The following is a 461373-nucleotide window of genomic DNA, read 5'->3' as shown; positions in this document are numbered from 1 at the left end:
GCCCCACAACAGCCAAGGCCCGCGGGGCACACCGAAGACTCGGTGTGCCCCGCGGGCCGTTGTACGACGCCGATGGTTCAGCCCGCCGTGATGCGCAGCCTGATCGTGCGGGATTCAGGGCGCAGAGCGAACTCGGGCCAGACATCGGGCCCACATGCCCGAGAACCGAGCCCGTGCTGGGCCGCATCGACGATCAGGTGGCTGGTCGTCGACTCGGGCAGCTCGAACGGGTGCCGGGCCTGTGCGATGTCCTGCGGGGTGTGGCGGCCGAGGGTGAAGCCGGGGCGGCGTCCGCGTGTGTCCGGCAGCGTCACGATGCGCAGCACCCTGGAACCGGCGCTGGTCAGGGCCAGCTCCCGCACCTGGGAGCGGTGACCGGTCTCCTGGGGCCGCGCGTACTCGACGGACAGATCGCGGACGGTCGACGAGAAGCGGCCCGTGCGTGCCGCGCGGAGACTGTCGGGGTACGACTCGTGCGGGCCGAGGCCGAACCATTCGGCGCCGTCGACGGGAGCCGCGTCGTCGGGCAGATCGAAACGGATCCCGATCCGGGGCCACACCGTCCGCCAGCCGGCCGAGGGCTGGATCTCCACGCGGAGCTCCAGCTCGCCGTCCTGGAGCGACCAGAGGGTCTCCACCGTCACCGACAGGGCGGAGTGCGCCGCGGAGACCTTGGAGACCGTTCGCAGGGCGTCGGGCGCGCGCTCCACGGACAGACGCCGAGTGGTGAGCCGGTCGAGTCCGTCGCGGCGCCACAGCTCGGCGTGGGACACCCCGGCGATGCTGGCGTCGCTGTCCTCGACCTCACCCGACGTGCCCTCGTCGTTGTCGGTCGGTGCACGGAACAGTTCCAGCCGGGGACCCGCCACGGCACGGCCGGCAAGGCGTACGAGGGACCCGTCGACGAACTCCGCGACTCCCAGCGTCAGTGTTCCCCCGCTCGGCGTCCAGTCGGTGACGGGACGGGCGACCGGCACGGCACGGGGGGCCGAACGGTCCAGCTGGGCCGTGGCGACCACATGCCCCTCGCCCGCCCAAGCGGTGTCGGCGGCAAGAACCGCGTCGATCGTGAGCCACGTCTCCGCGTCGGGCGCCACCGGCACCGACGGAAGGGGCACACGCTCACAGTCGCCCGCCGCGACGACGGAGACCTTCATGTCCCCGGAATCCACCAGTGTGCCGTCGTGCTCGACACGCCAGCGGAAACGCAGGTCGGACGTGTCCGCCGAGTGCCGGAGGTTGGTGACCACGACGTCGTCACCGTCGAAGGCGAAGCGGACCGGCTGCACAACTGCCTTGTACTCGTGCAGGCCGGGAGTGGGGACGTCATTGCTCAGCAGCAGGCCGTCCATCACGAAGTTGCCGTCGTGCACGACCTCGCCGAAGTCGCCGCCGTACGCGTAGTAGGGAGTACCGTCCGGTGCCGTCGTCAGGATGCCGTGATCGCGCCACTCCCAGACGAAGCCGCCGTGCAGCCGGGGATGCCTGTGGACCAGATCCTCGTAGCGGTCGAGTGCTCCGGGGCCGTTGCCCATCGCGTGCGCGTACTCGCACAGCAGGAACGGCTTGGTGCGCTGCCGGGCGCCCTGTGCGGGAGTGCAGTTCATGAGCGGCGCGCGTGATCCGTCGGTTCCGATCTGCTCGGTCTCGAGCACCGACGCGTACATACGGGAGTAGACGTCGGTGTACTCGCCGGCGTGGTCGCCCTCGTAGTGCACGGGCCGTTCGGCGTCCCGGGCGTGGACCCACGCCGACATGGCGGCCAGATTGCTGCCGGTTCCCGCCTCGTTGCCGAGCGACCAGATCACGACACTGGGGTGGTTCTTGTCCCGTTCGACGGTCCGCCGGATACGGTCGAGATACGCCTCGCGCCATACCGGGTCGTCGCTCGGATTGCCGACCCAGTCGAGCTTGTCGAAGCCGTGCGTCTCGAGGTCGCATTCGAGGACGACCCAGAAGCCGAGCTCGTCGGCCAGGTCCAGCAGTCGTGGATGCGGCGGATAGTGGCTGGTGCGGATCGCGTTCACGTTGAACCGCTTCATTCGGGCCAGGTCCGCGCGGGCGTGCTCCTCGTCGAAGACACGGCCGCGCTCGGGGTGGGCCTCGTGGCGATTCATCCCGTGGAACACCACGCGGCGTCCATTGACCAGGAACCGGTCGCCGCGGATCTCGACCGTGCGGAAACCCACTCGCAGGGAGACGGTCTCCGTCGCCGACGACACCGTGGCGTCGTAGAGACGCGGCTGCTCGGCCGACCAGGGCTCCACGCCGTCGATGTCGAACGCGGCCACGTCGGCGGCCGTCGACCAGACCCGCTCGACGCCGAGTTCGGGCAGCCGAAGGGTGACCGGGAACGCCGCCGCATCGGCGGTGACCTCCACCTCGACGCGTCCGCGCCCGTCGTCGAACCCGGCGCGCACCCAGACGTCCTCGATGCCCCCGGCCGGGCGTGCGATCAGGGTGACATCGCGGAAGATGCCGGGGAGCCACCACTGGTCCTGGTCCTCGAGGTAACTGGCCGCCGACCATTGGTGCACCCGCACGGCGACGACGTTGTCGCCCGGCCGCACGGACGACGTCACGTCGAATTCGTGGGCGAGCCGGCTGCCGGCGGCGCTGCCGATCTCGTCGCCGTTCACCCACAGCTTGAAGAGTGACTCGACGCCGTCGAACCGCAGCACGACACGCTCGGCCTCCGACCAGCCGGCGGGCAGGTCGAAGTGGCGGCGGTAGTCACCGGTGGGGTTCTCGTCCGGGACGTGCGGCGGGTCGATCGGGAAGGGGAACTGCACATTCGTGTAGATCGGCCGCCCGTGTTCTCCGTCGCCCTGGAGCACCCAGTGCGAGGGCACCGGAATGCTGTCCCAGCCGCCGTCGTCGAATGCGTCGGCCGTGAAGTCCTCCGGCGCGGACGCCGTCGGGGCCAGGCGGAAACGCCAGGACCCGTTCAGCGAGAGTGAGGGGGCGTCGGAGTGGAGCCACGAGCGCGCAGGGCGTAGTGCACCACGTCCTGGTGTGGGGTCCGAGACGTATGAGGAAGGTTCGGAAGGCACGAGGTCACAACTCTTTCTTGATATCGATGCGGATCCGAACGCCGACCGCACTCGCGGCGCGGTGATCGAGGCGTGGTCGTGGGCCTCGATCACCGGCGTCGTGCAAAGAAGACCGGCTCCAGAAATGGGGGGTGTGGTCAGGGCCGTTCGCCCGTGCCGTGGATCGTGGGTCCGCCGATCACCATGGGGCCGTCCCTTGGGTGGGGGTGCGGTTGTCTACCGGACCACGACCGTTCGGATCTCCCACGGGCCGAGTTCGAGTTCGAGTCCGTCCGCGGCCGGCGTCGTGGAGAGGCGCCGGCCGAGCAGGTCGACCGTGGTGGCTTCCTTGAATGCGCCGCTGACGCGGACGGTCGACCCCGTGTCGCTCATCGCGGTGAGCCGGACCTCGATGCCTGTACCGCTCTCCTCGTCGGTGACGCGGCGGATGCTCGAGACGAGCACGTCCGCACCTTCGACCTGCACGCCGGTCGTGTCGTCGGGCAGTCGGCCCCCGGCGGGCGCCGTTCCACGAGTCACCAGCACATCGTTGTGGAAGCCCTCTGCGAGGGCGACCGCGTTCGCCCCCTGCCATCCTGCTGCCGATGGCACCACGGCGAACCGGCTCTCGATGCGCATGCCGAGGTCCTGCGCGCCGGGGGCCGGGATCTCGCTCGCCGCGGGCTCGTCGCGCAGCGGGTGGATGTTCACGCTGATCGAGCCGATCGCGCGGAGCAGGGTGATGGCGAGTTCGGAACCCTCGCCGACGAGTTCGTACTCGGTGGCGTGGTCGAGCAGTACGTTGGCCGCGCCGGCCGACACGAACTCACTCGCGGGGAACGTCGGGATCGGGTACTCGCCCCAGCCGCCCTCGGCGGTGAGCCCGCGTTCGGTCACAGAGAACTGCCCTGCGGACGCGGACCCGGCAACCGGCTCGGGCAGCGGCACATGGAAGCGCAGCCGGTGGTCGGCGGACTGGTTCAGGAACGACGTGGAGACGCGCACGAACGGCTCACCCGCCCGCACTTCCACGAGTGTCTCCACCGGTGTGGACACGGTGTCCCCGCTGCGCACGTCGCGGTCGGAGGTGAGCTGGGCGGGCCAGTCGTAGACGCGGGTGACGCGCAGCCTGGAACGCAGCGGGCCGTTCTCGAGGACGTCCACGGCGACCTTCGTCGGCTCCGACACGAGCACATCGCGCGCCGGAGGGCCGTAGTTGTAGCTGTCGCCCCGGTCACCGCCGTCGACCAGTCGGCCGACCCCGCGCAGCACGGTTCCGTCGGCTCCCGTCACATCCAGCGTGCCGTCCGCGGCCACCGCCACCTCGACCAGTCCGTTCGCCAGAGTGCGGGCGGTCGCCGTCGCGGGGGCGCCCGTCGTGGACTGCTCGGCACCTCGGTCGCTCGGCTCGACGCGGAAGCTCGCGAGTCCGGCGGCGGGTACGGTCACGGGTACCAGGGCGGTGGCGCGTGCCTCCTCCAGTGTCAGCACCCGCCACTCACCCGGATGCGCGGCGGCCGCGTCGGCGACCTCACGGCGCAGGATCAGCAGATCGAACGGTCCGCTGGTCGGCACCTCGGCCAAGTGGAAGACGAGGGTGCCCGGGGTGAGTTCGTAGCGGTCGATCAGCCGGCCGAAGAGCTCACGGCGGTGGATGCGGCGCAGCACACGTTCGAGCTGCGAGGCGTCCATGCGCTCGTCGCTGAGCACGGTCGGGGCCTTGGAGATCAGCTGCACGGGATGCGCCGAGCCGTCGGCGTCGGAAGACACCAGAACGGCGCCCTCGGGCGGCGCCACGACATCCACCTCGACCAGGGCAGTACGGACGAACGGCACCGGATTGGCGACCAGATAGCCGTCGCTCGGCACCGTGGCTGCGGGCTCGGCCAGCGCCGCGTCGCGAACCGCGCGCGCTGCGTGCGTGGCCTCGGCGAGACGTGCTTCGACCTGATCGGCGGTCTCGTCGGTGCCGGAGCCGACGACCGAGTCGTGGGCGCTCGACTCGATGATCTTGTGCCATGCGAGCGAGAGGAAGGCCGAGTCGTCGCGCCGGGACCACAGTGCGTTGAATCGCTCGGCGTGGCCGACGGTCCGCTCGGCGTCGGCCATCCGCTGCTTCAGCCGGCGCCGCACGGAGAGCACGCCCGGGAGGATGTTCCCGCGGACATGGCTGCGCAGCTCACCGGTGACGACGGCGGAGACCTCGTCGCGCACGTGCTCGCGGATGTACTCGGCGAGCGTGGCGATGGTGATCGCGCGCTCGTCGCCGGACGCGCGCCGCAGCCAGGCGGCGAGGTTCGGGTCGGGCGCGTTGTGGTCCGTGCCGGCCATCGCCAGCACCGGGTCAGCACCCCAGCGCTCGGCCGTCATGTCCGCGTACTCGCCGAGCGCGCGCCCGATCTGGTCGGGCACCAGCAGGACGTCGAGTCCGTTGTCGTAGCCGTCGAAGAGGAATTCGGTGCGCACTTCGGAGCCGTCGGGAGCGCGCCAGCGGAAGGCGTGACCGTCGACCGAGCCGGGGACACCTCGCCACAGCGCGGCGTGCTCGATTCCGGCGCGTGCCAGGATCTGCGGCATCTGCGCGACGTGACCGAACATGTCCGGCAGGTAGCCGATGGGCATGGAGCCGCCGAGGTCCGCCGCGGCCGCCCACCCCATCTGCAGGTTGCGCACGATGGTCTCGCCGGAGCAGAGGAACTCGTCGAGCAGGATCAGCCACGGCCCGATGGCGAGCCGGCCGTCGGCGACCAGGGCCATGACCCGGTCGCGGTTCTCCGGGCGCATCTCCAGGTAGTCCTCGATGGCGGCCATCTGCCCGTCGACGGTGAACCGGAAGTCCGGATCGGCCTCGGCCGTCTCCAGCACGGTGTCGAGGGCGGCCACGAGCCGGTGCCGGAACACCTGGAAAGGCTCATACCATTCCCGGTCCCAATGGAAATGAGGCACGAAGACTGCGGAGTTCTGCATGAGGGCAGGGACCTTCTGTGTGGGTGGAGCGATGTGCGTGTGGGGAGCGCGCCGGCGCGGGGTCACTTGAGGGAGCCGGCTGCGAGTCCGGTGCGCCAGAACCGCTGCAGCAGGAGGAACAGGATGATCACGGGCACGATCGAGACCAGCGACCCCGTGATAACGGATTCCTGCAGGAGTGGGGCACGGGCGGTCTGGCCGTTCCACTCGAAGAGTCCGAGCGTGATGGGGAAGAGCGACTCCTTCTGCAGCATCACCATCGGCAGGAAGAAGTTGTTCCAGATGGCCACGAACTGGAACAGGAAGATGGTCACCAGCGAGGGCGACATCAGCCGCATCGCCACCGAGAAGAACGTGCGGAACTCGCCGGCCCCGTCCAGGCGCGCCGACTCCAGAAGCTCCTGGGGCACCGCGGCGGAGGCGAAGATACGGGCGAGGTAGACACCGAACGGGCTGACGATGCTGGGCAGGAACACCGCGAGGTAGGTGTTGACGATCCCGGTCGCCGAGAACAGGAGGAACAGCGGGAGCGCGAGCGCGGTGGTGGGCACGAGGACGCCACCGAGGATGACGGAGAAGAGGAACTCCCGTCCCCGGAAGGTGAACTTGGCGAGCGCGTACCCGCACAGCGCGGAGATCAGCGTTCCGACGGCCGCGCCGAGCACCGCGTAGATCACGCTGTTCAGCGCCCACCGGCCGAAGATGCCGTCGCTGCGGCTGAACAGGGTGCTCAGGTTGTCGAACAGGTTGAAGTGCGAGAACGCGAGCCCGTTGGTGGCGGCGAGGTCGCCCTGGGGTTTTGTCGCCGCGACGATGAGAAAGTAGATCGGCAGCAGGAAGTAGATCGCCAGCAGGAACATCAGAGCCATCATGGCCGTGCGGCTGACGCGGCTCTCACGGATCAGGGGCTGGTTGCTCACAGTCCGGCCCTCTTCGACGTCAGTCGCATGAACCCGAAGCTCAAGACGAAGGTGATGACGGCGATGACCACGGAGATCGCCGCCGCCTGCTGGTAGTTGTTTCCGGATGCCACCGCGTAGGCGAGCATGTTCGGCGTGAACGTGCTCGAGATGTTCGAGGAGATCTGGCGCAGCACGGCCGGCTCTGCGTAGAGCTGCAACGTGCCGATGATCGAGAACACCGTGGTCAGGATGATCGAGGGAGCGATGATCGGGACCTTGATCTGCCACGCGATCGCCCAGTTGCTCGCGCCGTCGATCTTTGCGGCTTCGTAGAGCTCCTGCGGGATCGACTGAAGGGCCGAGAACATGATCAGCATGTTGTAGCCGGTCCACAGCCAGGTGGAGACGTTCGCCGCCGACCACAGCACGGCGTCCGGGCCGAGGAAGTCCGGCTGGAGGCCTATCCCCTTGAGCAGGTCGACCACGGGGCTGAGCTGCGGCGAGTACAGATACGACCACATGATCGCGGCGATCACACCCGGCACGGCGTACGGCATGAACGCCGTGATGCGGAAGAACGCCTTGGCCTTGAGCAGGGGAGTGTCGAGCAGCAGTGCCATGATCAGCGCCACGAACAGCATGATCGGGACCTGGACGATGCCGAACAGTCCGATACGGCCGATGCTGGCCCAGAACTCATGGTTCTGGAACACCTGCACATACTGTTCGAAGCCGCCGAAGGTCGTGTACGAGGTGCCGTACTGGCCGCCGGTCCTGCGCACGACCAGGAAGCTCTGCCAGAGGGCGTAGCCGACCGGCACCAGGTAGAACAGCACGAACGGGAGGAAGAACGGGGTCAGGAACGCGACGATGACGCCGGCCCGGGGGCCGCCGCCGTTGAGACGACGGCGGCGGCCCCCGGTCTGTGCCACCACGCGGGTTGGGCGGGTTGCTATGTCGGTCATGCTGCGGTCACTTGCCTGCCGTGGCCGGGATCGCCTGGTCCTTCATCGACTTCAGTGCGGCAGCCTGGGCGGCGGACAGCGCGTCGGTGATCTTGCCCTTGCCGCCTGCGGCCTTGGCCATCGCGTCCTGCAGGGCCAGGTTCACGGTCTTCTGCGTGGGGCCCCAGGCGAAGTTGGTGTCGATCTTCGTGGACGAGTCCGCGAAGACGTCGAAGATCTTCTCGTTGTTGTAGTACGGAACGCCCTCGGACAGGGCGGGAAGCTTCAGACCGGCGTTGGCCGCGGGGTAGAGGCCGCCCAGTTTGTTCTCCATCGCGAGGGCTTCCGGGTCGCTGTTCAGCCAGGTGTTGAACTTGACCGACTCGTACAGGTGCTTGTTGCCCTTCATGAACGCGACGGTCGATCCGCCCCAGTCGCCCGACGCGCCGTTCGCGCCCCACGTCGGCATCGGGACGATGGTCCACTTGCCGGCCTGCTTGGGCAGGTTGTCGCGGAACATGCTGTAGCCCCAGGCCGCACCGACGTAGGTGGCGATCTGGTCCTTCTGGTAGGCCGCGTACATCTGGGTCGAACCGTGCGCGAGGTCGGTGCGGACGAGCTTGTCGTCGATCAGCTTCTGCCAGTAGTCGGCGACCTGCTTGCTCTGGTCCGACTCGACGTTGACGTGCCACTTGTCGCCGGAGTACTTGTACATCTCGGCGTTGTTCTGCCAGAGGAGCCCGTTGAACCACTCGGCGTTGTTCGGATCGAAGAACGTGATGCTGAGGTTGGGGTCCGCCTTGTGCAGCTTCTGCGCGTCCGCCGCGTACTCGTCCCAGGTCTTCGGGATGGTGAGTCCGTTCTTCTTGAAGATGTCACTGCGGACGTAGAGGGCCATCGGGCCGGTGTCCTGGGGCATGGCGAACACCCCGGTGCCGCCGAAGCTGGTCTGCGACCAGGTCCACGGGACGAACTTCGACTTGGCGGCGGTGGCGTCCGAGCAGGCCGAGGCGTCCACGAAGGCGTCCTGGGTGCGCAGGCTGGGAAGCTCGTCGTAGCCGACCTGTGCGAGCTCCGGCGCCTTGCCCGCCTTGAGGGCGTTGCCGATCGTGCCGTACTGGTCGTTGGAGATGTTCTTCATCTGGACCTGGATGTCCGGGTTCTTCTTGTTCCACAGGGCGACGACCTGGTCCATGCCCGGAACGGTATTCCAGTACTGAAGAGTGACCTTGCCCTTGGAGGGCTCGCAGGACGCCGCGGAGGCCTTGTCCGACGGAGCGGGCGACGAGCACCCGGCGAGTACGACGGTACTGGCGGCCGCGGCGACCACGGCGAAGCGGATGCGCGTGACTGTGTTGCTCATTTTTTCCGTTCCAGAGAACGCCTAGCGGCGGCGCTAGACGGGTCGACGTTGACACCTGAGGCGGGATGCCTTCTGGGGACAGGACGCCACGGTGTCGGCTGGACGCCGAACGCCGAGGCGGGACTTGGCAACCATGTGTGCTATCCCCGTGAGCGTTCACGTGAACGTTCACGTGAACGCTCACGGGGAACGTTGTGAAGTGTTCGGAAGTGTGCGCTCCGGTCCGGTCGAGTGTCAAGAGTTCGAGTCGCGCACGAGTCCGGCCGGTTAAGCGGAACCCGCCAGCCGGAGCTCGGCCCGGACGACGAGGTCGTCGGCCGCGAGCGGATTCACCCCGGTCAGCAGGCGTGCGACCTGCTCGATGGCGAGTGCGCCGAGCTTGCGTGTGTCGAGGGCGACGCTGGTGAGCGGCGGTTCGACGACCGCGCCCAGTTGCAGGCCGTCGAAGCCGATCACGGCCAGTTCCTCGGGGACGCTGCGGCCGATCCGGCGCGCCTCGCGCAGCGCGCCGATCGCGATGATGTCGTTGAAGGTCAGGACCGCGGTGACATCCGGATGTGCGGTGAGCAGCGTCCTGAGCGCGGCGCCGCCGCCGTCGGCCGACTGGTCCGCACCGACCACCATGCCGGCGTCGAGCCCATGGGACGTCGCGGCGGCGGTGAACCACTCGCGCCGGATGCTCGGCTCGGCGCGGCCGTCGTGGTCGAGCATGCCGATCCGTGCGTGGCCCCGGGCGACCAGGTGCGCGACCGCGGCGTGGACACCGTCCTCACCGTCGATCCGGATGGAGCTGAACCGCGCCGTGCGGTGCTCGCGCCCGATGAGCACCACCGGCATGCCGCGGGTGAACAGTTCGACTTCGTCCTCCGGGCAGCTGAAATAGCCGACCACCGCGTCCACTTGCGAGCTGATCACCTGGAGTGTGCCGCGTTCCTCTTCGGCCCTGTCCGCCGTGTCGTACACGACCACGTGCCAGCCCCGGGACCGTGCCGCCTCCAGGGCGGCCGCGGCGACCTCGGTGAAGAAGGGGTTGAGCAGGTCGGGGATGACCAGTCCGATGGTGGTGGTGTCCTGCCGGACCAGACCTCGGGCGAACCTGCTGGGCCGGTAGCCGAGCGCCCGGGCGGCGTCGAGGACGCGCTGCTTGGTGGTGCCGTCGATCTCGTCCTTGTCGTTCAACGCCCGCGACACGGTCTGCCGGGACACCCCGGCGGACCGGGCGACGTCATGGATCGTGACTTTCCGGGGCTCGGTCCCCGGCACCGACGACGACGAGACCATCGCCCACCTCCTGCTGCTCGCGAACGCGGACGCGCCCGCAGGGCCCCGAGTATGCCTGCGCCGGGCGCGGCCGCGCGAGGTCAGGTCCCTCGGTGGGGCATGCAGCGGAGCGAAAGACCTCGGCGCCGGTTCCGGAGTGACGATGCACACAGCCGCGAACGAGTCCGATCTTGTACCGTCGAATCGGACATCCACCATTTTGTCAGACCTTTGTATTCCGTTGAAGCAATTGGGTCATGAGGCGGATCAGGATCGAAAAGCCTGTACCGCCGATCTTGCAGGCCCGGCGCTTCGCCGTAGATCCCTCAGGGGGACCACAACGCTGCACAGGAAGTGAAAGCATGCCCATCGCCATATCCGAGGCCCTTGTCGAACAGGGGCAGGTGGCCGCCGACAAGGCCGAAAGTCTCCGCAAGCCGGGTCGCTACCTGGTCAGTTCGTCGCTGGGCGGCGCCTTCATCGGGGTGGGGGTGGTGCTGCTGCTGAGCGTCGGCGGACCTCTGCTCGCCGCGTCGTCGCCGTTCACCAAGCTCGTCGAAGGGCTGGTGTTCGCCGTTGCACTGACGTTGGTGGTCTTCGCGGGTGCCGAACTGACCACCAGCAACATGATGACCATGGTCCAGGGGGCGATCGCCCGGCGCTGCACGGTCGGTAACGCCCTGGCGGTGATCGTGGGTTCGTTCGTGGGCAACCTCGTCGGGTCGGTTCTGTTCGCCTGGCTGGTGCACGGCAGCGGTGTCATCACCTCCGGTGCCACCCCGGGACATGCCGCCCCGGCTCTCGTCCTGCTGACGAGCGTGATCAAGGCGAAGACGGCGGCGTCCGGAGCGGCCCTCTTCTTTCGGGCGGTGCTCTGCAACTTCCTGGTCTGCCTGGCTGTGTGGATGGCGGCACGGACCACGTCCGACGGGGCCAAGATCATGCTGATCTTCTGGGGCATTCTGGCTTTCGTGGCGTCCGGCTTCGAGCATGTGGTGGCCAACATGACCTACTTCGCGCTCGGCATGTTCGAGCATGTGCCGGATGCGACCGCAGGCGCTTTCGCCCACAATCTCGTTCTGGTCGGACTGGGGAATCTCGTCGGCGGATGTCTGCTCGTCGGCGCGGCCTACGGCTTCCTGGGTCGGCGCACGCCGAAGGGGCCCGCCCCCGAATCCGTCGTGCTCCCGGAACGGTCGGCCGTCTCCTCCTGACCGGCGGGTTTCCCGCAGACGGTCGGCGGGTGTCCGGGGCCCGGCCGGATGGCTCGCCCAGGTACTCGCACACCATGACGCGCTGTTCGCCCGGGCCCGGCTGCGGACGCCGTCACGGTCGCCCTCCCGCCCGACTGCGGCCGACGCTGTCCGCGTCGGCCATACGGTCGAGCCATTCGGCCAGTACGCCCTGCTCGGCCGGTGTGAGCGCCGCGGTACCGCTGCTCCGGAGCGCCTCGTGCAGTGCGACGGACCGGCTGGGCACGTCGGTCGGGGCGGCGGACTCGTCCTCGTGTCCGGTCGTGATCGTGCGCAGCACCTGTTCGCGGACGATGAGTGAGATCCCGGCGTCCCGGTCGGCGGGGGGAGTGGCGAGCAGTGACAGGACCACACCTACACCGCTGGCGTGCATGATCAGGGTCGCCCGGTCCACGCTCATGCGCAGACCTCCGGCGGCGCCCACCCGCCCGATCTGCCGACGCAGCATCCGATAGGCCTCCCGGCCCGCCGGCGAGGCCCGTTCGCGCCCCTCGCCGTACATCAGGGCGTAGAAGGCGGGCATCGACAGGCCGAACTCGATGTGCAGATCCCAGCCGCGGCGCAGGTCGTCCACCGGGTCGTCGGTGTCGCCGAGGGAGTGCTTGTCGGCGAGGTAGGTGCGGAATCCATGGGTCGCGACCGCGTCGAGCAGTCCGTTCATGTCGCCGAACAGCCGGTAGATCGTCGGTGCCTGCACCCCGGCCCCCGCGCTCACCGCGCGCGTGGAGACCGCCTCTCTGCCGCCGTGGCTCAGGAGAGATGCCGCGGCGTCCAGCAGACGTTCCCGGGTGTCCGCTGCAGGAGACCTTTTTGTCTGTTTCTCAACAGTTTCAACGATAACAAGAAAAAGCTACCGCTATTAGCTTGTATGTACTACCTTGGTCGTCGGTAACGAGATCCCGTTAGCAACGGAAACAACGGACGCACCGAAGAGGTGACACTCGTGATGCCAGCGCCATCGGACAGCTACGACTACGTCGTCGTCGGGGGTGGCACCGCAGGCAGCGTGATCGCCGCGCGCCTGTCCGAGGACGGCGCCGCCCGGGTGCTGCTCCTGGAGGCCGGGGTCGACCGGCCGCCGCCGGACGCCGCCCTGCCTCCGGCCTGGCCGACCCTGGTGCACACCGGGGCGACCTGGGGCGACAGCACCGTCCGGCAGGAGGCCACCGGCACCACCGCCCTCCTGGCACGTGCCCGCGTACTCGGTGGCGGATCCGCCATCAACGCCATGTCCTTTCTGCGTGGCCATCGCTCCTGCTACGACGCGTGGGAGTCCGACGGGGCCCGGGGCTGGGGGTTCGACGACCTGCTTCCGTACTTCAAGCGCAGCGAGACGACGGTGGGGCGCGATCCCGGGCTGCGCGGTATGGACGGCCCACTTACCGTCGCGCCCGCCCAGCCGCCCCACCCGGTGATCGCGGCCCTGCTCGGTGCGTCGACGCAGACCGGTTACCGCCGTGCGAGGGACATCAGCGGTGGGACGGAGGAAGGGTTCGGCTGTACCGACCTGAACATCGTCGACGGCAGGCGCCAGAGTGCCGCCGACGCCTACCTCACTCCGTCGCGCCACCGCGCCAATCTGACGGTGCTGACCGAGGCGCTCGTACACCGCCTGGACGTCCGCGACGGGCGTTGCACGGGTGTGGAGTACAGCACCCCGGGCGGCACCGACCGCGTCGCCTGCCGCGGCGAAGTGGTGCTCACTGCGGGCACCTTCGGCTCGGCACAGTTGCTGATGCTCTCCGGTATCGGACCGCCGAGGCACCTGCGCGAGATGGGCATCGCGGTGGCCGCGGACCTCCCAGGAGTCGGAGCGAACCTCCAGGACCATCCCATATGCAACGTCGTCTACAGCGCGGCACGGCCGGTCCCGGCAGGGTCCAACAACCATGGTGAGGCCGCCGGTCTGGTCCGAAGCCAACCCGGTCTGGACGGGCCCGACCTCCAGATGGTCTTCGTGGACTCCCTCGGCCACATTCCCGGGGTCGACGCCCCCGAACCGGGGGAGGGCTACACCATCGGAGTCGCCGTGATGCGCCCCTACAGCCGGGGAACCGTCCGTCTGTCGAGCGGGCAGCCGGGTGCTCTGCCCAGGCTCGACCCGAACTACCTGGGCGACGACCGCGACCTGGCCACGATGGTCCAAGGGCTCCGTCTGGCCCGGGAGATCGGGCAGGCCGGGGCTCTCGACGACTGGCGCGCGTACGAGATGAAGCCGGGCACCCGGACGGACGACGATGCCGCCCTGCAGGCGTACGTGCGCAGAAGCCTCGCCTCGTACTTCCACCCCGTAGGCACCTGCCGGATCGGCGAGGACGCCCTTGCGGTTGTGGACCGGCACCTGCGTGTTCACGGGATCGGCGGCCTACGGGTCGCCGACGGCTCCGTCATGCCGTCCATCCCCTCCGCCAACACCAACGCCACCGTTTGTGCGATCGCCGAACGCGCTGCGGACATGCTGCGCGGCCGGGGTTCTTGACGCGATGCGGTGGTGCCCGTTCCCTCGCGCGGTTCCGGACGAGCGACCGGTCCCGAACCGCCATGTCCCGCCACCCGTGCGCGCCCGGCCGCTCACCGCGCCCTGTGCTGCCGCCGGCATCGAACGACACGAGCTCCCTGAGCAGAGCCGGAGAACCACGCCACCCATGGAAACACCCCCGACCGGTACACCGAAGGACCTGGAAGAGGTCCTGCAGAGCGCGGCCGGCCACGGCGAACCGGCGTCGGCCCTGCTGACCCACTCGTCCATAGGCCTTGCACTCTTCGACGCCGCACTGCACTGCACCTGGGCCAACGACGCCCTGGAGCAGTACGACGCCGTCCCGCGGCACAAGCGGCTCGGACGGCGGCCTGAGACGGCACTGTCCGGCAGCGTCGCCTCGTACGCGCCGGTGATGCGCCAGGTGCTGGCCACCGGCACCCCCGTCATAGGCCGCCAGTACCGCATCCCGGCCGCTGACGGCGTGGAACACCACCGCACGCTGTCGCTCTCCTGCCTGCGCCTGGACGACGCGGACGGCCGCACGACGGGGGTGGCCCTGGTGGTCGTGGAGGTCACCGGCGGGCATCCTGCCGCGGACCGTCTGAGCCTGCTCAGTGAGGCCGGTGCCCGGATCGGCACCACACTCGACGTGACACGCACCGCGGGGGAACTGGCCGCTTTCACCGTGCCGTTGCTGGCCGACTTCGTGACCGTCGACCTCGCCGACACCGTGCGACTGGGCGAGGAGCCGTTGGCACGGCTCGGTGCGGACGGCGAGTACATGCCCGTGTTCCGGAGGGCGGGTCTCGCATCGATCCACCCCGGCGCGCCGGAGTCGCTCTTCGGCGTCGGTGACGTGGTGTACGTGCCGCCGTTGTCCCCTCTGACCCAGGTCCTCTCGAGCGAGCGTTCCTACCTCGAGCCCGTCCTGGACAGGCGCTCCACCTGGCTGACCAACGACCCGGCACGGGCCAGGACGATTCGGGAACGCGGGATCCACAGCCTGATGGTCGTGCCGATCCGGGCCCGCGGAGTCATCCTGGGCGTCACGGTGTTCGTGCGGACGGACAACCGGGCCCCGTTCGACCCGCAGGACCTGCTCCTCGCCGAGGAGCTCGTGGCCAGAGCCGCGCTCAGCCTGGACAACGCACGCCGCTACACCCATGAACGCGCCACGGCCTTGGCCCTCCAGCGCGGGCTGCTTCCCCGCGCCGTCAGTGGGGGCCCCGACCTGGAGGTGGTCTCCCGCTCACGGCCGGCGGACCTCGAGGACCGTGTGGGAGGGGACTGGCACGACGTGATCCCCCTGAACGGCGGCCGGGTGGCGCTGGTGGTCGGTGATGTGACCGGGCACGGCATCAACGCGGCGGCCACCATGGGCCGCCTGCGCACCGCCGTGCACACGCTCGCCGACCTTGACCTGCCCCCGCACCGGCTCATGGCCCATCTCGACCAGGCCGTCATCCGCATCGCCGAGGAGGAGGTCGGCACCCCGGACCCGTCCGCGGGCGCCACCTGCCTCTACGCCGTCTACGATCCCGCCACCCGCCGCTGCACCGTCGCACGGGCCGGGCATCCGCCGCCCGCGATCCTCCATCCCGGCGGTGGCGTCACCTTGCCTAGGCTGCCCAACGGCACACCACTCGGCCTCGGTGTGCTGCCGTACCGGTCCGCCGAGGTGGAACTGGCCGAAGGCAGCACCATCGCCCTCTACACCGACGGCCTCATCGAGGACCGCCACCACGACATCGACACGGGCATCGAGCGGCTGCGCACCGCTCTCGATCATCCCGGCCGCTCTCTCGAGGTGCTGTGCTCCGAGGTCCTGGACACCTTGACGGGCCCGGCACCGTCCGACGACGTCACCCTGCTTCTCGCCCGCACCCGCGGCCCGGAGCCCGGCGGTGCGGCAGGAACCGGGCTACCCGGGCAGCCGTGACCCTCCGATTCCGGCACCGTGCACCGGCGGCGGGGGCGGCGGACCGATGTCGGTGGGCACTGGCAGTATGCCGCGCATGGCTTCCGCGACCGCAGCCGACTACGGCTGGATACGTTCCTCGTCCGCAGGATTCGGATACGCGTTGGACCTCGGACACACCCTGGCCCTGGTGCGCGGAGTCCGGCCCGACGAACTGCTCGGGATGGCGGGCGCCGAGCCGAGGGGTGTGTCCGCAGGGCTCGGCGAACTGATCGAGCGGCACCAGGAGCGTCTCATGGCGGCCGAGTTCTGGGACGAGACGATTGTCGCGGGAGCGTGCACCGTCGAGGGCGAACGAGGGGACTGGACTCTCGCCCTCGTGCTCGGCGGCGATCTGGGGTCGCCTTCCCTCATGGAGACCCTCTCCATCGGGACCCGGGCCGTCTCCCATTCGAGCAACGGGGGAAAGCCCCTGCACTTCTTCCACTGGTACGAGAACGGAGAGCTGCGCACCACGTTCGAGTGGCCCAAGGTCAGAAGCGGCAGCACTCCCGACGAACTGAACGCCGTGATGCGTGAGGTCGGTCTCGACCCCACGGACGACGAAGCGCCCGGTGTCGATCGCAAGGCGGCGGTGTTCGCACTGACCGAGCGCCTCACAGGCGTGCGGGTGACCGACGAACTGCTGGCGGAGGCGGAGTTCCGGACGGGCGATGTGCCCGAGGAGCCCGCCGGCTCATGGGAGAGCGTCACCGTCGACATCGCGGATGCGCAGGGCGGGCGCACCTTCGTGCAGCTTCGGCGGGATCAACTCTGACACACGGCGGCCGAGGCCCTGCGCTCGGGCCCAGCACCCACACCCGCAACGCCAATCCGACGTCCATCCTCGGTTCTTCGTTCATCTCGCCGTACGTCGGGGCCAATACCTTCCGCGTTCATGAACGACCATCACACCAGCGCCGCGGGCGTCACACGACGCGGGCTCATCGTCGGCGCCGTCGCCGCCGGGCTCGCCGCGACCGGCGGTGTCGCAACCGCCGGTCCCCGCCAGGAGAACGGATCCGGACCGGTCGGGAGACCCTCGACCTCCCCCGCCCGGGCGTCGAAGGACCTCCTCGGCCACACGATTCCGAAGTACCGGACCACCGTCCCCGGAGAGTCCGTCGAGGCAGATCGCGTCGACCGTCCCGTCGCCCCCGGGATCGTCCTCACCTCCTTCGACACCTTCGGCCGTACCGGCTGGATGCGGGTCCATGTACTGAACGCAGACCTGGGCGACGAGTCGGTCGGCGTGGACCTGGTCGCAGGCAAGGTGAGCGACGCCCGGGCGCTGACGCAGCTGTCCGATGCCCAGCACGCGGTCGCCGCCGTCAACGGTGACTACTTCAACATCACCGAGACCAACGCGGCCGAGGGTCCCGAGATCCAGAACGGCACGCTGCGCAAGGGGGCCGTCCAGCCGTCGACCGTCGCGGCGATCGGCGCCGACCGCATCGCCCGGCTCGCCGATCTCATGATCACGGGCACCGTCACCGTGGCGGACACTCAGCGGCCGCTCGCCGCGCTCAACTCCGCCACCGTGCCTGCCGACTCCATCGCGGTGTTCACCCCGTTGTGGGGTCCCGGCGACCGCACCCTCATCCACGACGGCGGCCCCTACACCGAACTCGTCGTCGTGAACGGCAAGGTCGTCTCCGTCGAGAGCAAGCTGACCGACACGGCCGTACCGGACGACGGGCTGATCGTCCTGGGCCGTGGTACCGCCGCGGGTCAACTGGCCACCGCCAAGCCGGGCGACGCCGTGAGCGTGGCGTTCAAGCCCCAGAGCGATGCGGGCTCCGAGCTGCGTACGGCGCTCGGCAGTGGCGCGGTGCTGGTCCGAAACGGCGTCCCGATCGACTTTCCGCCCAGCACGGGCAACGATGTCCCCAAGCCCCGCACGGCCATCGGGTGGCTCGACGGCGGGCACAGGCTGCTGCTGGTCGCGGTCGATGGATCGGCCAACTTCTCCGCGGGCCTGAGCTTCGACGACATGGCCAAGCTCATGGTGCGGCTCGGTGCCACCGAGGCGTTCATGCTCGACGGCGGCGGCTCCACCGAACTGGTCGCACGACGGCCCGGCGACGCCCGGGCCGATGTCGTCAACACGCCGTCGGACGGGAACGAGCGGCCCGTACCCAACGGTGTCGGGCTGTTCTCCCCGCGAGGATCGGGCACCTTGCGCGGCCTCGATGTGCGTCTCCAGGCCGACCGGGTGGTTCCCGGACTCACCATGGACGTCACGGCCGCCGGCTACGACGAGACGTGGGCACCGGTGGACGCCGACAAGAAGCCGGTCAAATGGACCGCGAAGCCCAGCTCGCTCGGCAGGGCGCAGGACGGCGTCTTCCACGCCAAGCGGCCGGGGTCCGGGACGCTGCGCGCCCGTTCGGGCTCCGCGGACGGCCGGCACGAGCTGCGGGTCCTCGGGGACCTGCACCGGCTGGCGTTCACCCAGCGCGCCGTCACGATCGACCCCGGCACCTCGGCGCGCGTCCGGCTCACCGGGTACGACGCCGACGGGTTCGACGCACCGGTCGTACCGCGCGACGTGAGCCTCGAATACGACAAGACCGTGGTCACGGTGAAGGCCGAGACCGACGGCAGCCTCAGCGTCACCGGCGCGGCGGAGGCAGGTGGCAAGGCCACCACCCTCACGGCGAGCGTGCAGGGCGTCACGGCGAAGCTTCCGGTGACGGTGGGACTGCTCGACGTCCCGCTGGCCGAGTTCGAGCCCGACGAGACCTGGACGGCGCTGGCCGCCCGCGGCACCGCGACGATCGCCGTCGTCCCGGCCCCGGACCGCCCGGGTGCCTCCGCGGACAACCACGCTCTGCGGCTGACGTACGACTTCACCGGGCAGTCCAGCACCTCGGCAGCGTACGCGGTGACCGGCTCCGGCCCGATCACCCTGCCGGCAGGCGCGAAGAAGCTCGCACTCTGGGTCAACGGCGACGGCCAGAAGCACTGGCTGCGCGCCATGATGTCGTCGCAGGGCACCACCAATGTGCCTTTCACCTTCGCCCTGACCGTCGACTGGACGGGCTGGCGCAGGGTCGTGGGCGACATACCCGCGGGCTTCTCCGACCCCGTCACGCTGCAGCGCGTCTACATCGCGGAGACGTCGCAGGCCAACAAGAACGCCGGCCAACTGGAGTTCGACGCACTCGTCGCACAGGTCGGGCAGCAGCCCGACACCAACGAACCGCCGCAGCCCGACCCCTATGTGGTCGAGCAGGGCGGGGTTCCGCACGACCGGTGGACGTTCGCCGTCCTGTCCGATCTGCACATCAGCGCGGCCGCAGGCCTGAACTCCTTCTCCGGCCGGCAGGCGGCGATCGCCCTGGACCAGGTGGTTGCCGCCGAGCCCGACTTCATCCTCATCAACGGCGACTTCGTGGACAACAACAACCCCGCGGACTTCGAGCTCGCCAACGGTCTGCTGCGCGATCACGTACCGAGTGACCTGCCGGTGTACTGGACGCCGGGCAACCACGAGGCGGGGCTGTCCTCGAGCGGCGGGCTGGAGGCCTTCCTCGCCGCGACCGGCCGCCCCAACAAGGAGGTCTTCGACCACAAGGGCACCCGCTTCATCCTGCTGGACTCCCACACGGGCGACATGCGTACGTCGGACTGGGACCAGGTTCCGCTGCTGCAGTCGGAGTTGGCGAAGGCGGCGAAGGACCCCTCGGTCACCGGTGTCGTGGTCTCCTTCCACCACCCCCTGCACGATCCGTCCGGGGCGGCCGCCTCACAGCTGTCCGACCAGCTCGAGGCCGACCTCCTCAAGCGCTGGCTGGCGGACTTCCGGGAGAACGCCGGCAAGCCGGTGGCGCTGTTCACCGGTCATGCGCACACCGCGTCGGTCAGCCGAGCCGACGGAGTGCTCGAGGTCACCACCCCGGCCGTGGGCAAGACCCCCTACAGCTCGCCCGACCAGGGCGGCTTCTTCGGCTGGATGCACGTAGGTGTCGACCGGCGGCCCGCCCGGATCAGGGCCGGGCAGCCGAGTCCGGAGACCCGTGACTGGCTGCAGGCCGAGTGCCGTCCTCTGATCGACGCGATCGAACTGTCGGTACCGGAGAAGATCACGGTCGGCCACTCGGAGGCCGTCTCCGCGACGGGTGTCACCAGCGAATTCGGCCTCGAGTTCCCCCTGCGCTATCCCGCGACCGTCAGCTGGAGCGGCGGTCCCGGACTTGCGGTGGTGCGGACGGAGTCCGAGGCGAAGTCCGCCGGGCGGAGCCCGAAGACGCTCGCGGTGTTCGACCTGGCGTCGCGCAGCCTCACCGCGGTGCGTTCCGGCACGGTCACCCTCACGGTGTCCTCGGGCGACCGGACCGCCTCCGCCACGGTCGGACTCGTCTGACCCGACGTTCGTCGGCCGAGCGGGCCCGCGACGGGGGAGGGGGGTAGGCACGAGCGCGGGACACGGGCACGGAACGGTCCCCGCGGTGGTCTTCGCCGACCGGTCCTTGTGACCGGTCGGCGGCCCCGGCGGGGGCCCTTCCGGTCCGACCGCGACGACGGCACCCCTGAGGTGCCCCCGTCTCCCTCAACCCGCCCTCGGCCGACCGGAATCACCGGCTGACGCCGATCCGGGCGAGGAACGGTTCGTCACGGCCGACCACCACGAAGGTCCCTCCGCAGGACCCGAGGGCGCTCGCCAACAGCCCTACGTATGCCGTGTGTTGGGCGCCGCTTCGCTGAAGGATGTCCGTGCACCGCGGACATCGAAAGGGAAAGGGGGATACCCGCGCCTTTCCGGCCTCAACGTACAGCGCACCGGGGGCCTTGCGGCAAGGCCCGTATCGTGCCGCAGAATCGCCGGGCTGAATCCACCGGACATCGGAGTCGCGAAATGCGGGTGTTGTTGTCGACCTACGGGTCGCGCGGGGACGTCGAACCGCTCGTCGCCCTCGCGGTGCGCTTGCGGGAGCTGGACGCCGAGGTGCGGGTGTGCGCGCCGCCGGACCAGGAGTTCGCGCAGCGATTGGCCGGTGCGGGCGTCCCGCTGGTGCCGATCGGCCCGTCGGCACGCGCGCTCACGACCGGGGCGCCCCCTCCGTCGTCCCTTCCCCAGCGGGCGGCCGAGCTGATCGCGGGCCAGCTCGACACGGTCGTTCCGGCGGCCGAGGGATGCGACGTGGTGGTGGCGACCGGGGTGGTGCCGGCTGCCGCGGGCGCGCTGTCCGTTGCGGAGAAACTCGGTATCCCGTCCGTGTCCGTGACCTTCCAGCAGCTCACCCTGCCATCGCCGCACCATTCGCCGCTGGCGTACCCCGGTCGCCCGTTCCCGCCGGAGGTGACCGACAACAAGGTGCTGTGGGACCTGGACGCCCAGAGCATCAACGTTCTGTTCGGCGCGGCGCTCAACACGAACCGGGCGTCGATCGGTCTGGCACCGGTGGACGACGTACGCGACTATGTCGTCGGGCACAGCCCGTGGCTTGCGACGGACCCCGTACTCGACCCGTGGCTCGGCGCACCGTGCCTCGACGTCGTACAGACCGGTGCATGGATCCTGCCCGACGCGCGACCGCTTCCGGCGGACCTGACGGCGTTCCTGGACTCCGGGACACCACCTGTGTACGTGGGCTTCGGCAGCATGCCGATGCACACGTCGTCGGACGTCTCCCGGGTCGCCATCGAGACGATCCGTGCGCAGGGCCGCCGCGTTCTCGTCGGGCGTGGCTGGGCGGACCTGGCTGTGATCGACGACCAGGACGACTGCTTTGTCGTCGGCGAGGTCGACCATCGGGCGTTGTTCGGACGGGTGGCCGCCGTTGTGCACCACGGCGGTGCCGGCACAACGACGACGGCCGCACGGGCGGGCGCGCCGCAAGTGGTGGTACCCCAGGGGACGGACCAGCCGTACTGGGCCTCCCGCGTGGCGGACCTGGGCATCGGCGCGGCACACGACGGTCCGACTCCGGCCTTCGAGTCCCTGTCCGCCGCGCTCAGGACGGCCCTGGCCCCCGAGACCCGGGCGCGGGCGAGCGCGGTGGCGGACTCGATCCGCACGGACGGGGCAGCTGTGGCGGCGAAGCTGCTGCTCGACATGGTCGGCGCGGAAAGACCGCCGGTGACGGTGTGAACCACCGGGACGGACGAGCCGCGACGGCGAGTCGATGTCATCGCCCCGAGCGGCTGCAGACCGTGAACTCGTGATGCCGACCGCCGACCGCCGACCCATGAGCGGGCGGGTCGGCTTGCCTGCGTCGATCTACCCGCCTGTGCCCCGTCGCGCGGAAAACAGGTGTCGCAGGGGGCCGAGGCGTCCTTACTGTTGCGGCTCATGGATGACACCACCGCCCCGCCGCGACTGACCCGGCTCACCTTCCACGGCCCACTCTCCGACGACCGGGCCGCCGGGATGATCCGCTGGCTGACCGACCGGGTCGGCCGGACCGCCCCGATCACCGTGCTCGACATCGGCTGCGGATGGGGGGAGTTCATGCTTCGCCTTCTCGAAGCGGCGCCCGCCGCGACCGCTGTCGGCATCGACATCAATGAGGACGACCTGGCCCGCGGCCGCGCCGAGGCCGAGACCCGTGGGCTGGCCGGGCGTGTCCGATTCGTTCAGGAGTCCGCCGTCGACACCAGCAGAGACCCGGCCGACATCGTTCTGTGTCTCGGCGCCGGGCACGCTCTCAGCGACGATCAGCCCCCGGAGAGCACCATCGCCGCGCTGCACGCCCTTCGCCGCCTGGTGAAGCCGGGCGGCTGTGTCCTTCTGGGTGAGGGATTCTGGCAACGGCCGCCTACCGCGGCCGAGTTGTCGGCCATGTGGCCGGACGCATCGGCCTCCGAGTTCCATGACGTCGCCGGCCTCGTCGACCTCACGGTCACTGCCGGCTTCCGCCCCGCCTGGATCGAGACCGCGAACCACGACGAGTGGGAGCACTTCGAGTCCGCCTACCAGGCCGACGTCGAGGAGTGGCTCGCAGCCCACCCGGACCACCCCCTGGCGAAGGAGACCCGCGACCGGGTGGACCGCCACCGCGGTACGTGGCTCCGCGGATATCGAGGTGTCCTGGGGCTGGCCTACTTGACCCTTGTCCCCGTGGCCTGAAAGGACTCCCGGCGCGGTCTCGCAGCGCGGCGTACCCGAAGGGGAGCGGGAGTGGACGGCGACACGTCGCGCTCAGAGTTCCCCGATGGCCGCGCCCAACTCAAGTTCGGCGAGGGAGCGTTCCTGGAATCCGCGTTCGGTGATGGCGCCGAACCTGGCGGCGGCGGACTCGTCCCGGGCCAGTATCTGGAAGAAGCCGGCGTCGACGTGGACATCCTCCTTGGCCGCGAGCCCGGCCGCGTTGATCCGCCGCTTGGCGAGCCGCACGCCGGCCTCCGGGAAGCGTGCGATGCGCTCGGCGAGACGCTCCACGTAGGAGATCAACTCGCCGTCCGGAAGTGCCTTGTTGACCACGCCGACCCGTTCGGCCTCGGAAGCGCCGAGGTCCTCCGAGCTCAGGATGATCTGCATCGCCTGGCCGCGGCCGGCGAGCCGTACGAGGTGCTGGACCGCACCCGCGCCCGGGAAGGTGCCCAAGCCCACCTCGGGCTGCCCGATCACGGCGCGCTCCAGCGAGGCGAACCGCATGTCGCACGCGTAGAGGAACTCCGCGCCTGCGCCGCGCGCACGGCCTTCGAGAGCCGTGATCGTGACGGGACGCGCCTCGCTGAGCCGTCGGTAGAGCGCACCGAGGCTGGTGTCGTCCGGCCCGCCGGACGTCGCGGCCTTCGCCGTGTACTGGGGGATCCGCTGTATGTCCACGTGCGGGACGAAGAAGTCCGGATCGGCGCTGCGGAAGACGACGACACGGGCGCTGTTGTCCGCCTCGGTCTCGTCGAGCAACGCGATCAGGTCCGTGACGAACTTCTCGTCGATGAGATTGAGCGGGGGGTTGTCGAGCGTGGCCCGCAGGACCCCGTTGCGCAGTTCGGTTCGGATCGTCGGATAGTCCCAGGACATCGGTTCACTCCCTCACATGTCACTTGCGATTTGCAAGCTGCCCGAATTACCTTGACAGTGTTGCTTGCGATTTGCAAGCCCTGATCGAACGCCCGGTGGCCGCCACCGTGGCGCGGAAACGGTGTAAGGAGTTCACATGGTCGAGCGCACCGAAGAGCGCATTCACCTTCCCGACGGGACCGTGCTCAGTGGATGGCTGTTCCTGCCGGAGGACACGGGCCCACACGCGACGATCACGATGTCTCACGGGTTCGGGGGCACCAAGTACCACCGGATCGAGCCGATAGCGCGCAAGCTCGCGGAGGCGGGGTTCGCCGTGTCGCTCCACGACCACCGCGGATTCGGCGACAGCACCGGTGAGCCCCGCCATGACATCGACCCCTATCGGCAGCTGGAGGACTGGCGGCGGGTCATCTCCCACCTGCAGACCCTCGACGTGGTGGACGCGGACCGGATCGGCGTGTGGGGCACGAGCTATTCCGGCGGACACGCGCTCGTGCTCGGTGCGACGGACCGGCGGATCAAGGCCGTCTACTCGCAGGTCCCCACCATCAGTGGCTCCGAGAGCGGGCGGCGGCGTGTTCCGCCGCACCTGACACGGGGGCTGGAGGAGTCTTTCGCCGCCGACGAACTGGCGCAGGCTCACGGGAAGGCGCCCGCGACGCAGGCATTCGTGAACGCAGACCCCGCGACGCCGGCGTCCTACCGTGCCGCCGACGCGATCAAGTTCTATCTGGAGCACGACGCCCCCGAGGGCCTCTGGGAGAACAGCGTGACCGTGCAGTCGAACCGCCGTTCCCGTGCCTACGACCCCGGCGCCTGGATCGACCAGATCTCCCCGACGCCGCTCATGATGCTGGTCGCCACCCATGACACCGTCGCCCCGACCGACCTGGCCTTTCGGGCCTACGAACGTGCGCTCGAGCCGAAGGAGCTCATTGTCATACCGGGCGGTCACTTCGATCCGTACCTGGACGGCTTCGACGTGAGTACGGAGGCTGCCGTCCGGTTCTTCCGCATGCACCTGTAGGCGTGCGGGACGACGGGGGCCCGGCAGGGCCCGGCCGGGGCTGGGCCCCGGGCCGGGCACCCAGGGCGTCTGTCGGGGGAGTGCCACCTTGCTCTATAATTGCAAGGAACCTGTGATTGGGGGCACCGATGAAGCGTGGAGAACTGGTCAATTCGGCCTGCCCGATCGACCGCTCCCTGTCCGAGGTAGGTGACACCTGGACGCTCCAGATCCTCCGGGACGCCATGCACGGCGTCACGCGGTTCACGGACTTCAGCAAGCACATCGGCCTGGCCACCAACGTCCTGTCCGCACGGCTGCAGAAGCTGGTGGCCGTTGGGATCTTCGAGATCCGCGAGTCGGATCTCGGCAACTCACACGAGTACGTGCTGACCGAGAAGGGGCGGGACTTCCACACCGTCCTCGCGGCACTGCGCCAGTGGGGGCAGAAGCACCTCTTCGACGAGGACGAGCCGATGAACCGCGCCATCGACGCCCGCACGGGACAACCGCCCCGGCCGATGACGCTCACCGCCGAGGACGGCAGGGAACTGACCCCCGACGACATGCTCATCGTCCAGTCACGGGCGGCGGACCCCATCGAGAGCGCCGTCCCCATCGAGACGCCTCGTCGTCACCGGCGCTGACCCGGTCGTAAGCGGGTCCGGGCGGGGTTGATGCACGCGGGTGGGCACCCGCGGCCGTCCTAGGAGAGCGTCGCCTCTTCGGAGGGGACGCGGAGGGCACCCGGGCCGGGGCCCGGTTCCACCTCGGAGCCGGGGACTTCGTGTCCGCAGGAACACCGCAGCTCTACGTGGACCTGGCCGCCGCAGCCGGAGTGGTGGAGCAGCACCGGCGCGCCCGCCGGGTCGCCGAGATGGGTGTCGCCGTACTGGAGCAGCGCGGCGAGCACCCACTGCAAGTCGTGCGCGTGGGACGTCAGGTGGTATTCCGGTCGCGAGCGCTGCCCGGCTTCCTGGTAGCTCCGGCGCTCCAGCAGGCCGGCCTCGACCAGTTGCCGTAGACGCTCGCTCAGCACCCTTCGGGAGACCCCGAGGTGGTCGGCGATCTCGTCGAAGCGGTGAAGTCCGGCGAAGACCTCACGCATGATCAACAGAGTCCAGCGCTCGCCGACCAGGCTCAAGGTCGCGGCGACGCTGCAGTTGCCCAGATCAAGTTCTCGCCACTCCATGAACTCAGAGTATCGCAGAGTTGCCATCCGGAACTCAGCCTTGACTCCTCCTGGGTTCCAGTTGGACACTCAGGTGGAAATGACCCCGACTCGAGAACGCGCCCGGCGGAATGCAGGGGCCCGATCTGCTCAGGGATCGGTCCTGTACGGAGACGAGTCAGGACGGTGCAGACCGAACCGGATTTCTGCACAACGCCGCTTTCAGGTCTCACCATGGAGAAAGCATGTCGCGCAACGAGGACATCGTGAACGCATGTCGTAGCGCCTATTCCGGGTTCGAGAAGAACGATTCGTCAGACCTGGTGGCCCTGATGTCACCCGATGTGATTTTCCATTTCCCGACCTCGCTGCCGTACGGCGGGACATTCCACGGTCGGGAGGGTTTCCGGGCCTTCTATCGAGATCTGTTCGATCACTACTACGAGTACTTCGACTACGACGCGCACACGGTGCTCGATGCCGGATCGCATGTGGTGGTCCCCGTCACGGCCAGGGCGAAGGCGAAGAACGGCCGCATCATGGAGAACGAACACTGCCTGCTGTTCAGGGTGGTCGACGGACTCGTGGTGGAGGCGCGACTGTACGCCGACACCGCCAAGGGGCGCGATGTGATCGACGGCCTCGAAGTCTTCCCCTCGGCGGCCGCCGCGTCCTGACACAAGCCGAAGAGGGGCCGGGACGTCACGCCGTCCACCTCTGGAAGTCCTTTCGAGGGCGGCCCGCCGTATTCGGTGAACCTGCGCTCTTGAGCAACCGGAAAGAATTTTCGCATGACTCTGGGATACCGAACATCAGGCAGTGGGGCGACGAAGGTCATGTGGGCACACTCGTGGCTCGCCGGCCACGAAGCCTATGACTGCATGATTCCCTATCTCGATACCGAGCGATTCACGTGGGTGTTTCCGGACTTCCGCGGTTACGGTCGGTCCTCCGGGCTGACGGGTGATTGCTCGATCACGGAAATGGGGAGCGATATCGTCGACCTCGCCGACGCTCTGGAATGGCAGGAGTTCCATCTGGTCGGGCACTCCATGGGGGGTCAGGCCGCACAGTGGGTCTCGGGGCAACCCGGAGCCCGGGACCGGCTGAGCAGTCTCGTGTTGTTGTGCGCCGTTCCCAGCCGTGCCTTCCCGCTCGACGAGGAGGGCTCGAGGCTCTTCGAAGCGGCCATCGCCGACTCCGACGCACGGGCCTCGGTCATCGCCGCCGTGACCGGCGGACGACTGGGGACGGGCTTCGTCCGCCACGTGAACGAGCTGTCCCGCAGAACCGCCGATCCCGCCGCCATGGGCTCCTACCTGCGGACCTGGACCCAGGACGACGTGTCCGACCAGGTCCATGGATACGAGCGACCCGTTCTTGTGCTCACCGGACAGTACGACACCGTTCTCACCGCCGAGGTTGCCGCGGATCAGATCGTTCCGCAGTACACCGACGTGCGCAGCCTGGTCCTCGAGGGCGCGGCTCACCTGGCCCCCATGGAGACCCCGGCCCGCACCGTCGCGTTGATCGTGGACCACTTCCTGGGCGGGACCGAGAAGGCGAGCGACGGATGAGCGGCAGCCGCTGTCGGGGAGATCGGCGGGAATCGGCCGCACGCCGGGCCGGCCACGTGGTGACCCACCCGCTGTCACGAGCGGGGTTCACATCTCACATCACGTGCGGTGGGACACCACCGCACACGTTCGACAGGCGGTCGATGTGATCATCAATTCCGACGAACTGGACGCGCGGTCGGCGTACAAGCTCCTCATCGGGTCGATCACGCCGCGTGCGATCGGCTGGGTCAGCACCCTGTCGTCGTCCGGTGTCGCCAACCTGGCACCCATCTCGTTCTTCACCGTGGTGAGCCGAAAGCCGCCGATGGTGTCCCTGACCATACAGCCCAGGTCCGACGGGAGAACCCTCAAGGACACACTCGTCAACATGCGGGAGACCGGTGAGTTCGTCACCAACCTGGTGACCCTTCCCCACGCCCACCACATGCATCGCAGCGCCGGCGAATTCGACAGCGACCAGGACGAGTTCACCGAGGTGGGCCTGACCAAAGGCGCGTGCGAAGTGGTGAAGGCGCCGCGTGTGGAGGACGCCCCGATCGCCATGGAATGCCAAGTCGACCGGGTCATCCAGGTCGGTGAGGTGCAGGACCATGTCGTCTGGGGCAAGGTCGTACGGTTCCACATCAGAGACGACCTGTACACCGAAACCGGACGCATCGACACGGGAGCCATTCCGACCGTCGGCCGCCTCGCCGCGGAGTACACCCTGGCCGACAACGCCTTTGTCACCCCGCTGACGGACGACGTGCTGCGCCCACGCGCGGACAGTCGCATGCGCCGCCTCGACGAGCGTCCTGACGGATGGTCACCGGTGGACACGGCCGGCTGGTCGCCCTCCGGGGCCACCCAGGCGTGATGCCCCCACAACTCCGGCTCGGGCGAGGGTTTTCCCCGCGGAGCGCGGACGAACGGCCTCTCACGGTGAGCCGGAGCGATGACACAGCACTCAGGCCCCGGAGGAAATCCAAACCGAACGTACAACGACACCCCGAAGGAGCACTTCATGCCCGTCTTCAACGCCCATATCCCGGCCAACCGTTTCTCGTCGGAACAGAAGCGTGCGCTCGCCGACGCACTCAACCAGTCACTCGTGCAGGGTCTCGGCATTCCCGAGGGCGACCGCTTCATCATCATCAGTGAGCACGGTGACAGCGAACTGTCCCTGGATCCGACCTTCATGGGTATGGAGCGCAGTAGTGACGCCATGATCATCACAGTTCTGCTCGGAGCTCACCGCCCCCTGGAGGACAAGCGGGCGGTGTCGGCCGCCATCAACCGGCTCGTGGTCGAGGCGCTCGGCGTCTCGCCCGACGACATCTTCATCGCGCTGATCCCGGTCCCGAACGAGAACTTCTCCTTCGGCCGGGGCGAACTGCAACTCTCGGAGGGGTCGCCCCGCTGGTGAACGGACGGATCACCACCGTCAGTCCGTACAGATCGGCGGCACGTCCATGTCCCCGACGTACCGCCGATCACTCCGCCCTTCTTCGGAGCGTGCTCAGTCCGTCGGCCGGAGCGCCAGGGCGACGGCACGGTCGCGCACCGGCGCCAGACACCCGTCCCGCTCACTGCAAGCGCCGTAGCTGAGAAGCACCTTGGCCCGGTCGGTACCGCCGACCCGGCGCACGGGGAGTTGGAGGGTGACCCGCCCGTCCTCGTAGACCGGCAGCCGGACGTCGAGGCCATCGGGGCGCACCACACGCTCCCGGGCGTCGGTGGTCGCAGGGCCCGCGGACCGCAGGGCGCCCTCGGTACGGATGCGGGTCGGAATGCCGATCCCGTCGACGCCACCGTCGGGAAGGGTGAGGCTGTACACGTGAAAGCCGTCCCGCTCGGGTCGCAGGTCGGCGAGTACCCGCAAGCCCCCGTCGTGGGACTCCACCCTGACCGAGACAGCCACGCCGCCGTCCGAGAACGGTGCGCCCACGGCTGCGGGATCCGTGTTCTGCTCATGTCCGCAGCCGGTGAGCAGGAGGGCGGAGATCGCGAGGGTGAGCGACACGCACGGGTTCGCTCCGAGGGCGGGGAGCCGGGTGGCTATGCCCATCGCTTCAAGAACTCCTCGACCTGGCCGGGCGACATGGTCCGTGCATTGGCGAACTCGCCTCGGTTCGTCGCCACCTTGATCCGGCCGGACGCAGGGTCGAGGACGACCAGTGCCGGAATTCCGCTGGTCTGCAGGTTCACATAGCGCTCGGCGATGTCCAGATTGCGGTCGAACTCGCCGACATCGACGGTCACCACGTGGTACTTCGCCAGCATCGTGGCCGGCCCGGGCTCCTCGAACCGTGCGTCCAGGACACGGCAGTCCGGGCACCAGTCGGCGCCGAAGTCCACGAGCACGGGGCGGCCGTCCTTCTTCCCGGCCTTGAGTGCTGCCGTGATGTCCGCCGCGGCGTTCGCGGCCGGGTCGTAGCCCAGCGCGGGCTTCTCGGACGCGGAGGACGTCGGGGATGCGGCGGGCGCCGCGGACTCGGCGGCGGGAGCGGCGGAGACAGGGGCCGAGTGGGACGTGGCGGGCGTGCCCTCACAACCGGTCAGCGCCAGTAGGGCGATGCCGGCCAGGCCGATTGCGGCGGGGAACAGGGGACGCCTCACGTGACTCCTCGTCGTCGTTTTCGTGTGAAACGGCTCGGTTGCCGGCATCAGGCCGTTTCGGGATCGGCGTGCGGTCGCGCGGCCATTGGAGAGAGCCGGGTGACGAACGGCGGTGCTCCGCAGTTTCGCACACCGCGCGCTGTCCGCTGCCGCCCGTCATGGTCTTCACGCCTGAGGACCGCCCGCACGAACCGGCCTTGGTGTGCGGTGTTGTCCGGGGCCGGCTGACGCCTATGCCGTGGCCTCGGACCGCGTGTCCCGGGACTCCACCGTCGGCGGAGGGTTGCGGGTACCGGGAATGCGTATGACGGCTTCGGTCCCCTGGGTGGCGGCGGGGCGCAGCGTCACCGTGCCACCGGCCTGCTGAACGGTCTTTGCCACGATGGCGAGGCCGAGGCCGCTGCCCGGCAGGCTGCGGGCCGTGGGTGAGCGCCAGAAGCGGTCGAAGACATGCGGCAACTCGTCGGCGGGGATGCCCGGCCCCTGGTCACGCACCACCAGCCGGCCGTCGCCGAGCCGTAGGCTGACGGTGCCGCCGGGGGGCGAGAACTTGACCGCATTGTCCAGCAGGTTCACCACCGCTCTTTCGAGAGCGGAGGGTTCGGACAGTACGTACCACTCCTCCAGGTCACTGATGAACTCGAGATCACTCCCACGGAGCCTCACCCGCTCCATGGCCCGACCTGCCACCTCGTGCAACGCGACAACGTGAAGGGACGTCTCGTCCGGCTTGGTGTCCGGCCGGGACAGCTCCTGCAAGTCGGCTATGAGTGAGGCGAGTTCCCCCACCTGAGACTCCACGGAGTGAAGGAGGTCGTTCATCGCGTTCCCGGGAAGCTTTCGACCTGACGTGTGGCTCCTGATCAACAACTGGATGTTCGCGCGGAGCGATGTCAGTGGGGTGCGCAACTCGTGGCCGGCGTCGGCGATGAGTTGCTGCTGCCGCTCCCGTGAGGTGGCGAGGGCCTCGGTCATGTCGTTGAAACTCTTGGACAGTCGGGCGATCTCGTCATCGCCGTCGGCCGGTATCCGAACCGTGAGGTCCTGGGTGTGGGCGATGTGTTCGGCGGCGTCCGTGAGATGTTCCACCGGTCGCAGGCCGGCGCGGCTGATGCCGATTCCTGCCGTGGCCGCGCCGACGACGCCCACGCCCGCAAAGCCCAGGAGGAAGAGGGCGAGGCTGTTCAGCGGGTTGTCCACGGCAGTGAGCGGTTGCGCGATGGAAACGGCGAACTCACCGGAAAGCCGCGGGGGCATGTCGGGACGTGTCGTCGAGACACGCATTCTCCGTCCGTCTTCGGACGTGGCGTTGTGCAGTGCCGACTCGAGGACACCACGGGCGACGGCGAGGTCGGTCTCGTCGACGGCGACCTTCTTGTTGCCCGGGGCGACACATACCGTTCCGTCCGCGGTGATGACCTGCACCACGTAGGGCGTGGGCGTTTGGTTGCGCTGGGAGACATCCGGCAGCTGCATACCGCACAGGCTCAGCAGATCCTGGACATAGCCGGGCTGCGCCTGCACACTCTGCAGGTTCGAGTCCAGTTGGGCGGTCAACTGCTGCCGAGTGACGAGCCATGACGCTGTCGCGACGGCGCTGACGGCCAGGGCCACGGCGACAGCGGCCGACAGCCCCAAGCGCAGCCGCAGGGTCAGGCGCCGGAACGGGCTCTTCATGTCGGTCGATCCCCCGAGTACTCACTTCGTGGCACCCGCCACTCATTCATGCATACGACGACAGTGTGCGACGGGAAGATGAGAGCCCGCTGAACGGTCGAGCCGACCGTCCGGCCGAGGTGGTGAAGCTCCGCAACCTGCCTGAGCCCAGGACCTCGTGCGCGCCCGGGGCCGACGCGAGGAGGGGAGGAGCAGGAGTGCACGGGTCCGGACACCGCGCCTGTACCCATGATCCATCAGGCGCTGTCGGCGAATCTTGACTTCCCTCCGCCTCTGAGAGTGTGGCCGACGGGCCCGAGCGTGAGCGGTCGAATCGGGATGCGCTGGGCTGCGGAACAGTCGCATACTCACCGTATGGCCTTGTTCTCCGGTCGCGCTCTCCTGTGGCACACGTCAGTCAGCGACCGATCCCTACTCCGGGATGCCGCTGTGGCTCCAGCTCGAGTCCCGGCACGGGTGGTTGTGGGCGTACAACCTCGAACACCTCGACTTGATCCATCGTTTCGTTCAAGCATCGCTGCGGGAACGAGCGTACGACACCGGACAGTCAGCGGGCCTCGTGGTGCGGGTCAGTCCCCCTCGCCGGCGGGCTCGCCGGGGAGGTCCGCCGAACGGGGAGCCCTGTGCAGGGCGTTGGCGATGGCCGTCATTCGCTGATCGAGGTCCGCCAGCTCCTGGCGGAGGTCGTTGGCACGGGTTTCCAGTTCGGTCGCCTTCGCGGCCAATGACTCGATGGTTGCCATGAAGGCGACGCGGTCCTCTGCCGCTCTGGTCATCGTGAGCCCTCCTTCGGCGAATGCTGGCAGACTCTGGGTGCTTCTCGAAGTTGGGGCTGATCCGCCCTGGGATGCGGGCCACTCCGGGCCGGGGACGGGCGGGAGTGCGTGGCGCGGGTGTCAACTTCCTTGCGCGACACGGGTGATCACGCCATGGCGGAGTGCGGCGCTGGGAGTGCGACGAAAGGCGTGGTTGCCGCGGGGGAGGGTGGCCACCGCCGGAACGCAGGGGCCACCCATCCGCCTACTTCTGCTGAGCGGCCCAGTCGGCGAACCGGGTCTCGGCCAGGTGGGCGTCAGGACCCGGGAGAAGGGTGGTCTCCTTCAGTTCCGCTCCGAAGTACCGGGCGTGCGGGTCCGAGACCACGGTGCGGGGGTCGCCCTTGGCGGCGAGCCCGTCACGGATCAGCTCGTCGAGCTGGAAGGCATCGGGACCCGCGACCTCCACCACGCCGTTGACGGGGGTGCCGACCGCGGTGCGGCCGACCGCCGCGGCCACGTCGTCGGAGTAGACCGGCTGGATCTTCACCGGGGCGAGGTGCACGGTGTCGCCCTCGGTCGCCGAGTCCGCGATCCCCTTCATGAACTCGAAGAACTGGGTGGCGTGAACGATGGAGTACGGGATCCCAGACGCCTTGATCAGCTCTTCCTGAGCCTGCTTGGCACGGAAGTACCCGCTCTCCTGGAGCCGTTCGGTGCCCACGACGGACAGCGCCACGTGGTGCTGCACACCGGCCTCGGCCTCCGCGTTGAGAACGTTGGTGGTGGAGGTGCGGAAGAAGGTCATGACCGCCTCGTCCTCGAACGAGGGAGAGTTGGACACGTCGACCACGACCGAGGCATCCTTCATGACCTCGGCCAGCCCTTCGCCCGTGAGGGTGTTCACGCCGGTGCTGGGCGCGGCCACGACCGCCTCGTGCCCGTGCTCGTTGAGCTTGCCGACCAGCTTCGAACCGATGAGCCCGGTTCCGCCGATCACTACGACCTTCATAATGTAATCCTTTCGGTGCTCACGGGAGATGTGCACCCGCAATGAGCCGCTCACCGATACCGGTCAATGGTGTCTTCACCATGAAAGACAAGGCGGCTACTTCATTTGTGACAACGTGCCCGCAGCGACGTGATGAATTTTTCCCTGAGGGGTCCGGCGAAGCAGGGGGCTGACGGCGGATGACATTGCCCGCTCAGAGGAATATGCACCGCCGGGCGCTCGGGTGGCAGAAAATCGCTCTCATCGTCGACGAGCTCTTGTTCCCCTGGGCACCCGAAAGGAGATTCTCAGCCTCGAAGGCGCGATCCGGGGCGCCCGTCGCACCGGCCGACTGTCTCGCGCACTGCGGTGCCTTCAGCCGGATCAGACGAGTTCGAGTCCGCCGTCGATCGTGAGGATCTGCCCGGTGATGTGCGTGTCCCGAGGGTCGGCCAGACGCAGGATCCAGTCCGCGACGTCCTGAGGGTCACCCAGACGGCCCACCGGGATGCGTTCGCGCTCCGCGCTGCGTATCTCGTCGATCGTGTCCTCGGGGAGGCCGGCCGCGGCCAGGACGTCCGTCTCGGTCGGGCCCGGGGCGATCGCGTTCACGCGTACCCCCGTCGGCGCGAGTTCGAGAGCCCAGCTTCGCGTCAGTTGCTCCAGAGCGCTCTTGGTGGCGGCGTAGTGGGCTCCGCCGGGCAGGGGGCGGTGGCCGTAGGTGCTCGAGACATTGACGATGGAACCCCCGGAGTCGCGCAGGTGGGGCAGGGCCGCACGGGCGAGCACGCTGGGGGCCGTCACATTGAGATCGAACAGGTCGTTGATGACCGACCGGTCGGTCTCCGACAGGGGCATCATGGCGGCCGCACCGGCGTTGTTGACGAGTACGTCGAGCCGGCCCCACATCTCCACGGCCGTGCCGACGACCCTTTCCGCGGCCCCCTCCTCGCGGATGTCGAGCGGCAGGACGGCGATGCCGGAGTGCGCACCGGCCGTCTCCTCCAGAGCATTCCTTCGGCGGCCCACGCCGAGGACGTGGGCCCCCGACTCCGCGAAGGCGACAGCCGTGGCGCGGCCGATTCCCGATCCGGCTCCGGTGACGATCACCGCACGGTCCATGAAGTTCCGGGCTGTGGAATTGGACATGACTTGCCTCTGTTCGCAGTGCGTCTTTCTCGTCGAGTGAGTTTCGCTGTGAGGGCGGACGCGGGGCGAAATTCCCCGAGGATTTGTCAGGCCGCGGAAAGGACGGTCCGCGCATCGGGTGCGGCCTGTGGGTGCCGGCAGTCCGTCTCCACACCTTGAGGTCGGGGGGCGCGGAGACGGACGCTGTGTTTCACCGGACAGCAGTGCCTGTCAGCCGAACATGCCGGGCTTGTAGTCACCGGCGGGCTGCTGGTTGATCACGTTGACGCGGTTGTAGGCGTTGATGACCGCGATCAGCGACATCAGGGCGACGAGCTGGTCCTCGTCGTAGTGCTTGGCAGCGTTCGCCCAGGCCTCGTCCGTGACACCACCGGCAGCGTCGGCGAGACGGGTGCCCTGCTCGGCCACTTCGAGTGCGGCACGCTCGGCGTCGGTGAAGACAGTGGCCTCCCGCCAGGCCGCGACCAGGTGGAGGCGCTGCGCGGTCTCACCGGCGGCAGCGGCGTCCTTGGTGTGCATGTCGGTGCAGAAGCCGCAGCCGTTGATCTGGCTTGCGCGGATTTTCACCAGCTCCTGCGTCGCGTGCGGCAGCGTCGACTCGGACAGCACCTTGCTGGCCGAGTTGATGTGCTTCAGGACCTTGCCTGCGAGGGAGTTTCCGAAGTAGTTGAGACGCGGTTCCATGGTGATCCTCTCGCCGTGTTGCGGATACATCCCTAGTGACCGGACACCTCGGAAAAGTGTGACGGCGTGAAATGTGACGTACGTCTCTCGGCGTGTGTCGCCGATGCCTGCCGGGATCGTCCGACGGGTGTGCGGGTCTGCGGGTCTGGATCCCTGCCCGTTGGGGGCGGCAGCCGTCACCGGTCAGGGGCCGCCCGGTCATGGGCGCCGTCGTCACGACGCGGCGGCCCGGTCGGTGATGCGGTGTCCCGGTGCAGGGACTGCCCCGGGGCGGTGCCGGCGTTCTTGGAGCGCGGCAGTCGTGCGGGCTACCCGACGGCGGCGAGAAGCTGGAGACGGGCGTGGCTCTCCGTGCCCGGTGCGGCGGTGTAGACCAGCAGGCGCTGCGACTGGTCGGGGTCGACGAGCGTCTGGCAGTGGAGTTCCAGGGTCCCCAGCTGCGGGTGCTGGAAGCGCTTGGCCGCGCAGTAGGACCCGAGTACCGGATGCTCGCGCCAGAGTGCGGCGAACTCGGGGCTGGCCGCCCGCAGCGCGTCGACGAGCTCGGCGGTTCGCGAGTCACGGCCGTCCCGCGCATGGGCGGCATGGAGATCCGCAACAAGGAGCCGGCTGTGCACCGGGTGGTCGCCGATGGGATGGATCAGTCGTGAGGTGGGATCGGTGAACCACCGATAGTGCAGACTGCGGGCCGGTCCATTGAAAGCCGTCTCGTCACCCAGCAGCGCTGTCGCGGGTCTCGTCTGCTTCAACGTCTCACCCAGGTGATTGACCACCTGCGCGGGAGTGTCCTCGAGGCGGTCGAGGATGCGCATCATGCCCGGGTTGATGTGGTCTCCGCGCCGCACTCTTCGGGGGGCGGCGTGGCCGGCGAGTCGGAACAGGTGATCGCGCTCCTCGAGCGAGAGATGCAGACCGCGTGCGATCGCCGCGAGCATCTGCTCCGAGGGGTTCGGGCCCCGAGGCTGCTCGAGCCGGGTGTAGTAGTCGACCGACATGTCGCACAGCGCGGCCACTTCCTCTCGGCGCAGGCCTCTTGTGCGCCGCCGTCGCCCACGCGGCAGGCCCACGTCCTCCGGCTGCAGGGCCTCGCGTCGCGCCCTGAGGAAGGCCGCCAGTCCGGCTCTGTCCACTGCTTCCCGTCCTCTTCGTACACGACCGTTCGTCCTGAGAACACGTTGACTCAAACGCTCCGCCCATTGCCGTTCGGGGCTTGTGTCCGTCCTCGGTCATGGATCAAGGGCCTGACCGCGAGTGCTGTGCGCGATCCGCCATTCCGACAGTGTGATCCGTTCCGACCACCTCCACTCAACACCGTGTGACACAATGTGTATTCCCGGAGATACGGTCGCTGTGCGCGCCTCGATACGCGGTGACCGTGCGGCCCTCCCACCAGCATCGCTCGGACAAGGACCTCGACCATGCCCGCCAAGGGGGGCGCTCGACCCGGCCTGTCCGGTCCGGTTCGGGCGGGAGCTCGGCGTAGCGCTGCGGGCGTCCCGGGTCTTGGAGCTCGACTGCAACCACTGGACGGTGCTCGAGAGGCCGGCCGAGGTCGCTGCGGCCCTCGAGGCGCATTGGAGTGCCCACTCGGCGGTCTGACCCGCCGCGCGCCGTCGAGCCGACCAGGTGGCCTGCGCCGGCGTCGTCGAATGGTCCCGCCGGGCGGAAGCCTGAGCTACGGGTGTGCGACCGGCGTACTGCTGGAAGGGCGCGGAGAGGGTCCCTTCTCCGCGCCTGTCAGCTGCCTGAAGGGATCACGACTGGACGGCGGGCTCCAGCGCTTCCACCGCGGCGGCCGCCGCGGAGGAGTCCTGGCCGTAGAAGATGTCGATGTCGACCTCTTCGCCGCCCATGGTGAGAGTGTCCCAGGCGCCGCTGAGGACGAGCATGCGCAGTGTGGCGGCCTCCAGCGTCTGCAGGCGCTCCAGGATCGCCTCGTCGTCAGGCATCCCGGGCAGGCGGGGCGCCAGCCTCTCGCGGAGGGTGCGCATGCGTTCCAGAAGGGCCTTGGTGTCCGCGTCGCGATCCAGGTCGTCGGCCGCGTCGATCCCGTGGGCGATGATGTCCTTGATGGCCCACGTGGCGCCCTTGTCGTCGCTGGTGACCATCGCCTTCCATGCGCGGCTCTTGTGCCGGTACTGAAGCATGGACATCGCGGCCTCGTGCCTCAGGAAGTCCGCGTCGCGGAAAGCCTTTCCGCTCCAGGCCCCGTTGAGGGAGCGGGCCAGGGAAATGGCCGAGGCGAGACCGCTGTTGAGTCCGCGACCGGGCCAGAAGTGAATGGCGTTGGCGGCGTCTCCCAGAAGGAACCCGTAGGTGCCGGGAGAGCCGGCGGTGGCGGGCATCAACTCGGCCGAGAAGCGCGGGCGCTGGACCATGTCCAGGCGGAAACTCGTGACCGCGGTCAGATCCTCGGACTCGACACCGAAGAGTCGCAGTCCCTCATGCACACGCTTCCACAGGGACGAACCCTTGATCAGGGCGGGCAGGAACAGCGTGCCGTGGGTGGCGCACTGGAAGTCGCCGTGTTCGTCGCGGTCCATAAGGCACGGCCGGGACGCGATGCACTCCTCGAAGACGCGGCGGACCGGGTCGATGCCGATGACCTCCGACAGCTCGGCGTCGGTCAGGCGCATGTTGAGGAAGCCCTCGCCGCGAAGCGAGTTCAGCAGGAAGCGGTTCTGAGCGACGGTCAGCAGGACCGCCATGGGGTCGGAAAGGGTCGACTTCACGCGCAGGCCGAGGACGACGTCCTGGAGGTGGCGGCCGTCCAGGGAGTAGATGGACTCGTCGGCCTTGCCGAACCGGGCGGCGAAGTGTTCCCGGGTGTGCGATCGCCCGCCGTCGCAGATGGCGAGAACGTGCTGCGCGGCGAGGGCGTCCTGCTGCTCCGCCGGGTCGAACCGGGTGGGTATGAGGCGGATCCGTTCCCGCTTCTCGTTCGCCAGCTCCAGCAGTCGGTCCTCGATGTACGCGATCCGCATGTTGCGCGGGTGGTGGTCGCCGATCGAGTCCGGACCGGAGGGCCACATCTCGCTGTAGTGCTGCGGATCGAAGAGGCGTGCCCGAACCTCCTCCGGCCAGGCCAGGTACTGGCGGCTCTGCACGGTGACCACCTGCTGTCGCCGTACGTTGCCTTCGTCCTGGCCCTTCCAGACGATGGCGCGGCCCTGCTTGCGCCACCTGCCGTCGTAGACGGTGATCTGCGCCTGAGGGCCGAGGAAGTGCTCCAGCAGCAGGGCGAAGGAGAGACCGACGGGACCACCGCCGGCGACGGTGACGCGCAGAACCGGACCGCTTTCGCCCTCCTCGGCGCCGTGGGTCACGGATCGCGGCAGGGAGAGCGCCATGAGGGTCTCCATGGCGTCCGCGACCTCGAAGCGGAACTCCTGGTCACCCATGGTGATTTCGTCGCCGGACTGGAGGAGCCGGGACTCCACGTCCTCGCCGTTGACCTGCGTGCCGTTGCTGCTGCCGCAGTCGTGCAGCACGTATCCCTCGTTCTCGTCGAAGACGATCTCCGCGTGAAAGCGGGAGACGCTCAGACTCGAGATGACGACGGTGTTGTCGGAGTTGCGACCGAAGGTGACGCGGGTGTCCAGGATCGGGATGCGCTCTCCCGCCAGCAGACCTTGGTGTCCGACGAGCACCGGAGCCACGGCAGTTCCTTCCGGAGGATGATGACATCGATATCACTGCGGGCCACCGGACTCATCGACGCGTGTCCTTGCCGGACGGCAGTCACCCGACGGAGGCAGCGATGCGTCCGACATGTTGTTGAACCGTAAATGGATCGGCGGCATGTACAGCATATCCCGCTTGGAACGGGTGTGCGGTCCTCGGGAACAGGCCTGCGTTCCCGGTCGGCCAGCGCCCCGCAACCCCGCTGCCTGCCATGACCCGTTGAGCTCTTCCGCGTCTTCAGGCCGCCGGCCGACGGCGAGCAGGGCACCGCCGCGGCGAGGGCGGCCTCCGGTTGAGGAGGCAGCCAGGTGGTGCAATTCCGGTGATCTCGAGCCGACGCGGCGCCACGTCGTATCGGTGGTCTGACCGCCGCCGCTTCCGGACCTGTTGCGGCGGTTAGGAGTTCCGCGGTGGTGAGGACTCCTCGTTCGCGCGCGTTGTTGCGCCTTCCGGCGGCGCCGAAAGCCTGGAATTTGTCGCAATCCCGCCCCAGGGAATGGCGAGTTGAACGGGGGAGGGGCTCGCGGGGGATGCGGCACGGTTCGGAGCGGTTCGTCCCTCAGGTGGATGCGAAAGGGCAGTCGGGCCGCTTCGGGAGTCACCGGGCCTCGATCCCGCAGCCCTTGAGTCGCTGAACTCGATGGGGTCCCGCCGACCGTCTGTGCTCCCGCCTGCACGCGCACGCGGCGCCGGCGCTCGCAGGGAGGCGGGCGCAATCGTCATGCGTCTGCAGGGGGTACGGGGGAGCCCCCCTGCAGACACTGAGCAAGCTAGCAGCAAACGCGTCCGTGAGCGCCCGTCCCGCAGCGGCGCCAATTTTTCGGGACATGCCGCCGCCCCAATTGCCTGGCTGGTTCCTTTCGTCGAACCGCTGCGATCCATCCGAACCGCTGCGGTCCATCCGAACCGCTGCGGTCCATTCGGACCGAGCCGTCCCGAGACTGGACCGGGACCCGCCGCGCCGGTATTTCAGCGGCATCGCCCACGGGGATCCGGGCCGGTACGCGTCGCGGCATCGCGGGAGGTCGTTGCCCGTCCGCCGCAGCGCCTTCACGTTGAACTCATCCGCCGTCCACTGAGCAGGATCAAGGTCTGAAGGCTTCAGGTGCATTCAGCGTGCACATATCACCGACATTGGTAAGGACGGACATGTGTCTTGACGGACACTGCGAACACGATGTGGATGTCCTCGACCCCGAGGCGCTGACCGCCGACGAGGCGAGCAGCGGGCTGGGACGTCGGCGATTCTGACGGTGGGCGTGGCCGGCGCGGCAGCCCTGACCCTGACCCCGGTCTCCTTCGCGCAAGCGGCCGACGGCTCCACCGGTGGCAAGCCTGCGGCGGGCAGCGACGAGACCCGTGTCATCAGCGGGTTCCTCGAGACCGGCGTCGCGGACTTCGTCTACCTTCCGGTGCAGATCCCGCACGGGGTCCAGAAGATCGCTGTCTCGTACTCCTACGACAAGCCGGCCGTCCCCTCGGGCACCCCGGGCAACTCCTGCGACATCGGTGTGTTCGACGAGCGGGGCATCGCTCTCGGCGGTCGTGGCTTCCGTGGCTGGTCCGGTGGCTTCCGCACCTCGTTCGAGATCAGCAACAGCGAGGCCACTCCGGGCTATCTGCCCGGTCCGGTCAACGCCGGAACCTGGAACATCGTCCTCGGCCCCTACCAGGTGGCTCCGCAGGGCATGCACTACCAGGTCCAGATCACCCTCACCTACGGTGAGCCCGGGCCCGCCTTCGTGAAGAAGTACCCGCCGCAGCGGGCCAAGGGCCGTGGCCGCGACTGGTACCGCGGTGACTGCCACCTGCACACCGTCCACTCCGACGGCAAGCGCCTGCCGGCGGAGGTGGCGGCCGGGGCGCGTACCGCGGGCCTGGACTTCATGGTCTCCACCGACCACAACACCTCGGCGTCGCACGCGGTGTGGGGCGAGTACGCCGGGCAGGATCTGCTGATCATGACGGGTGAGGAGGTCACCACCCGTAACGGGCACTGGCTCGCGCTCGGTCTTCCGGCCGGTGAATGGATCGACTGGCGCTACCGGTCCCGGGACGACGCGTTCGCCCGCTTCTCGCGTCAGGTGCGCCGCAGCGGGGGTCTCGTGGTCCCCGCGCACATGTACTGCGCGTATGTGGCCTGCCAGTGGAAGTTCGGCTTCGAGGACGCCGACGCCACGGAGGTGTGGACCGGCCCGTGGACCTACGACGACGAGCACGCGGTCAGCACCTGGGACCAGAAGCTCGGTGAGGCGGTCCGCACCGGCAAGCGCTGGCTGCCCGCGATGGGCAACAGCGACGCCCACAGCGACCCCCAGGTGATCGGCCTGCCGCACAACGTCGTCTACGCGGACGACCTCGCCACCGACTCGATCACGGACGGCATCCGCGCCGGCCGTAGCTGGATCGCCGAGTCGTCCGCCGTCAAGCTGACGTTCTCCGTGACCGGAAACGGCAAGCACGCGGGCATCGGCGAAAAGCTGAGGGTGCCCGTGGACGCTCCCGTCGACGTCCGCCTCGACGTCGAGGGTGTGCCCCACGGCACGGTGCGGTTCATCACCGACGAGGGCCAGATGCACCAGGAGTCGGTGGACGCCTCCGGCTCCGGCACGGTGGTGTGGCGGACGACCGCCTCCCTCGCGGCGTACGTGCGTGCCGAGGTGCGCCACCCGATGGCCGACGGTTCCCCGGGGCAGGGCAACACCATGGGCGACGCGCTGCTGTTCGGTCCCATGGCCGCCCTGACCAACCCGGTCTTCCTGGAAGCGACGTCGACGCCGCGAAGCTGACGGCCGCCCGCATCCTGCGCCCGGCGGGACCTGCGCACTTCACGGGTTCCGCCGGGCCGATCGGATGAGCCGAGCACGGGCGACACGTCAACCTGCCACGCGACGGGGCGTGGATGCCGTAGCCGCCGCCAGTGACGGGGCGGCGGCTACGGCACAGGCACGTTCAACACCGGGACCGTGGTGGGGGCGAGGACAGCGGGAACCGGCGCCGCACCGTATGGAGCGGTACCGAGGTGTTGCAGCAATCCCTGACCGCGCGCCGAACCCCGTCGGCCGCCGCTGTCCGGAATCGGGTGGGCGGTCAATCGAGGACGACGACCATCTTCCCCTTGGCTTCGCCCGCTTCCATGACACGATGGGCTTCACGTACGTCGTCGAAGCGGAACACGCGAGAGGGCTTTGCCTTGAGACGCCCTGCCGCCACCTGCTCCGCGATTTCCTGGAGCGGTACATCCGAGAGCGGGAATCCGGGCTTTCCGAATACAAAGCTGCCGAAGAAGGTCAGATAGACGCCGCTTGCCATCTGCAGCAAGGGATTGAAGTCGCTGATCGGCTCGAGCCCGCCGAGCCAGCCCGCCAAGCAGGCACGTCCGCCCCGGCGCAGCATGGCAAGGGAGTCGAGGATGGTGCTGTTGCCCACCAGATCGAGTACCGCGTCGAGTTGTTTGGCCTCGGCGATCCGCTCGGAGAGCTCCGGGCCCTCCAACTCGGCTCGATCCACGCCGAGTTCCTCAAGCAGGTCGAATCGCCTACGATCGCGCGACGTACCGATGACCCGCACACCGGCGTTCACGGCCAGGTTCACGGCGGCCTGACCGAAGGCGGAGGTCGCTCCTCGGACCACCAGGGTCTCACCCGGGGTGATCTCCAGACTACGGAACAGACAGGTCCACGCGGTTGCGTACGTCTCCGGGATGACCGCCAGGTGGGCCCAGGGCAGGTCCGACTCGATGGTCGCGACATTCGATGCCGGCGCCCGGGTGTATTCGGCGTAGCTGCCGTTGATCGTGCGCCCGAGGCCACCCATCAGCGCGGCGACCTTCGCGCCCACGGGGAACTCACCGCCGGGGCAGGACGTGACCAGGCCGACGCATTCGATACCGCTGACCTCGGCGGCCTCGGCCCACTCACCCCTGCGCATATGCATCTCGGCGTGGTTGAGCCCGAACGCCTTGATGTTGATGACTACATCCCCTGTTCGGGGTTCAGGGTCCGGGAGTTCCGTGTAGACGAGGCTGTCCGGACCACCGAACTTCTTGATGACGATGGCACGCACGATATGGCTCCGGTGATGGCGAACCCCACGATTCACACTAACCCAGCCGGGCACCGCTCGCGATCGGGCCGGGCCCGACTTGCATGTGCTCGGTTCGACCCCTGTGACATCCGATCGGCTGTGCGCCGGGTGCCGGTCCTGCCCGCAGGGGTCACGACGCGGGCGAGACATCTGGCCCGGCTTCGAGGAAACCTCCCCGTCAAGGCCTACGCCCTCGCGAAATACGGGAGACTGGCCACGGAGCATCGTGGGTGCGGATGGCGGTCCACCGGTTGAAGGAGGGACCGATCGCGAGCGAGCCGACGATCGATCCGCCCTGGGACCCCTCTGCCGCCGTCCTCGAGTGCGCTGCGCCGGAACGGCCGGAAGGGACCGTCGGTCCGCGGCCCGCAGAGCACCCGTACCCCCCTTACGCCACCAGGGAATTGACATGCGACTTGGTCTGGCCCTTCCGACCTTCGGTCCGGACGCTCGGCCGGAAGGCATCATCAGAATCAGCCGTACGGCCGAGGAGTTGGGGTTCGACTCCCTGTGGACGGGCGACCGTCTGCTGGCACCGGTCGCACCGAGCGTCCCGTACCCGGGAGTCGACGGCGTGATGCCGCGGGTCTACGAGAACCACCTGGACCCCCTGCTCGGCCTGACCTTCGCCGCCGCTCACACGAGCCGGGTCCGCTTGGGCACCAGCACGCTGAACGCCCTGTGGCAGCCACCGTTGATGCTGGCACGATCGCTGACGACCCTCGACCTCGTGAGCCACGGGCGCCTCGACGTCGGCCTCGGTTTCGGCTGGATGCCCGAGGAGTACACAGCCGTCGACGTCCCCTGGGACGGCAGAGGCGCGCGACTCGACGAGACGCTCGACGTCCTGGAGCAGTATTGGGCCAAGGACGCCCTCGCCCACGACGGCCCCCTGTTCACCGTTCCGGACACGGTGGTCGGGCTCAAGCCTCACCAGCGTCCGCGTCCGCCTCTCCTGCTGGCGGCCTTCACCCCCAGGGGACTTCGCCGCATCGGCCGACGCCTCGACGGCTGGCTGCCCGGCGCCATGCCGATGTCCGCCTTGCTGGGAATGTGGGCGACCATTGTCAAAGAGGCCGAGGCGGCGGATCGGGATCCAGCCACACTCCGTATGGCCCTGCGGGTGAATCCCTTGCTGACCGCCACACCGACCGGCCCGGAGCGTTTCCCCCGAGCGGGCACCCTGGACCAGTACATCGACTATTCCAGGGCCGTCGAGGAGGCCGGTGTGCACGAACTGTTCGTGGACTTCGGCCAGATGTCGGCCACACTCGACGAACGGGTCGACCTGGCGGGTCGATTCATCGAGGGCCTACGAGCGGGTTGATCTGACGGCGTCTCGCCCGGCTCCCGTCCTGCCTGCGCCTCCCGCGCGGGTCACTACGAGGAGCCACCCCGTGCCATGGTTCCGGTCGGCCACTCAAGCACCCTCAGCTCGGGCCAGTGCCGCCGCCAGCGGGCCGTCTTGCTCTCGTAGACCTCCCGCGGGGCAAGCACCGGATTGGGCCGTACGACCAGGTTGAACACATCGGAGAGGCCGTGCGGCGCGTAGACGCGCCACCGGCCGCCGGGCTCCAGCCGTACCCCCAGACAACAGGTGGTGGCCGCGAAGCTGTCGATGGCCGCCTCCGCGGACGCATAGGGAGCGCACGCGACGCCGAACTTCTGCCGGTACCAGAGGTGGACCCGGGCCTCGTTGCGGATCTCGACCTCGCCCGGCAGCCCGGCAAAGGCCTTCGCACCCGCAGTGATCACCGCGTCCTCCGCCTCCCACGACAGATCGCCGCCGTCGAAGTAGAAGACGTCGTAGTCCTTGATCCCGCTCGTGGGTGGCCTGTCCGTGACGACGTTCCACACGGTCTGGAAGAGGCAGCCCGCCGTCACGTACCAGCCGGGAAGGGCCAGGGACGCGGACCGTTCCAGCACCTCGAGCAGTACCTCGTTGCGGGAGAGGACCGACTGGAGGGTGGCGAGTTGTTCATCCAGCGGGAGGCGACCGATCACGGCTCATCACTATCACGCGACGCGCCGACCAGTGCGGGGGCCACCGTCGTCCGTACAGAGCGGCAGGGGGTGCCCGGTCCGTCGTGCGGATACCGGACACCCCCCGATCAGTGCGTCAGCTGTGGTGGCCGAGGGCCGGAAGGTCGGTTGCGGTCACGTCCGACTCGTACACCAGCCCGACCCGGTGGTTGTACTGGATCGTGTACATCTTCTTGCCGCCGGTGACCACCGCTCCGCTCGAGGGGAAGAAGTCGTCCGTGGCGGCCGGCGGCTGGGTGGCGACGTAGGCCTGGCCGGCAGGGACGGAGTACATGCTCAGCGGGGCCTGCGTCGACGGGGACAGCCCGGCGGGGTACTCAGCGGCGTCCGGGTAGCTGGAGCCGTAGACCGCGACAGGATCGGCGCCGGCGGACTTGATCACCTTCACACCGTGAGCCGGTACGGTGTTGCGGCCGAGCGGGTTGTAGAACCACACCTTGGCGCCGCTGTACCAGATCGCGGTCCAGGCACCGGAACGATCGGCCACCACGAACTGCTGGCCTGCCTGAGCCGTGCTGCCCCAGTCGTTGATCCGGTCGGTGCCGGCGCCACCCGGGTGGACCGCCTGGTCCCCGAAGAGGGGGGCGGTCCGGCTGGGTTCGGTGTACAGGAAGACGAAGTTCGACGGCTGCTCCTTGTCGGTGCAGGCGGTGGTGTCACCGGTCGGGTCGTCCGCCGGGCAGATCTGCACGGTCTGCCGGTTGGAGGAGAAGCCGGGGGCGATGGTCACCACCGAGCCGACGCGGCCCACGCCGTGGGCGCCCTTGATCGGCGCGCCCAGGAGCTTCATGAAGTGTTCCCAGTCCCAGGACGTGCCCGGGTCCCAGTGCATGCCGGAGACCAGGGCCGACGACGGCCCGGCGACATTGTCGTGCCCGATGATGTGCTGCCGGTCCAGCGGTATGTCGAAGCGGGCGGCGAGGTACTTCACCAGATCCGCCGTGGCCTCGTACTGTGCCTCGGTGTACCAACTGCCGCCGTGCGCGGCGTAGCCCTCGTGCTCGATGCCGATGGAGTGCATGTTGGTCGAGTAGTTGCCCGCGTGGAAGCCCAGGTCCTTGGTGGGCACCATCTGCGTCACCGCGCCGTCCGACGACCGCATCACATAGTGTGACGCGCTGCCGCCGGGATTCTGGAAGGTCGCGATGGCGGACTCGTAGGACGACTCGGTGTCGTGGATGACGATGGAGTCGATACGGATGCCGTTGGCGGGGCGGTTGGAGACCTGGCCGTTCGACGGGGCGGCCGGGACGAAGGTGCATTCCACCGTGGACGGACACTCGGTCTCCGCGGTGGCCGCCGCCTTGAGGTGGAGGGTGCCCAACTGCCCGGTGGCCGGGGAGACGTCCGGGGCCGCGGTCATGTTCACTCGCTGCCCGTCCTGCGTGGTGCGCCGGGCGCCGTGCTTGACGGTGGAGAACACCCGGTCGGCGAACGCGGCGGCACCCTGCTGATGCGCGGAACCGCTGTAACGGGCCACCGCCGCGTACCACTTGCCCGGGTCCGACGACTCAGCACCGACCGTCGCCTTCTGGTACGACGCGAGCAGGGCGGCACCGCCGCGGATGTTGGCCGCCGGGTCCTTGCGCAGTTCCTCGGCGGACAGGCCGGTCAGTCGTGCCGCCGCCTCGACGGTGTGCAGGGCGGGGTCCGCGGCGAGCGTCTTGAGATCGGCACGGCCGACGGCCCCGGCGTCGCCACCGGCCAGCATCTCGGGTGTGACGTCCGTCAAGTGCATCGGACCGTACCCGCCGTTGGTGCTGTACCGGCCGGCGTGGTCCTCCCACGCCGACTCCTGGTACGCGACGCCGAGCAGCACCTGCAGCGGGACGTGGAACTCCTTCGAGGCCGCGGCGAAGTCGTCCTGCCGTGCGGTCTTCGACGGCGTCGCGTCGCCGCTGGCCATGGCGGTCAGCGGCAGGACCGCCGCGCCGGCGAGGGCGACCACGCCGGCCGCCGCCAACAAGGGCACACGGTGTCGCGACTTGCGCCGGCGGGAATCTGTGGATCTTGTCATGAAGCGTTCCTGAACTCTCTGGCCGAGTACGAACGGCGCAGTGGGCGCGTGAAGGGCGAAAGTCGCGTCGGTACGCGCTCTGACAACGTTGTCACCCTCACTTGAGACGTGGTCGGATCCATGCCGGGGCCCATGGGATGACCGCACGTGGGGGCGTCATCGACTCGCCGGGAAGATCCTTCGCGTGCGATTGTCATTCGTTGAACGCCTGACGAGCAACCACCGTCGTGTGTGGACGTTGTGAATTGCCTATGGGATGGCCGGCGGTGCAGCGCCTTTCCGGCCTGCTCGTTCCAGGGCGCTCTCGGTGAGCAGAGGCATGCGGCAACGCAAGGAACGGCGTCCTTCGTTGCGGGCGCGACTGCTGTACGGCGCCGTACAGGGCACGGAAGTGAGCCGGGAAGGGGCTGTTGCGGGTCGGCAGGTACGTCGGCTCCGGCACGAAGCCCGCCCTCGCCCGGGAGTGCCGGGTCAGTGCCGGAGAACGGCTGACGACCAGATGCGACCGTCGTCCGTGGTCAGTTCGACCCGCTCGACGGTGGCCGCGGTCGCGTAGGCGATCCAGGTCGCCTGCCCGGAGTCCGGCATCCACCAGGAGCCGGCGTCGCGGCTGGAGCCGTCCTCGAGCAGAAGCCGGCAGGTGTAGTGCGTGCCGGGGGCGCCCGAGGTGATCTGCATGACCACGACGCGGTCCTTGCCGGCCAGACTCGGTTCGACCGTTCCGACCGCGGTCCCCGAAGCGGTCACCAGGGGCGCTCCGCGGTCGCCGACGGCCACGTGCACCGGGGCGTCGTCGTGATGGAGCACGGTCACGGCTGCACCGCCGATGCAGACCCCGGCGGCCGCGGCCGCGGCGAGCAGCAGCGTCCGACGAGGGCGGCGCCGGTCGCGGATGCGGCCGGGCGACGCGGGTTTCGGACAGCCGGGGGAGAGGCGTACGTCGCCCGATGCCGAACGTGAGCGATGGAGGGCGGAGCCCTCGCGGGTGAGGATCCGATACCTGGATCGGTCGGGGTCGGAGGGGCGTTCGAGTCTCAGGCGGTCGAGGACCTGTGTCTCGAAACCGGGAGGAGCCGCGACGGACGGCGCTGCAGGGAGCACCGCATCGACGCCGGTGGCGACGTCGTCGTAGGCCGAGTGGCAGCCAGGGCAGTCGGTGAGGTGCCGCAGCAGTTCGTCCTCCGGGCCGGGGAGGGCGCCGAGCGCCAGCGCGACCAACTCGTTCTCATCGGGGTGGCGATCCATCACGGCGTTCCTCCTTCAGTGAGTCGCGCAGCCTTCGCAGACCGCTGCGGATGCGGGTCTTGGCAGTCCCGAGTGGAATGTTCTCCTGTCGGCCGATCTCGGCGGCGGTACAACCGCCGAAGACGGCGAGGGCGACGGCGCGGGCCTGTTCCGGCGGGAGGGCACGCAACCGGCGCAGGGCGCGCTCGCTCTCCAGCGTGGTGAGGGCCCGTTGCTCGGGATCGTCGGGTCCGGGGTCGCTGCGAAGCGCCACGTCGATGAGACGTTCCAGGGTGGCGTCCGTGGCGGGCGTCGCCCGGCGGGCGCGTACGGCATCGATGGCCGCGTTGCGTGTGATCGTCAGCAGCCAGGTGAGGACGGAGGCGCGCCGGGGGTCGTAGCTGCCTGCCGCGCGCCACGCACGCACGAACACCTCCTGGCTCACATCCTCGGCGAGGGCCGGCTCCCGGGTCACCGACAGCGCGAGGCCGTACACGGAGTCCTGGAAACGTCTGACGAACGCGACGGACGCCTGCTCGTCGCCCAGGGCGAAGGAGGCGACGAGTGTGACGTCGTCGACCTGGTTCGCACGCGAGAACAGCACCACGTCCATGTGTACGTACGAACCCGGCGAAGAGATTGGCGAAGCGGCCGGGATTTTTTTCGGGAATGTGGCGCAATCCCATGGCAGGGCTCGCCCGTACAACCCATGCGACTCGGTCGTACGGCCGAGCGGAATGGAACGGAGGCACCATGCATCGTGGAAGGATCACCGTGTCCGGGCTGGCCCTCGTGGCCGCCCTCGGGCTGGCGGGCTGCGGCGGCGGCAGTACCGGCGATGAAGGCGGGGCGAAGGGCCAGGCGCCGGCAGTAGCCATGAACCCCTCCGCTGTCCGGACGAGTGACTCGCCCCTGGGTACGGTCCTCGTGGACGGCAGTGGCCGGACCCTGTACCTGTTCACCGCGGACGGGAAGAACACGAACTCCATGGACTGCGACGCGGCGTGCCTCAAGCTGTGGCCGCCCATGGAGGGTAAGCCGAAGCCCGGTGACGGTGTCGATGCGGGCCTGATCGGCACGACGGACGGCGCGGGCCGGGCGCAGGTGACATACGCCGGGCACCCGCTGTACTACTACGCCGCCGACCGGGCGGCAGGCGACGTCAAGGGCCAGGGCATCGACGGCGTCTGGTTCGCGCTGGACGGGAAGGGCGCCGCGGTCAAGAAGGCCGCCCCGGCCGCCTCCGCCACCCAGGACGGCGGCGACGGCGGTTTCGGCTACTGAGCTCGGCGCAAGTGTCGAGCGGCAGCATGCGGGCGATCGACCCGTGCCTGCCACTCAATAGGTGGCTGCCGGAGGGACGAGTCGACACGACAGCCGGTCGGACACTGCCTCCAAGCCCGGTCCTTCAGGGCCGAGTCAAAGTTGGCCTGTCCAGGGGTCGGTTGCCCGCAGACGAGGTGTTGGGGGCAGGCGACGAGACGGGTCCAGGGAGGCTGGTCCGCAGTCCGACGGCATGGCGCCCGTCGCCTCCCGTTCGGATGCAGTGTGCCAGGACGATGCAGTGCGCGGGAACGATCTCACCCGTGACGTGGGGACGCGCCACGGGAGTCGGCCCGAGATGTCGGGCCGGCGGCTGGGCTCGGCTGGCGTCCTGTTGTAGGGGAGTGCATTCCGGGGGGCCGGAACGGTAGCGCTTTGTCCCACGTCTGCGTTGGCAGGCCCATCATGGTCATTGGGGGAGACGATGGAGACCGAGCGTGCACGACTATGGTGGAGAACGACCGGCCCTTGGCAGAGAGGCACCGTGGTCGTGGCCCTCTTGGCGGCTCTGATCGCCGTGGTGCTTGCTCTGCGGACGGTGTTTGCGCCGTGGGCATTTCCGCTGCCCGGGCAGCCCAGGCTGACCGGCTACTGGCAGGGTGAGATCTCGTATTCGAAGACCGACAGCAGGCGGGTCCTCCTGCGGCTGAACTACAACGAGAACTGCGACTCTGTCTGCGGTATGACAGGCGGGATGAAGGTCTGCGGAGCAGGCAAGGACGCGAGTGGCGACGTATCGGGAGAAGTGCGCAACTGGCGAGGCACCCGATTCTCAGTGAGTCCCTACCTTCCGCGCAGCAAGGGCGACGTGAACATCGAGCACATCGATGGCACTTGGAAGGGCGACAATCTCCGGATGCTGGCGAGAACAGCGATCATCGACAGCGACGGCGCATGGCATTCGGATCAACAGCGGCCCGACCCGCCCGAGTTCGTGATGCATCGCAGCAGCGAGGCTGCCTTCGAAGCCGGCTGTGCCAAGGGGTGAGCCGGCGGGTGGCCCGGCACCGTGCGTTCGCGGGTGCGGGCCCCCGCTCGGCTGCGGCCGTGTGTCGGGACCGTCGCACCGCCCGGGGCTCCTCGACTCAGCGGAACTCGTGAACCACCCGGATTCTGCCGACGATGTGGGCGTTGAACTCTTCGAGCTCCTCAGCCGGCACCCACAGTTCGAGGATGGTCTGTCCGCCGGCCTGCTGGACCGGGTATCTGCGCAGGAACTCCGACTCGACCTCGAACCGGGTGACAAACCCGGCACCGTCGTGCTTGACGTTCCAGTCCCGAGCGATCCTGACGGCGTAGTCCTCGTTGAGCACCGGGTAGAAGATCGGCTGCTCGGGAAGCCGGGGCGGCCACGCACGCCAGTCCGACTCCCGCACGAGGTCCAGTTCCTTGGGACCGGTAGGACGCCACAGGGTCGTCGTTCGCTGGCTGGTCACGGGGGATGGCTCTCTGTGTGCGGCAACCGTGGTTGCGGCCGAAGGTGAGCCCTGAGCGTAGCGACAGGGTCGGCACGGCGGCCACGAAGTTTCGGGCCTCCGGGCACCAACTGTGGCCCCGGTGCATGCCCATGTAAGGGCGCACTGGGCACCTTGCGGACCGGGCGTTCATGTTGACCGTAAACACGGAAGCGGACCGGCCGGTCATGTTGAACGTCACAATGTGACCGGCCGGTCATGTTGGCCCGGGATCTGCGCGACCTGCCCGTCATGCCGGTGGAAGGTGAATGTGACCGCGCGGTCCGCTTGCGTTGGAGTCGGTCTTTGAAGCGGCAGAATGTCATGACGAGCCCGGCAGCCGAGCCGATGCGCAGTGACGCCGTCCGCACCAGGAAGCTCCTGATCGACGCGGCGGCGGAGGCATTCGCCGAGCAGGGCACTGAGGTGCCGGTCTCGCAGATCGCGGAGCGCGCCGGGATCGGCAAGGGCACCGTCTTCCGGCACTTCCCCACCAAGGACGATCTTCTGGCGGTGATTGTCACCGAGAAGCTGTACGCCCTTGCCGCGACCGGTGAACGTCTGACGGAGGCGGAGGACCCGGCACATACACTGCACGAGTTCATGAGCGCCGCCATCGAGTTGCAGATGCAGGACCGTGCCTTCTGCGAGGTCGTCCATGGAGTCGCTCCGGATCACCCCGAGGTGCGCAACAGCCAGGAGACATTGAGCGCGGTCACCGACGCACTGACCGACCGCGCCCGTCGGCACGGTGCCGTTCGCCAGGACACCACCGGGCAGGACATCGCGCTGCTGATGAGCGGGATCTACCAGACGGCATCCCCGGTGCAGGCCACACAGCCGCACCTGTGGCGTCGCTGTCTCCACCTGGTCTTCGACGGCTGCGGGCCGCCGATGCGCCGTCACTGCCGGGGCCGCCGCCGCACTCCTGGAGCACGGCGTCGGTGGGCGCCCGGGCCGTCTGCCGGAACACGGCACATGACAACGAGGACGCGGCATTCTCCGCGTCCTCGTTGTCATGATCGGCCGCCGGCAGACGGTCGAGGTGGGACGGTCAGTACCGGCCGCCGACGGGGGCCGGGACGGCGTCGAGTTCGGCAAGGTCGCCCGGAGACAGTCGGACGTCGGCGGCGCCCGCGTTGTCAGTCAGGTACTTCGGGGTCTTGGTGCCGGGGATGGGAACAACGTGCGGGCCCTGAGCCACGAGCCAGGCGAGAGCGACCTGGGCAGGAGTGGCACCGACGCGGTCGGCGACTGCACGGACCCCGTTCGCGATGTCGAGGTTGGCCTGCAGGTTGTCCTGCTGGAACCGCGGCAGACGGCGCCGCTGGTCCTTCTCCGGCAGTTCGTCGAAGGAGGCGAAGCGGCCGGCGAGGAAGCCGCGGCCCAGCGGCGAGTACGACAGGAGGGCGATGCCGTGCTGGGTGCAGTAGGGCAGGACTTCGGCCTGGACGTCACGGGTCCACAGTGAGAACTCGGACTGCACGGTGGTCACCGGATGCACGGCCTGGGCCCGCTGGATCTGCTCGACGCCGACCTCGGACAGACCCAGGTGACGGGCCTTACCGGCGGTCACGGCCTCGGCCAGTGCGCCCCAGGTCTCCTCGATCGGGACCTCCGGGTCGACTCGGTGGAGCTGGTAGAGATCGACGTGGTCGGTGCCCAGACGGCGCAAACTCGCGTCGATGGCGGCACGCACATGCTCGGGTCGGCCGTTGGGTTTGACGAGTGGGGACCCGCCGGGGCCGCCTGTGGGGTCGATGGCCTCCATGCCGACCTTGGTGGCGATCACCGCGTGCTCGCGGCGGTCGGCCAGGGCTCGGCCGACGAGTTCCTCGTTGGTGTAGGGGCCGTAGACGTCAGCCGTGTCGATCAAGGTCATGCCCAGGTCGAGGGCCTGGCGGATGACGGAGACCGAGGTGGCTTCGTCACGCGGTGTGGCCATGTCGTAGGCGAAGCTCATCCCCATGGCGCCCAGGCCGATGACGCCGACCTGCGGTCCGTGGGTGCCCAGGGTGGTGGTGCGCATGCTGGTCTCCTGCTTTCGTGGCTGCCGGTTCTCATCCCCTTGAAAGGGGGCCGCTGGACGTACGGTCGTTCGCGGCCCTTCCACCGTCGCGCCCCCGGGCATCCCGTGGCAGGCCGCACGGTGCTGGGGAGCGGCGTTCCAGGGAGTGATACGGCCCCCCACAGCCCCTCAATCGGGCCAGCGGCTTGCGACACTGTCCATATGAGCTCTGACCAGCACGGCAACGAGTTGGCGCGCTTCCTTCGCGCCCGACGGATCCAGGTGACGCCCGAGCAGGTGGGTCTTCCCACGGGCCCGGGGCTCCGCCGCACTCCGGGACTGCGCCGCGAGGAACTCGCCACTCTTGCCGGGGTCAGCATCGACTATTACACCCGCCTCGAACGCGGCAAGGAGACCCGCCCCAGCCCCGCCGTGGTCGACTCCCTCGCCCGGGCGTTGCGCCTGGAGACGGACGAACACAAGCATCTGCGCCGACTGGCGGCCCGGGCCGCTCGAACCGCTCCCGAGCCACCCACCGCGCCCAGCCGCGCGGTGCGGCCTGGCGTCCAGCTTCTGCTGGAGAACCTGCGACCTGGCCCGGCCTACGTCCTGAGCCGCACCCTGGACATACTCGCGGCCAACCCCGGCGGCCTGCACCTTTACGCGGGCATGGAGAGCTGGCCGGTCAAACAGCGCAATCTGGCCCGCTACTACTTCCTCCATCCCGCGGCGCGCGACCTGTTCCCCGAGTGGGACACCCGCATCCGCGGCTGTGTCGCACGCCTACGCGCTCTGGCCGGCACCGATCCGGACGCCCCCGACCTCGCCCAGCTCGTCGGTGAACTCCTTTTGAAGAGTGAGGACTTCGCCCGCTTGTGGGAGCGCTACGATGTGCGTCCCCATCGCCCCGGCACCAAACACTTCCATCATCCCCAGGTCGGCGACCTCACCCTCGGCTACCAGTCCATGCTGCTCGAAGGCACCTCTGGTCACCGTCTCGTCGCCTACTACGCCGACGTGGCAAGCCCCGACCACGACGCCATGGTTCTTCTCGACATGCTGGGCACTCAGCACGCCTCCGGAGCCGCCGAGCACGCCGATCTGCCGGGACACGATCAGTGAGGTATGTCGCTCGCTCCACTTGCCTGCGTACGCCGTCGTTGCCGTCGTCGGGTGATGTCGGCTTGGATGGTGCGATGGAGCGCGTCGAGGCAGAACTCTTCACCGATGGCGGCAACAACGCCGTTGTCCGCCTGCCCGGTCGTAGGTTCCCCGGGGTGCTGATTCAGGGCGACTCCCTGCGCATCCTCAGGAGCGACTTGGCCCAGGTGGTGGACGCGTGCGAGCGCAGCGATCCGGCCGAGGCCCGGGACTCCGGTGACTTGGTCCTGGCCGCCCTCGACGCTCTGCTGACGCGGTATGAGGATGCGTTGCACAAGCACGGCATCCCGCGGCCCTATTGAGCGGTATGACCTGCAAGGCCCATTCTTCCGAGGGAATTCCGGTCGGCGGACGGGCACGTCGGCCCTCGACCGCGGGTCAGCCGGACGGCGTCTCGCATGGTTCCCAGGGCGCCTGCCGACTCGCCGTCGAACGGCTGGTTCGCGCATTGATGTTCCGTCTCGGCGATGAGCGGGGCGAACGTGCGGCCCCGGACCCGCCCGCCGCGACCCCGCTGCGCCGCGGGCACACATCCCGACCCTATGGGCCGGTGACCCGCATGGGGCGGCGAGCTTCGCCCTGGCCGTGAGGGCAAGGTGCGTCGGCGGCGAAGACAGGAGATCCGCGGGTACCGCCGGTGGTCACCGCGCGAAAGCCGCTCGGGGATGCTTACGCTGAAGGCGTGCCCGAGGACGACTCCCGACCAGGGGAGCATCGCCTGTCTCCGCGCGAGGAAGACCTCGCGATCCTCGACGCGCTGTTCAACCAGTCACCGGTCGGCGTCGCCGTCTACGACACGGGACTGCGGGTCGTACGGGCCAATTCCGCGCTTGAACGCATCCACGGGGTTCCCAATGCGCGACTGCTCGGTCACCGGCTCGGCGAGGTGCTGCCCGACCTCGACACCACCGCCATCGAAAGCCGCCTCGTCAGGGTCCTGGAGACAGGTCAGCCCGTCGCCGGCACCGAGGTGCACGGGCGCACCCCCGCCGACCCCGACAGGGATCGTGTGTGGGTGGCGTCCTCGTTCGCGCTGACCGGACAGGACGGGCGAACACTGGGTGTCACCGACATGGTGATGGACATCACCGAACGTCACCACATCCGGAAGCGTCTGGCCCTGCTCGACCATGCTGCGGCCCGTATCGGCACAACGCTCGACGTCACACGCACTGCCGCCGAGCTGGCCGATGTCCTGGTTCCGGCCCTTGCAGACCTGGCCGCGATCGACCTCCTGGACGGGGTGGAGGCAGGCGAGGAGCCCCTCACCCCCGGCACGGGCGGGGTCGAGCTGCGGCTGACGGCGCGCAAGGCCGCTCGGCCGTCCATCCTCGAAGGACTGCGAGAGATGGGTGACATTCAGGAGTTCGCCGCGGACACCCCGCACGCACGCAGCCTCGTCAGCGGGCAACCCGTATTGGTGCCGGTGATCGACCCGGACGCCGGTTGGGTCGGTGGCTCCCTCGATCCCAGGGCGCAAGCGCTCGTGGAGCGGGGGACGCACTCCCTCATGGTGGTGCCCCTGCGGGCCAGGGACACCGTTCTGGGTGTGGCACACATGTACCGCACGTCGGCTCGCTCGGACGCCTTCGAGCCTGACGACCTGGTGCTGGCACAGGATCTGGTGGCCAGGGCGGCTGTCTGCGTGGACAACGCCCGACGGTACACAGGCGAGCGTGTCGCGGCCGTCACCCTTCAGCGGAGCTTGCTCCCGCGCAATGTGCCCGAGCAGAGCGCGGTCCACCTTGCTTACTGCTACCGGCCCGCCCGTACGCACACAGGGGTGGGCGGCTGCTGGTTCGATGTGATTCCGCTGTCCGGTGCCCGCGTCGCCCTCGCCATCGGCGACATACCCGGGACGGGCATCGAGGCCGCTGCCTGCACCGGGCAGATCTGTTCCGCCGTTCGCACCCTCGCGCAACTGGACCTTGCCCCCGAAGAGGTCCTCGCCCGACTCGACAACATGGTGCCGCGCCTGGTCGAACGCGCCCGTACCTCGGGATCCGCCCCGATCATGGACGGGCTCGTCGGAGCGACCTGCCTCTACGCGATCTACGACCCGGTCTCGTGCCGCTGTGTCATGGCCAGCGCGGGCCATGCGCCGCCTGCCGTCGCCGAACCGGACCGTCCGGTACGGTTCCTCGAGTTGCCGCCCAACGAGCCCCTCGGCCTGGGCGATCCGGTCTTCGAGCCGCTGGAGGTCGAACTGCCCGCGGGCAGCGCCCTCCTGTTCCACACCCGAAGCATGGCGGATTCACGAGACGCCGGGCGCGCTCTGGACGAGCAACTCTGCGCGCTCATCGCCCAGGACGGCATGCCGCCGGAGGACATCTGCCAGGCTCTCGCCAACGTGGCGTGCTCCCGCATCGGACCGCAGGAGGACCTGGCTCTGCTCCTCGCCCGTACCCGTCGTCTTCCTGCTGCTCAGGTCGCCACATGGGACGTGCCTGCCGAACCCGGTGCCGTCGCGGACACCCGCTCGCTCGCCTTGCACCAGTTGGAGCGGTGGGGCCTGGAGGACCTGGAGTTCACCACTGAACTCATCGTCAGCGAACTGGTCACCAACGCCATCCGTTACGGCGTTCCGCCGATACGGCTCCGGCTCATCCACGACCAAATGCTGATCTGCGAGGTCAGCGATGCCAGCAGCACCTCGCCCCATATCCGGCGGGCGGCCACCACGGACGAAGGCGGACGCGGACTCTTCCTCGTCGCCCAGTGCTCCCAGCACTGGGGCACCCGTTACCACGACTGCGGCAAGACCATCTGGGCGGAACAGGACGCCAACCCCCACGGCACCTGAACGTGACCCGTTGCCCCGTCAGGTTCGCCGACAGGCGGGCGTAGTCGGCTACTTGGAGGCCCTACGGCTCCTTCTTCAAGTGCCGAGACGCCCAGTGGTGCTGGTCCTGCTGCCCGGACACCGCTTCTGGGTTCCCGGACAGTGGCCGGGTTGTTGCCCCCGGCGCGCCAGGTCCTTCCTTTGGACGAATGCCACAAGTAAGGTCACACGGCGAGAGGGTCGGTGGTCGCTGATGCAGATGACCCGAATGCGTGTGGCGGCGGCGCTACTGTTGCTCGCAACCATGGGAGTTCTGGCGGCCTGCGATGACCAGGGGTCGGCCACCGACGACGACCACCCGTCTGCGCAGGACTCGGCTCGTCCGGTGAGAGCTCCCACCACTGCGGGTGCCGCAACTCGATGTACCACCGTGGGGGATGAGGAGGACTCCGCCATATCCGGCGGGGTCATCGCCGGTCCCTTCGCTGGTATGCGGGGGGCCGGCCATGAGTCCGGACTCGCCAAGTTCTGGGTGGCAGCGTCGAATCGACAGAGCCGAACCGATGACGCCGTCATCCGTGTGGAGGTCGTCGACGCCGAGCGCCCATCCGATCCGGCGCTGTATGTGCGGGCGGCGAAGGACATCAAGACGGTGGTCCCGCCGCCGACCGCCGGTCCGGAGCGCATCTACAACGGCACGATCTTCGTGCCCACCTCGGCCGACACGAAGTTGCGGATCACTGTGACGATCGGCGAAGCGACGGGCTGCTTCGTGACCCGGCTGTAGGGCGGAGCCTGCGAGGCGCACGTTTCATCGTCGTGCCTCGAGACTCGGCCGTGCAGATGGGGTCCGGCACGGGTGCCGGACCCCATCGCATGTGGTGGGCCTCACCGATGCCATGTGACTCGTCGCGACTCGTCACCGTTTCGAGAAGTGACGTTGAGAGCGCCATCGTTACGCAACGTAAACTCTGATCATGGCATGTTGGGCCTGTGCAGTCGCCTTCGCGCCGCCACGGAGCCAGCGCGAAGGAATGCCCTACGCGCACATGGACGGGATCGTAGCCCCGCATGCGGCCGACGAGGGGGCGACTTACGCTGATAAGCGGCGAAGAACGCCTCAGTCGCGAGGGTGTAAATGAGGAGGCGCTTCCCGCATGGCGAAACTACTCTTCGTGATGACTGGAACCGCGTACTGGACGCTCAAGGACGGCACCAGATATGCGACCGGCTACTGGGCCGAGGAGTTCGCGGTGCCCTACAAGGCGCTGACGGCTGCCGGGCATGAGGTTGTGGTGGCCACGCCCAGGGGTGTGGTTCCCACTGTCGACATGATGAGTCTGCGCCCGGAGATGGCGGGTACCGCCGAGATCGCCCTCGACCTCGAGGCCATCATCCGTTCCGCGGAGGAGATGCGGCGCCCCATACAGTTGTCGGACGCCCGACTGGAGGATTACGACGCCGTCTACTTCCCGGGTGGCCACGGGCCCATGGAGGACTTGTGCGTCGACGCCGATGCGGGCCGACTGCTGACGGCGGCGCTGGCCTCGGGCAAGCCCCTCGCCGTTGTGTGCCATGCCCCCGCTGCCATGCTGGCCACCAGGATGCATGGTATGTCCCCCTTCGCTGGTTACAAGGTGACGGCCTTCACCAACGAAGAAGAGGAGGCCGTCGGCCTGGCGCCCAGAGCACGGTGGTTGCTGGAAGACGAGCTGAGGGGACTCGGCGTCGAATTCATGCGCGGCGAGAAGTGGAAGCCGTACACGGTGGTGGACCGGACCCTCTACACAGGCCAGAACCCGGCATCGGCCGCGGTCCTGGCGGAGCGACTGCTCAAGGCTCTGGTCTAGGAGTGGCGCGGAAACTTCCGGCTTCACCATCCCCGCAGCGAAGGGGGTTCGTTGAGAATGACCTCTCATCACGTCAAGAAGGTCGCCGTCGTGACCGGTGCCTCGCAGGGCATCGGTGCGGGCATCGTGGAAGCTTTTCGCAAGAGCGGTTACGGCGTCGTCGGGACCTCCCGCAACATTTCCCCCTCCGACGACGAGGGCACCCTGACGGTCCAGGGCGACATCGCCGAGGCCGCGACGGCCGAACGTGTCGTCGCTGCGGCGATGGAGAAGTTCGGCCGTGTCGACACGCTCATCAACAATGCCGGAATCTTCATATCCAAGCCCTTCACGGAGTACACCCAGGGCGACTACGAAGCGGTGACCCGTGTCAACCTCACAGGCTTCTTCCGCATCACCCAGCTCGTCGTCGAGAAGATGCTGTCCCAGGGGGGCGGCCACATCGTGAACATCACCACGAGCCTGGTCGACAACGCGGATTCGCGGGTTCCCTCGGTGCTGGCTTCGCTCACCAAGGGAGGGCTTCAGTCGGCCACGAAATCCCTGGCCATCGAGTACGCCACACGCGGGATTCGGGTCAATGCCGTATCGCCGGGAAACGTCAACACCCCGATGCATGCCGTGGAAGACCATGAAGCACTTGCCGCCATGCATCCGGTCGGCAGGTTGGGGGAGCAGAGCGACATCGTTGACGCCGTGCTCTACCTGGAGAACGCCCCGTTCGTCACCGGTGAGATCCTGCACGTGGACGGCGGCATGAGTGCCGGGCGGTAGGTCGGGCGCGGGGATGGCGGCGCCACCGGCGTCGCAGACTGAAGCGGTGGGGATCAAACCCCCTGAGTACGGCAGGGTGCCGGCGGTGGAGCGCGACTCGCCTCACCGCACTCGTCCGAGCCGTCCTCGTCCCGCACCTCAACACAGCAAGCCGAGGTTGGGCTCGGACACGCTGCGACTACTCGGGAGCGATGCGCTCCAACACCTCGGCGGCCGCGGCGATGTCGCAGCCCTCCAGCCGGGAGAAGACATGGCGTCGCACACTCGCCAGGTTGGTGGGCCACGCCTCCTTGAGCAGCGCCAACCCGGCAGCCGTGAGCACGGCGAACCAGGCCCTTCCGTCGTCGGAGCACTTCTCCCGAACGACGAATGACTGTGATTGCAGTCGGTTCACCACTCTTGTCATCCCGCTGAGGGACAGCCCGCACATGTTGGCCAACTCGCTCATGCGCATGTGGTTGTCCGGCGCTTCGGAGAGGTGCATCAAGACTCTGTACTCGGTACCGGAAATCGGATGTTCCTCGAGCATGTCCGCGTCGACGGTTCGGGGCAGGAGCGCCATGACCCTGCCCAGAGCCCGTAGGAAGGCCTCCTCGTCCCTGTTCAGAGGTTCGATCGTCGTCGCGTCTGTCATGCGCACAGTGTAGGTGCCTGATCACGGTGGACGCGGACGTGCGCGGGGCCTTTCCTGCGTCGGCTGCCACACACGAGAAACAGATGTTCTGCATGTTCCTCCGACCCGCAAACGCCGCGCGGGTAGGTGAATGCGGGCGCCTCGATGTCGTTGGGCCTGGTGCACACAAGGAAATCCGCGCCTGGTCGTCGACTGGGCGCGTAAAACCCATGTACGCAAGGAAGTTGTCGGCGCGACCTACCGCGACCCGAATTCGGGGACCGGGCACATCGACGCGGTACACCAGCCGTGGTGCCCGAACCCACGCTCCGCCGACTCTTGTTGGAGCACCGGGCGGTCCTGGATGCGGTCGGTACGTGACGATCTGGCCGTCGTGCGTGACGACCAGGCTTTGACCCTCCCCGGGCAGAGCTCCAGGCATTGCCGCAGTGCCTCCTGGCGGCCGGCGAACGGCACGGAGTCGGCGGGAAGATGAGGGGCACTGCCCATGGCTTCGGCTTGCCGTCCGTGAGGTTTTGGCGTCCCGGGAGGGTTTGGGGTTCAGCAGGTGCTGCCGGGCGCGCGCGGGTGAGGGCCGGGTTCGGCACCGAGTTCGTCGGCCGGATTGCGGCGGAGGGGGAGCAGCCGCGAGAACTTCGTCGGCTGCCTCTTCGACCGTCGCGACGAGTTCATGGCCGACCGAGGCGAACGCCGGATGCCCGGTGACCGACGTACCGTCGGCGACCATGGGACCGCGCCAGAGACGCAGGGCCTCGACGAAGCCCTGGGCGGCCAGTGGGGGGTTGCCGCTCTCGGCCCGCCCGTGGCCGTTGCCGGGGAATATACGCGATCGCGGGGTCGGAGATGCACCCTGAAGGTCCTGGGCGGGCGGCAACCCCAGGACCGTCGGGCACGCGTCGTCGGGAGCCTCCCGCGGTGTGCGGGGCCCAGTGGCTTCCCGAGGTTGGCACGATCCCCCGTCCGGTGTCTGCCTCTGGTGTGCCGGGGAGTGTTTGACGGTTGTCGACCGGTCGTCTAGTTTAGTTGACCGGTCGACTACATCGACCGGATCTTTCCGATCCCCTGATGAAGGAGCACCTTCGTGGCCACCCCCGTCAAGCTCGCCATCGTCTACTACTCGTCCACCGGCACGATCACGGAGATCGCCAGGGAGCTCCACGACGAAGGCGTCAAGGCCGGCGCCGAGGTCCGCCTTGTGAAGGCCGCCGAACTCGCTCCGCGAGCCGCCGTCGATTCCAATCCCGCCTGGGCGGCCAACCACGCGGCCACCGCCCTGGTTCCCGAGGCCACTCCCGAGGACGTCGAGTGGGCCGACGCCGTCATCTTCGGCACGCCGACCCGTTTCGGCAACGTCTCCTCGCAGCTGAAGCAGTTCATCGACACGCTTGGCGGCCTCTGGGCCGAGGGCAAGCTGGCCGACAAGGTGTACAGCGGCTTCGTCTCCAGCGCCACGGCCCACGCCGGGCAGGAGTCGACTCTCCTTGCCCTCTACAACTCGATTCACCACTTCGGTGGGCTCACCGTCACCCCCGGTTTCACCGAGCCGAACAAGTTCATCGACGGAAACCCCTACGGCACCTCGCACGTCGACGCGCAGGGCACCAACCCCGTGGACGACGTCACCCGCATCGCGGCCCGCATCCAGGTCCAGCGCGTCATCAAGATGGCAGGCGCCATCAAGGCTGCCGCCTGACGACACGCACGTCCTGTAGGTGCCGCACGAGCGGTTCCCGGCTTGTTCGGCACCTACAGGGTTCCTTCCGGACCCGAAACCCCGTCGTCCCCGCCCGGTTCCATCCGAGAAGAGGAAAGAATTCATGAAGGAGTTCCTGGTCGAACTGACCACCACCGTGCCCGAAGACACCGAGCCGGCCGAGGTCGACCGGCGCCGTGCGGCCGAAGCAGAGCGGGCCAAGGAGCTCACCGCCCAAGGGCACTTGTTCCGGCTTTGGCGTCCGGTCGGCGAGCTTCGCAGCATCGGTGTGTGGCGTGCTGAGGACGAGGCGGAACTGCGTGAGAAGGTCCTCGGGAGCCTGCCCCTGTGGCCCTGGATGACCGCGAAGATCACCGCCCTGCAGTCGCACCCCAACGATCCGGGCCGGACCAGCTGACCCCGCTCGGCAGAGACGGCGACCCCCACCCCGGGGCGCTGTCGGCGCAGCACCACAAGAGATGAGGAACTTCTGATGACAAGTACAGAGGCACAGCGGGCCGTGCTGAGTGGCGTCATGGACCGGTGGAAGGCCGCGGTCGGTGCCCACGAGCCGCACAAGGTGGCCTCGTATTTCACGGAGGACGCGATTTTCCAGGGGCTCCACCCTCACAGCGTCGGCCGAGAAGGGGTCGCGGAGTACTACGATTCGCAGCCCCTGGGGTTGGCGGCGGAATACGAGGTGCTCGAGACGCGGGCGCTCGCCGAGGACGTCCTGCTCGGCTACCTGAGTGTCGACTTCTCCTTCACCGACCGGCCGACCCTTCATGTGAGCCTCAGCATCGTGCTCCGGCGCATCGACGGTGAGTGGTACATCGGTCACTATCAGGTGTCCAAGCTCGACTGACGTGCTCAGCGGGTGTGTCACTCCCGCCACCGCCACCGCCACCGCCACCGCCACCGCCACCGCCACCGCCGGCGTCGACGGAACGGGAGGGGGAGGAGCACGCGCCCGTTCGACGCACGGCGTCGTGCCTCCATGCCGTGCGCGCGGTGCTCGTATCCACCGTCGAGACCGGGCGGACTTCCTGCCCGGGACCGCCCGGCCGCGCGGCCACGGCCGCCCTGCGGCGAACGTGATCGGAGTGAGCGGGGACGGACGTCGGCCGAGGCCGTTCGGCCATCGCGTGCGCACAACGGATCTCCAGGGAGAATCGGGCCGGCGTCGGTGCTGCCGCGCGTGCTTGAACACTTCGAGGCAGACGCCCATGAGGATCCCTCGGCGGCCTGGCAGGGCTTGACCAGCACCGAGACGTGTACCCGCCGGCCTCTCCACAGGGTCGGCGGGTGCGCCCCTTCGGACAAGCGATGGGATCTTTCTCCGCACCGCTGCCATGGCCATGGCCCTGGCCGCGGCCCGGCGCCTCACCGATGTCCTGAGCGGGCTCACCGCCGACGCGGTGCGTACGGCGGCTGCCGTGGCCATGCCACCCGCCGTATCGGCGGCCGGACCGGCCGCCGTACTGTACGACGAGGGGTCGGCCCTCGTGGCAGCTGTGCACGCCACGCGCCGCGCCCGACCGTCTCGGCCCCTGGCATCTCTCACAGCCTTGGGCGCCACCTGTGCTCCGGCCTGCCGCACGGTGGGTCACGCGGTCGCGGCCGCATACGAACAGGCGGCCCCATGGGTCGGGAGCGACGATCGTCACCCCTTGATGTGCCTGATCGAGGGCGCTTCACCGATACTGCAATGTATGCGGTTCGTTGTGGAGCTTCTGCCGCCGCACAGCAAGATCCCTATGTGGAAGGCTTAACACAGTGACGACCGTCGCATATCAAGGTGAACCCGGGTCCAACTCGTCGACGGTCGCCCGAGTGCTCTATCCCACGGGCAACGAACTGGCCTGCACGAGCTTCGAACAGGCCTTGGACGCGGTGACACTGGGTGCTGCCGACGTCGCCGTGATCCCGGTGGACAACTCCGCGGCCGGACGCGTCGCCGACGTGCACCACCTGCTGCCCGAGTCGGGGCTGTTCATCGTCGCCGAGTACTTCCTGGCCATCCGTTTCGACCTCATGGGTGTGCCCGGCACATCGCTCGATCAGGTGGAGTGCGTGCGCAGTCATGTGCATGCCCTGGGACAGTGCCGGAAGGTGCTGCGTGAGGGCGGCTGGCGCACGCTCGTGAGCGACGACACGGCCGGAGCGGCCCGCGAAGTGGCCGAGCTCGGCGATGCCCGGCACGCGGCTCTCGCCCCGCCTGCCGCGGCACGGCTTTTCGGCCTCGACGTCCTGCGGTCCGAAGTCGAGGACGACCCGGACAACACCACGCGGTTCGTCGTCCTCTCGCGGGAGGCCTCCTTTGCGCCGGCCACGGGCGAGCCGACGATGACGAGCCTGTTCTTCTGCGTACGGAACATCCCCAGCGCGCTGTACAAGGCGCTCGGCGGATTCGCCAGCAGTGCAGTGAACCTCACCAAGATCGAGAGCTACCAGATGGGTGCCGGGCTCAATCCCAGCCGCTTCTACGTCGAGATCGAGGGGCACCTCGATGAGCCCCGAGTGGACCTCGCGCTGCAGGAGCTGCGCTTCTTCTCCTCGGAGGTGCGCATCCTCGGTGTGTATCCCGCGCATGGGCACCGGCTGCGGGAACGAACGGGCTGAAGGGCGCTCGCCGTGCCGTCGGAGCAATCTCACCTCATCATTGCATCGTGAGGCCCCTCACGCTTTTCCTCTCAAAGAGTGCGGAATGCGCCGTGCCCGTCCGTGGTTTCCCTGACACCCCCTCGCCCCGAGCCGACTGCGGCGCGGATACCGCGCGTTGACACAGATGGGAATGGCCATGAAGCGATCGGAGATCAGTAACGCCCCTTCTCGTCTGCGCCGCGTCCGCATACCCGGGACGGTCCTGTCGCTTCCCCCCAAGGCTCCCCTGCCGCCGGAGGAGACGGATCAGGACGACTCCGAGGCGGACACGACCGCTGCCGACGCCGAGTGACGTGCGCGGCCTGCACATCTCCTCGACGGACGCAGCCCCCGTTCCGCCGCTGTGCAACGGTTGAAGCGTCGCCGACGGTGCGAGTGGGCGGTGGTGCGCCCGGCGGCCGTATGGAGGGCTACCGGCGAGCGCAGCACCGTCTGCGGAGACCTACCGGTTCATGTCCCGGTAGGTCTCGAGCAGCCTCAGCCAGACCTCGCTGATGGTGGGGAAGGCCGGCACGGCGTGCCAGAGCCGTTCGACCGGCACCTCGCCCGCGACGGCGATCGTGGCCGAGTGGAGGAGTTCCGCGACGCCGGGGCCCGCGAAGGTGACTCCCACGACGGTGCCGGGATCGGGGTCGATCAGCATACGCGCCCGGCCCTTGTAGCCCGGGGTGTACTGCTGTGCCCCCGCAAGGCGCGCCAGGTCGTAGTCGACCACGTCCACCCGACGCCCTGTGCGTGCGGCCTCGTGCGTGGTGAGACCGACGGAGACTGCCTCCGGGACGGTGAAGACGACCTAGGGTACGGCTGTGTGGTCGGCGCTCGCCGCATGCGCGCCCCAGCGGGTGTCGTCGACAGGCTTTCCTGAGGCGCGTGCGGCGATGGCGGCGCCCGCGATCCGGGCCTGATACTTGCCCTGGTGGGTCATCAGAGCACGGTGATTGACGTCTCCGACCGCGTAGAGCCAGCCTTCGGCGACCTCGATGACGCGGCAGGTGTCGTCCACGGTGAGGTTCCTCCGCCACCAGCTCACCGGCGAACGGTTCCATGTTCGCCAGCAGGCCGCCGCCACGGACGAGCAGCGTCACCTGGGAACCCAGCGCCTGCCAGGCGGTGGCCATTTCGACGGCCACCACGCGGTCCTTCCGGAACGTGTGCGCCTGATCCGTGTTCGGTGGGAGGCCCTCGTCACCGGCCGGGGAGCCGGGTCGTCACTTCCTGAAGCACCCACTCGTTGCCGTCCGGGTCGCTGAAGGAGGTGAACGAGCTGTAGCTGGCGCGCTGCGGATGTGGGCCGCTGACCCGTCCTTCTTCCGTACCGCGGTGGAAGACCCCGCCCGCGTCGTGGAAGATCTCGCCCATTTCGATGCCGCGCTCGACGAGCTCGGCGTGAGCCGTCTCGATGTCCGAGACGATGAGGTGCAGGCCCCGCACGGAACCGGGTGCGGCCGTGGTGACGCCGGTGCCGAAGAGTATCGAGCACTGCGAGCCGGGGGGCGTCAGGTGCACCACTCGGTAGCTGTCGTCGGCTTCATAGTCGACGTCCAGTCGGAAGCCGGCCTTCTCGTAGAAGGCCTTGGCCCGGTCGACGTCGGAAACGGGCAGCACCACAACTTCGAGTTTCAGATCCATCTTCGCCTTCGCTCTCACGGACGGAGGTTCCGCACCGCTGTGCGTCACCGGTTCAACCGGTGAGATCTTGGCAAGCGATCGCGTCACCTGTCAAACAGGTGACGCGATCGCTTCCGAAGGTGACGACCGCCGGGATCCCTGCTCGCGACTCCCGGCGGCCGGCCGTTCGGGGGCTCATTTGATTGACGCGTCAAGCATGTGGAGATATGATCGATGTGTCAATTAGAAGAGGTGGCTGTCATGGGGCAGCGGCGCAGAACGTATCCCACTGTCGAAGAGCTGCGAGCCTGGCGGGACTTCATCGAGACAGCCGAGGCGCTGAGGTCCGAACTCGCGTCACGATTGCAGAAGGAGTTCGCGCTGTCGCCGGGGGACTACGCGGTACTTCTGGCGCTGAGTGAAGCGGACGGTCTCCGATTGCGCTCCTCCGGGTTGGCCACGGCCATCCACTGGGAACGGAGCCGCCTGTCGCATCAGCTCGGGCGCATGGAGCGCCGCGGGCTGATTCGGCGCGACGAGTGCGCCACGGACAACCGCGGTGCCGAGGTGGTGCTCACCGATCAGGGTGCCCGGGCGTTTCGAGAAGCCGCCCTGCCTCATCTGCGTGCCATCCGGGAATTGTTCGTGGAGCCCCTCACTCAGGAGCAGATCGCGGCCGTCGGCGACACCATGGCGACGCTTCGCGCGCGCCTGGCGTCGCTGACCGACACGTGAGCCGGGAGGCGAGCCGTCCCGAGCTTCGCGCACGCATGACGCCGCTGACCGACCCATGGACCGGGAGCCGATGCCCGATCCGATCCGCCTGAAGGGTTCACCAGTGCGGCGAAGTCTGCCGCACTGACAGTATGTTCGGGCACGCGGTGCAGCGGCGCACCCAGCAGGGCGCCCTCACGCCAGGGGGAAGGGTGTGAGGGCGCCGTCCCATCGTCGGGGCCGGTTGATGAACACCGCGTCGGTGGGGTCCTGCTACTGGAGATACGGGCGAGAGGCCGGGGCTGGTTCACGATTCGACGAGAAACCCGAGCCGAACGTCGCCCTGCCCCCTCGCCGCTCATCGGAAGCCGCCCATGGCCCCATCGCGCGAACGGCGGGGGGCGCGGCCGGTCAGGCCAGCATCTTTTGAACGGCCTGACGTGACACACCGAGCTCCCGTGCGATGTCGGCCTGCGACACGCCCTGGTCGATGAGGCTCTGCATCAGGTCGCGCCGCTCGGCTGCGAACTGCTGGGCCAGGCGGGCGTGGTGGATCGCCTGCTCGCGGGCCTCCTTGATACGGCTCAAGGTGGGCTCATGCACGGAAAGGTCCCTGGTGTCTGCCATGGACCGCAGCATGACAACGGGGGGTTGACGCGTCAACCCCCCGTTGTCATCACTTGCTTCTTGGGTCCGGGGGCAGGTCGGTCGTGGAGGAGGAGCGCGCGCCAACTGCGGCCCTGCGGGGTGGCTCGGCAGCAGCACCCGGGAAGCTTCCGTCGGCATGTCGTTGCGCGACAAGGCCATGCGGCGCACATTTGACCGGTCAAGCGAATGTGTCTCCTGTGTCGTACGGGTGGGGCGACTGCCGGCATGTGTCGGCGCCGCTGTGTTCGATGGGCGCGAAGGCCCTGTTCGTCGTGCTGTGGGCAGGTTCCGGTCGCCGTTGTGGTGGGCGGCGGTGTTGCGTAGGGGCCGGCGGGCTCACATCACAGCGTCGGCCCGGTGGGCGACCCACCGGAAAGGTGACGCGGCCGCCGCCTTATATTGGCCGGGGGGAAACGTCGGTGCGTGCCGGGGGGATTGAGCGCTCTTGCGATCAGGTGGAACGTGTCGAGCTGCTGTGGTCGTCTTGCTCAGCGTCGTTGCCGCACTGTTCCTCGGCGCGTGCGGAACACAGGTGGTCGGTCAGGGCGACGGGAGGTCGCCCTTGTCGACGACGACCGGGCCGATCCCATGGACCACGATGGCGCCTTCCGCGGTCACCGGAGCCCATCTCGGCGACGACCGCCGCACGCTGTTCCTCGATACGCAGGTGCCCAGTGGCGCACACGCGTGCTTCCGCGAACTCAAGGCAGTGCTCACCGAGCCGATGACGGACCTCGTTCGGGTGCAGGTCACCTTCACCTCGCCGTCCGCGGACAGGGCTTCCGGGTGCACCAAGGAGAGCACGGCCACGGCGAAGGTCAGACTGCCCCGACCGCTGGGCGACCGGGAGGTGGTCGTCGACTACAACACGGTCTTCACCGCCCACGGTGCCGAACCGCCCGCGCTGCGGTTGTGCGGGGAACTCGGCTGCACACCGCCGACCATCGGCTGCACCGCCGCTTCCTACGAGCAGGCGTTGATGGCGGTCGACGCCCCCGCTCACACGTACCGGGACTCGGAGAAGTGTGACGGAGAATGGCTGGTGCTGGACTTCTCCTGGCGCACGGGGCCTGCCTGCGGCGACTCCACCGACCCTGCCTGCTCCTCCCGGCTGGGCGACCGCTGGTTCTTCCGGGCGAAGAAGTCGGGCTGGGAGCCGATGCTGCGGACCTCGGCAGGAGGCTGCCAAGACGTGCAACGCAAGGAGCCCGCCTTCCCCACCTCGTTGTGCGCGTCGCTGGCCCCGCTGCCCGCCTCACTGCACCCGAGTCACGCCCCGGCGTCCGCCACTCCGACGACCGGATAGACCGTGGCTTCGGCGCCCGGACAGACCGTGGCTTCGACGGTCGTGGCGGAGGTCCTCGGCGATGTGCGGGCAGAACTTTTGATCTACGTCCGCACGTTGTGCGAGTGAAGCTCCGCTCGGAGTCTCGGCCGGGATGCAGGTATTCGCCCTCGGATCCGCGAGCGGGCTCAGACATGTGTCCGGTGGGTATGCGCAGCCTGCTGTCCGACCAGGCGACGGGCAAAGATTATGATCCGCCCATGTCTGAGGACTTTTCTTCCGCTCTGCCGCACCACGTGCGCTCTCTGCCGCTGAAAACCCTGCGTGGTGACTTCGCCGCGCTGCAGTCCACGCCGACCGGCGGGGAGCATCGCGGCACCGTCCTGCTGCTTCCCGGTTACACGGGCAGCAAGGAGGAGTTCGTCCCCCTTCTCCCGGACATGGTCGACGCCGGCTATCGAGCGGTCGCGATCGACGCCCGTGGGCAGAACGAGACTGCCGGTCCGGACGACGAGGAAGCGTATCGGCAGGAAGCTCTGGCCCTGGACGTGCTGGCGCAGGTGGAGGCCCTCGGTGGACCGGTGCATCTGCTGGGCCACTCGATGGGCGGGCAGGTGGCCAGGGCTGCGGTGTTGACGGACCCCCGGCACTTTCTGTCCCTCACGCTGCTGTCGTCCGGGCCCGCCCGAGTGGGTGAGGAACGGCAGTTGCAGCTGAAGCTGCTCCTGGGTGCGCTCGAAACGATGACGATGACACAAGTGTGGGAGGCGATGCAGGCGTCCCGGCCCGCACCCGCGTCCCCGGCTGAGGCGGAACGGCTTCGCACGAGATGGCTGCGCACACACCCGTCGCACCTGCGCGTGGTGGGACGGCAACTCCTGTCCGAACCGGACCGGACACCGGAACTCGCGGCCGTGGCCTCGCTGCCGAGGCATGTCCTGTACGGCGATCAGGACGACACCTGGACGACGGTGGAGCTGGAGGACATGGCCACCCGGCTGAACGCGCACCGGACGGTCCTGCGGGGCGTGGGACATTCGCCGAACCTCCAGCGTCCCACGGAGACGGCGAGGGCGCTGATCGGATTCTGGTCGGGCCTCGTGGCGGGTTGACTCTTCCCACCAACGGCCGGGCAGTGCACGGTAGTTGCTTGTACGGGCGCGGGGGAGCGTGGCCGGGTTTCTCGTGGCGCCGCGCGGCGGGGTGTTGTGACTCCCGGCCACGACTTGCACGCTCGGAGGGTCGTCGATCGCGCGGTCAGTGCGGGGAGATGGGCAGGTTCAACGAGACCGTCTTGCCCTGGCCGTTGGGGGAGCTCTTCCACATCTCGGCCAAGGCCTCCACGATCAGCATGCCGCGGCCGTGCTCCGCTTCCGCGTTGTCCTCCTCGCTGAGGGACAGCGGCGAGGGGACGGGTGGGTTGCTGTCGGAGTCCCGCACCTCCAGCCGGACGTGATCGGGGAAGGCCCGCAGACGGACGTCCACGTCGCTGCCGGCGTGGATGAGTGCGTTGGTCACCATTTCCGATGCGGCCAGTTCAAGGGCTTCGGACAAGTCGTCCAGTCCCCAGCAGTCCAGCTGGTCGTGCACGAAGGAGCGTGCGGTCCTGACCCCGCGCAGGTCGCGGCGTTGAATGTGCAGGCTTCCCACATGGGGCCCGTCAGCGCCCTGCGTGCCTTCGTACAGTGCCAGCAGCAGAACGGCGTCGTCCCGGCGCTGTTGTGGTGCGGAGACCTCCGCGATCACCTCGTCGGCAAGCTGCTCGAGGTCGGGTGTGGATCCGGGGCCTCCGGAGCCGAGCAGCGCTTGCGCACGGGCCTCGGGATCGGCTGCGTCCCATCCGACGAGACCATCGCTATAGAGCATCAGGACGGAACCGGCCTCGAGGGTGTGCTCGCATCCTTGGTAGGGGCCCGGCGCGCAGACACCCAGAGGCACGTTGGCCGGGGCCTCCAAGGCGTAGACGCTTCCGTCGGGCCGCCGTACCAGAGGCGCCGGATGGCCGGCCAGGGCCACCTCTACGGTGTCGTCGGACGTATCGAGCGCGACGACACAACAGGTCACGGTCAGACCGGTGTCCAGCCCTATGAGGAGCCGGCCCGTCCGGTCTATCACCGCGGCGGGACGGTGCCCTTCGGTGGCATAGGAGGCGACGGCGGTGCGTACCTGTCCCATGACCGCGGAGCTCTCCATGGCGTGTCCCTCGACATCGCCCACGACCAGCACCGCACGGTCGTCAGCCAGTTTGATCACGTCGTACCAGTCGCCACCCACCTTGGAGGTGACGGTTGCGGGGCGGTAGCGCGCCGTGGTGGCCAGCTGCGGCAGGTGCGACAACCGGGACGGCAGCAGGAATCTCTGCAGGCATTCGGCGACCGCACGCTGTTGTTGGTTCAGCTCGACCCGTTCGACCGCCGCTCCGAGCATGCCCGCCATCATGCCGAGGAGGGCTCTTTCCTCGGGCGGACAAATGTGGGGCCCGGAGAACGTCAGGCAGCAGACGCCCACGACCCGGCCGCTTTCGACGACAGGCAGATCGAGGAGCTGTCCGTTGCCGATGAGCGGGAGGTACACCTCGGTTCGAGGTTCGTCGACCGACAGGGGATCGGCGCTCGGCGAGGAGTCCGCGGACAGGTACAACGGGCGTCCGCGAAAGGCCTCTGCCGCCGGTATCCGGTCCTCGACTCGGGCACCGTGGATGCTGCGGACCACGCCGGAGGAGGCACCGCTGTGTCCCAGCACCCAGAGGCGCCCTTCGCTGGCTGTGGCCAGGACCAGGGCTTGGGCCCGCAGCGGGTCCATCATGCAGTACTGGGCGGCCCCGACGACCTCGTCCACGGTCGTGGCGCGGTTGAGCAGCACGGACAGCCGCCGCAGCGGGTACATCATGCTGGTGCCCGCGGACCCGGGAACACCCTGCACTCCCCAGCCCGCTGTGCTCCCGCACATGTCGGTGGCGGACTCCGGCGGGATCAGCATGGGCATCGGATCGGCCGCTACGGTGACGCCGTCCTTGACGAGCATGGTGAGAGCCTTGGCCAGCCTGTCGCCGATCTCCTCGAGAGCCGGTCCGTCGCCGGGCCGGCAGGAGCCACGGTCCTCCAGACACAGGACGGTGAGGGCGCCGAAGCGCTGGTCCCCGGTGATGACGGGGGCCGAGAGGGCCACGTAGGGGTACGGGAGTACATGCTTCTGGCCGGGGTCGGCTGGGTCCGGATCGACCAGGACGGCCGCTTTCCCCGACCGCAGAGCCCGGGCTGATGCGCCGTACCCGTCCAGTCCCATGCGTCCGGGCATCGTGTAGAGCGACAGCTGGCTCCCGGCGGCCAGCGCGAGTCGGAGTTCGCCCCGGTCCTCGTCCAGCAGGTAGACCGCTGCCGCCACGGCGGACAACCGCTTCTTGGCCTCACGGACGGCATGGTGCAGGACCTCCGCAAGGTCTGCGCAGTGGATGTCCGTGGGTTCGCCGCTTGGATGCTGATCTTTTCCTGGGCTGCTGCTCGTCACGATGACGACTCCCTCCGGCGCGAAGAGCCGGTTGGCGCGAGAGAAGATCTGCCGTATTCGAGTGATAAGCAATTATTCGGCGTCTGTGCGGTCCGACGCGAACTCTGTACGGACCCGAGCCGGAAGTCACCCTGCGTGGTGTCGTGACGGTGGGTGTGCCGTGTGTGATACCGGCACATCCCGGTGCCGATGTGGGGCGTGGTGGCACTTGAAGTCGCGGGTCGAAGGCGCGATGCGGGTCGTCGTCGATGAAGCGCCCGTCAGCGATGCCCGCAGGTCCGCAGCGCGACGGTCTGTGCCCGCATGCTCACTGTCGGCTCACTTTCAGCCGCCGCTTGCAACCGGAACCAGTTCCGCTTAATGTCTAAGACGAACCGGAACCGGTTCCGGATATCGGCCTACGACGAGCCCTGTCCCGCGCCACCGGCCGCGCAACTCGGTATCTCGGTATCCCCTTCCCCTCTTCCCTAGTTCTGGAGAGTCACATGACGGACAGCCCTGTCACCACCCCGTTCGGCGCGCAGACGACCGCCGAGGAGGTGCTGGCCGGAATCGACCTCAGCGGTCGCCGAGCCCTCGTCACCGGAGCAGCCTCCGGCATCGGGCGTGAGACCGCCCGGGTGCTGGCCGCTGCGGGTGCCGAGGTGATCGTCGGCGTCCGTGACCTGGCCGCGGGCGCACGGGCGGCCGAGGAGATCGCCCCGGAGAGCGGTCCGGGCACGGTGCGCGCCGCGATGCTCGACCTCGCCGACCAGGCGTCGGTGCGCACCTTCGTTGCGGCATGGCAGGGACCACTGGACGTCCTGGTCCTCAACGCCGGTGTGATGGCGTGCCCGCCGGAACGGACCAAGGAGGGCTGGGAGCTGCAGTTCGCCACGAACCACCTCGGCCACTTCGCCCTCGCGACCGGCCTGCACGGCGCCCTGACGGAGGCCCGCGGTGCACGCGTGGTCGTCGTCAGCTCGGTCGGCCATGTCAACGGCGATGTGCTCTTCGACGACATCAACTTCGAGGAGCACCCCTACGACCCCTGGGCGGCCTACAGCCAGTCCAAGACCGCGAATGTCCTCTTCGCCGTCGAGGCCGGCCGTCGCTGGGCTCAGGACCTGATCAGCGTGAACGCCCTCAACCCCGGCCGCATCACCACCACCCGCCTCGGTCGCCACATCGGGGACATCGGCAACAGCCCGTCCTCCTTCGACCCCACCAGCACCGACGTGTCCTGGAAGAACATCGAGCAGGGCGCTGCGACATCGGTGCTGCTCGCGGCTTCGCCGCTGGTCGAGGGTGTCACCGGACGGTACTTCGAGGACTGCAACGAGGCCGGTCCGCACCGGCCGGGTGTGCGCCGGGGAGTGGCCGGCCACGCCGTTGACCCCCAGAGTGCGGCTCGCCTGTGGCAGCTCTCCATCGACATGGTCGAGGCCGCCGCCCCGGCCGCCTGACGCCCTGGCCACCACGCACATGGTTCGCGCCGGCACACCGATGACCGGGCCTCGCGGTTGCTCGTCGGTTGTGTCGGTCACCACCGACCGGATCGGTCCAGGCTGCGGGGCTCGCACTGGCTCGGCCCACACTGCGGGGCCACCACCGAACGGCCACCGGACGGATCCCGCGGCACCTCAACGGGGGTTCGGCTGCACACTTGAACCCTGCCGGGTGCCGCCCGGACGGGGTCCGCCGGCCGGTTCGGTGGGTCATTGCGTTTCCGGGGCGGCGGTCAGGTGGAGGCGGCAGACGTCGGCAGCTGTGAGGTGGGGTTTCTGCGGCGCGTCGCTGTAGCCGCATCTCCCGGGCCGCTCGGTCCAGGTGCTGCCAGAAGGCGAGCGGCAGGTCGAGGTCGTCACCGAGATCGACGAGACAATCGAAGGCGAGTCCCAGCTCGTTGTGCTCCAGGAATTCGAGCACGGCCGCGAGGTCGATGTCCGGGAGGCCTCCCAGGTGGAGCCGGGCTGCGTCAAGGTGGGCGCGAGTCAGGTTCCAGCCGGGTTGAAGTGCCTCGCGATCAACGGTCATGGCATCAGTTTCGGCAGCACGAAGGACCTTGTCGAGGCTCGTAAACTCATGGGGTGGCATTCACGAGCACCCCGCACTACTGCTTCCTGTGATCGGAAGGCATTGAGGGCGATGTCGGACGACGTCGCCCTCTTCGGCGTGCCTGTCGTGCGAACCACCTTTCTGACACTGCCCGATCCTTGCTGAGGCAGCAGTCGCCTTCGGTGCGCGCAGGCACGGTCCCTTCCCTTCAGCCATGCCAGGAGTGCTCGTGCCCGTGTTGCTTCCCCCTGCTCTCGAACGATTCCTCGACCTGCTGCGCTGCCCGACGTGCCGCACACGCGGTCTGTATGCCGACCACGGTGCACTGCGCTGTGGGGCGGGTCATACCTTCAACATCGCTCGCCACGGCTACGCCGGCCTCCTGACGGGCACCCGCGCCACCAGCGGCGACGACGCGGCCATGGTCCAGGCTCGGAACCGCTTCCTGGCCACCGGCCGGTACGCGTCCATCCGCCGAACGGTGGCCTGCCTGGTGGCCGACTCGTCCCCTGCACGGGGCACGGTCGTGGACGTCGGATGCGGTACGGGCTACTACTTGGCCGGCGTCCTCGACCAGTTGCCCGAAGCCCGCGGCCTGGGCCTGGACACATCGGTGCGAGCACTGCGGTCGGCAGCCCGAGCCCATGAACGAGCCGCTGCCGCCACCTGGGATGTCTTCCGCCCCTTCCCGCTGGCCGACGGGGTGGCCGACGTGGTGTTGGACGTGTTCGCACCGCGCAATCCGGTCGAGTTCCACCGAGTGCTCCGCCCGGCCGGCCGACTGATCGTGGTCCGACCTACCGGGCGGCATCTGGCCGAGTTGCACGGTCGGGTACCCGCAATGGTCACCGTCGATCCCGCCAAGGAACAACGCCTGCATCGCGCTCTGGACCCCTATTTCGAGGTCGTCGTCACCGAACAGGTGGAGTACTCTATCGCCCTGGGCGGGCTGGAGGCCCTGAACCTGGTGGGGATGACGCCGAGTGCACGTCACGTGAGCCGCGCAGAGTTGGACGATGGCAGCCCCCTTCCCGACCGGGTGACCGTCTCTGTGCTGGCCACCGCATACAAACCCCGGTGACCACGACGGGCGCCCGCGCCTGCTGAAGGACGAGCAGTGGAGACGGCCGGCGCTCTGACTTCCTCAACTCATCGGGAAGGCAGGGCCCGGTGCCCGTTCGCTGCCGACCGTCCCCTCGTCGACGGGATCACGAATATCCGCCGCGACAGGCGATCATCGTCACATGGAGCGAGTCATAGACCTCGACGAGGCTGTTGCCGTGGTCGTTTCGCGCCGATCCGCCTGGCAGGCAGCAGGACTGACCGTGGGGCCCGTCACGTGGCGCGATGGAGCGGCTCCTTGGCCGCAGCGCCTCGAAACGGTGAGGCGCAAGGTGAGTGATCCCGACTCGATCGGCATCCATGTGCGCCGTGCGCGGGAGGCCGAGCTTGAAGTCGTCCTTTACCGCGGCGGATGGGCCGACGTCGACCACATCGCAAGCATCAACGACGCAGGAGCGATCCCTGCTCCGCCGATACGTTCCGCCCAGGCGTTCGGAGCGTTGCTCGACTCCTGCGTCACTCGCGTCTTCGGCCTGCACAGTGCCATCGAGTAGGGAACGGGTTCTCGAACTCCCACCGCGCTCGTTGTCGAAGGCTGTCCGCTTGGCAGCTTGTGTCCGACCAGCCTGCGGCACTGCGTAAGGTTTGGTCATGACTAGGGCAAAGGGGCGGTGGCCCAAGCCGGATCCGGATCAGGGCGTAGAGGACGCGACGCTGCTCATTCTGGAATGGCTCGGTGAGCAGGGTGTCGGGGCGATGATTCGGGTCGACGCGGAGCGACTGCGGGAAGGACGACCGGCGTGGACGTTTGCGGCTGGTGGTGGACCGCTGTCGGAAGGGATGAGAGCCGATGGGCGCTCAGCTGCGGAGTGCATGAGTAGAGCGCTGCTCCGGCTGAGCGAGGGCGGCCTGGCTGTACCCTTCTGACCCCGATCCTGGAGCAGGTTCACTCCGCCGAGTCGGAGACCTGGCCCGAACCGGCTGTGGCCACACGCACCGTCTCGTCGTAGTGCGGCAAAGCCGCCGTTCAGCCATGGGACCCAATCCTGTCTCGGCTCAGCCGTCGAACCGCCTGACCGCGCCCATGGCGCGGACATTGACGTCAGCACCGAGACGGTTTGACGGTGCCGCGCATCTGCCCGAGCGGTCCTCGAATCAGTTGCGTTGTCACCTTCGCCGCGGGTGCTGAAATCAGTGGCGACGTGTGGTGGAACCAGGTGAACATGGCTCCCACCATGTTCGTTCGCCCGTGAGGTGATCCTTTGAGAAGGGTGGCACTGCGTCCCCACGCACTGTTGCCTCGGCAGTACGACCACCGGAGGGTCGTGGCGACCACGGTGGATGCCTGGGGCAGGGCCCTCTGGCTGATCTGCCCCGATGCGGAACTCGAACCGCAACCGTACGGAAGGCCGTATCCCAGACCCCGGACCGACTCTTATGACGCGATTCTCGTCACCGACGACCGCGGCACCATACAGGAACGGACCCTGCACGACGTCGGCGCGTGGGTCAGACACGTGGACTCGCTGCCCAACGGGCGGTTCATCCTGGTGGACGGACGCGGAACCCGAGGTGAGCGCACCGCCCGGATCCACGGCAGAGACGGTCGACGCCGACACGCCTTCCAGATGGGGGATGCCATCGAGTTCGCGATGGCGGACCGGCGGCATCATGTCTGGAGCGCCTGCTTCGACGAAGGTGTCTACGCCGACCCCATCAGCGCCGCGGGCCTGGTGCGTTGGGACAGCGGGGGCCGTCAGGAATGGCGCTACTCGGCTCCCGACGGCATCGAATACATCGATACGGTCTATGCCCTGAACGTCGACGACGGGGTGGCCTGGGCCTGCTACTACCCGACCTTTCCCCTGCTGGAGGTCCGTACGAACGGGCAGATCCGCGTCCGTACGTCGTCCGTGGTCGCTCCCCGGGGAATGGCCGTGCACGGGGAGGAGATCGTGATGCTCGGCGGGAACCGGCAGAGCGACCGGCTCCACCGCTGCCGAATGGATGGGCACAAAGTCATACCCGTCGAAGAAGCGCAGCTCACCCGTCTCGACGGCGCACCGATCAAGCAGTACGCGCGCCCTGTTGGGCGCGGGCGACACCTGTATCTACGCGGCTCGGCGAAGCAGTGGTTCGTGACCGGCATATAGGCCGGCGTTCGGCTCCCTTGGGTTCCGAGAACGCACGTCGACCGGGGTGAAGGCCGTCCGCGTCACCGACCTGTCCGAACAGCGCACCTGGGGCGTTTCTTTCGGATGGTGATGCAATGGGACCCCGGCGAGCCGATGCCTGGGTGTTTTGGGGCGAAGACAGCTGCTCGCAAAGCGTGTTCGAGGAAGCCGTACGATTCTGCCATGGATGCCGCGAAGGACGACTTGCGCTGTGGGCTCTGTGGGCAGGTCATGGATGCCGAGCATGAGCAGAACCACGAGGAATCGGGGATGAGCGCGGGCAGGCGCGTGGAGTACGTAGTTGTCGCACTGCGCGGCGCCACCGCTCACTGCCAAGCTGCCGATGACGCCTCTCGGACGTCCAAGACCGGTGCCGACCTCCTGGCGAAGCAACTGGGGATTGACCTGCCCGATCTTCTTGGCCGCCGTTACACGTGCTGGGAGACGACTACGGAATACGGTGTCATCCGGAACGGCTTCGAACCGGCCTGACATTCAACCGCGCCGGAACGATTCCGGCGGGTCATCTGCTCGTTGATCGATGTGTTCCGTTGACTGACGGGTGATGGGCGCGGCTCGAACCGTTGCTGCCGGACCGAACCTGTGGAGCTGAAGTCGAAGCTCACCCTCAAAGTTGAAGTCCAAGCTGAGCCGGCACCGATCAAGGAGCGGTCAGGGTGAATCCTCGACTGCGCATGGCAGTTGCGGAGGAGCTGCGGCAAGTGCTGCCGTGTTGCCCGAAGTTCACCGCGTGCAGTGTGCTCTCTTGTGCTCGCGGTGAATTCGAAGACGGGGCCGGTCGGCGATCCGGCTCGTACGGTTCAGGAATTCTCCCTGATCCAGCCGGTGAGCAGGGGGCCGACGCGTTCGGGTGATTCGACCTGGGGAAAGTGCCCGACGGCCGGTTCCTGGTCGAGGACGGCAAGTCTCGCCTCGGGGACGGCCTCGCGGATCCGTGGAATCACATGGGCCCCGCTGATGGGATCCTCGGGTCCCCAGATGAACTGTTGTGGACCCTCGTAATCATGTACTGCGCCCGTCCAGCGAGCGGCGCTCCGCCTGCGTTCCTCCATGTAGTGAAGGAGCGCGGGGAGAACCCTCAATCCGTCACGTGCCCGTGCTCCGAGCCACATGTCGTGCAGCATTGCACCTGGCAGGGGGCGTTCACCGATGAGGCGATCGATGAAGGAGATGAACTTCTCCTCGTCCATCTGCTCTGCCAGTTCCGCTCCGGCAGGTCCGGCGAGGAGATTCTGCTCAGGGATCGGGTGATGCAGGTCCGGCCAGATGCCTCCGTTGAGCCACGTCATGCAGGTCACCCTGTCAGGGGTGCGGGCCAGAAGTTCCTGAGCGACGGAGACTGCGTAGTCGTGGGCCACCACTGCGCTGGTGTCGTGTCCGTCGACTTCCCAGACCGCCTCGACGAGGTCCGCCTGCTCGAGAATCGAATAGGCGTGAGGGTAGGGCTTGTCGCTTTCGCCGAATCCGACGAAGTCCGCCGTTGTCACCCGAAAACCCGCGCCCACGAGTTGCGGGACGACGGCTGCCCAGTCGTGCGAGGAGGTGGGGAATCCGTGCAGCAGGGTCACGGGGACGCCGGTCGACGGCCCGTCGTGCCTCACGAACACGACATGTGGAAACCCCGGCAGGCGCCGGCGGCTGCCGCCGGCGATCCATTCCTCGCGGGATTGTGTGATGTCGGGCATCATTGCTCCGCTCGTGGGCCTGTGTGCAACGGAATTTGCTGAGCACGCAGAACGATTCACTTCTGCAATGTGTGTCATGGTTTCCACGACCATGATGGGCTTGCTCGATCCCGATTCAACGATCGACACCAAAGTTCCCCCTGTGTGCCAGGGCAGGGGTGTCCATGACGAGGTCTTCACACCGATTGCTTGGGTCCGGGCGCGGGCAGAGCTGTCTTCCCTTCGCGTCGACCAGGACGAAGCAGGAGGCCGACGTCCGGGGGGGGTGCCCCCAGTGTTCGTTCTTGGGCGGCTGATCGAGATGTCCGATGCCTCAACTCGACCGTCGGGGAGCCGACTACCGCCGGAACCGTGAGTCGGATCGGCGTCGTAAGTGCCGGTCTGCCGCAGATCCATGTGAGGTCGAACCCCTGCCGCACCGCCGGTTCGTGGTTCGGTTCCAAAACTCCGGCTGTCGGGGCCATTGACATCCACCACCCCTGGCGTCCAAGCTCCCCGCAACGCATGTTAACGATAACACCACCATGGAACATGCCTGAGGGAGCCGCCCCATGCCAGGCCGTCACCCGCCCATGAACACAACCCAGTTCGCCCCGAGCACTACCGGTCCCACCCGCCGCACCGTCCTTCGAACGGTCACGGCTGGTGCCTTCGCCACTGCCACCGACACTCTGGTCACCGCCTGCGGAAGCGCCGCCGCGGAGCCCCCCGGCAAGGTCGCCGTACACGGGGACAATCCGGCCTGGGCCGAACCCCTGAAGGCCGCGGGCATGGCGATGCACTCGGTCGACGGCATTGAGATCGTGCCCGAAGTCATCCCGTCGCTGGAGTCGTTCGAGCAGGTCGTCAAGTCCTCACTGCGCACCGACAAGACGCCCGACATGCTCAAGTACTGGTCCGGCTACCGTCTCCAGGACCTGGCCCGCACCGGCGGCATCGTGGACATGACCGGACACTGGGAGAGCGCCGCCGGCAAGGGCTGGGTCGACACCTCGCTGCGCTCCGCCTTCACATACAAGGGCCGGGTCTACGCCCTGCCCATGAACCTGGCTTACTGGGTCTTCTACTACAACCCCGAGGTCTTCCGGGCCAACGGCCTGAGAAAACCGGAGACCTGGGACGACTTCCTCACCGCCGCGGCCCGTCTGAAGAGCGCCGGCATCACCCCGCTGCACGGGACCGCGGCCGGGCGCTGGCCCTCGTTCATCTGGTTCCAGGAGATCCTCAGCCGCCAGGACCCGCAGTTCTACGAAGACCTCATGAACGGGCGGGCGCGCTACACCGACCCGCCCGCAGAACAGGCCATGCGCACCATCGCGTCCTTCTTCGACAAGGACTGGTTCACCTCGATGGACATGGACCACACGATGGCCGCCGCGGCCGTCGTGCACGGCAAGGTCGGCATGCTGCCCTGCGGCACCTGGCTCGGCTCCACCCTCGTCGGTGCGGGCGGCAAGCCGGGCAAGAGCCTGGACGCCTTCGTGCTGCCGATGCAGAACACCCGGGCGCGGCCCAGCATGATCTTCGAATCCAGCGCCCTCGTCTGCACCGTCAAGGGCCCCGATCGCCACGAGGCCCATCGCGCCGCCGGCGCCTGGATGCACCCGAAGGTCATGAAGGCCTTCTCGCACACCCTGCAGGACGGGTGCCCCAACCCCGGCGTCGCACCGGCCAACGTCATGATCGCGGGCATCACCGCGACCGTGCGGGGGAAGAAGGTGCGGATGCTCAACCGCTTCTGGGAGTTGGGACCGCCGGAACTGGTCGAGGCCACCGTCGACGATCTGGCGGCCTTTCTGCTCGATCCGTCGTCGTACCGCTCGGTGCTGCGGACGATGCAGGGCCGGGCCGACGACGCGTGGAGGGTGTGGAGGGAGGCGGAGAAGTCATGACGGACGCCATGAGCACGGCAACTCCCGCTGCGACAGACGGACCCGGCGCCGCGGGCAAGCCACTGCGGATACGCCGGCGGATCCCCACGCGCACCCCTCATCAGGCCGCGGACGGCATACGGGCCGGGCACCGGCTTGGCCACCCGCTGGTCGGCATCCCATGGGCGCTGCCCGCACTGCTCTTCGTCGGAATACTGCTCGTCTACCCGTTCTTCCGCAGCGTCTACGGCAGCTTCTTCGAGGACAACGGCTTCACCAGTCACTACACCGGCCTCGACAACTACGCGCGGCTCGCCGACGACCCGATCTTCGGCCGGTCGCTCCTCAACACCGTCATGTGGGTGGCGGGCACGCTGCTGCTGCCCGTTGCCATCGGTCTCGCCATCGCCGTGGCGACGCACCGGATGCGCTTCGGACGGCTCGCGCAACTGCTCATTGTGCTGCCGTACGCGATCTCGGGCGCCGCGACCGCCGTAGTGTGGAAGTTCATCCTCACCTCGGAGGGTTCGCTCAATGAGGTGCTGCACGGCATCGGGCTGGACTCACTCGCGCGCGCCTGGCTGCTGGAGTGGCCGCAGAACACGATCGCGATGATCGTCGCCAGCACCTGGCAGGCCACCGGTCTCAACGTGGTCCTGTTCGCCATCGGACTGCGCGCCATACCGCGCGAGACGGTCGAGGCGGCCGAACTCGACGGGGCGACCGGCTGGCGGATGTTCCGGCACATCACCCTGCCGCAACTGCGATCCGTGACGGTGGTGGTGGTCGGGATGGCCATCGTCAACAGCCTCAAGGCCTTCGACCTGATCTGGGTGCTCACCCAGGGCGGGCCCGCCCGCTCCTCCGAGACGCTGGCGCTGACCATGTACCGCGAGGCCTTCCGGCTCTTCCACGTCGGCTACGGATCCGCCATCGCACTCGTCCTGTCCGTCATCGTCGTCGCCTCCTCATGGATGTACCTGCGCCGGCAGATGCCCGACATGTCCGCTGCGAAGAACTGACCCCAGGCGTTCGAAAGGAGTGACGACCCATGGGACGGATCTTCCGAAACCTCTTCGTCGCGGGCTGCGTGGTGCTCTGGCTCATTCCGCTGTACCTGCTGGTGGTGAACGCGCTCACACCCGTCACCGCCTATACGGGCCGGCCCGACTGGGCCCCGCGGGGCTTCGCGGTGTGGGAGAACCTCTCGACCGCGTGGAGCGACGCGGGCATCGGTGACAGCTTCCTCAGCTCGTTGGTGTACGCCGTGGTGTGCGGCGCGGCCGCCGTGGTCGTGGCGGCCATGGCCGCCTTCGCCGTGGTGGTGCTGCCCATACCGAAGCCCGTGTTCTGGTTCTGGCTCATCTACTCGGGGACGCTCTTCCCGCTGCAGATGTTCCTCGCCCCGCTGTTCGGGATGTACGCGGACGGCAATCTGTACGACACCAGGCTCGGCCTCATGCTCGTGTACGTGGCGTGGGCGGTCCCGTTCGCGTTTTTCCTGATCCGCAATCAGATGACCACGATGCCGCCCGAGGTGACGGAGGCGGCCATGCTCGACGGGGCCTCCTTCCGCCGCATCTTCTGGCGCATTCATGTGCCGTTGATGGGTTCCAGCCTGGCGGCCGCGTTCATCTTCCAGTTCACCGCCGTCTGGAACGACCTGCTGTTCGGCATCACGCTCAGCCGCAGCCCCGACATCCAGCCGGTGATGGCCGCTCTGACGACCCTCAACAACGCCTACGCATCCTCGGGACCGCCCGTCATCCTGGCCGGCGCGCTCATCGTCTCCCTTCCCACCCTGGTCGTCTTCCTGGTGTTCCGCGGCCTGTTCCTGCGCGGCATCACCGCGACCGCACGTTAGCCCCGTCCCTCAGCACGATCTGGAGAGATCCGCATGACCACACGGGCACTCGTCCGTACGACCGACTGGGACAACGACCGGATACGCGACAGCCTTCGCGGCTCGGTCGTGAGCGCCGAAGGCAGTCTGGGCGGCAGCGCCCTGCGTCTCACCGTCGAACCACTGCTGCGCCACGCCGAGAACGGTGGCCTGCTGCAGTCGCTGCGGGTGGAAGCGGTGAACGGATCCCGACTCCCGGACGAGCTCACGGTGCGCACCGAGTCCGGCAGCGCACTCCCCGCCGAACGCATCGCCGGGCCCAACGGCTCAGTCCGCCTGCTGCTGCCCGCCGTCGACACCGCGCAGCGGGTCACGGTGGGCCTGCACGGAGGCGACCCGGACAGCGGAATCGACGTCACTCTCACCCCCCAACGCCACTGGACCGTCCACCTCGTCCACCACTCGCACCTGGACATCGGCTACACCGACCCTCAAGGCAGGGTGCTGGCCGAGCACCTGTCCTTCCTCGACTCCTGCCTCGAGCTGACCCGGGCCACCGACGACTGGGCACCCGAGTCGCAGTTCCGGTGGTGTGTCGAATCACTGTGGTCCTTCCGGCAGTGGGCCGACGCGCGGCCGGCCGAACAGGTCGAGGAGTTCGTACGGCGGGTGCGCGAGGGCAGGATCGAGCTCACCGCCATGCCCTTCAACCTGCACACCGAGACCTGCTCCACCGACGAACTGCACGAACTGCTGCGCATGGCCCATGAGGTGAGGGAGCGCTACGGCGTCGACTTCACCTCGGCCATGCAGACCGACGTGCCCGGATCGGTCGTCGGCCTGGTCGACGCGCTCAGTGACGCGGGCGTCAAGTACCTGTCGGTGGCGCACAACTGGGCAGGCCGCTCGGTACCGCACCTCGTCGGCGGGGAGAAGCTGCCGCGGCTGTTCCGCTGGCGCGCACCCAGTGGCAACAGCCTGCTGGTATGGGTCACCGACACCCCGCACGGCCTGGCCTACATGGAGGGCCCGCTGCTGGGCTTCGACACCGACTACGGCAGCGTCGACGATCTCCTGCCGTCCTATCTGACCTCCCTCGCCACCAACCCCTACCCCTATCGAGGCGGCATCTTCGGCTGGGCCATGGACCAGGAGGAGATCAAGCGTGAGCCCTACCCGTGGGACGTGCTGCACCTGCGTGTGCAGGGCAAGTTCGGCGACAACGCGCCGCCACGCCGGATCATCGCCGACACCGTGCGCCGCTGGAACGAGACCTGGGCCTATCCGCAGCTGAGGCTGTCGCGCAACGAGGACTTCTTCACCGATGCCGAGTCCCGGCTGGGCGACGAGATCCGCACCTTCGAGGGCGACTGGACCGACTGGTGGGTCGACGGCGTCGGCTCGGGCGCCCACCCGCTGTCCCTGGCCCGAACAGCCCAGTCCGTCGTCACCGACGCCCAGACCCTCGGCACCTTCGCGGGTGTCCTCGGCGCCGCCGGGGCCGAGGACGACAGCCGCGACGCGGCCGGCGTCTACGAGGCGGTGTCCCTGTTCGACGAGCACACCTGGGGTGCCGGCGACCCCTGGACACACGGCGACCACGGTGGGCACTCCGGCGAACAGCAGTGGCACTGGAAGTACGGGCAGGCCCTGCGCGCCCACGACGACGGTCAGTCACTGCTGAACCGCGCCTCCGCGCGTCTGGGCCAGCGACTCGGCTCCCCGGCCGGCGTTCCCGCCTCCTACCACGTCGTCAACACCTGCTCCTGGGCGCGTACCGACGTCGTGCGCATCTTCGTGCCCGAGTCCAGCGTCCCGCTGGAACAACCCGTCGTGGTCCACGACGCCCGTACCGGTGCGCACCTGCAGCACGAGGAACGTCCCCAGGTCAACGACGACCACCGGGACGCCGGCCGCTTCCTGCTGGTGCGTGTGGACGACGTGCCGTCGGCAGGCTCCGTCCGCCTCGACATCCGGATCGCCGAGGAGGCGATCGGCGACGCGGCCGAAGAGGCCGTCCTCAAGGCCGCCACCGGCTGGAACCCCACAGGCGGCACCGAGCGGGAGGACCCGGCCGAGACCGCCGCCGCGGCCTACGCGCTGGCCGAACCGCTGCTCCTGGAGAACGAGCACCTCGCCGTCCGCGTGGACCTCGCCCGCGCCTGCATCGGCTCCGTCACCGACAAGGCCACCGGCCGCGAACTGGTCCGTGACGACGCCGTCACCGGCTTCAACGCCTACATCCACGACAGCTACACCACCGCAGGCGGCTTCAACCACAACTCCAGCCGCACCACCGGCTCCGACCGCCTGGAGCACCTGGGCGACCGCTCCGTGGCACCGCCGGCCGCCCTGATCGCGCGCCGGTCGACCGCCACGGCCGAGACGATCACATACGAGACCCGTCCCGCGGGCGCCAACCGGGTGCGCACCACTCTCACACTGCCGCGCGGTGTCGCCCGTCTCGACATCGAGAATCGCGTCGACAAGGACGCCACCACCGGCAAGGAAAGCGCCTACTTCGCCTTCCCGTTCGCCTTGGGGACGCCCACGGTGCGCATGGAGGCGTCCGGCGGTGCCACCGGCACCGGCCTCCCGGTCGTCCCGGGCTCCGCCTTGCACATGCGCGCCGTGCGCCGCTGGATCACCCTGCGGGAGGACGAGTTCACCGTCGCGTGGGCCAGCCAGGACGCGCCGCTGGTTCAGTTCGGCAACATCGCGCTGCCGTACGCCCCGTTCCCGAAGACCATGGGCCACGACGAGCCCGCCACCGTCTTCTCCTGGATCCACAACAACCTCTGGGACACGAACTTCCCCAGCGAGCAGGGCTTCGAGTTCACCTTCCGCTACAGCATCGCCTGCGGCGGCACGGACGCCGGTCTCGGCCCGAGCACGGCCGCCGCCTGGAGCCGCCCCCTGCACGCCGTGCGCGCCAGAGGACCGGAGTCGGAGGCTGCATCCACCTCCCTGGCCTTTGCCGAACTGGGCGACCCCCGGGTGAGGTTGGTCGGCGCCACGACACCCGCACCCGGTCGGGTGCTGCTGCGGCTGCAGTCCTTCGCCGAGGAGCCGGTGGCCTGCCCCGTGCGGGCCCGCTTCCCGGTCCTTGCCGCGCACCGATCGAACTACCTGGGTACCGCCTCCACCCGGCTTCCCCTGCACGACGGCGAGGTGACGCTGGACATCCCCGCACTGGGCACGGCAGCGGTACTCCTCGAGCGCCACTGAATCAGCACGACAGTACGAAGGAGATTGCGTGTACCGGCTCGACCCCCGATACACCCCCGCACCGCGAACCGTCCTCGCCACGGGCTGGCAGGCGATCGCGGACCAACTGCCCCCCGCCGCGGCGGTCGTCGCCATTGACGGGCCGCCGTCCGTGGACTGGGACCTGCTGGCCGACCGGCTCGTGGCCGCCTGGCCGGGCGAGGCGGTGCGGCTGCTCGACGTGCGCGAGCACTACGCACCGCCCGCCGAGGTCAGGCGGCGCACCGTACGCCCGGAGGACGCCGCCGACCCGTACTACTGCAAGCTCGCCGAGAACACCTTGGACGACCTCTTCGGCGACGTGCCGCGGCCACCGGAAGGGGGATCGGCCGTGGTCTACGGGCCGGGCGCCGCCCTCGTCCGGCACGACGTCCTCTGGTACGCCGACCTCCCCAAGCGCCATGCGGAGGACGCCGTGGCCGGCGGACGAGGGGTCAACCTCGGGCTGCCCGGCGAACAGGGCGACTTCCGCCGCCTGTTCTACGTCGACTGGCCGATGCTCGACCGCCATCGCGACGCGCTCGCCCCCCGCCTCGACGGCTGGCTGGACGTCCAGGACCCGGAACGTCCGGTCTATCTGGACGGCGACGGTCTGCGGGCCACCCTCGCCACCCTGGCCCGCCGTCCCGTGCGCACCCGGCCGTTCTTCAACTCCACCCCCTGGGGCGGCCATTGGGCACAGCAGGAACTCGGCTTCGACCCGGAGGCACGGAACACCGCGCTCGGCTACGAACTCATCGCCCCCGAGGCGGGCATCCTCGTCGGTGACGGGCCGCAGGCCCAGGCGGAGGTGCCGTTCCAGCTGATGTGCGTCCTGCACCCCGAAGACGTCCTCGGCGACGATGTGCACGCCCGTTTCGGCACCTCCTTCCCGATCCGCTTCGACTACCTCGACACGGTCGGCGGCGGCAACCTCTCGGTGCACTGCCACCCCAGGGAGCCGTACATGCGGGAGCGCTTCGGCTGGCCCTACACCCAGCACGAGACGTACTACTTGACCCTCGGCGGCCCTGACAGCAAGGTGTTCCTCGGCCTGCGCGAGGACGCCGACGTGGACGTCTTCCGCAAGGAGGTGCTCAAGGCCGCCACCGAGGGGGTGCCCATGGATCCGGAGGACCATGTCCTGACCTTCCCCGCCGAGCAGGGCAGGCTGTTCATGATCCCGGCGGGCACGCCGCACGCAAGCGGCGCCGGCAACGTCGTACTCGAGATCAGCGCCACCCCGTACCTGTACAGCCTGCGGTTCTACGACTGGCTGCGGCCCGGCGTGGACGGCAGCCCCCGGCCGCTGCCGTACGAGCACGGCTTCGCCAACCTGGAGACGGGACGGCGCGGTGCGGCCGTCGCCCGTGACCTTGTGCAGGAGCCGCGCACCCTGCGCGAGGGTGCGGGCTGGCGCGAGGAGGTCATCGGCGCACTGGACGAAATGTTCTACGAGGTCAGGAGATATGTGCTCGACGCCGGAGCGGAGGCGGAGGATGCCACGCAAGGGCGCTTCCATGTGCTGAACGTGGTGGAGGGTGCGGGTGTGACGGTGCGGACGGCGGCCGGGGACACGCACGAACTGGCCTGTGCGGAGACGCTCACCGTCCCCGCCGCGGTCGGCCACTACACCCTGCGGGCGGCGGACGGCGGACCCGTCCGGGTGGTGAAGGCGCTCGTGCGTTGATACCCGTTCTGGAGATCGGCGGCACCCACGTCACCGCGGCCCTCGTCGAGCCGCGGGACGGCAGGGTCCTGGACCGCACCCGTATGCCGCTGGACGCACACGGCTCCGCCGAGGAGATCCTCGGCACCGTGCACGACTGTGCCGCCACCCTGGTGGTGCCCTCGGGGGCCCGCTGGGGTGTGGCGGTGCCGGGCCCGTTCGACTACGCGGGGGGCATCGCCCTCTTCGCGGGGGTCGGGAAGTTCGACGCCCTGTACGGAGTGGACGTGGGGGCCGCGCTGCGCGGCGGGCTGCGGCGTCATCCCGCCGACGTCGTGTTCCTCAACGACGCGCACGCCTTCCTGGCGGGCGAGTGGTCCGCGGGCGCCGCGCGCGGCCACCGCCGCGTCGTCGGCATCACCCTCGGGACGGGTGTCGGCTCCGCGTTCCTTGCCGACGGCCATATGTGCGAGTACGGGCCCGGCGTGCCGCCCGAGGGACGCATGGACCTGACCGAGGTGGGCGACGAGCCACTCGAAGACGTCGTGTCACGCCGCGCGATCCTGCTCCGGTACGGCGATCCGGCCCTCGACGTGCACGACATCGCCGAGCGCGCCAGGGCGGGCGAGGGGCGGGCCCTGAGGGTCCTGGGCAACGCCTTCTCGACGCTGGGTGCCGTGCTGGGGCCGCGGCTGGTGGCCTTCGGCGCCACGGCACTCGTCGTGGGCGGTTCCATGGCCCGTTCCTGGGATCTCGTCGCTCCGGCCCTGACGTCGGGACTCGAGGCCGGGGGCTGGGTGCCCGACGCCGGCGACGCCCCTCGTGGCCCGGTGTCCCCCGAAACCGCGGCCGCCACACGGCATACTCGTGCGGTGAAGCCCGCCCGTCTCGCCGGGGACGCCGCACTGATCGGCGCGGCGCGCGCGGCGGCCGACGGGGACTGACGAAGGGGACACGGCCGTGATGGCGGACACACGTGGACCGAGGGACGCGCAGCCGACCTTGCGGGACGTCGCCGAGCGTGCGGAGGTCAGCGCCATGACCGTCTCGCGCGTCCTGCGCGACGACCCCAAGGTGGCGCCGGCCACCGCGGCCCGGGTGCGCACGGTCATCGCGGAACTCGGCTACCGGCGCAACGAGATGGCCCGCAGCCTGCGACTGGGCAGCGGAACAGGACTCGTCGGGCTCGTCGTCACCAACCTCGCCAACCCCTTCTACTCCCGCCTGGCCCTGGGCGTCGATTCCGTGCTCGCCCAGCACGGTCTCAAGTCCGTCATCGGCAACACCGGACAGGACCTGGACAGCGAGCGGAGCCTCGTCCAGGACCTGGTGGCCCGCCGGGTCGACGGCATCATCGCCGTGCCCGCCGACGCCGACCAGCGCCATCTGGCCGCCGCCGCGGCCGAGGGTGTGCCCGTGGTGCTCGCGAGCCGCCCGCCGAGCGATTTCGCCGCCGACTGCGTGCTGGTCGACGACTACGGCGGGGCACGCTCCGCCACCGAGCGGCTGCTCGCCGCCGGGCACCGCAGGATCGGCTTCCTGGGCTCGCCGCCGACCGTCTACACGAGCATCGAGCGTCTGCGGGGCTACGCCGACGCACTGGCCGACGCGGGTATCGGCGCCGAGCCCGCCTACATCCGGCAGGGCCAGCAGCAGACCGGCGAAGCCGCCCGTGCCGCAAGCGAGTTGCTCGACCTCCCGGAGCCCCCCACGGCGCTGTTCTGCTCCAACAACCGCAACACCATCGGCGCCTTCCGCGCCATCCGCCGAGCGGGCACGACCACCGCGCTGGCCGGCTTCGACGACTTCGAACTCGCCGACGCGCTGGGGCTGCCGCTGACCATCGTCGCCTACGACAGCGACGAACTCGGCCGTGAGGCGGGCCGACTGCTCGCCACGCGTATCCGGGACGGCTCCGTGCGCTCCGCCACCCGGCGGACCGTCGTGCCGACCACACTCGTGCACTACGGCACCTCGGGGAGCACCGCACACTGATCGAGGGGCGCCTGCATCCCGCAGGACATGGGTTCCGTGCCGCTCGGGCGGTGATCGGCCCGGACCGGGCGCGACTTGAGGCCGATGCCACCGGTTCACGGAGAGCCTTCGGCAGGCTGCAGGATCGCGTACTACGGCTGCGGCACGAGGTCGAGTCGGTACCAGGTGCCCGTCTTCCCGCCGAGGTCGTCAGGGCCCGCCGGGCCGACCGGGACGAACCCGGCCTTGGCCAGCACTTTCCGGGAGGCGTCATTGTCGTGTGCGGCGGCCGCCCGCAGCGTGCGCAGTCCGTGCCGCGCCACCGCGAGTCGGCACAGCTCCCGGACGGTCGCGGTGGCCACGCCGCGGCCCGCGATGTGTTGGGCGACGCGGTAGCCGAGTTCGGCGGTGCCGTCCTCGACGTCGTACAGATTGAACCGGCCCAGAATCGAGCCGTCCTCGGCGATCAGTACGTAGAACGCGTTGATGCCGGCGTCCTGCTGGGCCAGCATGGCGCTGAGCCGCTCCCGGAATCGATCGAAGAACGCGTCGCCCCGATCAGAGACGGCGGCGGCGAAGTAGGCGCGGTTCGCCAGCTCGAAGGCGAGGACCGCCGGGCCGTGGTCGGCGTGCAGCAGCTTCAGCTCGGGCACTCTGCGAACCTACCCGGACAGTGCGTTCGGAGCACCTGGGTTTCCGTGGAGGCCGAGTCGGCCTGTCCGGGCGGCCGGCTGCGGGGCGTGCCCCGGGGGCCCGTGGTGAGTACGGGCCCCCGGGACGGAGGACGGGTCGCTCCGTCAGTAACTGAACTGCTGGATCTGCTGATCGTTCGGGCCGTACGTCCACCCGGTCCGGGTGCCGGGATCGAGCTGGAGCGCGTTCTCGGCCCCTCCGTGGGTGTTGATGGCGAAGCCGGTCAGCGTGCGGATCACCGTTCCCGTCGTGAGATCCATGACGACCAGCTGACTGGTGGCGTTGTTGTCCGGCACCCACATTCCGGCGCCGAAGTAGGCCTTGCCCTCCGGCGTCGCGTAGGACACCACGGCGATCCGGTGGGTGCCGTCCACCGCGAGGGCCGAGGCCTTGCCCAGGCGCACGCTCATGACATCGGCCGACTCACCGCTGGTCTCGTCGATCGGTCCGAGCACACTCGTGGGAACGATGTTGACGCTGGGCACGGTGGCCGAGAGGTTGAACAGCGATCCGGCTCCGTCGGAGGCGATGCCGTGACTGCATCCGGAGGTGCTGCCGAGACCGGTCACCGTCCGCGTGCCCAGGTCGACCTTGGCCGGCGTCACTCCGCCGAGGCAGTTGAAGGCCCCGGCGGCCTTGGCCAGGAAGACGGCACCGGTCGAGGAGTCGAGGGTGAGCAGACTGTAGGTTCCGGCCGGCACGTCGGTCGGGTCGGCCTGGATCGGATCGCCCGTGGTGCCCGCGCCGAGGTCCACGGGCAGGACCAGGTCGGCCTTGTCGGTCCCGTGCAGGAGCATGGCGCCCCTGTTGTGAACGCCGTCGATCCGGCCGGTGACGTAGCTGTACTTGTCGGCGGGCAGCACGGTGACGCCGGCGAGGGAGTCCGTCGTGGTGTTCCAGGTCTCGACCCGGACATCGCCGTCGGCTGCCGCCTTGTGGGCCAGCAGAACACGGTTCGCGGTGGCTCCCACGACCTCGTAGGACGAGCCGGAGCCCGGGTCGGAGGTGATGACGTCGCCGTAGCGTCCGGTCGCCGTCGAGTAGTGGCGGACCTCCGAGCCGCCCGAAGCCGTGGCCAGCGCCGCGACGGAGTGGGGACCGGCCGCGGCGAAGCTCTCCACCGACGCACCGCCGGGCGCCTGCCCGTCGTCGAAGGCCAGCGTCGACAACGGGGACGCCTGACCCACGACCTGGCCGTTGCGGCCGAGGGCGAGCACCCGGACGTTGTAGCTGTCCGAGCTGCCGAGGCCCAGTGCCGCGGCGTCCAGTCGCACCGAACCCGAGGCGGCCTGCAGCGTGCGGTGCAGTACCGACGGGCTGTTCACGCCGTCGTGGTCGAGTCGGGTGCCGTTGGCGTTGGTGAAGGTGTTGAGCGTGCCGTGCTGGGTGGGGGCCGGCGCGGAGAACTCCACCTCGGCGGCCCGCGCACCCGGGACGTCCCGCACGTCGTAGCGGAGCGTGAACAGGGAGGCGTCGCGGGATACTTCGGTGGTGTGGCCGGCGATGCCGTTGGCCCCGGTCAGGACCGGGGCGGCCGGGCGGTTCGCCGCCGTGCCGCCGTCCACCCGGATCGGGGCGAACTCCCCGTAGGCGACGGACAGCGGGTTGCCGCCGAAGCCCCGCTGGGCGATGCCGACGCCGTAGAGGCCGCCGCCGTTCGCGAACGCCTCAGCGGGAATCGTCACCGTTCCCTTGGGCGCGGTCAGCGCCTGATGCCAGCCGGCGGTGAACAGGGGAGCGAGGCTCGGGTTCCAGTGACCGACCGTGGACACCACGAGCTGCGGGTCGGAGGTCGACGCGACACCGGTGAGGTCGTACGAGACGGTGACCGGGTGCCCGGCTCCGACCGTCGGCGGAGCGTCGGGGGCGGTGGCCTCCGCGTAGGTGCCGTCGCTGGGGCCGACGGCGAGGGTACGGGTGGTGCTCACGCGGGTGCGTCCGTCGACCAGGACGCGGTAGGTCACGGTGATCTGCCGGTCCGTCGTGGAGGTCAGGGGCAGACCGGCGGCGGTCAGGAGCTGGGCCGGTGTCACGCGTATCGCGGGGCTGTCGGAGGAGCGGAAGACGGTCTTGCCGACAGTGAGGGTGTACTGGGCGCGGCCGGTCACCCCGGTGGTGTCGCCGGCGAAGGTCACCGGACCGACCAGGCCTTCACCGTTGCCGCCGGAGGATCGGTCCCCGAGGTCGATGCGGCCCGGGTCGCTGGTCTCCATGAAGGCGCCGCCGAGGTCGCCGATGGTGACGCGGTGCGCGACGGACAGGCGCACCAGTGACGGGGACCCGGAGCTGCGGCCCAGCGCCTTCTCGGTCGCCGCCGTCACGTCGATCTGCGGGCCCACGTGCAGCGCACGATCGATCTGCGGCGGGGTGGAGACCGCGCGACCGGTCTTCTCGAGGATGTCCCGTACCTGCGCGGGAGTCAGACGGTGGCCGCCGAGCCGTCCGGCCTGGAGTACGACCGCCGCTGCGGCGGCGATCTCGGGGGCCGAGGCGGACGTGCCGCCGTTGAGGGACACGGCGACGTCCTGCGCCCCGCCCTGGGCCTGGTGGGAGAAGGCCAGGATGTTGTCGCTGGGCGCCGAGAGGTCGACGCGGCTGCCGAAGCCCGAGGAGAAGGTGCCGAAGCCGCTGAGCCGAGTCTCGGCCGTGGTCGCGTCGCCCCGTGGTCCTGCGGCCAGGGTGTCGTCCAGAGTGGTGCCGCCCGCGGCTATCGCCCCGCTGTCGGGGACCCTCGAAGGAGTCGTGGACTCCGCGTCGTCGGCGATGGTGGTCGCGGAGCGGCTGTCGGGGGCGAGGTCGGTGGGCGTGCTGCCGCCGTCGGGGCCGACGGAGGCGGGCGTGTAGAGGCGCGTGCCGTCGTTGGAGGAGATGGACACCACGACACCGTCGTCATGGACGATGGACGTGACGACGGAACGGATGACCGGGTCGTCCTCGAGATAGCGGCCGGGGAAGCCCTCGGCGTCGGTGCCGAAGCCGAGGCTGGCCGTGATCACGTCGGGCTTGGGTGACTGGTGGGCGGCGGCCAGAAGGGCGCCCGCGATCCGGTCGGTGGTCGGCTGCTGCGGGACGACCAGTCGGTAGTTCGCGCCGGGGGCGATGCCCAGAAGGTCGGTGTAGCCACTGCCGGTCGCCTCGGGACGCTGCCGGTCATGGGCGAGCGGGGCCATGACGCCGAAGTCGAGCATGACTTCGTCGAGGGAGGGGTCCTGCTGTTCGGTCGACGCGGCCCCGTCCAGACCGCCGGAGTCCTTGGCCACATACGTCGGGATGAGCGGCATCGACGGCAGGTCGAGGTAGCGCTGTCCGTCCTTCAGGACGGTGGTCGGGCCGTTGGACCGCACGTACGAGTCGCCGTCGTCGGCCATCGACTGGTCGGTGAGGTCGCCGATCGACACGTTCGTGATGGTCTCGCCGGTTCCGGGCTGCTGGCCGTACCGACCCTGGAGCAGGGAGAAGGCGCCGATCGCGTTCACACCGCCGGAGTTGAGGAACGCCTGCGCGGAGGTGCTGAGGGTGTCGTTGGCCGGAACGGCGTCCGAGGGCGACGTCGATGGTGTCCCGCCGGTCCTGGCGGAACCGCGGGTGTGCGCCGCGGGGAAGGACCGGACCGCCGTGGCCGGCAGCGACCGGGCTCCGGTGTTCATGGTGTTGACGTAGCGGTTGGGCTCGGCGTCGACGACTCCTCGAGTGCCGCGCAGGGAACGGGCGACGGCATCGGAGTCGCGTCGGCCGGTGGAGAGGACGTAGGTCCGGGACTGCCCGGCGCCGTCCTTCCGCACGAGCGGGTGCAGTGATGTGGCGCCGACGGCCCGGAACTTGGCGTTGAGGGCCGCGCTGTTCGTCAGCGGGGTGCGGGCGGCGAGGCGAGTGCCGCGCAGGGGCGTTCCGGTGACCGAGGTCTGCTGGTCCAGCGTCACCAGGGTCTGGCCGGGAACGACACCGTGCCGCTGCTCGTCGGGTCTCGGCGACGCCTGCGTGGCGGGTGTGCGGACCGGGGGAGCGGGGGTGGTCGGAGGAGCGGCGGATGCGGGCAGTGCCACGGCGGTCCCGGCGACGGTGAGGGCGAGGACTGCGCAGGCGCGCAGCAGCCGTAGGGCCGGTGGTCGGGCTTGGGGCATAGGGGCACCTTCCGCTGTTGTTCGGTGTGCTGACACACGACAGGGACGTGGGCCCGCGCGACACCGCAGGACAACGCCCCTTTTCTCCAGGGAAGATGTCAATGGAAGCGGACCGGGCGCAAGGACGCTGCTGTGGCCAACTTCCGCCAGGTGGCGACTGGTTGCCAGGAACGACCGGAGTGGAAATGGAATTTGACGTCGTCGGACTCAGCGACGAAACACAACTCGTCTACACCGCCCTGGTCGGGCGGCCCCGGAGCACCGCCTCGCAGGTCGCCGGAGCGTGTGGGATGAGCGTGCGCGCGGTGGGCAGGTTGCTGTCCGTTCTGGTCAAGGACGGCCTTGCCACCAGATCCGCGGGCCGTCCGCCGCACTTCACCGCGGCGGCTCCCGATGTGGCGGTCAGCGAGCTGATCCAGGAACGTGAGCGCCGGCTCGACTCGGCCCGCTCCCTGGTGCAGCAGCTTGCCGAGAAGCACCGCGAGGCCCACCGGATCAGTGATCCGAACATCGCCGTGGAACTGCTCACCAGCCACGAGGACATCAGCGCGGCCGTCCAGCGGCTCACGCAGGGTGCCCGGCGCCAGGTGCGGGCCTTCGACCGGCCTCCTTATGTCGACCGGCCGGGGAGCAACCTGGACAACCAGCGCCGGCGGCAACGCACGGGTGTCGTCCACCGGGTGATCTACGATCGGGCCGCCGTGGACTGGCCGGGTCGGCTCCAGGAGGACATCCTGCCGAGCATACGCGCCGGTGAACAGGCCCGGGTGCTGCCGGAGTTGCCGCTGAAACTGGTGATCTCGGACGACAGGTCCGCGATCATCCCCTTCAGCCTCGCGCCCGGCGGCCATTCCGCCGCCTATCTCATCCAGCCTTCACCGATGCTCGTGGCTCTGGAGGCGCTGTTCGAGGTCGAGTGGGAACGGGCGACGCCGCTTCGGGACACCAGAGCCCCGGTCGAACGACCGGGCAGCCCCGATGCCGAAACCCTCGCCTTGCTGAGGCTGCTGTCCTCCGGTTGTGCGGACGCGGCGATCGCGCGAACCCTGGGCTGGAGTCAGCGCACCACCCAGCGCCGTATCCATCGCCTGATGGCCGAACTGGGCGCCGACACCCGCTTCCAGGCGGCGGCCCAGGCGGCCCGCCGCGGCTGGCTCGAGTGAATCGGCTCCGGGTCGCTCGCCCGTCCGCATCGGCCGCGGGTCTCGGCGGTGGTGCGGCCCTCGACCTGCCCGAGCAGCCCGCCGTGGCCGAGGGCGTCGACGAAGCTCGGTCTGCCACCGGTCCCGGGTCGGGCGCCACTTGCCGGTATCCGCATTCTGTTCCCAGCGGGGCCGTCCGCGGCCGGTCTCGTCGATGCCCAGGACTGCGACCTGCGGCAGAGGTGCCTCGGTGACGTCGCGGACCTGCGTGCGGAAGGCATCCAGCACGGTCGGCCAGGACAGATGCAGATCCCGCGCGGCCTGGATGACCGTGGAGCCGGCATCCCGCATGCGGCGCCCGGCCGCACCCCGTAGCCGGGCGGTCAGTCCGGCACCGGCCGGGATCTGCGGGTGCTGCTCGGTGAAGGACGGCCGCGGACAGTCGGTCTCGCGGCACCACCAGCGGCGCCTGTGCCGACGGAACTCCATTCCGCTCTCGCCGTAGACGAGATCGCGCGGCCTGGTCACCGCCGAGCCCTTCACCCTGCTGGCAAAAACCCCACAGGCCGGGCAGGCTCTGGCCCTCTCGTCGGCCGTGACCGGGTGAGCTCGGCGCTTCCGTCGGCCGGCCGCTCAACTCGCGCGACGGACCCCCTGTCGAGGTCGAGCAGCAATGGCGTGTCGTTGAGCAGGTCCGTGGCTCCTGCATGATCGTTACCCGTCGAGAACAGAGATGATCACGCACTCCACGGGCATCCTGCATCCGGGGCCGTGCCCGAATGCGTCATGGCAATCGGCCGGGTGTGGTTCGCTGCTGGGGTGACTCAGGACTTGGAGATCGTCGTATTCGAATCCGCCGAAGCGTTCGAGGCATGGCTCGGTGAGAACCACGCCGGCTCGTCGGGCGTCTGGCTCAAGCTTCGCAAGAAGGGCCCCGGAATCGTCGCGCTGGACTACGCCCGGGCGCTCGACGTGGCACTCTGCTACGGCTGGATCGACGGCCAGAAGGCCAAGTTCGACGACCAGTGGTGGCTCCAGCGGTTCACCCCGCGCAAGCCGCGCAGCAAGTGGTCCAAGGTCAACCGGGACAAGGTGGCCGCCCTGATCGAGCAGGGCCGGATGCATTCGCCGGGGCAGGCCGAGGTCGACCGCGCCAAGGCAGACGGCCGTTGGGAGGCGGCTTACGACAGCGCGAAGACCGCCACGGTCCCGGAGGACCTCACTGCGGCCCTGACCGCCGACCCGGCCGCGGCGGAGTTCTTCGAGACACTGGACCGGCAGAACCGCTACGCGATCCTGTACCGGGTCCAGGACGCCAAGAAGGCCGAGACCCGGGCGCGCCGGATCGAGAAGTACGTAGCGATGCTGGCGAAGGGCGAGAAGCCGTATCCGTAGACACCGAGAGGGTCCGTGGCCGTGTGATGGCCCGGGGCCCCGGCGCGCCTGCGGCCCCGGCAGCCGCCGGGCGCCCTCGCTGATCCTTCGCGGGCGCGAGGGGGGTGCCGGAGGCCCAGGCGTCCCGCTGAAGGGAGCCGGGCCGGGAGCGCCCCGCGCCATGGAGAGGTGCGGGGCGCCACGCCGGGTGTGCCTGTCAGCCGGCACTTCCCGCCCCGCCTGGCGCGTCGACCGCGACGGTGCAGGCACCGGCGTTCAGAGAGAGGGCCGCGAGGGCGCGCTCGGCCTTCAGGCAGTCGCCCGTTGGTGGTCCGCCAGCCGCTTGGCAGCCACTCGCCGGCTCTTGTCGAAGATGTCTTGCGGGGGGCCCGCGCCCTGTCCGGGCGTTGCGGACCAGCGGTCGATCTTCTGTGGATCTTCTGTCGTCAGCCCTGTGCGGCAGGGCGCACGATCAGCTCGTTGACGTCCACGTGCATCGGCTGGTCGACGGCGAAAGCGATGGCGTCGGCGATGGCCGAGGCCGGGATCGCCAGTTGCTCGGCCGCCGCGCGCGCCGCCGCCCGGGCCTCGGCCGACCCACCGTGGTGGGTCAGCTCGCTCTGTGTGAACCCTGGACTGACGACGGTGACCCGGATGTCCCGGCTCTCCTGCCGTAGCCCTTCGGACAGTGCCACCACGCCGAACTTGGTGGCGCAGTAGACCGCTGCGGTCGGGTCCACCCGGTGCCCCGACGTCGAGGCGACATTGACGATGTGCCCGCCGCCCTGGTGCTGCATGTGCGGCAGTACCGCGGCGATGCCGTAGAGCACGCCACGCAGATTGACGTCGATCATCTGCTCCCACTCGGCGATACGCAGGTCGGCGATCGGCGACAGCGGCATCACGCCGGCGTTGTTGATCAAGACGTCGATACGCCCGTACTCCTCGATCCCGGCGGCGGCGAAAGCGTGCACGGAGTCGAGGCTGGTCACGTCCAGCTCGCGATGGGCGACCGATGACCCGGCGGCACGCAGCTCCTCGGAGAGGGACGCCAGGCGTGCGGTTCGGCGTGCACCGAGCAGCAGACGGTGGCCGAGTCCGGCCAGCCGACGGGCGGTGGCCTCGCCGATTCCACTGCTCGCCCCGGTGACGAGGACGGTCTTCGATTCCGCTGACGTGGTCATGGTGCTCCTTCGGGATGTTCCGGCGGCGGCCGCCGCGCTCCCCACCTCAGTGCGCCCGACCGGATCCAGGAAGGCTGCGTGTACCTGGGTGTGCGGCACCCAGGTACACGCAGCCTTCCTGGTCTCCCGGTGGCGGTGCACGCTGGTGTCTCGTTGAGAACGGCAGGAGCCCGCGGGGACGGCGTCACTCATGGGGCCGCCGTCAGCCCGAGTGCGGCGGATCGTCGGCACGTGCGTCACCGGGATCCGTCCGCGCCGCAGCCGCCGGTCGGGGCGATGTCAGCGGTCGGTCGTACGATCCGTCGGTCCGGGGGCAACGGCGAGCTGAACGGGAGACGAGGCATGATCACGCGTTTGACGGTCCCGAATCATCGAAGGGGGGATCCGGCGAGCGGTGCTGCCCTTGGGGGCACGGCGGCGGATGACAACGAACTCGGCGCGTTTCTCCGTGCCAGTCGCGCACGCGTGGAGCCCGCGGACGCCGGACTCGCCGGTGGCGTCTCCAAACGGCGCGTCCACGGTCTGCGGCGCGAAGAGGTTGCGGTGCTGGCCGGGGTCAGCGCGGACTACTACGCGCGCCTGGAACAAGGTCGCGAGCGCCACCCCTCCGCCCAGGTGATCGATGCCCTCGGGCGGGCGTTCCGCCTCGCGCCCGATGCGCGCGAGCATCTGCACCGGCTGGCGGGGCTCAACCCCAGGCTCGGGCCTGACAGCACGCGGGAACTGGTGCATCCCGCGCTTCTGCGCCTGCTGGAAGCATTCCCCCGTGCCGCGTCCTATGTGCTCGGCCCGGCCTTCGACGTACTGGCGACCAATACGATCGCCGACGCGCTCCTGGCGCCGTTCGGAGACGAGCGGAACATGCCACGCATCCTGTTCACCCACCCTCGGGCGGAGACGGTGTTCGCTGATCGGGAGCCGCTGCGGCGCAGCACCGTGTACGCACTGCGCCTGAACGCCGGGCAGTTCCCGCACGACACGGGCATCAGCGGCCTGGTCGCCGAACTCAAGACGGCCTCAGAGGAGTTCCGGGTGCTGTGGGACGACCACGGCGTCGCAGGTCTGACCCGTGCATTCAAGGTGTTCGTGCACCCGGACGTGGGGCCCATCGAGCTGACCTATCAGACCTTCGACGTGGTGGACGCTCCGGGGCAGCAGCTGCTCGTAGGCACCCCCGAGCCCGGCAGTCGCAGTGAGGAGGCCATGGCCTTTCTGGCCTCGGCAGCGCCGTCCCCCTGACGTGCCACGGCTTCGTACGAATCCATATGCGCCCTCCCCCCCGGACGCCGCACACACCATCAAGCAGCTGCCTCACCGCCCGTCGCCACGCATTCCAGGCCGGGGGCACCGCCCTGGCCCGGGTCAGCCGGCGGCCGCACCTCGAACCAACCGAAGAGACAAACCATGCCTTTTGCCGACGAACTAATCAACGGTCACACCGCCCACACGCTGACCCAGGCCGTCCGCACCGTGCTCCCCGACGCGGACCCCGCTTCGTTGCGGGCGGCCGCACAACAACTCGATTCCCTCTCACTGCGCGAACGCTCCGATCTCCTGCGGGACGCCCTGCTCGCGGACGTACCGGGGGACTACGCCGAGCTGGCGCGGGTCGTGCGCGCAGCTCACGCCGGCGTGCCGGCGTTCACCGGATGGCTCATCTGGCCGGTCACGAGCGCTATAGCCACGAAGGCCGTCGCGGAGGGGACCGATGACGCCTTCGACGACGCGATGACGCTTCTGGCCGCTCTGACCGGGCGGCTGACCTCGGAGTTCGCGATCCGCGTCCTGCTGCGGCACGACGTCGACCGGGCCCTGCGGATCATCGCCGACTGGACGGCGTCGCCCGACAGCGACGTGCGCCGTCTCGCCTCGGAGGGCACCCGGCCCTACCTTCCCTGGGCGATCCGCGTGCCTGCGCTGATCGCCCGCTCCGGCGTGACCGTGCCCGTCCTCGACGCCCTCTACCGCGACGAGAGCGAGTACGTCAGGCGGTCGGTCGCCAACCACCTGAACGACCTCAGCCGTGACCAGGCCGACCTCGTCGTGGCGACGGCCCGGGGCTGGCTCGCCGATCCTGCCCCCACCACCGGACGGCTCGTACGCCATGGACTGCGCACGCTCGTCAAGCGCGGTCACCCCGGCGCCCTTGAACTGCTCGGCTTCGCTCCGGCGACCCTCGAGATCGGCGGACCGGTGCTCGATCGGATCACCGTTCCGTTCGGCGGGAGCGTGCGCTTCACCGCGACGATCCGCAACGCGGGGGACCAGGAGGCCCGGCTGTCGATCGACTACGTGGTGCACCACAACAAGGCGAACGGCTCCCAGAGCTCCAAGACGTTCAAACTCACGACCCGCACGCTGGCCCCGGGCGAGAAGGTCGAGGTGAGCCGTGAGTACTCCTTCCGGCCGATCACGACCCGCCGCTATCACCCGGGCCCGCACGCAGTGTCGCTACAGGTCAACGGCGTGGCATCGGACCGGGCCGAGTTCGAGCTCGGGGCGCCCTGACCCGGCGGGCCGGAGTGGTCATGCCACGTCGATGGCCTGCTCCGCCCAGACGATCTTGCCCGGTGCCGTGTAGCGCGTGCCATGGGCCCGGGCGAGATGGGCGACGATGATCAAACCGCGGCCGCCCTGGTCGCTCGGCGCCGGTAGGTGAGTGCGCGGGGCCGCGCTGCTGTTGTCAGACACCTCGCAGATCAGGGCGGCATCGCGAATGAGGCGCAGACCGATCGGACCGGTGGAGTAGCGGATCGCGTTGGTGACCAGTTCGCTCACGACCAGGGTGGTGTTGAAGGACAGGTCGGGGAGTCCCCAGGCGGTCAGTTGCGTCGCGGTCCGGTCGCGTGCGTCGGCCACGGCGGTCGGGTCGTTGGGCAGCTCCCAGGTGGCGATGTCCATGGGGGCGACAGCCCGTGTGCGGGCGGTGAGCAGTACGTGCGCGCCCCTTCCCGTCAACGGCAGACGGGCTTCCCCACCGGTGCAGGCGCCGTTCCGCGCCTCTTGGTCGTCCGGTGCATCGCCACGTTGCTCCGGGGCGCCTGCACAGCTCAGGACGAGGAGGCTGCCCGGCGGAACGTCGAACACGGCGACGTCGTAACCGTCCCCGTCGGCGGCGTCCGAAGCGGTGGGACCGACGGATGTGACGTCACCGTCGGGGGCGACGACGGTGAGGCCGGCCGCGCCCGCACGGGCCGCGGTGCAGCGACGGGTCACCGGATCGTAGACCGCGTACAGACAGTGCGTCTGCGCCGAGGACCGGTCGGCAGCCGACCCATCCACCGGGGGCGGGGTGGCGGTGACCGTGGAGGGGCGGAGGCTGTGGGTCAGGGCCTCGACGGGCTCGACGTCCAGTGCCGCCAGTGCTGCGACCCGCGCCTTCTGCTGACTCATGACCGCCGCCGCGGCGATTCCGCGGCCACCGGTCGACCCCACGGACAGTCCCACACGGGTGCCCGGGAGCGGAATGACATCGAACCAACCGCCGGGAGCGCCGTCCGCCGGCACATGGCCCCGGACATCCTCGACCGCCGTCAGGTGAGGTGGCCTCGCCAGCAGGGCATGCTGCAGGATGCGTCCCATCGCCTGTTCGCGTAGGTCGCGATGGACGTCGTCGAGCATCCGGGCGGCCTGGCCCGCGAGCCGTGCCGCCGTGCGCAGGTCGGCCTTGCCGAACGGAGACGAGCCGTTGCACCGGTAGAAGGCCACAAGCCCGAGAACCACGCGATGGGCCACGAGCGGAACCACCATGAGGGAATGCACCCGGTCCTGGTGCATCAGCGGGGCCCTTACCGGGTCGCGGGCGAGCCAGTGAGCCTGCGGCGGAAGGGACGCGATGACCCGCGGTCGCCGGTCCGAGAGAGTACGCCGGTAGGGCGTTCCGGAGGGAATGCGGCTGACCTCGCCGATCCGGTAGGCGCACCGTGAACCATGACCGCACACGGCGCGGAAGGCCGCTCGCCGGAAGCCTTGGCAGGCGCCCGCCTCCAACAGAGCACTGCGTTCGTCGAAGAGGGCGTCCGAGACCTCGACGGCGGCGATGTCGGCCAGGTCCGGCACCGCCGAGTCGACCAGCTGCCGGGCGATGTCGAAGGCATCCCGGGCGGGAGAGACGTGCCGTCGAGCGGACGCGTGAGGGGAGTACGTCATCATGATTGCCTCGAGCGTCGAACGGGGGCGTTACTGACTTCGAGGATCCATCGCCGAGCCGAGGAATGCATCGGTACCGGGCCACACACGCCATCCGTGATGTGGTGAACCGCTCGTGCGGTGCGTCCACAGGGGACTGCGCCGCTGCCGCACACCTGGCTGTGGGTTTGCCGCATCGATGACATCGACGGCTGCCACAGAACAGCGCCCGATCTACTGTGGCAGCTATGGACGTGCAGTCTCCCGACGTCGAGCGGTCGATCTCCCCCAAGACCACCGTTGTGCTCGCGGACGATCATCTGGTGGTCAGGGCGGGGATGCGGCTGCTGCTGTCCCAGGATCCGGCGCTGGAGGTCGTCGCAGAGAGCTCCTCGGTCCCGGAGACCTTCGACATGGTGCGTGAGTACCGTCCCGGGGTTCTCGTCCTGGACCTGACACTGGCCGGTCGGTCGAGCCTGCCGGTGATCCCCGAGTTGCTCACGGCGTCCCCCGGCACGCGGATCCTGGTGCTGACCATGCAGGAGGACCCCGCGTTCGCCCGGGCGGCGCTGCGCAGCGGCGCCTCGGGATATCTGCTCAAGGAGGCGGCCGCGGAGGAACTGCTCGCCGCCGCCCGTCATGTCGCAGGCGGGTCCACATATGTGCAGCCCGCTCTCGGTGCCCGGCTGGCCGTCGAAGGGGCCGGACCGCAGCGGGCCGCCGAGCCCGAACCGCTGACCGAACGCGAGGCGGAGGTCCTGTCCCTGCTGGCGCTGGGGCACACCAACCAGGAGATCGCTCAGCGCCTGTATGTGTCCGTACGGACCGTGGAGAACTTCCGCGCCCGTATCCGGGACAAGCTCGGTAAGGAAACCCGGGCCGAATTGATTGCTGCGGCCCGGGAGCGTGGACTGGTGGCATGACCGGAAAGCAGCCGACCCGCCCGGGCCTCGTCTTCGAGGCGGCGGGCACTTGTCTGCTCGTATCCGCGATCGCCCTGGAGATCACCGACGGGCCCCTGCTTCCGGAACTCGTCCTGTCGCTGGTGAGCGCGGCGTTTTACGTTGTGGCAGCGCCGCTGAACAGCTCGGGAGGACGCATCCTCCTGGCGGTGGCGGCGGCCCTGGCACTGCTCGTGGCCGTGGCGTGCCTGGTGCGCATCACCATGCAACCCCTGCTCAACGGGCTGCATGTGCTCCCCTTGCTGCTGGTGGTGTATGCCGCCTCCACGAGGCGCAATACGACACAGCGCAGGCGGCTGCTGCAACGCGAACGGCTCCGAGCACGTCATGACGGTGAAGAGCGGGAGCGCCGACGCTGGGCCCGCGAGCTTCACGACGAGACCCTTCAGGAACTGGGTGCAGTCCAGGTGGTGCTGTCCGCCGCTGCCACCGACGGCCGCTCGGAGGCCATGCGCAGTGCCATCGAGCAGGCCCGTGGTCTGGTGGGCAACCAGATCACCTCACTGCGGCACCTGATCGTGGATCTGCGACCGGCCGTGCTGGACGAGTTGGGACTCGGCCCGGCCCTGCAGGCACTGTGCCGGCGGACCGCGGAGACCTTCCGCGTCCGCGTCGACTTCCAGATGCCCTGGGAGGACGGGTGCGTCGGCGACCAGCTGTGCCCGACGGCGCAGGCACACGCCTACCGGATCGTGCAGGAGGCGTTGACCAACGCGGTGAAGCACGGCGACCCCTCCCGGATCACCGTCGGCATGAGGAGCGGCACCGGCTCGGTGACACTCACCGTGGCCGACAACGGGTGCGGCATGGCGCAGTCCCCGAACTCCGGGCGGCGCCCTGCTCTGCGCGCGGCGACCTCACCCGCCCCCGCACTGCAGGGTGTAGGCCTCTCCGCCATGCACGAGCGCGCCGACCTCATCGACGCTCAGCTCAAGTTCCGCAGCGTCTCGGGGGCGGGTACCACGGTCACCTTGCAGGTTCCGGTGGCCGGCAGGAGGAACTGTCGGACCGAGCCCTGAGGCGACGCCGGTTCACGGGATCCGCCGTCCTGCCGGACGCGCCCGAGTGGGATTTGCACTTGGCCGTCCCACTGTCGACTGTCGCCCTTGGATCCGTGCCTTTGCCGCAGCCGTCCGCCCCAGGTCCGGGGGAGTCGGCCGCCTCTCCGGCCGATCCGTTCGCGCGGCACGGAAGGAGCGGCGGTTGGGCGTCGCCGTCAGCCGTTCACTCTTCGTCGGTGGTGACCATTTCGACGTCGAGGACACCTTCATGATGGAACAGCGCCGACGCCAATCGACTGGTGTCGGTGGTCCCTTCGAGCTCCAGCATGACGCGGGCCGCGGAGTCGCTGCGCCCGGGGAGCCGCTCGGCCCTGACCTGCAGAATGCGCAAGCCTCGCCGGGTGCAGGTCTCCATCAGCTGTGGCAGCAGCGCTCGGCCGGTGAGGTAGGTGAGACGGGCTTCGATCGTGGTGGCTGTGGTGGCGGGGATGATGCGGGCGAAGAGGCGCGGATAGCCGCGCACGACGAGGAAGTGCACGGCGGTGACGGCGATGGCGAGGACGGGAAGCCCACCGCCGCAGGCCATGCCGACCGCGCAGGTGAGCCAGATCGTCGCAGCGGTCGTGAGCCCCCGGACGGCGTCCCTGCGTACGAAGATCAGGCCGCCCCCGATGAAGCCGATCCCGGAGACGATCTGCGCCGCCACCCGGGAAGGGTCGAAGGCGACATTGTCCAGCCCCAGGACATTGGTGAAGCCGTGCTGGGAGACCTCCATCATCAGTGCGCTCGCGATGCCGACCAGGGTGTGGGTGCGCAGGCCCGCGCTCTTCTGCTGCGCCGCCCGCTCCCAGCCGATCAGACTCGACAGCAGCAGCGCGAGCCCGAGCTCTGCCACCTGCCGCAGCCCCTGCCCGTTGTCCACGTCCCACAAAGGGGCCGACCACCCGGTCATACGCACCTCCCGCCCGGTCACTCCTACCCGCGTGGCGGCGACCATGCCGATGAGGCGGTCGTCCTGCGCTGTTTCCGACCGGACCCCGGTGCCGGTGCACCCTCCTCGGGAGGTGGAGCCCATGCGGAGCCGGCGGGCGGCGGCACCGCCATGGTCGGCGGTGCCGGCCAGTCCTCCCGTCGGGTTCCGCAGCATCAGGCGGTGCCCCATCGGCGCGGCCCGACCCGGCGGGTGAGCCGGAGACCGGACCACCGCGTTCATTCCTCTCGCAGGATCATCACCAGATCGCGTGGCAGACCATGGGTGTCGTGGAGATACTCGAAGTCCTCGTCCTTCAACGGGCCTTGGAACCGGGACCGGGCCAGTACTCTGCGCCCACGCTCCAGGAGCCGGGTGAACCGGCGTTCCTCCTCGAGCAGTTGACGACGCACATCGCCTGGTTCCACGTCCTGCCGGAAGTGGTCCAGGGTGTGCGTGACCAACTCGTCCGGCAGGTCTCCCAGACGGCGCGACGGATCGTCCCGCCACAGCACGGTGAGTACTCGTCGCATCAGGCGGCGCAGCACATAGCCCCGTCCGGTGTTGGCCGGACGTACCCCGTCACCGACCACCACGACGGCCGACCGCAGATGGTCCTGGACCAGACGGAGCGAGCGTTCGTCCAGGCGCCACAGGGCCGGCACGAGCCGGCGCCACGGGTCGAAGACGTCACACTCGAACACGGACGACTTTCCCTGCAGCAGCGAGGCGAGGCGCTCCAGTCCGAGCCCGGTGTCGATGTTGGGCCGGGGGAGGGGCACAAGTAGGCCGTCCTCCAGTCGCCTGTGGCGCATCATGACATGGTTCCACACCTCGACCCAGCGGTCGTCACGCGTCGGTGTCGAACAGGGCGGGGTGTCGCCGCTCCACAGGAAGACCTCCGAGTCGGGCCCGCATGGGCCTACGGGTCCGTTGGACCACCAGTTGTCGTCCACGGTGAGCTCCACGGGCACACCGAGGTCCTGCCAGAGCCGCAGGGAATCGGTGTCCGGTCCGATCCGGTCGTCGCCGCCGAAGACGGTGGCGTGCAGCAGGCTCGGGTCGACACCGAGCCCTTCCGTGAGCAGTCCGTACCCCCAGTCGAGGCTCTGCGGGCCGCCGTAGTCGCCCAGGGACCAGGTGCCGAGCATCTCGAAGACCGTCAGATGGGTGGGATCCCCCACCTCCTCCAGGTCCGTCGTCCGCAGACAGCGCTGCACATTGACCAGCCGACTGCCCAGTGGGTGGGGGCGGCCCTCGAGAAAGGGGGTGAGCGGATGCATCCCGGAGGTGGTGAACAGCACCGAGTCCTCGGGAGGTGGCAGCAGCGTCGAGCCGGTGATGCGGCGGTGGCCGCGCTCCTCGAAGTACTCGACGAAGGTGTGGATGATCTGCTCGGTGTTCATCAGGGGTGACTCCTTGGCGTCGGAGGCACCGGACAACGGAACCGCGTGGTCGTCACACCGGGGCAGGGTCATCAGAACGCCACGGAACCACCGACGGGCCGTTTCCGGTCGCCGATGGGAAAGGGAGAGGTCAGGCGGCGGCAACCGGCGAGCTGGCCGCTCGCGCGGTGGCGGTGATGCCGTGGCCTGTGACGTTCATGGCGCCAAGGGTAACGCGCAGTGCCGGTCGAGGCACACGAATATCCCGCCCCGCCCGTACATACGGTGCCGGCGGCAACGTACCGCGCTGCGGTCGTGCACGGCTGTCGCGAGACCAGGTTCCTCGGCGCTCCGCACCGGAACGGGCCGAACGAGGACCCGGTTCATGTGACGCCCGCCCACGACCGGCGCAGGGGACCGGGGATGAGCCGCCGGAAGGGCGGGCGCCTCGTCTGCGCAGATGAACGGGGGTGTTACCGGTCCAGCCGCATATCGGATCACCGTTCACGCTCCGCATTATTTCGTGTGATCACCGCGAATGATTTGTGGGCGGTTCATGTCGTGGAAGACGAGGCTTCCTAGCGTCTCGGCGACTTGACACCGTTTCGCACGGGAGCGGTGAACGAAAGGCGCAGAACGAGATGGAAACATCAAGGGAGCCCAACGACCCGAACCGCAGGGCGGAGGCCGCAGACCTGACCCGCCGGAAGTTCGTGGCCGTGGCGGGCGCCGCGGTCGCGGCGGTCGGCACCGGCGCAGGCACCGCGGGCGCGGCCACCGGATCGACCCCCGAGCCGGCCGGCAAGGCGAAGCCGCCCGCCTCGAGCGCCGGCAACCACCGGGCGAAAGCACCCAAGGGCAAGTGGCTCGCGGGCGACACCCACGTCCACGACGACCACTCCTCGGACGGCAGCGGCCCACGGCAGACGTCCCACCAGACCCTCCCGGGCAACCTTCCCGTCGGGGACCAGATCGCGCAGGGCGAGAAGGCTGGCCTCGACTTCATGCCGCTGACCGACCACCGGACCTACGACCAGGTCTGGGATCCCCAGTGGAAGTCCTCCAAACTGCTGCTGCTCCCGGGTGAGGAGGCGAACGGCTCACCCCACGCCATTGTGCTGGGCAACGTGGACGTCATCGTGGACGGCTCCAACCCGCCCGGCTCCGCGGCTTTCCGCCATGTACAGCAGTCGCTGTGGGACGCCCACGCGCAGGGGGCGGTGTGGTCACAGGCCCACCCCGACGACGGCGAGTACACGCCGGCCGCGGGTCCGAACGACAACGCCAGCGTTCAGGGCGCGGATCTGGCCGAGGTACTCAACGTCGCCAGCGACCCGGACGCGGAGGTCGACTACGCGGAGAACCGCTGGAACGCGGGTTTCCGCTTCGGTGTGGCGGCGGCGAGCGACTGCCACTTCCGCGAGCTCTGGGACATCGACTCCCCCGGGATGCCGACCACCCACGTCTTTGCGGCACATCGGTCGGTCCTGGGCATCCTCGACGGGTTCCGCAGCGGCCGCACCACGGTCGCGCAGAACACCGCAGGGCCGTTCCTCACGATCGAGGCGGACGTCGACGGTGACGGCGTGTTCGAGGCGATCGGCGGCGACGAAGTCGTGGTGACCGACCGCAAGTTGCCCAAGAAGGCCATGCTGCGGGTGAAGGTCGGGGGCGGCAAGGGCACCACTGTCCACGTCTACGGGGCGCCCGGCCGTTCGGCGGGCCCGATCGCGACGTTCCGTCCGCAGCGGGCCAACGAGGCCTACGAGTTGCCGCTCGTACTCAAGGGCACGGAACACGGCTGGTTCCGGGTCGAGGCCCGGTCACCCGGCAGTGCCGCCGGGTCCGAAGCCGACCCGAACCTGCCCGACCAGCTGCGCGGTGCCACCTCGCCGATCTTCGTCTCCGTGGGCGCCCCGGCCGCGCCCCGGCCCGAGATCGCGCTTCCGGCCGCCGACACCACCGGCGACCGGGCCGGACTCGTCATGGGAGACCAGGGCACGTTCACCGGATTCTCCGATGTCGCGGTCGCCGGCGACATCACGCACGTCGTGGCGGAGATGCACGAGGACCACGCGAGCAAGGTGGTCTACCGCCGGCTCGACAGCAAGGGCCGGATCACCAAGTCCATCACCCTGTCCGGACGTTCGGCCACCGCGCGATTCCCGCGCGTCGTCGCCACCTCCGCCGACGTGTGGGTGGTCTGGCAGGACGAGCAGGGCAAGGAGCAGCCGCACCGCCCCGTGATCCTGCTGGCGCACAGCACCGACGGCGGCGGCTCCTTCAGGTCCCCGCAGAAGATCAGCAGGAGCAAGGGGCGTGCGATCAACCCGGCGCTGGCGTTGATCGACGGCAAGCACCCGCTCGTCGCCTGGTCGGACAACGGCGAGGGCGCCTTCGACGTGTACGCGCAGATCCTCGGTGTCGACAAGGCCGCCGTGAACATCTCCGCGGCGGGCAAGGCGACCAGCCCGGGTGTGCCCACCGACGCGCGCTCCCCGCGCTACCCCGCCTCGCTGTTCCCGGTCATCGCCGTCCACGACGGCAGGCGAGCGGTGGTCAGCTGGCAGGACGACCGCTACGACCCGGACCCGCTGTGGACCGGCCACACCCCGCCCGCCGGACAGCCGGCAAGTGGCGGTACCGACCCCGACAACTGGCAGATTCTGGCGTCGGTCCGCAAGGCACCGGGCCACAGCTGGAGCAACCCGGTCCAGGTCAGCAAGGTCGGCGACCGCTCGGACCGGCATCCCGGCCTCACCGTGGACGAGCACGGCACGTTCGTCGCGATCTGGGAGAGCGGTGCGTTGCAGAGCTCCGGCACCAACCTCCAGCTCCGGTCGGCCCGCTCCACCGACGGCGGATCGACATGGACGGCGTTCGAGCAGGTCGCCCTGAACGCCGACGCGATGAGCCAGCGGCCCAGGCTCGGGGTGGACCCCGACGGCACGATACGGGCCGTCTGGTACGACTCCCGCTCGACGGACTGGCGGTGGAAGGTCTTCACCGCCACCCTCGACACCGACAAGGGCTGGTCCGGCGCCTCCCAGGTGAGCCACCAGGGCAACAACACCTGGCCCGCCCTGCACCGGGGCGTCGTGGTCTTCACCAGCGACCGTGGCGCGACGCGTACGCAGCGGGACCAGACCCAGCAGATCTTCAGGGTCGAGCTGGTCTGATCCGTCGGCGCGCGGACGGGACGGCCCGGCTCGCCGAGAGCCGGGCCGTCCGATGGATCAAGCATCGCGCCTGACCCGTGACGACCGGGGCATGTCGATCATCCGCGGGTGGCCGGGTGGCCGGGTGGCCGGGTGGCCGGGTGGCCGGGTGGCCGGGTGGCCGGGTGGCCGGGTGGCCGGGTGGCCGGGTGGCCGGGCCGCGGGTGGACCGGTCCGGCCGGTCGGTGCCGAGGGGCGTGGCGGCACAGTGACGCAGATCATGGGCATGGCCGAACATGGATGCGGCAGGGCGGCCGAGGTTTTCTTGGCACCATGAACGAAACCCATGACGTTCCCTTTCCCGCCCCGTCCCACTGGATCGACGGCCGTGCCGTCCAGGGCTCCGGGCCGCTGATCGATGTTGTGAACCCGGCCCACGACTCGGTGATCGCCTCGGTGCACGAGGGCACGGCCGAAGACGTGAACCGGGCCGTGGACGCCGCGCTCGCCGCCTTCCCCGGATGGTCGTCCACGTCGCCGAAGGACCGCATCGCCGTCATACGGCGCCTGGCCGAGGGGATGCAGAAGCACTCCGAGGAACTCGCCGAAACGATCACTGCGGAGATGGGCGCACCGATCACCTTCTCGCGACAGGCGCAGGCCGGGTTCCCGGTCGCGTCGACCTTGGCGGCGATCACAGCGGCGGAAGGGTTCGAATGGACGGAGGTGATCGAGAACTCGCTCGTCATCCATGAGCCGATCGGCGTCGTGGGGGCCATTACCCCGTGGAACTTCCCACTTCAGCAACTGGTGACCAAGGTCGTCCCCGCGATGCTGGCCGGCAACACCGTCGTCCTCAAGCCGTCGGAGCTCTCCCCCCTGAGCGCCCGCACGTTCGCGGAGATCGCCACCGAGGCCGGTCTGCCGAACGGTGTGTTCAACGTCGTGCAAGGCACAGGTCCTGTTGTCGGCGAGGCCATCGCCCGGCATCCGAAGATCGACATGATCTCCTTCACCGGTTCCACCCGCGCCGGCAAGGCCGTCTCGGTCGCCGCCTCCGACACCGTCAAGCGGGTCGCGCTCGAACTCGGCGGCAAGGCTGCCCATATCGTCCTGCCCGACGCCGACCTCGACTTCGCGGTCACGCGCGGGCTCGCCTACGCCTGGGCCAACAGCGGTCAGGCCTGCGGCGCCTACGTCCGTCTGCTCGTGCCCGAGGACCTGCAGCAGACGGTGGTCGAGAAGCTGCGCGCGGCCGCCGGTGAGTACACCGTGGGCGACCCCGCGGACGAGGCGACGTGCATCGGCCCGGTCGCATCGGAGACCCAGCGCCGACGCGTGGACGGTTACATCGAGCGCGGTATCGCCGACGGCGCCACGCTGGTGGTCGGCGGTCCCGGCCGCCCGGACGGCTTCGAGACCGGCGCCTACGTCAGGCCCACGATCTTCTCCGACGTCGACCCCGACTCCGTCATCGCCCAGGAGGAGATCTTCGGTCCCGTCCTGGTCGTGATCCCCTACACCGACGACGATCATGCGGTCGAGATCGCCAACGGCACCGTCTACGGCCTCAACGCGGCCATCACCGGCGACGAGGAACACGCCATGGCGATCGCGCGGCGCCTTCGCGTCGGCCAGGTCGACGTCAACGGTGGACAACACAACTTCCAAGCGCCGTTCGGTGGTTACAAGCAGTCCGGAAACGGCCGGGAGATGGGTCGCGCCGGAATCGAGGAGTTCCTCGAGACCAAGGCGATCACCCGCTGATGCTGCACCACCACGAGTTCGGAGCGGCGTAACCTACGCCTTCCGGGCGATGGGCGTAGAGGGTGTCGAGCCCCGGAGTGGGGGACCGCGCCGTCGACACGGTCCCAAGAGGCCCGGCCGAGGTCGGCGAGCATTCGCCCGCAAGGCCCGGCCCCGGACGCGAGTCGGCCGGGTCGCCCGCGCCACGAAGCGGGCGACCCGGCCGGAATCGAATGGTTGTCCTCAGCGGGTGCCCGCCTCGGCCCGTGCATAGAACGCGGCGAGTTCGTCAGGGTTCTTCGTGTAGACGTCGATCTTGTGCACGGCACCGCCCTCGACCTGGTGGACCTCGACCATGGTCAGCGGGTACTCCTCACCCGTGGAGCGGGCGGTGAGGGTACCGGTGAGCATTCCGACGACGCCCGCCGGGCCCTCGAAGACCTCGGCCTCGGTGATGGCGACGTCGGCGTAGCCCATCATCGCGCCCAGGACCGATTCCACAAACACGTCACGCCCCTGGTGCACGCCGCCGTAGGGGAGCCGGTTCGGCTCGTCGACGATCACCTCGGGCGCGAGCCTGGCCAGGACTCCCGGCACGTCACCCTTGCGCAGCGCCGCATACAACTCGCGCACGACATCTGCGGGACTCTGCGCCGTCGTCCGGATCCGGTCGTTCATCTTGTGCGCTCCTTCAGCCTTGTCGTTACCCGAGCCCACTCGCGGACCCGGTACGGGAAAGTTCGGCCGGCCGGGAAACACACTCCCCTTCCACCGGTCGGGCCCCGAGGGATCGGGGCACGCACCATGCAACGGCAGGCGGCCGGGACGGGGGAGTCCTTGCCGTGAGAGGTACTGACAGGGACCCCCACCCCTCGCCCGGCCTGCCTAATCTGGTCCTCATGGACAACCGGGACGCAGTCAGCGCATTCCTCCGCTCCCGACGCGACAGGATCACCCCTGAGCAGGCCGGCCTGCCGACCTACGGCCAGCGACGGGTGCCCGGCCTGCGCAGGGCCGAGGTCGCCACGCTCGCCGGGGTCAGCGTCGAGTACTACACACGCCTGGAGCGCGGCAACCTCAAGGGTGTCTCGGACGGCGTGCTGGACGCTCTCGCTCACGCCCTGCGACTCGACGACACCGAGCGCATGTACCTGTACGACCTCGCCCGCGCTGCCGGACCGGCGCCTCACGGCCGAACCAGCCGGCAGCAGGTGCGGCCGACGGTTCGGCCGAGCGTGATGCGCATCGTCGAGGGAATGCCGCAGCTGCCGGCATACGTGATGAACAACCGACTCGACACGCTGGCTGCCAACTCGCTGGGCCGGGCCCTGTACTCGGAGATGTACGCCGACTCAACGTGTGGGGGGAACGTCGCAAGGTTCGCGTTCTTCAGCCCTGCGGCCAGGCGGTTCTACGTCGACTGGGAGCGCATGGCCCGCTTCGCCGTGGGCGCGCTGCGTATCGAGGCGGGGAGAAGCCCCTACGACCGGGAACTGACGAACCTGATCGGTGAACTCTCCACTCGCAGTGACGCCTTCCGCCTGATGTGGGGATCCCAGGACGTGCACGTCTTCCGCGAGAGCACAAAACGCCTCAACCATCCACTCGTCGGCGACCTGGAACTCGATCAGGAGACCATGAGTCTGCCGGACGAGAGCGGCCTGAGCGTGGTCGTCTACAGCGCACCCTCCGGGACCGCCGCGGAGGAAAGCCTGAAGCTGCTGGCCAGCTGGAGCGCGTCGACCGAACCCGAACAGGACGCGGACTCCACACCACCGAGCACACCGTCGTCCCGAAAGCCCTGACGGCAGCGCCGGAGAGGCGGCAACGCAGCCCGTTGTTCAAGGGGTGGGCCGAGCGGCTGGTTCCGGACGAGTTGTGGGAGCCGTTCCAACGGGTAGTACCGGAGGCGCTGACGCGACCTCAGGGGGGCGGACGGCGTCCCTGACAATGTGGCTAGTGTGATCAGGTGACAGAGTTCAGCATCCTTGGTGAGAACACCGAATGGCAGAAGGACTTCGAGCGGCGGCTACGCGCCTCGTACTCGGCGGTCGGGCTCGGTGCGGCCGCGGTGGAGCACATGCTCGAAGATGTACGTGCCGGCATCGGCGACTGGACCGTGGCCGAGATTGCGGACGCCGGGACCCGGGTGGGATATGTCGCCGTGGTTGTGGCCGACGACAACGGCACGCTCGCGGGCCGTATCGGCGACCTCTGCGTTGATACGCTCCACACCGGCCGGGGGCACGAGCGAGCAGCCCGGGACTGGGCCGAGGGATGGTGCGCGGAGCGCGGTGCACGCCGGCTGGACATACGGCTCACAGGACCCGTCGGCGAGCTGTTCGACGCCTACTGCGTTCGCGGACAGCTCAGGGCGCGGCGCATCAGTTCGCCTCCGGAACCCCTCGATGGCGTCATCGCACGACCGATGACACAGGCCGAATACCCCGAGTGGTTCGCCTCCGAGAAGGTTGCCTACGTCGGCGACATCGTCCGGGCGGGAGCCCTGAGCCCCGAAGAGGCCGTGCGCAAGTCCGACAGCGACTTCGCGAAGCTGATTCCCGAGGGCTTGGCGACGCCCGACAATTCGTTCCTGGTGCTCGAGGTGGCGGGTGAGCGGATCGGCACCGGCTGGTTGAAGCACGGGTACCTCCCGGGAGTCACCTACGGTTACTCGCTGTACATCCAGGAGGAGCACCGGGGCAAGGGGTACGGGCGGGCCGCGATGGCGGCCGGTGAGCAGGCAACGCTCGCAGCCGGCGATTCGGCGCTGATGTTCACGGTGTGGGGTGGCAACGAGGTGGCAATGAGCTTGTACACGAGCGCTGGCTACGAGGTCATACAGGAAAGCCGTTTCATTGGGCTTCCCCGTTCCGCGGCCTGACGCAACTCATCACCGCACGGTGAAGGGTCTGCTGCACGGTCCGGTGACATCCTGAACTGGCCTGCCCCATAGGGCGGGTGGGAGGGATGTCGCTGTGGCCGGAGCCTTGTCCCGGAGAGTTCCGCGAGGACCTTGTGCGGGCGGCACCGTTGAACCATCGATCGCATCGTGGCCTGGCTCGCCGGTCCGACCGGGAGCCGGGCCCGCAATGCGGTTCGGACGCTCAGGTGGTCACGCGTGGCCGCTGCCGGGCCAGTTCGGCGTGCCGCACCGCGTCGGAGGAGAGGGCGATGACCACACCAAGGCCGGCGAAGATGCCGCAGCCGACGAACACCGGGGCGGCGCCCCAGGCCCCGATGGCAGCGCCGACCAGCGGGTAGCTGAGGGGGGCGAGACCGACGATGGTGAGCATGACGACGGAGGTGACACGGCCGAGGTAGGTCGGGTCCGCCGTGGTCTGGATGAGGGTGTTGTCCAGACTGCCGAAGACACCTGCGTTGAGCCCGATGACCGCGGCCAGTACCGCGGCGAGCCAAAGCACAGGCACCAGCGCTATGGTCGCCGCGCCCGCGCAGCCCACGAGCAACGTCCCGGCCAGCATCAGTCCGGCACGAGGGAGCCAACCGACGATGGCGAGCAGCGCGGCGCTGGCGGCCGCTCCTGCGCTGAAGCTGCTGATTATCCAGCCATAGCCGGAGGGGCCCCAGCCGCGTTCGGCGTTGAGGAGCACCATGCCGACGTTGAAGGTTCCGGTGAGGCCCAGTTCGCAGATGGCGCCGACGACGACGAGCGGGCCGATGAGGCGATGGCGGCGGATGTAGCGCAGGCCGTCGAGCAGGTCCTTGCCCGCCGTGCCGGGAGGCCCCGGCTGGTGCATCGCGTCTTGCCCCTCAAGGGATCGTATCCGTGTCGTCAGCAGGAGCGGCAGGGACAGGGCGAAGAGCAGCCCGGCGACAGTGAAGGCGGCCGAAGGCCCACCGAGTCCCATGGCCAGACCACCGATCGGCGGGCCCGCGATCTGGCCGAGGCGCATCGACAGCGAGCGCAGGCCAGTGACCCGGGCCAGCTGGTCGGGGCTGGTGATGCGCGGTGGAAGGGCCCCGACGGCGGGTACGAAGAGTGCGTCCACGGCACCGAATACGAGGGCCACCGAGACCAGGATCCACAGGGCCGGTGCTGTCACCGCGATGGCTGCGGCGACCGTCAGGATCAGGAGACAGCGCACCGCGTCACTGCCGAGAATCACTCTTCGGGGGTCGAACCGGTCGGCCACCACGCCTCCGCCGAGCATGAGTAATGCGCGGGGCAGCGCCCCTGCGGCCATGACGAAGCCGACCTCGGCAGGGCCGGCGGCCTTCTGGGCGGACCAGCCCAGGGCTACGAAGTACACGCTGTCGCCGACGAGGGAGGCGGTGTACGCGGCGAGCCAACGCAGCACGTTGCCGTCTCGGTGAGCCGGTTTGGCAATGCGTTCGGGCAGGGCTGTCTCCGCGGTGGGCATGGCAGGCTCCAGCGAGTCGGGGATACGGCCGGGTCAGGGCCGGAAGGGGAAGCCGTATAGGTGCACGGACACGTGCTCGCGGTCCTCGGCGTCGCCGGACGTCCTGGCGGCCTTGCCGCGCTCCCGCCAGCGCCGCGCCAGCGCCTCGAATTCGTCGCTCATCTCGCCCAGTTCGGCCGCAGTGAGGTCGAGGAGCCACTCTGAGCTGAAGGCCGCGTCATTCCATGCCTTCCCCCAGGCGGACTTCTGGTCGAGATACGTGCGGTACTGGGCGACGCGGGTGTCGAAGATCCCTCGGGTCACCGCGCCGACGGCGGAGGCGCCTTCCGGGGTGTCGGTGAAGTCCGAGTCGCGAAATCCCCAGCCTTCCTCGGATGCCACCTCCCACCACCGCTCGCGGCCGTCGGTGCTCCGGCCGTTCACCTGGGTCACGAAGCCGTGCTCGGACAGCTTGCGCAGGTGGTAACTGACCAGCGACGGCGTCTCGTCGACATGCTCGGCGAGCTGCGAGGCGGTCGCGCCGCCCGAGGCGTACAGGAGCCGGTAGAGCTGCATCCGTAGTGGGTTCATGAACGCCCTCAACCGTGACAGGTCGGTGATCTGCTCGGGCTCGTGCTTCGGTCGCATGCATCAACCGTAGGTATGAAGCGGAAACTTCGCAATAATCGCTTCAGAGTTGCATGGCCGAAAAGAGCTTGGCTCCATGCGCAGGGGGAGGCAGCCGGCCCGGCTCGGGTCGGCGGCTGCTGACGGGGCGTTGGCGTTTTTGCCGACGCCGATGCCTTACAAGCGGCGGGTGTTGGCGTGGTCGGCCGAGTCGACGAACGCGTCCTCCTCCGGCTGTGCGACGGTCAACGTCTCACCGGCGGGAAGCCGCTGAGCGGAGCTTTGGTCCCTCGCGGCCGTCGCAGACATCGGGATCACTTCGCCCACAACCCCGAGGAGTTGCCGCAGGCCGGAGATCGACTATGCCGCAGGTGATGGGCGATTTCCCGGTGCGCCCCCGGGTTGGTTGTGAAACCGACTGCGTGACCTAGCTCATGCGGGGTGTGCGTGTCGTCCCGACCCGGGCTCACGCTTCGTCGCTGTGCATGAGGTGGCCGTCGGTCAGCCGCCAGTGGCGTTGGTGGTCGGTCGACCGCCAGGTCTCGTTGGCAGTGGCCGCCCGCGCGATCCATTCGCGGAGTTGCGGGAGGGCATGCGCTCGTAGAACAGTGCGGGTTGCCGCACGATCAGTGGCATCGACCGGGTGGACGTCGATGCGGAAGCCGACCATGTCCGGGTGGATGCCGCGGCCGTGGTTGCGGGGGTCGGCAGCAACCCATGCCGCGCCCAGGACGATGGTCCCGCCGTCATGTCCCGTGAGGAACCGCAGGTCCGTGACGCGGCCGATGTAGGGCCCAAGGCACTCGTTGATGTCGGTGGTGGTCAGGGGCCAGGCACGGTGCCGGGGCAGTCTTCGATTTCGTGCGGACACGACAAGCAGATTGCCAGAAGCTCACTGTCGACTCCCGGGGTTTGTCCAGTGGCCTGCTTCAGCAACGCCTGTGCGGAGCCTGCGAAGCATCGCGGTCTTCTCATCGAATCCGAAGACCGCGCCGAGATGGAGCAAGTCAGGGCCTTCGACCGCAGCCTCTTCGAGCGGCCGCTCGGCGGGGTGTCTCTCCAGGGTTGCTCCCCGCCTCGCATCGGAGCGCCTGATTCAGTGATTGCCGGCCAGGTTGGTCGTGTGGGCGGTCCGACTGGTGAACACCAGAGGGAGGTTCGCGGCGGTCGGCCATCGGCGGCTTCGGCGCTCCAGCAGCAGCTCCGAGCTGAGGCCGCCAAGCGCGCGGAAGCGTTCAGCGGCCCGACACGGCTACGGAAGTGGGTCCTCCGTGAAGCCGCCGGTCACGGTGCGGTGCACGACGTACGCCGCAGCCACGTCCAGGGCGGCGTGGCCGGTGGACTTGAAGACGGTGAGCTCGTCGGGGGAGCGGCGCCCGGGGGCGTCCCCGCTCAGTACGGATCCCAGTAGGGTGACGGCGCGGTCCGCCGGCAGTCCTTGCAGCTCGTGGGCGCCGGAGGGCGGCGGTGTTGTGGCGGCCCCCGGCCACTCCGTGAAGAGCGCGGCGTCGCGTACCGTCTCGGGGTCCAGTTCGGGTCCGTGGGAGCCGCCGACCGAGCTCACATGGGTGCCCGGGGCGAGCCAGTGGCGACGGAGGACCGGGCGGGTCGCTCCGGTGCAGCAGTACACGGTGGTCGCCTCGCGTACTGCCGCCTCGATGCTGTCGACGGCACGGCCCGCGGGATGGTGGGCCGCCGTGGCGCGGGCTGCAGCATGGTCACGGCCTGCGACGGTCACGGGCTCGGCCGGCCGGAGCGAGGCGAGGAGGGAGACCTGGGCCCGGGCCTGAGCACCTGTGCCGACGACCACGGCGGGGCCCGGCCGGGCCAGGGCCAGGGCGCTGTGCGTGGCGGCGGCCGCGGTGCGCCAGGCCGTGATGGGTTCGGCGTCCATGACGGCCAGCGGGCGGCCGTCCTCGGAGTCGAAGAGGGCCACGATGCCTCGATGGGTGCTGCGGCCGGGGCGATCGGGGTCCGCGAACACCGACACGAGTTTCGCGGCGAGGCCCAGCCCCGGCACGTACCCGGGCATGGCGCCGAGCAGCCCGCCGGGCGCGAACGCCGCGATCCGCGGCGGTGCGGAAACGTGGTCCCGGGCGACGGCGACGAGCGCGTCGGCCACGGCGGACATGAGGCGGTGGGGCGCGAGCGCGGCCGCGGTGGCGGCCCCGTCCAGGACGAGGATGTCGTTCATCGTGCGTCGGCCTGTGCGCTCGGGCCGCTCAACTGCTTGCCGAGGGTGTCGACGGCGACGGCGAGTTCCTCCTGCAGCCGTCCCATCCGCTCCGCGTCGATCTCGGCGTCCGGCCCGACCACGGTGACGGCGCAGACGGGCGCGCCGGGAAGGGGGACGACGGCCCGGCTCACGGAGGCCACGAACTGTTCGTTGCGGCCGTGTTCGACGGCGAACCCGGTGGATTCGGCCTGCTCGATCTCGGCGAGCAGCCCCGCCGCTCCGTCCAGGGGGTGTCCCGCCTTCCGGGCCACGTCGAGGTAGGGGCCACGTGCTTGGGGAGCGAGGGCCGCCACCAGGGCGAGCGGTCCGGCGAAGCGGTGCACGGGCAGGGTCTCGTCGCGGAGGGTGCTGATCATCGCCAGGCGATCCGGCCGGACCACGTCCACCACCCGGGAACCGTCGCTGTCGAGGACCTGGAGATTGACCATCATGCCGGTACGCGCGGACAGGTCCTCCAGCACCGGACGGGCCAGAACGGTCAGCGAATTGTGTGCCGCCCGGGCCGACAGGCGCAGGACGGCCGTGCCCGGCAGATAGCGGTCGTCGGCTCGCAGGAGCCAGCCGCGACGGACCAGGTCCACCAGGATCCGGTAGGCGGTGGCCCTGTGCAGTCCGACCTCCTCGGCGAGGTCGGTCAGTCGGGGAGGCAGAGGAGCTGCGGCCACGGCCTCGATGAGGTCCAGCGCCTTGTCCACGGCCGTTCGCTGTGCTTGCGGCATCAAAACCCTTCCCGGACGTCTTCGGTGAACCGTGCCGACGGGGGCGTGTCCTCAGCCGCGGTTCGGAGGTAGAGTACCGCTCGTTTCGTCTGGCGAGATGTGTGTTACGTAGAGCGTAACAGTTCGAGAGCGTGGTGACCGTGACATACGAAAGTGCCGGGGCGGCAACGGCGTTCGCGCCGCCCGAGACCGGAGAACTGGTGGTCTACCGCGGCCTCACCCTGTTCGACGGGACGGGCAGTGCCCCCCGTCCCCATATGACGATCGTCGTGGACGGCTCGGTGATCCGGTCCGTCGCCGACGAATCCGACGTCGTGGCCGCCCTCGCCGACGGCGCCGAAGTGGTCGACCTCAGCGGTCACTTCGCAACGCCCGGCCTCATCGACGCGCATCAGCACCTCGCCACCCCGCCCGATCGCCCGGTCGCCGAGGCCGTCCTGCGCCGTCTTGTGTACGGCGGCGTCACGGGTGTGCGGGACATGGCCGACGACCTCCGGCACGTCGGTGACCTCGCGCGCGCCACACGCGTGGGTGAGATCGCCGGCCCCGACATCCACTACGCGGCGCTGATGGCCGGCCCGAGCTTCTTCGACGACGTGCGAACCCACCAGGTGACACAGGGTGCCACCGCCGGACAGGTGCCCTGGATGCAGGCCATCACCGACGCGACCGACCTGCCCCTGGCGGTGGCCCTGGCACGCGGCACGTACGCCTCGGCCATCAAGATCTATGCGGACCTCGACGCCGCGCTCGTCGCCGCCGTCACTGCGGAGGCACACCGACAGGGCATCGCGGTATGGGCGCACGCGACCGTCTTCCCCGCCACCCCCGGCCAGGTCGTCGAGGCAGGCGTGGACACCGTCTCGCATGTGACCCTGCTGGCGCACGAATCGTCCACCGGCCCGCTGACCAGTTACAAGAACAAACCCGCCGTCGAGCACGCAGCCCTCGTCACCGGCCGGGATCCACGACTCGACGCGCTCTTCGCCCGGATGCGGTCGCAGGGCACCGTCCTTGACGCGACCGCAGGAATGTGGGCCGCCGACGCACTTGCGGGCGACGACCCCGCGGCGATCGAACGAGCCCGCCGCAACACCGAGTTGGCGATCGCCCTCACCGCCCAGGCGCACCGGGCGGGCGTGGAACTCGCCACCGGCACCGACTACGAGACCGACCCCGACGACCCCTTCCCCGCCCTGTACGAGGAACTCGCCTTCCTGGTCCGCCGCTGCGGCATTCCGACCCTGGACGTACTGCGCTCCGCGACACTCGTCGGCACCCGCAGCGCGGGTGTGGACCACCTCACGGGCACCGTCGAGCCGGGCAAACTGGCCGACTTCGTGGTCTTCGCCCAGGACCCGCTGGCCGACATCGACCACCTTCGCACGATCACCCAGACCGTCAAGCGAGGCCGCCGCTTCCCGCGGAGCGCCTACACCGCCGAACGCCCCCGGGAGAACCGTTGACCGGCACCCCGATGATCATCAACGCGCTCGGCCAACTCGACAACCCCAACGCCCCGCAGTCGATGGAGGCGGCCGCAGATCTGAACCCCACCAGCGAACAGTTCAGCATCGACGCGCGCACACTGGCCGACGCCCGGGCCTCAGGACTGACCGCCGTCAACATCACCCTGGGCTATGTGATGGGCGATCTCCCCCCTTATGAACACACTCTGCACGAGATCGACGTCTGGGACGCCATCGTCACACGCCACACCAACGACCTGCTGAAGGTCACCACCGTCGCCGACATCCGCACGGCGCGGCGCGACGGCCGGATCGGCGTCGTCTACGGATTCCAGAACGCGGTGGCCGTCGGCGACGACGTGGGCCGCATCGCCACCTTCGCTCAACGAGGCGTCCGCGTGGTGCAGTTGACCTACAACCAGGCCAACCGCCTCGGCGGAGGCTCGGCAGCTCCGGCCACCACACGACTGAGCTCGTTCGGACGGGAGGTGATCGATGCCCTCAACGACCATCACCTCATGGTCGACCTTTCCCACAGCGGTGAGCAGACCTGCCTGGATGCTGTCGTGCACTCCCGTGTGCCCGTATCGATCAACCACACGGGCTGCCGTGCACTGACCGACCTGCCCCGCAACAAATCGGATGAGGAGCTGCGGCTCGTGGCCTCACGAGGTGGCTTCGTCGGCATCTATTTCATGCCCTTCCTCAACCCCACCGGCCACGCCCGCGCAGCCGATGTCGTCGAGCACATCGTGCACGCGGTGGACGTGTGCGGCGAGGACCATGTGGGCATCGGCACCGACGGACCCGTCACGGCCATCGACGACCTCGAGGCCTACCGGGCCCGACTGGCCGAACATGTCGCGCAGCGCCAGGAGGCCGGTGTCTCGGCGGCGGGCGAACGAGCGGACACCCTCCCCTTCGTGGTGGATCTCCGCGGTGTGGACCAGTTCCGCGAACTGATCCGACTGCTGGAACAACGCGGTTACTCCGCCGGCCGTATCGAGAAGATCATGGGCCGCAACTTCGTCGACTACGCGGAGCGGGTCTGGGCGGCTTGACGGCCGGATCGGCCCTCGCCGGGGCCGGGTTGGCCATCCGCGCCACGCGGATCTCCGCTCACGCCGTCGACGAACACGGTGCCCAGGAGTGGACGGCTCACGAGTTCAGGGGCGGCCGGAACGAGGGGCCATAGGTCTGGTCCGTGTCGGGGATCGGGATCTCCATCAGTTCCAGCGCGGGAGTCTCCATCCGGCGCATGGCGCGGACGGCCACATCCAGGCTGCCGGGGCCGTCGCTGTCCCAGGCCATGTCGAGGGTGTCCAGCACGGCGGTGTAGGCGGTGTTGAACTCGATCAGGCGCCGACGCACGGGAGCCGGTGGACGTTGCCAGCCACCTGCTGGGACTCGACCCATGGGGCGGGTGGCGGGGAAGGGCACGGGGGCGCCGGTGAACTGCCAGCTGCCGCGGTCCTTGCGCAGTCGCCTGCCGTGGTAGATCTCGGCGAAGGCGTAGTAGTGCGCGGGATGGTCGTCGCCGAAGGCCACGGCCGGGGAGCTCGTGGTGCCCTCGCCCTGCTCTCTGACGATCCCAATGGAGCGTTCGACATCATCGAGGGTCTTGACCGGCTTGAGCACATCGGTGGTGACGTGCGCGGACAGTTGCCCCTGCGTGGTGAGCTCCGGAGCCGTGCTGTGGAAGGCCTTCAGCAGGTCGTCGTAGAAGGCGCCGATCGTGGGGGAACCGTCCGCGCTGCGGGCGAGGGGTGCTTCGGGGGCCTCGATCGCCATCATCACGTCGTGGACGAAGGGCTTGGTGAGGCCGGACAAGTACACGTTCACCCCGGCACGCACACCGCCCGGCAGGGGCCCGGGGTACGTGGGTGCGGCCCTTTTGATCCGTGGCCGGCCGCCCACGGCGACGAGCAGGTTGCAGACCACGCCCAGGTGGTACATCTCGTCACCGATGATGCGGCGGATCAGCCGCGCGGCCTCGCTGCGGCGGTCCTTGACGGACCACCAGCCGCACAGGTACGGGGGGATGGTGGCAAGCTCGAGCGCCACAGCGACCTGAAGCGCCTTTCTGAGCCAGCCGACTCCGCGCCCGGCTTCCGGAACGGCGAGCAGGCGTGCCACGGCACCGTGGCCGGTTGCCGCGATGTGCTCGCCTGTCGACGATTGGGCGGCAAGGGCGGGTTCGGGCACCGAGACGGGTGCGGCGGCTGCCACGGCGGCCGAAGCCAGGAAGCTCCTGCGTCCCAACGGTGCAGAAGTCTCCCTGTCCGGATCATCCTTGCCTACCGTCATCACAGCCTCCGCGGATAAGGGACGGCTCTACCTGGGAGTCACGCTTCCGGGAGCCTCCGACAGCCGGTGAAGCTATCAGCCATCTCCGCAGTTTCGACGGCGCCCGATACGCGTGGCGCATCTACCATCCTGTCGGTCGACCTCCGGCAATCGAGGGGACCTTTTGTGTCGGGACGCATCGGCGACCCGTTGTCCCCGGTGCTGAGCAGGGACGCACACCGGTTGTACGGGTCGCTCTCGGGGCCGGCTGCCGGTCCTCGGACGATCGTCGTCGGGGCGGCGGCTGATCGGGTGACGTGTGCGGGTGACGGCACGGGCGGGTGCCCTGGCGCAGAGGCCGAGGCGTGCTCCGCACGGCCCGGGGACGGTGTGGCATGAGGGGTGTGCGCCCAGTCATGCGCGACGTACGCGGGTGGTGAATGTTCCGGACTCGGCCACGGTCGCTGTGGGGCGGCACAACGAGACCGGGTGCCCAGCGCAGGATGGTGGCGGCGACATGATCGCGTCCGTCCCGATGCACCCCATTGATATCGTCGGAGGGTGATTGGTCTTCTGGTGGGCGCGCCGCCGGACTCGGAGCTGGTGAGCGCGGCACAGGCGGGTGACGCCGGTGCTCTTGGCCTGGTGCTCGCCAGACATCGGGCAGGTATGTTCGCGGTCGCGTTGGCCTTGCTGGGGCACAGTTCGGACGCCGAGGACGCGGTACAGGAGGCGGCGCTCATCGCGCTGCGCCGCATCGGCGACGTCCGGGATCGGGACGCGGTGGGTCCCTGGCTGCGCATGGTGGTGCGCAACGCGTGCCGCGCCCAGCTGCGCAGGACGTCGGCCGTGCCCGTGGCCGAGCCCGCCGGAGCGGCCGTGATGGACCGGACGTACGGTCCACCAGATCCGGCTGAGGTGCTCGACCGGCATGCGCTGGGGGACTGGGTCTGGAGCGCGATGGAGGACCTGTCACCTGGGCTGCGGCTCGTTACGATGCTGCGCTACTTCACGGACGTGACGTCCTACGAGGACATGGCGGCGCTGTGCGGTACGCCGGTCGGTACCGTGCGCAGCAGGCTCAATCAGGCGCGCACAAAGTTGAGCGATGCGCTGCTGCGCTCGGCCGACCGGGTGCACGACGACGCCACCGCCCGGACGGCACTGCACCGCAGGCTTGCCGAGGAGGTCATGGCGGCCGCCCATCGAGGCGACATCACTGCGGCCATGTCCGACGGGTGGTCGCCCCACGCGGACGTGACCTGGCCGACCGGCAAGATCACGGACATCGACTACCTGGGTCCCGCTTTCGGACGTGACCTGTCCGACGGCGTACGCCACGATCTGCGGAACGTGGTGGCGGGCCGTGAGGTGGTCATCTGGGAGGCCGCCCTGCTCAACCCTCCGGAGGACCCGTTCCACTGCCCGCCCGGTGTCGTGTGGGTGCATTTCCTGGACCGGGGCCGAGTCAGCAGGGTCCGTCTGTACCATCCGCGCCGCCGCTGAACGGTCCCGCGGACGAATTCGCCGACCGATCGAACTTTTCCATGACTCGCCGCATCGTGCGGGTATGAACGAAACGAACCACAGTCCGCGCGCCGGGCGACTCACGGGAACCACGGAGGCTGAGGCGCGCACCGTCGTCGTCGACGGCGTCCGTCAGGTGTACCGGGTCGCGGGTGAGGGCCCGTTGTGTCTTGTGCACTCCGGCGGTCCCGGTGTTCACCCGGAGTACCTGCGGATCCCCTCCCTGGAAGAGCACCTGACCATGGTCTACGTGGACCCCGTCGGGTCCGGCGACAGCGACCTGCTGCCGGACGGGGACTACGCGATGTCCCGCTACGCGCGCTTCGCCGAGGCCGTGCTCGACGACCTCGGTGCCCGGACCGGGTATTTTCTCGGCCACTCGCACGGCGGCTTCGTCGCCCTCCAGTTCGCTGTCGACCGTCCGGACCGCCTCGAGGGGCTGATCCTGTACGACACGGCACCCGTGTACGGGCGGGAGCTGATGGAGGCGGCGACCAAGGAGATGGCGGCCTTCGTCCAGCGCTGGCCGGATCGCCCGGAGGCCGTCGAGGCGGGCCGGATGTGGGAGGCGGCCGTCGTGTCGCAGACGATGGAGATCGCCGACGACGAGGCGCACCGACGCTACCTTCATGGCATCCTCCCGGCCTACTTCGCCGACTACCGCAGGACGGTCGAACGGGTGGGTGAACGCACCCTTCGGGTCACCCATGACGCGAACCGGCACCCGGTCAGTTGGGATGTACGGGACCGGCTCGGCACGATCGACGTGCCGGCGCTGGTGATCGTCGGCACGTACGACTTCATCTGTCCACTCGGCTTTGCGTACGAGATGGACGCGGGGCTGGCGGACTCGAGGCTGTGCGAGCTCCGTGAAAGCGGGCATTTCGGGCATGTCGAGGAGGCCGACGAGTTCAACGCTGCCGTAATGGACTTCGTTCACACCACCGGAAAGGGGAATCGGGCATGAGCACCGTTGTGCCGATCGAGCTGGCTGAGCAGACCGAGATCAGGGCGTACGCCGACTTCGTGACCGGGGCCCCCGCGCCCGTGTGGGAGGCGCTGGGCATCGGCTCACTGCGCGTCGGCACGGCGCTGGCACTGGCGATCCGTGAGGACCCGAGCCGGTTCTTCAACAAGGCCGGCGGATTCGGCGCCGACGGGCCGATCACCGAGGACGTCGTGGCGCAGGTGTGTGAGTTCTACCGTGAGCAGGGCGTGCCCCAGGGCGCGTTCATGGTCGCGCCGCCGCTGCTGCCGCAGGATTGGGGCTCGATCGCCGCGAAGAGGAACCTGACCGAGGGCGGCCGTCTCGCGAAGTTGGGGTGCGAGGTCGATGCCCTGGTCGGCTCAGCCGGCGGCATGGCCGCATTGGACCCCGACCTGCGCGTAGGTCCCGTCGAGCGCCATCATGCGCTGGAGTGGGCCACGGTCATGATGAACACCTTCGGGTTCACCGCTCCGTTCATGATCGAGATGGCCGCGGCCTGTGTGGGCAGGCCGAACTGGCGTCAGTACGCCGTGTGGGAGGGCGAACGGATCATCGCGATCGGGAGCATTTTTGTGAACGGCGACTGCGCAGACATGTTCGGCGGGGCGACGCTGCCACGGGGCCGCGGCCGCGGCGCGCAGTCGGCGCTGCTCGCCGCCCGCGCCCGGGCGGCCCAGGACGCAGGGTGCCGATGGCTCGTGGCCGAGACCGGTGCCGAAGCTCCCGGCGAGCACAACACCTCGCTCCACAACATGCTGCGCGCCGGGTTCCAGCCGCTGTACGAGAGGGTCACCTGGCTCTGGCGCGCATAGCCGGGCCTGTCAGTGACGGTCGCCCCGTCGGGCCGATGTCCGCGGTGGCGGACCGGCCGGGGCGGGGATCGACACCTGTACAGGAAGGCGGCCGCACCCGGTTTCCGGGTGCGGCCTTGGCGCGTTCCGATGTCTCCATGCTTACCCCGTGATTTTCAGTGCGGGATAAGGCCGATGAGCCGCGCAGACCTCCCGTAGGAGCGAGAGACGGAGGCGGCCTCCTGGGCGACTTCGCTGTCGTTCGCGCCGTCGCGCCTTTGACGGTCCTGCCCCGTGGGCCGCGGACATCGACGCCGCGAGGCGCGGCCCCGATGCTGTACGTCACCGGGGCCGCTCGCGCTCTCGTCGAGGCACGAATCACGCAGTACCGATGAGTGCGGACACGATGGTCGTCAGGCAGGGGTTTCGGCCGTGGCGGTCAGAACCGCGCGGCCGAGGATGTGGCCCGCCATGGTGAAGCCGAGGACGGCAGGGGTGGCGTCGGCCGATACGCCGATGGACTCGACATCGAGAGCGTGTACCACGACGACATAGCGGTGAGGGCCGTGCCCCGCCGGGGGAGCGGCACCGATGAACCGAGCGGCGCGGGCGTCGTTGGGCAGTTGGAAGGCGCCCTCGGGCAGGCCCGAGCCGGTGTCGTCGCCGGCGCCTTCGGGCAGTTCGGTGACGGTGGCGGGGATGTCGGCGACCGCCCAGTGCCAGAACCCGGATCCGGTGGGGGCGTCGGGGTCGTAGACGGTGACGGCATAGCTCTTCGTGCCCAGCGGGGCGCCGCTCCAGGACAACTGCGGAGAGAGGTCCTTCCCGCCCGGGACGCCGAAGATGCCGGAGAACTGCTCCGGTGACCAGGCGGCGCCGTCGGCGACGGTGGTGCTGGTGACGGTGAAGGACGCCGCCTCGGGGAGGCGGGCGAACGGATCGTTGGCGCGCATCGCGTCATTCCTTTCAGGCCGTTCAGTGGGGTGGGCGGTGGCATGGCCGACGGCCGGCTGTGTCCCAGGCATCGCCGGCAGGTTTCAATGTCAACCTTGGATCGACCATAACACTGATAATCGATTATACAATGGGTCGTCTATGATGGCGGCATGACTCAGACGGTCCCCAACTCGGGCGTGCCGGGGAAGCAGATGCTCTCCGAGCAGGTCTACACACGCCTGCGAGAGGCGATCATGCGCGGGGACTACGGCCCCGGCGACGCACTCAAACCGCAGGACCTCGCCAAGGAACAGGGCGTGAGCCTGGCCGTCGTTCGGGAGGCGCTGGTGCGGGTGGTCGGCGACGGGCTTGCCGACCGGCTGCCCAACCGCGGGTTCGCCGTCCCCGCCTTCTCCGACCGCCGCTGGCAGGAGATCGCGGAGGCCCGCCGCGCCATCGAACCGGTCGTGCTGCGTATGTCCATCGAGCGCGGCGACATCGACTGGGAGGCCCGCGTACGAGCGGCACACCACCGGCTGGCGCGCACACCGGCGTTTGTGCCGGAGGAGGGCGAGTACTACAGCGCCGCATGGTCCGAGGCGCACAGGGTGTTCCACCGCACCCTGCTGGAAGGATGCGGCAACCCCGTGCTGTTGGAGACGTTCGACCGGATGTGGACCGCGAGCGAGCTGGCACGCCGCTGGTCGGCGCAGCGAACCCCCGAGCGGGACGGTGTCGGCGAGCATCGCCGGCTCGAGGAGGCGGCGCTGGCCCGCGACGCCGACGTTGCCGCCGAGGTGCTGGCCCGGCACCTCACCCTGACCGCGGCGGGACTGGCCGGCGACACCTATGGCGACCCCGGGACGGAGGCCTGAACTCGTCCTTCGACTGCCGTCGGTGGTGCTTCGACCGGCTTGAGGCTCACGGCTGTGGCCTTCGGCCGCCCTCGGGGCGAAGCGTCCCGCGTCCGGGGCCGGGTCTACGAGTGTCTGACCACCCGGCGCGACGAGTTGAACCACGACAGGCCGGTTCTGGTTGGATGCAGCCATGGGCACAGGCACTCACCCGGAATCCGGTCTGACGAAGAGCGCCTGGAGCGACGCCGACTTCGACGAGATGGGATGGCACGACGCCACCATCCACGGACTCTGCGTGCAGCCAGGTGCCCCCGACGGCTCGCTGCCGCCGCGCCCGCTCCTGGACATCGACTACATCGTCCGCTGGGTGCATCCGGTCGCACCGCAGACCCACTTCAGCTTCTGGACCGCGCCGTCCACGCTCGTGTTCGACGATGTCTGGGATTTCGAGGGCGACCTCGACTTCAAGGGGATGGGCTTGAGCCTCCAGATCGACCACCTTCGGCGCTCGGCACCGGAGGACGGTCGCGGTGGCCCGCAGTGGCACCTCGAAGGTCACTTCTTCGACCTCAAGTTCCAGGCCACGGGATTCCACCAGTACCTACGGCAGGCGCCCCAGCACGCGCAGCGGCTTGTCCTCTCGAACAGCGAGCGCGGAGGGATCTCGTTCGCGGAGATCGCCTTCACCTGAAACCAACTGCCTGGGCGACTCCCATAGGCATCGACGCTCCATCGCCACAGACCCTGCGGTCCACCACCAGCCTTCCCCGGGCCTCGACACCGCGCCCTTCGGTGAGCAGTCAGCCGGCGTGCAGCATCAGCCCGATGCCGACCACCAGCAGCCCGGCCGCCGCGATCCGCGGCGCTCCGAACCGCTCCTTGAAGAAGACCGCGCCGATCGCCGCGCCGACGATGATCGAGGACTCCCGCAGAGCGGCGATGGGAGCCAGTTCCGCCTTGGTCTGCGCCCACAGGACCAGTGCGTACGCCGCGACGGACAGGGCCGAGCCGAGCAGCCCGAGCATCGCGAACGGCCGTAGCGTGGGCAGGAGTTGGCCTCGCCATCGGTACGCCGCGTACAAGGGGATCACGACGCCCTGTATCGCCATGAGCCATGCGATGTACCCGAGTGAGGAGCCCGAGGCGCGTACGCCCAGGCCGTCCACCACGGTGTACGCCGCGATGGTCAGCCCAGTGGCGAGCGCGGCGCCGATGGCAGCCCAGTCGGGCCGGCGCCCGCGCAACCCCCACAGGGCCACCCCGGTCAGTCCTGCGCACGACACGGCGATACCCGCCGCCGCCCAGCCGTCGGGCACCTCGTGCGCGAACACCGCCGCCAGCACCGTGACCACCAAGGGGGCGGTCCCGCGCGCGATCGGGTAGGCCTGACCGAAGTCGCCCAGCCTGAAGGACCGCATCAGCAGCGCGTAGTACGCGATATGGATGATGGCGGAGGCGATGAGGTAGGGCCAGGCGGCCGGCGCGGGGAACGACGCGAACACGGCCATCGCCAGGCCGATGAGCGTCCCGCCGCCCGCGATCAGTGTGAAGCCGACCAGCTTGTCGGTGATGCGGTGGGCGATCGCGTTCCAGCTGGCATGGGTGACGGCGGCGAGCAGTACGGCCAGGGTGACGGCCGGCGTCACCTGGACTGCCCGCGCATGTCCACCAGCGTGCCGCTCGTATGGGCGATCAGCGGCCTCGGGCCCCTCAAGAACCCGATGTGCGGGGCATCGGCCGCACCGGGCGCCCTGCCATGGTCGAGCGGCGAAGGGTCGTCGAGCAATGGTGCTTCTGTGCCATGCCCGAAGGGTGGCAGGCCGCTGACGGCGCACCTGTGGGTTTGCTTCGGCATGGCTCCAGAGGATATTGCAGGCCAGCGCGGTCGCCTACCTGGCCGGCCCTGAAGCCCACTACATCACCGGCATCAACTGGGACGTCGACGGAGGATATGCCGTCTGCAACACCCTTTGGGGGCGCTCACTTCGAGCGCCCCCAACGCCGGGGGAGGGTGACGACCGTGGACCGGCAAGCAAACTCCCGACCACGCTCCGAGGCCCGACGGACCGACTTGTCAGGCATGGTTTTCGCCGCCGGTCCGGCCTATGCCTCTTCGCCATGCGGGAACACGCACCCGTCAGCACTCGCCCGGACTGCGGCTGATGACGTCATGGCTGGTCGGTCGGCCGGATGACGATCTCGTTGATCGCCACACGGCGGGGACTGGTGACGACATAGCCGATCGCGTCGGCGACGTCCTGTGCGTGCAGAGCTTCGACCTGCCCGAATGCTGCGGTGAAGTCCCTGCCGGAGTTGTCCTTCTGGTCGAACAGCTCACTCTCGGTGCGACCTGGCTCGATCACCGAGAACCGCAGATTGCGGGTGGTGTACTCCTGACGCCATGCCTCGGTCGCACCGGTGACGGCGAACTTGGTCGCGTTGTAGAGCGCCACCGTCGGTGCAGCGAACCGGCCGGCCACGGACGAGACGTTCACCACGTCGGCAACGGAACGAGTGCTCGTCCTCGCCGCCGCGAGTAGATGCGGTAGCGCCGCTTTGGTCACGTACATCAGGCCGCGGAGGTTGACGTCGACCATTCGGTTCCACTCCTCCAGCGGCGACTCGTCCGACGGACCGTTGAGCATCACCCCGGCCGCATTCACAAGAGTGTCGAGACGACCGAGCTCGGCCACCGCCCTGTCGACCGCCGAGGCCGCGGCGCCGGCGTCGACCAGATCCGCAGTGATGACCACCGCCGTCCCTCCGGCTCGGCGGACCTCGGTGGCGAGCTTCTCGAGTCGTTCGGCGCGACGAGCGACCAATACGACTGCCGCGCCCTCGCCCGCCAGCCGCCGGGCCGCCTCCCGGCCGATTCCGCGGCGACGGCATCTGGATGTTCGGCGGCCCGAAGTCGATGCAGGCGTACGTGAACGCCCTCGTCGACGCGCTGACGAAGTAACGCCATGGTCGTCACCGCAACAGCTCCCGCCACCGAGGCCGAGACAGAGACCGCCTCCTCGAGAACGGGCGCGGCCGCGGTGACGGCCCTGCTCGTGCTTTTGGTCGCGGTCCTCGCGGTCCTCGACATCACCCAGGGCACGGCGGCCGTCGGGCCCTCCGAGGTGTTGAAGGCCCTCACCGGCCGGGCCGACACCGGTGACGCGTCCGTCGTCATCGCCTCGCGCCTGCCCCGTATGACGGCGGGCCTGCTGGTCGGCGTGGCGCTCGGCACGGCCGGCGCATCACTTCAAGCCGTCAGCCGCAATGTGCTCGCGGCGCCGGACACCCTGGCTGTGAACGCCGGTTCCTACCTCGCCCTCGGCGTGATCACCGTCACCGGTACCTCGTTGCCGCTGCTCGCCTCCTCCGCAGTGGCCTTCCTCGGCGGACTGGGCGCCGCGGCCGTCGCTCTGTCCCTGTCCGGGGTGGGCACCGGCACCGTACGGCTGGTGCTGGCCGGCAGCGCCCTGATGCTCGGCCTGTCCTCGGTCACCGAGGGTCTGCTGCTGCTCTTCCCCGAGGAGACCAACGGCCTCTACCGGTGGAACCAGGGCAGCATCAGCCAGAACGGATTCGGCGGCGTCGTGCAGATGGCGCCCGTCGTCCTGATGGGCGTCATCGGGCTGCTCCTGGTGGGCCGCAGGGTGGACGCCCTCGCGCTCGGTGACGAGGCGGCCCGCGGGCTGGGCGTCCCGGTCCGCGGGACAAGGGTCACCGTGGTGGTGCTCGTCGCGCTGCTGTCCGCCGCGGCGGTGACCCTCGCCGGGCCCATCGGCTACGTCGGTCTGTGCGCGCCCGCCCTGGTGCGGCCCCTCGCCGGAGGCTGCGGTCGTTCGTCCGGATGCGGACGAGTCTGCCGGTCGCGGCGCTCGCGGGCGCATGCCTGGTGCTCGGTTCGGACGACGCGCTGCGTGCGCTGGTCTTCTCCGACTAGGCCGTCGCCGTGCCCACTGGCGTCGTCACCAGCCTCGTCGGTGCGCTGTTCCTGATAGGTCTGGCGCTACGGGTCCGCGACTCGGCCACCGCGCGTTCACCGGAGCGGATGCGCATCCCGAGCAGGACGATGTTCCTGGTCACGGTGGCGACGCTGACCGCCGTCCTGGTCGGGGTGACCGTCGCCGGAGTCCTGCTGGGTGATACGAAGCTGCTGCTCGGGGACGTGTTCCACTGGGCGCAGGGGACGGCCGGGCAGTCCGTCTCCTTTGTGCTCGACACCCGTGTGCCGCGGGTGCTTACGGCGCTCCTCGCCGGCGCCGCACTGGTGTTGTCCGGCACGTTGGTCCAGGCCGTCACCCGCAACCCTCTCGCAGAACCCGGCATCCTCGGAGTCTCGGGCGGTGCGGCGCTCGGCGCGGTACTTCTTGTGACGACGGTTCCGGCCGCCGCCACGTGGGGTATCGCCGGTGCCGCCTTCGCGGGCGCGGCCGTCGCGTCGGTCGTCGTGTTCGGACTCGCCGCGCGCGGCGGGTTCGGCAGCAATCGACTGGTCCTGGTGGGTGTCGGCGTGTCCGCCGCGACCACGGCGCTGATCAGCCTGTTCATCGTGCTCACCGATCCGTTCAACGCGACGAAGGCACTGACCTGGCTGTCCGGCTCCACCTACGGACGGGAACTGCCAGATGACCTGCCCGTGGGCGGCGCCCTCGTCCTCGGCCTCGTGGTCGTCGTGGCCAGGCGCACCGAACTCGACCTGGTGTCCCTCGACGAGGACACGCCAGGACTGCTCGGCCTTCGGCCGGCCCCGGCGCGTTTCGGATTCCTGTCGGTCGCCGTGCTGCTCGGTGCGACGGCCGTGGCCGCCGCGGGCACGATCGGCTTCGTCGGGCTGTCGCCCCGCACGCGGCACGCGCTTTGGTCGGCCGCCGGCACATACGCGTTGTGCTCGTGGCGGTGCTGCTGGGCGCCACCCTCGTGTGCGTGGCCGACGTCATGGGCCGGACCGTGATCGCACCGGCACAGCTGGGCGCGGGTCTCATGACGGCGGTCATCGGTACCCCGTACTTCCTCTACTTGCTGCTGCGCACCCGCCGTTAGGGCACAGCGCCGGAGATCGGTCCGGGGCCGGGCGGAGTGGTCTTCCGCCAGGCCCGACTCATCGCCCGATTCGGGCCGGTGGTCGGCGCGACCGTGCTGGTCGGGTCGGTCTTCGGTCCGGCAACCTGGATCTCGTCGGACCGGCATGCGACGGGCAGCATGCCGGCCGTCGATTGTGAGGATCCGCCGCTGTACGGGCCGAACGGGGTGGGTGCGGCCCTGGTGTCCGTCGCCCTGGTCCATGTGAAGTGCGAGATCCTCGCACTGCGGACGGGGCCGGGGGACAGCGCATGACCGGATCGGTGAGAGAGCCCGGCCCAACGCCGCCGCGTCGAGCTCTGTCCGGCGGACACCGTCCGTAGTCTTTGGCCATGGTCGAAACGAACGGTGTGCACCACCTGCTCGTGACGGTGGGCGCGCACCACAAGCTGAGCGGTATGGCTCCCAAGGGCATCAGGGTCGTGAGCGGTGGACACTTGGATCTGCACGGCGTGGCCGGACGCGTCACTGTCGAGGAGGGCGCCACGGCCCGGATCCACGGAATGGTGACCGGTGGCCTGTACAACATGGGCGGAGACGTGGAGGTGTACGGCATGGTCCACGACGGTGTGCACGACCTCGGTGAGACGACGAGTCGGATCGCCCCCGGCGCGGTCATCTCGTAACCGCGGCCGGTGTGGGCGGACCGAGCCCGTGACAGGAGGATGAGCGCATGGTGGAACACGAGACCGTCGTGCACGACATCACCCGGCCCGCAGCGCAGCCCGGTGGGTGGGTCGAGCGCGAGGCGACCGGGCGTGCCGTGGTGCGCTGCACCTGCGGCCTCGACAGCGGCATCGTGGCGGCCACCCAGGCGGTGCAGATTGCCGACGATCACCGCCGGACGAGCGCGGAAGCACGCACCTGACGGCTTGCCGATTCCTCCGTTCAGGCGCGGGTGGAGACGGGCCTCCGGGCCCGGTCTCCGCGGGCAAGGCCGAGCGCCCGCAGCCGCGATGACCGGAGCTCTCGCCGAGTCCTGGCCGATGGGCTCCGAGGGGATGTCGATGGAGGTCGGCGCCACCGTCGAAAGTGGGCGGTGGCGGCGACCTCGTCGGGACGGCCGCACACCTCAGGCGCGCCGGGCAGGGCACGGTCGGATCGACCGTGCCCTGCCCGGCGTCGTTCCGCATCGGGACCGCCCGCGGGAGTGCGGCAGGCCGGCCGACTGCCATGGAAGGGCCGTTGACTACTTCGCCTGGGCGAGCTGGACCGCGTCCGGGCCGGCCGGGAACCGCAGCTGGCCGGTGGTGTCGTGCACGGCTCGCCACACCGTCTCCGCGACGTCGCTCTCCTTGGTGAACAGTTCCTGGCCCGTGAAGTCGGCCATGGCCTTCTCCGCCCACGGTGCGTAGGGCGCGGGAACCAGCTCGTCCAGCGAGGCACCGTTCGTCGCCCTGGCGGCGAAGTTCGTCTTCAGGCAGGCGCCCGGCTCGACCGTCTTCGCACGCACGCCGAAGGGTGCGAGCTCCAGGGCCAGAGACGCGGTGAAACCCTCGACGGCCATCTTGCTCGCCTTGTAGACGGCCGAGAGCGGCATGTGGCCCAGCACCACGCTGGACGTCAAGTTGACCACCACGCCGGAGCCGCGCTCGCGGAACCGGGGCAGCACCGCCTGCGTCGTCGCCATCACGCCGAACGTGTTGGTCTCGAAGACCTCCCGCACCCGGTCCATGGGGGTGCCCTCGAAGACGCTGATCGAGGGGACGCCCGCATTGTTCACCAGGACGTCGATGGCACCCGCCGCATCGAACGCGGCGGTGATGGAATCGGGCTTGGTGACGTCGAGTTCGACGATGCGCAGCCGGTCCGACTCGGGCAGCACGCCCTCGCGGGGTGTCCGCATCGTCGCGATGACGTTCCACCCCTGCTCGTGGAAGTGGAGTGCGGTCTGTCGCCCGTATCCGGATGAGGCGCCAGTGATCAGAACGGTCTTCATGCTGTGATCCTTTGTGATGGGACGGGATCCCGGCAGGCATTTTCCTGCCTCAGAGGAGAATCGGTAATCCCATTGAATCGCTCTGACCTGGTCAGTTATAGAACTTTCCTCGCTGACTCTTGCATGATCCTGCTTGATGGCTCCGACTACGGTAGTGCACCCGCGGGGCTGCGCACGGTGTCCCGCAGACGGGCCGCGTCCCGGCTCGGGGGTGCGCCGAACTGGCGGCGGTACTCCCGGCTGAACTGGGAGGGGTTGTCATAGCCCACCCGCTGGCCGACCCCGGTGACATCGCTGGGGTGGGTGGCGAGCAGCAGTCGGGCCTCCTGGAGCCTGATCTGCTTCTGGAACTGGATCGGGCTCATCGCGGTCACCGCCTGGAAGTTGCGGTAGAAGGCGGAGACGCTCATGCCCGACAGGCGCGCCACGTCCTCGACGCGGAAGGCCTCGGCGTAGTGCTCGCGGATCCACCGCACGGCACGGGAGACATGGCTGAGGCCGCTGTCGGCGAGGCCGAGCTGACGCACCGTCGCGCCCTGCTCACCGGTGATCACGCGCCACAGGATCTCGCGTTTGATCAGTGGGGCCAGTACGGCGCGGTCGCGGGGTTCGTCGAGCAGACGCAGCAACCGGACCACCGCGTCGAGCAGTTCGGCCGGAGCGTCACTGACGGCGATCCCCGACGGCGCGCCTCCGCCGGTGTGGGGGATGTCTCCGGGGCCGGCCTGCAGCAGAAGTTCCGCGACGGCGGACGGTTCCAGCACCAGACCGACGCCCAGTGCCGGCTCTCCGGGGTCGGCCTGGACGAACTGCCCCGTCACCGGCAGGTCGACGGATGCGACCAGATACTGCCCGGCGCCGTACTCGTAGACCCTCTCGCCCAGCGCGAGCCGTTTGGCGCCCTGGGCGATGACGGCGAGCACCGTGCCCGACATGGAGGGCGCCGGCGGATCCGGCCGGTCGACCTTCGAGATCAGTACGCCGTCGATGGCCGTGGTCCAGTCGGGGCGCGCGTGCCGGGCCAGCAGGGTGCGGAACTCTTCGAGGTGCATGCGTCCATTGCAGCACCTCTCCCTCCTTGTGCTCCCGCCGTCGAGAGGATTGTGCAGGTACAAGCGAGCAACGATCTAACGTTTGTCCAGGTCAGGCCGATTGAATGGAATCACTTCAATCCTTCACCGACAGGACCGAATCGATGATCGCCAAATATGGATTCAACGCCACCCTGACCGCCAGGCCCGACATGGGGGACGCGCTGGTCGACCTGCTGCTGACCGGCCTGAACGAAGGCAGCCCCGGGGCGAGCCGGTTCTGCGTCGTCTATCTGGTCTCCCGCTCCGCGTCCGACCCCGACGTCGTCCACGTCACCGAGGGCTGGACCAGCGAGGAGGACCACCACCGGATCTTCGGCGGCGAGGCCGCCCAGGCCATCGTGGCGCAGATCGGCGCACTGCTGGCCAAGGAGCCCGAGTACACCGACTACGTGCCCCTTCGCGGTAAGGCCACCATCTAGGACCCCGTCGGTCCTGGCCGCCGCAGCCGCCATCCCCGCCGCGGCCGGCCCGCTGCTCGTCCACCCACCCGGTACCACTCGCGAAAGGCCTACGACCATGACCGTGGCACGACCCGCTCTGGACCCCGAACTGCGTGAACTCCTGGCCGACATGCCGCAGATGACCCGGCTCAGCGCCGAAGTGCTCGCGCAACTGCGCCAGTATCCCTCGACGCCCGTCGAGTCCCTGCTCACGCACCGGTCGGTCGACCGGCGTGAGATCACCGTGCCCGCCACGGACGGCGTTCCGATCCCCATGTCGGTCATCAGCCCCGCGACAGGCGACCGCACCACCGCGGCCCCCTGCATCTACTGGATGCACGGCGGCGGAATGGTCATGGGCGACCGCTTCTCACAGATCGACATCCCGCTGGAATGGCTCGACGAATTCGGCGCGGTCGTGGTCTCCGTGGACTACCGGCTGGCACCCGAGGTCACCGGTACCGCCCTCGTCGACGACTGTTACCAGGGGCTGCTCTGGATCGCCGAACACGCCGACGAACTGGGCGTCGACCCGGCTCGGATCATCGTCGCCGGCGCCAGCGCGGGCGGTGGCCTTGCGGCCGGTGTCACTCTGCTGGCCCGCGACCTCGGCACCCCCGCGGTCGCCGCGCAGATGCTCATCTGCCCCATGCTCGACCACCGCAACACCAGCACGTCCAGCCGACAGTACTCCGGCGGGCCCGGCGTATGGACCCGAGAGATGAACGAGTTCGGATGGCGTGCCGTCCTCGGTGACCGTGGCGACGAGGACGTGTCCCCGTACATCTCGCCCGCGTTGGCCGACGACCTCTCGGGTCTGCCGACCACCTACATCGACACCGGCTCCGCGGAAGTCTTCCGCGACGAGGACACCGACTACGCCACCCGCATCTGGGCGGCCGGCGGCCAGGCCGAACTCCACGTCTGGGCAGGGGGATTCCACGGATTCGACGCGCTGTACCCGCAGGCGCACATCTCGGCGACGGCCCGCCGAACCCGCACCGACTGGCTCGCACGTCTCCTGCACCGGAACCAGGACGAATAACGCCTCGGGCCGCGGCCGGCCACGCTCGCCCTGCGACGGCACCAAGGCGGGCAGGGTCGGAGCGCAGCCGTCCCGCCGACCTCCTCGCCATTGCCGCCGGCCAGGGTGCGCGCAGCGGAATGCCGGTGCCTGTGCCGGCGGACCGGCCTGCGCCGGGATGTCCGACCGGAGCCGAACACCGGCTCCGGCGGCAGTGGTCGCCGGCCGCTGTCCGTGTATCACAAATCGACAGAAGTCGATCCTGGGTCGACGGAGTGCGGAGAAGCGTCGCCGACCATCAGGCGATGACTCGGCCCCGCAGGATGATGCGGCTCGGGTTGGCCAGAGCCGAGATGTCGAGCGTCGGGTCCGTGTCATAGGCGACAAGGTCGGCCGGGCCTCCGTCGACCAGGCCCGGCAGGCCGAGCCAGGACCTGGCCGACCACGATGCCGCGCCCAGGGCCGTTTCGGCCGAAAGACCGGCACGGACCAGCCACTCGACCTCCGATGTGACGGTGCCGCAGGGAAAGCTGTCGGTGCCCGCGAGGACGGTGACGCCGGCTTCGTGCGCGGCCCGGACGTTGGGCAGCATGGCTTCCCATCCGGCCAGCCACCAGTCGCGACGGGCACTCGGCTCCTCAGTGCGCCGTCGGTCGGCTCCGGCGCCGAAGGCACTGAGCGTCGGGACGAAGGCGGTGCCTTGGGAAGCCATCTGATCGATCAGGCCGGGGTCCAGGTGCATGCCGTGTTCCAGGCTGTCGACGCCTGCTCGAACGGCGTTGAGACTGCCGTCGGCGGTCTGGCAGTGGGCGGCCACTCGGCCGCCGATCGCGTGCACGGCCTGCACGACGGCGCTGAGGATGTCCCGTGGCAGTGCCGGTTCGTCATGCCTCCAGTCGGCGATGACCTTGCACCAGCCCGAGGACGCCTTGGCTTCCTCGACCGCGGCGTGCACCAGATCCTCCTCACTCACGTCACGCCCGAGGCCCGGAAAGAAGCGGCCGGGAGTGGCCAGCCAGCGTCCGGCCGAGCGGACGCGCGGTAGTTGCGGATCCTCGTCGACCCAATCCGGGATGCGTGCGGCAGACCCGGGCGTTCGGACCAGCAGCACTCCGGCGTCGCGGTGGTCGGTCAGGTGCCGGCGGAGCATCTCGTCGCTGAACGGGGCGTCGTGGACCTCGGTGCCCGGATGTGTGTGCACGTCCACCAGGCCGGGCAGCAGCCATCCGCCGTCGACGACGATGTCCGCGTCCGGAACCGGCTCTGTCCGCAACCGGTCTCCATCGATCCAGAAGGACCGCTCTTCCCGTTCCGGCAACACGATGCCTCGCACCTGCAGCACCACCGGTGACAGCCTCCCCGAACCTGAACATGCGTCGTTGGTCGATCCCTTGATCCTAGGGGCGTTGGAAACGACTGAGCCTTGGTCGGGTTCCGTGTGGACCACCCACCCGGCGGCAGGAGCCGGCGCGGCATCATCGGAGGGTTGGAGTGCGGCCGAGGAGGATCCTCCCCGGCTGACGCCTTGAAGGCGACGGCGTGCACGCGCCGTGCTCGGTGTCGAACGCGCCCCACGCCGCCGCCCCGACCGGTCAGCTCACTGCTGTGCTGCCTGTTCGATGAGGGTTTGCAGGTACAGGCCGCGGTGAGCGTCGAGTTGGGTCGGTGTGTGGGTGCGTACGGCGGTGGCGAAGTCGCGGCGCAGGATGGGCCAGCACTCCTCGTGGTCGATTTCCGCGGTGTCGTAGGCCGTCGGTTGATTCGGGCCGAAGAGTTCGATGCGTGTGATGGCGCGCGGCAGGTTGACGGAGCCGGAGAGGGAGGCCTGGCTCACGGCTCCGTTGGCGTGTTCGCAGGTGAGCTCGATCCATCGCCTGGGGTCCCCGGTGCTGCGTATGGCGGTGATGGGAGCGATCGCCGCGTCCAGGAGGTCGAGCAGATGGGGTCCCAGATCGAGCAGCGCGCCGTGTTCGAGGCGCCAGCCGGTGGCGAAGTCGCCGCCGAGGAAGGCGCCGTGGAGATAGGCGGAACGTGCCCCGGTGACGTCGAGGCTGCGAGCGGTGTCGAGAAAGGCGCGGGTCGTCGGGTGATAGCGCTTGGTGAGGACGAGTTGGGAGATCACCCCGGCTTCGGCGACGGCGTCCGCCACGCGCCGGGCCGTGGCGAGGTCGGGGCCGAGGGGCTTCTCCAGCAGCAGGGCCTTTCCTCGTTCGGCCGCCAGTGGTGCCAGTTCGCCCTGGACGGCGGGTGGGACGGCGAAGGCCACGGCTTCGCAGTGGTCGAGGAGTTCGTCGAAGTCGGCGGCGACATGGGCCGCGTAGGGGGCGGCAGTCTGCTCGGCCGCTTCGGGACGGCGGGCCCAGACCGCGGCGAGTCGGGTTTCCGGTCCTGCGGCGAGTATGCGGGCGTGCATGGCACGGGCCCATGGGCCGGCGCCTACGAGGCCGACCTCGACCGGGCGGTGTTTCCAGGGGGTGGGTTCTGCGGTCACGGTATTCCTGTGGGTGTGCGGCGCCTCGACGTCAGAGTGCGAGGCGGTTGAGGCGGGCGTCGGCGCGGTCGGGTGAGTAGAGGAACTCCACGACCATGGAAGCGGCTCCGATGAGACCGGCGTGGTCACCGAGCCGTGAGGTGACGACCTGGAGGTTGGCGGTCGTGCGGGGCATGGCACGTTGATAGAGCAGCTCGCGGACTCCGGTCATGAACGGCACCCCCGAGAGGTCTCCGGCCAGCATCAGCACGCCCGGGTTGAGCAGCGTGACGACCGTCACCAGGACTTCGCCCGCCCGGCGCCCCGCCTCCCGGGCGAGGCGGATGGCGTCGGGGTGGCCTTCGGCGAGAGCGCGTTTGACGTCGGAACCGGAGGCGGTGTCGAAACCGAGTGCGGACAGCTCGCGGGCGAGGGCCCGGCCGCTGGCCACTGCGGCCAGGCAGCCGTAGGACCCGCACATGCACAGGGCGTCGAGGCGGTCGTGCAGGCGGATGTGGCCGATGTCGCCGGCCCCGCCGTCGATGCCGCGGTAGACGTCACCTCCGACGACGACACCCGCGCCGATACCGGTGGACACCTTGACGAGGACGAAGGCCGCGCTGTCACGGTGGTTCGCCTGGTGTTCGGCCAGCGCCATGAGGTTGGCGTCGTTGTCGACGAAGACGGGGATCGGCTCCTCGTCCGGACCGGTGCCCACGTGGTCGGCGTAGGCCTTCTGCAGGCGTTCGCGGACGGGGTAGCGGTCCCAGCCGGGCATGATGGGCGGCTCGATGATCCGCCCCGTCTCCCAGTCGACGGGGCCGGGCACCGACAGCCCGATGCCGCGGACATGGGTGGCGTCCACGCCGGCGGCGCCGATCAGATCCGGGAACCAAGCGGCGAGTCGGTCCAGTACGTCGTCCGGGCCGTCGGTGATGCGCAGGGGGCCCGTGTGCTCGGCGAGGATGGTGCCCGCCAGATCCAGCACGGCGGCCCGGGCATGACGGGTCTCGAGATCGACGGCGATCACCGACGCGTGCGTCGGATCGAAGACGATCCTGTGGGACGGGCGGCCGCCGGTGGAGGTGCCGACGGTGTGGCGAAGCCATCCGGCGCGGTTGAGGACGTCCAGTCGCGCTCCGATGGTGGAGCGGGACAGGCCGGTGGCGCGCTGCAGGTCGGCGCGGGTGTTGGCGCGGCCGCTGCGGATCAGCTGCAGCAGTTCTCCCGCGCTGACCTGACTCGGCGTCATCATGACTTCCCCCATGGCTCAGCTCTTGTCGGCGCCGCTGGTCAGGCCCTCGGTGAGCATGCGTTCGGCGGCGAAGAACAGAAGTACCACGGGAATCGTCAGTACCACCGAGCCGGCCATGAGGATGGTCTTGGGCACTTCTACGCCGTTCGAGAGTTGTGCCAGGCCGAGAGAGACGGTCCACTTCTCGGGGTCGGCGGCCAGGAAGAGGAGAGCGAAGAGGAACTCGTTCCAGGCGATCATGAACACATACAGACCGGTCGCCATGAGGGACGGCAGGGCGAGGGGCAGGATGACCTTTCGGACCGTCTGCAGTCGGCCGGCTCCGTCGATCGCTGCTGCTTCCTCGATGGAAGCGGGGATGGTGACGAGGTAGTTCTTCAGCATGTAGATCGCCACGGGCACGGTCTGGGCCACGTAGACGATGGCGAGGCCGACCAGGCTGGAGGACAGGCCCAGCTTGGCGAAGATGACGAACAGCGGAACGGCCAGCAGGGTCGCCGGGAACAGGTAGACGGCGAGGAAGAGCGCGCTGACCTGACGGTGGCCGAAGAACTTCAGGCGGCTGACCGCGTAGGCGCCGGGCACGGCGGCCAGCAGGGTGAGGATCACCGTACCGAGGGAGACCAGTGCGGAGTTGAGCAGGAACTTCACAAAACCCTGGCCGCCGTCGTCGGTGGACTTCAGCACGTCGCGGTAGGTGGAGAGGGTGAAGTCCTTCGCCGAGACCCACAGCGAACCCGGGTCGAGCAGGAGAGCGTCGATGGGTTTCACCGACAGCAGCACCATGTAGTAGAAGGGCGCCACGGTGATCACTGCGAGGAAGGCGATGACGAACCAGCGCAGGACGCCGAAGAGTCTGTCCTCGAACTGGGCCCTGGTCAAAGTGGCCTTGCGGGTCACGATTCCTCCTGGACCTTGTTGCCGAAGAACTTGAAGTAGAAGCCGAGCAGGATCATCAGGGAGGCGGCCAGAACCAGGGCCTGGGCGGCTGCGGCCCCGACGTCGTAGCGGGCGGTGAGGAAGTCGTAGACCCGGACGGCGGCGACGTTCGTTCCGGCTCCGCCCCCGGTCAACAGGTAGACGTCGTCGAACTTGTTGAAGGTCATGATGAATCGCAGGACGCACAGCAGGGCGATGACGGGCATGAGTTGGGGCAGCAGGATGTGGCGGAAGCGCTGGGTCAGGGTGGCGCCGTCCACCATGGCGGCCTCCTCCAGGCCCGCGGGGACCGCTTGCAGCCGGGCGAGGATGAACAGGAAGGCGAAGGGGAAGTAGCGCCAGCACTCGAAGGCGATGACGGTCAGCAGGGCCAGCGGTATGTCGAAGTGCGCGCCGAGCAGGTTGACCTGGTACTCGCGGGTGGACAGGAAGGCGATGGGGTTGTCCCAGCCGAACAGCCGGTGGCCCCAGTCGTTGACCACGCCGTACTGCGGGCTCAGGGCGACCTCCCAGACGAAGGCCACGGCGACGACGGGGGCGACGTAGGGCAGCAGCATGGCCGCGCGCAGCAGTCCGCGGCCGCGGAAGGGCTTGCGCAGGGCGAGGGCGGCGACGAGTCCCAGGAGGACCGATCCCAGGGTGGCGCCCGCGGTGTACAGCAGGGTGGTGGCCAGGCTGGACCAGAATCCGGCGGAGTCGAAGACCTGGGTGAAGTTGTCGAGGGACCAGTTGCCGACGAGGCCCATGCCCTGGATGTCGACCAGCCTGGCGTGCTGGAAGGCGAGGAGCACGGTCCACAGGATGGGCAGGATGACCACCACGAGGACAACGACGAAGGTGGGGGAGACGAAGGCGAGGCCTGCGCGGTTGGCGCGTCGGCTGGCGGTCATCGGGCGCCGCCGGCGATCGGCGGACCGGTCCGCCGACCCGGGGCTGGTGTGCCGGCGCTTCGGTGCGCCGACGGGGGCTGTTGTCATGGAAGGACCTTTGCGGGCGTGCATGCGGGCGGCTACTGCAGGGACTTCTTGAGGGCGGCGACTTCGTCGTCGGCCTCGTGTGCGGCCTCGGAGGGGGAGATCTGTCCGCTGGTCATCGCGCCGATGGCCTTCGGCACGGGGAGTTCGCCGTTGGTCGCGCCGACGAGGGCCCCTTCGCCCTGGGTGATGCCCCAGCGCCGCATGTTGCTGACGCCGTCGGCGAGTTGGTTGAGCAGCTCCTCGGGAAACACCTGGTCGAAGGGCTTTCGGGTGTCGACGCCGATGTCGCTGTGCCGCCAGGCGTCGAGGTAGAGATCGGGCTGGGCGGCCGTGCCGTGGCGGACGGGGATCTTGCCCTCGGGAGCCATGCCGATCCAGGTCTCGTAGCCCGGGCCCATCATGTACTCGATGAACTGGCGGGAGGCGGCCGTCTCGGCCGTCTTGGTGGTCACCCATGAGGTGATCTCGCCGAACTGGGCCGCCTGCGCGGCGTCGGGGCCCTTCAGCGCCGTGACGATGCCGCTGTTGCGGGACAGGTACTGCGGGTCCTGCTTGCACTGGGGGCAGCTGGGCAGGGCGTCCTTGCGCAGTCCCGCGAGTTCGTCCAGCAGGAACGACGACCAGATGATCATGGAGGACCGGCCGGCGAAGTAGGTCGCGCGGGTGGAGTCCACGGTCTGGGTTCCCGGGGCGCCGTAGGTACGGGCGAGCTGGTCGTAGGTGTGGAACGCGGTCTGGCACTGCGGGGATTCGAGGGCGACCTCGTGGTGGTCGTCGACGAGCTGGCAGTCGTTTGCGAGGGCGACGCTCTCGAAGCTCTGCGAGGTGAACGCGTCACCCGGGTCGGTGGCCGCCGACATGCCGTCGTTGCCCTTGGCGGTGAGTGCCTTGGCGGCGGTCAGGGCGCGTTCGTAGGTGTCGGGCGCCGCCAGCTGCTTCTGGTCGAACTGGTCCTTGCGATAGACCAGCAGCTGGAGCCACGCGTCGGAAGGCACACCGAGGCTGGTGTCCTTGTCGGAGGTCAGGTCGAGCGCGTTGGCGTTGAAGGTGCCGCGGCCCAGCTCACCGATGATCTTCTTGGGGATGTCCGTGTTGAGCAGCCCATTGGTGTACATCTGCCAGACCTGGCCCATCGGGGCCGCGCCTATGACGTCGGGCAGCTTGCCTGCGGCCGCGGCCGACATGATCAGTTGAGGCATCTGGCCCTCGTCGACCCCGACGAGATGGACCTTGATCCCCGTCTTTTTCTCGAACCCGTCGATCGCCTTCTGCGTTGCCGCGATGCGATCAGGGAGGTTCTCCTGTGACCAGACCGTTATCTCTCGGTCCGGTTTGCCGGGCCCGGTGCTGCTGGAACAGCCCGTGAGCAGCCCGAGTCCCAGGGCTGCTGTGACGCCGACCGCGGTCGTCCTCGACCGCAGGGTCATGGTGCGCATTGCGTGTCCTTGTTCCGGCTTACGTCTACTGGGCACGCATCTCAGCATCAGTTTTGCGTGTTGACAAGACATAAGTTGGAGATATTGTCGACGCAACTCACCACCGCACCACTTCCGGAGCCATCCGTGGAACGCGTCGTTCAATTCACCGGCCCTCGCCAGGTGGAGGTCGCCGAGCACGTCCGAGCCGAGCTGCCGCCGGGCCACCTCAGAGTCCGCACCCGCTACTCGGGCATCTCCGCCGGTACCGAGCTCACCGCCTACCGGGGGACCAACCCCTACCTGACGCGCACCTGGGATCCCGAAGCCCGGCTCTTCCGGGAGGGCGCGGCCGGCATCGAGTACCCGGTGGCCGGCTGGGGCTACTCCGAGGTCGGCGAGGTCGTCGAGATCGCCCCTGACCTGGCCGACACCCCGGGGCTGCCGCGCCCCGGCGACCTGGTGTGGGGCATCTGGGGACACCGCAGCGAGGGCATCGTCCCCGCCGAGCGCATGACCGGCCACACCCTGCCGGCCGGGCTCGAGCCCCTGGCGGGCGCCTTCGCCCGGGTCGGTGCCATCGCCTACAACGCCGTCCTGGCCGGCGACATCCACCTCGGCGAGGATGTGGCCGTGTTCGGGCAGGGCGTCATCGGCCTGCTCGCCACCCGGCTCGCGCAGCTCAACGGCGCCCGTGTGACGGCCGTCGACGCACTGGACGGCCGCCTGGAGACCGCAAAGCGGTATGGCGCACATCACACGCTCAACGCACGTACCGACGCGGTCGCCGAACGCATCCGCGAGGCCACCGCCGGACTCGGCGCCGACCTCGCCATCGAGATCAGCGGCGCCTACCCGGCCCTGCACGACGCCCTGCGCTCGGTCGCCGTCGGTGGCCGGGTCGTCGCCTCCGGCTTCTACCAGGGCGACGGCATCGGACTGCGGCTGGGGGACGAGTTCCACCACAACCGCGTTCAGCTCATCTGCTCCCAGATCGGCGGCGTCCCACCGCAGCTGTCCCACCGCTGGAGCGTCGAGCGCCTTCAGCAGACCTTCCTCCGGCTGGTCGCCGAGGGGCAGGTCGACGTCGCCTCCCTGGTCAGCCACGTCATCCCGGCCGCCGACGCGGCCGACGCCTATGTGCTGCTCGACGAGCGCCCTGCCGAGGCGCTGCAGGTCGTCCTGGAATTCTGAAAGGCCCCACCATGCTCAAGACCGCCGTTCAGGAGCAACTCCTGCCCGGAGAAACCCTGCAGGCCAAGTGGGACTTCGCCCAAGCGGCCGGCTACGACGCCATCGAACTGCGGGGCAAGGGCGATCTGCACTTCGCCTCCCGCCTCGACGAGTTGAAGCGGGCGGCGAAGGACGGCGTGGTCATGCCCACCGTCTGCGTCGACATGCTGCACTTCTTCGGCGCCTTCGACACCGCCCTGCGCGCCGACGCCATCACCCAGATGAAGTCCCAGCTCACCGTGATCGCCGAGATCGGCGGACTGGGCGCCCAGACGCCCGCCTCCTACGGCATGTTCTCGCGCCGTCTGCCGCCCTTCGAGCCGCCGCGCAGCGAGGAGGAGGACCGCGAGATCCTCCTTGCCGGCCTGACCGAACTGGGGGAGCACGCACGCAGGGAAGGCGTGACGCTCTTCCTCGAACCGCTCAACCGGTACGAGGACCACATGGTCAACCGCCTGGAACAGGCGGCCGACCTGATACGCAGCACCGGACTCGACTCCGTCAAGATCGGGATCGACAGCTACCACATGAACATCGAGGAGAGCGACCCCGCCGCCGCGATCCTCGCCCACGCCGACCTCATCGGCCATGCCCAGGTCTCCGACTCCAACCGCTTCCAGCCCGGCGCCGGACACCTCGACTGGCCCGCCTGGCTCGCCGCCCTGCACACCATCGGTTACGACGGGTACCTCGCCGCCGAATGCCGTCTCACCGGCGACCCCGTCGCGGCCGTCCGCTCCATCCCCGCCTTCCTGCAGAGGTCCGGCGCGTGAACTCCCTCCTGGACCGGCCCGTGTCCACCGCGTCCGCGGCCCTGACACTGCGGCGCGGTGCGGCACGGGTCCTTATCGAGAACTGGACCGGCACCTCCACCGTTCCCTCCCGCACCCTCTACCCCCATCAGTGGAGCTGGGACTCCGCCTTCATCGCCATCGGACTGCGCCACCTCTCCGCGCGCCGGGCCCAGCAGGAACTCGAGTCCCTGCTGGCCGGCCAGTGGGCCGACGGACGCATCCCGCACATCGTCTTCAACCCCGCCCTGCCGCACGACGCCTACTTCCCGAGCCCCGACTTCTGGCAGTCCTCGCGCTCGGGCCGAACCGCCGGCGCCCCGGCCACGCCGGAGACCTCGGGCATTGTCCAGCCTCCCGTGCACGCGCTGGCCGCCTGGCTCACGCACCAGGCGGACCCGCGGGAATCTCGCCGGCGCAGATTCCTCAGCCGCGCCTATCCACGGCTCGCCGCCTGGCACGACTACCTCCTCGCTCGCCGCGACCTCGGCGGCGCGGGGCTGGCAGCCGTCGTCCACCCGTGGGAGCCGGGCATGGACAACAGCCCCTGCTGGGACCGGGCCCTGCGCCGCGTGCAACCCGCCGCGCCCGAGGCCTTCCGCCGCGCCGACCTCAACCACGGCCACCCCGCCGACCGGCCCACCGACCTGGACTACGCCCGCTATGTCCGGCTGGCGACCGACTACCGCGAGGCCGGCTACGACGACCGCGCGCTGCGGCACGGCTTCGCCATGGAAGACCCCTGCTTCAACGCCCTGCTCATCGTCAGCGAGCACGCCCTAGCCGCCATGGCCCACGAACTCGGCGTCGACGGCGCCTCCCACACCGCGCGCGCCGAGGAACTGACCGGCCACTTGATGGCGCGCCTGTGGGACGACGAGGCCGGCATGTTCCGTGCCCGCGACCTGACCACCGACACCCTGGTCGACGAGCGCAGTGTCACCGGCCTGGTCCCCCTCGTCGTGCCCGGCCTGCCGCACGACATCGTCAGGCGGCTGCAGGACACCCTCGACGGACCGCACTTCAGCGCGCCTGCCACCCGGCTGATCCCCAGCTACGACCTGACCGGTCATGCTTTCGACGCCCAGCGCTACTGGCGCGGCCCGGCCTGGTTCAACACGGCCTGGCTGATCCACCGCGGGCTGCGCACCCACGGCCTCCACCCCGACGCCGAACGGCTCCAGCAGGGCTTTCTCGCCGAAGCCGGGCGTTCGGAGTTCGCCGAGTACGTCGACCCGACCACCGGCGCCGCCCGGGGCGCCCGGCACTTCTCCTGGACCGCCGCCCTCGCACTGGATCTGCTGTGCGCCGACCCGAAGGAGCCCCAGCCATGACCGCGGGCGACCACGCCGTGCAGCTGGTGCGCGACGCCACCTTCGCCCGCCTCGATGCCGGCGCGGGCATCAGCGGCATCCGCGGGACCACACCCGACGGACTGTTCCTGAAGGACGCACGCCATCTCAGCCGCTGGCAGCTCACCGTCGACGGCAGGAGTCCCGTCGCTTTGGTGCCGGCCGAGGCGACGACGGACGACACGGCCGAGTGCGTCCTCACCCCGCGGGGCACACGGGACAATCCCCCCGCCTACACCGTCTTCCGCAGGCAGACCCTCACCGCGGGCACGCTCACCGAACATCTCCGGCTGGTCAGCAACCTTCCCCACCCGGTCACGGCCCGCATCGATCTCACCGTCGACGCCGACTTCGCCGACCTGTTCGAACTGCGGGCCGACGACCGCCACTACTCCAAGCAAGACGCCCGGTACACAACCCGCACGACGTCCGACGGCCTGCACTTCGACTACCACCGGGCCGACTGGCACTCCCGCACCACGCTCACCTGCCGCCCCGCCCCGGACGCCGTCGACACCCGGCAGGGCGCCGCACCGTCCACCGCGCGGACCCTGACCTGGCATCTCCCGCTCGACGAACACGGCGAGAGCGAACTCCAACTGACCGTCCGCGCCCAGCCGCACGGACTGCCGTACGAGCCGCCTGGCGCTCCGCACCCCCCTCGGCAGGCACCGACGGCGACCGACGATCTGAGTCGTACCTGCGAGCGAGGCCTCGCCGACATCGATCTGCTGACCATCCCGGTGACGGGCGTGGACGGTGACCCGGTGCACGTACCCGCCGCCGGAATTCCTTGGTTCCTCACCCTGTTCGGCCGCGACTCCCTGCTCACCTCCTACTTCCTGCTGCCCTACCGACCGGACGCGGCCGCCGCGACACTTAGCGCCCTCGCCGCCACACAGGGGCAGCGCCACGACGCCTTCAGCGGCGAACAGCCCGGACGCATCGTCCACGAGACGCGCCACGGCGAACTCGCGCACTTCCGTCAGATCCCCTACGGCCGGTACTACGGCGCCGTCGACGCCACACCGCTGTTCCTCGTCCTGCTGCACGCCCACTACGAGACGACCGGCGACAGCAGCCTTGCCACGCGCCTTGAGGACCACGCACGGCGGGCCGTTGAGTGGATGCTCACCGACGGCGGCCTGGAGCAACACGGCTACCTCGTCTACACCCCCGATCCCGGCGGACTGGTCAATCAGAACTGGAAAGACTCCGCAGGCGCCATCTGCTTCACGGACGGCACCCAGGCAAAGGGCCCCATCGCCGTCTCGGAAGCCCAGGGCTACGCCTACGACGCACTCCGGCGCACAGCGGAACTCGCCCATGAGGTCTGGCAGGACGAGGCCTGCGCCACCCGTCTGCGCAACGTGGCCGCCCGACTGCGCAGCCGCTTCACCACCGACTTCTGGATGCCGGAAGCCGACTTCCCCGCTCTGGCCCTGGACGGCGACGGACACCAAGTCGACGCCCTGGCCTCGGATGCGGGCCACCTGCTGTGGTCCGGCATCCTCGACGCCGAGCACGCCCGCCGGGTCGGCCGCCGCCTGCTGGCACCGGACTTCTTCTCCGGCTGGGCGATCCGCACCCTGGCCTCGGGACAGCAGCCGTACCACCCCCTCTCCTACCACCGCGGCAGCGCCTGGCCCCACGACAACGCCGTCATCACTCTGGGCCTTGCCCGCTACGGGCTCACCGACGAGGTCGACACCGTCACCGAAGGCCTCATCGCGGCAGCGGCCCACCACGGCCACCGACTGCCGGAGGTCATCGCCGGCTACGGCCGATCCGCCACCAAGGGCCCTGTTCCCTACCCCCATTCCTGCTCGCCCCAGGCCTGGGCGGCGGCCACACCCCTGGCCCTGCACACAGCACGGCAACAGGTACGGAACGAACACCGGACCTGAACTCCGGCGCCCGGAGCCGTAAGGCTGCCGACACCACACACAAGGGCGGGACGGCAAGGCCGGATACAGGAGCAGGACCCCTGACCGCACCGGCAACTCCCGGCCCAGCGAAGCCACCGACCAAAGGACTGCCCCTATGGAATACCGTCATCTCGGCCGCAGTGGCCTGATCATCAGCGAGATCGCTTACGGGAACTGGCTCACTCATGGTTCGCAGGTGGAGGCCGATGCGGCTGTCGCGTGTGTGCGTGCCGCGCTGGAGACGGGCATCACTACGTTCGACACTGCGGATGTCTATGCCGGGACGCGGGCCGAGGCGGTTTTGGGTGATGCGCTGAAGGGTGAGCGCCGCGAGGGTCTGGAGATCTTCACGAAGGTGTACTGGCCGACGGGTCCGGGCCGTAACGACCGGGGGCTGTCGCGCAAGCACATCATGGAGTCGATCGAGGGGTCGTTGCGGCGGCTGCGGACCGACTACGTGGATCTGTATCAGGCGCACCGGTACGACGTGGCGACGCCGTTGGAGGAGACGATGGAGGCGTTCGCCGATGTCGTGCACTCCGGGAAGGCTCACTACATCGGTGTGTCGGAGTGGCCCGCGGAGCAGATCCGGCGGGCTCACGCGCTGGCGCGTGAGCTGCGGATTCCTCTGGTTTCCAACCAGCCGCAGTACAACGCGCTGTGGCGGGTGATCGAGGGCGAGGTGGTGCCTACCTGCGAGGAGCTGGGTATGGGCCAGATCGTGTTCTCGCCGATCGCGCAGGGTGTGCTGACGGGCAAGTACGAGCCGGGTCAGCAGCCGCCGGCGGGTTCGCGGGCCACGGACGACAAGGGTGGCGCCGGCATGATCGCGCGGTGGATGGGTGATGACGTGCTGGCGGCTGTGCAGCAGTTGAAGCCGTTGGCGGCGGAGGCGGATCTGTCGCTTGCGCAGTTGGCCGTGGCGTGGGTGCTGCAGAACTCCAATGTGTCCGCGGCCATCATCGGTGCGTCGCGGCCGGAGCAGGTCCAGGAGAACGCGAAGGCGTCGGGCGTGGTGCTCGAGGCCGATCTGATGGCGCGCATCGAGGAGATCCTCGAGCCGGTCGCGGTCACCGACCCCAAGCGCGTGCACGACAACGTACCGGAGCGCCGTCCCTGAGACAGCGAGGCCCTGGTCGGGCCCCGAGTCGCAAAGTAATGGCGGACGTGGCGACTCGTACATGCCGTGTTCAACGGCAGCGATTACTCAAGGCAGCATGCCTGGATGTGATTTCACCCGAAGAGATCTTCTGAGCTGGTCCGCGGTGGCCGCGGCGGCGCCCTTCGTTGCGACCGCGTTCGACGGCGTCGCCTCGGCCGCGACCGGCGGGGACGACATCTCACCCGCCAACCTCGAGCTGGTCACGCTCACCGAGGACCGAGCCGTCATCACCTGGTACACCGGCTACACCGGCAGCGACGACGGACTGGGCCGCATGGTGCCGGCGCCCGCCGACGGAGAGGTGCGCTGGGGTACCCACCCCGGCCGCCTCACCCGGGTCGCGACCGGCCTGTCAGCCCACACGCCGTACCACTACGTCGAGTTGACCGGCCTGGAGCCGGGCCGGACCTACTACTACCAGGCCACCTCGCACGGCAAGCCGGTCCCTCCGACGGCCTTCACCCTGATCAAGGGCAACGCCGTCGGAACCTCGGACTACGGCCTCGACGGCACGGGTCCCTACAGCTTCACCACGCCCCAACCTCCGCCCGGTCGTTATCTGTTCTCCATCGCGCTGTGCAACGACCTCCACATGGGTGAGACCCAGGCCGGACTCGTCGGCGGCCAGCCGCAGTACATCGGCATCCAGCAGGAACCGGGCCTGCCGCCGTACCCGGAGGTCATGCTGGAGTCCCTGGTGCAGGACGTGACAGCGCTCGGTGCCGACTACCTGCTCGCCGCGGGCGACATCTCCGCCGAAGCCGTGCCCCTCGACCTCAGCCGGGCCCACAAGCTACTGGGCAGGTTCGGCGCCTACCGGGACGACTACTTCGTCACGCGCGGCAACCACGACCGGGCGCACCTGGGCGATCCGTACGTGCACTGCCGCGCCGGGCAGTGGCAGGGCAACGACTGCTTCGCGGACCGGTTCTTCCCCGCCCAGCTGGACCGCACCTACTTCACCCGGACCCTGAACGGACTGCGGGTCATCGGAATCGACACCTACGACAAGCCGGGCAACGGAGGTGACTCCGGGGCCCTTTCACCCGACCAGATGGCCTGGTTCCGCGACCAGCTGCACCGCGACCAGGACCGGCCGACGATCGTCTTCGGCCACCACCCGCTCGTCGTGCAGGACTCGGCGTTCCCCATCACGGCCGGCAACTCGCTGGACTCCACGCAGGCGGCCACGATCCTCGGTGACTACGCCCGCATGCCGGGCCTGTTCCTGCACCACGCGGGCCACACGCATCGCAACAAGCGCACCATCAGCCCGCTGGCGCCGCGTGTCACCCAACAGGAGGTCGCCGCCGCCAAGGAGTACCCGGGCGGGTTCTCCCTGCTGCGCCTGTACACGGGCGGCTACGCGCTCAACTTCTACAAGAGCCGTAGCGAACTGGCCCGTCGGTGGAGCGAGCGCAGCCGCATGGAGATCCTCGGCTACTGGCCGCAGTTCGCCCTCGGCGCGAGCGTCGCCGACCGCAACTCGGTGGTACGCCACGATCTCTCCGGCCTGCGTCCCCACCACCGAGGCCACCACACATCGCACGGACACGGTGGCAAGCAGCACATGTCCGCCTGACGCATGGGCGAGGGCCCGCGGTCGCGGGCCCTCGCCGTGCTGCGCATGCGATCGGCACCCACCTGGAAGCACCGCTCCACCGTCTCGCCCACGACGTCGAAAGGGTGCGGATCGCCGCGCGGCGGTCCGTTGCGTCAGCCGGCCTCGGAGGAGAAGGGGCCGCCCTCGCCGAACGCGAGCCGCGCGAAGTTCTCGGCGATGCGTCGGTGTCCCGCCGGATCGGGGTGGACCTCGTCGGGCAACGGGAGTTCGGCGTAGTCCGTCTCGCCGTAGAGGCGGCGGCCGTCGAGGTGGTGCAGGTGGGGGTCGTCGACCGCGCGCTGTTCGACGATCCGGGCGAGTGCATCGCGAATCACGTTCAGCGTCAGGCGCCCGGCGGCGCGTTCGGCCGGATCGCCCGTGGCCTTGAACCGCAGGGTCCCGCCCTCGAATTCGGGCGCGAGGGGTCCGGGGGTGTCCTCCTGGACCGGGCACAGGATGGGGGAGACGACCAGTAGGGGCGTGGTGGGATGCCCCTCGCGGATGGTGTCGAGGAAGCCGTGGACTGCGGGGGTGAAGGCGCGCAGGCGCATGGCGTCGGTGTTGACGACATTGATGCCGATCTTGAGGCTGATCAGGTCCGCCGGGGTGTCACGCATCGCGCGGGCGGTGAAGGGGTCGAGCAGCGCACTGCCGCCGAACCCCATGTTGATCAGCTCCACACCGCCCCGGGCCGCGGCCAGCGCCGGCCAAACGGCGGTGGGGTGCGTGGCGTTCGAGCCATGGCTGATGGAACTGCCGTGGTGCAGCCAGACCCTGCGGCCGCCGGCCGGTGCAGGCTCGACCGGGGCATCGGTTCGCAGCGCGACGAGCTCGGTGATCTCCGTGTGCGGCAGCCAGATCTCGACGTCCTTGTCACGTGCCGGGAGGTCGGTGAAGCGGGCGGTGCCGACAGGCCCCTCCTGCAGTTCGAAGGACTGGGTAGCCATGTCGATCAGGTGGACGTTGCCGCCGGTCACCGTGGCCTGGGCGGCGAGGCGGCCGTCGACCAGTAGGTCGTACACGCCGTCCGCCGGGGCAGGGAGACCTCGGTACAGCCGCTTGGTGGGCACTGTGTCCAGTTCGACGGTGGTGGCCCGGGTGCGGAAGACCAGCCGCACACCCGAGGGCTGGGCCTCGGCCATGGCCAGTTGGTCGTCGGGGATCTGCCGGCGAGCACGAGCGGGCAGTCGATGGGGCAGCAGACCGTTTTGCGTCGCTTCGACGTCGAGGAAACCGCGCAGCATGTTCTCGGTGACCGGTGTCGTGATCCAGCCGTGTTGGGTGTTCATTGCCTCAGCCTGTTGATCAAGATGTGTGCAGGGTGCCGCTGCGCCGACGTGCAGCGGGGCGAACGTGTTCGGTGGTGCGGGGCCACCGGTCAGGACGTGGTCCAGTTCCGCAGCAGTGCGTCCAGGGAATCCACCATCCAGTCCCAGGACTCCTTCGGGTCGACGGCCGTGTGGTCGAACCCTCCGGCCATTTCCAGACTGACGTAGCCGTGGAAGACGCTGCCCAGCATCCGGACCGCGTGTGTCTGGTCCGGCTCCGTCAGGTCGTAGCCGCGCAGAATCGCCCGTGTCATCTGCGCGTGCCTGGGACCTGCACTGGCGGCCGCCGTCTCGGGGTCGAGCCTGAGACGGGCGGCGGCGTACCGGCCGGGATGCTCCCGGGCGTAGTCGCGGTAGGCGTCCGCGAAGGCGGCCAGGGCGTCCCTGCCGGCGCGTCCGGCCAGCGCGGAGGCCACCCGGTCGGCGAGTTCCTCCAGGGCGAACAGGGCGATCCTGGTCTTGAGGTCCTGGGAGTTCTTCACGTGCGAGTACAGACTCGCAACCTTGACGTCGAAGCGCCGGGCGAGCGCCGAGACGGTCACCTTGTCGAAGCCGACCTCGTCGGCCAGTTCCGCTCCCGCCCGGGTCAGTCGCTCCGGGGTCAGGCCTACTCGAACCATAACACCTCTCCCTTCTGGCGACAACTATTATGCATTTGCCTAAAAGCTTTAGGCAAATTAGCCTGCCGCTCATGAACCCGCTGACCGAGCAAGAGATCCGAGCCGCCTTCGTGAACTGCTCCAAGGGTGAGGCGAAGCGGCTCTCCGTACCCCGTGACCTGGCCGAGCGGCCCTGGGACGACCTGGACTTTCTCGGCTGGCGCGACCCTCGGGCTCCCGACCGGGCCTGTCTCGCCGTCGAACTCGACGGCCGGCCGGTGGCGCTCACGCTGCGCAGCCCGGCCGTCACGCCCGGGACGCGCCGCAGCATGTGCTCCATCTGCATGACCACGCACACGGGAGGCGTGTCCCTGATGGTCGCCGCGAAGGCGGGCAAGGCCGGGCAGCAGGGCAACTCCGTGGGGGCCTACATATGCAGCGACCTCGCCTGTTCGCTGTATGTACGGGGCAAGAAGGACGCGGGCATCGGCGCCCGGCTCCACGAGTCGCTCACACTGGAGGAGAAGATCGAGCGGACCGTCGCCAACCTCGCCGCGTTCATCGCCCAGGTCACCGCCTGAGGCACTCGGTTGATCGTCGGGTGCGGAGCCGGTGTGTGCGGGTCCTTCGCCAAGCCGAAGGGCCCGCACACGAGTTCAAGGCGGGGCACGGTCGGCGTCCCATGAGAGCCATGGTGGCTCATGTCCCGGCGCCCGGCACCGCAGCGGACTCCGGCCGCCGGCCTGAGACCTGTGTGGTACGACGGCACTTGAGTCGGGACCGTGTGACTCCGCTCATGAGGTGGGTGTCACAAATGGCCTGACCCCGCGGTCATCTTTCCGGACAGGGCCGAGAGACGGGAGTGGTTGTGGAGATCGCAGTTGCCGGCGGGACCGGGGTGGCCGGACGGCTCGTGGTGGAGGTGCTTCAGGCCCGCGGACATGCGCCCGTGGTGCTGTCGCGTGGTGCGGGTGTCGATCTGCTGAGCGGGTCCGGGCTGGATGCGGCGCTGGCCGGAGCGGAAGCGGTGATCGATGTCAGCAACGTGATGACCATGCGCAAGTCGGTGTCGGTGGGCTTCTTCGACACGGCGGGACGGCACCTCGTGGAGGCGGCGGAGCGTGCCGGGGTGCGGCACCTCGTGACCCTGTCGATCGTGGGGGTCGATCGGGTCAAGAGCGCCTACTACGCCGGCAAGTTGCGGCAGGAGGAGATCGTCCGGGGCGGGGCTGTGCCCTGGACCGTGCTGCGCACCACGCAGTTCCACGAGTTCGCGGGACAGATGCTGAACAGCGTGCCCGGGCCGATCGCGACGGTGCCGACGGGACGGGTCCAGCCCATCGCCGTACGGGAAGTCGCCGAAGCCCTCGCCGACATCGCCCCTCGGGCACCGCAGGCGATGGCCCCCGAGCTCGCCGGGCCGCAGACCGAGTCGCTGGTCGACATGGCCCGGCGCCTCATCGCCGCGGGCGGCGCGCGCCGACGCCCGGTCCTCCCGCTGTACTTCCCCGGCGGGATGAGCAGCGGCGGCCTGCTTCCGACCGGCACCGGCCCCCGTGGCACCCAGACGTTCGCCGATTGGCTCAGCGAGAAGATCCCCGCGACGTCGGCATGACGCAGGCCGTGCCGGCCAAACGACCTGCCGCCTGTCTGCCGGTCGGGACGACCGGGCACAGATCGTGGGACGGTTACCGGGATGCCGCAGGCGCTGGTGGCATGGGCCGTTGCTGTTTGCCGCCCGATCGGCGGCGAGATCGGCGGCCCTTGTGCGCGGACGGTCCGGTCCGATGCGCGGGATACGGAACGTTGCCAGTACCGCTTGGTACGACGTGCCGTCCGCCCGTGGTCCGCCCGTGACGAGGGGCGATCACGGGCGGACCAGGGATGTCGGCACTCAGGTGGAGCCTGCTCGTACACACCCATGCCGGGGCGACCGGGGAGCGGACAGCCGGACGGTCACAAGAGTGAGCGGGCCTCAGTCACCGGTCGCGCCGTCGAGCATCTCGCGCAGGATGTCCAAGTGGCCGTTGTGCCGGGCCGTCTCCTCGGTGAGGTGGAGGAGGATCCAGCGCAGGTCGAAGTGCACGCCGTCGCGGCCGGCACGTTTGGCCTTGGTGTCCAGGCTGTTCCCGTCGACCAGTTCGCGGTAGCGGGCGCTCTGTTCCGCGTACTCGTCGAGCAGCTGCGTGAGCGGGAAGTCGACGGCGATCCGCATCTCGCGGTCGGGGTCCTCTTCGGTCCAGGGCCCGTCGTCCTCCTCGCCGAGGAAGACGACTTGGAACCAGTAGTACTCGACCCAGCGGAGGTGGTTGATCAGTCCGCTCAAGGTCATCAGCGGTGAGCCCGGCAGGAGCGCCTTGCGGGCGTTCTCCTCGGAGACGCCCTCGCACTTGATGCGGGCGGTGTCACGTGCGTAGTCGAGGAACGTGGTGAGCTGGCTGCGTTCGTCCCAAGCGGGAGGCATGTCATCGATTCTGGTCATCGTGCGTAGCATCCACGATCCCCCTGACCGCTGTCGACGCATTTGCCGGCGACGACCCCGGTCTTGGGACCCGGTGGCCGCCACAGATGCTGTGAGGGATCTTGTTCGTGCTGTGCGCCGGGATCCGCCAGGAGTTCCGCGACGGCATTCACCACGCGTTCGTCACCCTCGGCTGCGCCGTCATCTGACGGTGACGACTGGGCACCGCACTTTGTTGAGGCAAGGGCGGGCGATCGCCCCAGGGGATTGGCCTGCTTGATGCGTCAGAACGCACTCACAGCAGTCGGGCCCGCGCAGCCTCACATCCGGGATCTCAGCACGTCGACCTCACAGCCCGGCGCAAACGGGTCGAAGCCGTGCTCGATCAGCCAGCGAACCACCAGCAGGCTTCGCAACGACCACCACGCGTGGATCACGTCGAGGTCGACATCGGTGCCATAGCCGGCGATGACGTCGTCGAGGTGCTCCTCGTGTCCGAGCGTGAAGGTGGCGAGGTCGTGCAGGGCATCACCCTGGCCCGCCTCGGACCAGTCGATGATGCCGCTGACCTCGCCGCCGTCGACAAAGACGTGCGCGATCTGCAGGTCGCCGTGAGTGAACACCGGAGCCCACGGCCGGAGCGCGGCCTCCGCGACCCGGCGGTTGCGGGTGACCAGGTCGGCGGGCAGGACGCCATTGGTGACGAGCGACTCGCACTCGGCGTCGAGTTCCGCCGCCAGCGCGACGATGCTCCGCCCGGCCCCGCCGGTCCGGGGCGGCAGCGGCGCGTCGTGCAGCTTCCGGATGGTGGCGCCCGCCGCGGCCCACGCCGCCGGTGACCCGGTCGACGGCCCGCCGAGGCGTCCGAGCGTCGTCCCCGGGACCGCGGCGAGCGCGAGCACGGGCGGTTTGCGCCAGAGGACCTTCGGGGTCGGGACCGGCGCGAGGGACATCGCCTCCACCTCGACGTCGATGTGCGCCTGATCGGCGTCCACCTTCAGGAACACGTCGCCGACGCGCAGGGTCGCGCGCTCGGAATGGGCGACGACGACTTCGACCTCATCCATGGGCGACCAGTATCCCGGCGACAATCGCCGACGTCGCCGGGTTTGTCACGTGGGATTACGCGGCTGACCACGTCCTGCCCCCCGCGGCCTCGTGCACGACACCGACCTCCGACCAGGTCGAGCCCACCACCTTCGGCAGGAGTTCAGTCCGCCCCGGCCCGGTTGAGGGTCGTCCGATCCGGGGGAGACGCGCCTGCCGCTCGCTCCCGCGTCTCTTCAGTGCGGTGCGTTGACCGCGCTTTCGTCGTCGTCCTGCTGGGACCGGGGCGTTCGGTACTGGAGCAGCAGTACCGAACGCACCGGGCCTTCCGGCGCGGCGTAACCGTGGGGGATCGAGGCGTCGAAGGCGATGTAGTCGCCGGGGCCGAGACGGGTGAGGTGTCCGTCGACCTCCACGTCGAGTCGGCCGGACTGGACGATGGTGTGCTCGGTTCCCGCGTGACCGAGAGAGGCCTGTCGGCCGTCGGTTCGTACCTGCTGGTCGTACACCTCGACGATCAGCCCGCCCGTCTGTATCCGGCGCAGCGGCCGCAGGTCGACGCCTTCGCCGCTCAGGACCTCGGTGTCGGCGGCCCGGACCACGGTGACGCTGCCCGAGGGATCGGTCTCGAGCAGGTCGGAGATCGGCAGGTCCAGAGCTCGGGAGAGGCTGAACACCGTTTCGATCGTCGGGTTTCCGGTGGCCGACTCCAGTTGCGACAGCGTCGCCTTGCCGATCCGGGAGAGCCGGGACAGTTCGCTGAGGGACAGCCCGCGGCGGTTCCGCTCACGCCTGAGGTTGGCGGCCAGGGTCTGTCTGACCGAGCTGCTCGGGGTCATCACACGATCTCCTGCGGGGCGGGTGCTTTCGCCTCAGCGTACGGGGTCCGCGCCTGCCTTTGACGGCCGTTGGCGGCCGAGGACTTGAGGGAGAGAGGCCGAGGGCCGGGCGCCGTCGCGACGCCGGTCCTCGGCCGATACGGTCGCCGGGAGTGCTCCCGGCGACCGGATTCTCAGCGGTGTACGGTGCAGTTCGCCTGTGCCGTCTTGTGCGGATCACTCTCGGAGCGTGCGGTCAGGGTCACCTTGGAGTGGTTCGCCGCGCCCTTGCTGGCAGCCACGGCGACGTTGACCGTGGTGCGTTCGCCGACCTTGGCGGTGGCCAGAGCATTGGGCACCTCGGCCCGCCACCCCGCTCCCTGGGCCGTCGCGGAGAGCCGGTAGACGTCCGCATCCCGGTACGCGGCCGACTTGTCCGTCGCGCCGCTGGAGCCGTATCCGGTGTTGGCCAGCTGGAAGGTGCAGACGGCACCCCGGCGTTGGGCGTCACCGGCCGAGCTGCCGTGGCTGAGTGCCACGCCGCGGGTCTGCGGGCCCGATCCGTCCAGCGACCGTACGGCCACGGTGTAGGAGAGCTCACCGGCGGGATCGGTCTTCATGTTGATGACGTAGAACTTGAGCCGGTTGGCCGTGTCCGTGTACTCGTAGGCGCTGCCGGAGCCGGTCCCCGCATGGAACAGGCCGTCGTTGAGCTGACGGTAGTCACCGATCGAGCGCATCACCTTGGTACCGTCCGGCCGGGTGAAGTCGACCATGTTGATGTCCTGGGGATTGGCGTCGATCATCCAGCTGAAGCACAGGTAACCGCAGCTGGCGCCCTCGTCGTCGAACGGCTTGTTCTTCGTGAGCATCACCCCGTGATCGGGGGTGAAGGAGTCCGCGCCGATCCGCTGCACCGTCTCGATGGTGTAGTCGGTGAAGCCGGGGCCGGAGCAGAACGGATCCGTATTGACGTCGCATGCCGGGGTCTTGTCCGTGCCCAAGTCGATCTCGACACCCTGCAGTTGGTTCTTCTTCACCTTCGCCGACCGGGCGCGGACGTCGAACACGGCCAGACCATGGTCGGCGAGTGCCTGCGGCGACAGCGTCAGCAGTTGGTCGTCGTCGAGGAAGCCGAGCTTGGTCTTGGTCCGCACGGTCTGGCCGGCGGGCATCGAGGCGCCCTGGGTTGCCGGGACCTGCCAGCGGTTGTGCGGTCCGCCCGGCCCGTTGAAGGAGCCGCGGTCGAGCACGTCGAAGGGGCCGGTGCCCACCCGGTGGTAGGGCTCGACGTATGGATTGTTGTTGTTGTCACCGATACCGAAGGTATGGGTGATCTCGTGTGTGATGGTTCCCGAGCTCTCCCCTTGCCGGATACCGGAGTTGCCCCACAGTTGCGATCCGGCCTTCCACGAGGTGAAGCCGGTGTACCGGCTGCGCACGGCGTTGGGAAGGTCCGGATCGGGCGGTCCCCATTCATCGGGCACGTCCTGCGGGGTCTGGAACTTCATCTCGCCGAACTCCTGCCAGACGGACGTCTCGTCGTAACCGGCGTAGATACGCATCACGCGGTCGAAGGTCTTCGCCTCGTCGGCCCCCACGTCCTGCTTCCACACGGGGTCGATGTCCTTCTCGATGCTGCCGTCGCAGGTGTGTCCGCTCGGGCAGCCCTCCCGCTCCTGGCCGATGTCGTTCAGCCCGTACTCGTACGACGGCCGGGGAGCCCGGTACGGTCCGAAGGGAACGAACTCGACGCCGATACGGCCGCCGGTCTGCTCCATCCAGTACTCGTTCACGGTGTGGCCGTGGTTCAGCGCGCTGGGCTTGTTGTAGAAATCCGCGTAGAACCCGGGGATGTCGTCGCGGGATACGGGGTCGATCTGCGGGTTGCCGAAAGGGTCGCTCTTTTTCGGCATAGTCATGACAAATGGCTGGTCCGGGAAATCGACCGCGACCAACGCTATGCGCAACTTCTTCTGGGTCGGCTGGAGTTGGGGATCCGCCCAGTTCGTACCCGGAACCTTTTTATAGTCGCTCCAGGTCATGTCCTGTTGGTCCTGGGGGTGTTGCGGATCGATGGGCGCGAACGGATCCGAGATGTGCGCCGCGGCGGGCGGAGGGCCTGCGGGGCCGGCGGGCGCCGCCCCCGCACTGCTGCCGATCAATGCCGTCACCATCGCGACGGCCCCTGCCGCGACTGCTCTGGTCCTTCCGCCGATCAGGCCTGACCACACGTGGCACCGCCTCCTGAACGTTGTTGTCGTTCTGCGGAACGAACGATCGGGAGCGTATGGCGCTGCTGGTCGGGTGTCAACGATGCACGCAATGACGCGAGTTGCCTGGAAACTGGCCCTCGGGTGTCCTGACCGACGTCGAGTCGGACGTTCTGTATACCGAACTCCTTCATCAATGTCCGAGAGCGGGCCGGTCGGTGAGGCGGTGTTGTGTCTCCCACGCCGACCGCGGCACATGCGGCCGCAGTCCTCCCCGCCGGCCGTGAACCGAACAGCGCCACGAGCGGATGCCGCGTTGTCACGTGAAGCGTGAACCGCCGCTGCGCACAGTGGGCGTCCTCATGGCGCATATGTGCCATGACCAATGGCGACACCATTCCGGTATGGCTGACCGGAAAGCGAACGCCGCATGATCGCCCGGTACTGCCCACGCAAACACGGCGGTGAATTCACATTGCCTCACATATCCTCTCGTAGAGGACGGCTGACGGCGCTCGGCATCACAGCGGCCATGCTGTCCCTTTCGGTCACGACATCCGCAGGCGCGCAGCCCGTACGGCAGACGGGAAGCACGGCGGCGGCCGGTGTGCCTGCCGCGCCCGCGGCCGCGCAGCCCCGTACCGTCACGCTGATCACCGGCGACAAGGTCACGGTCACGCCTGCCGGAGACGCGGGCACCATGACGGTGAGCGGTCCGCACGGTGAGCCCGTCGCCGCGCACACCGACAAGGTCGGCAAGGACCTGTACGTGTACCCCGAGTCGGCCGCGCCGTACGTCTCCGCCGGTCTCCTCGACAAGGAGCTGTTCAACGTCACGGGGCTGGTGGCCGACGGTTACGACGACGCCCGGGTGAACCACCTGCCGCTCATCGTGACCTACACCCACGACGCCACCGCCCGCGCACAGGCCGCACCGCGCGGCGCGAACCGGGTGCGCACCCTTTCCAGCATCAACGGAGCGGCTCTCACCGAGGACCACGACAAGGCGGCCGAATTCTGGTCGGCCGTCACCGCCAAGGTGAGCGCATCCGCGGTGTCCCGCAGCAGCGCACTCCTCGCCTCGCCCGCCCCCAGACCCACTCTGGCCGGCGATATCTCCAAGATCTGGCTGGACGGCAGGGCCAAGGCCACGCTCGCCGATTCGACCGCCCAGATCGGTGCGCCCGAGGTGTGGCGCGAGGGCAACACAGGCAAGGGCGTGGACGTCGCCGTACTCGACACCGGCGTCGACGACGGACACCCCGATCTGGTGGGCCAGGTCGCGGAGGCGACCAGCTTCGTACCGGACCAGCCCCCCGGTGGAGGCGACGGTCCTCAGGGCCAGGCGACCGCCGATACGGACGCCGTGGACCACCACGGGCACGGCACCCATGTGGCCTCCACCATCGCCGGGACCGGCGCGGCCTCCGGTGGCAAGGAGAAGGGCGTCGCCCCCGGCGTCCGGCTGCACGTCGGCAAGGTCCTCAACGACTCCGGCGAAGGACAGGATTCCTGGATCCTGGCCGGTATGGAGTGGGCCGCCCGGGACGCCCACGCCAAGGTCATCAGCATGAGCCTCGGCGGGAGCCCGTCCGACGGGTCCGACCCGCTCAGCCAGGCCGTCAACCAACTCAGTGCAGAGACAGGCGCGTTGTTCACCATCGCCGCCGGCAACTCGGGTCCGGACTCGAAGACGGTTGCCGCGCCCGGCGCCGCGGATGCGGCACTGACCGTCGGTGCCGTGGACGGCGACGACAGGCTGGCCGACTTCTCGAGCCGCGGCCCGCGTTGGTCGGACAGTGCGGTCAAGCCGGAGATCACTGCTCCCGGCGTCGACATTCTCGCCGCCCGCTCGCGGTACGCCGGCGGCACCGGCGACTACACTACGATGAGCGGCACCTCGATGGCCACTCCGCATGTCGCGGGAGCCGCCGCGCTGCTGGCCGCGGAGCACCCCGACTGGACCGGCCGGCAGATCAAGGACGCCCTGGTCAGCACATCGAAGCCGACCCCCACCTACACCGCCTTCCAGGCCGGTGCCGGCCGCGTGGACATCGCGGCAGCCACCAAGTCCACCCTGTACGCCACCGGTACGGTCTCCCTGGGTGAGCACCCCTGGCCCGCCGATCCCGGCGCGACGGTCGACAAGACGGTGACATACACCAACATCGGCGACTCCGCGGTGACGTTGGACCTCGCGGTCTCCGCCCCCAAGGCCCCTGCCGGGCTGTTCACCCTGTCGAAGGACAAGGTCACCGTCCCGGCACATGGCACCAGCACGGTCACCGTGACGGCCGACGTCGACAAGGCCGCCCGAGGGACGACCTACGACGCGCGCATCGATGCGACGGCGGCGGGCGTCCCTCTCGCTCACACCGCCGTGGGTTTCGTCACCGCCAACCAGACCTTCAAGGTGACGATCGTGTCCAAGGACCGGTCGGGCGGCATCTACACGGGCCCGGGCACGCTCATGGGGGCGTCCGACGAAACCTCCGACCCCTTCGTGAACAACTGGAACATCAACTTCGACATCGATTCGCCCGGCGTTCTGACGCTCGAACTTCCCGCCGGGACCTGGTCGCTGGGTCAGTGGATGCAGGTCGAGGGCAGTCATGGTCCGCAGTCCCGCGGACACGCGCTGGCCATGGTGCCGCAGTTCGACCTGAACCGTGACACCACCATCGTGCTCAGTGCGGCCAAGGCCCGGCAGATGAAGCTGCTGACCCCTCGGGAGTCCAGGAGCAGCGCTCTGCGAGTCGACTACACACGGGCCTTCCCCGGCGCGGGCAACCAGGTGATGTCCTTCCTCGTGCCGCGCACCGAGGACACCCTCTGGGCGGTGCCCACGGCGAAGGTGACCAAGGGGACCTTCGACGTGCGCACCCGGTGGCGCAATGAGCAGCCCGCGCTGAAGATCTCCATGGGCGGTACCTCGTTCGACGACCTGCTGGTGCGGCGTGGGACGAAGCCCCTCTCCAAGGGCTCGCACCGGCTGAGGCCCGTGTACGTGGGCCAGGGCGCCGCGGCGGACTACACGGGCCGGGACGTCCGCGGCAAGGCCGCTGTGGTCGACCGCAACGACACGGTGGGGCTGTCCGAGCAGGCGGCCACCGCGGCGTCGGCCGGCGCCGCACTGCTGCTCGTCGTGAACGACGGCCCCGGCCTTGTGGAACCGCTGGCCTTCGACAGCATCGCGCCGATGAACATCGCGACACTGGACCAGGAGGAAGGCCGCCGCCTGATCTCGCAGGCAGCCAAGTCCGGCACGGCACTGGAGGTGTACTCCAACCCGACCACCGAGTACCTGTACGACGTGGTACGCAACTACCGCAACCAGATCCCGACGGATCTCACCTACCGTCCGAACACCGGTGATCTCGCCCGGGTCGACATGTCCTTCCGCAACTACCGTCCGGCCCAGGCGACGGACTTCCGCTACGACGTGTATCCGGAGTCCGACTGGTGGGCCATCGGCTGGCCGGAGATCCCGGGACAGGGCCAGGGCGACCGCACCGACTATGTGTCCCCCGGCGTGCAGTACCGGGAGAGCGCGACGGTCACAGGTGAGACCCGGGTCATCGCCGCGGACAAGCACTACGGCACCGGGAGCCGCACGGCGGAGAACTGGTTCTCCCCGATCCAGCGGCCGCGCATCTCGTACGACGGCACGTCGCTGTCCCGCCAGGACGACGCCCTCTTCGCGTTCGTCGCCGGGTGGGGAGACGCGGGCGCCGACCGCGAGGGATACGGCACCGCCCCGGGTGTCCAGGCGAAGACATCGATCTACCAGGGCGACACCCTGCTCGCCCAGTCGTCCGACTACTACACCTATACGGCGGGGCTGAAGCCCGAGGCGCTTCCGTACCGCATCGTCTCGGAGTTCTCCCGCGGCACCTGGGCGAGCCCCTATTCCACCCGCACCCGTACGGTCTGGGACTTCACGTCCGCGGCCGGCGGGCGTTACCAGAACCTGCCGCTGCCCCTGGTCCAGCTCGACTACAACGTCACGACCGACTTCTCGGGCAAGGCCGGCCGCGACGCGGAGTTCACCATCAAGCCCGCCAAGCCGTCCGGTGAATGGCCGAAGGCTTACGCGGACCTGCCCCCCGCCGCCTTCCACAACGGGACCCTGGAGCTGTCCTACGACGACGGCGTCACCTGGCACAAGGCACATCTGACCCGGACGCCCGACGGCCGTGGCTGGCGTACGGAGCTGAACGCCCCCAAGGGTGCCCGCTTCGTCACCGTCCGGGCCGGCGCCGCCGACTCCGACGGCAACGCCGTGGAGCAGACCATCGTCCGTGCCTTCGGACTGAGGTGACCTCGGCGCGCCATCGCTGAGAGAGGAACGCAACCACCGGGGGCGGGACCAGCTAAGGGTCCCGCTCCCGGAGTTCGAGGCAGTGCTGCAGCGGGGGTGCGGATTGTGCGCCACCGGCGCGGTGTCGGCCCGCGGGCTCAGGTGAGGGCGGTGACCAGCAGGGTGAAGGCGGCGATGATGACGGCGACGCGGACGTAGTGGAAGCGGTCCCAGCGATTCATCTGCTCCTTCCAGTCCACGGGCAGATTCTCAGTGGTCCACGTCTTGGTCCGGTTGTTGATCGGGACGAGCAGCAGGAGCGACATGATCACGCTCAAGATCAGCAGCGCGGCGGCGATGACGACGAGACCGGCGCCGTGGTGATGCCGTCCGGCGATGGCCCAGACCGCGCTCAGGACGAGCGAGCCGATGTACCAGAACGGCATCAAGGCGCCGAGCATCCGGGCTCCGTGGGTGCGTCCGCGGAGGCCGTTGTCGCCGGGGAGTCCGTTGAGGATCGGGTTGATGACGAAGGCGACGGAGAACTCCACCCCCACCATCAGGCCGACGATCACGGTGGTGAAGATCTCGAGTGCGTTGAGCATGATGACCCCTCCTGGAATCTAGCACTGCTAGATGACAAGGCAACGCTAGTACTGCTGCCGCTCGATTGTCTAGCGGTGCTAGGATCGAATCATGTCGGTACAGGAACGCAAGGAGCGCGAACGGGCGGGCCGCGAGCGCCTCATCGTGGCGACGGCCCGTGAACTCGCCGAGCAGCAGGGCTGGGACGCGGTCACCACCCGCCGGCTGGCCGAGCGCATCGAGTACAGCCAACCCGTCCTCTACAGCCACTTTCGTGGCAAGCGGGAGATCATCGGCGCCGTCGCCCTGCAGGGCGCCGCCGAGATGGCCACGGCGGTGCGGGCCGCGACCTCCGCCGCGGACGGTCCGCGCGCCCGGGTCACCGCCCTCGCCCGTGCCTACCTCGACTACGCCGAGAGCAACCCGGCGGTCTACGACGCGATGTTCCAGCTCGACGGCGGCCTGGCGTTCGCGAACGAGGACACCCCGGAGCCTTTGAAGGACGCCTTCGCCGCCCTGCTGGAGAGCCTCGGCGAGGTCGCCGGGGACGGCGTCCACCCGGCGCTGTTCACCGAGGTGTTCTGGGCGGCCCTGCACGGGCTGGCGACCCTGACCCGGGCGGGACGGCTGCCACCGGAGGACGCCGAGCGGAGGGTGGAACTGCTGGTGGACCGGCTCGCCATGCTCTGACGCAACGCCCGGCGAGCACACAGCCGGGGTCCTCGGGCGCGGCTGCCCGGCTGTGGCATCGGGTTTCTCGGGCGTGGTGCCCGCCCATGGCACCGCTTGCGGTCACTCACGCCCACACGGCTCAGCCGTGCATCGCCGGGCCGCGCACCCTCGACGGGGCGGGCGTCCCGTCAGGGGCGCGCGGCTCAATGATCACGACCCGATACGCGCCCTGGTACGCGACCGCGCGCAGGCGTTGCTCGGCCCACTCCGTTGCGGGTCGCCACGCGTGTGAGCGCAGAGCGTCGGACCGGCACTTCACCGCTCGGCCGCTTCCGCGGGCGACATGCCCGCGAGGTCGACCGAGCGCGGCGGACCGAGCGCGGTGGACCTCTGCCCCGCAGTCCTCCGGCTCAGACCGAGGCGGGGGAGAGTTCGGGGTGGATGGTGCGTGCGTTGTGCTGGTCGGCCCAGTTCTGCAGCGCGCTCATACAGGCGTGGTCGAGGTGCAGCAGACCGGTGAGGTTGAGCTCGGTGGGCCGATGCGCGGGAAGCTGCTCCAGGGTCTCCAGGATGCGGGGCAGCCGCAGGAAGGTCGCATGGCCGAGGATCCGTACCCGTACCGGTCCGGTTCCGGCGTCATCGACCTCGATCTGAACGCGCGAAGTCTCCCAGGCGGTCTTCACCACCGACAGCAGCAATCCGATCAGCACGCCCTCGAACATGTTCGTGAGAAGGATCGCTCCCGCGGTGACCACCAGCACCACGGCCTCGCCCCGGTGATCGCGCCACAGGGGGCCGAGTTCCTTGTGGGGCAGCAGTTTGAGGCCCGCGTGAATGAGGACCCCGGCAAGAGCGGCAGTCGGAATCAGGTCCAGAAGGTGGGGCAGCAGTGCGGCGAACATCAGCAGCCAGACCCCGTGCAGGACGCGCGACAGCTTCGTCCTGGCTCCCGCCTGCACATTGGCGGCGCTGCGGACGATCACCGCGGTCATGGGCAGTGCACCGAGCAGACCGCACACGGTGTTGCCCGCGCCCTGTGCCATCAACTCCTTGTCGTAGTCGGTCTTGGGGCCGTCGTGCATCCTGTCGACGGCTGCCGCGCTGAAAAGGGATTCCGCGGAGGCGATGAGAGTGAAGGCGACGATGGTCGTCAGCATGGCCACCTCTGCCAACTTCTCGAATGCGTCGAGACCGGGCGGCTGGATGGAGGCCATCAGCCCGTTCACCTCGATGCGGGCGACGGGCAGATCGAAAGCGAAGGCGGCGAGCATCGCCGCACCCACCGCGACGAGCGGGCCGGGCAGCATCTGCGTTTTCGGCGGAAGCTTCTTCCACAGCATCATGATCGTGACCGTTCCGGCACCGACACCGACGGCGGTCAACGCGGGGCCGGAACCGACGACGTCGGCGACCAGGTCCGGCAGCCCCGCGATGTTCGACGTACCGCTGCCGGGGGCCTTGCGGTCGGCGAGCGCGTAGAGCTGTCCCGCGATCAGCACCAGCCCGATGCCGGCCAGCATGCCGTGGACGACGGACAGCGAGATGGCACGGAACAGGCGTCCCAGACGCAGGGCGCCGAGGGCCAATTGAAGGAGTCCGGCGGCGAGGACGATGACGCCGAGTGCGGACAGCCCGAAGTCCCGTACGGCGGTGAACACGAGCACGGTCAGTCCGGCGGCCGGGCCGCTGACCTGGAGGCTGCTGCCGGGGAGCAGCCCGGTGACCAGGCCACCGACGATGCCGGTGATCAGGCCGAGTTCGGCCGGTGCTCCCGAGGCGACGGCGACGCCCACGCACAGCGGCAGGGCGACGAGGAAGACGATGAGGGAGGAGGAGAGGTCGGTCCGCAGTGCGGTCGCGAAGCTGGAGATGCGTGGAGTCATGGCGTTCTTTCTGCGGGGGGAAGGAACGTCGCGGGCGGCGCCGGAACGGGCGGTGCCGCGTGGGCGGTGCCGCGCGGGCCGTGGCCGCTCGGGCCGCGGGGACACGAAGGTAGGAGCGCGCGGGGTGGCGGCAAGTACCTTGCGGGTGTAGGCCGTGCGGTACCGGGCCTGCGGCCTCGGAAGGGCCGGATCCGGACGCCGGGCGATGAACGGGAAGGCTGCTCGGGTGGTCGAGCCGGGTCAGGGCGTGCTGTAGGGAAGCGGTGTCCGGGCCGGGCGGTCCGGGTGGTTGCGATGCGATTGCGGATGCGGACCTCGGCACCACGTTCGAGGCGGTACGGGTGTCGCAAGGATCACGGGGTACGGCCGCATGCCGCCGGCCGGGGTTCCGGAGCGTTCACGCGTGAACGTCGGCAGGCTCACCCGTAACGGCGCGCGGGCGCAGTGATCGCTGCTCTCAGCAGCGCAGGACGACCGAGCCGGGAGCGGACGCGATGTTCCCGGAACCCGACGTCCCTCGCCATGTGGCCGTGGAAGCAGTGCCGGGTGCGGCGCGGACGGCGTCGACGGCGGGGGCAGCGTGCGGCGGAGCCCCGAGTTGCTGCCGTCCGTACGCGGAGGCGGAGCGGGACTGCACGCCTCCGCTGTGCTGGTGGTGCCGCTCGGCGTCGGGGCCGGCGACGGCTGTCGAAGGTGTCGCCTGACAGCGTGGATCGCTTGCGGAGACGGCCTGTTGACGGCAACCGTCCGGCTCGAGCACGGTCAGGTGCGACGCACAGGTGCTGAACGTCGTGTGGAGGAGAGCCAGGAGGGCGAGCAGCGCAAGGGCGTACAGGCCGCGACGTCTCGCGGGCCGCACTGCGCTGTGGGTGTGCCGCATCCGCATCTCCTGGTGTGTGTTCTCCGCCAGGAAACTCTGGACGGCGGCCACCGGCGACCGGAACGCAGCCAACTGCCATCAGATTCACTCGATGCGGCGATCAACAGCGTCCATGGGGTGACGCGCAGGCGTCTGCCGTTCAGGCTGCGGAATGCGGCCGCCCCGTGGCGGAGCCGAGTGACCTCCTTGAACGCACGTGGCCCTTCCGCTCCGGGGTGGAGTGGAAGGGCCACGTGGCGTCTCAGCCCGCCGTCACAGGCCGCACTTCCTGTTTCGGCGGCTGAGGCGCATCGCGCAGAAGGCCATCCGGAACCTCGGCGCGTGTGGTTCAACCCGAACGGCAACTGCTCTGGTCGAAACCGGATAAATCGAGCATCCACGCTTTCGAGGCAAATTGGAATTATCGGGTACCTCACGCTGGTGTGACCACTGTGGTCACACCAGCGTGAGGGACGTCTTTGGCAGGTCAGGCGGTCGAGGAGCGGTGGGATTGCTCCCGTCGACTTCGCTCATGTGCGATCACGTGGTGCGTCGCCTGATCGCCGCGCCGAGGTTGTCGAGTTCCGCGGTGCGATGGGCGCGGTGCTGCTGCGTCCAGGTTTCGTCGTGGAGAGGATCGACCGTCATGGTCAGCCTTGTGCGGTCGCCCGCCGGTTCGATGTCGATGGTTGTCAGGTGCTCATAGGGCTCATGCCCGGGCACGAAGTCGATCAGTGTCAGAAAGGCGAGGCGACTCGGGTGGACGACCTCGCTGAACGTCTTGCGCAACTCGCTCGAGAGAGGCATGCCGGCGTTGCGCAGAAACGCGATCTGTTCGGGCGCGGTCGCGGTCATGGTGTACCTGAGTCGACCGCCGGGTTTGAGCTCGAGCGCGCTCACCCGCGTTCGGAATCCGTCCGTGGTCCACCACTCCTCGAGACCGGCGGCGGTCGTGCAGAGCTCCCACAGCAGCTCTGACGGTGCGTCGTACGTGCGCTCGAGACGTGCGGCGTTCGGACAGAGGGTCGGTTCGGTGGTCATGGGTTCTCCTGGGTCGTTCGAGTCCGTCGGTCCGACAACGACGCCCTCTGAGGGGGCTGAACTCAGTTCCAGCGGCTGATCTCGCCGGCGGGGTACACGGCTAACGTGTCGCTCTCGGCACCTGTCTTGAGGCTGGTGAGGTAGGCGCCCCCGTTGGTGCTGCGTCCGCTCATGAACTCGTCTGGCTGTCGCCAGTTGGCGTGGGTGAGCAGAAGTGTCGTGCTGTTGTGGTCGCTGGGGCGGAGGGTGAAGGTGATCAGAGCGTCGGTCCAGGTGCCGGGGCCGTCGGTCACCCGCCACACCACCTGGTCGTGGTCGTGGTCGTGGGGGACGGGGAACGGGCGTTCGTCATGCGTTCCTCCTACGTCCTCGCCGCTTCTTCATCAGCGGCTCTGCAGCAGTGACGAACGGCCGAGTCCCGGACGGACACCACGCTGAAAATAGATTGCTCGGCGTCCGCTGTCCGTCCACGGCGATGCCGTTCGTCTGATACTTGACGAGGCACCGACCGGTGACAGGAGGACTCATGCAGTACGCGTTCTTGGCCTACACCCCGCCGGAGGAAACGGACCGGGCAACGCGCCCGATCCCAGGTGCCCTTGCCGACCTGTTCGATCAGCCGGACGTCACCGGCTGGGCACGGCTCCACGCCCACGAGTCGGCCACCACCCTGCGCAATGACGAGGGACGGATGCTGCTGACCGACGGTCCGTTCGTCGACAGCAAGGAGTACCTCGCCGGCCTGATCCTGATCGAGGCCGACAACCTGGACCGGGCACTCGCCATCGCCGAGGGAATGCTCCAGGAGACGAGGCCCGGTACCGCGATCGAGGTGCGGCCCGTCCTCGCCGGACACTTCCGTGGCGCTTGACGCCGTCTTCCGTGACCAGTGGGGCCGCGTGCTGGCCACCCTGGTCGGGGTCCTCGGTGACATCGAACTGGCCGAGGAAGCCGTCGCCGAAGCCTTCGCCGTCGCCGCCGAACGCTGGCCCCACGACGGGGAACCGGCCAACCCCACCGGCTGGCTGGTCACGACCGCTCGTCACCGTGCCGTCGATCAGCTGCGCCGTCGGCAGGTCCTGGCCGCCAAGACGAAGTTGCTCGCCCGCGACATCGAGACCGGGCCACAGCCACCGGAGCCGTTCATGGACGACACCGTCTCCATCCCGGACGAGCGACTGGAACTGGTCTTCACCTGCTGCCATCCGGCCCTCGCCCTCGAGGCGCAGGTGGCGCTCACCCTGCGCACTCTCGGCGGCCTGTCCACCGATGAGATCGCGCTCGCGTTCCTCGTTCCGTTCGAAACCATGAGCAAGCGACTGACCAGGGCGAAGCACAAGATCCGTGATGCGGGCATCCCCTTCACCGTGCCGCCCGATCACCAGCTGCCCGACCGACTGGCGGCGGTCCTCTCCGTGGTGTACTTGATCTTCAACCAGGGCTGGGGCGGCGGCCGTGTCGACCTCGCCGCGGAAGCGATCCACCTCGGTCGGCCGCTTGCCGACCTGATGCCGGACGAACCCGAAGTACTCGCGCTGCTGGCGCTGATGCTGCTGCACGACGCACGCAAGGCCGCCCGTCTGCGCGACGGGGAACTCGTTCCCCTCGACGACCAGGACCGCAGCCTGTGGGACACACGGCAGATCGACGAGGGGCGCGCGCTGCTGAGACGGGCCATGACCCAGAGGCGCACCGGGCCCTACCTGCTCCAGGCGGCCATTGCGGATCAGCATCTGTACCAGCCCCGCGACTGGCGCCAGATCGCCGCCCTGTACGAAAGGCTTGCCCGACGGACCCGCTCCGCGATCGTCGAGATGAACCGGGCCATCGCTGTGGCAGAGATCGACGGGCCGGAAGCCGGCTTGACCGTCCTCGACCGCCTCGACCTCGACCACTACCGGTATTTCCACTCGACCCGCGCCGAGTTGCTGCGCCGTGCCGGCCGCGATGGTGAGGCCCACCGTGCCTACCGCCGGGCACTGGATCTCGCGCAGACCGAGCCGGAACAGCGCTACCTCGCCGAACGGCTGGCCGAGACGGCACGCTACGACCGCACAGAGCACGACACCACAGGTCCATGACGGGCGCCGTCATCGACCGGTATGGAAACCCCGCTGCTCGACCGGACGCGCCTCGCTGCGGCTGAGCCGTTCAGTCGGCGATTGAGCGGCCCGGGACGCGGGATGAGCGGATGCTGACGACCACGACCCGTGCCGGCCGTAGCGTGCCCCTTGTTAGATGCTTAGCCAAGATGCTAAATACAAGGGATGGCAGAAGCTCAGGACGAGGCGGGAGCCTTCCGCGCCCTCGCCGATCCGACGAGGCGCCAGATTCTCGAGGACCTCAGAGGCGGCGAGCTCTCGGCCGGCGAGATCGCGGCCAGGTTCGCAATCAGTGCGCCTTCCATCTCACGACATCTCGGCGTGCTCAAGGGGGCGGGGCTCGTCACTGAGCGACGGGAAGGCAACCGGATCTTCTACGCGTTGGCCGAGGAACGCCTGGCCAACTCCATCGGTCGGTTTCTCAGCGCCGTCTGCCCCGAGCAGATCGTGCTCCGACACACCAAATGGCGCCCCACGGCGCAGAACGAGGGATCATGAGACAGCCGCGACTGTCCAGCGTCGTCGAACGCAGGCTTCTGGTGAACTACCGAGTCGCCCCGGACGTCGCGGCACGCCTGCTCCCCGGGCCACTGCGCCCGCACCTGGTGCACGGCTACGCGGTCGCGGGCATCTGCCTGCTGCGCCTGGGACATGTACGGCCCACGTGGGTCCCCAAGGCCCTCGGACTGCGGAGTGAGAACGCGGCACACCGGATCGCCGTCGAATGGGACGGACCGGCCGGTGTCGAGACCGGTGTCTACATCCCACGGCGTGACACGGCCTCATGGTTCAACACCTGGGCCGGAGGCCGCCTCTTCCCCGGTGAGCATGGCCGTGCCGACTTCGAAGTCCACGAGACGCCCGGTCGGATGCGCGTCGCCCTGGCGGCACGGGATGGCGACACCCGGGTGGATGTCACCGTCGAACTGTCCGACGAACTGCGAGGCAGCGAGCTGTTCGCCGATCTTGCCGAGGCTTCGTGTTTCTTCCGGGGCGGGGCAAAGGGATTCTCGGCCACCGGCTCCGGCCGCCACCTCGATGGAATGGAACTGCGGACCAGCGCCTGGCACGTGGAAGCCGGCCGGGTTCGCTCCGCTGCGTCGTCCTTCTTCGACGACCCGGACCGCTTCCCGACGGGGAGCGCGACCCTGGACTGCGCTCTGGTCATGCGTGGCGTCCCCGTCAGCTGGCGGCCACTCCCGGCCATGGTCTCAAGATTCGCCGACTGACGCGCCTTCGTCTGCACCGAGTCGATCGCGCGGCGACCACTCCGACTCCCCTCGGATGCCCAGTTGGTCCGGCATCGGGCGGTGGAGCTTGCCCCACGGCTGGGCCCGGCTCCAGGTGGTGAACCGCCGGCGGGTGTTCGACCCCGGGTGCGGCGGGCATGGCCGGGCATCGTGCCGTGGGACGGGGGCTGTGGATCGGTGGTGCCGTGCAGGCGGTCGTCACCGCTGTCGCGAAGCCCGACTCGCCCTGTGTTGCGGTTGCCGATTTCCGCCCTGCTGCGTCCCGCCTCGCTCGCCGCCGTCCCCACGGCCCCGCGAATCCGGTGAGGATGGAATCGGGGTGTCGAGATACGGTCGGTCCGTTCGTCATCCTCTTCGACCGGCTGTCTCCGGGTGAGTGGAGGACGAGTGCAGTACATGCTGTTGATCTACGATTGTGAGCGGCCCGGGCCCGACGATCCGGGTTTCGCCGAGGCACTGGCAAGGGTGAACGCGTTCGCCGACGAGTGCCGTCGGCGGGGCGCCTTCGTCTCGGGGCATCCCCTGCAGGGCGAGCACACCGCCACCACCGTCAGCGTGCGGGACGGACGGGCACTGATCACAGACGGTCCGTACGCCGAAACCCATGAGCACCTCGGCGGCATCTACGTCCTCGACTGCCGCAACCTGGACGAGGCCCTGGAGCTGGCCGCGATGTGCCCGATGGCCGAGCAGGGCGGGATCGAGGTGCGGCCGATCGTCGGTGTGCCGGGCCCGGACCACCTTCTTGCGGACCCGGCGGCCACCCGCGAATGAACGCCGCGGCGATCCTGCAGCCGGTCTACCGGGAGCACCGGGTGAGGATGCTCGCCGCTCTGATCCGTGTTCTCGGCGACTTCGAACTCGCCGAGGACGCGCTGCAGGACGCATGCGCGCTCGCGCTCGGCACATGGGGTGAATCGCCACCCGACGACCCAGTGGCGTGGTTGCTGACCGCGGCCCGCAACAGGGCGATCGACCGGCTTCGCCGAGCCAGGCTCGGTCGAGCGAAGCTCGCCGAACTCGGCGCAGCGCAGGAGGCGGTGACGACGATGACGAACTTCGAGGAAGAAAGTCTGCTCGGCCTGGGTGACGAGCGGCTCAGTCTGATCTTCACCTGCTGTCACCCCGCGCTGGCCGAGGACGTACGGGTCGCCCTGACCCTGCAGGCCGTCGCCGGACTGACCGCCGGGCAGATCGCCCGTACGTTCCTGGTCGGCGAATCGACTCTGGCGCAACGCCTGGTACGCGCGAAACGGAAGATCCGCGATGCCGGTATCAGCCTGGAAGTGCCCGGCGACCCGCTGTTGTCCGAGCGGCTGTCCGGAGTCCTCGCGGTGATCTATCTGATCTTCACCCAGGGCTACACCGCCGGTCCCGAACGGCCCGAACATCGCACGTTGTCCCAGGAGGCGATCAGGCTCGGCAAGCTCGTCGCCACCCTCATGCCCGATGAGCCCGAAGCGCTCGGCCTGGTCGCCTTGTTGCTGCTGCACGACTCGCGCAGCGCAGCCCGCTACAGCCCCTCCGGTGATGTGGTGCTGCTGGCCGACCAGGACCGGTCCCGCTGGGATCACACGGAGATCGTCGAAGCCGTCGGGCTGCTGGACCGTGCGCTGCGCCTGGGCAGACCCGGCCCGTACCAGTTGCAAGCCGGGATCGCCGCGCTGCACGCCCAGGCCGTCTCCGCCGATCGGACGGACTGGCCGGGCATCGCCGCCCTCTACACCCGGCTGCTCGCGCTGAACCCTTCACCTGTGGTGGCGCTCAACCACGCCGTCGCGGTGGCCATGGCCGGCAGTCCGGACAAGGGGCTGGCGTTGATCGACCGGATCGACGGGCTCGACCGCTACCACCTGCTGCACGCCGCCCGCGCGGATCTGCTGCGCCGCCTGGGCCGCACCCTTGACGCGGCAGCCGCGTACCGGCGTGCACATGAACTGGCCACCAAGCCGGCCGACCGGCGATTCCTTGCCGGCCGGCTGCACGACCTCGACATCGCGGAGTCCTGATGAGACTGTCCATCCTCGACCATGGCCACCGCCGCCGCGTGAAGCTGTTCCTGGCACTCACCTCCGCGACGTCGCGTGTGGACAGCCCGGACATCGTGAAGATGCTGCTGTACCGGCCCGGCCTCCTCACCCGTCCGCTGCTGGAGCTCACCGCCGATGCGATGCGCGGACCGTCGTACTGGACCGCGGGCGAACGCGAATACCTGGCCATGTGCACCGCCCGGCTCCACCAGTGCCCGTTCTGCATCGACACGCACGCCGAGCTCACCCGCATCGCCGGGCACGGCGAGATCGACCCGGACGATCCCGAGTCGGCCCGGCCACAACTGCGCGCCGTCCGGCGGTTCCTCGAACTGACCAGCCTGACCCCGGACCGCAGCAACGCCGCCGAAGCCACCGCGGGCCTCGCCGACGTGCCCGAGCACGCGTTGCAAGAAGCGTTGCGCGTCAACCTGGTGTGGAACATCGTCAACCGTCTGGCGAACGCCTTCGGCTTCACCCTCCGTGAGGGCCAGTTGCACAGCGGTACCCGTGCGCTGCACCGCTTCGGCTACCGCTTCCCGTCATTCCTGCTCTCCGACGGCCCTGCGGCCGGCCACGGCGACGCCGTGGCCGACCTGCGCCGGTCGGTGCTGGAGGCGCCTGCCACCACCGATCCGGCGCTGCGCGCCGCCGCAATGGCCGGTGAGCCCCTTCCCGAACCCTGGCAGTCATACGCCACGACCGTCCGTGCGGCCTCGTACCGGATCACCGAAGCGGACATGGACCGGCTCACCGCCGACGGGTGCTCGGAAGACCAGATCTTCGAGGTCACCGTCGCGGCCGCCGTCGGCGCGGCACTGCACAGCTTCGACACCGGCCGGAACGCACTGGCGCGCATGACCGCGGGTTGAAGCGGGGATCGTGCGCGGCCTGCGGAGCTACGACGTTGGCTGTCGAGGCGGGCAGCACCCTGACGACGCCGGTGGGGACGTCAGTGGCCGGTGAAGACGGCGTTGCGGCGCTCGACGAAGGACCTGACGCCTTCGGCTCCGTCAGCGGTGCTGCTGAGCCGGGCGAGGTCGGGGCGCAGCTGGGCGATGGCCGCGGCGTCCCCCGACTCGCGGGCGAGGTGCGCGGAGGCGAGCGTGGTGCGTACGGCCAGCGGCGCGGACCGTTCGCTGATGACCCGCGCGATCTCCTTGGCCCGCTCGACTGCGGAGGCGCCGTCGGTGAGCACTTCCTGGACGAGGCCGATGCGCCGGGCCTCGGCGGCGTCGAACTCCTCGCCGGTCAGGATCCAGCGCATCGCGTTGCCCCATCCCGTTTCCCGGGGGAAGCGGAAGGTGGCTCCACCGAAGGGGTAGATCCCACGGCGGACCTCGAGTTGGCTGAAGCGGGCATCCTGGGCGGCCACGCGGATGTCGGCGGCCAGCAGCAGTTCGATGCCCGCGGTCATCACCCAGCCCTGCGCCGCCGCGACGAGTGGCGTGGACCATGTTCCGTCCCGCCGCCACGGATCCCGGCCGCCTTCCGGGACGGTGAAGTCGCCCGAGGCGAGATCGGTACCGACATCGACCATGTCCAGCCCTGCCGTGAAGTGGTCGCCGTGCGCGAACAGCACCCCGCACCACAGGTTCTCGTCGGACTCCAGCAGCCCGTAGGCCAACGACAGCTCACTGATCATCTGCCCGGTGAAGGCGTTGCGCTTGGCCGGCCGATTCAGGCCCATCAGCAGCACATGTCCGTCCCGTTCGACGGTGATCGTGGCCGCGTTCGCAGACGTGGAGCTCATATCTCCTCCAGTTGAATATCGAGACTCTTCGGACGCCGCCGGGGGTCGCATCGCGGGCGGGCGGTGAGGCGCCGCGCCCGGCCGTGGCGAGCCGAACTGCCTCCCTCCCGTAGTCCACGCTGAACTCGCGGAGGCGCCGGGTCATCTCGGCGAAGTCCCGCGCATTGCGGAGTACGGACGTGAGGTTCTGGCCCGTGACCTGGCCACCGACGCCCGGTATCTGGTCATCGACATCCGCGACGCGGTCACCACGCCCGTGACGCGGTCACCGAGGCGCCCATCCCGGGCAGCACGGTGGACGCAAGTCCCGTGATCACTCCGGCCTGCTCAGTCGCGATCCATTCCTCGGGCCAAGGTGTGCTCGCGGCACCGTTGAGGTGGTCGCGGTTGCTGTGGGCCGTCACGTATCGCCCGCGCGCCGCCCGGCGACACGGCCGCTGCCGGAATTCCTGGCCCCAGACCTCGAAGTCGAAGGTCATCGAGGTGGTGCCGATGCGTACCAGTTCCACCGCGACAGGTTCTCGTCGGTGCGGTCAAGGGTGGGGATGTGCGCTCCAGGGGTCGTGCGGTCGTACGGGCCACATGTTCAGGTCGGACCCTGGAATCAAGCGTGTTCGCTTCCGGCGCGCAACGGAATCACCAAGTCGCCCCTGTCGGTGTGACCGCCCCGGTCACACCGACAAAGGGCGACTCCCTACCGCCGCGAACCGGCGGCCGAGCGGTCCTGGTGGCCGGCGGTCGAGCGCGGCGCTCAGTGGACACCGGCCCGAGGCCGACGAGGACACCCGCGCCACCGGCGCGCCGCCCCGCTCAACGGTCGCGCCACGCCGGAACCAGGGCGACGAGCATCACCCCAGCGGTGAGGGCGAAGGCGGCCGGGTAGCCGGTGTGTGCCGCCGCCGCGCCGAAGCCGACCGCGCCCAGGCCCATCCCACCGTCGTAGGCGACGTTCCACAGCGCGCTGACCGTCCCGTACCCGGACTCCGGCACCCTTGCGTACATCAGCGTCAGCGTCGCGTTCTGCGCCACGCCGAAACCGGCCCCGAACAACGCGACCCCGGCCAGCACCGCCATCGGACTGCTCGTCACCGACGTCACCAGTAGACCGGCGGACGACGCGAGCAGCCCGGGCAGGACGAGGCGGGCCGGGTCGTGGCGGTCGCCGTACCGTCCGGCGAACCAGCGGGCCACGGTGGCCATCGCGGGCTGGGCGAAGAGCGCGACCGCCACCAGCCCGGACAGTGAGGCGGGGACGGCCACCGGCAGGAACGTCACGATGATTCCGGCGCCGATCGCGGTCGTCGCGAACACCGCGGTGGGCCGGGCTAGAGCCCCGTTGCGCAAGCCCGCGACGACCCCGGCGTCCCGGCCCGTGGACCGCTCCCGCCCTGGCAGCCCCGGCACCACCACGACGGCGGCCAGGGCGGCCACCCCGCCCGCCACGCACACCGGCGTGAACCCCACGTGCGAGACCAGCCACACACCCAGCGGCAGGCCCACCAGAGAAGGCACACCCGACACGATCCCGGCCAGTGCCAGTCCCTCGCCGCGTCGCTCGGCCGGGATCAGGGAAGCCGTCAAAGCACCGCCGGCGACGACGGTGAGGGCGAAGCCCAACCCGCGCAGCAGGCACATCGCTACGATCCACGCCATGCCGTCTGCGGCGGTCAACACCAGTGCGGGCGCGCCGAGCAGACCCAGCCCCGCGGCCAGTGCCACCCGGTAGCCGTACCGTGCGACCAGGCGCGGGGTGGCCAACTCACCGCCTACTGTGGCCAGCATCAACGCTCCCGTGGCCAGACCGGGACTGCCGCCGCTGCGCTGTGCGTAGAGCGGCACCACCGACAACAGCAGGAAGAAGCTTGCGGAGGCGCCGATCACCGTCAGGAAGCGCAGCAGCAACTGCCGTGTCACCAGCGGAGGAAGGGCGGGCGCCGGGGAGCCGTCCGGGAGACGTGCGGTGTCGGCGGACGAGTAACTGGGTGGCTTGGTCATGCGGTTGACGCTAGGGGTCGCCCGGCCCCCCGATAAGGTCCATTTCCATGCCGCTGGAGTGGTCCGGTCTCTCGCCCGAACTGCTGCTCACCCTGGACCGGGAGAGCACAGAAGGCCTGCGTACGCAGATGGAACGCCAGATCAGAGACGCCATCAGGGCCGGCCGCCTCGAGGTCGGGGAGCGGCTGCCGTCCTCCCGCGAACTGGCCCGCCGCATCGGGGTCTCCCGCGGCCTCGTCCAGGACTGCTACGCCCAACTGCAGGCCGAGGGCTACCTTTCCACCCGGGTGGGTGCCGCCACCACCGTCGCCGCTCGTGCCTGCCCGCCGCCCGCGCCGGCTCCCGCACCGCCGCCCGCTCCACGCCTCATCGCCGACTTCAGGTCCGGTGTCCCCGACCTCGCGTCCTTCCCGCTGGCCGACTGGCTGTGGGCGATGCGTGAGGCGGGCCGGGCCCTGCCGACCGCCGCGCTCGACTACGGCGAGCCGCACGGGTCGCCCGTACTGCGGGAGGTGGTCGCCGGGTACCAGCGGCGGGTGCGGGCCGCCGCGGCCGACCCTGAACGGACCGTCGTCTGCTCCGGCTACGCCCAGGGCCTGGCCCTGGCTCTGCGCGCGTTGGCAGCCCAGGGCGTGCGCACCCTCGCCTACGAGGACCCGGGCGCACCGGTCGCGACGTCCGTGGCCGCCGCGCACGCCCGGATGACCGCCGTACCGGTGCCCGTCGACGAGGACGGCGTCGACGTCCGGGCACTGGAGCGAACCGGCGCGCGGGCGGTCCTGGTCACGCCCGCGCACCAGTGGCCGACCGGAGTCGTCATGGCCGCCGAGCGACGGCGAGCGCTGATCGCCTGGGCGCAGCGCAGGGACGCCTTCGTCATCGAGGACGACTACGACGCGGAGTTCCGCTACGACCGTGAGCCGGTGGGTTCGCTGCAGGGGCTCGCCGCCGACCGTGTCGTGGCCATCGGCACCGTGAGCAAGTCCCTCGCGCCCGCGCTTCGACTGGGCTGGTTGCTGTGCCCACCGGCGCTGGTCGAATCGGTCGTGGCGTTCAAGGTGGCGGACGACCGCGGATCGCCCACCCTGGACCAGGTCGCGCTGGCCCGACTGATCGCGTCCGGGCGCTACGACCGTCATCTGCGGCGGATGCGGACGGTGTACGCATCCCGGCGCGCCACGCTGGTCGAGGCGCTGGCGGCGCACGCCCCCGGCGTACGGCTCACCGGCCTCGCCGCCGGCTTCCATGCGGTGGCCCACCTCGGTTCGGGCTGCGATGAGGAGCAGGTCGTTGCGGCGGCCCGCGCCCGTCGGGTCGGTCTGTACGGGATGTCGGCCAACCGTTCGGTGCCGGCGGGTATCGGCGGCGCGAGGCTTGTGCTGGGCTTCGGCAATGTGACTGAGCGCGCGGTCGCGGACGGTGTCGCCGTGGTGGGCGACCTGCTGACCGGCTGAACACGCGCCGGATGCCCGGCGACCGGGCCCATGGCCTGGCGCCCCGTGAACCGGCACGCCCGAGCCGGACGGAGCGCGAGCGACCGTCCCCGCCCGGGGCCGTATGCGCACCCCGCCCGAGAGGCTCGCCGACCGTCCGCAGCCCGAATCAGCCCGAATCAGCCCGAATCAGCCCGGACGTCGGCGCATGTCCAGGCAGCAGCGCAGTCGCACTCCCGACCGCCCGGGGCCTCGGGTCGTTCGCTCGATCCCGGTGGTCACCCACATCGCCGCCAGGGCCGCATGAAACGCAAAGGCAGTCGCGTCGTCCGCGGCCACCACGTCGACCACGACCAGACCCGGCTCCGACACATGAACCTCGTTGATCACATCCACGAACACCATCACGATCCGCGGCAGACGACAGGTTCTTCCCGCGGCGAGCAACCACTCGACTGGCGGAGCGAAGAACTCTCCGATGCGGACACTTGCGGTTCTGCGGTCGCCCGACCGGCGCCGAAAAGGGGCCCTGTGGGCAGTCGGCTCGTAGGTGTCGATCACGCGGTACGCCTGACGCGCGCGACCATCTCACCGCCAGGGCTTGGTGCCACGCGTCCTGACGGTCACGCAACTCGCGGGACCCCGACCGCAGTGGTCGAATGCGCGGCGACAGCCCTGGACCGTGCTTCGGCGACTCGCCCGAAACCGCCGGAGGGCGATGGGGTGGGCTGTTCGTTCCGGAGGAGGAGCGGTGCGCAGCTTTGAGGCTGGAGAGACGGTCGTACGACGCGATGTGCACCGCAGCGGCCGCGTATGAGCGAGCAGGCGCTCCGGGTCGTCGCCGACGGCGCCGAGGCGCTGGTGACCGCCTGCGCGCCGGGCGGGGAGCTCCGCCGGCCGTGGCGGTATGTCGAGGCCTGTGCCGACGGTGACCGGTTCCCGCGCTGTGTGGCCTTCGAGGCGATGGCCATGGGGGAGTTGGAGCTTGTGGCCGGGGTGTGGCTGGACACCGAACTGCTGCTGTGGAAGCCGCCGATCATGGCGTTGTTGGGCCGGATTGGCCCGCGCCCCGCCTGCCGCGGCGCTGACCGCGTTGATTGCCGGCTTCGCGGACCTCGAGATCGGGCCCGCTCCCGGTCGGGCACGCCGAGGACGCCTGCCTCCGAGATACTTGCATGCGACAGTAAAATCCATAAGCGGTATCCCGCGTTTGCATGTAGCAAGCGCCTGCAACTAGTGTTGTCGCCTGTAAGTGCTCCCTTGATCATCTGCACCTCTACGTACGACCCGGCTGCGCGTCGTCCCTTGCGACGGCGTCCCACCCACCACTCACCAACGGAGTGTGACCATGAGAACGACCGCGATCGGCACCTCCTGACCGTCCTGGGTTCCGGAGGCGACCTGCGCCGTTCCCTCCGTCGCGCGGGCGGTCCTCGACTCGGGGGAGACCGGCACTCGTCACCGCCTGAGGTCCCTCGTCCCGGGCCGTCCCTCTTCGGTTCGGCGCACACCCGGACGGCGCCGACGGGATCGGCGTACGTACGCCCGAAGACGACGGCACCTTGCCGGCGAGGTCGTCAGGACGCTTCGCGACTCCGTCGCCCACCCAGCCTGACCAGTACTTCATACGAGAAAGCTCCACCCACATGACTTCTGTCCCCACTGTCACCCTCAACAACGGCGAGAAGATCCCGCAGCTTGGCTTCGGTGTCTTCCAGGTCCCCGACGAGGAGACCACCGCGGCCGTGGCCTCCGCTCTGGAGGCCGGCTACCGCTCCATCGACACTGCCGCGATCTACGGCAACGAGTCGGGCGTGGGCAAGGCACTCTCCGTGGCAGGCGTCCCCCGCGAGGACTTGTTCATCACCACCAAGCTGTGGAACGCGGACCAGGGCTACGACGCCACGCTCAAGGCGTTCGACGCAAGCCTCGCCAAGTTGGGCCTCGAGTACATCGACCTCTACCTCATCCACTGGCCGACTCCGGCCCGTGACCTGTACCGGGACTCCTGGCGGGCGGTCGAAAAGATGGTGGCCGACGGCAGGGTCCGCACCCCCGGCGTGTCCAACTTCCAGCCCGCCCACCTGCGGCGGCTGGTCGACGGCGCCTCGCTCCTGCCGGCCGTGAATCAGATCGAGCTGCATCCCGGCCTGCAGCAGACCGAGTTGCGAGCGGTGCATGCCGAACTGGGCATCGTCACCGAGGCCTGGAGCCCTCTGGCTCAGGGCGCCGTCCTCGGCGACGACGCGATCACCACCGTCGCGCGGCGGCACGACAAGTCCCCTGCCCAGGTGGTCCTGCGCTGGCACCTGCAGCTCGGCAATGTCGTGATCCCCAAGTCGGTGACTCCCGCTCGCATCCGGGAGAACCTCGACGTCTTCGACTTCACCCTGTCCGACGACGAGATGGCCGCGATCGCCACGCTCGACCGCGGCCTGCGCACCGGCCCGGACCCCGACACCTTCAACTGAGCCACTTTCTGGTCCGTCGGACTGTGGTCCCGAGGGCCGGGGTCGTTTGAACTGGTTTAGCCGGGTGAATGTCTGCTCGACGGCCGACGGGGTCGCGAACCGAAATCCGAGCGGCGCCTTTCCGGACGACATTCGGTGTGAAGGCGCGGCTCCCAGGAAATCGCGCACAGCATCCGTCTGACTGCCGAAAGGGGGCCCGCCCGGCCGAGTACACGCTGTCGGAGGGTGACTGTGCGCTGGGGCGTCAGATCACCCTCCGTACTACAGGCCGGCCGGTCGGGTCGGCCTTGTGGGCGAGGTCCCCGACACGCCGGCGCCCCGAATACGGTCGCGTGGGGATTGCGGCCTCTGTTGGCCTGAGGCGAGGGCCTTCTACGGCAGGGGCGTTCCGCCGGTGGCATTGAGGATCTCGGCGGTGATGAAGGACGCCTCATCGGAGGCAAGGAAGACATAGGCCGGGGCCATCTCCGCCGGTTGTGCCGGACGACCGATCGGGGCCTGCTTGCCGAACTCCACCGTGTCCGGAAGCGTCGCCGGGATCAGAGGCGTCCACACAGGTCCCGGCGCCACAGCGTTCACGCGGATGCCGCGATCGATCAGCATCTGGGCCAGCCCCTGAGTGAAGGTGACGATCGCGCCCTTTGTCATGGCGTAGTCCAGCAGATGTGGGCTGGGTTTATACGCCTGTACGGAGGTGGAGTTGATGATGCTGCCGCCTTCGGGTATGTGTGGCACGGCGAATTTCGACAGCCAGAACATGCCATAGAGATTGGTGCGCAGCACGCGGTCGAACTGTTCCGTGGAAATCGCCTCGATGCCCTCCGGTTGGGACATCTGATACGCCGCATTGTTCACCAGGATGTCGATGCGGCTGAACTCACGTGCGGCCTGGTCGATGAGAGCCCGGCAGTTCGCTTCCTCCCGGACGTCGCACTGGATCGGCAGTGCACGCTGACCGGCCCTCGAAACCAGGTCGGCGGTCTGCTGCGCCTCGCCCTTCTCTTCCTCCAAGTGGGTGAACATGACGTCGGCTCCTTCTCGGGCGAAGGCCAGGCACACCGCACGTCCGATGCCGGAATCACCTCCGGTGACCACGGCCTTGCGCCCGTCGAGTCGCCCGTTGCCCCGGTAGGACTCCTCGCCGTGGTCCGGAGGCGGGTCCATCGGTCCGGTCCAGCCTGGATGCGGCTGGTCCTGGGACGGGAAATCGGGGCGAGGGTGCTGCTGGGCTGGGTGCTGAGGCATGGTCACGGTTGCCTTTCTCATCGTTGCCGGCTCGTGCGGGGGCCGAAAGTGGCTTGAGATCCGGAGCGAAGCCGGAAGCGTTGGGCGGCCCAGGCTCCTGGCAGGTAGTCGGCTCTCTGCTCGGGCCACCCCGCTCGCACCCAGGTCCCGATCGAGTTCGCCGACGGTCGCAGTGGACTGCTCGGATGCTGATCACCGACTGCGCTGCCCGGGGGCTGGTGACGAGCACCGGTGACGTCAGCGGATGTCCGGGTTCCGGCTCCACGAAGTACCCGCTGCAGTGCCGGCTACACGCCTGGGGCTCTGAAAGGTGTCGAGTGAGCGGTTTTTGGACGGCGACGTGCAGCCAGGCCAGAGATCGCTCCCTGCCCGGGCTTTTCGAACGTCCGTCCGCGCCTATCCCGGTGACGCTCGGCCGGTGGGCGAGGGTGATGCGCCTTCGCCGTCCCGCCGGCATTGGTCCCGATGGGGGAGTCGGGTGCGGACCCGGCGTGGTGACGGGCGTCTGCGCAATTGCTCCAGTCCAGGGTGTTGGGACGGCCGACGAGCAGGCGTGGGCGGTGCTCGGAGCCGATCACGTCACCTCGGCCCGTGGGAAGGTGTTTCGGATGAGTGACATGGCCCGTGTGCGTGAGCGGGTACTGGGAGACTTGATTGCGGCCAGTCATCTGATGACCTTGGACCAGGTTCCCACAGCGGTGGCAAGGCGGGCGGCGCGGGCGGGATGGGCCGACGTACTGATCTACCTCGCCGATCTGCAGCAGGAGCGGCTGCATCTGCTTGCCGGTGAGCAGGTTGGCGACGCGCCTACAGACCTGGCTGTGGAGGGGACGGTGGCGGGTCGGGCCTTCCAGTTGGGGGAGGTCTTCCCGGCGTCTGCCTCTTCGACCGGGCAATGGTGGATTCCGTTGTTGGACGGGACGGAGCGCCTGGGTGTGCTTCGAGTCCACCTGCCCGCTGGACAGGAGCCGGACGAGGACCTGGGCCAGCTGGCAGGGCTCATTGCCTTGCTGCTGGTCAGCAAGCGCGGCACGAGCGACTCCTACGCTCGGCTGGTTCGTCGCAGGCGCATGAAGGCGGTTGCCGAAATGGAATGGCGCCTGATGCCTCCAAGGACCTTCGCCACCGACCGGATCTTGCTCAGCGCGGTGATGGAACCGGCTTACGAGGTGAGCGGAGACGCCTTCGATTACGCGCTTTCCGGCGACCTACTCCATGTGGCTCTCTTCGATGCGATGGGCCACGACACGGCCGCCGGCCTCACAGCGAACCTGGCGGTGGCGACCTGCCGCAGCCATCGGCGCCGCGACGCGGATCTTCTCAGGATCGCGGAGGCCATCGAGGAAGCGCTGACAGAGCAGTTCCACGGGAGCCGCTACGCCACCGGCATCCTGGCGTATCTGGACACAGCGACCGGTGTGTGCACCTGGATCAGCTGCGGTCACTACCCGCCGGTCGTCGTTCGCGGTCGCCGCACGATCGTTCACCTGTCGTGCCAGCCCTCACCTCCGTTGGGTACGGGGCTTGGCCTGTCCGCGACCGTCTGCCGGGAGCAACTGGAACCGGGCGACCGCCTGTTGTTCTACACCGACGGCGTCACCGAAGCTCGCAACGCGTGCCGCCGAGAATTCGGTCTTGAGGGCCTGACTGATTTCCTCATCCGCCACAACACCGACGATCTCCCCGTTCCCGAGACCCTGCGCCGGTTGATTCGCCACCATCTCGACCACCATCGGGGGAAGTTGAACGACGATGCCACAATTCTCTTGCTGGAGTGGCACGGCCCCGTGTCCTACCGGCCCGAAGACCTTGTGACTCTTGTCGGTCTTCCGCCTTCCACATCCTCCGGCGAGTCCCCGGTACTGCCCTGACCGATCAGCAAGAAGAACCTGCGCGGCGTGCAGCCGGGAGCCGAGCGGAGACCGAACTTCCTCCGGCTCCGGTCAGCCTGATGTCTTCAATGGCAGCGCGGACAAGGCTCGGGCGACGCCGAACAGATTGTCGGCCATGGTGCGGCCGGTGCTGTGCGCCCAGGCGTGTCCTCGCTGCTCCTCCAGGTAGTCGGGCCCTGGCCCCGGGCCGAGGTGCCAGTATGTCCAGGCTTGACCCGGGACGGTATAACCGATGTCCGCAAGAGCGCCGGAGATCTCGCTTATGACGTGGCGGGCTCCGTCCTCGTTTCCGGTGACAACCACGCCGGCCACGCGGTTGTAGGCAACCGGCCGTTCGGCATCGTCCGTCTCGGACATCATCGCGTCCATCCGCTCGAGCACTCGTTGCGCAACCGAAGACGGCCTTCCCAACCACGTGGGGGTGGCGATGATCAGAATCTCCGATTCCAGGAGCCGGTCGTGGATCGTGGGCCACGCGTCGCCACTCCCGGCGTCAGTGACCACACCGGGGGCTATGTTGAGGTCGACGGCGCGCACGAACCCGTGCTCCACGTCATGCTCCGACAGCCGCCTGGCCACCACCTCGGCCAATGCCTGAGTATTGGAGGGCTCAGGGGACCTCTTGAGTGTGCAGTTGATGACGAGTGCTTTCACCATGGCTCCGAACGTGAGTTGCGGGGATTGACCCCGGGAGTGCCGGGCAGCGCGAGGGATGGTCTTGACGGTTGACACGCCGGCTTTCAAGGTCTGGCGTGACGTGAAGCGTTCCTGCGGGGCCAGAAGCTGAACCGTCAGACTCCTCCGGCTGGGCAACCGGGACCCAGCGGGCGTCACACAGAGCCGGTGTCCTCGGGCCGGATACGGCCGCGCCAGGCACCGCTTGCGCCATCTTGGTGCTCGATGTACTCCTTGAATCGGCCCAGGTCTCCCTTGACCTGCCGGTTGATGATGCCCAGCATGTGCGCGCCCTTCTCGGCCAGGCCGGTGGGTTCGATGTCCATCGTGACTTCGACCCGAGTGTGTGCGTCGTCCAAGCGCTGGAACCGGACGGAACCTCGCTGCCGGGTGTCGCCGTCGACAACCCGCCAGGTGATCCTGTCGTTGGGCAGTTGGTCGACGATCTCGGTGTCGAACTCGCGTTGCACGCCACCGATCTTGGTGACCCAGTGGTTGTGCCGGTCGTCGAGCTGGCTGACTTCCTCGACGCCCTCCATGAAGTTCGGAAATTCCTCGATCTGGGTCCACTGGTTGTAGGCGGTGTGAAGGGGAACCTCGACGTCGACCGTTTCCCTGACCGTGCTCATACGTTCCTCCTTGTCAGCGGCAGCCCGCACCGGGACTGCCCTTCGCTTGAACGTGGGACGACACTGGAGTCCCGTCCGTCCCAAGACTTCCGGTCGTGGCCGGAACGGGATCGTGCCTCATTTCCTGTGCGCGGACGGACGGCCCTGCGCGGTCTTCTTGTTGGCCCGCGGGCTGGGTGTGATGGGATCCCCCGTGCCACCCCGCGAGGGTGTGCGCGTGTCGGTGTCGCCTTCCCGGCTTTGTTCCTCAAACTCCTTGAGCACCTCATCGGTGGCGCTCGGAGCGTGCTTGTTGGCCGGGTGCGGACCAGGCGTCTTTCGCATGGCGGGCGGGTACCACTCGTCGCCGGGATGACACCCGGGACTACGCAGAGGTCGGTAATCCGGAAGCAAGGCACCGGTCGAGGCCCCCAGTGCCTGCCCAGGGAGGCACGAAGGCGACAAGAGGAGGGGGCTGTTCATGGGCGCGGTCGGTGGAGCCGTCAGGCTGGGTGCAAAGGAGGAATACGTCCTTCTCGACACACCCACTGGATCGCCCGCGCCGACAGCGACGCGAGTGAAGGACGCGCGACCCGGGTCCAGGCCGGCGGGCGTCGACAGGGAGTTGCTGTAGGCGCAGGGTCCGGCGCGTCAGGCCTCCTTGACTACCCGAATGGTGTGCAGGCGTGAGTCGGCTGCGTCCGGCAAGAACATGCCGGCCGCGACCCCGGAGGTGAGGTAGTCCAGGACGGGTGCCTCTTCATGGTTCATGGTGTGAGCGGTTCCCGAAACCGTGGTCGGCATGTCATGCGGGAGCCGGACGAGTGGTGTCGCTGCTTCGGGGAACTCGCCGCCGTGCACGAACTCCGAAACAAGATGGGTGTCTCGGATGCCCGATCCACAGCAGCCTGTGCAGCGACGCAGCCGGAAGGCGGCGCCGCACCCCAGTCCAGCGCAGCACTCAGGGCGCGGCAGCCCAAAAAGGGTGGGGGAGAGGGCGGCGGGGTGCCCGCCGGACCAGCAGTCCGAGCACCCATGAGTGTCCCCCGCGGTAATCGCAGTCACCTCAGAGGCAGGAAGGAGAGACGCCATGCCGGCCGGATCGAGCTCCAAGCGCGAGCGGCAGTACGAGCACATCAAGGAGAGCGTCCAGGACGGTGGAGAGTCGTCGAAGCGGGCGAAGGAAATCGCTGCGCGAACGGTGAACAAGGAACGAGCGAGGGCGGGCGAGTCGAAGACCACCAGCAGGGTTTCTACACGTGACCCCAAGTCTGCTTCCCAGCGTGGCGGACAGCGGTCTCATAGCGGCGCGGAAGGCCCTACCAGGGACCAGTTGTACGAGGAGGCGAAGAAGCGCAACGTTCACGGCCGGTCCTCGATGACCAAGCAGCAGCTGGAGAAGGCGCTCGGCCGCTGAACCCTCTACGTCTGGGGGCGTATCAAGCCACAGTGCCCGCAGACGCCGACGCCATGGACGACCACATCGAGCAGGACGGCGTGACCTTCGCGCCGCCCTGCGTGTGTCGGGAGGCGAGAGCGGAACGCTGTCGCGGGTTGCCGCCGGCCCGGCACCAGCGCCCGCCCTCGCCGCGGTCGCCGCGACCGATCTTTCGTGGGAAGTCGAAGTCCTCTGCAGCGTCAATCCAGCCATCGGCTGCGGTGCGCGCGATTCCGGCGGCAGAGCTGTCGGGCCCTTCTGTGGACAGTCTCGTTCGGTGGGTACCCGGCGGCCGAAGGCGGTGAGGGGCACCGCCCGGACCAGGAGGAAACGATCATGACTCAGCATGTGCGCGACATCATGACCACCGCACCGGTGACGGTGGAGCCGCAGACTTCAGTGGCCAATGTGGCCCGGTTGATGCGAGATCAGAACATCGGCGCAGTCCTGGTCACGGAGAAGGATCACCTGCGCGGCCTGGTCAGCGATCGGGACCTGGTGGTGCGGGCCCTGGCCCAGGGCGCGGACCCGGAACAGACGACGGTGGCCAATGCATGCAGTGATGACCTGGTCACCATCGGTCCGGACGACGATCTCGACAGGGCCGTCGAGGTGATGCGTGAGTACTCGATCCGCCGCATCCCCGTCGTCGAGGGTGACCACCCGGTCGGGATCGTGTCGCTCGGGGATATGGCGATCGAACGCGATCCGCGATCGGTACTCGGCGACATCAGCGCGGCGCGCCCCAACGAGTAGTGGGATGGGCCGGTGCCGCCGGGTCAGGCGGGGGCATTGCCGCCGCGGTACGCCTCTGTGTGCAGCAGTTCCACGAGCTGAAGGCGGTGCAGGGCAGCGACGCCTTCGAGCAGGTCGGGATGGCGAAGCAAGGGGGCTGCCTCGGTGTCCCGGGAACTCGGGTTGATCAGGCGTTCCATGCCGCCGACCTCGGCGTGCTGCTCGATCGCGGTGAGGGCCAGGGCAGGGTCGGCCAGGAGACATGCCGCCCAGCTGACAACGGTTTCGTCGACCCAGCTCTGCCAGGCGAAGTCCTCCGGGCGCCTGTCGCCTCCCGTGAGCCAGTCCAGTCGATCAGCCCCGCTGGGACCGAGAAAGTGAAGCAGCTGCACGTCCATGTCGGTGGGATAGCGCAGGGCGGCGGCGAGCGAGACGGCCTGCCGGGCTTGAACCTCGGCCAGCGCCTGGCTGAGCGCGCCGTTGGCTGCCGGATAGGCGGACAGGAGCCAACGGACGGAGGCGGCTATCACGGATGTCAGATCGGTGGGCACGGCGATCGATCCCTCTGGAGCGTGCTCGCCCTACCCGGCCGAACGGTCCCGCGAGCTGATGCGCGGGGCCGCGCTGCCCCGCTCCTGCCGTCTCAGTGTAGGCGGATGTCCCCAACCGGCTCCATGACCCGCGTCACGGCTTGTCAGGCTGGATACCGGGGCCCTGCGGGTACGTGCTGTCCGGGCCCCGGTACCCATCCGATCTCCGTGGGACGGGCAGGTCAGGACTTCCCGCGTCCGGTGACGAAGTCACGAGCCCGGTCCACCAGGCCGGCGCCCGGTGCGAGAAGCTTGTTCGCAGGCGGAGTGTCCGGGGCGGCAGGATGCGGACGTGTCGGGGCCATGGCTTTGGCCCGCCGCACCTTTTCCCCGAGATCGCCGAGCATCTGCGAGGAGCAGGCCTGGCGCAGCATCGGGAAGAGATTGTTCTCCTCGTCCTCGACGTGTTCTGCTACCTCTTCCATGAGCTGCTGCAGCAGCGGGCTCATCTCAGGGCTGTCGGCCTTCGTCTTCTCCAACTGTTTGAGAAGCTTCTCGATACGGCTGTGGTCCCGGATCTCCTTGTCCGCAATCCCGTCGCCGCCCTCCACGTGTTCGCGTACCGCCGGATACAGATATTGCTCCTCGGCGACCGCGTGCCGCACCAACTCGATGGTGACCTCGTCCACGAGATCACGCAGCTTCTGACCTTGGTCGGTCGTGGACTGGATTCTGCCGAAGATCTCCTCGACCTCCCGATGGTCGGCCGTCAGTTCCTCGATGACGTTCCCGCCATGGCCCATCGTCCATCACCTCTCGTTCCGTTCAATGAGACCGGTGCGTGTGCCCGGCCTGTACCTGCCCCCCGGCAAGCCAAGGGTTCGGCTCGCTCGCCTCGCCCGAGGGGCTGCCGCTCGCGGTCACACAGACCGCCTCGGCAGCACGTCAGCCACCGACTGTGAAGCGCTCCCATACGCGGTGTGCGCCCAACAGACCTGCCAGTTGCTCCAGGACGGTCGCGCCGCTGTCACCGACGACCACGCCTGGTGCATCGGCGGGTACGCCGGCAGCGTCGAGCGCCCCCTCTCCGCCCGACCAGGCGCCGATGGCCTTGCCGTGCCGGAAGGCCTCGGACAGCAGCAGAGCCACCCGCGGGTCCGACGCCGGCTGTGAGGTGGCGGCGGGCTTGCCCTTTGCGTCGCGTGCACCGTAGGCGTCGCTGCCCGTGCCGGGGTTTCCGGCCACCAGGACAGCGTCGAACTCGACCGAGCGTGCGGTGGCATAGGTTCGCTGCGCAGTCAGCGCATCGTCGCCGTCACCGATCATGCCGCCGGTCGGCGCAACGACCAGGGGGACCATGCCTGCTTCGAGTACTGCTTCCCGCACGGCCCGGACGCCGTCCAGGTCGCCTTCCGGGCCGGTGACGATGCCGATGACGCGTCCGTCGGTGGGCCAGGTCCGGCCCACCTGGGAGAGTGCTGGGCTGGGTTCGACGTCGGCCGGCGGCGCGGTGGGGTCCGGAGCGGGAAGGCCGAGGCCTGCGGCGACCTGCTCGCACAGCTCGGCGTCGATCCGTGCCAGGACCAGCAGAGCTCGTTCCTTGATTGCCTGTTCGTAGCATTTGCCGAGCTCGAAGGTGTAGGCGCCGATGATGTGCTCGCGCTCCACCGGGCTCATACTGAGCCAGAACCGGCGGGGCTGGCTGAAGTGATCCGAGAACGATTCGGGCGCCTCGCGGACCTTCGTGGCTTCGGGGATGCGGAGGGGTACCTCGACGTAGGCACCTGTGTCGGTGCCTGCCTGGAAGGGGCAGCCCCCGTCGAGGGAGTTGGGCCGGTAGGGGGCCACACCCCTGTGGACCGCTGTCTGGTGCATACCGTCGCGCAGCATGTCGTTGACCGGGGCGTGCGGGCGGTTGATGGGGATCTGCGCGAAGTTGGGGCCGCCCAAGCGGGTGATCTGGGTGTCGAGATAGGAGAAGAGCCGTCCGGCCAGCAGGGGATCGTCGGTGATGTCGATGCCGGGCACGAGGTGTCCGACGTGGAAGGCGACCTGCTCGGTTTCGGCGAAGAAGTTCGACGGGTTGCGGTTGAGGGTCAGCAGCCCGACCGGCTGCACGGGGGCGAGCTCCTCCGGGACGATGTTCGTCGGGTCGAGCAGATCAATGCCCTCGAAGGTCTGTTCGGGGGTGTCGGGGAAGGTCTGGATGGCCAGCTCCCACTGCGGATAGGCCCCTGCCTCGATGGCGTCGGCCAGATCACGGCGGTGGAAGTCGGGGTCGATGCCGTTGATGAGCTGCGCCTCCTCCCACACGAGGGAGTGGACGCCCAGCTTGGGTTTCCAGTGGAACTTCACCAGTGTCGTGGCGCCGTCTGCGTTGACGAGGCGGAAGGTGTGGACGCCGAAGCCCTCCATCATGCGGAAGGAGCGGGGGATACCGCGGTCGGACATGTTCCACATAGTGTGGTGCGTGGCCTCGGTGTGCAGGGTGACGAAGTCCCAGAAGGTGTCGTGTGCGCTCTGGGCTTGAGGAATCTCCCGATCGGGGTGCGGCTTTCCGGCGTGAATGACGTCGGGGAACTTGATCGCGTCCTGGATGAAGAACACCGGGATGTTGTTGCCGACCAGATCGAAGGTGCCCTCACTGGTATAGAACTTCGTCGCGAAGCCTCGGGTGTCGCGGACGGTGTCGGCCGACCCCCGTGAGCCGAGCACCGTGGAAAAGCGAACGAATACCGGCGTTTCTGTGTCCGGCCCCAGAAATGCGGCCTTGGTGACGGAGGCGGCCGTGCCGTAACTCTGGAAGACACCGTGCGCAGCCGCACCACGGGCGTGTACCACGCGCTCAGGAATGCGCTCGTGATCGAAGTGCATCACCTTCTCGCGCAAATGGTGGTCCTGCAGCAGCACCGGACCGCGCGGGCCGGCCTTGAGCGAGTGATCGGTGTCGTACAGCCGTGCACCCTGCGCGGTGGTCAAGTAGGCGCCGGACTGTGCCATCCGGGCCTGATCGGCACCCGTGGGCTGCCCTGTCGGGGAGACAGTGTCAGGTCCGGTCTGGTCAGCCTTCGGCGGCATCGGCTCCTGGGGCTCCGTCGGCTCGGAAACGGTTGGTGACTTGGACCCAGGCTTGCCAGGAATCCCGTCTTGCGGACCTGCGCCGTTGCTCTGCAATGTGTTGGCGATCTTATCTGCCGCTCGCTTGAGGGGGCTGGTCTCGCCCATCGGGTTCGTCCTAACTTTCGCACGGGCAGCGGTTTTTTGAGCCCGAAGCTTCATCCGAAGGTCGTTTTTGTCGAACTCGGGCAGTGCAGGCGCCTGTGGAGATCGCGAGGACTGAAATGCGCATGCTCGCACGCCTCAGCGGAGGAACTCATATCCCTCGGACCTCACTGCCGCTGCCCGAAGTGATGACCTGCCCTTCACTCTCCACCACTGCCGTCGTTCACGCCACCGCCCTTCGCCCGAACGGTGTGAAGTCCTCGCCTCGCAGGCACGTGGCCACTCGAGGCAGCGAAGCGCTGTCGGTACCTTCTCTCACGCCCAGGTACCGGCCGGGCTCTCGATACGGCCGGTCAGTCCTGGCGCGTCGCGTACTGGAACACCATCCCCAGAACCCCTCGGGCCAGTACCCCGGCGCCGATGAGGAAGAGCCACAGTCCGTAGACGACGCCCAGGGCGGCGATGCTGAAGCCCAGCGCCGTGACCAGGGGCCAGGGGCTGTGGGGCGGGAAGAACTCCAGCGGTCCGGCCGCATCCGCCACTTCCGCGTCGGTGCGGTCCTGGGGGCGGCGTCCGCGGCGCCGGTACTGCACCGCACAGAAGAAGGAGACCACCGCGGCCATGCCGAAGGCGACGATCAGTACCGCTGTGCCGGCCGGTTCGCCCGACCACGCGCCGTACAGCGCGGCGGCCGCGGCGAAGAACAGGGCGACGCCGCCGAACAGCAGGGCCTCGACCTTCATCGCAATTCCTCCTGCTGTGCCTGCCGGACGATCTCCGGGTGATGCAGGTCGAAGGCGGGCGAGTTGGACCGCACCCGGGGCAGGGCTTTGAAGTTGTGGCGTGGCGGTGGGCAGGATGTGGCCCACTCGAGGCCGCGGCCGTAACCCCAGGGGTCGTCCTCGGTGACCTGTTCGCCCTGCCGTGCGGTGTGCCACACGTTGTACAGGAACGGCAGAGTGGAGACGCCGAGCAGGAACGCCCCTGCGGAGGAGAGCGTGTTGAGCAGGGTGAAGCCGTCCGCGGGCAGATAGTCGGCGTAGCGGCGGGGCATGCCCTCCGTGCCGAGCCAGTGCTGGACCAGGAAGGTCAGCTGGAAGCCGATGAACAGCAGCCAGAAGTGCACTTTGCCCAGCCGCTCGTTCAGCATTCTTCCGGTGAACTTCGGCCACCAGAAGTAGAAGCCCGCGAACATGGCGAAGACCACGGTGCCGAAGAGCACATAGTGCAGATGCGCCACGATGAAGTACGAGTCGGTGACGTGGAAGTCCATCGGCGGGGACGCGATGAGCACGCCACTCAGACCGCCCAGCAGGAACGACACCAGAAATCCGACCGACCACAGCATCGGTGTCTCGAACGACAGCGATCCCCCGCGCATCGTTCCGATCCATGCGAAAAACTTGATGCCTGTGGGTACCGCGATCAGGAACGACATCAGGGAGAAGAAGGGCAGCAGCACCGCGCCGGTGGCGAACATGTGATGAGCCCATACGACCGCCGACAGCATCGTGATCGCGACCGTCGCACCGATCAGGGGTAGATAGCCGAACAGCGGCTTGCGGGAGAACACCGGAATGATCTCCGAGACGATGCCGAAGAACGGCAGCGCGACGATGTAGACCTCCGGGTGGCCGAAGAACCAGAACAGGTGTTGCCACAGCAGGGCGCCGCCGTTAGCCGCGTCGAAGATGTGCGCACCGAACTTCCGGTCGGCCTCCAGACCGAGCAGCGCGGCGGTGAGCACGGGGAAGGCCGGCAGCACCAGGATCGAGGTGAACAGGATGTTCCAGGTGAGGATCGGCATCCGGAACATGGTCATACCGGGTGCCCGCAGACACATGATGGTGGTGATGAAGTTGACCGCACCCAGGGTCGTCGACACGCCGGTCACCACCAAGCCCATCACCCATAGGTCCCCGCCGGCACCGGGGGAGCGGTAGGCGCTGTTCAGGGGGGCATAGGCGAACCAGCCGAAGGACGCGGCACCTCCGGGCACCAGGAACCCCGAGATCACCATCAGACCGCCGAAGAGATACATCCAGTACGACAGTGCGTTCAGACGCGGGAAGGCGACGTCCGGGGCACCGATCTGCAGCGGCATGACCGCGTTGGCGAACCCCGCGAACATGGGGGTGGCGAAGAGCAGCATCATCACCGTGCCGTGCACCGTGAAGAACTGGTTGTAGGTGTCCTCCGACATGAGCTGCAGTCCTGGACGGGCGAGCTCGGCCCGCATGCCCAACGCCAGCAGACCGGCGAAGAGGAAGAAGCAGAAGGCGGTGACCATGTACAACCGGCCGATCACCTTGTGATCGGTCGTCGTCGTCCAGTGCAGCAGCGACCGGCCGAGCGGGGACGTGGCGGAAGCGCCGTGCCGGGCGGCGGCGGGTTCCGACAGACGCGACATCCCTCTCCTCCAAAAGCCCGACCTCGCGGGCGTCAGGTCCGCTGCGAGGCCGGGCGGCATACGGGCGCGACGCGGGTGCCCGGCGCGCGCCGAGGCAAACCGATCGGGCTGAGGAAGCGGACATGCCGCATCCGTCCGGGTCGGCCGGTGGGGAAGATCACCGGTCGAAGTGGCCGTACGCCGCGACCCTACCGACGGGCATCCCGGGCGCCGTGTTGCGCCACGCCCGTCGCGCGGTCCTTCACTGCCGCGGGCGCAGGATGGGCTCTTCGGTCGCGCGTCGACGTGTTTCTCTCCCTCTGGGGGGAACCCGGCGGGAATGATGCTGATCTCGATCGAAATGGCAGCTTCGGACGCTGCGTGGGGCGTGACCGGTGCCCTGGTGGCCGGTCTTGTCGTCGCCGGGTTCCTGGTCTGGGCCATCCGGCTCGGGATCAAGGTCCGACGCCGGGAGCAGGACCCGTCACGCACCTCCCCGCAGCCCCCGCGCCCCGATCGCGGCGGCGGTCCCGACATGTCGGCTCACGAGCGGAGGGAGCCGGACGAGGTACCCCGGGCCGCAGACGAGAGTGAGCGCCTGACGCCGCACCAACTGCATTCCAGCGGGAGCAGGCGCAGCGAGGACCAGAGTCGCCCCCGGTGGGAGTCCGGCTCCGGTGGTTCCTTCGGCAGCGGCGGTTCCGGCGCGAGCTGATCGCTCGGCGTTCCGCGCTTGTCCACTGCGGGCGGGGTGTGTTCGCCGCCGGACGATGTCGGCAGCACCTCGTTCCGCTTCCGCCGGTTCAGCGGTCGAACCTTCGAGATCGGGTCGTCGGCCTCGCGTGTTCGAATTTACGTTCGATATGGTGGCTGCGGAGGAGGTGGACCGCCGTGGCCGATGACGTAACGGGGCGTGGACTGTCCGTCGTGATGCATGTCCGCTGTCCGGACCGGGTGCCCGAGGAGGTCTTCCGGCGAGTCCTCGAGGAACTCGCTGAGCTGTCCCCGGTCGTGCAGGCCCTGCCGCCGTCAGCAGCCCTGGTCGAACTCAGGGGTGCGCTGCGTTATCACGGCGTCGACCCCGGTCGGCTGGCGGAGGTACTGCGGGTGCGGACCCTCTCCCGCCTGGGTGTCGACGTGCGCGTCGGCATCGGGCCGTCGATCACCGTGGCCGCTACGGCCTCCGGTCGGATCGATGGCCCGGGCGGTGTACTGGTCGTCACCCCCGAGCACGTCACCGAGTGGCTTGCTCCGCTTCCCGTGGAAGCCCTCCACGGCATCGGCCCCCAGCAAGCGCATGCTCTGCGCGACTACGGGATCCACAGTGTCGGCCTGCTCGCCGCTGTCCCGCCGGCCACGGTGCAGCGTCTGCTCGGCGGCCGAAGTGGGCGCCTGGCCGTCGACCGGGCCCATGGGATCGACCCCCGCCCCGTCGTTCCGCGCGCCCTGCCGGCCTCGGCCGCGGTCCGGCACGCCTTTGTTCGACACACCCTGGACGGTGCCGAGGTCCGCGCCGCCCTGCTCGACCTGGTCATCCAGCTCGGGCGGTTGTTGCGCCGACGCGGACAGGCGGCCCGAGGTCTGACACTGACGCTGCGGTTCGTCGGCGAGGGCAGGTGGGAGAAGTCCCGCCGCCTGCCGAGCGCCTCCGCGCACGACGACGACCTGCGCACCCTGGCGTACCAGTTGATGGATGCCGCCGGCCTGCAGCGGGGCAGGCTCGCCGGACTGACGCTCAGGGCGGAGGACCTGGTGGAGGCCGATCGGGTCGCCGAGCAGCTCAGCCTTGACGGTGCCCGTGAATCGCGGTTGGCCGCCGAGGCCGTGAGCGACCGTATCCGCGACAAGTTCGGGCCTGGAGTGATCGGTCCGGCGGCAAGGTTCCGCCGTGCCTCCTGACGGGTTCAACTCCCGGTTCTCTGCCGTGATCAGGGTTTCCTGCATGCACGCCTTGCCCTCGCCCTGCATCCGTTGCGGCCCAAGTCGACCCGAAAACCGCGTCGAACAGGGGTCGATCACGATGACGGGAGGGCGGGAGGCTTGCGAGCCGACAGGGACACCATGCCGGCAACACCCGCAGTCAGTCGCTGTCGACGACGGTTGCGACGCCCGCCGCCGTGGATCACCCCACAGAATGCGCTCGGTTTGCGAATGTTAGAGGCTGAGCTCATGGTCGAGCATTGCGTGATCGTGCGGGGGCCAAGCGGATCCGGCGGTCGGCGGGTCTGTATCGATGGCGAGACCCTGGGCACGGCGTATTCGCTGCACGACCTGACGGTGTTACTTCGCTACGTCGGTCTGGTGGGAGGGGACGAGCTGGACGTGGCCGAGTCGGATCTCATCGAGTGGCACGGCGGTGGCCCGGAGGTCTGGCCGCGCAAGGGCGGCGGACCGGACTGCTGGACGGAACCGGGCGAGCTCGCGCCGTCGTCCGGAGAGCTGGCGCCATCGGCTGAGGAAACGGGCGGTCGTGAAGCAGGGCGCACAGGGCTCTGACGTTGCCTGATGGAGCTCTCGCGTCTTGACCGGTGCGCCGGTCGGGTGAGCGGTGGGAACTCGGGCCGGAGTGTTGTCAGTCCGATGGATCAGGATGTCGCGCACCGTCCAGGCCCCGCATGCGGTGCCGTCGTCGGGCCCGGTCGTCTGCACGGCATACGCGAAGACCTCCGACTCCGGAAGAGCATCACTGACAGCCTCGGAATCATGCCGAATGCAGTATCCGGAGTTTGCCCACGAAACACGCGGGCGGATCACCCACCGGTGCGCGTGTCGGGCCGTACGACGGGGGTCGCGTTCCAGCTGGCCAGGAGCGGCAGGACGCGGGCGGTGGGGGAGTCGGGCTCGGCCGTGTAGACGACGAGCCGCTGGTCCGGCTCGTGGGGCGCGCAGACGATCTCAATATCGAACGACATCGGGCCGGCCGCGGGGTGCTGGATGCGCTTGGTCACGGACGCGTAGTCGCGGACGGCGTGGTCGTCCCACCACCGGGCGACATCGGGATCGGTGGCGCGCAACTCGTCGACGAGCGCAGTGAGCCGGTTGTCATGGGGGCGGCGGGCGATCTCCCGGCGCATCGTGGCGACGGTGGCCGAGGCGAAGTCCGCCCAGTTCAGGATCCGCTCACGGGCGACCGGGTCCTGGAACATGAAGCGGACGAACGACGACCCCGGTTCCAGCGGACGGCCCAGCACCTCGGTGAGTAGGGCGTTGCGGGCCAGAACCTCCCCGCGGTGGCCGAGGAGCAGCACCGGGACATGATCGAGGGTGTGCATCAGCCGCAGAAGGCCGGGATCCGGGCGCTGGAGGGCGTGCGAGGTCGCGGCGCGGCGCCGTGCGGTGGGCGCGGCGAGGTCCCGAAGATGTGCGCGCTCGACCTCGTCCAGACGCAGTGCCCGCGCCAGCGCGTCGAGCACTTCGGTGGAGATATTGGCCTGGCGTCCCTGTTCGAGCCGGCTGTAGTAGTCCGGGCTGAGACCGGCCAGCACGGCCAGCTCCTCGCGCCGTAGCCCAGGCACCCGTCGGGCCCCGGGGAATGCCTCGATGCCGGCTTGGGAGGGTGTGAGGCGGTCTCGCCGGGAGCGCAGAAACGCCCCGAGCGCGGCGCGGTCGCGTGACATGGCTCCAGGGTAGGCGGCCCATCGGCCCGCTGGGTGGTCCTGGCATGCCCAGGTTCGTCCTGACCTGGCACGATACCAGCGGGCCGCCCTAGAAAGGGACCCATGACTTCCCTTCACACGAACATCAGCACCCCCGCAGCCACCGGCGCCCGGCTCTCCGGCCGCACCGCTGTGATCACCGGCTCGACCAGCGGGATCGGTGCGTCGATAGCCCGCGCACTGGCCGGCGAAGGCGCACACGTCGTCGTCAGCGGCCGGCAGGCAACCCGCGGAAAGAGCGTCGTCGAGGAGATCCGGCAGACCGGAGGCAGCGCGGACTTCGTCCCGGCGGACCTGGCAGGAAGCTACGAGCAGCTGCGCGCCTTCGCGGCACAGGCCACCGACGTGCTCGGAGGACGGGTCGACATCCTGGTCAACAACGCGGGCATCTATCCCGCGACGCAGACGGAGGACCTGCCGGACGCGGACCTCGACGCCATGCTGGCGGTCAACATCCGAGCCCCGCACGTCCTGGTCGCGGCGATGGCGCCGTCCATGGCCGAGCGGGGCAGCGGCGTCATCGTCAACATAGGCTCCTGGATGGCCCGGGTCGGCAGCCCCTTCGCGGCGATGTACACCGCGACCAAGGCGGCGGACGAGCAGCTCACCCGCAGCTGGGCCGCGGAATACGGGTCGCGGGGCGTGCGCGTGAACACCGTCGCGCCCGGGGCGACCCTCACACCCGGCAACGAGGCGGGCCGGGCGCAGCTCGACGCGCTGACGGCCGCCACACCGGCGGGCGTTGTGGTGCGGCCGGACGACATCGCCAAGGGCGTCCTGTACGTCGCCAGTGACGATGCGGCCATGGTCCACGGCATCACGCTCTACGTGGACGGCGGGATTTCCGCCACCCGCCTGTCCTGACCGCAACTCGAGCCGGGCCGAGCCCGGTGATGACCGGTCGGCCGGCACGAGGGTGCCGGCCGACCGGGCCTGCACGTCCCGTCCGCGGTCCTTCCGTGCTGAAGCTGCGACGGGGCGATATGTGCGGGGTACCCGTGGGCGTCCTGGCCGACGCACACCCCGTACCGGCCTCGCTACGGTCGTCCGCCCCCTGTCAGCGGTCGGCGCCGGCTCTTGTGTGTCGACCTTCGTGACAGGGGCCGTGCCAGTCCAGGCAGATGACCGTCGCGTCGTCGGCGAGGTGCCCCTCGCACGCGTCGGTGACCGCGGACGTCAGGACCCGGACCACCTCGCGGGGATGCTCGGTTGCGGTGTCGTGGATGACGCGCCGCAGGTCGACGGCTTCCGCCTGGCGTTCCTGCATGCCGTCCGTGTACAGCACCAGACGGTCCCCGGGCCGCAGGTCGAGGTCCTGGACCCGGTACGGGGAAGGAGACCTGAAGCCGAAGGGCAGGCTGACGTCCAGGTGCAGCATCTCCACGCTGCCGTCACGCAGCCGAAGTGGCCAGGGATGACCGGCGTTGACGGCCTGCGCGCCACTGCCGTCCAGGGCGACCCGCAGCAGCTGTCCGGTGGCGAAAGAGCTGCGGCCGTGGTCCAGGAGGGCCTGATGGGTCCGGCGGGCCTGTTCGGCCAGATCGGCTCCTGCGCGCCGGGCGCCACGGGAGGCGTTCACCAGGACAGTCGCCATGAGCGCGGCATCAACGTCGTGGCCCATCGCGTCGGAGATGGACAGGTGGAGGGTGTCGTGGTCCAGGGTGTAGTCGTAGCTGTCGCCGGCGCAGTTGTCGGCGGGGATCAGAGTGGCGGCGAGGGCGAACTCGGCGGCTTCACAGGAGGGAGCCGTCGGCAGTAGCTGGCGCTGGATCTCGGCGGCCAGGGTCACCGGGACGGTGCGCTGTCCCCAGTGGTAGAGATCGGTGAAACGACGGTCGGTGACGAGGATGTAGGCCAGCGCGTGCGCCGTCCCCTCGACCTGGTCCAGCACCTGCTGTGTCACATGGGGCAGGAACAGTTCCAGTACACCGATGGCGTCACCGCGGTTGGTGACGGGGGCGACCACTCGGTGTCCTCGCCCGCCGTCCAGCGCCTGCACCGGCTTCTGGCTGCGCAGGACCTCGTCGTAGAGGCTGCCCGCCAGAAGAATCTGATCGGCACGGCGCCCTCGCTGGGAGTCGGTGTCCTCGCCGACCCTGACCATCTTCCGGCCGACGATGTCGGCGAACAGGAACGACACACACTGCGCACCGAACCGATCACGCAGACTGCGCGCCACCACATCGAGGGACGCCACCGGCGCGGCGTCCTCCGCCGCGGCCAGAACCTCGGCCAACCACATCCGATTCTGCGCCATCACACTCTCCCTCGGTCCTGCGGTCACTTCCCGCAGTCACCTCGGGCATCACACTTCCCACCCTCTCAGCGCATGCCTGACTTTGCCAGAAATGTTCAATATCTGGACAATGATCCGTTATCTACTGGATCCAGGCCCAAAATGCGGTCTAGCTGCGGCGTCGGGGTTGCACTCCCGACCCTCGCACATTTCGCCGATCGGATGTCACTCTCCGCACCCGCCCACTCGTCGGGCTTCCCGGGGCACAGGTGGGCTGTGCGGTTCCCGATCCGTGCCGTGGGCGAGTGCGGCCGATGACGGCCCTTCCGCGACGATCACCGCTTCACCAGGTTCAGGATCAGCGTGGCGATGTCCTCCGGAGCCTCCTCGGCCATGAAGTGGCCCGCACGGGTGGTGAAATGCTCGAGGTCGGTGCTCCACGGCCGCCAGGTCGCGGTGGCGTCGAACCCCAACTGCCGTCCCCAGTCCTGCTGGACGACCGTCACCGGCATGGTGAGCCGGTTGCCGGCGTCGAGGTCGGCCTGGTCATGTTCGATGTCGACGGTCGCGGTGGCACGATAGTCCGCGACGATCGACGGAACGGCTTCCCGGCATGCGCGAAGGTACTCGGCGCGCACGTCCATTGGGATCGCGTCGGAGCTCATGGACCAGACGTCGAGGAAGTGGCCGAAGAACGCGTCGGCGCTGCCCGCGATCATCTGCTCGGGCAGACCGGGCGGCTGAGCCATCAGATACAGATGGAAGGCCACCGCCGCGCCGACCCCGTGGAGGACGTTCCAGGTGTCCGGAGTGGGAATGATGTCCAGGATTCCCAGGTGACTGATCCGATTCGGGTGATCAAGACCGGCCCGGAAGGCGACATGCGCACCGCGGTCGTGCCCGACCAGCGCGAAACGGTCGAACCCGAGTGCGTCGGCCAGGCCGACGATGTCTGCGGCCATCGTCCGCTTCGAGTAGATGTCCTCGGTGACCGCTTGCGGCTTGCTGCTGGCGCCGTAACCGCGAAGATCGGGACAGACCACGGTGTGGTGCCCGGCCAGGGCGGGGGCGACATGCCGCCACATCAGATGGGTCTGGGGAAAACCGTGGAGCAGCACAACGGCCGGTCCCTCTCCGCCGACCGCCGCGTTCAGCTCCACACCGTCGGCCACAGCGATCGCCCTTGATTCGAACCCCGGAATGCCGATGCCCATCGTTGTCGTCTCCTTCTCCTGGGACGTGTGAGTCGCTGCGACTCACACACGGATGCGTGAACGACAGGAATGATCCGAGAGCCGGATCAGCAGTGGATCAGCAGCAGACCGAGACCGACGACAATGAGGACATGGAGATCCTCGTCAACGTGCTCGGGCCGGTCGAGGTCACGGATGCCGAGGGCAACCCCGTAGCGGTGGGCAGCCGGCGTCGCCGCGAACTCTTGGGACGGCTGGTCGCGGCCGGCGGCCGGGCCGTCCCGCTTCCGGTGCTGGTCGAAGATCTCTGGGAGGACCCGCCGCCCGCTGCGGCAGGGACGGTCCGCACGTTCGTCGCCGAACTCCGCCGCGCTCTCGAACCCGATCGTCCTCCGCGAACCCGCTCGCTCACCATCGAGACCGTCGGCACCGGATACGCCCTGCGGATTCCGCGGGCACACGTCGACGCCCACCGATTCGAGGACACCCTTCGGGCCGTGCACGACGGGCCCGACGGCCGCGCTGCCCGTGGGCTGAGCGAAGCGCTGTCGTGGTGGCGGGGCGAGCCGTACGCAGACCTCGACGCCTCGCCCTGGCTGACGCCGGAGCGTGCCCGACTCGCAGAACTGCACCGTGAAGCCGTCGAACTGCGTGCCCGAGCGATGCTCGACCTCGGACGCGGCGCGCCACTCGTCCCGGAACTGGAGGCGTTCGCCACCACACACCCGTGGCGGGAACACGCCTGGCTTCTGCTGGCCCATGCTCTCTACCAAGCCGGCCGCCAGGTCGATGCGCTGGCCTCGCTGCGTGACGCGCGAGCCAGGCTGTTGGATCGGTTCGGACTGGAGTCGGCGGACAGCCTCGACCATCTCGAGCGCGACATCCTGCGACACGCTCCGCACCTCACACCCGCACCTCGGGACGAGGACCGGCTGCGTCTGCTCACCCGCACGGAAGCGACGGGGACCTACACCCGGCTGCGTTCCATGAGCACCGTCGCCCGGGCCGCGGCGGTCACAGGCGGTACCAACCTGGTACTTGCCCAAGAGCAACGCGCCGCGGCGGTCGCGGAAGCGGAACGGACCGACGACCCCGGCCTCACTGCCCGAGTGATCGCGGCGTACGACGTCCCCACCATCTGGACGCGCTCCGATGATCCCCACCGGTCCGAAGCACTGGTCGCGGCCACTCGGCGCACTCTGCACCGACTGGGGCCAGGGGCTTCACCCGCGCTTCGCGCACGTCTCCTCGCCACCATCGGGCTGGAGCATCGCGGAAGCCGAGACGGCTGGGCTGCCGAGGCAGCGCGGGAAGCCGAACGACTCGCCCGAGACCTCCACGACCCCGGCGTGCTCGTACTCGCGCTCAACGCCCGATTCGTACAGTCCTTCCAACACCCCGGGCGCACCGGAGAACGCGATGTGATCGCCGGCGAACTCATAGATCTCTCCACCCGGCACGATCTGCCGATGTTCGAGACGCTCGGCCATCTGATCAAGATCCAGGTCTGCGCGGCCTGCGGCGACACCGAGACCGCGCAACGCCACGTCGAGACGGCCGAGCGCCTCGCCGGGATTCACGAGACCCCGCTGGTTCACGTCCTCACCGCCGCTTTCCGGGCGATGCGGTTGGCGACACGCTCGGACGACCCCGCCGAGGTCGCTCATGCCTATCGCACGGTGGCCACCGACCTCGCTGGCGCCGGCATGCCCGGAGTGGAAGCGGGCCTCTTGCCGCTTGCGCTTCTCTCCCTGCGCATGCGCCATCAGCGTCCCGCGCAGGCGGACCCCGCCCTCGACTGGGGACCCTACCGGCCTTGGGCGCAGCCCCTCCTCGACCTCGCCCGCGGCAACCTCACAGCGGCCCGCGAAGCTGCCGCCGTCCTGCCCGGACCCCCCGCCGACCACCTGTATGACTCGCTCTGGGCGGTCAACGCCCATACAGCGGTCCTGCTCCAGGACCGATCACTCGCCACACAGGCGCATGACGCCCTCTTCCCTCTGCGCGGCGAGATCGCGGGTGGAACGACCGCCATGATCAGCTTCGGTCCTGTCAACGACATCCTGGCCGCCCTCGATCAACTCCTCATGCGGAGATGACGCCCACCGCCCGTCGGCACCACCTGCGCGGGCACAGAGCCGGCTCAACTGCCGTTCAGCGTCTGACGTGGAGCGCGCCGATACATGTCCCGGTAGAGGGAGGCGAACCGACCCGGGTGGTAGAAGCCCCAGCGAGAGGCGATCCCGGTGACCGTGGAACCTTCGGCGGGGTCGGCGGCCACAAGATCCCGATGCGCCTCCGCGAGCCGCACGCCGCGCAGATGGGCGAGCGGGGTGGTGTCCAGATGGCGCCGGAAGGCGTACTGCAGTGCCCGCGGGGTGACATGGGCGGCCGCAGCGATCTGCGCGACCGTGATCGGCTGGTCGGCGTGGTCGTCGATGTAGGCGAGGGCACGGCGGAGCACCGCCGGGTGCGCGTCATCCCTCTCGGGACTCCCGTCGTCGGGGAGCGCGGTGTTCGGGAAGGCGGACAACACACTGGCTGCCAGGTGCTGCGCGGCGGTGGACGCCACCAGAGGCTGGTCGGCGACGGCCGGGTCGGCAAGGACGTGATCACGCAGATAGTTGATGGCGTGGTTCAGTTGCCGTGCGGCCGCCGGGGAGTGCGGCCGGTGCCCTGTCACCCTGACCGACTCGTCGCCGTGCGGTCCGGTCGAGCCGGCCACCTGGGCGAGCAGTGCGGGCTCGAGCATGGTGATGGTGTAGCGCGCATTGCAGATCCGTCCGGCATAGGGCAGGTCCGGGGGCGCGAACAGCACCACGTCGCCAGGGCCGAAGGCGTCCTCGACTCCCTGGAAGGTGTGATCCTGCACCGTGCCGTCATGGACGACGCACAGACAGAGCTTGCCGAGCGGCGTCACCGCGTAGCTCATCTCGAAGTCCAGGTCGATTTCGTCGACGCTGACCGCGTCGATGCCCGTGCGGTGGATACGGGCCCGGCTGGGGCCGGCGGTATTGCTGCCGATGCGCATCCTGGCATAGGCATGGCTGAGGAATTCCTCGGTCTCTTCCAGGTTGTCGCTGTCGAAGGTCAGCGTCTCCATGGATTGCCTGATGCCCGCGACCGGCTTCGGCATGTGATTCGTGAGCAGGAGTTTTTCGTTTCTTGTACTGCCGGTGGTGAAATCGTTCGCCTGACGGCTGTCCCTGACAACGCCTCCGCGGCAGCTTGGGGACATGATCGAGCGCGGCGAGCACACGGACCGGGTCGCGGTCCTGCAGCAAGAGGTCGAGCAGCTCCGCTCTGCCGTGGTTTCGCACGCTCTCATCGACCAGGCGATCGGTGTGGTCGTCACGGTCGGTGGTCTGCGGCCCGAGCAGGGCTGGGAGGTGCTGAAACACATCTCGCAGCACACCAACGTCAAGCTGCGCGAGGTGGCGCGCGTTCTGGTCCAATGGCCGGCCGGCGGACCGCTGCCCGAGGTCATCCGCAGGGCGTTGCCGCGCGCGGTGGATCATGTGCGCCGCACGGACAGCGACCATTCGTGCGGGGGCGAAGAAGACGAAGAAGCCGTGCTGCGCGACCGGGCTTCATGAGCGGTCGACGGTCGAGCGTTCAGGGACCGAAGGGGGCGACGATGCGGTGCGGACCGTAGATGGATGTGTGACGGTCCACGACTCGCCCCGTGCATGCGGGACGTGCCGTCGTCCGGCTGCCGGTGCCTGCCACGGGAAGGGCGGAATCGGCAGCCTGCCCGGGGCCGTCAACGCGTTGTGGCTGGTGGATGTACGGGAAGCGGGTCGTCGAACCCGGTGAGGGATGTGACGCTGCGGTACTCGCTGCCGTCCGGATAGGCGAGGCCCTCGTCGAAGCGCACGACCCGGCCCCGCATGTCGACCCAAGCAGTGCACCTGACGCCCTTCGCGCCGGGGACGTCGGGCCTCGGCGCCAGCATCACGTACGTCCTCGGGTCGGTGTCCTTGAGCGCGGCGGTGTCGATCCAGCCGGTGAGGCGGTATGCGGTCGTGCCGGACGGGGCTCGGACGGGACGTGCGTGGGCGTTGGCGGGCTGACGTGCCAACAGGCGGGCCAGCGTGTGCATTTCGACGATCTGGTTGCCGGGCGGCGCCTTCGTGAGGGGGTCGCGCCACCAGCCCTTCACGGTCTCACCGCGGTCAGTCACCCGCCGCAAGTAGGCGTGGTCGGGCAGCAGAACCTCCTGAGTCTCCTTGTACTGGTCCGGCGACACCGAGGAGATGGAGAACTCACCACTGGTACGGGCGCCGAGGTTCAGGAAGCCCGCCATGCGCTGGACACCCCCGCTCGTCACGAACCGCGCCGAGTACGGATGCCCGGCCCGGTCGGCCAGCGCCGCCCCCACCGCCGAGTCCGCGAGGGGAGCCACGGCTGCGGCACCGCGGGACGCCGAGGCCTCGCCGTCAGACGTCTCGGCACGACAGCCGGAGAGGGCGAGGAACGCGATCACGAGTGCAGAGGCAGACGCGCGCACGGCGGGCAGGCTCATGCGCGCAGTATGCCGGAACCACTTCCTGACCCTCGAGGCACCTTCAGCCCATGCCTGCCGGGCGCCCGGTGGGTGGCGTGCGGTCCTGCCCTGGCCAGGCGGCGCCGGGGTGTCCAACGGGGTCCGGTCCAGCGCCTCTTCGCGAGGCGGCCGTCAGGGCCCGTGCCGAGGTGGTCGCCGGCAATGGCTACCACGTGTACCGCCGCACCGTGCAGCCCGACCTGCGCGTCGAGATCACCATCCGGATCTGGGACGGCCCCGAGGATCCCCCTACGGACGCTGAGGGCTGGACCGGCATTTCACCGGAGTCCGAAACCGGCGAACTCGTCGTGAGCCGGCTGACGCTCGGTCCAGCCGGCATGACCGGGCTGCCGCGACCCGGTGTCTACGTCGGTCACGCGTGGTGGAACGGTCGCCGGGTCGCCGGTGACTGCTCGAGTGGCGCTTGGTCTTCATCTCGCAAGGTGCCCTGTCCGTCTCCGCACGAGCGTCTCAGCTCTCGAATTGATCAAGAATAGGAACCTGGAATGGACGGTCGGAGCGCCCGGGACCACGTCGGTGCGCTCGTGTTCGCCTCGCGCCGCACGTGCGTCCGTCGCGGGATCGTCAATCGGTCCGGGTGCGGAGGCTGCGAGCCAGGGTGGGGATCACCACCGCCGCAGCGACGAGGTGCAGCCCGAGGAGGGCGGTGATGGTGGCGGTGTTCGCCCCGGAGAGGAGGGGCGGGACCAACGAGATCGCGGTCAGAGCCACTGTCGTCCACACGAATCGCTTGGCTGGGCGATCGCTCCAACGAAGAAGAGCGACGGCGATGACGATGCCCACGACCGAGAAGAAGCCGGTCACCACGGTGAACCCGGACAACGGGATCGTTTCGCCACCATCGGGCACCTGGAAGTCGATGCCAACGGCCTGGGCAAGCGCCGCGGCGAGGGTGGTGGCCACCATCGCCCCGAGCGTGGCAACGAAGCCGGTACCGGCAAGTCGGCGGAGTCGGTGGGTGCGGTGGGTCCGGTCCGTTACTGTCCCTGCGACGACCTCGGTGTCGTTCATGCTGTTCATGTCGTTCCTCCATCACTCGGTAAGTGGCGTACGGGGTGTTGACTGGCATGTGACGGTCCTGGCGCTGGGGGTGGCCACGCGCACCCTCGCCGCGCGATGGCCGGCATTCCGCAGGGCGCGGACGCCGGTGGCGCGGAGCCGGAACCCGGCGTCGCGTCCGAGGTCCGGCCCGGGCTCGCCGTCATACGGCTCCACCTGCACCCGCGGGTGACAACGCCGAGAGCGTCGCACCACTCCGCCGCGACCACCGCGGCCCGCGCCACTGCGTAGCGCGAGCGTCCGTACCGGGACTACTCGGTGCCCTCCGCCGGCAGGCGCTCCGGCAGCCCGAGCCGTGGGAACTGGTCGTCATGGAACGTGACGATCTCGGTGATCGCCCCGTCGGTGACACGCAGGACGTCGATCGTCAGCGGGAGGTACGCGCTTTCCTGGTTCCGCCAGAGGTAGAAGGCGACGGCGGGCTGCCGGTTCACGGAGGTGAGGACGGCGCGCAGGCCCTGCAAACCCTCGAAGCCGCTCTCGACCCAGTCGTTCACCACCGCGTCGCGGCCGACGCACAGGCCCGGCGTGGGCGGCATCGAGCAGCGGACGTCGTCCCGCAGCAGTGCGGCGAGCCCGTCGACGTCCGTGGCCACGCTGGCGTCGGTGTAGCGGCGCACCAGCTCACGCGTCCCGGCGTCCTGTTCGCCGCCGGTCCAGTCCTGCCGCTCGGTGGGCAGGTGTCCCCGCATGCCGGCCCGAGCCCGCTGCAGCGCGCTGTTCACGGAGTTGACGGAGTCTCCGAGGAGCTGCGCGACGTCCTTCGCCGGCCAGCCGATCACGTCCCGCAGGATCAGCACGGCACGCGGGCGCGGCGCGAGGTGCTGGACCGCGACCAGGTACGCCAGCTCGATCGTCTCCCGCGCGACGGCTACGGTCTCCGGCTCGTCCGCGTGGCCCGCGGGCAGTTCGTCGAGCAGCCGGTCCGGGTAGGGCTGCAGCCACTGCACCTCGCCGCCGGTCGCAGGCTCCGGGCGGCATTTGGCGAGCAGGTCCAGGCAGGCGTTGGTGGCGATACGGTACAGCCAGGCCCGGAACGTCGACCGCCCCTCGAAGGTCTCGCGCCGCCGCCAGGCACGGAGGAACGTCTCCTGCACAGTGTCCTCGGCGTCCTCGAACGACCCGAGCATCCGGTAGCAGTGTACGTGCAGCTCCCGCCGGTGCCGCTCCGTCAGGCCCGCGAACGTCGGCTCGTCGACCTCGCCCAGACCGCTCACGTCCAGCTCCTCCAGCCGTGCGTCCGCACTCATCACGTCATCCTTCTGCCTCGTCGTGTTCCGTCGTAGGTGTGACGGGTGCGGGCGTGAAAACTCATCACCAAGGTCGGGCGCCACAGCCAAACGTTTCTCGTTCCCACGGCTTTCTGCCGGGGCGACGGCTTCGGCCGGTAGCGGTGCCGCTTGAACGAGGTACGCGTGCAATCGTCGGCAGCGTGATACGCCTCGTCCGCGAAGTTCATCACGTCGACATCGGTCAACGCCGCGATGATGCCGTGGGTCTGCGCAGCGACCATGGCGTGTGCCGAGCCGGGAAGCGCCATCGGCGCCCGCACGAGGCGTCCGGCCGTATCCGCGATCACCTGCACGTTCATCCCGTGCCGTCGGTGTTTTCCAGAGTAGTACGGCTTCTGCCGGAGCTGGGGTGCCAGGCTTCACCTGACCCTCACCACCGACACCCGCCCGTACCGTGATCACGGCGAACAATCGGCGGGCGTACACGGCCCAAGGCTGGACACTCGCACTGTGGAATACCCACCCCCCACCACGGAGGCAACGTGGACATCCACGCGGATGGGCTCTCTGACGCGGTTTCGGAGCCGAATGCCGACTCGCCCGGGCAGACCGATCAGCTTGAGGCTCAGGTCGCCCAGCTGGAACGGGACATGAAGGCCGACGCCGTGATCGACCAGGCCATCGGAGTCGTCGTCGCCATGACACGTATGACCCCGGCCGAGGTCTGGGACGTGCTTCGCGAGACATCGATGTGCACCAATATCAAGCTGCGCCATGTGGCCGAGCTGGTCGTCTCGTGGGGCAGGACCGGGGTCCTCGCGGCCGACATCCGTGAAGAGATCCATCGGCGGCTGCAAGGCCGAATCGCCTGGTGATCGCCCTTGACCCGCCAGTTTTTGCGGGTCGGAATGTGCCGTGTGAGCTTCACGAGTGGCCTCGCACCCACTCCCCGGCTGTGGGGCGACCGCAGGCGGGCGCGCTTCCGTAGGACAAGAGCAGTGGCCAGGTCTTCACTTTCGCAGATCCGGCTTGGCCGCCGGGTCAGAGGGATGCCAGCCAGGCCGCCGTCTCCCTGGGGTGGCGGAAGCGCAGGCTCTGGAGCGGGGCGAAGCGGGGATCGCGGACACGACGCTCGATCTCTTCGCGACGCGTTCCCTGCTGGGACCACGCCCACCAGGCCGGATGTTCCCGGCTCAGCCAACCCTTCCAGGTCTCCCTGTTGCCGCCGAAGAGGACTTCGCGTCTGACGGTGCGCCGGAAGGACCGGCGCAGGACGCGAGGCATGATGACGCGTCGTGGGTAGTCCAGCCATATCACCGTGTCGGCCCGGTCCCAGAGCAGGTCGCGGACTTCCGGGTAGCCGAGTGAGTCGATGATCCAGCAGGGTTCGGCGGTCAGACTTGCCACGTCCTCGGCCAACGCGCCGTTGACCGCCCAGTCGGGGCCGTTGAAGTACAGCGCGTCCATCTCGTGATACGGCAGAGCCGAGCGCCAGCTCAGGGCTTGCGCGAGCGTGGATTTGCCGGCACCGGTGACACCCACCACCAAGATCCGTTTCATCGGCGCAGCCTATCCCGGTGCCCCGATCGCCGACCCGCGGAAGACCTGGACAGCGGCGATGACACGGTGGGACCGGAGTTGAGTACGGGTGCTCATGCGCACCACCACCAGCCGCGGCATCCTGCATCCATGGCCGATACCCTTCCCGCCCCGAACCGGCGACGCCCCTGGTCGCACAGAACACGCCCGGCCGTGGACCTGGCCTTCGCGATCCCGTTGCTCCTGTTGGAGACCGCGTGGCTCGCGCTGGACTGGATATATGGCTTCGGCCTCGAGGTATGGGCAGCGCAAGGCGATCAAGCACGGATCGACGCGGCCGGCCTCGCACACATGGATCGGGTACGAATACTGCTGATTGCTGTGCTCGTCCTGGCAGCCCTCGCGGGAGTCTTCCGTGCCCGCTGGACGGTGGTCGCGCATCTATTGGTGGCTCTCCTGGCGGGCGGGATACTGGCGGCTGAGCGGCAGGAGTGGGACAACAGCCACTCCACGTCACCTACTTGTATTCGCTATAGCGCGAACTGCTGAGACGAGCCGGCCGCGGATCGTGTGATCGGTGTCGCCTGATGCGGAGCGGCAGGGGAGGGGGGACCGATGACGGAACCCGGTCTGTTCGGGCTGGAAGCCCTTGTGGTGGGTCAGCCGAAGCGTTCATGGTGGCGCAGATATGTGGGCCCAGCGCTGGCGGTGTCCACCGTGGAGGGGACACCGCTCGCCTGGGTCACCTACACCGACGACACGTTCTCCGTCCTGACGAAAACGTCCGGCGAGTTCATCGTCCGTATCGAGCAGTTCGGTCCGGCGGAGTTCCGCTTCACCGACGCCGAGGACCGGCAAATCGGTACCGCCGGTGCGGGTGGACTGATGAAGACCCGGCAACTGAGCCTCAGGACTGAGGAGGGACGCCAACTCCTTCTTACGCGTCCGGGTCTCCTGAACGTCGAATGGCATCTCACGGAGACCGATCCGGAAGAGGACCCAGCGCCGGAGATCCTCGGCCGGGTCACGGTGAGCACCATTGATTCGTGGACGGGGTTGCAGCAGTACGTTGTCGAAACGGACCCTCGCCTGAACGCTTCCGAACGGCGGACCGTCGTCGCCTCGGTCGTCTGTCTGCACCTGCTCCGCCGGCCTCCGGGTGGCAGCGCCGCGCCGGCGTAGGAGGAACCCCGGCGCGCTGTGCCCCGGGACGGTTCAACGGGGCGTGTCGGGGGCCAGCGCGGTCCCTGGGGGGAAGTGACTTACAGCGGCTGACGGAGTGGGTGCTGGTGACAGTCCCTACTGGTATCCCGGCTCGCCGTCGGCGACGAACAGGACGGTTTGATCGGCCACGGTGAGATCCGAGTTGGCGACACTGTCGTGCCGGCCTTCGATCGACACGCGGACTGGCCCGCCATGCGGAGCCTGTTGCGCGTGTTCGCCACCGACGCGGACAAGGCGTTTTCACAAGCTGTCGCTGCTGGCTTCCGGGTCGTCACTGCTATGGCGGACGACGCTTTCGGACAGCGCGGAGGGCGGGTAAAGGACCCCTTCGGCAATATCTGGCGGGTGGTCAGCCGTGTTGAGGATGTCTCCGATGACGAGATCTGGAAGCGGCTGCAGGACCCCGTGTACGCCGAGGCCATGCGCGCAGCTCAGGAGACACTTGACGCCGAGCTCGGCGGTCGACGCCGCAGCGGCAGCAGTGCACCGGTGAAACCCAGCTGACCACGTTGGTCGGATTCGGACGTGCCAGACGCCAATTGGCGGGCCTCGAAGGCCTGCGGCTGCTCAGGAGCCGGGGGTGGTCCGTCGTCAGGCCATCCCCCCATACGGAAGAGACCGTCACTCCTGAAACCCGGTGAGTGTGGTCTTGCCGATGCTGGTGCCCGATTCCTGGAGACGGTGCGCCTCGCGCAGGGAGGCGGCGTTGATCGGGCCGAGATCGCGCGTCGCGGTGGTGCTCAGAATGCCGGCGTCGGCCAGGCGCGCGACCTGGGTGAGGATGTGGTGCTGCATCGCCTGGTCCGCGGTCTGGAACATGGAACGGGTGTACATGAACTCCCAGTGGAAGGAGATGCTTTTCGGCTTGAGCGCGCCGATGGGCAGGGAGTCGAAATCGTCGGTGGCGACGATGTGGCCGAAGGGGTTGAGTACGTCGGCGTAGGCGGCCAGATTGCGGTCGGTGCCGGCGGTGGAGAAGACGTAGTCGACACCGCCGGGTGCCACCTTGGCGAGTTGCGGGGCAAGCGGCTTGTGATGGTCGACGATGTGCTGGGAGCCCATCCGCCGGGCGAACTCCGAGGTCTCGGGGCGGGATGCCGTTCCGATCACGGTCAGGCTGGTCAGGGCGCGCGCCAGCTGTGCGGTCATGGAGCCGACGCCGCCCGCGGCCGCGGTGAGCAGCAGAGCACCGGTCTGTTCAAGAGCTCCGATACGCAACCCGAGGCGTTCGAAGAGGCCCTCCCATGCGGTGAGCGTGGTCAGCGGGAGCGCTGCTGCCTCGGTGAAGGAGAGATTGCGCGGCTTGCGCGCGACGAGCCGCTCATCCACCGCGTGGTAGCGAGAGTTGGCGCCGGGCCGGTCGAGGGCCCCGGCGTAGTAGACCTCGTCGCCGACGGAGAACAACTCACCGTCGGTACCGACCGCGACGACGACCCCGGCCGCATCCCAGCCGAGCACGCGGGGCTCACCGCCCGGGTCGGCGGTCTGACGCATCTTGTAGTCCACCGGGTTGACGGCGATCGCCTCGACGCGGACCAGGATGTCCCGGGGGCCGGGCTGAGGTACAGGCAGCTCGATGTCGATGAGGCTCTCGGGGTCGTCGATCGGGAGGCTGCTGCGGTAGGCGACGGCCGGCATGGTCCTCGCGGTCTCATTCATCGCGATCTCCTTGATGCGGTTTGTCGAGAGATGGTGATCCCGGCCGGGACCGGCACCGCCGAACGCACTCGGCCTGTGGCTGAGAGCGCCTGTCACCACCGCTCGTTCCGGCTTTCCCGCGCATCATCGCCACTCATTTCCTGACAGGCCTCACTCGGCCGACCCCGAAGAGATGGAGCAGGGTGCGGGGATTCGTACGGTGAACGAAGTGCAGCGCTACGGGATTCAAGTTGTCACCCCTCCTTGCTCGGCGACCTTACCGATACGAGCGGCGCGCGAACTATCACATCCGTGGTGTTTCACTCTTTGTCACCTTCCGATTTGCCGGTCGGTTGCAGGTGAGATATCTGTTTGTGGACGGCGGATCTCTTCGTATGCAGCCCTTGACAGCTGACGTGTGGGACTTGCTCACGGATCTCGCCCGACGTCCGCACGTCAAGGCGTCCCCCTCTCATCTCGAAGGAAATCCCAGCACCATGTCTGATGCCATATCGCGGGCGAGCGGTTCGCACAGCACGCCCAGTAGACGCGCGGTCGTCTCCCTGCCCGCAGTGGTCGGCCTGTCCCTGGCGATCGGAGCGCCGCAGGCAGGGGCGGCCGAACAGCGGGAGCGGGTGGAGCCCGGTGTCGAGTTGGAACAGGTGGCGACCTTTGACGGCGCCATGCCCACAGGTGTCACCATCTCTCGATCCGGCCGTATCTTCGTGAACTTCCCACGCTGGGGCGACAACGTACCTTTCTCGGTCGCCGAGATTCGTGACGGCGTTCCGGTCGCCTACCCGAACGCCGTTGTGAACCAGGCGGACCTGAGCGACCCGGCGGGTCACTTTCTCGGGGTGCAGAGCGTTGTCGTCGACGCTGCCGAGCGCCTCTGGGTCGTCGACACCGGACGGGTCGAATGGGCGGATGCCCCATATGGCGGACCAAAACTCGTGGCCATCGACCTGAAGACGAATAGAGTGGTGAGGACCATTGTCTTCCCACGAGACATCGCGGGGCCTCGCAGTTTCGTCAACGACGTGCGTTTTGATCTCCGCAGCGGCTATGCGTATCTGACCGATGCCACGCCGGACCGTCCGAACGGATTGATAGTCGTTCACCTGGAGAGCGGGGAGTCGTGGCGTCGCCTGGACGATGTGCCGGCCACGCTCCCGGAGCCCGACTTCGTTCCCGTGATCGACGGAGTGCCGTTCCTCAACAAGCCGGGTAAGGCACCGGGAACCCCGGTGGGCATCGGGGTCGACGGCATCGCGCTCTCCCCGGACGGAACCTGGCTGTACTTCTGTCCTCTGTCCAGCCGGAAGCTGTACGCGATCCGCACCAACGACCTTGTGAAACGGCGCACTTCGTCGAAGCGGGATGAGCTGTCGGTACACGACCTCGGGACAAAAGGCATGTCGGACGGCCTGGAAATAGACCAGTCGGGCCGCGTGTACGGCGGTGACATAGAGCGTCGCGCCATCGTGCGGCGGGATCGTGATGGTGCATTTCGGACGGTGGTCCAGGACGATCGATTGCTGTGGCCGGACACCCTCTCCGTGGGCTACGACCGAAACCTCTATGTGATCGCCAACCAGCTCAATCGCCAAGCGGCCTACAACAGCGGCCGAGACCTGCGACGCAAGCCGTACGTCCTGTACCGCGTGCCGATAGGCAATGGCCCTGCCAGGCGCTGAATTCGCCACGAGTGGAGCCGGATACCCCCGCGCGTGCGCTTCCTCGAGCCCACCCCATGGACACGGTGTGGGCCGGTGTCCGGAGCGTACGGGCGTCAACGACAGCGGCTCGTGGGTGAGCGATGAGTTCGGACAGCGCATCGGGTCTGCCTTGACATGACTCGAATCATCGCCGACATCTCGGTCTCCCTCGACGGCTTCGTCACCGGGCCGGACCCCGGACCGCACAGCGGGCTGGGGTCGGGTGGCGAGGCCCTGCACACCTGGGCGTTCTCCGACGACCCCGACGACCGCAGGGTTCTGCGTGAGGCGACGGCCCGCTCGGGAGCCGTCGTCCTCGGCCGCCGGCTCTTCGACCTGGTCGACGGGCCGAACGGCTGGGACGACACGACCGGATACGGCGCCCGCGAGGTCGGCAAGCCGGCATTCATTGTCGTGACGACATCACCGCCGGAGTCGGTGCGGCTCATCGACCTCGACTGGACGTTCGTCACCACCGGCCTGCCCGACGCCATCGCCACCGCGCGCCGGCGAGCCGCGGCGGCCTCGTCGGACAGTGGCAAGGAGCTCGATGTCGTCCTCATGGGCGGCGGCGCCACAGTCGGCTCGGCAGTGGACGCGGGACTGGTCGACGGTCTGACGCTGCACCTCGCGCCCGTCGTGCTGGGTGGCGGGACGCCACTGTTCACGGGAGGAACCCGCCGCACGCTGGTTCAGCGGAGCGTGACCTCGACATCGACCGCGACGCATCTTACCTACGACGTCCTCTGACGAGTTGGCGGCTCAAGGCGCCCGGATCGGCCTACTGTGAGTCCGGGACAGGCGCAGTTCCGGGAAGGTGCGCCGAACTCCTCGCGACGGGCGTTGCGTTGGACGCGCAGTGTGCGAGCCGCACAGCGGCACACACCAATGCCGAGCATGCCGTCGATGCCACGTGGCAGGCGCCGACCGACACGATCACGATGGCCGGGTGCGGTCAGTCTGCCGGTCTCACGGCAGCTGTTGCTCATTGGCGTTGCAAGCGTCCCGGGTCCCGGCGCCGGGACCCGGGACGCCAAGCACAACCGTGTCATCAAGCGCCGGCGCGGCGGCAGTGCTCCGGGACGGCGAAGGACCGCAACGTTACTGGCGCGGCCGTTCGAAGGTGAGCAGCAGGCCCTCGACCGCGCCCGGGCCGATGCGGCCCTTGACGTCGGCGGACGTTATGGCCTTCAGTCCCCAGCCGTCCTCGGCGTGCTTGTTGAGCACCTTCTCCAGCTTGTCGCTGTCCAGGGCATCGCCGATCAGCGACTCCCGAAAGGTGACGACCTTGTACTCGTACGTGTAGGGCTGGCTCATGGCTACGGGGTTCTCCTGCAGGTCGGTGCTGCGATTGCCGGAGCCAGTCAATCATCGTTCGGCTTTGAACGGGCCGCGAGGTGCCAACAGGCTGCAAGCGCAACCCGCTTCGTTCTGTCCTGTTCAGCGACGGGCAGCGAACCGGGCCATTGCCTGGTCGCGTCTGCCGCCCGAAGTCACGGGCCGTGGCGGCACGGTGGGAGGACGGAAGCCGGCCGCACCTCCGGGACGGTCCGTATACATGGGGGCCGCACCCGGGTGCCGGGTGCGGCCCTGACGCGTTCCTGTCTCAAGCTGTACCCGGCCAACTTCAGGAAGAAATAAAGGCCGTCGTGATGCGGGGGTTGCCTGCATGGTCCGATGTGGCGTGGTGTGCCGTGGTGGACAAGGACGGATGCCGTCGGGCGACGAACTCGGTGGCCTTGTGCCAAACCGATTCGCAGGTGGTTGCGGATTGGACTCGGCTCAGAGGCCCAGGTCGGCGGCGAAGCAGGAGAATGACGTCCATGAACCTTCGGGGTTGTAGGCGTCCCTTGCCGGGTCGTGCAACGTGACCGGCTCCTCCTGAACCATGTCCTCGTAGCGGATGCGCTCGGGCAGCTTGCCGAACCGTGCGTGCCGGGCCGCCGCGGCGCTGTCGATCATGCTCTGACCTTCCATGGCCAGCCTCCTTCGAGTCCCATTGGCGGAGATCGAGTCCCTCTACTTCCGTGCGTCTCAGACTCGCACCGAATGAGTCACCAGTCAAGGCGGTGACGATGCTTAGTGATCGTAGGAAGTTAGTAGTGGTGCGAGTATCTTGTTGCCGCTCCAACAGGTGACGCAACAAGGTGATCTGTCGGGAAAGTCACGCCTCATCTGATGGGGAGCCGGTCATGGGGCGGTGGCGGCGACCATGACCGGTCCCAGGTCGACGTTCTGCCGACGGGTCGCGCTGCGGACGCGGCTCGCGCGAGGTGAGTGTCGGCAGGGGGGTGATGCGCTGTGGCGCGACGAGCGCCGACTCTTCTGACCCGTGGCCGGGCGAACGAGAGAAGTGCGCCACAAGCAGGGAGCGGCACCTCGGAGCGGCACTGTCCCGCTACTGTGAGTGTGCAAGGGGGCCGGACTGCTCAGCGGCCGGCAGCGACTCCGGTGGCCGTCGCGGTGACCCGGCCCTGGCTCCGCTCGTAAGGCTCAGCGCAGGAGGCTGATCACCGTGCTGGAGCCGGCCGCGCGACCCAAGTGACGGAACGCGAAAGATTGGCCTTCCTCCAGCGCGACAGCCTCTTCGAGCACGACCGCCACCTCGGCTCCGTGAAGCGGCCGGACCACGTCGACGCCCTTGGGCAGCGTGACGGTGCCCAACACGGCGGCGGTCCGGGTGTGGAAAACGAGGTGATCGCCGGAGACGACCTCCACGCCGCCCTGCTCCTCGGACAGCAGCGTGATGTCGGCGGTGAAGCCGACCTGGGCACTGATCGAACCTGGCTTCGTGAGTACCCGGCCCCGGCTCATGGCGCCCATGGCAGAGCCCGGCAGCAGCACGCCCACGTTCATTTCCGCAGTCGCCGCCTCGATGGGCACTCGGCTTTGCTCGATGCCCGCGACGATGTGGGTCACGTTGCCGTCCAAGCCGACGATCTCCACCGCGTCCCCTTGGCGCACCGAGCCGCGTTCGATCCGCCCCGTCACCATGACCAACCTGCCCTGATGCAGGCTGAACACGTCTTCGACAGGCATCAGGAACGGCTTGTCCACTGCGTTCGCCACTGACTGGTCCGTAACCCCACCCATGACCGTCCATGCTCCCCTGTCACGCTCGTGACATCCGTGATCGGAAGTCCCGAGGCCGACAACGACCGCCGGCCATACCACCCCGGGGATGACGCCGACTTCTCACGCAGCCCCCGCCGCACCCCCCGGGCAGAGCACCTATGCGTGGAGGACTTTGCGAAGGGACTCGGCGAACTCGGTCGGGTGCGTCGTCAGGCCGACGTGGCTGCCGGGGAAGTGCAGGAGGTCGGTACCCAGATGTTCGGCCAGGCCGGCGGTCGCACGATAGGGCAGTTCGCCCCGCGAGTCCTGCCCTCCGACAAGCGTGAGCCGGTCCGACAGTGCCTTGAGTCGGTGGAGGTCGGGGGCGTAGGACATGAAACCGGGCACGATGCGCGATACGAAGAAGGGCAGGTCGGCCATGGTCTGCGTGGCGCGCGCCGCCGCTCGCGGCGGAAGCTCGATCCCGGGCTTCGGCACGGACTCGTCGTCCCCTGTGAGGCCCGCGGCGAACTCGGTCATCGCCGGCATGAGCCCCTGTGCTCGGAAGGTTTCCTGCACGCGTGCGAGAAGCGCGCGGTGGTCGGCGACGTCCGGGAGGACCTCCACGACCGGGGGCTCGTGTGCAACGACGTGGGCGACGCGCTCGGGGTGCGTGGTGAGCAGGTGCAGTGCGACGATCGCACCCGAGCTGGCGCCGAACACCCGGGCGGGCTCATCGGGCGACAGCAACTCGATGATTCGGAAGGCGTCTTGAGCGTGTTCCGCCACTGTCTGCTCGGATTCGGGTTCGTCCAGCGTGCTGCGCGACATTCCCCGTGGGTCGTAGGCCGCGACGGTGTACTCGGCGGCCAGGCCGTCGACGATGTCCTCGAAGGAGGCCGCGCCGCCCGTCCCTCCGGGGATCAGCAGCAGGAGCGGGCCTTGGCCACGCACTTCGTAATGCAAGGTTGCACCGTTCACGCGCAGACTGCCGATGGTCGGATCGGTCATGATGCGTCTCCTTCTCGGGACGAAGGCCAGGCTCCAAGAGGCTGTGCAGGGTGCCGAGGGTGGTGACCCGGGGCTGTTGCGGGTGACCGCTCATGGGCCAACCCGCCGGCTCGGCGCCCGCGATCGTCAGCCGCCTTCCCGCCGACCCGTCTCTCTCTACGCGTCCTCGCCGTTTCCTAGGCGCCCTAGGATAAACCTAGAGCTCCTAGGGAGAAATCTCCAGCCAGTTTTGGATGCCGCGATAACTTTTCTAAGCCCGGAGAGTCTCGTCACTGTTGTCGACCATGGGAGAAGCGCGTGACACAGCTACTGAGGGTGCAGAACTTCAATGTCTCGAGTGATGGAATCGGCGCCGGTGAGCATCAAAGCCTCGAGAACCCCTTCGGCCACGTTGATCCCGGAAGGCTCTTCGCCTGGGCCGGTGCCACGGCGAGTTGGCCCATGCGGACCGATCCCGGTGGGAGCCGAGGCCTCGACGACTACTTCACACGGGACTACGCACGCAACATCGGTGCCGAGATCATGGGCCGCAACAAGTTCGGGCCCCAGCGTGGGCCCTGGAACGATCACGAGTGGCGAGGCTGGTGGGGGAACGAGCCTCCGTTCCGTACCCCGGTGTTCGTCATGACCCACCACAAGCGCCCTTCGTTCACGCTCTCCGAAACCACGTTCCACTTCGTCGACGGCGACCCGGCCATCGTTCTCGAGCAGGCGCGGGAGGCGGCGCAGGGCAAGGACGTCCGCCTCGGTGGCGGCGTCACCACCGTCCGCCAGTTCCTCGACGCGGATCTCGTCGACACCATGCATGTGGCGGTCTCGCCGGTGAAGCTGGGATCCGGACTGCGGCTCTGGGATTCCCCCGACGAGCTCCTCGACCGGTTCGATCTCGAGGTCGTGCCCAGCCCGAGCGGCGTGACACACCACTTGTTCTGGCGGAAGTGAGCTGACCGACCACTCGCCCCTCAGCGCCTCGTACGCCGGGGGGCATGGTCGGTCGCTCCGGCGGTGCCTGCTTCGTTGTCCAGGTACGGCGGACGTGGTCGGGCGAGTGACGGCGGACCGATCGTGAAAGCGGTTCAGGCCTGGGCGCTCGGCCACGGAGATTGGTTTTTCGGATACCCCCGGCCGCACCCGGCGGTAGTGGGCGCCCGGTTTTCGCGGCCGTGCCGGCAGACGGTTCACCGCACTCCGTCCGGTGGAGCCGGCCCAGGTATGGGCACGGCTCCACCGGACCGTCCTCGATGAGTTGGGGGACCGGCGGGTCGGTCCGCCCCCTTCGGGCCGTCGAGTGCACGCTCCGCTGTCTCGTGGTCCGCAGGCTGCCGACGCCGCACCGCCGGCCACGAGCGCGCACCCGAGCACTTCCTCGCTGCCGCCGACGGTCGGCGACCCTCGTCCGCCGGAGCTGGCGACCTCGTTCGCTACCGCAGGGGAGGGGTGACGCCGTCGAACCAGTTGTTGCCCAGATCCATCTCGCGTTCGCCGACCACAGGGAGGGCGTCGAGGCGGGTGATCTCCTCGAGCGTGAGCTTCACGTCCACCGCCGCGCTGTTCTCCTCCAGGCGGGAGACATGGAGGGTGCCGGGGATCGGGACGACATCGGGAGCCTTGGCCAGCAGCCAGGCGAGGGCGACCTGGCCCGGCGCCGCTTCATGGGCGAGGGCGATCTCCTGGACGGCCCGGACGGCGGCCAGGTTGGCGTCGAAGGCCTCTGGGGAGAAGCGGGGCATCTGCCGGCGGTAGTCGCCCTCCGGCAGGTCCGCGAGGGATGTGATCTTTCCGGTGAGCATGCCCCGGCCGAGCGGGCTGTACGGGACGACCGCGATACCCAGCTCACGGCAGAGCGGGAAGACCTCCTGCTCGATCTCGCGCGACCACAGCGACCACTCGGTCTGTACGGTGCTGATGGGGTGGACCGTGTGGGCGCGGCGAATGGTGTCGGGTGCGGCCTCGCTCAGTCCGAGGTGCAGTACCTTGCCCTCCTTGACGAGTTCGGCCATCGCGCCGACCGTCTCCTCGATGGGCACGTCGGGGTCGATGCGGTGCTGGTAGTAGAGATCGACGTGATCGGTGCCCAGCTTGGTCAGTGAGCGCTCGATGCGCTCGCGCACATACTCGGGTCGTCCGTTGATGATCGGCGGACCCTCGGGGTTCAGGCCCCGCACGATGCCGAACTTGGTGGCGAGGACGACCTTGTCGCGGCGACCGCGGAGGGCGCTGCCGATGGCATCCTCGCTGCCGGTGTAGACGTCGGCGGTGTCGATGAGGGTGACGCCGAGTTCGACCGCGCGCCCGATCAGGGCGTCCGCGGTGTCGTCGGTGGCTTGCTGCGCGCTCTGCCCGTAGGGGCGGGCGAAGCTCATCGACCCGTAGCCGATGGCTCCGACGGTCGGGCCGCCGGAGCCGAGGGAGCGCTGGGGGAGAGGCATGCTGGGTCCTTAGTCGTTCGGTTCAGTGGCGGGGCACATCCGCTATGTCCACACCCGTGGACACCGTATGTCGACGACTGTGGACATGCAAGCGGATGTGATGCCGTGCGCCGGTGAGCCCTCCCTGTCCGGCCGTGTCCGGACTCCACCTCCTGACTTCGACAAGGGCTCATGGCGCGCGGGACGCGTGCAACGGCGGTACGCCGATCGACCTGGACGGCGGTGAACGTCCGGAGCGTCGATGCGCCTGGCCGACGCAGGCGGTGCGTGCCCGGGAGCCGGGGCCCGCGCGGGGTTCGGTCGCCTCATCGGGCGTCTCGTAACCTGGGCTCCATGAGCCAGGACGCACATCCGCCCGCCCCTGCCCGCCGTCGTGACTCGGCCGCCACTCGAGCCGCGATCCTCAAAGCGGCCCGCGAGACCTTCACGCAGCGGGGATACGACGGAGCCGGACTCCGTGAGATCGCGAACGCCGCGGGCGCGGACACCCGGCTGATCGGCCGGTACTTCGGCTCGAAGGAAGGGCTGTTCGCCGAAGTCGTCGACCTGGCCTACGAGAAGTCGATGATGATGACGCCCGAACACAATGCGGAAGCAGCGCGCACGCTTCTGACCGGTGAAGGCGGCGCGCAGGCCGACGGCCTGCTGCTCACCCTCCGCTCCGCCTCCAACCCCCGCGCGGCCGCCATCATGCGTGACAGCATCGAACGCAACTATCAGCGCAGACTTGCCGACGCGCTGCCCGGTACCGACACCACCGGACGCTCCGCCGTCCTCATCGCCATCTGCGCCGGGGTCCTGCTCAACCGCCTGCTGCTCGGTCACACCGCCCTCAACGGCCCCGACACCGAGCGGCTCGTCCCGTACCTGCACGCCGCCCTCGACGCCGTGGCCAAGGTCCCGCAGTCCGCTGACGACGAGAAGTAGAAGTCCCGGCACCGGCTGTACAAGAGGCGCGCGCCCGCTTCGATGTTTCTCCCTGCCCAGCAGCCGTGCCCGGGGGAGCCCTGGGCCCGTCATCACCCCGCCCCATGGCCGGTCATTGCAGGCCACGGCAGCCGGATCGGGCTCCGGACCGAGTGCGGAGACGGCGGCCGGTCGGACGTCCCGACGACGGACAAGGCGCCGAGACCTCCCGCACCTGACCTCCATGATCCACGACGGCCGCCGGGCTGTGCTACGCTTCTCGTGTTGCAGTTGTGGTACCCATGAACCTATGTGCGCCTGACGGGAATGTTTCTCCTGCAGGCGCATTATTTGTTTTTCCGGCATCTCCGGATGGGGCCTCTGCCTACCAAAAGGAGAAAGTCATGGCACAGGGAACCGTGAAGTGGTTCAACGCCGAAAAGGGCTTCGGCTTCATTCAGCAGGACGGCGGCGGCCCCGACGTCTTCGCCCACTACTCGAACATCGCCACCCAGGGCTTCCGTGAGCTCCAGGAGGGCCAGCGGGTCTCCTTCGACGTCACGCAGGGCCAGAAGGGCCCGCAGGCGGAGAACATCGTCCCCGCCTGATCGCCCGGCGCGTATCCGCTTACCGGGGTCCGCACTGTAACGGTGCGGACCCCGGTTTGTGCTGTTTCCAGGAAGGTGAACAAACGCATGTCCCGTAGGCCCCAGAAGTCCAATCGGCGCGCCTCGTCACCGTCGCAGTCCGCGTCGTCGCCGAGGGAGTTCCGGCTGCCGGAAAGCACGACGCCCGCCCTTCCCGCCGTCGAGGACTTCGCCGATCTGGACCTGCCCGCGGGATTGCTCAAGACCCTCACCGAGCAAGGCGTCAAGACTCCCTTCCCCATCCAGGCCGCCACCCTGCCCAACTCGCTCGCCGGCCGCGACCTGCTGGGACGGGGCCGCACAGGCTCCGGGAAGACCCTCGCGTTCGGGCTCGCACTCCTCGCCCGCACGGCCGGCCTGCGCGCGGAGCCCAAGGCGCCCCTCGCCCTCGTACTGGTCCCCACCCGTGAACTCGCACAGCAGGTCACGGACGCCCTGACCCCGTACGCGACGGCGGTGAACCTCCGGCTCGCCACTGTGGTCGGCGGGCTGTCCATCGGCAAGCAGGCCGCTGCGCTCCGGCGCGGCGCCGAGGTGCTCGTGGCGACCCCCGGCAGGCTCAACGACCTGGTGGGACAAGGCGACTGTGTGCTCGGCAGCGTACGCATCACGGTGCTGGACGAAGCCGACCAGATGACCGACATGGGCTTCCTGCCCCAGATCACCAAGGTGATCGAGCAAGTGCGGCCCGACGGACAGCGGTTGCTCTTCTCGGCCACCCTGGACAGCAACATCGACCGCCTGGTGCAGCGGTTCCTGACCGACCCGGTGGTGCACTCCGTGGACCCGTCCGCGGGTGCGGTGACCACCATGGACCATCATGTGCTCCACGTCCTGGACGAGACGGACAAGAAGGCCGTCGTCACGCGCATCGCGGCCCGTGACGGCCGGGTCATCCTCTTCCTCGACACCAAGAGGTCCGCCGACCGGCTCGCCAAGCGACTGCTGGCCGTCGGTGTCCGCGCGGCGGCACTGCACGGAGGCCGCTCCCAGCCGCAGCGGAACCGCACCCTGGAGCAGTTCAAGAACGGCCAGGTGACCGCGCTGGTGGCGACGAACGTCGCGGCCCGCGGGATACACATCGACGACCTCGACCTCGTGGTGAACGTCGATCCCCCCACCGATCACAAGGACTACGTCCACCGGGGCGGCCGCACGGCCCGCGCCGGCGGCACCGGCAGCGTGGTCACGCTGGTCCTGCCCGACCAGAAGCGGGACGTCACCCGGCTCATGTCACATGCCGGCATCCGTCCCCGTACGGCCCGCATCACGTCGAGTGACGCGGAACTCGCCACCATCACCGGCGCTCGGGAACCCTCCGGCGTGCCCGTGACGATCGAGATCCCCCAGCCCGCGACACCACCGGTGTCCCGCTCCGACCGAAAGACCGACACCGAGCCCGGCAAGCGGTCCAACCGTCGTCGCCGAAACGGCGGCAAGGCCACGGCAACGGCGGGCAACGCCTCGGAGACGGGGAGCCGGGGTTCGGCCCGGCGGGCCGCGGACGGGTCGGCTGCGACGGGTGGCAACTCCTCATCCGGAGGCCGGGGTACCGCCCGCCGGGCCGGAACCGGCAGGACCACGGGCAGCACCGCCGGCACGGGCGGTCGCAGCGCCGACCGCCGAGCCACGGCGGGTGCGGCGGCCGGTGCGGCCTCCGGCAAGGTGGTGCGCAGACCGAGCCGCCGCGCGGCGGCCGGCGGAGCCACTGGCGGTGCTGCCGGCACCAGCGGCCGCGGCTCCGACCACCGGGGCGGCCGACGCAACTCTGCCTAAGAGTCATCCCGTGATGGGATGCCGTCCGATCAGTTCCTGTTCGGGTGCGCCGTCTGTGGGCGGTGCGTTCCCTACTGGGGTGGCTGTTCCGACGTGGGCCTTGTCCCGCGTGCTTGCGGGTCGGGGCTCACTCGGGGTGGGCCGGTACCGGTCGGTGGTGTTTTGCCGAGCAGCGGCCCGCGGTCCCGGGACGGGGCGTTGGGCTGCCGCGTGGGTGCGGCCCCTGCGGGGGCGTGCATCGCGCTGCGGTTGACTCGACAGGCCTTTTTGCAGCCCTTCTGCGAACAAGATGTGTGTCATGCGGGCCTGGACTTTGTCCAGGCCCGCGGTTTTGGGGTCGTCAGGATTGGTGAGCCGGACGTGCGCGGCGAGGGCTGCTCGCCAGGATCGAGGAGCCCGAGCTTCGGGTTGCCGTGGCGAGCCCGGCGCGGGGAGCCGGGTGGCCGGCGGGGAAGGTGCCGCCGTCGCCGACCTCGATCAGGATCCTGGCTCCGGTCCTGACGCCGACTCCCGGCATCGACGTCAGAACCTTCGAAAGAGGGAGGGCCGCCAGGAATAGGGGAATCGACTGGACGCACTGATCCACGGTCATCTCCACGGCATCCGCCGGGGTCGGCTTGATCCTGACCGCAGTAGTCACCTACTTCGGTGTCCTGACTACGCAAGATCAGATTGATCGATCGCGCCAGTCGAACGAGGACAGGGCCATGCAACAGGCAGAGGGAGGTTGACGAAGAGGAAATCGTCCGGTCTTCACGGACAACTCAAGTCATGCCTGGAGGCGTAGCAGTCTCGGAACCCTGGTTCGGGATACTGCCAAGACGCCTTTGTCACCCCGGGCCAGCCGGCCTCCGTGCGCTGGAAGACAACCAAGGTCGAGGACTGCGGACGCACCTCACACGCCGCGATAGACGAGCTTGGTGAAGAGGTCCGGGCCGATGATCCCCTGCCCCCACTTGGCGTCGAAGGGCTGGGTGGGCTTGGCCCCAATGGTCTGTTCAACCGTAAGGCCCCTGCCCTTGAGGTCGGCGACGCGGTTGCGAATGGCGACGAGCATATTGCGGTACTGCACCAGATCGGCGCGCCTTCCGACCGGCCCATGCCCGGGAACGACGATTGTGCCGTCGCCCACCCTCGCGATGTTCTGGTTTGCAGCCCGGATCATCCCGTCGATGCTGCCGCCGGTCTCGTGGTCGATGAACGGGTAGAGATCGTTCCAAAAGGTGTCGCCGGTGAACAGAACGTCCGCCCTGGTGAAATCGACGGAGAGGTCGCCGTCGGTGTGGGCGGGGCTGTAGGGACGCAGCCGCACCGGCTCTCCATCGACGGTGAACGTCTTCTCGGAGGCGACGGTCACGGTCGGTCGGGCGGCGGCAGGGACCGGGGTGAAGGTGTGCGCCCATTCCACCACCCGGATGGTCTCGCTCAGGTTGCGCAGGGTATTGGGGGCGGCGATGATCTCTGCGCCATGCTCGTGGACCCAGCTGTTTCCGCCCGTGTGGTCGAAATGCCAATGGGTGTTGACCAGGTACCTGATGTGGGAAGCCCCGAGTTTCTGCAGGGCGCTTTCCAGCTTCTGGCGAGAAACGGCGATGCCGGCGTCGACCATGAAGGCGCCGTCCCTGCTCGGCAGTACGCCGATGTTTCCGCCTGACCCCTGGAGCATGTACACGCCGCCCCGAAGCGGTGTCACGGTGATGGGGTCTCTGGCGGCGGCGGCGTTGAGCACGTCGTAAGGGTTTTTCTGCTTTTCCTGCGCGCTGGGTGGTGGAGTGCTACTCGATGCAAGCGAGGGTGGCGCGCCCAGGGAGCACGCCGCCAGAACCGCAGCGATCGCCGCCTTCCCCAGGGTGTTCATCTCCCGTTTCATGGTAGGAGCTCCTCTCACTGCCCCCATCGCAGGAGTCTCGTCCTGTGATGGGCTTCGGTGGGGCCTCCGGAGGCCGAGCATCATCCATCGTTCAGCAGCTCAACCCGCTCCGCATTCCAGCGGGACCCGCCAGGCGGCGCTCAAAGGTTGCCTGCGTCGTGCTGGAGACGTTCGTGGCGTCGGGGTGGCGATTGGCGCCACCGCGGACATCGCGTCGGCTCTGGCACCAGCCTTGGCCGGCATAGCCGAAGCCCTCATCTGCCACCGCCGCCTCACCAAATAAAGCGACGTCTAAAGCCGATCGAGTGAGCCAGTACTTTAGCGGTAGATCGTGTTCACGTTGGGCTGCGGCTTGCCGCCGATAGTGGCGTGCATGGGATCGTGCCTGGTGGCGGCGTCTCCAGTGGGACCGGCGGAGCCGGTGTGCCGTGCCCTGGAGGGGCGGACGACGAGGGTGATACCCAGGTGCTGGATCTCGTTGCAGGTGAGCGGGACCAGGTTGTCGGGGGCGGTTCGCGCGTGGGTTCCTCGGTACGGACGACGGCGAGGAAGGCGTGGTCGAGCATGGCGAGGGTGACCTGGCGCGCTCAGGACGTGTAGCGGAGGACCTGATGCTCGTCCAGTTCGGCCAGCCCCCTTCCGGACGAGAACGTCTCCTCGAGCCGCCATCTTGATCCCGCGACATCGATCAGGGTCGCCAGCGGCACCGGTCGGGGCGAATAGCAGCGGTAGTAGGCGAGTTCGCCGGTGGTGCGGTTGCGGCGGATCAGCAGATGGCGGTGGCTGGGCCGGGGCTCGGACAGGGCGATGTGGGCCCAGTCGTAGACGTGTTACCCCTTGGCTCCGGCTCCGGCCGACAGCTTCTGCCAGGCTCGCTCGGGGAACTTCTCGGTCAGGATGTCCGCCCGGAACTTCTCCGCCCTGGTGGTGATTTCGTGTGGGCGGGCCACCGCGCGCACATGGCCGGTGTTGTGTTCCTCCAGGGTGATCTGCAGTTCCGGGTTGCCGCCGTAGACCTCGTCGCCGGATACGCCAGGAGGCGTGGTGGCCAGCGTCCAGGAACCGGGCGATCATGCGGGCGGCCAGTTCCGGCTTGGTCGCGAACGTTGTGTCCCGATCGAGTCCGACTGCCCGGCAGCGGTCGGACTGGTCGGCCCGCGAGCGTGGGACGTAGATCTCTCGGTCCACCGCAGCGCGTCCGCGCCTCCCTGGCATCGACCAGATAGACCGCATCTTATGAGTTTTTCGATCCTGCCTGCGGTGCCGGCCCCAACAAGTGCACCAACGTTGATCATCGGCGTGTGAAGACAGACAATCACCCGGTGACCGCAGGTCACAACGTAGGCCCCGCCCGCTGACAGAACGCATTACAGGGCTTGATGCACCGCATCGCGGGCAGGTTCGCCCGGGTCGAACCCCTTCGCGGGATACGGCGGCTGGTGGTCGGACCTGTCTTCAACGAGCAGGATCACGTACCGCGAGTCGTGTCCTGCCTGCGCAGGATTCCCCGGGAGGCAACGGCGTCGCGAAGGCGTGCAGCCATAGCGGCTGCCTCCTTCTGTGCCACGGACAGTACGCCGTGCTCGGTCATCAGGGCGTGGAACTGCTGTTGCTGATAGGGGACACCGGACGGCAGGCCGGCGATGTGCCAATGCAGGTGCGCGTTGCCCTGCTGGCTGCCGAGGGAGTAGAGGTATGTCCGCTCAGATTCGCATACGGCCTCGACGGCGAGGGCGACCTCCCGCACGACCAGCATGAGCCTGGCGTAGGCTGCTTCGTCCATGTCGCGGACGACGTGCTCGATGTGCGTTTTGGGCGCGACGAGGACCTTCCCCGGCACCGTCGGCCACCTGTCGAGGAACGCGACATGATGATCGTCCTCGAAGACCGTCTCGTGCGCGTAGTCCGGATGTCCGGCCAAGAACGCGCAGACAAAACACGGGCCGCGTCGCGCGCGGTCCGCATATGCCTCAAGATCCATAGCCTGCCGGTTCATCGACACCTGTACTCCTCGAGGCGGGGTTCCTCAGTCTGCCGGAACAGATCGAACCCGCCTCGCAGGGGGACGAGCCGTCCAACGGCGGAGGCAACCTCCCCTGGATCAGCACACGATCCTCCAAGCCGGTGGCTTGGGCTCCTTTCGGTGGATGCCCAGGGTTCGGGACGTGCGCATGGCGCTCGGATCAGTGTTCGTATCACCCGGTCGTCCATGCTCTGTTTCTGACTTACGCCGTCCTGTTCCGGTGCAACGCCCGGGCGGCAGGAAGACTTCGAAGGACACGTCGTCTCATTTGGTCAGTCTGCGATAGCAGATGAGGCTGCAGGCGACAGCGGTGAAGGTCAGGAAATGCTCGGCCTTGCGTTCGTAGCGGCGGTCAAGGCTGCGGCAGCCGCTCAGCCGGGACATCGTGCGCTCGATCGTCCAGCGGTGCCGGCCGAGCCGGGTGGAGGATTCGAGCCTTGCGGACGATGCGGTGCGGCATGCCTCCCTTGCGCAGCCGGCTGCGCCTGGAGAGGGACTGCAGGTCGTGGTCGCGCAACAGTTGCCGGCACTCGCGCCCGGCCTCGCTTGATCTTTCGTACCGATGCCGCCGCAGCGAGCGCGGGTTGAGCTTTACGCGGCCATCCGACGTGACGTCCCGCACCCGGACATCGAACCGTCGCGGAGACCCTGTGCCGACGAGACGGCGCGCGCGCCCCGCGGCATCGACCTCATCACGATTGACGGGAGCGCGCCCGAACACCCCAACCGCTCCGAGGCATTAGTCAAGACAGGGCCAGGCCGCCGGGAATTGCCGTCCGTTGCGGTGACCGCCATCTGGTGTTCATAACTGTCTCACCGCTCCGGTCGACCGTGCTTTCTAGCGTCCGTGAGTGCGCGCACCGCTGGCCTGCCGCAGCCCGCTGTCAGGTTCGGAGCGCTGCTGTCCGGTCGGTGTGCGAGTGCACCCGACGATGCGAAAGGCCCCTGGAATGTCCGAAGAACCCAAGCAGACCAGAATCTCTCGTCGCAACGCGCTCGGCCTGTTCGGCGCGACAGTGTCCGGCGCCGCCGCCGGGCCGCTGGTCCTCGGCGCCGGAACCGCCGAGGCGATGCCGGCGACGTCGGAGGTCACCGGTCTCACCACCGGCTCGCCCACCACCCCCGTCCAGGGCCTGCACCTGACCTTCGGCGCCGACCCGCGCAGCCAGATGGTCGTCTCGTGGGTCACCGACGCGGCCGTCAAGAATCCGCGCGTCGTCTACGGCACGCTGAGCGGCGGCTTCGGTTCCACAGCGCACGCGAAGACCAAGACCTACGTGGACGGCACCTCCGGGCGCACCGTCTGGGTCCATCACGCGCTGATCAGCAAGCTCAAGGCCGACACCGACTACCTGTACGCGGCCCAGCACGACGGCGCCACCCCCGACGCCGGAACCTTCCACACGGCCCCGTCCGGCCGAGCTCCGTTCACCTTCACCAGCTTCGGCGACCAGGGTGCGCCCAGCGTGACGTGGAAGACGGGAGCGAACCCGGCCGACGCCTCGGGCCGGGACTTCGAGCCCAACGCCACACCCGCCGCAGCCGACATCGTCACCGGTATCGAGAAGGTCGGCCCGCTGTTCCACCTCCTCAACGGTGACCTTTGCTACGCCAACACCGGGCCCGACCGCGTCCGCGTCTGGCGCGACTTCCTCACCAACAACAGCCGCTCGGCGCGATTCCGTCCGTGGATGCCGGCAGCCGGCAACCACGAGATCGAGCTCGGCAACGGCAAGCTCGGTCTCGACGCGTACCAGACCTACTTCGAGCTGCCCTCGACCGAGACCCAGCCCGAACTCGACAACCTCTGGTACTCCTTCACCGTCGGCTCGGTGAAGGTGATCACCCTGCAGAACGACGAGATCGCCCTGCAGGAGGGCGGCGACATCTACATCAAGGGCTACTCCGGCGGTCGGCAGCTCGCCTGGCTGGAGAAGGAGCTCAAGTCGGCACGGGCGTCGAAGGACATCGACTGGATCGTCATCTGCATGCACCAGGTGATGATCAGCTCGGCGACCGCCGCGAACGGCGCCGACCTCGCGCTGCGCGAGGCGTACGGCCCGCTGTTCGACAAGTACGGCGTCGACCTGGTGGTCTGCGGCCACGAGCACGACTACGAGCGCTCGTTGGCGGTGCGCGGCGTCGTCCCCGGCAGCGTCACCCTCACGCCCAACCCGAGCCAGACCGCACTCGACGTGATCGAGAGCGAACACGGCACCACGCACATGATCCTCGGCGGTGGCGGCGTGTCCGGCATCACCAACAACAGCTTCACCACCGACGACGCCGACGGTCACGGGCACCACTCGGCATACGTCCAGACGGAGCACGTCGGCAAGTTCAACTCGGTCAAGGAGCAGGAGACCGCGGTCTGGATCGGCGTCCGCGACGCGGAGCATCCGTACGGCTTCGCCGAGTTCAACGTCGACCCAGGCCGTCGCCCCGGTGACATGACCCGCATCCATGTCACCTACTACAACATCATCACGCCCACAGGTGAGCTGTCGGTCTTCGAGAAGTTCACGCTCCAGCGCCGTCGTAGCGACGGCGGCCACGGCCACCACTGATCCACCGCGTCCAGCAGCAGTAGTCGTCAACGCCTGGGGCCGGGACGACGTCCCGGCCCCAGGCGTGGCCGGCCAGGAGCCCGTGGCGAATCACAACTGACGGCTGTCGTGGCGAGCCCGCGGTAGCAGATGAGGCTGCAGGCGATGCTGGTGAAGGCCAGAAGTGGCCGGCTCTGCGCTCGTAGCGACGGTGTGCAGACGCCGGCGTCCGCCGAGCCGGGCCATGGTGCGTTCGATGGTCAGCGGCGGGTCCCAGGCGTCGGCTGGACTCTTCGCCCTTGCGAGCGATGGGAGGCGTGATGCCGCGGGCGCGTAACCATCGGACCAGGTGGTCGTGGTCGTAGCCCTTGTCGACGGGTCGCCGCCTCCGGCACCACCCGATGGAGCAACTCCCACAACTCGTCCGGCACGAGCCGCTCAACGATCTCCACACCCAGAGGCGGTCGAACGAGCCGAATGAGATGGCAAGTAAGGCCGCCGGTGACAGGGTGGTGAGCCGGGTCGGTGGCTCCCGCAAGCTGCGTGACCGGTTGCCGCACCCGCTCGGACCCACTTCCGCGGCGGAGGCGAGTCGAGCAGCCGAGTTCCTGCAACCTGCGGTATATATCCGGTGTTGCGCGTGCTGGTGCAGACCCTGCGTGGACGGATGGAGTTGGCGCAGTGGCGTTCGCGGAGTCGGCCGGAAGCAGTGATTCCCCGTCCTCTCCCGAGCCGGCGCCACGCTCCGAGCGACGTTCCTGGGCACCGCTGCTGGCGGTGTGCGCCGGATACTTCATGGTGATCCTGGATGTGACGGTCATCAATGTCGCCGTACCCGTGATCGGCCGCGAACTGGCCGCATCGCTCACCGGCATCCAGTGGATCACCGACGGATACACCCTGGTCTTCGCCGGTTTCCTGCTGACCGGTGGTGCGCTGGGCGACCGGCTCGGCAACCGCCGGATCTTCTGTGCGGGCGTGGCGGTGTTCACCGTGTCCTCGGCCGCATGCGCGCTTGCACCGAACCCACCCTTCCTGGTGGTGGCCCGCCTGGTGGAGGGGCTGGGCGCGGCGCTCATCGTGCCCGGCTCCCTGGCCCTGCTGCAGCAGGCATACCCGTCGCCGGCCGCACGCTCGAGGGCCTTCGGCCTGTGGGGAGCCATGGCGGGCATCGCGGCCTCCGCCGGTCCGCTGCTGGGCGGGCTTCTGGTCTCCACGGTGGGTTGGCGCTGGGTGTTCCTCATCAATCTGCCTGTCGGTGTGGCCTGCCTGGCGCTGACGCTGCGGCATGTGGCTCGCTCGCCCCGCTGCTACGCCAGGACCCCGGACTGGCCGGCGCAGTGTGCGGTCGTCACGGCGGTGGCCCTGCTGACCGCGGCGCTCAACGAGGCCGGGCGGCGGGGCTGGTCCGATCCGGTCGTACTCGCCGGAGCGGGTCTGGCCGTGCTGGCCGCCGCGGCGTTCGCCGTACGCGAGAGGCTGGCCCGATCGCCGGCACTCCCGCCGACCCTGCTGCGCTCGCGTGCGCTGAGCGGTGGAGCCGTCATCGGCCTGCTGTTCAATTTCGGCTTCTACGGCATGGTTTTCACCTGTCTCTTGTCAGTAAGCCCGGGGTTTCAGGACTCCGTTGGGAAATCCGTGAACCGGGTGTGGGGCCCTATGCGGCAAGGTCAAGTCGGGTGAGATGTGAGGTCCGGGTCTGGCCGAGTGGGGTTTGGGTGAACCAGGCGTCGAGTCGGATGATGTTGATGGCGGTGGCGGCGAAGACGTGGCCGAGGTGGGTCTTGGGCAGGCCGGTGAAGCGGGTGCGGCGGATGCGGGTGCGCCGGACCGCCTGGGAGATCGTGCCCTCCACGCCGGCGCGGATGTTGTAACGCTGCTGCCACTCGTCGGTCAGCTGCTCATGGCGCCGCGCTTCCAGCGCCTCCTGCTGGTCTTGGGGAAGCAGGGTCAGACTGCGGCCCCCTTTGCCGTTCGCCGCCTTGGTGGACTTCTCGCGCACGGGGCAACTGCCGCAGTCCCGGGCGGTGAAGTGCACTCGCGCGACGGGGGTTCCGCTGCTCTTTCGCTGGTCGGGCCAGCTGGCGCTGATCTTACCCTCGGGGCAGGTGACCTTACGGGCCTGCCAGTCGACGGTGAAGGCGCTCTGCGTGAAGTGCTCGCCTTCGTGGTTCTCGTGGCAGGTGTCCAGTCCGACCGGCCCCACCAACTCGATTCCGTACTCGTTGCGGGCGGTGACGATGTGCGCGGCCAGGACATAGCCGGCGTCGACGTCGTGCTCGGCAGGCAGTAACTCCCGTGCGGCCAGGCCCTGATGGACGGTCTCGGTGACTTCGGTGTCGACGACCTTCGCGTCCGTGGTGATCACCTGGGTGATCAGGTGCGGGGCGTCCGACTCGCAGGTCTCAGACAGGTGGGCCTTGTAACCGCACCAGCCTGAGCCCCGCTTCACGCCGTAGCGGGCGTCGCAGTCATAGGGCGAGGAGAGCCGGCATCTGCCCGGCGGGAGGTCCTTGCCCTCCCGCAAATGCACCCCCTCGCCATCGCGGTGGTACTGCTCCACCCAGGCCCGCCGCAGGACCTGGACAGCGGGGATCTCCCGCAACCAGCCCGGCGAGCCGGGAGCGAAAGCGGCCTCAAGAATCGTGAAGCCGTCACGGCCTACCTGCGCGGCCCACTCCTGGCGCACGTTCTCCCCTTTGGGGAAGCGCCAGGAATCGATCCGGGCACCGTATCGTCTGACCCATCCCGCGGTGACCAGCGCGGACAGCCACTGCGGGGCCGCCACTGACAGGGCCTCCAGAGGAGAGTGCAGGGTCTCGCCCACGAACTCCATCCGGTTCACCGTCCGCACCGCCGCGAGCACGTGGGTGGAGTCGGTCCGCTGACGTCCCCCCGCGCGCAGCAGCCCGACCCCGGAGATTCGCTCAAGGACGAGGTCCAGGACCTTCTCCTCCAGGCCGTGCTCGATCAACCGGGCACGGAAGTCGCAAAGAACGGAGAAGTCAAACCCCGGGTCGTCCAGCTCAAGACCGAGGAGGAACTTCCAGTCCATACGGGCCCGGACCTGGTCAGCGGCCTGCCGGTCGGTGAGCCCTTCGGCGTACTGCAGCACTGACACCAGCGCCAATGCCCCGGGCGAGACCGCCGGCCGCCCCCGTCCGGGGAACGCCTCGGCAATCGACTCGTTCTCGAACAGCGGACCGAGCGCCTCACGAACACGGACCGCAAGTGTCCCCTTCGGGAACGAAGCCCGTACCCCCCGCGCAGTCAGCTCCGGCACTCCGCGATCAACCCGCGGCTCCAGCGACATCCAACCCCACCCTCGATCGGCAAACAGGCCGATCATGGCAGCCGGACACCCCCATCATCACCGGTTTACGGATTTCCCAACGGAGTCCTGCAGTCCCGGGAGGAGTGGCTTCCTCGGTGTGGAGCCGCGCGGCGGTGGAGTGTTCTTAGCCGTGCTCGGACGACGAGTTGATTACCTGTCAGCTATCGTATTAGGGTGTTTTGTGTGAAGATTGTCGCGCAGGTGAAGCTTCTGCCTGGGTCTGCTCATGACGCGGACGCACTGGCAGCGACCCTGCGTGCCTGCAACGGGGCCGCGAATGCCGCCTCCGAGGTGGCGTTCGACCGTGATCTGAAACGGCGCAACGGGCTGCAGGAGGCTGTGTACCACCGGATCAAGGCCGACTTCGACCTCGGAGCACAGGCGGCTGTGCGCACCATCAAGAAGGTGTGTGACGCCTATGCCACCCTCAAAGCGAACTTGAAGGCGGGGAACCTTGGGCCGGAAGGCGGCAGGCGCCGGATGCGGGCCGAGAGCAGGCCGGTCCGGTTCCGTGAGGGCGCGGCCCAGCCGTACGACGACCGCATGCTGACCTGGAACCTTGACGAGCGGACAGTCAGCATCTGGACGGTGGCGGGCCGGTTGAAGGGCATGGCGTTCGTCTGCTCGCCGGAGGCGATGAAACTTCTCGCCTCCCGCAAGGGCGAGTCGGACCTGGTGATGCGGGACGGCATGTTCTTCCTGACCGCCACTGTCGACGTGCCCGAAGCGGCACCGTACGAGCCCACCGGGTTCCTCGGTGTGGACCTCGGCATCGTCAACATCGCTACCACCTCGGACGGCCGGATCATGTCCGGCCGCCAGGTCAACCGCTACCGCAAGCGGCAACGCGACCTGCGGACCACATTGCAGAAGAAGCGGACAAAATCTGCCACACGCCGGTTGAAGAGCATCCGGCGGCGGGAATCCAGGTACGCCACCCAGCGCAACCACATCATCGCCAAGAAGCTCGTGCACACCGCTGAACGCACCTTGCGGGGCATCGGATTGGAAGACCTGTCCGGTATCCGGCAGAGGGTTACGGCCAGGAAAGACCAGCGGGCACGACTGCACTCCTGGGCTTTCGCCCAGCTCGGCGCGTTCGTCGAGTACAAGGCCAGGCGGGCAGGTGTCCCCGTAGTCCACGTGGACCCGAGGAATACCTCCCGCCAGTGCTCCGAGTGCTGGCACACCCACCGGTCCAACCGGATCGGCCAAGCCAGGTTCGTCTGCCGCTCCTGCGGAGTGGTACTGCATGCGGACCACAACGGCTCCCGCAACATCGCCCACCGGGCCGATGCTGTGTGGCAGCGGGGCGCAGTCAACCGCCCCAGTACGGCCTAGCGCCATACCGGATGCAGGGGACCACAGCACGGCTTGGCCGTGCTCTGCCTGCAAACCCGGTCCGTCAGGACCGGGTAGTTGACCGCCAGCCTGGAGTTCCAGCACCAGCGCGGCTTCACCGCTCTCGGTACCGGGCGGGCAATGTTCCCGGCGGTCGCGATGACCATGTTCGCCTCCGTCCTGTCCGGACGGTTGTCCAGCCGCACCGGTGATCGTCCGCTGGTGATCTCCGGCATGCTCCTCGCCGCACTGGGGCTGGCCGGCTGGGCCGCGGCCGGCGCCGACCCCGCATATCCACTACTGGTGGTTCCGATGATGGCCGCGGGATTCGGTACCTCCTTCGCCCTGACCGGGTCCACCGCCACCGTGATGGGAGCCGCGCCCCAGGCGTACTCAGGGGCCGCCTCAGCCCTGTTCAACACCACCCGTCAGATCGGCAGCGCCACCGGCGTAGCACTCGGCGGCAGCCTGCTTGCCTCGGCCACCGACTACAACGCCGGGCTGCGCAGCAGCATGACCATCGGCGCGCTCGCCTACCTGACCGCCGCAGGCCTTGCCTGGCGGTGTGTGCCTGCGAAGTCCCAGCGAAGTGCCGCGACTTGAGTCCGGCGCGCCCGAGGCGTCACCGAGCGGGCCACTGCACGGACAGGGTCGACCGCCCCAGCTGGAACAGCTGCAGCCCTCGGCCGGGCGTGGAAGGGCTGTCCGGGCCGACACATGCGTTCTGAGGTCGCGGTGCGCACGTCGCCGGCCTGAGGGCGGCCAGTGGCACGGACTTGCGGCAGGCGGCCGGGGACGCATCAACTGCCCGTGAAGAGCCGCAACTTCTCCGGGTTGCGTACCGCCCAGATGTGCTTGATCCGGTCGCCCTTGATCTCGAATGCGTACACCGTCACGGTGACACCGTCTTCCTGAGCCACCAGACCGGGCTGACCGTTGACCGTGCGTTCCAGGTGTGTCAGGTCGGGGACCCGTTCGGCGATCTCTACCCAGGCGCGGGCGATCCGCTCGCCGCCCGTGATGGGGTGCAGCGCGGCGTTGGCGAGGCCGCCGCCGTCGGCGATCGCCGTGGCGTCGGGGTCGAGGAGGCCGACAAGAGCGTCGATGTCCTTGGCCTCCCAGGCTTGTTTGAAGGCCTTGACGACATCCGCCTGGCGGGCCGTGGAGGGCGCGGGAGCCTGCGACGAGGCGTGTATCCGGCGGCGGGCCGAGGACGCCAGCTGGCGGCACGCCGCCGGTGTGCGGCCGACGATCTCGGCCACGTCGGAGAAGGGGTAGCGAAAGACATCGTGCAGGATGAATGCGACCCGTTCGGCCGGCGTCATCGATTCGAGAACGACGAGGAAAGCCATACTGACCGACTCGTCGAGGGTCACCCGGTCGGCCGGGTCGGCCGAGGAGACGCCCGCCCGGACGCTGATCCACTCCGAGCGTTCGGGCAGCGGTTCGGGGATCCATTCGCCCACGTACCGCTCACGCCGGACCCGTGCCGAGCCGAGCAGGTCGAGACAGATGCGACCGGCGACCCTGGTCAGCCAGCCACCGGGAGAGCCGATGGACTGCTGTCGGTCCGCGGACATGGCGTACCACCGGGCGTAGGTCTCCTGTACGACGTCCTCGGCGTCTGTCAGGGATCCGAGGAGCCGGTAGGCGAGATTGATCAGTTGACGCCGCTCGCTCATGATCACGCTCAGGTCCGGCTCGGACGTGCCGTGTCCCGGCGCGGATGCGGTGCTCATGGTGCCGTCAGCTCCCTCGGTCGCCCAGTGCCCTCTGAACCTCCGACGAGACAGCGGACCGGATTGTGAGGCCGGTACGCCGCCTCACAATCCGCGGGAGTGCTTCGTCGGACTGCTGAGACGAACACGCTTCCGCGAGCAGGGAAGCCCGGTGAAGTCGGGGTCGGCGGTTGACGCCGCCTCGATTAACTGAGGCTTTCCGAGCTCGTGTTGTGACATGGAGGAAATGATGACCGACTTTCGGGTGATCGCAGACCGTGTCGAGATCGAGGCACTGCGCGGCGAGTTCACGGATGCGGTGATGATGCGCGACTACGACCACGTGGCGTCGCTCTTCGCGCCCGACGGGGAGTTGAGGATGCCCGACATCCCCGTCGAACTCACTGGGCAGGCCGCGATCCGCGCCTGGGGCGAGCGCGTACCGGCCTTTGTGGAATTCCTCGTGCAGACCACCCATCCGGGCGTGATCCGGCTGGACGGCGACTCGGCGTCCGGCCGCTCCTACATGCAGGAGCTGGGACGGGGCCGGGACGGCAGGTCGGAGATCAACTACGCCATCTACCACGACCGTTACCAGCGCACATCCGCCGGCTGGAAGTTCACCGAGCGCGTCTACGAGGTCAGGTACCGCGACCGGAGTCCGTTGGCGGGCTCGGCACCCGAGATGCCCGTCGACTCGCCTGCCGGAGACGCGTCTTGAGCATGAGCGCGACGGTGACCACACCCGCAGCGGTCCAGGCTTCCTGGCCGCCCACAGCGCCGCGAACCGGAGTCGCCGGGCGGCGGCACACGGCACCGTCTCACCGCACCGACCGGAAATCACGTGACCGGATCACACCGCAAGCAGAGCAGGAGAATCAGCGATGACAAGGATCGGCATCATCATCGGCAGCACTCGCCCGGGTCGCAACGGCGAACAGGTGGCCGCGTGGTTGCAGGAGCTCGCCACACAGCACGCTGGGGAAGCCGCCGTGTTCGAACTGCTCGACCTGAAGGAGTTCGAACTTCCGCTGCTGGACGAACCGGTCCCCGCCCTCGTGGTGCCCGGCAGCAATCCGCACACCCGACGCTGGGCGGAGCGGGCCGCCTCGTACGACGCGTACATCTTCGTCACGCCCGAGTACAACGGCGGCGCTCCCGCATCCCTGCAGAACGCCATCGACTATCTCTACCGGGAGTGGACGCACAAGGCGGTGGCATACGTCGGCTACGGGATCTTCGGTGCCGTGATGGCGGTCCAGGAGCTGCGGGGGCAGGCAGGACGGCTGCGGATGGCGGACATCGGACCGCAACTGGCGCTGACGCTGCGTGACGACTTCGTGCAGAACACGCAGTTCAAGCCGCAGGACCTGCACACTTCGGAGGTGTACCAGCTCGTCGACGAGTTGCTCGCCTGGAGCACCGCGCTCGCGCCACTGCGCGCTGCCGCCCAGGCCGTTGTCTGAGTGGCGGCGCACACTGTCAGCATGCGCTTCGCCCTGGCGCTTGGTGGCGGGGAGATGGGGCGTTCCGTGACTCGTGACGGTGGGGGAGCGGGGTCGGGGCGAGCCAGGACCGGGAGAGGGGATGATCCCGGCCCGGACCGAGGGTTGGTCAGCCGTGCGAGGGGAACGCACGGCTGAGCGTCCACCGTGTCCGCGGGCCGGCCGGGGAACCACTCCGAGGGCCGAGGACGACCTGTGCACAGCCTGTTCGGAGAGTTCACCCTGTCGTCGAAATCACTGCTTCACGCCAGCGTTATCCGGGCAGTGACCGGCAGATGATCGCTGCCGGTGGACGACAGAGTGCGGATCTGGCGGACGGTGGCTGAGCGGGCCATGACCTGGTCGATGCGGGCCATCGGGAAGGCCGCGGGGAAGCTGAAGGCGAATCCCCGTTCCGCTGTGTTCATCCGTGACGTCAACGGGGCCAGCCCGCGGTCGTCGACGGTGCCGTTGAGGTCGCCGAGCAGGAGAACCGTTTTGAGCTGCTCGGCGGCGACGGCCTTGCCGAGCAGACCGGCGCTCTCGTCTCGCCAGGAGGACGCGAGGCCGCTTGCCCGGACGCGGACCGAAGGCAGATGTGCCACATACACCGCGATTGCGCCGCGCTGGGTGTGGACCGTGGTGCGCAGCCCGCGACTCCACGGCTCCGTTATCCCGCGGGGTTTGATGTCCACCGGCCGGGTGCCGGTCAGCGGATGTTTCGACCAGAGTCCGACGGTGCCCTGGACGACGTGGTGCGGGTAGTTCGGGGCCAGGGTCCTCGCGTACTCCGCCAGTGCCGGGGGCACCAGCTCCTCCAAGGCGATGAGATCGGGCTCGGCAGCAGCCAGAGTGCGGGCTGTGCCGACCGGGTCGGTGTTCTCGTCGCTGACGTTGTGCTGCACTACGACCAGGTCGTGCGGGCCGGGCTCCGTGCCGGGCAGGAGAAGCCTGCCGAACAGGTGCGCCCAGACGGCCATCGGCAGGAGCAGCGCCACCAGTGCGGTCACCGAACGTCGCAGCAGGGCCAGGGCGAGCAGGACCACGATCACCAGGCCGCACCAGGGAAGGAAGGCTTCCAGCAGACTCCCCACGTGCCCCGCGGAGTTGGGCACAGCCGCGTGGAAGGCCATGAGTGCGGCCGTCAGCACCGCAAAGCCGGCAGATACCCGTCCTCGTGTCCAGGTCCACCGACCTCGCGGGGCCCTTTCCGGAGTCCCGCTCGTGGCCGATGGTCCGGTTCGGCGTCGGGTCCACGGGGCCACTACTGACTTCTCCTCCACTTGGTTTCCGACCTGCTTGATCTGTTGCCTAGGACGACTCCCGTGCCGATTCGGTTTCGAGAGCTTCTTTGGGGCGGCAGCAATCGGGCAACGTGCCGCCACAGGACATAACGGGACCAGGTCCGGAAGACAGGCAACCTGCGTGCACAGGGACGCGGCGAGATAGGGTTGTGCGCATGGAAATCGCATGTTCGACAGGGGCGACGGGCTTCAGGTAGCCCGCCAGGAGATACCTGGCGGTCGCTGCGAACGGAGTTCCGTGACACGCACCGCCCACCACCTTCCCCCTTCGTACGGCCGGAGCGCGGACGGCCGCGCGTCAGGGAGCCCTTGGCGTTCCGTGGTTCTCTACGACCTCAGGTACAGCGCACGCACCTTCACCGAGGCGACACGAGAGTCCAGAAGGCCCCAACCGAGCACGGTCCGCCGCACGGTGAATGTGTACTCGTTCCCTCGACACCAGCGCGACCGCTCCGTCGCCCAGTGGTCTGCGGCGGAAGAACGCCGGTCACGACAGCGACTGCGAGCCCAAGTAGAGAGTCTTCTCAAGCTGGTACATTCCATCGTCGGCGAACTCGCCCTCGATGCGGCTGACATGGTGGACATCCCGCCGACGCGTCATCGGCGTAGCTCGCTCTGGCTCGCGTAGCGCCGCCCGCCTCAGCCGAAACGAGTGCCGGCCGATGCTGCTGCATCGGCCGGACTTGGAAGCACCCGATGCCACCGGCCGTAACCCGCCAGGGCTTCGGGCACATCACATGCATAACGGTCAGTGGTTCGTGACTGGTTCGAGCCGCAGCCGCCGTGTCGGGCAGGGCGGTGGTTGCCCCCGGCCGAACCAGACCCTGACGTCCTCACCGGTACGTACGGGCAGGAGGGGGTAGTTGTTCTCGGCGTGCTCGGTGCGGTGCAGTGCATGGCCTGGGCCGAGGTGCCGGGCGGCGTACGCGTCGAAGGCGGCAGCGTCGGACGGATGGCAGACGGTCGCTACCACCTCACGGGTGCCCCGCTCCGCTGTGAAGCCCGGGCCGCGCAGCAGCAGGACGTCGTCGCTGTCGATCATGGTGGCGTTTGCCGCCTCGCGGTGCTCCCGCCAGACCGGGCCGGTGTAGAAGGCCTCCAGCGAGCGCCGGCGGCGCGTCATGTCGGGGAACGCGCGCAGCCAGACGAAGCGGTTCGGGTCGTCCAGATCGCGGAATCTGCCTCCGACGGTGATGCCGACGGACTGTTGGCCGATCACGAACTCTCGCTCGAACAGCTCGATCAGCGTCTCCCGGGCCCCGGGGTGCAGGGTGTACTGCCGGAGTTCGACGATGCTCATGCGCCGGCGTCCCCGGTACGGGTGAGGTTCATGGTCCAGTTGAGTTCCCAGGTGCGGCCGTCGTCGGCGGAGAACTCCTCCTCCCAGCGGGCGGTGTCGGTGCCGAGGCGATACCAGGTGAAGTGGACCCGGATCGGGCGGCCGTCATAGGTGTCCTCGCCGTGGAAGTCAGCGCGGTCGTCGGCGAAGCCGCCGACCAGCGGCGGATCCAGTCGGCCTGTTCTGCTGTCGGCCCAGTGGATCGTCCAGCGTTCCGTCTTCCTGTCGAAGAGACGCAGCGTGACTCCCTGGCGGCCGAGCGTGGGGAAGGTGATCTCGTCGATGTTGCCGGCACCTCCGAACAGCGGCCGGACTACGGCGTGTCCGGGGAACTCCGTCCAGGTGGCTGGGCCTGTGTCGAGCGGTGAGGTGAGACGGCGGTTGGAGACGTCCCAGAGGCCGTGCAGGAAGTCGAAGTCGTTCATGCGCGACAAGCTATGGGCACTCCACTGCCATCCAGTGTCAGGAGATACTGAGCGGCATGCGCGCGAGCCGACTGGTCACCCTGCTTCTGCTGCTCCAGAACCGGGGCCGGATGACGGCCCAGCAGCTGGCCGAGGAACTGGAGGTCTCCGTCCGTACGGTCTACCGGGACGTCGAGGCGCTCGGTGCCGCCGGTATCCCGCTGTACGGAGCTGCGGGACACGCGGGTGGCTACCGCCTGGTGGACGGGTACCGGACCCGGCTGACCGGACTGACCGCGGACGAGGCACAGGCGGCGTTCCTTGCCGCACTCCCCGGTGCCGCCGCCGAACTCGGCCTCGGCGAGGCGCTCGCCACCGCACAGCTGAAGTTGCGGGCCGCCCTGCCGGCCGAACTGCGCGAGGATGCCGGGCGGATCCAGGAGCGTTTCCTGCTCGACGCTCCCGGCTGGTACGGCGACGCTGACGATGCGCCTCATCTGGCCTCGGTCGCCGCTGCGGTGTGGGCGCGGCGGGCGGCGGTGCTGAGGTACCGGCGCTGGCGGGCGCCGGAGGAGATCGAGCGGAGGGTGGAGCCGTACGGGCTCGTACTCAAGGCGGGCCGTTGGTACTTGGTCGCGGGTGGATCGTCCGGGATCCGCACCTACCGGGTCGACCAGATCCTCCACATCGGGCCGCTGGAAGAGCGGTTCGCTGTCCCTGACGAGTTCGACCTGGTCGCGTACTGGGACAGCTATCTGGCGGACTTCCGGGCCCGCCTGCACACAGGGGAGGCCCTGGTGAGGCTTTCCCCGGAGGGCGCTCGCCGTCTCGGTGTGACACCCACGAGTGACGGATGGACGGATGCCCGGGTGCCCATCGAGTCGATCGACCACGCCCATGGAGAGTTCCTGCGACTGGGCGCCGACGTCGAGGTCATGGCACCGGCCGAACTCCGCGACCGGATCGCCACGACCGTACGTACCTTGGCCACCCGTTACGAGGGTTGACTCAGGCGGGTTGTGCAACCGACCTCCTCCTGGCGCCGCGTACGCGGGTGCCGTAACGGCCCGTCAGTCGACAGACGACGTAGATGGTGAACGAGATCGTGGTGACATAAGGGCTGATGGGGATGCTGCTGCCGAGGGCGAGCAGGATGCCGCCCTCGATCGAGGCGATCGCGAAGAGCACGCTGAGCGCGGGCAGCAGGACCGGTGACGCGGTGACGCGGGCGGCGGCCGCGGCGGGTGTGGTGACGAGTGAGAGGACCAACAGCGCGCCGACGACCTGTACGGACAGGGCGACCGCCAGTCCGAGTACGAGCATGAAGGCGATCGACAGGCCGCGTACCGGCACTCCGCGTGCCTCGGCGACATCGGGATCGGCGCTGGCGAAGGCGAGAGGCCGCCATATGACCGCGAGTGCGATGACCACGACGACGGAGGTGCTGAGCAACCAGGCCATCTGCGGTGTGTCGACCGCGACGATCTGGCCGGTGAGCAGACCGAACTTGTTGGCCGCCCGGCCCTTGTAGAGGGCGAGGAAGAGCACACCCAGGCCCAGGCCGAACGGCATGATGATGCCGATGACCGAGTTGCGGTCCCGCGCCCGCGTACCCAGGATGCCGATCACTCCGGCCGCGAGGAGTGATCCGGTGATCGAGCCGGCCACGATGTTCGTCCCCAGCAGGAGGGCTGCCGAGGCACCCGCGAAGGAGAGTTCGCTGATGCCGTGCACGGCGAAGGGCAGGTCGCGCATGATGACGAACACCCCGGCCAGGCCGCCCACCAGGCCGAGAGCGGCGCCGGCGACGAGGGAGTTGCGGACCAGCGTCAGCAGTTCGCCGTAGTGGTCGAAGCTGAAGATCTGGTGCCAGATCCCGTCGGCAATCGTCATGGGCGAACTCCGTCGGTGGCGCGTGTCGCGTGGGTGTGATGGGCAGGGGTGGCAGGCCCGTCGGGTGCTCCGACGACCACGATCCGGCCGGGCGTGCGGACGACATCGATCTGCGTTCCGTACAGCGTGGAGAGCGACTCCGAGGTCAGGACCTGCTCGGGGGTGCCGACCCGGTGGCCGCCGTCGGCCAGGTACAACAGCCGGTCCACCAGACCGAGCACCGGATTGATCTCGTGGGTCACGAAGACCACCGCCGTGCCATGGGACCGCCGCCGGGCGTCGACGAGTTGGGTGACGGCCCGCTGGTGGTGCAGGTCGAGGGAGAGCAGCGGTTCGTCGCAGAGCAGGAGCTGCGGGTCGGTGGCCAGGGCCTGCGCGATGCGCACGCGTTGTCTTTCGCCGCCGGACAGCAGGCTGAGGGGGACATCGGCGTACGAAGACGCTCCCACCGACTCGAGTATCTCGTCCACTTGGCGGCGGGCGGCGGCTGTGCGCGGACGGGGACCGAAACGTGGGCCGTCGATGCCGAAGCGGACGAGGTCACGGGCTCGTAGCATCGCGTGCGCGGACACAGCGGCCTGCTGGGGGATGTAGCCGATTTCGCGGCCGGTCTCGCGGGGAGAGCGGCCGAGGACGGTCAGGGTCCCGGCGGACAGTGGCTGCCGGCCCAGCAGGGCCCGGACGAGGCTGGTCTTACCCGCCCCGTTCGGGCCCAGCACGGCCACGAAGTCGCCTGGGTACACGTCGAGTTCGAGACCGCTCCACACGCTGCGGTCGCCGTAGGACAGTGCCGCGCCGCGCAGACTGATCACCGCGGCGTCGTTCGCACCTTCGTCATGCCGGGCCCGGGGCACGGAGACCATGCCCGGTGCGCTCACTTGTCCAGCGCGCTCGCGAGCGCGTCGACGTTGGCGGTCATCCAGCCCAGGTAGTCCTTGCCCTGGGGCAGCGTTTCGGTGACGGGCACCACAGGGACACCGGCGGACCTGGCCGCCGACTCGGTCCTCTCCGTCTGGGGACCGGAGGTCTGCTCGTTGTAGACCAGCGCCTGGACCTCCTTGCCGGAGAACAGTCCCAGTGTCTCCTGCAGGACCTTGGGGGAGACGTCGTCGCCCTCCTCGATGGCCTCGCTGAACTCCTCGGGTGTCTTGTTGACCAGCCCACTCGCCTCGATCACATAGAGCGGCACGGGCTCGGTGATCGCCACCGACTCACCACTGTGTTCCTTCTTGATCTGGGCTTCTTTCGCCTCCAGGGACTGGAGCCCGGTCTTGAAGGTCTCGGCGTTCTGTGTGAAGGAGGCGGCGTCCGCGGGGTCGGCCTTGCTCAGGGCGGCGGCGATGCGGTCGGCGATCCTGGCGACGGTGGGGAAGTCGTACCAGACGTGTTCGTTGAGCTCACCGCCCTTGGGAGCGGTCTTTCCGGAGACCTTGACGGCGTTGATCACCTCGGCACTCGTGTTGCCGCCGCTCTTGAGCATCTTGTCGACGAAGTCGTCGTAGCCACCGCCGTTCTCGATGACGACCTTGGCCTTGGAGAGGGTCAACTGGTTCTGGGTGTTCGCCTCGTAGGAATGCGGGTCCTGGCTGGGATCGCTGATGATCGAAGTGACCTCGACGTGATCGCCGCCGATCCGCTTGACGATGTCGCCGTATACGTTCGTCGAGGCGACCACAGGGACGGCGGACGAGGACACGGGGGTCTGGCCGTTACCGTCGCCTCCGGAGTCCGATGAGCTGCCGCAACCTGCCAGAAGGGCCAGACAGGCACCACCTGATATCAAGGCCGGCACGCGACGGGACGGGGACGCGGACATGGTTCCTCCAGGACAGATTGCTCACGATGGCTTCACTAGGGCGGGACCGCCCGGTGCGGGCGGCCACAATGCTCACGCTAGATGAAAATGAATGTCAACACCATGGTCACGAGGGCGCTAATGAAAATCGTTGCCATTTGTTGATCTGTCCGCAGGTGGCGAGGTGCTGTCAGGGTTCGGACGGCACTGATCACAGACGCCTGTGAGCTCCACGATGTGCTCGACGTCGGCGAACCCGGTCGCGGAGGCCACGCCGTCGGCCCATCGCTCGACGGTCTCGGCCGCGACGGGGAGGCTGAGGCCGCAGAGTCGGCACACGAGGTAATGCCGGTGGCCGTCGACCGGCCGGGGGCGGTAGAGCCGCTCGCCGGTCCTGTCGCGCACGACGTCCACGCGCCCGTCCTGCTCCAGCGCCTGCAGGGTGCGGTACACGGTGGACAGGCCCACGGCGGTGCCCCCCGATGCGAGGGCCGCGTGCAACTCCCTGGCGGAGGCGAAGCCGGGGTGCTCGCGCAGGGTTCGGAGGACGGCTGTCCGTTGCCATGTCGACCGCCGGCCCGGAGGTCGCTCGCTCGTCGACGAAAGGTGCATGACGCCTGCCTCTCGCGTCACTGGGAAATGGTCCGGCGCAAGAGTAAGTGGAAATGAATACCATTACTACTGGTCCCGGCGTCCCGAGCGGCCCCTGGGCCCCCAGCACCCCGCTCCCGGCCAGGAAGCGGGGCTTTCCGGTGTCCCGGCCGTCTGCGAGGACCCGGAGCGGGCCGCCCTGCTCACCGAACACCGCATCAACCCACCGAGGTCGGGCCGATACGTTCGTGTCCGGCCGTGGGGCGAGCCCGCCCTTTCCGGGGGAATCGCGGCACGACGGCCGCCGGCGTGCTCGCCGCGAACTGACGGCTCCTCTCGGGCGTCAGCAGTCGCGCAACTCCGGTGACTGGTTCAGGATCTGGGCGCGCAACGAGGTGAAGCGCGTGTGAGTGTCGCCGCCGCGTGCCTCGGGGTGGAAGGCGGCGACGCGGTGGCAGTTCTGGAAGGCGAGGGCGATGCCGAAGTGGCGCTCCAGAGTGCCGCGGATCGCGTCGCTGGACAGCGCACGCAACAGCTGACCGCGTTCCCGCTCGGAGGGCGGCGGGGTCTGGTTGTCGGCGAACTCCGCGGCTCCGGAACGCAGTTCCGCGGTGAGGCGGGCGATGAGGTCGTAGGCGTAGGGCAGGGATGCGCGGACCGATTCCATGAAGTCCTGCTCCCGTACTTCGCCCTTCTCGGCCTTGGTGAGCAACTGCTGGGAGACCTCGAGCGACATGAAGAATTCTCCTGTTCTGTTGGGATGGTGCTGTGTCGGAGGCGGGGTCAGGCTCGGGTGGCCAGTGCCGCCGGGCCGTGCTCGAAGTCGGGGTCGATCTGTGCGGTGAGGTCCTGCCCCAAGGCCTCGTTCGCCCAGGCGGCCGCGTTGCGCAGATGGAAGTCCACAGCGTGCTGTTGGAAGGCCACCCAGTCCTTGGGGCGGGCGTCCACGGCCTCGCGCAGCAGGTCGAGTGCCTGCCGGTTGTGAAGTTCCAGCTCGCCCTGGTGACGGCCCTGTTCCTGGCCGCGAACGTGGGCGGACTGCTCGAAGTGGACGAGCAGATCGTCGCCGACGTGTTCTTTGAGGAAGAGCAGGTCGTCCTCTCCCGTCACCTTGTTGCCGACGACGGCCACCTGGATGCCGAACTCGGCGGCGTGATCGCGGTACTGGCGGTACACGGAGACGCTCTTGCGGGTCGGTTCGACGACCAGGCACGTCATGTCGAAGCGAGTGAACAGGCCGGAGGCGAAGGCGTCGGCGCCGGCGGTCATGTCGACGACGACGTACTCGCCCGGGCCGTCGACGAGATGGTTGAGGTACATCTCCACGGCACCGAGCTTGGAGTGGTAGCAGGCCACGCCCAGGTCGCTCTCGCCGAAGGCCCCGGTGACCATCAGCGGTACGCCGCCCACGTTCTGGATGTGCGTAGCATGGAGCTCGTCGGCGCCGAGCAGGCGCAGTAACCGGGACCCGCGCCCGGGAGGGGTCGTCTTGACCATTGCATCGCGTGACACGATCCGCGCGTTGGTGCCGCGTAGATAGTCCTTGATCTCGCCGGTGCGCGCACTGAGTGGTGGTGCGGAGAAGGGCTCGTTCTCGCCGAGACCCAAGGTGTGCGCCAGATGCTGGTTGATGTCGCCGTCGATCGCGACGACCGGCGCGCCCGAGCGCGCCAGATGGAGGGAGAAGAGGGCCGACAGAGTCGTCTTGCCGCTGCCGCCCTTGCCCACGAAGGCAACGCGCATCGTCAACGACTCCTATTGGAAATGAATGTCATAATCGTAGACTGAAGCGTGCGGCGCGGCAGTGTCAAATCCCTCGCGCCCCAACTCACCCGTCTGCCATGGGATCGGGTCACCTGCGAGGCATACGGGTAGCCCTTTGACTCACATATGGCGGAGCGGCGCCCATGCTGGTGTCGTGGGGCAGGACGGTGGGACGGCGCGGGGGCGGGAATGTGCCACCCGATCCAGCGGCCTTGACTGGGGCCTGATCGACTGTTCGCGAAGGGCCGTGCTCGACTGCGAACGGCATCAGGTCGGTGGCAACGACGAAGAAGCCCGGTGGCGCGCCGTCTCGGGCAGGTCGATCCAGGTGAATCCCGGTGGCTCGGACCGCCTTATGAGGTCGTGTCCGGCTCGAGTACTTCCTGGGCCAGTTCCGGGCTGAGGAAGTACTCGGCGTAGGGCGTGTTCGCGAAGTGCTCGGCCATCAGCCGGGACCACAGAAGGACCGACCGAAGCGGCCGATGGTTGATGATCACGTGTTGAGCCAGGCCGGCGTCGTTGTAGCGCACCACCACGACGCTGCCGATCGGCTCGCCGTGCACCCGCGAGGTGTAGTCCTCGACAAAACCGTGCTCGCCATATGTGCCCACGTAGTTGAACTCTTGGTAGTCGTAAAGGGTGCGGGCGTAGGCGAGTATCTCGCGCACGGCGTGTGCTCCCTCGACGATTCCGTTCAGGACCGAGGCTTCCATGGTGGCGTCTTCCGCCAGGTTGTCCAACCAGGCGGGACGGTAGTCCCGTCGGTGCAGATCTGCGTTGCCGCTGCCGAGGTACATGCTCATGGCCGGTCCCTGACGGTTCGATCCAGAATCCTGACAGAAGTATAATCCTTTTGCTTATGTTGGTCGACTCGGCTGCACGTGATGCCGTCGATGTCCGCTCAGTTCACAGGGTTCCTCTGCACTTCCGCTTCACCGCCGCAGGCGTTCGTCGCCATCACCTCCAGCTGCCGGGCCCCGGGATACACTGCTCAGCCCCACCCCGAGCGGAGGTCGTCTCGGTGCTTCCCGCACGGGCACTTGCCGGTGTCCCGTTGGCTCTGGTGATTCTCGCCCTGTCCGGTTGCTCTTCCCCCTGGGGCTGCACCGACTCGACGGCGAAGCGCGGTGAGGCCGGTGTCAGAGTGCAGGTCGCGGACACGTATGGGCAGCGTAGCGGCGTCACCGCCGAGGTCGTCGACTGGCGCCTTGAGCCCCACCCGCAGGAGCCCTCCGAGGGTGACCGGGTCCACTTCCACTACCGCTTCGACGGCGCCGACAAATATTCCGGCCCTGCAGTGGACGCCTGCGCGGTTGATAAGAAGCGTGTGGCGTTGGGGTGTCAGACGGTCTATTCGTCCCAGGCGTTCGGGCCGGGCGGCGACCTCACGGGCGACGGGTGGCTCGCCGTCGCGCACCCCGAGCAGGTCGCCGGAGTGCTATTGATCCCCAACGACCAGTCCTACGACCGACGAACCTGCGATCAGGACATCAAGGACGGTGGCGGGATGCATCCTCCGAAACCAGCCGGCAAGGGGGATCAACTGTAGGAGGTCAAGGCGGTTGAGCTCGCGGCACAGGTCCGCGGGCACCCCGGTGTTCACGCTGTTCGGTGGTCTGGTTGTGCGCCCATCGCCTCGGCTCGACCGTGCTGCGGCCGCTCCGAGCTCTCAGGAAAGGCCATCGCATCGGCTGCTTGAGGATTCGGGCCAGTCCCGGCCGGACCGGAGCGGCAGCAGACGCGACCGCGATTCCTGGATGGCCTCCCTCCAGACGTTGGTCAGCCGGGGCCGGAAGCAGTCGGCGCCGCAGTTCGCCCCGCCTGCGCCCGGCGACGGCCGCGTCCACGAGCTCCGGCGTGAACACCTTGATCAAGATCCCTGTGTGCGACCGACACCCCGGCCCCCGCTCATCCACGAGCAGGTCAACGGACCAGCCAACTCAAGAGCAACTGCATCGGCATTAAGGTGTGGCGGTTGCGGTGCGGTAGAAATCCTCTGCGGTGACGGCAGCGGGGACGCCGAGTTCGGCGGCGACTGCGGTGATCGCGGCGGCGCCGACCGCAAGGTCGGCCTGGCCGTCGGTGGTGAAGTACGGCGCGATGAAGGTCTCGTAGTGGGCTCGGGCTTCGTCTTCGGTATGTCCGCCGAGGAATGTCCGCATGTGCCGCACAGTGGTGTCGGGGTCGTCGCAGATCACCTGCAGGGCGCGCCGATGTGCTCGGAGCACGGCCTGGACCGCGGGGTCGTCCGGGTGGATGTAAGTGGGGTCGACGGCCAGGCCCACGGTGGGGATCTGGAAATGGTCGCCGACCCAGGCCAGCACCTGCCAGCCGTGCTCGGCGGCAACCGCCTCCGGTGCCATGGTGCTGCCGACCAAGGCCGCGTCGATCTCGCCGTTGACCAGCTGCCGCAGATCCATGCCGTAATCGCCGGGCGTGCGGACCATGGTGTGGATGTCGCGGTCCGGGTCGAGGCCTGCCTTGCGCAGCACGATGCGGGTGAAGCACCCGGGCGCGGTGTGGGGAGCGTGTACGGCCAGCCGTCGTCCGGCCAGGTCGGCCAGGGAGGTCAGGCCGGGGCGGGCGATGAACCAGAACAGCGGGCGGTGCGTGTTGACGTTGAGTGCGACCCAGGGGGTGTCATCGGTCAGTCGGGACAGCAGTGCCCGGCCGAGCCCGATGGTGGCGCCGCGGCGCAGCCGCTCCTCGTCCCAGGTGCAGCCGTCGCGCAGTGCGACGTGGACGCCCTCGTCGGCGTAGTAGTCCTCCTGGTCGGCTATGTAGGCGGCCAGTTCTTCGTGCAGGCCTCGTCCGACGTAGGCGAGATCGATGGTGAGCATGTGATTCGCTTCCTTGGTCGTGCCACTGCCGCGCGTCCGTGGTCGGCGCGGACGCCGCGGTCCATGGTGCTGAGGAGGGTGTGCCGGTGTGCGCCCGATCGGAACGCTGTCGTCCCGGGCGTGGTGGTCAGCGACACGTCAGTACATGGACATTCCACCGTTGACCGCGGCCGTGGTGCCGGTCATGAAGGCGTTGTCCTCGGCTGCGTAGAAGGCGACCGCCTGGGCGACATCGTCCGGGTGCGCGAGGCGGCCGAGGGGGGTGGCGGCCACCTGCCGTTGCTTCTGCGCATCGTCGAACACGTCGTTCGCGATGCGGGACTCCACCGGACCGGGCGCGACGATGTTGACGGTGATGCCCTGCGGGCCGAGTTCCTGTGCGAGGTAGCGCGCGAACTGCTCCAGTGCGGCCTTGGCGGTGCCCAGTGCGATCATGCCCTCCCGAGGCCGGCGGCTGAGGCCGGTACCGAGATAGACGATGCGGCCCCAGCCTTGCGCCGTCATGGCCGGCAGGACCGCCTTTGTGACCGCGTACGCCGAATGCATTTCGGCATCGAGCTTGCCGCCCAGCTCCTCCCACGTCATGTCCTGAAACGACTTGACCGCATACGGGATCAGCGCATTGTGCACGAGCACGTCGATGTCGCTCCATGCTGCCCGGACCTGCTCGACCATGTTCGCGATCGCCGCCACCTCGCGCACATCGGCCTGTACGGCCATGGCCTGGCCGCCTGCGGCCTCGATATCGGCCACAACCTCCTCGGCCGACTTGCTGCTGCGGAGGTAGTTGACCACCACGCGCATCCCTCGCGCGGCCAGAAGGCGCGCGGTGGCCGCGCCGATTCCGCTGCTGGCGCCTGTCACCAGTGCCACCCTGCCGGTCGACCCGGTCATGAGCCCTCCTTTTCCTCGTTGCGGGCCGTCGGAATGACCGCCCCGCGTTGGTCGTCGTCGGTGCCGGGACGAGCTGTACGGATCGCCCCGTGGAGCACGGTGTCCACGGTCGCCCGGAGAAGATCCGCAGCGGTCCAGTCCAGCTCGTGGGGCAACTGCGAGGTGAGCAGCCGTTCCAAGGCGCCGCGGGTGATTTCACTGAGCAGTTCGGGCGGCGTCGACAGCAGTCCCTGCCGGTGTCCGTCCCTGAACAGTTCGTCGAGGCGTTGATAGACCACGGTGTCCGTGCGCTGTTCCACGTACCGGCGCAGCATCGCGTCTCCGCCCCGCCCGGCCGCGAGCTGAGCCGCGCCGATCCGCCCGAGCTCCGTGCCGGCCGCGATCAGGAAACGCTGGACCCGCACATGGAACGGCTGCCCTTCTGCGCTGTCGGCCGCCTCCACGAGCGTCCGCTCCACTGCCGCGAACTGCCGATCCAGCACCGCGGTCAGCAGGCTGCGCTTGTCGGGGAAGTGACGGTAGATCGTCTTCTTGCTCATACCGAGTTCACGGGCGAGTTCATCCATGCTCACTCGCGCGAGACCGGGTGCGAGGAACAGCCGACCGGCCGCCTCCACGATCACATCGGCTCGCTGCCCGTCGCGCTCGGAAACTGAATCAACTGAACTAGTTTCCATAGTTTCCATCGTGTGCTGCTGCCCCCGTCCTGTCAAGGCACCTTGCAGGCGCGGGGCCGTGTTGCTGAGTGGCTGGGGTGAGGCGACAGGAGATCGGAAGGTCATGGAGGCGTGTTTTCACCCTGTGCAGACGAGAGTTGAGGGCACGCGCCGGCCGGCGACGGTGAGGCCCGCTCCCGGAACAGCGCATGCCTCGACGATCACTCGTGCCGGCCGCGATCCGACGCCTTGCCCAGGGCCCCGGCCCGATGAGCAGCATCGCAATGTCGTCGGTCCCGGGAGCGGTGTCAGCGTTCGAGGACCAGGGCGAGGCCTTGGCCCACTCCGATGCAAAGGGTCGCGACACCGGTACCGGAGCCTTTGCGAGCCAGCTGGTGGGCGACGGCGCCGGCGAGGCGGGCTCCGGAGGCGCCGAGGGGGTGCCCGAGTGCGATGGCGCCGCCTCGTGGATTGAGGATCGCCGGGTCGAACTCGGGCCATTCGGCCACACACCCGAGGACCTGCGCGGCGAAGGCCTCGTTCAACTCGAGCACGTCGAGATCGGCGAAGGTCCGGCCGGCCTTGGCCAGGGCCCGGTTGACGGCTTCGACCGGGGCGAGACCGAAGTAGTGCGGGTCGATCGCGGACACTCCGGTGGCGGAGACGCGGGCCAGCGGCTCGCGGCCGATGGCTCTCAGACCCTCATCGTCGGCCAGGAGCAGGGCGGCGGCACCGTCGTTGAGCGGAGAGGAGTTGCCCGCGGTCACGGTGCCGCTCTCGGGGCGGAAAGCGGGCTTGAGCCTCGCCATCGCCTCCAGCGACGCATCCGGCCGAACACACTCGTCGACGGCGAACAGAAGCGGCTCGCCCTTGCGTTGTGGGATCGGTACGGGCGCGAGTTCAGGGTCGAACAGGCCCTCCGACTGCGCCTGCGCCGCCTTCCGGTGGGAGGCAAGGGCGAACTCGTCCTGCTGCGCCCGGCCGATCGCGTGCTTGTCAGCGATGAGTTCGGCGGACTCGCCCAACGGGATCGTCCACTGCGGCTCCATTTTGGGGTTGACCATGCGCCAGCCCAGCGTGGTGGAGTACAGCTCGGTGTGGGTGGCCGGGAATGGCCGGTCGTTCTTGGGCAGCACATACGGAGCACGGGTCATCGATTCCACACCACCGGCGATGGCGAGGGAGGCGTCACCGACCGTGATGGCGCGGGCCGCCTGGATGACGGCCTCCAGACCGGAGGCGCACAGCCGATTGACGGTCACGCCCGGCACGGACGTGGGCAGACCCGCCAGCAGCGCCGCCATGCGGCCGACGTTGCGGTTCTCCTCACCTGCGCCGTTGGCGTTTCCGAAGTACACGTCCCCGAGGCGCACGGGGTCCAACCGGGGGCTTCGGGTGATCAGTTCGCGGATGGTGTGTGCGGCGAGGTCGTCGGGCCGTACTGAGGCCAGAGCGCCGTTATGACGGCCGATCGGTGTGCGTACGGCGTCGACGATGTACACATGCTTCATTTCAGGCCCTCCGTGACAGTCAGCTCGGCGCCGGTCTTGGCGTTGATCTCGTCGATGCCGACGCCGGGTGCGGTTTCGGTGAGGAGGAGTCCGTCGGGGGTGATGTCGAGGACGGCGAGGTCGGTGATGATGCGGTTCACGCACCGTTTGCCGGTCAGGGGCAGGGAGCACTGGTCGAGGATCTTCGGTGTGCCGTCCTTGGCGGTGTGGGTCATGACGACGATGACGGTGCGGGCTCCGTGGACGAGGTCCATCGCTCCGCCGATTCCGGTGACGAGTTTTCCGGGTATGGCCCAGTTGGCCAGGTCTCCGTGGGCGGAGACCTGCATGGCGCCCAGGACGGCGACGTCGATGTGGCCGCCGCGGATCATGCCGAAGGACAGGGCCGAGTCGAAGTAGGAGGCGCCGGGCAGGACGGTGACGGTCTCCTTCCCGGCGTTGATGAGGTCGGGGTCGATCTGGTCCTCGGTGGGGTAGGGGCCGGTGCCCAGGATGCCGTTCTCCGATTCCAGGACCACCTCCACTCCTGGGGGGAGGTGGTTGGGGATCAGGGTGGGCAGTCCGATGCCGAGGTTGACGTACTGGCCGTCCTGGAGTTCCTGTGCGGCCCGGGCGGCCATCTCCTCGCGTGTCCAGGCCATCAGCCGTTCACCGTCCCCGGTGTCGAGGGCGCGGAGACCGTGCGCCGCTCCACCTTCTTGTCCGCTGCCTGATCGGGGGTGAGGGCCACCACGCGCTGGACGAAGATGCCCGGCAGATGGACCGCGTCCGGATCGATCGCGCCCGGTTCGACGAGTTCTTCGACCTCGGCGATGGTGACTTTGCCGGCCATGGCGGCCGGGGGGTTGAAGTTGCGGGCGGATTTGTTGAAGACGAGGTTTCCGTGGCGGTCGCCGCGTGCTGCCCGTACCAGTGCGTAGTCCGTGCGGATTCCGTGTTCGAGGACGTACTCGACGCCGTCGAAGGCGCGTACTTCCTTGGGGGGTGAGGCCAGGGCGATGCCGCCGTGGCCGTCGTAGCGCCAGGGCAGTCCGCCGTCCGCGACCTGTGTGCCCACGCCTGCGGGGGTGTAGAAGGCGGGGATGCCCGCTCCGCCGGCCCGCATGCGTTCGGCGAGGGTGCCCTGCGGGATCAGTTCCACCTCCAGTTCCCCGGCGAGGTACTGGCGTGCGAACTCCTTGTTCGCGCCGATGTAGGAACCGGTGACCCGTGCGATCCGTCCGGCGGCCAGCAGTACCGCGAGGCCGGAGTCCATGGCGCCGCAGTTGTTGGAGACGACCGACAGGCCGCCGATCCCGCGCTCGAACAGTGCCTGGATCAGCACGTTCGGAACACCGCTCAACCCGAACCCGCCGACCGCCAGCGACGCACCGTCCGGCACATCGCCCACCGCCTCCAAGGCCGTGGCGACCACTTTATCCATCTCTTTTACTCTGCCTCTCGCCAATGCGAACCCATCGGACGCTGCTCCCGTACGGCAATGTCAGGAATTCATGTGGTTCTGTGATGTTCTTGCGAGTGTTGCAGGTGTTGCTGGAGCGACTCTGCAGCGGAATTGTCGGTCTGATGCCCATCTGACCTGGGCCACACCTGGTTCCACGGTCCAGCCCCTTGGCAACCGGGGCCATCCCGCAGATGAGTGATATCGCATGCGAGACCTGGGTCGAACCGCCGGCGTTCGTCGCGTGAACACGGTATTCCGGTGCTGATCGTCGCTATCACTCACGGATTCCGTTGACGTGCATCATCCGAGTGCCGACGCTTTCAGCCATAAACAGCGGAACGGCAGGACCGGGGAAATTCTCATGAAGACATTCGTGCATCGGGGACAGATCACCAAGGTGGTCTTCGGCAGCGGTACACGCAGCCGCGTGGCCGACGAGGCCGACGCTCTCGGATGCCGTCGGGTCCTCATCCTGAGCACACCCGGTCAAGTGGATCAGGCAGCGGAGATCCGCGAGCTCCTTGGCGCGGCTGCCGTGGGAACGTTCGCCGGAGCGGCTCCGCACACCCCTGTCGAGGCCACGGAGAAGGCGCTCGCACATGCCGGATCCCTCGGAGCGGACTCCGTCCTCGCCATCGGCGGCGGATCGACCATCGGTCTCGGCAAGGCGATCGCCGTGCGGACCGGCCTTCCGCAGATGGCGCTGCCCACCACCTATGCCGGCTCGGAGATGACACCGATCCTCGGAGAGACCGAAGGCCGCAGGAAGACAACCCGACGACTGGCGGAAGTGCTGGTCAAGACGGTGGTGTACGACGTCGACCTGACACTCACGTTTCCGCCCGCGATATCGGTGGTCAGTGGCCTCAACGCAATGGCGCACGCCGTGGAGGCCCTCTATGCACAGGATCGGGACCCGGTCGCCTTCCTGATGGCCGGTGAAGCGCTCGACGCCCTCACCCGGTCCCTTCCGGTCATCGCGCAACGTCCGGACGACGGCGAGGCGCGCTCGGATGCCTTGTACGGGGCGTGGTTGGCCGGCACCTGTCTCGGCACTGTGGGCATGGCACTGCATCACAAGGTGTGCCATGTGCTGGGCGGCACATTCGGGCTTCCGCACGCGGAAACCCACGCCGTCGTCCTTCCCCACGTGGTCGCCTACAACAGTCCGGCGGCCCCGCAGGCCATGTCACGCCTCGCGCAGGCGCTGCCGGGGAAGGACGCGACGAACGGTCTCTTCGACTTCGCCGGAAGGCTCGGCGCGCCCAGGGCGCTGCGGGACCTCGGCATGCCCGAATCGGGGATCGAGCAGGCGGCCGAACTCGTCGTGCGGGACGGCTACTGGAATCCGCGTCCAGTGGATCGCACCGCTGTCCACGCCTTCCTGGCCCGGGCCTGGGCCGGAGAGACGCCGTAGACGTCGTCCGGTGCCCAACACGCTCATACCGACTCCGCCATCGAACACTCAATCACCACAGGAGCGCGCCATGCGTGATCTGACCAGTGACACCATCACCGAGGCCGTGATCTCGACCATGGGGGACACCAAGGACGCCCGCGTCGCAGAGATCCTGGAATCCCTGGTGCGGCACCTGCATTCCTTCGTCCGTGAAGTCGGACTGACAGAGGATGAGTGGGCCCAGGGGGTGGACTTCCTGACACGCACCGGGCAGAAGTGCACGCCCACGCGCCAGGAGTTCATCCTGCTGTCCGACGTGCTGGGCGTCACCATGCTGGTGGACGCCCTGAGCAATCGACGCCCGGCCGAATCCACGCAGAACAGTGTCCTTGGCCCCTTCTTCAGGGAGGACAGGCCACAGTACGACGAGGCCGCGGACATCTCCGGGGGGCTTCCTGGCACTGCGCTGTTCTTCGAGGGACGCGTCGTGGACCGTGAGGGGGCGCCGGTGACCGCCGCCGCGGTGGACGTCTGGCACAGTGACGCGGACGGCCACTACGACGTCGATGTACCCGGTCAAGTCGGCCCGGCCATGCGCGCGCTGTTCCGGACCGATGAGATAGGACACTTCAGTTTTCGTTCCATCCGCCCGAACAGCTACCCGATCCCCGGTGACGGCCCGGTCGGCGAACTCATGAGTGCGACCAGCAGGTCGCTCATGCGTCCCGCCCACGTGCATCTGATGATCGACGCCCCGGGATTCGAGCGTGTGACGAGCATGCTGTTCCCCTCCGACGACCCGTACCTGGACAACGACCCGGTGTTCGGGGTCAAGGAGTCGCTGATCGAGTCCTATGACAGGTACGCGGCTGACGCCGGCCCCTGCCGCGGGCTCACCGACGAGCCGTACACCCTGCTGCGTCACACCTTCGTCCTCGAACCGCTGCGCATGGGGTGAGTGCGCCTGCAGGCGCGCTGCCGTCGGCTGCGTCCGAGTGTCATGAGGAAATCTGCAACGCGCCGTCCATGGACTTGAGATGCTTGGCCGACCGGCCGCAGCGATGAGCCGTCAGCCGGTGTGAACGCCCGGCCCACGACGCGATGGCTCGGGCATCGGTGACCGGCGTTGCATTTTTCGCCCCAGGCACCAGGGCCAGGTGCGGCACCGGTGTCATCGAGGTCCCGCTCCGGGGCCACCCGAAACTCCGCCTTGTACTCGGCGCGGCGCGATACGTGCGCCACGCGCGCGACGACCTCGCGGACATCATGAGCCCCGCCTTCTCGCCCTGCCCGCCGACCTATCCAGCGGGACGGTGAGTGCACCCGTTCACCCAGTCTTCCGCGCAACAGGCCACGGCATTCCCGACTTTCAAGGAGGTCCTCCGATGACCGAAACCTTTGACATGGCAGTCGACTTCCGAGCCACGATGAGCCGGCTCGCCACGGGCGTCAGCGTGATCACCACGCGCTCCGGGAGCACACCCATCGGCATGACGGCGAGCGCCGTGTCCGCACTGTCCCTGGACCCTCTCCAGTTGCTCGTGTGTATCGGCAATCACCTGTACACGCGGACCGCGATCGCGGAGCACGGCCGCTTCGCCGTGAACGTACTCGGGGAGGACAGCGAGCACCTGGCGCGGAACTTCGCCGCCTCCAAGCCCGACAAGTTCGCAGGAGTCGAGACCGTCGACGACCATGGCGTGCCGGTGTTGAAGGACGCCATCGCGGCTGTCGTGTGCGATGTCGCAGAGGCGATCCCCGGGGGTGATCACACCATCTTCGTGGGTGAGGTCCGCTATTGCGTGCACAAGGTGGAGTGCCGGCCGTTGCTCCACTTCGCGGGTGGCTTCAGCATGTTGCAGGCTCCGCAGTAGTCCTCGTGGCAGCGGTCCGAACAAGGCCGCTGCGGGAACCGTGACCGGCCCGCCACCGCCCCCGATGTCAGGCTCATGAAGGACGAGCCATGGACGTCGGGGGCGCCGACCGTCTCGACGACTCCTCGGAGAGTGCCATGACGAGCTTCGTTCCGACATTCAAGTTGCATCCTCCGGCGCAGCCTCCGCACCTGCTGTCACGCCCGCGTCTGCTGCGTCGGCTTGACGCGGTGAGGGAGCCGGTGGTGGTGGTCTCCGGCCCGGCCGGTGCCGGGAAAACGGTACTCCTGACCGAGTGGTCGCGCGGTCTTGCGGCTCGCGGTGAATGTGCCTGGCTCAGCCTGGACGCGTACGACAACGCCCCTGGCCGGCTTTGGAACGGCATCCTGCGAGCAGTGCACCACGCTCGTCCCGAACTGCCTACCGGTCTTGACGGTGACGGGTGGGCGGCCGAGGCATGGCTGGAGGAGATCCTGCCGAGCCTGGTGACCGGGCCGGACCGGGAAGGACCGCTCACGCTCGTCCTCGACGGACTGGAAGCCATCACGGACGCCGACGCGGTAGGTGGCCTGGCTGACTTCCTGACCAGGGTCCCCGACGGCTTCCGCATCGTTCTGTCGACCCGGCACATCCCGGGACGGCCTCTGCCGACCCTGCGTGCCCGGGGGCTGGTCGCGGAGATCGACCGGCACGAGCTGGCCTTCACTTCGGAGGAAGCACAGGCAGTGCTCACCCATCTGCTCGGATCCTCTCCGGCCGTGGACACGTCCAACGCGTTGTACGAAGCCACCGAGGGATGGGCGGCGGGGGTGTGCATCATGGGACGCAGCCTCGCGCGATCGGCGAACGAAGGAGAGGCGGAAGGGAAGCTGGCCCACGGCAGACAAGCGGTCTCCGAGTATCTGGCCACCGAGGTCCTCTATCGGCTGACCACGGAGCAGCGTCGATTCCTGCTGCGCACGAGCGTGCTGGACGAGCTCACTTCCGGGCCGTGCCAGGCCCTCGCCGGGGACCATGCGGGCGTGCTGCTGCGCGAGCTGGCGCGGACAGTGCAGCTGCTCGAGCCCGTTGCCGCCGATCCCTCGGCGTACCGGCATCACCCGGCACTGTCTTCGCTGCTGTCCGAGATCCTGACATCCGAAGGGTCGGACAGCGTTGCGGATCTGCACCGGGCAGCGGCCAAGTGGTACACCCAGCAGGGGGAGACGACTGCGGCGGTGCGGCACTGGACGCGCGGTGGCGACGCGAGCGCCGCGGCCGCATCCATTCTCGACGCCTGGGAGAAGGTGATCGCCACGGGCGGCGGGGCAGAGGTCTCGCATTGGCTGGACCTACTGTCACCCCGCACCGTCGCCGTCGACGCGAGACTGTGCGTCGTGGCGGCGATGGCGGCTCTCTGCGAAGGTGCCCCGGAAACGGCCTGGCGCTGGCTGGATGTGGCCCGCCTCAGGCAGTCGGGACGGGAGACGGTCGGCGATGGCAGCACGGTGTCCGCTGCGGCGGTCGTCGCTCAAGCCGTGGCCTGCTGCCTGAAGGGGGAGGTCCGGGCCGCCGATCGCCTCGGCGAATCCGCCGTCGCCGGCACCGTGCCGTTGACTTCCTGGCGTGCCCTGGCCTGTACGGCCCGCGGTACCGCTCTGTTGTGGACCTGCCGGTACGAGGAGGCGGAGGCACTGCTCGGTGAGGCGACCCGTGATGCGCACGCCGCCGGGCATGGCCTGGCGCTCGTCCGCGCGCTGGGCCTGCGGGCGGTGTGCGCACTCCTTTCCGGACGGCACGAACTGGCCGGCATCCTGAGCGACGAGGCCCTCGAAGCGGTTTCCTCGCTCGGCCTCGGCCGGCACTTCGTCTCCGTATCTGCTTATGTCGGCCGGGTCGTCCTGCTTCTCGACGAGGGACGGATCGACGAGGCCGACAGCATTCTGACCGGTGCGGAGGCGACACTCGCGGAGTCGCCCCGGACACGAAGCGAACCCCACATACGCGCCTTGTGCCACTTCACGCGGTCGCGACTCGAGCGCACACGGCACAACACCGACGCGGCGAGAGCGGCCCGGGAAGCCGGCGAGCGAGCGGCGGCCCAATGCGGCTCACCCCGCGTACTGACGGACCTGTTCGCCCGAGCCGGTGGGCACACAGTGGTGCCACCTGCGGCCCCGCGCCCCCAGGACCTGTCGCTGCGGGAGCGCCGAGTGCTCCGTGCCCTGTGCGGGCCGCTGACACTGCGTGAGATCGCCTCCGAGCTGTATGTGTCCCACAACACCGTCAAGACGCAGGTGCGCGCGATCTTCCGCAAACTCGACGCGCACGACAGAAGTGAAGCGGTCGCCAGAGCCCGAGAATGCGGTGTGCTCTGATTCGGGAAACGTGTTGTACCCCGCCCCTGGGCCAAGTCTCCGTGGCGACGACCTCGTTGCCCGTATGTGCCGGTTCGCTCAGTGGCGACGAAGACGATGGGGGAGAGGGCCGGATCACGGATACCGGTGTGCCATCCTCCACCAGGCCGCAACACCGCCCAGCGGTGTTCCTCATCGGGACGGCGACGCCGAGCAATACGCAGCGGCTCGTCATGCCATGAGGTGCACAACGAGCCGGTTCCGCTGTTCGCCGACTGCCTGGCAGGCTTCGACTTCCTGGCGGAGGCCCTCGAAGCGGGCCCGCTGATCGACGTGCACGACCAAGGCGCCATGCACGTCGATCATCTTCGGGGCGGGCCGGGGGTGGGTGATGCCCGACCGTGTGTCCAGGTCGCGGGCGAACCGGCCGGGCAGGCCGGACCGTTCAGCGGCCCGCGTCCCGCGCATTGCTGAGCGTCCCGCTCCTCGGTCTCGCAGGCAAACCGTCGACTCGCCGTGTGTCGTCACCGCGGCAGGTCCTCCGCCCAGGACACCTCAACGACGGGTGGACGAGACGGTTCCTAGGCGCCGTGGCGTGAGGCGTCCTGACGTCGGGCGTAGTTCGCCTGCGCCTCGTACACGGTCTCCTCGTCGTTGCGCACGTTCTCGATGCCGCACACCTTGCGCGCGAGATCTGCCATGGCCCCCGACGGGGACATCTCCGCGCGCTTCATGGTGAGGCTGCGAATGGCCAGCAACGGCGTGCCGTTGAAGTTCTCGAAGGTGCTGATGCGGTCGCCCCAGTCGGACAGGAACATGTCGCGGATCACTCGGCTGATCTTCAGCCTGTCGTGGGGCCTACCGACCGGCCCGGTCTGCAGAGCCTCCAGCCACGGCCGCAGTTCGGGACGCTCCCACTGACCCTCGGTGGGGTAGATGAGCGCGGCACGACCGGACAGGTCGATCAGCTCGTGGACCATGTCGCTGATGTGCTCGATGTAGTACGCCCGCCCGAAGTCGAACATCAGGACGTTCGGCTTGAAGATGCCGCCAGGAGTGAAGAACCCCTGATCCTCCGAACCGACCACATGCGCCTTGAGTGTCAGGTGGAAGCCGGCGAACCGGGCGATCCGCGCCTGCACCGGCGGCAGCTGGTAGGTGCCGATGTGCTCGGTGATCAGCAGGGCCAGGCCGAGCGTCAACTCGGCCTTGACCATCGCACGCACCAGCGAGTGGTAGTGCAGCCAGTCGAAGACCCGCTGCGGGTACAGCGACGCGTGCTGGGGGTTGCCGATGTGGAAGACCCGGTCCCAGGGGATGAGTACGTCCTCGAACACGATGATGCTGTCCAGCTCGTCGCCCCGTGAGGCGAGGGGGTGCTCGACCTCCCCGCCTTCTCGCGCGTTGCTCTCTCGGCAGATGATGGTGACCCCGGGCGTGTTCGTCCTCACCGCCCCGTAGATGATCTGTTCCGAAACGATGCCTGGGCGGTAGAAGACACCGATGTGGATCCAGTCCCCGAAGGCCACGCCGGTGCTGATCGCCTTCACACCCCGCACGGTGATGCCCTCGTCCGAGGTGGCGACCACGCGCAGGGCGGGCGACTCGGCCTGCGCGGAATCGCGGGAGCGGTCCGCCTGCGGGTCGACGAAGGCCGGCGTCGCGTTGAAGTCACCGTCCCGCATCAGGTTCCAGAAGTCGAAGATCCCCTTGGTGAGATCGCGCCCGTCGGTCCCGACGGACTGGCTGCTCCAGGGCTCAGGGTCGTCGACGTAGGTCAGCAGAACGTAGTTGTTGACATCCGGAGTGCGCGGGATCGCTCCGCCGCCGAGCTCCCGCTGCACCGTCTCCAGGTAGTGCCGCTTGCGCCGCAGGTCCTCCTTGGAGCGGTGCTGGAACCACGTCATGGATCGCCGGACGCCGTCCTCGTCCACGAACGTCATGGTGTCCTGGAGGTCAGGGCGGTGGTGAAGGTCGTAGAAGGACGCAATGCTGTGGGCGTACGCCCGCGTCTTGGGGTGCGTCGCCACGTTGTCGACGAGTTCGTCGCCCACCCACACCTTGCGGCCGTCGTTCAGCGCCGCCAGGTATTCCTTGCCTGTACGCACGTCGTGCTCCTCTCCGGGGGCAAGAGATCTGGACGGCACGGAGCATGCGCCGGTGTGGGGTGACAGGGCGCCGCGGAACCGGCGATCACCCGGGTGAAAGAGACGATCGCCGCGGCACCGATGTTGAGGGCATATGCGGAGGTGGGCCATGCTGGGCTTCATGCACAGCACAGACCCCGCCGACGACCGGGCCGACAGGCGTGGCAACCAGGTCGAGTCCGGGTTGCGCCTGCGAGGTCGGGATCGCGAGGTCCTGGCTGTCCGTGACGCCCTGGATGCGGTGCGCGGCGGACGAGGTGCCTGCGTCGTCGTGGAGGGCGCGGCCGGTGTGGGCAAGAGCCGGTTGCTCGCGGAGCTGGACGAAATGGCCCGGCGGTCCGGCTTCGATGTGGTGTTGGTGCGGGCCGATGAGCTCGATCAGTATGCGGCGGGCGCCGCACTTCAGTCCGCCCTGCAGTCCTCCGACGGTTCCCACCATGCGACTGCGGCCACGGACGACCAGCGACTCCGGTTGCTCGACAGCATCACTGACGCTCTTGAGGTACGCGCTCAGCGCGCCCCGGTGGCCGTGATCGTGGACGACGCGCAGTGGGCGGACCCGGCCACACTTTTCGCGCTCCGGACCCTGCCCGGACGCCTGGCCGCCTCGCAGATCCTGTGGGTGCTGGCGGTACGGCCGGACACCGAGCGACCGATCGTGGCCAGGGTGCGGGAGGACCTCGAACGCCTGGGAGCCCGATGGCTGACCCTCGGCCCCCTGCCGCAGCAGGAGCTGCAGCACATCGCGGCCGATGTGCTCGGTGCGATGCCGTCACCGGGTCTGTCCCGGCTCCTGCGGGGCGTTGCGGGCAATCCCTTCCTGGCGATCGAACTGGTGCGCGCTTTCGCCGACACCGATGCGGCCAGGACGGACATGGGCGAGGCGAGTCTCCTGCACGACGGCATACCCGTCAGTTTCCGGCGGAGCGTCGCCATGCGGGTGAACCAGCTTCCGGAAGACGCCGTGCGCCTGCTCCAGATCGGGTCCGTACTCGGCCGCGAATTCGACCTCGGAACAGCCGCTCGCATGCTCGGCAGGCAGGTCGGCAGCCTTCTGTCGGGTGTCGAGGCCGCCTTGAACGCCGGTCTGCTCTCGGCCGACGGACCGCGACTGGCCTTCCGGCACGATCTCATCCGGCAGGCCGTCCACGAGAACCTCCCGCCGGCCGTACGGACCGCTCTGCACCGGGAGGCGGCCGACAGCCTGCGAGGCTTCGGGGCGCGATCGGCCGAGGTGGCCTGGCATGTCGTCATGTCGGGTGGCCCGGTCGACGACGATGCCGTGACCACGTTGACCACGGCTGTACGCGAACTGTCGTCGTCGGCCCCCGACGCGGCCGCGGACCTGGCTCAGCGCGTCGCGGGACTGCTGCCCCCGCACGACCGGCGTCGCATCAGCCTGCTGACCGACGCCGCCGAGTACCTCGGCCGGACTCGCCGGGTTCACGAGGCGCTCGACCTGGTCGACGTCACTCTGCCGGAAGGCCTTGAGCCGCTTCAGGAGGCGTACCTGCGTCTGGTGGCGGCCGAGATCCACCAGGCCGCGGGCGACGACGCAGCCGCGATGACGCACCTTCAGCAGGCTCTGGATCTTCCCGCGCTGCCGGCCGAACTGCGCGCTCGGCTGCTCAAGACCAAGGCGACCGGCCACGTGTACCTCGGGGACATCATCGCCGCCGAGCGGACCGGACCCGGGCTGCTCGAGACCTCCTACCGCAGCGACGATCCGGCCGTCATCGTCAGCGCCCTGGTGTTCCAGTCGCAGACGTCCTTCTACCGCGGACGTCTGGCCCACGCGCTGGAGTTGGCCGAGGAGGCCACCCGACGCGCCGGCACCCAGCCCGCCGCGCTCTATCTGCGGCCCCCGCGAATTCCGGCGCTGTGGCTGGCCACCGTGCTGACCGCCACTGACCGCCTCGCCGACACCGAGCGAATCCTGCGGGAGGGACAGCGTGAAGCGGAGGCGCTGGGTCTCGGCTGGTCGCTGCCCCACTGGCATGCCGCGCGTGCCTGCGCACTGCTCGAACAAGGGGCGTTGGACGACGCGGCCGTGGAGGCCGAGGCCAGTCTGATGGTGGCAGACGAACTCGAGATCACTCTGCCGATTCCACAGGCCCGCTCGGTGCTGGCTTTGGTGGAGATCAGACGCGGTGACCTCGGCAAGGCCAGGGACCACCTCCGCGTGGCCGCATCCGGGTCCGGCAACACCCAGCGGTACGGGCCTTTGGTGTCTCTAGCGCGCGCCGGCCTGGCGGACGCGGAGGACGAAGCCGGCGTAGGTGCGGCTGCGCTCAGGGAACACTTCGCAAGCCGTGAACCGACGCGGCTTCTTGCGCTGCCTCCGTCCCAGTGGCCTGGAATCGTGCGTATCGCTCTACGAGGCGACGAACCGTCGGTCGCGCAGGGTGTGGCGGCGGCACTGCGCAGTCTGACGGCACAGGACGACAGCCAGCAGATCATGGGGACGGTCGGTGCCCATGTGGACGGCCTGCTCCACCGCGACACCCGTGCCCTTACGTCCGCCATCAGCGGCTACCGGAGCACCGGCAGGCCGTTGGCCCTGGCGGCGGCCTGTGAAGACCTCGGTGAGTTGTTGGCGGTGTCGGACGACACGACGTCGGCGATCCCGTATCTGGAAGAAGCGGGCCAATGGGCGGCGGCTGCCGGAGCCGAACGGGATCAGGAACGGATCAGGCGGCGCCTCCGCCAACTCGGCGTGCGCAGTGCGCCGGTGCGGAGCCATACGGCCGGTCACCAGGAGTGGGAGAACCTCACCGAATCCGAGCAGAAACTGATCCCGCTCGTTGTGGACGGTCTCACCAACCGTGCCATCGCCGACCGGCTCTATGTGTCCGTCCACACCGTCAACACCCATATGAAACACATCTTCACCAAGCTCGGAATCAACTCGCGGGTCGAACTGACCCGGCTGGCGATCGAGCGCGGAGTCGGTGCGGCAGACGGCTTCGTGTGACGTTCGTGGAGTCGGCATCGGTATGACTGTGCGCCGATGCGTGGGCAAGTGGGGCACGTGACTGGGCCCGGGCCCGACCCGGCGTTTGTCCAACCAGTTCGGCCAGGATGAAGGCGCGGCTCGCGACGTGTGGTGGAGTTCAACCGGGCCTGCCCTGCACGCGATCACGGAACAGGGTGCCAAGGATCCCTTGAATGGGTGATGCCCGGCCCTGGGGTCAGCCGTGATGGTGGACGCACCGGCGTGGCCCTCGCATGGCACCGTCATTCATCAGGAAGCGACCGCCTCATGAACACGATGCGCACAGTACGCGCCCACAGGCGCGAAGACCCCGGAGAGTCGGCTTTCGAGACCGCACCGCGTCATGTCCCGGGGTTCCGGGACGACGCCGCACGCGCGGTCCGCCTCGTCGTCGAGCCGGACCGCGACGAACTCGGCGCCATCAGCGAGTCGACGGCAAGCGGACAGCTGAGCCGGCCGATCGAGCGGGTCGTTCCGCTCGGCCGGACTCCTGCCGCCTACGAGGCGCTCAACGATGAGCACCAGCGTGGCGAGGTCGTCGTCCATGTCGCGGGCGGATAGTCAACCGCAGCTCAGGGTGGTCGGACCCGAACCGCCCACAAGTCCGAGGCGTGACTACCGCGGCCAACTCCGCACAGCCGTGGCCGCGAGTGCGGCTCCGCACGGGTACACGCTGGCACTGTGGACCGCCACCGCGGTGGCATCGTCCCATCAAGGTGGCCCAGGCGCGGCCGACGTTCTGGCCCTTCTCGTCGGCGCGACGCTCGCCTTCGTCGCATTGGCGGCTCTTGCATACGGCGGTACCTCCATCAAACCGGACCGTGCCGTCGCGGCGGGCACCCGGATATGGGCCGCCTTCCATCTACCCATGGCGGCGTGCACCGGGCTGGTCAGTGTGCTGCTGACGCGGTGTTGTTCAGGGCCTCTGCTGTGGGGGCTGGTGGGGACGACCACGACCGCCGTGTACCTGCTGGGTGCCAGCGCTCAGTACTTCTGCTTTGCACTTCGCCGAATCACCAAGAAGCCATAGAAGTTCACCACTGAGAGGTTCACCATGTCCCTTGTGCTCGACCCCACTGCTCAGGACCTTCTGTTCCGTGAGGCACGGACCGCCAACACCTTCGCCGAGGAGCCAGTGACGGAGGACCAGGTCCAAGCCATCTACGACCTGGTCAAATACGGCCCCACCTCGATGAACCAGCAGCCGCTGCGTATTGTGCTGGTCCGATCCGTCGAAGCACGTGAGCGCCTGACCGAGCACCTCTCCGAGGGCAACCGCAAGAAGACCGCGGACGCCCCCCCTCGTCGCGATCCTCGCCGCGGACAACGAGTTCCACGAGCAACTGCCCAGCCAGTTCCCGCACTTCCCGCAGGCCAAGGAGCTCTTCGCCGAACGTGAGACGCGCGAGCAGTCCGCGAGGCTCAACGCGCTCATTCAGGTGGGGTACTTCATCATCGGCGTCCGTGCCGCCGGCCTGGCGGCGGGACCGATGACCGGCTTCGACGCCGAGGGAGTCAACAAGGAGTTCTTCAGCGATGGGAAGCACTCGGCTCTTGTCGTCGTCAACATCGGCAAACCGGGCGAGAACGCATGGTTCCCGCGCTCCCCGCGTCTGACCTACAACCAAGTCGTCACCACGGTCTGACGAAGACAACGGTGAGCCGGGCGGCGCATCTGCCCCGCTGCCCGTGCGCAAGTGCGCGACGGTTGGCTTGAGCGGTCCCGCCGCCCCTGTGGCCGCACCAAGACGAAGTAGAGGAAGCTCATGTCCGTGAAGCATTGCGGGGCGTACAGGGTCGAAGGTCGCATCTACCTGGTGGACACGGAAGACTACGCCCTCGTGCTCGACGACCAGGGTGAGGTGATCGGCGAGGGATGCGATTTTTCCAGCTACGTACGTGAATACCTGGGGAGTGGCGATCTGGATTAGGCAGTCGTCTCGACAGCCGGTTGGTCTGGCGAAGGGTCCGTAGGGCCGGCGAAGCGCGACGTCGTGGGTACCCGAAGCCTGGAAAGGCGGTCTCCGACCAGCCGTGGATCATACGCTGCACTTGGAGAATTCGAGTCCCCGACGGCGTCGTCGACGACATGTCTCGACCCGGACGGCAGGTGACGTCTCCGCTGTTCCATCGCCGAGAACGGCACAAGACGACCCGCAACGCATCAACGGAACCGCGGCCATACTTCCGGGCCGCCTCCATACCACTCGATCAGTGGTGAGTCCGCCACATCGACCTCGTCCAGGGATTCCGCGCCGGCGCGCTGCAGGAAGACGCTCAGGTCTCGGAGGCTGTACGCGACACCCAGGACCTCGTCATCGACCCGGACACGCCGGCCTCCCCCTTCAGCGGGCGCGTCAACGATTACGCGAGGTTCGCTCATGACATCAGCCTCCCTCGACGACGGCATCACAGCACATCGGAGCCGCTGCGATCATCATCGGATCGAGAGCGGGCGACGGCGATGTGCACGCTGCCGCAGCAGCGGTGGCGCAGCGCCCGCCGCAACCCGTCCACCTCCGATCGGCGGCCTGGACATGCAGCACCCACCCCGTCGACGTACGGTCGGGACTGTGGAGAGTGGCACCGGAGAGCGGGCGGCGCGGGGCTCGGATGCGTGGGCTCGGGTGTTCGCGGCCATTTACGACCCGTTCCTCTGGTTGGGGGAGAGGGTGACCCTGGGTGCTCTTCGGCAGGACTTGATCGGCCGTGCCGAAGGACGGACGGTGGAACTCGGCAGCGGCACCGGCCTGAACCTGCGCTACTACCCCGGCGATCTCGACGAGCTGATCCTCACTGAACCCGAAGCGGCGATGCGTGCTCGATTGGGACAGCGGTTGCGTCGCATCCCACGTCGGGTGCGGGTGCTCGACGCGTCGGCGGAGCGCCTGCCGTTCGCGGACGACACTGTGGACACGGTCGTCTCGACGCTCGTGCTGTGCACCGTGGAGTCACCCGATCTGGCCTTGCGAGAGATCGGGCGCGTATTGCGGCCCGGTGGCCGACTGCTGTTCCTTGAACATGTGCGTTCTCGGTCGCCGCGGCTCGCCTCTTGGCAGGACCGTCTCAGCGGCCCGTGGCGGCGCTTCGCGGAAGGCTGCCACTGCAACCGGACGACCGACCGGCTCATCCTGGAGTGCGGGCTCGAGCTTGAATCCATGGCGGGGGCGTCGTGGCGCGGAATGCCGCCCATCGTCCGGCCGCTGATCACCGGCGTGGCCACGAAGAGCGAAGGATTCCGGGCCACTGGACGTTCTGTGCCGTGAGCGGGAGCAACCTTTGCATCGCGCGATGCCACTTCGGCGGTGTCGCCGTTTCCGGCTCAATGACGACGCGGTTGCTGAAAGCGGGTGATGGCCGCCGGTGACCGGTGGTTGCTGTGCTGCAAGGGGCACAGCAACCACCTCGACCCACAAGTGGCTCTCAACAGGCGTCTGTTGTCCCGCGACCAGCCTGCCGGCAGCCGACCGGCTGGACGTCCGGAGCGAGCGCTGACGGAGGGTTCGTTGTCAGGGAGCGATACCGACGCCGTCGATCCGGCTCCAGGACTTCTCCTGCGCGGCGGTCATGGCAGGCCAGTTCAGGCCGCCCGGCCGGGGGGTGACGCGTGAAGCGTATGGGCCGGGGTGGAAGCCCGCGTCATAGAAGCATCCGGTGCCATACGTGCGATCGAAGGCCGGGCAGGATGACGCGATCGCCTGGGGGTTGGGCTTCCTGCCCGTACGCACCCACTTGTCCAGCGTTGCGATCGAGTTGGCGTATTCGGAGTCGCTCAGTGCGCTGTGCTCGCTCTCCTTGGTGAACGTCTGCACCAGGTATCGTCCCCGGTGTGCGCCGTCGAGGGAGGCGCGGTAGGCAGACTCGTGCTGTACGAATGCCGTCGGGTCGTCGATCGCGTGCATCGTCAGGACGGGGATCGACACCTTTCCGGTGAGGTCGCTGTCGTAGGACAAGTCCCTTGCAGCGGTCGGATCGGCGGTGAACCGCTCCACGCCGGCGTTGAGGGCCTTGTCGTCGTGCGACCCGGAGTACCGGACGCCCACGTTGCTGAACGGGTTGCGACCGCCGAGACGGTTGGTCACGATGTCGCGGAACGTGAAGGTCGCGAACCGCAGATGCGACTCGAGAGTGCGCTCGGGGATGCCGGTCACGGCCAGGATGTCATCGAGGTTGCGCTGCTGCAGTGCAGTCCGCTCTGCCGGGGGAGACTCGTAACCTGTGCATTCCTGAAGCCGGGCGCGCAGTCCGGTGGTCGTCATCGTCGAGTCGGCGCGCAGGCCCTTCCACAGCGGGTACTGAGGTTCGGTGGGGCGTGGGTGGTTCTGGCAGTAGTACTGGTAGACCACACGGAGGTCGACGCGGTAGTCGTAGCCACGGGAACCGCCCGCCAGCACACCACTGGTCAACAACGCACCGTCGTACGCGCCGTGCTTGGCGCCGTATGTCTCGACCACCTTGGCCGCGACATCCCCACCCCAGGACTGACCGTGCACGTAAGTGCGCTTCGGCCTTCCGAACTCGTCTACGAACAGGCGTCGTACGCTCTCGGTGTCCTCGACGGCCATCCGCGTACCGTAGCCGCCGCGCCGGTACGACGAACCGGCCCAGGCATAACCCTCCTTGACCATCACCGCCCAGCGGTCCAGGTCGCCGACGCTGCGTTCGGGGTCCGAGCTGTCGCCGAGGTCGGGGCCGCCGTGGGCGTGGACGACGAGCGAGCCGTTCCACGTCTTGGGAACGGCCATCGCGTAGAACGCGCCGTCGGCGTCCTGGCCGGTGTAGCACGTGGCCGCCCCCGCCAGGCTTGCCGGGCAGTCGGTGGACACGGGACGACCAGGGTCGGCGTAAGCGGACGGCGCACCGGGCAGAGCGCAGGCCACCGCCCCGGCGAGGCAGACGGCGAGTCCCGCCCGTCGTCCTGTGCCGGACTGCGATCGACGGACAATACGTGCGAGCGTTCTCAGGCTTGCCAAGGCGCGGCTCCTTGTCCTCACAGGGCGCGGCGTTGCGCCGCGGGGTGGATGCTAGGCGCGGGCGGGGGCGGGCAGCCACGCCTCCGATCGTTGCGGTCATAGTGTTCGCAACGACGCTGCGTCACCACGCCACGGGCACACCGGGCGGGCCCCCGAGGTCCCGGGCGGGCTCGGTCGTCGCATGGACGGCCTCAAGAAGAGGCCCGTCACCACAGGCGGGCCTTGGTCGACGCGTACCGGACGGCGCCAGGGCCGCGCTGTCACCGCGGCCGGCACGGATTCACCGGCCTGATGAGCGGGCTGGGAGGCTGTGCCTCCCAGCAGGGAGTCTGCCGGTCGTGGCGTCGACGCGGGTAATGGGCGCACGATGGGCGTCGCGAAGCCCGATCAACGGCGGAGCGCTGTCATGCCTGCCGTGTCCCCCTCGTGTATGACTCGGAGGCATTCGATGATTCAGCACCGTTCCGGAACGGACGCGGTCACCGTGACGGTGTTCGTCTTCCCCGGAGTGCGGCTGCTCGATGTGACAGGTCCCATCGAGGTGTTCTCTTCGGCGAACGAGTTCGGTGGGCGCTATCGGGTACAGATCGCGTCCGAGGACGGGGCGGAGGTGACGACGGCCGCAGGGACCCGCGTCAGCGCCGACCTGGCCGTCGACGATGTGCGTGAGCCGTCCGACGTTGTGGTGATCCCGGGCGGTCCGTCATGGGAGACGCTGATCAAGGACGACGCGCTTCTGGATGTCGTCCGCAGACTCCATGAGAAGGCCCGCTGTACGGCATCGGTGTGCACCGGTGCCTTTCTGCTCGCTGCGGCCGGACTGCTGGATCGACGTCGCGCCGCGACACACTGGCGGCACTCGGAGCAACTTGCCCTGCGTTTCCCGTCCGTGCAGGTCGAACAGGACGCGATCTTCGTACGGGACGGGAGGATGATGACCTCGGCAGGCGTCAGTGCGGGCATCGACCTGTCCTTGGCGCTGGTCGAGGAGCACTGCGGCGCAGAGGTTGCCCGAGCGGTGGCCAAGGACATGGTGGTCTTCATGCAACGGCCGGGGGGTCAGTCCCAGTTCAGCATCCGCTCCCAGGTGCCGCACTCCCGTCACGAGATGCTTCGGCGGGTGCTCGATGAGGTCGCCACGAACCCTGGCGCCAACCACACGCTGACGGCCATGGCACGAAGGGCGGGCGTCAGCGTCCGCCATGTGACCCGGCTCTTCTTCGAAGAGGTGGGGACCACTCCGGCCCGGTACGTGGAGCAGGTCCGGCTGGAGGCTGCTCGGGTACTGCTGGAGGCGGGGGACGATTCCATGCCGGTGGTAGCGCGGCACACGGGGTTCGGGTCGCCCGAGTCGATGCGGAGAGCGTTTGTACGGCACTTGGGCGTGACGCCCGGTGCGTACCGCAACAGTTTCCGTACCACCGGCGTGGGTGCTGGGGAGCCGGAGTCCCAGGTGATCCTGCGGTAGTCGCTTCGCCACCGGAGACGGTTGCCTCGCGGATTCCGCGGGCCTCTCGGTCGGGGATCGGGCCCTGACGGTCGGCCGTGCCTGCCGTGGCTGAGAGCGGACGGCGGCGTTGTCGACGCGTTCTGTCGGCGTCGGCCGTCGGCCGCCCGAGAAACAGCCCTCTGTTGTACGACAGCCCCCGGCGAGCGCTTTGCGTCGAGCCCTCTCCAGGAGGGCCGGATGTGCGCCATCGCTGTCCTTTGCTGCGGCCAGGCACAGGCGCCGTCCGCGTGTTGAACGCCTCAGGAAATGTCCGTGGACGAGGCCGATTCCGTGCCGTGCCCTCCAGGCGATGCCCGAGGACACGGCGTCGGCCCGACCGAACAGAAGGCGATCAGCGATGACTTCGACCAGTCCCACGCCCGAAGGCGATCCGCGCAGATGGCGCGCGCTCGGGATCATCTGCCTGGTGCAGGTGATGTTGCTACTTGATGTGACCGTGGTGAATGTGGCCCTTCCCCCCATCCAGCGGGATCTCGGCCTGACGACAACCGGCCTGGCGTGGGTCGTCAACGGTTACACCGTCACCTACGGCGGCCTGCTGATGCTGGGCGGGCGTCTGGGTGACCTGCTCGGCCGCAGACGCCTCTTTCTCGTCGGCCTGGTGATTTTCGCACTGTCGTCGGCGAGCGCGGGGGTGGCTCAGCAAGCCGGTGTACTGGTCGCCAGCCGCTTCGTGCAGGGCGTCGGGTCGGCACTAGTGAGCCCCGCGGCGCTGGCCCTGGTGACGCTGCTGTTCACCCAGCGGCAGGAAAGGGCACGGGCCATGGCCATCTGGAGCGGCCTTGCCGGAGTCGGCGTGGCACTGGGTGTCGTGCTGTCGGGGGTTCTGACCTCCCTCACCTCCTGGCGCTGGATCTTCTTCATCAACCTCCCCATCGCCGCCTTCGCGTTCCTCGCCACGCTCAGACTCGTCTCCGAAAGCAGGGCGACCAAGCGAGGCCGGCCTGACGTCCTCGGCGCCGTCCTGGTGACCCTCGGGCTGCTCTTGATCGTGTTCGGCCTCCTGGAGAAGGACAACCATGCTTGGCTCTCGTTCCTTGTCCTGGGCTGTGTGGGGATCGGTGTCGTCTGCCTGATCGCGTTCGTGTTCGTCGAAGCCCGAGTGGCTCAGCCCCTGGTCCCCCTTGCCTTCCTCCGCTCAAGGAACCGGAGCATCGCCAACGCCGTGCGCATCTGTTACTACGTCGGCTTCGCGGCACTCTTCTTCTCGCTGAGTCTGTATGTGCAGCACATACTGCATTTCTCCGCGCTGGCGACCGGATTCTCCTTTGTGCCGTTCGGGTTGGTCATTCTCTTCAGCGCCACCGTGCTGGCGCCGAGGCTCCTTGCGCGCTTCGGACTTCGGGCCCTGAACGGAGGAGGCCTCGCGATCTCCACGATCGGCTACGTTCTCCTCGCCGGGCTGAGCACACACGGCACCTATGCGGCGGACGTGCTGCCGGGACTGATCCTTGTGCCGCTGGGAGGCGGCCTGGTCCTGGTCGGATCCACCGTCGCCGGAGTGGACGGCGCCACGGGTGAGGACGCGGGCATCGCCACCAGCATGAACAATGCGTCCATGCAGATCGGAAGCGCGATCGGTCTCGCAGCCCTGGTCTCCCTGGGCGCCGGCCACGCCGCCGTGCTGCGGCACTCGGGCACCGATCCGATGACCGCTACCACACACGGATACGCCTTCAGCTTCAGCATCGCCGCGGGTGTCACGGCCTTCGGCGCGTTGCTGGGATTCGTCGGGATCCGCTCCCCGCGACAGGACGTGAACGCGTGATAGGGGTCCAATTGGGCACTGGGCGTGGGGGATTGTCGGCACCTGGTCCAGTTGATCCCTGGCAACCACCCGGCGGGTAGGGTCCGAGGGGCGGACCCGGCGCCAGGCCAGTAGTGCCGGCCTGGCGCCCCTATGCCTTTGGCCCAGGGAAACGCGGGTGCGTCGGGCCGGCGGTCCAGGCAGTCTGGCGGGGTGACCGACCTGCTGTGGGACGACGTGAAGTGGTTCTTCGACCCGGACTTGATGGGGGCGCTGCCGGACGTACGTGTTCCGAATGCCTCGATGGAGGACTGGCAAACGGTTCTCGATCTTGTTGCGGAGAAGGGCTGGAAGTGCCAGTACTCCGAGAGAGACGGTGCTTCCAGTGCCTCGGGCGGAGACCGTGCTGTCCCGTCCGGCGGATGCCGAGTGCCCGGAGCTGCGGGTCTGGCCGACCGCCGATGTGTTGGCGATCTTCCGGTTCCACACCGACGACGACCTCGACTTCGACGTTGATCTGCGGGAGTTGCAGGGCCAGGACCGACTTGATGTGCTCTGCGACTTCCTTCGGGAGATCGGGCGGCGGTTGGGTAAACCGGTACTGATGGACCCGGAAGCCGACTACGGCCATCCAGTGCTCGGCTTCGACGTCGAGGCTGATCGAGTCGTACTCCTCGCAGACCCTCAGGTCAGGGCCTGCGACCGACGGCTCCCCGATTCACTCGGAGGCGAGACCTGATCTCGCAGCACGCTCTGAGTAGCGCCATCTGCGCGGCAGGCTTCTTCTCTCTCCCAGGGCGACGTCACGTGGTCCGAGGAGACGGCCACGGATCTTCTGCTCATGGCAGTACACCCAGAGCTGTCGGACGCATCTTTCTCCCGAAACGAGGGCTCCCGAGCCGGGGCAGACTTCCACTGGTGACGGGGTCTTTGGGTACCCGCGGGCACCGGAACCGTGCCGAGTGGGGCTTGCGCTCAGTAGGAACGCGGCAGTCCCAGCACGTGCTGGCCCAGGAACGCCAGGATCATGTTGTTGTTGACGGGCGCCACCTGGTAGACGCGCGTCTCGCGGAACTTGCGCTCGACGTCCCAGGTGTCGACGAAGCCGTAGCCGCCATGGGTGTCAAGGCAGACATTGGCGGCCTGCCAACTCGCCTCACTCGCCAGGAACTTCGCCATATTGGACTCGGCCCCGCACTTCTCGCCGGCGTCGAAGAGAGTAGCGGCACGCGTACGCATCTGGTCAGCCGCCGCGACCTGCGTGTACGCGCGGGCAAGGGGAAACTGCACTCCTTGGTCGGCTCCCGTCGGGTGGCCGAAGATGTTGCGCTCCTTGGCATAGGAGATCGCCCGGTCGAGGAACCAGTAGCCGTCACCGATGGCTTCCGAGGCCAGCAGGATCCGCTCGGCGTTCCAACCATCGATGACGTAGCGGAAACCCTTGCCCTCCTCGCCGATGAGGCTGTCGGGGGGGATACGCATCTCTTTGTACCAGACCTGGTTGGTTGCGTAGTTGAACATCGTCCGGACCGGCTCGACAACCAGTGTCTCGGGCTGTTCGGCGCGGATGCGGCGCAGGTCGACGAGGAACAGGCTGATGCCCTTGGTCCGCTCCGCGGGATCGTCCGGCAGTGGCTCGGTGCGCGCCAGAAGCATCAGAAGGTCGGACTGGGCGATGCGGCTGGTCCAGTTCTTGTGGCCCGTGACAACGTACTCGTCCCCGTCATGCACGGCGGCAGTCCGGATCTGCGGGGTGTTGGAGCCGGCCTCCGGCTCGGTGATGGAGAACGCCTGCAGCCGCAGTCGACCGCTCGCGATCTCCGGGAGGTAACGTTGCTTCTGTGCGGCACTACCGTGCCGCAGCAGAGCCCCCATGGTGTACATCTGCGCATGGCAGGCCGCTGAGTGCCCGCCCGATCGATTGATCTCCTGCATGATGATGCTTGCTTCGGTGATTCCTAGCCCCAACCCGCCGTACTCAGTGGGGATGAGTGCCGACAGGTAGCCGGCTTCCGTGAGGGCCTGGACGAATTCCTCGGGGTAGGCGCGCTCCCGGTCATAACGACGCCAGTACTCGTCGTCGAAGGTCTGGCACAGCTTGCGGACTTGCGTGCGCAGTTCCTCGTGCGCCCTTTCGTTGTCCTTGACGGCGATGTCTTTCACGGGAATCGAGGTCTCACTCATCGATGCTCCTGGACGTATTCTCTGTGCACGGTTTGGGAGCAGCCCCAGTTCACGGGCGGGCGACTTCCCCGGATCAGTGCAGAATCCTGGCGCGACGTGCCTGGAAGACGAGCCTGTCGCGGTGATCCGGGTGTGCGATCGCGATCAGGGCGGAGGCCCGCTGGGAGATACTGCGCCCGCTCAGCTCGGCCACGCCGTACTCGGTGACGACATGGTCGACGGTGTTCTTCAAGGTGGTGACCGGGCTCGCATCGCCGAGTTCGACGTTTATGCGACTGGTGCCGTCGCTGGTGGCGGCATGGGTGACCAGGAATGCCTGCCCCCCTGGCGAGTACAGCGCTCCACGCGAGAAGTCCGCCTGGCCCCCCGAGCCGGACCAGTAGCGACCAGCGATGGTCTCGCTCGCGGCCTGGCCCATGAGGTCGACCTCGCTCGTGGCATTGATCGCAACCATGTTGGCTTCGTTGCCCACGACACGCGGGTCGTTGACCCAGTCGACAGGCATCATGGACACCGAGGCGTTGCCGTCGAGCCAGTCGAAGAAGCGGTGCGTCCCGATGCAGAAACTGGCGACGTGCTTGTTGCGATGCTGCTTCTTGCGCGTGCCGGTGATGACGCCCTGTTCCACCAGGTTCATCACCCCGTCTGACATCGCTTCGGTGTGGACGCCGAGATGACGGTGATCTGCCAGGGCCGCCAGTAGGGCATTGGGAATCCGACCGACGCCGACCTGCAGACACGATCCGTCACGTATGCGTTCAGCGACGAGTTCCGCGATGCGCCGGTCGCGCTCGTCGGGTACCGCCGGTACCGTCTCCTCGAGCGCGTAGTCGGCACGGCACCAGCCTGCGACCTGGCTGATGTGGACCTGGTTCTGCCCGAACGTGCGCGGCATGCGCGGGCTCGCCTCGAGGAAGAACGGCACCTCGCCGATGAACGATGAAACGTAGTCGGCATTCGTGCCCAGGCTGAAATACCCGTGTTTGTCGGGGAGGCTGGACGCGGCCAACATCAAGCTGTGACGGGTGTGTTTCCTCAGCAGTCTCGGCACCTCACTGAAGTGCGCCGGCACGAGCTCGCACAGGCCGTTCCAGTAGGCGTGCCTGTCGCCCGGCCCGAGGAAGTAGCTGACATGCGTCAGACGGCCAGGAAACTTGCCCACAATGTAGGGACGTTCCACCGACGGATCCATCTGATGGATCCGCACGTCTTTGAACTGTTCAGCGTGCCGTTCCAGTGCGTCGATGACCGTGTGGGGCTCGCCGTGGTGGATGGGGACGATCAGGTCCGCACCGTCGTCGACAAAGCTGAGGACGTCGTCAGCAGTTCCAGGCCGTTCCACGCTTGCCCATGCGTCCCTGGTCATGGCTCGTTCCCCTTGGCTGAGAATGCCAGAACTCTCTCAGCGAGTTGAAGGCGGGGCTTGTCGACCATCTCGCCGTCCACGCGCACAGCGGCCCCGTCAGCTTTGCCGGCGGCCTCCACGGCGCGCCGTGCCCAGGCCACTGTCTCCGGGGAGTAACCGAAGGCCTCATTCACGGGGGTGGTCTGACGAGGGTGGACGCACAGTTTGCCCGCGAAGCCGAGCCGGCGGGCCCGCCCGGCGTCACGACCGGCCGCCGCTGGATCGTCCAATTCGGTAGTGACACCGTCGACCGGGCCGGGCAACCCCGCAGCGCGCGAGGCGATCACCAGCGTGGATCGGGCGTACAGGAGAGTGGTGTCGTCCGTTTCCGCATCGATGTCGAGGCCGAAGTCGAGGCTGCCGAAAGCCAGCCGGACGGAGGGGACAGCAGCAGCGATCTCGCCGGCGTTCTGCACTCCCGACGCCGTCTCCACCAGGGCAACGACCGGGATCTGCGGGCCGAGGAGCGCTGCTGCAGCGGCCACGTCATCGGCGGAACCGGTCTTCGGCAGGATCACGCCCAGAGGTGGGCAGCAGTCCCGCAGGGCCGCCAGGTCGTCCTTGTACCAAGGGGAGTCGGCGCCGTTGACCCGCACGAATATCGCAGAGGAGGTCGCAAACTCGACGACATTGTCGCGTGCCGCTGTCTTGTGCTGGGGAGCGACCGCGTCCTCCAGGTCGACGATGACGGCATCAGCGTCGCTGTCCAGGGCTTTCGCGAACCGCTCCGGCCGGTCTCCCGGCACGAACAGCCACGACCGGGAGTGCACGGCCTGCGCACGAGTGGATGGGGTGCTGTTCGGAAGAGTGCTCATGCCCCCTCCTCCAGTCCGGCAGCACGCCGCGAACGGTCGTCCCAAATGGGCCTGGCGGCAACGAATCTCGGACCATGACCACGTCGGTACACCATCAGAGTGCGCTCGAAGGTGATGACGATCTTGCCGCTTTCCGTATAACCGACCGTGCGCACGGTCACAATGCCGATTTCGGGGTGAGAGGCCGATTCTCGGATCGCCAGGACCTTCGACTGGGAATACACCGTTTCTCCCTCGAAGAGTGGGTTGGGCATCCGCACCCTGTCCCAACCCAAGTTGGCCATCACGTGCTGGGACACGTCCACGACACTCTGGCCCGTGACGAGCGCCAAGGTGAAGGTCGAGTCGACGAGCGGCTTACCGAACGGCGTCTGCGCCGCATAGTGATGGTCGAAGTGGAGCGGCGCGGTGTTCTGTGTCAACATGGTCAGCCAGCTGTTGTCGGTGGAGAGGACCGTTCGCCCCAACGGATGGCGGTAGACGTCACCCACCTTGAAGTCCTCGAAATAGCGGCCCGTCCAGCTGACCGTCGCCTCGTCGTCGGGCGCTGGTTCGGTCGTGTCTGGGAGTCCCATGGCTATCTCCTCGTTCCTGGTAGCCATCGTGGAACGCCCGGCTTCATGCGTCCAATGAGTGTTTTGCGCTCAACTCATGCATCCGGCGCATAAGGCTGCGGGCGGCGTCAGTCGCATCGGCCGGAGACGACGAACTCGGCGAACCTCGCGGGCACCGTTCCGAAGCGGGATGTAGGCGACCTCGGGGTCAGTACGGTTCGGGAGTGGTGACGGCACGATCGCGACGCCGAAGTCGGCGACCAGCAGAAGTTCCATCGAGATGATCCCTGTGCCCGCCGGTGCCACCGTTCGTCCATCAGTCGGCGCAACTCGAACTCGGGCTGCAAAGTGATACAGGGCTCCGCTTTCGCGCCTCCCCAACGCCAGACTCTGCGCCTGGTCGGCGCATGGGTCCGCGGGACGGCCAAACACAGCTGCTCCCGCGCAAGAATGTGTCACGAGAATTCGGACGAATCGGGACGAGGACTGATCACCGCGACGTCGGCATGATGGACTTATAACACCTCAAGAGTCTCGTGGCCTGCCGGGTGACGCAATTCGAAGCGTATCGCTGGAGCCTCTGCCGGATAGCGCTTGAGCACTTGAGGAATCAGCCAGGTCGGGGCCGAGTGAAGCAGCGCCGGCTGAACGAGCACCGGCGCAGGATCGTTGAGGGCAGTGATGCGCTCGCTCGCCGCCGCTAGTTCTGCTACGTCGCGCGTGATTCAGGTGAGGGGCATCCGCTGGAGTGGCCGCTTGCGCGTTGCCGAAATGACCAGCGAGGGAGGTGTACAGGCCGCTCGATCTTGTCTGTCTCACCCGCCCGTCACACGGGCACGCCGGCATTCGCCAGGGCCGTCGCGCTCCGCCTGCGGCTCGGCCCCGTAGCGGTGATGCATCAGTCCCGCCGCGCACACCACGAGGAGGGGTACGGTCCACCACGGGCTGCCGATCGACACGGCCGGCATCCCCACCCCAAGTAGGCGACGGTACTGACGATGAGCAACTGCGCGCCGTACGGGTCCAGGTGAACGGCTCACCGACGACATCCCTTGCCCAGCCCACGCCGCCGACCCACCCTCCGCCCTGCCGGAGCTGGTGTCGTGCGACGCGTCTGGAATCCACCATCTCGCAGGGCCCGAAGCCATCCTTTCTGTTCGGCGGCCGGCGGCCGGCGTGGTCAGCGGAAGGCGGCCGCGACCAGTTCCTTCTGCTCGACGGCGTGCCGTCGGGCGGAACCAACGGCGGGGGCCGGCGCCTGGGCTCGGCTGATGCATCCGATGGGACGCTTCGTCAGCCGCTGTATGCGTGGACCCAGGAAGGGCCAGGCACCCTGGTTCTCGGGCTCTTCCTGCACCCACAGCACCTCGGCGTCGGCCGGATAGCGTCCGAGCTCCGTGCTGAGTTCGTGTTCCGGGAACGGGTACAGGCGCTCCACACGCACGATCGCGGTGTTCGACAGGTGCGAGTTCCGCCGATGGGCGTCCAGGTCGTAGAAGACCTTGCCGGAGCACACCAGCACGCGTTCGATCCGGGCCGGGTCCGCCGTCTCATCCGGCAGGACTGCACGGAAAGCGCCCGTGGTGAACTCCGTCAGTGTGGAGGTCGCGGACTTCAGCCGCAGCATCGACTTCGGAGTGAATATGACCAGCGGCCTTCTGTGCTCGCCGAGAGCGTGCTGTCTGAGCAAGTGGAAGTAGTTGCCCGGCAGGGATGGCATGGCGACGGTCATGTTCTCCTGTGCGCACAGTTGCAGGAATCGTTCGACTCGCGCGGAGGAGTGGTCCGGTCCCTGCCCCTCCAAGCCGTGCGGGAGCAGCAGCGTCACCCCGGAGCGTTGTCCCCATTTCTGTTCGGACGAGGCGATGTACTCGTCGACCACGGTCTGGGCCCCGTTGGCGAAATCGCCGAACTGGGCCTCCCACAGCACCAGAGTTTCGGGCCGTGCCAGGGAGTAGCCGTATTCGAAGGCCAGTGCCGCCAGTTCGGACAGCATCGAGTTGCAGGCTGCGAATTCGACCGACGCACCGAGGGAGTTGAGCGGTGTGTGTTCGATGCCGGTGCGGCGGTCGGTGAGTACGGCGTGCCGTTGCCCGAACGTGCCGCGTTGGGAGTCCTGTCCTGCAAGCCGTACAGGAACCCCGTCAAGGAGCAGCGAGCCGATGGCGAGGGTTTCCGCGGTGGCCCAGTCGATGGTTCCCGCATCAAGCATCGTGGTGCGCCGCTGCAACTGCGGCAGAACACGCGGGTGCACGGTGAAACCCGGCGGCAGATCGGTTTGCGACGCGATGACGTGCCGAGCCGCCGCCTCCGTGATTGCGGTGCTCACTCCGGGGGGCAATCCGTCGTCGCCGACGACGGCGAGGAGTCCGGGGGAGTCGGATGCCGACGCCGCCTGGGTTTCCACGAAGGCCCGTTCCAGGCGTTCCCGATAGTCCCGCAGGGCGCCTTCGACCTGCTGCTCGGTGATGTCCCCTCGGCGGACCAGTGCCCCGGCGTACAGCCTGCGCACCGAAGGCCTGGCATCGATGCGGTCGTACATCGCCGGCTGCGTGATGGACGGGTCATCGACCTCGCTGTGACCGTGGCGCCGGTAGCAGATCAGGTCGATGACGACATCCTTGTGAAACGCCTGACGGTAGTCGAAGGCCAGCTGTGCGACGCGCACGACTGCCTCGGGGTCGTCTCCGTTGACATGGAAGATAGGGGCCTCGACGGTCTTCGCCGCGTCGGTGGCGTATGTGCTCGAACGGCCGTGGGTGGGCGAGGTCGTGAAGCCGAGTTGGTTGTTGATGATGATGTGAACCGTCCCGCCGGTGCGGTAGCCCGGCAGCTGTGACATGTTCAGCGTCTCACCCACCACGCCCTGCCCCGCGAAGGCGGCATCCCCGTGGACCAGGACGGGCAGGACGGACGAGACGTCGCCGGCGCCTGCCACCTCCTGCTTCGCTCGGACCACACCCTCCGCCACCGGCCCCACGATCTCCAGATGCGAGGGATTCGCCACGACGGAGACGGGCATGGCACCACCGTCGGGAGCACGGTAGGTCCCTTCCGCACCGAGGTGGTATTTCACATCCCCGGACCCCTGGACCGACCGGATGTCCACCTCGTCCTCGAACTCGTGGAAGATCTCCGCGTAGGACTTGCCGACGATATTGGCCAGAACATTGAGCCGGCCACGGTGTGCCATGCCGATGACGGCCTCCCGGGCCCCGTTCCTGATGGAGCGGCGCAGCAAGGCGTCCAGCAGCACGATCGCGGACTCGCCGCCCTCGAGTGAATACCGCTTCTGGCCCACGTACTTGGTGTGCAGGAACGTCTCGAACGCCTCGGCTGCGCCAAGCCGGTAGAGGATCTGAAGTTGTTCGGCGCGGTCCGGGCAGCGGTGGGGCGTCTCGAGCCGCTGCTGGACCCAGTGGCGTTCTTCGAAGCTCTGGATGTGCATGTACTGGGTCCCAAGAGAGCCGCAGTAGGACTCCCGCAGGACGTGAAGGACGTCGCGAAGCGTCATGACGTCCCGTCCGGCGAAGTCGTCGACGACGAAGGCCCTGTCAAGGTCCTCGGTGCCCAGTCCGAACGCCGTGATGTCGAGCCCCGGGTGTGCGTCCCGCTGATGTGTCGTGAGCGGGTCGGTGTCGGCCATCAGATGCCCGCGCACGCGATACGCGTGGATGAGTGCCGCGACGCGGACCGCCTTGACCGCCGAGCCGTCGGCAGCGTCACTCGTGGTGTTCGTCTCATGACGCGTCGGTGTCATGGCTGATGGAGACCTGAAGAACTCCCTCCACGCCTCGTCGACCGAAGTCGGGTCATGGAGGTACCGCTCGTACTGTTCTTCCACGAGCCACTCGTTGAGGCCGAATTCCTGCCCATGGAGCACCGGCTGTCCGGCGTGGGGTTGCGACGCCACGGTGTGGATCGCCTTCTTTCCTCGCTGCATACGACCAATGGCGGACGCGGCCGGTTTGGCTGATCGTTTCCATCCTGCCCGGGGCTACCGCCTCCCGCATGTGCTGGGGAAGCAACCCTCTCGGACCGCGTCGTAGTACCGAGGCTATGACAAGGGGGGATATGAGCAGGCCGAGCGAAAGTGCCATAACGGCGGCACATGAGGACATGGCGTCGAGTCTGCGCATCGTGCGTGGAATGCTTCGACCGTAGTACCGAGGTCTGTCTTCTCGGCACCAGGTGTCCTGATCCGATGGCGTGGCGCCCACACCGAGGACCGCTACCGATCAGACGCCGGCTGTGGGTATCGATCATCACGACCTCGGGCCACGGTGTCGAGTGGAGGGATATATGTGGCAGATGGCAGATCGTGGTCGGTCTGTGACACTCGGTGACAGACGCCCGTCATTCGAACCATGGCGCCCCTTCCTGTGCGGCGGTGAGGCGCCGCTCCCGGTGGGCCGTCGGTCCGCTGTCGCGGTTCCGGTCACCCGACGAGAAGGCCGCCCGGCGTACACCACCGGGGCTGTGCATGTCCGACACCAACAGGCAGGACAATGGGAATGACCGCAGACGGCAACCTCGACCACTTCCGACCCGAGCTCGTCGTCATCCCGTGCGGCAGCAGCAAACTGAGCCGAGCTGCACGGGCGGCGGACATGTACATCGGCTCCTATCACCGGGCGTGCCGCAAAGCCGCCGATGCACTGCAACCTGACCGGGTGCTGATTCTCTCGGCACGCTACGGCCTGCTCGACCTCGACGACGTCATCGAGCCCTATGACACATCCCATGGCACGACCGACGCCATAACGGCCCACGCTCTCCTCGAGCAGGCCACCGCACGCGACATCGTGTTCCTCGACCCCGTGGTGGCCCTCGGCGGCGCACGGCATGTCAGCCTCGTCCGCTCAATCTGGCCGCACGTTCTGGCGCCGCTGGCCGGAGCAGGCGGCATGGGACGCCAAATGGCCCGGCTCGCGGCGATGAGCAAGGGGTCGGAGGCGGACCTGACGTGATGCCGTGCGCGGCGCCTGGAGACGGTTCGAGCCTTGGCAGCCGCGGGACCCGTGTCACCACGGGGGAGGGGCATCGCGGCATGGCAGTGCGCAAGCCCGATCAGGGCGCCGTCCGGTCGGCCGAGTGCATCGGCAAGGTGACCGCACGGCGCCCTACCCAACCGCGGCCCTGGTGAACTTCCCCTGCCGTAGGTCTACTTGACCCGCAAGGTCTCGACTTCGGCGGCCAGTACCGCCATATCGCGGACGTGTGCGTAGTACTCCGCCGCGTACGCGTCTTCGATCGCGGGGAGCACCCTTTCGAATGCCGCTGTGAGCCTCGTCAAGCCTGCGCGGCGCTTCTGATCGAGCGGGCCGTGGAGGACGCTGGAGGCGTATCCGTAGGCGTCCGCGTCGAGCAGCACCATGTCGTGGTCTTCGATGTCCAGGCCGCGGAAGCTCGGGGGAAACGGCCTGGCCATGTGCTCGGCCAACATCTGCGACAGCGCGTCGAGCTTCTTTTCCAACATGCCGGACATCCTGTCAGGGCCCGCATGCGGCGGGGTGCGGCTCGACCTCGGCGCGGTGAATCCATGCGGTAACAACCCCAGTTGCCGAATCCCACCTCAACCAGGTGGCACGCTCGCCGTCGGTCATCTGCTCGGACGTGGTTGCCTTCGGCATCACCGCGGAGTGCGCGTGACGCACTGAATGCGCTCGCGGCAACAGGAGTTGCTCAGTCCACCTCGTGCGTCAGCGTCGGATCAAAGGCGTTCTGACCGCTGCCGTTGAGCGTGAGGAGCGAGGCCTGCGCCGGGTATCCCGCAGTGACGACGGTGTAGCGGTCGCTTTCGAGATCGCTGAACGAGTAGGAGCCGTCCTCGCCGGTCAGCGTCATGGCGACGACATCGCCTGCCGGGTCGAGAAGCGTGACACGGGCATCGGAGACAGGACGGCCGCCGGCGGTGGTGCGGACGGTCCCCCTGAGCACGGTCGCTCCGCTGGGCGCCTCCTCCGACTCGGCGGCGCGTCGACGCGCGTGCCCGCCGGGGGATCGACGCCGCATGTGCCCGTGCGCGTGCCGCACGGACTGACCTGACACCACCACCCAGGCGACGACGAGTGCTCCATAGAGCACCACCGCCACCCATGCGAAAACATCCGAACCGGTTCGCACCGCCAGGGCGCCGGTGGCCGTCACACAGGCGCCGACCGGGAAGATGAACGACCACCATGTGGGGGCGAAGGGCAACCCCGCCCGGATCGTGCGTACGGTCAGCCCCGTGGCCAGCACGAGCCACAGCATGGTGAAGCCCCACACGACGATCCCGCCCAGCAGCGCGAACACCGCGGTGCCCCGCGCGTAGGGTGCGGGCAGCGCGCTCGGTGCCGCCGCAGCCAGTGCGCCGAGCGCGGTGACCGACTGGCCCAGCGCTCCCGCGCCGATCCATACCGTGGGCACGACCGTTCCGGTCGGTGCTTCGTGGTGCACCAGGCGGCCGTAGATCATGGCCAGCACCAACAGTGCCGCCACAAGGCCGAGTCCGAGCATGGCGTAGCACCCCAGCAGCAGGGCGAGCCGGAACTGCCCTGCCGGTGCATGAGGGACCAGCAGCGCGCCTGTCGCTGCCGACACCATCGGCGGCACCACCGGCATCAGCCAGCCTCCGAACGCCGCGTCCGGCGCGAAACGGTGCCGCGTGACCATCAGATAGGGCACCGTGCACGCCGTGACGAGGCCGAGCACGGTACCCAGCGACCAGAACACCCAGTCCACGTCCAGCGCAGCCTGAGGCCCGAGCAGCCTGCGGCCGAGCAGCAGCGTCCCGGCTCCCACCGTGAGCAGTGCCATGGGCGGCGCACCGAAGAACTGGGCCATCACCGGGTCACCGGCGTGCAACCGCAGCGACCGCTGGCGCAGGTAGCCGACGGCCAGCAGGGTCAGCAGGAGCGCGGCTGCCAGCCAGACCACCAGGGCAGCGGTGTGCAGCCAGGGCAAGCTCCGGGGCAGGGTGACCGCCGCATTGGCGACGATGCCCGTGCCCATCACGGCCGCGAACCAACTGGGGCCGAGCAGCGAACGCCTGATCGTGCTGCTCGCAGGCGCCGGCGGACCGGCACTCGGGGAACGATTCATTCCCCAAACCCTATGGTCGGGCTGGGGTTCCACCGTCGATCATGTCTTGATGCGAGCGCGGCATGGCATACATCGAGCGACCCTCCTGCGGCCGTTTCAAGAAGGAGCCCCGGCCTGGCTGCGGACCGCCGGCGCGGTGCCGGGATCAGGCATAAGTACGGCAGTCGAGCCCAGTGCCCAAGTCGAGGTCGTCCGGATCAGAGCACGCGCTGTCGGCGGCCGAGCCAGGTCTGGGCAACGATCACCAGTGCCAGGAAGGCCCCGCTGACCACCTGTTGATAGGCGGAGTCCAGTGATCCGATCTGGTTGATGACGTTCTGAATCACCTTCAGCAGCGCCACGCCCACCAACGAGCCGCTGATGAAGCCGAAGCCACCGGTGAGCAGGGTGCCGCCGATGACGACGGCCGAGATCGCCTCGAGTTCCATGCCCGTGCCGAGGATCGTCACACCCGAGGCGAGCCACGCCGCGTTGAGGGCACCGGCTAGGCCCGCACACAGTCCCGACAGGGTGTAGACGGCGACCTTCGTCCGGGTCACGGGCGCGCCCATCAGGGCTGCGGCGTCCTCGTTGCCGCCGACGGCGTACACGTACTGACCGAACCGGGTGCGCCTGAGGACGAGGGCGCCCAGCGTGAACAGCGCGACGGTGATCCAGACCGGCACCCCGATCCCGAGAAGCGAGCCCTGGCCGAGCTCGACGAAGAACGAGTCCTTGTCCACCAGGTATGTCCGTGACCCCTCGTCGGTCAGCGCGAGGAGGACACCGCGCGCCGCGAGCATGGCGGCGAGGGTGACGATGAACGGGGCGAGTCCGGAGCGTGCGATCAGCAGTCCGTTCACCAGACCGACGAGCCCGCACACGGCGAGCGGCAACAGCAGTGCGACAGCGGTCCCGTACTGCGAACCCCAAGCGGCGAGGACCCCGCCCAGAGCGAACAGCGAGCCGACGGACAGGTCGATACCACCGGTGACGATCACGAAGGTCATGCCGAGGGCGACGACGGCGAGGAACGCCGACGACAGCGCCATGTTCTCCAGGTTGTCGCCGGTCAGGAAGGTGTCGAAGGCGAGGGAGGCGATGATCATGGCGATCACGAGGGTGACCAGTGCGCCGTGTTGCTGGGCGAGCGCGCTCAGGCGTTCGGATCCGGTCGTGCCGGGCGGGAGGTCGTCGGCGGTGGTGGCGAGGGCGTCTTCGGTCCCCATGGTGGCTTCCCCGGTGTCGGTGGTCATTGCTTCCCTCGCTCACGTGCTGCGTAGACGGCACCGACGATCACCACGGCCTGCGCGATCTGCGTCCATGACGGCGGCAGGTCGTGCTTGATGAGCGTGGTGGTGAGCAGTTGGATCAGTACGGCGCCCGCGACCGTTCCGCCGATGCGGACGCGGCCGCCGCTGAGCGGGGTACCTCCGACCACCACAGCGGTGATGGCCGACAGTTCCATCAGCGTGCCCAGTGAGGTGGGATCGCTCGCGGTGAGGCGAGCGGTGGCCAGCACGCCCGCGACTGCCGCCAGAGCGCCCGAACACACGTAGACCACGATCAGAACCCGTCGCACGGGCAGTCCCGCGAGACGCGCGGCCGGCCGGCTGTCTCCGACGGCCAGCAGGCGGCGGCCGAACGTGGAGCGTTTGACGGCGAACGCCACGAGCAGAGCCAGGATGGCGGCGATCAGCACCAGATACGGGATGCCCAACACGTCTCCGGAGCCGAGGGCTGCCATGCCGGGATTGCGGACGTCCTTGAGCTGGGGGAGCAGGACCAGCGCGAGACCACGGGCGCCGACCATCAGCGCGAGCGTGGCGACGATGGGCTGCACGCCCACGAACGCGATGAGTGCCCCGTTGGCCGCGCCGACCAGGATGCCGCCGACGACCGCGATCAGCGTGGCGATCCAGGGCCCGTAGCCCAGGTAGAGGGACAGCAGCGACGTGGACAGGGCCATGACCGAACCGACCGACAGGTCGACGCCCTCCGTGCCGATCGCGAGGGCCATGCCGAGGGCGACGATCAGCACGGGGGTGACCTGCACGGCCTGGGTTCGGAAGTTCTCGGCGGATGCGAAGTGCGGGGTGAAGGCGAAGTTGAAGACCAGCAGAACCACGACTCCGCCGTACACGCCGTAGTTCTGCAGGAGGCGCAGCGCCCGGTCGCGGTCCACTGTGACGCGGGCGACGCTGACGTCAGCCATGCGGCCCTCCCTCGGGTACCTCGGCGATCGCGCGCATCAGTTCGTCCTCGGTGACGGCGTCTCCGGTGAGTTCGCGTACCACGGCACCGTCCTTGAGTACGACCACACGGTCGCTGCCCTCGATCAGTTCCTCGGTGTCGGAGGAGATCAGCAGGACGGCCAGGCCCTCGTCGGCGAGTTCGTCGACGAGTGCCTGTACTTCCGCCTTGGCGCCCACGTCGATTCCGCGGGTGGGCTCGTCCAGCAGCAGGACTTTGGGGTGCAGGGCTAGCCAGCGGGCGAGGAGCACTTTCTGCTGGTTGCCGCCGGACAGTTCGCTGACCTTCTGGTGAGAACTCGAGGCCTTGATGCGCAGCCGCTTCATGAAGGTGTCGACGATACGGTCGATCCGTGCGTCGTCCACCAGGCCGAAGCGCGACAGGCCCGGCAGCGCCGCGAGTGCGATGTTCTCCCGGACCGACAGACCCGGCACGATGCCTTCGGCCTTGCGATCCTCGGGCAGCAGGCTGATCCCGGCGCGGATCGCAGCCGGGGTGGAGCCGGTGCGTACCGGTGCACCGGCCACCACGACCCGGCCGCCGTCGACCGGCAGAGCGCCCGCGATGGCCCTGGCGGTCTCGCTGCGTCCGGAGCCGAGCAGACCGCCGAGTCCGACCACCTCGCCGGGACGCAGGGAGAGCGAGACGCCATGCAGTCGGTGACGGGCCGTCAATCTTGCTGCCTCGAGCACCGGTTCGGCGGCGGCGTCATGGGACCCGGCGAACTTCGTCAGACCCTCTCGGCGGACCTCTCCGATCTCCCGTCCGAGCATCAGCGACACCAGATGCAGCCGGTCGAGGTCGGCGAGCCGTCCGGTGTGCACGACCGTGCCGTCGCGCAGGACGGTGACCGCGTCGCAGATCTCGTACAGTTCCTCCATGCGGTGGCTGACGTAGACGACCGCGATGCCTCGTTCGCGCAGCGTGCGTATCACCTCGAACAGCGTGCTCACCTCGCGGGGCTCCAACGACGAGGTGGGTTCGTCCATGATCACGACTCGGGCGTCGACCGCCACGGCCCGGGCGAGCGCGACCATCTGTTGTGCGCCGACGCCGAGTTCACGCAGGGGGCGGCGGACGTCGACCCGGATGCCGAGGCTCCGCAGGGTCTCGTCCGCCTCACGGTGCATACGGCCGAAGTCGATCAGGCGCAGCCGACCACGTGGTTCGCGGCCGAGCAGGAGGTTGCGGGCCACGCTCATCAGCGGGACGAGGTTGACCTCCTGGTAGATGGTGGAGATGCCCGCCTGCTGAGCCTGCAGGGGAGTGGCGAAGCGGACAGGGGTGCCGTTGTACGTCACCTCACCGGCATCGGGCCGGTACACGCCGGTGAGGACTTTGATCAGTGTCGACTTGCCGGCGCCGTTCTCGCCGACCAAGGCGTGCACCTCCCCGGCGTGTGCGGTGAAGTCCACATCGGACAGGGCCCGCACGCCGGGGAAGGATTTGCACAGTCCTGTGACCGCGAGCATCTCAGTAGGCCTTGCCCAGGTCGGCCTTCGCATTGCTCTCGGTGTAGGAGCTGTCCTGGATGACGATGTCCTGCGCCACTTCCTGACCCTGAGTGAAGGTGTCCAGCGTCTGGAATGCCAGCGGTCCGAAGCGCGGGTTGGACTCGATGACCCCGTCGATCCAGCCGTCCACGATGCTCTGAACGGCGTTGCGGGTTCCGTCGATCGTCACGATCTTCACGTCACCGGGCTTCTTGCCGGCGCCCTTGAGGGCGTTGACGGCGCCCAGTCCCATCTCGTCGTTCTCGGCGTAGATGCCCTTGATCCCCGGCTTGGACTGGATCAGGTTCTCCGTGACGGACTGGCCCTTCTCGCGGGCGAAATCGCCCGTCTGCCGGAAGACGATCTCGAGTCCTGGCGCCTTCTCCTTGATGCGGTCCTCGAAGCCCTTGGTGCGTTCGGTGGTGACGTTGTTGCCCGCGGCGCCGAGCAGGATGGCGACTTCTCCCTTGCCGCCGGTCGCTTCGATCATCTGGTCGGCGGCCCGCCGGCCCTGCTCGACGAAATCGGAGCCGATGAAGCTCACGTAGTCCTTGCAGGCGGCGGCGTTGATCTTGCGATCGATCGTCACGATGGGGATGTGCTTGGCGGATGCGGTGCGCAGCACCGGCTCCCAGCCGTCCGAGTTGAGGGGGGCGATGACCAGCAGATCGGCGCCCTTGGCGATGAGGTCCTGCACGTCGCTGATCTGCTTGGAGAACTGCGACTGGGCGTTGGACGTGAGGAGCTTGACGCCTCGCTTCTGGGCCTCGGCCTTGATGGACGCCGTCTCCGCGATTCGGAAGGGGTTGGCCTCCTTCTCGGACTGGGAGAAGCCGACCGTGGCGGACTTCAGGTCCACCTTCGCGCCACCGTAGGAGTCGATGGTGCAGCTCGGCCCTGAACCGCCGCTGGGTGAGGCGACAACCTGGCCGGGATCCTCCTGCTGGGCGGAGGCCTTGTCGTTGCCGGAGCTGTCTTCGGACTTGGCGCATCCGGCGGTGAGCGCCAGACCGGTGACGAGGCCGGTGGCGAGCAGTGTCCGCACGGAGGCGCGACGCAGTGGTGCGATGTGCTTCATGAGTACCCCAAACGGCGTGGCCCCGGCGCTCGGAGCGCTCACGGGGAAGGACGGCTCTTGCGGTCAACTCGGCGTGCACGTCGTTCAGAGGAGGTTTTTACATCGTTGGAAGGCGCCTGTAAACCCTGCCGTCCGAAATCTCGGCCCAACGGAACGGACGGCAGTCAGCGGCGACCGAGGGTGCTCTCCCGCTCCACCAGCCGGAATTCCGCGATGAGTTCACGTCCGCCCGGCTCGCTGCGCCCGGACAGGCTGCGCAGCAGCGAGGCGACCGCCATGCGTGCGATGGCCTGTTTGTCCGGCGCGACGGTGGTCAGCGACACGGCGCCGAACCGGCTCTCGGCGATGTCGTCGAATCCCGCCACGGCGATGTCCCACGGCACCCGCAGTCCGCGCTCGTGCAGCACCCGCATCGCTCCGATCGCGATCAGGTCGTTGAACGCGAAGACGGCATCGGGCCGCACGCCCGCGTCGAGCAGCCTGGCCATGGCCCGCGCGCCGTCGTCCCGGTCCCAGCCGTCGACCGGAACCACCAGCTCGTCCGGGGCCGGCACCCCTGCCGTCTTCAACTCCTCACGCCAACCGACGAGTCGCAGGTGGGCCGGACGGTTCGCGGAGTCCGTACGTGCGCCGAGGTAGGCGATGCGGGTGCGGCCTCGGCTGAGCAGATGGCGGACTGCGGCACGCGCGGCGGCCACGTTGTCGATGGCGATGTGGTCGTGCGGAGCGTCGTACTCCCGCTCGCCGAGCAGGACCAGAGGCACGTCGTCCGGCCGGCCCTGGAGGTCCTCTGCCTCCAGCTCCAGAGGGCTGAGGATGAGCCCGTCGATCACCCGGGCCCGGAAGCCCTGGCTGACGAGGACCTCCTGCTCGCGCCGGCCACGGGTGTGGTCGAGCAGGACCGTGAAATCGTGCTCGGCGGCCGCGTCGATCACCGCGCCGGCCAGCTCGGCGAAGTAGGGGTTGCCGAGCTCGGGGACGGCGAGCGCGATGATGCCCGTTCGGCCCTTGCGCAGGTGCCGAGCGGTGAGGTTCGGCCGGTAGCCCAGTTCGTCGATGGCCTGCTGGACGCGGGCCCGCATCGCTGGCGTGACGTGCGGATAGTTGTTCACGACGTTGGACACGGTCTTGATCGAGACGCCGGCTTTTTCGGCCACGTCCTTCAGGCTGACCCGCAACGGATCTCCTCGGCATCGATGGGAGCTCCTGACCTCGGAGCATTGTCATGGCCCTGGACAGCGGCCGGGAGCCGTGCTCTCATGCCAACTGCCGTGCTTCCAACGTTGTACAGACTGAAGCAGTGAGCCGCCACCCTTCCTCAGTCAAGGAGGATCCGTGCGCATCAGACCAGTCGGACGTCGTCTGACTTTACTGCTCGCGGCTGCCCTGAGCATTGCAGGGCTGGCCGCGACACCGACCGCCACCTCAGCCGCGACACCCGTGGACGACCCCGTCGAAGTCCACGGCCTCAAGGGGGAGTACTACACGCAATCCGCCCCAGGAGCCTTCGACTTCGCCCAGCTCAAGGCGACCGGATTCGACCCACAACTCGACTTCGGGTCCCTGGAGTCCCGCCTGAACTCGGCCACCGGACAGTCGGACGACGTCAGCGTCCGCTGGACCGGGCGCGTCGTGCCGGAGAAGACGGGCCCCACCACGTTCTCGATCATCGGAGACAACGGATTCCGGCTCTGGGTCGACGGCCGTCTCGTGATCGACCACTGGGTCGACGACTGGGACCGTGAACAGACCGGCGAGCCGGTCGAGTTGACGGCAGGCAAGGCGTATGACATCAAGGTCGAGTACTTCGAGCACTACGGGGGCTCCAACCTCCACGTGCGCTGGACCCCACCGGGCGGGACCAAGACCGCGATCCCGCAGTCGGCGTTCCTCCTGCCCGAGGGCTACGACTACGACGGCGCCATCGCCACCACCGTCCAGCGCGACGGCCGAACCCTCCAACTCGACTTCGCACAGGCGCTGAACGCCCCGCCGACCGGGCTCGTCAACCATCTCGACGCGGTCATCGGCGGAGCCACCTGGCCACTGGGCACCGTCCGCCTCGACCCGGCCGACCCCAAGTCCCTGCTCGTGTCCCTCAAGGAACCCGTCGTCGGCAACAAGACCGGCACCGCGCCGGGCCTCGCGGACGTCCGCTACGACGGCCAAGGCGGCCTGACCGACAAGAACGGCAAGGAAGTCGGCGCGTTCTGGAGCAGCGGCGCTAACCGTTCCACCTACGAGCTGCGCACCAAATGGGCCGATGACGTCACGCCGGCCAACGCCCACCGCGAGTACCCGCGCCCGCAGCTCACTCGCGACGCCTGGCAGAACCTCAACGGCAGCTGGCAGTTCGCCGCGGCGACAGCGGGCGAAAAACCGCCCGTGGGCCGCAAGCTCGCCGAGCAGATCCTCGTCCCCTACCCCGTCGAATCCCAGCTCTCGGGCATGGAACGGCACGAGGACCGGATGTGGTACCGCCGCACCTTCACGGTGCCCCCGGGTTGGAAGATCGGCGACAACAAGCGGCTGCAACTGAACTTCGGCGCCGTCGACTGGCAGGCCGAGGTCTATGTCAACGGCACCAAGGTAGCCGAACACAAGGGTGGCTACGACAAGTTCAGTGCCGACATCACCGACGCCCTCAAGCCCGGCCGCGGCCAGGAACTCATTGTCGGTGTCTACGACCCGACGGATGCCGCGAACGGTGAGAACCCGCCGATCGGCAAGCAGCGCCTCGACCCCAGCGGCATCTGGTACACCCCGACCTCCGGAATCTGGCAGACGGTATGGCTGGAGCCCGTGGCGCGCGACCACGTCGACCAGCTGAAGCTGACCCCGCATGTCGACAGCGGCACTCTGACCGTCGAACCGCAGGGCGGACGCGACGGCGTCAGCGTCACCGCAACGGCCTACGACGGCAAGCACAAGGTGGCCACCGCCACCGGCCGCACCGGCGAGCCGCTGACCTTGCGGATCCCGCACGCCCGCCTGTGGTCACCCGACCACCCGTTCCTCTACGACCTCAGAGTGAGCGTCGGCGCCGACCGCGTCGGCAGCTACTTCGGTATGCGCTCCATCGAGGTGCAGAAGATCGACGGCGTCCCTCGTACGGTCCTCAACGGCAAACCGGTCTTCATGATGGCCACACTCGACCAGGGGTTCTGGCCGGACGGCCTGTACACCGCACCGAGCGACGAGGCCCTCGCGTACGACCTGAAGATGCACAAGAACATGGGCTTCAACGCCGTCCGCAAGCACATCAAGGTGGAACCCGACCGGTGGTTCTACTGGGCCGACCGACTGGGCCTGCTCGTGTGGCAGGACATGCCGGCCATGACCGCGGGTGTGAACCCCTCCACGGCAGCCCGCACCGAGTACGAGCACGAGATGAAGGAGATGATCGACGAACACATCAGCAGCCCGGCAGTCGTCATGTGGGTCGTCTTCAACGAGGGCTGGGGCCAGTACGACATCGGCCGTGTCGCCTCACAGGCCAAGTCGTGGGACCCCAGCCGTCTGGTCAACAACATGTCGGGCCTCAACCTCGGCAACGACGGCGGAGCCGGCGACATCATGGACGAGCACGGCTATCCGAGCCCGGCCCTGCCACCGCACCCGGACGGTCAACGGGCCCTGGTCAGTGGAGAGTACGGGGGTCTGGGCCTCGGAATACCCGGCCACGCCTGGTCGGTGCAGCAGTCGTACGTCGACGTCGACCCCACGACCTACACCGACGACTACCTGCAGAAGCTGACCGAAGTCCACGCACTCGCGTGCCGCGGCGGCAACGGAGCGGTCTACACACAGATCTCGGACGTCGAGGGCGAGCTCAACGGCCTGTTGACGTACGACCGCAAGGTGGTCAAACCCGATGTCGCGCGGGTGAAGGCGGCCCAGGACGCCCTGATCGACGATGCGTCACGGCCGGTGCCGGCGGGGTGCGTGTGACAGCCGGGCGGAACCTTCCGACGCCGAGTCGGACGGCAGTCCGTCGCCGTCCGTAACCGTCACTGAGCCGGACCGCCCGCGCCCGCACCGTCAGGGCGCGGGCGGACCGACGAGATGCGGCGCAGCGTGCCGCCACAGCCGGCCCCATGTGCCCGGACACAGGCGGCACCTCAGGAACTCGGCGCCGCCGATGCGACGCCCGGCCGAACGGCCGGACGCCGCAACAGCCCACGTCAGGACAGCAATTCACGTCCGGCCGGCGAGGCGACCGTTCGGCCGAAGTGCCGGGCGAAGAAGCGGACCGCGCTGTCGGCCTCGAACCGGGGCAACTCCTTGTGCCTGCCCGCGTTGGCGTGCAATGTCTTCTCCTTCGAGGCGAAGGCGTCGAACAGGGCAAGACCCGCCTCGCGCGGAATGTGCTCGTCGTCCCACTGCATGTCGAACTCGATCGGGATGGTGATCTGCCGGGCCTTCTCGGCGAGCACATCGGGCCAGTGCTGACCGAAGACCGCGGCCGTGATCCTGGGTTCGACCGCCACCAGCGGCACACCGATCGCGGTGCCCATATTGATACCGAAGTAGCCGACCGGCCCGTCGGCGCCGATCTCCGGAACCTCCTGGAGGGCGTCCAGGGTCGCCCGCCACTCGGGCACGGCGAGTTCCGCCAGATGCGCGTTGTAGCGGACGACGATCGGACCTTCCGGTTCGCCCGCGGACCTCGCCCGGTACAGGGCGGCGATCTCCTGCTCGTCATGTGCCGTGCGCGGCCGGTCGCCGTGCCCCGGTGCGTCGATGACCGCGACGTGGAAGCCGCAGCCGGCCACGAGGCGCTGTGCACGGCCCGACATGGCCGGTGCCTTCTTGTGGGTTCCGCCGCCGTGCCCCATCAGCACCAGAGGCGCACGATCGGCGCCCGAAACCGGAGACCAGAGCACGCCGGGGATGTCACCGACGGTGAAGCCGCGCTCGAGCATGCCGTCCAACGACGACTCGGCAGTGAACTGCAAGGAATGCATAGGTTTGTTGCCTTTCGGAGGCGCCTTGTTGTGGAGGCACTCCCGGCGACACCTATGTCGATCGCCCGGCCGTGACGAAAAGCGGGAGCACCCACGTCGATACAGCGTTCATGGGTCTCACCTCCTCGCGTCCTGTCACGGTGACCAGGACGCTACAAGACCGATCCGCGTCCCGTCCAACTCTTTCCTCGCCCAGGCGCACATGTTCCGGCGAACGCGTGCCAGGTGTCGCCGAGACCTCACAGGTTCCGCTACGACTCCGTACCGGTGCCATGGTTGAAGGCTCCGTCGGTGAGGACGGGCACGATCGCGCTCGCGTTGAGCTCGGTGGCGATGACCACATCGTCGGCGAATCCGCTCCTGGCCAGTTCGATACCGGAGGAACAGGCAGCCACGGCACCGGCGACGTCGGGAGTGTGTGTGAAGCAGGCCCGTGCGGCAGCCGCCTCGGGGGACAGTGGGCCGGCGCCTCGCGACTCCAGTTCGGCGATGATCGCCCCGGCGCCCAGCAAGTCCTCCAGCGCAGGTCGCAGACTTCCGTCCGGCCACCGCTCACCAGCAGCGATTACCGCGAGGGGTCGATCACCGGTCCCGTAGCCGCGCCGGGTCAGCCATCGCCCGACAGCTGTGGCGTTACGCAGCGAGGCCGCCACCACCGATGAATCGCCTGCCGCCGCGGCGATGGCGGATCCGTTGGGAGAGGGGAGCACGAGCCGGGCGGTGAACGGTGCTTGCCGGAGTGCTGCCGGGGACAGCGACCAAGGTGAGCTCGAAGTTGCGGCTCGTCGCCCTACGGCCAGCGCCGCTGCCTTGCTTCGGGCAAAGGCGGACGCCGTCTCGTCACGCCACGCATAGGGGAAGACCCGGGTTCCTGCCTCGACGGCCACGGTCACCGACGTCGTGAACGACAGCACGTCGACCACCACCAGGCACGCGGCATCCTGCGCCAACTGCCGGGCGCCCGTGGGGCCCCACTCGAATCGGACTCCATACCCCTGCTGCAGGAACCAGTCGCTCATGGCGGTCGAGTCTGGCATCGCTTGGACCAGCCGGGAAGGCTGTCCGGTGTTCGTGGGCCTGGCCGCCGGCCATCCTCGACGAGCGCGGTTCGTCGCCGGAAATGCGTTCGTCGCCCGTAGACCGGCGGCGCTAGCCTCGCCGGTCATGGGAGCACGAGCGCAGTACGTGGTGGTCGAGAACGGCACCTGGAAGCGGTACTTCTCGCACTGGGCCGCCAACCGGGTGGTGGACGATCTGCTGCCCGGTCCGGCGGCGGCGACACGCTGCTTCCGCGCGAACCGGGAGATCGACGAATGGCTCGACGACGTGTGGTGCGAAGGTGCCGCACTCGTCGACCACGACCGCCGAACCCTGCTTTGGTTCGCCTTCGCGGACAGCTGGGCCGACCATGTCGCGGCCCGGGCCGTACTCGCCCGCACATGGCCCGGCTGGGACGTGCGTTTCGCGCACGACGGCATGGGCGATCTGACCCATCACCTGGGCCTTGGCAGGGATCTGACCCGGTCGCCAGGTTGGTTCGAGACCTTCGAGCCGTCCTGGTACGCGGACCTCGAGGACTCCGAACCCTGGTCCGTCGTCTCTGTCCGTCTGCCCGACGGAAGTGTTCGCGCCTGGGGCAGCGGTCGAGAGCCCGTCGAGCATCTCGCAGACGGCCCCGGCCTGATCGACCTGATCGTCGTGTCACCGGCCACCCCTCCGCTCACGGACATGCCCTACGGCGGCGTCCACTTCGACCCGGGGGCGCGAACCGTCTCGCTCTGGGCGGTGCAGACCGCGGCCGGCGTACACAACTGGCCCTTGCCGGGCTGGGAGAACTGGGACCTGGAGTTCCGTGGTGACAACCACACCCATCAGGCAGGGCTGCTCCCGGCCGACTTCGCCTTCCCACTGCGGCCGGTCGGGGCCGCGCTGCGACAGCTCGGCGACGGCCTCGCCACCCCGCCGACCGACAGTGCCTCGATCGTTGCCCACGCCGCGGCTGCCCCCGGTCCGGAGGGCACCACGCCCGTGATCAATCCCGCTGCACTGGTGCCGCACGAACCGGTGGACCCCACCCCGGCCGAACTCGCCGAGCTGCGTGCGACGCTCGATCAGCTGGTCGCAGAGGCGGAGGCGTACTGACCACCACCTCAGGGGTGTACTGACAACCACCGCATCGGTCCCTTCGCCCCGGAAGAATGGCTCGGCCGCGACAGCGGGTCGACGGGCCGGGTGCAACGAGCTTCTTCTCGATCTGCTGTGGCCTTGGAGCCACTGGGGCGCAGGTGGCCGACGGCACCGAGCGGATTGATCATCGGTGCGGCGTGCGGCGTGCGGCGTGCGGCGTGCGGCGTGCGGCGTGCGGCGTGCGGCGTGCGGCGTGCGGGTGCAGGGGTGACACGTGTGGTCCGGGGACTGCGGCCTGAGGAGAGTCAGGGGAGTGGGTCGGGCCGGCTCTCCCCGCCCCAGGTGTCAGGGTCCGCCGTGACGCAGGCGCCTCGGCGCCCGGGAAGAAGATTCACGCGCACTGGTAGACCAGGGCAACAGTCACATGTACTGTCTAGACATGCCTGGACAGGTACACAAGCATCATCGCATCGCCCGCGTTCTCGCCGACGAGATCAGAGCCGGGGTGCACGCCGACGGCAGCAGACTCCCCGGGGAATACACACTCACCCGGCGGTTCGGCGTCAGCCGCACCACCCTCCGGCAAGCACTTCAGGTTCTCGGTGAGGAAGGGCTGATCTCCACCCACGCCGGAATCGGCTCCTTCGTCACCTTCGACGGAACGCCGCTCGACAACCGTCTCGGCTGGACCCGGGCACTGGCCGAGCAGGACACCGAGCTCACGACCGAGACGCTCCGCTTCGAAGAGGTGACCGACCAGGAGCTGGCCGCCGAACTGGGACTTGTCTCCACGGCGTTCATCGCCCTGGACCGGGTCAGGCGGCTCGTCGGCGGGCAGGGCGTATCCCTCGAGCACAGCAGGGTCCCGGCCACGGAGGAACTGGCCGGGCTGCCCGAACGCGGCCTCGACGGCGGCTCGCTCAGCCGCGCGCTGGTCGCCGCCGGTCGAGTCGCCGACTCCGGGGAGGGACGGGTGTCGGTTCGTGGGCTCGACGCCGCGGAGGCCGCCGCACTTCACCGCTCGCCCGGGGAGCCCTTCCTGCGGCTCACCCAGGTGTACCGGGCCGCCGACGGCTCGGTCGTCGAACAGGTCACCAGCCTCCTCGACCCCGCCCGATTCGAACTCCACGTGAGCTCGGGCCGAGGAGGCCGGCCGTGACCGACCGACTCGACCGCGCCCTCGGCGCCTACTACGGGCTCGCCCTCGGTGACGCTCTCGGCATGCCCACACAGGTGATGTCCCGCGAGGAGGTCGTCCGGGTCTACGGCACCCTCACCGGCTTCGAGCCGGCCCGCCCCGACAACCCGGTCAGCGCCGGTATGCCGGCCGGGTCGGTCACCGACGACACCGACCAGGCCGTCATCGTCGGCCGACTGCTCGACGAGGGCCGTGGCAGGATCGACCCCCTGCGGCTCGCTCATGAGCTGCTGGACTGGGAGAAGGAGATGAAGGCCGAGGGTTCCTTCGACCTCCTCGGCCCGTCCACCAAGGCGGCCCTGGACGCGGTCGCCCGTGGTGTCCCGACCCAGGAGGCGGGCAAGCACGGCACCACCAACGGTGCCGCCATGCGCGTCACACCGGTCGGGATCGCGTTCGCCGTGGACCCGTTGGACACCTTCCTGGACCATGTCGTGGAGTCCTGCCAAGTCACTCATGACACGGGAATCGGCATCGCGGGCGCGGCGGCCGTCGCCGCCGCCGTCAGCACGGGCGTCGGCGGCGGATCGCTGGACGACGCCGTGACAGCCGCGGTGACCGCCGCCCGGGCCGGTGCGCGGCGCGGGCACTGGGTCGCCGGGGCCGACATCGCGTCCCGTATCGAGTGGGCCTGGGACCTGGCCCTCGGTCTCCCGGAGGCCGCGGCCCTGGACCGGATCGTCGCGCTCATCGGCACCAGCGTCGCAAGCCAGGAGTCGGTGCCCGCCGCGTTCGCGGTACTCGCCGTGGCCGGCGGCGACCCCTGGCGAGCTGCCCTGCTCGCCTCCAACCTCGGCGGCGACAGCGACACCATCGGCGCGATCGCCGGTGCGGTCGCCGGGTCCATCACCGGGCTCTCGGGGCTGCCCCCAGAGGCCGTGCGGACGCTTCGCACCGTCAACTCCCTCGACCTGGAACCTCTGACCACCCGGCTGCTCACACTCCGCTGAACCGCCCGCACACCCGTAGCCGGATGGGAATCACGAGCCCGGCTGTTTCACCCGGCACACCCCTTCTCCCACCACCCGTCCCCTCCGCATCCTGCAAGGAGGTTCCGTCATGGCCGTTTCGAAGACGAACGATCGAGTCGGTGCCATCGAGACAAGAGGGATCGAACCGGTCCCCGACCACGAGCGGCACGGCCAGGCGAGCCAGATGTTCTGGACCTGGTTCGCAGCCAACATCAGCATCCTCGGCCTCCCACTCGGCGCGACCCTCGTCGCCTTCCGCGGACTCAACATCTGGCAGGCGGTCCTCGTCGCCGTCGTCGGCGCCTTCGGTTCGTTCGCGCTGGTGGGAGCCCTGAGCCTGGCGGGCAAGAAGGGCGGCGCGCCCGCACTCACCCTCTCCCGAGCGGTCTTCGGACAGAGGGGCAATGCGGGACCGACCCTGATCACCTGGCTGAGCCGGGTCGGCTGGGAGACGATCAGCACCACCACGGCGGCGTACGCGCTGCTGGCGCTGCTGAACACCGGGTTCGGGGTCGGCCGCAACACCGTGCTCACGCTCGTCTGTCTGCTGGTCTTCATCATCTGCACGCTGCTGATCAGCGGACTCGGCCACGCCACCATCATGTGGATCAACAAGTGGGCCACGATCGTCTTCGGCGTCCTCAACCTCATCGTGATGGGCTTCCTGGTCGCGACCGTCGACTGGTCCAAGGTCCTCGACGCCGCAGCGGGACCGACCAGCGGAGTCATTGCGGGTGTCGGCTTCGTCGCCGCCGGTACCGGTATCGGCTGGGCCAACGCAGGTGCGGACTACGCCCGCTATCTCCCCCGCACCATCCCCGGCCGCCGGCTGATCACGGCCTCGGCGTTCGGCGCGGGCATCCCGCTCGTGCTGTTGATCTCGCTCGGCTCGCTGCTCTCGGCCGGCGACCCCACGCTCGCCACCGCCTCCGACCCGGTCGCGGCCATCAACGCGATGCTGCCCTCCTGGATGGCGATCCCCTATCTCATCGCGGCCTTCGGCGGGCTGCTGATGTCGAACCACCTCTCCACCTACTCCGCGGGGCTGACGATGATCACCCTGGGGCTGCGGGTGCCGCGCGCCGCCGCGGTCGCCCTCGATGTGGTCGTGATGTTCGCCGGCGGCATCTACCTCATGTTGATCGCCGACGACTTCTACGGGCCCTTCTCGACCTTCCTGACCCTCCTGGCCGTACCCATCTCGGCGTGGATCGGAGTGATCGCAGTGGACTCACTGCGCGGGCGCACATACGACTCCGCGGCTCTGATGGACACCACCCGTACCAGTCGGTACTGGTACTCGGGCGGGTTCCGGCTGCCCGCCGTCCTCGGCTGGGCCATCGCCATCGTGGCCGGACTGCTCTTCACCAAGGCTTCGACGAGCACGACCGACGTCTGGTTCGCGGGGCCGCTCTCCGATACCTGGTTCGGGGTGAACGGCCTCGGCTGGGCGATCTCCATGGTCGTCGGCGGCTTGATCTACGCGTTGTTCGGGCGTCGCACCGGCTCAGCCGCCGGCAGTGCCGACGGATCCACGTCCCCCACTCTTGAGAGGGCCGGACGATGAGCAGCCGCCTGGTGCTCGTAGGGAATGTCATCGCCGACCTGGTGATCGAGGTTCCCACGCTGCCCGAACGCGGGGGAGACGTCATCGGCACCCGCAGCGGAACAACCGTCGGAGGCGGTTTCAACACTCTGGTCGCGGCCCGCCGCCTGGGCACCGAGGTGGCCTTCGCCGGTCTGCACGGCACAGGGCCGCACGGTGACCTCGTACGCGCGGCGCTCGCGGCCGAGGACATCACAACGCTGCTGCCCGCCCGCGCGGAGGGTGACACCGGCTTCACCGTGGCCCTGATCGACGGTGGTGGCGAGCGCACCTTCGTCACCAGCTTCGGGGTGGAAGCGACACTGACGCAGTCGGACGTCGACGTGGTCGCCACGCGGCTGCGTCCCGGCGACCTCGTGCAACTCTCCGGTTATGGACTGGTGATGCCTGGCAACGGCCCGCTGCTGTCCGGTCTCACCGCCGGACTCCCGGCCGACATCACCGTCTGCCTCGACCCCGCGCCCCTGGTCGCCGACATCCCCGCGTCCGTTCTCGGGCCGGTCCTCGCCCGCACCGACTGGCTGAGCTGCAACGCACGTGAGGCGCGCCTGATGACCGGGCACACGGACCCGCGATCGGCCACCGCGGCGCTGCGGGAACGACTGACGCCGGGCGCGGGTGTGATCGTACGGGCGGACAAGGACGGCTGCTGGCTGGCTGCTCCCGGCCAGGCTGCGACGCATGTACCGGGGTTCCCGGTGGACGCGGTGGACAGCAACGGCGCGGGCGACGCACACGTCGGTGCGTTTCTGGCCCTGCTCGGCCAGGGTCACGATCCGCTGACTGCGGCACACGGCGCGAACGCCGCGGCGGCCTACGCGGTTGGCCGCCGTGGACCCGCCACCGCACCCGACCGGGCCGCGCTGGGGGAATTCCTCGGTGAACATCCCCTCACGGAAAGGCTGTTCGGCGGCGGAGGCCACTGAGAGCTGTGCTGCTTCGGAACGGCCCCTGCGCGTGACCGCTGGTACCTGGATGCCTCGTGGTCCTGCGATCCTGTCGTGCTGCCAACACCCAAGGAGATCCAGGCATCCGGCGAATGCCTGCTCGGTATTGACCTGAACGCCGATCACCTGGCTGCCTACCTGCTCGGCCCGCACGGCAACCCCGTCGGTGACCCCGTCACCGTGCCGCTGGAGATGTCGGGCCCCGCCTCGCAACGGGACGGACGGCTCCGCGCCGCGGTCACCGAGCTGATCCGCATCGCCAAGGAGCACAGCTGCGCCGGGATCGCGGTGGAGAACCTGGGCTTCGACGACGCCCGCGCTGTCGGCCGGGAGACCATGGGCCGAGGCGCACGCGGGAAGACGTTCCGCCGCACCGTGGCCGGTATCCCCACCGCCCGCTTCCGGGAACGACTGCGAGGCATGGCCTTCCACCAGGGCCTTGTGGTGATCGCAGTAGACCCGCCTACACCTCGATCTGGGGCACCCAGCACTGGCAGCATCCACTCCAGCAGCAGCACCTGAAGATCACCGTCACGCGGCATCACGGCGCCGGCGTGACGATTGGACGACGCGCACTCGGGCACCGAGCACGGCGACGGCCAGGTGTGACCGCTCCCGACCAGAGGATCGGACAGCGGAGAGCTACCGGCCAGACCGCGCGGGTCCCGAGGACGCGTGGGACCGTGAGCCCACCCAGGACAGCGGGCACGCCAAACGGAGGTGACAAGACCCGACTGCGCCAAGGTGACCAGCTCACGCTGTTCCCCGACCTCGAAGACCGTTCGCGAGATCACCGGACCACCTCATGTCCGGATTCAGGCGAGTTAGCCACCACAGGCCAACCACGCCAAGAACGGTTCTTCTTCACGACGTAGTTCACGAGCCAGTCGTGCACCTTGAGGGAGCGCGCCTGGCGCAGCATGACGTCCAAGGTGTCGCGCCCGGATCTGGCCGTCCGTGGCCGGCGAGACCGTCCACTCGATGACGGGGAGCGGAGATCGCCGTGCATTCGTTCAAGTGACCGAGTCTGCGGCTCCTTGGACGCGGTGTCGGCGAGCGTGTCCACGCCGCCCTTGCCGCGTGCTGACTCACGCGCAGATGTGCGCCCCCGTGGGCTTGAACGTTCCCGTTCCGTGGCGGGGTTGAGGCGCTGCGCCAGGTGTTCCAGTACGGTCGATTACGGTCAGGCGGCCGGCGTTGGCTTGGTCGCGCAGTTCTTCTTCTGCCGGTCGCGATAGGCGTGCGTAGCCGCCTGCTGGCTGCACCGGGTGCTGCAGTAGCGTCCGGAGGAATTGCGTGTGCGGTCGTAGAAACCGCGGTAGCAGGAGGAAGAGCTGCACATCTTCATCCGGGGCCATGCGTCACGGGCCGCAAGGTCGACGGCGGCGGCGAGCAGCGCCTCGAAGGCGCCGACGATTCCGGTGTGCGAGGGCCGGAAGGTGCAGCCGTCGGAGTCGATCACCGGGGTCAGCGGGTAGCGCTGGCCGTAGCTCCGGAGCAAGTGTTCGGCCTCGCCGAGGAGTTCTGCCCCTTGTTCGCAGCCGACGTGACTGCGGAAGACGATCGTGAAGGCGCCGCGGAGTTCGCGGGTCGCGGCGGCGTCCGCGTCGGTGACGATCATCGCGTCGTCGTCCATGGCGTATGAGGCGAGCCACTCCGAGAGCGCCGTGCGATCGTCGAGCAGGTCGCGTGCGCGCCCGGGCTGAGACTGCGTGTTGACGAAGGCCAGCAGCAGGTCGGCTGTGGCGAACGGGGCCGGCGGCGCGTTCTCCGGTGCCGTGGGCGCGGACTGTTCGGTCATGACTCTCCTTGTGTCGGGATCCATGGTAGACCACGCCGCAGAGGCATGAGCTAATGCATTACGCATATGGCATCCAGCGGCTTGACGGCTGGGACGTGAGGTGCAAACCTCGGAACGACATTACGTCTGACGGTGGCGCCCTGGGGTGTGCCGTCGGGTGGTCGTCTGCTGTCGGCATCAGTAAAAGTCATTCGCATATAGCCATCGCGCACCCGCACGGCCCATGGCGCACTCGAGTCCTCCTCGAGGGTCGCTCGGTCCCAGGGCGTCACGGCCGTGCGTGAAACATGTTGGAGTACTCATGTCCTCGAAGATCGTCCTCATCACCGGAGCGAGCAGTGGGCTCGGCGCGGCCACGGCCCGTCGTCTGGCCGGAGAGGGACACCACGTCGTGGTCGGCGCCCGCCGGGTGGACCGTCTTGACGCCCTGGTCAGGGAGCTGCAGGAGGCCGGCCACAAGGCGGACCGCGCCGCCGTCGACGTCACCGCCGCGGACAGTGTGAAGGCATTCGTCGAAGGCGCCCACAGCAGGCACGGCCGCGTCGACGTCCTGGTGAACAATGCCGGTGTGATGCCGCTGTCGCGGTTGGACGCCGCGCGTCTGCAGGACTGGAACCAGATGATCGACGTCAATATCAGGGGTGTGCTGCACGGTATCGCCGCTGCGCTGCCGCTGATGAAGTCGCAGGGGCACGGTCACATCATCAACATGGCCTCCACCCTGGGGCACTACGTCGCGCCCGCCACGGCCGTGTACAGCGCGACCAAGTACGCCGTGCGCGCGATCTCCGAGGGTCTGCGCAAGGAGAACAACGACGTCCGGGTGACCGACATAAGTCCGTCCTTCACCGAGTCCGAACTGATCCAGGGCGGCGACCCCGGGACCATGACATACATCCGCTCGATGGCAGACAGCCTTCAGTTGCCGGCTTCCTCGGTCGCCGACGCCATCGCCTATGTCATCGGCCAGCCGAACGACGTCGACGTCAGCGAGATCGTGGTTCGGCCGCGCGCCGAGGTCGCCTGATCCAACGGCTCCCCGTGTTCCATGGCCGGATGGACGGGGAGGAGGGGATCTGCTCTGGCCGCGCGCGGTACGCGGCCAGAGCAGATCCGGCGACGGCGAGGCGTGCGAGACGGGGGCCTGTCGGGCCGGTCGGGGTGTGGTGGGGCAGACCGGTGTCCACGGGGCTCATGGGTGATCGACGGGGATGGCTGCCCGGCCTTCCTTGGGGCTCGCAGCCGCGACCGTCCACCTCGGGCACGGCATCGTTGCCAGTCGCGATCGGCGGCACGGGAAAACGGGTCGACGGCATCGCCGAACCCTGACATTGTGGCCCGCCATGACGAGCGCCGAGCTTGTGACCGCCGCGGATGTGCAGCTCATGCAGGGTCTGGCGCAATGTGTCACCGCCACCCTTCCGGATCTGGTGAACAGCGACGCGACGTTCGGCGAACTCGCCTGGAACTGGCGCAAGGGGCATGTCAGTGACGGCGCGAGTTGGCGACGTCGTCTGTGATTCTCGGGCGGGCATCTGGTGGCCTGGGGCTGGGCTCATCTCCGGTCCATCCCGACCACGCGCAACTGGTCGACGAGGTGATCGACCGGTACGGCCACCGGCCGTCGCGGGTTGGGGAGGGCGATGCTTCTGCACGGGATGCAACTGGTGCGGTCAGCCGAGGCCACGCACGCGACGGTCGCCCGTCTGGGCGCGCCGGGGCACCCCGCGGCGCGCGGGCCGTACTACAGCGTCGGGTTCTGGGAGTTCACGCGGGATGCGCCGCTCGTCAAGACCAGGGCCGGGGGCTGACCAACAGGTCGTTCGGGCAGCCGCCGACGGCCGGGACGCCTCGGCGCGCCGATCAACCTTCCTCGGCGGGAAGGGCGTACAGCCCGGGGAGGTTGACCACGATCGCTTCCTGGGTGCTGCGGGCGATGACGACCACCGCCTCTTCGGAGGGGTCGGGGTTCTCCTCCCGGTGCGGTACGAACGGCGGGACGAAGATGTAGTCACCGGGCCCGGTCCGCAGTCGGATCTCGTCGGGTTCCTCTCCCGAGCCGTCCAGGAAGACGAACTCGGGGTGGCCGCTCACGACGTAGATGGCGGTCTCGGATTCGCCGTGATGGTGGTCGGAGGAGGAGGTCGCGGGGGCGACGTGTGTCTGCCCCATCCACAGTTTCTCGGATCCGACGGTCTTTCCGCTGACGGCGGCGAACCTGCGCATGCCGCCCGTCTGGGCGGTGTCGCCGTCCAGGGAGTCGGCGCGGATGTGGTGCAGACGGTTCCGCAGCGGGGCCGCCGGACTCCCCGCGGTCTCGTGGAGATGGGGGTGGAATCCTTCACCAGGGGTCGTCGAGGGCTCGCTCATGACGGGGACGCTAGATGCGGGCAAAAAAGGATGTCAAGTGGTGTCCATTGCCGTTCACCTGCGGCAACGTTCCTGCAATGCAGAGGAATAGGGGAAACAGGCCCGGTCGCCGCAGGAGCCGTCGGGCATGATGGGCGCATGCATATCTCCGCGAAGGCGGACTACGCCGCGCGGGCTCTTCTGGAGCTCGCCCGTGCGCCGGCCCGGCCGCTCACCTGCGAGGTCATCGCCTCCTCGCAGCAGATCCCGTTCCGGTTCCTGAAGTCCGTGGTGGGTGAGCTGCGCAGAGCAGGTCTGGTGCGCAGTCAGCGTGGCTGCGAGGGCGGTTACTGGCTCGGCAGGCCCGCCGAGGACATCACCTTGCTGGATGTCGTGCGGGCCGTCGACGGTGAGGTGATCACCCTGCGCGGTGAGTCGCTCGACGAACTCGCCTATCCCGGCCCCGCCATGGGGCTGCCCGGCGTGTGGCGACAGGTCGAGGCGGATGCGGCGGCCGTCCTCGGCGGGGTGACGCTGGCCTCGTTGCTGCCCGCGGAGGCGGTTGAACGGTCTGCCCACAAGGGCGCTGCATGACACAGGTGCCAGAGCTGCGCACGGTGGAAGTGGTCGAGTACACTGACCCGTTGTGCCCCTGGGCCTGGGGATCGGAGCCGGTCTTCCGACGGCTGCGGGCGGCACTTGCCGGGCGAGTGCACTGGCGCCGGGTGTACTGCATCCTCTTCGATCACGACGACGATCCGCCCCCGGACCCGGCGGCGGAAACCGCCTGGTATGCGGACTACGTCGCCGAGATCAGCGGACACACCGGGGCGCCCCACGCGGTCCGGTTGCAACGGGTGGCGGAGAGTTCCTGGCCGTCCTCCGTTGTCGCCAAAGCCGCGGAACTGCAAGGGAATGCCGTGGCCGAGCGGGTGCTGCGGCGGCTGCGCGAGACCGTATTCGTACTCGGTGAGCCGGCGGACACCACTGCGCTGGCCCTGTCCGCGGCGCGGGAGACGCCGGGCCTGGACTGGGAGCGGCTCTCGCACGACGCGGCCTCCGCTGGGGTGTTGGAGGAGGTACGAGCCGATCGTGCCGAGGCGCGGCGTCCGGTGGCCGAGGTGCTGTCCGGCCTTGGGGGCTCGCCGCACCCCGGCACTGCAAAGGAGACCGCCGAGGGCGGTTACCGGTATGCGTTGCCCACGCTGCTGTTCCGCGTCGCCTCCGAGCGCCGTACGGTGCCCGGCTGGCGGTCCTTCGAGGAGTACGCGGCGGCCGTCGAGGAACTGTGCCCGGGGCTGTTGTCGGCTTCGGTGGCGCTGTCCGCCGGCGCGGCGCTGGAGCGGTACGGGAGTCTGACCGACCCGGAGGTCCGCCTTCTGACGCAGGGGCCGTGGCCGCCGCAGCACGTGGTACGGGCGGAGACCGGTAACGGACCGTTGTGGCTGCATCCGCGGGAGGCCGCGGTCCACCCGGCCACCACCCCGCGTTGACTTGCGGCCGTGACACGGTTCGAGTTGATGGCAGGGCCAGTTCCACTGAATGAGACACCAATTGGTGTCCATTGACAGCCGCTTATGGCCACCACCAAGATGTTGAGCATGCTTACGACGCACCCCGGTGTGGTGTGCCGCTATGTGGACCTGCGGCGCACCAGCAGCGCGCTCTGTCGCTGATCGCCCGCCTCTGGCACCCAGGCGCCTGACCTTTTCCGTCAGTACCGGCCGCCCACTGCTCCACTGAGCACGGCCTGTCGCCGCGCCCGCACCTCTGCGCTTCGTCACCCCTGTCTTTCCGTATCCCGGTCCTCCCCGCGAACCTGCCGACGCCCCATGGCCTGAACGCCGCATGTCCGACGTGTGCACCGAAGCAACCGTCGGCGTGCCGTCAGGCGCAGTCGTCCCGGCGCGGGTGCGTGCCGTCCCTCGTTCCCGTCCTGCCCGCTCATGACGGGGACGGGGCCATCAAAGGAAGTAGCCACATGCCCGGACGACTCATGCCTCGCCGCCCCGCCCTGCATGCGATCCGCCTGCGAGCCACAGCCCTCGCCACTGTCCTGCTTACCGTGCTCGTCGGCGCTCTCAGCGCGTGCGGGGGCACCGCGTCCTCAGCAGGCGGCGCCGCCACGCTGAAGTGGGCCTCTTCCTACTTCCCGACCCACTGGGATCCGGTGGTCGGGGGAAGCGGCGCCCAGTTCCGTGAACTGGCGCTGGTGTACGCCTCGTTGACGCGCACCGACGAGACCGGCAAGGCGGTCCCGGACCTCGCCAAGAGCTGGGAGTACAACAGCAAGGGCGACGAGATCACCTTCCAACTGCGCCCGGGCCTGAAGTTCAGCGACGGGGAGCCCGTCGACGGCGCCGCGGTCAAGGCGGCCATCGAGCGGGCCAAGAAGCAGAAGAACTCCGCGCTCTTCGGCGACCTGACCTCCATCAAATCGGTGGATGCCCGTGGACTGGACGCGGTTGTCCACCTCACCCAGGTCGACTACCAGATCCCCCAGCTGCTCGGCGAGCGCGTCCTGCAGATCGCCAGCCCCAAGGCGGCAGCCGACCCCGGCAAGCTGGACCAGAACCCGGTCGGCGCGGGGCCGTTCACCATCACTCAGTTGATCCCCGGTACGAAGGCCGTTCTGAAGAAGAACCCCAACTACTGGGACGCGAAGAACATCCACATCGACAACGTCGAGCTGACCTCGGCACCTGACGCGTCGACCGTCGTGTCCGGGCTGCAGACCGGGGTGTACAACTTCGCCGACATCGAACCGAGTCAGGCAGCCGCAGCCAAGAAGGCCGGCCTGGACGTCTTCGTACAACCCGGTTTCAACGCCTCGAACATCAGCCTAAACGTCAACAAGGCGCCCTTCGACAACAACAAGGTCGTCGATGCGGTTCGCCATGCGATCAACCGCCAGGAGTTCGTCGACAAGCTGACCTTCGGCTACGGCCAGGTGACCGATCAGCCCTTCCCCAAGGGATACGTGGCCTACGACCCGGCATCGCAGAACAACTATCCCTACGACCCGGGCAAGTCGAAGAAACTCCTTGCCGAGGCGGGTTACAAGGCCGGGGACCTCAAGCTCGATCTGGTGATCCCCGCCGAGGATCCGCAAGCCGAAATCGTCCAGTCCCAGTTGGCCGCGGTCGGTATCACCGTCACCATCAAGATCGACAAGAACTGGGCCACCCCGTTCTTCGCCAAGAACCTCACGTTCTCGCTGTACTCCACCACGGGCCGCGACTCCGCAGTCCAGACCCTCACCGCCCACTTCGGCCCCAACGGCCCGCTGAATTTGAGTTCGCCCTACGAGCCGGCGGGCTTCGAGGCGGCCGTCGCCAAGGTCCGCCGGACACCGCTGGAGGCGCCGGACTACACCACCGTCCTTCGGGCGGCGACCCGGTCCGGCCTGCAGAGCAAGGCGCTGGTCTTCACGTACTCCGCGCCCAACCTCATCGCCAAGAGCAAGACGATCTCCCGCCTTCCGAAGATCCCGGCCCACATCGACTGGACCGGCGTGACGATCTCCGGCAGCAAGTGACTTCCACCCACCACAGAGAGGAGGCAGCCCCATGACGACGACCACGGTCCAGGTCCCTCCCGTCCGCCGCCACGGGGTCGCCCGGCCAGGGGTGCGGCACGCGCTGGGCCGCGTCCTGGCCGTCCTCGTCCGGTCGATCGCGATCTTCGTGCCGGTGTTCCTGGTCGCGACGTTCGTGACATTCGCGCTGCGATCGCTGAGTGGACTCAGCCCCGCGCGGATCCAGCTGGGGGAGGACGCGACACCCGAGGCGATCCACAGGGTGGAGGCCCAATGGGGCCTCGACAAGCCCTTCTTCGCCCAGTACTGGGACTGGTTCAGCGGCGTCCTGCACGGACAACTCGGCGCCAGCTGGACCAACGGCGCCGACATCTCCACGCTGATCGGTCTCGGCCTGGGCGTGAGCCTGTCGGTCGCGACGTTCGCACTTCTCATCGGAGTTGTCGTCGGGTTTGCCCTCGGCACGCTGGCGGCCCTGCGGCGCACCACCTGGCTCGACCGCGCGATCACCGGATTCGTGACGGTGATCTCGGTGATGCCGGCCTTCGTCGTCGGCATCGTGCTGATCGAGATCTTCGCGGTGGGACTCCACCTGTTCCCTTCCGCGGGATACGTCCCCGCGCAGCAGGGAACCGGCCCCTGGCTGGCGCACATCACCCTCCCGGCGCTGGCCTTGAGCTTCGACGTGATCGCCGACGTCGCACGCCAATTGCGCACCAGCCTCGTCGCGGCCTACCGCGAGAACTATGTGACGGGCGCCGTTGTGCGAGGACTGAGCACCCGGCGGATCTTCTTCGTCCATGTGTTGCGCAACGGCCTCGGCCCGGCGCTGGCCACCCTCGGTCTGAAATTCCCCGCCCTGGTGGGTGCCTCAGTCGTCACGGAGTGGATCTTCGGTCTGCAGGGCTTCGGCAGGTTCGCCAACGACTCCGCCCAGGCGGGCGACGTGCCGGCCGTGCAGGGCGTCCTAGTCGTGTCGATCCTCCTGGTCGTCACGTTCAACCTGATCGTCAATCTGGTGCTGGCGCGCGTCACGCCCGCTTCCCAGCGAGGAGTCTGACCATGATGCGCCGCATCCTCTCCCTCACCTCCGGACGGATCGCCCTCGGCGTCCTCACCGTGATCGCGCTCCTCGCGCTCTTCGGACCGCTGCTGGCCCCGCAGGATCCGCTGGCCACCAGCGGCCACACTCTCGCGAACCCCTCGAGCGCCCACTTGCTGGGCACGGACAACCTCGGTCGCGATGTGCTGAGCCGTCTCCTGGACGGCTCCCGTGTCAGCGTGGCCGGAGCCCTCGAAGTGGCTTCGACGGCGCTGGTCGTAGGCGCGATCCCGGGCATCCTGTCGGTATACCTGGGCCGGGCCTTCGAATGGGTCACCCTCCGCCTGGCAGACACACTGGTCGCCCTGCCGTTCCTGCTCTTCGCGGTAGCCGTGATCGCACTGCTCGGAAACGGCCTCACGCAGGCCATGCTCGTCACCGGCGCACTGGTGTCACCCCTCTTCTACCGGGTGTCCCGCGCCGCCACACTGGCCGTCGCCCGCTCGCAGTACGTGGAGGCCGCGCTCATCTCCGGGGCCTCCATCGGCTGGGTGGTGCGCCGTCACGTCTGGGCCAAGGTGCTGCCGTCGATCGCCGTCGCACTCGCCCAGACCATCGGCGTCGGCTTCATCATCGTCTCGAGCCTGACATTCCTCGGCATCGGCATCCAGCCTCCCAAGCCCACCTGGGGCGGCCTGCTCGCGTCCGACCTGGGCTACCTGAGCTACCAGCCCTGGGCGCCACTCGTCCCCGCCCTCCTGATCATGGTCACCGTCTGGGCCGCCAACCTGCTCGCCGACACCCTGCGTGATGTCTCCGGCGAGGCAGGCAGAGCCCTGATCAACAACCGGAAGGCCCACACCGACCGCCGCAGCAAGTCCGACCTCGTAACCAGCGGAGGCGCCCGATGACGACGCTGTCCGAGAAGACGAAGAGCACCGCCACGGACAGGACCCCGTCGGCTCCGCCGGTGCTCGGGGTCCGCGATGTGCACATCAGCGACCGCGTCACCGACCGCGAGATCGTCCACGGGGTGACCTTCGACCTCACGCCCGGCACATCCGTCGGGATCGTCGGTGAGTCCGGCAGCGGCAAAACCCTCACCTGCCGCGCCGCCCTGGGCATTCTGCCCCCGCACTTCGAGGTCTCGGACGGCTCGATCGAGATCGGCGGCACCGACATCAAGACCCTCACACCCCAGCAGTGGACGGCACTGCGCGGCGCCACCATCAGCGCGGTCTTCCAGGACCCGGCCTCCTACCTCAACCCCTCCATCCGCGTGGGACCCCAGATCGCCGAGGTCATCCGCATCAAGAAGGGGTTGAACCGACGCCAGGCTCGGCACCGTGCCGTCGAACTGCTGCAGGCGACGCAGCTGCGGGAGCCGGAACTCGTCTACAGCCAATACACCCACGAACTGTCGGGAGGCATGCTTCAGCGTGTCCTGATCGCGGCAGCGATTGCCGCCGACCCGCAGGTCCTCATCGCCGACGAGGCCACCACCGCCCTCGACGTCACCGTCCAGGCCGAGATCCTCGACCTGCTCGCCGACCTGCGGGAACGCACAGGGCTGGCCCTCGTCGTCGTCTCCCACGACCTCGCCGTCGTCGCCCAGATGTGCGACAAGGTGCTCGTCATGCGGCAGGGAAGCGTAGTCGAACACGGCCCGACACACACGGTGCTCAACGCCCCACAGCACGAATACACCCGTCTGCTCATCGCCGAGCACGAGCAGTACGGCCTGGAGAAGTTCCGCACGCCGCAGGAGGCATCGTGACCGCCCAGCTCCCGGCGCCATCGGTCGCCGGCACCGAAGAGCCCCCGAGTGCCGTACTCGAGGTGACCGACCTCGAGGTGCACTACGGGCTGCGACGCCGACGCCGACAGGCCCTGCACGGGGTCTCGCTGAGCGTCGCACCCGGCGAAACCGTCGGTGTCATCGGCGAGACGGGCTCAGGCAAATCCACCTTCGCACGCGCCGTTCTCGGTCTCGTCCGCGCCTCGGCAGGCCGGATCGTCATCGGCGGCCACGACGTCAGCGCCTACGGAAACCGCCAGTGGCGCGGGCTGCGTCGCCGCGGCGTCGTCCAGTACGTCTTCCAGGACCCGCTGCGCAGCCTCGACCCGGACCTCACCATCGGGGAGTCCCTGGCCGAACCTCTGCTCGTCCATGGAGTTCCACGCGACGAGGCGGCCGAGCGGGCCCGCGCATTCCTCCCTCGTGTCCGCCTGTCCGACGAACTTCTCGACCGGCTGCCCGGGGAGCTCTCCGTCGGACAGCGGCAGCGCGTCGCGGTGGCCCGGGCCCTGGTCACCGAGCCCCGACTGGTCATCCTCGACGAGCCGGTCAGCGCCCTGGACTCCGCCAACCGCGTCCAGGTCCTGGAGATCCTCAGAGAACTCCGAGCCACCGGCGTGGCCCTCGTCTTCATCTCCCACGACCTCGGATCCGTCGCCGGGATCGCCGACCGCATCGCCGTGCTCCACCAGGGCGAACTCGTCGAGGTCGGCCCCGCCCGCGACGTCATCACCCGTCCGCAACACCTCTACACCCGCCTGCTCGTCAGCTCCGCGCCCACCCTCCGTACGGCCTCGGCCGACCGGGAGGAGCGCAAAGCCCTGCGCGCGCTGCTGCACGCCTGAAGCGCACCACAGAGAGGAACAGCCATGCCCCGCAAGATCCACCTCGCGCTGCACCCGTACGGCGTCGGCGGCCCCGGCCAGCACGGACTCTGGAAAGACACCCGCATCGCCAAGAACGCCAGCATCGACATCAACTACTACATCGCCCAGGCACAGGCGGCCGAGCACGCGCTCTTCGACGCCCTCTTCATCGTCGACAGCCAGTTCATCAACGCCACCTACCCGGCGCACTACCTCAACCGGCTGGAACCTCTCACCCTGCTCTCGGCGGTCGCCACCCACACCCGGCACATCGGCCTGGTCGGCACGGCAAGTTCCACCTACAACTCACCGTTCAATCTCGCCCGCCGATTCGCCTCCCTCGACCACATCAGCGGCGGCCGCGCCGGCTGGAACGTCGTGACCAGCTTCGACACCGGCACCGCCAAGAACTACGGACTCGACGAGCACCTCGACTACGCCACCCGCTACGGACGTGCCTTGGAATTCGTGCATGTCGCCCGCGGCCTGTGGGACTCCTACGAGGACGACGCCTTTCCCGCCGACGTGGAACGCAACGTCTTCCTCGACCCGGCCAAGCTGCACGCCCTGAACCACGTGGGGGAGCACTTCAACGTCGCGGGCCCGCTCAACATCTCCCGCTCGCCCCAGGGCCAGCCCGTCATCTTCCAGGCCGGTGTCTCCGACGAAGGCCGCGACCTGGCCGCCCAGGTCGCCGAGGGCATCTACGCGCCGGGTGGTCCACTGCAACAGGCCCAGGACTACTACGCCGACATCAAGAAGCGCACCGCCTCCTACGGCCGCGACCCCGAGCACATCAAGATCTTCATCCACGGCGGCCCGATCGTCGCCCGCACCGACGAGGACGCCCGGCGCCGTGAGCGAGAGATCTTCGAGGAGGACAACGACTTCGACCGCAACCTCGCACTCCTCGGCCGCTCCTTCGGCGCCTACGACTTCAGCCGGCACGACTTGGACGCACCCTTCCCGGACGTCGCACATCTCGCCGAGAACGGCGGCCGGACGGGCGCCGCCAAGCTGATCGAGCGGGCCAGGGCCGAGAACCTCACCTTGCGCCAAGTCGCCCGATCCATCAGCGAATTCCGCCGCTCGCCGTTCGTCGGAGCACCCCGGACCGTCGCCGACTCCATCGAGCAGTGGTTCAACGCCGGCACCTTCGACGGCATCAACCTCGCCTTCCGCACCGACGACGACCTCAACCTCTTCGTCGACGGCGTCGTACCGATCCTGCAGAAGCGCGGGCTGTTCCGCACCGAGTACGAAGCCGACACCCTGCGCGGCAACCTCGGTCTGCCGATCCCGGACAACCGCAACACCCGCGAGCCTCACCTCGTCAACGGCTGAGGACCGGGCGATGACAGGGCTGTCGGCGGTGGCGGGCACAGCTCGGCTCCCACCTCCGCGGCCCCGCCGATGACGGTGAAGGCTCCTGCGTGCCCGCGCAGGCCCGGCAACGCTCGCCACGCTGCTGGAGCAGGCGACCGCAGTGCCGAAACCACCGCCGACCGCCGCGCCCGAACCGTGCGCGACCGAGGGGGACAACGCACTGATGCTCCACCAGTGCATAAAGCCCCGCCACGACTTGGACGTCGATCGACCGCGAAAGGTCACTCATGACCACCCAGGCACCGCGCTTCAGGCTCGGTTTCCTCACCCATGTCCAGGGCAGAGGTGACGACTTGCGCCAGACGTACCACAACGCTCAGGAGCTCTTCGTCGTTGCGGATCAACTCGGCTTCGACGTCGGCTGGGTCGCCCAGCATCACGTGCCGCTCGGCGGTGGCGGCCTCTCCTCGCCGTGGCCCTTCCTCGCACACGCCGCCGCGCGGACGACCCGGATCCGGCTCGGAACCGCCATCACGATCCTGCCCCTGGAAGACCCTGTCCGACTCGCCGAGGACATCGCCGTCGTCGACACGCTCAGCGGCGGTCGGGTCGAAGTCGGTGTGGGCAGCGGCTCCAGTGACGTCGAATACGCGGCGTTCGGCAAGGACGTCGCCGACAAACGCCGGTCGACCAGCGAGCACCTCGTACTGCTGCGGCAGGCCCTTGCCAACGAGGAGGTACGTACGCCTGGATTCCGCATCCAACCCGAAGCCGCCGACTACAGGGACAGGATCTGGCAGGGCGTCTTCAGCGGTACTGGCGCACAACACGCCGCTGCTGCGGGCTCCAACCTGCTGCTCAACCGGGCGGCGTACGGATTCGACGACCCCACGGACGACGTGCAACGCCCATGGGCAGAGGCGTTTCTCGCCGCGTGGCAGCATCCGCGACGTCCACGGATCGGCCTGTCACGGTTCGTCTTCCCCGCCAAGGACAAGCGCACAGCACTTCTGCAGATCGGCGACGACGTTCTCCGGGCGGCGCATCGCCTCGCCGAGAGCGGCACCTTCCCCAAGGGTTTGGACCTCGAGGAGGCACTGCGCCGGTTCCACACGTTCTACGGCCATCCCGACGACGTCGTCGCGGCGTTTCGGCAAGAGAAGGTCCTGCCCGTCGTGACCGACCTGATCACCCAGTTCAATCCCGCTGTCCCCGACCACGATGCCGCGATCCGTGCCCTCGAGCTCATCGCGACCGAGGTGGCACCCGCACTGGGCTGGAAACCCGCGACCGAGTCCCGGCCCGCAGGAGAGTGAGATGACCGAGTACGCCGACCACCACGGCCCTGAAGGCCTTCGTACACGGGGCACGATCGTGATCGTCCCCGGCCGAGGGGAAACCCGGAGGACATATACACGGTTGGGCAGGCGGCTTGCCGCCGACGCCTACCGCGTCCGCGTCATCGACACCCCGGACATCGACGCCGACGATCCGACCGGTTCCCTGAACCGCTTCGGTGCCCGACTTGCCGCCGTCGTCGAGGACACCGCGGCCGAAGAAGGTGTCGTCCACCCTGTCGTAGTGGTGGCGGCCGACACCGGAGCCACGGCCGTGGCGGCGTTCCTCGGCCGGGCGGCCGCCCCGGCCGCCTGGCATCCCGACGCCGTCGTCCTCGCGGGGCTTCCGGGCCACACTCCAACCGACGTCGGTGCGTGGGAGAACGAACTCGAGGTCCGCACCTCCTGCCCGACCCATCGCGGCACGCTGACCCAGGACGACGAAGTCCGGAGAGGGTCGCTCAATGACGCCGTACCGGACGCCGTACTCAGGGAGGCGTACAACGGGGACTTCATCGCGCCGGCACTGTTCCTCATCGGCGACGCCGACCCGCTCGCGGACCACGACGCGCTCGCCCGCACGGCGAAATCACAATCCCGTGCCCGCCTGGCGGTGGTCCGCGGTGCGCACCACGACGTCCTGAACGACCTGCAACACCGCTCGGTGGCGGCCGAGATCGTCACCTTTCTCGAGACCGTGCGCAACAACCTCGTGCCACTGATCGGCGTGGAACTGAGCGCCTGGTGACGCCCTCGTTCCACGCAGGCGCCGGTGAGAACAAGACGCCGAGGTGTGCCGCCCGCACCGCACCCTCGCACTCGCAGCAGTGAACCTGATTCCGAAAGGTCCTCCTATGGCCGCCATCCTGTCCGTCTCCGGCAGCCCCTCTGCCACCTCCCGCACGGCTCGACTCCTGCGTCACCTGGACGAACGGCTACGGCAACAGGGCCATGACGTGGTCGCGTTGGACGTGCGCTCACTCCCCGCCGACGCCTTGCTGGGCGCGGACATCCGGCACCCGGCGATCGCGGAGGCAGCCGCTCTGTTCGACAGGGCGGACGGCGTCGTGATCGGCACCCCTGTCTACAAGGCCGCCTATGCAGGCCTGTTGAAGTCGCTGCTCGACCTGCTCCCGCAATACGCGCTGACCGGCAAGACCGTGCTGCCGCTGGCCACGGGTGGCAGCACGGCCCATGTCCTGGCCATCGACTACGCACTTCGTCCGGTCCTGAGCTCCATGGGCGCCTCGCACATCGTCCAGGGCTGGTTCACGGTCGACAAGGACATCAGCGTCGGCGACGACGGCACGCTGACCGTTGCGCCGGGTGCCGCCGAGGTGCTGGCGCAGGTGACGGACAGCTTCTCCGCGGCACTCGGCGGCCGTGCCACCGTCCTGGCACCCACTGGCTGACGTCACGTCCAACGCTGCCGCGAACGCCCGGCGGCGGCCGCGGACTCGGATGCCATCCGATCCGGGTTCGCGGTTCCGCCGTGCAGGTGTGGCGGCAACCGGCGGCCGCGGTGGCGCCCTCGGCGGTCCTGATGTCGGAGCTGGTCTCGGCGATCCCCGGAGTCCGGTGAGACTTCCGCGGGCGGCCCGCCACGACAAGCCGAACACGGGGTGCCGGCCTCCACCGGTGAGGGCCGCGTCGAAGCGATCGGCTCGGCGATGTCGCACAACACGACGAGGCGGCACGCCAGTTGCGTCACACGGGTCTGGTGTGGAGGATCCACGGGCGTCCGGAATTTTCTTGCCAAGATTTGAAGTTCCGACAAGAAAGTCATTAGAGTCGGGCTTCGAACCCCCGTCCGGGCGATCACTCACAAGGGGTGGTTGGCGGCGGAGGGGCCCGCCCACCGGCGTGTCGGTAGGCGGCTGAAGGAAGAAGGAGCTCGCCTCCGTGGCGTCCCACCGTCGACCCAAGCAGCCGAGCCGCGCACGTGTGACCGTGCTGACCACCGCGGCGGCCGCAGCCGTTGTTCTCAGCGCCCAGGCGGCCGACGCCGCTCCCGGCGCCAAGCCGAGCAAGGACGAGGTCAAGTCCAAGGTCGACAAGCTCTACGAAGAGGCGGAGAAGGCCACCGAGGCGTACAACGGGGCCAGGGAGAAGCAGGGCAAGCTGGAGAAGGAGATCTCCATCCTGCAGGACAAGGTCGCCCGGGGTCAGGACGAGCTCAACCAGCTGCGTGACGGCATCGGCACGATGGCCAGCGCTCAGTACCGCAGCGGCAGTATCGACCCGTCCATCCAGCTCTTCCTGTCCGCGGACCCGGACGACTTCCTCGACAAGGCGTCGACGCTGGACCAGCTCAGCGGTCAGCAGGTCGAGGCGCTGAAGAAGATCCAGGAGAAGCAGCGCGAGCTTGCCCAGGAGCGGCAGGAAGCCACCGACAAGCTCAAGGACCTGGCCTCCACCCGCACCGAACTCGGCAAGAAGAAGAAGGAAGTCCAGGGCAAGCTCGCCGACGCCCAGAAGCTGCTCAACAGCCTCACCGCGCAGGAACGTGCGGCCCTCCAGGCCGATCAGGCCCGGGCCAGCCGCGACAGCATGCGCGACGCCCTCGGCGGTTCCACCGCACCCGCCTCCGGGCGGGCCGGCGCAGCGTACGGCGTGGCCCAGAGCAAGGTCGGCTCGCCCTATGTCTACGGCGCCTCCGGTCCGTCCTCCTTCGACTGCTCCGGCCTGACCTCCTGGGCCTATGCTCAGGTCGGTGTCGGCATACCTCGCACGTCCGAGGCGCAGGCGAACGCCGGTACCCGCATCTACTCGACAAGCGGTCTGAAGGTCGGCGATCTCGTCTTCTTCTTCAACGACCTGCACCACGTGGGCCTTTACGCGGGCAACGGTCAGGTGCTGCACGCCCCGCGCCCCGGCACGGTAGTCCGGTACGAGTCCATGAGCACGATCGGCGGACCGTTCATGTTCGGCGTTCGCGTCTGACCCGCCGACGCGTACCGCTCATCGGGGTGGGGCTGTCTATCGCCCTGATACCTCCGGCCTCAGCCAGAGGTGGAGCGTCTGCGTACTTTCCCCGGGTGCCGTGAGATTGACGTGGCCGTAACCGGTGGCACCCGCGTACCTGTCCGTACCACCGGTGATCGCGATGTCGATGTCCTCCGGTGGCGCGGACGTGGGTGAGGACGTCCCGTTCTGCCAGGTGACCTGTCCGTCGGGGAAGAGGAACGTGCCTCTGCACTGGTCACTGTGCGGACTTGGGGAGGTGAGAGTGCCCCCGATCTGGGTGCATTCCAGCATCTCCGTGCCGAACGGCCGCCCGTTCCGTTGGATTGTGTTGATGTAGAGATACTGCTTTCCCACCCCGGTTTGCGGGTTGCCGTTGGAGAGGTACGTGATCTGCTCCGCGTGCGCGGTCAAGCGCAGGACCTCATAACGGTCGGCGCTTCGTTGCACGCCGGGGGAGAGGGGTTGTTGGGAGGCGGACGCGGAGTTCGGTGCGGCCGCCACCGAAAGTACGGCTGCTGCGACAAGCCCCCACTTGGAAACGGTATGCACCGTTACTCACCTCTGTCGTCGATTTTCCCAAACGAACGACTGCAAGTATTGATCTTGTCGAGGGGAAGTCAAAGATCAAACGTGCCGCGTTTCTCTTTTCCCCCGGTTGGCCGCAGTTGGCTGTTCTCGAATGCCGATGTTGCGTCAATCCGAACCCAGGCCTGCCCGTTGCAGCCGCCTCAAGGTTGTCTTTCGAGCGACCGATTGGTGCGGGGGATCTTCCCGGAATCAGAACGTGCCCGGCCCTGAACTGAGGGTGCCTGAACCTCGTTCCTTCTCGAACTGGCCGGGTTCGAGTTGCTGGACACGAGCGTTGTCCTACGTGTGGGGGCAGGTGCGTTCCCGCGCTGGCCCTCTGATGTGCTGGGCCGGGCGCCCCGCACCGGAATCGACGGTCGGTGCGGGGCGCGGCATCGGAGGTTGTGTCAGCCGACGCAGCTGGTGACGATGACGGGGCTGCCCGCGCAGTTGGTGGGAATGTTGCGCTGGATCTCCGACCGGTTCACCGTGAACTGCGTGTCGGTCCATACGCCGCCCGGTGCGACGGTCGAGGCGTTGTTGTTCACCTCACTCCGGTCGAGCGTCACCGTACCGCCGGGGTTGTAGATGCCGCCGGCTTGTGACGTGCCGGAGCCGTTCGCGCTGTTGCGGTCGACCGAGCTGTCCCGCAGCACCAGAGTGCCGGCGGGATTGTTGTAGATGCCGCCGCCCTGGCCGTTGGAGCCTCCTGCGACGTTGCCTGAGACCTCGGTCTTGATAAGCGTCATCGGGACCGCGTTCCAGATCCCGCCGCCCTGCGCACCTGTGGTGGTGTTGTCGATGATCTTGCTGTTGATGAACTGGACGGTGCCGCTTTCTGTGTCGATGCCACCGCCGTCCAAGCTGCTGGTGTTGTTCTTCAGGGTGGTATTGCGGAAGACCGCGGTACCGTCCTCGTGACCGATGGCCCCGCCAACTCCGGCGTTGTTGTGTGTGAATTGGACGCTGTCGGTGGTGACGGTGCCGTCCGACTGCAGACCTCCGCCCTCTCCCGCGTTGTTGAAGGTGAACTCGCTGCGGGTGATGTACGCCATGGCGCCGCCCACGACAAAGACGCCGCCTCCCTCGACGTCGGCCTGGTTGTTGTCGAGGGTGACCTTGTCGAGCTTCAGCTTGCCGGAGCTGTCGACGAGGATGCCTCCCCCCGCATCGGGCGCGTTGCCGCCGCGGATCGTGACGTCGTCGAGCCGTAGGTCACCGGTGGAGGTGACGTGGAAGATGCGGAAGGCACCGGCTGTCAGGCCGTCGCGGACGATCGTGGAGTCGCGGCCCTCGATGGTGAGCTGCCTGTCGATGGGGGGCAGTCCGTCGGCGCCGGCGTAGGCGGTGGTCAGGTGGTAGGTGCAGTGGCGGGCGAGGACGAGGGTGGATCCCGCGGGCGCCGTGGCGAGCGCGTTGATCAGGGCCGTGGTGTCGCACGGCACCGAAATGCCGGGGGCCGCGACGGCCGGTACCGTGCTCACACCGTTGACCACGATCGTGGCCAGGGCGGCGATGCCGGACAGGGTGGTGTATCGCATGGCTCTCCTTGAAGCGCAGGGAAGCCCGGAGCAGAGACAAATCCCTCGCCCATGTCCCGGACACTGGGAGCAAAGCCGCCCCCCGCGCCCCTTCCCGTGCACCGCAAGGCCTCCTCACCCACACACAGCAGCAGATTCGGTCAAGAGGCCGCATCATCGTCCAACCCGACTGTAGGACGATGACACTTTCCATCACCTCCAGCAGAGGTCCTGCGCAGGAGCCGACATCCACGAAGCCTTCCTCAAGCTCGCCTGCTGCCTGATGGCCCACCGACAAATGCTGTCCCTGACCTGACCGGCACCCGCCTGACGCCAATGGATGGGTCCGGCAGACTGACCGCATGAACCGCGACGACCCGGAATCCGCACTGGACCAGGACGACAGCACCTCTGCACGTGCAGCCCGGGCAGAACTCCAGGCGGGCGCGGCCTTCCAGTTCTTCGGGAGTCAAACCACCTCCTCCCGCCAACTCTGGGACATCTGGTCCCATCGACACGAGGTCATGCTCCACACCGGTGTCATACGTCGTCCCGGCCTGGCTGAAGCCGTCGACAGACTCCGTGCCGCAGGAACAGCCCGAATCTACCTGGCGACGATCACCGGCTCGCAGCGACGATTCATCGTCTTCCTCTCGGAAGATCTCACCCGCTGCGCCGCCCGCGTGTAGTGAGCCGCCTCATTGTGTTGGCCGGTCCTACGCTGTTCTCCGTTGCCGATGACGTTCAAAGGGCCGAGCGCGCCTCGCGGAAGGGTCCAGACGGTCCCGGATTCGGGTCGTGGTCCGGACATCTGTGGAAGGGTGAAGAAGATGGATCCCGACATCCGGACCAGGGACGCACTCGAAGAACACTGGCGGGCGTCGGAACGTGGGGACATCGAATCCGAGCATGCCATCTACGCCGAGGACGCGATCCTCGACTACCCCCAGTCAGGCGAACGATTTCGGGGCCGCGCGACGATCTCGGCGCAACGTGGTGGGCACCCCGCCGACCGGCATTTCACCGTCCACAGGATCGTAGGTTTCGGGGATCTGTGGGTCAGCGAGTGCGTCATCACGTACGACGGGGTGCCCACCTATTCGGTCAGCGTCATGGAATTCGCCCATGGGCAAGTCGTTCACGAGACTCAGTACTTCGCAGATGCCTTCGGTGCGCCCGACTGGCGCAGAGCGCTGGCTGAGCCGATGCCGGGCAGGAACATCGCCCGTGACTGACCCGGAACGGGGACTCGACTCGGCTGCGCGTATGGACTTGTTGGGCTCAAACCGCGTTTGAGATCTTTCGTGTCCTGGGATCCGGGCGATCGTTGGGCCCGATGTGACTGGTGGGGGCTGCCCGATCTGACGGACAGCCAGTGGGCTTTGGTGGAGCCGTTGCTGCCCGCCGCGCGCGTCGGGTCAAAGGGCGGACGGCGGGGAAAACATCCGCGGCGGCGGATCGTCGATGCGATCCTCCATGCCGTCGTCCGGCACGATCGGAGACCATGATCTGCTGGGCGATGATCGGCCTCATGGTCCGCCGGCTCACCCGCTTCCGTCCCGCCGCCCCGCCCGGCCCGAAACCATTGGTTCAGCTGAGGCCGCTCGAGGTGCTGTTCGAACGTGGCCAGTGGCACTGCCGGCCCAGCGGGAGGCGGGGATCGGCCCGGTCGCAGTGGCTCACCCGGTGGTTGGAGAAGAGGGTGAGTCGGCCGCTTCAGACCGAGCCGCGAGCCTGACTCTGGGAGGGCACGTCAGGTCGTGCTCCCGCCATCCCGTTCGGGGGATCCGTGCGGGTAGTCGGTGGGGAGCCATTCGCCGACGCTGAGCAGGCGGCTGCGGAGCAGGTCACTGTCGGGCTTCAGGAGGCGGCTCGGGGTTTGCTCGTCCAGGTCGAGCCAGGACCGCACCATGCGGTCGTCTTCGGGCTGGTTGAGGTTGGCTATGACGCAGGTCAGTGCGCCCTGCAGGACGTGAGTGCCGGCGGCGGGGGTCCACACCCCGAGAGTGACGGGGGCGAACAGGGCGACCCGGGTGATGATGTACCGGCTCTCCGGCACCGGGTCGTCCCAGTCGAGGTGGGTGTCCGCGAGGGGATACGGCCGGCCGGTGATCACCAGTCGCTCCAGCACGGTCCCGGGATCGTGCGCTTCGAGGGCGCACTGGGCCTGGCCGCACAGGAGCTCGAACGGGTTGCCGAGGAATCGGGCGAACAGGTCGAGGGGTTGGTATCTGCGGACGAATGCCGCGAAGTGGCCCTCACTGGCTATCCCGGGGACGCCGTCGGGGGTTTCGGCCATGGTGAGCGGGCTTGTCCTTCCGCCGTGCGAGGGTGGAGGCCACCTGTGAGTGCGGTGGGTCGGGGGCGGCCCTCGGCGACTCCGGCTGCGGTACCTTCTCACGCCTGATCATCATGGGCAACGCTGCCGGGACGGTACGGCTTGGCCCCCAGGACAGACTTCCGCGTGTGGTACACCGCGTGGCCGGCATCGCTGCAGATACCAAACGCGGTCTCAGCGGGACGTGGGGAAGCCCAAGTCCGGACCGGTCGCCGTCTCGGCCGGATCCGGCCAGCGGCTTGTGACGACCTTGCCCCGTGTGTAGAAGTGCACGGCTTCGCTGCCGTACATGCGGTGGTCGCCGAAGGCCGAGTCCTTCCAGCCGCCGAAGGAGTGGTAGCCCACAGGGACCGGCATCGGCACGTTCACACCCACCATGCCGACCTCGACTTCCAGCTGGAACCGCCGCGCCGCGCCGCCGTCGCGCGTGAAGATCGCGCCGGCATTGCCGTACGGGCTACCGTTGATGATCTCCATGGCCTGCTCATAGGTCTCCGCGCGGAGCACGCACAGGACGGGACCGAAGATCTCGTTGCGATAGGCGTCCGAGTCCGTGCGGACCCTGTCGAGGAGCGAAATTCCCATCCAGTGCCCGTTCTCCAGGCCCTCCACGGTGAAGTCCCTGCCGTCGAGCACGACTTCGGCCCCCTGGGCCGCGGCGCCGGCGACGTACTCCGCGACCTCGTCGCGGTGCTCCTTGGTGACCAGCGGGCCCATTTCGGACGTCGGGTCGTTGCCCGGCCCGATCTTGACCTGTGCGGCGCGTTCGGCGATCCGCGAGACCAGCGCGTCACCCGCCGAGCCGACCGCGACCACCACGGAGACGGCCATGCAGCGCTGACCGGCGGAGCCGTAGGCTGCGGACACGGCGGCCTCGGCCGCCGCGTCGAGGTCGGCGTCGGGCAGCACCAGCATGTGGTTCTTCGCGCCGCCGAGGGCCTGGACGCGCTTCCCACCGGCGGACGCCCTGCCGTAGACATGACGGGCGACCGGCGTGGAGCCCACGAACGACACGGCGGCGACGTCCGGATGGTCGAGCAGCGCGTCCACGGCGGACTTGTCGCCATGAAGGATGTTGAGCACACCGTGGGGCACGCCCGCCTCGGCCGCGAGTTCCGCGAGGAGCATGGACGCGGACGGCGCCTTCCCGCTCGGCTTGTGGACGAAGGTGTTCCCGCAGGCGATGGCCATGGGGAACATCCACATACTGATCATCGCGGGGAAGTTGAACGGCGAGATGCCGACGATCACACCGAGCGGCTGGCGGATGGACGCCACGTCGGTGCCGCTCGACACCTCGGTGGACGTGTCGCCCTTGAGCGCCGTGCCGAGCCCGCAGGCCAGTTCGACGATCTCCAGGCCGCGGGCCACCTCGGCGAGTGCGTCCGAGTGGATCTTGCCCTGCTCGGCGGTTATCAGCGCGGCGATGTCGTCACGGCGCGCGTCCAGCAGGGCCCGGTAGCGGAAGAGGATCGCGATCCGCCGGGCGAGCGGGGACGTGCTCCAGGTGGCGTAGGCCGTCTTTGCCGCGGCGACTGCGGCGTCGACCTCGTCCGCGCCGGCCAACGCCACGTGCGTGGTGACCTCTCCGGTGGCGGGATCGGTCACAGGGCCCCAGGCCCCGGTGGCGCCTGAAGCGTCTCCGAAGGGCTTGCCACCGATCCAGTGGGTGACGGTCTTCATCGCCGGAACTCCTCAAAAGATGGCGGCGGGCTGCGGGATTCGTGAAGTGGCTCGGACCGGAAGGGCGACCGGCGCAGTGAGCCACGGTCGAGTGCGACCACGCCGCGCGAGCGGGACTGCTGAGTTGGAATCTACGGTTCCAGGCTCGCCGCCGAGGCCCATGAGAGGCGCGGTGCCCGAAGTGCCCCTGACAGGTCCCGTACTGTCGTGGCACGGATCACTCGCATGCCCAACGCCGGCACCGTCGGCATGCGGGCGGGCACCTGATGGTCGGCCGGGCGGGACAATTCCTGCCGGGCCCAGGAGGCCGGCGGTCCTCCTGGGCTATTGCGACGTGCAATGCCGTACGGCGAGGGCATTGCCGCGCGGACGCCTGGTGAGCGTCAGCGGGGGCAGGTCAGCCGATGGTGATGACGATCTTGCCGGCGACGTCCCCGGCGGCCAGCGCGCGTTGTGCGTCGGCTGCGCGCTCCAGCGGATATGTGGCGCCGATCCGAACGTGCAGCCGGTCCGCCTCCGCGAGTTCCACGAGCGCGCTGAGGTCGGCGTTGTCCATACGGCAGAAGACCCGAAGGACATCCGTCAGGCCGGCGTCGGCGATCGACGCCACACGTGCGCCATGTGCCGCCGCCCGGGCCGCCGCGGTGAGCACGCCGTGGCCGTACGTGTCCAGGACCGCGTCCGCGCCGTTGGGGACGAGTTCGCGGACGTGGTCGCCGACACCGCATCCGTAGGTGACCGGCTCGGCTCCGAGCGCCCGCAGGTACTCGTGATCTCGCTCCGACGCGGTTCCGATGACTCGGGCACCTCGTGACAAGGCGATCTGGACGGCGAGGGAGCCGACGCCACCGGCCGCTCCGTGTACAAGCAGGGTTTCGCCCTGCTGGACGTTCAGGGCGTGTACAACGGCCTGATACGCGGTCAGACCCGCGAGTGGGAGACCGGATGCCTGCGTGAAACTCATGGTGCCGGGTTTGCGGACCAGAGTGCGCACATCCGCGGCGACGAATTCGGCGAGTCCGCCGTGAGTGCGCTGCACATCCCCCCTGATGTATCCGATGACCTCGCTGCCCGCCGAGAACTCCGGCGTCGCCGGCCCCGGGCGTTCCACCACGCCGGCGATGTCCCAGCCGGGGATGACGGGGAAGTACGTGTCGAGGGCGTCGTCGAGCGCTCCCGCCTGCAGGGCCAGGTCCGCGGGATTGAGCGCGGCGGCTTTCACCCGTACCAGGACCGTGTCGACGTGTGTCTTCGGTTCGGGCAGTTCGGCGGGCTCGAGAACTTCCGGACCGCCGTAACGGCGGTAGACCATCGCCTTCATCACGCACCCGGAACCGCGATCGGCATGTCCATGAGAACGTCGTGCCTCACGATCCTCCACTCGCCGCCGATGCGGCGCAGTACGGTCTCGTAGTAGCCGGACTCGATCGGCCGCACAGTGCCCTGGGCGCCGAAGACGCCCTCCGGCCAGCCGTCCGCGGGCCGGGCAGCGGCCTGCACGGAGAAGACGACGAACTGGGCGCTGATCCGGGCGTTGTCTCCGTCCACGTCGATGATGTGGTCGGCGGTGGTGTGATGGCTCGAGCCGCCCTCGGGGTGCGGCGCCATCAGGTTCTCCACCGCGTACTCCACGCCGGCCCCGCCGATCAAGGGGTCGCCGAACGGCTCGTAGGAGTCCCGTCCTGTCCTCACCTGGATCTGCACGACCGCGTCGTCGGTGAACAAGGCCCCTTGCGCCTTGCCGTCACGGCGGTCCGTAGCGCGGACGTATCGGGCCAGGACTTCTTGGATCTTGCGCTCGTCACTCACTCGTACTGCTCCTTCAGGGCTCATTTGCGGACCCGGTGGGGGGCTGTCGACGGGTCCGCCGCTGTGGAGCACCCATTTCGAACCGGTCGCGACGTCCAGTGGACCAGTCGTCGGCGTGACGAGCCATGATCGTTGTGAGATGCCGCGATACTCTGAAGGTATGGATCGGCTGGAGACCCGGGAGCTCGTCTATTTCGTAGCCGTGGCCGAGGAACTGCACTTCACCCGGGCCGCCGAGCGGCTGGGCATCGCGCAGCCGCCGCTGTCGCGGGCCATCTCGCGACTGGAGCGCCGGATGGGGGTCGCTCTTCTGCAGCGGACCAGTCGCCGGGTCGCCCTCACCTCGGCGGGTTCCGTCTTCCTGGAGGAATGCCGGCGTCTGCTGGAGGGGCTGGACGGTGCCGTACGTCGCACGCAGCAGGCGAGCCTTCCGCCACGGCTCGTCCTCGCGGTTCGACCGGGAACCGGCTCCGAGCTCCTTGCGCGGATGCTGCGTTCGTACCAGAGCGCAGAACTCGAGCTCGTTTTCACCCATGACGGGACCAAGGCTCTGCGCGACGGTTCGGCCGATGTCGCACTGCTGTGCATCGGCAGCGACGATCTCACGGAACTGCGGACCACCGTGGTCACGGAGGAGCGTCCGATGGCGTTGCTGCCGCGCGAACACGACCTGACGCGGCAGACGGCGGTGACGGTCGCGGACCTTCGCCGGGATCCGATGTATCAGGATCCCTGCCCGCCGATGGGGCTGGACGAAATCCTCGACAGGGTCACCCTCGGACGTCTGATCACCGTCGTGGGTTCCGGTGTCGGCGAGCGGCTGACGCCCGGAGTGAGGGCCGTCCCGGTGACGGATCTGCCCGGCACAACCCTGGCTCTGGGCCGGCTGAAGGACGCCACGCGGCCGGAGGTCACCGCCTTCGTCCGGGCCGCGCAGAGCGTCATGGCCGGCCATGCGCGGGGCCCGGCAGCGACAGCCTGATCCGCGCGAGGCGGCCGAGGGCGTGCTCGGGCATGAGCACCGACCATCGTTTCGCGTGGCCATGCGTTCACTGTGACCGGCAGGCGGCACTCATGTGAGGCTGCGGGGTTGCCGCGGGTGTTCCCGGTGCAGCCCCCGTCGGAGTACGGCCCCGGTCGAAATCGGGAGTGTGCCGTACTGCCCATCGAGGGCTCTGTTCGGCCGCGGCGCAGGGCGCGCACGGCTTGCCGTACGTCACCCATCCGGGCCCGTTGACCACTGTCCGTACCGTGCCCTCTGCGCGGTGGCGCCGCGACGCCCCGGATCTCCGTCGAGGTCACCCTCGCGACGCCGTGCGACCCCCGGCTGGACTGCATGCCGAGCACTCATTCGGACTATATGGTGATGAAATGCACTAATTATCCCGCGGCGGTCGAATGAACTCACCGTTTCCGCCCTCAGGAGGGGCGTGAGTCATATGTGGCCCGTCCGGAGGAGGACGCGATGAGAGACGTGGCGAGCGAACGGGACGTGGACAGCCGCTCCACTGTCAACGAGCGGGTCGTGACGCTCGATGTGAACGGACGGACTTACACCCTGCGTCTGGACACCCGAGTGACCCTGCTTGACGCCCTCCGGGACCGACTGGGTCTGGTCGGCACCAAGAAGGGGTGCGACCAGGGCGCCTGCGGTGCGTGCACGGTCCATCTCGACGGCAGACGAGTGCTGTCGTGTCTGACTCTCGCCGCCCAGGCCGAGGGCCGGGAGATCACCACCATCGAGGGACTGACCGGCGCCGACGGGCCGCACCCGGTGCAGCGGGCGTTCATGGAGCACGACGGCTTCCAGTGCGGCTTCTGCACCCCGGGACAGATCATGTCCGCGGTGGCGCTGATGGCCGAGGGCCGGGCCGGTTCCGACGAGGAGATCCGGGAGTACATGAGCGGCAACATCTGCCGCTGTGGCGCGTACCCCAACATCGTGGCCGCGATACGCGCGGTGGCGTCCGGGGGAGGTCACGATGCGCACCTTTGACTACGTTCGGGCCACCGACACTCAGGAAGCGGTGCGGCTGCTGGCCGACGACCCGGCGGCCTCCTGCCTCGCGGGCGGCACGACGCAACTGGATCTGATGAAGGACGGGATCCTTGAGCCACCGCGGCTGATCGACATCACCCGGCTTCCGCTGCACGGCATCGAGCGGCGCGGTGAGTCCCTCCATGTGGGGGCTCTGGCCACCATGGAGGAACTCGCGGCCGAGCCGACCGTGGCCGAGCGGTTGCCCGTGGTGCGCGAATCCCTGCTGCTGGGGGCATCGGTGCAGTTGCGGAACATGGCCACCATCGGCGGCAATCTGCTGCAGCGCACCCGCTGCCGCTACTTCCGCGACCCCGGCGTCGCCGAGTGCAACAAGCGTTCCCCGGGCTCGGGCTGTGCGGCCGTGATGGGTGCGGCGCGCATGCACGCCGTGCTGGGCGTGAGCGAGCGGTGCATCGCACTGCACGCCTCCGACCTCGCCGTCGCCCTGGTGTCGCTGGACGCGCTCGTGCACATCCAGGGGCCGACACAGCGGCGCACCGTGCCCCTGACCGAGTTCTACATCACCGCCGCCGAAAGCCCCGAGCACGAGAACGTCCTGGACCACGCAGAGCTGATCACGGAGGTGGAGATCCCGCTGCCGCCACCGACCGCGCGCTCGGGCTACCTGAAGGTCCGTGACCGGGTTTCGTACGAGTTCGCCCTCACCTCCGCCGCGGTACTGCTCGTGATCGACGGCGGCACGATCCGTCAGGCCCGGGTGGGACTCGGTGGAGTGGGGTCCAAGCCCTGGCGTGCCTATGAAGCCGAGCACGTGCTGACCGGCGCGCCGGTCACGACGGCCACCTTCCTGGACGCGGCCGAGGCGACCATGCGCGACGCCTGGACGGTGCCGGGCACCGAGTTCAAAGTGCCGCTCGCCCGGCGCACGTTGGTGCGCGAGCTGCAGACAGTGTCAGGAGTGACCTCATGAGCACGGTCGAGAGCAGGCCGCTGATCGGCGAAGGCATCAGCAGGGTCGACGGCCCGCGCAAGGTCACGGGCGCAGCACCGTACCCGATGGACTTCAGCGTTCCCGGTCAGGCCTACGGCACCCTGGTGCAGAGCACCATCGCCGCCGGCCGGATCGTCCGTATGCACACCGACGAGGCCGCACACTCCCCGGGCGTGGTCACCGTACTCACCCACGAGAACGCCTTGGAGGTCGGGATGGGCCCGGCATCGGTGCTCGGCGCCTCGCCGCCCGCCCCGCTGCGCAACGACCGGATCGTCCACCACGGCCAGCACATCGCCTTCGTGGTGGCCGAGACACCTGAGCAGGCCACTGCCGCGGCACGGCTGGTGCGCGCCGACTACGAGGCCGCGGAGCCCCTGCTCGACCTGCAGGACCCACGGGCCGAGCACCTGCACGACCCGTGGGGGATGGACCACTCGCGCGGCAACGCCGCCGCCGCGCTGGAGAGCGCCGAAGTAACCTTGCACAACACGTACTTGACGGCGGACAACACCAACAACCCGCTCGGGTTGTTCGCCACTTTGGCCGTGTGGGACGGCGACACCCTCACCGTCCACGACACAAGCCAGTGGCCGTCGATGGTGCGCACCACCCTGGCCATGGCCTTCGGCATCCCGGAGAGTTCGGTGCGGGTCCTGGTGCCTTATGTGGGCGGCGGCTTCGGAGCCGGTCTGCGCGCATGGCCGCATGTCATCCTCACCGCCATGGCCGCCCGGATGACCAAGCGTCCGGTGAAACTGGTGCTCACCCGGCCGCAGATGTTCACCTCCATCGGGCACCGCCCGAGCGGAGTGCAGTGGCTCAGCGTGGGCATCAGGCGCGACGGCGAACTGGTCGCTCTCGACCACCGCAGTCTCAGCTCGCTGAGCATGGAGGACAACGACTTCGAGCCGTTCTCGTCCGGAACCGCCTTCGCCTACCAGTGCCCGAACGTCATCACCCGGGACGAACAGGCCAAGCTCAACATCGCCGTTCCCACGTCGATGCGCGCCCCGGCCGAAGCTCAGGGCAACTTCGCACTGGAGTCGGCGCTCGACGAACTGTCCTACACCCTGGGCATCGATCCGGTGGAGTTGCGGGTGCGCAACCACACCGACGTCGATCCCCGTAACGGGCTGCCCTGGTCGGGCAAGGCGATCCTGGAGTGCTACGAGATCGGCGCGCGACGCTTCGGCTGGTCCGACCGGAACCCCGAACCGCGGTCCATGCGTGACGGCAACTGGCTCGTCGGATACGGCATGGCGAGCGCGATGTTCCCGTACTTCGCGCAGCCCTGCATGGCCGAGGCGACCGTCAACCGGGACGGCAGTGCCTTCGTGCGCAGTGCGGCGACCGACATCGGCACCGGCACATACACGGTGATGGCGCAGCTGTCCGCCGAGGAACTGGGCCTGCCCCTGGAGAAGGTGCGCTTCGACCTCGGCGACTCGGACATGCCCAACTCGATGATGGCGGGAGGCTCCGGCCTGACCGGCGCCCTCGGCAACGCGGTCCACGACGCCTGCCGACGACTCGTGCGCTCGTTCGTGGAACTCGTACGCAACGACGCCGACTCGCCCCTGATGGGGATTTCCCCGCACGAGGTGGAGTGCAGCGGCGGCCGGGTCCACCTCATGGGCTGTCCTGACCGTGGGGAGTCGTACGTCGACATTCTCGCCCGGCACGGGATGCCTCAGCTGTCGGCGACCGGTAGCAGCACGCCTCCGGACGCCACGGAGATCGGCATGTCCCTCGCCGGGGCCTACGGTGCGAAGTTCGTGGAGGTGCGCGTCGACCCCGACCTCGGTCTTGTCCGTGTCGCCCGGGTGGTCTCGGCGATCGACGGCGGGCGCATCCTCAACGAGAAGACGGCCAGGAGCCAGATCATCGGCGGCACGGTGGGCGGGATCGGCATGGCTCTGCTGGAGGACACCGTGACCGACCCGCGGACCGGGCGCATCGCCAACGGCACCTTCGCGGACTACCTCGTGGCGGTGAACGCCGATGTGCCGGAGTTGGACGTGGTGTTCGTCGGTGAACCCGACCGCGGTACGCCGACGGGCACCAAGGGCGTGGGCGAGGTGGGCCTGGTCGGCATCGCACCCGCGATCACCAACGCCGTCTACCACGCGACCGGAAAGCGGATCCGTTCGCTGCCGATCACCCTCGACACCCTCCTTTGAGTCGCGTGGTTCCAGTCGAGTGGTTCCAACAGCCCTCAGAGCGGCCCAATAGCCGTCAGAGTGAACGGAAGGGCGCGGCCGACGTGTGGCCCGGCGGATGTCAGTCCGGCGGACCGGGCATGTGGGCCGCGCGTCGCACGGCACGGCGGATCGACTCGTAGCCGGTGCAACGGCACAAGTTGGATGTGAGCAGCTCACGGAGTCGATCCGGATCGTCGGCGACCGCCGGATCCTCTTCCAGGGCGGCCGCGGCAAGCATGAGGAAGCCGGGGGTGCAGAAGCCGCACTGCAGCGCGTGTTCCACGGTGAAGGCCGACTGCAGGGGGTGCGGGGTGCCGTCGGGTGCAGAGAGGCCCTCCACCGTGCGTACGGTCCGGCCGTCGCACTGAACGGCGAACATCAGGCAGCTGCGTACGGCGCTGTCGTCCACCTGTACCGTGCAGGCTCCGCACACGCCGTGCTCACAGCCGAGGTGGGTACCGGTCAGGCCGCAGTCCTCGCGCAGCGCGTCGGCCAGGGTCCGGCGGGGCTCCACCTCCAGACGGAACTTCTCGCCGTTGACAGTCAGGGAGATCCTCATGGCCGCTCCATGTCCTCGCTGATGTCCTGGCGCGCCTTCAGCAGAGCGCGCTCGGCCAGCACCGTTGCCGCATGGCGCCGGTAGGCGCTTCCCGAGTGCGGGTCGGGCGGGGGATCGGTGACACCGGCCGCTGCCGCCGTCGCCGCCTCGGCGATCAACGAGTCGGTGGGTGGCCGTCCGACCAGACGATGTTCGGCATCGCGGGCCCGGACGGGCTGCGGGGCGATGCCGGCCATGCCGAGCCGTACGTCGACGACGATGCCGTCCTCGACGGACAGGGCGGTGGCGGCGGACAGGTGGGCGAAGCTCGCGGCGGTGCGCCGGAGTTCCACGAACGCCGTTCCCGTTGTCGGTCGCAGCAGCGGGAAGCGGGCCTCCTCCAGCAGTTCTCCCGGCCGAAGTGCGGTGGTGAAGGGGCCGATGAGGAAGCTTTCGGCGTCCAGGGTGCGGGTGCCGTCGACGCTCGCGAGTACAAGTTCGGCGCCCAGGGTGACGGCCAGGGTCGGCCATTCCCCGGTGGGGTGGGCGTACGCCAGGCTGCCGAGCAGGGTGCCGCGGCAGCGGACCGGCGGATGGGCGATGAAGTGCGCGGTGCGAGCGAGGAGCCGGCCCAGGGGTCCGCTCTCCACCGGCTGCTCGAAGGCGCGATGGCGCACGAGAGCGCCCACGCGCAGCCACCCTCCGTCCTCTTCGGCACGGTCCACTTCGAGTCGGTCGAAGTCGGCGATGTTGTTGATGTCGACCAGTCGGCGCGGGCGTGCGGCGCGCTGGTTCATCTCGAGCACCAGACTCTGACCGCCTGCCAGTACACGCGTCCCGTCCGGCGCGACGGCCAGTGCCTCCAGCGCCTCCTGCCGGGTGGCGGGCGCGACATAGTCGAACGGCGCTGGTTTCACCGGCCCGCCTCCCAGCACACCCGAGGGGTCAGCGGCATCGCCAGGGCTGTCGGGTCGATCCGCAGGGCGTCGGCGACCGCGTTCACGACCGCCGGGGGCGTGCCGATGCAGCCGGCCTCCCCCGCGCCCTTGGCGCCCAGCAGCGTGTTGGGATTGGGAGTGCAGGTCTCGTCCATGGCCACCTCCGGCATCTCCGAAAGGGTCGGCAGCAGATAGTCCAGGAGGGAGACGGCCCGGGGCACACCCTCCTCGTCGTGGACATCCGCTTCGTACAGTGCCTGACCCAGTCCCTGTGCGATCGATCCGTAGGTCTGCCCGCGTACGACGAGCGGATTGACGACGGTGCCGTAGTCGTCGACCGCGACCAGCCGTACAACGTGCACTGTGCCGAGTTCCGGGTCCACCTCGACCACCGCGACATAGGCGCCGAAGGGGAACGCCTGTGGCGGCTCCGCCCTGGCTTCGGCGCGCAGTGGACCGTCCGCCGCGAGTTCCGCGAGGGTGAAGGTGCTGCCGTTGGCCCGGACGGCGCCCCGTTCGAAGGACGCCGTGTCGACGCGCACTCCGGCGCGGGCGGCCGCCCGCACCCGAGCCTCGCCCACCAGGTCGCGCGCGGCCCGTAGGAGAGCCTCGCCGCCGCTCTGCATCGAGCGGGAGGCGAACGATCCCACCCCGTCCGGTACGACTGCCGTGTCCGCTTCGATCAGGCGGACCCTCCTGCGGTCCACCCCGAGTTCGTTTGCCACCACCTGGGCGAACGTCGTGGCATGCCCCTGCCCGGTCGAGCAGCACCCGGACGTCGCCGTGAAGGAGCCGTCCACGTGCGCCTCGACGGCCCCGTACTCGCCTCCCGCACCGGAACGCTCGACGTACGTGCAGATGCCCAGTCCGAGCGGAGTTCCGCCGTGCGCACGCCGGCCGGCCTGTTCCGAGCGCCAGTCCGCGTAGCCGGCGGTACGGAGCGCCAGGTCCAGGGCGGCCGCGTAGTCGCCGCTGTCGTACCGGAACCCGGTGGGTGTGTCGAAGGGGAAGGCCTCCGGCCGGACGAAGTTGAGACGGCGCAGCTGAGCGGGGTCCATGCCGAGGCGGCGGGCCATCAGGTCGACGGTGCACTCGACCGCGTAGGCGGCCTCGGGCCGGCCCGCTCCCCGATAGGGACACAGCGGGGGAGTCGTGGTCACCACGGCTCGCGCCCGTACGCACACCTGAGGAATCGCGTAGGTACCCGCGGCCATCCTCCCCGTGACCTCCGGGAGGAACGAACCGGTGTGCGGATAGCCGCCGACGGCGGCGTCGGTCCGCATCTCCAGGGCGAGGAGGTGGCCCCCGGCGTCCGAGGCCAGCCGCACCCACTGGCTCTGGCCGCGACCACGCGGCCCCGCCGTGAGCGCCTCCTTCCGGTCCTCCACCCACCGCACCGGGCGATCCAGGCGCAGCGCCGCCAAGGCCACGGCCAGGTACTCCGGCCAGGTCTCGCTCTTGCCGCCGAACGCCCCGCCGACATCCGGCACCACCACGCGGACCTTGTCCGCTGCGAGGCCGAGGGCGTCGGCCAGGTCACCACGCAAGCGGTGCGGCGCCTGGTGGGAGCACCAGACGGTGATGCCTCCGCCGGTGTCGGGCCTGACCAGGATGGCGCGGGCCTCCATGGAGGTGTGGCACAGCAGCGGGTACCGGTACGTCGCCTCGACGACGACTGCGGCACGCTCCCACACACCCGGGTCGATCGGGTCGCCGAGATTCGTCTCCCTGGCCACGTTCGACCGTCCCGGGTACAGCAGGACCTCGTCCCGGGCGGCGACCTGCGGGTCGAGCACGGCAGGCAGCGGGTCGAGGGTCACTCGGGCCGCATCGCGACCGTCCTCGGCCAGGTACCTGTCCTCGGCGACGACGACGGCCACCGCTTCACCGGAATACCTGACCCGGTCGACGGCAAGGGCGGGCCAGGGACGGCCGCCGTCGACATCCGGCTCCATCAACACCGGCACGAGGGGGATCTCCTCGAGATCACCCGCCCACCAGGCTCCCAGCACACCGGGTACCTGCCGTGACGCGGCCAGGTCCACCGCCCGGAGCCGGCCGTGCGCCGTGTCACTGCGTACGAACGCGGCTTCCGTACACCCCGGCACCCGCAGATCGGCCACGAAGCATCCGCGCCCCGAAACCAGGGGGCCGTCCTCGACGCGTGTCACCGATCCGTCCGGAGTACCCGGTTCGGCCATGACTCCTCCCAGCCCGATCGATGCGGCGCCGAACCCTGCGAGTACCGCCTGGCGCGGCGGTCATGCGCGAGCGGACGGACCGTCTGTCCGATCACGGGATCGAGGGGTGCGAGGAAGAGCGGCGAGGTGGCCGCGTCGGTGCTGGTGAATGCCGGGCCCGGACGACACGCTCGGCCTCGCCCGGATCGGCTCCTCTACGGCCGGAAACCGGCGATCGCGAGTTCCATCAGACGGTCGGCCTGGGCGGCGCCGACGGGATTGTCGGGGGTCCGCCACAGACAACTCAGAAGCATGATGACGTCGGTCGGGTCGAGGCCGGGGCGTACCTCCCCGGCGCGTTCACATGCGTCGAGGAGCCGGCCGACCGCGGCGGTGACGGAAGCGGACGTCGCCCCCACGACCTCCTGCGCCGCGGCGGTGTGCAGTGCCTCGCCGAGGCCGTGCTTGAGGCGCACATAGGCGGCGAGGGTGATGAACCACTGCCGCAGTGCGTCCAGCGGGGGACGGCCGGCGAGGACGTCCGGTACGGAGTCGACGAGTCGGTCCACGTCGCGGCGGTAGACCTCCAGGATCAGCGCCTCGCGGGTGGGGAAGTGGCGATAGAGCGTGCCCGGGCCGACGCCTGCGCGCTTGGCGATCGAGTTGAGCGAGGCGTCCGCGGACTCGGCGAGCGCGTCGTGGGCGACCTGGAGGATCGCCTCGCGGTTCTTCAGCGCGTCCGAGCGCTGCGGCGCGGCGTCGGGCATGGGTCCTCCTGGCGTACGGGCGATCGACCGGTTGCGAAGCGGAGAGGTCTCCGCTAATGTCACCGGGGTCAAGCGGAGAGGTCTCCGCTTATCGTTCTCCCCCATTGTAGGAGCCATCCCGTGCGTTACATCAAGCTGGGCCGTACCGGCCTGGACGTCTCCCCGGTCGCCATCGGCGCCATGACCTACGGCGAGCCCGACCGCGGCCACCCTGTCTGGTCCCTGGACGAGGAGGCCAGCCGCCCGCTGATCCGGCACGCCCTGGAGGCCGGGATCAACTTCTTCGACACCGCCAACCTGTACTCCTACGGCTCCAGCGAGGAGATCCTCGGTCGCGCTCTGAAGGACTACGCACGCCGCGACGAGGTCGTCATCACCACCAAGGTGCGCCACACCATGCGCCCCGGTCCCAACGGCGGCGGCCTGTCCCGCAAGGCGATCATGACGGAGATCGACGAGAGTCTGCGCCGCCTCGGCACCGACCACGTCGACGTCTACATGATCCACCGTCTCGACAACGAGACCCCGCTGGAGGAAACCCTGGAGGCGCTGCACGACGTGGTGAAGTCCGGTAAGGCCCGTTACCTCGGCGCCTCCTCCATGCATGCCTGGGAGTTTGCCAGGGTCCTCCATCTGCAGGAGCGCCATGGCTGGGCCCGGTTCGTCACCATGCAGGACCACTACAACCTGCTCGCCCGCGAGGAGGAACGCGAGATGCTTCCGCTCTGCGCCGACGAGGGTGTCGCCACGATGGTGTGGAGCCCGCTCGCGCGCGGTCGCCTCGCCCGCGCCGCCGACCAGGCGAACGCCACCGAGCGCGCCGCCACCGACGGCGCCTACGCCGACATGCTCTACAGCAAGGCCACCGCCGACAGCGACCGCGCCATCCTCGACGAGGTCGGCGTGATCGCGGAGGCCCACGGCGTCACCCGCGCCCAGGTCGCCCTCGCCTGGCTGCGCAGCAATCCCGTCGTCGCCGCACCCATCGTCGGCGCACGCACGATCCAGCAGATCGACGACGCCGTCGCCTCCCTCGACCTGGAGTTGACCGGCGACGAGGCCCGCCGCCTGGAAGCGCCCTACACCCCCCGTTACGACCTCCAGGGCATCTCCGACGCACGCGAACTCGAGCGCATCAAGGCGAGCATCCCCGGCTACGCCAACCAGTGACACGCAGTCGAAGCGGTGGAGGGCCGAGCGGCCCTACGGCACCTTGATGCCGCATCGGCGCCTGGTCCGCGACCGTCACCTCCCGCCCTCCACCGCCTCGCGCATCTACCGGGCGATGGCCCGCGGAGTCGGATGGGGGATCAGGGCGGCGCGCAGATCGTTGTCGGTGATCTGGTCGATCGGCCCGTCGAGTGTCCAGTGGCGGACCCGGCCGTCCATGCGCCGCGCGGAGATGCTGGTCTCCTGTCGGTGGTGGCCCGGTGTGGTCCAGTTGAGTTGACGGATGACGACGGCGGTGTCGTCGTCGAGTCGGAGCAGGGTGCGCACGGCGTCCCTGAGTCCGCGCAGGTGTGAGTCCGGCGCGGCGGTTGCGTGGCGTGGTTCCAGGGGCATGGGGGTTGTTCCTTCGTTCACGTGCTGGAGGGCGCCTGCGGCGCGGACCACGCCGCCGGCGCGGGATTGGTTGCCGCGAACACTCCTGCTCTGTCGTGTCCTCAGGGCGGATCCCCGATGGGGAGCGGCTTCTCGGTGGTGGTGGATCAGCTGGATGGTGTGCGGGTGGCGGGAGGGCGCCATTCGTGTGTTCTGGCGGGCGGTCCGGCAGCTCGCTGGTGTGCGATCAGGGTCGCCTGCCAGACCGCGAGGAGCAGCAATGTGGCCGTTTCCGCCAGGAGGCTCAGCAGCGCCTGCGGGGCGGGCTGGAGACCGTGTTCGGTGAATCCGAACAAGCCCACGGTGCGGGAGGCGACGAAGCCCACGAGCGCACCGGCCGCGACGCCGGCCGCGCCCACCCTCACCGCCAGTGGCGGTGTTCCGATCAGCAGCAGGACGGCGAAGGCGAAGGAGACGCTTGCCTGGAACAGGAACAGGAGCCCGATGACGGGGAGGGAGCGGTACTCCTCCCCCCAGAGCTGGGCGTGGATGTACCCGCTCACGGCGAGGGTGGCGGAGGTCGCCCACCGCAGGGTGCAGATGAGGATTCTGCGAGTGTTCACGCGAGCCTCCGGTCTATGACGGCCAGTTCTCGGTCGCCCTGGTGGTAGCCGACAGTGCGGATGCCGAGCGCGTCCTTGAGCTGTCGGGCGGGGACGACCTGGGGGGTGGGGGCGGGGGCCCGGCCTGGTTCGGGCAGCGGGTAGGCGGTGGTGGTGGCCGAGTGGAAGGTGATGTTGCCCTCCGCTTTGGTGAACAGCTGGTGGACGTGTCCGTTGAGGCAGGTGACCGAGGCGAATCGGCGCAGCAGTGCGATCACCTTCAAAGCGTCGTCCGTGCTCCAGCCCCACCGCGGATACATGGCGAAGAGCGGGATATGACTGAAGACCACGACGGGAGTGTCCGACGACAGCCCGGAAAGATCCCTGCGGACGAATTCGATCTGGTCGTTGCCCAGGTGACCGAGCTTTTCCAGGCTCAGGGTGTTGACCAGGGCGATGAAGTGCACACCGTGGGTGTCGAAGCTGTACCAGCCGTCTCCGAGCGTGCCGCCTGCGAACATCCGGCGGTAGGCGCGGCCGGCGTCGCCGATGGAGTCGTGCTCGCCCGGTACGGTGAAGACGCGATCTGTCCGCAGACTGGTCATCATCTGCCTGACCTGGTCGAACTGCCCCGCCGTTGACAGGTGGGTCAGGTCTCCGCTGTGCATGACGAAGTCCGGCCGGAACCCCAGGGAGTTGACCTGGTTGATCGCTTCGGCGAAGGAACCCGTCACATCCGTGTTCGCCGGGCCCTGGAAGCCGATGTGGCTGTCGGAGATCTGCACGAATCGCAGGGTGCCACTGGCTGGTGCGGCGCCTGCGGCGGTCCCGGCCGTGGCACTCCTGGGGCCCGCCATGTGGCTGATCACCTCGCCGCTGGCCACGGTGAGGACCACGGCGCCCCCGAACCATCCGGCGTGCCGCATGAGTTGTCGTCGGGACATGCCCTGTGCCGACGTGGACCTCTCATGGGTTTCGTCGCTGTTGCGGTCCTCGGCCATCAGGTCACCTCCACGATTGCGGTCATGAACGGATGGATGGTGCAGAGGTAGGCGTAGGTCCCTGGCTTGGTGAACGTGTAGCTGTAGGTTGCGTGGGTGGTCAGGGCGGCCGAATGCAGCGGGCCACCCGATCCGGCGCTGGTCACGGTGTGGGGGTCGGTGTCCTGATTGGTCCAGGTCACCGTCGTACCGGCTGTGACTTTCAGCTTGGCCGGGGAGAACGTGAAGTTCTTGATCGCCACCGCGTCTCCGGTGGCGGGCGCTTTTGCGTCAGGGGAACTCGGAGGCATGCTCATGTGAGGCATCGCCGGGACGCTGGAAGCGGTGCCCGCCTTGTTGCCCGTTTCGCCGTCACCGGCCGTCCCGGCCGTTTGGCTCTGGCCCGGGCCTGGGGTGATGTCGCCGGCGTGGGAGGAGGGGTGCGGCGACTGGCCGCACGCGCTCAAGAGCCCCAGGGTGCCGAGTGCGGCGACCGCCAGTGCGGCTGCAACGCGTGTCCGGCGGCGTGATGGACGGAAGTTCAGGTGCATGGTGCTGGTTCCTTGTGGATGGGGCAGCAGAGACGGGGCCACGTGCCCGTCGGCAGCAGGCGACCGTCGAGGGCAGTGGGTGTGCGGGGGAGCCAAGTCGCGGTCGAGCGTGGGTGCGCGACCCCGACGTGCTCGGCTGTAAGGCATACGGGTGGGCATGGCCGGTGTTCCGTGCATGCCGGTTCCGAGTGGCGGTCACTTCTGCCGGCTCCGGGTCAAACAGGGCGGAGCGATGTCGCGTATGACCGTTCTTGTCAGGCTTCACGGACGGCGAGTGTCGCGCGGTTCGACGGGCGCGCACATTTTCCGGGTTTCTTTTGTGGTCACCGAGGACGACTGGGTCCCCGGGCGTGTGCCGTGCCCGCAGCCCTGACGTGGGTGGCCTTTCGGCCTGGGCGAGAGCCGTGGCCCGTGCCACCCGACGTGCCCGGTGCGTAACGGTGTGTATCCTGACAAATCGGTCAATGTGAGCGATGATCGGCGTATGCCATGGGGTTCGCGAAGGCATAGCCCGACAACCGATCCGGATCGCTCCGCGAAACGTGTCTCCGGTAAAGGGAACCTTTCGACCGCGGACGAGGAACTGCTCCGCGCTCTGTACGCCGAGCACGCCCGGCCACTGTTCCACTACGTGTTGCGACTCACCTCGGGAGACTGGCAATGGGCAGAGGACGTCGTACAGGAGACGTTGCTCCGGGCGTGGCAGCATCCCGCAGCTTTCGAGCCCGAACGCGGCCCGGCTCGGGCGTGGTTGTGCACGGTCGCCCGGCGCCTGGTCATCGACGCTCATCGGGCCCGGCGGGCCAGGGTCGCCGAGGAGGGCGGCGAGGCGTTGGAGCGGGCCGCCCAGCAGACACCGGGCGAGGACCAGATCGAGCAGGCGCTGCAGAGCTGGGCCGTGGCGGAGGCGGTTCGTACGTTGTCCCCGGACCATCGCGCGGTTCTTCTGGAGACGTACTACCGAGGCCGGACCATGGCAGAGGCCGCACGGGTGCTGGGTGTTCCGGTGGGCACAGTGAAGTCGCGGTCGTACTACGCCCTGCACGCCCTCCGGCTTGCGCTCCAGGAACGCGGCATCGAGCCATGACGGTGGCCTGGAGGAGGTGCCGACCATGAGCCAGGACCACGACAGCCTCAGGCTGGCGCTGGGTGGATATGTTCTCGGTGCGCTGCCTCCGGCGGAGATGGAGCAGGTGAGCGCCCATCTCGCGGAATGCGACGAGTGCCGGGCGGAACACGCGCAGATGGCGGGATTGCCGGCGCTGCTCTCGATGGTGACCGAATCGGAGGTCACGGGCGAGACGGTTCCCGCCGCCGACGGTGACCTTGCTGATCGGCTTGTGGCGCGGGCAGTTGAGGGCGCCGAGGCCGCTCCGGCCGTGCGGTCCGACTCCGCCGCAACGCCGCACACCTCCGAAGGCGGCCTGCTGGACAAGTTGCTCCGGCAGGCCGCCGCCCGGCGGCGCAAGACCTGGCGTCTGCAACTGGCCGGTGCCGCCGCCTCCCTGCTGTTCTTGGCTGCGGCGCTCGGCGGCACATGGCTGGCGGCCATCGGATCCGTGAGCAGTGAGGCGACACCGCCCGGCCCGACCGTGCCGGCCCCGCTGCGGACCTTCACCGGGCACGACCCCACGACCGGCGTCTCCGCCACGGTGAAGGTCTCACCCTCCGCCTGGGGCAGCACTCTGCAGGTCTCCGCCAAGGGGGCGCCCGCCGGAATCACCTGCCGGCTGAAGGTCGTCGGGACCGGTGGGGCAACGGCGGAGGCTGCAACCTGGCGTGCAGGCTCCTATCCCTCCACTGCCACCATTCCGGGATCCGCCCCCATGGCTCCGGACGCCATCGGGCACTTCGAGATCGTTGCGGGCAACGGTCAGAAGTTGGTCACCATGCAGGCGTGAGGTCGTGGGGATACGCCCGGCGGGCGCATTGGTGCATGCGTACGACCTTGCATGTGCTTACGACCGGTTTCCGCGAGACGGCGTGCGCGCCCATCGCGTCGACGGTGCGCACGCGAGCCGATCAGGGCTCGGCGTCAGGTGCATCGCGGCACGGTCGTTCGCACCACCGTGCTGCACATGTCCGGGACCGGTTCGGGAACGCCGGTGCTCCCGCTACCGGGCTGTTGTCCTCTCAGAGCTCCGACGAGCGCGTCCACTCACCGAGTTCGGTACCGGACTTCGGCAGATCCGCATCGGCGTACCTCACCACGGGTGCGGAATCCGACGTCGCGAAGAACTCGGAAAAAAGGGATGAAAAGCCTGAACCGATCGGCGTGCGACGACGTGAAACTCGATGAGCGCTCCTACGCAGGACCCGGCATTCCGGCCGCCCCTTCATGTACACGGCGGCCCCCTGAGTCCCGGTCTCCGCCACTTCACAGAAGAGCCAGACGATCATGCTTGTGACCGATCCCCCCTGCCCGAGCCCACCACTCCCCGAGCCTTGCCGACGCCAGGCGACGCTCAGCCTGCCCGCGCATGAGGCACACGTCTCCGTCGCCCGTCACTTCGCTGCCGAGTTGCTGCAGAGCTGGAGCGTGCCCGAGAGGGAACGGGACTCCGCCGTTCTCATCATCGACGAACTCACCGCCAACGCAGCGCAGTACGGCCGAGAGCGCATGACCCTGCTGCTCGTTCTCGAAGACTGCATGCTGCTCATCGTGGTCAGTGACTCCGGAACGGCTGTCGAGCATTCACACCCCCACATCGCCCCGGACGAACACGGCCGCGGTACGGGCATCGTCAGCTGCCTCGCGCAGTCGACCGAGATCTGCCAGACGCGCGGCGGCCGTGAAGTGCGGGCCCGTCTGCGGTGCTCGGCATGATCTGCCTCGGACTTCCGCACGGTCGGCACACCCCTGCGCGGGCCGGCACCGCGTCACTGCGGTGGCCATCGACTTCCGGACAGGGCGACGCCCAGGGATCCGTACACATCCCCGTGAGGGCAGCCGACGACGCCACCGAATGCGCGCCATCGACCCACAAGCCATGTCCCATCGACGGCTGTGCCGGCCGGGGTGTGGTGTCCGCACGAACCCCGGTCCGGGGGGACACAGAACAAGGCGGCCGTGACCACAGCAAGGTGCTGTGCAGACGTTGCGGCGCCGACGTGCCGGCTGCGGTCGCCGCGGACACCAGCACTCCGTCCCCGCACCAGACGTACGAGAACGCCCCCGACCTGCGCCGCGAGCTGCACCAGGTGCTCGCGCTCGGGGCTGAACGCGACGGCCGCCAGGCGAGGAGCGTCACCGGGCCACCGGCCGACGCAACCGTCGTCGAGCGCGCCTGGCTGCTGCGCCGGGCCGCGCTCATGGACCGAATGGCCCTGAACGACCCGAGTCCCGGGCCGGTCGGCGCCGCCGTACAAACCGGCGAACAACTCGTGCTGCACGATCGTCTGCATCCTCACCTGGTGGCCGGCCCGAATCAGCCGGACGCGATCGGGCCCGACTTCAACCACCGAAGCTACGTTCGCCAGGAATACACCGCGTGGACCGCCGCCGGGTGTCCCGGCACCTGACCGGCTCGGAGGAGGGTAGGAGCCGGGGCAGTGGTCGGTCAGCAGCGGGGTGCCATTCGGCCAACTCGACTGGTCTCGGGCGGCTGTTGAACCAGCAAGAGCACGTAGCACCGGCTGGGGGCTGCCGCGACCCGAATGTCGCTATGAATCTCCGTGGTGCTCGGGGGCGTCCAGTGGGTTGTCGGCCATCCTCGTCTCCAGGGCGGCCCGTACGGCGCCCGCGGCGGAGCTGTCGGGCTTGCGGGCAGCCTGGTCCTGGAAACACGTCAGGAACTGTGTGGCGAGCCCGAGTCGGGGATGGTGTTCGAGGACCTCGGCCCTGAATTCGGGCGCGAAGTCGTCGGCGTACCTGCCGACGATCTCCATGGCCGTCGCCCTGCACAGTACGTGCCCTTCGGGATCCATGGACACGTCGACATCGGGCCACATGTGTCGAATGATGACCTCTGCCAGTCGCCGGCGTCGTTCTGCCGGCCACCCGGCGCCGGCAGAGAACACCCGGGCCACATGGCTGCCGGCCACCTCGAACGGAACCGTGTGACTGTCGAATTCCCGTACCAGACCGATGTCGTGAAGCAGAGCGGCCACATACAGCAACTCGTAATCGACCTCGATCCTCTGGGCCGTGGCACGGGCCGCCGCCCAGATGTAGGACCGCACGGAATGGTTGAGCAGCGCGGGGGAGTGGTAGTCGGACGCCACCTGCAAGGCGGCTCTCGAGGCCGCCGTGTCCGGGACTGGAACGTCACCGAGGGCAATGCCGGCCACTGCGGGCTCGGCGCCGTTCGTCGGTCGTTGGTCGCGCACGGGTTGGTCTTCCTCTCGTAACGTGCTGCCTCGTCGGCCGAGGTCGCGTGGCGTCGATGTGGTGGCAGTGGGGAGTGCGCCACGGTGTGGACAGCGTCGCAAGGCTGAGCGCAGTTGTCCGGTCGCCTCACCGCGCAGACGGGATTCAGGCGAGCGCGGGCCTGAACAACTGCTCCGACAGCGCCGATCTCGGCGCGAAGAAGGGGTCATATGGACTGCTTGGCAATCCCCCGGCCCGTGGCACGCAGGGCACCGCGTACGGAAGCGTCGCTGTTCCGATCGGGACTGGACCGGCCGTCGACCGAAGCGGCCCGAGGGCGCTTCAACCCGTGCAGACCGGGTGCGTAAGGTACGAGCGGCCCGGCAGCCGTGCGCGCCGGGCCGCGCCGGTCGCGTGGACGACGTGACCGAGGGGCCGAGAACCGGGGGTGCGGGGATGGCGGACGCGGCGGATGTGGCGGACGTGGGGAGCTCGGAGGGGGCAGGGGAGGAGAGCGGCGGAGGGATCGCCCCCGTAGACCGGAGGGTGTTCGTCGTCGCAGGTGTGGTCTTCGCCGTGCTGATGGTGTTGTCCTCGCGCTACGGCTTCCACCGCGACGAGCTCTACTTCCTGGACTGCGCCCGACACCTGCAGGCGAGCTATGTGGACCAGCCTGCGCTCGCGCCGCTGCTGGCCCGGGTTTCGCTGTCTCTCTTCGGGGTTTCGGCGGAAGGCTTGCGGCTTTGGCCCGCATTGGCCGCCGCGGGCACGGTGGTCGTGGGCGGGCTGACCGCGCGGGAGTTCGGCGGCGCGCGGAGGGCTCAGTTGCTCGCGGCGATCGCGACGGGCACCATGCCCGTGCTGCTGGGCAGCGCTCACGTCGCCAACACAACGTCGTACGAGGTGCTGGCGTGGGCGGCGATCGCGTTCGTGGTCGTGCGGATCGGCCGCACGGGCGACACGCGGTGGTGGCTCGCCGTGGGAGCGCTGGTGGGCATCGGCGCGGAGTTCAACCATCTCGCGGCGATTTTCGGGGCCGTCCTGCTGGCGGCGACGGTGCTCGGCCCGGCTCGCCGGAGCGTGGTCGACCGGTGGTTGCTCGCGGGCGCGTTGATCGCAGCGGTCATTGTGCTTCCCGACCTGTGGTGGCAGTCGCAGCACGGTTGGGCGATGTTCGCGATGACTCAGGCGCTTAACGGGGAGCACGGAGGCGCAGGCAACATCTTCACCTGGATCGTGGGGCAGCTGGGCATGTCCTGCCTGGCGATGGTCGTGCTGTGGGTGGCGGGCCTCAAGTTCCTGTGGAGGTCCGGTCGGCCGCTGTGGCAGTGCCTGGTGATCGCGTACGCAGTGTTGTTCGTGCTGTTCGCCGTGACGACCGGAGCACAGGTGTACTACCTGGCCGGGTTGTATGTGTGCCTGCTGGCCGCCGGAGCTGTGGGACTCGACGGGTGGCTGCACTCACGCCCGGAACAGCTGCGGGGCCTGATGGTGGGAACCGCCGTCTCGGCCACGCTGTCCGCCGTGATCGTCCTGCCGCTGCTACCGCCGTCCGACGTGGGCTGGACGTACGGCATCAGCTCGAACTCGGGGGAGATGCTGGGTTGGTCCCAACTGGTCGGCACCGTGGGGCGGGTGTGGACCGGGCTCCCGGCGGGACAGCGCGCAAACGCGGTGATCTTCGCGGCGGACTACGGCGAGTCCGGCGCCATCAACGAACTGGGGCGCGGCGCCGGGCTGCCCACGGCCGTGGGCGCCCAGAACACCGACTGGTGGTGGGGTCCCGGCAAGACGCACGCCACGACCGTGGTGGCGATCGCCCCTGGCCCCGACTACGCCCCTGACTACGCCGCCCGACTGCGCCACTACTTCCGGCACGTCCGTGTCGCCGCCACACTCTCCGATCCTGATGGGGTGCACAACATCGAGTGGGGCGGCCATGTCTACGTATGCACCGACCCCCGACGCCCCTGGGGCGAGATGTGGCCCGAGCTGCGCACCTACGCATGACACTCCCTCCTGCGCGGAAAGTGACGTGCGGTGGTGCATGCCGTGTTGACCAGTCGGTGCCCTCGTGCTTGTACAGACCCTTGATGCCGTCCCCGAACCTTCGGCTTCAGCAACTGGGTGGCTGATGCGGTTACGCAGATCGGGCCGGGTGGCGATCTCGAAAGAAGAACGGCGCGACGGCCGTGGCGGGCGGTGCGGCGGCAGGCAGCGGCGATGTTGGTTTGGCCGGCCTGGAAGAACACGCTGGCCGCGAGATTGCGGATAGTCGCCGTCGTGCGGGGGGTAGGCCACCGCTGCGGATCTGGGCGGCGATCGTCGCGCAACGTCCTTGTGCTCCGGACACTCCGGCCGGCGTGTTCGGCGCAGGGGGCTTGCACGTACACGAGTCCGAACCGAGACCGTACGGAACTCGACTCCACCTCCGGACGGACCGAACCTCTCGAAGTAAGCATCAGAAGGGGGGTCGGAATGAAACGTGTGTGTGCGGCAGCGTGCCTGGCGTTGGGGCTCACCATGATGAGCGGCTGCAGCCCCCCTGACCGGCCGCTCGTAGCAGTGCGAAACGGAAACGACGGGCGGCCGGTGGCCGAACTGCGGCCGTGCGAAGGGGGCGAGACCCTTTCGGGGATGCGTCTGGGGAGCTGGACCCTTGACGAGGGCGAAGCCGCAGTCGAGGAAGCATCACTTGGCTCGATCGGCTCTTCCTCGACCTCCCGACATGCCGCGACCGGCACCGATGATCCGGACGAAGACCAGGCCCTCGAGGAAGACAGCGGGTGGGAGGCATGGGGAGCGACGAACCACGGAGGTGTCGTCTTCCCGCTCTTCTCCCCACCACCGGAGTGGCGCGTCCAAACCTTCGGCAGACAGACCCTGCTGCCCGACCGGACCTACGCGCTGAGATTCCACGGGGCCGGTGGCTACATGGCCCACGTCTACTTCACGGCCGACGACCTCGCCTCCCTCCAGCCGGGCCAGGTCTGGGCCGACGACCGGGCCATGAGCGCGGGAGACTTCGGCGAACTCGTCGACGACAAGTGCTGAAGGCCATCAGGTCGCTTCGGGATCGAAAACTTCGGCGATTATCGAACCGGTCGTATCCGTTTGTTCAGTTCGCCGGTGGCCGACCGGCTTTCAGGATGCTTTCAGGTTGCGGCGGTCCTGGCCAATTGAATTGATCGCTCCTTATGGTTGGATATTTTTCGGAGGGTGCCAGCTCCTGCCGCGGGGAGCTGGCGCCCTGTCGGAAAATCAGACGGGAGTGATCGATGGTGAAGCGGTCGAGCATCATCGCCGACGGCGACGCGGCGGGCGCGAAGGCAACCTCAGGTACCGGTAAGTCGGTGATGAAGAAACTGCCCGAGGTCACTGTGGCCTTTTGGGTCATGAAGATCGCCGCGACGACACTGGGTGAGACGGCCGGTGACCTTTTCGCACAGACGCTGCAGATCGGCTATTTCCTCACCACGATCGTGCTCTTCCTGGTCTTCGTGGTCACGCTGGTGGTTCAGTTGCGGTCCGGTCATTACCAGCCGTTTTTCTACTGGACCGTGATCCTCTCGACCAGCATGGCCGGCACCACGATGTCCGATTTCATGAACCGGGACGCGAGTGCCGAGTACCTCTCCAGCGGGACGAGTTCGCTCGGCTGGGGGCCGCAGGGCCTCGGCATGGGCTACCCGACAGGAGCCGCGATCCTCGTCTCGATCCTCCTCGCGATTTTCTTCGTGTGGAAGCTGAGTGGCATGACTTTCCAGATCCGCGACATCGTCACGTTCCGAGGCGAGACTCTTTTCTGGGCGGCGATCCTTGTGTCCAACACGCTCGGAACGTCGATGGGTGACTTTCTGTCCGACAGTTCCGGCCTTGGCTACGGAGGCGGCGCACTATTGGTGGTGGGGGCACTGGCGGTGCTGGTGGCGTTGATGAAGGTTCCGGTGCCGAACACCCTGCTGTTCTGGATTGCTTTCGTTCTCACCCGGCCGCTTGGCGCCACGGCGGGTGATTTCCTCACCAAGCCGGTCGCCAAGGGCGGCTTGAACCTCGGCACGATCGGCTCGTCGGTGGTTCTGCTTGCCGTCCTGTCGGCTCTGGTGGCTTACGGGCACATGCGAGAACGGAAGACGACCGACTGGCCGGCATCGGGGCAGGACTCGCCTGCTCGGCGGGCGAGTTGAGGGTGAAACAGGTGCAGCCGTGTTTCCTTTGGCGGCGGGGAAGAGGGGGGCACGTACCACCGCGAGTGGGCACGGTACGTCATCCGCGAATCTGTGGCACGGTTGTGTGTTGCGCATGGTGCCACTGCGCGTCATCAACCAATTCGTCGCTGTCGGATGCCGCGTTGACCAGGCTGATACAGCACAGAATCAGCAGCAGGGCGCCGGCTGCGAAGGGCAGGGGCCGGCGTGCCGGTGGGGGGCCCAGCAGGGCGCGTACGCGCTGTGGGACTTCGCCGCCGGTCGCGGCCAGTGCGGCGGGGCGGGGCGCACCGGCGGACGCGAGCGCGGCGCGACCGACGGCACGGGCGACCATCACACGATCGCCGGTCTGCGCGGCGGCCTCTTCGTCGGCCCAGCGTTCCAGGACGAAGGCGCCGGTGTGGGCCAGGGGACGCAGCAGCGGGTTCACGGCAGACGTAAGCCGCCAGATGGTCTTGAAGACATGGTGCTTTCCCCGCAGATGGGCCCGCTCGTGCGTCAGCAGCGCGTGGCGCTCGCCGTCGCCCAGGCACTTGAGCATGCCCCGGGACACCACGATCCTTCCCGGACTGCCCGGCAGGGCGAAGGCCAGGGGAGTGTCGTCGTCGAGTACGGCCAACTCCGTGTCGCCAGGCAGGCGAGTGCATTCCCGGCGGGCCCTGATGACGTGGCGAGTCTGGCTGAGGGCTGCGATCCCCAGGGATATCAGGCCGGCTGCCAGCACGAGCGCGCTGGCGGCAGCGACGCCGAGGTACACGGGATCGTCGTCCCGCAGGGCGGCCACCGACCAGTGACCCTCCGCCGCGACTTGGGGGATCTGTGCCACGCCGGTGAAGGCCAGCAACGCCAGTGAGCCCGTCCAGCCGCCCGCGGTGACGAGGGCGGCGCAGGCCAGGGCCCAGGCGGCCGGGCGTGGCGCGAGCCGGCGTGCCATGCGCGGCGCGAGCGCCGTGAGCACGGCGGTTACGGCGAAGGGAATGTACACACTGATCAACACGTCGTCACAACCTGGTGCCTCAGGGCCCGTCACTGTCGCTGGGGTCGTGTTCGGACAGCAGGTGATGCAGTAGTTCTTCGTCCTGCTCGGAGAGCTCCGAGACGAAGCGGGTCAGCACCGCCTCTCGATCCGAGCCGCTGTCCAGCAGTGTCCGCATGCGCTGCGCGGTGTGCGAAGCCTCGTCCGACGCCGGTGTGTACGCGTACCCGCGGCCCTCACGGTGCCGGAGGAGCACGCCCTTGTCGTAAAGGCGCGACAGGATCGTCAGCACGGTGGTGTAGGCGAGGTCGCCTCGCAGTCGCTCCCGAACCTGACCGGCGGTCAGTGGGCGGTCGGCAGCCCAAAGTGCGGCAAGTACATCGCTCTCCAGTTCGCCGCGCGCCCGCCTGCCGGATCCGCCGGGTGTCTCCTCGCCGTTGGGGTCGCTCACCGTCCGCCTTCCCTCCTGCCGTGTCAGCACAGGCTACCCGGCATGTCTACTACTAGTTGTAGGAGGTATGCTCCGGGCTTCGAAGCGCGAACTACTACATCTTGTAGATTCTGCAGCCCCCGTCGGGCGGAGGAGCAGCTCATGCCTCACATCGGACGTACGCTTCCGCGCCCCGCGGCCGCGAGTCCTGCACCGGTCCCGGCCCCCTGGGCGCAGGCGACGCTCCCTGGGCGCGTCGCCATCATCTCTGCGAGCGTCGGCGCCGGCCACGACGGTGCCGCCGCCGAGCTGGCCCGGCGCCTCGAGGGCGACGGACTCAGAGTGGACCGGTTCGACCTGCTGGATCTGTTGCCCGTGAGGCTCGGACAGGCTGTCCAGGAGATCTACCACCGGATGCTCGTCCGTGCGCCATGGGCTTACCAGCGGATCTACTCCAGCACCGAGCGCGCCGGAGGAGGTGGTCGGGTGGCGCGGACGCTGCTCCGGTCTGCAGAGGAACGGGTCCTCCGCGCTCTGCCTCCGGATACCGGCGCGGTCGTCTCGACCTACCCCGGGGCCAGCCGTGTGCTGGGCAATCTGCGGCTGGGCGGACGGCTGACGGTCCCCGTCCTGACCTATCTGACCGACTTCTCCGTGCATCCGCTGTGGGTGGCGGACGGGGTGGACGTCCACCTGGCTGCTCATGCGGTGCCGGCTCGCCAGGCACGGGCAGCCGGGGCGCGGGACGTGCGAACGTGCGGACCGGTCACCGATCCGCGTTTCCGGCCGGGGGCCAGGGAGGATCGCGACCGGGGGCGCGCCGACTTCGGTCTACCGGAGAAGACGCCGCTGGCCTTGCTGGTCGCCGGCTCCTGGGGCGTGGGGCCGGTCCGGCAGGTCGCCAAGGAGCTGCGCGACTGCGGTGCCGCTGTGCCGGTTGTCGTCTGTGGGCGCAACGAGGCGCTCGCGGCGCGACTGCGTGCCGATGGGATCGAGCACGTCTTCGGCTGGGTCGACGACATGCCGGCCCTGATGCATGCCGCTGACGTCCTCGTGCAGAACGCGGGCGGCCTGACCTCTCTGGAAGCGTTCGCCGCAGGCCTGCCCGTCGCGAGCTACCGCTGCATACCCGGCCATGGCCTGACCAATGCCGCCGCGCTCGACGAAGCCGGTGCAGCCGTGTGGGTCCGTAACGCCGACGACCTCAAGAAGGTGCTCTGCGACCTCATCGACGGATCGCTCGGGCAGCACCAACGCGAAGTGGGTCTAGACCTGTTCGCGAGGGCCCCGGGTGAGGGTCCGGCAGCCGAGATCGCCCGCTTGTGCCTCTCGGGGACTTCCCCGCAAAGCTCCGCACCGCCCTCGCGCCCCCGCCGCCGGCCTCTCGCCCGTCGACGTCTCGCACTGCGCCCACGCGTCACCACCACCGCGGCCCTCGCGGGCGCGGTATGGGCGTGCGCCGTGGGAGCCGGATTCGCGACGACGCACGACGCCCCCGGCCTCGTGCACACCATCGGCCACAGCCTCGACCTGGACGACCTCCCTCCCGGCCACCGATCCGAAGGACATCGCTCGTGACCGCCACCCGACTGGTTCGCACCGCCGCACTGGCGGCCCTCCCCACTCTGGCCGTCGCCCACGCCGCCCCGGTGATCTCCACTTTCGGGCCGCTGCGCAGGCGGCTCATGCCCCGCCTCTCGGGTCGGGGCCGCCCGGATCACGTGGCCCTGACCTTCGACGACGGACCCGACCCCCTTTCCACCCCGTTCTTCCTGAAGGTGCTCGACGAGCGGAACATCCGTGCGACCTTCTTCATGCTGGGCAGGGCGGCGCGGCGGTCTCCCGGATTGGTCCAGGAGATCGTGGCCGCCGGTCACGAGATAGGAGTGCACGGCTGGCTGCACCGACCGCTGCTCCTGCGTGGCCCTGGAGCCGCGTACGACGACCTGGCCCGGGCCCGCGACACCCTCGCCGCGATCACGGGCGAGCGACCCAGGCTCTTCCGTCCCCCGTACGGCGTCATGTCGACGTGCGCCCACCACGCCGCCCGGCGCCTGGAGCTCACTCCCGTGCTGTGGACGTGCTGGGGAGAGGACTGGACTGCCAGGGCGACGCCGCAGTCCGTCCACCGCACGGTCACGGCCGACCTGGACGGAGGCGGAACCATCCTGCTCCACGATTCCGACTGCACCTCCGCACCCGGGGCGTGGCGCTCTGCGCTGGGTGCGCTGCCGCGCATTCTCGACACATGTGAGCAGCGCCGCCACGAAGTCGGTCCTCTGAGTGAGCACGGGTGGTTGTGAGCGTCCGCGAAGACACGTCCTCGCCGGGAACGCATCACCGCCCTCGATCGTCTACAGTGCTGTAGACCGTCTACCTTGCTGTAGTCGATCATTGTGTGCCCGACTGCTCACCTCAAGGCCATAGGGAAAGGCTTTCGCTGAATGACCACACCGCCGCACCTGGCCTCGCAGCTCGCCGTGAACGTACTGGACGCCCAATCTCTGCTGACCGCCTTCGGCGTGGTGGGCGTGGGTGTGGTGCTGTTCGCGGAGACGGGTCTGCTCATCGGGTTCTTCCTGCCAGGAGACTCCTTGCTGTTCACGGCAGGGCTCCTGTGCACGGGGACGGCGGACCGGGCCGTGCAGCTGTCGCTGACACCGCTGCTCGTCTCGGCCGCCGTCGGTGCCCTGGCCGGCGCGCAGTGCGGCTATCTGATCGGCCGCCGGGCGGGGGGAGCGCTGGTCGCCCGCAGTCGTTCGCAGCGTTTGCACGACGGCATGAAGCGGGCCGAAGAGCTCTTGGAGCGCTACGGGTACGCCAAGGCGATCGTCCTGGCGAGATTCATCCCGGTTGTGCGGACCGTGCTCAACCCGATGGCGGGCGCGCTCGAAGTTCCCGTGCGGACCTTCACGCTGTGGCAGGCGATCGGTGGCCTCGTCTGGGCCGTCGGCGTCACGCTCGCAGGGTATGTGCTGGGGTCCTCGATCCCGAACGTCGACCACTACCTTTTGCCTCTGATCGCGTTGATCGTCGTGGTGTCGCTGATCCCGCTGCTCAGCGAAGTCCTGCGATCCCGGCAAAGCGCCAGGCCGAAGGCGAGGCACAAGTGATCCTCGCCTTCGACGGGTCGGCCATCGACGGTTCCCTCTACGCGGACGTCGTTGTCCGCGCGCATCACTCGGCCGACTGGCTCGACGACACGGTGTCGGTCTGGTCGACGTACGGACTCCTGGTGTTCGCCGTCCTGGCCGTCATCGGCTGGTGGCGCGCCCGGCGGGTCAGCCCGGCGGCCGCGGTCACGACGCTGGCCGTACCGGTCGTCGTGGTTGTCTCATACGGAGTGGACATGGTCCTGAAGGCGGTCGTACGGGAGAACCGCCCCTGCCAGAGCCTTCAGGTGACAACGCTGGATGCCTGCCCGGCACACGGCGACTGGTCGTTCCCCAGCAACCATGCGGCCATCGCCGCGGCCGCCGCCGTGGCTCTGCTGTTCGTCTCGCGCCTCCTCGGTGCGGTCGCGGGGGTCGCAGCCGTGGCGATGGCGGGCTCCCGGGTCTGGGTCGGCCTGCACTATCCCCATGACGTCCTGGCGGGCGTGCTCGTCGGCGGACTGGTGGCGTGGGCCGCGACGTTCGTCGTACGACGACAATCAGACAGTTTGGCCCGGCGGCTCGCCTCCAGACGTCTCGGCGAACTGCTGCTCGCCTCATGAGCCGCCGCGATGTCTCCGGCCCGGCCGGGTGGGCCGCCCTCGGCGCCGGGACCGCGTTCGCGATCCTCGCCGCTGCCGTCCACGCCGATGCGCCGCGCTGGCTGGACGACCGGTTCCTGTCGTGGTCGGTCGCACACCGCCCGCATCTCGCCGTGACTGTGGCACGCGGTGTGACCGCCACAGGAACCGGCGCCGTCCCCTATGTCCTTGCCGTCCTGGCAGGCCTCCTCGCAGGACGGTCACCGAAGCAGCGCGTGCTCACCACCGTGCTCTGTCTCGCTTGCCTCGCAGTGGGCCAAACCCTGCGATTCGAAGTGATGCAGCTCGTCCATCGATCCCGGCCCCCCACAACGGACTGGGCGGCGCACGCAACGCGTTGGGCGTTCCCCTCGGGCCACACCACGACGTCCGCCCTCGCCGCCGGAGTGCTGATCGCCGCCGTGTCGCTGTGGGCCCCGCGCGGCGGGACGCCGCTGCGGATCTTCATCGGCTGTTGGGCACTGCTCGTCGGCCTGACCCGCATCTACCTCGGAGTGCACTGGTTCACCGACGTCCTCGGCGGATGGCTGTTCGCGGTCGGCTGGCTGGGAGCCTGCCTGTGGGCCCTTGCCCGGTGGCTCCCGGACTCGTTCAGGCAAAGTGACACGGTGGGCCAAAGACCGGCGGAGGACCATGCACCCCAAAATCCTCACCGTTGAAGATGATCACGCCCTGCGCGATGTGCTGCGCCGATTTCTGTCCGACGAGGACCTCATCCCCATCGTCGCCGCCGACGGCGCGAGTGCCCTTCGACTTGCCACGGACGATATCGCGGCGGCCGTCCTGGACGTCGGGCTACCCGACGCGGACGGGCGGGACGTGTGCCAAGCGATGCGCGCAAACGGCTTTGTGGCCCCTGTCATCTTCCTGACCGCCCGCCATCAGATCACGGACCGTCTGTCCGGTTTCGCCGCCGGCGGCGACGACTACCTGGTCAAGCCGTTCCACCCGGCCGAACTCATCGCTCGGATCAAGGCCCTTCTCAAGCGAGCGGCCCCGCAGACCGCGATGTCGGCCGGCGATCTCGTCCTCGACGCGGTGAACCACAGCATGTCCGCACCGGGAGCCCGCATCGGCCTGTCCCCGACGGAATTCCGGCTACTGGCCACACTCACCGCCGCCGACGGCACCATCGTGCGCCGCAGAGACCTGGTCCGGGCCGCCTGGCCCGAAGGAGCGCACGTGAGTGACAACACCCTGGACCAGTACCTGAGCCGGCTACGACGAAAGCTGCGCGAGGCGGGCAGCGACCTGACCATCGGTACTTCCCGCGGAATCGGACACCGCCTGTCATGAAAGGACTCATGACACGCCTGGCGCCTCGAACCCTGCGGGGGCGCCTTTCCCTCGTGGCCCTGACGGCCGCATCGCTGCTGATGGCGGTCCTGACCGTCCTGTTCAACGTGACGATGGACCGGCACCTGCGGCACCAGGCGGACGACGAACTGCGCAACCGGGCAGCCGCAGTAGCCACCACCGTCGACACGAGCGGCTCCCACGTACGTGTACTGGAAACGGTCAATGACCGCCTCCTCGATACGAACGTATGGATCCTCGACGGTGGGCGTCTCCTGGAGAAGCCGCCGTCGGCTGCCTCCGCCGGGCCGCTGTCCCGAGCCGTCGACCGGTTGGCCGCACAGTCAGGGCGCGCCTGCACGACCGTGACCGCCCGCGGTGACCGGCCTGTGCGATTGTGTTCCGAGCCCTTGTCGGGTGGGAGCGGTGGTGCCGTGGTCGTGACCGCCCTGGACCTCGGCCCCTACCGCAGTTCGGCCGACACGCTGCTCCTGGGCTCGCTGGTGCTGGATGCCGTGATGCTGCTGTGCACTTACATGCTCACACGTCTGTCTGTCGCCCGGGCCCTTCGTCCCGTACGGGTGATGACCGATCAGGCCACTCAGTGGAGTGCCGTGCACTCCGACGACCGCTTCGGTGCCAAGGATCACCCGGCGGAACTCACCCGGCTGGGCACCTCATTGGACGCGCTCCTGGATCGCATACGGACCGCGCTGCGATACGAACAGCAGTTGACCGCCGAGCTGTCCCACGAACTGCGCACCCCGCTCACCCGGATCGTCACCGAACTCGACTGGTGGAGACGCCGTCCGCGCTCCGCCGAGGAGACGCGCGCCATTCAAGCGGTGATTGCGGAGGCGGCTCAGGCCATGCGCCTGATCTGCGACACCCTCTTGAACGACGCCCGAGAGAGCGCGCGCAATCCGGCGGCCGTGCCCGGAACCTCGGACGTCGTATCGGTGCTGGGCCGCATGATTCAACACGCAGGGACACCGGATCAGGTACACGGGGTCGTAGAGGCCGAGTCCTCGGTGCTCGAGGTGGGAGTTCCGCCCGCCCTTCTCGAACGCATCGTCAGCCCATTGCTCACCAACGCTGTTCGCTATGCACGTTCAAGCGTGAAGGTCTCTGCGCGAGGCATCCCGGGCGCAGTGCGGATCGATGTCGTCGACGACGGCCCCGGTGTGCCGCAGACGTTCATCGCCGACCTGTTCCAGCCAGGACGGCGTGCCGACGCCGACGACGGGCACGACGGCGCCGGCCTGGGGTTGCCGCTCGCGCGACGTCTCGCCCGGGCTGTGGGCGGTGAAGTGTCCTACGACTCCGCCCATGCACCTGGGGCCAAGTTCACCGTCAGTCTGCCGGCAGGCTGACCGGCATCCGCGCCGCGAACGGTAGCGGAGGCCGTGATCCGGGCACAGGAGGGACGCATATCCGGCGCAGCGTCGGTGACGACCGGAGACCGGACGCGGGTGACGGTACCCGGCCGGGCAACCTCCGTGGGTTCGTAGAGCGGCGGGGCACCCGTCGTGATCGGTGACGAGCGCCCCGGAGTCGGGTGAGCGGCGACCTCTGCCGGATCTTCGGGACGCGGCATGGTCGCCTGCTGATCAACCGCTCAGGCCGCGGGCCGGTTGACCGGCTTGTGCTCCGTGACGTCCCTACGCGTCACTGCGAGATACACCACGAGGCCGAGGATGACCGCGAGGAACAGCACGCTGGTCACCACGGTACCGATCCCCAGTCCGCCGTCGGCGGTCGGCTGGGACAAGTAGTCGCCGATGGAGGCGCCGAGCGGACGGGTCAGGATGTAGGCGATCCAGAAGCTGCCGACCGCGTTCAGATCCAGCGCGAATCGCGCCAGGGCGACCGCGGCGATGCCGATGGCGAACAGTACGGCCGACAGCCAGTAGCCGAGGGACATGCGCTCGGAGACGAGGTCGCCGGCCGCAGTGCCCAGGGCGAAGGTGAACAGGACGGCGAGCCAGTAGAAGGACTCGCGGCCGGTGGAGTCGATGTGGTGAATCGACAGCGTGCGCTCGCGCCGATACCAGACCAGGAACACGATCGCGAGGAGCAGGGCGAACACGATGGTGCTGGTCTCCAGCGGCACACCCATGTTGTCGGTGAGGTTGTCGCTGATCAGCGTGCCGACGACGCTGATGAGGGCCACGGCGAGCCAGTAGATCCCGGGGCGGTAGGCCCGCGTGCGGAACTGTACGACCAGCACAACGGCCAGCAGGGCACTCATCAGCACCGATACACCGGTCAAGCCCAGTCCTGCGTCGGAGTTCAGCAGATCGGCCGCGGTTTCGCCGACCGTGGTGCACAGAACCTTGATGATCCAGAAGTAGACGGTGACTTCGGGCACCTTGTTGAGGCGCGACACAGCGCGCTGCGGAGGGGCCGGTTCGTCGACCGCGGGAAGTGCGGTGTTTCCAGGGGTTTCATATGTCATGGTTCCCGACCGTGCCATCGGACACCTGAACGCATCCTGACTGCTGCGGGCCCCTGACCGTCCGGCCCGACCTGCACTACTCGGCCGTCGGCCCGCTGATCGGCTGACGAGGCCGGGACGCGGTGCCGGTGCGCTGGGGAGCGAGGAACACGGCCATCACGGGGGCCAGGTACAGCGTCCAGATGATGATCTGGAGCACGGTGGGATCGGGCTGGAAGTTGAAGACACCCTTGAGGAGTGTGCCGTACCAGGAGTCAGGGGGGGAGGGTGGTGCCGATGTCGAAGGCGAGATCGTTCAGTCCGGGCAGGAAGCCGGCTTCCTGGAGGTCGTGAATGCCGTACGCGAGGACGCCGGCGGCAACGACGACCAGCATGGCTCCGGTCCACCGGAAGAACCTGGCCAGATTGATCCGCAGGGCGCCCTTGTAGAACGGCCATCCAAGCGCGGCGGAGGTGGCGAGCCCCAGCAGCGCGCCGATCAGCGGGCGGATGCCGTCACCCGTGGCTTGTACGGCGGTCCAGATGAAAAGGGACGTTTCCAGGCCCTCCCGTCCCACGGCGAAGAATGAGGTCACCACCAGCGCGCCGGTGCCGACGGCCAGGGCCGCGTCGAGCTTGCCTTGAAGCTCGCTCCTCAGATGGCGTGCGGTGCGCCGCATCCAGAAGACCATCCAGGTCACCAGGGCTACCGACAGGATGGACAGGGTGCCGCCGAGGGCTTCTTGAGCCTGGAAGGTGAGCGTCGAGGAACCGAATTGCAGGAGGGCGCCGAAGGCCAGGCTGAGGAACACGGCCAGCGCGACCCCCACCCACACGGGAAGCAGCTGTCGCCGGTTGCCGCTCTTGACCAGGTACGCGACGAGTATGCAGACGACGAGGCCGGCTTCCAGCCCCTCACGCAGGCCGCTCAGGTAATTGGCGAACACGCCGAGTCCTTCCGTCGGTTGAAGTCATTGGTGTCTGGCGCGTCGTTGGGCGAAGAGCAGGCGTCCCTCACGCGACTGCGCGCTGCGAAGGGGACGGACGCGCCTTTCCCGGTGAGATGTGTTGACCTCACGCCCGTGGTGTGCGGCGGCTCACTTCACGACGGCGGCGGCCAGCTTCGAGAGCGGCTCGGCCAGCGCATTCACTCCGTCGGAGAGTTCCTTGCGCTGGGGCGCGGTGACTGTGTCGTAGGAGGCGTAGGTGTAGTCGCCGCCGGTGCGGAACTTCTCCAACAGCTGGGACAGCGCGACGAATTGACTGTCGAGTTCCCTGGTCAAACCGATGTCGTTCCTGGAGGCGACCGGCTTGAGAAGCTCGTAGGACTGTTGAGCGCCCTCGAGGTTGCCCTTGAAGTCCACCAGGTCGGTGTGGGAGTGACGCTCTTCTTCGCCGGTGACCTTGTTGCGAGCGACCTCGTCCAGCAGGCTCTTGGCGCCGTTCGCCATCGATGTCGGGGTGATCTCCGCGGCGCCGACCTTCTTCACCCACGTGTTCAGGTCGGACATCAGCCGGTCGGCGAGCTCCTTCTCGCGGGCGCCGATCTTCCCTCCTTGCCGGAGCGCCTTCTCCAGGCGGTGCCAGCCGGTCCAGTCCGTGGCCGGATCCTGGCCTGCCTCGAGGCCGTCTTCGCGGACGTCGACCTTCGGATCGATGTCACCGAAGGACTCGGCGACCGGTTCGGTGCGTTCCCATCCGATCCGGGAGGGTGCGTAAAGCTTCTTCGCCCTCGCGACGTCTCCGGCCTTGACGGCGTCGGCGAAGGCCTGCGCCCGCGGAAGGGTCTGTTCAGCCTGCGCAAGGACGTACGAGCGATAGGCAGCCACCGCCCTGTCGGCCTCAGGGCTCCGCTTGGCGGCTGCGTTCCTGCCGGTGACCGTCACCTTCTGACGGATGCCGTCGCCCTTCATGCCTGGCTTGCAGGCAATCCGGTACTCGCCCAACTTGATCTCTGTCGTGATCGACGACTTGGTGCCCGGCCCGATGTTCTCGCGTTCCGCTGCGATCCGGTCGTCCGGGAACGGCACGTATACCTCGGTCACCTTCGAGCCGGTGTTCTCGATGCTCACGGTGACATGGCCGGCGGGGAATTGCGTCCGAGAGACCTCGCACTTGGAGTGCGACGCCGTAACCCGAACCGATCCGTCACCGCCGTCGGATTTCTGGGCGCACCCCGACAGCGATACGACGGCCGCCGTGGCAGAGACGGCGCAGGTCAGCAGGTATCGCGAATTCGCGGACATGCAGGATGCCTCGTTTCACACGGGAAGGAAGGCGTGAGCGAAGGCCCGATCGTCCGCTGAGTCTACACAGCAGTAGACGGTAAGGAAAGGCTGCCCTTAGTTTCGTTTGCGAGTGGCATGTCAGGGGGAGGGGATCTCACCCTGGGCGACCTCGACGCCGTGGTGCAGGAGCGCGGCTCCGCCGAGGGAGGACGCGGCGGCACCGGTGCACACCAGAACCATGGCCAGCAACGCCGGAACGAACCGTCGTGTCGGTGCCTCACTGAGAAGTGCCCTGACACGGGCGGGCACCGGGCCCGTCACCGCTCCAGGAATCACCACCGGCAGCCGGGTGCCTCCGCGCCGGCGAGCGGAGGCCAGAGCGGCGCGCCCTACGGCATGCGCGGTCAGTCTCCGGTCTCCTGCCTCGCGGGCGGCAACCTCATCGGCGGCGCGCTCAGCCGCGAAGGAAACGGGGTGCACGACGGCGGCCAGCGCGGGATGGCACTGAGCGGCGATGAGTGCGGCAGCGAGAAAGAGGTGATGCCGACCGGCCAGATGGGCGCGTTCATGAGCGAGGAGCACCTCGCGTTCGTCACCGCCCAAGGCGCGAAGCATGCCCGAGGTCACCACGATCCGCCCCCGCCCACGCAGGCCGTCGGGCAGCGCATAAGCGTCCGGCTGCGGGTCATCCACCACACAAAGCCCTCCGGCGTCCGGAAGCGCGGCGACATTCCCACGGGCGGCACGCAGACGGCGCACCTCCGACGTCACGCGCCGCGCCCCGGCGACAACGGTGACGGCCGCAATACCGGCAGCCAGCGCCGAAACCCCCAGAACCAGCGATTGAGGACCGGCCTTGAGCGGCTGGATCAGATCCACCAGGACAGCGAACCGAGGAACCTGTAGCGCGAGAGGAAGAAGCAGTGCGCCCAAGCACGTCACCACGCCGAATGCGAGTGCGGCGGAGACGACGGTGATCGACCACAAGGCGACGTCCGGCCGTACTCGCTCCGCGGTACGTCGGGCCAGAGGCGGCAGTAACCAGGGGAGGGCAAGCGGGACGAGCAGCAGTGCGATCATCGTTCGCCTTCCTCGAGAAGCCGCCTCAGCTCCTCCTCGTCGGCCTGGCTCAGCCCTTTGACGAATCGGGCCAGCACCATGCTGCGATCACTGTCCCGATCAAGTTCGTGATGCATCCGCCGAGCCGTGAGACCGTGTGCGTCATCCATCGGGAAGTAGACGAAACCGCGCCCGCCGGGACGCCTGTCGATGAGGCCCTTCTGGTGCAGACGTGCGAGCAGCGTCGCCACGGTCGTCCGAGCCAAGGGCTGTGGCATGGCCTCCCTGACCTGCGCTGCTGACTGAGGCCTGCCGGCCGCCCACAGTGCAGCGAGGACACTGGCCTCCAGCTCACCCGCAGACCGCCGCTCACCGTCGATCTCAGCCACCGGCCAGTCCCCTCTCTCGGATCATGCACAGCACACGGATCGACCACTGCACTGTAGGTGCAACGGTGGTCACTCTCGACTCCCCGACGCGCGGTGCGCGTCGAGACCGCCCGTACCAGGTTAGGGCCAGGTCCGGGGCGTCGGACCTGGCGATCGACGTTCCGACGACGAGACGTGCTGAACGCCGGACCGCGGAAGACGTTCGGCTGGGACAGCCCGGCCGTGCGCTTGTCCGTGCTGCCGAAGTACGCCCCGACGCTGTGTGCGACGATTTGTTGAATCTGCCCACGCCGGATCTCCATCTTCGCGGCGCCGAACATGGCGCACGTCACAGGAACGCCGCCCGGGCGGCGGAGAGGTATCTACTGTGAGGGATTCGGAAAACAACCTGCGCCGACGTGTGCGCGCCGGGGAACGCGACGCGTTCGCCGAGCTGTACGAGCAGTGCGCCCGGACCGTCTACAACCACGGGTTGCGGCTGACGGGCGACTGGTCAACGGCGGAAGAAATCATGTCGGAGACGTTCTTGACCGCTTGGCGGGTACGGGAGCGACTTGAGGCCGACGGAGGCTCGCTCGTTCCCTGGCTCCTCGGCATCGCCACCAACAAGGCGGAGAACGCCCGGCGCGGATCGCGCCGACGCCTCGCCTTCCTGGTCCGGCAGCCACAGCCGCCCGCCGTCACCGATTTCGCGCCGGAGGTCGACGGACGCATCGACGACGCGCGCCGTCTGGGTGCGGTGCAGATCGCGCTGCGCCAACTGCGCCGTTCGGAACGGGAAGTGCTCTCCCTGTGCGTGTGGTCGGGCCTCGACTACCAGCAGACTGCCGAGGCTCTTGGTATCCCCGTCGGCACCGTGCGTTCGCGCCTGTCGCGGGCCCGCGCCAAGCTGGCCCGGCTTACCGACGAAGGGCCGGGAACGAACATGGAACCGCAGGCCCCTCGCGGAAAGGTAATCAGTGAAGCCGCACTCGCGGCCCTGCCCGTGCGGGAGGAAACCGTATGACGACCCATGACACCCGCCGTTCCCAGGCCCGGCGCACCGACGCCGACGAGATCGCCGGGCTGCTCCCGGCGCCGGCCGAGTGGGACGTTCCGCGCGAGCAATACCTACACTGCAAGGAACTGCTAATGCGCCAGATCGACCGCGACCAGGCCCTCGGTCATGCCCAGACTACGCCCAGTACCCGTCCCTCCCGGCGGCTGCTGCGGCCCGCGGTCATGGTGCCGGTCACGGCATTGGCCATGGGCGCCGTGGCGCTCACGGTCGTCACCGCTACCGGCAACGCGGGCCACTCCGCCACCGCGGGCCCGTCGCAGCACGCCACCACCAGCGACACCATGCGGCCCGCCGCCGCGCTTCTCGGCCGGATCTCCCAGGCTGCGCTGAAAACCGACGCCATTGCGGTACACGACGACCAGTTCACCTACAGGCGGGCCAAGATCCGCGAGGCGGATCTGACCACCAACAAGGCCGTAGTCGGCCCACTGAGGGACATGGAGACCTGGGAGTCGCAGAAGCAGGGGCCACAGCTCAAGCTCGGTGTGGTCCGGGTCGACGGCGAAACCTTCCCCATCAATGCCGAGTTGGGGGACGAGCACGGCACTCCGGCAGGCCTCAGCCGGCCCACCTATCGGTGGCTCGCCGCCTTGCCGACCGACCCGGACAAGCTCCTGACATATCTCGACGCGAAGACGCCGAAGACGGCGAAGGTCCGGGGCCAAGGGCACAATCAGGCCGTGTTCGAGCAGATCGGCAGCCTCATCGGTGAGGTGATGCCGCCCCAGACGGCTGCCGCCCTCTACCAGGCTGCCGCCCGGATCCCGGGAGTCGAACCGGCGCCCCAGGCCCACGATGCGATCGGCCGCCGAGGTGTCGGCATCGCCCGCGACGATGCCGCTTCCGGCACTCGCACCGAATGGATCTTCGACAAGGACGACCTCGCCCTCCTCGGTACCCGCAGCTACCTGATCAAGGACACCTCGTACGGGAAGAAGGGCACCCTGCTCTCCAGCAGTGCGGTGCTCGAACACGCAGTGGTCGACAAGGCGGGCCAAGAGCCCACTCGAAACTCTGCGCACACGTCGATGCCGAGCCGACAGAACAGCTGACTCGACGGCGTTGCCGTGCCCGACGCGCCGCCCTCGTCGGCCGCCCGGGTGGAGCAGTGCAAGCCGCCGCCTCGGCACCTCAGGCCCGGCCGGCTGCCACCTGTCACTGGCCCTGCCCCGAGGAGACGCGTCGTTGCCCACGGGGCCGGTGACGGGCCCGGGCGCCCACACGCCAGGCCGGCAGTTCGAGGCTGTCGTTTGCACAGGCCGTGAACCCTTTCCCAGCTGACGCGGATATTCGGTAGTTGGGGTGGGGGCAGCGTTCGGATGTGGAGAAGCTCCTGGTGGACGGGTTCATGACCAAGATCGTCTGTCCGCCAGGAGCTTTCGTGCGCTTGCCTACCGTCGGGGGCCGATGTGCCCACTGCGCGCCTGGGCTCCGTGTCCGCCTGCCTGCCCACCAGCCGCCGCTGACGTGGCACCCGACGGCGCCGGGTGATCGTGAGGTGTGTCGGTGGGCAACACGAAGGTTCCGGCCTTGATGCAGGCAACGCGGCGCGGACACTCTGCACCACAACGCCGATCCCACACCGCGGGTTTGATCGGACATTACGGTCTCGTCCGTGGAGGGAGCGCGGCCGCAACCCACGGCCCCCCAAGAGTCCTCCCCTTCTGGTCGCACTCCAGTTTGCGAGTGCTCCCTGCTCGGCGTGCCCGAGGCCCGTACAGGCACGGCGCCTCTGTGACATGGATCACCCGCACCGGTCTCGCGAAGCCGTCACGGATCCTTCGGCCGCCCGGTCCTAGGTTGCAGGCGGCAGTTGAAGCGTTCCCGATGGACGGGAACGGCGGGTGGCCCACCACAGCCACTGCCGTCGTACTCACCCGTGTCGGCGACCCAAGTGAGAAGACGTTGAACAACTCACCACAGCGCAATATCGACGAGACGCCTGCCAAGGCACCGATCACGACGCTCGAAAGTCTGCGTGAGCATCTTCAGTGGGCGATCGAACTGGAACACGCGACGCTGCCGCCCTACCTCTGTGCCCTGTACTCGCTCGATCCGCAGCGGAACCCGGACGCCGTCCAAGCCGTGAGCGGGGTCTTCGTCGAGGAGATGCTGCACCTCGCGCTGGCGGCGAACCTCCTGAACGCGGTCGGTGGTCAACCCGTCCTGGACGCACCCCACATGCTGCCGGTCCACCCGCGCGCCCTGCCTCACGGCGACCGCTCCATGCAGCTGTCGCTCCTCCCGTTCGGCCCCGATGCCCTGGAGATGTTCCTTCGTCTCGAGCAGCCCGCGCTGCCGGACGCCGGGCCCGAGGGGGACGATTACGAGACGATCGGGCAGTTCTACGACGCGATCGAACAGGGCCTGCGCCACCTCTGCGCCGAGCTCGGCGAGCAGAAGGTATTCAGCGGTGACCCGGCTCGACAGGTCACGGCGGGGCCTTTCGGCCACACGAGCGGGAAGCTGACCGCGGTCACCGACCTCGCCTCGGCGCTGGCGGCGATGCAGGAAATCGTCGAACAGGGCGAGGGGACGGAACGCGGCGCAGTCTGGGACAGCGACCAGGACGTCTTCCACCCCGAGCGTCACGAGGTCTCGCACTACTACCGCTTCCTCGAGCTCAAGCTGGGCCGCCGCTACCAGCCCGGTGACACGCCGCAGACCGGACCCACGGGTGAACCGGTGGTGGTCGATCCCGAAGGCATCTACCCGATGCGTCCCAATCCCCGACTCGAAGATCACCCTGTGGGCGATCCGATTCGGAGCGTGCAAACCCAGTTCAACCAGGCATACTGCACGCTGCTTCAGCAGTTGGAGCAGACGTTCAACGGCGTGCCGCAGGCGCTCGGGGCCTCTATGGGCACGATGTACATGCTCAAAGGAAAGGCGCAGAGCCTGCTGCAGACCCTCGACGGCGACGAGAACACGGCCGGTCCGACGTTCCAGTACGTAACACCCGAACTGCGCAGTTGAGCCCCGCGGAAGCCGCCGAACATCACCGACGGCTCGCCGGTGCGAAGCATTGAGCCGTCCACCCCACAGCGAAGGCAGCGACATCCAGGAACACGTAAGCCAACGGAGGGCAAAAACGATGACGACTTCCCAGGGTGATCTCCCCGTACCCGAGCACGGCCTCCTCCTCACTTACTTTCTGACCGTGCGCGACGTGGCGGTCGCGCGGCGCTTCTACGCGGACGTCTTCGGCGGCGAGGTCGTGATGGAGGAGAACCCGGCAATCGTGAAAGTCGCCAACAGCTGGATCATCATGAACCCCGGTGGAGGACCGACTCCCGACAAGCCCGATGTCACTTTGGAAGTCCCCCGGAACGGCGATCGGGTGTCCAGCTTCCTGAACGTGCGCGTGGCCGACATGGCCTCCTTCTACACGCACGCCGTCGCGAAGGGTGCCCACTTCCTGACCGAACCCATCGACCGCGCCTCCGAACTGCGCTGCTATCTGCGCGACCCCGACGGCTACCTCATCGAGGTCGGCCAGTCCACCGGCCTGCTCAGAGGAATTCTGGCCGCCCGGCCGAACGGCGACGGAGGTGCAACGGACGGACCGGTTGCTTAGCGCCGAGGCGCGCCGACGTCGCCAAGGAGCGCGATGGTCCGCAGATCGAGCGCCGCGCCCCGCCTGAGAAGCGGTTTCCGCACCGGCGCCGTCTCCTCCGTCGGCCTGGCGTCTCTCTGTCGACACCTCCCACACATCACCCTCAGCGACACATGCTCACCGCGCACAAGAGGCTCGCGGTCGGAAACCCCGGCGCGAAGTCATGCGTGCACGAGCGTCAGGACGTGATTGTCACGTCTGGAAGGGCTGCTCGGTCATAGGTGCGGAGCAGGTGGCCCCAGCCGCGTCCCGGCGGCTGGGGGCCTGCGGTACCGGACGCAGTCGTGAGAGGAGTCGGTGAGCGGTGGGGCGGGACAGGACGTGTACCTTGCGGGCAGAGCGGCCGGAGGCGGACGACCTCGGGGACGCCGTGGAGGTGTTCGACGGCGTCCGTCCCAGGCTGTTCGGCATCGCCTACCGGATGCTCGGCAGTGCCGCGGAGGCCGAGGACGTGGTTCAGGACGCATGGGTGCGGTGGCAGACCACGGACCGTTCGGCCGTCATCGATGCCACCGCCTTCCTGTCGACTGTGACGACACGGCTGGCCATGAATGTCGCGATGTCCGCGCGGATGCGCCGCGAGACGTACGTGGGACCATGGCTCCCCGAACCGGTCGACACCGGTGCCGATCCGGCCATCGGTGCGGAGCGGGGCGAGGCACTGGACTTCGCGGTCCTGCTGCTCCTCGAAAGGCTGAAGCCGACGGAGCGGGCGGCCTACGTACTACGAGAAGCCTTCGACTACTCGTACCGGGAGATCGCCGCCGTCATCGGTTCCAGCGAGGCTAACGCCCGCCAACTGGCCCGACGGGCCCGCACGTACATCGCCGGTGAGCGGCGCAGCCACGTCGACGCAGCCGAACACCGCAGGCTGCTGGACAACTTCGTCACGGCTGCGCAGACTGGCGATCTCGCGGCGCTCGAGGCCTTGCTCGCGTCGGATGCGGCCAGTTACTCGGACGGCGGCGGCGTGCGAGGCGCGTCGCGCATCCCGGTGTTCGGAAGGAGCCGTGTCGCACGGTACATCGTGGCTTTCCAACCGCGTTTTTGGCCCGGTACTCGCACTCGCTGGGTGGAGGCCAACGGCCGTACGTGTGCGCTGATCACCCGCGGCGAACACGTCATCGCCCTGCTGAGCGTCGATGCGGGCACGGATGGCATCGCGCGGCTGCTGTGGGTGCTCAACCCGTCGAAACTCGACCGCTTTTCGGCCCTGGTCTGACTCCTGCCGCATCGCGAGGTCACCGGTCTGCCCATACGACCCAAGACCAGCGAGGCCCCTCTGCACGGGCCTGTCACGGATCCACCGCGTCGTCGGTCATTCCCTATGAGGTGTCCGGTGGCCGACTGCCAGGAGGACGGTTGCGTCCGCTGGTGGGCCGGGCCCCATGACGTCGAGGACCTATGGAGGTGCGACACCATGTCGAACAATGCGCAACACGACCACGGTCACGGCCATGACGGCGGCGCTGAGGACGGCCCGAGCTGGACCAGGGCGGCGAAGCTGCTTCAGGACGCCGCGCCGATCACCGTCCCCGAGGGTGCCTCGGCGATGACCATCCGCGTGGAGTGGGAGCCCGGCGATCCCGGCACTCCGCCGCACCGCCACTCGGGTCCGGCGTTCGGCTACGTCGTCGAGGGCGCGGTCCGCTTCGAACTCGAGGGCGAGCCCGAGCGCATCGTCGAGGCCGGCGGCACGTTCTGGGAGCCGGGCGGCGACGTCATCCACTACCAGGACGGCAACGCCCTCACCGACGCCAGGACCTCTTTCGTGGTCACCATGATGTGCGCGCCGGGCAAGCCCATGCTCGAGCTTGTGGACGAAGAGGAACTCGAGCAACGCGCCCACCTGCGCGCTCCGCGGCCCTGATCTGTCCTCCGTCCCTCCCGCCCGCCGGTCACGGAGACGACCGGCGGGCGGCAGGCGCTGGAGGTCGAGCAACGAGCGAATCGAGGTCACCATGGCAAACGAAAGTGTTCTGCACCCGAGCCTGATCGTCCCGGTCGGGCACGTCGAGCCCGTACCGCGCAGGATCAGAGGACTGATCGGAGGCCGCGTGGTCTTCGACACGCGGCGTGCGCTCTATGTGTGGGAGTGGCGCGCGTACCCCCAGTTCAGCATTCCGGTGGAGGATCTGGTCGAAGGTGTGCTGATCGACGACGATCACACCGAGCACCATGGCGCGGGCCCCGCTCGCCGGCACACGCTGCGGGTCGGCTCGGAGCTTCGCGAGGGTGCGGCGTGGGTGTGGGAAGAGGGCAGCCCGGAGCGTCTGCTCAACACCGTGCGCTTCGATTGGGACGCGCTCGACTCGTGGTTCGAGGAGGACGAGCCGGTCTTTGTGCACCCCAGAAGCCCCTACTCCCGGGTGGACGCGCTGCGATCGGCCAGCAGCGTACGGGTGGAGCTGGACGGGGTCGTGCTGGCGGAGGCGCCCAACTGCGTGAAGCTGTTCGAGACCGGCCTGCCGACCCGCTACTACGTCGAGCGCATGCACGTCGACTGGACGAAACTGCGGCGCTCGGACACGGTGACGCGATGCCCGTACAAGGGGACAACGAGCGGCTACTGGTCGTTCGACAGCGACACCGCTTCCCACGAGGACATCGTCTGGGCCTACGACTTCCCGACCGTTCACGCCAACCGCATCGCGGGCTTGGCGGCGTTCTACAACGAGCACGTCGATCTGTACGTCGACGGCGTTCTGCTGCCGAGGACCACGGACCCCACCCGGGGTCCTGCCACGTAGGACTGAATGTCGAGTCGTTCGGGAGTGAACGGGTCGACGGTGCAACGCCCGGCAAAGGCGGAGCACCGTCGGCCAGGGCCATTGAGAATCGGTCAGGGGCGCAGTTGGCCGCGACCAGGGAGAGCGAACGCATCCGGTCGTCCGGATCGGCTACGGGCGTCGACAGTATGAGTTCGTCCGCCGGGTCTGCGACGCCGCCGCCGACGGGCGTCGTGGATCCGGACGCACCAGGATGATGTGCATGACCCCGTGGGCCATGCACGGTGTCGGCCGTGGTGGCCCCCTGGAAAGTGTCGGGCTGACTGTTGCGTCACGTAGCGAGGTGGGTGCAGACAGCGGCCAGTGGTGTCCGGGCTTTTGTGGCCTGCCTGCAAGCCGTCCCGTCGACACCGTGCGTCGGCCATTGGTTGCGCAAAGGAGCGAGAAGGAGTGGGCCTTGCGGCTGCCGCGCGGGGCGCCGGACGCAGGCGACGGGAGTGCGGGCGTTGTACCGCCTCCGGCCACCCGATTCGAGGCGGAGCGGCTGCGAGGGGCATTGCGCCTCCCTCATGAGGGCATCACATGCTCCCGATGGGGAACCTGAAAAGAGGGCGGACGAGGCGTTTCTCCGGTGAGGGGAGGCGGCCATGCCGGGCCAAGACGGTTCTCGGGAGGCGGTTGCCAGGGCCCTCGACGCCCTGGGCACGGGTGCCTTCCTGACGGACCCGCGGGGCTGCATCGTGGGAGTCAACAGGCGCGGCGAACAGCTTCTGGCGCGCTCGGCGTCGAGTCTGCTCGGTCAGGACGCCCATGATCTGTTGCACCGCAACAGCCGTGGGGAGTCCGTGCCGAGGGCGCAGTGCCGGCTCCGGGAGTGCATCCTCGCCGGGCGCACGGAGCAGGGTGCCGATGAGTGGTTTGAGCGCGGCGACGGCACACTGCTGCCGGTGGCATGGCTGGCCACCCCCTGTGACATCGATGTGCGGCCGGCGATCACCCTCGTCCTCTTCCACTCCGCGGGCTTGGCCGAACGGCCCCGGGAACAGCTACTGTGCGGCGGGCGGCTCTCCGAACTGCAACGGCTCGCGCTGCTCGCCGAGACGACCACCCTGCTCACCTCCACTCTGGACATCAACGAGGCGTTGCACCGCCTGATCGGCCTTCTCCTGCCGCGCCTCGCCGACTGGGCCGTCATCGACCTGATCAGCGAGGAGGACGAGGTGCTCCGCTTCGCCGTCGCCCATGCCGAGGGCGGAACCGTGGTGTTCCGGGAGGACCTCCAAGGGCCGATGCCGCCCGTGCCCCTGGAGTCCTCGATGCCCCTGTCTCGAGCCCTGCGCGGCGTCGCGTCGAGCCGCATCGGACCCGAGACCTATCAGGGGCGGTCCGATACCGGCATCGCGGTCGAGCAGCGGCGCCTGTTCGAGGAGACCGGCATGCACTCGGCCGTCGTCGTCCCCATCCACAGCCTGCGTGACGTGGACGTACTCGGTGCCATCACCCTCGGCCGTGCCGATCAGCCTGAGCGGTACACCTCGACCGATGTCGCCCTGGTCGAAGACATCGCCCGCCGGGCCGGTCTGTCCCTGGAGAACGCCCGCCTCTATCAGCGGCAACGCAAGGTCGCCGAGACCATGCAGCGCCATCTCCTTCCGCATCTCCCGCGTGTCTCCGGTCTCGGCATGACCGTCCGCTATCTGCCCGCGCCGGACGCCTCGCAGGTCGGAGGCGATTGGTACGACGCGTTCACCTTGACGGACGGCACCACAGCGCTCGCCATCGGCGACGTCGTCGGACACGACCTGGACGCGGCAGCGGGCATGGCCCAGCTACGCAACATGCTTCGTGCGTACGCCTTGTCCCAACAGGAGCCGCCGAGCAAGATCGTGGAATGGCTCGACCACGCGATCCTGCACGTGGCGGAGGTCTCCATGGCGACATTGATCTTCGCCCGCATGGCGGTGAACGAGGCCGGCCAGTGCGAGCTGTCCTGGACCAACGCGGGCCATCCACCACCGTTGTTGGTCAGCCGCGAGGGCCTGGCCCAGTACCTGACCGAGGGCCACGGAATACTGCTGGGCGTCGCGCCCGACCAGGTCCGTCCGGATGCCACGGCGCAGTTGCCGCCCGGCGCGACTTTGCTCCTGTATACCGACGGCCTGATCGAGTCTCCCGGGCACTCCCTGGACGAGGGCCTGAACCGTCTGCGCAGGCACGCTGCGGCCTTGGCCCACCGCCCTCTGGAGGCCTTCACGGACCAGTTGCTGGCACGGGCACGCCCACCCGACAACGACGACGACGTGGCCCTTCTGGCGGTGCGGGTGCCCAGTTCGTGTGTGTGAGGTACGCGGCCATGACCCGGGGAGCGCCGATTCCGACCTGACTCGACCACCGACGCCCAACCACGACCACCGTCACGACGGAGATGTGCAGCGCCGTTGAAGGGGAAGGGCGTGCCCATGACTTGGCGGCCGGATGTCCGGCGCGGCCAAGCCGCCTACGGTCACGCCGTTTCGGCGTACCGCTCGCCCGCGTATGCGCGCAGCACCGGCACGACCGCCGCCACGCCCCCCGGCAACCGGTCCAGTCCAGGCAGGACGTAGGCCCGATGGCCGTCGGACAGATGGCTGGGATGGTCGTGTGCGTGCGTGCCCGGCAGCGGCCACACGGTGAGACAGGGATGGGAGTCGGAGCTGTACGGCTGCGGTCCGACCGAGACGGTGGCTATCTGCGCCCACTGGAAGTACCTCTCCTCACCGGCCACCTCGCGCATGCCGATGCCTGCACCCCCGATCCGCAGCCGCAACGGCTTGCGCCAGCGGACGTAGGAGGAGCGCACCTGAATCCAGAAGACGAGCGCGGCGAGGGCCGCCACTGTGACGGGGATTCCGGCTCCGGAATCGTAGTCGGCCTTGTCGGGGTGGTAGATCAGGTACAGGTTGAGCGACACGAACACCGCGCTGCAGAGCAGCGCCAGCATCGTCCAGATGACAGCCTTCCGGCCGGCGCCCTGATCTGCCGTGAAGGTCCGCTCCCCGCCGGGAACACTCAGTTCGGGTCCGGCGACGGTCACCGGGATCGGCGGCCGTACTGCGCGCGGCGCCGTCTCGAAACGGGCGCCGCCGTGCTTGGCGAGCGCAGTGGTGAGCTGCGAGACACTCTGGTCGAGGTCCGAACAGTTCACCAGCGTGTAGCGATTCCGGGCGTCCCAGGTGCGGTCCTGTTTGCGTGGCAGCGTCACGCCCGGCGCCGTCCAGAGCATCAGCCGCGGATCGGGCGGTGTGGTGTCGCTGTCCGCCGCGCGATCGTGCCACAGGGCGACGGCATCGATCTGCTCCCAGGACAGGACGGCGTCGTGCAGTGTGATTCCGCGGCCGTCGATCTGCAGCCGGAACGGGCGTCGCGCCTTGCGCAGGTCATTCCACCCGTGCCAGACCGCCAGCGCGGACAGGATCCCCACGAACGCCGCGCCGGGGACGGCGTTTCCGAAAGAGCCGATCAGCCATACGAGCGAACCCGCCAGCACGACGAGCCCCCAACCCGTCCACCGCATCCCGCGTCTTCTCAAGGTTCGCTCGACCGTGAATTCCATTGCTCCGTACCCCCCTTGGTCGTTCCTTCCAGGCACCATGATGCGGCCCCCCACCAGCCCTTCAAGGCCCTGTGGATGGGGTGGTTGCCCTTCTGTGACGCCCGTGGGACACCGGCCCCCTTGCCGCCTCCGTCCGTTCACCGTTCTGGCTCCATCAGGACCGCTTCACCGTGCGGGGCGATGCGCCGTTGGCTCCCACGCCGGTGGTCGGCCTGTTCACCCCCCCCCGCATCATCGAACGGTTGACTAACGTGGAGGCACACGCCCGGGAGCTGTCCATACCTGCCGCGACGTGCGAGACCGGACGAGTCCGCCATCGCTCGACGAGTCGGCGGCGGCCCTCGACCGGTACTGGTGCGTTGAGGGGTATCGGCCTCTGCGCTCAGAGGGATTTGAGGTCCCGTTGGAACCAATGGTGGGCGTAGGGCTCGTCGTTGAAGGCCTCGACTTCGGCGAATCCAGCTGTCTCGTAGAGGCGCCGTGCCTCGGTGAGCGTCTGGTTCGTCTCCAGCCGCAGCGTCGACATCCCCCGTGTTGAGGCTTCTTCCGCAAGGCACTCCAGCAGCCGCCGGCCCAGCCCGAGCCCGCGGACGCCAGAGGAGACCCACATGCGTTTGACCTCGGCGATTCCGGTGTCCGGGTGGAGCTTGAGGGCTCCGCACCCGACCGGCGATCCCTGAACCGTCGCAACCAGCAGCAACCCGTCCGGCAGGCTCATCTCCTGGTCGCCGGCCGGGATGCTCTGCGCTGGATCGAAGCCGCCGTCGAACCGGCGTCCCAGCTCAGCGAAGTAGGACCGCAGGCAGAATCGGGCGTCCGGCTCCCTAGGGTCGGTGATCTCGATACGCACGAGCGACGCGATGACGAGCCTCTCGACTTCGGCCATGGCGGCGACCAGACGTTCGCGCTGCGACGCCGTGAGCGGCTCAAGCATCGATGCCGCCAGCTCATCGGAAGAACGATCCAGCAGCGCACGCTCGGAGGCACCGGCGTGGGTGAGCCGCACCGTCCGCACTCGCCCGTCGTTCTCATCGGGATCGGTGGTCACGAGCCCCTCTGACTCCAGTCGCCGCAGCTGGCGACTGAGATATCCCGAGTCGAGGCTCAACCGGGAGCGCAGGACGCGTACCTCTGCGCCCTCGGGTCCGATCTCCCACAGAAGCCTCGAGAGGCCGAGCGAGTGCTCGCGTGAAAGGTACGCGTCCTCGAGCGCGCCGACCCGTTGCGTGATGACCCGGTTGAACCGTCGGACCGACTCGATCTGCTCAGCTTCCATTCTCTGACCCTAGTCAGACAATCACGAAGCGGGCAAGCCCTCCCTCCGGCGTCAGCAACCTCGTGAACCACAGCAGCCGGGCGGGCGCGTTCCCCGTGCCCCGCGGGAGCGACCGCTCAGGTGAGGACCAGCCAGCGCCGTCCGTCGATGAGCTCTCGGGCCGCGTCGAGGTGGCCGGCGTGGCACGCGGTCTCGGTGATGACGTGCAGCAGGACGTCGCGCAGGTTGTGAAGATGCGGCTCACCGAAGAGGTCATGCGGCCACCAGGCCAGGGCGGCATCAGCAGGGGTGGCGGTGATGACGGCGTCGCAGAGTTCCGCCTCCTGCCGGTATGCGTTGAGCACGTCGGCGGCCGGTACTTCCGGCGCCACGTTCCACGCTTCGTCGCCGCTCGTCAGGCCGTGGATGATCTCCGGGTCCCCGGCGAGGACCGCGCGGAACCAGAAGCGCTCGACGTCCAGCGCGAGGTGCTGGACCAGTCCCAGGCAGTGCCATCCGGAGGGAAGCACGGGCCGCCGCAGAGCCTCCGCGTCGAGCCCGTCGAGGATGCCCAGAACGTGTCGGCGCTGCCCGTCCAGGACCCTGAGAAGCGCCCGCACCTCGCCGTCCGGGATTCGTTCGCTCATATTTTCGGTCACGGTCGTCCAGGATCCCTCATTTTCGACGATGACGCAGGGAGTTCTTGGATACCCGGGCCACACACGAGGGGGAGGTCGGCCCGACGTCATCCTGGCCCCCTCTCCGCCGGGCACCGTCCCCGTCGGCGCACGATCGGCGCTGGGGCACGCTCACGTTCACCGTGAGTGGCCGGCCTGTGTGAGGAGCGCACCGTACGTCTCGCCCGGGTCGGCGCTGAGCGCGGCCTTCGCCAAGCGGGTGTCCTCGTCAGCGATCACTTCCAGAGCGCCCGCCTCGATCCCGTCCAGGGCTTGGCGCACGACATCCGCCGGATCGTTCTTCGGGATGTCCCAGCCGCTCATCATGTCGGTGTCGGTGGCGCTCATCAGCAGGCCGGTCACGTGGGTGCCCTGCTCGGCCAACTCCAGGCGGACACCATTGGTCAGGCTCCAGGCCGCCGCCTTGGCCGCTGCGTAGGAGTTCGCCCCCTGATAGGAGAGCCACGACATCCGCGACAGCACGTTCAGGAACGCCCCTCCACCGTTTGCCGCGAGTACCGGAGCGAAGGCGCGTACGACGGCCAGCGTGCCGTAGAAGGAGGTGTCCAGCTCGCGACGGATCTTGTCCAGATCGCCCGTGACGAGGTCCTGGTAGAGGCTGACGCCCGCATTGTTGACGACGAGTGTCACGTCCGCTGCGGCCTCGGCCGCGGCGGTGACGGACGCAGGGTCGAGGACGTCGAGGCGCAGGCGTTCGACTCCCGCGACATCCACGCGTTCCGGGTCGCGTGCGGTCGCGTACACCTTGGCGCCGCGTGCGAGGAGCTGCTCGGCGAAATGGCGGCCGAGGCCACGCGATGCCCCGGTGATCAGTGCGGTGCTTCCTGAGATCTTCATGCGCTCACCGTATGACGCACGGGATGAGTCAATCGATAGCTGCTTTCCGCAATACGATGGCTATTTGTCTTGCCGCGATGTCCCGGGTAGGGTACATCCGTGGATTTGCTCGCAGAGGTGTTGGCGCTGTCGGATGTGCGGGGAGCGGTCGGTGCACGGATCGAGGCCGGCGAAGACTGGGGCTGGTGGTGGACATCTGCGACACCGCGTGCGTCGCTGCACGCGGTCACCGCGGGAACCGTCTGGGTGGGTCTGCCCGACGGCGCGCCCTTGCAGCTGATGCCGGGGGACGTCGTCCTGCTGCCCGGAGGGGCCGAGCATGCACTCGGCAGTGACCCGGCAGCAGTGGCCCGCACCGGGCCCCACATGTTCGACGACTGGCATGCCACCGCCTCGGGAACCGTGTCGATCGGCACAGGACCCGTGCGCGCCCGCGTCCTGTGCGCCGAGTACGACCATGATCAGAGCGTCTCGACCCAGGTGCTTCCCCTGCTGCCGGAGGTGCTCCACCTGCGCGCCGACTGCGACCCGGACGGGTTGGCGGAGGACACCGTGCGCCTGCTCGGCCGCGAACTCGCCGCCCAGCGTGCGGCCACCGGAGTGGTTCTCGACCGGCTGGTGGACGTGCTGCTCGTACAGGTGCTGCGCGCCTGGCTCGCTTCCGGTGGGACGTCGGAACCCTCCTGGCTCGGGGCCCTGGGCGACTCCGTGGTGGGAGCCGCCGTGACCAGACTTCACGAGGAGCCCGCAAGACCATGGACGACCGCCGCCCTCGCCCGTGAGGTCGGCGTCTCGCGGGCGACGCTCGACCGCCGATTCGCCGCTGCGACGGGCGAGTCACCGGGCGCCTATCTCACGCGCTGGCGGATGGACCTCGCAGCCCGGCGTCTACGTGACACCGACGACAGCCTCGATGCGATCGCAGCCTCGGTCGGCTACTCCTCCGCCTATGCCTTCAGCCGGGCCTTCCGCCGGGCGCGCTCCCAGCCGCCGGGCCGGTTCAGGGCGAACATTCGCTCCGAAGACGGCCCGACCCGGACCGGCGTTGCCACTGCGGCCGACTGATATCGCCGACACGAGTGTGTCGGGGTCGGTGAGGTCGGTGGCCGTGCCTGTCCCCGGGGCGCGCCTTCGATCCGCGCCCTACAGGTCCGTAGCCAGAAAGACGCCGAGGGCAGCAGCGACGAGCCACGCCGACGGCTTCGTCACGCGGTCGGAGGCCGGGATCGAGGTGAACCTGAGGCCTGGTTTGCTGCGTCCTCCGCATACCTGGCGAGTCCCTGCACCATGCGCTGCATGTAGCGAGTCAGATACGAGCGCCAAAGCGGCCCGGTCAGTGGCAACTTGGGTGCGAACTCCGCCGACCAGACTATGTTCGTGCCGCCCTCGTACGGCGGCGCGAGTTCGACGGCGCCTCGGTAGAAGCGGAACGGCCCATCTATGTTCTCGTAGACGAATCGCTTGTCCTTGGCCAGCTCGAGGATCCTCTCGTGCGAGACGGCCCGTCCCGTTCGAAAGACTCTGGTGTCTCCGGGCCGCTGAGCATCGTCCGGGCTGCCGGCGGTGACCTCGACGGCGTCGATCGGCGACCACAGGGGCCAGGTACCTGCGCGAACAAGGGCTGAGTAAACGGCATCGGGGTTCGCTTGCGAGTGCGCCGTCACGGAGTAGGTGAACGTCATTTCTCGAACGTAGGCGAGCGATGTTGTGCGCGAACATGCACCGGATTGCCCACATGGCGATCACATTTTGCGGTGCTTGCGGTAGACCGACGGCCGGACGCCGACGTGGCGCAGGAACGCCGACGACAAGGGGCCGGGGCCGGCGAAGCCACACCGCTCGGCGATCTGCTCGATGGTGAGGGTGGTCTCCGACAGCAGCCGTTGTGCCAACTCGATGCGTAGCCGGGTGAGATACCGATGCGGCGTCTCGCCGGTGGAGTTCCGGAAGACGCGTACGAAGTGGTAAACGCTCAAGTGCACCTCGGCCGCGATGTCGGCGAGAGTGAGCGGCTCGGCCAGACGGTCCTGCATGATGGCTGCGGCTTTGCGGACAGCGGAGTGCTCACCGCCAGGTACACGCGGATCCCGCCCCCGAGACAGCAGGTGTACCGCGAGGAACGCGGCAGCCGACTCGGCGTAGAGGTCACCCGCCTCCCGATGGGCCGGCAGCGACTGTACGAGGTGTTCCAGCATCGGGTCACCCATGCCCAGCCCGGCCGATATGGCCTCGAAGTCCGGCTGTCGCCCACCCAGTTGAGCCGCTGTTCGCTCGATGACAGCGCCCGGGATGTGCACCTGGACGGTGGACAGGGCGGATGTCGCTGCGTAGCTGCGCACTGTCGAACGACCCGGCACCATGAGTTCCAGCCGACCGGCCGTCCAGCGTCTCTTCGACGACGTCCTTTCGGAGCTGACCTGCATGTCGGCCTGCCCGGCAGTGCAGAGCACGAGATGCAGGTCGGAGGTGCCGGGCAGGTGCAGGTACTCGACCTGGCGCGCGTGCGCGAAGCACTGCACAAGCAACGAGCTCCAGTCGGAGTCGTTCCAACTGCAGTAGCTGCGCCGTACGTACTGTGCCGTGTCGACATCGTCGTAGGGCGCCAGATCGAAGTCGGGCGAATCGAACATGCCGGGAGCTTAGCGATGTCCGATGCCGGTCGACGGCGTGGAGCGGCACATCACCAGCCCGCATGCCGGGCAGTGGTGGCAACGGGACGCCTCCGTCCTGCGTTACCTAATCAGGGAATGCGCTTCTGACGAGCCACCAGCCCCGTCCGCTCACCGAGCAATGGGGTGGCGAGCGGGCCGGTGGTCGGGTAGGAGTGTGCCTTCAGCCCCAGGAACACGTAGTGGAACAGGAGAGTGATGTTGGATTCACCCCCACAGCAGGTCGGTGTCGTCACCGAGTCCACCGCCGGGGAGACCCGCGTGGCGGCCACACCGGACAGTGTCCGCAGGCTCCTGTCCCTCGGCTATGAGGTCGTCGTGGAGCCGGGCGCCGGAGCGGCCTCGGGCTTCTCCGACGACGCCTACAACGAGGCGGGCGCGCGTGTCGGCGACGCCTGGCAGGCGGACGTGGTCCTGAAGGTCAACGCCCCCTCTCACGAGGAGATCCAGAAGCTGCGCGACGGAGCGGTCCTCATCGGCCTGATCGCTCCCGCCCACAACCCCGGCCTCGTGGACGAGCTCGCCGAACGGTCGATCACGGTCCTGTCCATGGACGCCGTACCGCGCATATCCCGTGCCCAGTCGATGGACGTGCTCAGCTCCATGGCCAACATCGCCGGATACCGGGCGGTGATCGAGGCGGCCCACGTCTTCGGACGCTTCTTCACCGGGCAGGTCACCGCGGCCGGCAAAGTGCCGCCGGCCAAGGTGCTCGTCGCCGGGGCGGGCGTGGCGGGCCTGGCCGCGATCGGTGCGGCGGGCAGCCTCGGCGCGGTGGTCCGGGCCACCGACCCACGGGCCGAGGTCGCAGAGCAGGTCCGTTCCATGGGCGGGGAGTTCCTCGCCGTGGAGGTCGAGCAAGAGGTGAGTTCCGACGGCTACGCCAAGGCGACCTCCGAGGCCTATGACCGGCGAGCCGCCGAGATCTACAGCGAGCAGGCCAAAGACGTCGACATCATCATCACCACCGCGCTGATCCCCGGCCGCCCGGCACCGAGGCTGATCACCGCGGCTGACGTGGCATCCATGAAGCCCGGCAGCGTCATCGTCGACATGGCCGCCGCGCAGGGAGGCAACGTCGAGGGCACCGTCAGCGGGAAGGCCATCGTCACGGACAACGACGTGACGATCATCGGGTACACCGATCTCGCCGGCCGACTGCCCGCGCAGGCTTCGCAGTTGTACGGGACCAACCTGGTCAATCTGCTCAGGCTGCTGACGCCCGGCAAAGACGGGCGCCTGACGCTGGACTTCGACGACGTCGTGCAGCGGTCGGTGACGGTGGTGCGTGACGGAGAGAAGACCTGGCCCCCGCCGCCCGTCGAGGTGTCGGCGGCGCCGGCCCGGCGGATCCCGGCGCCGCCGGCGGCGACTCCGCAGATCAAGGAGGCGCGCCTGTCGCCGGTTGTCCGCTACGGCCTGATCGGCCTCGGCATGCTCGCGATGTTCCTCCTCATCGCGTTCTCCCCGGCCCAACTGGTCGGCAACTTCACGGTGTTCGCGCTGGCCGTGGTCATCGGCTACTACGTGATCGGCAAGGTCCACCACGCCTTGCACACCCCCCTGATGTCGGTCACCAACGCCATCTCGGGGATCGTCGTGGTCGGGGCGCTGCTGCAGATCGGCCACGCGGGACCGGCCGTCAGCGTGCTGTCGTTCGTAGCGATCATGCTCACCACCGTGAACATTTTCGGTGGATTCGCCGTCACCCGCCGCATGCTCGGCATGTTCTCGAAAGGCTGATGATCGATGAACTCGACCACGGCGGCCCACGCCGCTGACATCGTTGCCGCGCTGCTGTTCATCTTCAGCCTGGCCGGACTCTCCCAGCACCGTACCTCGCGCGCCGGAGTGGCCTACGGCATGGCCGGCATGGCGCTGGCGCTCGTGGCCACCGTGGTGGCCGCGTCGCAGGACGTGTCGGCCACCGCCGTCCTGCTGATCGTGGTCGCCACCGTCATCGGCGGTGCGGTGGGCCTGTGGCGGGCCCGCAAGGTTGAGATGACGCAGATGCCCGAGCTCATCGCCGTACTGCACAGCCTGGTCGGTCTGGCCGCCGTCCTCGTCGGCTGGAACAGCTACTACGAGGTTGAGGCACACGGCGCCGCGCAGACCGCGGTGACCCAGGACCTGCTGGGCATCCACCATGCCGAGGTGTTCATCGGCATCTTCATCGGCGCGGTCACCTTCACGGGTTCCATCGTCGCCTTCCTGAAGCTGTCGGGGCGGATCAAGTCCCGCCCGTTGACGCTGCCGGCCAAGAACGCGCTCAACCTGGGTGCTCTGACGGCCTTCGTGGGCCTGACGATCTGGTTCACCGTGGCCCCGAGCCTCGGCCTGATGATCGCCGTGACAGCCCTGGCGCTGACACTGGGCTGGCACCTGGTGGTCTCCATCGGCGGCGGGGACATGCCGGTGGTCGTCTCGATGCTCAACAGCTACTCGGGCTGGGCGGCGGCGGCAGCGGGCTTCCTGCTGAACAACAACCTGCTCATCGTCACCGGTGCGCTCGTCGGTTCCTCCGGCGCCTATCTTTCGTACATCATGTGCAAGGCGATGAATCGTTCGTTCATCTCGGTGATCGCCGGTGGTTTCGGTGTCGAGGCGCCGTCGGGCGGCGAGACCGAACAGGGCGAGCACCGCGAGACCACCGCCGAGGAGACCGCGGAGCTGCTGGAGAACGCCACCTCCGTGATCATCACACCCGGCTACGGCATGGCGGTGGCCCAGGCCCAGCACCCGGTGGCGGAGCTGACGCAGGCGCTGCGCCGGCGCGGAGTGCAGGTACGGTTCGGCGTCCACCCGGTGGCCGGGCGGCTCCCGGGGCACATGAACGTGCTGCTGGCCGAGGCCAGAGTGCCGTACGACGTCGTGCTGGAGATGGATGAGATCAACGACGACTTCGGCGGTACCACGGTGGTGCTGGTCATCGGCGCCAACGACACCGTCAACCCGGCGGCGGAGGAGGATCCGTCCAGCCCCATCGCGGGGATGCCTGTGCTGCGGGTGTGGGAGGCCGAGAACGTCATCGTGTTCAAGCGGTCCATGTCCTCGGGCTACGCGGGCGTACAGAACCCGCTGTTCTTCCGCGAGAACAGCCGCATGCTCTTCGGCGACGCCAAGGAGAGCGTGGAGCGCATACTGCGCTCGCTGAGCGCGACGGACCCGGGTCCAGCCGCGTCGAGCGAGGGCCGGGAGGCGGCCGGGCAGCCCACCCCCGTGTGAGAAGCGGCGGTCGCGGTGGGGCGGGGGGCGACGGCCTCCCCGCCCCACCGCGTTCGGCCGGGAGCCCCCTGCGCACACCGAGGGCCGGCTTCCGGCCAGGGCTCGGCAACCCCCGAAGCCACTGTCCGCCGTGGGCGTGCGCGGCGTGCTCCAGGTGGTGGTCTCAGCGCCCGGGCAGCATCGCGAGTGCCTGGGAGCGCTGTGCGACCAGCTCGGCGTAGCTGCCGTCGCGCTCCGCCCAGCGGTGCATCTTCACCCGCTCGACGAGTAGTTCGTTCGGCGTGGGGTCCTGAGCCAGAAGCTGCATGACCTCGGTGGCGAAGGCGTCGAGCGGCAGCGCGTGCGGATTCACCTGATCCTGTCCGGCTGTGGCCACCGCCGGCGGCACGAGTTCGACGACCTCGACGCCTGTGCCGTCCAGCTGTGCGCGCAGCGCCTCCGAGTAGGCGTGTACACCGGCCTTCGAGGCGGCGTAGGTCGGCATCGGGGGGAACGGCAGGAAGGCGATGCCCGAGGTGACGGTGACGATCGTGCCGGTGCCATGTGCGATCAGATGCGGGGTGAAGGCATCCACCACCCGGATGGTGCCGATGAGGTTGGTGTTGATGGTTGCCTGCGCGGCGTCGAAGTGTGCCGGGTCGCGCAGATCCTCCAAGAGCATGACACCCGACATGGCCACGACGGTGTCGAGGTCGGGGTGCCTGGCAAGCACAGCGTCTCGCGCCCGGCTGACGGAGCCGTCGTCGGTGACGTCGAGCTCGGTGGTGCCGAATCCTTCGGCAGCGAGCTGGGCGAGGGCTTCCGGATTGCGGCCACCGACGATGACGGTGCTCCCCGCGGCGGCGAAACGCCGGGCGAGTTCACGGCCGATGCCCGAAGTGCCGCCGACGACGAGAACGGTGCGTGAGGTGATGTTCATGAGATCCCTTTCCGAGTGGACCTCTCAATCCTGCGAGGCCTCGCCGGACCGGGGGAGAGCCCCGCTGGGACGGGGAGTGGCAGGACCCCCTCTGCCGTCGGCCCCATACGAGGCGAGCAGCCGCAGCTTCTGCTCGCTGTCGCTGCCGTGATCGGCGTAGTAGACGACCAGGATCACGTTCTCCACCGGGAACTTGTCGCGGTGGAGATCCATCTCGCCGACGACCGGATGGTTGACGAGGGCAGTGCCGCCCTCCAGCTCTCGCACGTCATGACGCGCCCACAGTGCGCGGAACCGCTCGCTTGAGAGAGCGAGCTCTCCGACCAATTCGATGAAGCGGGGATCATCGACGTCTTCGCCTATTTGTCGGCGGAAAGCGGAGATGAAGCCTGCCGCCGCGGTCGTCCAGTCTCGGTGAAACGCCTGTTCCTCGGGGTCGAGCATGAGTGAGCGCAGCCGGTTCTCGCCCGGCCGGAGACGAGGCGAGAACGCGACTGCCAGGTCGTTGGAGGCGAGGACGTCGAAAGCGCGGCCCTCGACGAAGGCCGGCAGTCCGATCGTCGCGAGAAGCTGATGCAGGCGAGCCGGGACGCGCTCCGGTCGGTGACGCCTGCGGGTCCGCACACGCGGCGCGATCATGCCCAGCAGATAGCTCTGCTCCACCTCGTCGAGCCCCAGTACTCGGCCGATCGCCTCGAGCACCTGAGTGGAGGGATTCTTGTCGCGTCCGCGCTCGAGCCGAAGGTAGTAGTCGGCGCTGATCCCCGCCAACATCGCCACTTCCTCGCGGCGCAGGCCGGGCACGCGCCGGTTGGCGCCGGCGGGGATCCCCGCCTGCTCCGGGGTCACCAGCTCGCGACGCGCGCGCAGGTACTTGCCCAGCCGGTTATCGTCGTGCGAATCGCTCATAACGGCAGCGTATGCCGCACAGTACAAAGGCCCCGAGGCCCTGAGAGTCCCCCCTTGGAGCCTGCGGTTCCTGTGCCACGTCATGGGATCATGCGAATCGGTGGCGGCCACGACGCTGCACCGAGGCGGTGGTCGCACGAAGGGCGCCGGTGAATTCGGTGCAGACCGAGCGGCTCGTCGGCCTGTCGCCCAGCCGACGGTGCCGGCCCGCGGCCCCCGGCCCCGGTCATGGACTGCCGCCTCGAGTACAAGCGCGAGCATATGGGGCGCTCCTTGAAGCGACCGGGCACCGATCACGTCGTCCCGCACTGCCCATCGTTTCGGCCCGTACGCGCCCGTCGGTGAGGCCGTCGAGGCCGTGGTCGAGATTGTCGGCGAGGGCAGGATGTGCCACTCAGCGAGGCCGTCGCCGACGGTGCCCGGGCGCGCCCACACCGTGCACCCGATCAGCGTGATGCATGCGAGTGGCGCCCTCACGTTCCGGTGAGCTGGGCATCGTCGTAGTGTCCTGCAGCCCGCCTCGCGGATCTCGGACATTGGCGCAAATGGGTGAATTGCCGGTTTTATCGGGTGGTCATACGGTGGATTGATGGCTATCGCAACGACGAGTCCCGTGACAGGTGAGGTCCTCCGGAGCTTCGACGAGCTGACTCCTGAGGAGCTGGAGGACAAGCTCGCCAGGGCGGCGGCTGCGGCCGCCTCGTACCGTCTGACGAGCGTGGAGGAGCGGGCGGAGTGGCTCCATCACGCGGCCGACCGCCTTGAGAAGGAGATCGAGAGCGTCGGCCGGATGATCACCTCGGAGATGGGCAAGACGTTCCGCGCGGCGGAGCAGGAAGTGGTCAAGTGCGTGCATGGGCTGCGTTTCTACGCCGCCGAGGGCCCCGCGTATCTGCGGGACCTGGAGGCTGACGCAGGCCGGGTGGGCGCGAAGCAGACGTTCGTCACGTATCAGCCGATCGGTGTGGTGCTAGCGGTGATGCCGTGGAACCTTCCCCTGTGGCAGGCCATGCGCTTCGCCGCGCCCGCGTTGACGGCGGGGAACGTGGGACTGCTCAAGCACGCCTCGAACGTGCCGCAGTGCGCCCTCTACCTGGAGGAGCTGTTCCGTGAGGCGGGCTTCCCGGACGATGTGTTCCAGACCCTGCTGATCTCCGCGCGCAGGGTGGAGCAGGTGTTGCGCGACCCGCGGGTGGCGGCCGCGACGCTGACCGGCAGTGAGCCGGCGGGGCGGTCGGTGGCGACCATCGCCGGCGACGAGATCAAGAAGGTGGTGCTCGAACTCGGCGGTTCCGACCCCTTCATCGTCATGCCGTCCACGGATCTGGATCGGGCCACCGATGTCGCGGTCACGGCGCGGTGTCTGAACAACGGCCAGTCCTGCATCAACGGCAAACGGTTCTTCGTGCACCGGGACATCAGTGACGCGTTCATCGAGATGTTCGTGGCGAAGATGGGTGCGTTGGTGGTGGGCGACCCGATGGACGAGGACACCGATGTGGGACCACTGGCCACGGAGTCCGGCCGCCGGGACGTCGAGGCCTACGTGGAGGACGCCGTGGCGAAAGGCGCGAGGGTCCTGTTGGGCGGTGAACGCCCGGACGGGCCGGGCTGGTTCTACCCGCCCACCGTGCTGACCGGCATCACGCCGGAGATGAACATGTACCACGAGGAGGTCTTCGGACCCGTGGCGCAGGTCTGGACCGTCGACTCTCTCGAGGAGGCCCTGCGGGAGGCCAACGGACATCCCTACGGTCTCGGCTCGAATCTCTGGAGCGAGGACGAGGCCGAGCGGGAGATGTTCGTCCGCGACGTGCAGTCCGGCATGGCCTTCATCAACGGCAACACGACCAGCTTCCCCGAGATCCCCTTCGGCGGCGTCAAACGCAGCGGATACGGACGCGAGCTGTCCGACCTCGGCATGCGGGAGTTCATGAACGCCAAGACCGTCTGGATCGGCCAGGACACCTGAACCCGTCAGCCGGAAGGCATTCGACACCAATGGCCTGCGTGCCGGACATCGCGGCACGCAGGCCCGCCGAGCGCATGGAGACGCGACGATGAGCGGAAAGCACCGGAAGACGTCGTCAGGACGGAAGCGGCCCATGGTCGCGGTGCTCGGCACGGGCACCATGGGAGAGGCCATGGCACGCAACATCGCGGCGGCGGGGCTCGGGGTGCGCGCCTGGAACCGCAATCGTGCCCGCGCCGAACCGCTGGCCGGCGCCGGCGCCACGGTGTGCGACACGCCGGCCGAGGCTTGTCGCGGCGCCGACGTCGTACTGACTGCGCTCGCGAACGAGAGAGTGGTCGCCGAAGTGATGGACCAGGCCCGCGACGGCCTGGGCGGCCACCCGGTGTGGGTGCAGACATGCACGGTGTCCCCGGACGGGGGCCGCCGTCTGGCGGAGCAGGCGACCCGCCTGAACGTCCCGTACGTCGAGGCTCCCCTCCTCGGCACCAAGGAACCGGCCGCGGCCGGCACCCTGACCGTCCTGGCCGCCTCTCCCCAGCAGGACGCACGGGAACGGGTGCGACCGGTGCTGGAGGCGGTGGGTTCACGCACCGTATGGCTCGACGAGGTCGGTCAGCCGAGCAGCCTCAAACTCGCCTACAACGCCTGGGTCCTGACCACCGTGGAGGGGATCGCCGAGTCCCTCACCCTGGCCGGCACCCTGGGGGTCGACCCCCACCTGGTCATCGACGTCATCGACGGCAGCGGTCTCGACAGCCCCTACGTTCAGAGCAAGGGCCCGAGGATGCTCGACGACGACCTCGACACCCCGTCCTTCCCTCTCGAAGCGGCGGAGAAGGACGCCGGCTTGATCACTGACACCGCGCGCGCCGCCGGTCTGCACCTGGGCATCGCGGAAGTCGTGCGTGAACGCCTCGACCGTGCGGCCGACGACGGACTCGGTCGCGCGGACGTTGCCGCGACCTACCGTGTGTCCCGCCAGGTTGCGACCTGACCGGACCGTCCTTCGAGCGAGGCGAGGGAGGAACGATGACCGGCGCCGGCATCGCCGCCGCGCGTTCGAGTACGGCGCAGCTGGCCGAGATCGTGCCCCAGGTGGACGACGTGCAATGGGAACTGCCGTCCGCGTGCGACGGCTGGCGCATCATCGATGTGGTGGCCCACCTGGCGGCGCTCGCCTCCGAGGCGGTGGACCCGCCGCCGCCCGATCCCTCACTGCCGAAGAACCGTGAGCGCTACCACGACGTGCGCGTCGACGAACGCCGCGGCTGGAGCCATGAAGACGTCCTCGACGAATGGCGGCGCAGCAGCCCCCGTCAACTGGACCTCCTGGCAGCGGCCCAGGAGCCGCCCCGGGCTGGTGAACCCGTCGAGGTACCCGGACTCGGAACGTATCCGCGCCATCTCCTGGCGAACACCATGGCGTTCAACGTCTTCTGCCATCTGCGCAACGACATGCTCGCCCCGGGCGGCCCCCTCCCCTTCACCCTCCCGGAACCGGCCGACGACCAAGTCGCCCCCGCCGTCGAATTCATGCTCGCCGGCCTGCCGCAGATGCAGGGGCCCGAACTCACCGTCACCGTGAACCGGCCGATCGTCCTCGACCTGACCGGGCCGGGCGCCACCACGGTCACCGTCCTCCCCGCGAACGGGCCCACCGGGCAGCTGACCGTGACACCCGGCGCCGACGCCACCACCCAAGTCCACAGCACGGCCCTCGACTTCATCGCATGGGCCACGACCCGGAAACCCTGGCGCGACTACTGCACCATCACAGGGGACGCATCCGCCGCGACACCGTTCCTCGACTGCCTCAACATCATTTAAGGGTCCCGGAAGGAGCAGTTGATCATGTACGTCCCGGTCCGGCTGCTCGTTGGTGCAGCTACGGGGACGTGCCGGCCTGCGCCGGTGCGCACCGGCGACATTGAGCGCCGCGTGCCAACTACTGCACCGTTGTGACGACCGCATGGCGGTCCGCGAGCAACGGCAGGATGCGCTCCAGGACCAGGGTGCGGAAGTGGACGCTGTTGCGGTGCGCGTCAAGCGCTGACTGGTCGGAGTAACGCTCGACGAGCACGAGGTCGCCGTTGTCGGCGCCGTCCGGGCGGTACGCCTGGTAGCCGAGGCAGCCGGACTCGGCTCGAGATTGCTGAATCAGTTCGGGCAGCAAAGCGGCGATCGTCTCGCTCTTGCCGGCACTCGGGCTCCAACGAGCGATCACGACGACCTCGCCGGGTCGCGCATCGTCCAGAGGCCAGATGGTCGTGGGGGCGTCGCCCATGGGTGTGCGCTCCTCGTGGTCACAGGGACAGCTGGTCCCGACCCCCGCTGCCACACTGCTCCGGGGTCGGCCGTGCATCAGGAAAGCAGGACCGCGGTCACAGGACCTGCCACGATCCGAATCCTTGACGACTCGCGGGCTGCTGAGGCCGTTCGACACGAGAAGCGATGGCTCCAGTGGCCGCATCGGAGCCTGCGCAGCCACTTCGGGCCCGTCCCGCCCGCCCCTCCGATGCCGATGACCGATCACCGCCCCACGAGTTCGTGGCCTGAGTGATCGGCCCGTCTTCACCAGGTTGTTGACGGCTGGACGGTGCGAATGACCGGGTCGGAACGCCAACTGTCCCCGCCCGCAGCGAAGCGCGGCCACGCCGGGCCCCAAGTGTCACAAGCGGGGATGAGGCGAAGCGGATCAGCGCCCGGTGAGCGCGGCGACGATTCGCTCGGCCAGCGGCTTGCTGGAGGCGGGGTTCTGGCCGGAGAACAGGTTGCCGTCGACGACGACGTTCGCCTGCCACGCCTCTTCCGCGGCGCGGACGACCGCCCCACGCGCCGTGAGCACGGTCTCGACCAGCCACGGAGCCCGGTCGGAGGTGCCGTTGAGCCGCTCTTCCTCATTGGTGAACACGGTCAGGGTGCGTCCGGTGAACTGCCAGCGTCCGCCCGGCAGATTCGCCGACAGCAGTGCGGCCGGCCCGTGGCACACCGGGGCGATGATCTTTCCTGCGGTGTCGGCTTCCACAAGCAGACGCCCGAGATCCGGGTCGTGAGCCAGATCCTCCATGGGCCCGTGCCCGCCGGGGAGGAAGATCGCGTCGTAGCCGGCAGCGTCGACGGCGGACAGCGCGACGGGGTTGGCGAGCGCTTCGGCTGCCTCGCCGATGTAGTCGGCGAAGGCCTCCGCCTCGGCGCCGGCGACCTCGGGCCGCAGGCTCACCGGGTCGGCTGCCGGCTTGCCGCCCTCCGGGGCGGCGATGTCGACGGTGAACCCGGCCTGAGTGAGGATGCGGTGCGGAACCACGAACTCCTCGGCCCAGTAGCCGCTGGGGTGCTTGCTGCCGTCGGCCAGCGTCCAGTAGTCGACGCCCGACAGCACCATCAGGATCCTGGTCATGTTGGCACTCACTTTCTTCGGTCGGTATGCCATCCGCGGATGAGCACTACGGAGGGACCGGAAATCGGGCCGGTCGTGGGACGGACTCCGCGACCGTCCGATGGGGCCCCGCGATCCAGGACAACACGCGACTCCGGCGGCGCAGGGGCCGATTCCCGGCCCTGACCTGCCAGGGAAGCCGCTGCGTAGGACTCGGCGACCCCCTTTCCCCGGCCGACCGAGCACAGCGGCGAGGGAGAATGGAGGCATGGCCCGCAACGTCGAGCTCAGCGAGTTTCCGCGCCGTTCCCGCGCGCGTATCAGTCCCGAATCGGCCGGACTGCCCGAGCGCGGGGCCTATCGGCGGGTCCCGGGGCTCCGCCGGGAAGAGGTCGCCCAGCTGGCCGGGGTCAGCACCGACTACTACACGCGCCTGGAACAGGGGCGGCAGATCAGCCCGTCAGCCGCTGTGCTGGAGGCGGTGGCCGCCGCGCTGCGGTTGGATAGCGCCGAACGCGCCCACCTGTTCGACCTCGTAGGGCCCAATCCAGGCCGGGCCCGCCGTTCCGCACCGACCGTGCAGCGCGTCCGGCCGGGGGTACGGCGGTTTCTGGACTCCTTCACCGACCAAGCCGGCTTCGTCCTCGGCCGCCGTACGGACGTATTGGCCACCAACCACCTTGCCCGCGCACTCATGACCGACTTCGACGCCATGCCTGCGCGTGAACGCAACCTCACCCGCTGGATCCTCCTCGATGAGGATGCCCGCGCTCTGTACTCGGACTGGGAACAGGTCGCCGCAGAGATGACCGCCATCCTGCGGCTGGATGCCGGCCGTCATCCCGACGACACCCGAACCGCCGAGCTGGTGGGTGAGCTGGCGATGAAGAGCGAGCACTTCCGCCGCTGGTGGGCCGACCATCACGTCTTCGATCGCACCCACGGCCACAAGCGCCTGCACCACCCCGTCGTCGGTGACCTTGTCATCGACTACCAGGCCTTCACCGCGCTCGGCGAGACCGACCAGACACTGTTCCTGTACCTGCCGGCCCAGGACCAGGCCTCTCGGGACGCCTGGAAACTGCTCGCCAGCTGGAGCGCCCAGGCACCAGCAGCACCGCGTGAGAGGGACGGCCACAGCCGGGCACCTCTACGAACCCCGCACACTCGGTGACATCTCCGACGCCGGGTGTGACGCCCGGACTCCTGACACCGCAGCCCAACCCATCCGACGCCGTGGCAGATGAGCCCGTAAGGCTGACCTGCCAGGGCGTCGTCGGAGCTCTGTGTCAGGACGGGGCGAGGACGCAGAACTCGGTCCTCCGGGTCGACCAGGCACGTCCAGGGGGCGGCGCACAGGCCCAGGTCGATGTCGGTGGCACCGAGGGCCCGCAGCCGCGTCACCTCGGCTGCCTCGTCGGCAGAGACCCCCAGCCGGGCTTCAGGGGTGACCGCCGGGATGACTCCGTGCCCTTGTGGACGAGTGACTCCGTGACCTTGCGGGCCAACCGGAAGGCACGTCCACGGACCTCAGAAGACGATTCTGGCCCGGCGGGCGGCTGCGAGGGCGGACTCGGCTCCGGAGACCACTTCCAGCGCCACATCGGGGTCACGACCGGCCAGGGCGCGCATATAGTGCAGCGTGTCAGCGCGGATGACCGCTTTGGGCTCGCCGGAGCCGATCAGCCAGGTGCCGCCCGCAGGTCCGGTGAGTTCGAGGGCGATGGGTGCCTCGGACCAGGCCAGGGCCAGGTCGCGGACGGCCTGTTCGACGATCTGCCCGTCGTGATCGCCGACGGTGATGGTCTGTCCCGTCGCCCGTGCCAGATCGATGCGGTGCATCCATAGGTCGCGGTTGTAGATGGTGTCGAGCAGGTGGCCGACGGACACCCGGGGGGCCGTGGGCATGCCGGTGTCGAGATTGGCACGCCGCATCAGCCCGGGACGGCTCCGGCGGGCTTGCACGGCGCGGGGCCACAGCTCAGCGAACTCGGCGACCAGGTCCGGGCCCGATGCCTCGGTGTGGTCTTCGACCTGTGCCGCCATGTGGGCATCGATGGGGCCCTTGCCGCGATGACGCCGCCTTCCCGCGATCTCCCGGCGCAGCATCGTGCGCAGGCTGATGTTGTCCTCGCACTGCGCGACAAGATGGGAGACCAGGGTGCGCACATCCCATTCCACGCAGTCGGTGGGACGCCTCCAGTCGTCGTCGCCGAGCTTCTCGAGCACTTGCAGCGCCGCGCGACCCTCGGCCTCAGCGATCATGGCCGAACGGTCGCGGTCGATCTGCGCCAGGCCTGCGGCATCGACGAAGGTCTGAGTCATCTCACTCGCCCTCCTTTGGGGCGTAGTAGCGGAAGAACATGTCCACTGCCGTGCCCGTGAGTCGGGCGAAGCGGCCTTCTTCGACCTGTGTGGATGGTTCATTGGCGAGCTGCTGGCTGATCACGCCGGAGACCAGCGCCGTGTAGAGCGCCACACCTTCGTCGTCGGCGGCTTCGGGGGCCAACTGCCCGGCGTGCACGGCCGCCTGGAGGGCTGATCGCAGGACTTCCAGCAGGCGCACCGACGGTTCGTAGGCCTGGGGGGTTGGTTCGAAATTGGGTACGGGCCGCCAGTACAGCAGCTGCGCCAGCACCGGATTGGCCATCGCCCAAGCGACGCCGGCCTGTTGACCCGCCACGATGACAGCCCGCGGATCCTCGGCGAGCCGGGCACTGTAGGGCTCCAGGACATCGGCCGATTCACGTCCTCCGCGCTCGAACAGGGCGTCGTAGATGGCCATCTTCGATGGGAAGTACTGGTAGAGCGAGGGCGGACGCACTCCCACCCGCCGGGCGACCTCGGCCATGCTCAGCCCGGCCACGCCGTCCTCGGCCATGACTTCGATCGCGGTATCGAGGATCTCCTGCACGGTCTCATTGCGCCGTCGAAGCCTCCGGTCTTCCCTCATGCAGATAAGAAAACCTAATGCCAGTAGGGAAGTCAACACCTCTTCAGTTTTTCCGACTTCGGGGCAGCGTCAACTGCTCGGGTTCGTTGCCCGCTTCCACCACGTCAGCGTGTTGCGCAGGGCCGGTTTGTCCCCTGGCGACTGGTTCCAAGCCCGCTCCGAGCAGCATCTGCATCAGCGACATGCGGCGCTCTCGCCGTGCAGCGAACTCGGTCCGGCTCGTTGGCCCTTGAGGCAGTGCCGACTTGCGGCCCCAGCGCAACTGGTAGGGGCTGAGTCGGAGCCGGGGTCCTGCTGAGTCAAAGTCCTGCTGGGGTCGCAGCATTGCCGGGTTGGGGCGGGTGCCGGTCCGTACCGCAGCGCCGGAACGTCTGGAGTCAGGGCTGGCGGCCGCTGTCAGGTGGTGTGTGGATCGTTGTAGACGAGGGTGTCGAGTTGGATGTCGTAGGCGTGGTGGAGGGTCCAGAGGGTGGTGAGGCTGGGTTGTTTGGTGCCGGCGGCGAGGCGGTGGAGGGTGGATTTGCTGATGCCGGTGCGTTCGGCCACGGCGGCGACGGTGTCGTCGCCGTGTTCTCTGGCTTTGACCAGGAGTGTGGTCATGTGTAGGCGGAGCATGGTCTGGGACCCCCTCTGGGAATGCGTTTGTGCGGTTGGCCCACGCGCACGCAACGTATGCAAGTTGTCGGCTTGGAGTGACGCAAGGGTATTTTGATGCGCACAGGAGTTCGGTGTTGGTGATGTGGCCTGTGTGTTTGTGGATCTAGGGCTGTGACCTGCGAAGGTGCAGGAGTGCAACTGGGGGGCAGTAGTTGGCATGTGCGCTACCCTCCGGGGTCGGCGCGCTACTCTCCGGGGATGCGGAGTATGGAAGATCCCCCCCACGGGAGTCGGGCAAGGCGGCAGGCGCAGGCGCGGCGGGTCGGTGCGTTTTTGACGGCGGTGGCGACCGCGGCCGGGTACGACGTGCGGCGGCGGCAGGGCGGCCGGGCGCAGTTGGCGGCCGTGACCGGTCTGAGTTTGACGACGATCAGTCGGACGTTGGACGGCAAGACGTTGCCGCTTCCTTCGCAGCTGACGACCTGGGCGACGGTCCTGAATCTTGATCATCGCCGGATGCTGGTGGAGAGCGGTCTGATCCCGGAGCAGCGCGGGCCGCAGTCGGTGGAGAAGGATGTGGTGGTGGCGTCGGTGCTGTCCGCGCAGGAGGCGATGGATGCGTGGGGGATCACCGATCCCATCATCCGCAAGACGCTCGGCGGGAGTATCACCCAGGCGATCCAGTTGCAGGAGGAGTTGGACGCGGCAGGAGACTGGGGAGCGGTCGCCCTGGGGTGACACGGACTCGACGGAGGAACGAGCCCTTCCTCGACCGGCAAGATGCAACCTCCGCCCCGGTGACGGCGGACGATTTCGCCGAGCCTCTCGGGCGCTGCCTGCCCGCCTGCTGCTCCGTCTGTCCCGTTGAACGCCATGTGAGGGCCAAGTCGGCTGCCTGGTGGGCCGGGTTGCCGTCGCGGCGCATCGCGAAGAGCGTCGGTGCGCCGTGACGTCAATTTGAGGCGCGCTCCAGGGGCGTGTCCGGGTTTTCAGGGGTTTTTCGGGGTTGATGCGTGCCAACACGCCCAAGGGTATGGGGGAGTGCCGAGGTTTTTGTGTGGGCGTGTCAGGATCGGCGGGTTGGTTGTCCGTGCCGGGGAGAGGGGCGGCGGATGCTCGTTGTGCAGGGTGCCTCGGTGACTGCTGTCGTTCGTGGCAGTACGGGTGAACCGGTGATTTTGTTGTCCGGGAACGGGCATCGGGGTGTGCCGGAGCAGACGCTGCTGGATATGGTCCGGGCGGCTTCAGCTGTTCTGAGCGAGGCGGAGTTACGCGTGGTCAGCCAGGCCATCCCGCGTCTGCGGGCGGGTCGGGCGGATTCGCGTGTTGCGGTCGGTGACGAGATTATGACGGTCTACAGGCTGTCCGGCCACTGACCCGGGCTTGAGGCCGGAGTTCCCGATGAGAGCGGCGGGCTCGGGGCCCGTCTTCTGTCTTTCCGGGTGAAATACGCGTCGCCCGCCGTCGGCGGAATTCGACGGCGGGCGACGCGGCTTCATGGAAGGTGGATGCGCTGTCGGGTCAGTGGCGGCAGCAGTCCCAACCGTAGGAGTACAGGCTGTAGCGCCCGTGCCGGTAGCGGCCCAGGTCCCAGCCCGAGTGCCGGTCGCAGCGGTTGCGGTACCTGTCCCAGCGCCAGTAGTCGCGGTCGTAGCCGCGGTACCGCCGCAGGTCGACACCGTGGTAGCGGCGCAGATCCCCGTTGTTGCGGTAGTGGGAGGGGTGGTGGATCCGCGCACTGTCGCCGCGGTGGAGGGCGGAGGTGACGGGCGCCGCGGAAACCGATCCCGGCAGCGGAGTGGCGCTGGCTTCTGCCGTCAGGGGCACGGCAACCGCTCCGGCTGTCATCAGCGCGACTGCCACGGCCCTAGCAATGGTCTTCACGAACTCTCCTTTCGGACAGCAGGAATTCGATCATTTCCCTGCTGCTGCGTCAGACGCTACCTCGAATTCCGCACCTCTCTGGGGAAGCTGAAAGGGGGCCAGGTCCTGTGGGTGTGGTCAGCGGCGATTCGAAGATGCGCGGAAAGTGGCAGCTCAGCAGCCTTTCCGATAGGTACGGAACGGTGGATTCCAGTCTTTTTTGAAACACCCGTCCAGACGAATTCACTCCTCGTGGCGCAGCCCGCCGGCCGGGACCTGCAGGGAAATGGAATGAAATACGCTCGCCGGTGGAATTCTTACCTCTAATTGCCCCGTATTCGGTGGAGTGGGAAAATTGGGACGATGCCCTGTGGCCAGTTGTCTTCCGATCGGCAAGTGCGGTGGCTCGCGATGGATCTGACCCTGCCTTTACGGAGTTTGCTCCGGCTAGGGGCGCGGGTGTCCGGCACTGCGGGTCCTGATGAGCTGAGCCGCCGTCTGTTGGCCACCGGTGCTTCCACCGCGGAGCGGGCGGCAGGACGGTCGGGAAGCGCCGCGGCCCCCTGCCCGTGCCGTCCGTGGGTAGTTTGCGCAGCACACACGTTCTGGCCAACCGTCGACTCGGGGACTCTTGAGGGGACGTGAGTGCTCGACAGCTCTCACGGCGAGGTGGCCGAACCGAGCCTTTGCCGTCCGGGTGTCAGCCCCTCGCTTCGATGTACGACGCCAGATTTGCCAGCGACGAGGCGATCCCCGCCTCGTGGACCGCTTGGTCGATGCCGGGCGGCACATCCGTGGCGGTGACGGTCACCTCGGTACCGTCACCAACTGGAGCAAGGTGCCAGGTCATTGTCATGGTGCCCGCATACGAGGGGTCGTCGGCCTCGAACACCGCCCTCTGCACCAGGCGCGTGGGCGGGACCAGCTGCGCGAACTCGACGTCGACGACATCCGTCGCATCTGAAGTCTTACCGGGGCTTTCGGCGGGGTCGAGGTAGGTGAGTACCATCCGGAACCCTCCACCAGGCCGGGGATCCCACCGCTCGACGTGCCCTCGCATGCCTTCCGGCGGAAGCCACACCTCGAGAGACTCGCGATCGAGCAGGGCGTCGTAGACAGCCGCCGGTGGCGCCGAGATGAGCCGGCCGGCGCGGTCGGTCCTGTTGTTCATGGCCCGAGTCTAGAACCGGCCCTGGATTCTTCGTCTCTGTTCGCGGTGGGCAGCGTCGGTCCGATGGAGGACCTGGCAGCCGGGTGCGGGGGTGAACTGTTCGATCGGGTGGTCAGCGGCTGCCGGGCGGATGCGGCCTGACCATGACGTCATGGGCGAACACAGCGACGGTGATCCGGCGTTCCCAGGATGTCCGGCGTCCGACGGATGTTCGTCGAGCCCGGCCGGGCCTCTTGCCGCCCGAAACGTTTCGGAAGGGCCTTGGTCAATGTTGACGGGACTTTCATATGCCGCGCACGAACGGGCGAATGCCGTCGTACTACGACCGGATGTCACTGCCCCGCCCCCGGACTTCCCGCTGCCACGTCCACGTCCACGTCTACGGCTCCGCCGCTGGGGCGCCCGCCCCCGGGGTGACGAGTCCCGTCTCGTACGCCACGACGACGGCTTGGGCGCGGTCGCGCAAGCGGAGTTTGGCCAAGATCCGGGCCACATGGGTTTTCACGGTGGCCTCGCTCAAGCGGAAGTGCGCGGCGAGTTCGGCGTTGCTCAAGCCGCTGCCCAGTGAACGGAGGACTTCGAGTTCGCGGGGGGTGAGTACAGACAGGTCCCGGTGCAGGGCGGCGGCCGGGGTGTCGCGGGAAACGAAGCGTTCGACGAGACGTCGAGTGATGGCCGGAGCGAGTAGCGCGTCACCGGTGCGGGCAAGGCGGACGGCGGCGACCAGGTGTTCGGGGGTGACGTCCTTGAGGAGGAAGCCGCTCGCGCCTGCGGTAAGTGCGGCGTAAACGTAGCGATCGAGGTCGAAGGTGGTCAGCATGATGACGCGGGGCGGATAGGGTTCGGTGCCGGAGAGGATGCGCCGCGTGGCTTCCAGTCCGTCGGTCCCGGGCATGCGGATGTCCATCAGGACCAGGTCGGGGCGGGTGCGGTGGACAGCGTCGATCGCCTCGTCCCCGTCGGAGGCTTCGGCGACGACGTCGATTCCGTTCGCCGCCAGGATGAGGCCGAAACCGGTGCGGACCAGGGCCTGGTCGTCGGCGATCACCACACGTGGCAGCTCGCTCACGCCATCTCCTCAACTGGTATGACGGCGCGGAGCCGGAAGCCGCCGGTAGGGCGTTCGCCGGCCTGGAGAGTGCCTCCGTAGACGGCGAGGCGATCACGGAGGCCCCTCAGTCCGCAACCGCCCCCGGGACCGGCCGGTGCCTGGGAGACGCCACCGGTGTCGGACACATCGATGTGCACGGCGCCGGGGACGTGGTCGATTGCGATCCGTACACGGGCTCCGACGGCGTGCTTGACGGTATTGGTCAGCGCCTCCTGCACCACGCGGTATGCGGCCAGGTCGGCACCTGCGGGAAGGGGCACGGGGGTGCCGGTGACGATCAGTTCGACAGGGACACCGGTTTCGCGCATGCGGTCGGTGAGGGTCGGCACTTGGCCGAGGCCCGGTTGGGGCGTCAGGTCGGTGTCGGTGGCCGTGTCGCGGTCGTCACCGGCCATCGTCAGCAGACCCATGACATGGCGCAGTTCGGCCATCGCGGTACGTCCGCCGGCCTCCACGGACAGCAGTGCCTCGCGGGCCCGGTCGGGCGCGGTGCCCATCACTGTGCGGGCGGCACCCGCCTGGATCACCATCACGCTCACATTGTGGGTGACCACGTCGTGCAGTTCACGCGCGATCCGTGAGCGTTCGCGGTCGACCGCCAGTCGCGTGGCGGCCTCGTGTTCGTCCTGTAGGAGACGCAGGCGTTGCTTCCAGGTGTGGATCGCGTTGGCTGCGAGCCCCACACCGAGCAACGCGAGGAACGGCGCCAAATCGGGGGCAAAGGACGGGAAGCTCTCATCGTGGAACACAGCGAGCAGGCCGGTGCCGGTCACCAGGCCTGTGAGGGCGAGCGCCCGGTAGGCGCTGTATACGGCGGCGCTGTAGGCGGCGACCACACAGGTCAGGAAGGTGTACACGGTCGCGTCACCGCCGCCCGTGCGCTGGTTGAACAGCAGGCTCGCGCCGATCACGGCCCAGAAGGCGGCCAGCGGGTAGCGTCGGCGCACCACCAGGGGTAACGCGGTCAGCGCCGCCAACATCAACTGCCAGGACTGGCCCGCTTCGAGGTGATGCGCGACTCCCAGCGGCGCGGGCGGAGCAGCCGGCCCGGAGCCCGGCGTCGGCACGGGCGGTGGTGTCGGCACCAGAAACGGCGGGACCGGAGCGTGGCTGCTGCCCTGCCGGAGGACGGTTCCCACCGTGCATGCGGCGAGGACGAAGGCAAGGATCGCGTCGGCGGCCCACATCCACCGGGACGGCCGGGGCAGCGGGCTCGAGCGACGCAGCGCTGCGACACCCGCCCTCCACCGCTCCACGATCTCTGCAAGAACAGCTGCGCCCATGGGCACAGTCTCGCAAGCCCCGGACCCCGGCACATCCCTCCCGCCGAGGACCAGCACTACATCCCCCGCGTACATCGCAGGGATGACGCGAGCGGCTGGTCACCCGGGCACGGTAGCCCCTCTCGCCCTCGCAGGCGACGCACCGGGCACGGCCCAGCGCCTAACTTCGGGCCGAACCGTCAACTCCCGGCCCGTGGAGGCACCGTGCCAGCGACTGCGCCCGTGATCGACATCCGCCATGTGACCAGAACATACGGGGAGGGGTCGCCCGCTCTCGACGACGTGACACTGAGTGTGCCTACCGGAGAGGCACTCGCCGTCGTGGGGCCGTCCGGCAGCGGCAAGTCGACGCTCCTCAATCTGATCGCCGGACTGGACCGGCCGACCGCAGGCAGCGTCACGGTCGACGGACTGCGGGTGGACGAGTTGAGTGAGGCCAGGTCGGCGGAGTACCGGCGGGTGAAAGTCGGCATGGTCTTCCAGTTCTTCAACCTCCTTGACGACCTGACGGTCACCGACAATGTGCTGCTGCCCGCGCAGTTGGCGGGCCTGCCCCGGGCCGAGGCCCGAAGGCGTGCCGCCGGTCTGCTGGAGTACCTCCGTATCGACCGGCACGCCGGTGCCTACCCCGGCAGGCTGTCCGGCGGCGAGCGTCAGCGGGTCGCGGTCGCCCGGGCTTTGATGAACCGCCCGGCTCTACTGCTGGCCGACGAGCCCACGGGGGCGCTGGACACCGCCTCTGGAGAGTACGTCCGAGAACTGCTGACCGAACTCAACGCGGAAGGGCAGACGATCATCCTGGTCACCCATGATCTGGGCCTTGCCGAGTCCTGCGGGACCCGGACCGTCGAGCTGGTCGACGGCCGGATCGTGCAGGACACCGTGCACACGGCGGCGGTCGCCCGATGAGCGCGCTCGGGCGGGTGGTACGCGCCGGAGTCGGGCGGCGGCGCGTCCGTACCGCGGTGATCATCCTGACCACGCTCATGGCCGTGACCGCGTCGGTACTCGCCGCCGGGCTGCTCGTCGCGGCCCAGGCGCCCTTCGACCGCGCCTTCGCCAAGCAGCGCGGCGCCCACCTGACCGCGCAGTTCGACGGGACGAAGGCAACAGCCTCGAAGCTCGCGGCGACCGCGCACGCATCCGGCGTGACCGCCGCAGTCGGACCCTTCCGGACCCATTCGGTACGCCCGCGCACGGCGTCGCGCTCCGACATGCTTCCGGCCGGTGTCGATCTGCCGCCGCTCACCGTCGTCGGCCGGGCGGATGCCGCAGGCCGCGTCGACGGACTCACAGTCGTCGCGGGCACCTGGGCCACCCGACCCGGCCAGATCGTGGTGGCCTACGACAGGCCCGTACAGCCGGGTCAGCGGCTGACGTTCCCCTCCGCGCCGGGCAGCCCCACGCTGACCGTCGTCGGGGTTGCCCGGTCGGTGACCGGCAGTGCGGATGCCTGGGTGACTCCCGCTCAGGCCGAGGCGCTGACCGCGCCGGGCGGCCCCCTCACGTACGAGATGCTCTATCGCTTCCGCCACGCGGATACGGACGCCCAAATGGCCGCGAACCGCGCCGCCGTCACCACCGCAGTGCCGAGGGGCACGATGACCGGGTCGCACTCCTACCTGGCCGTCAAGCAACAGGAGACCGCCAACGCGATGGCCTTCGTGCCCTTCCTGGCAGCTTTCGGTGTTCTCGGACTGCTCCTGTCGGTGCTGGTCATCGGCATCGTGGTCAGCGGCGCGGTCGGGGCCGCGACCCGGCGCATCGGCATCCTCAAGTCCCTCGGCTTCACCCCGGCACAGGTCGTACGGGCCTACGTCGGGCAGGCGCTGATCCCGGCGGCGGTCGGCTGTGCCCTGGGACTGGCTCTGGGCAATCTGTTGGCCATTCCGGTGCTCCGTGAGATCGGCACGGCCTTCGGCGGCCCGGCAGCGTCGATTCCCGTGTGGATAGACGCCGTTGTCTCGACCGCGGCCCTCGTTCTGGTGGCCGGCTCGGCACTGGTACCCGCGTCGCGCGCCGGCCGACTGCGTCCCGTGGAGGCGATCAGCGTCGGCCGCATCCCCGACGCCGGTCGAGGGCGCCTGGTTCGGCGCCTGACCGGTCGGCTCCCGTTGCCGCGCGCGGTCAGCCTCGGGTTGGCGAACCCCTTCGTCCGCCCGACGCGCTCGGCGACGACGGCTGCCGCGGTCGCCTTCGGCGCCGCCACCGTCACCTTCGGCGTCGGGCTCGCCCTGACGCTCGGGGCCGTCCAGTCGGGCCGCATGCTCGACTCGGCCGGTTCGGTGGTGGTGGAGACCGGCGGCGGGCAGGCGCCGCCCGGTGCCCAGGTGGTGCACGCGGGCGGCGAGCCCGACGCGCCGAAGGCCGACCTGGCAGAGATCGCCACCGCGCTCCGTGCGCAGCAGGGGACGAGGCGCTTCTACGGCACGGCCCAGGCGGAGGTAAGCGCGTCCGGGATCACGGGCGCCACCACCGTGGTGGCGTATCAGGGCGACGCCTCGTGGGCCGCCCCGCAGATGGTCGCGGGGAGTTGGCTCGACGGCCCCGGTCAGGCCGTGGTCACCCCCCGGTTCCTGCGGGCCGGCGGAATCCGTGTCGGGGACACGGTGACCCTGACGGCTCAGGGGCGGCGGACCTCGGTGCGGATCGTCGGCGAGGCGTTCTTCACCCAGGGCGAGGGCATGGAACTCCTCACCCCGACCTCGACCCTCGCGGTACTGGGACTCGATGCAAAACCCGGCCGGTACCACGTAGAGACGAGACCGGGCACGGCTCTGGCGCACTACCTGACCTCGCTCAACACCGCACTGGAGCCGGTCGGCGCCGTTGCCCGGGCCAACACCGCCAACACATCCGATGTGATCGTGACCATGGACGCGCTGGTCGGGACGCTCACCCTGATGCTCGTTGCGGTCGCGGGCCTGGGCGTGCTGAACACGGTCGTCCTCGAGACCCGCGACCGGGTGCACGAGCTCGGCGTCTTCAAGGCTCTGGGCATGGCGCCCCGCCAGACCGTGACCATGGTCCTGACCTCGGTCGGCGGGATCGGCCTGGTCGCCGGTGCCGCGGGCGTCCCGGCCGGGGTCGCCCTGCACCGGTTTGTCACGCCGCTCATGGGTAACGCCATCGGCATGGCCCTGCCCACTTCGGTCGTCGCTGTCTTTCCCGCGCCCCTGCTGGCCGTGCTCGCCCTCGGCGGGTTGGTCATCGCGGTGACGGGCGCGCTGCTGCCGGCCGGCTGGGCCGCCAGGCAGGACACAGCGACCGCACTGCGCAGCGAGTGACCGGGCCCTGCCGCTTGCAATCGGCCTTGGCCAATCGCATGTTGCCAAGTGTGGACTGCGGCCCGAGCGGATGCGATGTGCCGGTGAGGCCGGCCTTCCGGTGGCAAGCACGATCCCGCCATCTGCCACCACGCGCTTTCGTTGAGGCCAAGGGAGGGCCGACGAACACGGCAGGGCCGCGGCCGTCATGGCGCGGCGGAGTTCCAGGACGCGCCCTCAAGAGGTAGCTTCCGCGCCCCCGACGGCATCGGCCACACTGCATGCGACGCGGACGAGTGCCGCGGTGGCGGTCGAACGGGACTGTTGCGGCCAGGCGATGGCCAGCACCGAATGTGGTGCGTCCGCGACGGGCCGGTAGACGACACCGGGGCGCGGATAGCGGGCGGCCACGGAGGCCGGCAGTAGATGAGGCGGGCCACCGAGCCCGACGAGCGTGAGCAGTTGGGCGAGGTCGCGGCCCTGGCCGCGGTGCCGGTTGATGAACTGCTCCACGTCGTCAGGGCGCAGTTCGAGGTCGCTGAGGGTCAGCCGGTCGCGAGCGGCAAGCGGGTGGGAGGCGGCGAGTGCTGCGACGCGCGGCTCATGGATCAGCGTCTCCGCGTCCAGGCCGGTTCGGTCGAAGGGCTCATGGACCAGGGCCGCGTCGGCTTCTCCCTGCCGCAGCAACTGTGGCTGCTCGTGCCAGCCGCACAGGCGGACGGCGACCGGTATGGCCGCGGGTTCCGACGCGAAGCGCGCGAGGATCGGCTCCAGCAGCCCCGCGTCTCCGTCGGCCTTGACGGCCAGGATCAGCTTCGGTTCCGTCGCCGCGGCGCGCTGGGCCCGCCGCTCGGCGGCCTGCAGGGCGTCGAGGACGATCTTCGCTTCCGCGAGCAGTACCTCTCCCGCAGGGGACAGCGCCACGCCGTGGGTGTTCCGGTCGAAGAGGGCGACGCCCATCTCCTTCTCCAGGTTGCGTATCGCGCGGGACAAGGGTGGCGGGGAGATGCCGAGCCGTTCGGCGGCACGGGTGAAATTGAGTTCTTCGGCGACGGCGACGAAGTAGCGCAGCGGGCGTGACTCCACACGGCCCCCTCTGTTCGGTATTGCCCTCAGGGTAACGCGCGAGATCCGATGGATCCTTCAGTTCGAGCGCGCTGCGCAGCAGGCTCGACAACGTCAGGTTCGCCTTGTTGAGCTGGAGTCATTGAATGATCGTCGTCACCACCCCCACCGGTCAGATCGGCCGACAGGTCCTCGACCACCTATTGGACGCCGGGGACGCCCTGGACGGCACGACGGACATCCGGGTGATCGCCCGGGAGCCCGAACGGCTCTCCGCCCGTGTACACGAGCGCGTGGAGGTCGTACGGGGCTCGCACGCCGACCCGGACGTCCTCGAGGAGGCGTGCGAGGGTGCCGACCGCCTGTTCTGGCTGGTGCCCCCGGCGCCGCGGGCCGACAGTGTCGAGGGCCATTTCCGAGCCTTCACCGAGTCGCTGTGCGAGACGATCGCACGCCACGGTTTGGAACGTGTCGTGGGTGTTTCGACCCTGGGCCGCACGGTGGCGAAGAACGCCGGGCAGATCTCCGCCTCGCTCGCCATGGACGAGGCGATCATGGCCACCGGTGTGCATTACCGCGCGCTGTGCCCGCCGTTCCTGATGGAGAACCTGTTGGGGCAGGCAGCCTCCATCCGAGACGCCGGGGTGTTCTTCCTGTCGATGACGGAGGACCGGGTGTTGCGCACATGCGCCACCCGCGACATCGCTGCCACGGCGGCCCGGCTGCTGCTCGACGGATCGTGGACGGAGCAGCACGATGTCCCGCTCGTAGGACCCGACGACCTGGCCCCTGGGGGCATGGCTGACGTCGTCTCCGAGGTGCTGAACCGTCCCGTGCGTGTCCAGCTGATCAGCAGCTCGGACTACAGGGCCGCGGCGCTGCGTCGCGGAGCGAGCGAGGCCTGGGCGCAAGCGCTGGCCGACATGACGGACGCCCTGAACGAACAGGGCTTCTACGGGGCTGACGCGCCGAGTACGCCCGAGTCGGCGCCCACCCACTTCCGCGAGTGGTGCGAGGAGGTGCTCAAGCCCGCCGTTCTGGGTTAGAGCGTGGCAGGGGCAGAGTTGCTCTCGATACGGCGAAGGCCTCTGAAGGGCTGAGAGTTCCGCTGTCGGGCCTCTGCCCCCGCCCTCGCGGTGCTCACGGTGGGGGAGGTAGGCGTCAATTCTCGCTGCCGGTCGCGCCGTAATTTCTCAAGTAGGCGGTCGGAGTGGTTCCGTAGACTGATTTGAAGTGCCTGATGAAGTGACTGGCATCTGCAAAATGCCAACGTGCTGCGATTTCGGAAACGCTGGCCTTGCTGCCCAGCCTCACCAGTTCGCCGTGTGCCTTCTGCAGACGCCGACGGCGAGCAAAAGCCATGATGGAATCATTGGATGCAGAAAAAGATCTGTGCAGCGTGCGAAGGGAAACCCCGACTGTTTGCGCGACCATCGCGGGGGACAGGTCGTGTTTGTCGAGATTTTTTTCGATGACGTTCTTCGCAGCCTTCAATGTGGCATTCGGGTGTTCCTGCAGCCCCAGCTCGGCGCGCTCGGAGAGCATTCCTGAAAACAAGGTCGCGCACGCATCCAACGCAATATTCTGCGCGGAGATGGAAAGGTCCAGATCGTCACTGGTCTTCTCGATCGCCTCCAGGAAGTTCAGGAGAAAGCGGACCTCGGGGGCAGAGATGTCAGAGACGTACGCCTGATTGAGCACCTTGGTCGATCGCATGCGCGAGAACAGCAGGTGCCTCGGGATGGTCACGACGCGTACGCGGGTGGCGGGCGCGCAATCGAATTCCCAAGAAGCCTTTGTGTCACGGATGCAGATCTGGCCCGGCGTGACGATGTGGGTGCCGTACTTTCCTGCGAAGCCGATCCGGCCGGCAGTGACCAGGTCGGCCACGATCGGATCCTGGTCCAGATTGCTCCCGGAAATCCCCGTCAGTGAGTCGCAGTAAACCTTTACCGACAGCAGGCTCTCGAAGAGATGTCCGTTTGCGGAGAATTTGAATCCATGAGCGGACTGCTGAGGGATGGTGAGGCGCGTGAGGTGGGAGAAGGGGCCGCCTTCCCACTCCTGGAAGATATGCTCGGTATCTCTTATCTGCCGGGCCGTCAGATTCATCTTGGTCTTGAAATCTGTTGCGCGTCCGCAGTTCAGTGAAGAGTCTGCGGAATCTTCCAGTTTCTGGTCACTCATCTGCGCCTCTTTTCGATCGCTCCAACCGATCTTCTTGGTGAAAGGCATAGGGCGATCGACAGGGGAATAGGACTGCTTGCAAGCAGGTGACATCGTTGTCGCACGCAAGGATTTGCTCACTTTACTTGCAGGGAAGGGTTCTTGTCGAATGATCAAGGAGCGTTGGCGCTGAGGTTCTATCGCGTGGCACGCACATACGAGCGCGCCCCCGACCGGCCGTCCAACCTTTCGGCTTGCATGAACCGGCGGAGCATCGCGAACGGGCGCTGATCCTGATCCTCCCCGCCCTCGCGGTCGGCGTTGCGACGCCTTATCTCAAGATCATCTCTGAGGCGTCTCCAGGGAAGCCGTGGAGCCGGGCGTCACGCCCTCACCGGAGGACATGTCGATGTGACCGCCGGGACCAACCTGCGCCCAGGAGTACGAAGTCGGCCACGAAGACAACGATTCCGATGATCAAAAGGTAAAAGAGCCCCTGCGTCAGTGCGCCGACAAGTCCCAGGGCGACAGCTACGAGTATGAAAAACAGGAAGAGCGCCAGCATGGCTGCTCACTTCCTTCGGTGCGTCGACATCGCGCGGTTCGGTGTCCGTGGCAGGAGACGGCCTCATGGAACCTGCTGCAGCTCCCTTCCGAGTGCCCAGAAACCACCGTAAATGTCACCCTACTCTCAATTGCCTCTCGACAAGTGTTGACCAGCTCGCTGTCGCTGAAGTGACTCGTGTGGCTGCTCCGGGCAGCCGTCGTTGTGAACGGCCGTCGGTGAGCGTTGGGCCAGCTCGTGTGCCGGTCGGAGCATCGCGGCACATGTGGCATCCCCGTTCTATCCGAGTGCCTGCGCGGTGTGATGAGTTTGGAGCAACCGCTGCGATGGGGGCGCGTCGCATGGGATTCCCCGCCCGCCGGGGAGCGCCGTGGCACGACGCAGACCGTCGTCCTCGAGCCGAGGCCGCACCCACCTTCCCCGTGAGGGCTGCTTCGGATCGACCGCGCAGGCGTGGATCGGGGGGCCGCTCGCATGGCCACCGTAGTCCCGAGCGTCCAGGGACCACAGAGAGACGACACCATGACACCGCTCCACGACCCGCTCAGACCGATCGTCTTCGCCTACACGGTCGTCCGCGACGCTTTGGCCGCCGGTGCGGACGGGCGTTGCACAAGGGACCCGGACGGCACGGTTCTGGCTGTCTCGGGTGCGCCTGTGGCCACATTGAACGGCGTCATCAATCCCAACCGTGATCCGAACCCCCAGGTGCTCGAGTCCCTGGCCGGCGATCCGAGCCTCACAGGGCTGCCCTGGAGTATTCAGGTCCGTGGTCGTGCCGGTCGGGCCGTTACTGAGGTGGCGGCACGGTTTGGGCTGACCGCGGTCAGCACGTTGCCGCTCATGATCAGGCGGCCCGGTGCGGGGGTGCTGCCGGGGCGCGCCGGGTCCCTGCGCATACGCCGGGTGGAGGATGGAGAGCTGGGGCTGTACGCCCGGACCATGGCGGAGGGTTTCGGTGTTCCCCATGAGGTGTTCGCGATGTTCGCCGAACCCGCCCTGGCCAAGACGGAGCACTTCGTCTTCTACCTGGCGGAGGCGGACGGCGTCGTAGTGGGTACGGGGATGTCCGCGGTCTCCGATCACCTCGTGGGCGTCTTCAACATCGGCGTGCTCCCGCAGCATCGGCGGCAAGGCCACGGGCAGGCCATCACGGCGGAGATCATCCGCGTGGGGCAGAGTGCCGGCGCCACGACCGCCTACCTCTACTCCAGTCCCATGGGCGAGCCCGTATACGCATCCCTGGGCTTCCGCACGGAAGAAGTCCTGACCGTCTTCACCGCCCCGGTGTAATCGTCCTCAGCCCTTCGGCTCCGAGCAGTCGGCACTGCGGGGGATCCCGCGCCGATCAGCAGGGGGGTGTCGGCTCGGAGCCGGACGGAAGTGAGTTGCCCGCGCGGCGCCATGGTCTGGCCGTGGCGATGAAGCCTCTCCGGCGGTGGAGGGAACGCCGGACACACCGACGGCTGGCGGCCGTCCTTCGGGCCGTCGCAGGTTGACGCACCGCTGCTCTGTCGCCGCGCAACGGACAGCCACCGTGCCTGTCCGACGGGTTGGGGCCCTTTCGGCCCGTACAACGTGAAACCGATCGCCCTGCTTCCCCGTTGGACTCCGGTTCCGAACCCGAAGGACAGTCGACGTCCAATTCCGACACCGACGGCCGTGTGTCGCACCGCAAAGCGACCGCTATAGCCGTGCCTCGTCGCGGGGCTGATCGGCACGCGAAGCCTCAGAACCGGCGCTCGACAACACCATCGTGACCCAGGGGTTTTCCCTCCCAGCGGATGGCTTTGAGTCGAGGCCCAGGCGGCGTGCGGCTTCAGCCCACTGCGGACAGCGGGCTGTGCCACCCGTTTGAGATGCGCCGGAAGGCTGACGGCGTCACGATGGACAGAGCGGAAGGTACCCCGGAAGGACCCGGTTTCCAGGCCGGCTCTTCAGCTCTGGGGTTGTGGCGGTTGCGGGCTCTATGACCCGCGCCGACAAGTACACGTTGCGCTGTGAGGCCTGCCGCAGGTTGCCGGTGTCCATCTTGTTCCGCCTGCTGGCTACGGCCCTCGATGCCCGCGCAACGGCTCACGCCCTCCGTGCGACTTCGGGGTACGGAGGGCGTCTGCATCCGCATTTGCCGTGCCCGAGGGCGAACGCCGAACCTGTCCGCCGCTGGACGATCGGGCGCGAATCGCCGGTAAGGCACGGAATCCGCAACGTGCTCGCCCGTCCTGTTACGGTCGCCTCGCGGACCGGGTGCTCCACCCCCCCGGGTGCCCGGCCCGCGCATCCATCGCGTGACGTCCCCGGCTGAGACGGGAGGCGAAGGCGTCGCGTGGTGCTCGCCGAGCAAGCCATAGCTTCACTCGGTAATGCTGCGGTGGGACGCGGATGGTCGAGCAGCCACGGCATGCGCGGAGTCTCGGCCACTGCAGTGGCCGAGACTCCGCGCATGCCGTGACGGGCTATCCGTCCGGTGTCAGCTTGGGTGGGCGGGCTTCAGCTTCCAGCCGCTGCCGCCGCATCCGGCTGCGGGCCGCGAGGCTGAGGGAGGCGCAGGTGAGGACGCTGATGCCAATCCCACGGTCTCTCAGGTGGCGAGCGGACCCGAGACTGACAGCGAAGGCATCGATGGCGGCTTGGGAGACTGCACAACGGATCGCGTACACAGCATGAGTGCGCGGCCAGGGTGACGGACGCTTCGTCATTCAGAAGCTCAAGGGATCGGGTGACCAGGAAGTACGTGCTCTTGAGAGTGGCGTTGACATAGAGGTCGAAGTCCTGCTCGTCGAGCGCGTACGGGTCATGACGGTGCGTCATCTCGATGCTGGTGTGGACGAGGTCCAAGTAGCCGTAGCGGTCGTCGATCTGCTGGATGAGGCTCTCGATTCCCGCGATCGTGGAAAGGTCGCAGGCGATGGCGGGGATGCGGCTGCCTAGTTGGCGCGCGGTGATTTCGAGATCGTCCGGGTCGCTGTCCGTGAGGATGACCTGGGCTCCCTGCCGATGCAGGTACCGGGCTGCTGCCAGTCCTGTCCCGGTGGCGTGCGTGACGAGACAGACCCTGTATACGAGGTTGCCGGGGGAGTGGGAACGCATTGAAGAGCTCCTGGGCATGGGGACGTGCCTGGCGGGGGTGTCGCCACTGCGGCGCCCCCGCCAGGACAGTGACAGCCGCTTAGTACTCGGGAACCTCGACCTTGCCCTGGGCGACTTCCATCATTTCGTCCGACAGTGGCTTCTCCTTCATGGCCAGGGAGGAGACCAGGGCGAGCGCCATGAACGGTACGGCCAAGAAGAAGACGGTCTGGAATGCGTGGGCGGTCGTGGCCGTGGACGGTGTGTTGCCGAGCTGGGCGGTAAGGACTGCGCCGAATGCTGCTGCGCCGAAGGCGCCGCCGATGCTCTTGAAGAAGTTCAGTGTGCCGGTGGCTGCGCCGAGGTCCTGGTATGCGGCGGCGTTCTGTCCAGCCAGGAGGGAGACCTGCACGAAGAAGCCGATGCCGACGCCGGCGACGAGGAGCAGCGTGATCAGGGTGAGCGTGCTGGTGGAGGCGTCGGAGAAGCTGACGAGCCACATGGCGGTGCCGGTCAGGATCGAGCCGATGACGGGGTAGAGCTTGTAGCGGCCCGTCTTGCTGATGACCGGGCCGGAGATCAGCGCAGCGGCGACCAGGCCGATCAGCAGTGGGATGACGTACAGGCCGGCAGTGAAGGCGGACTTGCCCTGCACGGTCTGCAGGAACATCGGCACGTAGAGCATGCCGACGAACAGCACCAGCGTGGCCAGGAAGAACTGCAACGAGGCGAGGTTGAAGACGCTGGAGCGGAACAGGCGCAGCGGTGTGATCGCCTCGGCAGCGCGGCGCTCGACGAGTACGTAGGCGATCAGCGCAACGGCGCTGAGGGCGATGAGGCCCCGGACGATGCCTGAGGACCAGGCGTATCGGGTGCCGCCCCAGGTGGTGAACAGCATGACCGCAACCGTGAAGACGGTGGCCAGCACGCCGCCGGCGTAGTCGATGCGGCCGCTGGAGGCCTGCGGGCGCGGCAGGCGCAGCTTGGCGGCGACGGTGACAAAGGCCGCGATACCGACGGGCAGGTTGATGTAGAAGATCCAGCGCCAGGACAGGCCGTCGGAGAAGGCGCCGCCCAGCAGTGGGCCGGCGATCAGGGCGAGGGTGGCGACCATGCCGGTGATGCTTTGGTACTTGGCGCGCCGGCGGGCGGGGACCAGGTCACCCATGATCGCCATGACCAGGGAGTTCAGGCCGCCACCGCCGATGCCCTGCAGGGCGCGGAAGAAGATCAGGACGGTCATGTTGCCGGCCACCCCGCACAGCAGTGAGCCGGTCAGGAAGACCCCGATGGAGAACTGGAAGATCTTCTTGCGGCCGTACATGTCGCCGAGCTTGCCGAAGATCAGTGTGGTGACCGCGCTGGTCAGCAGGTAGGCGGTGACCACCCACGAGGCGCCGGAGGCGTCGTGGAGGTCCTTGCCGATCGAGGGCAGGGCGGTGGCCACGATCGTCTGATCCAGGTTCGAAATGAACAGCACCAGCATCAGCGGAACCATCAGCAGCAGTACGCCGCCGTCGTGCGGGGGGCCGTCTTCGGTGCCGGCTGCGGGGTGCGGCATCGGGGTGGTCTGGGCGGACACGGTCCGACCTCCGGGAGGTGAGAAGAGGTAAGTTCCTATCGAAGGTAACTGACTCACCTTTTTGCCGCAAGGCGGAAATCGCCTGACGCGACTTTCCGCGTGACTCGACCGCGGAGCATGATCGCCTGAGTGCAGAGTGGCCCGCCGGGTGGATGCCTCAGGCGGGTTCAGCTGCTGCCGGAGAGGAGGCGAGTCCGGTGCGGCGCCCGTAGGCAGCCCGATGAAGGGTGGAAAAGGTAAGTGAGTTGAATTTTTCGTGTGAGTGTCTATAGTGAGTGCTATGCGAGCAGTGACGGCCGACGTCCCCCGCCCCGGGCTCCGGGAGCGCAAAAAGCAGATGACCCGCCAGGGAATCCTCGACGCTGCCGAGCACCTCTTCTCCGAACACGGCTACGAGGGCGTCACCGTCGCCCAGATCGCCGACCGGGCCAACGTCTCGGTCAAGACGCTCTTCAAGTACTTCGACTCCAAGGAAGACCTCGTCTTCGCCGGTGAAGCCGATGTGCAGGACGCCCTGTGTGACGCAGTGCGCGAACGTGAGGTGGGCCAGTCCCCACTGGATGCCGTACGCGTCTTCCTCAAGGACCTCGCCGCCGCCGACGAACACGCAAACGGCATCGAAGCTTTCCACACCGCCTTCGGCGGGGTCCCCCAACTCCGTGCCCGGCTGCTGCTCATGTACGAGCGTTTCGAGCAGGCTCTGGCCCATGTGTTGGCCGAGGAGAGCGAGAGCGAGGCCGGACATCCGGCACCGCGCCTCGTCGCAGCCCAGCTCATCTCGCTCTTCCGGCTGGTCACCAGCGAGGAGGCACGCGAGCGTGTCGCCTCTGCGTCAGCCGACGAGCGCCTGAATGCGCTGAACGCCTGGATCGATGAGTCAGCTGCCCTTCTGGCAGAAGGCCTTGCGGGCTACGGCATTCGAACGAGCGCCTCTGCCTCCTGATTGAGCGAAGCGTCCGCGCGTGGTTCAGTCTGAGGGCGCGGGCCTGCGCAGCAGCCACTGCCCGAACGTCCGACGCGGGGGCCGCACTACCACTTTGCCGTGGGTTTTCTGGCCGGCCAGCTCCACGCGCAGCGTGGTCGGTGTGTCCGTGGGTGTTTGCGTGCGGCGGTGTCTGAACTTGCAGTGGATCAGGGTCAGGCCGTCGACATCGATCTCGACGCCCGGCTTTGTGATCAGCGTCAGGCTCTTCCCCGCCATGGCCACGTCGATCCGCAGGGTGTCCTGTGTGATCACGGCCTCGGTGAAGTCCAGCGTCACGTCGCACCAGGTCACCGCGAGTTCCAGCCTGCGTGGCAGCACCCAGCGGCCCGTCCGCTCGACCGCGCCGCTGAACACCTGCTCGATCCGGACGACGTCCTTGGCCTCTACCGCGGTACCGTTCGCGGTGGTGGGCACGGCCGGCAGGTCGGCGGTGAGCACGGCCAGTTCGCTCAGAGTCCGCGCCGACAGGGCAGCTTCCAAGCGCTCGTCCAACTCGTCTGCGGTCAAAAGGCCGTCCCCCGCCGCGATACGCAGCACATCCACCACCCGGTCCCGGTCCGCGTGGGAGGCCCGCAGCTGGGGCGACGAGCCGGGGCTGGAGTACTTCCCCCTGGGCGAGATCTCTCCCGACATGCTTCCGTCCTGGTCCGGTGGAATGTCTCCGCGCGACGCAGGCGGCGGCGCGAGGAGAAGACTAACGCTGTATCGCGACATGGATCCCGGCTGGGCTCCATCATGGCGAGGTGATGGGTGAGCGCCGGTTCACGGAATGCGGCATCCACTGGCCGAGGCGCGGTTGGGACAACAGCCGCATCTTATGGGGCCAGTTCACACGGTTCCCGGGCCGCTGGCGTCGCGTCCGGAGTGTGCAGGACTCTCTTCAAACGGAGCCGCCGCAGACCAGAAGGCTTCGGCCGGCGAACAACGTCAGGGACAGTTACGGCGCGCATCGGCGTCTGGTCCCGGGACGTCGCGTGGGGCGCTCATGCTGTGTGGTCCCGTGCGGCGATGCGGGTGACCGTGACGGTGACGGTGACCGCTACCGGGGCGCCGTGGGCGGCGAGGTAGGACAGGACAGTGGCCCGTACCTGGTTGTGGACGTTCCGGGCTGCGTCTACCGCTCTGTGGCCCTCGACCAGGACGCAGCGCACCTCGATGTGCCATCCCGAGCCGTCAGGGAGCGGGTCGGTGCGCACGCCTGCTTCTGGCGGCATGCGTCCCGCTGTTGTCTCCGGCCGGGTGGGCAGCGCGGCTGCTGCCAGGCGGCGGGCCAGGCGGGGCTGCAGGCCGGCCACCCCGGGAACCGCGAGGGCTGCCTCGGCTGCGACTGTAGGGGGAGGGGACGTTGCGGTGGCGGCCATCACGCTTCACCTTCTGGGGCTGCTGCGGAGCCTGTTGCCGGGGGAGGGAAGGGCTCGAGTGTGTCGACCACGATGATGTCGACGGTCGTCACGGCCAGTCCCAGGGCTTGTTCGGCGGCATGGATGATCGATCGACGGACCTGATTGACCGTGTCGGGCAGTGGGCGCTCGAGGGCGGCGGCCAGGGTCATGGTCACCTGTACGCCGGTTCCCTCCCCTTCGGGTGCGAGCCGGCAGGTTGCGGCCCTGGCGCCCGGTACCGCGTCTGCGGCCCGCCGCAGGACTTTCGCCGCGGCGCTTTCTGCGATCCGCAGGTCCAGGACCGTGTCGGCGAGAGGCAGGAGCCGTCCGAGCCGGACCTCGGCCCGGACGATGTCCATGACACGGTGGGCGAGCGCCTGCAGGCCGGGAGGATCCTTGGCGCGCAGCGCCCGCGTGGCCGCGTTCAACGTGGCCAGTCCTTCGACGGCCTCGCGGCAGTGGGGGCATGAGGCGGCGTGCGGATCGGTGGTCGGCGTCGCGTCCTGCGCCTGTTCCCAGGCCTTGCTGAGCAGGCGGCCGCAGGGCAGTGCCTGGTCGCCCGCGAACGGGGCTGCGTCGCGGGTGGCCGGGTCGTCGTGAGGACCGTCGTTGCCCGGTGGTTCGGAAGGCTGTGCGTGCGGATCGTCTAGCGCCATGGGGCCATCGCCTCCTTCAGCAGCCGACGTGCCCTGAACAGTCTGCCTCGGACCGCCTGCTCGCTGGTCTGTGTCACCTGGGCGATCTCCTTGTAGGACAGGTCTTGCAATTCCCGCAGGATCCAGCAGACACGCAGTGCGGCATCCATCTCACCGAGCGCGCACATCAAGGCGGCCGCTTCTGCGTCGTCCTCCGCGGCTCGGGCGGGCGAGCTCGCCTCGTCGCCCGCCGCGGGTTCGGCGACGGTGTCCAGAGGGAGGGGCGGCGTCCGGCGGTGCAGCATGGTCAGGCAGCGATTGACGGTGATGCGGTATATCCAGGTGCGGAACTGCGCTGTGTGGCGGTATTCCGGCAGGCAACGCCAGGCGCTGACGAAGGCGTCCTGAACAGCCTCCTCGGCGTCCTGGGAGTTGCCGAGCATGTAACAGGCGAGGCCGAGCAGGCCACGGCTGTGGCGCCGGACGAGAACAGCGAATGCGTCGTCGTCTCCCTCGGCAGCCCGCACGGCCAGCAGCCCGTCCGGCAGGTCGTTTTCCAGCTGCGGGAACCCGGTTCGTTCCATCATGCGACTCCTGTGCGCCGGTCCCACGACGGTCAGGTACCCGATCCGATGAATGTGATGTGCGTCACATCGAATGGGTGTGAGGAGTGCGCCCTGCGAGGTGTCCAACCTTGTGACGGGCATCACATGATGTCCGGTCCGACCGACCGATCGAGGCGACCGCCATGACCGACAACAGCACCAGCATCGGCTTGGACAGGCGGCCGGAGGCGGGCGTGAGCGCGCTGAAGGGCCATACCGGGGCCGAGGCTCCGGCGGAGACCCGGGGGAAGACGACCATCGCAGACGGCGTGGTCGCCAAGATCGCGGGGATGGCCGCCCGCGAGGTACCGGGCATCCACAACCTCGGGGCGGGCATGGCCCGTGCCATCGGCGCGGTGCGCGAACGCGTCCCCGGCCCGGGCGGCAGTGTCGCGCAAGGGGTGAAGGTCGAGGTCGGGGAGAGCCAGGCCGCCCTGGACCTGGACGTCGTCGTCGAGTACGGCGTCTGCATCGTCGACGTCGCCCGTGACGTGCGCACCAACGTGATCAGTGCCGTGGAGCGGATGACCGGACTGGAGGTCGTCGAGGTGAACCTCACCGTCGATGACGTCCACCTGCCCGACGAGGAGGACGAGTCCGAATCGGACGAGGGGCGCGTGAGGTGACCGCCGTACCGCCGGGCGTCCTCGGCGCCGACGGCGGGACGTGAGGGTGCTCGCGAGAAGGTGAGTGCGAGATGAACACAGCGATTACGGGGCTGGCAGCAGGCATGGCGCTGGGCTTCGCAGGCTACTTCGGCGGCTTCTGGGCGTTCCTGCTGGTCCTGGTTCTGGGCGTGGCCGGTTTGACGGCCGGCCTCGCGGTGCAAGGAGACCTGGATCTTGCCCTCCGCTCACGGAGGCGTCAGTGAATGCCCGCCCCGGCTCCGCCGTATCCACCGGCAGCGGACCGCCGCCATCGCCGCGGACCGCCGGCCTGCCACCCCCGGCCGAGCGCGGTGCCACGGTCATACCAGACAAGGTGGTCGCCCGGATCGCCGCTCGGGCCGCACGTGCGGCTCAATCCCGGCGCGCCGCCCTACCACCCGAGCGGGGCGGATCGTCGGTCCCCAGCGCCTCCGCGGCCTCCCACACGGGACGGGTGCGCCTGCACCTGGCGCTGGACCTGCCCTATCCCGCAGACCTCCCCTCCCTCTGCGAGCGGATACAGCACGACGTCGCCGAGCGAGTGACTCAGCTGACCGGCCTGCACGTCGGAGAGGTCACCCTGACCGTCCGGCGCCTGGTGACGGCCGCGAACCGGGGACGGGTCCGGTGAGCCTGCCGGATCGCGTCGCACAGCAAGCCGCGCACTCACACGAAGGAGGACCGGCAATGACACCCCACCCGGGCCCTCCCGCTCCAGACTCCCCGCCGACGGCGCGCCGCAACACCGTGTCGCCGGAGCAGAAGCCGATCGGGCCTGCACCGCCCGAACGCGACACACCCCGGCCGGATACGGCAGAACACGACCACAGCAGGCGGCACACCACACACCGTCCGTGGTCCGCGCGCCGCATTCCGGCCGCGGTGGTAGCCGCGGCGATCGTTGTCGCGGCAGGCGCAACACTGATCGACGTCGTGGCCGTACGAGCAGGACGCCAGGCGGCCGATTGGCGCAAGCACCTGGCCGACGAGCTGGCCACCCGTCCGGTGGACGACGTGTGGATGCTCACCGGAGCCGCCGTGGCCGCAGTCGTCGGTATCTGGCTGATCGCCCTGGCACTCAGCCCGGGCCTACGCCACTGGCTTCCCTTGCGCTCGCCTGCCGGATGTCCCGCCCGACTACGGGCTTCACTGAACCGAGACGGTGCCGCTGCATTGCTGCGCGACGCCGCCATGCGGGTCCCCGGCGTCGGCGCAGCCCATGTCCGGGTGCGGCGCCACCGCATCAAAGCCCGCGCGGACGTCCGTTTCCGCGATCCGAAGCACGTCAAGGCCGATCTTGCCGCCGTCCTGAACGAGGAACGCGAGAAGCTCGCCCTCACCCATACCCCCCGCCTCGTCGTACGTGTGCGGCAACGCAACGCTTGAGCGACAACCAGTATCCGGAGCTGCCACCATGACGCCGCGACCCGTACTCAACCGGACGTTGCTGGCCCTCATCGGGCTGGTACTGCTCGGCGGCGGACTGTTGATCATCACCGCCGGGCTCGACCTCTACGCAAGCCACAACCTGGCACCGCCGGCCGGCTGGCCCCTCACCACCCCGGACGACATCCTGCTCAGCTCCGCCGACCGAGTCCGCTGGAGCAGCCAGGGCTGGTGGTGGTGGCCCGCAGTCATCGCCGCACTCGTCCTCATCACCGCGCTCGCCCTGTGGTGGCTACTGGCCCAACTGTCCCGGCGTCACCAGGGCGGGATACCCGTGGGCAGCCCCCCGCAAGAAGGCGTCGAACTGCGCGCCCGCACGCTCAGCGATGTCATTGCCAAGGAGGCCGGCGCACTGCCCGGAGTCCAGCACGCGACTGTCCGCATCACAGGCCGACTTGCCCACCCGCGCGCCCACATCACCCTCTCCCTCACCCCTCAGGGGACACCTGAGGCCGTCCTCCATGCCCTCTGCAAGGGCCCGCTGCGCACCGCCCACCAGTCCGGCTTGCCCCCTCTACCCACTGAGGCCCGCCTGCGCGTCACTCCTCACAAAGCCCGCCGTGCCGAATAGGCCCACCACATCTCGCGGTGTTTGCAGGGGAGACGCTGGGCACTCGCTTAAAAGGTCGTGTCCAGGAGGAGGACGCTGCGCAGCTTCAGAGCCTGCTGGAACCGGCTGCCGGCGCCGTCAGCGTCGGCCCCGAGTCCACCTGTTGACCGGTCAACCTCTCCTTCCAGGTGACTCGGGCCTCGGCCGGTGAGTTCTTGGCCGCCGCGGAAAACAGAGGCCCGCGAGAGCCGTCCGCTCCTTGCAGCGCGGGGTGAACGGCTCGCTACCGCCGTACAAGTGGAGCTTGTGGCGCTGCCGAGCCCATGTCGACGAGCACGGGTGTCGGGGGAGAAGAAATCCAAGGGGTTGCTCATAGGGGCTCTGTTGCTGCCGCGGCACTGGCGCGAGGCACCGTTCAGGGGATCAGAGACGTGACCGCCGAAGCCGCGCGACCTGGCTGGGAGCGGCAGGGCCATACATCGGAAACAGTCGATAGGACGACACGATGAACGGACTGGTATTGGGCCTCGCCGTAGGGGCCGGGTACGTCCTCGGACGCACAAAGAAGATGAAGCTCGCATGCGCCGTGGGCTCGCTGGTCGCCGGAAAGCGGATGCATCTGAGCCCCAAGGGCGTCACGGATCTGATCAGCGAGCAACTGCACAACAATCCGCAGTTCAAGGAGATCGGCGACCAGCTGCGCCAGGACCTGCGCGGAGTGGGCAAGGCAGCCTCCGGCCCGCTGGTCGAGCGGCAGCTCGAGGGCCTTGCAAAGCGGCTGCACGGCCGCACGGACCGCGCGCGTGAGCAGCTCTCCGGTCGCGTACCGGCGACCTCCGATCTGTCCGGCCTCCACGACGAAGAAGAGGAAGCGGGAGAGGAAGAGGGCGCTGGCGAGGCTTCCCAGGGCGAGAAGGCTCCACGTGAGGCGCAGGCGAAGGCTCCGGCCAAGAAGACCTCGGCGACCGCCAGGAAGGCCCCTGCAAAGAAGGGCCCTGCAAAGAAGGCTCCAGCGAGGAAGGCCACCACCACGAAGGGCGGCGCGCGTCGCGCCACCAGCGGGTCGGCCGGCGAAAGGGGGCGGTGACGATGGCAGACGCCGACACATCCGGGAACGGCAAGGCAAAGGGCGGACTGTCCCAGCTCGCCCAGAGCGAAGCGGTCGACCACCTCAAAAAGGAGCTGCAGAGCTACCTGGCGGCGCAAGGCCAGCGGATGCTCGCCGGCGCGGGCCGCAAGCTCGGCGAGACCACCGGCAAACTCACCGACATCGCCGATGGCAAGAGCCCCGGCCTCACCAAGATGGCCCTGGAAGGCGGACGCAAACTTGTCGAAGGCAAGGGGCCGCTGCGCGCCGTCATGGAGACGGGCGCAGGCCAGGCCAAGGAGAAAATCGGCGAAGCCGTCAAGAGCGTCACCGGTGGCAAGAGCAAGAGCAAGGGCAAGGGCCGTGCGGGCAACAAGCCCACCGTCATTCTCGAGTCCATCGATGTCGGTGTGCCGCTGCGCACCGCCTACGACCAGTGGACCCAATACCAGGACTTCAGCACCTTCGCGAAAGGCGTCAAAAGCGCGAGTCGTGCCGACGACACCCATTCCGACTGGCAGGCCAAGGTGTGGTGGTCCAACCGCAGTTGGAAGGCTCAGACTAACGAGCAGGTGCCCGACGACCGCATCTCCTGGACGTCTGAGGGCGCCAAGGGTACGACAAGGGGCGTCGTCTCCTTCCACTGGCTCGCCGAGAATCTGACGCGGATCGAGCTGCTCATCGAGTACTACCCCAGCGGCTTCTTCGAGAAGACCGGCAACATTTGGCGCGCTCAGGGTCGCCGGACTCGCCTGGACCTCAAGAACTTCGTCCGCTTCATCACCCTGAAGGGAGAGGCGGAGGACAGCTGGCGTGGCGAGATCCGCGACGGCGAGGTGGTCCGTACGCACGAGGATGCGATCGCCGAGGAGGAAGAGGAAGAGGAAGAGGAAGAGGAAGAGGAAGAGCCGGAGGGCGAGTACGAGGAAGAGGAGCCCGAGGAAGAGCCCGAGGAAGAGGAACCCGAAGGCGAATACGAGGAGGAGGAGTCCGACGAAGAGGAACCGGAGGGCGAGTACGAGGACGAGGAAGACAACGAGGGCAACGACGAAGAGGAAGAAGAGGAAGAAGGGGAATACGAAGAAGAGGCCGACGAGCGCGACGCCAAGCGATCGCCCGCCCGGAGCCGGCGCTGATGACACCCAGCGGGGCTGCAGCAACGGTGCCACCGGGCGCGGAGGTGTGGGCTTCGAAGTGGCCGACGCAATCTTTGACGGTCGCGTAGCGGGCTGACCGGCAAAATCCGCCCGGCTTGCGACGCCCTGTCCCGCCCGTTTGCTTTCGTCGTCACCGGGCGGGAACGCCACCGACTGCATGCAGTTCATGGCCGTCATGAAGGTAATTCGTGTTTCCCACACGGAACCTCTGCTAGCCCTCATGCCACCAGGGCGATTGCAAAGTCCGATGATCCGGGGTTGATGCTGGTCAGCTGAGTCCGAGGAGGGTCAGCGGTCGCTCGAAGGGTCGGAGGGCCATCTCCCGCAGTCCGGCCGCGATGTTGGTGTGGCCGGCGGCACGGAGCTGGTTGATGGCGAAGCTACGGAGGGCGGCCATGTTCTCTGGGCCGTGTCCGGTACGGATCTTGGAAGCGTCCTCGCGGTAGGTGGTGTCGCGTACAAAGTGGAGCCGGTTTTCGATCACCCACTGTGATCTGACGATCTTCGCGATCCGTTCCGGGGAGGCTTGCCTGCTGCTCAGATCGGTGATGAGGTAGACGGTCTCGCGGCTGCGTTTGGCGGTCGTGACGCTGGTGCGGTGCCGCACGATCTTCGCGACCTGGACGGCGTGCGGAAAGTCCACGCCGAGCTCGGTGACGGTCAGCGCCTGCACCACCCGGGTCTCCAGGCGTCCGTGTCCTGTGGTCCGGTCGTAGAACTTCGCGGTCGCCTCCTGCCAGGGCAGGGTGCGCAACTGCTCGTACAAGCCCTTCTGGTTCTTCTTCACGGTGAACGCGTAGTGGGCCCTCTTGCCCTCCACCAAGAATCGGGCGTGATCACGCTGGGTGTGCAGGGCGTCTGCAGTCACGGTGATGCCGGTCAGGTCGAAGGGTTCCAACAGGGCGGCGAAGCAGGTGATTTCGTTTGTCTTGTCCGGCACTCGCAGCTGGGTGACGGTCTGCCCGCCGCCGGTCATCGCAGCCAGCAGGTGGGCGGCCGGGGTGGTGCCACGGCGCGAGCCGCGGGCGCTCTTGCCGTCCACAGCCAACGTCTCGCTCCCATCCGGCTCGCATCCCAGCAGGTCGGCCAAGCCTCCGGGGCAGGTGTGCAGAATGACCCGGCGGATCGTCGCTCCACTCGGTGCCACCCGCACACCGAGCGCGGTGGCAGTGCGGGCCTCGAGCCGGGTCAGGACGTCCTGCGGCGCGTTCTTGGCCCACTGCCCGATGGCCGCGAAAGACTGTGCTCCGGCGGTCACTGCCGAGCAGGCCACCAGCAGCACCGCCACGAACGGGTGACGCTTCCCGCGCCGCGAGCGGGGATCAGCCAGCGTCTGCAGCCGCAGCGCCAGCGGACCGATCGACCGATGCTGACGGCTGGGCGACTTGGTCAGGCAGACGGTGGCAGACTGGCGGCACATCGAAGCTCCGTTGGGCGAAGGCGACTTGGGAAGGTCACCTCCACAACGGAGCTTCGTTGCGTTGCGTCGCGCACCGTAACCTGCACACTTACAAGATCACTCAGACTTTGAAATCGCCCTGCTCATGCCACGCCCCGTCTGGCCGGCGGGCCGGGAGCGTCCAGGCCGCACCGCGTGAACGGATTTGGTCTGCGAGAAGGCGATGCCTGGCGCGACGTCGACCGCCTGATCCGCAACGCCTACAAAGTGCTGCTGACCCGCGGCTCGGGAGCAATGCTCGGAACCTGTGGATCGGTGCCGGGAGGAACGCGGAGGGCGTACCTTCCCGATGATCCCCTGAAGGTCTCCGAGTAGGCCCGCGTTCGCAGCGCGGGTCGGGAAGGCACGCCCGTGCTGAGCGTAGTGAACGGCGACGGCAGTACCGCGTCCGGCTCCCTGATCGACGAGATCGTCCGCGAGGGCGCCCGCCGGATGCTGGCGGCCGCGCTGGAGGCAGAAGTCAACCAGTACATAGCCTAGTTGGCTGCCGAGACCGACGAGCGCGGACGGCACCTGGTCGTACGCAACGGCCACCACCGGCCCCGGAAGTCGTCACCGCGGCCGGGCCGGTCGAAGTCACCGCGCCGCGCGTCAACGACCGCCGCGTCGACGAGGCCACCGGCGAGCGCGAGCGGTTCTCCTCCAAGATCCTCGCGCCGTGGTGCCGCAAGTCACCGAAGATCTCGGAGGTGCTGCCGCTGCTCTACCTGCACGGACTGTCGTCCGGAGACTTCGTGCCCGCGCTGGAGCAGTTCCTCGGCGGCACGGCCGGACTGTCGGCCGCGACGGTAACCCGGCTGACGAAGCAGTGGAGCGACGACCACGCCGCCTTCCAGGACAGGGACCTGTCCGACCGCGACTTCGTCTACGTATGAACCGACGGGGTCCACCCGAAGGTACGGCTCGGCCAGGCGCACTCGTGCGTGCTGGTCCTCCTCGGCGTCCGCCTGGACGGCACCAAGGAGCTGATCGCGCTGGCTGAGGGGCTGCGGGAGTCCACCGAGTCGTGGGCCGACCTGCTGCGCGACTGTCGCCGCTGCGGTATGCGCGCCCCTGAGCTCGCCATCGGCGACGGTGCGATGGGCCTGTGGAAAGCCCTGATCGAGGTGTTCCCGACTGCTCGGCACGAGCGCTGCTGGGTCCATAAAGCCCGCAATGTGACGAACTGTCTTCCGAAGTCCGCACAGCCGGGCGCGACGAAGGCAATGCAGGAGATCTACAACGCAGAGGACAGGGCCCACGCTGAGAAGGCGATCCAGGCGTTCTCCCGCACTTACGGCACGAAGTGGCCCAAGGCCGTCGCGAAGATCACCGACGACCGGGATGAGCTGCTCGCGTTCTACGATTTCCCGGCCGAGCACTGGGTCCACCTGCGGACCACAAATCCCATCGAGTCGACTTTCTCCACCGTCAGGCTCCGGACTAAGGTCACCCGAGGCGCCGGCAGCCCGGCCGCGGCCCTGGCCATGGTATTCAAGCTCGTCGAATCCGCCCAGGCCCGCTGGCGGGCGATCACCGGAGCCCACCTGGTCCCACTCGTCCGGGCCGGGGCCCGGTTCGAGAACGGCATCCTGGTCGAACGCACCGAGAGCCACGCAGCCTGAGGAAGAATGCCCAGATGACCGTCTCCGACACCTACGGCACGAACTCCTACACGGCCAAGGAGTTGGCCCGCCTGCTCGCCGACCGGCTCGACGTGACCTTCACCGAACGCGAGAGCGACTACCTCGGCGTCTACTTCCTTGCCACCCTCGCCGACACGACCCGCGTCCAGGTCCAGCCGAACGCCCTTCCCGGCGACGACGGGGAAGACGATCTCTACGACGACGAACACCCCGACGTGTCGGTACTCCTGCTCATCACCTCGCCGACCGCCGCCGGGCCTCTCAACGACGAACTCTCGGCGGTCGGAGGACTCACCAGGCTTCGATCAACTCGAAGCTGAGCAACTGCCGATCCACAAGTCTTGACTATTGCTCGCGGCTCGGCACCGTTGTGTACTCCGCCGACCCCAAAAACGAGAGCACCGGTCAGCCGCATTTGATCAGACCGGATAGCCAGCGGTTTCGCCGGTCGCCACCGCGGAAGGCTGCTCGGAACACAGCGTCCAGCAAAGTGGACCCTTCAGTTGGGTGTGCGGAAGGACTCAGATGCTGCGTCGAGAACCCTGGTGCTCAGGTTCTGCTCGAAGGGGAGGAGACCGGCAGGACAGGCGCGGCTGTCGCGTACCGTCGCGGCGCCCGGCCGAGTGATTCCTGTATGCCACTCGGGCTGCGCGCCAAGGGTGCCGCCTGAGGACGGTGGTCTCCCTTCACTACCGTTGTTGGAACGCTGGCGGTTGCTGGTTCCGGCAGCGGTCCTGTCGAGAAGTGTTAAGGAGATGGGCGTCCATGGCCGTTTGTGAGGTCTGCGGCAACGACTACGAGATGTCATTCGAGGTGCACGCCAAGGGAGCTGTCCACACCTTCGACAGCCTCGAGTGCGCCGCCCAACGAATGGCACCGGTCTGCAACAACTGCCAATGCCGCATTCTCGGTCACGGCCTCCAAGCCGACGGGCAGTTCTTCTGCTGCGCGCACTGCGCCCGCCAGCGAGGCAAGGCAGAGCTCGTCGACCACGCCTGACCGAGCGGACTGGCGTTTCTGACCGCCACCTGGACGGAGCACACGGCGGCCCCTGGCATCGAGTACGACCGGGTGCCCGGCCGCCTGCTCATCTACCGGGCCCGGGACGAGAGGTGTCCGACTACGCGCACCTCGGCTGGTGACCCAACTGCCTGACTTATACTGCCGGGCGCCAGGTGATCTGCGATGCCGACGCCGCCCGCCGCCGCAGATGCCGCCGAAGCACTCGCCGCCCGGCAAGATCAACCACTCGGCCGCCGGGCCGCGAATCATCTGCGTCATCGGCTGTGCTCTTCAACGCAGACACCTCCCGCCGACTGGACGCATCGATCGAGGGGCTGACCCTGCACCGCGCTCTGGACGGCTCGCCTCACGAACGTGAACTGACGCGATGGGCCGTCGCCCGCATCACCGCCGCATAGCCGGCGCCCTCGCAGTAGCTCGTGGGGAACGAAACCGGCTATCAGATCGAGATGATGACCGGGCATCAAACAGTCGCCTACGCCCTTTCGGACTCGCTCACCGGCCGAGCCGCGTAGATCTATGAGAGTTCGGCCTGTGCGCGGACAGCAACAGACCCGCTGACGCGGTGCGGCCATCCGCCGCACCGCGTCACAGGGTGGTCCCCGTAGCCTGACCTGGCGCCGTCCGCAGCACCAATGCGAGGAGGCCGCCAGCGGGATCGACAGGTGGCCACCACCGGGGAACCGAAGATGCGGCACTGCGTGCTGGCCGCAACAGGGGACAGTGACGTCTGCTTGAGCAGGCCGTGAACTCTTCCGGAGTCACCTTTCCGATCTTGCGAGCCGCCAGGACAATCGCGCCGTGATCCTTTCCCTGAGAGCTCTGCGCTCCCTGATTCTCGGCTGCCTGCTGACCGCCGGGTCGGTGCTGTCTCCTCACGTTGCCGCGGCTGCCACCACGGCTCAGTCCCACGGGGTACGGTCGCACCACGCGCACCCGACCTATGCGCTCCTGCAGATGAACGTATGTTCCAGCGGGTACGCCGGCTGCTACCCGGGAACCGAGTACCCGAAGATCCTCGACGAGGTGGTGGCCCGCATCGAGGCCAACCACGTCAATGCGGTGACGCTCAACGAGGCGTGCAGCGGCGATGTGGCCGAGATCGCGGCACGAACCGGCTTCCACTACCGCTTCGCCACAGTGATCTACAACGGCGCCCCGTTGTCCTGCAAGTCGCCTGAAGGAAGAGGCTTCTTCGGCAATGCCGTGCTGACCAAGGAGGCGATCCGAGCATCCGAGGACGCGCCGTACTCCGTGTTCAGCGGAGTCGAGCAGCGCCGCTGGCTCTGCGTGACGACAGCCCGCCGCATAGACGTGTGCACCAGCCACCTCTCCACCGACGGTGAGGCCCCCGGCTCCGCCAACTCCACCCAGTGCCTGGAGTTGACCCAGGTGCTCGCCTCCCGTGGCCGGCCCACCATCTTCGCCGGCGACGTCAACCGGCACGCCTCGTGCGCGCCGAAGGGGCACTGGACGCTGACCGACGCGGCCGCGGCCAAGGACCCCGGCATCCAGCACTCCTACGGCAACCTTGTGACGCCGCGGTTGGAGATCGAGGCGACGACGTACACGGACCACGACGCGCTTGTGGTGCGCGTCAGGCTGCCGCACTGACCTTTGCGGTGGGTCCGGGCTGTTGGTCTCGGACCCACCGAGCGGGGCGGCCCGTGTCCAGACCTACGCCTTCGACGTCTCGGAAAACGCCTCTCGCGTCGTGTGTGCCACGCCCGGATCAGTGTCGTGACGGGAGCGGCTGAGCATTCGCCCCTTTTGGATATATTTGCTCTTTATGGAGGTTTTTGGCGGGAACAGTGCGCGGTGGATGAGTAAGGTGCGTCAGGATCCGGTGCTGCTCTCGCCGTTGATCCTGACAGCGTTTATCGCTGTCCTCGAGGGGCTGACTCCGCCCGAAATGCCCATCGCCCGGATGCTTCCGGCCGTCCCCGCGCTTGCGGCGGCGTTGTGGCCGGTCGTACCCACGCTGGTTTTGGGGTTGGTGTGTCTGTCGGGGCTCGCAGCCTACGCTGTCCTGTCCTCGGACCATCCCACTCTGTTCTCCGCAGGAGCTGTCGGTGCGGTGACCGTGGCCGCCGCGTACGCCAGCCATCTGCGTCTGCAGCGTGAGGGCACGCTCACCGAGGTGCGTACCGTGGCCGACGCCACGCAGAAGGTTCTGCTGCGGCTCATCCCGCCACGCGTCGGGCCATTGGAGATCGCCAGCCTGTACCTGACCGCCACCCCGCATGCACGGGTGGGCGGCGACTTCTACGCCCTGGCCGACACCCGGTACGGAATCCGCCTCATCATCGGCGATGTCCGCGGCAAAGGACTGCCCGCCCTCGCCGTCGCCGCGGCCGTACTCGGCTCGTTCCGCGAAGCAGCCTACGAGGCCACCGACCTGACGCAGCTCGCCAAACGTCTGGAGACGACGCTGCTGCGTGACGATGCCGCCGCTCTTGCGCAGGGGGATCCCGCCGAACTCTTCGCCACCGCCGCACTGGTGGAAATCCCCCATGGCGGCAGTCACGTCACGATCTTCAGCTGCGGCCACCCCCCACCCCTGCGCGGGCGGAACGGCAGTATCGCCATCCTCGACACGGACGATCCCGCCCCGCCCCTGAACCTGGGCGGCCTGCTCACCACCCCCTCCCGTCCCCGGCGATTCGCCCTCCAATCCGGTGACCACCTGCTCCTCTACACGGACGGCGTCAGTGAAACGCGCGACGCGGCCGGAGCGTTCTTCCCCCTCGACGCCTGGGCGCAGAAGCAGCTGACCACGCCACCTCGACAGGCTCTGAGCAACCTGCACCAGGCCCTGCTCGACCACAGCGGCGACAACCTCAACGACGACATCGCCGCCATTGCCATTCTCAGGACCTCCTGAGCGGCGGGAAACCTCACACAACCAGAAAGAGCACCCGTGCAGCGCATTCGCCTCGTCCATTCCACCGCCGCCCCCGCCGTGTTTCGACGGGTTCGGTATCGGTGGGTCGGAGCGGGCGGCAGCGGACCTCCAACGAGGCGTTCACGAGCAGTAGGTGCCGCCCGGCTCGCAGCCGCACGCGTCCGTCACGGCCGCGGCGGGCCCGGTGGGGTCGGGGTATGGGCGGTGGGAGCGCCGCAGCTCTTGCCTTGCCAGGCGTCGAGGCCTTCCTTGACCGCGACGGCCGCGATGACGAGGGCGGCGATCGGGTTGGCCCGGGACCATCCGAGGGGCGCGTTCAGTAGCAGGCCGACGAGCAGAACGGCGGACAGGTAGCTGCGCAGCAATCGTCCCCCTCGAGCCGGCGACCGCACTTGCGGAGCCGAGTTCGCGGTCGGCATTGCGCTGAGCGGCGGACAGGGACGGCATGATCGCCAGCGACAGGGCCGCGATGACGATGCTGCGGATCGATCGGTCGGCCTCGCCGGTCTTGGCCACTACGCGGACAGCTCCACAGCGACGTACGTGGCGGGCCAGCGAGACGCTCCGCAGGTCGCGGGTCCCTTGGACGGCGTGGGATCGTTCACACTGATCAGGCCACCAGGGTACGGACGCGTGTGTAAGGCGTTCGAAAGAGGGGACTTGGTGGGGAGGCCGGGTTCAGCGGCCATGGGGCTGGCTTGGCTCAGGCTCCTCTGGTTCAAGCAACGTGCCAGGCGGGGCCGCCGAAGATTTTACGGGAGGCTGCCCTGTTCGCAGACTCGCCGGGCGACCTCGCGGAGCTTGATGTTGCTTTCCTGCGGGCAGCGGCGCAGTACGTCGAAGGCCTGCTCTTCGGTGATGTGGTGGCGGCCCATGAGGATGCCCATGGCCTGGCCGATGGTGTGACGAGTGGCGATGCCCTGTTCCATCTGGGCGTGGGTTCGGGCGCCGGAGAAGGCGACCGCCGCGTGGGAGGCCAGTAGCCAGCCGGCCAGCTCGCTGGTCTCGGTGAATGCACCGGGGTGGTGGGAGTACAGGTTCAGTGCCCCGAGGTCTTCGTCGTCGGTGAACAGCAGGAATCCCGTCATGCTGCCTACGCCGAGTGCGTGAGCCCGCGGGGCGAAGGCGGGCCAGCGTTGCTGCTCGGCGGTGAGGTCGGCGATGCGGAAGACCCGTTCGCCCTGCGAACTGCGGGCGGCGTCGATCGCGTGTCGTGAAAAGTACCGACGGCCACTGCTTTGTGGCAGTCGGGCTGTCCGCCGCCACCAGAGACTCGGCCACTGCAGCAACGCCGGCGCGACGGCCATAGCGTCGACAGCACCTACTACGAGTGACTTCAAGGCGCCGAGTTGGCCGTCACCATGTACAACTATGCAGACTCCAATGGAGGTGGTTTTGGCTGATGAGTCCGTGCCCTCAGCTCGCGCCTACGTGACGGGAATTGGGCGGCGGTAGGTACGCTCGCGCCATTGCTTCGCCTCCGAATCCCATGTGAAGGCGACGCGGTATCCGTTTTCACGTACCGTCGCGGCGATCCAGTAGCCGTCTTGGTCCCAGCGGATCGTCGCGGTCGTGCCGGGGCGCCGATCGGATTCACTGAGCGGTGCATCCGCGGCACACAACTCTGGAAGCTGAGCAAGCGCCTCGGGTTCGACAGCTAGCGGATCGCGTCCTTCGCCTCCAGCCCTCGTTGCTGGTAGCCGACGGACGAGCGGCTACGCAAGCCGACCTCGGTCTCGATCTCGTCGACCGTGGGCGCTTCGCTCTGGTCGGCGGTGGTGTGGCGGATGTAGGCGAGGATGCGTTCCTGCTTATCGATGAGGTACTCGGCCCGGTGATTGGCCATACTTGAATTAAAATATGTGTTCGATTTTTGAAGCAAGCGCCGCCGGCGTGTTTCGACAGGTGGTTGTCTGCACCGGCGAAGGTTCGGCGCCCCGCCCAGCCGCCTAAGGTGGGAATGGTGATGCCTGCGGTGACTGCGGGAAGGGACCGTAGACCCCTGGGAGGACGTCATGGCCCGGGATCGGATGTGGCTGACCGACGTTCTGGGCGCGGCGGAGGATGCAGCGCCGGTGGGGTCTCTCGATGTGGTGGCACAGAGTCTGCGCGACCGGTTCGGGGCGCGGTACGCGTCTTTTCTGTTTCTCGACATCGTCGGCCGGAAGATGGTCAGGGTCAGCGAGGACGCCGATTCCCAGCGAGGGCGCCGCGCAGAGCAGATTCCTCTCGCAGGCGGCGTCTACGACGAAGTCCTGCGCACCCAGAAGCTGGTGCAGGTACCTGATGACGGACGCGGCCACCGGCTGCTTGCGCCCGTCACCAACCGCGGCGACGCCATCGGCGTACTCGAGCTCTTCCTGCCCCATGTGACGCAGGAGGTGCTGGAGCAGGTGGAGGAAGCGGCGCACGCCCTGGCGTACATCCTTGTCACCGACCGCCGCTTCACCGACCTCTACCACTGGGGCCAGCGCACTACCCCAGTGACTTTGGCCGCCGAGATCCAGCGCCAACTTCTGCCTACTGCCCCCTCCTGCGAAGCGGCCGAGTTCGCCCTCGCCGCCACTCTGATCCCCGCCGACAACTGCGCCGGTGACACCTACGACTACACCCTCGACTACGACACCCTGCACCTGTCCATCTCCGACGCCATGGGGCACGACGTCGAGGCCGCCCTCATGGCCACGCTGCTGGTCAACGCCTCCCGCGGCGCCCGCCGCGCCGGAGCCGACCTCGCCGAACAGGCCCGCCAGATCCACCAGGCACTCCTGGACCATGGCCGCAGCACCTTTGCCACAGGGCAGCTGCTGCGCCTCGCGCTGGACGGCACCAGCGCGCAAGTCGTCAACGCCGGCCACCCCTGGCCGCTGCTTTTGCGCGACAGCACAGTTGACGAACTGCGCGTCGCTGTCAGCCTGCCTTTCGGGATCGCGTCGCCTGTTCCGTATCGCGTGCAAGAGATCGATCTGCAGCCCGGCGACCGCCTGGTCCTGTACACCGACGGCATGCAGGAACGGCAGGCGGAAGCGGTCGACCTGCGCGGCCTTATCCACGACACGGCCGCGGATCACCCCCGCGAGGTCGTACGCACCATGACCTCCGCAGTCACTGAGGCCTGCGACGAGCACCTTGCTGATGACGCCACCATCATCTGTCTGGACTGGCATGGCCCCCGGACCCGAGGGCGCCATGCAAGCGCTGGAGCCGACACCGGATGCCTTGCGGCCCACGGCAGCGCCTAGAACTCGATACCCGACCTACCCCGCGGTCAGGACAGGCCGCCCTTCTCGCAGATCTGCCGCGCGACCTCGCGCAGCTTGATGTTCTTCTCCTGGGAGTAGCGGCGCAGTACATCAAACGCCTGGTTTTCGGTGAGGTGGTGGCCGCCCATGAGGATGCCCATGGCCTCGCCGATCTGGTGGCGGGTGGCCACCGCCTGTTCCATCTGCGCATGGGCGCGAGCGCTGGACAGGGCAACCGCCGCGTGCGAAGCCAGCAGCCAGCCGGCCATCTCGCTGACCGTGTTGAATGCCCCGGGCCGGTTGGAGTAGAAGTTCAGCGCGCGGCGTGTGCATCGGCCTGCTCAAGGTGAGCGAACTTGCCCTGAAGGTCTTTGAGCTGCTCATCGGTGCGGGGTTCCGGCTCCGGGACGGTGTAGGAGAACTCGTTCGCGTGAGACACGGTGCCTCCACGGTGAGGGGGCGGTCGGCCTTCATGGTTTGGGTGTCCACAGTGCGAATCGAGTACCCGCACACGGCTTCCTTCTCACGGTCACACCGGAAGCCGGGTAAAGGCAGCAGTGGAGCGGTCCCGTCGCTCTTCCGCCACCCTGGACGCAGATCGCCCCCCGCACGGCGTGGCTCGTGTGGGGGGCGCGGTGCGTTGCGCGGGCATCGAGGGCGTAGCCGACGGGCAGCGACACCAGCCGCCGTCGGGCTACGCTCGGCGCAACCGGCGGTCTGGGAGCCCCGATCGGCTGGGGCACCTTCCACCACTTCAAGCCTGACGCCGCCGGTGTTCCACCGCATCTCGACCACACGAGCGCGCCTCCCACCGTGGCGGTGCTGCGCCCCGCCGGGCGGGAGGCGCGCTCTGCCTCGACTTCCAACAGCCAGGGCTGGGAGGGCCCGGCGAGCCTCTGCCGGCTTCCGCAATCTTGCACAGGTAGTAGTTTTGGCCGCGGCCGCCGTGCCCGAGGGTGCCGGGCGTCAGTGCACGGGCCGCGCACCTACTACGAGTGGCCCCAAGGCGCCGAGTTGGCCGTCACCACGTCCAACTGCGCAGACATCAACGTGAAGCCGAACAGCAGCGAATGCGTGCGCGCCTGCTTCTCCGCCCTCGGGCACGGGTGGCTGGTAGTGCAACGCTTACCGATCTATTGCTGCCGGCACCTGGGGGCTGGCAGCCACCGACGTCAAAAATTGCACGTCCTTCTACGTGCAATTCAAGAGCACCATTAGCGGACTCATCGCAGCTGACGACGCGCGTCCACATATCGCGGGCCTCCGGCGCCCGTTCGCCCCGGAGGCCCTCCCCGTATCTGCCTCGCAGACTTCAAAGCACGAGTCGCAGCGAGGTCAGTAGGCGACGAGCCCGTGGGTGGGGCGGTCGAACTGCAGGTAGAAGGCGGTGCCGTTGAGAACGCCGGTTGCGGCCGTGCCCCAGGTCCCGCCGGTGATCCACGTGGCTTTGTTGCAGTAGAAATTTGCCCCGAGGAAGCACGTCTGGACCCACATGCCGCTGGTGGGCTTGACGTTGATGTCGGCGCAGTTGGACGTCGTGGTGGCGTAGTTCGCGCCCTGAGGCCATTGGTCGGCCGAGTCCGTGCTGAAGCTCTTGGCGCTGCCGTAGCAACTCGTTGCGACGGCCGGTGCCTGGTGGCTGGGTGCCGCCGCGACCGCGTTCGGCCCTGCCAGCAGGAATCCGACAGATGCCGTAACCGCGGCGATCGTAGCGATTCGTTTCACGGGACTTGCCCTCCTCAGTTCGTGTGTCCTCACTCGGAAGTGCTGGTCTGAGCAGCGACAGTCGACGATCTCGTTGATCGTGTCGTTGTCTTCGAAGGCCCAGAACCAGCTGTCACAGTTCGTTCGGTCCGAGCCCGCAGGCCGATCGTCGGGCTGCGTGACGCCCCCCGGCGCCTCCCCGTCCAACTGCGATGCCGATGCCGCCTCAACAGGGCGGACAGCTCATGCTGTGCTGCGTGCGGGGGAGTGGCCGAGGCCGCCCCTGACCGTGTCTGGTACGGCGCTGGTTGTGGGCCCCAGCGCAACGAGCGTGTGGCGCAAGCGTCTGGTCAATCTCTCCCCCTGTATTGAGGCAGCCCGGCCGGCCGGCCGCATGTGCCGGGACCAGGACCCCTCGAAGCGGTACGGCCTGAGAGAGCTTCTCGAAGCGGCTGTGCCGATCGCCATATCTATCGGGCGTCTCGCGATGTCTCGGGACATCCCTGCCCGCGACGTGCGACGACGTGTACGGGGACGGCATTCCGGGAAATCTCGCGGCGCCGTCGGGGTGTGACGTCGGTGGCCGGATTCGTGTGGCGGGGCACGGCTTTGGGGCTGGAGGGGGTCGCAGATAAGGCCCGGCATCCAGGAGACTCGTGCTCAGGGGGATGTCATGAGATGGAGAGAGCTGCCCGAGACCTTGGACCCCAACGGCCGACGACTCGTACAGGAGCTGCGGCGGTTGAAGGACCACAGCGGTCTCACCCTGCAGATGCTCCAGGCAAAGACGCCTTTCAGCGGCTCGTCGTGGGAGCGGTATCTCAACGGCAAGACACTGCCACCCGCGGCGGCGGTCGAAGCCCTCGCTGGTCTGACCGATGCCGACGCCTCACCGCTGCAGGCCCTGCAACACGCAGCACAGGAATCCAGCGCCGCGAGGGAACGCCCCCACCGTGATCGTGCCGCGCCGACGGCACCCCGACAGACTCCCGCCCCCAGCCCTCTTACCGCCTCTTGCGTCAGCCCGGGCAAAGGCCGAGAGCACCACCAGGAGCAGGAGAAGGTACACGGGGTAGCCCTGTCCCTTGTCGGAGGCATCCTGTTGCTCTCCGCCGCCCTTTCCGGGTGGCTGATCGCCGACCGCCCCAACGCTGCCGGCCAGACCTCGGACAGCACCACCCAAGTGGGCAGATACAGCTGTGCCTACGTCCGGCACGGAGACCTCATGCTCGCCGGCAACAGCACCACCAACTCCGACCTCGTCGCCTTGAACAGCACAGGCCCGGACGTGGCGGAAGTCCAATGCCTCCTGCGACGCCATCACCTGTCGCCGGGCGACGTGGACGGCTACTTCGGTAAGCGGACGGAAGCACAGGTGAAGACCCTGCAGCAACAGGACCACGTCTCCCCGGACGGAATCATCGGTGAGCAGACGTGGTCCTTGCTGCGCCACGTGCAGTGATCGCCTACCGCGGCGAGTAAGGAGAACCCGAGCGATGAGGTACTTACCCGGGAGACCCCACTGGCGGACGGTGCCGCGGAACTTGCCCCCCGCGTACCGGGACCTGGTCAGCGAACTGCGCCAACTCAAGGATCACAGCCGTCTGAGTCTGACGGAGCTGGGACGGACGACCGCCATCAGCAAGTCGTCCTGGGAGCGCTATCTCAACGCCAAACAGTTCCCTCCCCGGCACGCCGTACAGGCCCTGTGCCGGGCGGCACAGTTCAGCGAGGAAGCCGTACTGCCTCGATGGGAACTTGCGGACGAGGCATGGAACCGACGCGGGCACACCACGTCCCCACCCGGACCCACCCCGGACCAGACCACCGCTCACCGTGACGCAGGCGGCGACAACACGGACCCCGAAGCCACCCGCAACTTCATGCATCGAACGCTGCTCGCTGCTTCCACTCTGATCACCACACGGCCTTGGGCCACCACGGCGGGAGTCATCCTCCTGTGTACGGCTATGCTCGCACCGGCCGCTATCATCCACGCCTCCTATAAAACCGGCCCGGCCGCCACGCGCCCGCCCATCTGCCGACTGCGGTCCTGCGAGGGCCGCGATCCGCTCACCACAGCATGCGAAGATCCAGTAACGGTGGGTTCGCGCACGGCGGCCGACGGCACCCGGCTGGAAATCCGCCTCAGTCCAAGCTGCCAGGCCGGATGGGTACGCAGCTGGCCCACACACGGTGGATTCCGTATCGAGGTCATCAGCTCTGACGGACATGCTCAGGCCGCCACCACCCCGACTGCCCTGCCGACGGCCGCAGAGATGGTCACCACCACCATGATCGCCACTGCGCACGCCACGAGGCTTCGGTGCTGTTACTACCCCTTGGCCGGCCGACCCGGCCGGGAGTGCTTCAATGCGGGTTCCTGAGCTTGACTCCGTCGGTGACCTTCGGCGCTCTGCCGTGTCATGGGACCTGCCGGGGAAGCTCCGCATTTGCCGAACCGGCCTGGTCAACCCGGCGCTTGGAAGGGCCGCAAACGGTTGACGACGAGCCCCGCAGTCTACGCCCGTGTCACAACGCCAGGTGTGCTGTCCCGGGACGAACGTGCGTCTCGGGGTACGGGCAGAGGCCCGAAGCCGGGTGGGGTTCGGGCCTCTACCGCGTCACGTTCCGCAGGGGACGGATTGGAATGCGCGATGCCGTGTTCAACGGCTTCCCCGCGAGTTGGTGACGGGCAGGGCTGTCGGTGGCGGCTGCAACCCTGTTGAGCATGGATGAGCTGGAGTTCATGCGGGGTCGCGTCTACGGGGCCGACCACGAGGACGCCGGGCCACGGCACGGGCGTGTGTACGCGGAGTTGGTCGCGGGCCCGCTGGACGGTCTGCTCTTGGATGTCACGGGCTGGTCTGCGCATGATCGGACTGAAGGTGTCGCGTTGCGCACGGAGATAGGGCGGTACGGTCCGGGTGGTCGTGCCCTGTATGCACCCAGGCAGGCGGATGGGTGTGTATTCGACTGGTGCGGAGACGTTCCTTGAAGATGACCGTGGCGCAGGCGTCGAGGCGGGCCTCGTGGGTGCGGTGAAAGCCGCATCAAGGCCTGCCGATTGTGGTGCGGAAATCGATGACGCCGTTCGGAGTCGTGATGAGTGACCCTCTGGGCAACCGCCTGGCGCCCGCCCTCGGCATCCTGACTGACGTGGACGCGGCGCCTGCATCTCAGCGGGATGGGGCTGACGCGCCGGGTGCGACCTTGCGGCTACAGGCTGCTCGTGTCCACGTCGATTCCGACGCGAGAGGGCTGGGTTTCGGCTCCGCCTGCCGCAGTGCCTTCAGCTCAATCAGGCCGGCACCCGCCTTCACGACGGCCGACTCGCCCCGCCTGAACCCGTCCTGCCGCCGTCCCAGGGGGCGTCAGCGACGCGTGTAGGGGACCACGAGCACCGCCGAGGCGAAGGCTCGCCGCTTGATCTCCTGCAGGGTACGTGCAGGTGGCGTGCTGCCGCCGAAGGAGGCCGGAATCGGTTCGTGGATTGCGTACAGCGTCAGTTGGTATCTGTGGGTTTTGCCGTGGGGCGGGCACGGTCCGTCGTAGGTGGCTTCCCCGAAGTCGTTGAGCGCCTCACGGGCGCCTGGGAGAAGGTGGTGGGCTCTGATTCCGGGGGTAGCTGGGGTAATTCCGAGCTGGAGCCAGTGAATCTTGTGGGTATCGAGGTCGATCATGGTCAGGGCGAGTTCCCGTGTTCCGGTCGGCACGTTCGCGAAGTTCAGAGCTGGCGAGTGATCCCTTGGATCGTCGCAGGTCATGAGCGAGGTGAATGCTCCGGCGCGGTCGAATCCTTGTCCCCGCGTGAGGGTGAGGGGCCCGGCCGGCACAGTGGCGGTGCGTGTGGTGGCCGTGGAGGGCGTGCGGGCGCCGGGGGTGGGCTCTGATGTGCCGGAGCAGGAAGCGCACGCCAGCAGTGCTGTCGTGGCCGCGACGGTTGCCAGGGTCGGGTGTCCTCGCATGCGGCCCACTGTAAGGAGGCGGATGCGCAGGATGAGTCATACACGCTGGTCTGCCCCCAGCGGCGTATGCGCGGCAGTCCCCGATCCGTGCAGTGGACGGTTTTACTCGACTCCTTGCGACGGGGGCTGACGCCCTGCGTCGCGGATGGCACGGGCGGCGTTGATGAGTCCGATGTGGCTGAAGGCTTGGGGGTAGTTACCCAGGGCTTCTCCCGTGGCGGGGTCCGTTTCCTCGGCAAGCAGGCCGACGTCGTTGGCGTGTACGAGAGCGGCCTGGAACACCTGCCGTGCACGGACGATATGACCGGTCAGGGCGAGAGCGTGGGCGAGCCAGAAGGTGCAGAGCAGGAAGGCTCCTTCCGCTTCCTCGATGTCGTCGCCCAGGTAGCGGCGGACTAGGCCGTTGTGGTCGGTGAGCCGGGTGGCGATCGCGAGCACGGTGGACTGGACGCGAGAGTCCTGCGGAGGCAGGAAGCCGACGATGGGCAGCATCAGCGCCGAGGCGTCCAGCTCGTCACTGCCGAACGTCTGAGTGAAGGCACCTGAACGAGGGTTCCAGCCGCGTTCCTCGATGGCTTGGCGGACGTTGTCTCGTTCGTGGCGCCAGTGGGGTAGGCGTTCGTGGGCCTGGAGGGCGGGGGCCATGGAGATGGCGCGGTCCAGGGCGACCCAGCACATGAGTTTCGAGTGCACGAAGTGTTTGCTGGGCCCGCGACTCTCCCAGATGCCTTGGTCGGGCTCGGTCCAGCGACGGGCGGCTGCGTCGGCCGCCTGGACCAGGAAGGCGCGGGTGGGCGGGGCCAGGCGGTCCCCGGGTGGGAGGCACTCGTGGGCGGCGTCGAGTAGTTCGCCGTAGACGTCGAGTTGACGCTGGCGCCAGGCGTCGTTGCCGATCCGAACAGGGCGGCTGTTGCGCCAGCCGGTCAGGTGGGGGAGGAGCCGCTCGCTCAGGTCGTGTTCTCCGCCGATGCCGTACATGATCTGCAGGTCGACGCCGCGGTCGAGTTGGGTGGCCGCGGCTCGGGCGAGGAAGTCGAAGAACCGGTTCTTCTCCTTCTCGCAGGCGGCCGTGGCGAGCGCTTGCAGGGTGAAACTTGCGTCGCGGACCCAGGTGTAGCGGTAGTCCCAGTTGCGCATCCCGCCCGTTGTCTCGGGCAGGGAGGTGGTGGCTGCGGCGACGATGGCTCCAGTGGGAGCGAAGGTCAGGGCTCGCAGCACGCGTCCGCTGTGGCCCACCTCGTGCTGCCAGGGGCCGACGTAGCCGCGGTGGAGCTTGGACCAGGAGCGCCAGCCTTTGACGGTGTCGGACATGCGGTGCCGGATCCGCCCTGCCCGCCAGCCCACCGACTCATTTTCCCACGCCGGCACGACGTGTAGGGCGAACCCGAGGCGCTGCCCCGCCGAGAGTGGGATTCGGCCGTGCGCTGTGGAGCCGCTAACCCGCAGGTCGACGGGGCTCGACAGCAGCAGGACATGGGCGCCCCCGTACGCCGTGAGCCCGCCTCGCACGGCTGAGAGGAGTGGGTGGACGAGTCCGAACTCCGGGCGCGGCGCGTAGGTGATCTCGATGTCCACCTGTCCTTCGGTGCAGATGATCTGCCGCAGCAGCGTTCCGGGCGACGCGGTGCCGAGCGCGTGCCCGCGTTCGCGCCGTCCCAGGGCAAGGGCATCCCGCAGGACGGCCGTGCCCCCGGTCGTGCGGAAGACCGTCTCCAGAACGAGGGTGTCCTCGATGTACCGGCGGCTGATGTCGACCGGGCCGGTGACAGGGCGGATGGACCAATGGCCGGCGTCCTTATCGAGGAGCCGGCCGAAGATCGCTGGGCTGTCGAACCGGGGCAGGCACAGCCAGTCCACCGAGCCGTCGGAAGTCACCAGCGCGGCCGAGCGGCAGTCGGACAGCAGGGCGTGGTCACCGATCGGCCGCGTACTCATGCGTAGCAGCCCGTGCTCTGTGGTCCGGACGAGGCCCGGCCGGAACGACGTGAGCAGTCGCCTGCACCGTTGGCCTGCCGCGGTGCCTGACGGGCGTCATGGATCCCAGCCTCCCTGAACAGCGGATTCACCTCCAGCCAATCAGCATGATCAGCGCATCGCAGGTGCCGGTTGCCGGCAGTTGCCCCGAGCGAGTGGCACGGCATGGTGCCCGCCCTCCGCACGTACGCCATGTCTCCCCGCTGTCGCGTGGCGAAGCGGCCCCGCTTCATCAGCATGGTCCCGAGGCCGTGTCTTGGCGGCCGAGGACGAGGAAGCGTCGGTGGCCGTATATCCACTGGTCGGTGACGCTGAGGGCAAGGTCCTCGGCGATCCTGTGGAGCGCTGGTGCTCCCAGACGTGCCCAGGGAAACGGCCGGCCCTCGTGGCCGTGGATGTCTTCGAACCGGGCGGTGCAGCGTTCCTCGACATCGTCGGGGTCGACCTCGACGAGGAGAAGGCCCGCCGGAGCGGTGAGCTGGAAACAGCGGCCCAGCAGGGCGCGCGGGTCGCCGCCGATTCCGATATTGCCGTCGATGAGCAGAACGGTCCGCCAGCCTCCCTCGGCCGGCAGCCGGTCGAACACAGATCGGCACAGTGCGATTCCGCCGAGAGCGATGGTATGGGCCGCCGCGCGGGGGGCTACGTCGACGCCGAGTGCGAAGACTCCGCGGCTCAGGAGCGTTCGGCACAGCCGGCCCGGTCCGCAGCCGACGTCGAGAACGGGGCCGACGCAGCGATTGAGCACTGATTCGTCGGCCACGTTGGGATGCGCATACCAGCGGTGCACCGGCATCCGGATCCGGCCCCCGTCCGCCAGCCGCAGGTACACCGGCCCGTGGCCGACCTGCAGGGCGAGCGCGAAGGGGTCTCCTTCGGTGCAGGGCGAGCCGTCCTCGTCGGTCGTCACGATGCGCCGTCGTGACCTGGTGCAGGCCGTTCCTCGTCGGCGCGGGCAGCCCGCCGCACGCGGCGGAGCTTGAGAGCGAAGGCGACGGCGGAGGCGGCGAAGAGCACCGCGGTGATAGCCAGCCACCGGCCGAGGTAGACGTTGATGGACAACCGGGTGGCGCCTGGGTAGGGGGTCGACAAGGCGAAGATGAGGGGGAACCAGACGAGCAGGAGCACACCGGAGAGAAAGCTGGGTACGCGCAGGTAGTTGATCCACGGGGGTTGTGGCATGCGGGTGGCGCGATGCCGCAGGACAGCGTGTGCCGACAGGTCGGCGAGCGAGTACAGGGGCAGCAGGATCAGGTCGTGGAGGATCGCCGCGCCGACGAACCAGATCGCGACCTCCAGCGGGCGGACAGCGAACAGTCGCACCATGGCGTAGCCGGCGATCGCGAACGAGGCGATCAGGACGAGAAGGTGGAGGGGGCCGGAGCCGTACCAGCGGGCGAAGCGTGCCATGGTCACGTCCTGAAGGTGAGCCGGTGCACCCACTTGGTGTTGTTCACGCCGGGGTTGGCCGGGACGATGACGCGGGCTGGGTAGCCATGGTCGAGCGAGAGGTCCGCGCCGTTGACGCGCAGGGCGAGAAGCGATCGAGGGTCGTGGATCTGATTGCCCCGCAGGACCACAGAGCTGTAGGGGCCGGGTGGTTGGATGGATTGCACCAGGACGCTGCCGGCGTCGGGGAGGCCCGACAGGGCGGCGAGGTCGGCCAGCCGAAGGCCGCTCCACTGCTGGTCGGGGGTGGACCACCCTTCCACGCAGGCGATCGGCAGTGCGGCGACGTGCTGGGGCATCGCGAGGAGCTGTGCGCGGGTGAAGACGAGCGTCTCACGGGGGCCGTGGATCTCCAGCCGCCAGATGGGGCCGACGTGCGCGGGGGTGACGCCGACGGAGGCTGCCGTCTTGTTGATCTGGAAGCCGTTCGGGCCGCTGCCCGGAGTGCGGTTGTGCGGCGCGAGGAGGGCCGTGCTGCGCAGCCAGCCGCCGATGCTCTGTCCTGCGGTGGCCACAAGGAGGAGCAGCGATCCGCCCCCCACCATGGCGAGCGCACCGCGCCGGGTCATCGTAGGTGGCGCGGGGGCGGTCGCAACCAGGCCGTCGGGGTCCGGGGGTTCTGGCCGTGTGTGGGCGAGGTCGGTGCGCATTTCCGCGGCCAGGCTGCGGGAGCGCAGGGCGCGGATCATCCGGCCGAGTCTGAGGCTCACATGGACGACGAAGGCGGCGATGAACACCCAGGCGCCGTAGAAGTGCAGGGCGTAGAAGGAGCCCGGGAAGACATAGAAAAGCTGGATGTTGATGATGCCGGTGACGAATTCGAAGATCACCCCGCCGACCAGCATGAGCAGGGACAACCGCTCCAGTCCGTGGGCGGCGGAGCGGACCGGCAGCCACTCGAACAGCTTCGGGATCACTGACCACAACTTGGCCAGCAGTACGGGCACGAGGACCACGCCGAGCGTCACGTGCACGCCCTGGGTAAGCCGGTACAGCCAGTAGGGATGAGTGGGCCAGGCAAAGAGGTAGAAACCCAGCAGGCCCTTGTCCGGGGTCTGATCGTTGATGCGGTCGAGTCCCGGGTTGTAGGAGGCGTAGGAGAGCATCCCGGTGACGAAGAGCAGCGGGATGCCGAACAGCAGCACCAGGCCGAACACGGACGTCAGCCAGGGCCCGCGGAGAGGACTGCGCCAGAAGCCGGGACGGAACGGCCCCGGGGGCGCGGGAGTCTGCTCGACCCGCCGCACGAGAGCCCGTGCACGAGCGGCCCCCTTGGCGGCCTGCGCCGCCACTGCAGCACGCACGCGCTCGTGGCGCCCCTGCGCATGGCCCTCGTCCGATCTCGGGCGCTGCGGCTCGCCGGAGCCTGGGGCCGGTGGCCGTCCGCCACTGCCCATCGGCCGTCTCCTCTGTCCCAGGCCGACTCTCAAACAGGGGCGGATTGCACCCTACCGAGCCATCGGTGCCCGTTAAGTCGTCAGCTACAAACTGGCACAGATCGAGTCGGCTTTCCGTGCGTGGCATGCATGCGGGTGTCCGCTGCCAGCCGAACGGTTGAACCAGCGCTCCGCACGGCTCGGGGGGTCGCACGGCGGCCTCACGATGATGGGGCGCGACGTCTCAGCGCGCGACACAGCGCATGAACCCGGCCCGGCCGCACCGCACCGACTGACCAGGGAAGTGCTCTGGTTCGTCGTCATCGGTGCCGCCTCCACGGGAGCCGGGGAGATAACCCAGGACCGCGGAACCGGGCGCCAACAGGTAAGGGAGACAGGCGAGCGCCACGACACCAACGGCGGCGAGTAGCACGCTCGCCATCTTCCTTCCTCTGGCACGCGGGTCATACCCGGGGGCGAGCGCCCACCGACAGCGCGCCTGGAAGAGCGAGTACGGGGCGGTAGTTTGGCAGCGGTCGCCGCCCCGAGCAGCGCTCCACGACGTGCTCCCGCGGCCGCGCCGAGGGCGGCCACCGTGAGCAGCGCTCCGAGAGTGTCCACAGGGGCGTCGTTGACTGCGGCGAACGGCACCGCCGGACACCATGCCCACAGCTCCACCCGTCGCATGTCACCACGCGTACGCGTGAGGATCAGATCCCGTCGCTTGGTCCGCTCCCGGATGGTGAGCTGGCCGGAGACACCGACCACGTCTGCATAACCCGATCAGCTCAACGCGGGTGAGTGACGGGTGCAGAGTTGTGCGGCGTCGTCGTGTACGGCCTTCCACCGCGTGGCTCGCGCCGCATACTGGCGATGCCGTCAACGGCGTCATTGCCGGGAGATTCCGGTGGGGCTGCGTCGTGGTCGCGCGCCTTGACCGGTCGGCCCGATTGTTGTGGCGGCCCGGTATTCCGGCCCACGAATGAACGGAAGCCCGGTTATGCGTGAGCGACCGATCGTCGTGTTCGACGTCAACGAGACCCTGCTCGATTTGGACGCGATCCGACCCGCCTTCGAGAGGATCTTCGACGATCCCGCAGCCCTGCGCCTGTGGTTCGCCCACCTGATCACCTACTCCCAGGCGCTCACACTCAGCGGCGTGTACGTCCCCTTCACCGACATCGGCGGCGCCGTGCTCCGGATGCTCGCCGCCACCCGCGACATCACGATCAGCGACGCCGACGCCGCCGAACTCACCGACCGGTTCGCCGCCATGCCGCCCCACCCCGAGGTCCCCGCCGCCCTGCAACGCCTTAACGACCACGACTTCCGGCTCTTCACGCTCACCAACAACCCGCCGGAGACGTCCGGGCGGCAGCTGGAGCGGGCCGGCCTGAGCGATCTGTTCGAGCGCCGCTTCAGCGTCGAGACCGTGCGATGCCACAAACCGGCGCCCAAGGTCTACCACTGGGTGGCCGACGCACTCGAGGTCGATCCCGGCGCCATCTGCCTGGTGGCGTGCCACGTCTGGGACACTATCGGCGCCGCGGCGGCCGGCTGGCAGACGGCGCTCGTCCTCCGCGAGGGCAACGCGCCACTCGACGTCGGCCCGCAACCCGACTACATCGGGCAGGACCTCGATGCGATCGCGGACCAGTTGATCGAGCGGCACGGTGACGGTGAGGGTGACAACACCTGACCACACGTGTTCGCGCGGTCACTCGCCAAGGCGGTGGCTGTCGACGAGACGGAATCTGTGGTAGTCACGGACGGCCGAAGTGACCAGGAGATCGCGATGGGAGTAGGAAGGATTCGCCGTTCTCCACAGCAATGGGAAGAGAGCCGATTTCGCAGACGACTGCGGTCCGGAGCCAGGTTGCTGGTGTTGGCTGTCGCCCTCATTGCAGGTGTCGGCGCTGTCGGCCAGGCTGTCGGCTGGGCGCTGCTCACCACGACCATCGGCCCGACGGCGTACCTGCTGCTTGCTCATCCACAGGCAGAATCTGCTCGGCTCCGTTGTTGCCTTCTCGGCCATGCGTGCGCGACCGCCAGCGGTTTGGCGTGCCTGGCGGCTTTTGGGTTGTGGCACCATCCGTCTGCTATCGAACAGCACCGCGAGAGCTGGCGCCAGATCGCCGCCCAGACCTTGGCGGTAGGGTTGACCATCCTGCTGCTCGTTCTCCTGAATGCCAATCATCCGCCGGCCGCGTCCACTGCGCTGCTTATCGCATCAGGGTTGGCCCGCCCTGGGCCGCCTCTGTACGGCATGTTGACCGGGCTCGCGCTCCTCTTTGTCGGGGTCGCAGTCGTATCCCGCTTCTCAGCCCCTCCCCCTTCTGCCGGCGACGGCTGAAGACTGGATCAGTAGCGCGCTTGAAGAGGTGGCCCCCTGTGGGGGCGGATTCTCCCGATCGCCGCAACGTTGCGGGCTCATGGTCCCAGAGCGGCAGCGAGTGGCTGAGCTGAGGTCGCCCGGCTCGGCGTTCCACGCTGCTGATTCGCTGCAGTGCGCTGGTGCGCGGTCGGCCGTTCAGGAGATGCGCCAGGTCCAGTGGGGTGGAGGTGTGCGGTGTGGTGTTGCGATGCCAGACCTGGTGGTACGGCTTCTACCGCCGCCCGGCGGGCTACGGCACGTACTCGCCGCCTGGCCGCCGTTGCCCTTACCGCCGCCACCCTCGGCAGCCTGGCCGCCGTGTCGGCCACCGCCGGCGGCCGGCCGCACCGGCCCGACGTCCAGATCAGCCGCGTGCAGTACGACTCCCCGGGCCGTGACGACCGCTCCAACCGCTCCCTGAACGGCGAGTGGGTGCAGATCACCAACAACACCCGCCGCGCGACCAACCTGGATGGGATGGACGCTGTCCGACCGCCCCCACCACACGTACCGCTTCCACCACTACCGCCCGGCCGGCCGGGCCATGGTCCGCATCCACATCGGTATCGGCCGCGACATGCGCACCGACCTCTACCAGGACCGCCGCGCCTACGCGTGGAACAACGACACCGACACCGCCACCCTCCGCAACCAGCGCGGCCGCACCGTCGACTCCATCTCCTGGGGACACCGCCACCGCTAACCATCCCGGCACGCACTGACCGCAGGTAGAAGGGGCCGCGCAACCCGGTCGGGTTGCGCGGCCCCTTCGGTTACCCGCACCTTCCCACCATTGTCCCCGGCATCGCATGGTGCCGTACCGGCAAAGCGGATGGGACGCTGCTCAACTTGCCCCGTCGGCGGGGGGTTCAGCGCTCGCGCTGCACCTCGGCAAGGCGGTTCGCGCGGTCGCGTCTCGACCGGGCCATTACATCGACGGCGTTCCCGGCACCTTGACCGGGTGTTACCTCGCCACGTCGCAACGTGCGTGCTAGGTCTCGTACTTCGTGGCTATTGGGGCCGCGGTCGAGGTAGAACAGGGATTCGTCCACCGGGTTGTCGTCACCGCCCCAACGGACAACGCCCCCGCAGTCAGCAAGGATGTCGCGTACTACGACTTCCTGGAGAGGGAAGAGGCTGCCTTGGGCCGCGGCACCAGGGCGAATGCGGACCGCGGTGCCAGAGGCAAGGTTCGACTCAGGCGCGTTCTTGGTCAGTTCGTCGATCGCTTGCCAGCCGGCGATGTCGACCGTGTGAAGCTGCTCTACCTCATAGTGGAAGCGACGAACAACGTGGAGGAGGATTGCTTCCGCGTCTCCGATCCGGATATCAACCTCAAGGCCGCTTCCAGGAACAGGACGAGTCCAGACAGTGGAGATGTGGTTCGTCTGCTGTTCCAACGGCCAGCCGTTCGCGGATGTCGGCACCTCTGCAGGCGCACCTTTCGAGGCCTTGATGGGCGCGGCTGTTGCCACGCTCGGCGTCAGGGTGGCCACAGTTGCGGCGGCTGCAATGATGCCTGCGCGCGCCAGCACAGTTCGCCTGGAAACGTCTCGTGTGTCCTGCTGCACGGTTTCGTGTCCTTTCACGGGGAGTAGATGATGAGCGCGGCAGTCGGGAGGAAGGTGGCGAGGATGCTGAGCGACCAGTAAGCATGTGACGTAAGCGCACTCCGGCGGGCGAGTGGCCGGTTGACGGACGCCCAGAGCAGGGCGTAGAGCCCGACGATGGGCACGACTATGACCAGCCAGAGTGCCATGCCGTCGTTCTCTTCCGGCGCGGGGCCCGTCGCCCAACTCGATGCGAGGTACCAGAGCAGCCAGTATGGGATCACGCCGGGGATCCCGACGAGCATGTTCGCCCCCAGGGGCACCGACCACCGCCTGATCATCTCTTCATCCTTCTTCTGTGCGGGTGCGCTATGCGGCGCGCGACAACGCGTTGTAGTTTTCCAAGACGTTGTACAGGCCCATCAGTTCCTGTCCGTACTTCTCAGCGTCCGGGCCCTCTCCGTTGTACCGAGCGAGACAAGCCTCGGTGACCTGGACATTGCCCGTCAGATCCGGCCGGGGGATACCCAGTAGCTCCGCGTTGAAGATCAACGTGTAGGCGACGGAGCGGATGTTGTACTCCTGATCGTCGTGAAGCTTGTCCCACACGGCTCTGAGGTCGTCCTTGTTGTTGTAGTCCAGGCCCGTGCCGTTGATGATGCCCTCACCGATGCAGTAGTTGCGGGCCTGGATGGCGGTCTTGGCGAAGATCTGCCCCCAGCCGGTGCTGCAGTCGTCCTTCAGACCCGCTTGGACCGCGGCATCGGCGGCGAAGTCGAGGGGGTTGAGTTTGCGCAGTTCCCACATGACCGGGGCTTGGATGAGTGCTTTGCGGACCCTCAGTGTTCGGGCCAGCGAAGTGAAGAGCCAGTCGGCATCCACCACAGCACCGAAGGCCTCAGTGGTGGATATGCCGCCGAGGGTGGCCCAGTCCGAGTCGGTCCAACCGTCTCCCCCCGTCTCGGGAACGCCGATCGATTCCAGGTAGTTCTTCACGTCCGTCAGCATGGAGGCGCGGTAGGCGTCCTTGTCCAGGTCCGTGTCCAGGCCATCGAAGGAGACACCGGCGTCGAAGTCGCCCTGGCCGGTGTCGCGGCCGGACGCAATGTTGTTGTCAATCTCGAGTGATCCGCTGCCCGACCCGACCGTAATGGTGGATATCTGGTCGAAAGACCACTTGGAGGCCAGCGGGTATCCCAGGTTGCCGGAGAAGCCGCTGGACATGTCGGAGACCATGCACACCGATGCGTAGCCGGCGTCGATGACGCGCTGGCAGACGTTGCGTGCGCCGTAGATGCCCACGTTGTACCCGGAGTTTTCGCTGATGGTCCGCATGACGGCGCGGAAGTGTGGGATGACGTACGAGGTGACTTCGTCGTCCATCGCGTCGTAGTCGACCGCGAAGTAAATGACGGTGCCTGCTTTGAAGCCGTGATACCGGGCCCAGTCGATGGCCTGGAAGGCGTCTCTGACGCCTTGGTTGGTGTTGAAGTAGTCGGCGGAGCGGCTCCACGTCTGGTAGATCGGGTAGCAGCGCAGCCCGGCGTTCTTGATGGTGGCGAGTTCCCCGGGCTGGATCTGCTTCTCCGGGAGATCCCCGTCGGGGTAGGGGTTGTAGAGGTAGCGGCCGACGTACTTGTAGCCGGCCGCCTTGAGTGATGCCGCCCTCTCCGCAGTGATCATGGTGACGCCGTCGCAGGCGGTGCCCTTGCGGGACTGGTCGCCGTAGGACACCAACAGGGATGCCCAGGTGGAAAAGTCGCCGGCACCCGTGACGGGAAGCTGGCAGAAGGCCTGGAAGGTCTGGACGGTGCTCTGCACGGCGGTGGTGAAGTCACCGAAGGCCACAGTGTTCTTGTTGAGGATCATTGCTGCAGTGAAGAGCTGTGCCCACACGCCGGTGGCGTTGCTCGTGACGGAGACGGTGTGGGACTTCAGGCCGGACTGCGTTCCCGGGCCGAAGACGCCGTTCGCAACGCCGTCGGCCATGCCCAGTTCGTACTGGATGGCCAGCAGCAACGACTTGGCGACGTCACGGGAGTGGTGGCCGTCGCAGGGGATGACGTAGTAGTCCTTACGCAGGATGTAGCGGCCGTTGAGCCACTGCTGGACAGAGCGAATGGTGTCAGAGCCGCCGGCGACAGTGACGTAAGCGTCCATGTTGAACAGACCCTTGGTCGTCTTCGGCCACAGGGAGCTGCCGGGGTATGTGCTGGCCACGCCCATGTTCTGGTGGAGTTTCCCGACGGCGGCCTTCACCCGATCATTGTAGGTGCCGTCGATGTCGCCGCCGTCGTACCCCTTGCAGTAAAGCGCCGACTGGATGATCCGGCAGAAGTTCGCCGAGGGGATGGTCGTCTCGTCGAGCTTGCCGTACTTCTCACCAATGGTCGCCAGCGTGGTCGGACCGAATGAGTCCGACAGTGCCGTGATGCCCATCTCATACTGGAGGGCACGAGTAAGGGCGTACATGACCGGCCAGCCGGTCTGCCCGTTCTCCTCGAGTTTGCCTATGCCGAGAGTGGAACCGTTGTTGTAGGTCGTATTGACGAACCTCTGTGCGCGAAGCACCATCTCGTCGGCCATTTACTCCTCCTACCTTCGCGATGAATTGGACTGTTCTCTGCCAGGGTGGTTGGCACGCCTCGGGATCGGACGCACGGGCAGCGAACCTCTCTGGCTCCCGTTCTGCAGAGTCACCCGCGAATAGAGGACACCACTTGGGCATCATCGACGGGGCGGCTCCACGAGAGGAACTCAGGTAGCGCCAAGGGGGTGCAGGTCGCCCCTAGACCTGTTGCGAGGGCGGTGGTTGCGGCGCAGGTGCTGTGCGTTCCGGGGCCGAAGACTTCGTTCGCTGCGCCGTCCGCGATTGCGAGCTCGCACTGGATGGCAATGGGAAGCCCGCGGTCGTGTCTGCCGTCGGGGGATACGCGCTTCCCACAGCCGGAGAGCGATACCGATTGGCGATACCGGCTCTCATCTGCGTCTTCAACTGCTCCACATCGCTCTCGACGCGGTCGCTGCAAGTCCCAATGACGCCACCACCGTCGCAGCCCTTACGGTAGAGGGCGGATTGGATGATCATGGTGCCGAAAGTGTCCCGGCCTGGTCTCGCTATCCATGTTTCGACGCGACTGTCGCGAGCGCGCTCGGGCTGAAATTACCCAATGAGACGTAATCCCCCCTCGTGCAGCAACGCCCGAGCGGCCGCGCACGTCAAAGCCCAGCCGGCGTAACCGTTCTCGACCGGCTTCAAAATGCCTAAGTGCCGCACACCCACCCCCGCTGCACGTGGTGTTGATGAAATACTGGGCGCACCGGGCACCGTCTCGTCGACAACGGAATTCCCGCGCAGCGTCAGGAAGAGTCAGTGGCCGTCGCCGTATGGGTAGACGTCCTGCACTACTTCCAGACTGATCTGCAGGTTGGCAGGGCTGGTGGTGACGCCTGCTGTCGTGATGTCGACCTGGGTAGGCCAGGTGGTTCCCGGGAAGACGTTGTTCGCGTTGGTCGTGACCGTGACGGGGGAATCCTGGTTTCCCCCCACTACCGTTACTTCGACTCGATAGTTGACACGATCGTCACTCCCGTTGTGGATGGTGATAGGAACGGTCAGTCGCCCTGACTCATGGCGCGGCGTGTAGGCGACGACCTCACCATGTTGGGCGGTAGCGGCTGGCTTCCCAAACCCGTACTCCCCGGGGGCCGGGACGTGAGTGTCCCTAGGGGCGACGGGCTCTCCGCTGGCGGCCGCGGCGGCACGTTGTTCGTCAGCCTCGCGGTTTGCCTCTGCCATGGCTTCGTCGACGTCCGACGATTCCGGGGACGGGTCACCAGCTTGCGCTGTCTGTCGGGGTGCTGCGGAGGCTGCCTGGCTGGCGGCCACCGACTGGTCTGCACCCGTGGACGGCTCTTCAGCCGCTGACGGGTGTGCAGTAGGTGTAGCGGCCCGCTGGTCGCCTTGACCCCCGCACGCTGTCAGAGCGAGTGGAATCAGTGCGGCCACGGCTATCAGGCGCGCGGGGAGTCCAAGTTGGCGAAGTCTGAGCTCAGTCACAGGGGAAGACATACTCGGAGTTGTAGTTGAAGTACAAGTTGCTCGATGTGGTGCCCATCTTGGCGGTGACGGGAGCGCAAGCGAAGCTGGTGACGTAGACCGGGCCAGCGTACTCGCTGAAGTTTCCCGTGTCCGTGTCGCAACCAGTGCCGTCGACCCTGCAGACATGCAGGTACATGTACTTCGCTCCTCCGACGTTGTTGTCGAGGATGGCGCAGCCGTTGCCGCTGTTTTCGTAGGCGAACAGTGTGCCCTTTCGCACGCTGGGATCAACGCCGACCGGGAGCGGTATGGCCCTGCTCAGCGCGTAGCCGGACCCGCAGACTGTGGCAGCCGCAGCAGCGCGGGAGGGATCCGCCTGAACGAGGGCCCGCGTGGTCGAGTCGGCCTTTGCCGAAATCTTCACGGCAGGCCGGCCGGTAGCGGATGCCTGCGGCACCGCTACTGCCAGACCGGCCAGCACGGCAGCGGCGGTGGCAACGCGCAGACCTGCTCTGGGAACCGACATGACATGTCCTTCCGGGTGACGGAGTGCTGGTGGTTGCGCCGGCGTGCTGTGGTGTCGCGCGTCGGGGTATTGCAGCATTGGACGGCCGGAGTGCTCTGTCAGCGCCGTTGACGCTAGCAACGGCAGTGACCCCTGCGGCGCAAGCGCTTTCGAAAGTCCCCGTCCACGGCCTAAATTGATCTAGAAGTGGAATCCCGGTGGAACCGCAGGCGCTCTCTGCCCTCACTGCGACACGCCCACCGGTAAGTTCAAGCGGAGCCGACGCTGTGATCACATAAATGGCTGGTTTCACTTCCTGCACAGGGGGCCACGAGTTACGGGGCATGTGAAGGCCAAGGAGGCGAAGCTCACCGGCTCACCCATATGGCAAGGTAGGTGTAGCGGCGGGCCGGGGCCGAGGTGGATGGCCGACCCAATCGGTTCCTCGCAGTTCGACAAGGGCACCTGGGACTTGGATGAACGGCTTCTGCCCCTCGCGCCCCGCGGGGATGGTTTCTCCGGTCCTGGCTGCCGGTGCGCGGGACGGAGTACAGGTGAGCGCAGTTCCCAGAGCGTTTGCCCATGCCTCGCTCTGCGCGGCCGCTACCAGCAGCAGCACGGACAGGCGCGGGCTGTCGCCTCAGCCAGGGGCAGGCAGGTCGGTGTTCACGTACGCGGTCCCGTCCGCGCAACGCGGCGTCCGCTGAGCTCCATGACCGGTGCCAGTTGCGCGCGTTGCGTCGGAGAGACCTCCCGAAGTATCTGTCGAGTAACGGCCTCGGTGGTGGGGGGGCTGTCATTCCCCCTACTGGACGAAAAGCTCCTCGCGGCATGCGCTGTTGACGGCCGGGCGGATTCACCCTTGCGGGACTTTTCGGCGACGCCTCGGGCGCGGGATGGTTGCTGCTCACGTCGATGACGTCGGTGGGCGAGTTCAGAGAGCGGTGGACGGCGGGTAGAAGCGGGGTTACAGCTCGGCGGCAGAGTCAGGCGGCATTGGAGACGGACCCTGATGAGCGGGCTCAGGCCAGTCCGGGTTGCGGTTCCGGTTGCCGTGCCGGTGCGGCTTTTGGTTCCCACAGTCGGGTGGTCCGCAGGTAGCCGTGCACCACGGAGGTCATCGCCAGAATGAGGAGCGGTCCGAACAGCCATGGATGGTCGGCCATCTGCACCGGCAGATAGCGATATGACAGCAGCAGTGCAGCGAAGACCGTTGTGCCGTGAGCGACCAGTTGGAATCCGGACCGGTCCCAGCCATGTGCGAGCGAGCGCAGACCCGCCTCGATCGTGTACGCAAAAACCACTCCGGCAACGATGTCCGCGCCGTAGTGGAAGCCGAATCCCAGCGTTGCGCCGAGCGTGGCGACCAGCCAGAACGTGCCGGCGATGCGCAGAGCCCGTGGACCCCGGCGGGTATGAATGAAAATCGTGGTGGCCCACGCGGTGTGCAGACTGGGCATGCAGTTGCGCGGAGTGATTCCGTCGAAGGGCATCAGGTGCGGTGCATTGACCAGTGTGGGGGTGTCCGGCCACAGGTTGGCGATCGCCCAGTTCCCGCCGTCGGCACCGAAGGCGAAGACCGGTCCGACCACCGGGAACAGCATGTAGATGCTGGGCCCGAGGAGGCCGATGACCAGGAATGTGCGTACCAGATGGTGGTCCGGGAAGCGGCGTTCGGTCGCCACGTTGCGCAGCTGGTAAAAGGCCACGACGACCGCGGCCACGGCAAGCTGACCGTAGACGATGTTGAGAGCGCCGGCCCCGATCGGGCCGGTGGACCTGACCATCCGGCCTACCAGCCACGAGGGATTGCCCAGCGCGTGATCGGCGGTTGCCACGTACTGGTCGAGCACCATCGATCGGGTCTTCGAGGTGATGAGCAGCCAGGTGTCACCGGTCTTGCGACCGGCCACCAGCAACAGGGCCAGCCCGACCCCCTTCAAGAGCAATACGCGTTCCTGGCCGGCACGGCGGGTCACAGCAAGGACGGCACAGCCCAGGATCACCCACAATGCGCCGTTACCGAAGGGGTGTCCCTGGGTCACCCTGATGTGGGCTGCCCACCGCACCAGAATGAAGACGACGTCGATGCCGATCGCGGTACCTGCCGCGAGGAGACGTTGCCGCAGGGGGAGCACCACCGTCATCAAGGCCAGACTGGCGTATAGCAGGAAGCCTGACTTGGGCGGGACTATCACCTCCTGCATCTGCTGGGTGATCGGACCGGGCAAGCCGTAGTGACGTGCGGTGATTTCCAGCGCGACGAGGAATCCGAGAGCCGTCACACCCGCTGCGGTCCACAGTATCGCCCGTGGTCGATGCCACGCGGAGAAGACGATTCTGGGTCTTATTCGCGAAAACGTCCGCGATGCTATAGATATCAATTAGAGTCGATTTGTTAGATGTTGGTTGATTGTTTACTTGATGCCAAAAAGAGCATTTTGTCGCTGAGGCGATCGGTTGATCATCGCGAGTTCGAACATGTTAGCGGAATGTTCATGTGGGAGCCGTGTCGCGGCAGACTTTTTGGGGTGTTCGTGTGCTGCCGCGCGGCGAACGCGGTGTAGTCGATGCTGAGGAGTGGGCCGGGCCAGAGGGGTTCAGGCGGCGGCGGGGGTGGTAGACGAAGGGCCCTTCTGCGCCCCAGCCGGCCGGGACCTCCCTGTTGTGGGCGGCTCGCACCGTCCGGAAGGAGCGGGATAGGTCAATGCCGTCACGAGACTTCGGGCAGCATGACGGCGTCGCGCAAGGCCACCCCTCACGCGACTTCAGGACGCGGGGCCAGGCCACGGGTATGGTTGCTGCAACCGCTCGGGCCAGGGCCGTTCGGCTGCCCGGTCACCACGACAACGCGACCGTGCGGGCCAGGGCCAGTTCCTGCTGCAGATCGTGTACGCGGCCAGCGGCTCGCCGGGACAGCAACTCCTGCACCGCGCGGTTCAGCACCACCTGAACCACAGCAGAACTGCCCCAGCGCTGCCCTGGACGGTGGTTGTGCCACTGCTGCTCGCCCGCAGGCGTCTCGGTCCCCCTCTGATCACCGTGAAGTCCTGGGACGCGAGGCTCGATGGGGCATGAAGCCCCGCGCAGCGGCAGGTGTGTCAGAGACCGTCGGTGGCGACGTTGCCCTGCCATACCCAGTAGCCGGTCAGTCCGCCGGTGCTGATGCGCAGCATGGGGCGGCCGTTGATGGTGGCGCGCTGGTCGAAGGGGCGTCGGAGGGATGGTCCCATTGAACGGTCTTGGTCATGCGCGTTGAGCCGTCGGGGCTGTACTTCGAGCAGCCTCAGCTCCATGACCACGATCTACGGCTGGAGTCGGGCCGGACGTGTGCTTTGGGTATGAGCAGAGGCCCGAAACCGGATGGGATTCGGGCCTCTACCGCGTCGCGTTCCGCGGGGGACGGATGGTAATGCGCGATGCCGTGTTCAACGGCTCTCCCGCGGGTTGGTAACGGCAGGACTGTAGGTGGGGGCTGCAACCCTGTTGAGCATGCATGAGCTGGAGTTCATGCGGGGTCGTGTCTACGGTCCTCCACCGTGCCTATCCGTGCGACCTGGTCACGGAGTTCTACTGGCCGATGCGGGTTGACGCTCGGCGCGGCCGCTACCGGGCTTGCCATTCCCTGGCGCTGGCCGCGTAGACGGTGCGGCGGGCACGGTTGAGATTGCCGAGCGGGCGGAACTCTGCAGGGGCGTGCCAGGGGTTGAATGCGAGGGTGTCGATACGGTCACGGGTAGCCCGCCCCTGGGCGTCGAGGATGCTCTGAGGGGGAATCGCCAGGGTGGCCACGCTGACCCAGGGCGAGACTGCCTCCTTCCATTCGACTGCCCCGTCCTCGATCGGGGTGAGCCGCTCACTGACGTACTTTTGGATGTGGAGGGCGAACCGCACCGGCGAGGTGCTCAAGCGGGCGGAGAAGTCGGCTAGGAGTTCGTCCGTTGAGTCCGGCCGCAGGGTAGGCGCAGTGGGTGCGCCGAGGGGACTGAGGCGGAATCTGACGGGCCCGGTGTCCCCCCACAGGACGGCGCCGCGACTCCAGTAGGACTCCTGGGCCAGGCTGGCCGATGGGCGGTTGGCCTTCTTTAGATTGCCGAGGATGCGTGCGGTCTCCGAGGGACCGAACTCCGCCAGCATGCGCGGCAGGACCAGGGCTTTGGGACCGGCGCCGATCCTGGCGATCTCGACGAACTGGGCGGCGTTACGGGCGTGGGAGACCGGATAGCTGGTCATGAGGAGGTCGTGCTCGCTGCCACCGGGGAGGGTGATCTTCAGTGCTGCGCCGCGGAGGTCGGGGCTGGTGTCGGTTCGGACGGCACCGCTGGCGTTGGACAGCCGGACGATGGCCGGCAGCCGTGCCCCGGCGGTGAAGTTTCCGGCGTGCAGGTCGGCGGGCAGATCGTCCCGGAAGGCGAGTTCGGCGTTGTCCACGCCGACGACAATCTTGGCGTGGAACGTGCGGCGGGAGACCTGGGAGCCGGATTTCTGCTTGTTGGTCCGCTGGATGTTGACGATGACGTCCGCCAGGTCGCGGAAGTGAGCCTCTTCGGCCTCCGGCGAGCCGCCGTGGTGGATCTCGTGCCAGGTGGGCGCCGCGCCCGCGGTTTTTGGTGGGGAGTCGTGGCTGTCTTTCATTGTGCGTCTTCCTTGGTCGGCGGGGCGGCGGTTCAGATGAGCCGGGCGTTGTGCGTAGCGGTGTCGATGACGTCGTCGAGACGGCCGGCGAGGACTTGCCGGGCCGCACTGAGTGTGAATCCGACGGCGGTTTTGGCCGGTACGTGGGCTGGGACGGCGAGTGCGTAGGGGTCGACGAGGACGTCGACGACGACCGGGCCGCCCGTGTGGGCCAAGGCGGCTGCGAGGCCGTCCGCGACGTCGTCGGGGTCTTCGATGCGGATGCCCTTCGCGCCCATGGCCTCGGCGACGACGGCGAAGTTCGGGTTGGTGAAGTCGGTGCCGAACGGGACGAAGCCGGCTTCCTGTTGCTCGATCTTGACGAAGTCCAGGCTGCTGTTGTTGAGCACGATGTGTACGACGGGCAGTCGGCGCTGTACCTCTGTGAGCAGGTCGCCGAGTGCGAGCATGGTGAATCCTCCGTCGCCGCACAGCGCGATCGTCTGCCTGCCGGGGAAGGCGAGCTGGGCGCCGAACGCGCCGGGTGAGGCGGTGGCCATCGACGCCCAGGAGAACGATCCCAGCAGCCGCCGCCGCGGGCCGTACTTGATGTGCCGGGCGGCCCAGATGACGGGGGTGCCGGTGTCGGCGAAGAACAGTGCGTCGTCGGCGGCGAGGTCGCTGAGGACGGTGGCGAGGTACTCGGGCCTGATCGGTTTGATGCGGGGGCCCTTGCTCGTGTAGTGCCGCGTCCTGCGGTGGAACCGCTCGGTCTCCTCCACGCAGCGGGTGAGGAACCCGCCGTCGGGTTTGGGCTCGACCAGCGGCAGCAGCGCGGCCACGGTGGCCTGTACGTCGCCGGTGACGCCCAAGGCCACCGGTACGCGTCGGCCGAGCCGTTCCGGGTTCTCATCGACCTGGATGATCCTGGTCCTGCCGTGTGGCAGGAAGCTGGTGAAGGGGAAGTCGGTGCCGAGCATCAGCAGGACGTCCGCGTGCTGGAGCGCGTGATGGCAGCCGCCGTAGCCGAGGAGGCCGGTCATTCCGACCGCGTTCGCGTTGTCGTGTTCGAGGAACTGCTTGCCCTTGAGTGAGTAGCCGACGGGCGCACTCAGTTTTCCGGCCAGCGCGGTGACCTCGGTGTGGGCCCCGGCGCAGCCCTGGCCGCCGAAGACGGCGACCGTGCCGGCTTCGTTGATCATCTCGGCCATGGCGGCGAGATCCTCCTCCCCGGCCGGCGCGCGCACCGGCCGGGGCAGCCGTATCTCGTAGCGATCCTTCGGCGCGTCCGCGGCCGCTATGTCGCCGGGCAGTGCGACGACTGCGGGACCGCCCCGGGTTACTGCGGCCGTCACGGCCGAGGTCACGACGGTACGGAGCTGGCCGGGGTTGACCAGCCGGCCCACGTACACCGATGCGGGCGCGAAGAACCGGTACGGGTTCAGTTCCTCGACGGTCTCGCTGTCCATCAGGCCGGTTTCGGTGTCGCCGGCCAGGACGATGAGGGGCACCTGCTCCTTGAGGGCGTCCAGCATCCCGTTGATCAGGTGAGCCACCCCGGGGCCGGCCGTTCCGCACACGGCGACCGGATGCCCCGTCAGTTTCGCCTCGGCGACCGCGGCGAAGGCGCCGAACTCCTCGTTTCGCACGTGTACGAAGTCGACCTGGCCGTTGCGGCGCATGGCGTCGACCACCGGGTTGAGCGCGTCGCCCACGATTCCGTAGCAGCGCCGTACACCGGCGCTGACCAGCATCTCCCACAGGCCGTCGGCCACCGTCTTCGACATGGCGGGACTCTCCCTTCTCAGCGGGTTGCGTCGGATCCGGTCAGTGTTCGCCGGTGGTGGCGTCGAGGACTCCGCTGCGCGGGTTCAGTGCCCAGTCCAGGGCGTAGTCGGCGACGGCTTCCCAGCCGGGCTCGCCGCAGGTGAAGTGATCGCGGCCTTCGAAGACGGTGTGGGCGGTGACCGCCGTCGAGTGCTTGGCGTTCTTCTCGTAGTTCTGCCGCTGGACGGCAGGGGGCAGGATGTGGTCGCTGCCGCCGGAGACAAACAACAGCGGCGCCCGGTCGTTGTCGGAGAAGTTGAACGTCGTGGCTGCGTGCGGGGTGACGGCCGCGAAGCCGCCCTGGAACAGGATGCGGGCCGGTGTCGGCACCGCGTAGCGGTCGTAGGCCTGCTGAGAGGCGTTCTCATCCAGGGTGTTGGTGAAGGCGTAGTGGAACTGCTTGGCCGTCAAGGGGACGGCCCTGTGTATGTTCGCCGGGTCCTTCAGGACCGGCAGGACCGAGCGGAGTTCTGACAACGGCATCGCGTTCACACCCTTGACGGCGGCTCCGTCGATCGACACCCCGGCGGCGCCGAGCCCGGCGCCCACCAGCAGCTGGGCGAACGTCCCGCCGAAGGAGTGCCCCATGATGATCGGCGGAGTGTCGAGCTTCTCGATCACTTCGGTGAGATGGTCCAGCACCTCGCGCACCCCGACACCGGCGATCGCCGAGGGGTCCTCGCGCAGCGCCGCCACTCCGGCCTCACCCGCCTCGATCCCGGGGTATCCGGGTGTGAGCACGGTGAAGCCCCGCTCCTCGTATCGGGCGGTCCAGTGCTCCCAGGCCAGCGGGGTCATCCAAAGGCCGTGAATCAGAACGATCGTGTTCGGTGCATCACTCATGTCGGCATCCCCTTTGTCGCTGCGGTAGTTGTCCGGGCAGACACCCGGCGATCTGTCCTGCCGCGATCAGCCTGCCGCCACGTGCACTGTGCGTGGCCCCAACGATTTCGCCGGCGGTTGTGCACAGCAACGACCAGGAACAGCAGCTGAATTCGCGATGCCGGCTATGAGCGGTGCACGCGTGCGTTCGATATCCCCGACCGGACCGCTTCCCAAGGGCAGGACCCATCGGCGCATCCGCGCCGGCTCTCACTCGTGCCGGGCCGGAACATCGCCGCCCATGGTGTCCCTCCAGACCACGGCCAGCCGGGCGAGCTCGCGGTGCGCGTGCCCGGGACTGGCCGATGGTCTGGAGGGACACCATGGGCGGCGATGTTCCGGCACCCGGCCACGAGTCTGGAGAGACGGGCGCGCTGATGCGCCGGAGGGTACCGCCTGCCCTGGCGAAGCGGTCCCCCCCGGTTAGGGGATACTCGAACAGGCACCGCTTGCACCGCTCAATAGCCGGCATCGCGAATTTTTTTCCCCCCACCAAAAAAGCAGCTGTTCTGGTCACTTGCTGTGCCACACCGCCGGCGGGGCTCGTGGGGGGCGGGAGAGAGGGTTGTGGGGGGGCGGGGGGGGGGGGTGGGGGGCCGGGGGCGGGGGGGGGGAGAGTTGGGTTCCGAGAAAGCGTTGGGGCCACCGCACAGTGCAGTTTGGGGCAGGCTGATCGCGGCAGGACAGATCGAGGGTTGTCCGGGGAGTGTTTCTGCCAGGACAAAACAACTACCCGCAGACAGCGACCAAAGGGGATGCCGACCCATGAGGTGATGCAACGGATAACACGAATTCGTTCTGATTTCACGGCTTTGTATGACCCCGTGGATGGGAGCACTGGAACCGCCCGCGATACGAGGAGCGGGGCTATCACCGTTCGATCACACCCGGATACCCCGGGATCGAGGAGGGTAGAGGACGGAGTTGGCGAGCGCGCGCGGAGGGGAAAACTCGGCAGGGGTGTATTGGATCGCCTCGGTGTTGAAGTCTTTGTCGGGGTGGCCGGGAGGTTGTTGTTGTGACCATTCTTCATCAAGTGATCAGAGAAGAAGCTCGAAACTCCGCCGATCATCAGGAGCGGCACTCCTTCGGCGGGAAGTCTTTCGCCCAGCCTGCTGGGGAGGCAGACTGGTTAGCAGGGTGGTGAGGGGTATGCGTGGGTGCGGGGGTTGGGGCGCCGGGCTTCGGCGCCCCCGCCGGGGGGTTGTAGTTCGATTACCGACGAGAGCCCCGCCGTCCCCCCACCCCCCCCCCCCCCCAACCCCCCCCCCCCCCACACCCCCACAAACCCCCCCCCCCCCCCCCACAACCCCCACCACGGGTTGGTTTCTCTGTATTGATGGTGAACGCGATGCAGTTGTCAGAAACCTCCGCTCGGTCCTGCCGGTCCTGAAGGACCCGGCGCGAAACATACACAGGGCCGTCCCCTTGACGGCAACAGCAGTTTTTTTCGTTGCTGACTACGCGCCTCACCAACACCCGGATGAGAAGCTCTCAGCAGGCTACGACCGCTACCCCGCGCGGGTTTTGCCGACAACCGGGCCCGCATTTTCCTGTTCCAGGGCGGACTCGCGGCCGTCACCCCCCGCACGCAGCCACGACCGTTAACTTCTCCGGACAAACGACCGGCGCCCGCCTGTTGTTTTTGTCTCCGGCGGCAGCGACCACATCCTGCCCACACTGCCGCCAGCGGCCAGAACTACGAAGAAGGGACAGAACGCCAAGCACTCGACGGCGGTCAACCGCCCACACACCGTCTTCGAAGGGCCGCGATTCACTTCAACCTGCGGCGACGCCCGGCCGGGGAATAGCCGTCGCCGACTAAGCCCTGGGACTTTTAGGGCACTGAACCCTCCGCGCAGCGGGGGAGTCCTCGAAGCCACCACGTGCGAACACTGACCGGAAACAATCCGACAACCTCCGCAAACCCGATGAGAAAGGGAGAAGTACGCCATGTTCGAAGACGGTGGCCGACCGGCCTGTGGGATCGATTGCTGGTCAGCAGACCGGCGTGTTTTACGTGACGATTGATACGGAATCGTGGCGGCGACCTTCCTGCGCGCATCAAACCCGCGTTGGTCGACGCCCCCCCCCCATTGCGCCGCAACGGCCAATGAGGTCCGACTTCGTTACACGTGCGAAACGAGGAGTTCGGCGCCCTTCGCCTCTGGGCCGCCTTTTGCGAGGGCCCCCCCCCGGGGTCTTTTTTCTTCTTCTTTTTGGGGGGGGGGGGATGGGGGGGTCGACGATAAATGACGGGGCATCCGGGTTCTCGCCACGTGTGCGGAACGGGACGGCCACCGGTGGTTGGCTAACCTGATCAACGGGATGCGGACGCCATCAAGGAGCAGGTGCCCCACTTAATAGTGCCTGGCGGCGATAACCCGAAACCCGGCCCTGATGCGGACAGCGAGACCCGTCAGAGGGAAAATGGTGTTTGAACCCGTACCGGTTTTTTTTGTTGTTCTTCGCGACCGCATCGGTGTACTCTGGTTGTCCTTGGCTGAGTCAACCATCGGCCCTTCACTCCCAGGCTACCGTACCGTCCGTGACCTCGGCCGTGACGGCCGCAAGGAAACCGGGGCGGTCCCGCAGTCGTCGCACGACCCCGGCGACCATAGCGGGCCGCGGACGCGCCGAAAAGGATAATTCGCTACGAGATTGAGCGGGATGCCCAGGCCGGCTTGCGCGCGCCCGGCCGGGGAGGAGGGGGGATCTCGCCCCCCGCCTGCCGAGATGATTACGGGAAGCCGGCACTGGTCGCCGTTCTCGGTGGCCAGGGCTTGCCCCCTATCTGCCGCTCCGCCCTGGGCCCCACACGAGGTCACCGCGCACGCGCGTGGCACGAAGGAGTAAAAAAAAGGGAACAAAGGGAAAAAAAAAAAAAAAACAAATAATAAAAAAAAAAAAAAAAAAAAAAAAGAAAAAAAGAAAAAACAAAAAAAAAAAAAAAAAAAAAAAAAAAAAAAAAAAAAAAAAAAAACGAAAAAAAAAAAAAAAAAAATAAAAAAAAAAAGACAAAAAAAAAAAAAAAAAAAAGAAAAAAAAAAAAAAAACAAAAAAAAAAAAAAAAAAAAAAAAAAAAAAAAAAAAAAGAAAAGTAAAAAAAAAAAAAAAAAAAAAAAAAAGGAAAATAAAAAAAGGAAAAAAAAAAAAAAAAAAAAAAAAAAAAAAAAAAATAAAAAAAAAAGATAGAAAAAAAAAAAAAAAAAAAAAAAAAAAAAAAAAAAAAAAAAAAAAAAAATAAAAAGAAAAAAAAAAAGGAACAAAAAAAAAAAAGAAAAAAAAAAACCTGAGTAGTGCGCCCGTCGGGCTACTCACTCAAGGGCAAGCAGTCCTCGAAACACGACAACGCGAAACGCAGGTTGCGGAATGACGGCCTCCTCGGTACGCGGGCTGCCATTCACGCGCTCCAGCACGCGTGTGACGCCTGCTGATGATCGGCACCGACTTCCCCTACACCAGCTTGTCTTTTTTTTTTTTTCCTGCCACACGGCAGGGACAGGATCATTTTTTTTTTTTTTTTCCCTTTTATTCTCTTCTTCTCTTTATTCTTTTTTTTTTTTTTTCCTTTTTTTTTTTTTTCCAGGGTCGAGGTAGGGGGAGAACCCGGAACCGGTCGGACGACGCCTCCCTACCGGTGGCCTTGGGCGTCCACCCACTCGGCGACGTACAGGCCACGTGGACGGCGCTGTGCGCTGGTCGAGCCCAAACCCCGACGCGGGCGGGGTTTCCCACCCGCTGCGTGGAGGAAGGACCCAGAGCGGTTCCAACCGCAGATACG

The 461373-nt window shown here is 68.4% G+C and carries 402 protein-coding genes and 20 pseudogenes; 212 read left to right on the top strand and 210 right to left on the bottom strand.

Going from position 1 to position 461373, the window contains the following annotated elements; all coding sequences use genetic code 11:
* Positions 1-77: 77 nt before the first annotated feature.
* The 6 genes from RCR19_RS02105 to RCR19_RS02080 all read right to left on the bottom strand — a co-directional run bounded on the left by RCR19_RS02105 (position 78) and on the right by RCR19_RS02080 (position 10489).
* The gene (locus tag RCR19_RS02105) at positions 78-3053 is read right to left on the bottom strand and encodes a glycoside hydrolase family 2 TIM barrel-domain containing protein (RefSeq protein ID WP_331263463.1); all 2976 of its coding nucleotides are present in this window, start codon (positions 3051-3053) and stop codon (positions 78-80) included.
* A gap of 216 nt (positions 3054-3269) precedes the next feature.
* Positions 3270-5999 (bottom strand): glycosyl hydrolase-related protein, encoded by a 2730-nt coding sequence (locus RCR19_RS02100; RefSeq protein WP_331263462.1) that lies wholly within the window; start codon positions 5997-5999, stop codon positions 3270-3272.
* Between the two features lie 62 nt (positions 6000-6061).
* A complete protein-coding gene (locus RCR19_RS02095) occupies positions 6062-6919 on the bottom strand; it encodes a carbohydrate ABC transporter permease (RefSeq protein WP_331263461.1) in 858 nt (285 codons plus the stop codon).
* Complete coding sequence (locus tag RCR19_RS02090; protein WP_331263460.1) at positions 6916-7866, bottom strand: sugar ABC transporter permease; 951 nt, start codon at positions 7864-7866, stop codon at positions 6916-6918. The genes RCR19_RS02095 and RCR19_RS02090 overlap by 4 nt, the downstream gene beginning before the upstream one ends.
* Positions 7867-7873: 7 nt before the next feature.
* Positions 7874-9208 carry an ABC transporter substrate-binding protein gene (locus tag RCR19_RS02085; protein ID WP_331263459.1) on the bottom strand — a complete coding sequence of 445 codons (1335 nt, stop codon included), beginning with the start codon at positions 9206-9208 and terminating at the stop codon, positions 7874-7876.
* A gap of 267 nt (positions 9209-9475) precedes the next feature.
* Positions 9476-10489, bottom strand: coding sequence for a LacI family DNA-binding transcriptional regulator (locus RCR19_RS02080; RefSeq protein WP_331263458.1), 1014 nt, complete (start codon positions 10487-10489; stop codon positions 9476-9478).
* 341 nt (positions 10490-10830) lie between these two features.
* Between RCR19_RS02080 and RCR19_RS02075 the strand changes: the two genes are divergently transcribed.
* Positions 10831-11682 carry a formate/nitrite transporter family protein gene (locus RCR19_RS02075; protein WP_331263457.1) on the top strand — a complete coding sequence of 284 codons (852 nt, stop codon included), beginning with the start codon at positions 10831-10833 and terminating at the stop codon, positions 11680-11682.
* A gap of 112 nt (positions 11683-11794) precedes the next feature.
* Here RCR19_RS02075 and RCR19_RS02070 read toward each other — a convergent pair whose 3' ends face one another.
* Positions 11795-12496, bottom strand: coding sequence for a TetR/AcrR family transcriptional regulator (locus RCR19_RS02070; protein ID WP_331269314.1), 702 nt, complete (start codon positions 12494-12496; stop codon positions 11795-11797).
* A gap of 171 nt (positions 12497-12667) precedes the next feature.
* Between RCR19_RS02070 and RCR19_RS02065 the strand changes: the two genes are divergently transcribed.
* The 6 genes from RCR19_RS02065 (at position 12668) to RCR19_RS02040 (ending at position 23235) form a co-directional block, all read left to right on the top strand.
* Positions 12668-14200 (top strand): GMC family oxidoreductase N-terminal domain-containing protein, encoded by a 1533-nt coding sequence (locus RCR19_RS02065; RefSeq protein WP_331263456.1) that lies wholly within the window; start codon positions 12668-12670, stop codon positions 14198-14200.
* A gap of 166 nt (positions 14201-14366) precedes the next feature.
* Positions 14367-16142, top strand: coding sequence for a SpoIIE family protein phosphatase (locus RCR19_RS02060; RefSeq protein WP_331263455.1), 1776 nt, complete (start codon positions 14367-14369; stop codon positions 16140-16142).
* Positions 16143-16218: 76 nt separating this feature from the next.
* On the top strand, positions 16219-16938 hold the full coding sequence (locus RCR19_RS02055; RefSeq protein ID WP_331263454.1) for a DUF6461 domain-containing protein: 720 nt from the start codon (positions 16219-16221) through the stop codon (positions 16936-16938).
* Between the two features lie 120 nt (positions 16939-17058).
* Complete coding sequence (locus RCR19_RS02050) at positions 17059-20529, top strand: phosphodiester glycosidase family protein (RefSeq protein ID WP_331263453.1); 3471 nt, start codon at positions 17059-17061, stop codon at positions 20527-20529.
* A 492-nt stretch (positions 20530-21021) separates the two neighbouring features.
* Entirely contained in the window at positions 21022-22257 is a 1236-nt protein-coding gene (locus tag RCR19_RS02045; RefSeq protein WP_331263452.1) for a glycosyltransferase, read from the top strand.
* A 201-nt stretch (positions 22258-22458) separates the two neighbouring features.
* Entirely contained in the window at positions 22459-23235 is a 777-nt protein-coding gene (locus RCR19_RS02040; RefSeq protein WP_331263451.1) for a class I SAM-dependent methyltransferase, read from the top strand.
* Positions 23236-23307: 72 nt separating this feature from the next.
* Here RCR19_RS02040 and RCR19_RS02035 read toward each other — a convergent pair whose 3' ends face one another.
* Complete coding sequence (locus RCR19_RS02035) at positions 23308-24135, bottom strand: enoyl-CoA hydratase/isomerase family protein (RefSeq protein ID WP_331263450.1); 828 nt, start codon at positions 24133-24135, stop codon at positions 23308-23310.
* 136 nt (positions 24136-24271) lie between these two features.
* On the opposite strand from RCR19_RS02035, the gene RCR19_RS02030 reads away from it, so the two are divergent.
* A complete protein-coding gene (locus tag RCR19_RS02030; RefSeq protein WP_331263449.1) occupies positions 24272-25165 on the top strand; it encodes an alpha/beta hydrolase in 894 nt (297 codons plus the stop codon).
* A 128-nt stretch (positions 25166-25293) separates the two neighbouring features.
* The gene (locus tag RCR19_RS02025) at positions 25294-25791 is read left to right on the top strand and encodes a helix-turn-helix domain-containing protein (protein ID WP_331263448.1); all 498 of its coding nucleotides are present in this window, start codon (positions 25294-25296) and stop codon (positions 25789-25791) included.
* A 59-nt stretch (positions 25792-25850) separates the two neighbouring features.
* On the opposite strand, the gene RCR19_RS02020 is transcribed toward RCR19_RS02025, so the two are convergent.
* Positions 25851-26336 carry a helix-turn-helix domain-containing protein gene (locus RCR19_RS02020; RefSeq protein ID WP_331263447.1) on the bottom strand — a complete coding sequence of 162 codons (486 nt, stop codon included), beginning with the start codon at positions 26334-26336 and terminating at the stop codon, positions 25851-25853.
* A gap of 224 nt (positions 26337-26560) precedes the next feature.
* Between RCR19_RS02020 and RCR19_RS02015 the strand changes: the two genes are divergently transcribed.
* The 4 genes from RCR19_RS02015 to RCR19_RS02000 all read left to right on the top strand — a co-directional run bounded on the left by RCR19_RS02015 (position 26561) and on the right by RCR19_RS02000 (position 29300).
* Positions 26561-26992: a nuclear transport factor 2 family protein gene (locus RCR19_RS02015; RefSeq protein WP_331263446.1), complete on the top strand. Its 432-nt coding sequence runs from the start codon at positions 26561-26563 to the stop codon at positions 26990-26992.
* Between the two features lie 114 nt (positions 26993-27106).
* Entirely contained in the window at positions 27107-27892 is a 786-nt protein-coding gene (locus RCR19_RS02010) for an alpha/beta hydrolase (protein WP_331263445.1), read from the top strand.
* A 145-nt stretch (positions 27893-28037) separates the two neighbouring features.
* Positions 28038-28751: a flavin reductase family protein gene (locus tag RCR19_RS02005; protein ID WP_331263444.1), complete on the top strand. Its 714-nt coding sequence runs from the start codon at positions 28038-28040 to the stop codon at positions 28749-28751.
* Positions 28752-28898: 147 nt separating this feature from the next.
* Positions 28899-29300, top strand: coding sequence for a tautomerase family protein (locus RCR19_RS02000; protein WP_331263443.1), 402 nt, complete (start codon positions 28899-28901; stop codon positions 29298-29300).
* Positions 29301-29393: 93 nt separating this feature from the next.
* On the opposite strand, the gene RCR19_RS01995 is transcribed toward RCR19_RS02000, so the two are convergent.
* The 9 genes from RCR19_RS01995 to RCR19_RS01955 form a co-directional block, all read right to left on the bottom strand.
* The gene (locus RCR19_RS01995; RefSeq protein WP_331263442.1) at positions 29394-29942 is read right to left on the bottom strand and encodes a hypothetical protein; all 549 of its coding nucleotides are present in this window, start codon (positions 29940-29942) and stop codon (positions 29394-29396) included.
* Positions 29933-30493 (bottom strand): thioredoxin family protein, encoded by a 561-nt coding sequence (locus RCR19_RS01990; RefSeq protein WP_331263441.1) that lies wholly within the window; start codon positions 30491-30493, stop codon positions 29933-29935. Before RCR19_RS01990 ends, RCR19_RS01995 begins: the two co-directional genes overlap by 10 nt.
* Positions 30494-30724: 231 nt before the next feature.
* The gene (locus RCR19_RS01985) at positions 30725-32170 is read right to left on the bottom strand and encodes a HAMP domain-containing sensor histidine kinase (protein ID WP_331263440.1); all 1446 of its coding nucleotides are present in this window, start codon (positions 32168-32170) and stop codon (positions 30725-30727) included.
* A gap of 569 nt (positions 32171-32739) precedes the next feature.
* Positions 32740-32946, bottom strand: coding sequence for a hypothetical protein (locus tag RCR19_RS01980; RefSeq protein ID WP_331263439.1), 207 nt, complete (start codon positions 32944-32946; stop codon positions 32740-32742).
* A 244-nt stretch (positions 32947-33190) separates the two neighbouring features.
* Complete coding sequence (locus RCR19_RS01975; RefSeq protein WP_331263438.1) at positions 33191-33937, bottom strand: SDR family oxidoreductase; 747 nt, start codon at positions 33935-33937, stop codon at positions 33191-33193.
* A gap of 363 nt (positions 33938-34300) precedes the next feature.
* Positions 34301-35065 (bottom strand): SDR family oxidoreductase, encoded by a 765-nt coding sequence (locus RCR19_RS01970; protein ID WP_331263437.1) that lies wholly within the window; start codon positions 35063-35065, stop codon positions 34301-34303.
* A 210-nt stretch (positions 35066-35275) separates the two neighbouring features.
* Positions 35276-35749: a carboxymuconolactone decarboxylase family protein gene (locus RCR19_RS01965; protein WP_331263436.1), complete on the bottom strand. Its 474-nt coding sequence runs from the start codon at positions 35747-35749 to the stop codon at positions 35276-35278.
* A gap of 308 nt (positions 35750-36057) precedes the next feature.
* Positions 36058-36879, bottom strand: a complete 822-nt coding sequence (locus RCR19_RS01960) for a helix-turn-helix transcriptional regulator (protein WP_331263435.1) — start codon at positions 36877-36879, stop codon at positions 36058-36060.
* 624 nt (positions 36880-37503) lie between these two features.
* Entirely contained in the window at positions 37504-39408 is a 1905-nt protein-coding gene (locus RCR19_RS01955) for an FHA domain-containing protein (protein ID WP_331263434.1), read from the bottom strand.
* Positions 39409-40692: 1284 nt separating this feature from the next.
* Here RCR19_RS01955 and RCR19_RS01950 point away from each other — a divergent pair.
* The gene (locus RCR19_RS01950) at positions 40693-42222 is read left to right on the top strand and encodes a CehA/McbA family metallohydrolase (RefSeq protein WP_331263433.1); all 1530 of its coding nucleotides are present in this window, start codon (positions 40693-40695) and stop codon (positions 42220-42222) included.
* A 301-nt stretch (positions 42223-42523) separates the two neighbouring features.
* On the opposite strand, the gene RCR19_RS01945 is transcribed toward RCR19_RS01950, so the two are convergent.
* Positions 42524-43498 (bottom strand): zinc-binding alcohol dehydrogenase family protein, encoded by a 975-nt coding sequence (locus RCR19_RS01945; protein ID WP_331263432.1) that lies wholly within the window; start codon positions 43496-43498, stop codon positions 42524-42526.
* A 430-nt stretch (positions 43499-43928) separates the two neighbouring features.
* Here RCR19_RS01945 and RCR19_RS01940 point away from each other — a divergent pair, with 430 nt between their 5' ends.
* On the top strand, positions 43929-44846 hold the full coding sequence (locus RCR19_RS01940; RefSeq protein ID WP_331263431.1) for a TIGR03619 family F420-dependent LLM class oxidoreductase: 918 nt from the start codon (positions 43929-43931) through the stop codon (positions 44844-44846).
* Positions 44847-44899: 53 nt separating this feature from the next.
* On the opposite strand, the gene RCR19_RS01935 is transcribed toward RCR19_RS01940, so the two are convergent.
* The 4 genes from RCR19_RS01935 to RCR19_RS01920 all read right to left on the bottom strand — a co-directional run bounded on the left by RCR19_RS01935 (position 44900) and on the right by RCR19_RS01920 (position 49416).
* Entirely contained in the window at positions 44900-45523 is a 624-nt protein-coding gene (locus tag RCR19_RS01935) for a nucleotidyltransferase family protein (protein ID WP_331263430.1), read from the bottom strand.
* A gap of 115 nt (positions 45524-45638) precedes the next feature.
* Positions 45639-47579 (bottom strand): N-acetylmuramoyl-L-alanine amidase, encoded by a 1941-nt coding sequence (locus RCR19_RS01930; RefSeq protein ID WP_331263429.1) that lies wholly within the window; start codon positions 47577-47579, stop codon positions 45639-45641.
* 471 nt (positions 47580-48050) lie between these two features.
* Entirely contained in the window at positions 48051-48824 is a 774-nt protein-coding gene (locus RCR19_RS01925) for a hypothetical protein (RefSeq protein WP_331263428.1), read from the bottom strand.
* On the bottom strand, positions 48805-49416 hold the full coding sequence (locus tag RCR19_RS01920; RefSeq protein WP_331263427.1) for a sigma-70 family RNA polymerase sigma factor: 612 nt from the start codon (positions 49414-49416) through the stop codon (positions 48805-48807). The genes RCR19_RS01925 and RCR19_RS01920 overlap by 20 nt, the downstream gene beginning before the upstream one ends.
* Before the next feature lie 140 nt (positions 49417-49556).
* On the opposite strand from RCR19_RS01920, the gene RCR19_RS01915 reads away from it, so the two are divergent.
* Both RCR19_RS01915 and RCR19_RS01910 read left to right on the top strand, forming a co-directional pair.
* Positions 49557-50087: a hypothetical protein gene (locus tag RCR19_RS01915; RefSeq protein WP_331263426.1), complete on the top strand. Its 531-nt coding sequence runs from the start codon at positions 49557-49559 to the stop codon at positions 50085-50087.
* A 523-nt stretch (positions 50088-50610) separates the two neighbouring features.
* The gene (locus RCR19_RS01910) at positions 50611-51114 is read left to right on the top strand and encodes a hypothetical protein (RefSeq protein ID WP_331263425.1); all 504 of its coding nucleotides are present in this window, start codon (positions 50611-50613) and stop codon (positions 51112-51114) included.
* A gap of 97 nt (positions 51115-51211) precedes the next feature.
* Here the strand turns inward: RCR19_RS01910 and RCR19_RS01905 are convergent, their stop codons facing one another.
* The 3 genes from RCR19_RS01905 to RCR19_RS01895 form a co-directional block, all read right to left on the bottom strand.
* The gene (locus RCR19_RS01905) at positions 51212-51562 is read right to left on the bottom strand and encodes a hypothetical protein (protein WP_331263424.1); all 351 of its coding nucleotides are present in this window, start codon (positions 51560-51562) and stop codon (positions 51212-51214) included.
* 216 nt (positions 51563-51778) lie between these two features.
* Positions 51779-52240, bottom strand: coding sequence for a hypothetical protein (locus RCR19_RS01900; protein WP_331263423.1), 462 nt, complete (start codon positions 52238-52240; stop codon positions 51779-51781).
* Between the two features lie 394 nt (positions 52241-52634).
* On the bottom strand, positions 52635-53609 hold the full coding sequence (locus tag RCR19_RS01895) for an aldo/keto reductase (protein ID WP_331263422.1): 975 nt from the start codon (positions 53607-53609) through the stop codon (positions 52635-52637).
* A gap of 201 nt (positions 53610-53810) precedes the next feature.
* Between RCR19_RS01895 and RCR19_RS01890 the strand changes: the two genes are divergently transcribed.
* From RCR19_RS01890 to RCR19_RS01865, 6 genes are all read left to right on the top strand, one after another.
* Entirely contained in the window at positions 53811-54710 is a 900-nt protein-coding gene (locus RCR19_RS01890; protein WP_331263421.1) for a helix-turn-helix transcriptional regulator, read from the top strand.
* Positions 54711-54784: 74 nt separating this feature from the next.
* On the top strand, positions 54785-55051 hold the full coding sequence (locus tag RCR19_RS01885; protein WP_331263420.1) for a hypothetical protein: 267 nt from the start codon (positions 54785-54787) through the stop codon (positions 55049-55051).
* Positions 55052-55431: 380 nt separating this feature from the next.
* Positions 55432-57552 (top strand): SpoIIE family protein phosphatase, encoded by a 2121-nt coding sequence (locus RCR19_RS01880; RefSeq protein WP_331263419.1) that lies wholly within the window; start codon positions 55432-55434, stop codon positions 57550-57552.
* Between the two features lie 559 nt (positions 57553-58111).
* The gene (locus RCR19_RS01875; RefSeq protein ID WP_331263418.1) at positions 58112-58318 is read left to right on the top strand and encodes a hypothetical protein; all 207 of its coding nucleotides are present in this window, start codon (positions 58112-58114) and stop codon (positions 58316-58318) included.
* A 370-nt stretch (positions 58319-58688) separates the two neighbouring features.
* The gene (locus RCR19_RS01870) at positions 58689-59381 is read left to right on the top strand and encodes a type 1 glutamine amidotransferase domain-containing protein (protein WP_331263417.1); all 693 of its coding nucleotides are present in this window, start codon (positions 58689-58691) and stop codon (positions 59379-59381) included.
* Positions 59382-59438: 57 nt separating this feature from the next.
* On the top strand, positions 59439-60155 hold the full coding sequence (locus RCR19_RS01865; protein ID WP_059126452.1) for an SDR family oxidoreductase: 717 nt from the start codon (positions 59439-59441) through the stop codon (positions 60153-60155).
* Positions 60156-60333: 178 nt separating this feature from the next.
* Here the strand turns inward: RCR19_RS01865 and RCR19_RS01860 are convergent, their stop codons facing one another.
* Positions 60334-60789 (bottom strand): MarR family winged helix-turn-helix transcriptional regulator, encoded by a 456-nt coding sequence (locus RCR19_RS01860; protein WP_331263416.1) that lies wholly within the window; start codon positions 60787-60789, stop codon positions 60334-60336.
* A gap of 1081 nt (positions 60790-61870) precedes the next feature.
* Between RCR19_RS01860 and RCR19_RS01855 the strand changes: the two genes are divergently transcribed.
* The 5 genes from RCR19_RS01855 (at position 61871) to RCR19_RS01835 (ending at position 65438) form a co-directional block, all read left to right on the top strand.
* Positions 61871-62482 carry an NAD(P)H-dependent oxidoreductase gene (locus tag RCR19_RS01855; RefSeq protein WP_331263415.1) on the top strand — a complete coding sequence of 204 codons (612 nt, stop codon included), beginning with the start codon at positions 61871-61873 and terminating at the stop codon, positions 62480-62482.
* 124 nt (positions 62483-62606) lie between these two features.
* A complete protein-coding gene (locus RCR19_RS01850) occupies positions 62607-62900 on the top strand; it encodes a muconolactone Delta-isomerase family protein (protein WP_331263414.1) in 294 nt (97 codons plus the stop codon).
* Positions 62901-62975: 75 nt separating this feature from the next.
* Positions 62976-63347: an SgcJ/EcaC family oxidoreductase gene (locus tag RCR19_RS01845; protein ID WP_331263413.1), complete on the top strand. Its 372-nt coding sequence runs from the start codon at positions 62976-62978 to the stop codon at positions 63345-63347.
* 911 nt (positions 63348-64258) lie between these two features.
* A complete protein-coding gene (locus RCR19_RS01840) occupies positions 64259-65104 on the top strand; it encodes a prephenate dehydratase (protein WP_331263412.1) in 846 nt (281 codons plus the stop codon).
* A gap of 178 nt (positions 65105-65282) precedes the next feature.
* Entirely contained in the window at positions 65283-65438 is a 156-nt protein-coding gene (locus RCR19_RS01835; RefSeq protein WP_159044888.1) for a hypothetical protein, read from the top strand.
* A gap of 150 nt (positions 65439-65588) precedes the next feature.
* Here the strand turns inward: RCR19_RS01835 and RCR19_RS01830 are convergent.
* Positions 65589-66279: pseudogene (locus RCR19_RS01830) on the bottom strand (NAD-binding protein); the annotation flags it as partial.
* Positions 66280-66331: 52 nt separating this feature from the next.
* Positions 66332-66775, bottom strand: a complete 444-nt coding sequence (locus RCR19_RS01825; protein WP_331269313.1) for a VOC family protein — start codon at positions 66773-66775, stop codon at positions 66332-66334.
* A gap of 240 nt (positions 66776-67015) precedes the next feature.
* Here RCR19_RS01825 and RCR19_RS01820 point away from each other — a divergent pair, with 240 nt between their 5' ends.
* Positions 67016-67489, top strand: coding sequence for a MarR family transcriptional regulator (locus RCR19_RS01820; protein ID WP_331263411.1), 474 nt, complete (start codon positions 67016-67018; stop codon positions 67487-67489).
* Between the two features lie 390 nt (positions 67490-67879).
* Here RCR19_RS01820 and RCR19_RS01815 read toward each other — a convergent pair whose 3' ends face one another.
* The gene (locus RCR19_RS01815; protein ID WP_331263410.1) at positions 67880-68095 is read right to left on the bottom strand and encodes an HTH domain-containing protein; all 216 of its coding nucleotides are present in this window, start codon (positions 68093-68095) and stop codon (positions 67880-67882) included.
* A gap of 583 nt (positions 68096-68678) precedes the next feature.
* Here RCR19_RS01815 and RCR19_RS01810 point away from each other — a divergent pair.
* Both RCR19_RS01810 and RCR19_RS01805 read left to right on the top strand, forming a co-directional pair.
* Positions 68679-69422: a hypothetical protein gene (locus RCR19_RS01810; RefSeq protein ID WP_331263409.1), complete on the top strand. Its 744-nt coding sequence runs from the start codon at positions 68679-68681 to the stop codon at positions 69420-69422.
* Between the two features lie 239 nt (positions 69423-69661).
* Entirely contained in the window at positions 69662-70513 is an 852-nt protein-coding gene (locus RCR19_RS01805; protein ID WP_331263408.1) for an alpha/beta hydrolase, read from the top strand.
* 145 nt (positions 70514-70658) lie between these two features.
* On the opposite strand, the gene RCR19_RS01800 is transcribed toward RCR19_RS01805, so the two are convergent.
* Entirely contained in the window at positions 70659-72908 is a 2250-nt protein-coding gene (locus RCR19_RS01800; protein WP_331263407.1) for a SpoIIE family protein phosphatase, read from the bottom strand.
* A 485-nt stretch (positions 72909-73393) separates the two neighbouring features.
* Here RCR19_RS01800 and RCR19_RS01795 point away from each other — a divergent pair, with 485 nt between their 5' ends.
* Entirely contained in the window at positions 73394-74353 is a 960-nt protein-coding gene (locus RCR19_RS01795) for an SDR family NAD(P)-dependent oxidoreductase (RefSeq protein WP_331263406.1), read from the top strand.
* Positions 74354-74750: 397 nt separating this feature from the next.
* Here RCR19_RS01795 and RCR19_RS01790 read toward each other — a convergent pair.
* Positions 74751-74924: pseudogene (locus tag RCR19_RS01790) on the bottom strand (MafI family immunity protein); the annotation flags it as partial.
* Between the two features lie 250 nt (positions 74925-75174).
* Here RCR19_RS01790 and RCR19_RS01785 point away from each other — a divergent pair.
* The 4 genes from RCR19_RS01785 to RCR19_RS01770 all read left to right on the top strand — a co-directional run bounded on the left by RCR19_RS01785 (position 75175) and on the right by RCR19_RS01770 (position 78673).
* Positions 75175-76026 (top strand): methyltransferase domain-containing protein, encoded by an 852-nt coding sequence (locus tag RCR19_RS01785; protein ID WP_331263405.1) that lies wholly within the window; start codon positions 75175-75177, stop codon positions 76024-76026.
* Between the two features lie 313 nt (positions 76027-76339).
* A complete protein-coding gene (locus RCR19_RS01780) occupies positions 76340-76561 on the top strand; it encodes a hypothetical protein (protein WP_331263404.1) in 222 nt (73 codons plus the stop codon).
* A gap of 771 nt (positions 76562-77332) precedes the next feature.
* Positions 77333-78160 carry a hypothetical protein gene (locus RCR19_RS01775; protein WP_331263403.1) on the top strand — a complete coding sequence of 276 codons (828 nt, stop codon included), beginning with the start codon at positions 77333-77335 and terminating at the stop codon, positions 78158-78160.
* Positions 78161-78364: 204 nt separating this feature from the next.
* Positions 78365-78673 (top strand): hypothetical protein, encoded by a 309-nt coding sequence (locus tag RCR19_RS01770; RefSeq protein ID WP_331263402.1) that lies wholly within the window; start codon positions 78365-78367, stop codon positions 78671-78673.
* Positions 78674-79002: 329 nt separating this feature from the next.
* Here the strand turns inward: RCR19_RS01770 and RCR19_RS01765 are convergent, their stop codons facing one another.
* Entirely contained in the window at positions 79003-80016 is a 1014-nt protein-coding gene (locus RCR19_RS01765) for an alpha/beta hydrolase (protein ID WP_331263401.1), read from the bottom strand.
* Between the two features lie 422 nt (positions 80017-80438).
* Between RCR19_RS01765 and RCR19_RS01760 the strand changes: the two genes are divergently transcribed.
* From RCR19_RS01760 to RCR19_RS01730, 7 genes are read left to right on the top strand one after another with little or no spacing between them, the layout of a single operon-like run.
* Complete coding sequence (locus tag RCR19_RS01760; RefSeq protein ID WP_331263400.1) at positions 80439-81779, top strand: extracellular solute-binding protein; 1341 nt, start codon at positions 80439-80441, stop codon at positions 81777-81779.
* An 8-nt stretch (positions 81780-81787) separates the two neighbouring features.
* Positions 81788-82780, top strand: coding sequence for a sugar ABC transporter permease (locus RCR19_RS01755; protein WP_331263399.1), 993 nt, complete (start codon positions 81788-81790; stop codon positions 82778-82780).
* Positions 82781-82809: 29 nt separating this feature from the next.
* Positions 82810-83622 carry a carbohydrate ABC transporter permease gene (locus RCR19_RS01750; RefSeq protein ID WP_331263398.1) on the top strand — a complete coding sequence of 271 codons (813 nt, stop codon included), beginning with the start codon at positions 82810-82812 and terminating at the stop codon, positions 83620-83622.
* 33 nt (positions 83623-83655) lie between these two features.
* Positions 83656-86829: an alpha-mannosidase gene (locus RCR19_RS01745; protein WP_331263397.1), complete on the top strand. Its 3174-nt coding sequence runs from the start codon at positions 83656-83658 to the stop codon at positions 86827-86829.
* Positions 86830-86857: 28 nt separating this feature from the next.
* Positions 86858-88537, top strand: coding sequence for a hypothetical protein (locus tag RCR19_RS01740; RefSeq protein WP_331263396.1), 1680 nt, complete (start codon positions 86858-86860; stop codon positions 88535-88537).
* Positions 88534-89460 (top strand): ROK family protein, encoded by a 927-nt coding sequence (locus tag RCR19_RS01735; RefSeq protein ID WP_331263395.1) that lies wholly within the window; start codon positions 88534-88536, stop codon positions 89458-89460. Before RCR19_RS01740 ends, RCR19_RS01735 begins: the two co-directional genes overlap by 4 nt.
* 19 nt (positions 89461-89479) lie before the next feature.
* Complete coding sequence (locus tag RCR19_RS01730; protein WP_331263394.1) at positions 89480-90511, top strand: LacI family DNA-binding transcriptional regulator; 1032 nt, start codon at positions 89480-89482, stop codon at positions 90509-90511.
* 131 nt (positions 90512-90642) lie between these two features.
* On the opposite strand, the gene RCR19_RS01725 is transcribed toward RCR19_RS01730, so the two are convergent.
* On the bottom strand, positions 90643-91143 hold the full coding sequence (locus tag RCR19_RS01725; protein ID WP_331263393.1) for a GNAT family N-acetyltransferase: 501 nt from the start codon (positions 91141-91143) through the stop codon (positions 90643-90645).
* Between the two features lie 144 nt (positions 91144-91287).
* A complete protein-coding gene (locus tag RCR19_RS01720; protein ID WP_331263392.1) occupies positions 91288-95304 on the bottom strand; it encodes a S8 family serine peptidase in 4017 nt (1338 codons plus the stop codon).
* Positions 95305-95489: 185 nt separating this feature from the next.
* Between RCR19_RS01720 and RCR19_RS01715 the strand changes: the two genes are divergently transcribed.
* Complete coding sequence (locus RCR19_RS01715) at positions 95490-96467, top strand: helix-turn-helix domain-containing protein (protein ID WP_331263391.1); 978 nt, start codon at positions 95490-95492, stop codon at positions 96465-96467.
* 765 nt (positions 96468-97232) lie between these two features.
* The gene (locus RCR19_RS01710) at positions 97233-97841 is read left to right on the top strand and encodes a YdeI/OmpD-associated family protein (RefSeq protein WP_331263390.1); all 609 of its coding nucleotides are present in this window, start codon (positions 97233-97235) and stop codon (positions 97839-97841) included.
* A 425-nt stretch (positions 97842-98266) separates the two neighbouring features.
* Here RCR19_RS01710 and RCR19_RS01705 read toward each other — a convergent pair whose 3' ends face one another.
* Positions 98267-99004, bottom strand: coding sequence for an SDR family oxidoreductase (locus tag RCR19_RS01705; RefSeq protein WP_331263389.1), 738 nt, complete (start codon positions 99002-99004; stop codon positions 98267-98269).
* Positions 99005-99280: 276 nt separating this feature from the next.
* Between RCR19_RS01705 and RCR19_RS01700 the strand changes: the two genes are divergently transcribed.
* Entirely contained in the window at positions 99281-100243 is a 963-nt protein-coding gene (locus RCR19_RS01700) for a helix-turn-helix transcriptional regulator (RefSeq protein WP_331263388.1), read from the top strand.
* A gap of 165 nt (positions 100244-100408) precedes the next feature.
* Entirely contained in the window at positions 100409-101512 is a 1104-nt protein-coding gene (locus RCR19_RS01695) for a DNA alkylation repair protein (RefSeq protein WP_331263387.1), read from the top strand.
* An 18-nt stretch (positions 101513-101530) separates the two neighbouring features.
* On the opposite strand, the gene RCR19_RS01690 is transcribed toward RCR19_RS01695, so the two are convergent.
* Positions 101531-103156: a SpoIIE family protein phosphatase gene (locus tag RCR19_RS01690; RefSeq protein ID WP_331263386.1), complete on the bottom strand. Its 1626-nt coding sequence runs from the start codon at positions 103154-103156 to the stop codon at positions 101531-101533.
* A gap of 224 nt (positions 103157-103380) precedes the next feature.
* Between RCR19_RS01690 and RCR19_RS01685 the strand changes: the two genes are divergently transcribed.
* Positions 103381-104055, top strand: a complete 675-nt coding sequence (locus RCR19_RS01685; RefSeq protein WP_331263385.1) for a response regulator transcription factor — start codon at positions 103381-103383, stop codon at positions 104053-104055.
* Positions 104052-105113 carry a sensor histidine kinase gene (locus tag RCR19_RS01680; protein ID WP_331263384.1) on the top strand — a complete coding sequence of 354 codons (1062 nt, stop codon included), beginning with the start codon at positions 104052-104054 and terminating at the stop codon, positions 105111-105113. Before RCR19_RS01685 ends, RCR19_RS01680 begins: the two co-directional genes overlap by 4 nt.
* 205 nt (positions 105114-105318) lie before the next feature.
* Here the strand turns inward: RCR19_RS01680 and RCR19_RS01675 are convergent, their stop codons facing one another.
* Together RCR19_RS01675 and RCR19_RS01670 are read right to left on the bottom strand one after the other, a co-directional pair.
* Entirely contained in the window at positions 105319-106047 is a 729-nt protein-coding gene (locus tag RCR19_RS01675) for an MgtC/SapB family protein (RefSeq protein WP_331269312.1), read from the bottom strand.
* A 257-nt stretch (positions 106048-106304) separates the two neighbouring features.
* Positions 106305-107471 carry an alanine--tRNA ligase-related protein gene (locus tag RCR19_RS01670; protein ID WP_331263383.1) on the bottom strand — a complete coding sequence of 389 codons (1167 nt, stop codon included), beginning with the start codon at positions 107469-107471 and terminating at the stop codon, positions 106305-106307.
* A gap of 620 nt (positions 107472-108091) precedes the next feature.
* On the opposite strand from RCR19_RS01670, the gene RCR19_RS01665 reads away from it, so the two are divergent.
* Together RCR19_RS01665 and RCR19_RS01660 are read left to right on the top strand one after the other, a co-directional pair.
* Positions 108092-110629 (top strand): CehA/McbA family metallohydrolase, encoded by a 2538-nt coding sequence (locus RCR19_RS01665; RefSeq protein WP_331263382.1) that lies wholly within the window; start codon positions 108092-108094, stop codon positions 110627-110629.
* 312 nt (positions 110630-110941) lie between these two features.
* Positions 110942-112375, top strand: coding sequence for an aldehyde dehydrogenase family protein (locus tag RCR19_RS01660; RefSeq protein WP_331263381.1), 1434 nt, complete (start codon positions 110942-110944; stop codon positions 112373-112375).
* A gap of 222 nt (positions 112376-112597) precedes the next feature.
* Here the strand turns inward: RCR19_RS01660 and RCR19_RS01655 are convergent, their stop codons facing one another.
* The gene (locus tag RCR19_RS01655) at positions 112598-113032 is read right to left on the bottom strand and encodes a nuclear transport factor 2 family protein (RefSeq protein ID WP_331263380.1); all 435 of its coding nucleotides are present in this window, start codon (positions 113030-113032) and stop codon (positions 112598-112600) included.
* A gap of 221 nt (positions 113033-113253) precedes the next feature.
* On the opposite strand from RCR19_RS01655, the gene RCR19_RS01650 reads away from it, so the two are divergent.
* Together RCR19_RS01650 and RCR19_RS01645 are read left to right on the top strand one after the other, a co-directional pair.
* Positions 113254-114159, top strand: coding sequence for a helix-turn-helix transcriptional regulator (locus tag RCR19_RS01650; RefSeq protein WP_331263379.1), 906 nt, complete (start codon positions 113254-113256; stop codon positions 114157-114159).
* 164 nt (positions 114160-114323) lie between these two features.
* Entirely contained in the window at positions 114324-115238 is a 915-nt protein-coding gene (locus RCR19_RS01645; RefSeq protein ID WP_331263378.1) for a GNAT family N-acetyltransferase, read from the top strand.
* 223 nt (positions 115239-115461) lie between these two features.
* Here the strand turns inward: RCR19_RS01645 and RCR19_RS01640 are convergent, their stop codons facing one another.
* The 5 genes from RCR19_RS01640 to RCR19_RS01620 all read right to left on the bottom strand — a co-directional run bounded on the left by RCR19_RS01640 (position 115462) and on the right by RCR19_RS01620 (position 120300).
* Positions 115462-116739: an MFS transporter gene (locus RCR19_RS01640; RefSeq protein ID WP_331263377.1), complete on the bottom strand. Its 1278-nt coding sequence runs from the start codon at positions 116737-116739 to the stop codon at positions 115462-115464.
* Between the two features lie 33 nt (positions 116740-116772).
* Positions 116773-117366 carry a helix-turn-helix domain-containing protein gene (locus tag RCR19_RS01635; protein WP_331263376.1) on the bottom strand — a complete coding sequence of 198 codons (594 nt, stop codon included), beginning with the start codon at positions 117364-117366 and terminating at the stop codon, positions 116773-116775.
* Between the two features lie 445 nt (positions 117367-117811).
* Positions 117812-118216 carry a hypothetical protein gene (locus RCR19_RS01630; protein ID WP_331263375.1) on the bottom strand — a complete coding sequence of 135 codons (405 nt, stop codon included), beginning with the start codon at positions 118214-118216 and terminating at the stop codon, positions 117812-117814.
* 381 nt (positions 118217-118597) lie between these two features.
* Positions 118598-119539 carry an ornithine cyclodeaminase family protein gene (locus RCR19_RS01625; protein WP_331263374.1) on the bottom strand — a complete coding sequence of 314 codons (942 nt, stop codon included), beginning with the start codon at positions 119537-119539 and terminating at the stop codon, positions 118598-118600.
* Complete coding sequence (locus RCR19_RS01620) at positions 119536-120300, bottom strand: IclR family transcriptional regulator (protein ID WP_331263373.1); 765 nt, start codon at positions 120298-120300, stop codon at positions 119536-119538. The genes RCR19_RS01625 and RCR19_RS01620 overlap by 4 nt, the downstream gene beginning before the upstream one ends.
* 140 nt (positions 120301-120440) lie before the next feature.
* Between RCR19_RS01620 and RCR19_RS01615 the strand changes: the two genes are divergently transcribed.
* Both RCR19_RS01615 and RCR19_RS01610 read left to right on the top strand, forming a co-directional pair.
* On the top strand, positions 120441-121766 hold the full coding sequence (locus RCR19_RS01615) for an amidohydrolase family protein (RefSeq protein WP_331263372.1): 1326 nt from the start codon (positions 120441-120443) through the stop codon (positions 121764-121766).
* Complete coding sequence (locus RCR19_RS01610) at positions 121763-122830, top strand: membrane dipeptidase (RefSeq protein WP_331263371.1); 1068 nt, start codon at positions 121763-121765, stop codon at positions 122828-122830. Before RCR19_RS01615 ends, RCR19_RS01610 begins: the two co-directional genes overlap by 4 nt.
* Positions 122831-122927: 97 nt before the next feature.
* Here RCR19_RS01610 and RCR19_RS01605 read toward each other — a convergent pair whose 3' ends face one another.
* Positions 122928-124031: a ferritin-like protein gene (locus RCR19_RS01605; protein ID WP_331263370.1), complete on the bottom strand. Its 1104-nt coding sequence runs from the start codon at positions 124029-124031 to the stop codon at positions 122928-122930.
* A gap of 585 nt (positions 124032-124616) precedes the next feature.
* On the opposite strand from RCR19_RS01605, the gene RCR19_RS01600 reads away from it, so the two are divergent.
* The 3 genes from RCR19_RS01600 (at position 124617) to RCR19_RS01590 (ending at position 127382) form a co-directional block, all read left to right on the top strand.
* Positions 124617-125561, top strand: coding sequence for a sigma-70 family RNA polymerase sigma factor (locus RCR19_RS01600; protein ID WP_331263369.1), 945 nt, complete (start codon positions 124617-124619; stop codon positions 125559-125561).
* A gap of 64 nt (positions 125562-125625) precedes the next feature.
* Positions 125626-126549 (top strand): alpha/beta hydrolase, encoded by a 924-nt coding sequence (locus RCR19_RS01595; RefSeq protein ID WP_331263368.1) that lies wholly within the window; start codon positions 125626-125628, stop codon positions 126547-126549.
* On the top strand, positions 126546-127382 hold the full coding sequence (locus tag RCR19_RS01590) for an N-acetyltransferase (RefSeq protein WP_331263367.1): 837 nt from the start codon (positions 126546-126548) through the stop codon (positions 127380-127382). The genes RCR19_RS01595 and RCR19_RS01590 overlap by 4 nt, the downstream gene beginning before the upstream one ends.
* A 392-nt stretch (positions 127383-127774) precedes the next feature.
* Here the strand turns inward: RCR19_RS01590 and RCR19_RS01585 are convergent, their stop codons facing one another.
* Entirely contained in the window at positions 127775-128314 is a 540-nt protein-coding gene (locus tag RCR19_RS01585; RefSeq protein WP_331263366.1) for a YbhB/YbcL family Raf kinase inhibitor-like protein, read from the bottom strand.
* 153 nt (positions 128315-128467) lie between these two features.
* Here RCR19_RS01585 and RCR19_RS01580 point away from each other — a divergent pair, with 153 nt between their 5' ends.
* Positions 128468-129172 (top strand): GntR family transcriptional regulator, encoded by a 705-nt coding sequence (locus RCR19_RS01580; protein ID WP_331263365.1) that lies wholly within the window; start codon positions 128468-128470, stop codon positions 129170-129172.
* 172 nt (positions 129173-129344) lie between these two features.
* Positions 129345-129845: a hypothetical protein gene (locus RCR19_RS01575; RefSeq protein ID WP_331263364.1), complete on the top strand. Its 501-nt coding sequence runs from the start codon at positions 129345-129347 to the stop codon at positions 129843-129845.
* 109 nt (positions 129846-129954) lie between these two features.
* Here the strand turns inward: RCR19_RS01575 and RCR19_RS01570 are convergent, their stop codons facing one another.
* Positions 129955-130800, bottom strand: coding sequence for a DMT family transporter (locus tag RCR19_RS01570; RefSeq protein WP_331263363.1), 846 nt, complete (start codon positions 130798-130800; stop codon positions 129955-129957).
* Positions 130801-131322: 522 nt separating this feature from the next.
* On the bottom strand, positions 131323-132027 hold the full coding sequence (locus RCR19_RS01565) for an SDR family NAD(P)-dependent oxidoreductase (RefSeq protein ID WP_331269311.1): 705 nt from the start codon (positions 132025-132027) through the stop codon (positions 131323-131325).
* Between the two features lie 90 nt (positions 132028-132117).
* Between RCR19_RS01565 and RCR19_RS43315 the strand changes: the two genes are divergently transcribed.
* The 5 genes and pseudogenes from RCR19_RS43315 (at position 132118) to RCR19_RS01545 (ending at position 135095) form a co-directional block, all read left to right on the top strand.
* Complete coding sequence (locus tag RCR19_RS43315) at positions 132118-133143, top strand: iron chelate uptake ABC transporter family permease subunit (protein WP_348541434.1); 1026 nt, start codon at positions 132118-132120, stop codon at positions 133141-133143.
* A gap of 53 nt (positions 133144-133196) precedes the next feature.
* Positions 133197-134132, top strand: a pseudogene (locus tag RCR19_RS43310) (iron chelate uptake ABC transporter family permease subunit).
* Between the two features lie 92 nt (positions 134133-134224).
* The gene (locus tag RCR19_RS01555) at positions 134225-134482 is read left to right on the top strand and encodes a hypothetical protein (RefSeq protein WP_331263362.1); all 258 of its coding nucleotides are present in this window, start codon (positions 134225-134227) and stop codon (positions 134480-134482) included.
* Positions 134483-134559: 77 nt separating this feature from the next.
* Positions 134560-134853, top strand: a complete 294-nt coding sequence (locus RCR19_RS01550) for a hypothetical protein (protein ID WP_331263361.1) — start codon at positions 134560-134562, stop codon at positions 134851-134853.
* Positions 134854-134900: 47 nt separating this feature from the next.
* A complete protein-coding gene (locus tag RCR19_RS01545; RefSeq protein ID WP_331263360.1) occupies positions 134901-135095 on the top strand; it encodes a hypothetical protein in 195 nt (64 codons plus the stop codon).
* Positions 135096-135416: 321 nt separating this feature from the next.
* On the opposite strand, the gene RCR19_RS01540 is transcribed toward RCR19_RS01545, so the two are convergent.
* Positions 135417-136166, bottom strand: a complete 750-nt coding sequence (locus RCR19_RS01540; RefSeq protein ID WP_331263359.1) for an SDR family oxidoreductase — start codon at positions 136164-136166, stop codon at positions 135417-135419.
* 146 nt (positions 136167-136312) lie between these two features.
* Positions 136313-137218 carry an AraC family transcriptional regulator gene (locus RCR19_RS01535; RefSeq protein ID WP_331263358.1) on the bottom strand — a complete coding sequence of 302 codons (906 nt, stop codon included), beginning with the start codon at positions 137216-137218 and terminating at the stop codon, positions 136313-136315.
* 143 nt (positions 137219-137361) lie between these two features.
* Here RCR19_RS01535 and RCR19_RS01530 point away from each other — a divergent pair, with 143 nt between their 5' ends.
* Together RCR19_RS01530 and RCR19_RS01525 are read left to right on the top strand one after the other, a co-directional pair.
* Complete coding sequence (locus RCR19_RS01530; protein WP_331263357.1) at positions 137362-137679, top strand: antibiotic biosynthesis monooxygenase; 318 nt, start codon at positions 137362-137364, stop codon at positions 137677-137679.
* A gap of 97 nt (positions 137680-137776) precedes the next feature.
* Positions 137777-138745 (top strand): alpha/beta hydrolase, encoded by a 969-nt coding sequence (locus tag RCR19_RS01525; RefSeq protein ID WP_331263356.1) that lies wholly within the window; start codon positions 137777-137779, stop codon positions 138743-138745.
* A 277-nt stretch (positions 138746-139022) separates the two neighbouring features.
* Here RCR19_RS01525 and RCR19_RS01520 read toward each other — a convergent pair whose 3' ends face one another.
* The 6 genes from RCR19_RS01520 to RCR19_RS01495 all read right to left on the bottom strand — a co-directional run bounded on the left by RCR19_RS01520 (position 139023) and on the right by RCR19_RS01495 (position 145801).
* Entirely contained in the window at positions 139023-140171 is a 1149-nt protein-coding gene (locus RCR19_RS01520) for an amidohydrolase family protein (protein WP_331263355.1), read from the bottom strand.
* Between the two features lie 150 nt (positions 140172-140321).
* Entirely contained in the window at positions 140322-141215 is an 894-nt protein-coding gene (locus RCR19_RS01515; RefSeq protein WP_331263354.1) for a Gfo/Idh/MocA family oxidoreductase, read from the bottom strand.
* A 31-nt stretch (positions 141216-141246) separates the two neighbouring features.
* Entirely contained in the window at positions 141247-142461 is a 1215-nt protein-coding gene (locus RCR19_RS01510) for an ROK family protein (RefSeq protein ID WP_331263353.1), read from the bottom strand.
* 3 nt (positions 142462-142464) lie between these two features.
* Entirely contained in the window at positions 142465-143349 is an 885-nt protein-coding gene (locus RCR19_RS01505; RefSeq protein ID WP_059126398.1) for a carbohydrate ABC transporter permease, read from the bottom strand.
* A complete protein-coding gene (locus RCR19_RS01500; protein ID WP_331263352.1) occupies positions 143346-144365 on the bottom strand; it encodes a sugar ABC transporter permease in 1020 nt (339 codons plus the stop codon). The genes RCR19_RS01505 and RCR19_RS01500 overlap by 4 nt, the downstream gene beginning before the upstream one ends.
* Positions 144366-144397: 32 nt before the next feature.
* Positions 144398-145801: an extracellular solute-binding protein gene (locus RCR19_RS01495; protein WP_331263351.1), complete on the bottom strand. Its 1404-nt coding sequence runs from the start codon at positions 145799-145801 to the stop codon at positions 144398-144400.
* Between the two features lie 126 nt (positions 145802-145927).
* Between RCR19_RS01495 and RCR19_RS01490 the strand changes: the two genes are divergently transcribed.
* From RCR19_RS01490 to RCR19_RS01465, 6 genes are all read left to right on the top strand, one after another.
* On the top strand, positions 145928-146974 hold the full coding sequence (locus tag RCR19_RS01490) for a zinc-binding alcohol dehydrogenase (protein ID WP_331263350.1): 1047 nt from the start codon (positions 145928-145930) through the stop codon (positions 146972-146974).
* An 11-nt stretch (positions 146975-146985) separates the two neighbouring features.
* Positions 146986-147786 (top strand): sugar phosphate isomerase/epimerase family protein, encoded by an 801-nt coding sequence (locus RCR19_RS01485; RefSeq protein ID WP_331263349.1) that lies wholly within the window; start codon positions 146986-146988, stop codon positions 147784-147786.
* Positions 147783-149138 (top strand): trehalase family glycosidase, encoded by a 1356-nt coding sequence (locus tag RCR19_RS01480; protein WP_331263348.1) that lies wholly within the window; start codon positions 147783-147785, stop codon positions 149136-149138. Before RCR19_RS01485 ends, RCR19_RS01480 begins: the two co-directional genes overlap by 4 nt.
* Positions 149135-151063 (top strand): glycogen debranching N-terminal domain-containing protein, encoded by a 1929-nt coding sequence (locus tag RCR19_RS01475; RefSeq protein ID WP_331263347.1) that lies wholly within the window; start codon positions 149135-149137, stop codon positions 151061-151063. Before RCR19_RS01480 ends, RCR19_RS01475 begins: the two co-directional genes overlap by 4 nt.
* Before the next feature lie 136 nt (positions 151064-151199).
* Positions 151200-152204: an aldo/keto reductase family protein gene (locus RCR19_RS01470; protein ID WP_331263346.1), complete on the top strand. Its 1005-nt coding sequence runs from the start codon at positions 151200-151202 to the stop codon at positions 152202-152204.
* A 97-nt stretch (positions 152205-152301) separates the two neighbouring features.
* A complete protein-coding gene (locus RCR19_RS01465) occupies positions 152302-153828 on the top strand; it encodes a metallophosphoesterase family protein (protein ID WP_331263345.1) in 1527 nt (508 codons plus the stop codon).
* Between the two features lie 134 nt (positions 153829-153962).
* On the opposite strand, the gene RCR19_RS01460 is transcribed toward RCR19_RS01465, so the two are convergent.
* Positions 153963-155138: a GDSL-type esterase/lipase family protein gene (locus tag RCR19_RS01460; RefSeq protein ID WP_331263344.1), complete on the bottom strand. Its 1176-nt coding sequence runs from the start codon at positions 155136-155138 to the stop codon at positions 153963-153965.
* Between the two features lie 89 nt (positions 155139-155227).
* Positions 155228-155797 carry a WHG domain-containing protein gene (locus RCR19_RS01455; RefSeq protein WP_331263343.1) on the bottom strand — a complete coding sequence of 190 codons (570 nt, stop codon included), beginning with the start codon at positions 155795-155797 and terminating at the stop codon, positions 155228-155230.
* Between the two features lie 71 nt (positions 155798-155868).
* On the opposite strand from RCR19_RS01455, the gene RCR19_RS01450 reads away from it, so the two are divergent.
* On the top strand, positions 155869-156357 hold the full coding sequence (locus tag RCR19_RS01450; protein WP_331263342.1) for an FBP domain-containing protein: 489 nt from the start codon (positions 155869-155871) through the stop codon (positions 156355-156357).
* Positions 156358-156644: 287 nt separating this feature from the next.
* Positions 156645-157391, top strand: a complete 747-nt coding sequence (locus RCR19_RS01445) for an NAD(P)H-binding protein (RefSeq protein ID WP_331263341.1) — start codon at positions 156645-156647, stop codon at positions 157389-157391.
* 360 nt (positions 157392-157751) lie between these two features.
* Here RCR19_RS01445 and RCR19_RS01440 read toward each other — a convergent pair whose 3' ends face one another.
* The 4 genes from RCR19_RS01440 to RCR19_RS01425 all read right to left on the bottom strand — a co-directional run bounded on the left by RCR19_RS01440 (position 157752) and on the right by RCR19_RS01425 (position 162024).
* A complete protein-coding gene (locus tag RCR19_RS01440; RefSeq protein WP_331263340.1) occupies positions 157752-158258 on the bottom strand; it encodes a DinB family protein in 507 nt (168 codons plus the stop codon).
* A gap of 299 nt (positions 158259-158557) precedes the next feature.
* Positions 158558-159304 (bottom strand): phosphotransferase, encoded by a 747-nt coding sequence (locus RCR19_RS01435; protein ID WP_331263339.1) that lies wholly within the window; start codon positions 159302-159304, stop codon positions 158558-158560.
* Between the two features lie 216 nt (positions 159305-159520).
* Positions 159521-160123, bottom strand: coding sequence for a helix-turn-helix domain-containing protein (locus RCR19_RS01430; protein ID WP_331263338.1), 603 nt, complete (start codon positions 160121-160123; stop codon positions 159521-159523).
* A 173-nt stretch (positions 160124-160296) separates the two neighbouring features.
* Entirely contained in the window at positions 160297-162024 is a 1728-nt protein-coding gene (locus RCR19_RS01425) for a peptidase M6 (protein ID WP_331263337.1), read from the bottom strand.
* 823 nt (positions 162025-162847) lie between these two features.
* On the opposite strand from RCR19_RS01425, the gene RCR19_RS01420 reads away from it, so the two are divergent.
* Positions 162848-166636 carry a S8 family serine peptidase gene (locus RCR19_RS01420; protein WP_331263336.1) on the top strand — a complete coding sequence of 1263 codons (3789 nt, stop codon included), beginning with the start codon at positions 162848-162850 and terminating at the stop codon, positions 166634-166636.
* A gap of 137 nt (positions 166637-166773) precedes the next feature.
* Here the strand turns inward: RCR19_RS01420 and RCR19_RS01415 are convergent, their stop codons facing one another.
* Positions 166774-167220 carry a DUF1772 domain-containing protein gene (locus tag RCR19_RS01415; protein ID WP_331263335.1) on the bottom strand — a complete coding sequence of 149 codons (447 nt, stop codon included), beginning with the start codon at positions 167218-167220 and terminating at the stop codon, positions 166774-166776.
* Positions 167221-167311: 91 nt separating this feature from the next.
* Between RCR19_RS01415 and RCR19_RS01410 the strand changes: the two genes are divergently transcribed.
* Entirely contained in the window at positions 167312-167890 is a 579-nt protein-coding gene (locus tag RCR19_RS01410) for a TetR/AcrR family transcriptional regulator (protein WP_331263334.1), read from the top strand.
* Between the two features lie 392 nt (positions 167891-168282).
* On the opposite strand, the gene RCR19_RS01405 is transcribed toward RCR19_RS01410, so the two are convergent.
* From RCR19_RS01405 to RCR19_RS01390, 4 genes are all read right to left on the bottom strand, one after another.
* Positions 168283-169755, bottom strand: a complete 1473-nt coding sequence (locus RCR19_RS01405) for a SulP family inorganic anion transporter (RefSeq protein ID WP_331263333.1) — start codon at positions 169753-169755, stop codon at positions 168283-168285.
* Positions 169756-170212: 457 nt separating this feature from the next.
* Positions 170213-170635: a hypothetical protein gene (locus RCR19_RS01400; RefSeq protein ID WP_331263332.1), complete on the bottom strand. Its 423-nt coding sequence runs from the start codon at positions 170633-170635 to the stop codon at positions 170213-170215.
* A gap of 519 nt (positions 170636-171154) precedes the next feature.
* Complete coding sequence (locus RCR19_RS01395; RefSeq protein ID WP_331263331.1) at positions 171155-171655, bottom strand: SRPBCC domain-containing protein; 501 nt, start codon at positions 171653-171655, stop codon at positions 171155-171157.
* 62 nt (positions 171656-171717) lie between these two features.
* Positions 171718-171948 carry a hypothetical protein gene (locus RCR19_RS01390; protein WP_331263330.1) on the bottom strand — a complete coding sequence of 77 codons (231 nt, stop codon included), beginning with the start codon at positions 171946-171948 and terminating at the stop codon, positions 171718-171720.
* A 233-nt stretch (positions 171949-172181) separates the two neighbouring features.
* Between RCR19_RS01390 and RCR19_RS01385 the strand changes: the two genes are divergently transcribed.
* The 4 genes from RCR19_RS01385 (at position 172182) to RCR19_RS01370 (ending at position 174986) form a co-directional block, all read left to right on the top strand.
* The gene (locus tag RCR19_RS01385) at positions 172182-172526 is read left to right on the top strand and encodes a YciI family protein (RefSeq protein WP_331263329.1); all 345 of its coding nucleotides are present in this window, start codon (positions 172182-172184) and stop codon (positions 172524-172526) included.
* Positions 172516-173736: a DUF6596 domain-containing protein gene (locus RCR19_RS01380; RefSeq protein WP_331263328.1), complete on the top strand. Its 1221-nt coding sequence runs from the start codon at positions 172516-172518 to the stop codon at positions 173734-173736. Before RCR19_RS01385 ends, RCR19_RS01380 begins: the two co-directional genes overlap by 11 nt.
* A 186-nt stretch (positions 173737-173922) precedes the next feature.
* Positions 173923-174255, top strand: coding sequence for a metalloregulator ArsR/SmtB family transcription factor (locus tag RCR19_RS01375; RefSeq protein WP_331263327.1), 333 nt, complete (start codon positions 173923-173925; stop codon positions 174253-174255).
* Positions 174252-174986 carry a DUF2071 domain-containing protein gene (locus RCR19_RS01370; RefSeq protein WP_331263326.1) on the top strand — a complete coding sequence of 245 codons (735 nt, stop codon included), beginning with the start codon at positions 174252-174254 and terminating at the stop codon, positions 174984-174986. The genes RCR19_RS01375 and RCR19_RS01370 overlap by 4 nt, the downstream gene beginning before the upstream one ends.
* A gap of 2 nt (positions 174987-174988) precedes the next feature.
* Here the strand turns inward: RCR19_RS01370 and RCR19_RS01365 are convergent.
* Positions 174989-175115, bottom strand: a pseudogene (locus RCR19_RS01365) (IS5/IS1182 family transposase); the annotation flags it as partial.
* A 288-nt stretch (positions 175116-175403) separates the two neighbouring features.
* On the opposite strand from RCR19_RS01365, the gene RCR19_RS01360 reads away from it, so the two are divergent.
* The 3 genes from RCR19_RS01360 to RCR19_RS01350 are packed head-to-tail and all read left to right on the top strand — an operon-like array spanning position 175404 to position 177909.
* Positions 175404-175781 carry a YciI family protein gene (locus RCR19_RS01360; protein WP_331263325.1) on the top strand — a complete coding sequence of 126 codons (378 nt, stop codon included), beginning with the start codon at positions 175404-175406 and terminating at the stop codon, positions 175779-175781.
* Entirely contained in the window at positions 175778-177016 is a 1239-nt protein-coding gene (locus RCR19_RS01355; RefSeq protein ID WP_331263324.1) for a DUF6596 domain-containing protein, read from the top strand. Before RCR19_RS01360 ends, RCR19_RS01355 begins: the two co-directional genes overlap by 4 nt.
* The gene (locus tag RCR19_RS01350) at positions 177016-177909 is read left to right on the top strand and encodes a hypothetical protein (protein WP_331263323.1); all 894 of its coding nucleotides are present in this window, start codon (positions 177016-177018) and stop codon (positions 177907-177909) included. The genes RCR19_RS01355 and RCR19_RS01350 overlap by 1 nt, the downstream gene beginning before the upstream one ends.
* A gap of 80 nt (positions 177910-177989) precedes the next feature.
* Here RCR19_RS01350 and RCR19_RS01345 read toward each other — a convergent pair whose 3' ends face one another.
* The 3 genes from RCR19_RS01345 to RCR19_RS01335 form a co-directional block, all read right to left on the bottom strand.
* Complete coding sequence (locus RCR19_RS01345; protein WP_331263322.1) at positions 177990-178790, bottom strand: crotonase/enoyl-CoA hydratase family protein; 801 nt, start codon at positions 178788-178790, stop codon at positions 177990-177992.
* A gap of 245 nt (positions 178791-179035) precedes the next feature.
* Complete coding sequence (locus RCR19_RS01340; RefSeq protein ID WP_331263321.1) at positions 179036-179299, bottom strand: hypothetical protein; 264 nt, start codon at positions 179297-179299, stop codon at positions 179036-179038.
* Positions 179300-179600: 301 nt separating this feature from the next.
* Positions 179601-180785 carry an MFS transporter gene (locus RCR19_RS01335; RefSeq protein ID WP_331263320.1) on the bottom strand — a complete coding sequence of 395 codons (1185 nt, stop codon included), beginning with the start codon at positions 180783-180785 and terminating at the stop codon, positions 179601-179603.
* A 47-nt stretch (positions 180786-180832) separates the two neighbouring features.
* Here RCR19_RS01335 and RCR19_RS01330 point away from each other — a divergent pair, with 47 nt between their 5' ends.
* Positions 180833-182239, top strand: coding sequence for a PLP-dependent aminotransferase family protein (locus RCR19_RS01330; protein ID WP_331263319.1), 1407 nt, complete (start codon positions 180833-180835; stop codon positions 182237-182239).
* A gap of 168 nt (positions 182240-182407) precedes the next feature.
* Here RCR19_RS01330 and RCR19_RS01325 read toward each other — a convergent pair whose 3' ends face one another.
* Positions 182408-182623, bottom strand: a complete 216-nt coding sequence (locus RCR19_RS01325) for a DUF6207 family protein (protein WP_331263318.1) — start codon at positions 182621-182623, stop codon at positions 182408-182410.
* A gap of 1241 nt (positions 182624-183864) precedes the next feature.
* Between RCR19_RS01325 and RCR19_RS01320 the strand changes: the two genes are divergently transcribed.
* Positions 183865-184689 carry an aldo/keto reductase gene (locus RCR19_RS01320; RefSeq protein ID WP_331263317.1) on the top strand — a complete coding sequence of 275 codons (825 nt, stop codon included), beginning with the start codon at positions 183865-183867 and terminating at the stop codon, positions 184687-184689.
* Positions 184690-185061: 372 nt separating this feature from the next.
* Here the strand turns inward: RCR19_RS01320 and RCR19_RS01315 are convergent, their stop codons facing one another.
* Positions 185062-185940, bottom strand: coding sequence for an SDR family oxidoreductase (locus tag RCR19_RS01315; protein ID WP_331263316.1), 879 nt, complete (start codon positions 185938-185940; stop codon positions 185062-185064).
* A gap of 602 nt (positions 185941-186542) precedes the next feature.
* On the opposite strand from RCR19_RS01315, the gene RCR19_RS01310 reads away from it, so the two are divergent.
* Entirely contained in the window at positions 186543-187805 is a 1263-nt protein-coding gene (locus tag RCR19_RS01310; RefSeq protein WP_331263315.1) for a PP2C family protein-serine/threonine phosphatase, read from the top strand.
* Between the two features lie 72 nt (positions 187806-187877).
* Here the strand turns inward: RCR19_RS01310 and RCR19_RS01305 are convergent, their stop codons facing one another.
* Both RCR19_RS01305 and RCR19_RS01300 read right to left on the bottom strand, forming a co-directional pair.
* Complete coding sequence (locus tag RCR19_RS01305) at positions 187878-188480, bottom strand: flavodoxin family protein (RefSeq protein ID WP_331269310.1); 603 nt, start codon at positions 188478-188480, stop codon at positions 187878-187880.
* A gap of 176 nt (positions 188481-188656) precedes the next feature.
* A complete protein-coding gene (locus tag RCR19_RS01300; RefSeq protein WP_331263314.1) occupies positions 188657-189130 on the bottom strand; it encodes an SRPBCC family protein in 474 nt (157 codons plus the stop codon).
* A gap of 1069 nt (positions 189131-190199) precedes the next feature.
* On the opposite strand from RCR19_RS01300, the gene RCR19_RS01295 reads away from it, so the two are divergent.
* Both RCR19_RS01295 and RCR19_RS01290 read left to right on the top strand, forming a co-directional pair.
* Complete coding sequence (locus tag RCR19_RS01295) at positions 190200-190526, top strand: plasmid stabilization protein (protein WP_331263313.1); 327 nt, start codon at positions 190200-190202, stop codon at positions 190524-190526.
* Between the two features lie 357 nt (positions 190527-190883).
* The gene (locus RCR19_RS01290; protein WP_331263312.1) at positions 190884-191303 is read left to right on the top strand and encodes a CBS domain-containing protein; all 420 of its coding nucleotides are present in this window, start codon (positions 190884-190886) and stop codon (positions 191301-191303) included.
* A 23-nt stretch (positions 191304-191326) separates the two neighbouring features.
* Here the strand turns inward: RCR19_RS01290 and RCR19_RS01285 are convergent, their stop codons facing one another.
* From RCR19_RS01285 to ctaD, 5 genes are all read right to left on the bottom strand, one after another.
* Positions 191327-191833, bottom strand: a complete 507-nt coding sequence (locus tag RCR19_RS01285) for a hypothetical protein (protein ID WP_331263311.1) — start codon at positions 191831-191833, stop codon at positions 191327-191329.
* Between the two features lie 221 nt (positions 191834-192054).
* Positions 192055-192615, bottom strand: a complete 561-nt coding sequence (locus tag RCR19_RS01280) for a hemerythrin domain-containing protein (RefSeq protein ID WP_331263310.1) — start codon at positions 192613-192615, stop codon at positions 192055-192057.
* Positions 192616-192757: 142 nt separating this feature from the next.
* Positions 192758-195037, bottom strand: a complete 2280-nt coding sequence (locus tag RCR19_RS01275; protein ID WP_331263309.1) for a catalase — start codon at positions 195035-195037, stop codon at positions 192758-192760.
* 350 nt (positions 195038-195387) lie between these two features.
* On the bottom strand, positions 195388-195777 hold the full coding sequence (locus RCR19_RS01270) for a cytochrome c oxidase subunit 4 (RefSeq protein WP_331263308.1): 390 nt from the start codon (positions 195775-195777) through the stop codon (positions 195388-195390).
* Positions 195774-197444, bottom strand: a complete 1671-nt coding sequence (ctaD, locus tag RCR19_RS01265; RefSeq protein ID WP_331263307.1) for a cytochrome c oxidase subunit I — start codon at positions 197442-197444, stop codon at positions 195774-195776. Before ctaD ends, RCR19_RS01270 begins: the two co-directional genes overlap by 4 nt.
* 340 nt (positions 197445-197784) lie before the next feature.
* Here ctaD and RCR19_RS01260 point away from each other — a divergent pair, with 340 nt between their 5' ends.
* The 3 genes from RCR19_RS01260 to RCR19_RS01250 all read left to right on the top strand — a co-directional run bounded on the left by RCR19_RS01260 (position 197785) and on the right by RCR19_RS01250 (position 199919).
* A complete protein-coding gene (locus RCR19_RS01260; protein WP_331263306.1) occupies positions 197785-198138 on the top strand; it encodes a DUF6479 family protein in 354 nt (117 codons plus the stop codon).
* A gap of 215 nt (positions 198139-198353) precedes the next feature.
* Complete coding sequence (locus RCR19_RS01255; protein WP_331269309.1) at positions 198354-199322, top strand: hypothetical protein; 969 nt, start codon at positions 198354-198356, stop codon at positions 199320-199322.
* A 270-nt stretch (positions 199323-199592) separates the two neighbouring features.
* A complete protein-coding gene (locus tag RCR19_RS01250; protein WP_331263305.1) occupies positions 199593-199919 on the top strand; it encodes a hypothetical protein in 327 nt (108 codons plus the stop codon).
* 254 nt (positions 199920-200173) lie between these two features.
* On the opposite strand, the gene RCR19_RS01245 is transcribed toward RCR19_RS01250, so the two are convergent.
* Positions 200174-201040 carry a helix-turn-helix transcriptional regulator gene (locus RCR19_RS01245; RefSeq protein ID WP_331263304.1) on the bottom strand — a complete coding sequence of 289 codons (867 nt, stop codon included), beginning with the start codon at positions 201038-201040 and terminating at the stop codon, positions 200174-200176.
* A gap of 102 nt (positions 201041-201142) precedes the next feature.
* Here RCR19_RS01245 and RCR19_RS01240 point away from each other — a divergent pair, with 102 nt between their 5' ends.
* On the top strand, positions 201143-201943 hold the full coding sequence (locus RCR19_RS01240; protein WP_331263303.1) for an SDR family oxidoreductase: 801 nt from the start codon (positions 201143-201145) through the stop codon (positions 201941-201943).
* 193 nt (positions 201944-202136) lie between these two features.
* Here RCR19_RS01240 and RCR19_RS01235 read toward each other — a convergent pair whose 3' ends face one another.
* Together RCR19_RS01235 and RCR19_RS01230 are read right to left on the bottom strand one after the other, a co-directional pair.
* Positions 202137-203336 (bottom strand): PP2C family protein-serine/threonine phosphatase, encoded by a 1200-nt coding sequence (locus tag RCR19_RS01235; RefSeq protein WP_331263302.1) that lies wholly within the window; start codon positions 203334-203336, stop codon positions 202137-202139.
* Between the two features lie 314 nt (positions 203337-203650).
* Positions 203651-204529 carry an alpha/beta hydrolase gene (locus tag RCR19_RS01230; RefSeq protein ID WP_331263301.1) on the bottom strand — a complete coding sequence of 293 codons (879 nt, stop codon included), beginning with the start codon at positions 204527-204529 and terminating at the stop codon, positions 203651-203653.
* 92 nt (positions 204530-204621) lie between these two features.
* Between RCR19_RS01230 and RCR19_RS01225 the strand changes: the two genes are divergently transcribed.
* Complete coding sequence (locus tag RCR19_RS01225) at positions 204622-206607, top strand: AfsR/SARP family transcriptional regulator (protein WP_331263300.1); 1986 nt, start codon at positions 204622-204624, stop codon at positions 206605-206607.
* A gap of 44 nt (positions 206608-206651) precedes the next feature.
* Here the strand turns inward: RCR19_RS01225 and RCR19_RS01220 are convergent, their stop codons facing one another.
* A complete protein-coding gene (locus RCR19_RS01220; protein WP_331263299.1) occupies positions 206652-207611 on the bottom strand; it encodes a helix-turn-helix transcriptional regulator in 960 nt (319 codons plus the stop codon).
* A 133-nt stretch (positions 207612-207744) separates the two neighbouring features.
* On the opposite strand from RCR19_RS01220, the gene RCR19_RS01215 reads away from it, so the two are divergent.
* Complete coding sequence (locus tag RCR19_RS01215; RefSeq protein ID WP_331263298.1) at positions 207745-208104, top strand: ANTAR domain-containing protein; 360 nt, start codon at positions 207745-207747, stop codon at positions 208102-208104.
* Positions 208105-208271: 167 nt separating this feature from the next.
* On the opposite strand, the gene RCR19_RS01210 is transcribed toward RCR19_RS01215, so the two are convergent.
* From RCR19_RS01210 to RCR19_RS01195, 4 genes and pseudogenes are all read right to left on the bottom strand, one after another.
* Positions 208272-209033: a hypothetical protein gene (locus RCR19_RS01210; RefSeq protein ID WP_331263297.1), complete on the bottom strand. Its 762-nt coding sequence runs from the start codon at positions 209031-209033 to the stop codon at positions 208272-208274.
* A 606-nt stretch (positions 209034-209639) separates the two neighbouring features.
* A complete protein-coding gene (locus tag RCR19_RS01205) occupies positions 209640-210086 on the bottom strand; it encodes a DUF6069 family protein (RefSeq protein WP_331263296.1) in 447 nt (148 codons plus the stop codon).
* Positions 210087-210385: 299 nt separating this feature from the next.
* On the bottom strand, positions 210386-211384 hold the full coding sequence (locus RCR19_RS01200) for an RNA polymerase subunit sigma-70 (protein WP_331263295.1): 999 nt from the start codon (positions 211382-211384) through the stop codon (positions 210386-210388).
* Positions 211385-211488: 104 nt separating this feature from the next.
* Positions 211489-211764: pseudogene (locus tag RCR19_RS01195) on the bottom strand (transposase family protein); the annotation flags it as partial.
* Positions 211765-211908: 144 nt separating this feature from the next.
* Between RCR19_RS01195 and RCR19_RS01190 the strand changes: the two are divergent.
* A complete protein-coding gene (locus tag RCR19_RS01190) occupies positions 211909-212241 on the top strand; it encodes an ANTAR domain-containing protein (RefSeq protein ID WP_331263294.1) in 333 nt (110 codons plus the stop codon).
* A gap of 166 nt (positions 212242-212407) precedes the next feature.
* On the opposite strand, the gene RCR19_RS01185 is transcribed toward RCR19_RS01190, so the two are convergent.
* On the bottom strand, positions 212408-212926 hold the full coding sequence (locus tag RCR19_RS01185) for an adenylate kinase (protein ID WP_331263293.1): 519 nt from the start codon (positions 212924-212926) through the stop codon (positions 212408-212410).
* Positions 212927-213055: 129 nt separating this feature from the next.
* Between RCR19_RS01185 and RCR19_RS01180 the strand changes: the two genes are divergently transcribed.
* From RCR19_RS01180 to RCR19_RS01170, 3 genes and pseudogenes are all read left to right on the top strand, one after another.
* Positions 213056-213454 (top strand): DUF6234 family protein, encoded by a 399-nt coding sequence (locus RCR19_RS01180; protein WP_331263292.1) that lies wholly within the window; start codon positions 213056-213058, stop codon positions 213452-213454.
* Positions 213455-213520: 66 nt separating this feature from the next.
* Positions 213521-214087, top strand: a complete 567-nt coding sequence (locus tag RCR19_RS01175; protein ID WP_331263291.1) for a hypothetical protein — start codon at positions 213521-213523, stop codon at positions 214085-214087.
* 150 nt (positions 214088-214237) lie between these two features.
* A pseudogene (locus tag RCR19_RS01170) lies at positions 214238-214633 on the top strand (VOC family protein); the annotation flags it as partial.
* Between the two features lie 117 nt (positions 214634-214750).
* Here RCR19_RS01170 and RCR19_RS01165 read toward each other — a convergent pair.
* Positions 214751-215788 carry a zinc-binding alcohol dehydrogenase family protein gene (locus RCR19_RS01165; protein WP_331263290.1) on the bottom strand — a complete coding sequence of 346 codons (1038 nt, stop codon included), beginning with the start codon at positions 215786-215788 and terminating at the stop codon, positions 214751-214753.
* A 476-nt stretch (positions 215789-216264) separates the two neighbouring features.
* Here RCR19_RS01165 and RCR19_RS01160 point away from each other — a divergent pair, with 476 nt between their 5' ends.
* Together RCR19_RS01160 and RCR19_RS01155 are read left to right on the top strand one after the other, a co-directional pair.
* Entirely contained in the window at positions 216265-217464 is a 1200-nt protein-coding gene (locus tag RCR19_RS01160) for an L-dopachrome tautomerase-related protein (RefSeq protein ID WP_331263289.1), read from the top strand.
* Positions 217465-217620: 156 nt separating this feature from the next.
* Complete coding sequence (locus RCR19_RS01155) at positions 217621-218235, top strand: dihydrofolate reductase family protein (RefSeq protein WP_331263288.1); 615 nt, start codon at positions 217621-217623, stop codon at positions 218233-218235.
* 351 nt (positions 218236-218586) lie between these two features.
* Here the strand turns inward: RCR19_RS01155 and RCR19_RS01150 are convergent, their stop codons facing one another.
* The 4 genes from RCR19_RS01150 to RCR19_RS01135 form a co-directional block, all read right to left on the bottom strand.
* Complete coding sequence (locus RCR19_RS01150) at positions 218587-218802, bottom strand: DUF4177 domain-containing protein (protein ID WP_234515221.1); 216 nt, start codon at positions 218800-218802, stop codon at positions 218587-218589.
* Between the two features lie 465 nt (positions 218803-219267).
* Positions 219268-219462, bottom strand: a complete 195-nt coding sequence (locus RCR19_RS01145; protein ID WP_331263287.1) for a hypothetical protein — start codon at positions 219460-219462, stop codon at positions 219268-219270.
* Positions 219463-219978: 516 nt separating this feature from the next.
* On the bottom strand, positions 219979-220554 hold the full coding sequence (locus RCR19_RS01140; protein WP_331263286.1) for an EF-Tu/IF-2/RF-3 family GTPase: 576 nt from the start codon (positions 220552-220554) through the stop codon (positions 219979-219981).
* A 162-nt stretch (positions 220555-220716) separates the two neighbouring features.
* Positions 220717-221550, bottom strand: coding sequence for an alpha/beta hydrolase (locus RCR19_RS01135; RefSeq protein WP_331263285.1), 834 nt, complete (start codon positions 221548-221550; stop codon positions 220717-220719).
* Between the two features lie 297 nt (positions 221551-221847).
* On the opposite strand from RCR19_RS01135, the gene RCR19_RS01130 reads away from it, so the two are divergent.
* The gene (locus tag RCR19_RS01130) at positions 221848-222492 is read left to right on the top strand and encodes a dihydrofolate reductase family protein (protein ID WP_331263284.1); all 645 of its coding nucleotides are present in this window, start codon (positions 221848-221850) and stop codon (positions 222490-222492) included.
* A gap of 479 nt (positions 222493-222971) precedes the next feature.
* On the opposite strand, the gene RCR19_RS01125 is transcribed toward RCR19_RS01130, so the two are convergent.
* Positions 222972-223979: an aldo/keto reductase gene (locus tag RCR19_RS01125; RefSeq protein WP_331263283.1), complete on the bottom strand. Its 1008-nt coding sequence runs from the start codon at positions 223977-223979 to the stop codon at positions 222972-222974.
* Positions 223980-224312: 333 nt separating this feature from the next.
* Here RCR19_RS01125 and RCR19_RS01120 point away from each other — a divergent pair, with 333 nt between their 5' ends.
* From RCR19_RS01120 to RCR19_RS01110, 3 genes are all read left to right on the top strand, one after another.
* The gene (locus RCR19_RS01120) at positions 224313-224906 is read left to right on the top strand and encodes a TetR family transcriptional regulator (RefSeq protein WP_331263282.1); all 594 of its coding nucleotides are present in this window, start codon (positions 224313-224315) and stop codon (positions 224904-224906) included.
* 383 nt (positions 224907-225289) lie between these two features.
* On the top strand, positions 225290-225493 hold the full coding sequence (locus RCR19_RS01115) for a cold-shock protein (protein ID WP_023544341.1): 204 nt from the start codon (positions 225290-225292) through the stop codon (positions 225491-225493).
* A gap of 87 nt (positions 225494-225580) precedes the next feature.
* Complete coding sequence (locus tag RCR19_RS01110; protein ID WP_331263281.1) at positions 225581-227308, top strand: DEAD/DEAH box helicase; 1728 nt, start codon at positions 225581-225583, stop codon at positions 227306-227308.
* Between the two features lie 385 nt (positions 227309-227693).
* Here the strand turns inward: RCR19_RS01110 and RCR19_RS01105 are convergent.
* The 5 genes and pseudogenes from RCR19_RS01105 to RCR19_RS01085 form a co-directional block, all read right to left on the bottom strand.
* A pseudogene (locus RCR19_RS01105) lies at positions 227694-227861 on the bottom strand (transposase); the annotation flags it as partial.
* 342 nt (positions 227862-228203) lie between these two features.
* The gene (locus RCR19_RS01100) at positions 228204-229178 is read right to left on the bottom strand and encodes an MBL fold metallo-hydrolase (protein WP_331263280.1); all 975 of its coding nucleotides are present in this window, start codon (positions 229176-229178) and stop codon (positions 228204-228206) included.
* A gap of 346 nt (positions 229179-229524) precedes the next feature.
* Positions 229525-230443, bottom strand: a pseudogene (locus RCR19_RS01095) (IS701 family transposase); the annotation flags it as partial.
* Positions 230444-230646: 203 nt separating this feature from the next.
* A complete protein-coding gene (locus RCR19_RS01090) occupies positions 230647-231174 on the bottom strand; it encodes an HIT family protein (protein ID WP_331263279.1) in 528 nt (175 codons plus the stop codon).
* 291 nt (positions 231175-231465) lie between these two features.
* Positions 231466-231664 (bottom strand): annotated as a pseudogene (locus RCR19_RS01085) (transposase); the annotation flags it as partial.
* A 487-nt stretch (positions 231665-232151) separates the two neighbouring features.
* On the opposite strand from RCR19_RS01085, the gene RCR19_RS01080 reads away from it, so the two are divergent.
* A complete protein-coding gene (locus tag RCR19_RS01080) occupies positions 232152-233768 on the top strand; it encodes a metallophosphoesterase family protein (protein ID WP_331263278.1) in 1617 nt (538 codons plus the stop codon).
* 128 nt (positions 233769-233896) lie between these two features.
* Here RCR19_RS01080 and RCR19_RS01075 read toward each other — a convergent pair.
* Positions 233897-234081, bottom strand: a pseudogene (locus RCR19_RS01075) (IS5/IS1182 family transposase); the annotation flags it as partial.
* A 347-nt stretch (positions 234082-234428) separates the two neighbouring features.
* Here RCR19_RS01075 and RCR19_RS01070 point away from each other — a divergent pair.
* Positions 234429-235430, top strand: a complete 1002-nt coding sequence (locus RCR19_RS01070) for an MFS transporter (protein ID WP_331263277.1) — start codon at positions 234429-234431, stop codon at positions 235428-235430.
* Here the strand turns inward: RCR19_RS01070 and RCR19_RS01065 are convergent.
* The gene (locus tag RCR19_RS01065) at positions 235405-237060 is read right to left on the bottom strand and encodes an IS1182 family transposase (protein ID WP_331263276.1); all 1656 of its coding nucleotides are present in this window, start codon (positions 237058-237060) and stop codon (positions 235405-235407) included. The two genes, RCR19_RS01070 and RCR19_RS01065, sit on opposite strands and share 26 nt — an antisense overlap.
* Before the next feature lie 204 nt (positions 237061-237264).
* Between RCR19_RS01065 and RCR19_RS01060 the strand changes: the two genes are divergently transcribed.
* Together RCR19_RS01060 and RCR19_RS01055 are read left to right on the top strand one after the other, a co-directional pair.
* Positions 237265-238422, top strand: a complete 1158-nt coding sequence (locus tag RCR19_RS01060; RefSeq protein WP_331263275.1) for a transposase — start codon at positions 237265-237267, stop codon at positions 238420-238422.
* 78 nt (positions 238423-238500) lie between these two features.
* Positions 238501-239025 carry an MFS transporter gene (locus RCR19_RS01055; RefSeq protein WP_331263274.1) on the top strand — a complete coding sequence of 175 codons (525 nt, stop codon included), beginning with the start codon at positions 238501-238503 and terminating at the stop codon, positions 239023-239025.
* A gap of 197 nt (positions 239026-239222) precedes the next feature.
* On the opposite strand, the gene sigJ is transcribed toward RCR19_RS01055, so the two are convergent.
* A complete protein-coding gene (gene sigJ / locus RCR19_RS01050; RefSeq protein ID WP_331263273.1) occupies positions 239223-240161 on the bottom strand; it encodes an RNA polymerase sigma factor SigJ in 939 nt (312 codons plus the stop codon).
* Between the two features lie 229 nt (positions 240162-240390).
* Between sigJ and RCR19_RS01045 the strand changes: the two genes are divergently transcribed.
* On the top strand, positions 240391-240861 hold the full coding sequence (locus RCR19_RS01045) for a nuclear transport factor 2 family protein (protein WP_331263272.1): 471 nt from the start codon (positions 240391-240393) through the stop codon (positions 240859-240861).
* Positions 240862-241024: 163 nt separating this feature from the next.
* Positions 241025-241606: an NAD(P)H-dependent oxidoreductase gene (locus tag RCR19_RS01040; protein ID WP_331263271.1), complete on the top strand. Its 582-nt coding sequence runs from the start codon at positions 241025-241027 to the stop codon at positions 241604-241606.
* 281 nt (positions 241607-241887) lie between these two features.
* Here RCR19_RS01040 and RCR19_RS01035 read toward each other — a convergent pair whose 3' ends face one another.
* The 3 genes from RCR19_RS01035 to RCR19_RS01025 all read right to left on the bottom strand — a co-directional run bounded on the left by RCR19_RS01035 (position 241888) and on the right by RCR19_RS01025 (position 244692).
* Positions 241888-242757 carry an endonuclease/exonuclease/phosphatase family protein gene (locus tag RCR19_RS01035; protein WP_331263270.1) on the bottom strand — a complete coding sequence of 290 codons (870 nt, stop codon included), beginning with the start codon at positions 242755-242757 and terminating at the stop codon, positions 241888-241890.
* A gap of 919 nt (positions 242758-243676) precedes the next feature.
* Positions 243677-244228: an NIPSNAP family protein gene (locus RCR19_RS01030; RefSeq protein ID WP_331263269.1), complete on the bottom strand. Its 552-nt coding sequence runs from the start codon at positions 244226-244228 to the stop codon at positions 243677-243679.
* Positions 244225-244692, bottom strand: a complete 468-nt coding sequence (locus RCR19_RS01025; RefSeq protein WP_331263268.1) for a hypothetical protein — start codon at positions 244690-244692, stop codon at positions 244225-244227. Before RCR19_RS01025 ends, RCR19_RS01030 begins: the two co-directional genes overlap by 4 nt.
* Positions 244693-244748: 56 nt before the next feature.
* Between RCR19_RS01025 and RCR19_RS01020 the strand changes: the two genes are divergently transcribed.
* Positions 244749-245678, top strand: a complete 930-nt coding sequence (locus RCR19_RS01020; protein ID WP_331263267.1) for a WYL domain-containing protein — start codon at positions 244749-244751, stop codon at positions 245676-245678.
* A 1-nt stretch (position 245679) separates the two neighbouring features.
* Here RCR19_RS01020 and RCR19_RS01015 read toward each other — a convergent pair whose 3' ends face one another.
* The 7 genes from RCR19_RS01015 to RCR19_RS00985 form a co-directional block, all read right to left on the bottom strand.
* Positions 245680-246564, bottom strand: a complete 885-nt coding sequence (locus RCR19_RS01015; protein ID WP_331263266.1) for a metal ABC transporter permease — start codon at positions 246562-246564, stop codon at positions 245680-245682.
* Entirely contained in the window at positions 246561-247427 is an 867-nt protein-coding gene (locus tag RCR19_RS01010; protein WP_331269308.1) for a metal ABC transporter ATP-binding protein, read from the bottom strand. Before RCR19_RS01010 ends, RCR19_RS01015 begins: the two co-directional genes overlap by 4 nt.
* Positions 247428-247438: 11 nt before the next feature.
* Positions 247439-248380 (bottom strand): zinc ABC transporter substrate-binding protein, encoded by a 942-nt coding sequence (locus tag RCR19_RS01005; protein WP_331263265.1) that lies wholly within the window; start codon positions 248378-248380, stop codon positions 247439-247441.
* Positions 248381-248497: 117 nt separating this feature from the next.
* Positions 248498-248971, bottom strand: coding sequence for a transcriptional repressor (locus tag RCR19_RS01000; protein WP_331269307.1), 474 nt, complete (start codon positions 248969-248971; stop codon positions 248498-248500).
* A 322-nt stretch (positions 248972-249293) separates the two neighbouring features.
* The gene (locus RCR19_RS00995; protein WP_331263264.1) at positions 249294-249686 is read right to left on the bottom strand and encodes an SCO5389 family protein; all 393 of its coding nucleotides are present in this window, start codon (positions 249684-249686) and stop codon (positions 249294-249296) included.
* Positions 249687-249733: 47 nt separating this feature from the next.
* The gene (locus RCR19_RS00990) at positions 249734-250693 is read right to left on the bottom strand and encodes an ATP-binding protein (protein WP_331263263.1); all 960 of its coding nucleotides are present in this window, start codon (positions 250691-250693) and stop codon (positions 249734-249736) included.
* 374 nt (positions 250694-251067) lie between these two features.
* Entirely contained in the window at positions 251068-251517 is a 450-nt protein-coding gene (locus RCR19_RS00985; protein ID WP_331263262.1) for a hypothetical protein, read from the bottom strand.
* A 218-nt stretch (positions 251518-251735) separates the two neighbouring features.
* Here RCR19_RS00985 and RCR19_RS00980 point away from each other — a divergent pair, with 218 nt between their 5' ends.
* Positions 251736-252263 carry a hypothetical protein gene (locus RCR19_RS00980; RefSeq protein WP_331263261.1) on the top strand — a complete coding sequence of 176 codons (528 nt, stop codon included), beginning with the start codon at positions 251736-251738 and terminating at the stop codon, positions 252261-252263.
* 412 nt (positions 252264-252675) lie between these two features.
* Here the strand turns inward: RCR19_RS00980 and RCR19_RS00975 are convergent, their stop codons facing one another.
* From RCR19_RS00975 to RCR19_RS00950, 6 genes are all read right to left on the bottom strand, one after another.
* Positions 252676-253554 (bottom strand): ABC transporter substrate-binding protein, encoded by an 879-nt coding sequence (locus RCR19_RS00975; RefSeq protein WP_331263260.1) that lies wholly within the window; start codon positions 253552-253554, stop codon positions 252676-252678.
* 138 nt (positions 253555-253692) lie between these two features.
* Positions 253693-254448 (bottom strand): SDR family oxidoreductase, encoded by a 756-nt coding sequence (locus tag RCR19_RS00970; RefSeq protein ID WP_331263259.1) that lies wholly within the window; start codon positions 254446-254448, stop codon positions 253693-253695.
* Positions 254445-255134, bottom strand: coding sequence for a TetR/AcrR family transcriptional regulator (locus tag RCR19_RS00965; protein ID WP_331263258.1), 690 nt, complete (start codon positions 255132-255134; stop codon positions 254445-254447). Before RCR19_RS00965 ends, RCR19_RS00970 begins: the two co-directional genes overlap by 4 nt.
* A 278-nt stretch (positions 255135-255412) precedes the next feature.
* Positions 255413-256615 (bottom strand): acetyl-CoA C-acyltransferase, encoded by a 1203-nt coding sequence (locus RCR19_RS00960; protein WP_331263257.1) that lies wholly within the window; start codon positions 256613-256615, stop codon positions 255413-255415.
* Complete coding sequence (locus tag RCR19_RS00955) at positions 256612-257256, bottom strand: CoA transferase subunit B (protein ID WP_331263256.1); 645 nt, start codon at positions 257254-257256, stop codon at positions 256612-256614. Before RCR19_RS00955 ends, RCR19_RS00960 begins: the two co-directional genes overlap by 4 nt.
* Positions 257256-258038, bottom strand: a complete 783-nt coding sequence (locus tag RCR19_RS00950; RefSeq protein ID WP_331263255.1) for a CoA transferase subunit A — start codon at positions 258036-258038, stop codon at positions 257256-257258. Before RCR19_RS00950 ends, RCR19_RS00955 begins: the two co-directional genes overlap by 1 nt.
* Before the next feature lie 382 nt (positions 258039-258420).
* On the opposite strand from RCR19_RS00950, the gene RCR19_RS00945 reads away from it, so the two are divergent.
* From RCR19_RS00945 to RCR19_RS00930, 4 genes are all read left to right on the top strand, one after another.
* Positions 258421-259476: a maleylacetate reductase gene (locus tag RCR19_RS00945; protein WP_331263254.1), complete on the top strand. Its 1056-nt coding sequence runs from the start codon at positions 258421-258423 to the stop codon at positions 259474-259476.
* Between the two features lie 70 nt (positions 259477-259546).
* Positions 259547-260416 (top strand): dioxygenase, encoded by an 870-nt coding sequence (locus tag RCR19_RS00940; protein ID WP_331263253.1) that lies wholly within the window; start codon positions 259547-259549, stop codon positions 260414-260416.
* Positions 260417-260843: 427 nt separating this feature from the next.
* Complete coding sequence (locus RCR19_RS00935; protein WP_059131181.1) at positions 260844-261332, top strand: flavin reductase family protein; 489 nt, start codon at positions 260844-260846, stop codon at positions 261330-261332.
* A gap of 89 nt (positions 261333-261421) precedes the next feature.
* A complete protein-coding gene (locus RCR19_RS00930) occupies positions 261422-263689 on the top strand; it encodes a LuxR C-terminal-related transcriptional regulator (RefSeq protein WP_331263252.1) in 2268 nt (755 codons plus the stop codon).
* Positions 263690-263899: 210 nt separating this feature from the next.
* Here RCR19_RS00930 and RCR19_RS00925 read toward each other — a convergent pair whose 3' ends face one another.
* Both RCR19_RS00925 and RCR19_RS00920 read right to left on the bottom strand, forming a co-directional pair.
* Positions 263900-264136, bottom strand: coding sequence for a hypothetical protein (locus RCR19_RS00925; RefSeq protein WP_331263251.1), 237 nt, complete (start codon positions 264134-264136; stop codon positions 263900-263902).
* 113 nt (positions 264137-264249) lie between these two features.
* A complete protein-coding gene (locus RCR19_RS00920) occupies positions 264250-265776 on the bottom strand; it encodes a 4-hydroxyphenylacetate 3-hydroxylase N-terminal domain-containing protein (RefSeq protein ID WP_331263250.1) in 1527 nt (508 codons plus the stop codon).
* Between the two features lie 160 nt (positions 265777-265936).
* Here RCR19_RS00920 and RCR19_RS00915 point away from each other — a divergent pair, with 160 nt between their 5' ends.
* From RCR19_RS00915 to RCR19_RS00895, 5 genes and pseudogenes are all read left to right on the top strand, one after another.
* Positions 265937-268789: an AAA family ATPase gene (locus RCR19_RS00915; RefSeq protein ID WP_331263249.1), complete on the top strand. Its 2853-nt coding sequence runs from the start codon at positions 265937-265939 to the stop codon at positions 268787-268789.
* Positions 268790-269077: 288 nt separating this feature from the next.
* Positions 269078-269371 carry a zinc-binding dehydrogenase gene (locus tag RCR19_RS00910; protein ID WP_331263248.1) on the top strand — a complete coding sequence of 98 codons (294 nt, stop codon included), beginning with the start codon at positions 269078-269080 and terminating at the stop codon, positions 269369-269371.
* A gap of 493 nt (positions 269372-269864) precedes the next feature.
* A pseudogene (locus RCR19_RS00905) lies at positions 269865-270456 on the top strand (malonic semialdehyde reductase).
* A 120-nt stretch (positions 270457-270576) separates the two neighbouring features.
* On the top strand, positions 270577-270741 hold the full coding sequence (locus tag RCR19_RS00900; protein WP_331263247.1) for a hypothetical protein: 165 nt from the start codon (positions 270577-270579) through the stop codon (positions 270739-270741).
* Positions 270742-271383: 642 nt separating this feature from the next.
* Positions 271384-272076 carry a class I SAM-dependent methyltransferase gene (locus tag RCR19_RS00895; protein WP_331263246.1) on the top strand — a complete coding sequence of 231 codons (693 nt, stop codon included), beginning with the start codon at positions 271384-271386 and terminating at the stop codon, positions 272074-272076.
* 243 nt (positions 272077-272319) lie between these two features.
* On the opposite strand, the gene RCR19_RS00890 is transcribed toward RCR19_RS00895, so the two are convergent.
* Positions 272320-273690 carry a DUF6351 family protein gene (locus RCR19_RS00890; protein ID WP_331269306.1) on the bottom strand — a complete coding sequence of 457 codons (1371 nt, stop codon included), beginning with the start codon at positions 273688-273690 and terminating at the stop codon, positions 272320-272322.
* 541 nt (positions 273691-274231) lie between these two features.
* Between RCR19_RS00890 and RCR19_RS00885 the strand changes: the two genes are divergently transcribed.
* The 3 genes and pseudogenes from RCR19_RS00885 to RCR19_RS00875 all read left to right on the top strand — a co-directional run bounded on the left by RCR19_RS00885 (position 274232) and on the right by RCR19_RS00875 (position 277779).
* Positions 274232-275251: a GlxA family transcriptional regulator gene (locus RCR19_RS00885; RefSeq protein WP_331263245.1), complete on the top strand. Its 1020-nt coding sequence runs from the start codon at positions 274232-274234 to the stop codon at positions 275249-275251.
* Positions 275252-275630: 379 nt separating this feature from the next.
* The gene (locus RCR19_RS00880) at positions 275631-277061 is read left to right on the top strand and encodes an MFS transporter (protein WP_331263244.1); all 1431 of its coding nucleotides are present in this window, start codon (positions 275631-275633) and stop codon (positions 277059-277061) included.
* 192 nt (positions 277062-277253) lie between these two features.
* A pseudogene (locus tag RCR19_RS00875) lies at positions 277254-277779 on the top strand (hypothetical protein).
* A gap of 236 nt (positions 277780-278015) precedes the next feature.
* Here the strand turns inward: RCR19_RS00875 and RCR19_RS00870 are convergent.
* The 5 genes from RCR19_RS00870 to RCR19_RS00850 form a co-directional block, all read right to left on the bottom strand.
* On the bottom strand, positions 278016-279224 hold the full coding sequence (locus tag RCR19_RS00870) for an acyl-CoA dehydrogenase family protein (protein ID WP_331263243.1): 1209 nt from the start codon (positions 279222-279224) through the stop codon (positions 278016-278018).
* A 73-nt stretch (positions 279225-279297) separates the two neighbouring features.
* Positions 279298-280590, bottom strand: a complete 1293-nt coding sequence (locus RCR19_RS00865; RefSeq protein WP_331263242.1) for an acetyl-CoA hydrolase/transferase C-terminal domain-containing protein — start codon at positions 280588-280590, stop codon at positions 279298-279300.
* Positions 280587-281444 carry a CoA ester lyase gene (locus RCR19_RS00860; RefSeq protein WP_331263241.1) on the bottom strand — a complete coding sequence of 286 codons (858 nt, stop codon included), beginning with the start codon at positions 281442-281444 and terminating at the stop codon, positions 280587-280589. Before RCR19_RS00860 ends, RCR19_RS00865 begins: the two co-directional genes overlap by 4 nt.
* Complete coding sequence (locus tag RCR19_RS00855; protein ID WP_331263240.1) at positions 281441-282019, bottom strand: MaoC family dehydratase; 579 nt, start codon at positions 282017-282019, stop codon at positions 281441-281443. Before RCR19_RS00855 ends, RCR19_RS00860 begins: the two co-directional genes overlap by 4 nt.
* A 1159-nt stretch (positions 282020-283178) precedes the next feature.
* A complete protein-coding gene (locus RCR19_RS00850) occupies positions 283179-285941 on the bottom strand; it encodes a multifunctional oxoglutarate decarboxylase/oxoglutarate dehydrogenase thiamine pyrophosphate-binding subunit/dihydrolipoyllysine-residue succinyltransferase subunit (protein WP_331263239.1) in 2763 nt (920 codons plus the stop codon).
* A 571-nt stretch (positions 285942-286512) separates the two neighbouring features.
* Between RCR19_RS00850 and RCR19_RS00845 the strand changes: the two genes are divergently transcribed.
* Entirely contained in the window at positions 286513-286968 is a 456-nt protein-coding gene (locus RCR19_RS00845) for a DUF6884 domain-containing protein (RefSeq protein WP_331263238.1), read from the top strand.
* A 194-nt stretch (positions 286969-287162) separates the two neighbouring features.
* On the opposite strand, the gene RCR19_RS00840 is transcribed toward RCR19_RS00845, so the two are convergent.
* From RCR19_RS00840 to RCR19_RS00810, 7 genes are all read right to left on the bottom strand, one after another.
* Positions 287163-287477 carry a hypothetical protein gene (locus tag RCR19_RS00840; RefSeq protein WP_331263237.1) on the bottom strand — a complete coding sequence of 105 codons (315 nt, stop codon included), beginning with the start codon at positions 287475-287477 and terminating at the stop codon, positions 287163-287165.
* A gap of 206 nt (positions 287478-287683) precedes the next feature.
* On the bottom strand, positions 287684-289084 hold the full coding sequence (locus tag RCR19_RS00835) for a carboxypeptidase regulatory-like domain-containing protein (protein ID WP_331263236.1): 1401 nt from the start codon (positions 289082-289084) through the stop codon (positions 287684-287686).
* Between the two features lie 197 nt (positions 289085-289281).
* On the bottom strand, positions 289282-290292 hold the full coding sequence (locus RCR19_RS00830) for an ABC transporter permease (RefSeq protein ID WP_331263235.1): 1011 nt from the start codon (positions 290290-290292) through the stop codon (positions 289282-289284).
* A 23-nt stretch (positions 290293-290315) separates the two neighbouring features.
* Positions 290316-291278 carry an ABC transporter permease gene (locus RCR19_RS00825; protein WP_331263234.1) on the bottom strand — a complete coding sequence of 321 codons (963 nt, stop codon included), beginning with the start codon at positions 291276-291278 and terminating at the stop codon, positions 290316-290318.
* Positions 291271-292788, bottom strand: a complete 1518-nt coding sequence (locus RCR19_RS00820) for a sugar ABC transporter ATP-binding protein (RefSeq protein ID WP_331263233.1) — start codon at positions 292786-292788, stop codon at positions 291271-291273. The genes RCR19_RS00825 and RCR19_RS00820 overlap by 8 nt, the downstream gene beginning before the upstream one ends.
* Before the next feature lies 1 nt (position 292789).
* Complete coding sequence (locus tag RCR19_RS00815; RefSeq protein ID WP_331263232.1) at positions 292790-293887, bottom strand: ABC transporter substrate-binding protein; 1098 nt, start codon at positions 293885-293887, stop codon at positions 292790-292792.
* 164 nt (positions 293888-294051) lie between these two features.
* Positions 294052-295065, bottom strand: coding sequence for a LacI family DNA-binding transcriptional regulator (locus RCR19_RS00810; protein ID WP_331263231.1), 1014 nt, complete (start codon positions 295063-295065; stop codon positions 294052-294054).
* A 157-nt stretch (positions 295066-295222) separates the two neighbouring features.
* On the opposite strand from RCR19_RS00810, the gene RCR19_RS00805 reads away from it, so the two are divergent.
* Positions 295223-297838 carry a PA14 domain-containing protein gene (locus RCR19_RS00805; RefSeq protein ID WP_331263230.1) on the top strand — a complete coding sequence of 872 codons (2616 nt, stop codon included), beginning with the start codon at positions 295223-295225 and terminating at the stop codon, positions 297836-297838.
* Between the two features lie 233 nt (positions 297839-298071).
* On the opposite strand, the gene RCR19_RS00800 is transcribed toward RCR19_RS00805, so the two are convergent.
* Positions 298072-298854: an alpha/beta hydrolase gene (locus tag RCR19_RS00800; protein WP_331263229.1), complete on the bottom strand. Its 783-nt coding sequence runs from the start codon at positions 298852-298854 to the stop codon at positions 298072-298074.
* Positions 298855-299105: 251 nt separating this feature from the next.
* A complete protein-coding gene (locus tag RCR19_RS00795; protein ID WP_331263228.1) occupies positions 299106-299873 on the bottom strand; it encodes a 2-phosphosulfolactate phosphatase in 768 nt (255 codons plus the stop codon).
* A 145-nt stretch (positions 299874-300018) separates the two neighbouring features.
* Here RCR19_RS00795 and RCR19_RS00790 point away from each other — a divergent pair, with 145 nt between their 5' ends.
* The 6 genes from RCR19_RS00790 (at position 300019) to RCR19_RS00765 (ending at position 306225) form a co-directional block, all read left to right on the top strand.
* Positions 300019-300996, top strand: a complete 978-nt coding sequence (locus RCR19_RS00790; RefSeq protein WP_331263227.1) for a hypothetical protein — start codon at positions 300019-300021, stop codon at positions 300994-300996.
* A 424-nt stretch (positions 300997-301420) separates the two neighbouring features.
* Positions 301421-302140: a GntR family transcriptional regulator gene (locus tag RCR19_RS00785; protein WP_331263226.1), complete on the top strand. Its 720-nt coding sequence runs from the start codon at positions 301421-301423 to the stop codon at positions 302138-302140.
* Positions 302137-303129 (top strand): ADP-ribosylglycohydrolase family protein, encoded by a 993-nt coding sequence (locus tag RCR19_RS00780; RefSeq protein ID WP_331263225.1) that lies wholly within the window; start codon positions 302137-302139, stop codon positions 303127-303129. Before RCR19_RS00785 ends, RCR19_RS00780 begins: the two co-directional genes overlap by 4 nt.
* A 109-nt stretch (positions 303130-303238) precedes the next feature.
* Entirely contained in the window at positions 303239-304717 is a 1479-nt protein-coding gene (locus RCR19_RS00775; RefSeq protein WP_331263224.1) for a cytosine permease, read from the top strand.
* A complete protein-coding gene (locus RCR19_RS00770; RefSeq protein WP_331263223.1) occupies positions 304714-305682 on the top strand; it encodes a PfkB family carbohydrate kinase in 969 nt (322 codons plus the stop codon). Before RCR19_RS00775 ends, RCR19_RS00770 begins: the two co-directional genes overlap by 4 nt.
* Before the next feature lie 75 nt (positions 305683-305757).
* On the top strand, positions 305758-306225 hold the full coding sequence (locus tag RCR19_RS00765; RefSeq protein ID WP_331263222.1) for a hypothetical protein: 468 nt from the start codon (positions 305758-305760) through the stop codon (positions 306223-306225).
* Positions 306226-306886: 661 nt separating this feature from the next.
* Here the strand turns inward: RCR19_RS00765 and RCR19_RS00760 are convergent.
* Positions 306887-307504: a CGNR zinc finger domain-containing protein gene (locus RCR19_RS00760; RefSeq protein ID WP_331263221.1), complete on the bottom strand. Its 618-nt coding sequence runs from the start codon at positions 307502-307504 to the stop codon at positions 306887-306889.
* A gap of 301 nt (positions 307505-307805) precedes the next feature.
* Here RCR19_RS00760 and RCR19_RS00755 point away from each other — a divergent pair, with 301 nt between their 5' ends.
* From RCR19_RS00755 to RCR19_RS00745, 3 genes are all read left to right on the top strand, one after another.
* A complete protein-coding gene (locus tag RCR19_RS00755) occupies positions 307806-308531 on the top strand; it encodes an SDR family oxidoreductase (protein ID WP_331263220.1) in 726 nt (241 codons plus the stop codon).
* 316 nt (positions 308532-308847) lie between these two features.
* A complete protein-coding gene (locus RCR19_RS00750; RefSeq protein ID WP_331263219.1) occupies positions 308848-309024 on the top strand; it encodes a hypothetical protein in 177 nt (58 codons plus the stop codon).
* 123 nt (positions 309025-309147) lie between these two features.
* Entirely contained in the window at positions 309148-309315 is a 168-nt protein-coding gene (locus RCR19_RS00745) for a hypothetical protein (protein WP_331263218.1), read from the top strand.
* A gap of 52 nt (positions 309316-309367) precedes the next feature.
* On the opposite strand, the gene RCR19_RS00740 is transcribed toward RCR19_RS00745, so the two are convergent.
* Positions 309368-309874, bottom strand: a complete 507-nt coding sequence (locus RCR19_RS00740; RefSeq protein WP_331263217.1) for a cupin domain-containing protein — start codon at positions 309872-309874, stop codon at positions 309368-309370.
* 138 nt (positions 309875-310012) lie between these two features.
* On the opposite strand from RCR19_RS00740, the gene RCR19_RS00735 reads away from it, so the two are divergent.
* From RCR19_RS00735 to RCR19_RS00680, 12 genes are all read left to right on the top strand, one after another.
* Complete coding sequence (locus tag RCR19_RS00735) at positions 310013-310447, top strand: Rrf2 family transcriptional regulator (RefSeq protein WP_331263216.1); 435 nt, start codon at positions 310013-310015, stop codon at positions 310445-310447.
* Positions 310444-311346, top strand: coding sequence for a DsbA family protein (locus RCR19_RS00730; protein WP_331263215.1), 903 nt, complete (start codon positions 310444-310446; stop codon positions 311344-311346). The genes RCR19_RS00735 and RCR19_RS00730 overlap by 4 nt, the downstream gene beginning before the upstream one ends.
* A 488-nt stretch (positions 311347-311834) precedes the next feature.
* Positions 311835-313391 carry an ABC transporter substrate-binding protein gene (locus RCR19_RS00725; RefSeq protein WP_331263214.1) on the top strand — a complete coding sequence of 519 codons (1557 nt, stop codon included), beginning with the start codon at positions 311835-311837 and terminating at the stop codon, positions 313389-313391.
* Positions 313392-313422: 31 nt separating this feature from the next.
* A complete protein-coding gene (locus RCR19_RS00720; protein ID WP_331263213.1) occupies positions 313423-314451 on the top strand; it encodes an ABC transporter permease in 1029 nt (342 codons plus the stop codon).
* Between the two features lie 2 nt (positions 314452-314453).
* Complete coding sequence (locus RCR19_RS00715) at positions 314454-315344, top strand: ABC transporter permease (protein WP_331263212.1); 891 nt, start codon at positions 314454-314456, stop codon at positions 315342-315344.
* On the top strand, positions 315341-316210 hold the full coding sequence (locus tag RCR19_RS00710; RefSeq protein WP_331263211.1) for an ABC transporter ATP-binding protein: 870 nt from the start codon (positions 315341-315343) through the stop codon (positions 316208-316210). The genes RCR19_RS00715 and RCR19_RS00710 overlap by 4 nt, the downstream gene beginning before the upstream one ends.
* Entirely contained in the window at positions 316207-317076 is an 870-nt protein-coding gene (locus RCR19_RS00705) for an ABC transporter ATP-binding protein (protein ID WP_331263210.1), read from the top strand. The genes RCR19_RS00710 and RCR19_RS00705 overlap by 4 nt, the downstream gene beginning before the upstream one ends.
* 24 nt (positions 317077-317100) lie before the next feature.
* Positions 317101-318441, top strand: a complete 1341-nt coding sequence (locus tag RCR19_RS00700; RefSeq protein ID WP_331263209.1) for an NtaA/DmoA family FMN-dependent monooxygenase — start codon at positions 317101-317103, stop codon at positions 318439-318441.
* Between the two features lie 269 nt (positions 318442-318710).
* Entirely contained in the window at positions 318711-319739 is a 1029-nt protein-coding gene (locus tag RCR19_RS00695) for an LLM class flavin-dependent oxidoreductase (protein WP_331263208.1), read from the top strand.
* A gap of 1 nt (position 319740) precedes the next feature.
* Positions 319741-320508 (top strand): alpha/beta hydrolase, encoded by a 768-nt coding sequence (locus RCR19_RS00690; protein ID WP_331263207.1) that lies wholly within the window; start codon positions 319741-319743, stop codon positions 320506-320508.
* Positions 320509-320614: 106 nt separating this feature from the next.
* Positions 320615-321172: an NADPH-dependent FMN reductase gene (gene ssuE, locus RCR19_RS00685; RefSeq protein WP_331263206.1), complete on the top strand. Its 558-nt coding sequence runs from the start codon at positions 320615-320617 to the stop codon at positions 321170-321172.
* A 490-nt stretch (positions 321173-321662) separates the two neighbouring features.
* Positions 321663-322703: an NlpC/P60 family protein gene (locus tag RCR19_RS00680; protein WP_331263205.1), complete on the top strand. Its 1041-nt coding sequence runs from the start codon at positions 321663-321665 to the stop codon at positions 322701-322703.
* A gap of 36 nt (positions 322704-322739) precedes the next feature.
* Here RCR19_RS00680 and RCR19_RS00675 read toward each other — a convergent pair whose 3' ends face one another.
* Entirely contained in the window at positions 322740-323138 is a 399-nt protein-coding gene (locus tag RCR19_RS00675) for a hypothetical protein (protein WP_331263204.1), read from the bottom strand.
* 563 nt (positions 323139-323701) lie between these two features.
* On the bottom strand, positions 323702-324835 hold the full coding sequence (locus tag RCR19_RS00670) for a hypothetical protein (RefSeq protein ID WP_331263203.1): 1134 nt from the start codon (positions 324833-324835) through the stop codon (positions 323702-323704).
* Between the two features lie 341 nt (positions 324836-325176).
* Here RCR19_RS00670 and RCR19_RS00665 point away from each other — a divergent pair, with 341 nt between their 5' ends.
* The 3 genes and pseudogenes from RCR19_RS00665 to RCR19_RS00655 all read left to right on the top strand — a co-directional run.
* Positions 325177-325503, top strand: coding sequence for a hypothetical protein (locus RCR19_RS00665; protein WP_331263202.1), 327 nt, complete (start codon positions 325177-325179; stop codon positions 325501-325503).
* Positions 325504-325644: 141 nt separating this feature from the next.
* The gene (locus tag RCR19_RS00660) at positions 325645-326049 is read left to right on the top strand and encodes a nuclear transport factor 2 family protein (protein WP_331263201.1); all 405 of its coding nucleotides are present in this window, start codon (positions 325645-325647) and stop codon (positions 326047-326049) included.
* Positions 326050-326118: 69 nt separating this feature from the next.
* Positions 326119-326292, top strand: a pseudogene (locus tag RCR19_RS00655) (transposase); the annotation flags it as partial.
* A gap of 275 nt (positions 326293-326567) precedes the next feature.
* Here the strand turns inward: RCR19_RS00655 and RCR19_RS00650 are convergent.
* The 4 genes from RCR19_RS00650 to RCR19_RS00635 all read right to left on the bottom strand — a co-directional run bounded on the left by RCR19_RS00650 (position 326568) and on the right by RCR19_RS00635 (position 330644).
* Positions 326568-327113 carry a hypothetical protein gene (locus tag RCR19_RS00650; RefSeq protein ID WP_331263200.1) on the bottom strand — a complete coding sequence of 182 codons (546 nt, stop codon included), beginning with the start codon at positions 327111-327113 and terminating at the stop codon, positions 326568-326570.
* 213 nt (positions 327114-327326) lie between these two features.
* Complete coding sequence (locus RCR19_RS00645) at positions 327327-328835, bottom strand: CoA-acylating methylmalonate-semialdehyde dehydrogenase (RefSeq protein ID WP_331263199.1); 1509 nt, start codon at positions 328833-328835, stop codon at positions 327327-327329.
* A gap of 397 nt (positions 328836-329232) precedes the next feature.
* On the bottom strand, positions 329233-330156 hold the full coding sequence (locus RCR19_RS00640) for an NADP-dependent oxidoreductase (RefSeq protein WP_331263198.1): 924 nt from the start codon (positions 330154-330156) through the stop codon (positions 329233-329235).
* Positions 330156-330644 carry a nuclear transport factor 2 family protein gene (locus tag RCR19_RS00635; protein WP_331263197.1) on the bottom strand — a complete coding sequence of 163 codons (489 nt, stop codon included), beginning with the start codon at positions 330642-330644 and terminating at the stop codon, positions 330156-330158. Before RCR19_RS00635 ends, RCR19_RS00640 begins: the two co-directional genes overlap by 1 nt.
* A 160-nt stretch (positions 330645-330804) precedes the next feature.
* On the opposite strand from RCR19_RS00635, the gene RCR19_RS00630 reads away from it, so the two are divergent.
* From RCR19_RS00630 to RCR19_RS00615, 4 genes are all read left to right on the top strand, one after another.
* On the top strand, positions 330805-331626 hold the full coding sequence (locus RCR19_RS00630) for a LysR family transcriptional regulator (protein WP_331263196.1): 822 nt from the start codon (positions 330805-330807) through the stop codon (positions 331624-331626).
* Between the two features lie 483 nt (positions 331627-332109).
* The gene (locus RCR19_RS00625) at positions 332110-332640 is read left to right on the top strand and encodes a (2Fe-2S)-binding protein (protein ID WP_059132974.1); all 531 of its coding nucleotides are present in this window, start codon (positions 332110-332112) and stop codon (positions 332638-332640) included.
* Positions 332627-333616, top strand: coding sequence for a xanthine dehydrogenase family protein subunit M (locus tag RCR19_RS00620; RefSeq protein WP_331263195.1), 990 nt, complete (start codon positions 332627-332629; stop codon positions 333614-333616). The genes RCR19_RS00625 and RCR19_RS00620 overlap by 14 nt, the downstream gene beginning before the upstream one ends.
* On the top strand, positions 333613-335820 hold the full coding sequence (locus tag RCR19_RS00615) for a xanthine dehydrogenase family protein molybdopterin-binding subunit (protein WP_331263194.1): 2208 nt from the start codon (positions 333613-333615) through the stop codon (positions 335818-335820). Before RCR19_RS00620 ends, RCR19_RS00615 begins: the two co-directional genes overlap by 4 nt.
* A 100-nt stretch (positions 335821-335920) precedes the next feature.
* Here the strand turns inward: RCR19_RS00615 and RCR19_RS00610 are convergent, their stop codons facing one another.
* From RCR19_RS00610 to RCR19_RS00595, 4 genes are all read right to left on the bottom strand, one after another.
* Positions 335921-336400 (bottom strand): (2Fe-2S)-binding protein, encoded by a 480-nt coding sequence (locus RCR19_RS00610; protein WP_331263193.1) that lies wholly within the window; start codon positions 336398-336400, stop codon positions 335921-335923.
* The gene (locus RCR19_RS00605; RefSeq protein WP_331263192.1) at positions 336397-337296 is read right to left on the bottom strand and encodes an FAD binding domain-containing protein; all 900 of its coding nucleotides are present in this window, start codon (positions 337294-337296) and stop codon (positions 336397-336399) included. Before RCR19_RS00605 ends, RCR19_RS00610 begins: the two co-directional genes overlap by 4 nt.
* The gene (locus RCR19_RS00600) at positions 337293-339518 is read right to left on the bottom strand and encodes a xanthine dehydrogenase family protein molybdopterin-binding subunit (RefSeq protein ID WP_331263191.1); all 2226 of its coding nucleotides are present in this window, start codon (positions 339516-339518) and stop codon (positions 337293-337295) included. Before RCR19_RS00600 ends, RCR19_RS00605 begins: the two co-directional genes overlap by 4 nt.
* A 194-nt stretch (positions 339519-339712) precedes the next feature.
* On the bottom strand, positions 339713-340264 hold the full coding sequence (locus RCR19_RS00595; RefSeq protein WP_331263190.1) for a TetR/AcrR family transcriptional regulator: 552 nt from the start codon (positions 340262-340264) through the stop codon (positions 339713-339715).
* Positions 340265-340384: 120 nt separating this feature from the next.
* On the opposite strand from RCR19_RS00595, the gene RCR19_RS00590 reads away from it, so the two are divergent.
* The gene (locus RCR19_RS00590) at positions 340385-341434 is read left to right on the top strand and encodes an aldo/keto reductase (RefSeq protein WP_331263189.1); all 1050 of its coding nucleotides are present in this window, start codon (positions 340385-340387) and stop codon (positions 341432-341434) included.
* A 105-nt stretch (positions 341435-341539) separates the two neighbouring features.
* Here the strand turns inward: RCR19_RS00590 and RCR19_RS00585 are convergent, their stop codons facing one another.
* The 4 genes from RCR19_RS00585 to RCR19_RS00570 form a co-directional block, all read right to left on the bottom strand.
* Complete coding sequence (locus tag RCR19_RS00585; protein ID WP_331263188.1) at positions 341540-341827, bottom strand: hypothetical protein; 288 nt, start codon at positions 341825-341827, stop codon at positions 341540-341542.
* Between the two features lie 146 nt (positions 341828-341973).
* Positions 341974-342429: a hypothetical protein gene (locus RCR19_RS00580; RefSeq protein WP_331263187.1), complete on the bottom strand. Its 456-nt coding sequence runs from the start codon at positions 342427-342429 to the stop codon at positions 341974-341976.
* Positions 342426-343409 carry a metallophosphoesterase gene (locus tag RCR19_RS00575; RefSeq protein WP_331263186.1) on the bottom strand — a complete coding sequence of 328 codons (984 nt, stop codon included), beginning with the start codon at positions 343407-343409 and terminating at the stop codon, positions 342426-342428. Before RCR19_RS00575 ends, RCR19_RS00580 begins: the two co-directional genes overlap by 4 nt.
* Positions 343409-343939 carry a plastocyanin/azurin family copper-binding protein gene (locus tag RCR19_RS00570; RefSeq protein ID WP_331263185.1) on the bottom strand — a complete coding sequence of 177 codons (531 nt, stop codon included), beginning with the start codon at positions 343937-343939 and terminating at the stop codon, positions 343409-343411. Before RCR19_RS00570 ends, RCR19_RS00575 begins: the two co-directional genes overlap by 1 nt.
* Before the next feature lie 484 nt (positions 343940-344423).
* Between RCR19_RS00570 and RCR19_RS00565 the strand changes: the two genes are divergently transcribed.
* The 4 genes from RCR19_RS00565 (at position 344424) to RCR19_RS00550 (ending at position 347461) form a co-directional block, all read left to right on the top strand.
* A complete protein-coding gene (locus RCR19_RS00565; protein ID WP_331263184.1) occupies positions 344424-345026 on the top strand; it encodes a sigma-70 family RNA polymerase sigma factor in 603 nt (200 codons plus the stop codon).
* 25 nt (positions 345027-345051) lie between these two features.
* Positions 345052-345840 carry a zf-HC2 domain-containing protein gene (locus RCR19_RS00560; RefSeq protein WP_331263183.1) on the top strand — a complete coding sequence of 263 codons (789 nt, stop codon included), beginning with the start codon at positions 345052-345054 and terminating at the stop codon, positions 345838-345840.
* Between the two features lie 497 nt (positions 345841-346337).
* Positions 346338-346766, top strand: coding sequence for an ATP-binding protein (locus RCR19_RS00555; protein WP_331263182.1), 429 nt, complete (start codon positions 346338-346340; stop codon positions 346764-346766).
* Positions 346767-346963: 197 nt separating this feature from the next.
* Positions 346964-347461 carry a hypothetical protein gene (locus RCR19_RS00550; RefSeq protein WP_331263181.1) on the top strand — a complete coding sequence of 166 codons (498 nt, stop codon included), beginning with the start codon at positions 346964-346966 and terminating at the stop codon, positions 347459-347461.
* Positions 347462-347602: 141 nt separating this feature from the next.
* Here the strand turns inward: RCR19_RS00550 and RCR19_RS00545 are convergent, their stop codons facing one another.
* Positions 347603-348268, bottom strand: a complete 666-nt coding sequence (locus tag RCR19_RS00545) for an HD domain-containing protein (protein WP_331263180.1) — start codon at positions 348266-348268, stop codon at positions 347603-347605.
* A 436-nt stretch (positions 348269-348704) separates the two neighbouring features.
* Between RCR19_RS00545 and RCR19_RS00540 the strand changes: the two genes are divergently transcribed.
* The 3 genes from RCR19_RS00540 to RCR19_RS00530 all read left to right on the top strand — a co-directional run bounded on the left by RCR19_RS00540 (position 348705) and on the right by RCR19_RS00530 (position 352435).
* Positions 348705-350258: a glycosyltransferase family 39 protein gene (locus tag RCR19_RS00540; protein WP_331263179.1), complete on the top strand. Its 1554-nt coding sequence runs from the start codon at positions 348705-348707 to the stop codon at positions 350256-350258.
* A 627-nt stretch (positions 350259-350885) separates the two neighbouring features.
* Positions 350886-351302, top strand: coding sequence for a hypothetical protein (locus RCR19_RS00535; protein WP_331263178.1), 417 nt, complete (start codon positions 350886-350888; stop codon positions 351300-351302).
* Positions 351303-351526: 224 nt separating this feature from the next.
* Positions 351527-352435, top strand: coding sequence for a hypothetical protein (locus RCR19_RS00530; RefSeq protein ID WP_331263177.1), 909 nt, complete (start codon positions 351527-351529; stop codon positions 352433-352435).
* Positions 352436-352514: 79 nt separating this feature from the next.
* On the opposite strand, the gene RCR19_RS00525 is transcribed toward RCR19_RS00530, so the two are convergent.
* Positions 352515-353453, bottom strand: a complete 939-nt coding sequence (locus RCR19_RS00525; RefSeq protein ID WP_331263176.1) for a M56 family metallopeptidase — start codon at positions 353451-353453, stop codon at positions 352515-352517.
* A 19-nt stretch (positions 353454-353472) separates the two neighbouring features.
* Positions 353473-353883, bottom strand: coding sequence for a BlaI/MecI/CopY family transcriptional regulator (locus tag RCR19_RS00520; protein WP_331263175.1), 411 nt, complete (start codon positions 353881-353883; stop codon positions 353473-353475).
* Positions 353884-354024: 141 nt separating this feature from the next.
* On the opposite strand from RCR19_RS00520, the gene RCR19_RS00515 reads away from it, so the two are divergent.
* The 7 genes from RCR19_RS00515 (at position 354025) to RCR19_RS00485 (ending at position 360285) form a co-directional block, all read left to right on the top strand.
* Positions 354025-355440 (top strand): glycosyltransferase, encoded by a 1416-nt coding sequence (locus RCR19_RS00515; RefSeq protein WP_331263174.1) that lies wholly within the window; start codon positions 354025-354027, stop codon positions 355438-355440.
* Entirely contained in the window at positions 355437-356165 is a 729-nt protein-coding gene (locus RCR19_RS00510) for a polysaccharide deacetylase family protein (RefSeq protein WP_331263173.1), read from the top strand. Before RCR19_RS00515 ends, RCR19_RS00510 begins: the two co-directional genes overlap by 4 nt.
* Before the next feature lie 141 nt (positions 356166-356306).
* Positions 356307-356975, top strand: a complete 669-nt coding sequence (locus RCR19_RS00505; RefSeq protein WP_331263172.1) for a DedA family protein — start codon at positions 356307-356309, stop codon at positions 356973-356975.
* Positions 356972-357577, top strand: coding sequence for a phosphatase PAP2 family protein (locus tag RCR19_RS00500; protein ID WP_331263171.1), 606 nt, complete (start codon positions 356972-356974; stop codon positions 357575-357577). The genes RCR19_RS00505 and RCR19_RS00500 overlap by 4 nt, the downstream gene beginning before the upstream one ends.
* Complete coding sequence (locus tag RCR19_RS00495; protein WP_331263170.1) at positions 357574-358275, top strand: phosphatase PAP2 family protein; 702 nt, start codon at positions 357574-357576, stop codon at positions 358273-358275. Before RCR19_RS00500 ends, RCR19_RS00495 begins: the two co-directional genes overlap by 4 nt.
* On the top strand, positions 358250-358912 hold the full coding sequence (locus RCR19_RS00490) for a response regulator transcription factor (RefSeq protein WP_331263169.1): 663 nt from the start codon (positions 358250-358252) through the stop codon (positions 358910-358912). Before RCR19_RS00495 ends, RCR19_RS00490 begins: the two co-directional genes overlap by 26 nt.
* Before the next feature lie 8 nt (positions 358913-358920).
* Complete coding sequence (locus RCR19_RS00485) at positions 358921-360285, top strand: ATP-binding protein (RefSeq protein WP_331263168.1); 1365 nt, start codon at positions 358921-358923, stop codon at positions 360283-360285.
* A 245-nt stretch (positions 360286-360530) separates the two neighbouring features.
* Here the strand turns inward: RCR19_RS00485 and RCR19_RS00480 are convergent, their stop codons facing one another.
* The 5 genes and pseudogenes from RCR19_RS00480 to RCR19_RS00460 form a co-directional block, all read right to left on the bottom strand.
* Entirely contained in the window at positions 360531-361370 is an 840-nt protein-coding gene (locus RCR19_RS00480; protein WP_331263167.1) for a hypothetical protein, read from the bottom strand.
* A gap of 136 nt (positions 361371-361506) precedes the next feature.
* A pseudogene (gene efeU, locus RCR19_RS00475) lies at positions 361507-362296 on the bottom strand (iron uptake transporter permease EfeU); the annotation flags it as partial.
* A 150-nt stretch (positions 362297-362446) separates the two neighbouring features.
* On the bottom strand, positions 362447-363595 hold the full coding sequence (gene efeO, locus RCR19_RS00470) for an iron uptake system protein EfeO (RefSeq protein WP_331263166.1): 1149 nt from the start codon (positions 363593-363595) through the stop codon (positions 362447-362449).
* A 120-nt stretch (positions 363596-363715) separates the two neighbouring features.
* A complete protein-coding gene (locus tag RCR19_RS00465; RefSeq protein WP_331263165.1) occupies positions 363716-364657 on the bottom strand; it encodes a M56 family metallopeptidase in 942 nt (313 codons plus the stop codon).
* Positions 364654-365025 carry a BlaI/MecI/CopY family transcriptional regulator gene (locus tag RCR19_RS00460; RefSeq protein ID WP_331263164.1) on the bottom strand — a complete coding sequence of 124 codons (372 nt, stop codon included), beginning with the start codon at positions 365023-365025 and terminating at the stop codon, positions 364654-364656. Before RCR19_RS00460 ends, RCR19_RS00465 begins: the two co-directional genes overlap by 4 nt.
* A gap of 388 nt (positions 365026-365413) precedes the next feature.
* Between RCR19_RS00460 and RCR19_RS00455 the strand changes: the two genes are divergently transcribed.
* The 8 genes from RCR19_RS00455 to RCR19_RS00420 all read left to right on the top strand — a co-directional run bounded on the left by RCR19_RS00455 (position 365414) and on the right by RCR19_RS00420 (position 374772).
* The gene (locus RCR19_RS00455) at positions 365414-366031 is read left to right on the top strand and encodes an RNA polymerase sigma factor (RefSeq protein ID WP_331269305.1); all 618 of its coding nucleotides are present in this window, start codon (positions 365414-365416) and stop codon (positions 366029-366031) included.
* A complete protein-coding gene (locus tag RCR19_RS00450; protein WP_331263163.1) occupies positions 366028-367137 on the top strand; it encodes a CU044_5270 family protein in 1110 nt (369 codons plus the stop codon). The genes RCR19_RS00455 and RCR19_RS00450 overlap by 4 nt, the downstream gene beginning before the upstream one ends.
* An 853-nt stretch (positions 367138-367990) precedes the next feature.
* On the top strand, positions 367991-369061 hold the full coding sequence (locus tag RCR19_RS00445; RefSeq protein ID WP_331263162.1) for a ferritin-like protein: 1071 nt from the start codon (positions 367991-367993) through the stop codon (positions 369059-369061).
* Between the two features lie 118 nt (positions 369062-369179).
* Entirely contained in the window at positions 369180-369662 is a 483-nt protein-coding gene (locus RCR19_RS00440; RefSeq protein ID WP_331263161.1) for a VOC family protein, read from the top strand.
* A 409-nt stretch (positions 369663-370071) separates the two neighbouring features.
* On the top strand, positions 370072-370923 hold the full coding sequence (locus RCR19_RS00435; protein WP_331269304.1) for an RNA polymerase sigma-70 factor: 852 nt from the start codon (positions 370072-370074) through the stop codon (positions 370921-370923).
* 198 nt (positions 370924-371121) lie between these two features.
* Positions 371122-371571 carry a cupin domain-containing protein gene (locus tag RCR19_RS00430; protein ID WP_331263160.1) on the top strand — a complete coding sequence of 150 codons (450 nt, stop codon included), beginning with the start codon at positions 371122-371124 and terminating at the stop codon, positions 371569-371571.
* Positions 371572-371662: 91 nt separating this feature from the next.
* Positions 371663-372451, top strand: a complete 789-nt coding sequence (locus RCR19_RS00425; protein WP_331263159.1) for a DUF427 domain-containing protein — start codon at positions 371663-371665, stop codon at positions 372449-372451.
* A gap of 626 nt (positions 372452-373077) precedes the next feature.
* Entirely contained in the window at positions 373078-374772 is a 1695-nt protein-coding gene (locus tag RCR19_RS00420; RefSeq protein WP_331263158.1) for a SpoIIE family protein phosphatase, read from the top strand.
* A 161-nt stretch (positions 374773-374933) separates the two neighbouring features.
* Here the strand turns inward: RCR19_RS00420 and RCR19_RS00415 are convergent, their stop codons facing one another.
* The 4 genes from RCR19_RS00415 to RCR19_RS00400 form a co-directional block, all read right to left on the bottom strand.
* Positions 374934-375983: a hypothetical protein gene (locus RCR19_RS00415; protein WP_331263157.1), complete on the bottom strand. Its 1050-nt coding sequence runs from the start codon at positions 375981-375983 to the stop codon at positions 374934-374936.
* Positions 375984-376404: 421 nt separating this feature from the next.
* Positions 376405-377298, bottom strand: coding sequence for a MarR family winged helix-turn-helix transcriptional regulator (locus RCR19_RS00410; protein WP_331263156.1), 894 nt, complete (start codon positions 377296-377298; stop codon positions 376405-376407).
* Between the two features lie 116 nt (positions 377299-377414).
* Entirely contained in the window at positions 377415-377924 is a 510-nt protein-coding gene (locus tag RCR19_RS00405) for a DinB family protein (protein ID WP_331263155.1), read from the bottom strand.
* A gap of 168 nt (positions 377925-378092) precedes the next feature.
* Positions 378093-378812: an SDR family oxidoreductase gene (locus RCR19_RS00400; protein WP_331263154.1), complete on the bottom strand. Its 720-nt coding sequence runs from the start codon at positions 378810-378812 to the stop codon at positions 378093-378095.
* Between the two features lie 99 nt (positions 378813-378911).
* Between RCR19_RS00400 and RCR19_RS00395 the strand changes: the two genes are divergently transcribed.
* Complete coding sequence (locus tag RCR19_RS00395) at positions 378912-379877, top strand: AraC family transcriptional regulator (RefSeq protein ID WP_331263153.1); 966 nt, start codon at positions 378912-378914, stop codon at positions 379875-379877.
* Between the two features lie 140 nt (positions 379878-380017).
* Here the strand turns inward: RCR19_RS00395 and RCR19_RS00390 are convergent, their stop codons facing one another.
* The 3 genes from RCR19_RS00390 to RCR19_RS00380 all read right to left on the bottom strand — a co-directional run bounded on the left by RCR19_RS00390 (position 380018) and on the right by RCR19_RS00380 (position 381753).
* Positions 380018-380494 carry an SRPBCC family protein gene (locus RCR19_RS00390; protein ID WP_331263152.1) on the bottom strand — a complete coding sequence of 159 codons (477 nt, stop codon included), beginning with the start codon at positions 380492-380494 and terminating at the stop codon, positions 380018-380020.
* A 60-nt stretch (positions 380495-380554) separates the two neighbouring features.
* Complete coding sequence (locus RCR19_RS00385; protein WP_331263151.1) at positions 380555-381442, bottom strand: helix-turn-helix domain-containing protein; 888 nt, start codon at positions 381440-381442, stop codon at positions 380555-380557.
* Between the two features lie 110 nt (positions 381443-381552).
* On the bottom strand, positions 381553-381753 hold the full coding sequence (locus tag RCR19_RS00380; RefSeq protein WP_331269671.1) for a hypothetical protein: 201 nt from the start codon (positions 381751-381753) through the stop codon (positions 381553-381555).
* Here RCR19_RS00380 and RCR19_RS00375 point away from each other — a divergent pair.
* Together RCR19_RS00375 and pntB are read left to right on the top strand one after the other, a co-directional pair.
* Positions 381680-383224 (top strand): Re/Si-specific NAD(P)(+) transhydrogenase subunit alpha, encoded by a 1545-nt coding sequence (locus RCR19_RS00375; RefSeq protein ID WP_331263150.1) that lies wholly within the window; start codon positions 381680-381682, stop codon positions 383222-383224. The two genes, RCR19_RS00380 and RCR19_RS00375, sit on opposite strands and share 74 nt — an antisense overlap.
* A 6-nt stretch (positions 383225-383230) precedes the next feature.
* Positions 383231-384706: a Re/Si-specific NAD(P)(+) transhydrogenase subunit beta gene (gene pntB / locus RCR19_RS00370; protein ID WP_331263149.1), complete on the top strand. Its 1476-nt coding sequence runs from the start codon at positions 383231-383233 to the stop codon at positions 384704-384706.
* A gap of 163 nt (positions 384707-384869) precedes the next feature.
* On the opposite strand, the gene RCR19_RS00365 is transcribed toward pntB, so the two are convergent.
* Together RCR19_RS00365 and RCR19_RS00360 are read right to left on the bottom strand one after the other, a co-directional pair.
* Positions 384870-385625, bottom strand: coding sequence for an SDR family NAD(P)-dependent oxidoreductase (locus tag RCR19_RS00365; RefSeq protein WP_331263148.1), 756 nt, complete (start codon positions 385623-385625; stop codon positions 384870-384872).
* Between the two features lie 24 nt (positions 385626-385649).
* Positions 385650-386534: a helix-turn-helix transcriptional regulator gene (locus RCR19_RS00360; protein ID WP_331263147.1), complete on the bottom strand. Its 885-nt coding sequence runs from the start codon at positions 386532-386534 to the stop codon at positions 385650-385652.
* Between the two features lie 589 nt (positions 386535-387123).
* On the opposite strand from RCR19_RS00360, the gene RCR19_RS00355 reads away from it, so the two are divergent.
* The 3 genes from RCR19_RS00355 to RCR19_RS00345 all read left to right on the top strand — a co-directional run bounded on the left by RCR19_RS00355 (position 387124) and on the right by RCR19_RS00345 (position 390336).
* The gene (locus RCR19_RS00355) at positions 387124-388506 is read left to right on the top strand and encodes an NADP-dependent succinic semialdehyde dehydrogenase (RefSeq protein WP_331263146.1); all 1383 of its coding nucleotides are present in this window, start codon (positions 387124-387126) and stop codon (positions 388504-388506) included.
* A gap of 88 nt (positions 388507-388594) precedes the next feature.
* Positions 388595-389503 (top strand): NAD(P)-dependent oxidoreductase, encoded by a 909-nt coding sequence (locus tag RCR19_RS00350; protein ID WP_331263145.1) that lies wholly within the window; start codon positions 388595-388597, stop codon positions 389501-389503.
* Between the two features lie 35 nt (positions 389504-389538).
* On the top strand, positions 389539-390336 hold the full coding sequence (locus RCR19_RS00345; protein WP_331263144.1) for a maleylpyruvate isomerase family mycothiol-dependent enzyme: 798 nt from the start codon (positions 389539-389541) through the stop codon (positions 390334-390336).
* A 118-nt stretch (positions 390337-390454) separates the two neighbouring features.
* Here the strand turns inward: RCR19_RS00345 and RCR19_RS00340 are convergent, their stop codons facing one another.
* Positions 390455-390793, bottom strand: a complete 339-nt coding sequence (locus RCR19_RS00340) for a putative quinol monooxygenase (protein WP_331263143.1) — start codon at positions 390791-390793, stop codon at positions 390455-390457.
* Positions 390794-391204: 411 nt separating this feature from the next.
* Positions 391205-391906 carry a type 1 glutamine amidotransferase domain-containing protein gene (locus RCR19_RS00335; protein ID WP_331263142.1) on the bottom strand — a complete coding sequence of 234 codons (702 nt, stop codon included), beginning with the start codon at positions 391904-391906 and terminating at the stop codon, positions 391205-391207.
* A 247-nt stretch (positions 391907-392153) separates the two neighbouring features.
* Here RCR19_RS00335 and RCR19_RS00330 point away from each other — a divergent pair, with 247 nt between their 5' ends.
* Positions 392154-393059 (top strand): helix-turn-helix transcriptional regulator, encoded by a 906-nt coding sequence (locus RCR19_RS00330; RefSeq protein WP_331263141.1) that lies wholly within the window; start codon positions 392154-392156, stop codon positions 393057-393059.
* A gap of 115 nt (positions 393060-393174) precedes the next feature.
* Here RCR19_RS00330 and RCR19_RS00325 read toward each other — a convergent pair.
* The 4 genes and pseudogenes from RCR19_RS00325 to RCR19_RS00310 all read right to left on the bottom strand — a co-directional run.
* Positions 393175-393304: pseudogene (locus RCR19_RS00325) on the bottom strand (VOC family protein); the annotation flags it as partial.
* Positions 393305-393415: 111 nt separating this feature from the next.
* Complete coding sequence (locus RCR19_RS00320) at positions 393416-394210, bottom strand: maleylpyruvate isomerase family mycothiol-dependent enzyme (RefSeq protein WP_331263140.1); 795 nt, start codon at positions 394208-394210, stop codon at positions 393416-393418.
* Between the two features lies 1 nt (position 394211).
* On the bottom strand, positions 394212-394799 hold the full coding sequence (locus RCR19_RS00315) for a TetR/AcrR family transcriptional regulator (protein ID WP_331263139.1): 588 nt from the start codon (positions 394797-394799) through the stop codon (positions 394212-394214).
* 435 nt (positions 394800-395234) lie between these two features.
* Positions 395235-395438 (bottom strand): helix-turn-helix transcriptional regulator, encoded by a 204-nt coding sequence (locus tag RCR19_RS00310; RefSeq protein ID WP_331263138.1) that lies wholly within the window; start codon positions 395436-395438, stop codon positions 395235-395237.
* A gap of 339 nt (positions 395439-395777) precedes the next feature.
* Between RCR19_RS00310 and RCR19_RS00305 the strand changes: the two genes are divergently transcribed.
* Positions 395778-396173, top strand: a complete 396-nt coding sequence (locus RCR19_RS00305) for a transcriptional regulator (RefSeq protein WP_331263137.1) — start codon at positions 395778-395780, stop codon at positions 396171-396173.
* A gap of 374 nt (positions 396174-396547) precedes the next feature.
* The gene (locus RCR19_RS00300) at positions 396548-396811 is read left to right on the top strand and encodes a hypothetical protein (RefSeq protein ID WP_331263136.1); all 264 of its coding nucleotides are present in this window, start codon (positions 396548-396550) and stop codon (positions 396809-396811) included.
* A gap of 145 nt (positions 396812-396956) precedes the next feature.
* Here the strand turns inward: RCR19_RS00300 and RCR19_RS00295 are convergent, their stop codons facing one another.
* From RCR19_RS00295 to RCR19_RS00280, 4 genes are all read right to left on the bottom strand, one after another.
* Positions 396957-397319: a hypothetical protein gene (locus tag RCR19_RS00295; protein ID WP_331263135.1), complete on the bottom strand. Its 363-nt coding sequence runs from the start codon at positions 397317-397319 to the stop codon at positions 396957-396959.
* Between the two features lie 679 nt (positions 397320-397998).
* Positions 397999-398469 (bottom strand): SRPBCC family protein, encoded by a 471-nt coding sequence (locus RCR19_RS00290; protein WP_331263134.1) that lies wholly within the window; start codon positions 398467-398469, stop codon positions 397999-398001.
* A gap of 379 nt (positions 398470-398848) precedes the next feature.
* Positions 398849-399538, bottom strand: coding sequence for a response regulator transcription factor (locus RCR19_RS00285; RefSeq protein WP_331263133.1), 690 nt, complete (start codon positions 399536-399538; stop codon positions 398849-398851).
* A complete protein-coding gene (locus tag RCR19_RS00280; protein WP_331263132.1) occupies positions 399535-400863 on the bottom strand; it encodes a histidine kinase in 1329 nt (442 codons plus the stop codon). The genes RCR19_RS00285 and RCR19_RS00280 overlap by 4 nt, the downstream gene beginning before the upstream one ends.
* Positions 400864-401067: 204 nt before the next feature.
* Between RCR19_RS00280 and RCR19_RS00275 the strand changes: the two genes are divergently transcribed.
* Positions 401068-401772, top strand: a complete 705-nt coding sequence (locus RCR19_RS00275) for an ABC transporter ATP-binding protein (RefSeq protein ID WP_331263131.1) — start codon at positions 401068-401070, stop codon at positions 401770-401772.
* Positions 401769-404150: an FtsX-like permease family protein gene (locus RCR19_RS00270; protein ID WP_331263130.1), complete on the top strand. Its 2382-nt coding sequence runs from the start codon at positions 401769-401771 to the stop codon at positions 404148-404150. The genes RCR19_RS00275 and RCR19_RS00270 overlap by 4 nt, the downstream gene beginning before the upstream one ends.
* Positions 404151-404366: 216 nt before the next feature.
* On the opposite strand, the gene RCR19_RS00265 is transcribed toward RCR19_RS00270, so the two are convergent.
* Positions 404367-405215: a LysR family transcriptional regulator gene (locus tag RCR19_RS00265; RefSeq protein WP_331263129.1), complete on the bottom strand. Its 849-nt coding sequence runs from the start codon at positions 405213-405215 to the stop codon at positions 404367-404369.
* Positions 405216-405340: 125 nt separating this feature from the next.
* Between RCR19_RS00265 and RCR19_RS00260 the strand changes: the two genes are divergently transcribed.
* Complete coding sequence (locus tag RCR19_RS00260) at positions 405341-406240, top strand: NAD(P)H-binding protein (protein WP_331263128.1); 900 nt, start codon at positions 405341-405343, stop codon at positions 406238-406240.
* 115 nt (positions 406241-406355) lie between these two features.
* Here the strand turns inward: RCR19_RS00260 and RCR19_RS00255 are convergent, their stop codons facing one another.
* Positions 406356-407429 (bottom strand): helix-turn-helix transcriptional regulator, encoded by a 1074-nt coding sequence (locus RCR19_RS00255; RefSeq protein ID WP_331263127.1) that lies wholly within the window; start codon positions 407427-407429, stop codon positions 406356-406358.
* Between the two features lie 1339 nt (positions 407430-408768).
* Between RCR19_RS00255 and RCR19_RS00250 the strand changes: the two genes are divergently transcribed.
* Positions 408769-409218, top strand: a complete 450-nt coding sequence (locus RCR19_RS00250) for a GNAT family N-acetyltransferase (RefSeq protein WP_331263126.1) — start codon at positions 408769-408771, stop codon at positions 409216-409218.
* Between the two features lie 1197 nt (positions 409219-410415).
* Here the strand turns inward: RCR19_RS00250 and RCR19_RS00245 are convergent.
* A complete protein-coding gene (locus RCR19_RS00245; RefSeq protein ID WP_331263125.1) occupies positions 410416-411015 on the bottom strand; it encodes an SDR family oxidoreductase in 600 nt (199 codons plus the stop codon).
* Positions 411016-411094: 79 nt separating this feature from the next.
* Entirely contained in the window at positions 411095-412576 is a 1482-nt protein-coding gene (locus RCR19_RS00240) for an MDR family MFS transporter (RefSeq protein ID WP_331263124.1), read from the bottom strand.
* A 280-nt stretch (positions 412577-412856) separates the two neighbouring features.
* On the opposite strand from RCR19_RS00240, the gene RCR19_RS00235 reads away from it, so the two are divergent.
* Positions 412857-413519 (top strand): helix-turn-helix domain-containing protein, encoded by a 663-nt coding sequence (locus tag RCR19_RS00235; protein ID WP_331263123.1) that lies wholly within the window; start codon positions 412857-412859, stop codon positions 413517-413519.
* 24 nt (positions 413520-413543) lie between these two features.
* On the opposite strand, the gene RCR19_RS00230 is transcribed toward RCR19_RS00235, so the two are convergent.
* The 4 genes from RCR19_RS00230 to RCR19_RS00215 all read right to left on the bottom strand — a co-directional run bounded on the left by RCR19_RS00230 (position 413544) and on the right by RCR19_RS00215 (position 416165).
* Positions 413544-414194 carry a DUF1707 domain-containing protein gene (locus RCR19_RS00230; RefSeq protein ID WP_331263122.1) on the bottom strand — a complete coding sequence of 217 codons (651 nt, stop codon included), beginning with the start codon at positions 414192-414194 and terminating at the stop codon, positions 413544-413546.
* Between the two features lie 350 nt (positions 414195-414544).
* Complete coding sequence (locus tag RCR19_RS00225) at positions 414545-414922, bottom strand: hypothetical protein (protein WP_331263121.1); 378 nt, start codon at positions 414920-414922, stop codon at positions 414545-414547.
* Positions 414922-415599 carry a hypothetical protein gene (locus RCR19_RS00220; protein ID WP_331263120.1) on the bottom strand — a complete coding sequence of 226 codons (678 nt, stop codon included), beginning with the start codon at positions 415597-415599 and terminating at the stop codon, positions 414922-414924. Before RCR19_RS00220 ends, RCR19_RS00225 begins: the two co-directional genes overlap by 1 nt.
* Positions 415590-416165 (bottom strand): RNA polymerase sigma factor, encoded by a 576-nt coding sequence (locus tag RCR19_RS00215; RefSeq protein ID WP_331263119.1) that lies wholly within the window; start codon positions 416163-416165, stop codon positions 415590-415592. The genes RCR19_RS00220 and RCR19_RS00215 overlap by 10 nt, the downstream gene beginning before the upstream one ends.
* A gap of 161 nt (positions 416166-416326) precedes the next feature.
* On the opposite strand from RCR19_RS00215, the gene RCR19_RS00210 reads away from it, so the two are divergent.
* The 7 genes from RCR19_RS00210 (at position 416327) to RCR19_RS00180 (ending at position 421049) form a co-directional block, all read left to right on the top strand.
* Complete coding sequence (locus RCR19_RS00210) at positions 416327-416809, top strand: Asp23/Gls24 family envelope stress response protein (protein ID WP_331263118.1); 483 nt, start codon at positions 416327-416329, stop codon at positions 416807-416809.
* A gap of 71 nt (positions 416810-416880) precedes the next feature.
* Entirely contained in the window at positions 416881-417054 is a 174-nt protein-coding gene (locus RCR19_RS00205) for a hypothetical protein (RefSeq protein ID WP_331263117.1), read from the top strand.
* Between the two features lie 230 nt (positions 417055-417284).
* Positions 417285-417461 (top strand): hypothetical protein, encoded by a 177-nt coding sequence (locus RCR19_RS00200; RefSeq protein ID WP_331263116.1) that lies wholly within the window; start codon positions 417285-417287, stop codon positions 417459-417461.
* A 302-nt stretch (positions 417462-417763) separates the two neighbouring features.
* Positions 417764-418216, top strand: coding sequence for a DUF6286 domain-containing protein (locus RCR19_RS00195; protein WP_331263115.1), 453 nt, complete (start codon positions 417764-417766; stop codon positions 418214-418216).
* A gap of 28 nt (positions 418217-418244) precedes the next feature.
* Positions 418245-418847 (top strand): alkaline shock response membrane anchor protein AmaP, encoded by a 603-nt coding sequence (locus tag RCR19_RS00190; RefSeq protein WP_331263114.1) that lies wholly within the window; start codon positions 418245-418247, stop codon positions 418845-418847.
* Positions 418848-419331: 484 nt separating this feature from the next.
* Complete coding sequence (locus RCR19_RS00185; RefSeq protein WP_331263113.1) at positions 419332-419913, top strand: DNA primase; 582 nt, start codon at positions 419332-419334, stop codon at positions 419911-419913.
* A gap of 2 nt (positions 419914-419915) precedes the next feature.
* Entirely contained in the window at positions 419916-421049 is a 1134-nt protein-coding gene (locus RCR19_RS00180; protein WP_331263112.1) for an SRPBCC family protein, read from the top strand.
* Between the two features lie 289 nt (positions 421050-421338).
* Here the strand turns inward: RCR19_RS00180 and RCR19_RS00175 are convergent, their stop codons facing one another.
* Positions 421339-422490 (bottom strand): ISAs1 family transposase, encoded by a 1152-nt coding sequence (locus tag RCR19_RS00175; protein ID WP_331263111.1) that lies wholly within the window; start codon positions 422488-422490, stop codon positions 421339-421341.
* Positions 422491-422880: 390 nt separating this feature from the next.
* On the opposite strand from RCR19_RS00175, the pseudogene RCR19_RS00170 reads away from it, so the two are divergent.
* The 6 genes and pseudogenes from RCR19_RS00170 (at position 422881) to RCR19_RS00145 (ending at position 428061) form a co-directional block, all read left to right on the top strand.
* A pseudogene (locus RCR19_RS00170) lies at positions 422881-424133 on the top strand (IS256 family transposase).
* A gap of 14 nt (positions 424134-424147) precedes the next feature.
* Positions 424148-424474, top strand: a complete 327-nt coding sequence (locus tag RCR19_RS00165; protein WP_331263110.1) for a hypothetical protein — start codon at positions 424148-424150, stop codon at positions 424472-424474.
* Between the two features lie 445 nt (positions 424475-424919).
* Positions 424920-425153: a hypothetical protein gene (locus tag RCR19_RS00160; RefSeq protein ID WP_331263109.1), complete on the top strand. Its 234-nt coding sequence runs from the start codon at positions 424920-424922 to the stop codon at positions 425151-425153.
* A gap of 293 nt (positions 425154-425446) precedes the next feature.
* Positions 425447-425575: pseudogene (locus RCR19_RS00155) on the top strand (TetR family transcriptional regulator); the annotation flags it as partial.
* Between the two features lie 403 nt (positions 425576-425978).
* A complete protein-coding gene (locus RCR19_RS00150) occupies positions 425979-426791 on the top strand; it encodes an endonuclease/exonuclease/phosphatase family protein (RefSeq protein WP_331263108.1) in 813 nt (270 codons plus the stop codon).
* Between the two features lie 208 nt (positions 426792-426999).
* Positions 427000-428061: a PP2C family protein-serine/threonine phosphatase gene (locus RCR19_RS00145; protein WP_331263107.1), complete on the top strand. Its 1062-nt coding sequence runs from the start codon at positions 427000-427002 to the stop codon at positions 428059-428061.
* A gap of 224 nt (positions 428062-428285) precedes the next feature.
* Here the strand turns inward: RCR19_RS00145 and RCR19_RS00140 are convergent.
* From RCR19_RS00140 to RCR19_RS00130, 3 genes and pseudogenes are all read right to left on the bottom strand, one after another.
* Positions 428286-428640: pseudogene (locus RCR19_RS00140) on the bottom strand (cation transporter); the annotation flags it as partial.
* 194 nt (positions 428641-428834) lie between these two features.
* A complete protein-coding gene (locus RCR19_RS00135; protein WP_331263106.1) occupies positions 428835-429389 on the bottom strand; it encodes a GAF and ANTAR domain-containing protein in 555 nt (184 codons plus the stop codon).
* A 350-nt stretch (positions 429390-429739) separates the two neighbouring features.
* The gene (locus RCR19_RS00130; protein ID WP_331263105.1) at positions 429740-429928 is read right to left on the bottom strand and encodes a hypothetical protein; all 189 of its coding nucleotides are present in this window, start codon (positions 429926-429928) and stop codon (positions 429740-429742) included.
* 169 nt (positions 429929-430097) lie between these two features.
* Between RCR19_RS00130 and RCR19_RS00125 the strand changes: the two genes are divergently transcribed.
* The gene (locus RCR19_RS00125; protein ID WP_331263104.1) at positions 430098-431324 is read left to right on the top strand and encodes a PP2C family protein-serine/threonine phosphatase; all 1227 of its coding nucleotides are present in this window, start codon (positions 430098-430100) and stop codon (positions 431322-431324) included.
* Positions 431325-431350: 26 nt separating this feature from the next.
* On the opposite strand, the pseudogene RCR19_RS00120 reads toward RCR19_RS00125, so the two are convergent.
* The 3 genes and pseudogenes from RCR19_RS00120 to RCR19_RS00110 all read right to left on the bottom strand — a co-directional run.
* Positions 431351-431644, bottom strand: a pseudogene (locus tag RCR19_RS00120) (ANTAR domain-containing protein); the annotation flags it as partial.
* Positions 431638-431763, bottom strand: coding sequence for a hypothetical protein (locus RCR19_RS00115; RefSeq protein ID WP_331263103.1), 126 nt, complete (start codon positions 431761-431763; stop codon positions 431638-431640). The gene RCR19_RS00115 and the pseudogene RCR19_RS00120, both read right to left, overlap by 7 nt.
* Positions 431764-432659: 896 nt before the next feature.
* Positions 432660-433049, bottom strand: a complete 390-nt coding sequence (locus RCR19_RS00110) for a hypothetical protein (protein WP_331263102.1) — start codon at positions 433047-433049, stop codon at positions 432660-432662.
* A 652-nt stretch (positions 433050-433701) separates the two neighbouring features.
* On the opposite strand from RCR19_RS00110, the gene RCR19_RS00105 reads away from it, so the two are divergent.
* The 3 genes from RCR19_RS00105 to RCR19_RS00095 all read left to right on the top strand — a co-directional run bounded on the left by RCR19_RS00105 (position 433702) and on the right by RCR19_RS00095 (position 436026).
* A complete protein-coding gene (locus RCR19_RS00105) occupies positions 433702-434490 on the top strand; it encodes a peptidoglycan-binding protein (RefSeq protein WP_331263101.1) in 789 nt (262 codons plus the stop codon).
* 34 nt (positions 434491-434524) lie between these two features.
* Entirely contained in the window at positions 434525-435415 is an 891-nt protein-coding gene (locus tag RCR19_RS00100; protein ID WP_331263100.1) for a helix-turn-helix domain-containing protein, read from the top strand.
* 344 nt (positions 435416-435759) lie between these two features.
* Positions 435760-436026 (top strand): hypothetical protein, encoded by a 267-nt coding sequence (locus RCR19_RS00095; protein ID WP_331263099.1) that lies wholly within the window; start codon positions 435760-435762, stop codon positions 436024-436026.
* Between the two features lie 376 nt (positions 436027-436402).
* Here the strand turns inward: RCR19_RS00095 and RCR19_RS00090 are convergent, their stop codons facing one another.
* The 5 genes from RCR19_RS00090 to RCR19_RS00070 form a co-directional block, all read right to left on the bottom strand.
* Positions 436403-436996, bottom strand: a complete 594-nt coding sequence (locus tag RCR19_RS00090) for a YbhB/YbcL family Raf kinase inhibitor-like protein (protein ID WP_331263098.1) — start codon at positions 436994-436996, stop codon at positions 436403-436405.
* A 102-nt stretch (positions 436997-437098) separates the two neighbouring features.
* Positions 437099-438931 carry a glycoside hydrolase family 15 protein gene (locus RCR19_RS00085; RefSeq protein WP_331263097.1) on the bottom strand — a complete coding sequence of 611 codons (1833 nt, stop codon included), beginning with the start codon at positions 438929-438931 and terminating at the stop codon, positions 437099-437101.
* A 271-nt stretch (positions 438932-439202) separates the two neighbouring features.
* Entirely contained in the window at positions 439203-439880 is a 678-nt protein-coding gene (locus tag RCR19_RS00080) for an SAM-dependent methyltransferase (protein WP_331263096.1), read from the bottom strand.
* Positions 439877-440380 (bottom strand): hypothetical protein, encoded by a 504-nt coding sequence (locus RCR19_RS00075; RefSeq protein WP_331269303.1) that lies wholly within the window; start codon positions 440378-440380, stop codon positions 439877-439879. Before RCR19_RS00075 ends, RCR19_RS00080 begins: the two co-directional genes overlap by 4 nt.
* A 2-nt stretch (positions 440381-440382) precedes the next feature.
* A complete protein-coding gene (locus RCR19_RS00070; protein WP_331269302.1) occupies positions 440383-441666 on the bottom strand; it encodes a molybdopterin-dependent oxidoreductase in 1284 nt (427 codons plus the stop codon).
* 1129 nt (positions 441667-442795) lie between these two features.
* Here RCR19_RS00070 and RCR19_RS00065 point away from each other — a divergent pair.
* From RCR19_RS00065 to RCR19_RS00055, 3 genes and pseudogenes are all read left to right on the top strand, one after another.
* Positions 442796-443494 carry a haloacid dehalogenase type II gene (locus tag RCR19_RS00065; RefSeq protein WP_331263095.1) on the top strand — a complete coding sequence of 233 codons (699 nt, stop codon included), beginning with the start codon at positions 442796-442798 and terminating at the stop codon, positions 443492-443494.
* 96 nt (positions 443495-443590) lie between these two features.
* Entirely contained in the window at positions 443591-444148 is a 558-nt protein-coding gene (locus RCR19_RS00060; RefSeq protein ID WP_331269301.1) for an HPP family protein, read from the top strand.
* A gap of 330 nt (positions 444149-444478) precedes the next feature.
* Positions 444479-444872, top strand: a pseudogene (locus tag RCR19_RS00055) (lamin tail domain-containing protein).
* Positions 444873-445038: 166 nt separating this feature from the next.
* On the opposite strand, the gene RCR19_RS00050 reads toward RCR19_RS00055, so the two are convergent.
* The 10 genes from RCR19_RS00050 to RCR19_RS00005 all read right to left on the bottom strand — a co-directional run bounded on the left by RCR19_RS00050 (position 445039) and on the right by RCR19_RS00005 (position 457550).
* The gene (locus RCR19_RS00050) at positions 445039-445740 is read right to left on the bottom strand and encodes a hypothetical protein (RefSeq protein WP_331263094.1); all 702 of its coding nucleotides are present in this window, start codon (positions 445738-445740) and stop codon (positions 445039-445041) included.
* A 14-nt stretch (positions 445741-445754) separates the two neighbouring features.
* The gene (locus tag RCR19_RS00045) at positions 445755-446060 is read right to left on the bottom strand and encodes a hypothetical protein (protein WP_331263093.1); all 306 of its coding nucleotides are present in this window, start codon (positions 446058-446060) and stop codon (positions 445755-445757) included.
* Between the two features lie 28 nt (positions 446061-446088).
* Positions 446089-448305, bottom strand: a complete 2217-nt coding sequence (locus RCR19_RS00040; RefSeq protein ID WP_331263092.1) for a glycoside hydrolase domain-containing protein — start codon at positions 448303-448305, stop codon at positions 446089-446091.
* A gap of 784 nt (positions 448306-449089) precedes the next feature.
* Positions 449090-449269 carry a hypothetical protein gene (locus RCR19_RS00035; protein ID WP_331263091.1) on the bottom strand — a complete coding sequence of 60 codons (180 nt, stop codon included), beginning with the start codon at positions 449267-449269 and terminating at the stop codon, positions 449090-449092.
* 502 nt (positions 449270-449771) lie between these two features.
* A complete protein-coding gene (locus tag RCR19_RS00030; protein WP_331263090.1) occupies positions 449772-450287 on the bottom strand; it encodes a hypothetical protein in 516 nt (171 codons plus the stop codon).
* 1001 nt (positions 450288-451288) lie between these two features.
* Positions 451289-452572: a DUF5933 domain-containing protein gene (locus RCR19_RS00025; protein ID WP_331269300.1), complete on the bottom strand. Its 1284-nt coding sequence runs from the start codon at positions 452570-452572 to the stop codon at positions 451289-451291.
* A 795-nt stretch (positions 452573-453367) separates the two neighbouring features.
* Entirely contained in the window at positions 453368-453499 is a 132-nt protein-coding gene (locus RCR19_RS00020; RefSeq protein ID WP_331263089.1) for a hypothetical protein, read from the bottom strand.
* A 373-nt stretch (positions 453500-453872) separates the two neighbouring features.
* Complete coding sequence (locus RCR19_RS00015) at positions 453873-454901, bottom strand: hypothetical protein (protein ID WP_331263088.1); 1029 nt, start codon at positions 454899-454901, stop codon at positions 453873-453875.
* 32 nt (positions 454902-454933) lie between these two features.
* Positions 454934-456667 (bottom strand): thiamine pyrophosphate-dependent enzyme, encoded by a 1734-nt coding sequence (locus RCR19_RS00010; protein ID WP_331263087.1) that lies wholly within the window; start codon positions 456665-456667, stop codon positions 454934-454936.
* Between the two features lie 40 nt (positions 456668-456707).
* Entirely contained in the window at positions 456708-457550 is an 843-nt protein-coding gene (locus tag RCR19_RS00005) for an alpha/beta fold hydrolase (RefSeq protein ID WP_331263086.1), read from the bottom strand.
* Positions 457551-461373: the final 3823 nt, after the last annotated feature.

It is taken from the genome of Streptomyces sp. WAC07094 (assembly GCF_036320405.1).
GTDB classification, from domain to species: domain Bacteria; phylum Actinomycetota; class Actinomycetes; order Streptomycetales; family Streptomycetaceae; genus Streptomyces; species Streptomyces lannensis.
The sequence above is the reverse complement of the archived record's forward strand: the minus strand, read 5'-3'. Positions and strand labels throughout refer to the sequence as shown.

Coding starts and splice junctions, on each gene's coding strand:
- RCR19_RS01145 (WP_331263287.1), bottom strand. CDS start 219,462: ATGGAAGGTCAGAGCATGATCGACAGCGCCGCGGCGGCCCGGCACGCA.
- RCR19_RS00280 (WP_331263132.1), bottom strand. CDS start 400,863: ATGGGCGCAGCTGTTCTTGCAGAGATCGTGGAGCGGTGGAGGGCGGGT.
- RCR19_RS01470 (WP_331263346.1), top strand. CDS start 151,200: ATGGAATACCGTCATCTCGGCCGCAGTGGCCTGATCATCAGCGAGATC.
- RCR19_RS01175 (WP_331263291.1), top strand. CDS start 213,521: ATGACGGAACCCGGTCTGTTCGGGCTGGAAGCCCTTGTGGTGGGTCAG.
- RCR19_RS00075 (WP_331269303.1), bottom strand. CDS start 440,380: ATGGCACGCTTCGCCCGCTGGTACGGCTCCGGCCCCCTCCACCTTCTC.
- RCR19_RS01815 (WP_331263410.1), bottom strand. CDS start 68,095: ATGGCAGACACCAGGGACCTTTCCGTGCATGAGCCCACCTTGAGCCGT.
- RCR19_RS00815 (WP_331263232.1), bottom strand. CDS start 293,887: ATGAAGCACATCGCACCACTGCGTCGCGCCTCCGTGCGGACACTGCTC.
- RCR19_RS01920 (WP_331263427.1), bottom strand. CDS start 49,416: ATGGACGTGGTGCTGTTCTCGCGTGCGAACCAGGTCGACGACGTCACA.
- RCR19_RS00585 (WP_331263188.1), bottom strand. CDS start 341,827: ATGCCCCTGGAACCACGCCACGCAACCGCCGCGCCGGACTCACACCTG.
- RCR19_RS01115 (WP_023544341.1), top strand. CDS start 225,290: ATGGCACAGGGAACCGTGAAGTGGTTCAACGCCGAAAAGGGCTTCGGC.
- RCR19_RS00045 (WP_331263093.1), bottom strand. CDS start 446,060: ATGATCAGGCGGTGGTCGGTGCCCCTGGGGGCGAACATGCTCGTCGGG.
- RCR19_RS00235 (WP_331263123.1), top strand. CDS start 412,857: ATGCGAGCAGTGACGGCCGACGTCCCCCGCCCCGGGCTCCGGGAGCGC.
- RCR19_RS00355 (WP_331263146.1), top strand. CDS start 387,124: ATGGCTATCGCAACGACGAGTCCCGTGACAGGTGAGGTCCTCCGGAGC.
- RCR19_RS00725 (WP_331263214.1), top strand. CDS start 311,835: ATGCCCGGACGACTCATGCCTCGCCGCCCCGCCCTGCATGCGATCCGC.
- RCR19_RS00085 (WP_331263097.1), bottom strand. CDS start 438,931: ATGAGTACGCGGCCGATCGGTGACCACGCCCTGCTGTCCGACTGCCGC.
- RCR19_RS02075 (WP_331263457.1), top strand. CDS start 10,831: ATGCCCATCGCCATATCCGAGGCCCTTGTCGAACAGGGGCAGGTGGCC.
- RCR19_RS00650 (WP_331263200.1), bottom strand. CDS start 327,113: ATGGCCGAAACCCCCGACGGCGTCCCCGGGATAGCCAGTGAGGGCCAC.
- RCR19_RS00405 (WP_331263155.1), bottom strand. CDS start 377,924: ATGAGCGAACGAATCCCGGACGGCGAGGTGCGGGCGCTTCTCAGGGTC.
- RCR19_RS01015 (WP_331263266.1), bottom strand. CDS start 246,564: ATGACGATTGCCGACGGGATCTGGCACCAGATCTTCAGCTTCGACCAC.
- RCR19_RS01895 (WP_331263422.1), bottom strand. CDS start 53,609: ATGCGCACCACCACCCTGGGCACCCACGGACCGCAGGTCGGCGTCATC.
- RCR19_RS01360 (WP_331263325.1), top strand. CDS start 175,404: ATGCTGTTGATCTACGATTGTGAGCGGCCCGGGCCCGACGATCCGGGT.
- RCR19_RS01705 (WP_331263389.1), bottom strand. CDS start 99,004: ATGACCACGTCAGCGGAATCGAAGACCGTCCTCGTCACCGGGGCGAGC.
- RCR19_RS02025 (WP_331263448.1), top strand. CDS start 25,294: ATGAAGCGTGGAGAACTGGTCAATTCGGCCTGCCCGATCGACCGCTCC.
- RCR19_RS00225 (WP_331263121.1), bottom strand. CDS start 414,922: ATGGCCGCCACCGCAACGTCCCCTCCCCCTACAGTCGCAGCCGAGGCA.
- RCR19_RS01250 (WP_331263305.1), top strand. CDS start 199,593: ATGGTCGAGCATTGCGTGATCGTGCGGGGGCCAAGCGGATCCGGCGGT.
- RCR19_RS00975 (WP_331263260.1), bottom strand. CDS start 253,554: ATGCTCACCATCGATCTCGCCTACGTCGGACGAGGCCTGCACGAAGAA.
- RCR19_RS01575 (WP_331263364.1), top strand. CDS start 129,345: ATGGGCACAGGCACTCACCCGGAATCCGGTCTGACGAAGAGCGCCTGG.
- RCR19_RS43315 (WP_348541434.1), top strand. CDS start 132,118: ATGGTCGTCACCGCAACAGCTCCCGCCACCGAGGCCGAGACAGAGACC.
- RCR19_RS02040 (WP_331263451.1), top strand. CDS start 22,459: ATGGATGACACCACCGCCCCGCCGCGACTGACCCGGCTCACCTTCCAC.
- RCR19_RS02010 (WP_331263445.1), top strand. CDS start 27,107: ATGACTCTGGGATACCGAACATCAGGCAGTGGGGCGACGAAGGTCATG.
- RCR19_RS01655 (WP_331263380.1), bottom strand. CDS start 113,032: ATGAACGACCGGATCCGGACGACGGCGCAGAGTCCCGCAGATGTCGTG.
- RCR19_RS01985 (WP_331263440.1), bottom strand. CDS start 32,170: ATGAAGAGCCCGTTCCGGCGCCTGACCCTGCGGCTGCGCTTGGGGCTG.
- RCR19_RS00660 (WP_331263201.1), top strand. CDS start 325,645: ATGGATCCCGACATCCGGACCAGGGACGCACTCGAAGAACACTGGCGG.
- RCR19_RS01320 (WP_331263317.1), top strand. CDS start 183,865: ATGACTTCTGTCCCCACTGTCACCCTCAACAACGGCGAGAAGATCCCG.
- RCR19_RS02030 (WP_331263449.1), top strand. CDS start 24,272: ATGGTCGAGCGCACCGAAGAGCGCATTCACCTTCCCGACGGGACCGTG.
- RCR19_RS01045 (WP_331263272.1), top strand. CDS start 240,391: ATGACCGACTTTCGGGTGATCGCAGACCGTGTCGAGATCGAGGCACTG.
- RCR19_RS00600 (WP_331263191.1), bottom strand. CDS start 339,518: ATGGCCGAACCGGGTACTCCGGACGGATCGGTGACACGCGTCGAGGAC.
- RCR19_RS01870 (WP_331263417.1), top strand. CDS start 58,689: ATGGCGAAACTACTCTTCGTGATGACTGGAACCGCGTACTGGACGCTC.
- RCR19_RS01410 (WP_331263334.1), top strand. CDS start 167,312: ATGTCGGTACAGGAACGCAAGGAGCGCGAACGGGCGGGCCGCGAGCGC.
- RCR19_RS00795 (WP_331263228.1), bottom strand. CDS start 299,873: ATGAGCGACTGGTTCCTGCAGCAGGGGTATGGAGTCCGATTCGAGTGG.
- ctaD (WP_331263307.1), bottom strand. CDS start 197,444: ATGTCGCGTCTGTCGGAACCCGCCGCCGCCCGGCACGGCGCTTCCGCC.
- RCR19_RS00860 (WP_331263241.1), bottom strand. CDS start 281,444: ATGAGCACTCTTCCGAACAGCACCCCATCCACTCGTGCGCAGGCCGTG.
- RCR19_RS01475 (WP_331263347.1), top strand. CDS start 149,135: ATGACCGCGGGCGACCACGCCGTGCAGCTGGTGCGCGACGCCACCTTC.
- RCR19_RS00720 (WP_331263213.1), top strand. CDS start 313,423: ATGACGACGACCACGGTCCAGGTCCCTCCCGTCCGCCGCCACGGGGTC.
- RCR19_RS01550 (WP_331263361.1), top strand. CDS start 134,560: ATGGTCGAAACGAACGGTGTGCACCACCTGCTCGTGACGGTGGGCGCG.
- RCR19_RS00260 (WP_331263128.1), top strand. CDS start 405,341: ATGATCGTCGTCACCACCCCCACCGGTCAGATCGGCCGACAGGTCCTC.
- RCR19_RS01385 (WP_331263329.1), top strand. CDS start 172,182: ATGCAGTACGCGTTCTTGGCCTACACCCCGCCGGAGGAAACGGACCGG.
- RCR19_RS01255 (WP_331269309.1), top strand. CDS start 198,354: ATGCATGTCCGCTGTCCGGACCGGGTGCCCGAGGAGGTCTTCCGGCGA.
- RCR19_RS01165 (WP_331263290.1), bottom strand. CDS start 215,788: ATGAATGAGACCGCGAGGACCATGCCGGCCGTCGCCTACCGCAGCAGC.
- RCR19_RS00430 (WP_331263160.1), top strand. CDS start 371,122: ATGTCGAACAATGCGCAACACGACCACGGTCACGGCCATGACGGCGGC.
- RCR19_RS00560 (WP_331263183.1), top strand. CDS start 345,052: ATGAGCCAGGACCACGACAGCCTCAGGCTGGCGCTGGGTGGATATGTT.
- RCR19_RS00820 (WP_331263233.1), bottom strand. CDS start 292,788: ATGCTCGCGGTCACAGGACTGTGCAAATCCTTCCCCGGCGTGCGGGCC.
- RCR19_RS01325 (WP_331263318.1), bottom strand. CDS start 182,623: ATGGTGTTCGTGGATGTGATCAACGAGGTTCATGTGTCGGAGCCGGGT.
- RCR19_RS00880 (WP_331263244.1), top strand. CDS start 275,631: ATGACTTCGACCAGTCCCACGCCCGAAGGCGATCCGCGCAGATGGCGC.
- RCR19_RS01965 (WP_331263436.1), bottom strand. CDS start 35,749: ATGGAACCGCGTCTCAACTACTTCGGAAACTCCCTCGCAGGCAAGGTC.
- RCR19_RS01930 (WP_331263429.1), bottom strand. CDS start 47,579: ATGACAAGATCCACAGATTCCCGCCGGCGCAAGTCGCGACACCGTGTG.
- RCR19_RS02085 (WP_331263459.1), bottom strand. CDS start 9,208: ATGAGCAACACAGTCACGCGCATCCGCTTCGCCGTGGTCGCCGCGGCC.
- RCR19_RS00540 (WP_331263179.1), top strand. CDS start 348,705: ATGGCGGACGCGGCGGATGTGGCGGACGTGGGGAGCTCGGAGGGGGCA.
- RCR19_RS00710 (WP_331263211.1), top strand. CDS start 315,341: ATGACGACGCTGTCCGAGAAGACGAAGAGCACCGCCACGGACAGGACC.
- RCR19_RS02000 (WP_331263443.1), top strand. CDS start 28,899: ATGCCCGTCTTCAACGCCCATATCCCGGCCAACCGTTTCTCGTCGGAA.
- RCR19_RS00620 (WP_331263195.1), top strand. CDS start 332,627: ATGCGCACCTTTGACTACGTTCGGGCCACCGACACTCAGGAAGCGGTG.
- RCR19_RS02080 (WP_331263458.1), bottom strand. CDS start 10,489: ATGGTCTCGTCGTCGTCGGTGCCGGGGACCGAGCCCCGGAAAGTCACG.
- RCR19_RS01665 (WP_331263382.1), top strand. CDS start 108,092: ATGGAAACATCAAGGGAGCCCAACGACCCGAACCGCAGGGCGGAGGCC.
- RCR19_RS00830 (WP_331263235.1), bottom strand. CDS start 290,292: ATGGGGACCGAAGACGCCCTCGCCACCACCGCCGACGACCTCCCGCCC.
- RCR19_RS02060 (WP_331263455.1), top strand. CDS start 14,367: ATGGAAACACCCCCGACCGGTACACCGAAGGACCTGGAAGAGGTCCTG.
- RCR19_RS00695 (WP_331263208.1), top strand. CDS start 318,711: ATGACCACCCAGGCACCGCGCTTCAGGCTCGGTTTCCTCACCCATGTC.
- RCR19_RS01595 (WP_331263368.1), top strand. CDS start 125,626: ATGAACGAAACGAACCACAGTCCGCGCGCCGGGCGACTCACGGGAACC.
- RCR19_RS01025 (WP_331263268.1), bottom strand. CDS start 244,692: ATGAACGACTTCGACTTCCTGCACGGCCTCTGGGACGTCTCCAACCGC.
- RCR19_RS00840 (WP_331263237.1), bottom strand. CDS start 287,477: ATGTTGGAAAAGAAGCTCGACGCGCTGTCGCAGATGTTGGCCGAGCAC.
- RCR19_RS01185 (WP_331263293.1), bottom strand. CDS start 212,926: ATGAAACGGATCTTGGTGGTGGGTGTCACCGGTGCCGGCAAATCCACG.
- RCR19_RS00065 (WP_331263095.1), top strand. CDS start 442,796: ATGCGTGAGCGACCGATCGTCGTGTTCGACGTCAACGAGACCCTGCTC.
- RCR19_RS01180 (WP_331263292.1), top strand. CDS start 213,056: ATGGCCGATACCCTTCCCGCCCCGAACCGGCGACGCCCCTGGTCGCAC.
- RCR19_RS01455 (WP_331263343.1), bottom strand. CDS start 155,797: ATGGTTCGAGTAGGCCTGACCCCGGAGCGACTGACCCGGGCGGGAGCG.
- RCR19_RS01400 (WP_331263332.1), bottom strand. CDS start 170,635: ATGCGGCACACCCACAGCGCAGTGCGGCCCGCGAGACGTCGCGGCCTG.
- RCR19_RS01685 (WP_331263385.1), top strand. CDS start 103,381: ATGGACGTGCAGTCTCCCGACGTCGAGCGGTCGATCTCCCCCAAGACC.
- RCR19_RS01005 (WP_331263265.1), bottom strand. CDS start 248,380: ATGTCCGCGTCCCCGTCCCGTCGCGTGCCGGCCTTGATATCAGGTGGT.
- RCR19_RS00700 (WP_331263209.1), top strand. CDS start 317,101: ATGCCCCGCAAGATCCACCTCGCGCTGCACCCGTACGGCGTCGGCGGC.
- RCR19_RS01860 (WP_331263416.1), bottom strand. CDS start 60,789: ATGACAGACGCGACGACGATCGAACCTCTGAACAGGGACGAGGAGGCC.
- RCR19_RS00415 (WP_331263157.1), bottom strand. CDS start 375,983: ATGCGGTGGACGGGTTGGGGGCTCGTCGTGCTGGCGGGTTCGCTCGTA.
- RCR19_RS01295 (WP_331263313.1), top strand. CDS start 190,200: ATGCCGGCCGGATCGAGCTCCAAGCGCGAGCGGCAGTACGAGCACATC.
- RCR19_RS00800 (WP_331263229.1), bottom strand. CDS start 298,854: ATGCATTCCTTGCAGTTCACTGCCGAGTCGTCGTTGGACGGCATGCTC.
- RCR19_RS01585 (WP_331263366.1), bottom strand. CDS start 128,314: ATGCGCGCCAACGATCCGTTCGCCCGCCTCCCCGAGGCGGCGTCCTTC.
- RCR19_RS00490 (WP_331263169.1), top strand. CDS start 358,250: ATGCACCCCAAAATCCTCACCGTTGAAGATGATCACGCCCTGCGCGAT.
- RCR19_RS00060 (WP_331269301.1), top strand. CDS start 443,591: ATGGGAGTAGGAAGGATTCGCCGTTCTCCACAGCAATGGGAAGAGAGC.
- RCR19_RS00365 (WP_331263148.1), bottom strand. CDS start 385,625: ATGAACATCACCTCACGCACCGTTCTCGTCGTCGGCGGCACTTCGGGC.
- RCR19_RS01135 (WP_331263285.1), bottom strand. CDS start 221,550: ATGACCGATCCGACCATCGGCAGTCTGCGCGTGAACGGTGCAACCTTG.
- RCR19_RS00570 (WP_331263185.1), bottom strand. CDS start 343,939: ATGCACCTGAACTTCCGTCCATCACGCCGCCGGACACGCGTTGCAGCC.
- RCR19_RS00835 (WP_331263236.1), bottom strand. CDS start 289,084: ATGAATCGTTCCCCGAGTGCCGGTCCGCCGGCGCCTGCGAGCAGCACG.
- RCR19_RS02090 (WP_331263460.1), bottom strand. CDS start 7,866: ATGACCGACATAGCAACCCGCCCAACCCGCGTGGTGGCACAGACCGGG.
- RCR19_RS00375 (WP_331263150.1), top strand. CDS start 381,680: ATGTTGGATTCACCCCCACAGCAGGTCGGTGTCGTCACCGAGTCCACC.
- RCR19_RS00530 (WP_331263177.1), top strand. CDS start 351,527: ATGGTGAAGCGGTCGAGCATCATCGCCGACGGCGACGCGGCGGGCGCG.
- RCR19_RS01535 (WP_331263358.1), bottom strand. CDS start 137,218: ATGCACCTCGAAGAGTTCCGCACCCTGCTGGCCCGGCACGCGCGCCCC.
- RCR19_RS00755 (WP_331263220.1), top strand. CDS start 307,806: ATGTCCTCGAAGATCGTCCTCATCACCGGAGCGAGCAGTGGGCTCGGC.
- RCR19_RS01975 (WP_331263438.1), bottom strand. CDS start 33,937: ATGAAGGTCGTAGTGATCGGCGGAACCGGGCTCATCGGTTCGAAGCTG.
- RCR19_RS00090 (WP_331263098.1), bottom strand. CDS start 436,996: ATGCGAGGACACCCGACCCTGGCAACCGTCGCGGCCACGACAGCACTG.
- RCR19_RS01150 (WP_234515221.1), bottom strand. CDS start 218,802: ATGAGCCAGCCCTACACGTACGAGTACAAGGTCGTCACCTTTCGGGAG.
- RCR19_RS02050 (WP_331263453.1), top strand. CDS start 17,059: ATGAACGACCATCACACCAGCGCCGCGGGCGTCACACGACGCGGGCTC.
- RCR19_RS01440 (WP_331263340.1), bottom strand. CDS start 158,258: ATGACCAGAATCGATGACATGCCTCCCGCTTGGGACGAACGCAGCCAG.
- RCR19_RS00565 (WP_331263184.1), top strand. CDS start 344,424: ATGCCATGGGGTTCGCGAAGGCATAGCCCGACAACCGATCCGGATCGC.
- RCR19_RS00865 (WP_331263242.1), bottom strand. CDS start 280,590: ATGACCAGGGACGCATGGGCAAGCGTGGAACGGCCTGGAACTGCTGAC.
- RCR19_RS01030 (WP_331263269.1), bottom strand. CDS start 244,228: ATGAGCATCGTCGAACTCCGGCAGTACACCCTGCACCCCGGGGCCCGG.
- RCR19_RS00095 (WP_331263099.1), top strand. CDS start 435,760: ATGGATGAGCTGGAGTTCATGCGGGGTCGCGTCTACGGGGCCGACCAC.
- RCR19_RS00950 (WP_331263255.1), bottom strand. CDS start 258,038: ATGGATAAAGTGGTCGCCACGGCCTTGGAGGCGGTGGGCGATGTGCCG.
- RCR19_RS01290 (WP_331263312.1), top strand. CDS start 190,884: ATGACTCAGCATGTGCGCGACATCATGACCACCGCACCGGTGACGGTG.
- RCR19_RS02020 (WP_331263447.1), bottom strand. CDS start 26,336: ATGGAGTGGCGAGAACTTGATCTGGGCAACTGCAGCGTCGCCGCGACC.
- RCR19_RS02045 (WP_331263452.1), top strand. CDS start 21,022: ATGCGGGTGTTGTTGTCGACCTACGGGTCGCGCGGGGACGTCGAACCG.
- RCR19_RS00885 (WP_331263245.1), top strand. CDS start 274,232: ATGATTCAGCACCGTTCCGGAACGGACGCGGTCACCGTGACGGTGTTC.
- RCR19_RS00575 (WP_331263186.1), bottom strand. CDS start 343,409: ATGGCCGAGGACCGCAACAGCGACGAAACCCATGAGAGGTCCACGTCG.
- RCR19_RS00845 (WP_331263238.1), top strand. CDS start 286,513: ATGACCGCAGACGGCAACCTCGACCACTTCCGACCCGAGCTCGTCGTC.
- RCR19_RS00750 (WP_331263219.1), top strand. CDS start 308,848: ATGACGAGCGCCGAGCTTGTGACCGCCGCGGATGTGCAGCTCATGCAG.
- RCR19_RS01200 (WP_331263295.1), bottom strand. CDS start 211,384: ATGAGTGCGGACGCACGGCTGGAGGAGCTGGACGTGAGCGGTCTGGGC.
- RCR19_RS01350 (WP_331263323.1), top strand. CDS start 177,016: ATGAGACTGTCCATCCTCGACCATGGCCACCGCCGCCGCGTGAAGCTG.
- RCR19_RS01795 (WP_331263406.1), top strand. CDS start 73,394: ATGACGGACAGCCCTGTCACCACCCCGTTCGGCGCGCAGACGACCGCC.
- RCR19_RS01270 (WP_331263308.1), bottom strand. CDS start 195,777: ATGAAGGTCGAGGCCCTGCTGTTCGGCGGCGTCGCCCTGTTCTTCGCC.
- RCR19_RS00910 (WP_331263248.1), top strand. CDS start 269,078: ATGAACACGATGCGCACAGTACGCGCCCACAGGCGCGAAGACCCCGGA.
- efeO (WP_331263166.1), bottom strand. CDS start 363,595: ATGTCCGCGAATTCGCGATACCTGCTGACCTGCGCCGTCTCTGCCACG.
- RCR19_RS01450 (WP_331263342.1), top strand. CDS start 155,869: ATGAACCCGCTGACCGAGCAAGAGATCCGAGCCGCCTTCGTGAACTGC.
- RCR19_RS01420 (WP_331263336.1), top strand. CDS start 162,848: ATGCTGTCCCTTTCGGTCACGACATCCGCAGGCGCGCAGCCCGTACGG.
- RCR19_RS00790 (WP_331263227.1), top strand. CDS start 300,019: ATGGGAGCACGAGCGCAGTACGTGGTGGTCGAGAACGGCACCTGGAAG.
- RCR19_RS00785 (WP_331263226.1), top strand. CDS start 301,421: ATGCCTGGACAGGTACACAAGCATCATCGCATCGCCCGCGTTCTCGCC.
- RCR19_RS00390 (WP_331263152.1), bottom strand. CDS start 380,494: ATGACGTTCACCTACTCCGTGACGGCGCACTCGCAAGCGAACCCCGAT.
- RCR19_RS01090 (WP_331263279.1), bottom strand. CDS start 231,174: ATGAACCGGCAGGCTATGGATCTTGAGGCATATGCGGACCGCGCGCGA.
- RCR19_RS00125 (WP_331263104.1), top strand. CDS start 430,098: ATGGCCCGGGATCGGATGTGGCTGACCGACGTTCTGGGCGCGGCGGAG.
- RCR19_RS00480 (WP_331263167.1), bottom strand. CDS start 361,370: ATGACATATGAAACCCCTGGAAACACCGCACTTCCCGCGGTCGACGAA.
- RCR19_RS01375 (WP_331263327.1), top strand. CDS start 173,923: ATGGCAGAAGCTCAGGACGAGGCGGGAGCCTTCCGCGCCCTCGCCGAT.
- RCR19_RS00350 (WP_331263145.1), top strand. CDS start 388,595: ATGAGCGGAAAGCACCGGAAGACGTCGTCAGGACGGAAGCGGCCCATG.
- RCR19_RS01690 (WP_331263386.1), bottom strand. CDS start 103,156: ATGATGACGTACTCCCCTCACGCGTCCGCTCGACGGCACGTCTCTCCC.
- RCR19_RS01065 (WP_331263276.1), bottom strand. CDS start 237,060: ATGTCGCTGGAGCCGCGGGTTGATCGCGGAGTGCCGGAGCTGACTGCG.
- RCR19_RS00400 (WP_331263154.1), bottom strand. CDS start 378,812: ATGAAGATCTCAGGAAGCACCGCACTGATCACCGGGGCATCGCGTGGC.
- RCR19_RS00515 (WP_331263174.1), top strand. CDS start 354,025: ATGCCTCACATCGGACGTACGCTTCCGCGCCCCGCGGCCGCGAGTCCT.
- RCR19_RS00990 (WP_331263263.1), bottom strand. CDS start 250,693: ATGCGCGTTGCCTTCGTGGGCAAGGGCGGCAGCGGCAAGACGACTCTG.
- RCR19_RS00255 (WP_331263127.1), bottom strand. CDS start 407,429: ATGCCTTTCACCAAGAAGATCGGTTGGAGCGATCGAAAAGAGGCGCAG.
- RCR19_RS00690 (WP_331263207.1), top strand. CDS start 319,741: ATGACCGAGTACGCCGACCACCACGGCCCTGAAGGCCTTCGTACACGG.
- RCR19_RS00740 (WP_331263217.1), bottom strand. CDS start 309,874: ATGAGCGAGCCCTCGACGACCCCTGGTGAAGGATTCCACCCCCATCTC.
- RCR19_RS00385 (WP_331263151.1), bottom strand. CDS start 381,442: ATGTTCGATTCGCCCGACTTCGATCTGGCGCCCTACGACGATGTCGAC.
- RCR19_RS01510 (WP_331263353.1), bottom strand. CDS start 142,461: ATGGGGGAAGTCATGATGACGCCGAGTCAGGTCAGCGCGGGAGAACTG.
- RCR19_RS00670 (WP_331263203.1), bottom strand. CDS start 324,835: ATGCGATACACCACCCTGTCCGGCATCGCCGCCCTGGCCACGATCGTG.
- RCR19_RS00175 (WP_331263111.1), bottom strand. CDS start 422,490: ATGTGCCGCCAGTCTGCCACCGTCTGCCTGACCAAGTCGCCCAGCCGT.
- RCR19_RS01940 (WP_331263431.1), top strand. CDS start 43,929: ATGCGACTTGGTCTGGCCCTTCCGACCTTCGGTCCGGACGCTCGGCCG.
- RCR19_RS00900 (WP_331263247.1), top strand. CDS start 270,577: ATGTCCGTGAAGCATTGCGGGGCGTACAGGGTCGAAGGTCGCATCTAC.
- RCR19_RS01650 (WP_331263379.1), top strand. CDS start 113,254: ATGGACAACCGGGACGCAGTCAGCGCATTCCTCCGCTCCCGACGCGAC.
- RCR19_RS01405 (WP_331263333.1), bottom strand. CDS start 169,755: ATGACTCCACGCATCTCCAGCTTCGCGACCGCACTGCGGACCGACCTC.
- RCR19_RS00290 (WP_331263134.1), bottom strand. CDS start 398,469: ATGAACAACAGGACCGACCGCGCCGGCCGGCTCATCTCGGCGCCACCG.
- RCR19_RS02100 (WP_331263462.1), bottom strand. CDS start 5,999: ATGCAGAACTCCGCAGTCTTCGTGCCTCATTTCCATTGGGACCGGGAA.
- RCR19_RS00985 (WP_331263262.1), bottom strand. CDS start 251,517: ATGAGCATGTACCTCGGCAGCGGCAACGCAGATCTGCACCGACGGGAC.
- RCR19_RS01430 (WP_331263338.1), bottom strand. CDS start 160,123: ATGACCCCGAGCAGCTCGGTCAGACAGACCCTGGCCGCCAACCTCAGG.
- RCR19_RS01035 (WP_331263270.1), bottom strand. CDS start 242,757: ATGGCCTTCCACGCGGCTGTGCCCAACTCCGCGGGGCACGTGGGGAGT.
- RCR19_RS01240 (WP_331263303.1), top strand. CDS start 201,143: ATGACTTCCCTTCACACGAACATCAGCACCCCCGCAGCCACCGGCGCC.
- RCR19_RS00960 (WP_331263257.1), bottom strand. CDS start 256,615: ATGAAGCATGTGTACATCGTCGACGCCGTACGCACACCGATCGGCCGT.
- RCR19_RS01215 (WP_331263298.1), top strand. CDS start 207,745: ATGATCGAGCGCGGCGAGCACACGGACCGGGTCGCGGTCCTGCAGCAA.
- RCR19_RS01495 (WP_331263351.1), bottom strand. CDS start 145,801: ATGCGCACCATGACCCTGCGGTCGAGGACGACCGCGGTCGGCGTCACA.
- RCR19_RS01110 (WP_331263281.1), top strand. CDS start 225,581: ATGTCCCGTAGGCCCCAGAAGTCCAATCGGCGCGCCTCGTCACCGTCG.
- RCR19_RS01980 (WP_331263439.1), bottom strand. CDS start 32,946: ATGACCAGAGCGGCAGAGGACCGCGTCGCCTTCATGGCAACCATCGAG.
- RCR19_RS00145 (WP_331263107.1), top strand. CDS start 427,000: ATGAGTAAGGTGCGTCAGGATCCGGTGCTGCTCTCGCCGTTGATCCTG.
- RCR19_RS01310 (WP_331263315.1), top strand. CDS start 186,543: ATGAGTGACATGGCCCGTGTGCGTGAGCGGGTACTGGGAGACTTGATT.
- RCR19_RS00715 (WP_331263212.1), top strand. CDS start 314,454: ATGATGCGCCGCATCCTCTCCCTCACCTCCGGACGGATCGCCCTCGGC.
- RCR19_RS00340 (WP_331263143.1), bottom strand. CDS start 390,793: ATGGGCGACGCCCCCACGACCATCTGGCCTCTGGACGATGCGCGACCC.
- RCR19_RS00775 (WP_331263224.1), top strand. CDS start 303,239: ATGGCCGTTTCGAAGACGAACGATCGAGTCGGTGCCATCGAGACAAGA.
- RCR19_RS01080 (WP_331263278.1), top strand. CDS start 232,152: ATGTCCGAAGAACCCAAGCAGACCAGAATCTCTCGTCGCAACGCGCTC.
- RCR19_RS00040 (WP_331263092.1), bottom strand. CDS start 448,305: ATGGCCGACGAGATGGTGCTTCGCGCACAGAGGTTCGTCAATACGACC.
- RCR19_RS01525 (WP_331263356.1), top strand. CDS start 137,777: ATGACCGTGGCACGACCCGCTCTGGACCCCGAACTGCGTGAACTCCTG.
- RCR19_RS01915 (WP_331263426.1), top strand. CDS start 49,557: ATGCATCGTGGAAGGATCACCGTGTCCGGGCTGGCCCTCGTGGCCGCC.
- RCR19_RS00165 (WP_331263110.1), top strand. CDS start 424,148: ATGACCGTCTCCGACACCTACGGCACGAACTCCTACACGGCCAAGGAG.
- RCR19_RS01660 (WP_331263381.1), top strand. CDS start 110,942: ATGAACGAAACCCATGACGTTCCCTTTCCCGCCCCGTCCCACTGGATC.
- RCR19_RS01890 (WP_331263421.1), top strand. CDS start 53,811: ATGAGCTCTGACCAGCACGGCAACGAGTTGGCGCGCTTCCTTCGCGCC.
- RCR19_RS00135 (WP_331263106.1), bottom strand. CDS start 429,389: ATGGCCGTCGCGCCGGCGTTGCTGCAGTGGCCGAGTCTCTGGTGGCGG.
- RCR19_RS01415 (WP_331263335.1), bottom strand. CDS start 167,220: ATGCTCAACGCACTCGAGATCTTCACCACCGTGATCGTCGGCCTGATG.
- RCR19_RS00130 (WP_331263105.1), bottom strand. CDS start 429,928: ATGGCCAATCACCGGGCCGAGTACCTCATCGATAAGCAGGAACGCATC.
- RCR19_RS01750 (WP_331263398.1), top strand. CDS start 82,810: ATGGGACGGATCTTCCGAAACCTCTTCGTCGCGGGCTGCGTGGTGCTC.
- RCR19_RS01820 (WP_331263411.1), top strand. CDS start 67,016: ATGGGGCAGCGGCGCAGAACGTATCCCACTGTCGAAGAGCTGCGAGCC.
- RCR19_RS01635 (WP_331263376.1), bottom strand. CDS start 117,366: ATGCGACCGAAGCACGAGCCCGAGCAGATCACCGACCTGTCACGGTTG.
- RCR19_RS00665 (WP_331263202.1), top strand. CDS start 325,177: ATGAACCGCGACGACCCGGAATCCGCACTGGACCAGGACGACAGCACC.
- RCR19_RS00420 (WP_331263158.1), top strand. CDS start 373,078: ATGCCGGGCCAAGACGGTTCTCGGGAGGCGGTTGCCAGGGCCCTCGAC.
- RCR19_RS01670 (WP_331263383.1), bottom strand. CDS start 107,471: ATGAACACCGAGCAGATCATCCACACCTTCGTCGAGTACTTCGAGGAG.
- RCR19_RS01220 (WP_331263299.1), bottom strand. CDS start 207,611: ATGGAGACGCTGACCTTCGACAGCGACAACCTGGAAGAGACCGAGGAA.
- RCR19_RS00270 (WP_331263130.1), top strand. CDS start 401,769: ATGAGCGCGCTCGGGCGGGTGGTACGCGCCGGAGTCGGGCGGCGGCGC.
- RCR19_RS00185 (WP_331263113.1), top strand. CDS start 419,332: ATGAACGGACTGGTATTGGGCCTCGCCGTAGGGGCCGGGTACGTCCTC.
- RCR19_RS00970 (WP_331263259.1), bottom strand. CDS start 254,448: ATGACCGGGTCGACCGGCAGGGTGGCACTGGTGACAGGCGCCAGCAGC.
- RCR19_RS00205 (WP_331263117.1), top strand. CDS start 416,881: ATGAACACAGCGATTACGGGGCTGGCAGCAGGCATGGCGCTGGGCTTC.
- RCR19_RS00310 (WP_331263138.1), bottom strand. CDS start 395,438: ATGACCACACTCCTGGTCAAAGCCAGAGAACACGGCGACGACACCGTC.
- RCR19_RS01345 (WP_331263322.1), bottom strand. CDS start 178,790: ATGAGCTCCACGTCTGCGAACGCGGCCACGATCACCGTCGAACGGGAC.
- RCR19_RS01485 (WP_331263349.1), top strand. CDS start 146,986: ATGCTCAAGACCGCCGTTCAGGAGCAACTCCTGCCCGGAGAAACCCTG.
- RCR19_RS00230 (WP_331263122.1), bottom strand. CDS start 414,194: ATGTCGGGAGAGATCTCGCCCAGGGGGAAGTACTCCAGCCCCGGCTCG.
- RCR19_RS02055 (WP_331263454.1), top strand. CDS start 16,219: ATGGCTTCCGCGACCGCAGCCGACTACGGCTGGATACGTTCCTCGTCC.
- RCR19_RS01020 (WP_331263267.1), top strand. CDS start 244,749: ATGCGCGCGAGCCGACTGGTCACCCTGCTTCTGCTGCTCCAGAACCGG.
- RCR19_RS00015 (WP_331263088.1), bottom strand. CDS start 454,901: ATGAAAGACAGCCACGACTCCCCACCAAAAACCGCGGGCGCGGCGCCC.
- RCR19_RS01720 (WP_331263392.1), bottom strand. CDS start 95,304: ATGCCCCAAGCCCGACCACCGGCCCTACGGCTGCTGCGCGCCTGCGCA.
- RCR19_RS01970 (WP_331263437.1), bottom strand. CDS start 35,065: ATGTCCAATTCCACAGCCCGGAACTTCATGGACCGTGCGGTGATCGTC.
- RCR19_RS00450 (WP_331263163.1), top strand. CDS start 366,028: ATGACGACCCATGACACCCGCCGTTCCCAGGCCCGGCGCACCGACGCC.
- RCR19_RS01330 (WP_331263319.1), top strand. CDS start 180,833: ATGCCGCTGGAGTGGTCCGGTCTCTCGCCCGAACTGCTGCTCACCCTG.
- RCR19_RS01760 (WP_331263400.1), top strand. CDS start 80,439: ATGCCAGGCCGTCACCCGCCCATGAACACAACCCAGTTCGCCCCGAGC.
- RCR19_RS01755 (WP_331263399.1), top strand. CDS start 81,788: ATGAGCACGGCAACTCCCGCTGCGACAGACGGACCCGGCGCCGCGGGC.
- RCR19_RS00335 (WP_331263142.1), bottom strand. CDS start 391,906: ATGACCAGGATCCTGATGGTGCTGTCGGGCGTCGACTACTGGACGCTG.
- RCR19_RS00735 (WP_331263216.1), top strand. CDS start 310,013: ATGCATATCTCCGCGAAGGCGGACTACGCCGCGCGGGCTCTTCTGGAG.
- RCR19_RS01770 (WP_331263402.1), top strand. CDS start 78,365: ATGGATGCCGCGAAGGACGACTTGCGCTGTGGGCTCTGTGGGCAGGTC.
- RCR19_RS00955 (WP_331263256.1), bottom strand. CDS start 257,256: ATGGCCTGGACACGCGAGGAGATGGCCGCCCGGGCCGCACAGGAACTC.
- pntB (WP_331263149.1), top strand. CDS start 383,231: ATGAACTCGACCACGGCGGCCCACGCCGCTGACATCGTTGCCGCGCTG.
- ssuE (WP_331263206.1), top strand. CDS start 320,615: ATGGCCGCCATCCTGTCCGTCTCCGGCAGCCCCTCTGCCACCTCCCGC.
- RCR19_RS01620 (WP_331263373.1), bottom strand. CDS start 120,300: ATGCCGCAAGCACAGCGAACGGCCGTGGACAAGGCGCTGGACCTCATC.
- RCR19_RS01835 (WP_159044888.1), top strand. CDS start 65,283: ATGAAGCGATCGGAGATCAGTAACGCCCCTTCTCGTCTGCGCCGCGTC.
- RCR19_RS00930 (WP_331263252.1), top strand. CDS start 261,422: ATGGACGTCGGGGGCGCCGACCGTCTCGACGACTCCTCGGAGAGTGCC.
- RCR19_RS01500 (WP_331263352.1), bottom strand. CDS start 144,365: ATGACAACAGCCCCCGTCGGCGCACCGAAGCGCCGGCACACCAGCCCC.
- RCR19_RS00485 (WP_331263168.1), top strand. CDS start 358,921: ATGACACGCCTGGCGCCTCGAACCCTGCGGGGGCGCCTTTCCCTCGTG.
- RCR19_RS00730 (WP_331263215.1), top strand. CDS start 310,444: ATGACACAGGTGCCAGAGCTGCGCACGGTGGAAGTGGTCGAGTACACT.
- RCR19_RS00180 (WP_331263112.1), top strand. CDS start 419,916: ATGGCAGACGCCGACACATCCGGGAACGGCAAGGCAAAGGGCGGACTG.
- RCR19_RS00160 (WP_331263109.1), top strand. CDS start 424,920: ATGGCCGTTTGTGAGGTCTGCGGCAACGACTACGAGATGTCATTCGAG.
- RCR19_RS01435 (WP_331263339.1), bottom strand. CDS start 159,304: ATGGATGAGGTCGAAGTCGTCGTCGCCCATTCCGAGCGCGCGACCCTG.
- RCR19_RS01010 (WP_331269308.1), bottom strand. CDS start 247,427: ATGGTCTCCGTGCCCCGGGCCCGGCATGACGAAGGTGCGAACGACGCC.
- RCR19_RS01640 (WP_331263377.1), bottom strand. CDS start 116,739: ATGCCCACCGCGGAGACAGCCCTGCCCGAACGCATTGCCAAACCGGCT.
- RCR19_RS00100 (WP_331263100.1), top strand. CDS start 434,525: ATGAGGTACTTACCCGGGAGACCCCACTGGCGGACGGTGCCGCGGAAC.
- RCR19_RS01230 (WP_331263301.1), bottom strand. CDS start 204,529: ATGGGCATCGGCATTCCGGGGTTCGAATCAAGGGCGATCGCTGTGGCC.
- RCR19_RS02065 (WP_331263456.1), top strand. CDS start 12,668: ATGCCAGCGCCATCGGACAGCTACGACTACGTCGTCGTCGGGGGTGGC.
- RCR19_RS01155 (WP_331263288.1), top strand. CDS start 217,621: ATGACTCGAATCATCGCCGACATCTCGGTCTCCCTCGACGGCTTCGTC.
- RCR19_RS01900 (WP_331263423.1), bottom strand. CDS start 52,240: ATGGACGACCTCGCAGAAGGCACGGTCCTGCATCTGCAACTCGATGGC.
- RCR19_RS02015 (WP_331263446.1), top strand. CDS start 26,561: ATGTCGCGCAACGAGGACATCGTGAACGCATGTCGTAGCGCCTATTCC.
- RCR19_RS01275 (WP_331263309.1), bottom strand. CDS start 195,037: ATGGGCGAGACCAGCCCCCTCAAGCGAGCGGCAGATAAGATCGCCAAC.
- RCR19_RS00410 (WP_331263156.1), bottom strand. CDS start 377,298: ATGGAAGCTGAGCAGATCGAGTCGGTCCGACGGTTCAACCGGGTCATC.
- RCR19_RS00425 (WP_331263159.1), top strand. CDS start 371,663: ATGGCAAACGAAAGTGTTCTGCACCCGAGCCTGATCGTCCCGGTCGGG.
- RCR19_RS00360 (WP_331263147.1), bottom strand. CDS start 386,534: ATGAGCGATTCGCACGACGATAACCGGCTGGGCAAGTACCTGCGCGCG.
- RCR19_RS01210 (WP_331263297.1), bottom strand. CDS start 209,033: ATGAGCCTGCCCGCCGTGCGCGCGTCTGCCTCTGCACTCGTGATCGCG.
- RCR19_RS01625 (WP_331263374.1), bottom strand. CDS start 119,539: ATGAACGACATCCTCGTCCTGGACGGGGCCGCCACCGCGGCCGCGCTC.
- RCR19_RS01675 (WP_331269312.1), bottom strand. CDS start 106,047: ATGACCGGGTGGTCGGCCCCTTTGTGGGACGTGGACAACGGGCAGGGG.
- RCR19_RS00535 (WP_331263178.1), top strand. CDS start 350,886: ATGCGTCTGGGGAGCTGGACCCTTGACGAGGGCGAAGCCGCAGTCGAG.
- RCR19_RS01925 (WP_331263428.1), bottom strand. CDS start 48,824: ATGGATCGCCACCCCGATGAGAACGAGTTGGTCGCGCTGGCGCTCGGC.
- RCR19_RS00440 (WP_331263161.1), top strand. CDS start 369,180: ATGACGACTTCCCAGGGTGATCTCCCCGTACCCGAGCACGGCCTCCTC.
- RCR19_RS01845 (WP_331263413.1), top strand. CDS start 62,976: ATGACAAGTACAGAGGCACAGCGGGCCGTGCTGAGTGGCGTCATGGAC.
- RCR19_RS01805 (WP_331263408.1), top strand. CDS start 69,662: ATGTCTGAGGACTTTTCTTCCGCTCTGCCGCACCACGTGCGCTCTCTG.
- RCR19_RS00210 (WP_331263118.1), top strand. CDS start 416,327: ATGACCGACAACAGCACCAGCATCGGCTTGGACAGGCGGCCGGAGGCG.
- RCR19_RS01680 (WP_331263384.1), top strand. CDS start 104,052: ATGACCGGAAAGCAGCCGACCCGCCCGGGCCTCGTCTTCGAGGCGGCG.
- RCR19_RS00855 (WP_331263240.1), bottom strand. CDS start 282,019: ATGGGACTCCCAGACACGACCGAACCAGCGCCCGACGACGAGGCGACG.
- RCR19_RS01205 (WP_331263296.1), bottom strand. CDS start 210,086: ATGAACGACACCGAGGTCGTCGCAGGGACAGTAACGGACCGGACCCAC.
- RCR19_RS01460 (WP_331263344.1), bottom strand. CDS start 155,138: ATGAACACCCAACACGGCTGGATCACGACACCGGTCACCGAGAACATG.
- RCR19_RS00850 (WP_331263239.1), bottom strand. CDS start 285,941: ATGCAGCGAGGAAAGAAGGCGATCCACACCGTGGCGTCGCAACCCCAC.
- RCR19_RS01540 (WP_331263359.1), bottom strand. CDS start 136,166: ATGAAGACCGTTCTGATCACTGGCGCCTCATCCGGATACGGGCGACAG.
- RCR19_RS00610 (WP_331263193.1), bottom strand. CDS start 336,400: ATGAGGATCTCCCTGACTGTCAACGGCGAGAAGTTCCGTCTGGAGGTG.
- RCR19_RS00215 (WP_331263119.1), bottom strand. CDS start 416,165: ATGATGGAACGAACCGGGTTCCCGCAGCTGGAAAACGACCTGCCGGAC.
- RCR19_RS01355 (WP_331263324.1), top strand. CDS start 175,778: ATGAACGCCGCGGCGATCCTGCAGCCGGTCTACCGGGAGCACCGGGTG.
- RCR19_RS00770 (WP_331263223.1), top strand. CDS start 304,714: ATGAGCAGCCGCCTGGTGCTCGTAGGGAATGTCATCGCCGACCTGGTG.
- RCR19_RS01370 (WP_331263326.1), top strand. CDS start 174,252: ATGAGACAGCCGCGACTGTCCAGCGTCGTCGAACGCAGGCTTCTGGTG.
- RCR19_RS00995 (WP_331263264.1), bottom strand. CDS start 249,686: ATGTCGCTCGAGGTCTCCCAGCAGTTGCTCACCAAGGCCGAGAAGGGC.
- RCR19_RS00190 (WP_331263114.1), top strand. CDS start 418,245: ATGACGCCGCGACCCGTACTCAACCGGACGTTGCTGGCCCTCATCGGG.
- RCR19_RS01040 (WP_331263271.1), top strand. CDS start 241,025: ATGACAAGGATCGGCATCATCATCGGCAGCACTCGCCCGGGTCGCAAC.
- RCR19_RS00345 (WP_331263144.1), top strand. CDS start 389,539: ATGACCGGCGCCGGCATCGCCGCCGCGCGTTCGAGTACGGCGCAGCTG.
- RCR19_RS00005 (WP_331263086.1), bottom strand. CDS start 457,550: ATGAGTGATGCACCGAACACGATCGTTCTGATTCACGGCCTTTGGATG.
- RCR19_RS01235 (WP_331263302.1), bottom strand. CDS start 203,336: ATGGCGCAGAATCGGATGTGGTTGGCCGAGGTTCTGGCCGCGGCGGAG.
- RCR19_RS00250 (WP_331263126.1), top strand. CDS start 408,769: ATGATCAGGCGGCCCGGTGCGGGGGTGCTGCCGGGGCGCGCCGGGTCC.
- RCR19_RS01995 (WP_331263442.1), bottom strand. CDS start 29,942: ATGGGCATAGCCACCCGGCTCCCCGCCCTCGGAGCGAACCCGTGCGTG.
- RCR19_RS01300 (WP_331263314.1), bottom strand. CDS start 189,130: ATGAGCACGGTCAGGGAAACGGTCGACGTCGAGGTTCCCCTTCACACC.
- sigJ (WP_331263273.1), bottom strand. CDS start 240,161: ATGAGCACCGCATCCGCGCCGGGACACGGCACGTCCGAGCCGGACCTG.
- RCR19_RS01545 (WP_331263360.1), top strand. CDS start 134,901: ATGGTGGAACACGAGACCGTCGTGCACGACATCACCCGGCCCGCAGCG.
- RCR19_RS01425 (WP_331263337.1), bottom strand. CDS start 162,024: ATGACTATGCCGAAAAAGAGCGACCCTTTCGGCAACCCGCAGATCGAC.
- RCR19_RS00555 (WP_331263182.1), top strand. CDS start 346,338: ATGCTTGTGACCGATCCCCCCTGCCCGAGCCCACCACTCCCCGAGCCT.
- RCR19_RS00825 (WP_331263234.1), bottom strand. CDS start 291,278: ATGGCTGACGTCAGCGTCGCCCGCGTCACAGTGGACCGCGACCGGGCG.
- RCR19_RS01100 (WP_331263280.1), bottom strand. CDS start 229,178: ATGAAACGGGAGATGAACACCCTGGGGAAGGCGGCGATCGCTGCGGTT.
- RCR19_RS01730 (WP_331263394.1), top strand. CDS start 89,480: ATGGCGGACACACGTGGACCGAGGGACGCGCAGCCGACCTTGCGGGAC.
- RCR19_RS00915 (WP_331263249.1), top strand. CDS start 265,937: ATGCACAGCACAGACCCCGCCGACGACCGGGCCGACAGGCGTGGCAAC.
- RCR19_RS00505 (WP_331263172.1), top strand. CDS start 356,307: ATGACCACACCGCCGCACCTGGCCTCGCAGCTCGCCGTGAACGTACTG.
- RCR19_RS00010 (WP_331263087.1), bottom strand. CDS start 456,667: ATGTCGAAGACGGTGGCCGACGGCCTGTGGGAGATGCTGGTCAGCGCC.
- RCR19_RS02035 (WP_331263450.1), bottom strand. CDS start 24,135: ATGTCCTGGGACTATCCGACGATCCGAACCGAACTGCGCAACGGGGTC.
- RCR19_RS01865 (WP_059126452.1), top strand. CDS start 59,439: ATGACCTCTCATCACGTCAAGAAGGTCGCCGTCGTGACCGGTGCCTCG.
- RCR19_RS01125 (WP_331263283.1), bottom strand. CDS start 223,979: ATGCCTCTCCCCCAGCGCTCCCTCGGCTCCGGCGGCCCGACCGTCGGA.
- RCR19_RS00870 (WP_331263243.1), bottom strand. CDS start 279,224: ATGAGTGAGACCTCGATTCCCGTGAAAGACATCGCCGTCAAGGACAAC.
- RCR19_RS00030 (WP_331263090.1), bottom strand. CDS start 450,287: ATGTCGGTTCCCAGAGCAGGTCTGCGCGTTGCCACCGCCGCTGCCGTG.
- RCR19_RS01245 (WP_331263304.1), bottom strand. CDS start 201,040: ATGTCACGCGACCGCGCCGCGCTCGGGGCGTTTCTGCGCTCCCGGCGA.
- RCR19_RS00020 (WP_331263089.1), bottom strand. CDS start 453,499: ATGGGACCATCCCTCCGACGCCCCTTCGACCAGCGCGCCACCATCAAC.
- RCR19_RS01850 (WP_331263414.1), top strand. CDS start 62,607: ATGAAGGAGTTCCTGGTCGAACTGACCACCACCGTGCCCGAAGACACC.
- RCR19_RS00320 (WP_331263140.1), bottom strand. CDS start 394,210: ATGACTCAGACCTTCGTCGATGCCGCAGGCCTGGCGCAGATCGACCGC.
- RCR19_RS00300 (WP_331263136.1), top strand. CDS start 396,548: ATGCTCGTTGTGCAGGGTGCCTCGGTGACTGCTGTCGTTCGTGGCAGT.
- RCR19_RS01715 (WP_331263391.1), top strand. CDS start 95,490: ATGGAATTTGACGTCGTCGGACTCAGCGACGAAACACAACTCGTCTAC.
- RCR19_RS01465 (WP_331263345.1), top strand. CDS start 152,302: ATGCCTGGATGTGATTTCACCCGAAGAGATCTTCTGAGCTGGTCCGCG.
- RCR19_RS01335 (WP_331263320.1), bottom strand. CDS start 180,785: ATGACCAAGCCACCCAGTTACTCGTCCGCCGACACCGCACGTCTCCCG.
- RCR19_RS00625 (WP_059132974.1), top strand. CDS start 332,110: ATGAGAGACGTGGCGAGCGAACGGGACGTGGACAGCCGCTCCACTGTC.
- RCR19_RS01280 (WP_331263310.1), bottom strand. CDS start 192,615: ATGGGCCATGGCGGGAACGTCATCGAGGAACTGACGGCCGACCATCGG.
- RCR19_RS00245 (WP_331263125.1), bottom strand. CDS start 411,015: ATGCGTTCCCACTCCCCCGGCAACCTCGTATACAGGGTCTGTCTCGTC.
- RCR19_RS00595 (WP_331263190.1), bottom strand. CDS start 340,264: ATGCCCGACGCCGCGCCGCAGCGCTCGGACGCGCTGAAGAACCGCGAG.
- RCR19_RS00925 (WP_331263251.1), bottom strand. CDS start 264,136: ATGCGCGGGACGCGGGCCGCTGAACGGTCCGGCCTGCCCGGCCGGTTC.
- RCR19_RS00105 (WP_331263101.1), top strand. CDS start 433,702: ATGAGATGGAGAGAGCTGCCCGAGACCTTGGACCCCAACGGCCGACGA.
- RCR19_RS00760 (WP_331263221.1), bottom strand. CDS start 307,504: ATGACCGAACAGTCCGCGCCCACGGCACCGGAGAACGCGCCGCCGGCC.
- RCR19_RS01580 (WP_331263365.1), top strand. CDS start 128,468: ATGACTCAGACGGTCCCCAACTCGGGCGTGCCGGGGAAGCAGATGCTC.
- RCR19_RS00945 (WP_331263254.1), top strand. CDS start 258,421: ATGAAGACATTCGTGCATCGGGGACAGATCACCAAGGTGGTCTTCGGC.
- RCR19_RS01590 (WP_331263367.1), top strand. CDS start 126,546: ATGAGCACCGTTGTGCCGATCGAGCTGGCTGAGCAGACCGAGATCAGG.
- RCR19_RS00965 (WP_331263258.1), bottom strand. CDS start 255,134: ATGGAAACTATGGAAACTAGTTCAGTTGATTCAGTTTCCGAGCGCGAC.
- RCR19_RS00495 (WP_331263170.1), top strand. CDS start 357,574: ATGAGCCGCCGCGATGTCTCCGGCCCGGCCGGGTGGGCCGCCCTCGGC.
- RCR19_RS00330 (WP_331263141.1), top strand. CDS start 392,154: ATGGCCCGCAACGTCGAGCTCAGCGAGTTTCCGCGCCGTTCCCGCGCG.
- RCR19_RS01710 (WP_331263390.1), top strand. CDS start 97,233: ATGGCAATCGGCCGGGTGTGGTTCGCTGCTGGGGTGACTCAGGACTTG.
- RCR19_RS00935 (WP_059131181.1), top strand. CDS start 260,844: ATGACCGAAACCTTTGACATGGCAGTCGACTTCCGAGCCACGATGAGC.
- RCR19_RS00630 (WP_331263196.1), top strand. CDS start 330,805: ATGGATCGGCTGGAGACCCGGGAGCTCGTCTATTTCGTAGCCGTGGCC.
- RCR19_RS00615 (WP_331263194.1), top strand. CDS start 333,613: ATGAGCACGGTCGAGAGCAGGCCGCTGATCGGCGAAGGCATCAGCAGG.
- RCR19_RS01695 (WP_331263387.1), top strand. CDS start 100,409: ATGCCTTTTGCCGACGAACTAATCAACGGTCACACCGCCCACACGCTG.
- RCR19_RS00220 (WP_331263120.1), bottom strand. CDS start 415,599: ATGGCGCTAGACGATCCGCACGCACAGCCTTCCGAACCACCGGGCAAC.
- RCR19_RS00745 (WP_331263218.1), top strand. CDS start 309,148: ATGCTTCTGCACGGGATGCAACTGGTGCGGTCAGCCGAGGCCACGCAC.
- RCR19_RS01530 (WP_331263357.1), top strand. CDS start 137,362: ATGATCGCCAAATATGGATTCAACGCCACCCTGACCGCCAGGCCCGAC.
- RCR19_RS01395 (WP_331263331.1), bottom strand. CDS start 171,655: ATGACCACCGAACCGACCCTCTGTCCGAACGCCGCACGTCTCGAGCGC.
- RCR19_RS01120 (WP_331263282.1), top strand. CDS start 224,313: ATGAGCCAGGACGCACATCCGCCCGCCCCTGCCCGCCGTCGTGACTCG.
- RCR19_RS01885 (WP_331263420.1), top strand. CDS start 54,785: ATGGAGCGCGTCGAGGCAGAACTCTTCACCGATGGCGGCAACAACGCC.
- RCR19_RS01825 (WP_331269313.1), bottom strand. CDS start 66,775: ATGGATCTGAAACTCGAAGTTGTGGTGCTGCCCGTTTCCGACGTCGAC.
- RCR19_RS01745 (WP_331263397.1), top strand. CDS start 83,656: ATGACCACACGGGCACTCGTCCGTACGACCGACTGGGACAACGACCGG.
- RCR19_RS01000 (WP_331269307.1), bottom strand. CDS start 248,971: ATGCACCTTTCGTCGACGAGCGAGCGACCTCCGGGCCGGCGGTCGACA.
- RCR19_RS00640 (WP_331263198.1), bottom strand. CDS start 330,156: ATGAAGGCGATGGTCTACCGCCGTTACGGCGGTCCGGAAGTTCTCGAG.
- RCR19_RS01160 (WP_331263289.1), top strand. CDS start 216,265: ATGTCTGATGCCATATCGCGGGCGAGCGGTTCGCACAGCACGCCCAGT.
- RCR19_RS01700 (WP_331263388.1), top strand. CDS start 99,281: ATGTCAGCGGTCGGTCGTACGATCCGTCGGTCCGGGGGCAACGGCGAG.
- RCR19_RS00465 (WP_331263165.1), bottom strand. CDS start 364,657: ATGATCGCACTGCTGCTCGTCCCGCTTGCCCTCCCCTGGTTACTGCCG.
- RCR19_RS00645 (WP_331263199.1), bottom strand. CDS start 328,835: ATGAAGACCGTCACCCACTGGATCGGTGGCAAGCCCTTCGGAGACGCT.
- RCR19_RS00940 (WP_331263253.1), top strand. CDS start 259,547: ATGCGTGATCTGACCAGTGACACCATCACCGAGGCCGTGATCTCGACC.
- RCR19_RS01260 (WP_331263306.1), top strand. CDS start 197,785: ATGGCAGCTTCGGACGCTGCGTGGGGCGTGACCGGTGCCCTGGTGGCC.